Raw genomic sequence first — 448,154 nt, forward strand, 5'->3', positions numbered from 1 at the left:
GATGTTCAGCAGGGCTTCCGTACGCGGCGAACCATCGGGATGATGAGTACCTGACTCCGACCGGTGTTGTGATGGAGGCGGGAGCGTTAACCTGCTCCCATTCACTCATAGTGATGAATAATTGCCGCGCGGTACGGGACCCTCTGGGGCGGAGGTGTTGTCGTTGAGCACCGAGACGTCCGTTCCGCATCCCCGCGTCTCAGGGGTGGAGGGGCAGCCCATGGATGCGTCCGACGCCGCGCTGTACGCGACCTTGCTGAAGGAAGCGCCCGAAGGGCTGGCGTTCTTCGACCGTGACCTGCGCTGCCGCCGGGCCAACGACGCGCTCGCCGAGCTGCTGGACGTGCGCGTGCGAGATCTCCAGCAGCGCCGGCCGTCGGAGGTGCTGCCCGAGACCCTGGCGGCCGCGTTCGAGGCGGCGCTCCGGAAGGTGATCACCGAAGACCGCCCGGTGAGCGATCTGGAACTCGTCGTCCCGGCGCGCGCGCCCGAGGCGTCCGGTGCGGCGCCCGGCGTGGCCACCGCCGTCGAGGAGCGCATCCTCGCGTGCACGTGGCTGCCCGCCAAGGGCGGCGGCGGCGAGCGGGAGGGCGTCGTCCTGACCGCCCTGGACGTGACCGAGCGGCGCAGGGCCGAGGAGGTCATCCGCCGCAAGGAGCAGCGCTACCGCTCGCTCGTGGAGGCCAGCGCCCAGGTGGTGTGGGTCGCCGCGCCGGGCGGCGGCGTGATCGACGACGCGCCCGAGTGGCGCGCCATCACCGGCCAGACGCCGGACGACTACGCGGTCGGCGGCTGGCTGTCGGTCGTGCACCCCGAGGACCGGCCCCGCATCGAGGCGCACTGGCGCGACTGCGTCGAGGAGAACCGGGTCTTCGAGACCAACTACCGCATCCGCACCAAGAGCGGCACGTACCGGCACTTCGACGTCCGCGCCGTGCCGATCTGGCGGGGCGACGCGGTGATCGAGTGGGTCGGCGCCAACACCGACGTCACGGGGCAGCGCGAGGCCGAGGAGATGCGCGGCCGGCTGACCGAGCAGCTGTCGGCGGCGGCGCTGCGCACCGCGCGCCTCCAGCAGGCCACGTCCATGCTCGCCGAGGCCCTGACCGTCTCCCAGGTGGTCCAGGTCATCACCGAGGTCGGGCGGTCCGCCATCGGCGCCGACTACTCCGCGGTGGCGCTGCTGGACGACGACAAGCTGCGGCTCAGCATCGTGGCCCCGTCCCAGCCGGGGTCGGAGGGCGAGACGCCCTCGGCGTCCCGCGACGAGATCAAGGTCAGCGACCAGACCGTGATGTCGGTGGCGGTGCGCGAGAGCCGGCCGTTCCTGGCCGAGCACCCCGACAGCCTGCGCCTGCAACTGGGCCACGGCGAGCGGGACCTGTTCGCCCAGCACACGGAGGAGCGCGCCTGGGTGGGCCTGCCGCTGCTCGCGGCCGGCGCCCCGATCGGCGCGCTCCGCTTCTCGTTCACCCGGCCCCGGGAGATCACCGAAGAGGAGCGGGTCTTCCTGGAGGCGCTCGCGGGCCAGTGCGCGCTGGCCGTGGAGCGGGCCCTGCTGTTCGAGCGCGAGCACAAGACCGCCGAGGAGCTCCAGCGGAGCCTGCTGCCCAGCGACCTGCCGCAACTGCCGGGCATGGCGCTGGCCGCCCGCTACAACCCCGCGACACGCCACGTGCAGGTGGGCGGAGACTGGTACGACGTCTTCCGGCTCGCCGACAACCGTCTCGCGGTGGCCGTCGGCGACGTGATGGGCAAGGGCGTGCTTGCCGCGGCCGGAATGGGCCGCGTCCGCAACGCCCTGCGCGCCCTCGCGCTGAACGATCCGCGCCCCGCCGCCGTCCTGGCCGGGCTCGACCGGCTGTTCAGCGCCACCGAGGACGAGGAGCAGTTCACCACCGTCGTCTACGCGGTCATCGATCCCGAGACCGGGCAGGGGGAGCTCAGCAACGCGGGCCATCCTCCGGCCCTGCTGATCTCGCCCGACACGCCCGCGCGCGTGAGCACGCGGGAGCCCGGAACCCCCCTCGGCTGGCCGAGCCAGCGGCAGCAGACAAGTTTTTCCATCGATACCGGCAACACTGTGGTCTTCTATTCCGATGGACTTGTGGAGAACCGTAGGCGTGGGGTGGACGCCGGGCTGGAGGAGCTTGTCGCCGTCGCGGCGGACGCCCCACCTGAAGTGGTAGGAGATCCCGAGAGACTCGTCGACTTCCTGGTCGATCGGATGCTTGCCGGGTATGAGCAGGTAGACGATGTGACCGTGCTTGCCCTGCACGTCCCGCCCAAGTCCGAGTGAACCCCGCCGAAGACGGCGCCGAGACGGTCCGAGACGTTCGAAGGACCGCCCCGCGCCCTCTAAGGTGGAGTGTTACCGGGTAGGACTCCAAGGCGGAATGCGCAGCAGTGCCAGAATGCTTGACCCAGAGAGAGCGGGTACGCTGCGGTCCCGCACCGGGAGGTCCGCTCCGTGTGTGGTCCCACCCAGTGTGAGGCCGAGCCCGTCAGGGCACTTGGGTCAACCAAGCCACACGTTCGTTCGAGAGGTATTTGTGTCGCCTGCTAGCTCGACCTCGAAAGCGTCAGATCTGCACGATCACGTCATCGCGCAACTGATCGAGCGTGGACGGTCCCAGGGTTACCTCGAAGCCGACGACGTACGACGTACGTTCGAGGAGGCCGACATCCCCGTGTCGAAGGCCTCCAGCATTCTGCGGAGCCTCAGCAAGGAGGGTGTGACCGTCATGGTGAGCGCTGCCGACTCCGCGGCGCCCAAGCGTCCGCGCAAGCGCGCGACGCCGCCGGCACGCAGGCCCAAGACCGCCGCCGCCGCCAAGGAGCAGCCCGACACGGTGACCGCCGTCGTCGGTGACGACGCGCCGGAGGAGGCCGTCGCCGCGCCGCGCCCGGCGGCTCCCAAGCCCGCGCCGCCGAAGAAGGCCGCGCCGGCCAAGGGCGCCAAGGCGAAGAAGGGCGCGCCGGCGAAGAAGGGCGCCGCCCAGCCGGTCAAGGCCGCCCCGTCCGACAAGGCCGACAAGGGCGAGGGCCCCGAGGGCGACGACGAGGTGGACGTCGATCTCGAGGACCTGACCGACCTCGAGGTCGAACTCGAGGTCGACACGGCCGAGGCCGAGGAGCCCGAGGCCGAGGAGGAGCCCGCCGCCGCGCCCGTCGCGAAGGCCGCCCCGGCCGGCAAGGGCGACACCCCGTCCGAGGAGGAGGGGTTCACCCTCGGCGACGACGACGAGGACGCGCCCGCGCAGCAGATCGCGGCCGCCGGCGCCACCGCCGACCCGGTCAAGGACTACCTCAAGCAGATCGGCAAGGTCCCGCTGCTGAACGCCGAGCAGGAGGTCGAGCTCGCCAAGCGGATCGAGGCCGGCCTGTTCGCCGAGGAGCGCCTCGCCGTCGCCGGTCCGTCGATGTCCGAGGAGGACCTCGAGGACTTCGAGTGGATCGCCGAGGACGGCCGCCGCGCCAAGAACCACCTCCTGGAGGCCAACCTCCGTCTGGTGGTCTCGCTGGCCAAGCGCTACACCGGTCGCGGCATGCTGTTCCTGGACCTGATCCAGGAGGGCAACCTCGGCCTGATCCGCGCGGTCGAGAAGTTCGACTACACCAAGGGCTACAAGTTCTCCACGTACGCCACCTGGTGGATCCGGCAGGCCATCACCCGCGCGATGGCCGACCAGGCCCGCACCATCCGCATCCCGGTGCACATGGTGGAGGTCATCAACAAGCTGGCGCGCGTGCAGCGGCAGATGCTCCAGGACCTGGGCCGCGAGCCCACCCCGGAGGAGCTGGCCAAGGAACTCGACATGACCCCGGAGAAGGTCGTCGAGGTCCAGAAGTACGGCCGCGAGCCCATCTCGCTGCACACGCCGCTCGGTGAGGACGGCGACAGCGAGTTCGGCGACCTCATCGAGGACTCCGAGGCCATCGTCCCGGCCGACGCGGTCAGCTTCACGCTGCTGCAGGAGCAGCTCCACTCCGTTCTCGACACGCTCAGCGAGCGCGAGGCGGGCGTGGTGTCGATGCGGTTCGGCCTCACCGACGGCCAGCCGAAGACGCTGGACGAGATCGGCAAGGTGTACGGGGTGACCCGGGAGCGCATCCGGCAGATCGAGTCCAAGACCATGTCGAAGCTGCGCCACCCGTCCCGTTCCCAGGTCCTGCGCGACTACCTGGACTGACCGGCCGCGTCTCGAACCGTCCGACGGCCAGGACCCCGGCGATCTCGCCGGGGTCCTGCCGCGTCCAGGCCCGGGTCTGCCGGGTGCGTCAGTCGTGCAGGACGACGTCGAGGTTCGCGCCGTTCAGCTCGGCGGTGTGGCCGAGGCCGGCGACGGCCTTCAGCAGGTCCTCCGGCGTGCGCGGCGCTGCGCCCGCCTTGATCAGGTCGTGGGCGATGCGGCCGCGGGTCGCCTTGGCCATGTGGCTGACGACGGTCCGCTTGGCGACGCCGCCGTCGAGCCGTTCCCGGAACACCCGGACGGAGACCGCCGGGCCGGGCGCCTTCCACACCGACGCGTACGGTCCGGACCGCATGTCGACGATCAGATCGTCGTCCAGCCGGAGGGCCTTGCGCATCGCCGGACGCCACGACGCCCCCAGACTCCCTCCAGGCGGCAGTGACGTCCCCATGGACAGCCGGTACGGCGGAACGCGGTCGGTGAGCCTCAGCGCGCCCCACAGGCCCGAGAACACGATGATCTGCCGGGCGGCCGCCTCGGCGTCGAGATCCGCCAGGTCGAGGTTGTCGTAGAGGACGCCGGTGTAGAGCCGCGCCGCAGGCAGGGTCGGTGCCTTGCGCACCGACCTGTTGCGCGCGAGGGCCTCGGCGGCCTGGCCGGGCGGAAGGCCGAGCACCTCCGCGGCGCCGGCGCCCCGGCACGCCTTCGTCAGGGCGGCGAGGACGCGCCGCCGCACCGGCGTCAGGCCGGGAAAGCTGAGCGAGGCCAGGTCGAGGGGCGGACCGTCCCCCTCGGTAGCCTTCTTCTCCGACGGCGGCAGCAGGATGTGCACGATCCCCCCGAAAGCGGTGACAGATGGCGCGGCCCCTGGACAGGCGGTTGGACGAACTGGTCGCCGAAGCGTGGCCCGCGCCGTCCGCCCAGGATATTGGCGGCTGGGTGCTGCGCCACGCCGACGGCGTGACCAAGCGGGCCAACTCCGTCCTGCCCGTGGACGACCCGGGGGACGTGGACCTGGCCGTCGAGGAGGCCGAGCGCTTCTACACCGCGCTCGGCCTGCCGACCGTGTTCATGATGGACGCCCAGGCGCGGCCAGAGGGACTCGACGGAATTCTTGCGGGACGAGGTTACGAGCTGGTCGAACCCACGATCGCTATGACGGCCGACCTGAGCGGCCCCGGCGAGCGGGAGCGCGTGGACGTCATGGACGCCCCGTCCCGGGAGTGGCTCGATCTGTGGTGGTCGGTGGACGGTCGCTACGACCACCAGCTGCCGATGGCGGAGAAGATCCTCACGGGCGTGAGCGCCGGCTACGCCTGCGTGGACGGTCTGGCCGTGGGACGCGGCGTCCCCCAGGGGGAGTGGCTCGGCGTCTACGCCATGGCCGTCGCCCCTGACGCGCGGAGGCGGGGCCTGGGCCGGCGCGTCCTGCGGGGCCTCCTCGGCTGGGGAAGGGAGCGGGGATGCGAGCGGGCGTACCTGGTCGTCGTCGAGCGGAACGCCCCCGCCAGGGCGCTGTACGAATCGGAGGGGTTCGTGCAGGCGGGCGCTTATCACTACCGCGTAAGGAATGTCACCGAGAGGTGAGAAGCCGAAGCGCGAGGGCATCTCGGCACTGTCCCAATATGGCTACGATATGCAACCACTCATATACTCTCCGCAGTTGTCGCTGCATGGTGCTACGTGGAGCGCCATAGGAATGAAAGCGAACGGCGGCCACCGTCTCCGGTGACCGCCGTCCTTGGCTCGCTCTATTTGGAGGTCTACCGCTCCTCGTCCGTAGCGGCGGCCGGGGTTTCGGTGAGCCGGTCGGTCTCGTCCTGTATGTCGGCCCCATTGGAGCGGAGGGCCTCTGCGTACTTGCGCCCGTGGTGGGCGCAGAACAGAAGGTCGCCGCCGCCTACCAGGACTGCACGGACGTAGGCCTGAGCGCCGCAGCGGTCGCATCGGTCGGCGACGGTCAGCGGCTTGGTTGGGGCAAGGGCTCCAGTCACGGCACCTTCCTCATGCTCGGGGTCGGTACTTAGGACAACATCTAACCCGACGCTGGCGTTCCCAACCTGGTTCTTCGTACGCCCACAGCAGAATGGCCCAATAAGTGACCGAGGTCACATTAGGCGGCGTCCCAGCGGAACAGGCGCACGGCGATCAAGGCGCCGACGACCGCGACCCCCAGCAGAACGGCGATCTGGGGCAGTGCGGAGGTCGGCCCGAGGCCCCGGCCCATCACATTGAGCATGCCCTCGTTGAGATAGCGCAGCGGGAAGATGTAGGACAGCGTCCGCATCCAGGCAGGCGAGGCGTCCAGCGGGAAGAACGAGCCGCCCAGGAACGCCATCGGCAGCACGATCAGCTGGGTCACCGCCTGGGCGGTCTCCTGCGTCTTGGCCCACGCTCCGATCAGCATGCCGATCGACAGGAAGGCCAGCACCCCCGCGACCACCATCGGGATCGCCATCCACCAGGCGCCGCTCAGCTTCAGGCCGAACATCGGGAGCTGCGCCACGATCACGAACAGCGCGAACTGGACGAGGGCCACGGCGAGGCTGACCGCCACGCGCGCGGCGAACACGGTGGGGATGGGCGCCGGGGAGAGCTGGAGTCGGCGCAGGATGCCCTTGGTCCGCCACGTGACGAGCGTCTGGGACGCCCCGAAGACGCCCGCCGACGCCAGCGCCCAGCCCAGCAGGCTCGGCGTGAAGAACTGGATGGCCTTCAGCGAGTCGTCCTCCACCTGCTGGTCGGTCAGCCGGTAGGCGGGCGGCTTGCCGGAGACGGAGAGGTTCGCCGACTGGACGAGCGAGTTCATCAGCCCCCGCACCGTCCCGGACTTGACCTGGTCGGCAGCCGAGTAGTGGACGACCAGCTCGCCCCCGCGCTGCTCCACGACGGCGTCCGCGTCGCCCTTCTCCACCGTGCGCAGGGCGGCGGCGCGGTCGGAGGCCTTCTCGACCTTCATGACCTTGGACAGTTCGCCCGCTCCCTGCGCCACCGCCTGGTCGAGGACCGGCGCCTTGCCCACCTCCAGGACCTTCACCTTGGACGTCGACTGGTGGCCGAAGATCCCGCCGAAGACGACCAGGAACATCAGGGGGAACAGCACCGTGAAGAACAGCGCGGTGCGGTCGCGCCGGAAGCCCAGGAACATCGCCCTGGACAGGCTCTTGAAACTCTCGAACGTGCTCACGCCCTGTACTCCCGTCCGGTGAGCTCCAGAAAGACGTCCTCAAGGGTGGCGCCGCGGATCTGGACGCCGTCCAGCGCGTCCTTGGCGGCCATGGCGGCGACCACCGCGGAGGGGTCGCGGGTGGAGATGGTGAGCGAGACGCCGTCGTCCTCGGCCTCGTCCGCGCCCGGGAGGAGCCGCGCGTCGGCGACGTCCAGGACGCCGCTGGCGATGCTGATCCTGGCGGGGGCGTCGAGCCCGCGCACCAGGACCGCCGGCGGGCCGAGGCGCAGGATCCTGCCCGCGTCCATGATGGCGACGCGGTCGCAGAGGCTCTCGGCCTCGTCCATGTAGTGCGTGGTCAGGACGATGGTGCGGCCCTCGGTGTTGATCGACCGGAGCACGTCCCACAGGTTGCGGCGCGCCTGCGGGTCCAGCGCGGCGGTGGGTTCGTCCAGGAAGACGAGCTCGGGGTCGTGCACGAGCGCGCACGCGATGGACAGGCGCTGCGCCTGGCCGCCCGAGAGCTTCTCGACACGGGTGTCGGCCTTGTCGTCCAGGCCGACCAGTTCGAGCATCGCGTCGGCCTTCTTCGCCGGGACGCCGTAGAGGGAGCCGAACGTCCGCAGTTGCTCGCGCGCGGTCAGCCGCTCGAAGAACGACGACGCCTGCAACTGGACGCCGATCCTGGGGAGCAGCTTGGAGTTGCGGGGCCAGGGGGACAGGCCGAGGACGGTGAGGTCCCCCTCGTCCGGCTCCCGCAGTCCCTCGATGATCTCCAGCGTGGTGGTCTTGCCCGCGCCGTTCGGCCCGAGGATGCCGAAGAACTCGCCCTCCTCGACGGCGAACGTCACCCCGTCCACGGCCCGGACGTCCCCGTATCGCTTGCGGAGGCCCGTGACCTCGATCGTTTGCGCCATGCGAGGACAGTAGGGAGAAAACAGGCTTTCGCACACCCATCCAAAGGTGGAGGTCCGGGTCTAGAAGTCGGAGTGCGGGTAGCCTGGCGAACCGTACGGGCCCTCCCGCGCCGGCGTGCGGAACGTCGGCGGCGGCGAGCCTTTCGGTGGATTGTCGGCGGCCGGGGGTACCCTGCTGCCGACCGTCCTACCCCCGAGGAGCACACGCACGTTGACCGCCGCGACCGCCGAAGCGACAACCGAAGACCCGCACGGCTACTCCGCCCGGCACCTCTCGGTGCTGGAGGGGCTGGAGGCCGTGCGCAAGCGACCCGGCATGTACGTCGGGTCGACCGACAGCCGTGGCCTCGCGCACTGCCTGTGGGAGATCGTCGACAACTGCGTCGACGAGGCCCTCGCCGGCTACTGCACCCACATCAGCGTGACGCTGCACGCCGACGGCTCCTTCGAGGTGGGCGACAACGGCCGCGGCATCCCCGTCGACCTGGAGCCGAAGACGGGCCTGCCCGGCGTCGAGCTCGTCATGACGCGGCTGCACGCCGGCGGCAAGTTCGGCGGCGTGTCCTACACGGCCTCCGGCGGCCTGCACGGCGTCGGCGCCTCCGTGGTCAACGCCCTGTCCGCGCGGGTGGACGTGGAGGTCGACCGCGACGGCCACACCCACGCGATCAGCTTCCGGCGCGGCCTGCCCGGCGAGTTCGCCGACGAGGGCCGCCCGAACGCCCGGTTCAAGAAGAAGTCGGGCCTGCGGCAGATCCGCAAGGTCGCCAAGAAGACCACCGGGACCCGCACCCGCTTCTGGCCCGATCTGCAGATCTTCCTGAAGGACGCCACGGTCGAGCAGTCCCTCGTCCTCGACCGGATGCGGCAGACCGCGTTCCTCATCCCGGGCCTGACCATCGACGTCCGCGACGAGCGCGGCGAGGAGGTCGTCGACGAGACGTTCCGGTTCGACGGCGGCATCAGCGAGTACTGCTCCTACCTCGCCAAGGACGCCCCGATCGTCGACGTGCTGCGGCTCCAGGGGCGCGGCCACTTCACCGAGACCGTCCCCGTCCTCGACGACCAGGGCCACCTGACGCCGACCGACGTCGAGCGCGACCTCGAGGTCGACGTCGCGCTGCGCTGGGGCAACGGCTACGACACCATCACCAGGTCGTTCGTCAACGTGATCGCCACCCCGAAGGGCGGCACGCACGTGCGCGGCTTCGACCGCGCCCTGCTCAAGGTGCTCAACGAGCAGCTCCGCGCCGTGAAGCTGCTGAAGAACGGCGACGAGGACGTCCTCAAGGAGGACATCCTGGAGGGCCTCACCGCCGTGGTGACGGTCCGGCTGCCCGAGCCGCAGTTCGAGGGGCAGACCAAGGAGGTCCTCGGCACGTCCGCGGCGACGCGCATCGTCTCCCAGGTCGTGCAGCGCGAGCTCCGCGCGATCTTCGAGAACCCCTCGCGCGGGCAGAAGCAGCCGCTGCGCGCCGTCCTGGAGAAGGTGGTCGGCGCGGCCAAGACCCGCATCGCCGCCCGCACCCAGCGCGACAACCAGCGCCGCAAGAACGCCCTGGAGAACTCCGCCCTCCCGGCCAAGCTCGTCGACTGCCGCTCCGCCGACGACCGCAGCGAGCTGTTCATCGTCGAGGGCGACTCGGCGCTCGGCACGGCCAAGCTGGCCCGCAACTCCGAGTTCCAGGCGCTCCTGCCGATCCGCGGCAAGATCCTGAACGTGCAGAAGGCGTCCGTCGCCGACATGCTGAAGAACGCCGAGTGCGCCGCGATCATCCAGGTGCTCGGCGCCGGCTCGGGGCGCACGTTCGACGTCGACGCCGCCCGCTACGGGCGCGTGGTGATTCTCGCCGACGCCGACGTCGACGGCGCGCACATCCGCACGCTGCTGCTCACCCTCTTCCACCGCTACATGCGGCCGATGCTGGAGGCCGGGCGCATCTACTCCGCCGTCCCGCCGCTGCACCGCATCGAGCTGGTCAAGCCGCGCAAGGGCCAGGAGAAGTACATCTACACCTACTCCGACGCCGAGCTGCGGCAGCGGCTCGTCGAGCTGGAGCGCAAGGGCCAGCGCTGGAAGGAGCCGATCCAGCGCTACAAGGGCCTCGGTGAGATGGACGCCGACCAGCTGGCGGAGACGACGCTCGACCCGCGGCACCGGGTGCTGCGCCGCGTCCGCATCGAGGACGCGGAGGAGGCGGGCAAGGTGTTCGACCTGCTGATGGGCAGCGAGGTCGCCCCGCGCCGCGCGTTCATCACCGCCGGAGCCACCGAGCTGGACGTGGAGCGCATCGACACCTGAGCGAGGGCCTCCACCCTGGGGTGGAGGCCGGGAAGTCCAGCCGGGCGCCGATTCTCGCAGGGGCCGTCCCTGCCTACCCTCAGGGTATGACCACGCTGGACGACACACTCGCCGCTGCCATCACCGCTCCGGTCCGGCACCGGCGGACGCGAGCGCGCCCCGCCGAGGCGCACCTGGCGCACGGCGTCCCGCCCGTACTCGCGGCGGCGCTCGCCCAGGACCCGGCCGGCGAGCGGGGGGCGACGAGCCCGCAGGCGACCGTGCCTGACGGTGCGGTGCCGGGCGGTGTCGTGCCGTGAGGAATCCCGGGGAGCGGACCATCCGTCTCGTGCTCTTGGGCGTCCTGCTGACCTGGGCTCTCATCGCTTACCTTCGCGGGCTCCTCAGGGCCGATCCCGCTCCCGCGCTGCACGGTGCCGGCCTGGCCCTCGTGGTGCTCAACGCGGTCATGCTCGCCCTGCTGGGGAGCGGCATCTGGTTCGGAAGGGAGAGCGGGGCGCCGCACCGGCGCCTGGGCGTCGTCCTCCTGCTGGGGGCCCTCGGTACGGCGATGGCGCTGTACGCGCTCGCCCCTGACGTCGGCAGCGGGTTCTTCATCTCCATGGCCGGGCTCTGGATGCTGCTGATGTGGCTGCCGGTGCCGGGGGGCATCACGGTGAGCGCGCTGACGATCGCCGTGATCGGCGGGCTGGGGGAGGTGTTCGCCTCAGGCGGCGCCGACCTCGGCCAGATGGCGGCGGTCGCGGGCATCACCCTGGGCGCGCTCGCGAGCCGCCGGGGCAAGGCCGCGCAGGAGGCGACCCGGCGCGCGGAGGCGGCCAACGCGGTCCTGGCGGAGCGGTCGCACATCGCGCGGGAGATCCACGACATCCTGGCCCACTCGCTGTCGGCGCAGATCGTCCACCTCGAGGGGGCGCGGCTGCTGCTGGCGCGGGACGGCGACCGCGTCCAGGCCCTGGACCGGGTCGAGCGCGCACGGAACCTCGCCCGCTCCGGCCTGGAGGAGACCAGGCGGGCCCTGGCCACGCTCCGCGGGGAGATACCGCAGCCCAAAGAGGTCATCCAGGAGCTCGCCGAGGAGTTCTACGCCAGTACCGGGCGGCCCTGCGACGTGCGCGTGACCGGCGCACCGCGCGAGCTGCCCCCGCAGGCCGGGCTCGCGGTCGTCCGGACGGCGCAGGAGGCGCTCACCAATGTCCGCAAGCACGCCCCCGGCGCGCGCGCCCAGGTCGCTCTGCGCTACCTCACCGGCAAGGTGGAGCTCGAAGTGACCGACACGGGCGGCACGGAGCCCGTCGAGGAGCTGGGCGGCGGCGGTTACGGCCTCGTGGGGATGCGGGAGCGTGCGGAGTTGATCGATGGCACGCTGGTCACCGGACCGGACGGCAAGGGATTCCGCGTGTCCCTCAGCGTGCCGGCCTGACGGGAGGGGCGAGCGGTGAGCGACTCGGCGAGGATCCTGGTCGTCGACGACCAGACCGTGGTGCGGGAGGGGCTGGTCCTCCTGCTGGAACTGCTGCCCGGCATCGAGGTCGCGGGCGCGTGCGGCGACGGCGAGCGGGCCGTGGCGATGGTCGGTGAGCTGCGTCCCGACGTCGTCCTGATGGACCTGCGCATGCCGCGGATGGACGGCGTGGAGGCGACCCGCCGCATCAGGGAGGCGTACCCGGACGTCGGGATCGTCGTCCTCACCACCTACGCCGACGATGAGTCGATCTTCGCCGCGCTGCGTGCCGGAGCCCGCGGCTACCTCACCAAGGACGCCGACGCCGACGAGATCGCCCGCGCCGTCGCCGCCGTCCGCGGGGGCGCCTCGCAGCTCGACCCGGCCGTCCAGCGCCGCCTGGTCGAGGCCGTGGCCGCCGGCGACGCCCCTCGCCGGGCCGCGGGCGGCGGGCTGCCGGACGGCCTGACCCGGCGCGAGGCGGAGGTGCTTGCCCTCATCGCCCAGGGGCGCTCCAACGCCGAGATCGCGGGCGACCTGTTCATCTCCGAGGCGACCGTCAAGACGCACATCAACAACCTGTTCGCGAAGGCGAACCTCCGCGACCGGGCCCAGGCCGTCACCTACGCCTTCAGGCACGGCCTCGGCGGATGATCTTCGGTCAGCGTCCGGCAAGGCGCTGGTCAAAGCCCCCTCCCGGGCGTCCGCGCCGCCCCAGCATGGGACCGTGCTCAGAACCTGCATGATCGCGGACTACCTGCGCCCCTACGCGCAATGGCGGATCAACCGCCCCGACCCGTGCGACGACGGCCGCAACGCCCGCGCCGCGATCGGCCTCATCGACGCGGCCGCCTACGTGACCGGGCTGGACGACAGCGAGCGCGTCATCGTGCGCATGGCCATCGCCGGCTGCTTCACCCTGGGCCGCTTCAACCCGGGGGCGGAGGGGGAGAAGGTCATCCGGTTCTGGCACTACGACGACGCCTCCGGCGGCCCGGCCGACCTCCTGCGGACCCTGGCGGACTGCGCCGAACGCGGCCTGCGGACCCCGGTGCCGCGTCCGCGCGAAGCCCAGAGCACCCTGGCGCGACCCTCCGCCTCAGGGTAACCAAGCGATCGCTTGCTAGGCTTCGGACATGCCCTCCCAGGACCACATGAAGCAGGCGCTCCAGGCCTACGTCGACACCTTCAACGCCGGCGACGCGACCGCCGTCTGCGGCCTCTACGCCGACGACGCCGTCATCGAGGACCCGGTCGGCCACCCCCCGATCAGCGGCCGCGCCGCCATCGAGGAGTTCTACTCCAACGCCATCGCCGGCGGCGCCAAGCTCACGCTCGACGCGCCCATCCGCGGCTCCCACGGCGACCGCGCCGCGATGGCCTTCACCGTCGACGTCCCCGGCCCTGCGCGTCCACGCCATCGACGTCATGACCTTCGACGAGGAAGGCAAGATCGTCCGCATGGAGGCCCACTGGGGCCCCGACGACATCGAGACCTGACCTCCGGGGCCCCTCGCCGCGCCGCCACGGGAGGCGGTCTCAAGGTGTGGCCGGATCTGGACGGCGACTTTCTGTGGTCGAGCGGCTATCACAGGTGAGAGCTTCGCGACGCGAACAGGCCCTCGCTCTAATGCCGGTATGTGCACACTCCGTAATCAAGTGAGCCATCGAGACCTCTGGCGCCCGAGTGTGACGGGGTGAACACTCCTTGTGTTCGGTCCCTGGCTCACCTGCCGTCGCTCACGCCTCAGACTCGCCCCGCGCCTGCGGGGTGCGTGGACTCCGGCGGCGGGGAGCCACCGTCGAAGGAGAACACATGCCGTCGATCAAGACCACCGCTCTGGCCCTGGCCGCGACCGCCGCGGTGACCGGCCTGGCCACCGCCGGAGTCGCCAGCGCCCAGACCCCCACCGAGCCCGCCGCGGCTCGGGCCGCCGCCGTTCCGCCGGGCTATCAGATCGTCACCCTGCCGAACGCCAACGTCCCCAACTTCCAGCGCCGGACCGTCTACTGCCCCGGCAGCAAGCACGTCCTCGGAGGCGGCGGGGAGGCGCAGGGCAACGGCGCCATCCTCGTCGGCTCGTTCCCCACCCCCGACGGGCGCGGCTGGATCGCGCTCGGCCGCCAGATCGGCTACAACGACGTCGGCATCAGCGTCTACGCGATCTGCGCCGACTGACGTAACCCCTTCCGCCGCCCGGCAGGCCTCTCCCGCGCCGGGCGACGAAGGGCAGAGGCCCCGGGCGGGTTCCGCCCGGGGCCTCGCGCGTCATTCCTCTTCGGACGGGCCGTCGTCTTCGGGAACGGGGCCGATGGGGCCGCTGACGGCGGTCAGGGGCTTGTCCAGCGGCTCACCGGAGCCGTCCCGGCGGCCCATCGTGACGTTGAGCGTCGCCGGCCTGCCGCTCGGGCCCGCGGCCCGCAGGGGCGTCAGGGCCGCCCACGCCTGGACCAGGACGTCCTCGCCCTTGAGGAAGCGGTGGGCGCGGACGCCGCCGGTGGCGCGGCCCTTCGGCGGGAAGTCGGCGAAGTCGGCGAGTTTGATCGCGCCGGCCTGGGTGCCGGGCAGCGCCGAGGACGAGCCGGAGACCGTGATGACGCGCGCCTCGCGGGACGGGTCGAGGGCGCCGAACCACAGCACGCTCGCGCCGGAGCCGAGCTTGATGCCCGCCATGCCTCCGGCGGCCCGGCCCTGGGGACGGACGAGGGAGGCGGCGAAGTGCAGGAGCTGGGCGTCGGTGCTGATGAAGACGAGGTGCTGCTCTTCGGACATCAGCTGGACCGCGCCGATCACGCGGTCGCCGTCCTTGAGGCCGATGACCTCGAACTCGTCGCGGTTGGCGGGGAAGTCGGGGACGACCCGTTTCACCACGCCCTGGGCGGTGCCCAGCGCGAGGCCGCCGCCTTCCTCGCCGACGGAGGCGATGCCCACGACCGTCTCGTCCGGCTCCAGGTCGACGTACTCGGTGACCGGTGCCCCGCCCGCCAGGGACGGGGGCGTCGCGGACGGCGGCAGCGTCGGCAGGTCGAGGACGTCGATGCGGATCATCCGGCCCAGCGAGGTCACCGCGCCGACCTGGCCGCGGGCCGTGGCGGGCACGACCGAGGTCAGCACGTCGTGCGCGGCGCGGGGGCCGCTGTCGGGCAGCGGCGAGGCGTCGTGCGTGCGGGCCATGAGGCCGGTGGCGGACAGCAGCACCGTGCACGGGTCGTCGGCCACCTCCAGCGGAACGGCCTCCGCGGCGGTGTGGCCCGAGGACTCCAGCAGGATGGTGCGGCGCGGGGTCGCGAACTCCTTGACGACCTCGCCCATCTCCCGGGAGACGACGCCGCGCAGCTTGCGCTCCGAGTCGAGGATCGCGGTCAGCTTGGCGATCTCCTTGGCGAGCTGCTCCTTCTCCTTCTCCAGCTCCAGGCGGTCGAAGCGGGTGAGGCGGCGCAGCGGGGTGTCGAGGATGTACTGCGCCTGGATCTCCGACAGCTCGAAGATCTGCATGAGGCGCTGCTTGGCCTGGGCGGCGTCGTCGCTCTGCCGGATGACCTGGATGACCTCGTCGATGTTCAGCAGGGCGACGAGCAGGCCCTCCACCAGGTGGAGGCGGTCCTCGCGCTTGCGGCGCCGGAAGAGGGAGCGCCGGCGGACGACGTCGATGCGGTGGTCGATGTAGACCTGGAGCAGGTCGCGCAGGCCGAGGGTGCGGGGCTGGCCGTCGACCAGGGCGACGTTGTTGATGCCGAACGTCTCCTCCATCGGCGTGAGCCGGTAGAGGTCGGCGAGGACGGCCTCGGGGTTGAAGCCGTTCTTGATCTCGATGACCAGGCGGAGGCCGACCGTGCGGTCGGTGAGGTCCTTCAGGTCGGCGATGCCCTGGATCTTCTTGGCGTTGACCAGTTCCTTGATCTTGGCCTTCACCCGCTCGGGGCCGACGGCGTAGGGCAGCTCGCTCACGATGATGCCCTTGCGGCGGGGCGTGACGCTCTCGATGGAGACCGTGGCGCGGGTGCGGAACGTCCCCCGGCCGCGCTCGTAGGCGTCGCGGATGCCGTCCAGCCCGACGATCTTCCCGCCGGTGGGCAGGTCGGGGCCGGGCACGAAGCGCATCAGCTCCTCGAGCGTGGCGTCCGGGTGGTCGATCAGGTGCCGGGCCGCGGCGACGACCTCGCCGAGGTTGTGCGGCGCCATGTTCGTGGCCATCCCGACCGCGATACCGGACGCGCCGTTGACCAGCAGGTTCGGGAACGCGGCGGGCAGCACCTCCGGCTCCTGCTCCTGCCCGTCGTAGTTGGGCCGGAAGTCGACGGTGTCCTCGTCGATGGAGGTGACCATCAGCATCGCCTCGCGGGACAGCCGCGCCTCGGTGTACCGCATGGCGGCGGGCATGTCGTCGCCGCCGAGCGACCCGAAGTTGCCGTGCCCGTCCACGAGCGGCATCCGCATCGCCCAGGGCTGCGCCATCCGCACCATCGCGTCGTAGATGGCGCTGTCGCCGTGCGGGTGCAGCTTGCCCATGACCTCGCCGACGACGCGGGCGCACTTGACGTGCCCGCGGTCGGGGCGCAGCCCCATCTCGTTCATCGAGTAGAGGATCCGGCGCTGGACGGGCTTCATGCCGTCGCGCGCGTCGGGAAGCGCCCGCTGGTAGATGACCGAGTAGGCGTATTCGAGGAAGCTGCCGCGCATCTCGTCGGAGACGTCGACGTCGACGATGTTCTCCTCGAAGTCCGGCGGAGGTGGAGGGGCTTGGGATCCGCGTCGTGCCATGCCCCACATTGTGGCCGGTCCCGGGGACATCTTTGGCCCGCCTCACCGGGTGATCCGGCCAAGTCGGCGGATCGATCCCGTTTCGTCACCTCCGCGGACCTGGCAGATTGAGCGGGAACCGTTTCGGTTTTCCCAGGTGGGAGTTCGTCGAGCAGGTGGAGGTTTCGTTGAGCGGGCTGGCCGACTTCCAGAACTCGATCTATCTGCAGGGGCTCGGGGACGTCCTGCCGGCGCTGCCGACGGACCTGACGAGGCTGGAGGGCCTCGCGGAGCGGGCGCTGTCGGCGCGGGCGTTCGGATACGTGGCGGGGTCGGCGGGCAGCGAGGCGACCGCGCGGGCCAACCGCGCCGCGTTCGACCGGTGGCGGATCGTCCCGCGGATGCTGCGGGACGTCGCCGAGCGCGACCTGTCGGTGACGGTCCTCGGCACTCCGATGCCGTCGCCGGTCCTGCTCGGCCCCATCGGCGTGCAGTCGATCTTCCATCCGGACGGCGAGCTGGCCGTCGCGCGGGCGGCCGCTGCCGAGGGGCTGACGATGGTGCTGAGCACCGCGTCCTCGTTCGGCATCGAGGAGGTCGCGGAGGCGAACGGGGACGGGCCGCGCTGGTACCAGCTGTACTGGCCCAAGGACAGGGAGCTCGCCGTCAGCTTCCTGGAGCGGGCGAAGGCGGCCGGGTACACCGCCCTCGTCGTCACGCTCGACACGTTCACGCTGGCGTGGCGTCCGCGCGACCTGGACCAGGCCTACCTGCCGTTCCTGCGCGGCATCGGGGTGGCGAACTACTTCAGCGACCCGGTGTTCCAGAAGGCGGTCGGCGGGCCCGTGACGGAGGCCAACCGCGACATGGCGCTGCTGCACTGGGTCGCCAACTTCGGCAATCCCAGCCTGACCTGGGACGACCTGCTCTTTCTGCGCGAGCACTGGGACGGGCCGATCGCGCTCAAGGGCATCCAGCATCCCGACGACGCCCGGCAGGCGGTGGACGCCGGGATGGACGCCGTCATCGTCTCCAACCACGGCGGGCGGCAGGTGGACGGCGCGGTCGCCTCGCTGGACGCGCTGCCCGGCGTGGTCGACGCCGTCCGCGACCAGGCGACGGTCCTCTTCGACAGCGGTATCCGGACCGGGGCGGACATCGTCAAGGCGCTCGCCCTCGGCGCCAGGGCGGTCCTGGTCGCGCGCCCGTACGCGTACGGGCTGGCACTGGGCGGCCAGACGGGTGTCCAGCACGTCCTGCGCTGCCTCCAGGCCGAACTGGAGCTGACCATGGCGCTATCCGGCGTCAAGCGTCCGGACGAGCTGAAGCCGGAAATCCTCGTCCGCGCCTAGACGGCGCGTACGAGCACGGTGGGTAGGAGCAGGGCCCGCCCGGACTTTCGCGGGCGAATGCGGGTAGGGAGACGCGCATGCGCTGGCCCGATCACGCCATCTGGTGGCACGCCTATCCCCTCGGTTTCGTCGGCGCCGAACGCGAGGCCGCCGTCGCGCCGGAGCCGCGGCTCGGACGGATCGGCGGCTGGCTCGACCATCTCGTCGGCCTCGGCTGCAACGGCCTCGCGCTCGGCCCGGTGTTCGCGTCCGAGACGCACGGCTACGACACCGTCGACCACTACCGGGTCGATCCCCGGCTCGGCGGCGAGGACGACCTGCGGCGACTGATCGACGAGGCGTCGGACAAGGGCGTCCGCGTGCTGCTCGACGGCGTCTTCAACCACGTCGGACGCGGGTTCGCCCCGTTCGCCGATGTCGCCTCCAAGGGCGACGCCTCCGCCTACCGGAAGTGGTTCCATGCCGACCTGCGCACGTTCGAGGGCCACGACCGGCTCGTCACCCTGAACCACGCCGAACCCGAGGTCGCCGACTACGTCACCGACGTCATGACCCACTGGCTGGCGCGCGGCGTGGACGGATGGCGCCTCGACGCCGCCTACGCCGTCCCGCCGGACTTCTGGCGGACGGTCACAGACCGCGTCCGCGCGCGTTTTCCCGATGCCTGGCTCGTCGGCGAGGTCATCCACGGCGACTACGCGGGCCTTGTGAAACAGACCGGTTTCGACTCCGTCACCCAGTACGAGCTGTGGAAGGCCATCTGGAGCTCGCTGAACGACCGGAACTTCTTCGAACTCGCCCACGCGCTCGACCGCCACAACGGGATGCTGGCCACGTTCGCCCCGCAGACCTTCCTCGGCAATCACGACGTGACCCGCATCGCCACCCGGCTGACCGAACGGCGCGCTCTGGCCCACGCGCTCGTGGTCCTGATGACCGTCGGCGGCGTCCCGACCATCTACGCCGGTGACGAGTTCGCTTTCGAAGGCGTCAAGGAGGAGCGCGAAGGCGGGGACGACGCCATACGGCCGCCGTTCCCCGACCGTCCCGGCGACGTTGCCGGGCACGGCGGCGCACACCACCGCCTTCACCAGGACCTGATCGGCGTGAGGCGGCGCCACCCCTGGCTCGTCCGGGCGCGGACCACGGCGGCCACCTTGACCAATACGGCCTTCTCCTACACCGTGGAGGACGGCCCGGAGCGGCTGGCGGTCGTCCTGAACACGGGCGATGAGCCCGCCCGGGTGAGTCTGCCCGCCGCCGGCTGGACACGCGTGGCCGGTGAGGCGGCCTTCACTGGGGACGGCGCGGAAGTCCCGCCCTCCGGATGGGCGATCGCCGAACCATGACATCCGTCATGGGTCACCCCTGAGAACTTCATGATCGTTTCCTGACGTCCGTGACTGCGCGCCCGCGCGGTCGCCGGACACCATGGAAGCCATGAAGGCACCTGTGATCGAGGTACGCGACCTGGACCTGAACGAGGCCGTGCGCAACGTCTCGTTCACCGTGGCGCGGGGCGAGGTCTACGCGCTGCTGGGCCGCTACGGGTCCGGCAAGACGGCCCTCCTGGAGATCCTCGCGGGGCTGCGGCGCCCCACCGGCGGAACCGTCCGGCTTCGCGGCGCCGACCCCTACACCGACCGCGACGCCGCGCGCGCCGGCGCCGTGTGGCGCGACGGCGGCCTCTTCCCGGGGCTGACCGTCGCCGAGGTCGTCGACACCTGGCGGCGCTGGACCCTCGACCCGATCACCCGCGACCAGGCGCTGCGCATGACCGGCCTCGCCCGCCACGCCGGCGTGCCGTTCGAGCGGCTGACGGCCGGGCGGCGGCGCCTGCTCGACCTGGCCCTGGCCCTGGTCGGACGGTCGGACGTGCTCGTCCTCGACGAGCCCACCGCCGGGCTCGACGGCGCCGCCGCGCGCGAGGTGTGGTCGGTGCTGGCGAGGCTGGCCGCGGACGGCGTCGCCGTGGTCGTCACCACCCGCGACCCGGCCGAGGCGTGCCGCGCCGACCGGGTCGGGATCCTGGACGAGGGCCGCCTGGTCACCGGCCGGGACGCCGCCCGGCTCCGCGCCGCCTGAGCCCCCCGCGCCCCCCCCTGACGGCCGCATACGCTGGGCGCGTGCAGCCCAGGATCCCCCGTCCCACCGTCATCGCCGCGATCATCGTGGGGATGACGATGCTGACGCTGGCCGGATCCCTGCTGCAGGCACTCTGGTACGAGATCGTCGACAGGAGGGACGCCGGACGCCTGCTCCTGGCCCTCGCCGGGACCGGTGCGGCCTTCGGCCTCTACGCCCGCCTCCTGTGGCAGAACCTGATGCGCCGCACCGCCCCCGCGCACCGGCTCGGGCTCGCCGCGATCGCGGTGATCTGCTGGGCGCTGCCCCCGCTGCTCGGCACCGGTCAGGGCTGGGGCAACGCGCTCCTGGTCCCCGCCGGGCTGATCGCCGTCGTGCTCCCGGTGCGCGAGGCGATCGTCACGGCCGCCGCGGCGACCGTCCTGACCCCGGTCTACGGCCAGCTTCTCGGGCTCCCCGCGCTCACGGTCCTGTACGAGGTGGCGGGCGTGCCGCTCGGCGCCTTCTCCGGATACGTCACGGTCTGGCTGTTCCACGTCGTCCAGGAGCTCCGGGAGGCGCGCGCGGAGCTGGCCCGGTCCGCGGTGGGGGAGGAGCGCCTCCGGTTCGCCCGCGACCTGCACGACGTCCTCGGCCACAGCCTCCAGGCCGTCGCGCTGCGCGCCGAGGTGGCCGAACGGTACCTCGAACGCGACGACGGCCGCGTCCGCAAGGAGCTGACCGAGATCCAGACGATGTCGCGGGACGCGGTGCGGGACGTGCGCGAGGTCGTCCGCGGCTACCGCGCCACGTCCCTGCGCACCGAGCTGGACGGCATGTCCGCCGTCCTGCGCGCCGCCGGGATCCGCTGCGAGCGCCCCGAGGTCTCGCCGGAGCTGCCCGCCCACGTCCACGAACCGCTCGGCTGGGTCGCCCGCGAGGCCGCCACCAACGTCCTGCGGCACTCCAGCGCCACCTGGTGCGAGATCACCGTCCGGGCCGGCCGCGACCGCGTCCAGCTGGAGATCGTCAACGACGGCGCCGCGCGCCGCGCCGCCGGGGACGCCGGCAGCGGCCTGGCAGGCCTCGCCGAACGGATCACGGCCGCCGGCGGCCGCTTCCGGGCGGGCCCCGGGGGCGACGGGACGTTCCGGGTGACGGCCGCCGTCCCCGCGAAGGGAGACGCATGATCCGCGTGCTGCTCGCCGACGACCACCTCCTGATCAGGGAGGCGCTCGTCCTGCTGCTGGAGACCGAGGACGGCATCGAGGTCGCCGCCGACGTCGGGCGCGGCGACGAGGCGGTGGAGCGCGCCCTCGCCCTCAGGCCCGACGTCGCCGTCCTCGACATCGACATGCCCGGCCTGGACGGCCTCGCCGCGGCCGAGCGGCTGTCCCGCGAGCTGCCCGCCTGCCGCCTGGTGATCGTCACCGCGCACGGCCGCCCCGGCAACCTGCGCCGCGCCATGGCCGCCGGAGTCCGCGGCTTCCTCGGCAAGGACGCGCCCGGCCGCCGCCTCGCCCAGGTCATCCGGCAGGTCGCCGGCGGCGCCCGCTACATCGACCCCCAGCTCGCCGCCGACGCCCTCGCCGCCGAGGAGTGCCCCCTCACCCCACGCGAACTCGACACCCTCCGCGCCGCCGCCGACGGCGCCCCCGTCTCCCGCATCGCGCGCACCCTGGGCCTCTCCGAGGGCACCGTCCGCAACTACCTCTCGGCCGCCGTCACCAAACTGGGCACCGACAACCGCCACACCGCCGCCCGCACAGCAAGAGACCTGGGCTGGTTGTAGCGCTCCCGACAGCGAACACAACGCCTGCACCGACCTCGATGGCCGCGATCGCGTCCGAAGGCAGATTCGAGCGAAGCAAGAATCTGATCGCGAAGCGAGCCTTTGGGCGAGTCGGAGCGATGCCAGCGATCGCCGCAGTTCCCGACGATGGAGGGCCGCCAAGGCCCGAAGGAGGAGGGCACTGCAATAGGCACAGCAATGAATCAGCGTCTGGCTAGGACCAGGGAGCCTCGTTTGGTTATGGGAAGGGGGGTGCGTAGGCGGGTGGCGGCCTCGGTGGCCTGGGGGCGGGGGACCGCGCGGGCGATCAGGTAGTCGCGGACGGCGGCCTGGTCGGGGAGGGTGATCAGCGGGGCGTCCCAGCGCTCCACCTCGACCTCGCCGAAGAGTTCGCCGACGCGGGCCGGGGCCTCCTCGGCGTCGAACGTGGTCGGCTCGGGGCGCCACACCGGCGACAGCTCGGGGCTGTCGGTCCGGCAGATCGCGGTGACCAGCAGGAGGCCGCCAGGGGCGAGGACGCGGCGGGCCTCGCGCAGCGCCCGCTCGGGGTCGTCCAGTTGGGGGAGCAGGTTCACGGCCACGGCGGCGTCGAACGTCCCGTCCCGGAAGGGCAGGCGCAGCGCGTCGGCCCGCAGGCGCGGCGCCGGGTGGGCGGACACGAGGTCGGCGGAGACGTCCAGCCCGACGAGCCGGAACGGCGGCGGGTGGGGGAGGGCGTCGCTGAGGGCGCCCTCCCCGCAGCCGATGTCCAGGACGCGGGACGCGCCCGAGCCCAGCAGCTTGGAGGCGATGTGGTCGTGCAGGCTCCGCGCCCCGATCAGGTACTTCCTGACGACTCTGGCGGCGAGGCGGAAGCGTTCGGAGCCGGAGTCGTGGTCGGGTGTGAGGGCCATGCGGACAGTCTTCCCGGTGTACCGTCCGGAAAGCGTCGTCAGGCGGTGACGCCTCCGTCGACGACCAGGTCGTGTCCGACGACGTGGGACGAGGCGCCGGAGGCCAGCCACAGGATGGTCTCGGCCACTTCTCCGGTTTCGGACACCCGGCCGGACGGCGCGGAGGTGCGCATCCGCTCGGCGCGCTCGGCGTGCGACTCGCCCGGGAGCAGCGACATCGGCGTGTCGGTGGCGCCCGGGCTGACCGCGTTGACGCGGACGCCGTCGGCGACGTGGTCGAGGGCGGCGGTGCGGGTGAGGACGCTGACCGCCGCCTTGGAGGCCGCGTAGGCCGCGAGGCCGGGCCGGCGCCCGTGCGCGCCGATGTTGGACGAGACGTTGACGATCGCCCCGCCGCCGTGGGCGCGCATGTGGGCGATCTCGTGCTTCATCGACAGGAACACGCCGGTCAGGTTCACCGCCAGGACGGCGTTCCAGGCGGCGGGGTCGATGTCGGCGACGGGTCCGGCGGCGCTGAAGATCCCGGCGTTGTTGACGGCGACGTGGAGGCCGCCGTGGCGGCCCGCGACCGCCTCGACCATTCCGGCGGCCGACGCGGGGTCGGCCACGTCCGCGACGACGTGGTCGGCCCGGTCCGAGCCGATCTCCTTCACGGCCGCGGCCAGCGCGGCCTCGTCGCGTCCGGCCAGGACGACCAGCGCGCCCTCGCGGGCGAAGGCGTGCGCGGTGGCGCGGCCGATGCCGCCCGCGCCGCCGGTGATGAGGACGATCTTGCTGTCGAATCGCATACCGGGCTCCAAATAATAGATCGATCGGTCTTGAATAAGGGGCGAAAGAAGCCCCGCCGGGCGGCGGGGCGGGTCCGGTCAGGTGAGCAGGGCGGCGGCCTGGCGGGCCGCGTCGCGGAGGCGGTGGTCGTCGGCGGGGGCGCGGCCGAGGACGCGCATGCCCTGGAACAGGACGAGCAGGAGGCGGGCGAGCGCCCGGGGGGCCTTGTCCGCGGGCAGCTCGCCCTGGGCTCTCGCGCGGGTCAGCGCGGTGGTGAGGGAGGCCTCCAGGAAGTTCCAGCTCGACTCGACCAGGCGCGCGGCCTCGGTGTCGCGCGCGCCCAGTTCGACCGCGGTGTTCACCACGAGGCAGCCGAGCCGGGGCCGGTCGCGTGCCGACTCCTCGGCGTAACGCTCGATCAGTGCGCGGACCGCGGGCAGCACGGGCCCGGGCTGCGACAGCGCCTCGGCGATCTTCGGGTCGGTGTCGTGGAGGTAGCGTTCCAGGGCCTTCAGGTACAGCTCGCGCTTGCCGCCGAACGTGGCGTAGACGCTGGCCCGGGCGATGCCGAGGTGCGCCACGAGGTCGGCCATGGAGGTCGCCTCGTAGCCGCGCTCCCAGAACAGCTCCAGCGCCCGCCGCAGCGCGGCGTCCGGATCGAACTCCTTCGTCCGTGCCATGCCGACGACGATAGGCCGTTCAAGAACGAACGGTCAAATATCAGGCCCGTGCCGCCGCCGGAACGGACGGGTGGTCCAGGTCCATGACGTCCAGCACCGCGCCGTCGGCGGCGAGCGCCTCCACGACCGGTCCCCGGCGGGCGCCCCAGACCACGACGACGTGCCCGTGCTCGGGGACGTCCAGGATCCGCTTGCCGACCCGCACCCGCGCGACCTCGGCCGATGCCCGCAGCCGCGCCTCGTTCACCCACTTGGCGCCCCACGGCAGCAGCCGGTTGGCGTTGCGCACGGTCCGGCCCGACCCGTACTTGAGCAGGTGGCGCCCCATCTCGCCGGACGAGCGGCGCGCCAGCGGCTCCTCGGGGGCCGACCCGCCCGCGCCGCCGAGCTCCATCCACTCGCCGTCGCGGCGGTGGAACGTCCAGCCCTCGATGAACGAGGGCGCGGAGTCCCCCCACTGGTAAAGGAACGTGACAACGGCGATGTCGCCGTCCTTGTCGAGCCCGAGCGGAAGGTAGTCCCGGCCTTCGGCGAAGGCGGCGGGAGCGGGGACGGGAAGGCCGTCCCGGAGGAGCCGCAGGCACTCCTCGTGCACCTCGTGGTCGTTCATGATGGGGGACCTCTGATCGTGCAGGCAGGGCAAAGGGCCCTCCCGCGAGAGGGCCCCACGTGGAAACTCACTCTAGAGGTCCGGCTCGTCTGGTTTCACCCGTCTGGCGTACTCCCGACAAGCCTTTGCCATCTGTCCTTCATCTCATGGTCGATCACTGGCCCGCGTGGCCGGAACGCCCGCGCGGCGAGGACGGCGCACAGGGCGGCCACCGGCAGTTCCACCCCCGCCGCGAGGGCGATCGCCATCGCCCGCTCGGCGCCGGGCGCGGCGGTCGTCACGTCGAACCACGCGTCGACGGCCAGCAGCGTCGCGGCCGCGGCGGCGCCCAGGCCGTGGCGCGGATCGCGGCGGACGAGCAGCACCCCGGTGCCGAGCAGCGCGGCGGCCTCCATCGCGTCCAGTCCCAGCCAGGCGGCGGACCAGTTCGACACCGTGGTGGTGGACGGCATCGTGGAGGCGAGCATCCACATCCAGGGCACCAGCGCCGCGGCGCCTCCGATGAGCGCCCATCCGAGGCGGCGGCCCCCCACCGCCCGCCGTGCAAGGGGGGCGGGCGCCCCGTGCGGTCCCGGGCGTGGGCGGCGCCGGACGGTGGTTCCGGAAAGGCGCGAGGGATGACCGGGGCGGGCGACGACGGCGACCATGGGGACTCCTGCGGACGGTGATCGGTGCGCACCCGCTGCCGGATGCCTGATCAAAGCCTCGCCGGAATCCGGCGCGCGATCAGTAGCGCACCCTTCCGGCCCGGGGTGGCACTGGGTTCACCCCCGGGCCTGCACCCTGCTTCATGGCGGCGCCCGAAGTGGGGCAATACGGTTTCTCCCATGGCATCCCTCTCCGCGGCCCTGCGCGTCCGCGTGCACGCTCCGTGGTCGGCCACGGCGTGGCGCGACACGGTGTTCGTCGCCTCCGGGGTGCCGCTGCAACTCGCCGGGTGGCTGATCCTCGGCTCCCTCTGGTCGTTCTGGACGCCGGTGCGCGTGACCCCGATCGTCCTGCTCACCTTCGCGTCGGTGCTCCTGCTGCTGCTCGCGCTGCGCCCGCTGACGTCCTGGCAGCGGGAGCGGTGCTGGGCGATGCTCGGCTTCGACATCCCGCGGATGCCCGGCTTCGACGGCGGGCGCGCCTGGGACGTCCTGCGCGACCTGCGCTCGCCCGAGCTGTGGCGGGTGCTCCAGTACCACCTGCTGGTCGCGCCGTTCCTCGCCCTCGGCGGGCTGGCGGTGATCGGGGCGTGGACGGCCGGGCTCGCCCTCGCCACGTCCGCGACCTACGCGTGGGCGGTGCACCCCGGCGACCCGCTGGCCGGCCATCCGCAGCGCGTCGCCGTGCTCACCGCGGCCGGGGTGCTGCTCCTGGTCGCGGCGCCGTGGGCGGCCGCGGGCGTCCGGCGCCTGGACGCCCGCGCCGCCTCCGCGCTGCTCGGCCCCGACCGCGCGAAGGAACTCCAGCGGCGCGTCGAGGACCTGGCGGAGAAGCGCGCCAGCGTGGTGGACGCCGCCGACATCGAGCGCCGCCGCATCGAGCGGGACCTGCACGACGGCGCCCAGCAGCGGCTCGTCTCCCTCGCGCTCAACCTCGGGCTGGCGCGCGAGACGCTCACCGGCGTCCCGGACGAGGCCATGCGGGTGATCGTGGAGGCGCACGAGGAGGCCAAGGCGGCGCTGACCGAGCTGCGCGACCTGATCCGCGGCCTGCACCCGGCCGTGCTGGAGGACCGCGGCCTGGACGCCGCCCTGTCCGGCGTCGCCGCGCGGGTGCCGCTGCCCGTCCGGCTCCGCGTCGACATCGAGCCGCGCGCCTCCTCCACCGTCGAGGCCGTCGCCTACTTCGTGGTCTCCGAGGCCCTCACCAACGTGGTCAAGCACGCGCGGGCGAACGAGGTGGACGTCAGCGTGGCGCGCGGCGGCGACGTGCTGCGGGTGATGGTCCGCGACGACGGCGCGGGCGGCGCCGACCCGTCCGCCGGGACCGGCCTGACGGGGCTCGCGCGCCGCGTCCGGTCCGTGGACGGTACCTTCCGGATCACCAGCCCCGCGGGGGGCCCGACGACCGTCACCGTGGAGTTGCCGTGCGCATTGTGATCGCCGAGGACTCGGTCCTGCTGCGAGCCGGGCTGATCAAGCTCCTGGAGACCTCGGGGTTCGAGGTCGCCGCGGCCGTCGGCGAGGCCGAGGGGCTCCTCGCCGCCGTCCGCGAGCACCGGCCCGACGCGGCGATCGTGGACGTCCGGATGCCGCCCGGCTTCACCGACGAGGGGGTCCGCGCGGCGCTGGTGATGCGGCGCGAGACGCCCGGGACCGCGGTGCTGCTGCTGTCGCAGTACGTCGAGGAGCGGTACGCGGCGGACCTGCTGTCGACCAGCACCAGCGGGATCGGCTACCTGCTCAAGGACCGCGTCGCGGACGTGTCGGTGTTCCTGGACGCGCTGCGCCGGGTCGCCTCCGGCGGCACCGCCCTGGACCCCGAGGTCGTCTCGCAGCTGCTGCTGCGCCGGCACCGCGACCCGCTCGACCGGCTCACCCCGCGCGAGAAGGAGGTGCTCGGCCTCATGGCCGAGGGCCGTTCCAACGCGGGCATCGCCGCTGCGCTGGTGGTGAGCGAGAGCGCGGTCGCCAAGCACATCAACGGCATCTTCGCCAAGCTCGACCTCCCGCACGCCGAGGGCGACCACCGCCGCGTCCTCGCGGTGCTGCGCTTCCTGGGCGGCGACGGGTGACGGCGACGGACGCCCCGGACCGGCCGCGGCGCCGCGCCGTCTGGATCGCGCTGGCGGTCGTGACGGCGCTGGCCGTGGTCGCGCCGGTCGGGCTCACGGCGTTCGGCCGGGCCGTCCAGCGGACCTCGACGTCCATGACCCCCTACCGGCACGCGATCCGGGAGGTGCGGCTCGACGTGGGCAGCGCCGAGGTCTCGGTCGGGCCGGGCACGGACGGCGAGGCGCGCGTCTACAAGGACCTCCGGTGGGGGCCGCGGAAACCCGAGCTCACCGAGTCGCTGGTGGACGACGTCCTGTTCGTGACCTTCCGCTGCCCGGGCCCCGGCTGGCCGGGCGCGGGCTGCGGCGCGGAGATCGACATCCAGGTCCCGGCCGCGGCGCGCGTGTCGGCGGTCGCCGGCTCCGGGCGGATCGACGTGCGCGGGGTGACCGGCGACCTCGACCTGCGGACCGGGTCCGGGGAGATCGACGTCGCCGGCGCGCGGGGGCGGCTGCGGCTGCTGGCGCGATCCGGAACGATCAACGGCCGCGGCCTCGCCTCGCCGAAGACGCGGGCCGACGTGTCGTCGGGCACGCTCGACCTCCGCTACGCCGAGCCCCCGGACGCCGTGGACGCCTCCGCGGGCTCGGGCACCGTGAAGATCATCGTTCCGGCGGGCTCGCGCTACCGGGTCGCCGGATGGACGGGCGCGGGCAACGCCCACCTCAACCCGGCCGTCTACGACGACCGCTCGTCCCGCCTGCTCTCCGTCCGCAGCGGATCGGGCGAGACCTACGTCGACTACCGCGATGACTAGGGCGAACGCCGCGATCCGGAGCGATGAGCATCACACCGGTTGGAGTTGCGTCATAGGTGTGCGGCCGGTTAACTGCTGACATGCCTTCCGTACGCCCGTGCCACGAGCACCGCCCGCAGATGCCGCGGGCCATGCGGCGTACGTGTTGCAGGCGAATGTGTGACCGCTGAGGGCCCCCGCCTGAGACTCGCGCCCCGAAGCGAGCGAACTCCGAACCCCTGAGTCGCGCATGTTCTTCGAACGCCATCTGCTGAGCCACGCGCCGTACCCGCCCGGCCTTTCCTGACCGCGCGGCGCCGCCCTGGCGCGATGCACTGACGCAATGCCCTGACGCGGCACATCGTGACCGCCGACCCGTCCTGAACGCCGCCGCCCGTCCGGCGGCCCCCGTCCGCATGGGTGATTCCCTGTGATTCAGATCGAAAAACTTCGAAAGGTCTACCGCGGCCGCGGCCGCGAGGTGACCGCCGTCGACGGCGTCGACCTGACCGTCGCCGAGGGCGAGGTCTTCGGCGTGCTCGGCCGCAGCGGCGCCGGAAAGAGCACCCTGCTGCGCTGCGTCAACCTCCTGGAGCGCCCGGACGAGGGCCGCGTCGTGGTCGGCGGCCGGGACCTGCTCGCGCTGCGCGGCGGGGAGCTGCGCCGGGCGCGCCAGGGCATCGGCATGATCCACCAGCACTTCGGGCTGCTCGGCAGCCGGACCGTCGCCGGGAACGTCGCGTTCCCGCTGGAGGTCATGGGCGTCCCGCGCGCCGAGCGGGCCGGGCGCGTCGCCGAACTGCTTGACCTCGTCGGGCTCACCGAGCACGCGAAGGCCCGCCCGGCGCAGATCTCCGGCGGGCAGAAGCAGCGCGTCGGCATCGCCCGGGCGCTCGCGGGACGGCCGAAGGTGCTGCTGTCGGACGAGGCGACGTCGGCGCTCGACCCGGAGACGACCGCCTCGATCCTGGAGCTGCTGCGCGACCTCAACCGCCGGCTCGGCCTCACGATCCTGCTCATCACCCACGAGATGGAGGTGGTGAAGCGCATCTGCGACTCGGCCGCGGTCATGCGGGAGGGCCGGTTCACCGAGTCGGGGCCGGTGCCCGAGCTGCTCGCCCGCCCGGGTTCGGAGCTGGCGCGCGGCCTGTTCCCGCTGCCGCCCGCCGAGCCCCGCGACGGCACGACGCTGGTCGAGGTCACCTTCACCGGCGGCGCGACCGACGAGCCGTTCGTGTCGGCGCTGGCCCGCAGGTACGCGCTGGACGTCAACATCCTCGGCGGCGCCGTGGAGACGGTCGGCGGCGAGCGCGTCGGCCGGCTCCAGCTCGAACTGCCGGGCGACCCGGCGGACAACGCCGCGCAGCTGGCGTTCCTGCGCGAGTCCGGCCTGGCCGTGCAGGTCCGGAACGCCGGGCAGGTCGCGAACCCCCTGGAGGTGGACCCCCGATGAGCTGGGACGAGGTCATGCCGCTGCTGTGGCCCGCCACCCGCGAGACCCTCTACATGACCGGTGTCGCGACGCTGTTCACCGCCGTCCTCGGGCTGCTGCTCGGGGTGCTGCTGGTGATCACCGAGCGGGGCGGGCTGCTGCCCGCGCCGCCGGTCAACGGCGTGCTGGGGATCGTGGTCAACATCGGCCGGTCGCTGCCGTTCCTGATCCTGATGGTGGCGATCATCCCGTTCACCCGGGCGGTCGTCGGCACCAGCATCGGCAACGCCGCCGCGATCGTCCCGCTGACCGTCGGCGCCATCCCGTTCTACGCGCGGCTCGTCGAGATCGCGCTGCGCGAGGTCGACCCGGGCGTCCTCGCCGCGGCGGACGCGATGGGCGCCACCCGCCGCGAGATCGTCGGCAAGGTCCTGCTGCGCGAGGCGCGGCCGGGCCTGGTGTCCGGGCTGACCGTCACCGTCATCGCGCTCATCGGCTACACGGCCATGGCCGGGACGGTCGGCGGCGGCGGGCTCGGCAACCTCGCCGTCGTCTACGGCTACGAGCGCTTCGAGACCAAGGTCATGGTCTCCACCGTGGCCCTGCTGGTCGTCATCGTCCTGATCATCCAGGCCGCGGGGGACCTCGTCTCCCGCCGGCTGACCCACAAGTAGCACCCGTCCCCTGGACCGCAGAGAAAGGCACTCCCCGTGCTCCGCAAAATCACCGCCGCGCTGGCCTCCGCCGCCCTCCTCGCGGGCCTCACCGCCTGCGGCTCCTCCTCGGCGTCCGACGACCCGGACGCCCCGCTGAAGGTCGCGGTCAACCCCGTCCCGCACGGCGACATCCTCAAGTACGTCAAGGACGACCTGGCGGGCAAGGCCGGGCTCAAGCTGGAGATCGTCACCTTCAGCGACTACCAGCAGCCGAACACCGCGCTGAAGGAGAAGCAGGTCACCGCCAACTACTTCCAGCACGTGCCGTTCATGGAGGAGTTCGAGAAGAAGTCCGGGACGAAGCTGGCGTTCGTCGCGCCCGTGCACCTGGAGCCCCTCGGCGTGTACTCGAAGAAGGTGAAGAGCCTGCTGGCCGTCCCGCAGGGCGCGACCGTCGCGGTGCCGAACGACCCGGCCAACGAGGGGCGCTCGCTGAAGCTGCTCGCCGACAACGGCCTGATCACCCTCAAGCCGGGCGCGCCGGCGAGCGCGACCGAGCGGGACGTCGCGAGCAACCCCAAGGGCCTGAAGTTCAAGCCGCTCAAGGCCGCCCAGCTGCCCCGCTCGCTGGAGGACGTCGACCTGTCGGTGATCAACGGCAACTACGCCATCGAGGCCGGGCTCGCCCCGAACAGGGACGCGCTCGCCGCCGAGAAGGCCGAGGGCAACCCCTACGCCAACGGCGTCGTCACGCTGCCGGAGGACAAGGACGACCCTCGCGTGAAGAAGCTCGTCCAGCTGCTGCAGGGCCCCGAGGTGAAGAAGTTCGTCGAGGACAAGTACAAGGGGTCGGTGCTGATCGCCTCCTGACCCCCCGGCCCGGTCCTCGAACCGCGGAAAGCGGCGCGGTTTGTCCGTCGGTCCTGATAGGAAATGTGCCGACGATCAGGCGAAGGGGACCCATGGCCATATATGAGCACCTTGAGGAATATGTCGGCCTTCCGGTGGCCACGTTCAACGAGGACACCGGCACCGAGGAGGAGGACGACGGCCGCGGCTCGGGCGTCGATCCCGTCAGCGGGGAGGACTTCCCGCCCGCGGGCGAGGCCGCCTGGTTCGTCGGGACCTCCTTCGACGAGGAGCCGTTCGGCGACGTCTGGGCGCGGTTCCGGGAGACGGTCGACACCACCGAGGTGACGGCGCTCATCATCGGCTACTGGGGCGCGTCCTACGAGCTGGAGAACGTCCCCGACCCGGTGCAGCTTCTGATCGGGGCGGCCGCGTCGTTCCCGAAGCTGCGGTCGCTGTTCCTCGGCGACATCACCGGCGAGGAGGCGGAGATCTCCTGGATCGAGCACGGTGACATCACGCCCCTGTTCGCCGCGTTCCCCGACCTGGAGCGGGTGGAGGTGCGCGGAGCGCAGGGGCTCGTCCTCGACCCGATCAAGAGCGGGAAGCTGAAGGTGCTGCGGTTCGAGTCGGGCGGGCTGCCGGCGCGGATCGTCCGTGCCGTCGGCGCGAGCGACCTGCCCAACCTGGAGCACCTCGACCTCTGGCTCGGCGAGGCGAACTACGGCGGCGACGCCACCGTCGCCGACCTCGCGCCGTTCCTGTCCGGCGAGCGGCTGCCGGCGCTGCGCCACCTCGGCCTGGAGGACAGCGAGATCCAGGACGAGGTCGCGGCGGCGGTCGCCGGCGCGCCGGTCGTCGCCCGGCTGGAGTCGCTGAGCCTGGCGATGGGCATCCTGACCGACCAGGGCGCCGAGGCGCTGCTGGCCGGCCAGCCGCTCACCCACCTGCGCAAGCTGGACCTGCACCACCACTTCCTGTCGGACGCGATGGTCGAGCGGGTGCGGGCGGCGCTGCCCGGCGTCACGGTCGACCTGGACGAGCAGGAGAAGCCGGACGGCGACTGGCACTTCATCGCGGTGTCCGAGTGACGGCGGCCTCCGAATGATCCAGAAGCGCCTCTCGACCTTCGCGGGGCTGCCCGTCCACACCTTCGACGGCGAGCCGGACGGCCCGCTGCCGGAGCCGGGGGACGTGGCCTGGGGCGTCTACCACCACGTCCACGACAACGGCGTGTGGGGCGCGGAGGTCCCCGCGAACCTCGACCTCCTTCTGGAGACGGTCGACACCGCCCAGGTCACCCATCTCGTCATCGGCTTCTGGGGGTTCACCCGCGAGGAGTTCGACCCGGTGGGGTGGCTGGTGGACCACGCCGGGCGGTTCCCCCGCCTGCGCGCGCTGTTCTTCGGCGACATCCTCGACTGGGAATGCCACATCTCCTGGATCCAGAACGGCGACATCTCGCCGCTGTTCGACGCCTACCCGGGGCTGGAGCACTTCGAGATCCGCGGCGCGTCCGACCTGCGGTTCGAGCCGCTGCGGCACGAGCGGCTGAAGGCGCTGCGGATCGAGTCCGGCGGGCTGCCGGCCGAGGTCGTGCGGGCCGTCGCGGGCGGCGAGCTGCCCGCGCTGGAGCACCTGGACCTGTGGATCGGTTCGGACATGCACGGCGGATCGTCCTCGCCCGATGACTACGCGCCCATCCTCACCGGCGAGCGGTTCCCTTCGCTGAAGCACCTCGGCCTGGAGAACGGCCCGTTCCAGGACGAGCTGGCGGAGGCCCTGGCGAGCGCCCCGGTCGTCGCCCGGCTGGAGTCGCTCAGCCTGGCCATGGGGATGCTGTCCGATCGTGGAGCGGAGGCGCTGCTGTCCGGGCAGCCCCTCACCCACCTGCGCAGCCTCGACCTGCACCACGCGTTCCTGAGCGAGCCGATGGCCGAACGCCTTCAGGCGGCTTTGCCCGGCGTCGAGCTCGACCTTGAGGACGCGCTGGGCGAGGCGTCATGGGTGGGCCAGGAATGGGCCTTCAGCGACTCCTACGTCGCGGTGGCGGAATGACGCTCGCGGTGGTCGGCACGCCCGGCGACCGGCGACCCGCGCTGTTCGCCGCGGCGTGCCGGTCCGCCGGGCTGCCCGAGCCGCGGCTCGTCCCGTGGACGGACGTGCTGCGCGGCGCGCCGCTCACCTTCGGCGCCGGCGAGAGGGTCCGCGTCGACTCGCCCGGCGAGGATCCCGAGGCCGACGCGCTGCTGCGCGGCCCCGGCCCGCCCGAGCGGGTCGGCGGCGGGGCGCGCTGGCACCGGACGTTCACGGCGGCGCTGCGGCGGCTGTCGGCGTCGGCGTCGGCGTCCGGCGCCCGCTTCCTCGGCGACGTCGAGGAGATCGCGGTCATGTTCGACAAGCGGCTCACCCACGCCCGCCTGCTTTGCGCGGGTGTGCCCGTCCCGGCCGCTCTGCCCGAGGTCAACGGGTATGCGGCACTCCGTTCCCGGATGGACGAGGCGGGCGAGCGGAGGGTGTTCGTGAAGCCGGCGCACGGCTCCTCGGCCTCCGGGGTGGTCGCGCTCCAGACCGCCCCGGGCCGTGTGCGGGCCGTGACGTCGGCGTCCCTGACCGGTGACCGGCTGCTCAACTCGCTGCGCGTCCGCTCCTACGAGTCCGAGGAGGAGGTCGCGACGCTGGTCGGCCTGCTCGCGCCGGACGGCCTGCACGTCGAGCGTTGGCTGCCCAAGGCGACGCTCGGCGGGCGCGTGTTCGACCTGCGGGTCGTCGTCATCGGAGGCGAGCCCACGCACGTGGTCGTCCGGACCAGCCGGACCCCGATGACGAACCTGCACCTGGGCGGTGCCAGGGGTGACCTGGGAGCGGTGCGGCGCGCGCTCGGCGAGGACGGTTGGAAGCGCGCCATGGACGTGTGCGCGCGGGCCGCCGCGTGCTTTCCGGGCAGCCCGATGGTCGGCGTCGACCTGCTCGTGGGATTCGGGTTGAAGCGGTTCGCGGTGTGCGAGGTGAACGCCTTCGGCGACCTGCTTCCGGGCCTGACCGGCCTGCCCGGAAGTTCCGGCGAGGGCCTGGACACCTACGGCGCCCAGGTCAGGGCGATGGTGCAGGCATGCACGACATGAACACGGTGCAGACATGCACGACATGAACGAAGTCATCGGCAGCCACGACGTGCTGCTGGTGACCCTCGACACTCTGCGCTACGACGTGGCCGCCGAACTGGCCGCCGCGGGGGAGACCCCCACCCTCACCGGGCTGCTCCCGGAAGGCCGCTGGGAGCGCCGCCACACGCCCGGCAGCTTCACCTACGCCGCGCACGCGGCGATGCTGGCGGGCTTCCTGCCCACGCCCGCGTCGCCCGGCCCGCATCCGCGCCTGTTCGCCGGCGCCTTCCCGGGCAGCGAGACCACCGCCGCCGGCACCTGGACGTTCGACGCCGCCGACCTGCCGGGGGGCCTTGCAGCCGCGGGCTACCACACGGTCTGCGTGGGCGGCGTCGGGTTCTTCAACAAGCTGACGCCGCTCGGATCGGCGCTCCCGTCGCTCTTCGCCGAGAGCCACTGGGAGCGCGGGTTCGGCGTGACCGACCCGGAGTCGCTGCCCAACCAGATCGACCGGATCGCCGAAGTCATGGCGCGGCTGCCTGCCGAACGCCGCCTGTTCCTGCTGCTGAACGTCGCGTCCCTGCACCAGCCCAACTGGTTCTACCTGGACGGCGCCACACGCTCGCACGGTGACACCCGCGCGACCCACGCCGCCGCCCTCCGCCATGTGGACGCGCACATCGGCAGGTTGTTCGGGCTGATGCGCCGCCCGTGCTTCGTCATCGTCTGCTCCGACCACGGGACGGCGTACGGCGAGGCCGGCCACACGGGCCACCGCATCGGCCACGAAGTCGTCTGGACCGTTCCGTACGGGGAGTTCGTTCTTTCGTGAATCCATACCAGGCGTACGTGTACGCCTACCCGCACAAGACCGCCTACCGTCCGCTGCGGCCCGCACCCGGGTTGCGGGACGTGTGGGCGGGGGAGTCGCTCGACGCGCTCTTCCTGTACCTGCACGTCCCCTTCTGCGAGATGAGGTGCGGCTTCTGCAACCTCTTCACCCGCACCGGCGCGCCCGAAGAGCTGACCGGCGCCTACCTGGACGCGCTCGACCGCCAGGCGACCGCCGCCCTGGACGCCCTGGACGGCGCCGCCTTCGCCACCGCGGCCTTCGGCGGAGGAACGCCGACCTACTTCACCGCGTCCGAACTGGAACGGCTCTGCGGCATCGCCGGACGGTTCCCCGGGTTCGGGTCGATACCGCTAGGCGTGGAAACGTCCCCGGCGACCGCCACCACCGACCGGCTGGCCGTCCTCGCCGACCACGGAACCACGCGCGTCTCCATCGGCGTGCAGAGCTTCCTGGACGAGGAGGCACGCGCGGCCGTCAGACCGCAGAAACGCGCCGAAGTGGAGGCCGCGCTGGACCGCATCCGCGCCGCGGGGTTCCCGATCCTCAACATCGACCTCATCTACGGCATCGACGGTCAGACGCCCGCGACGTGGCTGCACTCCCTGAACGCCGCTCTCACGTGGCGTCCGGAGGAGATCTACCTGTACCCGCTCTACGTCCGCCCGCTGACCGGCCTCGGACGCCGCGCCCAAGACTGGGACGACCAGCGCCTCATGCTCTACCGGCTCGGTCGCGACCACCTTCTTGGCGAAGGCTACGAGCAGGTGTCGATGCGGATGTTCCGGCTGCCGTCCTCAGGTGCGGGCGGCACGGAGTACTGCTGCCAGACGGACGGCATGGTCGGCCTGGGCTGCGGAGCACGCTCCTACACCTCCCGCCTCCACTACTCCTTCGAGTACGCGGTCGGAGCCGGGCAGGTGCGGTCCATCATCGACGACTACGTGCGCGAGACCGACTTCACCACCGCCCGGGTCGGCTTCTCACTGGACGACGACGAACGCCGCAGGCGACATCTCGTCCAGTCACTTCTGCAAGCGACCGGTCTTGACCTGGGCACCTACCGCGCGCGCTTCGGAAGCGACCCGATGGACGACTATCCCGCCGACCTGAAGCCGTTCGCTGAGCGTGGATGGCTGGAGACCTCTGAGGACGTCCTCCGGTTGACCCCCGAGGGGCTCGCCTACTCGGACGCCATCGGCCCGGCACTGTTCTCGTCCCGCGTGCAGGCGCTGATGGCGTCCTACGAGGCGCGGTGATGGACCATCTGACGATCCTCTACCGGGGTCCGCTGGCCAGCTGCGACTACGACTGCCCGTACTGCCCGTTCGCCAAGCGCCGCGACACCCCGGAACAGCTCCGCGCCGACCGCGCCGCGCTCGAACGCTTCACGGAGTGGGTGTCGGGCTGCGGCCACCGCGTCTCGGTCCTGTTCACGCCATGGGGCGAAGGGCTCGTCCGCTCCTGGTACCGGCGCGCCCTCATCGACCTCAGCCACCTTCCGCATGTGGAACGGGTCGCGATCCAGACGAACCTCAGCCACCGCGTGTCGTGGACGGCGGACGCCGACCCCACACGGTTGGCGCTGTGGGCGACCTATCACCCCGGCCAGGTCCCGTACGAGCGGTTCCTGGGCAAATGCCTGGACCTCTCTGCGCGGGGGATCCGGTTCAGCGTCGGCATCGTCGGCCAGCCGGAGCACCTCGATGCCGCCCGCAGGCTCCGCGCGGACCTTCCCTCCGGAACGTACCTCTGGGTCAACGCGGCCGAGGGGCGCACCTACGACGACGCCGAGGCCGCCTCCTGGGCCGAGATCGACCCGCTGTTCCCCGTGAGCCGCCACCCGCACGCGAGCCGCGGCCTCCCCTGCCGGACGGGCGACACGGTCATCTCAGTCGACGGCGACGGGACGGTCCGCCGCTGCCACTTCGTCCCGTCCGTCCTGGGCAACCTCTACGACGGCTCGTTCCGGAACGCCCTGGCGCCCCGCCCGTGCCCTCTCGACACGTGCGACTGCCACATCGGCTACGTCCACCTCGAACCCCTCGGCCTCTACGACACCTTCGCCGACGGCATCCTCGAACGGATCCCAGCCCTGTTCGGCAAGCCCTGACCACCGTCCAGGCCGCGGATCAGAGCGCCCGGCCCTGATCCGCGGCCTGGCCCTGCCCGCTCTGCCGCTCTGGATCGCCGTTGTAGCGGCCGGCGAGTTCGGCGCCGATCCGGGCGAGTTCCCGCTGGACGGCAGGCGGCTCGACGACGTCGAGCAGCGCGCCCCACCCGGCGAGGTGGCGGGCGATGTCCAGCGGGGTCGGGGCGGCGACACGGACCCGGACGCGCCCGCGACCGGCCTCACCGTCGGTGCGGCAATGCCGTCCGAACTGGTCGCGCAGGACGGGCACGAACCGCTCCTCGACGAGCACCGTCGCCCACGTGCGCGAACGCCGCCTCTCGATCTCGTCGGCGACCTCCTGCCAGGCGGCGGCGAGGGTGAAGTCGTCGGGGCGTTCGGCGGGGAGGGCGGTCGGCTCGGCCCGGGTGATCCGGTCGACGCGGAAGGTCCGCCGCCCTCGCCCGGTGTCCGCCAGCAGGTACCAGACGTCGTCCTTGTCGATCAGGCCCCACGGGTCGACCAGCCGTTCCGCCGGGTCTCCGGTGCGGCCGGCGTAGGTCAGGCGGATCTTGAGGCGGCGGATCACGGCGGTCTGCAGCAGGTCGACCATCGCGGGCCGGGGACGGTCCCGCTCGCCCCACCGGACGGGGTCGACGATCGTCGCGTCCAGGGCCGCCTCGGCGTCGGTGCGGAACGTCCTCGGCAGGGCGCCCAGGAGCTTGCGCAACGCCGCTCTGGCCTCGGGTGACACCGCGGCGGCGGGACCGGCCTGCAGGAAGAGCGCCTGCGCCTCGGACGCCGTGAGGCCGCTGAGGTCGGTGCGGGCGCCGCCGACCAGCTGCCAGCCGCCACCGCGACCCGGCTGCGGATAGACCGGGACCCCGGCCGACGCGAGCGCCTCCAGGTCTCGGCGGGCGGTCGCCACCGACACCTGGAGCTCGGCCGCCAGCTCGGCCGCGGTCACCCGGCCGCGGACCTGCATCAGCAGCAGGACGGCGACGAGACGGTCAGCGCGCATGAATCCAGATCATCCGACAAAGTGCTCAGAAGATGAGCACTTTACCCGGAACCATGGGTGTCACCGCCCAACGAGAGGGAACCGCCGATGCCGCCAGCAGATCGTGGACCGATGATGCATTTCGCGGACGCCGCCGAGTGGGAGGCCTGGCTGGCCGAGCATCACGAGAGCGGGGAGGGCGCCTGGCTGAAGATCGCCAAGAAGGGGGCGGGCACCGCCTCCGTCACGATCACGCAGGCGCTGGAGGTCGCGCTGTGCTACGGCTGGATCGACAGCCGGCGCAGGTCCCATGACGAGAACTTCTACCTGCAGCGGTACTCGCGCCGCCGCAGGGGCGGCGCGTGGTCGCGCAAGAACGTCGAGCGCGTGGAGGCGCTGATCGCCGCCGGACGGATGCGACCGCCGGGCCTGGCCGAAGTCGCGGCCGCCCAGGCGGACGGCCGCTGGGCGGCGGCCTACACCGCCCAGCGCGACGCCGAAGTCCCGGCCGACCTGGCGGCCGCGCTGGCGGCCTCCCCACAGGCCGCCGCGCGTTTCGAAGCACTCGACAGAACCACCCGCTACGCCCTGATCCTCCCCCTCCTCAAGGCCCGCACCCCGGCCGGACGCGCCAGCCGCCTCCACAGGACGATCTCCGAACTACGGAACCCATGAACCGCGACCCCGCCCGGACCGGCTTGACCAGGGGAGCGGGCCAGTTAGAGCCCTGGGGTCAGGTCTGCTTCTCGGGGTGGTAGTCGGCCTCGTCCACGCCGAACGTCCACGCGACGCCCGCGCGCGCCGTGCGCGTGTCGGGCGGGACGCGCAGGTAGTAGGTCCGGTGCGTGCCGTCCGGTTCCGGGGTGGAGTTGACCACCTCCACCATGACCACCGGCTCGTCGCCCGGCAGCTCGATCGACCACAGGACGCCCGTCTCGTCCCGGTGCAGGGGACGCGCGCCCGTCTCGGCCAGGTAGCGGTCGTAACCGAAGATCTCCAGCATCACGCGGCGCAGCTCGGCGTTCTGCTCGGAGGAGATGCGGTCCGGCGTCAGACCGGTCAGCGACGCGACGAAGTCGGGCGGGATGGGCATGCCGCGCCAGGCGTGCAGCGCGAATCCGTCCGGATAGCCGAGGGCGGGACCGTCCCCGCGGTGCAGCCGCCCGGGCTCGTCGCGGTACAGCTCGCCCGGCCGCTCCGAGAGGATCGCCAGCCGCTCGTAGGGCCACCACCAGCCGGCCGACCGGGCCACCTCCGCCAGCCCCGCCAGCGGGCCGTCGAGGCGCCCGAGCGATTCGAACAGCGCCAGCCACGGCCCGTCGTGCTGGCCGAGGACGGCGTCGAGCGTGGCCGCGCGCAGCAGCGCCCCGGCCGCGTCCTCCTCCGGGGAGGGCCGCCTGTTCCCCGCCCTGCCGGGCCTGCCCTGCGCCTGTTCGCCGATCGCGCCGCGCACGCGCGTGACCAGCGCCTGCACCTGGCCCCACAGCAGGCCGCCGGTCTCGGCCCACGTGCGCGGCCACTGCTCCGGCCCCTGCTCGGAGCAGGCGGCCGCACGTTCGGCCTCCCAGGGGCGGGTGCGCACGTCCGTCAGGACGCTCGGCCCGGCCTCACCGTCACCGAGGTCGGCGCGGGCCTGTTCGAGCAGTACGTCCAGCCCGGCCTTCTCCAGCGCCTCGCCGTGCCCGGCGATCACGGCGGCCACCGCGGCGCCGCGCGCGGGGGAGGGCACCCACAGGTACCGCTCGGGGGGCCTCAGCCCGGCGGAGGCGTAGGCGGCGGCCACGCCCGCCTCGGCACGGGCGCGGTCGGCCGGCCCGGTGGCGAACGCCGCCGCCTGCCAGTCGCCGACCACGTAATGGGTCTCGCGTACCGTTTCGGTGAGCATCACGTCCCCCTTCTCAGTCGGCCACGACGCGGACGGACCCGGGCACGTACTCGCGCTGCCGGATCACCCGGTACCAGCCCTTGGGCAGCGTGATCGCCGCGTGCTCCTCGTGCACCAGCCGCCCGCCGGAGGGCAGGTGCAGGTGGTCCGGCACGAGCGGGTCGGGGGTGCGCAGCAGCGTGCCGGGCCCGGCCAGCGCGTGCGCGTGCCCGGTGGCCTCGCCGAGGGCGAGCACCATGCGGCCGCGGCCGTCGCGCGGGGACGGCGGCAGCCCGCGCACGGACTGCGGAACCGCCTCCTCGGGCACGGGCAGGATCAGGACGTCTCCCTGTCGGTACATGCGGCGAACGTAACCCCCGCCACCGACAGAACCACCCCCGACAGAACCGCCCCCCGACAGAATCACCCGCCGGTGGGAGCGGTCGGCGGCGGCGGGTGGTCGCCGGTCGGGACGGTGGGCGGGGGAGGGGTCAGAAGCCGCGGGTTCGGCGGGCCGCGGGGCGGGCCCAGCGGCCGGACGCGCTCAGGCCGACGTGCTGGAACGCGCGGACGAGTTCGCCGCCGAGGTTCACTCCGGCGCCGAGGGCGAGCGCCACGGACACCGCTCCGATGAGGCTCAGCACGCCCGCCTGCGGCGAACCGGTGTTGAGCTCGACCATGCCGCGGTAGAGCGCCGTCCCGGGGAGCAGCGGGCCGATGGCGGGGACCACGAACGGCATGACCGGCTCCCCGTGCCTGCGGGCGAGCCAGCTCGCCATCACGCCGACGACGGTGGCGGCCATGGCCGCGGCCAACACGGGTGGAACGTGCCATCCGCGGGCCAGGACGTAGAGCACCCAGATCAGCGCGCCGCCGAGGGCGACGGTGGTCAGCACGTCGCGCGGGGCGGCGAGGGACACCGCGAACGTCAGCGAGATGGCGGCGGCGGCGATGACGGCGACGGGTTCCAGGCTCGCCGACGGGGTGGGCAGGTGCCGGACGTCGATCGGCACGCCCATGCTGACCCCGAGGTACACCACGGCGCCCAGCCCGGCGACGATCGCCGCGATCATGAAGAAGACCTCCAGCACCCGCGCCCCGGCGCTGACGAGGTCGCCGGTGATGCCGTCCTGGATGCTCGCGACCAGCGGACGTCCCGGAAGCAGCGCCAGGATCGAACCGGTGACGATCGTGGCGGCCTGGCCGGGGTTGCCCAGTGCCACCACGATCGCGGCCGCCGCCGCGCCGATCGCGGCGGCCACCGTCAGCTGGAAGAACTCCGCGATGCCCCGGCGCGCCAGCGCGGCGGCCGTGCGGTCGCCCAGCATCGTGGCGACGAACGCGGTGGTCGCCACCAGCGGTCCGCCGCCCGACAGCACGCTGCCCGAGGCGGCGATGAGCCCGAGGGACACCACCAGCAGCCAGGTCGGGTACGGCGGGCCGTGCCTCTTGATCTCCGCGAGCCGCTTGTGGGCCTCGTCCAGTTCGAGCATGCCGATGGACGCGTCCTGGACGAGCTGGTGCAGCGCGGTGAGCCGCCAGTAGGCCGGGGTCCGCCGCCGGATGGAGCGCGCGCTCGTCATCGGCGCCGCGCCCCCTCCCGGATGCGCCGAGACGAGGATGCTCGTCAGTGTGACCTGCACCTCGCACCGGGGGAGTTCGTAGGCCACGCCCAGGCCGAGCATGGCCTCGTTCACGCGCTCGGTGGTCTCGCCGCTGGCGAGGAGGAGTTCGCCGACCCGCAGGACGAGGTCGATGACCCGCGGGTCGACGATCTCGCCGGGCTCGTCCTCGGGCGGTTCGGGGGGCGACCCTTCCATGAGGACCTGCCATGTCCGCCGCAAGCGTTCAGCCGCGCCCATACCCCCGCCGGTGTCCCTTCCCGCCCATGAACTGATCTTGACTGGCAGGCTACCCACCGGCCGGGTGTCCCCAATCCGTGGCCTTCGTCAATCCCTGGCCCGCGCCCCGCCTTATCCACAGAACGTGATTCTGGTGCGGTCCCTTCCGAGGCACTGGTACCAAGGACGCATGAGCTCTTCGGACGGTCTTCGCGACGAGGCCGAGCGGTGCCTGCGCGCCCTCGCCGGTGACCACGCGCGGCTGCGCGACGACCAGTGGACGGCGATCAGCGCGCTCGTCGTGGAGCGGCGGCGCGCCCTCGTCGTCCAGCGGACGGGCTGGGGCAAGTCCGCCGTCTACTTCGTGGCGACCCGGCTGCTGCGCGAGCGCGGCGCCGGGCCGACCGTGATCGTCTCGCCGCTGCTGGCGCTGATGCGCAACCAGATCGACGCCGCCCGCCGGGCGGGCATCGCCGCCCGCACGATCAACTCCTCCAACACCGGCGACTGGGACCAGATCTTCGCCGAGGTCGAGGAGGGCGCGGTCGACGTCCTGCTGGTGAGCCCCGAGCGGCTCAACAACCCCGACTTCCGCGATCTCGTCCTGCCCAAGCTGGCCGCGGGCGCGGGGCTGGTCGTGGTCGACGAGGCGCACTGCATCTCCGACTGGGGGCACGACTTCCGCCCCGACTACCGGCGGCTGCGCACCCTGCTGGCCGAGCTGCCGCCGGGCATCCCGGTGCTCGCCACCACCGCGACGGCCAACGCCCGCGTCACCAAGGACGTCGCCGAGCAGCTCGCCGGCGACGACGCCCTGGTCCTGCGCGGCCCTCTCGAACGCGACTCGCTGCACCTCGCGGTGGTGAACCTTCCCTCCGCCGAGCAGCGCATCGCCTGGCTGGGCGAGCATCTCGGCGACCTCCCGGGCTCCGGCATCATCTACACCCTGACCGTCGCGGCGGCGCACGAGATCACCGGCTGGCTCCGCGACCGCGGGTACGAGGTGGCCGCCTACTCCGGCCAGACCGAGCAGGCCGAGCGGCTCCAGGCCGAGCGTGACCTGCGCGACAACAAGCTCAAGGCCCTCGTCGCCACCAGCGCCCTCGGCATGGGCTTCGACAAGCCCGACCTCGGCTTCATCGTCCACGTGGGCGCCCCGCAGTCCCCGGTGGCCTACTACCAGCAGATCGGACGCGCGGGCCGCGGCGTCGACCGCGCCGAGGTGATCCTGCTCCCCGGCCGGGAGGACCGCGAGATCTGGGCCTACTTCGCGAGCCTCGCCTTCCCGCCTGAGCACATCGTCCGCAGCACGCTCGACGTCCTGGACTCCGCCGACCGTCCCCTCTCCACCACGGCCCTGGAACCGCTGGTCGACCTCAACCGGGCCCGCCTGGAGATGATGCTCAAGGTCCTCGACGTGGACGGCGCCGCGCGCCGCGTCAAGGGCGGCTGGACGTCCACCGGCCAACCCTGGTCCTACGACCGCGAGCGCTACGAGCGCGTCACTGCCGAACGCCGCCGCGAACAGCAGGCGATGCTCGACTACATCACCGCCACCGGCTGCCGTGAGGAGTTCCTGCGCCGCCAGCTCGACGACCCCGCCGCGGCCCCCTGCGGACGCTGCGACAACTGCACGGGCCGCCACTGGCCCACCGACGTCACGCAGGAGAGCGCGACCCGGGCCCGCGACCGCCTGCACCGTCCCGGCGTCGACATCGCCCCCCGCCGCATGTGGCCGACCGGCGTCAAGGACGACCTCGGCGTCTCCGGCCGCATCAAGCCCGAGCTCCAGGCCGAGACGGGCCGTGCCCTCGGCCGTCTCACCGACATCGGCTGGGGCAACCGCTTGCGCGACCTGTTCGCCGGCGGCGACACCGACGTGCCCGCCGACCTGGTCGACGCCGTCGTGCAGGTCCTCGCCGCCTGGGACTGGAAGACCCGCCCCACCGGCGTGGTCACCATCGGCTCCCACTCCCGCCCCCGCCTGGTCACGACGTTCGGGCAGCGCATCGCGCAGATCGGCCGCCTGCCCTACCTGGGCGAGCTCGTCCCGGTCGGGGAGCCCGTCCCGCGCCGCCACAACAGCGCCCAGCGCCTTGCCTCCGTCTGGCACACCCTGACCGTCCCCACCGACCTGGCGGAGGCCCTCGCCGACAACCCGGGCCACATCCTTCTGGTGGACGACCGCATGGAAACCGGCTGGACGATGACCGTGGCCACCCGCCTCCTGAAGGAATCCGGCGCCCAGTCGACCCTCCCCCTGGTCCTGGCGACCCCCAACTGATGGGAGCCGCGTCGGGGCCCGGGTGGGCCCCGACGCGCCGGCCTGGAGGGGGTGTGCCGCCCGCGCGCCCCCGTTGGGCGCGGGCGGGACGTCTTCGGGCCGGCCCGTGCGCGCGGCCCCGCGCACGGGCCGGCGTCCTGCCCCGGCGCCGCGGCGGAGAAGAGCCGCGGCGAACGGGAGACCAGGGCGCCGGGCGGCGGCCCCGGTGGCCGGCACCACCGGGGCGCGCCCGGGAGCGCCGCCGTCCTGGGAGTGGGACGGGTGACGGCGGCGAGGAGCGGCTCGAAGGAAAGTGTTCTAGAGGTTAGAAAACTCTGTCCAGTTGTTTGGGAGAACATCTTGAGATAAGTTCAGGCGGAAATGTCATCATTTCCCGCTTAGTTGGCCCCGCGGCCATTTCCGCGCGGTCCCGGAAGAGGTAGTAATGTCCCTCCCCGTGCCACCGACCCTCGACTCGCTGCTGGAGTGTCCGCCCGGTCTGCTCGACATGACGTTCGACCAGTTGCGGACCCTGCTGGTGGTGCACGAGACGGGGTCGGCGCTGCGGGCGGCGCGGGTGCTGGGCCGCGAGCAGTCGAGCGTCCAGAAGCAGCTCGACACGCTGAACCGCAACAGCCAGGTGCTGTGCGGCGAGGTCCTGACCGTCCGGCAGGGGCGCGGAAAGGACTACCTGTTCACCCCGACGGGGGAGACCACGGTCGAACTGGCGCGGACGACGTTCGGGAAATGGCTGGAGTCCATTCACTGGAGCCGGCGCCGCCTCGGCCGCATGCTGACGGTCGGCACCACCGAGTTCACCCTTCCGATCGTCTCCAGGGCCTGGGACCGGGTCTCGGAGGAGTTCCGGCAGCGCGAGGTCGAGTTCAAGGTCGCCCACGTCCGCACCAAGGACCTGTGGTCGCGGCTGGAGACCCGCCAGGTCGACCTCATCTGCGGCAGCATCGTCAGCACCCCGGAGGGCGACCTGCGCCTCCAGGAGTACGAGGTCATCGAGTACGCCCGGGGCCAGGCGCTGCTGCTCACCAACCTGCCGGAGGCCGAGCTGCCCGGCACGCCGGTGCGCACCAGCCGCCTCGGGCGGATCCCGCTGGTGGTGCCGCCCGCCGGGCTCGTCGCCGACCTGCTCGCCACCTGGTACGGGACGAACTTCCGCGAGCGGCTCAACGTCGTCGCCGACATCGACGACGTGCACTACGGGCTGTCGCTGCTGCGGTCGGGGTTCGTGCGCGGCTGCATGATCGTCACCGGTTCGATCGGGCGGGGCATGGCCGCGCAGGAGGACCCCGACGCCGTCCCGCTGCGCGCGATCGGGCTGCACGACGACCTGGAGCCCAAGGCCGAGCTCATGACGGGCGCCTTCGTGCGCCGCGCCGACCTCGAACGCTACGACGCGGGCCACCCCCTCAACCGCCTCTGGGACGCGGTCAGGGAGGACGTCCGCACCTACACCCCGCTCGCCTGAGCGTCCGCCGAGCCTCGGCCGCCGGACGGGAGGTGCGGACGGCGCCGGGCACGCCGCGGGGCCGGCACCGGCCCTCGCCGCGTCGGCGGCGCCGGGGGTCATCGGCGTACCCCGCGCTGGTAGGTGCGTCCGCGTGCGGCTCGCGCCCGCCGACGCACTGCGGCGCGTCGTCAGCCGACGGCCGCGACCGCTCCGGCGGGGGCCCGCCCTACTTGATCTGGTTGTCCACCACGTCGAGGGTCGGGCGGGCGCCCAGGTGCTGCATGGCGCGGGCGGCCAGGCGGCAGCCCGCGGTGAGGGCGTCGGCCGGCTGCTTGCCGTCGAGCCACGGCGGGAGGAACCCGGCGACGAACGCGTCGCCGGAGCCGGTGCCGTCGATGATCTTCTCGACGGGCTCCGCCGCGACGGTGACCGGCTCGGGCCGGCCGTTGGTGTACCACAGGGCCCCGTCGGCACCGGTCGTGATCACGACCTGCGGGTACCAGGCGGTCAGCACCTTGGCGGCCTGCTCGGGCGTGTCGCGGCCGGTGAGGATCTCGGCCTCCTTGGCGTTGACGACCAGGAGGCGGGCGCCCTGCGTCCACTCCAGGAAGGGCTCGGCGCCCATCCGCTTGAGCGGGGAGGACGAGCCGCCGTCCACGGAGACCGACATCTGCGTCTTGCGGGCGATCTCCAGGGTGTGGATGGCCGCCTTGCGGGACCCCTCGTTGATCAGGGCGTACCCCGACAGGTGCAGATGGGTGCCGCCGGAGAACAGGTCCTTGCAGCGCTCGATGTCCTCCGGCAGGAGGGCGGCGTTGGCGCCGGGATCCGACAGCATCGTCCGGTCGCCCTTGTGGGTGACCATGACCACACAGGTGCCGGTGGGACGTTCCTGGTCCATGACGAGGCGGGCGTCGACGCCGTAGCCCATCAGCTCCATGTCCCGGTTACGGCCGGCGATGTCGGAGCCGCGGCGGCCGACGAATGCGGCGTCGGTCCCCTCCACGGCGAGCCATGCGGCCACGTTGGCGCCGGAGCCGCCACCGTGAGTCGTCACGGCGGCGGGCGTGTCGCTCCCCTTGGCCAGGGGATACGCGGCACGCGCCACGGTGTCTGTCATAAGATCGCCGACCACGACCACGCGCGTCATGGAGTCATCACCTCGATCAACACGGCCCGCGCGAGCGGCAATTCTTGGGCGTGTGGTCGACCGTAACAGCTCCGGAGCCCGGATTAGGTCTCGAACGCGCAGCGAAACCGAGGAAGCCGGTTTTTTCGTCGCGGGGCCGTCACGCATCCGTGCCTTACCCTCGGGTACGTGACCGAGCGTTATCCGGATCAGTGGGAGGCCGACGTCGTCCTCAGCGACGGCGGGACGGCCCATCTGCGTCCCATCCGGCCCGAGGACGCCGATCTCCTGCGCACGTTCCACGCGCGGCTGTCCCCGGAGTCGATCTACTACCGGTTCTTCTCGCCGCGCCCCCAGCTGTCGGACCGCGAGGTCGAGCACTTCACGACCGTCGACTACGACCGGCGCGCCGCGCTGATCGCCACGATCGCGGGGGAGATGGTGGCGGTCGTCCGCTACGACCGGCTCGCCGACCGGCCGGAGACGGCGGAGGTGGCGTTCCTCGTGGAGGACGCGCACCAGGGCCGCGGGCTCGGCGCGGTGCTGCTGGAGCACATCGCGGCGGCGGCGCGGGAGCGGGGGGTGCGCCGGTTCGTGGCGAGCGTCCTGCCGGACAACCGCCGGATGACCCGGGTGTTCCGGGAGGCGGGGTACCGGGCGGAGCAGCGCTTCGAGGAGGGCGTGATCGAGCTCGTCCTCGACCTGGAGCCGACCGACACCTCGCTGGAGGTCATGACGGCGCGCGAGCACCGGGCCGAGTCGCGGTCGATCCAGCGGCTGCTGTTCCCGGGGTCGGTGGCGGTGATCGGGGCGAGCCGGGCCGAGCACAGCGTCGGCCAGACGGTCCTGCGGAACCTGCTCTCCGGGGACTTCAGCGGCCCCGTGTACCCGGTGCACCCGACGGCGGTCGCGGTGGCCGGGGTCCGTGCGTACGCGTCCGTCCTGGAGATCCCGGACGACGTGGACCTCGCGGTCGTGGCGGTGCGGGCAGACGCCGTCCACGAGGTCGTGGAGGAGTGCGCGGGCAAGGGCGTGCGGGGGCTGGTCGTCGTGTCGTCCGGCTTCGGCGAGGTGGGGGAGGAAGGACGGGCGGCCCAGGAGCAACTGGTGCGCCTGGCGCGCGCCTACGGGATGCGGGTCGTCGGCCCCAACTGCCTCGGCATCGCCAACACCGACCCCGACGTGCGGCTGAACGCGACCTTGGCGCCGACCATGCCGGGGCGGGGTCCGGTGGGGTTCTTCTCCCAGTCGGGTGCGCTGGGCATCGCCATCTTGCAGCGGACCGCCGCACGCGGCCTCGGCCTGTCGACGTTCGTCTCGGCGGGGAACCGGGCGGACGTCTCCGGCAACGACCTGATGCAGTACTGGGAGGAGGACCCGGCCACCAGGGCCGTCCTGCTGTACCTGGAGTCGCTGGGCAACCCCCGCAAGTTCGCGCGGCTGGCGCGCAGGCTCGGCCGCCGCAAGCCGATCGTGGCGGTGAAGAGCGGGCGCAGCACGCAGGGCGTCCCGATCGGGCACGCGGCGCGGGCGCTCACCCTGCCCGACCACGCGGTCAGCGCGCTGTTCGAGCAGGCCGGCGTGATCCGGGTGGAGGACCTGGCGGAGCTGTTCGACGTGGCGCAGGTGCTGGCCTACCAGCCGCTCCCGGCCGGCGACCGCATCGCGATCATCGACAACTCCAACTCGCTGGGCCTGCTGGCACAGGACGAGGCCGTCGCGCTCGGCCTGGAGGTCCGGCCCCGCATCGACCTCGGCCCCCGCGCCGACGCCGACGACTACGAGGCCGCCCTCGCCGGGGCGCTGGACGACGACACGGTCGACGCGGTCGTGGCGCTGTTCACGCCCCCGACGATCGGCGGCTACGACCTGCGCGTCCCCGAGCGGATCCTCCGGCTGTCCGCCGAGGGCAGGAAACCGATCGTGGCGACCTATCTCGGCACCGAGGGCATGCCCGCCGACCTGCGCGTCACCGGCCCCGACGGGATGGCGGCGGAGGGCTCAGTGCCGTCCTACACGGCGCCCGAGGACGCCGTCCGGGCGCTGGCGTACGTGATCCGGTACGCGCGGTGGCGGCAGCGTCCCCCCGGCCGCATGCCGGTGTTCGAGAACGTGGACCGCGCCAAGGCGCGCGAGCTGGTCGCCGCGTGGCTGGGCGACGGCGGCCCCGTGGAGGTCGCGCCCGAGCAGGCGGCGGAGCTTCTGGCCTGCTACGGCATCGGGCTCGCCGGCGGGACGGACGGGGTCGCGACCCGCATCGTCGTGAGGGAGGATCCCTCGTTCGGGGCGCTGATCTCCTTCGGGATCGCCGACGAGACCGCCGAGCTGCTGGAGGACCGCGCCTACCGCCTGTCGCCGCTGGCGGACGCGGAGGCGGCGGAGATGATCCGCGCGATCCGCACCGCCCCGCTGCTGCTGGGGCACCGGGGCGCCGATCCGGTGAACCTCGGGGCCCTGGAGGAACTGCTGCTGCGCGCGTCCCGCCTCGGCTACGACCTTCCGGAGGTGGCGCGGCTGGAGCTGAGCCCCGTCATGGTCGGCCCGTCCGGTGTCGCGGTGCGGGCGGTGACGCTCACCTTGCAGCGCCCCCTCGGCCCACGCCCCGAACTGGAGCCGCGCCACCTCTGACCCGGCCCTGAGGCGTCAGCCCGGGGGCGGGGGAGGGCTGGGCTCCGGGGTCGGCGGGACGGGGTCGGGCGCGGGCCCCGGCGGGAACGGCTCCGGTCCGGGAGCGGGCGGGGACGGCTCGGGCGGCGGTCCGGGAGGCATGGGCTCCGGCGGCGGGCCCGGCGGCACCGGCTCCGGCGAGGGACCGGGCGGGACGGGGCCGGGCGGCTGCGGCGCGGGACCCGGGGCGGGGCCGGGCGGCGGCTGGGGCGGCACCGGGGGCTGCGGGGGAGGCGCCGGGTCCGGCGTGGGCGGCGGCACCGGCGGCGGGGTCGGCAGTGGATGCTCGTCCATGCCCACCCTCTACCCCGCACACGGACATATGACCGTGCGCCGCGGCGGTCATGTGCGCGTCCGGCCCCGGACAGGGCAGGATGGGGCCATGAGGGAAACCCGAGCGACCGTCAGCGGTCTGCGCACGGCGATCGAGCGCAGCGGTTACTACCCGGCCCTGGTCGCGGACGCGGTCGAGTCGGCCGTCGGGGACGAGCGCGTCACCGCCTACGTCGTCCACCACGAGGCGACCTTCGACCCCGCGATGGAGGTGCGGCGGCACGTGACCGTGCTCGTGCTGTCGGCGAGCCGGCTGCTGGTGTGCCACACCGACGAGCATCCGCCCGGCGAGGGCATGACGCGGCCCCACGCGTCCACCACCACCGAGGCCGTCAAGCTGGAACGCGTCCAGTCGGTCGCGGTGACGCGGGTGGTCCCGGACCCGGCCTCCTACGTGCCGGGGGTTCCGCCCACCGAGGTGGTGCTGACCATCGGCTGGGGCGCCATCGCCCACATCGACCTCGAACCGGCGACGTGCGGCGACGAGAACTGCGAGGCCGACCACGGCTACACCGGCAGCGTCACGGCCGACGACCTGTCGCTGCGGGTCAGCGAGGCGGCGGACGGCGCGGACGCGGTGAGCCAGGTGCTGGCCTTCGCCGAGGAACTGTCCGCCGCGACCGCGCGGTGAGCGAGGCGGCCGCCGCGCGGCGCGGGGAGCCCGGCCAGGGCCCGCTGCTTCCCGAACCGCCCGTCCCGCGGTACGGCGAGGCCGCGCTGGCCGACCTGCCGACCTCGGCGCTGGCCGCGCTCGGGGTCCCCGGCGCCGCGAACGTTCTGGGCCTGCCCGCTGTGCCGCGCGTCTGCGTGCTGCTGGTCGACGGCCTCGGCTGGGAGCAGTTGAGGGCCCATCCCGCCGAGGCGCCGTTCCTGAACGCGATGGACGGCGGCCCGATCACGGCCGGGTTCCCGGCGACGACCGTCAGCAGCCTCGGCTCGCTGGCCACCGGCGCCCCGCCCGGCGAGCACGGGCTGCTCGGAGTGCAGATCGCCGTCCCCGGCACCGGGCGGATGCTGAACTGCCTGCGCTGGGAGGACGACACCGTCGAGCCCGAGACGTTCCAGCCGGTCCCGACCGCCTACGGGCGCGCGGCCGCGGACGGCGTCGAGGTCGCGTACGTGGCGGAGCCCCTCTACCGGGGGTCCAGCCTCAGCCGCGCCACCACGCGCGGCGCCGAGTACATCGCGGGCCGCGGGCCCGATCAGCTCGCCGACCGCGCCGTGCTGGCCCTGCGCCGCGGCGACCGCGCCTACGTGACGGTGTACTACGCCGAACTCGACGCGACCGGCCACCGGTTCGGGGTCGGCTCCGCCGACTGGCGGCACATGCTCCGGTACGTCGACGGCCTCGCGCAGCGCCTCACGGAGGCCCTGCCGCCGGGCTCGTCCCTCTACGTGACCGCCGACCACGGCATGGTCGACCCGGACGAGCGGATCGACGCCGACACCGTGCCCGCACTGGCGGCGGGCGTCGCCCTGCTCGGCGGGGACGCCCGCGCCCGCTACGTCTACAGCGAGCCGGGCGCCCACGCGGACGTCCTCGCCGCCTGGACGGAGACGCTGGGCGACCGCGCCTGGGTCGTCAGCCGCGAGCACGCCGTCGAGAACGGCTGGTTCGGCGCGATCGGGCCCGGGATGCTGGAGCGGATCGGCGACGTGGTCGCCGTCCCGCACGCCGACCTCGCGATCGTCGCGTCCGAACGGGAGCCGTGGCTGGACTCGATGGTCGGCATGCACGGCTCCCTCGTCCCGGCCGAGCAACTGGTGCCGCTGCTCACCGCGTCCCGGCCCTGAGATCCCGCGGAGTTGAGATGAACCCGGATTCGCCCCTCCCTAATCGGGGCAACGGCGGCCAAACTGGCGATGTGCACCCTCTCATCGAAGTGCCCGCGCTGGACCGGCTGCTCCGACGGCGGGCGAACGTGGTCCTGCTGGACGCCCGATGGCATCTGGCGGGGCCGCCGGGGATCGAGTCCTACCGCAAGGGGCACCTGCCCGGCGCCGTCTTCGTCGACCTCGACCGCGACGTGGCCGGGCCGCCCGGCCCCGGCGGCCGCCACCCCCTGCCGGACCCCGCCGCCTTCGAGGCGGCGATGCGCCGCGCCGGGGTCACGGCCGACAGCCTGGTCGTGGTCTACGACGACGCCGACTCCACGGCCGCCGCCCGAGTGTGGTGGTCGCTGCGCTACTTCGGGCACGACCGGGTCCGCGTCCTGGACGGCGGCTACCGCGCCTGGACGGAGGCGGGGCACGCGGTGAGCACCGCCGAACCCGAGGCCAAGCCGGGCGACTTCCTCGCCGCCCCCGGCCGCCTGCCCGTCCTGGACGCCGAGGGCGCCGCCGAGCTGGCCCGGGCGGGCGTGCTGCTGGACGCCCGCGCCGCCGAGCGCTACCGCGGCGAGCAGGAGCCCGTCGACCCCGTGGCGGGGCACATCCCGGGCGCCCGGAACGCTCCCACCTCCGGCAACGTCGGCGTCGACGGCCGGTTCCTGCCGCCGGAGCTGCTGCGCGAGCGGTTCGCGCAGCTCGGCGCCACCGACGCCCTCGACGTCGGCGCCTACTGCGGCTCGGGCGTCACCGCCGCCCACGAGATCCTCGCCCTGCACCTCGCCGGCATCCCGGCCGCCCTCTACGTGGGGTCATGGTCGAACTGGGTGTCCGATCCCGGCAACCCGGTCGCCGTCGGCGAGGGCTGACCCGGCCCGCGGCGTCAGCCGGCGCCCATGGCGAGGAAACCGGTCGTGGCCGGCGCCCGGGTGATGGCGGCCAGCGCCCGGGAGGGGGTCTTCCCGGCCGCCAGTGCCGTGTGGAAGGCGGTCATGAAGGCCGCGGTCGCGTCGTCCCGGACGGGCAGGACGCTGGCGATCACGGTGGCGGTGCCGAGGGCCAGCAGGGCGCCGGCCATGCCGAGGACGGCGTCGCCCTCGTCGGCGCGGCCGATGTCGCACGCGGACAGGACGATCAGGTGCGGCGGATCGGCGAGCTCGTCGAGGTCGTGGACCATGAGAGGGCCGTCGGCCAGGCGCAGCCGGGAGAACAGGGCGTTGCCCTGGTGGAACTCGCCGTGGGCGGCGACGTGGGCGAGGGCGGCTCCTTCCAGGGCGTCGCGGACGGGTTCGGCGCGGGCGTCCGGGCCGTCCAGGACGACGGCGCCGGGGTGGAGGCGGCGGAGGGCGGCGATCTCACGGTCGGCGTGCAGGAGGTCGGGGCCCGCCACGAGGACGGCGTGCCCGCCGGAGGGCGCGCGCCTGCGGGCGTGGAGCCAGGCCCCGGCGGACGGGACGACCGTGAACGGGCGCCCCGCCAGGGACGGGAGCGTCGCCCAGGGCAGCCCGTGCAGGACGCCCGTCGGCGCGATGACCAGCTCGCGGTCGCCCAGGACGGGGCGGAGCGGGGCCAGCAGGAGGCGGTCGAGGCGTTCGGCCGCGCCGGTGAGGGCGGATGGCGCCGGCGGTCCGCCGTCCTCGGCGAGGCGGCGGGCGGCGAAGCGGAGCAGGCCGGTCTCGCGGCGCGCGCCTTCGCCCGGGCCGAGGCGGTGGCGGCGGGCGCGGCCGCCCGCGACGGTGACGGCGTGCAGCTCGTCGCCGATCGCGATCAGCTCGACGAGGGCGCGGTCGCCGAGCTCGGCGGCGACCTCGCCGGCGGCGGCCGGGCGGTCCGGGGACGCGCCGGACGGGCGGCGGCGCGTCCGCTCGCGGATCCTGGCCTCCAGCGCGGTCAGGTCCGCCGGGGGCGCGGCGGGGGCCCCGCCGCGGGCGGTGTCGGCCGTGCGGTCGACGCTCAGGGCGCGCAGCGCGGTCAGCGCGGCGGCGCGCTCGGGGTCTCTCGGCGGGCGGACGCGGACCGGCCGCGCGATCGCCCGCCGCCGCTCCTCCACGGCGAGCAGTTCCCGCGCCGACCCGGACAGGCGGAGGCCGAGCTCCGCCAGCTCCGTGGCGAGACCCGCCGCGCGGGCGCGCAGGTCGAGCGCGTCCAGGGCCTCCGCGTGCTCCTCGGTCACCTCCAGCCCCGCCCGGACCGCCGCCAACGCGCCCTTGCGGGCGTCCCTGGCGGAGTGTTCGAGGGCGATGGCGTGCCAGGCGGCGATCCGGCCCGAAGCCGGGCCGCTCGTGCGCCGGACGGACGCCAGCAGGTGCCCCGCCGGGCGGCCCAGCGACAGCGCCACGCGCGCGGCGACGATGCGGGCCTCGTCGGCGGCGTCCGCCCAGCCGCCGCTCTCCAGCCGTTCCGCCGTGGCCGCGGCCGAACGGAGCAGGACGGCGGACCGTTCACCGGACGCCCACCGCGCCTTGAGCAGCACATGCTCGGCCAGAAGCGCCCATCCCATGCGCTCCTGCCCGGTGAACTCCGTGCGGGCGCGCTCCGCCGCGACCGTGGCCTCCTCCGCGTTGCCGTCGGCCAGTTCGGCGTGGGCGAGGAGCAGATAGCCGTCCGCCGTGTCGCATCGGTACCCGTTCGCCGTGGCCGCGTCCAGGGCGGCGGTGAGGACGGGACGTGCCTCACCCGGCAGGCCGGCCATGATGAGGGTCTCCGCCTGGTCGAACCGGCACTGCGCCAGGCGCTCACCGGTCAGGCCCTGTTCGGCCTCCGCGAAGAGGCGGAGCGCGCGCGGGACGTCTCCGCGCCGTGACACCGTGAAGGCCAGATTCCCCTTCGCCATGGCGGTCTGGTGGCGCAACCCGGCGGCCTCGCCGACGGCGACGGCCTCGGCCAGCGCCTCCTCCGCGCCGTCGTAGTCGCCGCGGAACACCCGCGCCAGGCCGAGGTTGGTGAGCAGACCGTTGAGCGCCGCGGGATCCTGCCCCGCGCGTAACCGGGGCAAGGCCTGCACGGCGACCTGGTGCGCCTCCTCCAGGCGCCCGGCCCGTGCCAGAGCGCCCGCCTTGTTCGCGGCCAGGCGATCGGCGTCGGGCCCGCTCAGGACGGTCTCGGCTCGCCGCGCGTGGGCGAGCGCCTCGGTGACGTCACCGCTCGCCGTGAGCAGCCCGACGAGATTCATCCGCACCTGCGCCGCCGCGTACGGGTCGGACCCGGAGGCCAGCTCAAGGGCGCGCCGGAGGAAGGCGAGCCCTTCGTCCAGCCGTCCCAGCTCCTTGGCGGCCAGCCCCGCCACGCGCAGCGGCAGGACGCCGCCGCCGTCCTCCAGCAGCGCGAGCGCCCGTGTGAAGGCGGTCGCGGGATCCCTCGCCGCCATTCGCAGCAGGGTGCGCTCGTCGCGCCCGGTCACAGCCGGATCCAGCTCGTGACGATCGACGTGCCGTCGTCCAGCCGCAGGATCAGGCTCACCAGCCCGGTCGGGACGCGCGGCAGCCAGAACATTCCCGCGGGCTCCGTGCGCGCGGTGATCCCGCCCGGCGGCAGGTCGCGGTGCCGGACCTCGACGAGCGCCGCCGCGGACGGGACGAGCCGCCCGTGGATCTCCCGGAGCCGGCCGTCCGGCGTCACCTCGATCTCGACCGTCACGCCCGGGCAGGTGAACGTCAGCGTCCGGGCCGGGCCGCCCCGCACCCCCGCCGCGCGGCCGCCCCGGTCGTGCTCCAGTTCGGCCAGCCGCGCGGCCGGCGCGCGCCACGCGATCGACGCGCGGGCCGCCGCCAGGACGGCCGCCGGCACGGGGTCGAGGACCTGGTACGTCTCGCGGACTCCCGCCATCAGCTCGTCGTCGTTCACGGGACGAGCCTCCGCAGCGACTCCAGGCAGCGCGCCCGCGTCGGGCCGACGCTGCCGACGGGGATGCCGAGGGCGGCGGCCAGCTCGGCGTGGCTCGGCGCGAGCGCGAACAGCCGCAGCAGTGTCCGGCAGCGCAGCGGCAGCCGCTCCAGCGCCGCGCCGACCATGCCGAGCCGCTCGCGCGCCGCGACCACCCGCGCGGGGTCGGGCTCCGGCTCGCGCGGGGCGGGCACCGTCGGCAGGGTGCGGCCGCGCCGGCGCGCCAGCAGCAGGCTCTCATGGCGCGCCGTCGTGGCCAGCCAGCACGCGGCCGCGGCGGGCTCGCGGAGCTCGTCGATCCGCTCCACCAGCCGCAGCCACGTGGTCTGCACCGCGTCGCCGGCATCGGCGTCGTTCAACCCGTACGAGCGGGCGATCGACCACAGCAGCCCGCTGTGCCGCTCGACCAGCCGGGCCCACGCGTCACCGTCGCCGTCGCGTGCCCGGACCACCAGCTCGTCCGTATCGTCCCTTCGGGCCACCGAAGTATCCTCCCGAGGCCCCCCGCTCCCCCTTCACCCTATGGCATCGGGCGATGACGCGGTGTGCACTTCGGTGCCGAGGCCCGGAAGTACCGGGTGCCGCGCGGGATCGAGGACGCGGTCGGCCGCCTCGGACGCGCCGATGCCCTCCCGCGCCGCGAGGGCGGCGATCCGTCCCGCCACGACCGGTGTCGCGAACGACGTCCCGCTCCATGTCGCGTAGCCGTCGAACCGGTCGGGATCGGCACCGTTCACCGCTCGGCGAGGGCCGTCGAACCGGACGAAGGCACTGGCCACGTCCACGCCCTGCGCGCACGCGTCGACCCACCACCCGTGGTTGGAGAACCAGGCCCGGTCGTCTCCGTCCAGGGCGGCGACGCCGATGACGGGCTTCATCGCGGCGGGCCAGAACGGGCGGTCCGTCGCCGCGTTCCCCGCGCACGCCACGACGACCGTCCGGCGGCCGAGCGCGGCGACCGCCTGGGAGAGCACCGGCGAGGGGCGGTCGTCGTAGGTGTGGCACCCGAGCGAGATGTTGACGATGTCGGCGCGGCCCCAGGCGGCGAGCCACTCCAGCGCCCGGATCACGTCCAGCTCGTCGCCGATCCCGTGGCCGTCGATGACGCGGCGCGCCCGCAGCGCGGCGGACGGCGCCTGGGAAAGCACGACCCCCGCGATGAACGTGCCGTGCCCCGCCTGCGCGTCCAGCGCGAAATCCAGGTCGGCGTCCAGGACCTCCGCCGCCTCGTCGCGCTGCTCGCGGTACCACCGCTCGTTCTCGTACCAGGGGTGCGGCGACAGGCCGGTGTCCAGGATCGCGACCGTCATGTGCCGCCGGACCGGGACGGCCTGCGGCGCGGGCAGGGGAGGGGCCGGGCGGGGCAGGTCCGCGGGCCCGCTCCACCACATCGGCTGGCCGAGGACGAGGTGGTTCGGCGCCGCGCTCAGCCCGCGGCGCCGCCGGTCCGTGCCGCCGAGGACGGCCGCCAGCTCGCACACGTCGACCTTCGCGGGGGCGCGCAGCCGCAGCCGCGTGACGCCGCCCTCGTCGTGGCGCGAGTCGTACCAGCGACGCACCAGCGACTCGGCCGCGCCGGCGTCCCGCCCCGCGACCAGGAGCTCGTTCCGGCGGATCAGCGCCGGCCGCCCCGGCAGCGGCTCCACCACGACCGCGTCCGCGTGCCGCGCCAGCACCCGGTCCAGCCGCGCCTGTTGATCGAACATCGAGCCCCACCTCCGCCGCACCGGCCGTTTCGCTCATCGTGGCGGAACGGTGACGCTCGGTGCCGGGAAACGAGCGGAGCGTGGCCGATGGTGGCATCCGTGACGAGTCTCACTCGGCGGCGAGCGCACACCCCGGTCCCCTTCGCAATAGTGGATCTTGACGGAGGCGGCGGGTGAACGATGTGCATCCTGTGTTCAAGCGTTCAACAAACTGCGAACTCACGGTGGTGCGACACCGGCCGATGATGCACAATGAGGGACGCGGACGCCGACTTGGGACGTACGAGGCCGTAGGGGAAGACGAGCCTCGGTACAGATCCAGGAGGTCCGGTGACCGCACGTGGCGTTTTTTACGTCCACTCCGCGCCACCTGCGCTGAGCCCGCACATCGAGTGGGCCGCCGCAGGTGTTCTCGGGGTGCCCGTTTCCCTTGAGTGGGCAGATCAGCCGGCCGCGCCCGGAACGCTGCGCGCCGAGCTCCATTGGGAGGGCAGGCCCGGTACCGCCGCGGGCATCACCTCCGCGCTGCGCAACTGGAAACTGGTGCGGTTCGAGGCCACCGAGGATCCGACGCCCGGCACCGACGGCGTCCGCTTCAGCTTCACCCCGACCCTCGGGGTGTTCACCGGGGTCATCGGCGCCAGCGGCGACATCATGATCCCCGAGGACCGGCTGCGCGCGGTGATGGCGAACGCCGCCGTCGGCAAGGCCACCCTGGAGCAGGAGCTCGACCGGCTGCTCGGCACGCCGTGGGACAACGAGCTGGAGCCCTTCCGCAGGGCCGGCGACGGCGCCCCCGTCCGCTGGCTGCACGCCGCCGTCTGACGAGCCCGCGGCGCGACCGCCGTCGCCCGCGCGGAGCGCGTACCCGTCCCGCGACTCGTACGCTCCCGCCGCCGGGAGGCGACCACGCGCGCCGCCGGGCGTCCGCGAGGTGTGGAAGCGGGAGCCCGGGGCAGGCTGGGAAGATGTCCGCCTTGACCCGCAACAACGTGCAGGACCTGGGCCGACGGTCGGGGCAGCCCATGGTCTTCGCGCACGGGTTCGGGTGCGACCAGACGATGTGGCGGCTCACCGCGCCGGCCTTCGAGGCCGACCATCGGGTCATCCTCTTCGACCACGTCGGGATGGGGGACTCGGATCTGGCGGCGTACTCGGCCGGCCGCTACGGCTCCCTGGACGCCTACGCCGAGGACGTCCTGGACATCGTCCACGAGCTGGACCTGCACGAGGTGATCTTCGTCGGGCACTCCGTCAGCGCGATGATCGGGGTGCTGGCGGCCAACCGGGAGCCGGACCGCTTCGCCCGCCTCGTCCTGGTCGGCCCCTCTCCCCGCTACGTCGACGACGGGGACTACGTCGGCGGGTTCAGCGGCGCCGACATCGGCGAGCTCCTGGAGTCGCTGGAGAGCAACTACCTCGGCTGGTCCAGCCGGATGGCGCCGATGATCATGGGGAACCCGGAACGCCCCGAGCTGGGCCGGGAGCTGACCAACGCCTTCTGCCGCACCGACCCCGACATCATGCTGCAGTTCGCGCGCGTGACCTTCCTGTCCGACAACCGGGCCGACCTGCCGGGGCTGAGCGTCCCGACGCTGCTCCTGCAGTGCTCGCAGGACATCATCGCCCCGGAGGCGGTGGGGGACTACGTGCACCGCGCCATCCCCGGGAGCGAGCTGGTGCGGCTGCGCGCGACCGGGCACTGCCCCAACCTGAGCGCGCCCGAGGAGACGATCGCGGCGATCAAGGCGTTCCTGAGGAAGGTCCCGAGTGGCCCCGATGCCCGGCGGGGCTGAGGAGCTCGCCCGCCTGCGGGACCTCTACGAGCACGCCCCCTGCGGCTACCTGTCGCTGAGTCCACCCGGGACGATCACCAGGGTGAACCGGACGTTCCTCGACTGGACGGGCTACCGCGCGGACGACCTGCTCGGCGGCGCGCGCTTCCAGGACCTGCTCCCCGTCGGTGACCGCATCTACTACGAGACGCACTTCACGCCGCTGCTGACCATGCAGGGCGAGGTCCGCGAGATCGCCGTCGAGCTGAAGTGCGCGGGCGGCGAGCGGCTGCCGGTGCTGGTCAACTCGACGCTGCGGCCGGAGGAACCGGGCGGGGCCCCCTCCGTCCGGATGTGCGTCTTCCGCGCCATCGACCGCCGGGAGTACGAGCGGGAGCTCCTGTACGCCCGCCGGCGCGCGGGGGAGTCGGAGGCGCGCGCCCGGCAGCTCGCCGAGACCCTGCAGCGCAGCTTCATCCCGCCCGTGCTGCCGCCCCTGCCCGGCCTGGAGGTGGGCGACGCCTACCGCCCGGCAGGGGCCGGTGACGAGGTGGGAGGCGACTTCTACGACGTCTTCGAGATCGCCCCCGGCCGGTGGGGGCTGGTGCTGGGGGACGTGTGCGGCAAGGGGGCCGAGGCCGCGGTGGTGACGAGCCTGGCGCGGTACACGGTGCGGGCGGTCGCCACGGAGGCCGAGTCGCCCGCCGACGTCCTCCGGAAGCTGAACGCGTCCCTGCTGGGCCACGGCGCGGAGCGGTTCTGTACCGCCGTCTACGCCGGCATCGAGAGCGGCGCGGGCGGCGGGCCGCTCCTGACCGTCTCGCTCGGCGGCCATCCCGCGCCGCTCCTGGCGGCCTCCTCCGGTGAGGTGCGGTCTCTCGGCCGCCCCGGCGACCTGCTCGGCCTGCTCGAGGACGTGGTGCTGGCCGACGAGCCCGTGGAGCTGCGGTCCGGCGACGCCGTCCTCTTCTTCACCGACGGAGTCAGCGAGGCGCGCCGCGGCCGGGAGTTCTTCGGCGAGGACCGGCTCGCCGGCCTGCTGTCCGACGTGCGGGCCCTCGACGCCGGGGGCATCACCGGCCGCATCGTCGACCGCGTCCTGGAGTTCCAGGAGGGCATGCCGCGCGACGACATCGCGCTCATCACCCTCCGGGTCCCGTGAACTGATCGCGGGCCGGGGCGTCACGGACGGTGCCCGGTGGCGGGGGAGACGTCCGCGTCCACGGGGTGCCAGGCGGGGCCGCCGCCGTCCCGCCGGACCCGTCCGAACACCACGTCGGCGAAGTGGACGCCGAAGCCGATCGTGCCGGGCTCCTCCAGTTCGGCGACGAGGCGGCGGCGGTGGCCGGCCGACCGGGCCGGGTCGTGGTCGACGGACGCGGACCATTCAGGGTGGCCGATCTGGATCGGTGAGTGCAGGGCGTCGCCGAACGCGATCAGCCGCCGCCCGCCCGAGGTGATGACGTACTCGGCGTGACCGGCCGTGTGACCGGCGGTGATCCGGACCCGCACCCCGGGGAAGATCTCCTGGCCCTCGGTCACCGTCCTGATGTGCGGAGCCAGGGCGGCGACCTCCTCGGCCATGCCGTGCTCCACCAGCAGGCCGCCGATGCTCGCCACGAGGTGGCCGGAGGCGTCCAGGTAGTCGGGGTTGGCGACCTGCTTGAGCAGGCCATCACGCACCGGTGAGCAGGCGCCGGCGGGACCCGCGCGCACGCGAACGGCCCGGCCGATGGGAACCCGGCCGGGCCGTTCGCGGAGAAGGGATCAGAGAGCGCGCTCGAAGGCGACCGACACGTTGTGGCCGCCGAAGCCGAACGAGTTGTTGAGCGCCGCGGCCGGGCCGTCCGGGAGCTTGCGCGGCTCGTCCCGCGCGATGTCGAGGTCGACCTCGTCGTCGAGGTCCTCCAGGTTGGCCACGAACGGGACGACGCCCTCCTTGAGGGCCAGCACCGTGAAGATCGACTCAAGGGCGCCAGCGCCGCCGAGCAGGTGCCCGGTCATCGACTTGGTCGCGGTGATGACCACCTGGCGCGCGGCCTCCTCGCCGAGCCCCGCCTTGATGGAGGCCAGCTCCGCGACGTCCCCGGCGGGCGTCGAGGTCGCGTGCGCGTTGATGTGGACGAGGTCGGCGGGCTCCAGCCCCGCGTCCTTCAGGGCCCGCTGCATCGCCTTGGCCTGCCCGGACCCGGACGGGTCGGGCAGCACGATGTCGTAGGCGTCGCCGGAGTAGCCGCAGCCGGACGCGAAGCCGTGGATCTGCGCTCCGCGGGCGCGGGCGTGCTCCTCCGATTCGAGGATCATCACGGCGGCGCCCTCGCCGAGCACGAAGCCGTCGCGGTTCTTGTCGTAGGGCCGGGACGCGCGCGCCGGCTCCTCGTTGCGGGTCGACATCGCGCGCATCGCCCCGAACGAGGCCATCTGCAGCGGGTGTATGCACGACTCGGTGCCGCCGCAGATCACCACGTCGGCGCGGCCCGCGCGGATCATGTCGATGGCGTACCCGACGGCCTCGCCGCTGGACGCGCAGGCGCTGACCAGGGCGTGCGAGCCGGCCATCGCGCCGAACTCGATGCCGACGTGCCCGGAGGCGCCGTTCGGCATCAGCATCGGGACGGTGAAGGGCGAGACCCGCGACCAGCCCTTCTCCCGGAAGACGTCGTAGCTGTTCAGGGCGGTGTGCAGGCCGCCGATGCCGCTGGACAGCACCACGCCGAGGCGCTCGCCGTCCACGGTGAAGCCGCCGTCGACGCCGGGGCGGTCCATGCCCTTCTGCCCCTTGCCGCCCGCCGGCACGGCGAACCCCGCGGACGCCCAGGCCTCGCGCGCGGCGATCAGGGCGATCGCCTGGTTGCGGTCGAGCCGGCGCAGGTTCTGCTTCGGCATCACCTCGGACGGGTCGACCTTCAGCGTCGCGGCGAACTGGACCGGCAGGTCGTCGACCCCCTCCCAGTCCAGCTTGCGGATACCGGACTCGCCGGCGAGCAGGGCGGACCAGGTCGACGGCATGTCGCCGCCGAGTGGGGTCGTTGCACCGAGACCGGTCACGGCGACCCTGGTCTGGCTCTTGCTCATAGTGCGTGCTCCTTGCGGACTGTGAGGGGAGGAGGAAGGACGCGCCGCCTCCCGGGTGGCGGCGCGCCCTCCGCGGCTCAGCTCTGCAGGTTCTGGACGAAGTTGATGACGTCCTTGACCGTCTTCAGGTTGCGCAGCTCGTCGTCGGGGATCTCGACGTCGAACCGGTCCTGCGCGGCCACCGCGATCTCCACCATCGACAGCGAGTCGATGTCGAGGTCGTCGATGAAGTTCTTCTCCGGGGTGACCTCGGACTTGTCGATGCCGACGATCTCGTCGATGATCTCGGCGAGGCCGTCCAGGATCTGCTGTTCGGTGGCGACTGCCATGGTTCTGCGTTCTCCTTCGGTGGGTTGGTCCAGAGCCTGCGAGCAGGCGTGACGGCCTACGGGATCTGGATGACTTGGGCAGCGTAGGACAGTCCGGCGCCGAACCCGACCAGCAGGGCCGGGGCGCCGGACGGCACGTCGCCGCGTTCGATCATTCGGGACAGCGCCAGCGGGATCGAGGCGCCCGAGGTGTTGCCGGACTGCACGATGTCGTCGGCCACGACGGCGTTGGACGCCTTCACCTTGCGGGCGATCGCCTCGATGATCCGCAGGTTGGCCTGGTGCGGGACGACGGCGGCGAGCTCCTCGGGCTTGACCCCGGCCCGCTCGCACGCCTGGATCGCGATCGGCGCGATGGCGGAGGTGGCCCAGCGGAACACCGCCTGCCCCTCCTGCCGGATGAACGAGTTGCGGTCCTCAATGATGATCTTGTCGTACTTGTCGCCGGCACTGCCCCACACGACGGGGCCGATGCCGGGGGTCTCGCTGGCCGTGACGACCGCCGCGCCCGCGCCGTCGGCGAAGATGATGCAGGTGGAGCGGTCGGTCCAGTCGATCCACTGGGACATCTTCTCCGAGCCGATGACCAGCGCGTTGCGGGCGCTGCCGGCCCGGACGGCGGCGCTGGCGGTGGCGAGCGCGTAGCAGAAGCCGGCGCAGGCGGCGTTGAGGTCGAACGCGCCGGGCGCCTCGATGCCGAGGCGGTGCGCGACCTGCGCGGCGTGGCCCGGCATCGGCGACTCCGCCGAGCAGGTCGCGAGGATCACCAGGTCGATGTCGGAGGGGGCGAGGCCGCTGCCCGCCAGCGCCTTGCCGGCGGCGTGCACGCCGAGCTCGACGATGCCCTCGTCGTCCCCGGCGATGCGCCGCTCGACGATGCCGACGCGGCTGCGGATCCACTCGTCGTTGGTGTCGACGCTCAGCGCGAGGTCGTCGTTGGTGACGATGCGGGCGGGGCGGTAGTCGCCGAACGCCAGGATGCGGGCGCCGGGCGCGGCCTCGGGGATGGTGAGCGTGGTGGTCATGACGCGTCCGCCTCGATCAGCTCGCGGGCCTTGTCCAGGTCGGCGGGGGTCTTGAGGGCGACCAGCTCGATGCCCTTCAGCTCGCGCCGGGCCAGGCCGGTGAGCGTCCCGGCGGGTGGCAGCTCGATGATCCCGGTGACGCCGAGCTCGCGCATGGTCGCCATGCACGCGTCCCAGCGGACGGGGGCGCTGACCTGCTCGACGAGCCGGGCGACGAAGTCGCGCCCGCTCCCGACGACGGCGCCGTCGCGGTTCTGGAGCAGCTTGGCCCGCGGGTCGGCGACGGGCACGCCGGGCGCGAGGCGGCGCAGGGCGCCGACGGCGGGCTCCATGTGCTCGGTGTGGAAGGCGCCCGCGACCGACAGCGACCGCAGCCGCGCCTTGGCGGGCGGCTCGTCGGCGAACTTCGCGAGCCGCTCGGTGGTCCCGGCGGCGACGATCTGGCCGGCGCCGTTGACGTTGGCGGGGGTGAGGCCGTGCTTGTCGATCGCGGCGAGGACCTCGTCCTCGTCGCCGCCGAGCACGGCCGTCATGCCGGTCTCGGTGACGGCGGCGGCCTCGGCCATCGCCCGGCCCCGCTCCCGGACGAGGACCAGCGCGGCCTCGGGGGTCAGCACCCCGGCGATCGCGGCGGCGGCCAGCTCGCCGACGCTGTGCCCGGCGACGGCGTCCGGCCCGGCCTTCCCGCCGGGGGCGCCGTCGTAGAGGGCCTCGGCCGCGGCGATCGCGGCGGCGACGAGCAGCGGCTGCGCGACCGCGGTGTCACGGATCTCCTCGGCGTCCGCGGACGTCCCGTACCGGACCAGGTCCAGACCCGTGACAGCCGACCACCAGGCGAACCGGTCGGCGACGCCGGGTTTCTCTAGCCATGGCTGCAGGAAGCCGGGGGTCTGGGCGCCCTGGCCGGGCGATGCGAGGAGAATCACAGCGTCCAGCCTGCCGTCATGTGCCCGCGCCCACGATGCCGATCACGACGAAGTTTGGTCTTGGCGCTTTGTACGACCTCTACAAGAAACCCTGGTGAGCGCCTGTAGCCCCGGCTGAGACCCTCGGTGCGACGCTCCTCACCCTCGCCGCCGGACTATCCGGTCGTCCTGGCGGCGCGGGAGTGGAATCGGCCGAGGACCAGGGCGATGCGGAGGGTGAAGGCGTTGCGGCCGTCGGTGGGGGCCAGGCCGGTCAGTTCGGCGACGCGGCGGAGCCGGTAGCGGACCGTGTTGGGGTGGACGAACAGGAGCCGCGCGGTGGCCTCCAGCGACGAGCCCTGTTCGAGGTAGGTGGTGAGCGTGTCCAGGAGCGGGGCTCCCGCGGCGAGCATCGGGTTGTAGACGCTCTCCACCAGGTAGCCGCGCGCGTCGTCGTCGCCGTCGAGGGCGCGCTCGGGGAGGAGCTCGGTGGCGAGGACGGGACGGGGCGCGTCCGGCCAGCCGGCGGCGGCGCGCAGGCCGGCGACCGCGGCGCGGGCGGAGCTCGTGGACTCGTAGAGGTCGGCGACCTGCGGGCCGACGACGACGGGGCCGGGCCCGCACTTGGCGGCGATGGGGCGGGCGGCCTCCATGGGGTCGGTGTCGCCGCCCACGATCACGACGACCCGGTGCCCCTGGACGCCGGCCAGCACGTCGGCGCGGGCGCGGCGCGCGGCCAGCTGCATCTGGTCGATGGTGACCTCGGGCTCCTCGTCCTCCGGGGTGAAGCCGGCGATGACGGTGACGGGCTTGGACGTCCAGCCGAGCGCGGCGGCCCAGGAGTGCATGCCGTCGTCGACCTCGTCGCGCAGCACCGCGTTGACGACGAGGGCCTCCAGCCGGGCGTCCCAGGCGGCGCGCGTCTCGGCGGCGCGGGCGTAGACCTGGGCGGCGCCGAACGCCACGTCCCTGGTGTAGCGCAGGATGGCCTCGCGGAGCTGGGCCTCGCCGCCGGGCGCGGCCAGCTCGTCCAGCCGGGTCTCCACCACGTCGATGATGACGCGGATCATGTCGATGGTGTGCTGGAGCTTGATGGAGCGCAGCAGCTCGCGGGGCGCGGTGCCGAACACCTCGCCGGCGATGGCGGGGCGGGACCGCTCGTTGCTCTTGAACCACTCCACGAACGCGGCGATGCCGGCCTGCGCCACGAGGCCGATCCAGGAGCGCTGGTCGGCGGGCATGCGCCGGAACCAGGGGAGCTGCTCCTCCATGCTCGCCAGCGCCGCGGTGCCGAAGGTCCCCATCGCCTTCTCCAGGCGCTGGGTGGTCTGCTCGCGGATCTCGGCCTCGTTCGCGGTGTTCACCATCCCAGGGTGCCACCACACCTGCGGTGTCCCTGCCGGAAGCGAGGAAACCGGCTCACTCGGGGGTCACCGCGGAGGCGCGTCCGAGCGCGATGTCGGTGAGGTTGCGCAGCGACGCGGAGCCGGGGGCGAGGTAGTCGCTGTGGCCTCCGTGCCCGGCGTCGAAGACCCGGGCGCCGAACCCGGCGGAGACCGGGTCGGGACCGAGCCCGAGCCCGAGGAACCGCACGTGCGGGACGTCCTCCATCCAGTCGGTCGAGCCCCGTCCCGCCCAGACGCGGGCCGATCCGCTCAGCCTGGACGCCGACCAGGCGGTCGTCCCCGGGCTGCCGTAGAGGGCGATGTCGGTGACCTGCCTCCAGGCGGCGCTCTTGGAGCCGCTCAGGGCGGCCTGGCCGCAGACGACCGAGCCGTAGCTGTGGCAGAGGAGGCCCACGCTCGCGCCCGGGTTGACCTGGTGGACGCCCTTGACGAACGTGCGGAGCCGGACGGCGCCTTCGGCGGCCCGCTCGGCGGTGAGGACGTCGCTGCTGAACGTCTTGGGCGCCGCGTAGCCGAGCCAGGCGACGACCGCCAGGCCGGGCTGGGGCGATTGGGAGCGGGCCTGCTGGTAGACGGCCCGCGCGCCCCCGCCGGGCGTCGACCAGGGTTTGCCGCCCCGCTTGTCGAACGCGGAGAGCGTGGTGTCGGCGCCGGGGACGAGCACCGCGACGCGCCGTGCCCGGGTGAGGTCGCCGATGACCTCGATGGCCCGCCCCCGGCCGCGCGGGTCGAAGTAGAGGAAGCGGCGCCCGGGCTGGAGGAAGGCGCCCAGCGCCTTGCGGCGGTCGGTGTCGCCGACCTTCTCCGCCGTCTTGAGGGCCTCCTCGATGGAGCGGCGCTCGGCGGCGTACCGGGCGTCCAGCGTCGACGGCGCCATCTTGGGGACCGCGACGGGCGCCGCGTACGGGTCGGCGTGGCCCGTCCCGGCGGTCGTGAGCATCACGACCCCGATGGACGCGGCGGCGGCGGTGGCCCGCCGGAGCCGGCGGCCGTGCCGTCGCGCGGGACGCGGCGAGGTCGTCGTGAGGTGCGGCGGCATCGTCGCCTTTCTACCATCGAAGATCGTTCAGCGTGGGCTCGGCTCACCCCCCGGTGGATCAGGAGACGCCTCTGGAGATGTACGGGCCGGGGACCGGGTTGGTTCCCGGGGCGGCGGCCCCTCCCGTGCCGTCACCGTGTCGTGAAGGCGGCGAGTGCCCCGCCGGCGGCGAGCGCGCCGCCGGAGGCGACCGGCCACGCCAGGCGCCCGGCGATCCATTCCGGCCGGTCGGGGACGGTGTGCGACCCGTTCAGGCTACCGAACGCGAGCAAGGTCCCCACGGTGACGAAGATCATCACGGTGCCCTGGGCGGATCCCCAGCGCGGAGCGGTGGGCCGCCGCGATCGCCGGCCGGACCCGGGCGTGTCGCGTCCGGCGGGTCACTGCCCGTGCAGGAGCGTCGCCGCGTAGACGCAGAGGAACCACGCCGAGTATCCGCCGATGAGGAAGAACACGGTGCGCGTCTGCAGGGCGTCCACGGCCCGGTCCCGGGTTCCGTCCTCGCCGTGGCTCCGGCGCTCAGGCATGGGTGACCTCCGTGTCGCGGCCGAGGGCGATCAGGGCGAGGTTGCGCAGCGCGAGGGAGCCGGGCCTCAGGTAGCCGCTGTGCGGGCCCGTCCCGGCGTCGAACCGCAGGGCGCCGAAGCCCGGCGAGGCGGGATCGGCGCCGAACCCCAGCCCGGCGAAGCGGACGTTGGGGACGTACCGCACCCAGTCGCCCTTCGCCCGGCCCGCCCAGACCCGCGCGGGGGTGCCGAGGTCGGAGACGTGGCGCAGGGTGGTGCCGGGGCTGCCGAACAGGGCGATCTCGTCCACCGGCAGGGGGGCCAGACGTCTCGCGGCCTTGCCGCAGACCACCGAGCCGTAGCTGTGGCAGAGCAGCGCGAACCGGGCCCGCCCGTTCACGCGGTGCACGCCGGTGAGGAGACGTTCGAGACTCCGCGCGCCGTTCTCCGCGCGTCCGCTCGTCAGGGCGTCGGTGCTCAGCGTCGAGGGGGAGTCGTAGCCGAGCCAGGCGATGACGGCGACCCGCGCGCCGGGCGCGGTGGCGTGGACGTGCCGGTAGAGCGCCCGGCCCCCGCCGCCGACGAACTTGGGCGAGTCGTAGTTGGCCAGCGAATTGTCCGCGCCGGGCACGACCACCGCGATCCGGTCGGCGTGCTTCAGGTCGCCCAGGACCTCCACAGCGCGCCCGCCGCCTCGCGGGTCGAACGACAGGAACCGTCGGCCCGGCCCCAGGAGGGCGGACAGGGCCCGTTTCCGCCCTTTGTCGCCGACGCGCTCCGCGGTGGCCAGGGCGCGCGTGATGTCCCGGGCGGTCGCCTGGTAGCGGGCGTCGAGGGCCGGCGCCGACAGTGCGGGCGCCGGGGCGGGCGGCGCGTACACCTCGGCGTGCCCCGCGGCGGCCGTCGAGCCCGCCGCGGCCAGCACGGAAACGGCGGCGACGGTCCTGCGAACGCTGGGCATCCCGGGCGTCCTTCCTGGTCAGTGGAGCACTGATCAGGAAGGTAGAAATCAGGCCTGTAAGCGCACATCGGTCGGCGGTGCCGTCCTGCGCCGTGCACCCCCGGTATGACGGGATGCGCCCCCGGTATGACGGAGGCGGCCGGCGTCAGTCGCCGGGCCGCACCAGCCCGACCTCGTAGGCGTAGACGATCGCCTGCGGGCGGTCGCGCAGCCCGAGCTTCATCAGGATCCGCCCGAAGTGGGTCTTGACGGTCTGCTCGGCGACGACGAGCCGCCCCGCGATCTCGCCGTTGGACAGGCCGCGCGCCACCAGCGCGAGAACCTCGGTCTCCCGCTCGGTCAGCTCCTCCAGCCGCTTGCGGGACGGTGCGCGCGGGCCCCCGAGCCGGGAGAACTCCGCGATGAGCCGCCGCGTGACCGACGGGGACAGCAGCGCGTCGCCCGCCGCCACCACCCGGACCGCCTCGGCCAGCTCGGTCGCGGACGCGTCCTTCAGCAGGAACCCGCTGGCCCCGGCCCGCAGCGCCTCGTAGACGTAGTCGTCGAGGTCGAACGTCGTCAGCATGAGGACCTTGGGGGCGCCGTCCCCGGCGTCCGCGAGCAGGCGGCGAGTCGCCTCCAGGCCGTCCATCACCGGCATCCGGACGTCCATCAGCACCACGTCGGGGCGCACCTCGGCGACGCGGCGCAGGCCCTCCGCGCCGTCGGCGGCCTCGCCCGCGACCTCGATGTCGGGCTGGGCGTTCAGCAGCACGCCGAAGCCGGTGCGCACCATGCCCTGGTCGTCGACGATCACGACCCGGATCGTCACGTGGCGTCCCGCGCCTTCACCGGCAGCGATGCGGTCACGGCGAATCCTCCCTCGGACGTGGGGCGGGCGGTCAGCTCGCCGCCCAGCGCGGCGGCCCGCTCCCGCATCCCGACCAGCCCGTGGCCGCCGCCCGGAAGCGGCGGGACGGACCCCCGTCCGCCCGCGGGCGGGCCGTTGACGACGCCGAGCCACACTATGCCGTCATCGCAGGACACTTCGACCTCGACGCGGGATCCGGGCGCGTGCCGCATGGCGTTGCTCAGCGCCTCCTGGAGGATCCGGTACGCGGTGAGCCCCACGCCGGGCGGCAGCCCCGCCAGGTCGCCGCCCAGCCGCGTCTCGACGCGCAGGCCGGCTCCGCGCGCGTTGCCGACGAGCTCGTCCAGCCGCTCCAGGCTCGGCTGCGGGGCGGTCTCGGCGCCGTCCTCCGCGCGCAGCACGCCGAGGATGCGGCGCAGCTCCGTCAGCGCGTCCAGCGCGGTCGCCCGGATCTCGGCGAGGTCGCGGCGCGTCTCGTCCGGGACGGTCTCGACCTTGTACGGGGCCGCCTCCGCCTGGATGGCGATCATCGACATGTGGTGCGCGACGACGTCGTGCAGCTCCCGCGCGATCCGCTGCCGCTCGGTCAGCACCGCCTCGGCGTCCTGGTGCCGCTTCTCCTGCTCGGCCAGCTCGCGCCGGGACGTCTGCCGGACGCGGACGGCGTAGCCCACCGCGAGCGGCAGCAGGAGCAGCACCGACGCCCCGGCCCCGGTCCCCGGGTCCTTGATCCACACCCCGGCGAACGAGATGATCGCGACGCCCAGCGTGACGTCGCGCGAGCAGCGCACCGCGACCGTGTACAGGGCCGCGATCGCCGCGAACGAGCCCGCCGGGACGTAGGGGACGGTCAGCCAGCCGCCGACGTCGATCAGCGCCATCGCCAGGAAGCTCAGCCGCCACGCGGCGAGCGGGTGCCGGTCCCGCAGCGCCAGCGGCGCCGTCACCGAGACCGCGACGAGGAACTTCGTCGCGTCGGACAGGTAGATCCCGCGCCGCATCGTCTCGGTGGACAGCAGCGACACCGTCCCGGCGACCAGCCCGGCGGTGAGGGCCAGCCCGACCAGGTTCGCCACCAGCCCGTACGGCAGCCGCCCCACGCCGATGTACCGCGTCCAGCGCAGCAGCAGGGGCCACGGCCGGTTCAGCGGAGCCGGGTCCGCCCTGCCGGTCACGGCGGCGGCGAGCAGCACGTCCCGCAGGACGCCGCGCAGTGTGAGGTTCTCCCCGGCCATGGGAACCAGGCTAGGGAACCCGGGTCTCACTCGGATGACACCGTGGTGGGACGTGCCGGGTCATACCTGGGTACGGTGCCAGACGTGGAGCCCGTCGAAGCGCTGCGCCGCATCGCGTTCCTGCTGGAGCGCGCCCATGAGCCGACCTACCGCGTGCGGGCGTTCCGCACGGCCGCCGACCGCGCGGAGCAGACGGCCCCGGACGAGCTCGCCGGCCGCGCCCGCGACGGGACCCTCACCGCGCTGCCCGGCATCGGCAAGGTCACCGCCCTGGTCATCGAGGAGGCGCTGCGCGGCGAGACCCCCGTCTACCTGCGCCGCCTGGAGGCCACGGAGGGCGAGCCGCTGGACGAGGCCACGGCCGCGCTCCGCTCGGCGCTGAAGGGCGACCTGCACACCCACAGCGACTGGTCGGACGGCGGGTCCCCGATCCTGGAGATGGCCGAGACCGCCCGCTCCCTGGGCCACGAGTACCTCGCCCTCACCGACCACTCGCCGCGCCTGAAGGTCGCGAACGGCCTGTCCGCCGACCGCCTGCGCCGCCAGCTCGACGTCGTCGCCGAGCTCAACGAGTCCCTCGCGCCCTTCCGCATCCTGACCGGCATCGAGGTCGACATCCTGGAGGACGGCGCCCTCGACCAGGAGCCCGACCTCCTCGACAGCCTCGACGTCGTCGTCGCCAGCGTGCACTCCAAGCTCCGCATGGACCGCGTAACCATGACCGGGCGGATGGTCGCCGCGATCGCGAACCCGCGCGTGAACGTCCTCGGCCACTGCACCGGCCGCATCGTGAAGGCCGGTGGCAAGCGCGGCGGCCTGCGGCCGGAGTCGGAGTTCGACGCGGCGCTCGTCTTCGACGCCTGCGCTGCCTACGACGTCGCCGTGGAGATCAACTCCCGCCCGGAGCGCCTCGATCCGCCGAAGCGCCTGCTGCGCCTGGCGGTCGAGGCGGGCTGCCGCTTCTCCGTCGACTCCGACGCCCACGCGCCCGGGCAGCTCGACTGGCAGCCGTTCGGCTGCGAGCGGGCCGCCCGGTGCGGGGTGCCGGCGTCGCAGATCGTCAACACCCTCGGCGCCGACGACCTGCTCACCTGGACACGCTCGAAGCTCTGACGGTCAGCCGCCGAGAGCGTGCACCATGCGCATGATCGTCTCGATCTGCCGTCCGCCCTTCATGTCGTAGGCGGTGTCGCCGCCGTAGCCCCACCAGTTCCAGCAGCCCTGCGGGTTGCCGCCCGCCCAGCCGGACGCGGTGGCCTGCGGATACAGGACGATCATGCCGTTGGTGTCGGCGTACTCGTTGAGGTAGGTCTTCGTCGCGAACGCGTTCCCGACGACGCCGCGCCCCTGCTGGCAGCCGTGCAGCGCCACCATCAGCCTGCACGTCCCCGACTGGCAACTCGCCGGGACGTAGGCGAAGCCCGTCGCGTCCATGCTGATGGACGAGGCGCTCCCGTTCGGCGCGTAGGCGTTCTGGTCGAACTCCATGACCGTGCCGCCGGGTGAGGAGGCGGGCGGAGCCACGGACCCGAACAGGTGCCCCAGCATCGAGCGCTCCGGGTCGTCGCCGCACTTGTTGATGTAGGGGGTGTAGGTGGCCGAGCAGGGGTTGGGGCCGATCGGACTCACCCACGCGTGCCCCGATGGCGAGGTCTTGTTGTAGGAGACGGCGGATCCGAAGTCCCGGTAGAAGGCGGCGAGGTCGTCGTTCACCGACTGCTTCACGGTCGAGTCGTTCGTCCCGTGGTAGATCCACACCGGATGCCCGGACAGGTTGCTCACGGGATCGACCTTTCCCTGCGCCGATCGGTCGCGGGCCGTCCGCTCCAGCTCCGCCGGGTTGTCGTCGTAGAGGTCGTTCATGCACGCGAGCTGCGCGGTCGTCACGCTGCCCCGCGCGCAGTGGTAGGGCCCGGCGGTGAAGATGCCCGCGCCCCGGAACGTCCCGGAGTAGGCGATGTGGAGCTGGTCTGCCATGTAGCCGCCGGACGAGACGCCGCTGACGTACGAGGCGCTGATCGAGTGGCGGGGGAGCGGAGCGGCGGCCGCGGAGGCGGGAGAAGCGCTGACGGTCGTTAAGGCGAGAGCGGCGGCCGCGAGGAAGGGGGTGGGTTTCATGTTGATGTTTCTCCTAGCTGAGGGAGCAGGTGTTCACGGTGTCGCCTGACGTGGGGCGGGGGAGCGTGGTGCTCTTCGGTGGCGTGGTGCCGTGCTGCGTCCAGGACTCGAGGGCCGTGAAGGCGGTGCGCATGCAGGGCAGGAGCGGGCGCAGGCGGTCGGGGAAGGAGTCGTAGAGGCCGTCGACGTGGTTGGCGGCCTCCAGGCGGTAGTAGCGGTAGGGCGCCTTTCCCTTGGCGCGGACGAGTTTCGCGTAGACGTCGGAGTCGGTGCCGATGGGCAGGAGCGAGTCGTAGGTGCCGTGAAGGGTGATCATCGGTTTGCGGATGCGGCCCGTGAGCGCGACGCGTGCGACGGCACGGTGGACGCTCTCCGGACGTGTGGCGTAGGTGTAGCCGGCCTCCTCTCCCGTGTAGGCGGGGTCGAACTCTTCGCGGTAGATGCGCTGGGTGAGCTCCCAATAGACCTGGTCGTGGAATGGCCAGAGGAACTCGGAGCCGGGGGCGAGGCCCGCGTTCAGGAGCGCCTTGTGGGCTGACGGGTCGCCGGTGGCCGCGTAGGACGGGTAGGCGCGCAGGACCTGCGGCAGGTAGGTGAACAGGTTCGGGCCGTCGGCGCGCCAGAGCGTGCCTTCGGCGTCGATGCCGCCGTCGTACAGCTCCGGGCGGTTCTCCAGCTGCCAGCGGACGAGGTAGCCGCCGTTGGAGATGCCCGCCGCGTACGTACGGCGCGGGGTGCGGCCGTACCGTTTCGCGACGACCTTCTTGGCGGCCCGGGTGAGCTGCGTGACCCGGTCGTTCCATTCGGCGACGGCGTCGCCGGGGCGGCGGCCGTCCTTGTAGAACTCGGTGCCGCTGTTGCCCTTGTCCGTCGCGGCGTAGGCGTAGCCCTTGGCGAGCGCCCAGTCGGAGATGGTGAAGTCGTTGGCGTACTGCCGCCTGTTGCCGGGCGGGCCGGCGACGACGAGTCCGCCGTTCCAGCGCTCGGGCAGGCGGATGACGAACTGGGCGTCGTGGTTCCAGCCGTGGTTCGTGTTGAACGTGGAGGTGTCGGGGAAGTAGCCGTCCAGCTGGATGCCCGGGACGCCGGACGGGTTGCGCGTCCCGGCGGCGTGGAGCCCGGCCCAGTCGGCCGGGACGGTGTGGCCCGACCCGACCGTTCCCGCGGTCGTGAGGTCGTCGAGACAGGCGGCCACCTGCTTCTCCGCCCCCGGCACCGCGAGCCCGGACGCGCAGCCGGGGCTCTGCCGCGCGTCGGCCTGCGCGGCCAGGGGCACGGCGAGGGCCGCGGTGAGGGCGCCGGCCACGGTGCCGGCGGTAAGGGCGGGGCGGAGGTTGGGCATTCCGGCTCCTCGGGACGGACGTCAGATGCCCGCCATGGTGAGCGCCGGTTGTGACCGCTGCCACGTGGCCCGCACACACATCGGATCGACCGGTCATGTGCCCGTGGTCGTGACCTGCGCGTGATGTGGCTCACACCCGTATCCGGCCGTCCGAATGTGGGTCCCGGTCACATGGTCCGGTCCGCGGGTGCCACCTAGCGTTCCCGGTCACGGCGGCCCGAGTGCGATTCGGGCCGTCCACGACGAGCGCGAGGAGGGCGCATGGGCGACCCGGACCGAAAGGCCCCGGTGCTGGCGGCGCGCGGCCTGGTCAGGGAGTTCCGCGGCTTCAGGGCCGTGGACGGGGTGGACCTCGACGTCGCCGAGGGGTCCGTCCACGCGCTGGTCGGGCCGAACGGCGCCGACAAGACCACGCTGTTCAACCTGCTCACCGGCTTCCTGAAGCCGACGGCGGGCAGCGTCCGGCTCGGCGCGCACGAGCTGGCCGGGCGGCGCCCCGAGCTGATCGCCAAACTGGGCCTCGCCAGGTCGTTCCAGATCACGAGCCTGTTCGCCGAGCTCACCCCGCGCCAGCACGTGGAGCTGGCGCTCGCCGGGCGCACGGGTCTCGGCTGGCGGTTCTGGCGCTCGGACAAAGCGCTCGGCCGCCACTCCGAGCGCGCCGCGGACCTGCTCGGGCAGGTCGGGCTGGACGGTCACGCGGAGGTCCCGGCCGGGGCGCTGGCCTACGGCCGCAAGCGCGCCCTCGAACTGGCGCTGGCGCTCGCGCTGGACCCGAAGGTGCTGCTCCTGGACGAGCCGACCGCCGGCATGGGCGTCGAGGACGTCGGCCGCACCGTCGACCTCATCAAGAAGGTGCGCGACGGGCGGACCGTGGTGATGGTCGAGCACAACATGAGCGTCGTCTCCAGCCTCGCCGACCGGGTCACCGTCCTGCAGCACGGCCGCGTCCTCGTCGAGGGCCCCTACGCCGAGATCCGCCACGACCCCCGCGTCGTCACCGCCTACCTCGGAGACTCAAGTGCTGCGCATTGACGGACTGTCCGCCTGGTACGGCGAGGCCCAGGCCCTGCGCGAGGTGTCGCTGCACGTCGACGAGGGCGAGATCGTCACCCTCGTCGGGCGCAACGGCGCCGGGAAGACCACCCTCCTGCGGTCCCTGATGGGCCTGCACCGGGGGGCGTCCGGCACGATCCGGTTCCTGGACGAGGACATCTCCTCGCTCAGCCCGCACAAGCGCGCCCGGCGCGGCCTCGGCTACGTCCCCGACGACCGCGGCGTCTTCGCGACGCTGTCGGTGGAGGAGAACCTCACCCTGCCGCCCGTGACGGGCCCCGACCCCTGGTCGCTGGAGCGGGTGTACGAGACGTTCCCGCGCCTGCGGGAGCGGCGCCGGTTCCCCGGGACGAAGCTGTCGGGCGGAGAGCAGCAGATGCTCGCGCTCGCCCGGGTGCTGCGGACCGGCGCCCGCCTGCTGCTGTGCGACGAGCCCACCGAGGGCCTGTCGCCGCTGATCGTCCAGCAGATCGGCGAGATCCTCCGCGAGGTCAAGGCGGCCGGGGTGACCGTCCTGCTCATCGAGCAGAACGTGCACTTCGCCGCGACCGTCGCCGACCGCCACCACCTGCTCGCCGAGGGCCGGATCGTCGAGTCCATGGACAACGACGAGGTCCGCGCCCGCGAGAGCGAACTCCTCCAGTACCTCGGAATATAGGGAGACCCCGATGAGAGTTCTCGGACGCTCGGCCGCGCTCGCGACCGCCGGAGCGCTGCTGGCCGGCTGCGCGGGCGGACCCGGCGGGGGCGGGGGCAAGATCAGCGACGACAGGCTCGTGCTGGCGGTGCTGACCGACCAGTCCGGCGTCTACGCCGACCTGTCGGGCAAGAACGCCGTCGAGGCCGTGAAGATGGCCGTCGCCGACTTCAAGGCCAAGTACGGCGGGAAGGCCGTGACCGACAAGATCGAGGTCATTTCCGCCGACCACCAGAACAAGCCCGAGGTCGCCAATTCCAAGGCCCAGGAGCTCTACGACCGCAAGAAGGCCGACCTGATCCTGGACGTGCCCACCTCGTCCGCCGCGCTCGCCGTCGCCACCGTCGCCAAGAACAAGAAGAAGCTGTTCATCGACGTCGGCGCCGCGACGACCGAGCTGGAAGGCAAGCAGTGCAACAAGTACACCTTCCACTACGGCTACAACAGCTACATGCTCGCCCACGGGACGGGCACCGGCGTCACCAAGGACGGCGGTAAGAACTGGTACATCGTCTACCCGGACTACGCGTTCGGGCAGGACATGCAGAAGACGTTCACGACGGCCATCAAGGGCGCCGGGGGCAGCGTCGTGAAGAGCGACCCGACGCCGTTCCCGAACGACAACTTCTCCACGTTCCTGCTGAAGGCGCCGGGCCTCAAGCCCAAGCCGCAGGTGCTCGGCGCCATGCAGGCGGGCGGCGACCTCGTCAACCTGGTCAAGCAGTACAACGAGTACAAGCTGCGCGACAAGGGCGTGAAGCTCGCCGCGGGCCTGATGTTCATCACCGACATCCACTCGCTCGGCTCCGACGCCCTCGCCGGGACGCGCTTCACCGACTTCTGGTACTGGAACGGCAACCCGGGCAACCGCGCCTGGGCCGACAAGTTCAAGGCCAAGACCGGAGCCCGCCCGACGGCCGTCCAAGCGGCCGACTACTCGGCGGCGCTCCAGTACCTGGAGGCCGTGCAGCGCGGCGGCACCGACAAGTCCGACGGCGTGGTGAAGCAGCTCGAAGGCGCCAAGGTCAACGACGCGTTCACCTCCACCGGCACGATCCGCGCCGAGGACCACCTGCTCACCCACGACGCCTACGTCGCGGAGGTCAAGCCGAAGAGCGAGGTCAAGGAGCCCTGGGACTACGAGAAGATCGTCAGCACGATCCCGGCGGCGGAGGCGTTCCAGCAGCCCGACCCGTCCTGCTCCCTCTAGGCGGGCCGCGACGTGCTGCAACAGGCGTTCAACGGGCTGGTGGGCGGGGCGTTCTACGCCCTGCTCGCCCTCGGCCTGGCCGTCATCTTCGGGATGCTGGGCGTGGTCAACTTCGCGCACGGCGCGTTCTACATGCTCGGCGCCTTCGGCTCCTTCGTGCTGCTCGACTCCTTCGGCGTGAACTTCTGGCTCGCGCTGCTGATCGTGCCCGTCGTCCTCGGGATCGCGGGCGTGCTGCTGGAGCGGCTGTTCGTCCACCGGCTCGCGCCGCTGGACCCGCTCTACAACTTCCTGTTCACCTTCGGCCTCGCGCTGATCCTCCAGGACCTGGTGAAGCGCGGGTACGGGGTGCAGTCGCAGCCCTACCCGCGCCCGTCCGCGCTGGACGGGTCGATCGACCTCGGCCTGTTCACCTACCCCACGTACCAGGTGTTCGTGCTGGCGGTGTCGGTGCTGGTGTGCGGCGCCGTGTGGGTGGTGCTCACCCGCACCCGCGTCGGCATGATCGTCCGGGCGGCGACCGAGCGGCCCGAGCTGTCGCGGGCCCTCGGCATCGACGTCGCCCGCTGGGTGACGCCGGTGTTCGGGTTCGGCATCGCGCTCGCCGGGTTCGCCGGCGTGCTCGCCGCGCCGATGCGGGCGGTCAACCCGCTGATGGGCTCCGACCTGATCATCACGGTGTTCGCGGTGGTCGTGATCGGCGGCCTCGGGTCGGTGTTCGGCTCGGTCGCCGCCGGGTTCGCGGTCGGGCTCGTGTCGGCCCTCGGCAACTATTACGTCCCGTCGCTGTCGCAGACGCTGGTGTTCATCCTGATGGCCGCCGTGCTGCTGTGGCGCCCCGCCGGCCTGTTCGGACGCGAGGAGGCCCTGTGACCGCCGGAGATCCTGTGACCGCCGAGGAGATCTCGTGATCCTCTCCAAGCTGGCCGGACGGCCGGTCCTGCTGGCCGCGGGGCTCGTGGCGGCGCTCGTCCTGCCCTGGTTCGTCTACCCGCCGGTCGCCCTGGACATCGTCTGCTGGGCGCTGTTCGCGGCCGCCGTCGACCTGCTGCTCGGCTTCACCGGGCTCCTGTCGTTCGGGCACGCGGCCTTCTGGGGCGGCTCGGCGTACGCCACCGGCCTGATCGCGCTGCACTCCGGGCTGCCGTTCCCCGTGGCCGTGCTGGGCGGCGCCGCCTTCGCCGCGGCCCTCGCCGTCCCGATCGGCTTCCTGTCGGTCCGGCTGCGCGGCATCTACTTCGCGATGGTCACGCTGGCCTTCGCGCAGATGGTGTACTTCATCGCCAACCAGTGGCGGGACGCGACCGGCGGGGAGAACGGCCTCCAGGGCATCCCCAGGGAGCTGTTCGGGCTGGACCTGTCCGACCCGTTCTTCTTCTACTACGCCGCGCTGCCGTTCATCCTGGGCGGGCTGTTCGCCGCCTGGCGCATCGTCCGGTCCCCCTTCGGCAGGGTCCTGATGTCCATCCGCGACAACCCGAACCGGGCGCGGGCGCTCGGTTACGGCATCGACCGCTACAAGCTGCTGGCCTTCGTCCTGTCGGCGGCCCTGTCAGGCCTCGCGGGCGGGCTGTTCACCGTCGGGCACGGCTTCGCGTCCCTCCAGGGCGTGTACTGGACGACCTCGGGGCAGGCCGTGATGATGGTCGTCCTCGGCGGCATCGGCACCCTGTGGGGCGGGGCCATCGGCGCCGCGCTGATCGTGGAGCTGAACGACTACCTGGCCACCGCCGGGTTCGAGGAGACCGGGATCATCACCGGCGCGATCTTCATCGTGGTCGTGCTGCTGTTCCGCCGCGGCGTCTGGGGCACCGCCCGCGACCTCGTCGCGGCCCGCGCGTCCCGCGCCCGTCCCGCCCCGGACAACGAGGGCACCAAGGTCGAAGCCTCGGTGTGACACCGGACCGAACGCGGCGCGCCGTCCCCCCGGAGGCGCGCCGCGTTCCGGCGTGCTCAGCGGGAGAGGCGGTGCAGGCGCAGGGCGAGCTGGAGTTCGAGGGCCCGCTCGGGCGCCTGCCAGTCGTCGCCGAGGAGGCGGGCGATGCGGTCCAGGCGCTGGCTCACGGTGTTGACGTGGATGTGCAGGCGCTCGGCCGTCCGCGACAGGCTGCCGCCCGTCCCGAAGTAGGCCTCCAGGGTCTGGACGAGGGCCGTGCCCCGCCGCTCGTCGTAGTCGAGGACGGGGCCGAGCGCGCTCCCGAGGAAGCCCGCGACGTCGCGGTCGTCCCCGATGAGCAGGCCGACGAAGCCGAGCTCGGACGCGCCGGCGCCGTCGCCGCGGCGCCCGAGGGCCAGCAGCGCGTCGGCGCAGCGCTGCGCCTCCCGGTGCGCGGAGGCGACCTCGCCCGGGCCGCGCACGGGGCCGGCCGCGCCGACCGTCGCGGGCCCGCCGAGGGAGGCGCCGAGCTCCTTGGCGACCCGGCGCGCCGCGTCGCCCGGCCGGTCGCCGGGCAGCAGCAGGACGATCTCCTCCGCCCGCGAGGCGGCCAGGCCGTGCTCCACCGCCGCGAACGACGAGGCCCAGAAGGCCGCGCGGGGCCGGTGCTCGCGGGAGTCGTACTTGGCGCACAGCACCACGTGCGGGGCGCCCAGATCGACCCCGACGCGCCGCGCCCGCGAGGTCAGCGCCTCGGCGCCCGCCCGGCGGCCGGTCAGCAGGTCGTCCAGCAGCTCGCCGCGCACCCGGCCCTCGGCCTCGGTGGCGCTGCGCTGGAACAGCAGCAGCAGCGCGGTGACGAGCGCCGCGCGCTCCAGGATCCGCTGGTCGGCGTCGTCCACCTCGTCGGCGGTGCGCAGCACCAGCGTGCCGAGCATCTCGTCACCGGTGGACACCGAGGCGATCCACAGGTCGCCGCGCCTGACCGTCCGGCCCTGCGCGCGGGCGGAGTGCGCCGAGGCCGAGACCCCGCCCAGCTCGTCGTCGCCGAGGGGCTCCGCCGCGGCGCCGGTCGTCGCGAGCCGGCGGCCGTCGGCGTCCAGGACGTGCAGGGTGCCGCCCAGCAGCTCGGTCACCACCGCGCCGACGTCCTCCACGCCGCCGCCCCGGACCACCACGGCGGTCATCCGGTCGTGCGCGCGCGCCGCCCGCTCCACGGCCGCGCTGCGCGCCTTGACCTCCTCGTTGGCGGCGCTCAGCTCGGTCAGGGCGGTCCGGGTCTCCTCCAGGAGGCGGGCGTTGTCGATGGCGATCGCGGCGTGCGCGGCGAGCGAGCCGAGCAGCGCCACCTCCTCCTGGTCGAACGGGCGCTCGCTGCGGTTCGCCGCCGTCAGCACCCCGATGACCCGGCTGCCCAGCCGCATCGGCACGCCGAGGATGGCGACCAGGCCCTCCTCGGCGACCGCGTCGTCGATGAACCCGCGGTGCTGGAACTGCGCGTCCCCCAGGTAGTGGTCGCTGTTGTAGGGCATCGCGGTCTGCGCCACCAGGCCGACCAGGCCGGTGCCCATCGGCAGCCTCAGCTGCCGGAACGCCGCCGACACCGACCCGTCGGTCACCCGCATGTAGGTGTCGCCGCGCGCGTCGTCGTTCAGCGTCAGGTAGGCGATGTCGGCGTTCAGCAGCCGCCGGGCGCGCCGGGTGATCGCCTCCAGCACCGCGTCGAGGCCGCGCAGCCCGGCGAGGTCGCCCGCGGTGTCGAACAGCGCCGCCAGCTCGTTCTCGCGCCGGGCGTGCCGCCGCATGATCGTCCGGACCCGCAGCGCGGCGAGCTTCACCGCCTCCAGTTCCTCCAGGACGGCCGGGGACGCGCCCTCGGCCCGCGCCTGGACGAGGGGACCCTCGAACTCGACGGGAGAGGCCTCCCGGGCCAGCAGTTCGAGGAAGACGCCGCAGGTCATACGGGTCATTCTTAGTGCGCCGTCCAGCCGCCGTCGAGTGCCAGGGAGGCGCCGGTCACCATCGAGGCGGGCGGCGAGCACAGGTAGGCGACGAGTTCGGCCACCTCGTCCGGCTCGATCAGGCGCTTCACGGCGGCGTGGTCGAGCATGATCCGCTCGACGACCTCGTCCTCGTGCAGGCCGTGCGTGCGCGCCTGGTCGGCGATCTGGTTCTCCACCAGCGGGGTCCGCACGTAGGCGGGGTTGACGCAGTTGGACGTCACGCCGTGCGGAGCGCCCTCCAGCGCGATCACCTTGGAGAGCCCTTCGAGGCCGTGCTTGGCCGTCACGTAGGCCGACTTGTACGGCGAGGCCCGCAGCCCGTGCACGGACGAGATGTTGACGATGCGGCCCCAGCCGCGCTCGTACATGCCGGGCAGCGCGTCCCGCGCCAGCCGGAACGGCGCCTCCACCATCAGCCGCAGGATCCGCGCGAACGTCTCCGGCGGGAAGTCCTGGACGGGCGCCACGTACTGGATCCCGGCGTTGTTGACGAGGATGTCGGTGCCGGAGGCCAGCCCGTCGAGCGCGTCCACGTCGGCCAGGTCGGCGAGCAGGGGGACGCCGCCGATCTCGGCCGCGGTCCGCTCCGCCGCGTCCCCGTCCATGTCGGCCACCACCACCTCGGCGCCCGCCGCCGCGAGCCGCCGGGCGCAGGCGCGGCCTATGCCGCTCGCGCCACCGGTGACCAGGGCGCGCCGGCCCGCCAGATCCAGCGTCCCCGAAGTCCCCGCGGCCGCCCGCGGTGTCACGCTCGTCATGCGCAGAACCTACGGAGCACGGCCCCGCCCTCCCATGTGGGCCGCGCACACAATCCACCACCGGACGGTATGGGCTTGCGGCGATCTCCCTCCCACGGCCCGGGCGCTCACCGGTGCGGCTACCGTTGGCCCGCACTGGCCGCCCACACCGCGAGGGGTATGGATGCACGAGATCAGGCACCGCTTCGTCCGGTCGGACAGCGGGCTGCGCATGCACGTCGCGGAGGCGGGCGAGGGGCCACTCGTGCTCCTCCTGCACGGCTTCCCCGAATGCTGGTACTCCTGGCGCCACCAGCTCGTCGCGCTCGCCGAGGCCGGATTCCACGCCGTGGCGCCCGACCAGCGCGGCTACGCCCGCACGGGCGGCCCGGCGGACCCCGGCCAGTACTCGATCCTGCACCTGGCCGGTGACGCGGTCGGTCTCATCGGCCCGCTCGGCGCGGACCGCGCCGTCGTCGTCGGCCACGACTGGGGCGCCCCCGTCGCCTGGGCCGTCGCGCAGATGCGCCCCGACAAGGTCCGCGGCGTGGTCGGCATGTCGGTGCCGCACCGCCCGCGGAGCAGCAGGCCGCCCGTCGAGTCCATGCGCCGCCTGTTCGGCGACGGCTTCTACATGGTGCACTTCCAGCAGCCCGACGTCCCGGAGGCCGAACTCGACCGCGACCGGGCGGCCACGTTCCGCCGGATGCTGTACGGGGTGTCCGGCGACGGCCCCTGCCCGCCGCTGATCGCCCCGGAGGGCGGCGGCTTCCTCGACGGCCTCCCGGACCCGGAGAAGCTGCCCGGCTGGCTGACCGGCGAGGACATCGCCGCCTACGTCGAGGAGTACGCCGGAAGCGGCTTCACCGGCCCCGTCAACTGGTACCGCAACCTCGACCGCAACTGGGAGCTCACCGCCGCCTGGCACCGCGCCCCCATCGGCCCGCCCGCCCTCTACATCGCGGGCGACCGCGACCTCGTCGCCATCGGCGCCCGCGACGCGATCGACACCATGCGCGACTTCGTGCCGAACCTGCGCGAGACCGTCTGGCTGTCCGGATGCGGCCACTGGACGCAGCAGGAACGCCCCGCCGAGGTCAACGAGGCTGTGCTCGGCTTCCTACGCGCCCTCTGACCGCCGGCCCCTCGGAATGCCGGCCCCTCGGACTGTCGGACCCGCCGCGTACGGTCGGCGCGTGAACCGCACGGACCGCTTGTACGCCCTGGTGGAGGAGCTACGCGCCCGCGCGCCGCGCCGGGTCAGAGCGCGGGAGCTCGCCGCACGCTACGAGGTGAGCGTCCGCACGATCGAGCGCGACATCGGCGCCCTCCAGCAGGCCGGTGTGCCGATCTTCGCGGACGTGGGCCGCGGCGGCGGCTACACGCTCGACAAGAGCCGCACGCTGCCGCCGCTGAACTTCACCCCCGCCGAGGCCGTCGCCCTCGCGATCACCCTGTCCCGGGCCGGCGGCTCGCCCTACTCCCGGGCCGCCCGCACCGCCCTCCACAAGATCGTCGCCGCGATGTCGGCCGCCGACAGCGCCTCGGCCCGCGAGCTGGCCCAGCGGGTCCGCTTTCTGACCCCCGCCGAGAAGGACGACCCGGCCTCCGTGCCGGCGGTGCTGGAGGAGGCGATCCGCACCCGCCGGGTGGTCCGCCTCACCTACGTCGACCGGACGGGCACCGAAACCGAACGCGACGTCGAGCCCGTCACGTTCACCGCGACCAGCAACGGCTGGTACCTGACCGCGTGGTGCCGCATGCGAGGCGGGAGCCGTATTTTCCGCACCGACCGCGTCCGCCGCGCCGCCCTCCTGGAAGAGACCGCCCCCGAGCGTCCCGTCGAGGCCATGCACGACGACATCCCGTCCGACTACACCGTCCGGCCCCTGGAATTCATCTAGCGCCCTACGGCGGCAGGCCCGCACGACGGGAGACGTGCGGGCCTGCGGTCACGGTCAGCCGGTGTAGTTCGGCAACTTGGGGATGGGCTTGCCGGGCGGCTGGGGCATCGGCGCCCCGCTGGGCTCCGTCCCGTGGCCGGGGGGACGGGTCGGGCTCGGCTCGCCGCCGTGGGTGGTCGGGGTGGGGGTGGCCGCCGGGGCGGTCGGCTTGGGCGTGGCGGTGGTGGCCTCGGCGGCGGCCACACCGGTGCCGGCCAGGCCGACGCCCAGCGCGACGGCCGCGATGAGAGACTTCAGGCGCATCCATGTTCCTTTCGGCGTTGTTTCATTTCTTGACGACGACGGGCGTGCCGATCGCCAGGTTCTTGGCCATCCAGGTGATGTCTTCATTGCCGACCCGCACGCAGCCGTGGCTGACCTTGCGGCCCAGCGCCGACGCCCTGTTCGTGCCGTGCACGGCGAGCTGCCCGGGGCCGCCGGCGAAGGTCTTCAGCGTCGGAGAGAAACCGCTCAGCCCGAAGGCGTACGCGCCGTAGTCCCCGTCGGGGTTCGGCGGCCGGACCAGTTCGGTGAAGTAGAAGCGGCCGGGCGGGGTGGGGGTGCCGCCCTCGCCGGTGGCGACCTTGCCGGTGCGCAGCACCGTGTCGCCGTCGAAGACGGTGAACGTGAACGCCCTCGGGTCGATCTCCATGCGGTGGGCCGTCGACGACAGCGTGACGTCGGACGCCTTGACCCACCCGGTGCTGCCGTTCGGCCGGATCGGCAGCAGCACCCTGAGCCAGCCGCCGTCCTCGGCGTCGACGAGGAAGACCCGGGTGGCGCCCATCTCGTTGGGGCTGGACAGCGTCTTCCAGACCGCCCCGTCGCCCTTCCGCCTGTGCACGGCGATCGCTCGGCCGCGCACGGTCGCTATCTCCGCACCGCCCTGCCGCTGCCGTTCCGGCTGCTGTGGTCCGGCGGCCGCCGGCCGGTCCGCGTCGGGCGGGCCGCCCCCTGATCTTCCGTCGCCCGGCGAGCCGCAGCCGGCCGACCCGGCGATCAGGCCGGCGGCGAGCAGGACGCCGGTGTGGATCTTGACTTGGCGCATGCCGCGAGATGCTGGTCGAGGAGTGTGAAGAACCTGTGAGCGCGGTGTGATGATCCCGTGGTGCCGTGACCGGCTTGGCTACGCTCAGGCCCCATGTGCGCGAATGTCCTGGTCGCGGAGGACGACCCCAAGCAGGCGGAGCTGCTGCGCCGGTACCTCCGGCGGGAGGGGCACTCCGTGGTGGTCGTCCACGACGGGCGGGCCGCGCTCGACGCGGCCCGCGCGCGCCGCCCCGACCTCGTCCTGCTCGACGTGATGATGCCGGGGATCGACGGCCTCGACGTGTGCCGCGGGCTGCGCGCCGAGTCCGACGTGCCGGTGCTCATGCTCACCGCCCGCTCGACGGAGGACGACCTGCTGCGCGGCCTCGACCTCGGCGCCGACGACTACGTCACCAAGCCCTACAGCCCGCGCGAGCTGATGGCCCGGGTGCGCACGCTGCTGCGGCGGACCGGGCGGGGGAGCGGCGAGCCGGTGTACCGGGTCGGCGGCATCACGGTGGACCCAGAACGGCACACGGTCCTCGCGGACGGGCGCGAGGTCGAGTGCACGCCGGCGGAGTTCCGCATCCTGGAGGCGCTGGCCGCCCGGCCGGGGCGGGTCCTCACCCGGGCGCAGCTCCTGGAGCACCTGCACGGCTTCGACCGCTTCATCACCGAGCGCACGGTGGACGTGCACGTGAAGAACCTGCGCAAGAAGATCGAGCCGCAGCCGCGCCGGCCGGTCCGGCTGTGCACCGTGTACGGCGTCGGGTACAAGCTGGTCGGCGATCGTGCGCCATAGCCTGCTCGCACGGCTGGTCGCCAGCTCGGTACTGATCGCGGTGTGCTCGATCACGGCGACGGCGTGGCTGGCGGCGCGCGGCACGTCCGGCGAGATCCGGCAGCGGCAGGGCCGGACGCTCGCCCGCGACGCCCGGATCAACGACGCGCTGCTCGGCTACGCGGCGAGCCACCCGCGCTGGGACGGCGTCGGGGAGACCGTGCGGGGGCTGGCCCGGCAGAGCGGGCAGCGGGTCGCGCTGGCGAGCGAGGGCGGCGCCCGGATCGCGGACTCGGCGGCCGGCCGGCCGCCGCTGCCGGCGCGCCCCTCCGCCGTGGTCGACCCTCTCGCCGTCGACGTCTCGCTCGGGCCCGGCGCGGCCACCGACCGGATCGACGCGCGTGCGGCGGGGCCGTTCCGGCTGCCGGAGCCCGAGCGGGTGAGGCTGCGCCAGGAGGTCGACGCGCAGGCGGCGTGCCTGCGCCGCGAGGGCCGGCGCGCCGCGGTCCTCGTCGGGCCCGGCGGCCGCCCGTACCTGCGCCGCGAGGGCGGCCCGACCGACCCGCCACGGGCCACGAACCCCCCAGGCGCGCCCTCCGGACAGGAGCCCTCCCCGCGCGCGGCGTTCGCGCGAACGTCCGGTGGCGGGGCGGTCCGGTTCGCCGCCGTGGCCGAGACGCCGTCGGTCTCACCGACGCCGAAACCGTCCTCGACCGAGCCGGGCGAGGAGCCGCGGCGGCCGGGGGCCACACCGGGCGCGCCGCCGGGCGTGCCGAACCCCGTGCCGACCGGCGGGCCCGGCGAGCGCCCGGGGAACCGGCCCGCCCCGACGCCGGAGCCCGCGTCGTGCTCGCCGAACGCGCCCGGACCGACCGCCACCGAGAAGCGCGCGCTCGGCCGGCTCGCCGCCCTGGTCCGGCAGTGCCGCGGGAGCCGGGTCGAGGTGTGGCTGGACGAGACCGGCACGCCGGCCGGTCCGGCGTCGGCCGCCGAGTGCCTGGCCACCGCGCGCCGCACCCAGCTGAAGCCGTACGTCGCGCCCGCCGCGGTGCTCTACATCGGCTCACCGGAGGACCGCACCCCGGCCATCGACCCGTACGGCATCGCGGGGGTCACCGCGGTGATCCTCGTCCTGGCGGTCGGGGTCAGCGTCCTCGTCGCCACCCGGCTGGCGCGGCCGGTGCGAGCCGTCACCGCGGCGGCCCGGCGGATGCGGGGAGGCGACGGCTCGGCGCGGGTGACGGTGCGCGCCAAGGGCGAGGTCGGCGAGCTGGGCGCCGCGTTCAACGAGATGTCCGAGCACCTGGACCGCATGGAGCGGCAGCGCAAGGCGATGGTCAGCGACGTGTCGCACGAGCTGCGCACGCCGCTCAGCAACATCCGAGGCTGGCTGGAGGCCGCCCAGGACGGCGTGGCCGACCTGGGCCCGGCCCTGACCGCCTCGCTGGTCGAGGAGGCCACGCTGCTCCAGCACATCGTCGACGACCTGCAGCAGCTCGCGCTCGCCGACGTGGGCAGGCTGCGGCTGCACCCCGAGCCGGTCGACGTGGCCGACCTGGTCGAGCAGATCGCGACCGTCTACCGGGCCGCGGCCGAGGCCGCCGAGCTGGCGCTGACCGCCGAGGTGACCGGGCGGCCGCACCTGGACGCCGACCCGGTCCGGCTGCGGCAGGCGGTCGGCAACCTGCTCGCCAACGCGGTCCGCTACACCCCTGCGGGTGGGCGGGTGAGCCTGCGCGCGTACGCCGACGGCGACGACGTGCTGATCGAGGTCGCCGACACCGGGCCGGGCATCGCGCCCGAGCACCTGCCGCACGTCTTCGACCGGTTCTGGCGGGCCGAGAAGTCGCGCAGCCGGCAGACGGGCGGCAGCGGGCTGGGCCTGGCCATCGTGCGGCAGCTCGCCGAGGCGCACGGCGGATCGGCGGCGGTGCGCAGCGAGCCGGGCCGGGGCGCGACGTTCGTCCTGCGACTCCCCGGCTCACCGGACGACGCCTGACCCGGCGCGGCGCGATCCCGAAGGATTTCCGGTCAGCCGTGTAATCCGCCGGGGGCTTCTCCGACTTCTCGGCGTAACGGTCCCGAGGAGAGAGGAGGTGGCGTGGACGAGCAAGAGGCCCGATTCACCCGCCTCTACGAGACGTACTACCGCAACGTCTTCGGCTATGTCGTGCTGCGGGCCGCCCCCCAGGCCGCCGAGGACCTGACGGGCGAGGTGTTCACCGTCGCGTGGCGGAAGATCGACGAGATCCCCGACCAGGCGCTGCCGTGGCTGCTGGGCGTGGCCAGGAACCTGGTCCGCCAGTCGCACGGCGCGGCGGGCCGGGCGCGCGGACTGGTGGACCGGCTGGCCGGTCTCACCACCGACGCCGACCTGCACGCCTGGGACGTCGCCGAGCACCTCATCGCCCGCGACCAGGCGCTGGCCGCCCTGCGGGCCCTTCCCGCCAAGGAGGCCGAGGCGGTCACCCTGACCGCCTGGCACGGGCTCGGCCCCGCGGAGGCGGCCCGCGTCGCGGGCTGCACCCGCACCGCCTTCATCGTCCGGTTGCACCGGGGACGCCGCCGGCTGGCCAAGGCGATCGAGACGTCCCAGGAAAGCCCCGCGCGAGCGCACGGCCGCGCCCCGCGCCCGCGAGTCATCCAGGAGAAGCAGTGAAGCAGGACGAACTGGACAACCTGATCGTCGCCCTGAAGCCCGCGGCGGTCGCCGAACTCGCCGAGGACGCCTACGCGCGGCGCGCCGACGTGGCGCAGGTCCGTGCGCGCGCCGGCGCCTCGGCCGTGAACCCGCGCGTGGTCCCGGCGCGGCGGCCGGTCCGCCGGCTGGCCCTCGCCGGCGGCGTGGCCGCGGTGGCGGCCGCGGCGGCGCTCGCCGTCGCCATGCCGTCGGACGGCCCAGGCGCCGACCCCGGCCCCGGCGCCGGACACGACGGGACGCTCGACACCCGCACGTTCCTGCTGGCCAGCGCGAAGACGGCCGCCGAGCAGTCCGCCACCCGCGGGGCCTGCTGGTACAAGCGGACCCGCATGTGGCAGGACATCATGCCCTTCAAGCCCGGCCCGGGCGTGCCGACGCCCGCACGCAAGTCCATGGGCAGGCCCCAGAACTTCCAGGTGCGGACCGCGAGCAGCGTTGAGGACTGGGCATGCGCCCAGAGCGGGACCCGTATGCGCTTCGGTACGAACGGACCGCTGGACATCAAGGTCACCTTCCCCACGAAGAAGGACGAGGCCGCCTGGAAGGCGGCGGGCTCGCCCCCGCTCGACGTCAACGCCGGCACGACCGTCTCGAAGCCGCGCATGGTCACCTACGCCAAGGGCTCGCACCTGGTGAACCCCGTCATCGGGTCCCACGAGATCGAGTGGAAGACGATCGCGAAGCTGCCGGCGACCGACGGCGCCCTGGAGAGCTACCTGCGCAGGCTGTGGCAGCAGGACCGCCGGGGCGGCGCGCACGGCTACACCGCCCCGGCCGATTTCGGGGAGTACGTCTTCGTCAGCGCGTGGGACCTGTTCATGGCCCCGACGACCCCCGGCACCCGGGCGGCCCTCTACCGGATCCTGGCGCGCACCCCGTCCGTCCGCGTCACCGGACAGGTCGTGGACCGGCTGGGCAGGCCCGGCGTGGCCGTCACCGCACAGGGCACCAGCGTGCGGCTGGTCGTGGACCGCAGGAGCGCCCAGCTCCTCGACTTCGAGGACCGGTCCTCCGCCCTTCCCGGCAAGCCGGCCGGCGGCGAGTACCTGGCCTTCGAGAGCCAGGGCTGGGTGAACAAGCTCGGAGCCGCCCCCGCCCGCTGACCGCCGGCGACCGAGGGGACGCCCCCCACCCGGCGGCGTCCCCGCCCCGCCGTCTCCGGCGGTGGCCGGTGCGGCTCAGCACTCGCGCAGCGAGTAGGGGTTCAGCCCGCCGCCCCACAGCCACGCGTGCCCCTCCCACCCGTACCGGATCTTCACCCAGTCCGACCTGGTCCGGCCCCAGGCGGTCACCTGCGCGCCGTCGGTGATGTGGCACAGGGCGCTCGCCTCCGCCGGCGGCATGATCGAACCGAGGATCCTCCCGGGCGGGATGCCCGGCGCCCCCGGATCGGCCCGGACGTGCAGGGGCCTGGCCCAGTCGCCGACGGTGACCCGGTCCGCGCGGGCGCGGGCCGGAGAGTCGGCGGACGCCGCCGGCGGCGCCGCCCCGGCCGCCAGCGCCAGCGCCGCGACCGTTCCGGCCCCGATCCGCCAGGGGTTCATCGTTCCTCCTCGCGAGCTCGGCAGTCCCCGCACGCCGTGGCGCCCGCACCGCGGTCGGTCCTGATCCTCGGGCATCCGCAGACGCACGGTGGCAGGGCCTCGTGGGGGTTGAGCCCGCCGTCCCACAGCCACGCGGTGGGCGGCGAGCCAGGGCTGATCTTCACCCAGGTCGAACCGGTCCTGCCGTAGGCGGTCATGTCGGCGCCCTGGGTCGAGCAGACGGCCATGGCGGGGGCGCCGGGCCGCATCGAGCCGATCACGTTCCCGGGATGGCCGCCCGGCCAGCCCGGACTGTCCCGGACGCGCAGGACGGGCTGCGCCCACTGCGCGACCTGGACGCGGTACAGCGGGGCCGGCGCGCCGGACGGGATGCTCCCGGCGGTTCTCGCCGACCTGCCGGGGGCCGCCTGCCCGCTCGCGCCGAACGGCGCCGCCACCAGCAGCCCCATCGCCGCCGTCACGGTCACGGCCCTGGTCAACAGGCGTTGTCTCATGTGCACTCCTGCCTTCGATTCGAGCTCATTGTCACGAGGAGTGCGGGAAAGGGCACAGCCGGTGGCATGCGGATGCCACTCCTTGATGCCTCAATCACCGTTCGGCCGGTGCACGGACGGTCCACCCGGCGGTATTGCGCTGGGCGTACCGTCCGGGACGGTCTCTTTCACCTGGCCGTCGGGGTTCAGGTGCCGGCGAACAGCCGGCCGGAACAAAGGAGATCCCTCATGAGCAGACTTTGGGGGGCGCTGGCGGAAGCGCTCTCCCTGATATGCGTATCAGCCGGAGCGGCGTACGCGACGCGGCTCTACCCCGAGCACTCGACGGTCGTGGTGGGTGCCCTCATCACGACCCTCGGCGCCGTCTTCTTCAGCCTGGCCACGCGTCTTCCGCGTGGCAGGGTGAGGCGACAGCGTGCCAAGGTCCGATGGAACCGGCGCCAGTGGAAGTGGGTACTCGTTCTGCTGATACCCAGCATCTTCCAGGGGCAGATCCATCAGGCCGCGCTTGAGCGGGTGGACGTCGGAACCCTGATGACGGTCATGACCCTCGGGGCGCTCAGCCTGGCGACGTGGCGGCTGGTCTCGGCCCCGCGCAGGTCAGGCCGGTGGCTGCACGCCCTGTGGTTCGTGATCGGCCTGGTCGGCGTCGCGATGCTGACCAGGCCGTTCACCGGCGGGACCGGGGCCCTGGGCCTGGTCCTGACGGGCGTGGCCGCCCTCATCGGCGTCAACGGCACGATCGCCTCGGGAAAGCTGACCGAGATGGGCACGCTTCACCGGGTCGTCGAGCTCAACTGCTGGGCGGGCGCGTGCCTGATCGGGGTGCCGGTCCTCGTCCTGACCGACGAAGACTGGGTGACCTGGTCCGTGCTGTCGACCGTGGCGGTCACGTCGCTGCTGAACATGATCGCCAACAAGCTGCACGTCCGCGCCTTCGACCTCGTCCGGTCCGACGACGGGTTGATCAGCACGGTGAAGTGCGTCAACCCGGTGTTGGCGTGCCTCGTCGGCGTGGTCGTCGGGACCGGCGGGTCGCCGGGGCTCACCGGATGGATCGGTGCCGTGCTGGTGGTGGGGGCATCCCTCGCCGCCTTCCGGGCCTTCCACCGGCTGGGCCTGCACGCCGTGGCGCAGACCGTCAAGGGCGCCGTCTGGAAGGAGCCGCCTCCGGAGGCCGCTCCCAACGGCGGTGGCTGGGGCGGCATTTCGCCTTCCGGTGTCTGGCTTCGCAGTGTCTGGAAGCCGGACGACCACGGCCCGTGGAAGTACAAGTTCGCCTGACGGCCTCATCGCCGCGTGGCCCTAACGATCCGTGACGCTCCGGGGTCGCGGACGGCGTCACGCCCAGGCGTGACGCCACACCACTGACGGTGGAAGCGGGCTTGTCCCGCTTCCACCGCCTTTCTCCGGGTGGGCCGTCACTCCGACCGGAGGGCCGCCGCCGTCTTGATCCGGGACGCCCGGCCTGCCGGGATCAGTGCGCCGAGCAGGGCGATCGCGATGCCCGCCAGAACGGACAGCAGCATCAGCGGCCAGGGGAAGATCTCCAGGAGGCCGTAGGGGAGGACGAGGCCGCCCGTGTCGGCCATGGCCGGCATCACCACATGGTGGGCGGCCAGGCCCAGCGGCAGTCCGATGAGCCCGCCGACCAGGCCGAGGACCGCCATGGAGGCGAGCACGACCGTCAGGACCTGCCGCGGTGTCGCGCCCAGCGATTTCAGGACGCCGAAGTCGCGCGCCCGGTCCTTGGTGTTGAGGATCACCGTGTTGAACACCCCGAGCCCGGCGACCGTGGTCAGTCCCAGGGTCAGCAGGGTGAGGAGCCCGAGAAGGATCACCTGGCCGGATTCGATGCCTTCGGCGGCCGGCATGGCCCGGATCCCGTCCGCCTTGAGTGCGGCGACGTAGGTCTCCGGGGAGGTGCCGGGGGTGAGGGTGACCTCCAGAAGAGAGGTCACCATGCCGGGGCGCGGGCCGGAGGATTCCGGGGGCGCCGGCTTCTCGGGGCCGGTGAGCGAGGTGAGGGACGCCCAGTCCGTGATGACGGTGTCGCCACCGTCCACGAGCGCCGTCCCGACGATCCGCAGCGCGGCCTTCCTGCCGTCCGCGGTCACGACGACGGTGTCGCCGATCTTCTTGCCGCCGGTCTTCAGGAACGGGTCGCCCACGACGGCCTCACCCGGCCCGCCGAGCCAGCGGCCGTGCACCATCCGGTAGCCGTGCCGGTCGGTGATGTCTCCCTGGTAGGCCTTGACCTGCACCGGCCGGTCGAACCCCGGCACGTGGACCTGCTCGAAGCGGGTGGCCGCGACCTTGGCGGTGCCGGTCCGCCCGGCCAGCGAGACCGGCCGGCCGCCCTCGACGGGGACCAGGACGTGGACGGTGTCGGTGAGTTCCGCGTCGGCGAGGTAGGCGCTGAGGGACCGGTTGAGGCCGGTGGCGAACGTCACCGCCGCCACGCCGAACGCGACCGCGGTGACGGTCAGCGCGGTGCGACCCGGCCGGGTGAACGGCAGGCCGAGGCCCAGGCTGACCGGGCGCGGCAGCCGCGTCCGGGCCAGCGCCCGCTGCACCTTCAGGGCCCGGCCCCGCCGCGTCGCGGCGCCCGCGCTGACCGCGACCGCCGTCGGGATCCGCCCGGCCCGGACGGCGGGCACCAGCGCGGTGATGACGGCGACCGCGAGCACGCCCGTGAAGGCCAGTACGTCCACCCAGGGCGAGACGCCGCTGGCGGTGGGCAGGTCGAACGAGTCGCCCAGCGTGGTGGTGACCGTCCCGGCCAGGACGTTGCCCGCGGCGATCCCGATCAGGCTGCCCAGCACCCCGGGAATCGCGATCATCACAACGTAGACGCCGGTGACCTGCGCGGGGGTGAAGCCGAGGGACTTCAGGACGCCGATGTGCCGGAACCCCGACACGACGGCGCCGCTCACCACGTTGGCGATGACGAGCACCGCGACGAGCAGCCCGGCGATCCCGAACGCGATGAGGAACGGGATGACGGTCGTTCCGGCCTCGGTGGCCTGCTGCCGGGAGACGAGGTAGCTCTGGCTCGCGGTCGCCGGCAGCCCGGTGGTGACGGTGCCGGCCGGGGCGGCCGGGTCGGCGAGCCGGTAGAGCATCTGCAGGCCGTCCGGGGCGGTCAGCTGCCCGGGCGCCACCCACGCCTGGGAGGACCGGGTGATCGACCGGCCGATCCCGACGATGGTGAAGGCCCGCCCGTCGCTGAAGGTCACCTTTTTCCCGATCGGGTCGAACGGGAACCGCGCGTAGTCGGTGCCCAGCACGATCTCGCCGGGGCCGGTGGCCCAGCGGCCGCTCCTGAGCGCCAGGCGGTCGACCCGGTCGCCCGCGCGGCCGACCCGCTCGGTGACCGTGAAGGGGCCGGGTGGAAGCAGCCCCGGTCGCGTCCGGTCGCTCTCCTCCGGGACGTTGACGACCTGCGAGCGGTACGGGCCGCCCGCCGCCGTCACACCCGGCCGGCCCGCCGACGCCGCGACCTGCGCGGCCGTCGCCTTCGCGGGATCGTAGGAGACCGTCAGATGTGCGCCGTGCTGCCGCGAGAACGCCTTGTCGTACGGGCCGTCCACGGTGGCGAGCAGGCCCAGCGCGAGCACGACCGTCCCGGTCGACACCAGCAGCACCAGCGTGATGATGGTCGTCTGCAGCCTGCGCCGCCGCACCGCGAACCGCGCGGCCTGCCACACCGCCTTCACCGGGTCACCTCGGCGGCCACGCGGCCGTCCTCGAACGCCACGACCCGGTCGGCGACCCGGGTCGCGAGCCGCTCGTCGTGAGTGACGATGAGCAGGGTCTGGCCGATCTGGTTGAGGTCCAGCAGCAGGTCCATGACCTGTTCGCCGGCCCGCGAGTCGAGCGCGCCGGTCGGCTCGTCGGCCAGCAGCAGCGCGGGCCGGTTCATCAGCGCGCGGGCGACGCCGACCCGCTGCCGCTCCCCGCCCGACAGCACCACCGGGTAGGCGTTGCGGCGATCGGCGATGCCGAGCTCGTCGAGCAGCTCCATCGCCCGGGCCTGCGCCTGCTTTCGCGAGGTGCCGAGCAGCTGGGCGGCCAGCATCACGTTCTCCAGCACCGGCAGGTCGTCGAGCAGGTTGAAGAACTGGAAGACCATGCCGATGCGGCGGCGCCGGTAACGGGCCAGCTCGGCCTCGCCCATGCCCGTGATGTCCTCGCCGCGCACCACGACCGTGCCCGAGGTGGGCCGGTCCAGGCCGGCGATCATGTTGAGGAGGGTCGACTTGCCCGACCCCGACGGGCCCATCACCGCGACGGCCTCACCGGCCTGGATGTCGAGGCTCACCCCGGCGAGCGCGGCGGTCTCGCCGTACTCCTTGCGTACGTCCATCAGCTGGACCATCAGCTCCATGGCGGTGACGGTACGAGCCGCGCCCCCGCCCGCGCGTCGGGTCCGGGATGTATTCACGGGGCGGGGTCAACCGAGGGATGTACGGCCGTGAACCGCCAGAATGATGCGTTCCGTCCGCGCAGGGCGGCAGGATGGGCGGATGCTGCCCGCGTGGCTCGTGCCCCTCCTCGCCGCGGTCCCGTGCACCTGGGCTCTGTGGGAGCGGCGCAGGCGCCGCTCCGAGCTCGGGGCGCGCACCTGGCTGCTGGAACGTGAACGCGAGGCCGCCGCGCGCCGGGCCGTCGAGGAGGAGCGGGCCCGGGTGGCCCGGGACCTGCACGACATCGTCAGCCACAGCGTCAGCGTCATGGTCGTCCAGGCGGGCGCGGCCCGGCACGGCGTCGACGGCGAGGCCGAGGACGCGCTGCTGGCCGTCGAGCGGACCGGCCGTGAGGCGATGACCGAGCTGCGGAACCTGCTCGGGGTGCTCGCGCCCGCCCCGGACGGCGACGGTGAGGCGTTCGCCCCGCAGCCGTCGCTGGCGCACCTCGGGACCCTGGTCGACCGGATCGCGTTCGCGGGCCTGCCCGTCGATGTGCGGGTGACCGGCGAACCGTGCCCGCTGCCCGCCGGGATCGACGCGACCGGCTACCGCATCGTCCAGGAGGCGCTCACCAACGCGCTGAAACACGGCACCGCCGGAGCGACGGCGGAGGTGACGGTGAGCTACGGGACGCGGAACCTGCGGCTGGAGGTCCTCAACACCGGCCCGAGCGTCCTCACCGGGACGGGCCCCGCCCCGCCCGGCGACAAGGGCGGCCGGGGCCTGGCCGGGCTGCGCGAACGGGTCGCGGTGTACGGCGGCGACCTCGACGCGCGGCGGCGGCTGGGCGGCGGCTACCGGGTGCGGGCGCGGATCCCCCTGGAGCGGCCGTGACGCGGGTCCTGATCGCCGACGACCAGACACTGGTGCGCGGCGGATTCCGGATGATCCTCAGCAGGTCGGGGATCGAGGTCGTCGGTGAGGCCGCCGACGGCCTGGAGGCGGTGGCCGCCGCGCGGCGCCTGCGCCCGGACGTGGTGCTGATGGACATCCGGATGCCCGGGATGGACGGCCTGGAGGCCACCCGCCGCGTCCTCGCCGACGATCCCACGTGCCGCGTACTGATCCTGACGACCTTCGACCTCGACCGGTACGTGTACTCCGCGCTCGCCGCCGGCGCCAGCGGCTTCCTGCTGAAGGACGTCACCCCCGAACACCTGGTGGCGTCGGTGAAGCTGATCGAGACGGGCGACGCCCTGCTGGCCCCCTCCATCACCCGCCGCCTGGTCGAGCGCTTCGCCCGCCCCGCCCCGGCGCCCCAGGGCCTGGACGTCCTGACCCCGCGCGAGAAAGAAGTGCTCCGCCTGGTAGGCGGCGGCCTCTCCAACACCGAACTGGCCGCCCACCTCCACCTAAGCGAGGCAACGGTCAAAACCCACGTAACCCGCATCTTCGCCAAACTAGGCCTACGCGACCGAGCCCAGGCAGTAGTAGTCGCCTACGAATCAGGCCTGGTAACCCCGGGCACCCCCGACTGACAGCCCGGCCGACCATGCGGACCTGCAACGGTCATATCTCGACGGCAATGAGGGCCAGGACCACGGGTCGCTCCCGACTCCGGGGCCCGGACCAGGAACCGGCGAATTGGGCTGTCTGGAAGGCAAGTCTCTGCGGGCCTCGGTAGGCAGCAAAGAGCGGCGGGAGGGGATTCCCCTCCCGCCGCCCTGTGTAACTCACTTATGCCCGGAGGCTTAGACCGTCATCGGCGAGGAGTTGTGCGCTCCCCGCCAGGGTTCAGTCGTCGTCGTCGTCCGAGCCGCTGCCGCAGATCGGACAGTTGTACCGTTCGCAGTCGCAGTCAGCCATGGGTCGCGCCCCTACTGCTGGTCCGACTGCTTCTGCTGGTCCTGGGGACCGGAACGGTAGGCGTCGCTCGACTCCTCTTCGATGCCAACCGTCTTGTTCGCCTCAGACTGGTGGGCAGTGCCCTCGGCCCACTTGTCTCGCTTGTCAGCCATCGGTTGCGCCTTTCCTTTGGGTTGACGGCTCCCTTGTGGATGCCGCCTCATAAAGAACAGTGCCGAGATCCTGGTCCTGGCAACTCGCGTCGCACGGACCGGCGCGCTGCCAGCCGGGCCGGGCGTGCGGCCTGGGGGCCGCTCCCCGCCCGGATGGCCGCGCGCTGCCAGCCGCTAGAACGCCGATCAGGAGCCCGTGAGCACCTGGCGAGACCGCCAGGTCTGGCGGAGACGTCCGCCAGACGTCCCCGGGGAGGTCTTGGGGGGCGCGCGCAAGACGTCCCGTCTGGACCTCCTGTGCCCGAAACGGTGAAACACATCGCCCGTGCCTCAGCACGGGGAGCCAGCCCCAAATGGGGCAGTGCCTGTCGCCCAGCGCTAGCACTCACACCAAAGGAGAAGTCATGAAGAGCGTCACCACCAACAACGCCCTGAGCAACGGCTTCCGCCGACTGTGGGACCGAACGAAGCGCGACCTCGCGGTCATCGTTTCCGGAAGCGTCGCCGGCGCCCTTGTCCTCGCCTCGGACGATCACCACTTGCTGGCGGGGCTCGCCATCGGGCTTGGCTCCATCGGCCTCGGAGCCAGTCTTGTCGGCCTTGTCGCCGACGGCACTATCTTCGGTGTCCCGGGCAGTCTCATCTGTGTCCTGGGCTTTATCTCAGTCATCTGCGCCTTCGCCATCATCGTCGGAGCCCTGGTCTACGACCTGGTCTACGGCGACTGACTGCGCCATCGGGGCGGTGTCCGTGTACGCCACCGCCGGTTGGTCAGCTCTCACCCGGCGGAACCAACCGCGAGGACCCGGTACCACCGGGTCCTTGTTCTTTGTGTGGCCGGCATGGGCGATTGCTATGGAGTGAGAGTCCCGCGCGGTCACCTGCCTGACCCGGTTCGCCCGGCAACGGCTGATCTACGGACTGCGCACCGTCGCTCCGCTTCTCACCGCGCCCGCCGGGGTGCGTGATGAGCTGGAACTGCGGCACCGCGGCGTCAAGATGGAGCACCCCTTCGTGGCCGAGGTGCTGCTGGCCGGCCGGGGGCGCCGAGACGTCCCGCGGGCCGCGTTCGACGACGGGGACCCGGATCCGTCTGGACCTGGGCGTGCGGGTCGTGGAGCTTCTGCGGGTCGCCGTCACCGACTCGGCTTCGGCGACGCCGAGTCCGTCCGTCCGCTTCGAGGGGACCGCGCTGCTGGTCGGCCCCGCGCTGATCGGCCGTCGCCAGAGCATCCTCCTGACCTGCCTGCTGGAGGACGAGCCGTCGCCGGTGAGTTGCTCGGCCCCCCTTCCCAACGCCCGTGTCACTCGGGCCCGGACCCGCGACGTGGACCCTGTGCTCCGCGAGGAAATAAAGATCATGATGTTCGCGGTGCCGGTGATGGCCTACGTGTTCGTGTTCCTCTTCCCGCTGCGCCTATCGGGCGTGATCAGCGGATGATCAGATGCTCTCGCTGATCCCGCCGAGTCGTTCGACGTCCTCGGCCGGGGTGTCGGTCAGGAGGCAGACGCTGGAGGCGGCCGACCCGTCAAGCTTGCGAAGGTTGTCGAGCATGGCTTGACGCATCTCCTCACGGCGGGACGCCAGGCAGGCCCGGACAGCCTCATCCACCAGACGGCTGTGATGCCAGATGGGTCAGGAGGCTGGTGAAGTGTTGGCGGGTGAGGGTGAGGTGTCCGGCGGTGGGGTTCTTGCTGTCGCGGATGCCGATGAGGCCGATGAGATCGGCGACCTCGACGCAGTTGTTTTCGACACCGCCGCTGTGGGTGCTCTTGCGCCAGCGAGTGTGAGGCGACACGGGGATGCTCATGCTTGCGACGCTACCTCGTCGATGAGCGCCAGCGAAGCCGTCCTGTTCAGGGTTGCTGAGAGTAGGAGTTCGAAGATTTCCTCATGGGCCGAAACCTCATCCTCGTCTTCTATGAAGATGCTCCTGTTGAGCTGGTCGCCTACGGACACGGTGAGTCGGCCCGGTGGGCGAAGAGAAATAAGGGTGTACGGGGTAATTAGCCACAGGTATTCGCTGACTTTGCTAGGTAGAACACGCAGTTCCACGTGATCTAGCTGGGCTACTTCGCTTAGGTGCCTCAGTTGCGCACGCAGGATTCTAGGATCACCGCCGACCTGGTTGCGGAGGGCCGCCTCCGCAATGATCGGCATGTAGCGGGGCGGGTCGGGGTGGCTCAGCACCCGCTGGCGCGACAGTCGGAAGTCGATCAGTACTTTGGTGTTGTGTTTGGCCGGTCCGACGGCGATGAGCTTGCGGGTGTAGTCGGGGGTCTGTAGGAGACCGGGGACGACGCTGGACTCGAAGTTACGGATCTCGGCGGCCTCTTCCTCCAGGCTGGCTAAGTCGAGAGCGGCGGCTGAGATGCGACCTTCCCAAGCTCGTTCCCACTTGCCGGGTTTGTGGGTGGCGAGGTGGAGGAGGGATTGGCGGAGGGGGCCGTGTTCGATCTCGTAGAGGTCGAGTAAGTCGTTGAGTTCTTCGGGGGCTATGGCCTGGAGGCCGTTCTCGACCATGCTCATCCAGCCCTGTGAGCGGCCGAAGCGGCGGGCCGCGGTGGCGACGGTCAGGTTGTGGTGGTCGCGGGCTTTGCGGAGCGCCGAGCCGATCCGGCGCTGGCGAACGGTGGGGGCGTTCCCGGAAGGCATCTTTCAAGAGTGTCACCGAGCGTGGCGGCGCGTACACGGAATGGCGGCCGATTGAACGTTCAGTCGGAGAACGTTCAGGCCCCAGGACACGAGCGCTTCGGGCGGTGAGTGTGGCGGGCGACTCCGAATCGAAGGGAGGCGCACGATGGGAGCGCCCGAGACGAGAAGGACCCCGCCGAAACGGGAGGCGCCGCCCGCCGCGGCCCGGCGTGGAGTGTCGTGGGTGGCGGGGTGATGAGCGGCGAACTCGTCGTGCTCGGCGCGGTGACGCTGCCGGGCGTCCACCGGTCGGTGCGGAACGCGCGGCGGTTCCTGCGGGACATGCTGCCGCCGGGCCATCCCGGGCTGGACGACCTGATGACGGTCGGAAGCGAGACCGTCTGCAACGCCATCACCCACACCGCCTCGGGCGATGGCGGCTGGGTGACGGTCAGCCTGCTGGCGGGGGAGGGCGTCCACCGCCTGGAGGTCGCCGACGACGGGGCGGACGGCAGGCGTCCCCGCGTCAAGGCGGAGGACGGTTCCGAGAGCGGACGCGGGATGCGGGTCGTCGAAGCGCTCTCGGATCGCTGGGGGTACCGGACGGACGGCGACCGCACGATTGTGTGGGCGGAGTTCCGTTCCGAGAACTCGTCCGAAAACTCCGACAGGGGGCTGTCGCGGGGCTCTTCCACGCTGTTGGCAGCAGCGTTCCAAGGAGGAGAACAATGACCGTTCCCGCGTTCAACACCGTCACGTGGTTCCAGATCGGCACCGACGCGCCGGAGGAGGCGCGCCGCTTCTACGGCGACATGTTCGGCTGGAACTTCGGGGCCGACGGCGACGGCTACGACCTGGTCAGCTACCCGGGCGCCGAAGTGCCGGCCGGCGGCATCTCCCACGAGCCGGACGCGTCCCGCAACCACGCGATGTTCCTGGTCCTCGTGGAGGACGTCGACGCCGTCTGCGACCAGACCGTGAAGACCGGCGGCAAGGTGGCCATGCCGCCGCTGACCACCGGCAAGGGCCTCAAGTTCGCCTACTTGCAGGACCCGTCCGGCAACACCTTCGGCGTCTTCACGCCCCCGTCGTCCTGACGCCGGACGCGCAAGGGCCCCGGGGAGCGAATCCCCGGGGCCCTTCGCGCGGGCTGATGATCGCGGCCTACACCTCCGCGATCACCGTCACCGCCCTGACCTCAACCATCGGCGCGGGTCGGGCGGCCGGAAGGCGCTCTGGGCGCCTGGAGGTCGCCCGACCCGCCGAGCCGGGCGACCACAGCGCCACGACACGAACCCGCACGGGCACGGAAACCCGCACCGTGGCGTGAGGATCGCCCGGCTCGCAACGGGGGTTCCAGGGGGTCGCCCCCCTGGGCGAACACAGCGCGGGTCGGGTGGCCGGAAGGCGCTCTGGGCGCCTGGAGGTCGCACGGCCCGTCGAGCCGGGTGACCGCAGCGCCACGACGCGAACCCGCACGGACACAACACACCCGCACTGTGGCGTGAGGATCGTCCGGCTCGTGACGGGGGTTCCAGGGGGTCGCCCCCCTGGGAGGACACAGATCACGCGTCGCCGCCGGTGTTGCTCTCGGCGCTGCCGACGCCGCCCGCGAAGACGTCGCTGACCTCGGCGTTCAGCTGGTAGCGCTGGATCGCCTCCGCGAGGGTCTCCGGCTTGATCTCGCCGTGGCGGGCGAGGCGGGTGAGCACCGCGAGGACGATCGACGCGGCGTCCACGTTGAAGAACCGGCGGGCGGCGGCGCGGGTGTCGGAGAACCCGAACCCGTCCGTGCCGAGCGAGGTGTAGTCGCCGTGGACCCACGGCGCGATCTGGTCGGGTACGGCGCGCATGTAGTCCGACACCGCGACGATCGGCCCGGCGACGTTGTCGAGGACCCGGCTGACGTACGGGACGCGCTGGTCGGCGTCGGGGTTCAGCAGGTTCCAGTCGTCGCACTCGCGGGCCTCGCGGGCCAGCTCGTTCCACGACGTGGCCGACCACACGTCCGCGGCGACGCCCCAGTCTTCGGCGAGCAGCCGCTGCGCTTCGAGGGCCCACCGGCCGCCGACGCCGGAGGCGAGGATCTGCGCCCGGGGCGCCTCGCCGTTCCCGGAGGCGACCTCCGGGGCCGCCTTGTGCCGGTACAGGCCCTTGAGGAGCCCGTCGACGTCGAGGTTCTCGGGCTCGGCGGGCTGCTGGTACGGCTCGTTGTAGACGGTGAGGTAGTAGAAGACGTCCTCGCCGTTGGGGTGCTCCTCCGACGACCCGTACATGCGCCGCAGCGCGTCCTTCACGATGTGGGCCAGCTCGAACGCCCACGTCGGGTCGTAGTGGACGCAGGCGGGGTTGGACGCCGCGAGCAGCGGGGAGTGGCCGTCGGCGTGCTGGAGGCCCTCACCGGTGAGCGTGGTGCGGCCGGCGGTGGCGCCGAGCAGGAACCCGCGGCCCATCTGGTCGCCGAGCGCCCACATCTGGTCGCCGGTCCGCTGGAACCCGAACATCGAGTAGAAGATGTAGACCGGGATCATGTGCTCGCCGTGCGTGGCGTAGGCGGTGGCGGCCGCGATGGTGGACGCCATCGAGCCCGCCTCGCTGATGCCCTCGTGGAGCATCTGGCCGCTTTCGGCCTCCTTGTAGGACAGCAGCAGCTTGCGGTCCACGGCGTCGTAGGTCTGCCCGTGCGGCGAGTAGATCTTGGACGTGGGGAACAGCGAGTCCATGCCGAACGTGCGGTACTCGTCCGGGGCGATCGGGACGAACCGGGCGCCGATGTTCTCGTCCTTGATCAGGTCCTTGAGCAGCCGGACGAACGCCATGGTCGTGGCGATGTTCTGCTTGCCGGACCCCTTCCTCAGCTCGCTGTAGACGGGGTCGCCGGGCAGCTTGAGCGTCTTGGCCCGCACGACCCGCTTCGGCAGGAACCCGCCGAGGGCGGCGCGGCGCTCGCGCATGTACTGGATCTCTTCGGAGTCCTCGCCCGGGTGGTAGTAGGGCGGCAGCGGCGCCTCCAGCGCCGAGTCGGGGATGTCCAGGTAGAGGCGGTCCCGGAACTCCTTCAGCTCGGCCTTGGTGAGCTTCTTCATCTGGTGGGTGGCGTTGCGGGCCTCGAAGTCCGAGCCGAGCGTCCAGCCCTTGATGGTGTGCGCGAGGATCACGGTCGGCTGCCCGACGTGCTCGCGGGCCGACTTGAACGCCGCGTAGACCTTGCGGTAGTCGTGCCCGCCGCGCGACAGTTTGCGCAGGTCGTCGTCCGACAGATGCTGGACGATCTTGCGCAGCCGCGGGTCGTCGCCGAAGAACTTCTCCCGGATGTACTCGCCGGACTCGACGGTGAACGTCTGGAACTGGCCGTCGGGCGTCGTGTTCATCTGGTTGACCAGGACGCCGTCGACGTCCTGCGCGAGCAGCGGGTCCCAGTCGCGGCCCCAGATGACCTTGATGACGTTCCAGCCGGCGCCGCGGAAGAACGACTCCAGCTCCTGGATGATCTTCCCGTTGCCGCGCACCGGGCCGTCGAGCTGCTGGAGGTTGCAGTTGACGACGAAGGTGAGGTTGTCGAGCTCCTCGCGGGCGGCGAGGCCGATCGCGCCGAGCGACTCCGGCTCGCCCATCTCGCCGTCGCCGAGGAACGCCCACACGTGCGAGCGGGACGTGTCCTTGATCTTGCGGTTGTACAGGTAGCGGTTGAACCGGGCCTGGTACACCGAGTCGATCGCGGTCAGGCCCATGGACACCGTGGGGAACTCCCAGAAGTCCGGCATGAGCCGCGGGTGCGGGTAGGACGACAGGCCGCCGCCGGGGTGCGAGTGCTCCTGCCGGAACCCGTCGAGCTTCTCCTCGGGGAGCCGTCCTTCGAGGAACGCGCGCGCGTAGATGCCGGGCGCCGCGTGCCCCTGGATGAACACCTGGTCGCCGGACTCGCCGTGGTCCTTGCCGCGGAAGAAGTGGTTGAACCCGACCTCGTAGAGCGAGGCGGCGGAGGCGTAGGTGGCGATGTGGCCGCCGACGCCGAGCTCGGGGCGGTTCGCCCGCGACACCATGATCGCGGCGTTCCACCGGATGTAGGCGCGGATGCGCCGCTCCACGTGCTCGTCGCCGGGGAACCAGGGCTCGGACTCCGGCGGGATCGTGTTGATGAAGTCGGTGCTGCGCAGGCCGGGCACCCCGACCTGGAGTTCGCGCGCCCTTTCCAGGAGCCGCAGCATCACGTAGCGCGCCCTGCCGCGTCCCTCGGTCTTGATGACCGTGTCCAGCGACTCCAGCCACTCCCGGGTCTCGTCCGGGTTGATGTCGGGCAGCTGGCTCGGCAGGCCGTCGCTGATGATCGAAAAGCGTTGACGTCCGGAAGCCACGGGGTCCCCTCTGTCCTTACCGTCTGTGCAGGTCAGACCTGGGCCGCCGCGCGGGAGGCCACCGGTCCCGGCCGACTGTTCGTCGCCATGGTTTGTGATCCATCGTCGCCGGTTATCACGGCTAACGCATCTCTACCAACCAGTAACCATCCTCCCCGGTCAGGGCGCGGACCGACCCGGCGGAACCTGCCTTTTTCACTCGGCCGGGAGATTCCCTCAGGCACGGTGCGGGGAACGTATGAGGCGGGGAGTGAACGAGTGCTCACATGCCCTGGGGGTGAACGATGAACGGAAAGATCGGAGACCGGCTGCACGTCCACGGCAACGTGGTGGGGCAGCCCGACCGGACCGGCGAGATCATCGAGGTGCGGGGCCCGGACGGCGGCCCGCCCTTCCTGGTCCGCTTCGACGACGGCCACGAGGGCCTGGTGTACCCGGGGCCGGACGCGGTCATCGAGCCGCGCGCGAAGGCGTCCCGCTAGCCGCGGGGCGCCGGGCGCGGATCCGTCCGGGCGCGGATGCGTCCGGGGCCGCGGATGGGGTAGACACGGGATCATGGAGAGCACCGTGGTCCGGGTGGCCACCGGGACCGGTGAGGCCGTGCACGACATCACGGCGGAATGCGAGCGTTTCGCCGCGTCGCAGGGCGGGGACGGGCTGCTGCACGTCTTCGTCCCGCACGCGACCGCCGGCGTGGCGATCATCGAGCTGGGCTCCGGCAGCGACGACGACCTGCTCGCGGCCCTGGGAGACCTGCTGCCGGCGGACGACCGCTGGCAGCACGCGCACGGGTCGCGCGGGCACGGGCGCTCGCACGTGATGCCCGCGCTCGTGCCGCCGTTCGCGACCCTGCCGGTCGTGGGCGGGCGGCTCGCGCTGGGGACCTGGCAGTCGGTGGCCCTGGTCGACCTTAATGTTGACAACCCTGACAGGCAGGTGCGGTTGTCGTTTCTCAAAGGATGAGTAGCGTAGGCGGGGAACGTCCCCTCCTCGGGAGGGGCTGGAATGAGCAGCGCGAACCCTCTGGGGGTCACGGTGAGTGGGCGAGCTGTGACGGGGATCTTCGTAATCGGGCCAATGGGGCCACCAAAAGCCGGGAAGACACTTGCGCAAGGGGCCCACACTTGTGTGGACTGTCCCGCAAACACCGCACGGGTGCGGACGGGCCGCCCGTCCCGGGGGGCCGAGAGCCATACGGGCACGGACCGTGCGGACTGACGACAATGGGAGGACTTTCGTGAGCGCGACCGCGGGTCAGGCGCAGTCTGAGCGCAGCCTGGCCGAACGGCTCGGCCTGAAGGCGGGCCAGGTGGTGCAGGAGATCGGCTACGACGAGGACGTGGACGAGGAGCTCCGCCGCTCCATCGAGGAGCTCACGGGGAACGAGCTCCTCGACGAGGACTACGAGGACGTGGTCGACATCGTGCTGCTGTGGTGGCGCGAGGAGGACGGTGACCTGTTCGAGGGCCTGACCGACGCCATGATCCCGCTCACCGGCGGCGGCAACATCTGGCTGCTGACGCCGAAGGCGGGCCGCGACGGGCACGTCGAGCCGAGCGACATCGGCGAGGCCGCGCAGACCGCCGGCCTGTCGCAGACCAGCAGCGTCAGCGCCGCCAAGGAGTGGTCCGGCACGCGGCTGGTCGCGCCCAAGGTCCGCAAGTAGCGCCGGGGCTGGAGACACTCTTGCCGGTCAACGTAGGCGACGCCGCGCCGGACTTCGAGCTGAAGGACCAGCACGGCGCCCCGGTGAAGCTGTCGGACTTCCGCGGCACCAGGAACGTCGTGCTGGTGTTCTACCCGCTGGCGTTCAGCGGCGTCTGCACGGGCGAGCTGTGCGCGCTGCGCGACGAGCTGTCCAGCCTCGTCGCGGGGGCGGGCGCGGACGTGCAGGTGCTCGCGGTCTCGGTCGACTCGATGTTCGCGCTGCGGGCCTGGTCCGACCAGGAGGGCTTCCGCTTCCCGCTGCTGGCCGACTTCTGGCCGCACGGCGGGACGGCGCAGCGCTACGGCGTGTTCGACGAGGCCAAGGGCGTGGCGCTGCGCGGCACCTTCATCATCGACATCGAGGGCGTGGTCCGCTGGAAGGTCGTGAACGCGATCCCGGACGCACGCGACATCGACGAGTACCGCAAGGCGCTCGCCGGGCTCTGAGCGAAACGGACCGGTTCCGGCACACCGCACGGCCATCCGGTCCGGGTGGCCGGAACCGGCCCCCGCACCTCTGGAGGTGTGATGCCCTGCTTCCGCTGCGGGGCGCGGCAGACCGACCCCGTGCGCGGCGCGAGCCCGTGGAAGCGCGGGGTCCGGGCGGACCACCAGGTCCTGATCTGCCCCCGGTGCCAGGCCGTCCACGACTGGGCGGACGCCCTGGACCGCTGCTCGGAGTGCGGCTCGGCCGCGCTGGTGTGCCGGCTCGGCGAGGTGGAGTGCCGCGACTGCGGCCATACCCGCGACGCCGTCCGGGACGAGCCGGGCACGGTCGACCTCGTCCCCTCGGGGGCCCAGCCGGCCGCCGACGGGGGCCTTTCCGAGGAGGTCGCGGCGGCGCTGTCGCGCGTCCTGAAGCGGGGCCCCGCCGCCTGAGGGCCCGGGCCGTCTCCGGACGGTGGCCCTGACGTGGCCTGACCTGGCCCTTCACGGGGCATTTCGGGCTTGACGCGGCATTTTGCCCGGTGCCACGCTTCGCGGATGCCGATCGTGCTGATGCGCCTGGTGCACCGGATCACCGGGCGGACGTGGCGCGCGCCCGCCCTCGTCCTCCTCACGGCCTTCGTGGCGGGCTGGCTGCTCATCGCGGTGTTCGAGGAACCGGGCGCCGACATCAAGAAGCCCCACGAGTACATCTGGTACTTCCTGGTCAGCGGCACGACCACCGGCTACGGCGATCTGTCCCCGACCACGGTCGGCGGCCGGATCGGCGGCGTGCTCATCATGATCGCCGGGCTCACCGCCGGGCTGGTGATGTTCGCCGAGCTGACGCTCTGGATGGGGAAGGGACGCATGATGAGGGCCAACGGCCAGGCGCGGCTGCACAGGCGGCGGCACATCGTGATCGTCGGCTACGAACGCGACGGCCTGGTCGCCATCATCCGGCAGCTGCGCGGCGACCCGCAGTTCGCGAAGACGCCGGTCGTGACCGTCTTCTGGCCGGGGGAGCTGGCGGGGGAGAACCCCGACCCGGAGCTGTACGACGTCGTCGCGTTCGACGACACCGCCTTCGAGCGGGCCTGCCTGGAGCACGCGCGGACGGTCCTCGTCGTCGGCCGCACCGACGACGAGACGGTGCGGGTGATGCTGACCGTCGAGGCCTACCTGCGGCGCAACGGCGACCCGGCCGTCCACCTGCTCGCGGGGGTGCGCGACGGCGGGCGGCGGGCCGAGATCACCGAGGCCCTCCGGCTGGTCGGCGAGAACATCGAGCCGGTCGACATCGACGATCCCGCGGTGACCGCGGTCGCGATCCGCAATCCGGGCATCGCCGCGATCTACCACAACCTGGCCAGCACGCTCGACAGCGACGGCACCCTCTACCGCGTGGACGTCCCCGAGGACGCCGGCGAGTGGACCCGCCTCGACGTGGCGATCTCCCTCCTCCGCCGGGGGAGCACGCTCCTCGCGGTGGGCGACTCGCACCGCCCGGACGCCCGCTTCCGCCTGGCGCCGGCCCCCGACGAGAGGATCCGCGGCGGCCAGTCGCTGGCGGTCGTCGCCACCCACCGTCCCGAGATCCCCTGGCACGAGCTGTAGGGGCCGGGAGGACGCCCCTCGCGCCCGCTGAGGGCGCCCTCCCGGCGGCCGCGGGCGTGCGGCCCGGGGCACAGGTCCAGACCCCGGGGCCTCCCCGCACGCACGCGGAGTCTCATCAGCTCATGCGTGTTTCTTGTGGGGGCGACCCCCCACACCCCCCGGTTCGCTTCGCTCATGCGGCTTGGCGCTGGTCGGCGTCCAGCAGGTGGTACAGCAGCAGCAACTGGGTGATGGCGAGCGGGTCGCTGGTGCCGGTGTCGCCGATGCGGCCGAGGGCGTCCCGATCGGGCAGGGCGGTCCCGGCGCGGGGGCCGAGGCGCTCCCAGATGGCCTTCTTGACCACCCGCGACTCCTCGGGCGAGACGTAGCCGTGGACGTGCAGCGCGTCCACGGGACGGCCGTCGGTGTCGCGGTGGAGGCGCAGGTGCATGGCCGTCTCGGTGTCGCCGGGCCCGCTCTCCAGGACGTCGGCGAGCTCCGGGTGGTCGATGGTGGGGCGCAGCAGCAGCTCGGCCGACAGCGGGGTGCCGGGCGGGTCGAGGCGGCCGGCGACCGGCGCGAACCGGACGACGATGTCGGCGTGCTTGCGCTGCGGGCGGATGTAGGCGGCGCTCTCGGGCTCGCGGCGGGTCAGCTCCGCCATCACCTGCTCGGGGCTGTAGCCGCGCTTGTCGCAGTCGCGCCTGACCTTCCAGGAGTGGCGCAGCGGCTCGGGCGGGTCGAGGTAGACGGTGATGTCGAAGCAGGCCCGCGCGAGCCGGGTGTGCAGCGGGAGCAGCCCCTCGACGATCACGAAGTCGCGGGGCTCGACCAGTTCCGGCCGGACGAGCTCGCCGGTCGCGTGGTCGTAGACCGGTTTCAGGATCGGCTCGCCCATCGACAGCAGCTGGAGGTGCTGCTCCATGATGTCGATGTGGTTGCAGTCGGGGTGCAGCGCCGTGAACGGCTTCCCGGCCCGCTCGGCGCGGTCGTAGCGGTGGTAGTCGTCCACGCAGACCGCCGTCATCCGGTCCGCCCCCAGGCATCGCACAAGCCCCCTGGTGAGAGTGGTCTTGCCCGCCGCGCTGTCCCCCGCGATGGCGAGCATGACGGGGCGGCGGCCCGACCCGCGCGCCCGGAGCATATGCACGATCCGATGGGGCACTGACTCCTCCGTCCTGCGGAATCCGGTTTTCGCTGTGCAGCGTAGGCGGGTCCGGGCGGCGGCTCGTCCCCCAATCAGGGGAGAGCGGGGGTGAAACCGCGGGAGGCCTTGCCCGGCGGGGGCTACTGGTGAGTAGCTTGGGTTGTTATCGTGCCGGGATGGGTGTCCCCGTACGCGTCGTCCTGGTCGACGACCACGAGATGATCCTCGCCGGGCTGACCGCGATGCTGGCCGGGTTCTCCGGCCGGGTGCGCGTCGTCGGGCAGGCGGGGACGGGGGACGAGGCGGCCCGGCTGGTCACCGCGCTGCGCCCCGACGTCGTCCTGCTGGACGTGCGGCTCGGTCCCGAGAGCGGCCTCGACCTGTGCCGCCTGATCACCGGGCGCGTCCCGGAGGCCCGGGTGGTCTTCCTGTCGGTGTACGACGACGAGCAGTACGTCTTCGAGGCGCTGCGCGCGGGGGCGGGCGGCTACCTGCTCAAGCGGGTCGACGGCCCGGAGCTGGTCCGGCGGCTGGAGGAGGTGGCGCAGGGCGAGACGGTCGTCGACCCGACGCTCGCCGGGCGGATGGCGGTGACCGCGGCGCGGCTCACCCGCGGCGAGTTCTGGCCGGGCGCCAACCGCGGCCTCACCCAGCGCGAGAGCGAGGTGCTGTCGCTGCTGGTGGGCGGCCTGTCGAACAAGGCGATCGCCGCGCGGCTCGTGCTCAGCGAGGAGACGGTCAAGAGCCACCTGCGCGCCCTGTACCGCAAGCTGGAGGTGGCCGACCGGTCGGCGGCGATCGCCGTCGCGCTGCGCGAGGGGCTGTTCCGGTGACCGGCGCGCGGCCGCTCGACCTGCTCGCCGGGCGCGGGAGCGACCTGCTCGTGCGCGTCGCGGGCGTGGCCTGCTCCGACCGGGAACTGCCGCTGATGGCCGAGAGGCTCGCCGAGCTGGTGGTGCGGTCCGCGCGGGCGCTGACGTTCTGCGACGTGTACGTCCTGGACGACGAGGAGCGCGTCCTGGAATGGCGGGGCGCGCCGGTGCCGCTGGGGGAGGGCGAGGTCGGCCGGGTCGCGGCGCACGGCCGCGCCCGCGCGCACCCGGACGGGCGGGGCGCCGCGGTCCCCGTGCACGGCGACGGCATCGTGATCGCCGTCGTGGACGTCCGGTCCGCCGGGCCGTGCCCGCCGGGCGACGTCGCGCTCGTCACGGCGCTCGCCGGGCTGTTCGCGCCGGTGCTGTCGTCGTGCCGCCGGCTGCGGACGGCGCGCGAGCGCGAGCACGCGGCCGAGCGGTTCGCCGAGCGGGCCGTCGAGGCGCAGGAGGCCGAGCGGTCGCGGCTGAGCCGGGAGATCCACGACGGCATCGCCCAGCGGCTCGCCAGCCTCGGCTTCCACCTGTCGGCCGCCGAGCGGGCGCTGCCCGAGCACCACCCCGAGGGGCTGGCGCAGATCATGATGGCGCGGCGGCTGTGCGAGCTGGCCGCCGCCGAGACCCGCGCGGCGATCGGGGGGCTGCGCCCGCCCGTCCTGGACGACCTCGGCCTGTCGGCGGCGCTCGCCACCCTCGCCCGCGAGGCCGGGGACGGTTCCGGCGGGCACGGCGCCCTCGACGTGACGGTGACCGTCGAGGGCGAGCTGGAGGACGAGCTGCCCGACCACGTGCAGACGGCGCTGTACCGGATCGCGCAGGAGGCGGTCGGCAACAGCCTGCGGCACGCGTCGGCGAGCCGCGTCGACCTGCTGCTGGAGCACTCCAGCGACCGGGTCCGGCTGAAGGTGGCCGACGACGGGTCCGGCTTCTCGATGCGGGACGTCCTCGCGCGCGGCGGCCGGGGCCGCCGCCCCGACTCCTACGGGCTGCGCGGCATGCGGGAGCGCGCCGAGCTGCTCGGCGGGCGGGTCGCGGTGACGAGCCGGCCCGGCGTCGGCACGACCGTCGAGGCGGTCGTCCCCATCCCAGGACGCCGCCGGCCCTGAACCGGCGGAGCCTTGACCTGCGCGGCCGCCCGCTGCTAGCTTTTGCCGCATCCTGGAACTGTATTCCGTATCGCGGAAATCCAGAGCAGCGGAGGGATCCCGTTGAAGAACCTCGTCCCGATCCTCGCGGCCGTGCTGCTCGGCGCCGCCGCCTGCTCCTCGTCCGGAGGCGGCGACTCCGGCGGCACCGTCGAGCTCGTCATGTGGCACGGCCAGGAGGACAGCGCGGCCAAGTCCCTGGAGAAGCTGGTCGGCGCGTTCAACCAGAGCCACCCGGGGATCAGGGTGAAGATGGACTCCGGCGGCGCCACGGCCGACACGATGCTGCCCAAGGTGACCGCCGGGTTCGCCGCAGGTACCTATCCTGACATCGCCTACATGTACGGGTCGTGGGGGGCCGCGCTCGCGCGCAGCCCGAAGGTGCCCGACCTGAAGAAGTACGTGGGCGGCCCCGAGACCGGCTGGAACGACTTCTGGCCCAACGCCCGGCAGACGGCGACCGTCAACGGCAAGGTGATCGGGTTCCCCGCCGTGGTGGACGACCTGACCGTCCTCTACAACAAGAAGCTGCTGGCCAAGGCCGGGCTGAAGCCCCCGTCGCCGGACTGGGCGTGGGAGGACTTCCGGGCGATGGCGCGCGAGCTCACCGACGCCGGATCCAAGACCTACGGGACGACCTGGGCGGTCAGCGGCGGCGAGGAGACCACCTGGAGCCTGTGGCCGCTGCTCTGGCAGAACGGCGGCTCGATCCTGTCGCAGGACGGCAAGAAGGCCGCCTTCAACTCGCCGCAGGGAGTGCGGGCCCTGACGCTGGTGCAGCAGATGGCCGTCCAGGACAAGTCCGTCTACCTGGACTCCACCCCGGCAGAGAAGGGCCAGAAGCTGTTCGAGTCCGGCCGGCTGGGGCTGTTCCTGTCCGGCCCGTGGGTGCTCAACGACGTCAAGGCCGCGGGGATCGACTACGACATCGCGCCGCTGCCCGGTACCAACGGCGACCACCAGACGGTCTCCGGCCCCGACAACTGGGCGGTGTTCGACCACGGGAACCGCCGGGTCAAGGCCGCCGTCGAGTTCCTCACCTGGCTGACCCAGCCCGAGCAGCAGCTCGTCTGGATGATGGGCACCGGCTCGCTGCCGACCCGCCAGGCGGTCACCAGGCTGCCCGGCTACCAGGACTTCGTCCGCAGGTACCCGGGGATCGGCGTCGTCACCGACAACCTCGCCAACGCCAAGCAGATCAGGCCGGTGACCGCCAAGTACCCGCGCGTCTCCGGCTTCGTCGCCGACGCCATCGCGTCCGTCCTGCTCGGCCGGTCCGACCCGCGGAGCGCGCTGGACGACGCCGCCCGCAAGTCCGACGCGCTCCTCGCGGTACCCGGCCAATGAGCGCGGCGACCGCCACCCGGGGCGCCGGCCGCCGGGCCCCCGCCGACCCCGGCGGCCCCCCGGACGGCGGCCGGAACGTGCGGCGGCGGCTCACCGACCAGGCAGCCGCGTGGTCGTTCGCGGGCCCGTCCACGCTGCTGGTCCTCGGCTTCTCGCTGCTGCCGATGGGCTGGGCGTTCCGCCTCTCGCTCACCGACTCCGACCTGGTGTCGGAAGGCCAGGGCGTGGGGCTGGCCAACTACCGGACCCTGGCGCACGACCCGGTGTTCTGGAAGTCCATCCGCAACACGGCGGAGCTCGTCGGCCTCTACATCCCGGTCTCGCTGCTGCTCGGCCTCGCGGTCGCGCTGCTGCTGAACAAGCCCATCAGGGGCATCGGGTTCTACCGCGCCTGCTTCCTCGTGCCGTTCGTCGCCTCCGCCGCGGCCGAGGGGCTGCTGATGGCCTTCGTGTTCGACAAGGACTTCGGCGTGGTGAACGGCCTGCTCACGCGGACCGGGCTGCCCGCCCAGGGCTTCCTGGACGACCCGTCCCAGGCGATGCTCGTCATCACCGGCATCTTCGTCTGGACCCAGTTCGGCTTCAACGTCGTGATCTACCTGGCCGCGCTCCAGGAGATCCCCAAGGAGGTCATGGAGGCCGCGTCCATCGACGGCGCGGGCCCGTGGCGGACGTTCCGGCACATCGTCGTCCCGTCGGTGCGGTCGATCTCGCTGTTCCTCGCCGTCTGGGGCCTCATCGACTGCCTCCAGTTCTTCGACCTGCTGCTCACCACGACCAAGGGCGGCCCCGTCAACTCGACGATCACGATCGTCTACTACGTCTGGCAGCTCGCCTTCGAGTACTTCACCGCCGGGTACGGCGCCGCGGTCGCCTACACGCTGTTCGCGGGCAGCCTGGCGACCATCGTCGCCGGCCTGGTCTTCGGCCGCCGGAAGGGGTTCCTGCTGTGACCGCCGCACCCGTCACCACCGCGCCCCCGCCCGCCGGGCCCGCGCCCGCCGCCCGGCGCGCCCGGCGGCGGCCGAGCGCCCGGCACCTGGCCCTGGCCCCGCTGTCGCTGCTGATGGTGCTGCCGTTCCTCTACATGCTGGGCGCGTCGGTGATGACCAGGGCGCAGCTCAACCGGTTCCCGCCGCCGCTCGTCCCGCCGGGCGTGGACCTCACCGGCTACCGGGAGCTCCTCGCCGGCTCGGAGTTCCCGCGCTGGTTCCTCAACAGCGTGATCGTGTCCGCGGCGATCGTGGCGTCGCAGGTCGTGCTGTGCAGCATGGCGGGGTACGCGTTCGCGCGGCTGCGGTTCGCCGGGCGGCGCGTCACGCTGGCGCTGGTGATCGCCACGACGCTGATCCCGTTCCAGCTCACCGTGATCCCCACCTTCCTGATCTTCAACAGGCTGCACCTGATCAACACGCTGGGCGCGCTGATCGCGCCGCAGCTCGCCTCCGCGCTCGGCGTCTACCTGATGACCTCGTTCTTCCAGAACTTCCCGCGCGAGCTGGAGGAGGCCGCCCGGATCGACGGCTGCTCGCGCTGGGGCGTGTTCTTCCGCGTCGTGCTGCCCGTCGCGCGCCCGGCCCTCGCCGCCCTCGCGGTCATCACCTTCATCTACGCGTGGAACGACCTGTTCTGGCCGATGGTGGCGATCTCGTCCAAGGAGAACTACACCGTGCAGGCCGGGCTCGCCACGTTCCAGGGGCAGCACCGCGCCGACTGGCCGCAGATCATGGCCGGCACGGTGCTGACCACCGTCCCGGTCCTGATCGTGTTCCTCGTCGGCCAGCGGCGGTTCGTCCAGGCGCTGGCCGGGGCCGTCAAGGGGTGACCGGTCGGCCCCCGCCACTCGGGGCGCGGGGGCCGACCGCCTCCTCAGATGCCGAGGAGGCGAGCGGCGTTGTCGGCGTAGACCGACGCGAGGACGTGCCCGGGCAGGCCGAGCCCGCTGATGCGCCAGCGGCCCATCAGCGGCGGGTCCTCCGCGGAGTGCGGGAAGTGCTCGTCCAGCGTTTCGAGGAACCGGAAGTGCGTGGCGTAGGTGTCCGCGTCCGGGGGGAACTCGTCGGTGCCGAACAGCACCCGGCCCGGGAACCGCAGGATCAGCGCGCGGGTGGCGCGCGGCTGCCGGCCGAGCTCGGCGATGCGGGCCGCGATGTCGACGTGCAGGTTCGGGTAGGCGCCGAGCATCCGCCCGACCCGGCCGAGGTCCTCGGCCTGGCACCCGGCGTGGACGGCGACGAACACCGTCCGGGGATGCGCGGCGACGACCGCCTCCAGGGCGTCCATGAGCCGCTCGAAACTCGGGAAGCGCTCCCGGTCGGCGAAGGACCAGTCGGGATGCGCGAGCAGCTGCTCGTACCGCTCGTTGCGCTCGTCGACCGGGTCGAAGAACGCGATCGGGTCGGCGGTGTGGATCGCGACGGGGACGCCGAGGTCGGCCGCGGCCTCCCACAGCTCGGCCAGGCGCGGGTCGTCGGGCAGGACGAGCCGCCCGCCGCCGTCCCGGACGTGCAGCCCGAGGTCCTTCCAGACCTTCAGCCCCCGCGCGCCCGCCGCCACCGACCGGCGCAGGCTCGGCGCGAGCCCGCGGCCGCCGGTCCGGGCGAGGTCGTCCCAGTCCACGTGGCAGAACGTCGCGAACCGGCCCGGATGGGTGCGGTCGTAGCGGTCGAGGTTGGCCTCCAGCTCCTCGCCCCAGCGGCCGTCCAGGTTGACGACCGCGCGGACGCCGCACTCCTGCATGAGCGCCAGCAGCCGCCCGACGTCGGGAACCGACCATCCGCCGGTCAGCCAGCGGCCGAGATGGTTGTGGGCGTCGACGGCGGGGACCGCGGCGCGGGGAACGCGCGACCCCGGCACGCGCAGGCGCGGCCGGGGCCGGTACTCGCTCAGCTCCATCGGGCTAGCGGATCCCTTCGGGGAGCGCGTCCCCATGCGCCTTGATCATGTCCTCGACCAGGTCGTGGATCTGGGCGAGGGTGAGGGTCGCCGCGGCGTTCGGGTCGAGCATGGCCGCGTGGTGGACGTGGTCGCGCCGGCCCTCCAGCGCGGCCCGGACGGTCAGCTCGCCGACGTTGAGGAACGTGCGGTTGAGCGCGGCGAGCTGCGGCGGCATCGCGCCGATCCGCGCCGGCCGCACGCCCGCCCGGTCGACCACGCACGGGACCTCGACGAACGCGTCCGCGGGCAGGTTGGTGATCAGGCCGTCGTTGCGGACGTTGCCGTGCACGATCCGGCGCTCGCCCGTCTCGACCGAGTGGATGATCTCCGAGGCCAGCTCCGACATCGGCTCGATCTCCACGCCCTCGCCCGCGTCCAGGCGGCGGCGGGTCTCCTCGTAGGTGCCGAGGTTCTCCCGCGACCACTCCAGGTAGGCGCCGACCTGGACGCCGAAGTGCTCGACCTGGTCGTCGTGGCGCAGGAACCACGGCAGGTACTCCGAGCCGTGCACGCTGGACTCGGTCGGGAAGTGCCCGAACCGCGTGAAGATCTCGGCCCGGACGGTGCGCCGCAGCGCCGGGTCGGCCTCGATCGCCTCGGCCAGCCTCGGGTAGAGGTCCTCGCCGTGCCGCTCGAACCTCAGCACGAACGCCTGGTGGTTGACCCCGGCCGTGACGAAGCCGATCTCCTCCTGCGGGACGCCGACCAGCCGCGCCAGCCGGGCCTCGGTGTCGCGGACGGAGTGGCAGATGCCGACGACGTTGCGGAACGGCGTCCCCTCGTACACGGCGCGGGGGACCATCGACATCGGGTTGGTGTAGTTGAGCAGCAGCGCGTGCGGGGCCAGTTCCGCGAGGTCGCGGCCGAGCGCGACCATGACCGGGATGGTGCGCAGCGCCCGGAAGATACCGCCGATGCCGAGCGTGTCGCCGATCGTCTGGCGCAGCCCGTACCGGGCGGGGACCTCGAAGTCGATCCGGGTGGCCGCGTACCCGCCGACCGCGATCTCGTTGATCACGTAGTCGGCGCCGTCGACCGCGGCGCGCCGGTCGGTGTGCGCCTCGACCCCGGCGGGCAGCCCGAGGTGCCGGACCATCCAGCGCGCCATGGCCTCCGCCGTGGCCAGGCGCCCGGCGTCGATGTCGTGCAGGACGAGGGTCGAGGCGCCGAGCCCCGGAAGGGTGAGGATGTCGGACAGGACGTTCTTGGTGAACTCGACGCTGCCGGCGCCGACGAAGACGATGCGTGCCATGGGTTCCCTTACATGATCGCGAGCTGGCCGCCGTCGATGACCAGCTCGGCTCCGTGGACGAAGGAGGCGTCGTCGGAGGCCAGGAAGGCGTAGGCGGCGGCGACCTCCTCCGCCCGCCCGGCCCGGCCGAGGGGGATGTGGTCGCGCTGGTAGGCGGCGACGAACCCCGGGTCGAGGCCCGCCTCGATGGAGGCGTTGAGCGGCGTCCTGATGTAGCCGGGGCAGAGCGCGTTGACCCGGATGCCGTGCGCGCCGAGCTCGACGGCCATCGTCCTGGTCAGCTGGAGCACCCCGCCCTTGGAGGCGTTGTAGTGGGCGTAGTCGGCCTCGCCGCCGAGCGCGTTCGTGGAGGCCATGTTGACGATGGAGCCCCGCGTGCCGCGGGCGACCATCGACCGGCCGGCGGCCTGGCCGACGAGGAACATCCCGCGCAGGTTCACCGCGATGACGGTGTCCCAGTGCGCGGCGGTGATCTCCAGGAAGGGCTCGCGCCAGCTGGTCCCGGCGTTGTTCAGCAGCACGTCGATCCCGCCGAGCGCGGACTCGGCCTCGGCGAGGAGCCGGGCGACCTCGTCCTCCCGGCTGACGTCGCAGACCGTCCCGCCGATCTCGCCGAGCGCGCCCAGCTCGCCGAGCGTCTCCGCGACGCCTTCGAGGCCGCAGACGAAGACGCGCGAGCCCTCCTCCAGGAACCGCCGCGCCGCGGCCGCCCCGATCCCGCTGGTGCCGCCGGTGATCAGGACGTTCTTGCCGGTCAGCCCGCGCATGGCGGCTCCTCCTCGCGCACGGCGGCGGGCCGGCTGGTCGTGGAAAGGGACATGCGGAACGGACCTCTCAGACTCCGAGCACGACCGGGCGTCCGACCTTGGGCACGAGGTACTCCTGGTCGGGGAACCGGCGGTCGAGCGTGTCGACGAACGTGGTGACCGATTCGGCGTTGACGGCGAACAGGTCGTGGTGGCTCGGGACCAGCCAGCGCGCGTCCGCCCGTGCGGCGAGGTGCGCCGCCTCCCGGACGGTCAGGTTGCCGACGATCCCCATCTCCTCGCGGATCCGGTCGCGGCCGTTGACCGGCAGCAGCGCGACCCGCGGCCGCAGCCCTTCGAGGGCCCGGTCGATCTCGGGATGCGGGACGGTGTCGCCCGCGTGGTAGACGGTCACGCCCGGGTCGACCTCGACGACGTACCCGAGGAACCGGTGCGCGCCGTCCTGCACCATGACGTCGTAGCAGTCCGGCCCGGTGTACTCGGGGGAGTGCGCGGCCGGGACCGGATGGACGAGGACCCCGTCCAGCTCCTGCGGACGTCCCGCGTACGCCGGAGCGAAGCGGGCGCCGAGCGCCTCCACCTCGTCCCGCAGGACGGGCGGCGCGACGACAGTGAACGGGCGGCGCGCGAGGGCGGGCCCGAGCGTCGCCGGGTCGAAGTGGTCGGCGTGCTCGTGCGTGACGAGCACGATGTCGGCGTCCAGGTCGTCCGGGGCGAACGGCGGCGGGAAGCGGCGCGCCCACCGTCCGGGCGGCCCGAACTCCGAGTCGCGGGCGAGCCGGTCCGACAGGTACGGGTCGACGGCCACGACCGTCCCGCCCGCCCCCTTGATCAGGAAGCCCGCCTGGCCGAGGGCGCACACGGCGACCATCCCCGGCGGGACGGCGAGGTCGCGGAACCCCGCGCTGACGTTCATGAGGGTCTCCCTTCGCCCGGGACGTTCCGGCAGCTCACGGCGTGAGCAGGGCCTTGACGGGCTCGGTGCCGCCGTTCATCAGGTCGGTGAACACCCGGGCGCCGTCGGCGAGGGGGAAGGTGTCGACCCAGCCGAGATCCCACTCGCCCGCTAGGGTCACGGCGGCGGCGAACTCGCCGGGGGTGTAGCCGAACGAGCCGAGCACCCGCTTCTCGGACCGGACGAGGTCCGCGCCGTCGAACCCGGACTCGGGGCTGAGCAGGCCCAGCCACACGGCGGTGCCGCCGGGCGCGAGCCGGGCCAGCGCGCCGGCGCGGGTCGCCGGCAGGCCCACCGCGTCGAACACCACGTCGAACTCGCCGGTCAGCGCGGGGCCCGCGACGTCGGCGCCGACCCGCTCCGCGATGGCCGCGCGGCGCCGCGAGACGTCGGCGGCGGCCACGACGGCGGCGCCCCGGGCGCGCGCGAGCTGCACGCACAGCAGCCCGATCGAGCCGCAGCCGATCACGCCGATCCGCGCCCCCTCGGGGACCTGTGCCACGTTCCACGTGTGGACGGCGTAGGCGATCGGCTCGATCAGGCCCGCGGCCGTCCACCCCATGCCGGGCGGCAGGACGTGCACGGCCGACGCGGGCACGGCCGCCCGCTCGGCGAACCCGCCGGGGCGGTGCACCCCGATCAGGGCCCGGCGCCGGCACAGGTGCCCGCGCCCCCTGCCGCACATGTCGCAGCGCCCGCAGGACACAATGGGGTTCACCGCGACCCGGCGCCCGTCCGGGGTCGTCCCGGCGAACTCGTGGCCCATCACCAGCGGAGGAGTGCGGAACCCCGGGGTGCGCACGCCGTGCAGCTCGCTGCCGCAGATGCCGGCGGCGGCCACCTCGACGAGGATCTCATCGGCTCGGACGGACGGTTCGTCGACGTCGTGCAGTTCCACCACACTCGGAGCGGTGAAAACGAGTGCCTTCATCACGCGGCGAATGTAGCAGGGCATCCGCATCGTGGGCTAGCATTCCGTATGACGGAAACATGGAGGGTGTACATATGGCGAAGAGCGAGTCTCCGGTCGGCAGCGTCGACCGGGCGCTGCGCATCATCCAGCTGCTGTCGGAGAGCGGGCGCGGCGTGACGCTGGAGGACCTCGCGGTCCGCTCCGGGATCCCGCGCAGCTCCCTGCACCGGCTGCTGGGCGCGCTGCGGCACCGCGGTTTCGCCGCGCAGCCCGAGCCGAACGGCCCGTACTTCCTCGGCACCGAGCTGCTCGCGGCGGCGTTCCGCTTCTACGACCGGATCGACCTGCGCTCCCTGGTGCACCCCGTGCTGCTGCGGCTGCGCGAGGAGCTGAACGAGACCACCCACATGGCCGTCCTGGAGGGCGCCGAGATCGTCTACGTCGACAAGGTCGAGGCGATCCACCCGATCACCATGACCTCGGTCATCGGCGGCCGGAACCCCGCGCACTGCACCGGGGTCGGCAAGGCCCTGCTGGCCTGGACGTACCCGACCGACGAGGCGATCCGGCTGTGGGCCTCGGCGCACGAGCTGCGCGCCGTCACCCGGCACTCGATCACCTCCCCGGCGCGCCTCGCCGAGGAGATGGCCGAGATCCGCGAGCGCGGCTACGCCCTCGACCTGGAGGAGAACGAGGAAGGGGTGCGCTGCGCGGCCGTCCCGGTCTTCCTCGGCCGGGCCACGCCCTCGGCCGGCATCAGCGTCACGGCCCCGAAGGACCGCTTCCCCAAGGCCCGCCTGACCGAGGTCGCCACCCGCCTCCGCGCAGTCCTCGCCGACGAACTGGACCGCCCCGCCACCCCGTAACGCCAACCCGGCCACGAACCCCGCCCTTTGCACGGAACGGTGACCTGGCGATTCGCGGGCTCCGTGGGGTGCGGCGGCTGGCCGGGGCATCGACCTGGCGGGTGCGGCGGCTGCCTGGTGGCAACGGCCCGGTGGCGTGTGGAGCTTGCTGGGGCCGGCGGTCCCGTGGGGTGCGGTGTCGGTAAGGAGCGGCCCTGGGGGCGGGGGTGCATGCGGCTTCTGGGGGCCGGTGGTTGACAGGGAGCTGTGTCCTTGCTTGTCTATTCTGCGGAATAGCATTCCGTATCATGGAATATCTGGGAGAACGGGCATGCGACTTGTGACCTTTCGTGGCGAGGGCGGTACCCGGGCGGGGCGGGTGGACGGGGAGTCCGTGACTCCGCTCGACGCACCGGACGTGGGGACGCTGCTCGCCGCCGGGCCCGACTGGCGGGAGCGGGCCGCGGCCGCCGCCGGGCGTCCGGTTCCGCTCGCGGAGCTGGACCTCGCCCCGGTGGTCCCGCACCCCAGCAAGATCATCTGCGTGGGGCTCAACTACACGCCGCACATCGCCGAGACCGGGCTCGACACCCCCGAGTACCCGACGCTGTTCGCCAAGTTCGCGCGCTCGCTGGTCGGCCCGTCCGACCCGATCATGCTGCCGGAGGCGTCCGCGGCGATGGACTGGGAGGCGGAACTGGCCGTCGTCGTCGGCCGGACGGTCCGGGGCGCGGACCGCGGCGAGGCCCGCGCGGCGATCGCCGGCTACACCGTGGCCAACGACGTCAGCGCCCGCGACTTCCAGCGCCGCACCACCCAGTGGCTCCAGGGCAAGACGTTCGACTCCACGACCCCGCTCGGGCCCGCCCTCGTCACCGGCGACGAGGTGGCCGACGCCGCCGACCTGGAGGTCACCTGCGCGGTGGACGGCGAGGTCATGCAGCGCGGCCGGACGTCCACCATGCTGTTCCCGCCGGAGGAGATCGTCGCCTACGTCAGCGGCATCGTGACGCTCGACCCCGGCGACGTGCTGCTCACCGGAACCCCGGCCGGGATCGGCGACAGCCGCGTCCCGCCGGTGCGGCTGCGCCCCGGGCACCTGGTCACGACCGAGATCGAGGGGCTCGGCGTCCTGCGCAACCGGTGCTCGAAGTGACCGCCGAGGCGTTGCGCGCCCTCCTCCCCGAAGGACGCGTCCTCACCGACCCGGACGCGATGGACGCCTACACGCGGGACCAGACCTACGCGGTGCCCGGCGCGCCCCTCGCGGTCGTCCGCGCCCGCGACACCGCCGACGTGGCGGCGACGATGGCGTGGGCGCAGGAGGAGCGGGTCCCGGTCGTCCCGCGCGGCGCGGGCACCGGGCTGGCCGGAGGGGCCACCGCCGTGGACGGCTGCGTCGTGCTGTCGCTGGCCGCGATGACCGCGATCCGGGAGATCTCCCCGCTCGACCACGTCGCCGTCGCCGAGCCCGGCGTGATCACCGCGGATCTGGACCGCGCGGCCCGCGCCCACGGCCTGATGTACGCGCCGGACCCCTCCAGCCACGAGATCTCCACGATCGGCGGGAACCTCGCCACCAACGCGGGCGGGCTGCGCTGCGTGAAGTACGGCGTGACCCGCCACTCCACGCTCGGGCTGGAGGTCGTCCTCGCGGGCGGGACGGTGATCCGGACCGGCGGGCGGACGGTCAAGGGCGTCACCGGCTACGACCTCACCGGGCTGTTCGTCGGGTCCGAGGGCACCCTCGGGGTGATCACCGCGGCGACCGTCCGGCTGTTCCCGGCGCCCCCGCGGCCGCCCGAGACCGTGCTCGCGACGTTCCCGTCCCTGACTGCGGCCGGTGCGGCGGCGGCCGCGATCATGGGCGCCGGGCTGCGGCCCAGCCTGCTGGAGCTGGTCGACCGGGCCACGCTGCGGGCGATCGACGAGTGGCGCCGCATCGACCTCGATCCCGGCGCCGCCGTGGTGCTCCTCGCGCAGACCGACGGGCCGGAGTGCCCGGCGGACGCGCTGGTCCGCGAGTGCGAGCGGGCCGGGGCCGCGTTCGCCGCCGCGTCCACCGACGAGGCGGAGGCCGACGCGCTGCTGGAGGTGCGCAGGCTGGCCTACCCCGCCGCCGAGAGGCTCGGCAAGTGCCTCGTGGAGGACGTGTGCGTCCCGCGCTCGCGGCTCCCGGAGATGGTGGAGCGCGTCGAGCGAGCGGCGGAGCGGCACGGCGTCCGCATCCTCACCGTCGCCCACGCCGGGGACGGCAACCTGCACCCGCTGTTCGTGTTCGACCGCGACCTGCCCGGGCCCCCGCCGCCCGTGCTGGCGGCGGCCGGCGAGGTGTTCACCGCCGCGATCGACCTCGGCGGCACCCTCACCGGCGAGCACGGCGTCGGCGTGCTGAAGCGGCCCTGGCTGGACGGCGAGATGGGCCCCGGCGTCCGGGACGTCCACCGGCGGATCAAGCGGGCCCTCGACCCGGACGGCGTGCTCAACCCCGGGAAGGCGATCTGACCGGCGCTCAGCCCGCGTCGATGACCCGGAAGGCGATCCCGGCCTTGACGAGCCGGTCGACGAGCGCGTCGCCCATCGCGGCGGCCGTCGTGACCTGCCCGGACGTCGCGGGCAGATCGTCGTGGGCGAGGCACAGCGCCGACTCGGCGAGCATCTTCGCCGTCTCGGTGTATCCGGGGTCGCCGCCCGCGACCTCGGTCACGACGCGCCGGCCGCCGCCCTCCCCGACGAACTTCACGCTGAACCAGTTGCGGGCGCGGCGCTCCTCCGACGGCCCGTCGCCGGGCGTCCGGAGCCGCAGCAGGAGGCTGCGGGTCGGGGGGAGCGCGGCGAGGGCCAGCAGGGCGCCGGAGCCCGCCGCCATCCCCGCCGCGGTGGCGAGCCGCTTGACCGCGACGTAGTGGCCGTAGGAGAAGTCGGGGCCGTACCGGTCGAGGGCCGCGGCGGACCGCACCACGATCTGGGGGTCGATGGTGGGCAGCGGCAGCGTCCAGCCGCCCCCGACGCGGGCCTTCGGCGCCGGGCGGCGCGAGATCCGCACCGTGCGCCCGGCGGGAGGCGTCTCCACCTTGCGGCGCTCGCGCTCGGCGCGCACCATCCCGGCGGCGTCGCCGAAGATGCCGACGGCCGAGTGCAGGGTGCCGCCGGACGCGTCCCCGCGCACCCGCAGGAACCCCTCGACGTGCAGGGGGACGTTCTCGGGGAGCTGCTTGACCGTGAAGTACACGCCGAGGTCGTGCGGGATCGAGTCGAACCCGCAGGCGTGCACGATCCGGGCCCCGCTGCGCACCGCGGCGTCGTGGTACTTCACGTACATCCGGTCCACGAACGTGGGCTCGCCGGTGAGGTCGACGTAGTCGGTGCCGGCGCGCGCGCACGCCGCCACCAGGGGCTCGCCGTACTTGACGTAGGGGCCGACCGTCGTGATGACGACCCGCGCCGACTCCGCGATCTCCTCGATCGACGCCGCGTCGGTGGTGTCGGCGTGCAGCAGCGGCAGTTCGGCGCACGCCGGGTCGAGCTCCGCCAGCCGGTCGCGCACGGCCGCCAGCTTCGCCTGGTTGCGCCCCGCCAGCGCCCAGCGCGTGCCGGGACCGGCGTGCCGGGCGAGGTATTCGGCGGTGAGGGCACCGGTGAAGCCGGTGGCGCCGAACAGGACGACGTCGTACGGGCGGTCGGCGGTCATGGAGGCCCCTTTCACGGTTCCGAACACGATTCTGACGCGATCGGGGCCGTTCATGCGCGCCGCAGCGCCGATGTGAGGGACCGCACTGTGAGGACCGCGTTGTGAAGAGCGCATTGTGAAGACCACACCTGCGAAGGGCCGCGCTCCTCTAGGGTTGCACCGATGATGCGGATGGTGAGGGTATGACCGGGCTCGCCGTGGCGATGGACGTCGTCGCCGCCGGCTTCCTCGTGAGCTTCGTGGTCCTGCTGGCGCGCCGGAGCTCCGCCCCGTCCGGCGAGGGCGGGCGGTCCGTCGCGATGATCCTGATCGCCGTCAGCCTTGGCCTGCTGTCGGTGTCGCTGTGGAGCCTTCCGTAGCCACCGCGGCCGGGCGCCAGCCGGGCGCGTCCAGCAGGTGCCGGACGAACAGCAGCGTCGTCGCCGTCGGCGCCGCGCCCGCGACCGCGTGCCACGGCCTGTCCAGGGGCATCCCCGGCGCGCCGACCACCACGAGCCGCCCGGCCTCCAGCTCCGCGCCGACGGCGTCCCGCGAGACCAGCGCCACGCCCAGCCCCGCCGCCGCGCCGGCGATCACCGCGCCGTTCGAGCCGAGCACCAGCCGCGGCGGCGCCGCCTCCCGCTCGGCCAGGTAGGCGTCCGCGCTCGCCCGCGTCCCCGACCCGGGCTCGCGCATCACCCACGGCGTGCGGGCCAGGGCGAACCCGGCCGCCAGGTCCGGCGCTCCCACGACGACCAGCTCGTTCGGCCGCCTGGCCAGCACGGTCGCCGCGACCCCGGCGGGCGGGCGGCCCGCCAGCACGAGGTCGGCCTCGTGCGCGGCGAGGCTGCTCCACACCTGGCGGCGCGGCCCCACCTCCAGCGCCAGCTCCACGTCCGGCCAGCGCGCCCGGAACGAGGCCAGCAGCTCGGGGAGGACCTGGTCGGCGGCCGTCGTCACCGCCGCCAGCCGCAGCGGCCCGCGCCCCGGGTCGGCCGCGCCGCGCGCCGCCGCGCGCCCCTCCTCCAGCAGCCCGAGCACCTGCCGCGCGTACCCGGCGTAGACGGCGCCCGCGCCGGTCAGCCGGACGCCGCGCCCCTCCCGCCGGACGAGGGGGACGCCCAGCTCCCGGGTCAGCGCCGCGACCGCGGCCGACACCGCCGACTCGGTCACGTACAGCCGCCGCGCCGCCGACCGCACCGACCCGGTGTCGGCGAGCGCGACGAGCGCCCGCAGCCGCGCCTCCGTCACGTCCCGCCTCCTCGTTCAAGCGAATGCTTGACGGTCACCGTAGAACACTTGATGGACATCGCAAGTGTCGGAGGGCGATTCTCGGACGCGTCACGGTTGCACGTGGCCGGGACGCGGCGCTCCACCCCGATCCCCTGGGACATGCCGTCCTCCACTGGGGCGGCGCGCCGCGTCCCGTCCATTCCAGGCTTCGGCTGAAGGAGAGCGGCGATGAGCGCGGGCAGATGGTCGGCGGGCGTGATCCCCTACGCGGAGATGGGCTACTGGCGTCCGGACTACGAGCCGAAGGACAGCGACATCCTCGCCGCCTTCCGCATCACGCCCCAGCAGGGCGTGCCGCCGGAGGAGGCGGGCGCGGCCGTCGCGGGCGAGTCGTCCACCGCGACGTGGACGGTCGTGTGGACCGACCGGCTCACCTCCTACGAGAACTACCAGGGCAAGTGCTACAAGGTGGAGCCCGTCCCCGGGCAGGGCGACCAGTTCATCGCCTACATCGCCTACGACCTCGACCTGTTCGAGGAGGGCTCGATCGCGAACCTGACGTCGTCCATCATCGGGAACGTCTTCGGGTTCAAGGCGCTCAAGGCCCTGCGGCTGGAGGACATGCGGATCCCGACCCACTACGTGAAGACGTTCCAGGGCCCGGCGCACGGCATCGTCATGGAACGCGAGTACCTCGGCAAGTTCGGCCGCCCCCTACTGGGCGCGACCGTCAAGCCGAAGCTCGGCCTGTCGGCCCGCAACTACGGCCGCGTCGTCTACGAGGCCCTGCGCGGCGGCCTCGACTTCACCAAGGACGACGAGAACATCAACTCCCAGCCGTTCATGCGCTGGCGCGACCGCTTCCTGTACTGCATGGAGGGCGTCAACCGGGCGCAGGCCGCGACGGGCGAGGTCAAGGGCCACTACCTCAACGTCACCGCCGCGACGATGGAGGACATGTACGAGCGCGCCGAGCTCGCCAAGGAGCTCGGCAGCGTCATCGTGATGATCGACCTCACGATCGGCTACACGGCGATCCAGTCCATGGCCAAGTGGGCGCGCAGGAACGGCGTCATCCTGCACCTGCACCGCGCGGGCCACTCCACCTACACGCGGCAGAAGACCCACGGCGTGAACTTCCGCGTCATCGCCAAGTGGATGCGCCTCGCGGGCGTCGACCACATCCACGCCGGGACGGTCGTAGGCAAGCTCGAAGGCGACCCCAACAGCGTCCGCGGCTACTACGACACCCTCCGCCTCGACCGCGTGGAGGCCGACCCGGTGAAGGGCCTGTACTTCGACCAGGAGTGGGCGTCGATGCCGGGCACGATGCCCGTCGCGTCCGGCGGCATCCACGCCGGGCAGATGCACCAGCTCCTGCACTACCTGGGCGAGGACTCGATCCTGCAGTTCGGCGGCGGGACGATCGGCCACCCGATGGGCATCGCCGCCGGCGCCGCCGCCAACCGCGTCGCGCTGGAGGCCATGATCAAGGCGCGGAACGAGGGCCGCGACTACCTGGCCGAGGGGCCGGACATCCTGCGCGCCGCCGCCAAGCACAGCCGCGAACTGGACGTCGCCCTGTCCACCTGGGGCGACATCACCTTCACCTACGAGTCCACCGACACCCCCGACGCCGCCCCGACCCCCGTGAGCGTGTGACATGCGGATCACCCAAGGCACCTTCTCCTACCTGCCCGACCTCACCGACGAGGACATCGCCGAGCAGATCGCCTACGCCCTGGACCAGGGCTGGCCGTGCTCGGTCGAGTTCACCGACGACCCCCACCCGCGCAACTCCTACTGGGAGATGTGGGGCCTGCCGATGTTCGACCTCACCGACCCGGCCGGCGTCCTGTACGAGGTCAACGAGTGCCGCAAGGCCTACCCGGACCGCTACGTCCGGCTGACCGCCTACGACGCCCGCTACGGGCGGCAGACGACGGCGCTGTCGTTCATCGTCCAGCGCCCGGCCGAGGAGCCCGGCTTCCGCCTCGACCGGACGGAGACCGCCGACCGGCGCGTCCGCTACACGATGCACCCCTACGCGCTCGACTGTCCCGAAGGCGACCGCTACGGGGCGGGACGTTGAGCGACCGCCCCGGCCCGGAGACGCGGCAGAGCTTCGGGATGCGGCGGAACGGCTCCCCGGTGGCGGACCTCCCGGAACCCGCCGCCGGGGAGCCGCTCCCCGCCGACGCCCGCGTCGACCTCGCCAAGGAACGCGCTGACTCCCAGGTCGACGCCGTCCTTTCCACCCTGGACGCCGAACTCGTGGGGCTCGCCCCCGTCAAGACCCGCATCCGGGAGATCGCCGCGCTGCTGCTCGTCGACCGCGTCCGGGCCCGGTTCGGCATCGACTCGGGACGTCCCAACCTGCACATGTGCTTCACCGGCAGCCCCGGGACGGGCAAGACGTCCGTCGCGGTCCGGCTCGCCGAACTCCTGCACCGCCTCGGCTACGTCCGCCGCGGCCACCTGGTCTCCGTCACCCGCGACGACCTCGTGGGCCAGTACGTCGGCCACACCGCGCCCAAGACCAAGGAGGTCCTGAAGCGCGCCATGGGCGGCGTCCTGTTCATCGACGAGGCGTACTACCTGTACCGCGCCGAGAACGAGCGCGACTACGGGCAGGAGGCCATCGAGATCCTCCTCCAGGTCATGGAGAACCAGCGGGACGACCTGGTGGTCGTCCTCGCCGGCTACAAGGACCGCATGGACTCCTTCTTCGCGTCCAACCCCGGAATGAGCTCCCGCATCGCCCACCACATCGACTTCCCCGACTACGAGCCCGGCGAGCTGGAGGCCATCGGCCGCCTGATGACGGCCCGCGAGGGCTACACCCTCGCCCCCGAGACCGAGCCGGTCTTCCGCGACTACCTCGCCCGCCGCCGCGCCCGGCCCCGCTTCGCCAACGCCCGCTCCGTCCGCAACGCGATAGAACGCGCCCGCCTGCGCCACGCGAACCGCCTCCTGGCCGACCCGGGCGAGGTGGACCGCGAGGCCCTCACCACCCTCCAGCCCGAGGACTTCCTGACCAGCCGAGTCTTCAAGGAGTAGCCCAGGCCCGACGACCCGAACCTGAACGGGACCACCCCCACCCGAGCCGCCTACTGCGAGAACTCAAGCCACCGCCCGGCGGGGCCGCAGTTCCTCGCCGCGACCACGCGAAATTCCGAACGGTTGCGATCGCGTCCGAAGGCGGTCGCGAGCCTGCGAGAGACTGATCGCGACGCGAGCCGGGGCGATGCGATGATCGCCCGCGGTGCTCTCGTCCTCCGGGCCGCCAAGGCCCGGAGGACGAGAGCACCGCCTTGGGCACGGATACGCTTGGGCTGATGGACAGTAGAGGTGGGGGAGAAGTTGCTTAACCCAGAGGATCTGTACGAGCTCGACTCCGACCTGCCGGAGATGACGGGTCCGGTGCTGCTGCACAGCCTGGACGGCTTCGTGGACGCGGGGACGACCGGGCAGCTCGTGCGGGAGCACCTCCTGGAGGCGCTGGAGCACCGGGTCATCGCCCGCTTCGACGTCGACTCCCTGATCGACTACCGGGCGCGCCGCCCGCCGATGACGTTCGACCGCGACCACTGGGCCACCTACGAGGCTCCCGAACTGGTCGTCCGGCTGCTGCACGACGAGGTCGGCAGCCCGTTCCTGCTGCTGTCGGGCCCGGAGCCCGACCGGCTGTGGGAGGGCTTCACCGCGTCCGTCCTGCATCTGGTGGAGCGGCTCGGCGTGGGGCTGGTCGTCGGTTTCCACGGCATCCCGATGGGCGTCCCGCACACCCGTCCCGTCGGCACCACCTCGCACGCGACCCGGCCCGAGCTGATCACCCGCAACTCCTGGTTCGACAAGGTGCAGGTGCCGGGCAGCGCCGCGGGGCTGCTGGAGCTTCGGCTCGGCGAGGCGGGCCACGACGCCGTCGGGTTCGCGGTGCACGTCCCGCACTACCTGGCGCAGTCCGCCTACCCGGCCGCGGCGGTCGCCGCGATGGAGGCCGTGATCTCCGCGACGGGGCTGGTGCTGCCGGTCGACCGGCTGCGGGAGGCCGCCGCCGCCACCGACGCCGACATCGCCGAGCAGGTCGAGGGCAACGACGAGGTCGAGAAGGTCGTGCGGGCGCTGGAGCAGCAGTACGACGCGTTCGCGGGCGCCGCCGAGCGCGACAACCTCCTCGCCGAGTCGCAGGACATGCCGACCGCCGACGAGCTCGGCGCGCAGTTCGAGCGGTTCCTCGCCGAGCAGGAGGGCCCCGACTCGCCCGCGTAGACATATCCCGTCCGGCGCTGGGTACGCGAGCCCCCGAGGGAGGTCTCGCATGGGCCAGAAGGTGAACGAAGTCATGACGCCCGCGCCCGTGGCGGTGTCCCCGGACACGAGCCTGGTCGAGGTCGGGGACCTCATGCGTCGGCACGGCATCGGCGACGTCCTGGTGGTCCACGAGGGGCGTCTCCGCGGCCTGGTCACCGACCGCGACATCGTCGTCCGCGCCGTGGCCGAGCACCGGGACATGTCCCGCACGGCCGTCGCCGAGATCTGCAGCACCAACATGATCACGATCGCGCCGGGGGCGGACGCCGAGGAGGCCGTGCGGCTGATGCGGGCGCACACCGTCCGACGGCTCCCGGTCGTGGACGGCGACCGCCCGATCGGCATGGTGTCCATCGGCGACCTCGCCGTCCAGCGCGACGAGCGCTCGGCCCTCGCCGACATCAGCGCGGAGCCGCCCAACACATGACCACGCTGCGGCTGCCCGACGCCGAGCTGGCGGGTGACCTGGACATACCGGACGGCGCTCGGGGCGTCGTCCTATTCGCGCACGGCAGCGGCAGCTCCCGGCACAGCCCCCGCAACCGCGCGGTCGCCGACGGCCTGAACGCCGCCGGGCTCGGGACCCTCCTCATCGACCTCCTCACCGGGCCCGAGGAGGAGGCCGACCGGCTCACCGCCGCCCTGCGGTTCGACATCGACCTGCTCACGCGCCGCCTCGTCGGCGCCGTCGACGCCCTCACCGAAGGGCTCGAAGCCGCCCCGCACACCGCGGGCCTCCCCATCGGCCTGTTCGGGGCGAGCACCGGCGCGGCCGCCGCGCTCGGCGCCGCCGCGGCCCGCCCCCGGATCGCCGCGGTCGTCTCCCGCGGCGGGCGTCCCGACCTGGCGGGCCCGTCCCTCGCGCGGGTCCGGGCACCCGTCCTGCTGATCGTCGGCGCCCTCGACACCGAGGTGCTGGAACTGAACGAGCGGGCGCACCGGAGCCTCGCCGCGTCCGAGGTCCACGTGATCTCCGGCGCGGGCCACCTGTTCGAGGAGCCCGGAGCCCTCGAAGAGGTCACCGCGCAGGCCGCCGACTGGTTCGACCGGCACCTGTGACGACCGTGCCGCCACGGACAAGCACTGTTCGGGCAGAGCAAAGAACCACGGCACTCTGGGACGCTGGACTTGCTCCTTGACACCGGGAGGGCAGCACATGAGCGAGGCGTACGACATCGTCAAGGCCCACTACGCGGCCTCGGAACGCGGCGACCTGGCCGGCATGGTCGAGAAGTTCGCCGACAACGTCGCGTGGACCGAGATGGCCGGATTCCCCTACGCGGGCACCTACGTCGGGACGGACGCCGTCAAGGCCGGGGTGTTCGGCCGGCTCGGCGCGGACTGGAAGGGCTTCCGCGCCGACCCCGACGAACTGATCGACGGCGGTGACGGGACCGTCGTCGCGATCGGCCACTACTCGGGCACCCACCGCGCGACCGGCAAGGGAATGCGCGTCCGGTTCGTCCATGTGTGGCGGGTGCGGGACGGGGAGATCGCCGGCTTCGAGCAGTTCACCGACACCCACCTCGTCCGCGAGGCCATGAGGTGAGCGGCCCCCGTCCGGGCCTGGCGCGGCCCGGCCCGGACGGGGCACCATGGGGACGGCAGAAGCCCGACCTGGGGAAGCATGTCCACGCTCATCGCAACATCGACCCTCCCGGCCGCCGACCGGTTCGAGTACTGGCGTTCCGCCGTGACGGACACGTTCGTGCCGCTGCGCACCGAGACGTCCCGTCCCGACCGCTTCGACGGCCGCATGCGCGGCACCGGACTCGGCGCGCTCACCGTCACCGAGATCGCCGCGAGCCCGCACGTCGTGCGGCGCACCGGCCCCCTGATCGCCCGCTCCGACCCGGGCCACTACAAGATCGGCGTCCAGCTCGGCGGGCACTGCCTGCTCGCCCAGGACGGCCGCGAGGCCGCGCTCGTCCCCGGCGACTTCGCGATCTACGACACCACCCGCCCCTACACGCTGGCGTTCGACGACTCCTACCGGCAGCTCGTCCTCATGCTCCCGCGCCGCCTGCTGCGCCTGCCGCAGGACGCCGTCGCCGGGATCACCGCCACCCGAGTCTCCGGCCGCCGCGGCGTCGGCGCCCTGCTGTCGGCGTTCCTCGTCCAGCTCGCCGGGCGGCTCGACGAGATCGACGACCACGGAAGCGTGCGGCTCGGCGACAACATCGTCGACCTCCTGGTCACCCTCCTCGCGGAACGCCTGGACGCCCCCGCGCCCGACGCGCGCCGCCGCGCCCTGATGCTGCGCGTCCACGCCCACATCGAACGCCACCTGGACGACCCGGACCTGTCCCCGGACACCATCGCCGCCGCGCACCACGTCTCGTCCCGCCACCTCTACAACCTGTTCCGCGAGGAGGGCACCACGGTCTCGGCGTGGATCAGGGAACGCCGCCTGGAGCACTGCCGCCGCGACCTGCGCGACCCCCTCCAGCTGCACCGTCCCGTCAGCGCCATCGCCGCGCGCTGGGGCTTCGTCGACGCCGCGCACTTCAGCCGCCTGTTCAAGGCCGCCTACGGCGCCACCCCCCGCGACTACCGGGTCACGATCACCTGATACGGCCTCGGACAAGCCCCGTACCGCCACGCACAAGACCGAACGGGCACCACCCCGCCAGGCTGAGCCGCATGCAGACCGGCCTTTACATCAACGGCGAATGGTCCGCCGCAGCGGACGGCGCCGAGTTCACCACCCACGACCCCGCCACCGGCGACCTCCTCGCCACCTGCGCGGAGGCCGGCCCCCAGGACGTCGACAGGGCGGCAGAAGCCGCCCGTTCCGCCCTCCGCGACCGCGGCTGGACGACCATGGCGCCCAGCGCCCGCGCCCGCCTCCTCTGGCGCGTCGCCGACCTGATCGAGGAGCACGCCGCCGAACTGGCCGAGCTGGAGACCCGCGACCAGGGCCAGCCCCTCGGCGTCGCCCGCACGGTCAGCGTCACGGGCGCCGCCGAGCACTTCCGGTACTTCGCCGGCTGGTGCACCAAGATCGAGGGCACCCTCTCGCCGATCTCCCACCCCGGCACCCTCCACTACGTCCGCCGCGAGCCCGTCGGCGTGTGCGCCCTGATCACGCCGTGGAACTTCCCCCTGATGATCGCCGCCTGGAAGCTGGCCCCCGCCCTCGCCTGCGGCAACACGGTGATCGTCAAACCGGCCGAGCAGACGCCCCTCACCACCGTCCGCCTCGTCGAGCTCTGCGCGCGGGCGGGCCTCCCGCCGGGCGTGGTCAACCTCCTCACCGGCGGCCCCGCCGCGGGCCGCGCCCTGGCCGCCCACCCCCGCGTCGACAAGGTCTCCTTCACCGGCTCCAGCAGCGTCGGACGCGAGATCGTCCAGGCGTCCTCCGGCAACCTCAAACGCGTCACCCTCGAACTCGGCGGCAAGGCCCCCAGCATCATCGCCCGCGACGCCGACATCGACCAGGCCGTCGAGGGCAACCTGCAGGGCGCCCTCCTCAACAGCGGCCAGGTCTGCGCCGCCTACACCCGCCTCTACGTGGACCGCCGCCGCGCCGACGAGTTCACCGAGAAACTCGCCGCCGCCGCCTCGTCCCTCCGCCTCGGCCCCGGCCTCGACCCCCGGACGCAGATCGGCCCCCTGGTCACCCTCGACCACCTCGACCGCGTCGACTCCCACATCCGCACGGGCCGCGCCGAGGGCGCCGAACTGGTCACCGGCGGCGCCCGCGCCGACCGCCCCGGCTTCTTCTACCCGCCGACCGTCTTCGCCGGCGTCACCGACACCATGACCATCGCCCGCGAGGAGATCTTCGGCCCCGTCCTGCCCGTCCTGGCCTACGACGACCCCGACGACCTCGCCGCCCGCGCCAACGACACCGACTTCGGCCTGGCCGCCTCCCTCTGGACCCGCGACCTCTCCACCGCCCACCGCCTCGCCGCCGACATCCGCGCGGGCGCCGTCTTCGTCAACATGCCCCCCATCCCCGACGCCGCCGCCCCCTGGGGCGGCTTCAAGTCCAGCGGCTGGGGCCGCGAGATGGGCCCCTACGCCCTGGACGCCTACACCGAACCCAAGGGCGTCTGGCTCCACCTCCCCTCCTGACCCCCGCCGCTTCGCGATCGCCCCCACGAACCAGGTACGCTTTCCCGGCAACGCGGGCGCGTAGCTCAGGGGTAGAGCACTCGCCTTACAAGCGAGTGGCCGCAGGTTCGAAACCTGCCGCGCCCACCCACGTCAAGGCCATGATCCGCTCCCGCGGATCATGGCCTTCAGTGCTCTGAGTGACTAATTGAGTGACTACGGCTCCTGATCCCTTGCTTCGCCAGCTTCGCCGGAGATGCCGTCCTTCGGAACTCGGCGTCGAGGTCCTCGATGTTGAGCGAGAGGACCTCTTCGGTGCGGGCGGCGGTCTCGTACAGCGTCCGCCACAGCACCCGTTCGCGCAGCGCGTGCCCGTCATCGGCGAACGGCTCGTTGAGGCGGTGTTCGGGAGAAGGGCGGATGACAAAGGTAAGGCGGGAGGGGAAGCCCCCTCCCGCCTCTGTTTGGGTGAATGGTGCGATGTCAGGCGACATCTCCACATGCCGCCTTCGACCAGACGTCGAACAGGCGGCCTGCCGAACCGCCGACCGGCCCGATGACGTCCCGCAGCGTCTCGGGCGCCGGAGGCCGAGCGTCCTCCACCGCGGATACCGCGAGCGCGGCGTCATCGATGGTGGACGAACAGACCGTGAGCAGATAGTCGGGAACCTCCAGCGCGGGATCTGTGCACCCCACGAGGGGTGTACCCACGGCGGCGATCAGGGGGAACGCCGTTCCCGGAATCCCGATCGTCGCCTCAGCCCGTGCCGAGGCGCTCAGCGACGGAACCTGGCTGATCTCATATCGGGCCCACAACGCGGGGTTCTCCCTTGGATGCAGACCGACCATGATCCGTTTACCGTCCGTCCGCAGTTGCTCCGCGGCCGCCAGCAGGAGAGCGGTGCCGTGCGCCGCCTCCCCGGTCGCGTCGGGGCGGGTGACGCTCGTCAGGACCAATACCAGCCCCGGCTCGGGCGCCCGCTCCGGCAGATCATCGGTCTGCGGGGAACCGACGACGGTCACCGTCCCCCGCCTCGTACCGAGATGGTCGGCGAACGCGTCGGCCGCCGCCGGTGACGCGGCGGTGATCGTCTGCAGCCGCGGGCGCAACGCCCGGGCGCCAACGGCTTGCCGCGGCCCCAGATAGGCGAGCCCACTGGCGGTTAGGGGCAGCCTCGGAAACCGACCGGCGACCTTCACCGGCCAGTCCCCGGCCCCGGCGACCACGAGCAGGTCAGCGGCCGGAGCCGTTCGTGGTGTCGCGGTCGGCACCGGATCCCCGGGGTTGATCCGCGACTTGTCAGGCACCACCTGAGTCAGCTTCCATCCGCGGCGTTCGGCCTCGGCGAGCAGCGGCTGCACGTGGTAGGTGGCCCAGGGCTCATTCGTCGCTATCAACACCTGAAGCGCTTTGTTCGCCCTGGTACATGGGGAGCGTGACATGGCGTTTCCTCTCATTTGGACAGAGCGACCCCACTTTGAGGCCGCGTACTCAACCGTCAGCGGAGTCGCCGGGAACGCCACAGGGAGAGGAGCAGTGTGTGCTGTGACGGCCTGAACAGCCGTCGTCTTCACCCTCCGGCTCCGGGTCGCGAGTCAGCGGCAACGTGCCGCCTGGCGATGCGAAGCGGCGCCCTCGATCGGGGACTGTCGTCCGGGCGTGGCCACAGGTTCGAAACCCGTCGATGATGCCTGCCTGCCCACCTCGGGCGTGCCGGGCCCGGTCGAGAAGTCGGGGTTCGGTGGATGCAGGTCAGAGCGAGCGCCCGGCCCGTCCGCGTGTTCGCCAACCTGGGCCCTCCCACCCGGGACACGGGCACCAAGTTCAGCGCGGACGTCCAGACGGACACGGCGCCGGAAGGCCGGTCACACCGAGCACGGGGAAGACGAGTCTGGGCAGCGCCTCAGCATCTCGGGGACATGCTGCGCCCGACCACACGGCCTTCCGGACGTCCGCACCCGTCTGCGTTGCCGCGATGACCCGGTTCGCGCATGCTCGACCTACTCGGCGTCGCCGTACGACTCGTACGCCAGGAACTCGCCGAACTCGTCCGCGAGCCATCTGGGATTCCCCCAGCAGCCGCCGTTTTCGGGCGAGCCCTCGTAGTCGATCTCGAGGCCACTGCCCTCCCGGTCCTCCATCATCCCGAGCCGCCGGTTCCTGCTGTACAGGAAGAGCGTGACGCTGACGTCAGAGTTCCCGTCCTGAACGAGTTGGCCTCCCATTATTCCTTCCCAGCACAATTGGAAGCCGTTGCCCTGTGGGGGCGCACTGCGGATATTCACGCAGAACTCCAACCCCTCGTCCTCCAGGAAACAGTTGTCCGTGGGCTCTACGAGCTCGATCGGCTCTTGCAGGAACGTGCTCAGTTCTGCGACGAGCCTGTTGATCACGCCCAGGCGGGGATCATCTCTGCCGGTCACCCGGTATGCCTCCCGAACCGACGATGAAGGTGGCGCTTCCTGCCCTGAGCGTAGGGCGGCCGCGCCTGGTGACGCGAGGCAATCGGACGTCCTGAGCGGGTTGTGGGGTGTCCCGGTCTCAGGACGGTACTTACTGACGTCCGTGATCAGCGCGGGCGCCTACGCAAAGGAGATCGATCCTCATGAAGCCTCTCTTACCCGGTGCCGCCTTCGCCGTTGTTGGCCTCGGCGGCATCCTCGGCGGTGTTCTCGGTGGCGGTCCGGTCGGCGTCATGGCCGGCTTCGTCGGCGCCTTTGTCGGCGGCCGTGTCAGCGTCGCGGTCGTCAACGACGAGTTGTCGAACGTCATCAGCGGCGCCGCGTGGTCCATCGCCTGGATCGCAGCCTGTGTCCTCGGCGGCACCGCCGCCGCCTTCATCGCCGGTGTCCTGAGCAGCGTCATGGGCATCGTCACCGTGCTCGCCGTCATCGGTGGCGGCCTCTTGGTCGGTGCCGTCAGTGGCTATGTCGTCAGCGGTGTCGTCCACGGCATCGTCCGCCTGCGGCGGCACTAGCTCGCCCCCAGGGCTGCATGGTGCCCTGCGGGTGTAGCGGGGACGGCTTACCAGGTCGGCCCCGACAGTGTCTGGTCCCGTGGCAGAAGCCACGGGACCAAACTCTTTTGGGAGCTCAAGATCTTCATCGGCCGGCCGGGCCCGGTGAGGCCCGTGGGCCTGACGTCGGGGCATGTGCTCCGGGTTGTGCGGGAGACGGAGCGCAGGACGGTACTTGCAGACGCTCGTGATCACCACGGGTGCCTACGCAAAGGAGACCGATCCCGTGAAGTTTCGCTTTCCCCTTACCGGCATCGTCCTCGGTGTCATCGGCGGCCTCGCTCTCGGCGGCGCCGTGGGTGGCGTTCTCGGGGGTGGTTCGGCCGGTGTCGTGGCAGGCATCGTCGCCGTCGTGATCGGCGTTCTCTTCGCTGACACGACCGCCAGTGACGAGTCGTGGAACGTCATCAGCGGCGTCGCCAGGGGCATCGCTTACACCGTCGCCTGGGGTATCGGCGGCGCCATGGCCGTCGGAGCAGGCGGCGTCCTGACGGGCGCTTTGGGCGGCTTCGGCGGCTTCCTCGGTGGAGTTGTCGGCGGCGTTGCCGGTGGCTTCTTCGGTGGGGGCGTCGGCGGCTTCCTCGTTCGCGGTGTCGTCCACGGCGCCGTCCGTCTGAAGGGTCGCTAGCTCGCCTGCAGGGCTTGCATGCCCTGCGGAAGTGCAATCGGGGGACGGCTCACAAGGCCGGCCCCGGGTGTTGACTGGTCCCGTGGCTGAAGCCACGGGACCAGGTCTTTCAGCTGATCTCCTTGATGACGGCGTTGCCGGCGGTGGCGGCGCGGGAGTAGAAGGCGCGGACGGTGTCGAAGGTGTTCGCGAGGACGCCGTGTTCCACCATGTCCCAGGCTTCGCCGCTCTGTAGGCGTCCCCAGCCCTCGAAGGAGTAGGGCTGGGCCTCTTTCAGGAACGCGTGGCGGTCACGGATCAGCGCGTCGCGGTCCAGGTCGCGTAGGAAAGCGTCCACCGCGCGCACCTGGCCGGGGCGCAGGAGGCGTGGGACGCGCAGGAGGGAGCCTTCGCCGGTCGTGTTCATGACCATGCCGCCCATCACCACGTCGCAGGCGGGCGGATCTCCGGAGGTGTGCTCGTAGTCCTCGTTCGGGAGGCCGGTCAGCAGGACGTGTAGGGCGTCCCAGGCCCGGTGGGTGTCTATCTCCTCTAGTTTGCCCAGGGAACCGGACGGGTCGTAGCCGAGATCGACGGGCAGGTCGTCCCAGATGTTCCGTAGCCGCCCGAAGCCCGCGTGCAGGCCATGCGGATGATCGAGCAGGGCCGCGACCTCGGCGCCGTCGTACCTGGTCAGCCACATCCAGTAACCCATGGGCCTCCAGTCTCACACGGCGGGCCGTAGGCGCGGATCATGCCAGGGTGACGTGCATGCCGCCCTCGGCCAGGACGTCGAGGGCCTCGGCTAGCAGATCGAGTGGCCGGCCCTCTGAGGTCAGGGCTCGGGACAGGTGCTCCCGGGCGGTCGAGGCGTCGCGCCAGAGCAGGGTGGCGGGGGACGTGTGGCCGAAACCGCCCCTCAGGCAGTCGACCAGGGCGTCCGGGCAGCCGCCGAAGTAGCCGCCCGGGCCGTTCACGGCCTCGCCGAGTGCCAGGTAGAAGCCTGGTTCGTCGGTGATGTGCCGGCCGTCGAGTACGTAGGCGTGGCCCGGCGGGCGGTCGGGGTGGCGGTGGCAGCGTTCTCGGACGAGGTGAAGCCAGGCCTCGCGGTGTCGGGTATCGAGGCCGGCCCAGGCGCCCTCGGCTGCCGGGGGGCCGGTGAACCAGCGCTCCCAGAGGGGGCGTGCGTGTTCGGGAACGGGCGTGAAGCTCGCCGCGACGAGTTCGAGGTCGACCAGGTCCGGTCCATGCCAGGTGCTGATCTTGGGCCACAGCACGTGTTCGGCCAGTGGGGCGCCGTGGTCGTCCCGTACCTCCAGGACGGCCTCTCCCAGATCCAGCGCACGGCGGGTGCCCTTGTTCAGCGCCACTCGCAGTCGATCGCTGGGAACGAGGTTCCGCAGGACGAGTGGGGGCGCCGCCTGCTCGTCCGGAACGATGCGGACGAACTCACGGCAGGAGCCCAGCCACTCGTGACCGTTGTGCACTCGGATCGGGCCCGTGTAGGCCTCGGGTGGGCCTTGGTAGTCGTCCAGGCCGGTGAGCACGAGGCTGTCCGGGAACTGCCGTGCGCTCTCGGCGTCCTCCAGCAGCCAGGGGTCGAGAGCGTCGTCGGCCGGTACCAGCCACACCCGGCTGCCGAGCCAGTGCGGAAGCTCGGCGCGTTCTGGGATCCAGCCGAAGAGTTCGTACGTGCCGCGCCGGGGGTTCCCGAAGAGCCCGTCCACCGTGGGGCAGGTTCCCCAGACGTGGCCGTGCTCCGAGTCGGTCAGCGTGTACCGCCCGGGACGAGCGCCGTTCTGGAGCACGGCGAAGATCATGCCCCGCCCCGGGCCTCGCGTCGACGGCTTTTCCCGGGGCGGGCGTGCGGCGGGGTCAGGCGTCCCGGCCGTAGCGGGCGGCTATCTCTTCGGAGCTGGACCAGCGGGAGTAGGCGGGGGACTGGGGCCAGCCTTCGGGGACGTCCTGCCATTCTTCCTGGCGGCCGTAGGGGAGCAGGTCGATCAGGGGGAAGGAGTGGCTGAGCTGCTCGGTGCCCCGGCCGCTGGTGTGCCAGGTGCGGTAGACGGTGTCGCCGTCGCGCAGGAAGACGTTGACGGCGAAGCCGCCGCCGGGAGGGGCGTCCACGTCGGAGCCGAAGGAGCTGTTCGCGGTGGAGTACCAGGTCATCTCGTTGCCGACGCGTTGCCGGTAGGCGAGGGCCTCCTTGATCGGGCCCTGGGTGACGATGACGAAGCGGGCGTCGTAGGCGTCCAGGAACTCCAGCCGGGTGTACTGGGACGTGAAGCCCGTGCAGCCCGGGCACTGCCACTCCTCGCCGGGGAACCACATGTGGTTGTAGACGATCAGCTGGGACTTGCCGTCGAAGATCTCGGCCAGGCTGACCGGGCCCTCCTCGCCTTCCAGGGTGTAGTCGGGCATCTCGACCATCGGCAGCCGGCGGCGCTGCGCGGCGATCGCGTCGAGTTCGCGGGTCGCGGCCTTCTCGCGGGCGCGCAGCTCGCCGAGGTGGCGTTGCCAGGTCTCGGTGTCGACGACGGGTGGTAGTGCCTTGGCGGTCATGGCTCCTCCAGGGTTCGCGGGGTCTCGATGTGTGGACTCCGCTCGGTCGCCGAACTCATCGCGACGAAGGCCATGGTTCGCCCCCGCGGACCATGGCCTTCGTGGTCGATCGGTCATGGACGCAGGTAGTGGCCCGGGCGGTAGTGGGTGAAGGACGGGGTCGTGGGGTGCAGGCCGGGTTCGGGGTCTGTGTCGAACACCGTCTGGGCGTCGGGGGCGAGCGTGGCGGCGAAGCGGTTGAGCGCCGCCGGCCGGGTGTCCGGCCAGTGGGCGGTGTCCATCCGGGTGAGGAGCGCTTGCAGCGCCGCGATTTCTTCTGAGGCGGTGAAGGAGCAGTGGTAGCCGCGGTCGACGTAGAGCTGCCTCAGGTTCGCCGGGTTGTGGACGTGGGTGGCGTACCAGCGCTGGTTCTCCGGCGGGACGTTGCCGTCGCCTGTCGAGTGCAGGGTGACGACGGGCCAGGGCGTGCGGCCGGACGGGGTGCCGTAGTGGCCGAGGTAGCGCACGGCGGCGGGGTCCGCCTTGATGCGCGGTGCCGCGTTCAAGCGCGCGAGGTCGTCGCGGAGGCTCAGACCGGCCTCGCGGTAGGCGCGCTTCACGAGGGCCTTCTGGCTGGAGCGGGCGAAGAGCGCGCGGTAGTCCACGCCGGTGTTCCAGGACGGGTTCCCGCCGGCGAGCTTCTCGATGTCGCTGCGGTTGGCGCCCCAGAAGGCGCCCCGGTCGTAGGCGGCGTAGTAGACCTGCTGTTCCACCTGGCCGGCGACCGTGTCCGGTGCGGGCGCCCGGGACGTGTAGCGGCCGGGAATGTTCGCGAGGGCGGCGGCGAGGGCGAGGCGGGCGCGCCCGCCGGGGTCGGCCAGGGCGGTTCCGAGGGCGCGGCGGGCGGCGGAGGTGTTGGCCTGCGGGTCCTTGATCCGCACCAGTTCCAGGTCGGGCGCCAGGAGGGTCTTGACCGCGTAGTTGGTGTCGAGGGCGCTGTTGAAGTGGCCCGTCGTGCCGCCGAGCACTCCGCAGAGGGAGGCCACGCCGGCGAAGCGGCCGGGGTTGCGTTCCGCCAGGAGCACCGAGGTCAGGCCGCCGGCGGAGGAGCCGGTGGAGACGGTGCGCCTGGGCTTCCCGACGTTCGCGGTGAACCAGTCGAGCAGGTCGATCTGGTCCTTCAGCCCGGACTCGACCACGCCCCAGCCGCGCGGCACGCGGAACTGGGAGGCCGCGAGCGCGTACCCGTGGTCGAGCAGCCACTGCCGGGTGGCGGGGTGGTTCGTCAGCGAGATCTCCGAGGGCGCCGGGTAGTCGAGGCTGTAGGCGCCGTGGCTCCACAGCAGCAGTGTCCCGTTCCAGCGGGCGGGGACCTCGACGCGGTAGGGGACTCCGTCGATGTCGCCCTCGCGAACGGTCGTGCCGTCGTCGGCGCGGACGGGGAGGGCGACCGCGGTCAGGGCGGCGAGCACCATCAGCGGAACGGTGCGGCAGAAGAGGCGGAGTCGATTCATGACCCGCACCTTCCACGACGTTCCGGGCCGGGTGCAATGATTTCAGAAATAGGTTAAATGTCGTATTCTCCGAGCCATGCTCCGGCTCTGGCTCGACTATGAGGACCTCACCCGGATTCGCATCACCCCCGGCCTCTCGCCGCTCGCCCAGACCGTTCTCGGCGCCCAGGCCCTGCGCGGCGTCGGGCCGGAGCCGATTCCCGGCGGGTGGCGCTCGCGGACGCGCGCCAGGCTCACCGGCCCGTCCCGCCTGCTGCTCGATCTGGTGCCGTCCGGCCGCTGGGTCCCCGACTTCCTGACGCCGTACACGCTCGTGCCGGGGTTCGAACCGGAGCTCGACGCCGTCGCCTCGACGCCCGTGCGGCGGATCCGCGACGAGCTGGAGCGGTCGTACGGCCCGCGGCCGCCGGTCCCGTGGCTGCCCCGGCTCGCGGGCGGCGACGGGGAGACCATGAGGACGCTGGTCCGCGGGCTCCGCGACTTCCACCGGGTCGCGCTGGCGGACGCGTGGACCGGCCTCAGCGACCACCTGTGCGCGGAGGCGTCCCGCCACGCCCGGACGATGGCCCGCGACGGGATCGGCGGGCTGCTCGGGAGCCTGCACCCCGCCGTGCGCTGGACGTCCCCGGTCCTGGAGATCGAGACGTTGCGGGACGGGGACGTGCATCTCGGCGGGCGCGGGCTCCTTCTGATGCCCTCGGTGTTCGTCACCGGTCCGCGCGTCATGGTCGCCGGCGACGGCCCGGCGACGGTGGTGGTCCCCTCGTCCCGGCCGCTCAGCGGCGCGGGCGACACCCTTCCGCAGGTGTTCGGCCGGACCCGCGCCGCCGTGATCCGGCTGGTCGGCGCGGACGGGGAGCTCACGACGGGGACGCTGGCGGCCCGGCTCGGTGTCAGCGCGGCGTCGGCCTCCCAGCACGCCACCGCGCTGCGCGGCGCGGGTCTGCTCACCAGCGAGCGCCGGGGCAAGACGGTCCACCACGCGCTGACGCCGCTCGGTGAGCGGTTCCTGCGCGGCGGAGAGTGAGTGGACCCCGCTCCCGTCAGGTCGGCGAACGACGCGGGAGCGGGGTCTTCGCGGTGGTGTCAGCAGAGGCCGCGCGGGTTCGACGTCCGGCACCTGTTGTCGACGAAGCGGTTGGTCCTGCTGCCGCTCTTGTCGACCAGGTCGAACGGCGCGTTGCCCTTGGCGAGGTTGCGCTTGACCAGGTTGTGGCGGGCGGGCTGGCCCTTCGGGCTCGGGAACAGCACGATGCCGCCGGAGTAGGGCAGCGTGCCCCGGTTTCCGAGCACGGCGTTCTTCTCGATCCCGTTGTGGTCGCCGCCGAAGACGAGGATGCCGGTGCCGCCGAGCGGCGGGACCTCCTCGTGCTGCGGGCAGGACCGGTTGTTCTTCCAGACCTTGTTCATCCAGAGCCTGGCTTCGCCCTGGCCGCCCTTCTGGTCGTCGTTGACGAGCGCGGCGCCGACGCAGTTGCCGACGAGGTGGTTCTTCCAGACGGCGACGCTGCGGGCGTGCCGGATCAGCAGGCCGAGCGCGTTGCCGGAGGCGTGGTTGTAGGCGACGACGGTGCCGCGGGCGTCCTCGATGTCGCCGACGTAGAGGCCCGCCTCGACGGAGTTGTCGATGGCCCGGTTCTTGACGAAGCGGCCGCGGGTCGAGTGGAACTCCGTGATGCCGTAGGCGCCGTTCCGGGTGGCGAGGACGCGTTCGACGGTCAGGCGGTCGGTGTACATGCCGTACACGCCGCTCTCCTTGAAGCCCCGGACGGTCAGGTTCAGGATGGAGACGCCCCTGACCAGGTGCTTCGGGCGGCCGACCACGCAGATGCCCATGCCGGCCGCGCCGGCCTTGGCGCAGCGGTCCTTGCGGCCCGGGTGGAGCACGGTCCTGTCGCCGTCCCCCTGGATGGTCAGGCGCTTGCGGACGAGGACGCCGCCGTCGTAGGCCCCGGCCTTGAGCCGGATGACGTCGCCGGGCCGTGCGCGGTCGACGGCTTTCTGGATCGAGTGGCCAGGCCACACGATGTGGATCCGCCTGCCCTTGCCGCCCTCGGCCGCGTGCCCGGCCGGCGCGAAGGATGCCAGCCCCGCTAGCGCGACGGCCGTACCGAGCGAGGCCGCGAGAGTCCGCCTCATCCTTTTCCCCCGTTCTCTGCTTCACGATGAGGACGCGCCGAGGCGGCGCGTCCCCGCTCATCTTGAACAGAAGAGAAGGCGCGGCCGGGTGTGGGAGAAGTAAAGAAACTTCCGAGGGTTTCAGATAGTGGGTGAGATGTGTCTGATAAAAGCCGCGACGCCATTGTATTGGACGTTAAATGTCGATTTGCGGCGGTTGGAGGTATTTCCGGGCGGCGGCCGGAACGGAGTCCGGGCGGTGTGAGCAACGTCTCAGCAGGTCATCTCGCGTGTTACACGCCGTTCACAAACGGGCAACAGATGCGAAATGCCCGGTTGGCACGTTCTGTGAGGCCGAACCCGCAAGGCCCGGCAGCGAACGAAGGGACCGACGTTGAGCTACAAGGCCGAGTACATCTGGATCGACGGAACCGAGCCGACCGCACGGCTGCGGTCGAAGACGAGGATCCTCGCCGACGGGGCCGACCTGCCGGACTGGGGGTTCGACGGGTCCAGCACGAACCAGGCGCCCGGCGACCGCTCGGACTGCGTGCTGAAGCCGGTCTTCTCCTGCCCGGACCCGATCCGCGGGGGTGACAACAAGCTGGTGCTGTGCGAGGTGTACCTCGTGGACGGCACGCCCCACGAGACCAACACCCGGGCCAAGCTGCGGCCCGTGGCGGAGCAGTTCGAGGCGCAGGACTCCTGGTACGGCATCGAGCAGGAGTACACCTTCTTCAAGGACGGCCGCCCGCTCGGCTTCCCGGAGCGCGGCTACCCGGCCCCGCAGGGCTTCTACTACTGCGGCGTGGGCTCGGACGAGGTGTTCGGCCGCGACATCGTCGAGCAGCACATGGACGCCTGCCTGGCGGCGGGGCTGAAGATCTCCGGCATCAACGCCGAGGTCATGCCCGGCCAGTGGGAGTTCCAGATCGGCCCGGCGGGGACGATCGAGGTCGGCGACCACCTGTGGATCGCCCGGTGGCTGCTCTACCGCATCGCCGAGGAGCACGACGTGTCCGCCACGCTCGACCCGAAGCCGGTCGAGGGCGACTGGAACGGTGCCGGCGCGCACACCAACTTCTCGACCAAGGCCATGCGCGAGGGCTACGACGCGATCATCGCGGCGTGCGAGGCGCTCGCCGAGAAGGCGCAGGAGCACGTCGCCGGGTACGGCGCCGACATCGAGCGGCGGCTGACCGGCATGCACGAGACGGCCCCGTGGAGCGAGTTCAGCTACGGCGTGTCGGACCGCGGCGCCTCGGTGCGGATCCCGTGGCAGGTCGAGGTGGACAAGAAGGGCTACATCGAGGACCGCCGGCCGAACGCCAACGTCGACCCGTACGTGGTGACCCGCCTGATCACGGGCACCTGCTGCGCGGCGCTGGAGAAGGCCGGCCTGGTCTGACGGGACCCGGCGGACGACGGCGGACCCTGACGGATCCCCGGGAGGCGCGGCCTCCCGGGGATCCGCCGTGTTCTGCCATACGGGGGAACGCGGCCAAACATCTGCAAAATGGTGAGGTTGGACGAATTCCTCCCTGCGGCGCCGGGTAACACTCCTACGTTCGCACCGGGGGAGGGAACAATGCCCGACTCATCCTTCGGGCGGAACTCCGGTGGCCTGCCGGGCAGGCACGCCGGCCGCCCGGCGCCGCGGCCGTGGGAACGCTCGTTCCGCTGCCCTTCCGCGGCGCGGCGGCGGCCGACGGAGGCACCGCCCAGACGGTACGAGGACTTCGTCGCGCTGCACGAGGAGATATCCAGGGAGGGCTCCGGCGCTCCGCTGCGCCCGTTGTGGTGGACGGGGGTGTCCGCCGCGCTGGTCGGCGGCGGCCTGGCGTTCGCGGTGACGATCGGGCTGCGGTCGGCGTTCGGCGTCGAGGTGCCGGTGTTCGCGGGCGGGCACACCGCCGCGGCGCCCGCCGCGACGAGCTACGCCCTGTGCGCCGCGGCGGCGACGATCCAGGCCACCGCGCTGATGCACCTGCTGCTGTCGTCGTCGGCGCGCCCGGTGCGGGCGTTCGCCTGGATCGGCGGCATCGCGGTGGCGCTGCTGGCGATCCTGCCGCTCACCCTGCACGCCCGGCTCGACGCGGCGCTCGCCACGTCCGCGATCAACCTGGCCGGCGGGTCGGCCGTGGTGGCGCTGCTGTGCGCGGTGGTCGCGGCGACGTCCCGGGAGCTCCCGTGGGACGGGCCGTTCAGACGCGGCCGACCGTGATCGTCAGCGGGCCGGGCGCCGCCGAGGAGACGACCCGGACGTGCCGCAGCCGCCGCCACACCTGCACGTCCACCGGCTCGTCCGGCGCCAGCAGCCGCAGCTCGCGGTGCATCCCGGAGAAGCCGAGGCACAGCGAGACGTCCCAGGTCCCGCGCGGCAGCGGATCGTCGATGAACGCCCGCGTCGCGGGCACCGCGGCCCGGTAGCCGAGCCGGTGCGGACGCTCCTCCAGCATCGCGATGACCTGGTAGACGTGCCGCGAGCGCCGCTCGGTCAGCAGCAGCGACCCGGAGATCGGCATGCCGGCCCGCCGCAGGTCGAGGTGCCCGCTGACGACGACCTCCTCGCGCTCCTCGTTCCAGCCCAGCGCGTCCGCGGCGACGGATCCGGCGACGTGCGGGCGGCCGCCGACGTCGATCGCGAGGACGCCGCCGGCGCCGAAGTAGGCGATCACCGTGCAGGAGCCGGGCAGGAACCGCCGCCGGGGCGAGGCGTCCAGGCCGGGCGCCCGGCCCGGGCCGAGCGGGACGACGGAGGTCTCCATCGGCGCGCCGACCGACAGGCTCACGTCCCACAGCCCGCCGGGCAGCGGGTGCCCGCCGACGAGGGTCGCGACGTCGACCTCCGCCTCGAACGCGACGCGCCCGTCCCGCCTGCGGAGCGAGGCGGGGACGCGCAGCAGGCCGTCGCCGCCGCGCTCGCGCAGCAGCACTTCGAGCTCGCGGACGGCTCCGTCGGGTTTGAGGGTGCCGGCCAGCCGCAGCGCCGACCCCGCCCAGCCGATCTCCGTCAGAACAGGATCTGGCATCGCCGCCTCCGCCCGCCCGTCGCCGTCCACCCACGCCCTTCCCCGCGAGCGGCGGCCGAACCGGGGTCAGGGCACGACGGTCACGGGCCACCGCCCCGCCTTGACCAGGCGGACGGCGACCGACCCGATGAGCCGGTGCCCCGCCTGCGCCGACGCGCCGACGACGACGGCGTCCGCGCGGGACTCGTCGGCGACGCGGGCGAGCACGGCGTAGGCGTCGCCCAGCTCGGTGACGAGGTCGTAGCGGACCTGCTCGCGCCCGGCGGCGGCCTCCAGCTCGCGGCGGATCTGCGCGGAGATCTCGTCGGCGGTCTCGCGCAGCGCGGCGGCACCGCCCGGGGTGAGGGTGCCCATCGACGCGACCGGCGAGACGTGCACGACGACGAGCCGGGCGCCGGCGCGGCGCGCGAGGCCCCACGCGTAGGCGCCGGCGCGCAGCGACGTCTCGGAGCCGTCCACCCCCGCCACGATCACCTTCGGTCCGTCGACGCCGTACTCGAACGGTCTCATGTGATCACCACGGGCCCAGCGTAATCGGCGGGTCAGGGCCGGGCGAACCGGGCCAGGAGGTCGTCGAGGCCGAGGACGCCGGTGCCGAGCGCCGCGTACATCGCGTCGACGTCGCCGTAGCCGAGGTCGCGGGCGACGGCCAGCGAGTCGCCGCGCGCCTCGGCGGCCAGCAGGTCGACGCCGCGCGCCGCCAGCGCCCGGACGAGGCGGCGCCGGCCGGCCTCGGCGTCCTCCTCGGCGCGGCGCAGCGCGAGCCGCTGCTGGATGTGCACGCGGGCGGGCACCGACACGGCGAAGCCGAGCCAGTCCTCGGTCGGGGAGCCGGCCGGGTCGGTGAGGATCCGCACGACGTTGCCGCTGCGGATCTGCACCGACATGGGCGCGAGCCGGCCGTTGACGACGGCGCCGATGCAGCGGTCGCCGGTGCCGGGGCCGAGCGCGTAGGCGAAGTCGAGCGCGGTCGCGCCCGCGGGCAGCGGGACGAGGTCGCCGCGGGTGGTGAACGCGGCGACGTTGCCGGCGGCGAGGTCGGCGCGCAGCCGGTCCAGGAACTCGGCGGACGGGGAGCCGGACTGCCAGGCCAGCAGCCGGCTCAGCCACACCAGGTCGCGGCGCTCGGCGACGGTGGGGCCGGTGTCGCGGCCCGCGTCCCTGATGTGCGCGACGATGCCGTACTCGGCGACCGGGTGCATCGCCTCGCTGCGGATGATCACCTCGAACGGGTCGCCGTCCGGGCTGATCACCCGGGTGTGCAGGGACCGGTACAGGTTGTCCTTGGGCGTCGCGATGAAGTCGCGGACCTGCCCGGCCACCGGGTGCAGCGCGGCGTGCACGGCCCCGAGCGCGATGTAGCAGTCGCTCTCCGCGCCGTCCACCACCAGCAGGAGCCGCGCCGCCTCGCAGGGCCGCAGCCCGGCCAGGCCGCCGCCGAACGACTGGTGCACCGCGTACAGGTGGGACGGCCGGACCTCCACCCGCGCCCTGACCCGGTGCTCGGCGAGCGAGGGGCGCAGCAGCGCCGTCGCGGGCCCGAACGTGCGGTCCGCCAGGCTCAGCGCCGCCCGGACGGCGCGCCGCGTCTCCTCGTGCGCGCAGGGGTCGCGGGCGGCGAAGGCGAGATCGTCCATCTCCCGCTTGAGGACGTGGATGCCGAGCCGCTCGGCGAACGGGACCAGCAGCTCGTGGGACGCCTGCGCGTAGGGGGCGCGCTTGTGCTCGGGCTGGTGGCGCAGCGTCCGCAGGTTGTGCAGCCGGTCCGCCAGCTTGATCACCAGCACCCGCAGGTCGGCCGCCGCGGCCAGCACGATCTTGCGGAACGTCTCGGCCTCGGCGCGGTCGCCCCAGCGGCTGCCGTCCAGCTTGGTGACGCCGTCGACCAGCACCGCGATCTCGTCGCCGAAGTCGGCGCGGACCTCCCCGAGCGTGTACGGGGTGTCCTCGACGGTGTCGTGCAGGAGCGCGGCGACCAGGGTCGTGGTGTCCAGCCCCATGCCGGCGAGGATCAGCGCGACGGCCAGCGGATGGGTGATGTACGGGGCGCCGGACTTGCGGAGCTGCCCGCGGTGCATCCGCTCGGCCACCGCGTACCCGCGCAGCAGTTCGGCCTCGGCGGCCCCCGGGAGGGGGCCGCCCGGGTGGGCGGCGCGATGGGCGGCGAGCAGGGGGGCGAGGGCGGCCCGCACGGGGTCCGGGCCGCCGCCCGCCTCCTCCCGCCGCCGCGCCGGGAGGCGGAACCGTCCCGTCGCCGGATTGAGCGTCGCCATCGCGCCCCCGCCTGGCCCGTCCGCGGCACACCGCCACGGACTGTGATCGCCATTATGCGCGATGTGGCCGCGCGGGGGCGAGACCCTGGCCGGGGCCACCTCCGGCCCCCTCCGCGCGTCAAGGGACGTTCCAATCTCCTTAGCCGTGCCGCCATCAACGCGCCCCCGGGTGTGTCGCCTCCGTGATCGAGGCGTCGCCGACCGTAGTGTTGCGCACCGTTGTTGCGAGCCGCGCCGGTCACGCGCCGGGCCGCGCGGGACGTCGGGGGGCTGTGCATGGCGGGCAGGGGCGGGCGGGACGGAGGCCGGGGCGAGCGGCCCCCGATCGAGATCATCGGGGTCTCCCCGTTCGGCCGGCCGGCGCCCCATCTCGCCGTCGCCGTCGCACGCGCGGGCGGCACCGGCGTGCTCGACCTCGGCGCCGACCGGGCGGCCGGGCTGGCCGCCCTCGCCGACGCCGGCCGCTGGTGGGAGGGCCCGTTCGGCGTCCGCGTGCCCGCCGGGTGCCGGATCGAGCCGGACGAGGTCCCCGAGACCGCCGCGACGGTCCTGGTCGACGCGCCCGTGCTGGTGGGCGAGCGCGCACAGGGGACGGACGTCGCCGGGTTCGTCCGCGGGCGCCGCCTCCTGGTGGAGGTCGTGGGCCCGGACGAGGCCGCCGCCGCGATCGCCGCGGCCCGGGAGATCACCGGCGACGTGGGGCTCGTCGCGCGGGGCCGCGAGGCGGGCGGGCGCGTCGGCGAGCTGACCACCTTCGTGCTGCTCCAGCACCTCCTGGCGGACATGGATCGCCTGGGCGGCACGGCCGTCCCCGTGTACGCGGCGGGCGGGATCGGGCCGCACTCCGCCGCCGCGGCGGTCGCCGGGGGCGCGGCCGGTGTCGTCCTGGACGTCCAGCTCGCGCTGGTCCGCGAGGCGGAGCCGCCCGCCGGCGTCGCGGCCAGGCTCGCGACGATGGACGGCACCGAGACGGAGGTCGTCGACGGGTACCGCCGGGAGTCCGGCGTCCCGGAGAACGGGCGGCGCCCGCTGCCCGTGGGGCAGGACGCGCCGCTCGCCGCCGCGCTCGCCGAGCGGTACAGGACGGCCGGGGGAGTGGTGCGGGCCGTCCGGGAGCAGATCGAGCTGCACCTGCGGGCCGCCGTGCGGTCCGAGCCGCTCGCGCCGCGTTCCGGGCCGGTCGTCGTGCAGGGCCCCATGACGCAGGTCAGCGACACCTCCGCGTTCGCCGGCGCGGTCGCGCAGGACGGCGGCCTGCCGTTCCTCGCGCTCGCCCTGATGGACCCCGGCCGGGTGCGTGAGCTGCTGCGCGAGACCGCCGACCGGCTCGGCGGGCGTCCGTGGGGCGTCGGCGTCCTCGGGATCGCGCCGCCGGAACTGCGGGACGCCCAGCTCGCCGCGGTCCGCGAGGCCGCCCCGCCCTACGCGATCATCGCGGGCGGCGGCCCGGCGCAGGCCGCGGCGCTGGAGGCCGCCGGGACCAGCACCTACCTGCACGCCCGGTCCCCGGAGCTGCTGGACCGGTTCCTCGCCGAGGGCGCCCGCAGGTTCGTGTTCGAGGGCGGGGAGTGCGGCGGCCATGTCGGGCCGCGCGCGAGCTTCCCGCTGTGGGACGCGCAGGCCGAGCGGCTCGCGGCGTTCGGCGGCGACCCGCGCGAGCTGTCGCTGATGTTCGCGGGCGGCGTGCACGACGCCCGTTCCGCGGCGATGGTCGCCGCGCTCGCCGGGCCGCTGGCCGAGCGCGGCGCCGACGTCCGCGTGCTGATGGGCACCGCGTACCTGTTCACCGCCGAGGCCGTCGCGGCCGGCGCGATCCTGCCGGGCTTCCAGGACGTCGCGCTCGCCTGCCGCGGGACGGCCCTGCTGGAGACCTCGCCCGGCCTCTCCACCCGCTGCGCGCCCACCCCCTACGTCCGGACGTTCGAGGAGACACGCCGCGAGCTGGAGCAGGTCGGCACGCCGCGGCGGGAGGTGTGGCGGCGCCTGGAGAAGCTGAACCTCAGCCGCCTGCGCGTCGCGAGCAAGGGCCTGCGCCGCGACACGCCGGTGGACGCCGACGTCCAGCGCGCCGACGGCCTCTACATGATCGGGCAGGTCGCCGCGCTGCGGACGGCCACGACCCGGATCGCCGACCTGCACGCGCAGGTCACCTCCGGCGCGACCGCCTTCCTGGCCGCCCGCGCGGCCGAGCTGGGCGCGGCCGGGCCCGCGGCGGCCGCGAGAGGGGCCCGCCCGGCCGACATCGCGGTCATCGGCATGGGCTGCGTCTTCCCCGGGGCCCGCGACGGCGGGCAGTACTGGGCGAACATCGTCGGCGGCGCCGACGCGGTCACCGAGGTCGCCCGCTGGGACCCGGAGATCCATTACTCGCCGTCCGGGGAGGGCGCGACGCCCTCGAAGTGGGGCGGCTTCGTCCCCGACGTCCCGTTCGACGCGCGGGCCCACGGGATCCCGCCCGGCGCGCTCGGCGGCGTCGACCCGATCCAGCTGCTCTCGCTGGAGGTCGCGTCCCGGGCGCTGGCCGACGCGGGGTACGCCGACCGCCCGTTCGACCGGTCCCGGACGTCGGTGGTCTTCGGCGCGGCGGGGGGCGGCGACCTCGGCACCGCGTACGCGATGCGCGCGACGCTCCCGTCCTACTACGGCGAGGTGCCCCCGGGCCTGGACGAGCGGCTGCCGCGCCCGACCGGGGACTCCCTGCCCGGCGTCCTCACCGGCGTCGTCGCCGGCCGGATCGCGAACCGGCTCGACCTCGGCGGCGCGCACCACACGGTGGACGCCGGGGGCGCCGCGTCGCTGGCCGCGCTCGACGCCGCCTGCAAGGAGCTCGCCGCCGGGACCAGCGACATGGTGCTGTGCGGCGGGGCCGACCTGCGCACCGGTATCCAGGACCACCTGCTGCTCGCCTCGGCGGGCGCGCTGTCCCCGTCCGGGCGCTGCGCCGCGTTCGACTCGTCCGCCGACGGCGTCGCGCTCGGCGAGGGCGTCGGGTGCGTGGTCCTCAAGCGCCTCGCGGACGCCGAACGCGACGGCGACCGGATCTACGCGGTGGTCAAGTCGGTGGCCGGGGCCGGCGGCGGCCGCGCCCCCGACCTCGCCTCGCCGCAGCCCGAAGGGCAGCGCCGCGCCCTGGAGCGCGCCTACGAGCGCGCGGGCGTGCCGCCCGCGTCCGTGGGGCTCGTCGAGGCGCACGGCTCAGGCGCCGAGGCGGACGACGGGACGGAGCTGGCGGCGCTCGCCTCGGTGTTCGCCGGGGCCGCGCCGGGAAGCGTCGCGCTCGGGTCGGTGAAGTCGCAGATCGGGCACACCGGGTGCGCCGCGGGCCTCGCCGGACTCATCAAGACCGCGTACGCGCTCCACACGGGCGTCCTGCCGGGGACGCTGCACCTCGCCCGGCCGAATCCGGAGTGGACGCCGGACGGCCCGTTCGCGTTCGGCGGCGCCGCCCGGCCGTGGGCCGCCGCACCGGGCGAACGGTATGCGGGGCTGAGCGGCTTCGGCGTCGGCGGCGCGCACTTCCACGCCGTCCTCGCCGGCTACGACGGCGCTCCCGAGCCGGTGTCCGGGCTCGACGAGTGGCCGGCCGAGCTGTTCCTGATCCGCGGAGCCGACCGCTCCGCCGCCCGCGCCGGGATCGACCGGCTCTCGGCGCTGCTGCCCGGCGGGCCCCGGCTGCGCGACCTCGCCAGGACCGCCGCCTCGTTCGAAGGCCCGGTGCAGGTGGCCCTGGTCGCTTCAAGCCTTGAGGACCTCGGGGCCAAACTCGCGCTCGCGGCCACGTTCCGCCCGGCGCCGGGCGTCTTCCCCGCCTGCGGCGAGCCGGGGCAGGTCGCGTTCCTCTTCCCAGGGCAGGGCAGCCAGCGGCCCGGAATGCTCGCGGACCTCTTCGTCGGGTTCCCCCGCCTGCAGCGCCTGCTGCGGCACGCCGGCGGACGGTACGCGGCCGCGATGTTCCCGCCCGCGGCGTTCACCCGGTCCGAGTCCCGCCGCCATCGGGCGGAGATCGCCGACGCGCGGACCGCGGAGCCCGCGCTCGGCATCGCCGGGCTGGCCGTCCACCGGCTGCTGACCGCGGTCGGCGTGCACCCCGACCTCGCCGCCGGGCACGGCTGCGGCGAGCTCGTCGCGCTCTGCGCGGCCGGGGTGTTCGACGACGCCGACATGATCGGCCTGAGCGCCGCGCGCGCCGGGGCGGTCCTGGCGGCGGCCGGCCCCGGTGCGGGCGCGGCGGTGGCCGCGGCGCCGGACCGGGTGCGCGCGGCGCTGGCGGAGATCGGCGACGTCGCCGTGACCCACCACAACGCGCCCCGCCAGGTCATGATCGCCGGAACCTCCGCGGGGCTGGACCGCGCGCTGGGCGTCCTGTCGGGGGCGGGCCTGCGCGCCGAGCGGACACCGGTCGCGTGCGCGGCCCACAGCCCGCTCGCGTCCGCCGCGTCGGCGGACCTGCGCGCGGAGCTGCTCGGCCGCGACCTGCGCTCGCCCGCGTTCCCGGTCTGGTCGAACGCGACGGCGGCGCCCTACGACTCCGACCCGTCCGAGCTGGCCGCCACCCTCGCGGGGCAGCTCGCCGCGCCCGTCCTCTTCGCCGGGCAGATCGAGGCGATGTACGCGGCGGGCGCCCGCACCTTCGTCGAGGCGGGCCCCGGACGGGTCCTCACCGGCCTCGTCGCCGCGATCCTCGGGGACCGGCCGCACACCGCCGTGAGCTGCGACGCGCCCGGCGGCAACGCCCTGGCGGGGCTGCTGGGCGCGCTAGCCGAGCTGGCCGCCGCGGGCGTCCCGGTCGACCCGCTGCCCCTGTTCGCCGGGCGCGACGCCCGCCCGCTCTCCGGCGAGCCCGCCCCGGCGCCCGGGTGGATCGTCAACGGCCATCTCGTCCGCACCGCTGACGGCGGGTACCCGGCGGGCGGGCTCCGGCCCGCCGAGCGCATCGAGGGGCCCGGGCCGGGCGGCTCGGAGGCCGCCGTCCTGGAGTACCTGCGCGCCAGCCGCGAGGTGATCGCCGCGCAGCGCGAGGTGGTCCTGCGGCACCTGGCGTCCCCGGCGGGACGGGACGCGGCGGCGCGGTCCGTCCCCGCGCCCCGTCCCGTCCTGCTCGGGGAGACGCTGCCGGACGGGAAGTCGGCGCAGGACGCGCCGGAGGAGCGGCCGGCCGCCGGCGGCGCGCGGGACGTGCACGCCGCCGCCGGCGCCGTGATCCGCGCCCGCACCGGCGAGGACCGCGAGGACGCGCCCGCCGAGCCGCCGCGCCCCACCGTCCCGGAGCCCGCCGTCCCGGAGCCCGCCGCGCCCGAACCCGGGTCCCGCCCGTCGCGGCCCGCCCATGTGGGGACCGCGGACCTGTCCGGGAGCCGTCCCGCGCCGCGGCTGGCGCGGCAGGTCCCGCGGATCGTGGAGCTGGCCGCGCTGCCCGCGCCGCCGGAGTCCGGGACGGGGTTCGCGGGCAGGCGGTTCCTGATCGTGGACGACGCGTGCGGTGTCGCGCTCGAACTGGCCGACCTGCTGGAGCGGCACGGCGCGCAGGTGCGCGTCCCGCCGGACGTCGACGGGCCCTGCGACGGGCTCGTCCATCTGGCGGCGCTGCGGCCGGGGGCCGCGCGCGTCCTGCCGGAGGCGTTCGGCGGCGTCCGGCGGGCGCTGGCCGGCGGGCTGCGCTGGCTGGTCTTCGCGAGCGGTGCCGGCGGGACGTTCGGGCACCGGTTCGACGGCGGCGCCGTCGGGGACCCGGGGCCGGGAGCGGGCCTGGGCGGGCTGGCCCGGACCATCGCGCGCGAGTACCCGGAGGTGCTCGTCCGCGCGCTGGACGTCGACACCAAGGACACCCCGCGCGCGATCGCGCAGCGGATCCTGGCCGAGCTGCTGACCGCCGAGGCGCCGGTCGTCGTCGGGCACGAGGGCGGCCGCCGCAACGCCCTGGACCTGATCCCCGCCGGACCGCCCGGCGGGAAGGCGGCCGACAAGTCGCGCCTCGAAGCGGACGGCGTCGTCCTGCTGACCGGGGGCGCGCGGGGCGCCACCGCGCGGGTCGCCCTGGAGTTCGCCCGGACGAGCGGATGCCACATCGAGCTGGTGGGCCGCACCCCCGAGCCCGTGGGGGAGCCGGAGTTCCCGGACGCCGAGGACGAGGCCGGGCTGCGGCGGGCGCTCGTGGCGCACGGCGAGGAGCAGCCCGCCGAGATCGAGGCGGCGGTCCGCCGGCTCCTCGCCGAGCGCGAGATCCGCCGGACCCTCGCGGCCCTGGGCGAGCACGCCGCCTCCGTGCGGTACCACGCGGCGGACGTGCGGAGGCCGGGCGCCGTGCGGGCCGTGGTGGACGACGTCTACCGGCGGCACCAGCGGCTGGACGGGGTCGTCCACGGCGCCGGCCTCGCCGGGGACCGCCTCGTCCGCGACACCTCGCCCGAGTCGTTCGCGCGGGTGTACCAGACGAAGGTGGACGGCGCCGCCGCGCTCGTCCAGGCGGTCCGTCCCGGCCTCGGGTTCTTCGTGGTCCTCGGCGGCATCGCCGGGGTGCGCGGCGACCCCGGGCAGGCCGGCTGCGCGGCGGCCGGCGACGCGTGCGGCGCGCTCGCGCACGTGTGGCGGAGGCGGCTGCGCGGGCGGGTCCTCGTCGCCGAATGGGGCCCCTGGGCGGGCGGCGCGGTGCCGCCCGAGTTGGCGCGCGAGCACGCGCGGTGCGGCGTCGGGCCGATCGACCCGGACGCGGGGGCGGCCGCGCTGCTCAGGGAGATCGCGCACGGGGACGAGACGTGGGTCGTGCTGACCGGGACCGTCCGGTGAGCGAGGCGGCGGAGCCGATCGCGATCGTCGGTGCCGGGGCGGTGTTCCCCGGCGCGGGCTCGGCGGCCGAACTGTGGCGCAACGTCCTCGACGGGGTCGACGCGATCGGCGACGTCCCGCCCGGTCGCTGGGACCCGGAGCTCTACTACGACCCCGGCGCGTACGGGCGGGAGCCGGAGGGCGACCGGTTCTACTGCCGGCGCGGAGGGTTCGTCGACGAGCTGGCCACCGTCGACCCGGCCAGGTTCGGCATCGTCCCGGCGGCGGTGCGGGGCATGGAGCCCGACCACCTGCTGGCGCTGCGCGCGGCCGGGGACGCGATCGCGGACGCGGGCGGCGCCGACCGGCTGCCCGACCGGGCCCGGATCGGCGTCGTGTTCGGGCGCGGCGGCTACATCACCCCGGGCGTGGCGCGGTTCGACCAGCGGGTCAGGACGTCCCACCAGGTCGCCGGGATCCTCGGCGAACTGGTGCCCGAACTGGGGCCGCGGCGGCTGGCGGAGATCCGCCGGGCGTTCTGCGACCGGCTGGGCCCCGACGAGCCGGACGCCTCGGCCGGGCTGCTGCCGAGCTTCGCCGCGGCCCGCGTCGCCGACCGGTTCGACCTGCGCGGCCCGGCCTACACGCTGGACGCGGCGTGCGCGTCGTCGCTGCTCGCCGTCGAGCACGCCGTGCGGGCGCTGCGCGGCGGGCAGGCCGACGCGATGCTGGCGGGCGGCGTCCACCACGCGCACCACGCCACCGTGTGGGGCGTCTTCAGCCGGCTCCGCGCGCTGAGCCCGAGCGAGACGATCCGGCCGTTCGACCGGGCCGCCGACGGGACGCTCCTGTCGGAGGGGACGGGCGTCGTCCTGCTCAAGCGGCTGTCGGACGCCCGGCGGGCCGGGGACCGCGTCCACGCGGTGATCCTGGGCGCCGGATCGTCCAGTGACGGCCGCGCCGCGAGCCTCCTGAGCCCGCTGGTGGACGGGCAGGTCCTCGCGGTCGAGCGGGCGTGGCGGGACGCGGGCCTGGACCCGGCCGCGCCCGGCGCGGTGGGGCTGATCGAGGCGCACGGCTCGGGCGCTCCGGCGGGCGACGAGGCTGAGCTTGCGACGCTGCGCCGGGTCTTCGGCACGGCCGGTCCGCAGATCGGCCTCGGCACGGTCAAGTCGATGATCGGGCACGCGATGCCGGCCGCCGGGATCGCCGGGCTGCTCAAGGCCGCGTTCGCGCTGCGCGACGGCGTCCTGCCGCCGACGCTGCACGTCGACGACCCGCATCCGGCGCTGGAGGGCGGCCGGCTGCGGCTCGTCCGGGAGGCCGCGGAGTGGGCCCGGGACGGAGGCGGCCCCCGGAGGGCGGCGGTCAACGCGTTCGGGTTCGGCGGCGCCAACGCGCACGTGGTCCTGGAGGAGCCGCCCGCCGCCCGCAGGCCGCGGCGGCGCAGGCTCGACGCGCCGCACTCCGACGAGGGCGTCCTGCGGCTGGCGGCCCGCACGACCGAGGAACTGTCCAAGGTCCTGGCCGCCCCCGACGAGGAGCTTCTCGCCGGGATCCGCGACGACGTCCCCGACCTTCCGTGCCGTCTCGCCATCGTCGGCCCCACAGCGCGCAGGCTCGACCTGGCGCGGGCCCTCGTCCAGCGCGGAACCGCCTGGCGGGGCCGCAGCGACGTGTGGTTCTCGCCCCGCCCCCTCCTCGCGGACGGCGGTCGGCTGGCGTTCCTGTACCCCGGTTTCGAGGCCGCCTTCGACCCGCGGGTGGACGACGTCGCCGCGCACTTCGGCATGTCGGCGCCCGCGCTGACCGGCCGCACGGACCTGGTCGGGCACGCCGCCGACGTGCTCCGCGCCGGCCGGCTGCTGACCGCGGCCCTCGGCAGGCTCGGCGTCGAGCCCGATGTGGCGGCGGGCCACAGCCTCGGCGAGTGGACGGCGATGACCGCCGCCGGGGTCTGCGACGCGGACGCGGTCGAGGCGCTCCTCGGCGCCCTCGACGGCGAGGCACTGGACGTCCCCGACGTCGCGTACGCGGCCCTCGGCTGCGGCGCGGCCCGGGCGCAGGAGGCCGTGGGCGGGCGGTCCGGCGTCGTCGTCAGCCACGACAACTGCCCGCACCAGTCGGTGGTGTGCGGCCCGGCCGGGGAGGTCCGCGAGGTCCTGGGCCGGCTCGCCTCCGAAGGTGTGCTCGGCCGGGAGCTGCCGTTCCGGTCGGGGTTCCACACCCCGCTCGCCGAGGCGTACGAGAAGCAGGTGCGGCGCGCGTTCGAGGCGCTGGAGATCCGCGAGCCCCGCGTTCCGCTGTGGTCGGCGACAACGGTCGCGCCGTTCCCGCGCCGCCCCGCCGAGGTCCGCGAGCTGGTCGCGCGCCACCTGCTGGAGCCCGTCCGGTTCAGCGAGCTGGTCGAGGAGCTGTACGGCGCGGCGCACGTGCGGGCGTTCGTGCAGGTCGGGCCGGGCGGCCTCACCGAGTTCGTCGCCGACCGCCTCGGCGGCCGCGAGCACCTCGCGATCGCCGTCAACGTGCCGAAGCGCGACGGGATGGCGCAGCTCCGCCGCGTCGTCGCCGCGCTGTGGACCGAGGGCTACGGCGCGTCCTCGCCGCCCGCGCCCTCCGCGACGGGCATGCGCCTGGACCTCGGGACGCCGCTGGTCAGGCTGGACGGCGCGGTGGAGCCCATCCGGCTCGGCCGGGGAACGCCGCCGCTGCCGGCGGACGATCCCGTGCTGGCCGAACTGGAGGCCCTGCTCGACGACGCGACGAGCGGTGCGCAGTCGGTCCTGGAGGCGCTCGGCGGCGGACCTCCGCTGCCGCCCGTCCCGGGCGAGGACGTCTCGCCGGTGGCGGCCGAGCTGAACGTCTCCCGCGTCTTCTCGGTCGAGTCGATGCCGTGGCTGCGCGACCACTGCCTCGTCCCGCAGCCCCCCGACTGGCCGGACATGTCGGACAGGTTCCCGATCGTTCCGCTGGCGGGGCTGCTGGAGGTCATGGCCGAGACCGCCCGCGAGCTGCTGCCCGACCTGGTCGTCGTCGGATTCGAGAACGTCCGCGCGGTCCGCTGGCTCGTCGCGGCCCCGGCGACCGCCGCCGACATCCGCGCCTACCTCATCGAGTCGGCCGGGCGGCCCCGCAAGGTGAAGGTCGTCGTCAACGGCCACGCCGACGGGACGGTCCTGCTCGCCGAGCGCTTCGCGGCACCGCCCCAGCCGGACCGCACGCCGCTGAGCATCGAAGGGCCGCCCATCGTCACCGCCGAGCGCCTCTACGAGGAACGCTGGATGCACCACGGCCCGCTCTTCCGCGGCGTCACCGAGATCACGGCGCTCGCGGAGGACGGTGTGCGGGCCGTCCTGACCTCGCTGCCCACACCGGGCGCGCTCCTGGACGGCGCAGGGCAGCTCTGCGCCCACTGGCTCCAGGTGTACGGCGACACCAACCAGACCGTCTTCCCCGTGGGGATCGAGCGTGTCGCCCTCTACGGGCCCACGCCGTCCCCGGGGGAAGACCTGGACACGACCATCTGGAACCAGTCCCTCACCGACACCACCATGCGCTGCTCAGCGGAGATGGTCACGGAGAACGGAACGGTGTGGGGGCGCGTCGACGGATGGACCACCCACCGCTTCTACACCGACGAGGCGCTCTGGCGGATGAAGTTCACCCCCGAGGTGTCCGGAACAGGTGAGCCGCAGCCCGGCGGCTGGTGCCTGGCCCGCAAGCGGTGGGACGGCACCGCGTCCCGCGACCTGCTGATGCGCCAGTACCTCTGCGCCGCCGAGCGCGCCGAGTACGAGGCCCTCCCGCCGTTCGCGCAGGGGCCCTGGCTGCTCGGACGGATCGCGGCCAAGGACGCCGTCCGCGACCACCTGTGGCGCGACGGCCAGGGGCCGCTGTTCCCCGCCGAGCTCGCCGTCCAGGACGGCCCGGCCGTGACGGGGCCGTTCGAGGAGCCGCTCGCCCTCGCGATCGCCTCGGACGCCGACCTGGGCGTGGCCCTGGTCAGGCCCGGCCGCGAACCGGCGGGCATCGGTCTGGCCGCCATCGGGGAGGGCGCGCGGATCCGCGCGGCCAAGCAGGCGGTTCTCCAGGCGGTGCTGCGGGAAAGGGAGCCCGGGCCGGACCGCCTCGAACTGGTCGTGACCGTCGCCGACGCCGAACGGCTCCTGATCGCGGCGAACGGCACGGTCACCACGGTGGAGACCCGCGAACTCGAAGGACACGTCGTGGCCTGGACGGCCGCGTCCGGCACGGCGGACATGGAGGAGGCACGCGCATGAGCGACGTCGACCAGGCCCGGCGGCCGGGCGGAGGCGGGCGGTGAGCGCCCGCCGTGTCCGCGTCCCGTCCCTGCTGGGCGACCCCGGGGTGGCGCGGGCGTGCAGCCCGTCGCGCCGCTTCCTGTTCGCGGTCCCGCCCCTCGACGGGCACGTCACCGCGGTCGCCGCGGTCGCCGCCGAGCTCGCCCGCCGCGGCCACAAGGTCGCCTGGACGGGGCACCGCGCGTCCCTCGAACCCCGGCTGCGCCCCCGCTCGCGCATCTTCAGCGCCCTCGGCGACGAGGACGCGGCGCGCCTGCGCGACGCCCGGCTCCGGGCCCACGGCCCCGCCGACCCCCGCTTCTGGGAGGAGTTCCTCGTCCCCCTGGGCCACGCGATGATGCCCGGCGTCGAGACGGCGCTCGACCGGTTCCGCCCGGACGTGGTGGTCGGCGACCAGCTCGCCCTCGCCGCGCCCGTCGCCGCCCGCCGCCGCGAGATCCCGTGGGCCACGGCCGCGGCGACGCCGGCCGAGTTCACCCGCCCGCTCGCCGACCGGCCGGAGGACGAGCGGCGGGTGCGCGAGCGGATCGGCGCGTTCCAGCTCGACCACGGCATCGACGACCTGCTCGACCTGCGCTTCTCCGACCACCTCGTCCTGGTGTTCTCCACCGGGGCGCTGCTCGGCGACGTCTCCTTCTTCCCCGACCACTTCGCCTTCGTCGGGCCCGTCCTCGGCCGTCCCGCGCCGAGCGCGTTCCCGTGGGACCGGCTGGACGGACGTCCCGCCCTGCTCGTCTTGCTCGACACCGCCGACGACCGGTCACGGGAGCGGTTCTTCCGGGTCGCGGCCGAGACCGTCCGCGAGATGGACGTCCAGGCGGTCTTCGCGGCGCCGCCCGCTCTGGTGGGGGACGTGCCCCCGAACGTCCTCGTCCGCGGGCAGGTCCCCCGGCTCAAGCTCCTCGAACGGATGTCGGCGGTCGTCTGCGACGGCGGCTACGGCGCCGTGTGCGAGTCGCTGGCCCACGGCGTCCCGCTGGTGGCCGCGCCGATCCGGGACGACCAGCCGATCATCGCGGGAATGGTGGAGGAGGCGGGCGCGGGGACCGCGGTCCCGTTCGACGGGGTCCGGCCGGACGAGCTGCGGGCCGCCCTCACGACCGTCCTGGCCGACGGCGCGCACCGCGCCGCCGCCGGGCGCGTCCGGGACTCCTTCGCCGCGGCGGGAGGCGCCGCCGAGGCCGCCGACCACCTAGAGAAACTGGCCTGACCCGCGCGGCGCCGCGCGCCGCCTCACCCCGCCGCCGGCCCGGGGTCCGGAACGCTCCATACTTTCGACCATGACGGAACGACGCGCGATCCTCAGCGGCTCGACGTTCGAGGAGCGGATCGGCTACGCCCGCGCCTTGGTGGACGGTGACCGGGTGCACGTCTCGGGCACCACCGGGTTCGACTACGCCACCATGACGATCTCCGAGGACGTGGTGGAGCAGGCCGAGCAGTGCCTCCGCAACATCGGGGCCGCGCTCGCGGAGGCGGACTGCACGTTCGCCGACGTGGTGCGGGTCCGGTACCTGCTGCCCGACCGCGCCGACTTCGAGCCCTGCTGGCCGGTGCTGCGGCGCCGCTTCGGCGACGTGCGGCCGGCCGCGACGATGCTCGTGTGCGGGCTCGCCGACCCCCGCATGAAGATCGAGATCGAGGTCGACGCGCGGAGGTCGAGCGCCTAGGGCGCGGCTAGCCGGCAGGGGTGTAGGAGTCGATCAGGCCGCCGAGGGCGCCGAGGGCCGACGTCGCCTCGCGGAGGCGGTCGGGCCAGTCGGGGTCGGTGCGCAGGGCGCCCACCGCGGTCTCCAGCGCCCGGGACGAACCCCACACCGCGACGTCGCGGGCGGCGACGTCGCGCTGGTCGCGTTCCCACCAGGCGCTGACGGCGCGGTACTGCTCGGCGAGCGTGTCACCGGGAATCGCGCGCCCGTAGCGGCGCTCCCACTGCCCGCTCAGAGGATGGCGCCCGCCGTCCGGGGACCTTCGCCGCGCCTCGCCGAGCTCCTCCAGGACGAGGCACCAGCGGTACGGGGCGGCGAAGAACTCCGTCTCGTCGTCGGCGCACGTGGCGCCCCGCAACATCCCGGCCAGATGGTCGGCCAGGCCGGCGGAGGCGGCGCGGGACGCGACGGCCGCGTCCACCACGTGCGAAATGGCGCAGTCGCGGATCCGGGGCGGCAGCCCGTCCAGGACGGAGAGGGCCGGGTACGGGGAGCCCCAGCCGGTCAGATGGGCGGCGGCGGCGATCTCCGCCCACATCACCAGTTCGGGACGGTCGGACAGGGCCCGCTGGGCGGTGCGCATGTCCCGCAGCGTGCAGGGGGAGTCGCGGCAGTCCGTCCCGCACGTCCCGCTGCGGGGGGTGACCAGCGCGCGGGGCGAGGCCGTCGGCGGCGCGGCCTCCTCCAGGTGCGAGCCGTCCGGCATCCGGACCAGGTGCGGGTAGTCCATGCCGTCGGTGAACACCGCGCCCTCGCCCGGCGTCAGCGTGACGAGGAACTGCGACTGTGCCTCGGTGATGTTCATCGTGGCGCCGACCGCGTCCCGGTCGTCCTTCGCGGGCAGCCGGTGGACGATCTTGACGGCGGTGTTCTTGATGATGTCCGGGACGAGCTTGGACGGGATCTGCTCCGCCACGATCAGCCCCTCCCCGTAGGCGCGGATCTCCGCCAGCAGGCTCGCGAACGTCTCCACGGCGTGCGACGCGGGCCCGGCCTGCTCGCTGCGGCGCAGCAGCCGGTGCGCCTCCTCGAACACGCTGAGGTGCCGCAGCCCGGACGGGGCGCCCTGCCGCTGCCGCAGCCGCAGGTGCTCGACCAGCCGGACCAGGACGGTGCCCATCAGGAACGCCTTGTCGCGGTCGTCCCCGACGTCCTCGATCTCCAGGACGACGTTGCGGGCGAGCAGCGCGTCGAAGTCGATGGGGTGGCCGCCCTCGAAGAACCGCCCGGTGGTGCCGAGCCGCAGGCTGGACAGCCGGACCCGGATGAAGCCGCGCACGTTGTCGGTGATCTCCTGGCCGTAGCCGATCTCGTCGACGACCTGCTCGGCGGTGGCCTGCAGGTCGGCCAGCGTCGGGTAGCGCGGCGCGGCGCCCGGCGCGGCCGGCTCGCCGAGCGCGAGGTCCCAGCCGAGCCGCTCGTAGCAGCGGGTCAGCGCCGCCGCGAGCACCTGCGGGAACGGCTCGTCGGCCTCGAACGCCGCGAGGAACAGGGCGCGGACGAGGTCGGCGTGGGTCTGCAGCGGGAACGGCCGCCCGTCCGGCCCGGTCGCCGGTTCGAGCGGGTTGATCCCGGCCGCGATCGCCTCCGCGTCCCCCGGGCGGATCGTGACGACCTCCGCGTCCGGGAGCCGCGCCGCCATCAGCCGGTACTCCGCCTTCGCGGGCTCGACCACCAGCCACGGCAGCCCCGCCCCCGACGCGGCCGCGAGCAGCGACCGGACGGTCTGCGACTTGCCGGCGCCGGTCGCGCCGCACACGAACGTGTGCCGGTTCAGGCTCGACAGCGGCAGCGAGATCGGGCCCACGTCGCGGCGGTTGCGGTCCAGGACCCGTCCCAGGCCGACCCCGGTGCCCGGCGACTCGGGCGTGACGTCGAAGTCCGGCCGCATCACGAACCGGACCCCGGCGACCTCCCGGACGGGCGGCCGCGCCAGCGCCGCGACGAGCTGCGTGCTCGCCTCGAACGGCCCGGCCGCGCCCGGGACCAGCGCGTACGGCAGGCGACCGAGGTCCGCCGACGCGCACACCAGCGCCGCGACGCGCGCCGCAGCCTGGGGCGTCGCCGCCCCCGCCGCCAGATGCACCCGCCAGAGGCCGGACGTGGCGGCCTGGCGCAGCTCCCGATGCCGCTTCTCCATCCGCAGGGCCGCGACGGAGTCCTCCGGCGACAGCTCCGCCATCGACCGGGCGCGCTGCTGCCGGTCGGCGAGGTCGTCGGCGAGGCGCCGCGCCTCGTCCGGATCGACGGGCTCGGCGACCAGCATCCAGGCGAACGGCTGCATCCACACCGAGAGCAGGCCGTCCTCCAGGGACGGGCGCGCGGGCTCCTCCGGCGGCGGATCCTCCACCAGGAGCCCGTCGGCGATGCCGCCGATGCTCACCCAGTGGGGCATCGAGTCCTCGCCGATGCCCTGGGGCAGCAGGGTCCCGCGTCCGCCCGCCGGGAGGCTGAGGGTCGCGGCGGACCCGTCGCGGTCGGCGACGAGCCCGTCCCCGCCGACGAACACCTCCGTGGGGCCGAACGCCTCGGCGCGGCGCCAGCCGACGAGCACCGGGTCCTTGCCCGCGTGGTAGGCCGACACCAGTGCCGCGAGCCGCTGGTCGCGCCACTCGTCCCGTCCGTCCGTCTCGTCCGGACGGGGGACCTCCATCAGCCGGCACACCGGAAGGCCGCGTACGACGTCCCACATGGTCAGCCGCGCCGGCGGGCCGGGCCGGACATTTTCGCGATCTCGCCTCGGTCCAAGGTCATGAGCAGTCAGGCTATTGAGCAAGGAGCCCTTTGGGAAGGCCGTTTCCTCACGGAGGGCCTGACAAGTTACATGTCAATCTGCTTGGGTTATTTGCGGCATACCGAGCGGGACGGGACGGGCGTGACGATCGCGCCGGCAACCGGACGGGAAGGGGGGTTCAGATCGTGAGGGGCAGTCCGGTCGACCATGGAGGATTGCTGTCGCGCCGCGAACGGCTCTTCAGCCCCGATCCACGCCTGGGCTGGGTGTTCCGCGACCGCTGGTGGTTCCTGAGCCCCTTCCCGGACGCGCCGCCCCAGCAGCAGGCGCTGCCCGACTACCTCGCGCGCCGGGTCGTGGAGACCGACCAGGCCGCGCAGCGGAGGCTGAACCGGACGCTTCCGGTGAGCGCGGGGATCGCGATGATCCTCGTGCTCTTCGCCGCCTGCTCGATGAGCAGCGCCGAGGGCCTCTCGATCGGCTCGCTGCTGCTGGCCGCCATCGCCCTCGGCCCCGGCGCGCTGCTGACCTGGTGGGCCGTGCGGCAGCGGCAGAGCGCCCGGCAGGTCCACGACCTCGCCCAGCAGCAGATCATCAGCGGCTACCAGGAACAGGCCCGGCAGTGGCACGCCCGCAAGCAGGCGCACGACGCCGCGGAGCGCGCACGGCTGGACGACCTGCCCGAGTGGGGCGCGGCCCCGCGCCCCGGCCGCCGCCTGGACGTGTTCGGCGGGACGCTGTGGGCGTGGGAGGCGCTGCTCACCACGTACGGGACGTCCACCCTCTCCGTCCAGCCGCTGCTCGTGCTCGACCTGTCCCGCGAGGTCGTCAGCCGCGAACTGGTCGAGCTGGCCCAGGCGGCGTGGATGGGCGTGGACGCGCAGCTGCTGCCCAGCCGCCAGGCCTCGTCCAGCCTGCTGGCCGACATGTCGCCCCGCGACCTCGTGGACGCGATCGTCGAGTCCATGCACGGCGGCACGCCCGACGCCGTGCGCGCCGACCGCAGCATGGACGACCGGATCCTCACCAAGGTCTGCGGCGCGCTCGGCGACGACGTCACGCTCGCCCGGATCGCGGCCGCGCTGCGCGCCCTGATGGGCGAGCCCGACGACGGCGGCGCGCTGACCCGCGAGGAGCGGCGCCACATCACGAACGAGCTGTTCACCGTGGAGTACCGGCGGCAGACCCACGCGAACCTGTCGCGGATCGAGTCCTACGTCCACCCCCTCGAAGACCTCGGCACGTCGCCGGACCGGAAGGAGGGCGCCGGCTACCTGACCTGCATCGCGCTCGACAGCCATGCCCGCAACGTCCGCTCCGAGCTGCTGACCGACCTCGTCGTCCAGTGGGTGACGCACCGCATCACCGCGTCGCAGGCCTCCACGCCCGCCCTCGTCGTCGCCGGCGCGGACGAGCTCGCCCGCCGCCACCTGGAACGCCTCTCGGACGCCTGCGAGCGGCGCGGCGTCCCGCTGACCCTGCTGTTCCGGCGGCTGCGGGAGACGTCCGCCGAGATGATCGGCGGCGGCGCCGTCGCGTTCATGCGGCTCGGCAACCACGAGGACGCGTCCCGCGCCGCCGACTTCATCGGGCGCGACCACCGCTTCGTCCTGTCGCAGATCACGAAGAACGTCGGCGGGAACGAGTCCCACACCACCACCGAGACCGAGGGCACGGGCGACTCCGAGACCCACAGCACCAGCCGCACGATCGGGACGTCCCGCAACTGGGGGACGAACCGCTCGTCCGGCACCACCTACTCGGGCGGCGAGATGTTCGGGCTGTTCCCCGACCGCTCGACGTCCCACCAGCGCGGCAGCAACCGGGGCGGGTCCACCAGCACCAGCGACACCGAGGGCACCTCCACCTCCACCTCGCGGAACTGGTCGGCCGCCTACTCCTTCGCGGAGGGGACGAACTGGAGCGACGCCGACACCACGCAGCGCGTGTACGAGTACGCCGTCGAACCCGTCACCCTCCAGCACCTGCCCGACCACGCCCTGCTGCTGGTCCAGTCGGTGCCCGGCCGCGGCCGCACGATCACGCCCGTCGAATGCGACCCGGCCATCATCACGCTGGACCGCGTCACCACCGGCCCCCTCCCGGACCCGCCGCCCCCGCGGCCGGCGCTCCCCGCCCCGAGCACGGAGCAGACGGCGCCCGATCCCGTCCCGCATTCCCAGCCGTGGGGCGCGCCGCCCGCCCCGCAGTGGGCCGCGCCGACGACGCCGCCCCCGCCGAGGGCGCCCCTGTCGACCCGGCCGGGCCCGCCGCCCGGCCAGCAGAGCGGCCCGCGGCCGCCCGACGATCCGCGCCAGGGGCCGCCGCCGCTGTTCGGCGGGAGGAGCTGACCGGGCTCAGCCGAGCCGGCGGCGGAGGCCCTGCGCCCGCCGGACGAGGGAGAGCGGCAGCCCGTCGCGCTGGTGCTCGATGCGGTGCTCCACGGCCGCGACCAGATCCGCGCCGAACCCCATGCGCACCGCCGCCGCGTCCGCCCGCGCCTCGCCTCCGGCGCTGAGCACGCGCGCGCCCAGCGAGGCGGCGTGGGCGAGCGCGGCCGGCACCGCCACCAGCGCCGTCACCACCGTGGCGACGGCGGCCAGCAGGAACACCCCCAGGAAGCCGATCGGCCGGTGCCACTCGACGGCCCGCTTCCACATCGGGCCGATCGGGGCCCACGCCGTGCGCAGCGCCCACCGCAGCGTCCGGTTCGGCAGCGTCACCTGCGCGTGGACGAACGCGGGCACCGCCCGCCACCCCTGGAGATGCCCCAGCTCGTGGGCGAGGACGGCGGCGAGGTGCCCGGGCGGCAGCGAGCGCGCCGAATGCGACGTGACCGCCACCGTGCGCGCCGACGGCCGGCACGCGTTCAGCCCGTCCGACTCGACGATCACGACCCGGTAGCCGCTGACACCGGCGTGCTGCTGCACGTAGCGCCACGCGTGCTCCAGCCGTGCGCGCTCGTCGCCGTCCGGCTCCCGGTAGCCGTAGGAGCGCGCGGCGCTGAGGGGCGCCAGCAGCAGGAGCGCCCACGCGGCGAACACCGACACCGCGCCCCACAAGGGCCAGAGGGTCCCCGCCCCGAAAGCGACGGCGGCGACCAGGCCACCTTCGGCCGCCACGACCAGCCCGATCGCGATACCGGCCCGTCCGGACGGCGTCCCCTGCGGCCGCCCCGGCGGAAGAAAACGCGGCACCGGCCCGTCCGCCTGCCCCAGCGCCGGAGGCTGCGGCGCAGGAGACTTCCGCGGACCTGGTGAGGGAGGCGCGGACGCCTCCATCCGAGCCTCCTGCAAGGGCGGCCGGGCAGCCTGCGGCGGGACGCGACCGCCCCCGAGCCGCGGCGGCTGCGCAGACCGCGACGAAGCGGGCATGCCCCGCCCCTGAGAAGGCCCAGGCCAAGACCCCGGCGCCTGATAAGGAGGCGTGCGCGCCTCACCAGGGCGCGGCGGTGAAGTCGAGGATGGTTCTGCCGCGCGCGGGCGAGGAGGTGGCGCCGTGGCCGCAGGTGGTGGTGTGTGGTGCCGGGCGGGGGGAGGTGGCGTGCGGGGCTCGGCGAGGCTCGGTGGGGGAGTCGCCGGTGTCTTCGGTGGTGCTTCTGCCGTGTGCGGCTGGGTGGCTGGAAGCGGAGGCGGAGACGTCGCGGGAGACGCTGATTCCGGACGCGGCCGGGGAGGCAGTGTTGTGTGCGGGTCGGCGGGGGGAGGTGGCGTGCGGGGCTCGCTGAGGCTTGCTGGGGGCTTCGCCGGGACTTTCGCCGAGGGGGGTGGGGGAGGGGCCGTGGGACGTGGTGGTTCCGGCGGCTGGGAGGGCGTGAGAGGCCGCTGCGGTGTGCGGGAGGCGCCGAGGCTCGGCGGGGGAGGCGTCGGTGGTTCGGGCGGGGCCTCTTGCGGAGGCGACTGCGAAGCAGACGGCGTCTCGGCCGGAGGCGGCGAGGGCTGAGGCGTGGACGCGAAGCGGGGCGGCTCGGGCGGTGAAAGCGGCGGCCGTGGTGTTGCCGGTGTTTCCGGCTGAGCTTGCGCTGGGGGAGGTGGTGGCGGCGCGACGGCTGCCGGCCCGGGCCTTTGCGGGCGTGGGGCGGGGGCGGGCGGAGGGTCGGCGCTCAGCGAGGCGCGGCGGCGGGCGCGGGAGTCGTAGCGGCGCGACTGGTCGGTCCAGGTCTGGCCGTCCCAGTAGCGCTCGCGGCCCATCCACTCTGGATCTGGGTACCACCCAGGTGGTGTGCTCACCGGAACCCCGCCTCCCTAAGGAACCGTTCAAGGCTTGCGCACGCGCCGACACAGCGTCAACACGACGGTCACAGCTTGGGGGTGAACGGGCGCCGATGGGTGGGATCGTCCGGCTCGGCGAGGCCGCGCAGGGCCGTCTCGACGAGCTCGATCCCCTGGAGGAGGGAGACGAGGCGGGCGCCCTCGCGGCGGTAGGCCTCCAGGACGGACTCCACGCCGTGCGGGGGGACGACGTCCCCGAGATCGACGCGGGCGGTGCGGAAGCCCTCCCGGGCCGCCTCCACGGACGCGTGGACGTGGTGGCGGGCCATGCGGGCGAGGGCGATGGGGTAGCGGCGCAGGACGCCGTAGCGCCGGTACTCGGGCGGGACGAGTTCCAGCAGCCAGGCGAGCGCCGTGTCCACGAAGCGGTCGGTGCCCGGTGGGTGCACCTGCGAGGGCCAGCCGGGCGGAACGTAGGTGCTCACGAGGGCAGGATAACCCGGATTCGAACCTATGTTCGAGAGCGTTCCGGCGCGGTCATCCGGTCGGCGGGTTGCGCCGGATCCGGATCTTGCCGGACTCCAGGTCGTCGCGGACGCCGCCGGATCCGGTCTGCTCGTGGTCGTCCTGGCGCAGCACCTTCTGCCGCTCCTGCTCCTCCTGCTTGACCTTCTTGGAGCCCTCGAAGGCGGAGGCGAGATCCTCGAACATGCCGCCACCGAAACCGGCGCCGGTCTCGCCGTCCCCCCGGATGGCCCCCATCAGGGACGACTTGCCCGTCCCCTCGCGGGGCCACTCGATGGTCTCCGGCTCGGCCGCCTCCGGGCGGTTGCCCATCGGACGGCCCTTGACGCGCTTGCGGCGGCGAAAGGGTGGCTTCACACACTCTCCAACGCGATGAGTCTCCAGAATGATCCCAGCAGACATTCAGGTTACGAACGACCACCGGGTGGGAGAACCGGTGAAATCTCCCTGGCGGAGCCCGAACACCGACTGTGGCCGCACCGCGACGGTGGCGTTCACCTCCGGATCCAGGAAATCGACACGATAGCGCGTGGCGTACTTGGAGTTGACGAGGTCGATGAACCGCTGCAACTCGCGCAGTTCGGTGACGATCTCGGCGCGCCCCTCGATGACCACGGGGTTCTCGGCCTCCTCGGTGGTGACCGTGACCTGCGGGTTCAGCCGCAGGTTCACCATCTTGCGGGACGGCACCGCGCTGCTGAACAGCAGTGCCTCTCCCGACCAGGCGCCCCAGACCGGCATGGAGTGCGGTCGTCCGTCCGGCCGCACCGTGCACACCCAGAAGTTGCGGGCGGCCCGCAGCCGCTCCACGGCCCAGGACCACGGCAGCAGGCCGCTCCCCTCATGGGGTCCCTGGATGCCGTAACCCGGCATGTACGGACGTTCCGCCTTTGGTTCGACGGGTCGGACGGGCTGGATGGGCTCCGGTTCCGCGGCGGCGCCGGCGGCCGACATGGCGTTCCTCCTTCGGTCGTGCACTGTCCCGTCCCATATCGTTACAGACCTTGGCGTCTCGGGGTGACGCTCGGTGGCTCGTTGGGAGCGGCCAGGCGCGGTAGCCTGCGGGACGTGCGCCTATCCCATGTCATCTCCGCTCTGGAGGAGCTCTATCCACCCGCGTGGGCGGAGCCCTGGGACGCCGTCGGCCTCGTCTGCGGCGACCCCGCCCAGGACGTGGGACGGGTGCTGTTCGCGGTCGACCCCGTCGCCGCCGTGATCGACGAGGCGCTGGAGTGGGAGGCCGACCTCGTGGTCACCCACCATCCGCTGCTGTTGCGCGGGGTGCACTCGGTCGCCGCCACCACGCCCAAGGGCCGGCTCGTCCACCGCATGATCACGAACGGGATCGCGCTGCACACCGCGCACACCAATGCCGACCGGGCCGTCCCGGGCGTGTCGGACGCGCTGGCGCGGGCCGTCGGCCTCACCGGCGAGCTGCGCCCGATGGTCCCCGCCGACGACGACCCGCGCCGCGGGCTCGGCCGGATCGGGGAGCTGGACGAGCCGGTCGCGCTGCGGGAGTTCACCCGGCGCGCCGCCGCCGGGCTGCCGTCCACCGCGTGGGGCGTGCGGGCGGCCGGCGACCCGGACCGTCCCGTCCGCACCGTCGCGGTCTGCGGCGGCGCCGGCGACTCCCTCCTCGGCACCGCCCAGGCGGCCGGTGTCGACGCCTACCTCACCGCCGACCTGCGGCACCATCCCGCGTCGGAGTTCGCCGAGCAAGGCGGCCCGGCCCTGGTGGACGCCGCGCACTGGGCGACCGAATGGCCCTGGCTCGCCGACGCCGAACGGCGCCTGGCCGGGTCGTCCCCGGAAGCGGGCAAGTTGGAGACACGGGTGTCCACGTTCGTCACCGACGCGTGGACCCTTCACGACGAAGGAGCAATGTGAAAGCCGCACCGCAAGCCCAGCTTCGCCTGATCGACCTGCAGGACCTCGACAGCTCCCTCGACCGGCTGGCGCACCGCCGCCGCACCCTGCCCGAGCTGGCGGAGATCGAGCGGCTGGAGGGCCGGCTGACCGAGCTGCGCGATGCGATCGTGGCGGCCGAGACGGAGGTCGGCGACCTGCGGCGGGAGCAGAAGAAGGCCGAGCAGGACGTCGACCAGGTCCGCACCCGCGCCGACCGCGACCAGAAGCGGCTCGACTCGGGGCAGGTGACCTCGGCCAAGGACCTCAGCAGCCTGCAGACCGAGATCGAGTCGCTGCACCGCCGCCAGTCCGACCTGGAGGAGGTCGTGCTGGAGATCATGGAGCGGACCGAGGAGGCCGAGGGCCGCGTCGCCGCGCTGAACGCCGAGCGGACCGGCGCGCAGGACGAGCTGGCCGCGCTGTCCGAGCGCCGCGACGCCGCCCAGCGCGACATCGACGACGAGGCCGGGACGTCGAGCGCCGCCCGCACCGCCGTGGCCAAGGACGTCCCCGACGACCTGCTCGGCCTCTACGAGAAGCTGCGTGGCCAGTTCGGCGGCGTCGGCGCGGCCAAGCTGTACCGCGGCGCCTGCCAGGGCTGCCACCTCGCGCTGAACACCGTCGACCTGAACCGCATCCGGGCCGCCGCCGAGGACGAGGTCATCCGCTGCGAGGAGTGCCGCCGCATCCTCGTCCGGACGCCCGAGTCGGGTCTGTGAGCGCCGGCCGGAAGCTGGTCGTCGAGGCGGACGGCGGTTCGCGGGGCAACCCCGGGCCCGCCGGGTACGGGGCGCTCGTCCGCGACGCGCTGACCGGCGAGGTGCTCGCGGAGGTCGCCGAGTCGATCGGGCACGCCACCAACAACGTCGCCGAGTACCGGGGGCTGATCGCCGGGCTCGCGGCGGCCGCCGGGGTCGACCCGTCCGCCCGCGTCGAGGTCCGGATGGACTCCAAGCTCGTCGTGGAGCAGATGTCGGGCCGCTGGAAGATCAAGCACCCGGACATGGTGCCGCTGGCGCTGGAGGCCCGCGAGCTGGCCGCCGCGCTGGGCTCGGTGTCCTACAGCTGGATCCCGCGCAACCGCAACGCGCACGCCGACCGGCTGGCCAACGAGGCCATGGACGCCGCCGCCCGCGGGGAGCACTGGACCCGCAAGGTCGAGGAGGCGCCGCGGGAGCCCGATCCGCCGCCCCGGCCCGCCTCGTCCACCCCGACGACCACGCTCCTCCTGCGGCACGGCGAGACGCCCCTGTCGATCGAGAAGCGCTTCGCCGGGATCGGCGACGTCCCCCTGACGCCGCAGGGCCTCGCCCAGGCCCGCGCCGCCGCCCTCGCCCTCAAGGACCGGGGGATCGACGCGATCGTCACCTCGCCCCTGTCCCGCTGCCGCGACACCGCCGCCGAGGTCGCCGCCGTCACCGGCCTGGAGGTCCGGGTCGAGGACGGCTTCCGCGAGACCGACTTCGGCGACTGGGAAGGGCTCACGTTCGCCGAGGCGGGCAAGGGCTGGCCGGCCGAGTTGAAGGCGTGGCTGGCCGACCCCGAGGCCGCCCCGCCCGGCGGGGAGAGCTTCGCCCAGGTGTCCCGCCGCGTCCGCACGGCCCTGGACAAGCTGAAGGTCCGCTACCGCGAGCAGACGGTCCTGGTCGTCTCGCACGTCACCCCGATCAAGCTCCTCGTCAAGGACGCCCTGGGCGCGCCCATGCCGTCCCTGTACCGGATGCACCTCGACGTGGCGGCGCTGTCGTCCATCGACTGGTACGCCGACGGCCCGGCGACCCTGCGTGCCTTCAACGACACCCACCACCTACCCGCCTGACCACTGTCCTCCCGGTCCCGGCCCCCTACCCTGCGACCAGGGAGGGACCGTGACCACGAACATCCCGTCGGACGGGCCGAGGCTTCCGCGCCGCTGGTACAACGTCGTCCCGGACCTGCCCGCGCCGCCGCCCCCGCCGCTACACCCGGGGACGCGCGAGCCGATCGGGCCGGACGACCTGGCGCCGCTGTTCCCCGCGGACCTCATCGCCCAGGAGGTCACCGGCGAGCGGTACGTCGACATCCCCCAGCAGGTCCGCGACGTCTACCGCCTCTGGCGCCCGACACCGCTGATCCGGGCGCGCCGCCTCGAACGCGCCCTCGGCACCCCCGCCCGCATCTACGTCAAGTACGAGGGCGTCTCACCCGTCGGCTCGCACAAACCGAACACGGCCGTCCCGCAGGCGTACTACAACGCGCGGCAGGGCGTCCGCCGCCTGACGAGCGAGACCGGCGCCGGCCAGTGGGGGAGCGCCCTCGCCTTCGCCTGCGCCCAGTTCGGCCTGGACTGCGAGATCTGGATGGTGCGCGCCTCCTACGACCAGAAGCCGTACCGCCGGTCGATGATGGAGCTGTACGGAGCCCGCGTGCACGCCAGCCCGTCACCGCTCACCTCGTCCGGCGCGGCGATCCTCGCGGACGATCCGGACTCGCCCGGCTCCCTCGGCATCGCCATCAGCGAGGCCGTCGAGTCCGCCGCCCCCGAGGACACCCGCTACGCGCTCGGCAGCGTCCTCAACCACGTCCTCATGCACCAGACCGTCATCGGCGAGGAGGCCCTCGAACAGCTGGCCCTCGCCGGCGAGACCCCCGATCTGATCGTCGGCTGCACCGGCGGCGGCTCCAACTTCGCCGGGCTGTTCTTCCCCTTCCTCCGCGAGAAGCTCCGGGGCCGCATGGACCCCGTCATCCGCGCCGTGGAACCCGCCGCGTGCCCGTCCTTCACCCGCGGCCGCTACGCCTACGACTTCGCGGACACCGCCGGGTCCGCGCCCCTGCTCAAGATGCACACGCTCGGACACGGCTTCGTCCCCGACCCCGTCCACGCGGGCGGCCTCCGCTACCACGGCATGGCGCCGCTGCTCTCCCACATGTACGAGCTGGGCGTCTTCGAGGCCATCGCCAAACCCCAGCGCGAATGCTTCGAGGCCGGCGTCCTGTTCGCGCGCACGGAGGGCATCGTCCCGGCCCCCGAACCCACCCATGCCCTGGCCGCCGCCGTCGACGAGGCCCGCCGCTGCTCCGAGACGGGCGAGCCCAAGGTCATCCTGACCGCCCTGTGCGGCCACGGCCACTTCGACATGGCCGCCTACGACCACTACCTGTCCGGCCGGATGCGGGACCACGACGTCCCCGGCACCCGGCTGCGCGAGTCCCTGAACGCCCTCCCGCAGGTTCGCGACTCCCCCCGCGCACCCGCTAATCTTGATGGACGGCGGACGAGCCGGCCGGACGGCCGCGTCGGGGAGCGATCCCCGTCGAGGAAAGTCCGGGCTCCACAGGGCAGGGTGGTCGGTAACGCCGACCCGGGGTGACTCGCGGGACAGTGCCACAGAAAGCAGACCGCCACCGGTCCGCCGGTGGTAAGGGTGAAACGGTGAGGTAAGAGCTCACCAGCGCCCACGGTGACGTGGGCGGCTAGGTAAACCCCACCCGGAGCAAGGTCAAGAAGGGGCCCCGCAAGAGGCCCCGCGCAGGTGCCTGAGGGCGGCCCGCCCGAGCCTGCGGGTAGACCGCTGGAGACCGCCGGCAACGGCGGCCCGAGATGGATGGCCGTCACCCGCCGCCCCGCAAGGGACGACGGACACAAAACCCGGCTTACAGGCCGACTCGTCCGCCCCCCGAGTTCTCCCGCCAGAGCGACCGCGGCTCTATGCCGCGGCGGACGGCCGGGCGCGGGTGCGGTAGGCGCCGGCGCCCGAGGCGCCCGCCGCCACCGTGAGGAGCGCGCACGCGGCCGACGACTTTCCCAGGTTCTGGAACGGCTGAACGTCAGCCGGGCTGCCGGGGTCGTAGGCGACCTCGACCTGGGCTCCCGGCCTGGCGGATCCAGGCCAGCCGCGCCGCCTTTCTTCGGCCTTCACCCTGCTGCCGTCGCCCGTTGTGAACTCGACGACGAGGCGGCCGGAGGAGCGGTTACCGCTGACTTCCAGTATCTGCGCCGTCGCTCGCGCCCGGCCTGCCTGCCCTGCCCACGCGGCTACCGTGCCACCGATCCAGACGACGGAAAGCAGACCCGTGACGGAAGCGATGACGATGCATGCGACGTGGACCGGGCGATAGCGGCGCGAACGCTCCCTCGACATGAGGTCATGATCGCAGGCCAGAACCTTGCACCGCTGCCGTCCGGGAACGCCGGTCCCCGGCAACCGCCGAATCGTGCGCCGGGCCGCTCGGCGGCCGACGGGTTGGGGACAGAGACTCTCCCGAAACAGGTCATGGGACACAGAGGGTTTCATACGGGGCGCTTACCGTGCTGGTAAGAGCTGATCGCCCTGATCGGTGACGGCGGCGGGACCGGGGTGCTGGAGTCCCGTGGAGAGGAGCGATGATGATCGTCATCGTGTTCGTGGCCCTTGTGCTCGCCGGGGTGCTGGGGAGCCTGGTGTACCTGTGGGACTTCTCGCGCGCCAGCCGGCGCGACGCGCTGTTCCTGCCGGCGACCGACCGGCGCGCGCGGCGGGCGCGCAAGGTCACGGGGATGTACGTGCGCAGCTCCACGCGCGGCGAGGACGAGCTCGTCGGGCGCTGGTAGAGCCGGAGCGCGGGTCGTCCTGCCGGGGGACGACCCGCGCCTTCGTCAGGTGAGCGACCGGCTCCGCGGCGCCTCGTCCGGGACGGGGACGAAGGCGCCGCCCGCCGGGTCGAAGACCTCGACGGTGGCGGAGCCGAGGTCGAGGTAGAGGCCGACCAGTTCGATGTCGCCGGACTCGACCCGCTCCCGGAGCCACGGGTAGGTCAGCAGGTTGTCGAGCTGCTGCATCACATTGATCTTGCAGAGGCGGGCGAGGGGCTGCTCGTCGCCGGGCTGGTCCTCGGCGAGGAAGCGGGCGAGGCTGTGGTTGCCGTGCTTCAGCCAGCGCGACAGGCCCTCCAGGTGCTCGACCTCGGTGCCGCCGGCGAGCAGCGCGGCCATCGCGCCGCAGTTGGAGTGGCCGCAGACCGTGATCGTCTTGATGTCCAGGACATTGACGGCGTACTCGACGGTGGCCGCCACCGAGTCGTCGGGCGTCCGGGAGCCGTGCCGGGGGACGAGCGCGCCGACGTTGCGGTTGATGAACAGGTCGCCGGGGCCGCTCGCGGTGATGATGTTGGGCACGATGCGCGAGTCGACGCAGGTGATGAACAGATGCTGGGGTTTCTGCTCCATCGCCAGCTCGGCCATGATCGGACGTACGAGCGGGGCCGTGCGCCCGTGGTACTCGCGGACGCCGTTCAGCAGGACGTTCGCGGGGGACATCTCGGGTGCGTCCAGCTCGGTCTCGGGCCGCCGCCGCCGGTTGGACCAGGGGGCCCACCAGCGGGCCGGGGGCGGAGTCTTGGCCGGTTGGGACATATCGCCTGTCACAGCTCTTTCATACCAAGCCTCGTGAACCTCGTCGATGTCGACCCTCCCCCCTTGGCGTTCGTGGGCGAGCCGCCACCGGTGGACGGCGTCGAACGCGGCGTGGTCCATGAAGTCGACGTTGAGGTCCAGATCGACGCTGCCGTCCGCCGGGATCTGCTGCAGAGCGCGCGCCACGCGGGGGACGCCTAGGAAGGTGAACGTGCCCTCGACGACCACGTGCCAGCGGGGCGGGGCGGGGGCGTCGCCGGGGGCGGGCACGAGCTGCTCCGTCCGGACCGACAGCCGGGTGAGCCGGCGCAGGGCGAGCACCGCCATGACCCCGATGCCGAGCAGGACGCCCTCACCGAGCCCGAACAGCACGACACCGCCGAGGGTGACGAAGTAGGCGGGCGCCTCGCGGTGGTGGCGCAGGGCGCGGACCCGGGACAGGTCGGCGAGCCGGACGCCGAGCACGACCAGCAGCGCGGCGAGCGCCGCCAGCGGGACCTGTTCGATGAGCGGCCCGCAGGCCAGGGCGAGGACGAGGACCCAGACGCCGTGCAGGATGGGCGACAGCCTGGTGCGGCCGCCCGCCTCGATGTTGGCGGTGCTGCGGACGATCACGCCGGTGATCGGCAGCCCGCCCAGCACGCCGGAGACGGCGTTCGCGGCGCCCTGGCCGAGCAGGTCCCGGTCGAGGTCGGCGGACGGGACGCCCGCCGGGCGGGAGCGGTCGACCGCGACGCTGCACAGCAGGGACTCCACGGCCGCCACGAGCGCCACGGAGATGACCGCGCCGGTGATACCGAACAGTGTCCCCTGGGGCATGACGGGGAGGCTCCAGCCGTCCAGCAGCGAGGACGGCAGGTCGACGCGCGGCACCCGCCAGTCGAGGGCCCAGGCGAGGGCGGTGGCCAGGGCGACGGCGGGCAAAGGGCCAGGAACAAGGCGAAGCGGCCCGCTCCTGGGCAGCCGGCCCCAGCCCAGCACGACGAGCACGGTCAGCCCGGCCACCAGCGCGGAATGCGAGTGCGACTGCGAGAGCTGGCCCGGCAGCTCGCGCAGGTTCGCGACGGCCGACTGCTGGGGACTGCCGCCGAGGACCACGTGGACCTGGGCGAGGACGATGACGACGCCGACCCCGGCGAGCATGCCGTGCACGACGGCGGGGGAGACGGCGAGGGCGGCGCGCGCGACCCGGCTCGCGCCGAGCACGATCTGCACGAGCCCGGCCAGCATGGTGATCGTGCAGGTGGCGCGCCAGCCGTAGGTCTGGACGAGGCCGGCGACGAGGACGGTGAGCCCGGCGGCGGGGCCGCTGACCTGGAGCGGCGAGCCGCCGATCAGGCCGGCGACGATGCCGCCGACGACGGCGGCGATCAGCCCGGCCGCGACGGGCGCGCCGGAGGCGACGGCGATGCCCAGCGAGAGCGGGATCGCGACGAGGAAGACGACGAACGAGGCGAGCAGATCTCGCCGGAGCGTGGATACGTTCGGTGGCTTAAAAGTCACACAACGTATTCAAGCATGTGCGCCCCGGGACGCGACGAGGGCCGCCGGACGGATCCGGCGGCCCTCGGTCGGGTGCGCTGAGGTCAGCGGCGGTAGTTCTCCCAGTCGTCGGCGGGCTGGTTCGAGCCGTACGGGGGGTTGTCGTTCTGCTGGCCGCCCTGCGGGTAGCCGCCCTGCTGCTGCGGCGTGCCCCCGTAGTAGCCGGACCCGTACGCCTGCGTGGCGTTCGGGTCGGCGTAGCCGCCGGTGCCCTGGTCGTGCGGCGCGGCCAGCGGGTCGCCGCCGTTGTAGCTGCTGCCGCTGAAGTCGCCGTACGCTCCGGAGCCTCCGGAGCCGCTCTCGGTGCCGCCGCCGAACCCGCCGAGCGGGTCGTCGTAGCGCTGCGAGTCGCCGTAGGCCGGGGCGGTCGGGTAGCCGTCGTTCTGCTGGCCCTGCCCGTATCCGGGCGGCGCGCCGATTCCGGAGTCGTAGCCCTGGCCGGGGCCCGCGCCCGTGTCGTAGCCGCCCTGCTGCCCGCCGGACGGCCACGGGCCCGTGTTGCCCGTGCTCGGTGCGCCGGACGAGGTCGTCCCGTAGGAGCCGGTGCCGAGAGGGTCGCCCAGCGGGTCGTTCAGAGAGCCGCCGTAGGAGCCGCCCGTCTCGGACGGGGAGGGCGGGCCCGACCGCTGCCGGTCGGACTGGATGCGCTGGAGAAGCTCGTCCACGGTCGGGAGCTTGTGGCCGTCGGTGTCGGAGCCGCCGCCGTGAGCCGCCGGGGCGGCGGGTGCGGCGGGCGCGGGCGGCGCGGGCGGCGCGGGCGGCGCGGGCGGCGCGGGGGGAGCGGGCGGCGCGGGCGGCTCCTCGGGACGGCCGATGGGCAGCCCGAGCGGGTCGCTGCCGAGAGCCCCGCCGGGACCGGACGAGCCGAGCGGCAGGTCGTAGTCCTGGCGGCCTCCGGGCGGCGGGCCCGCGGCCGGACGGCCGCCGAGCGGGTCGGAGTTGTAGTCGCCGTAGGACGGCTCCTGAGAGCCGTACTGGGGCTGCTCGGGGACGCCGTACTGCGGCTGGTCGCCCCCGTACTGGTCCTGGCCACCGCCGTACTGCTCCTGGCCACCGCCGTACTGCTCCTGGCCACCGCCGTACTGCTCCTGGCCACCGCCGTACTGCTCCTGGCCACTGCCGTACTGGTCTTGGCCGCCGTAGGAGGAGTCGCCGGGGCCGTAGTCGGAGGCGCCGTACGCGGGCTGCGGCTCCTGGCCGCCGTAGACCGGCTGGTCGGGCGCGCCGAGGCCGAAGGGGTTCTGCGGGCCGGAGGCGCCGGGGCCGCCGGGGCCGCCCGGTCCGGCCAGGTCGGTCGGGATGGGGTCGAGCGACGTCGCGCCCGGGTCGCCGCCCGGGAACGGTGAGCCGCCCTGGAACCCGCCGGGGCCGTGGGGCGTCTGCTGCGGCCCGGTGCCGCCGCCGAGGCCGTTGAGGACGGTGCCGTCGGGGCCCAGGGAGACGGGCTGGGTGAGCCCGGGCGGCTCGATGGCCGGCTGCTCGGGCGGGGGGGCCTGCTGCGCGTTCAGCGGGTCGGCGGCCGGGTCGCTCTCGGGCCGCGCGCCGCCCTCGTCGTGCTGCTGCCAGGGGAACTTGGGCTTGTCGAAGGTGATCGTCGCCCAGTAGTCGTCGTCCTCCATCTCGTCCGACGCCTGGCCCGGAGGCGGGGGCGGCGGAGCGGACGGGCCCGGTGCCGCGGTCGGTGCGGCGAGCGGGCCGCCGCCGGGACCGGCGACGCGGCGGTCGGGAACGGGCTCGGGGGCGCGGTCGTAGCCGCCGTCGTAGCCCTCGTCGTAGCCGGGGCCGTACTCCTCCGGGCCGTTCATCTGCTCCTGAGGTGGAGGGATCCCCCGGCGGCCGCGCGGCTGCTTCTGCGGCTCGTCGTCCATCCAGTCGTCGTCGTCATCGCCTCCCGCCCTGCTGGCCCGCAGGCCGAGGGCCACGAGGACGACCACGAGGACGACGACCACAATGAGGCCGAAGACCACGATGTAAGAAGTCATGCCACCACCCAATGCCTTGGCCCGGCGAGAGTCGCCAGCGCGGACCGCGGGTCCGTCCCGATTGTCGCCAGCGTCCGGATAGTCACGGGTTTCCGCCGCCTTGGCTTAGCCCGATTCTCTCCGACCGCTATGACCGTTGTCACACCCTTCGCGCACATTTACCCTCACACGGCGCATGCCGATCGGCCAACTCCGCCGGTCCGCACGCCCCTGACGGCTCCGGCCCCCGCGGGGTCCGCCCCGACCCTGTGCTCTCAGGCTCCACGGTCAACGCGCCTGCTCGCCGCCGAAGTTCCCGGTGATCCGCCCGCGCCCCACCGTGTGCTCGGCGATCGCGGGGAGCGAGTCCTTCAGAGCCGCGCCGTTCTGGAACGGTGCCGGATGGTCCAGCGCGTAGATGCTGAACCGGTACCGATGCTTCTCTCCCTTGGGCGGGCACGGGGGCGCGTAACCCGCCTTCTTGCCTGTGGTCAAGCCTTCGACGGTCCCGTCGAGCCGGGCGCCTTCGACCAGCTCGTTCACGGTTCCGTCGATGCCCGCGATCACCCAGTGGACCTTGGCGCCGCCGGAGGCGTCGGGGTCGTCCATCACGATCGCGAACGACCGGGTGCCGGCCGGCGTGCCCGACCACCGGAGCGGCGGGGTCTTGCCCTGCCCGCCAGGGTACGTCGTGCAGCCGTATCTCGGGGGCAACTCGCGCCCATCGCGGAAGACCGGGCTGGTCACGGTGAACCACTCCGACAGTTCCGCGCTCTTGTTCTGGGGCTGGCCGATCAGCCCGCAGCCGCTCAGCGCCCCGGCGAGCGCGAGCGCGCCCGCCGCGGCCATGACCGGACGCCGGTCTCTGCTCATCATCGATACGCTCCCGGGCGAGATCGTACGCCGCGCGCCGCCGGATCGCCGTCAACTCGGCCCCCGCTTGTCGGCCCCGTGCGTCCCGCCGCCGGCGCCCCCTTCCTCGTCCGCCCAACCTTAGGGGTTTTTCGGGGGTGGGACGGGCCGTTCGCGCCGCCTCCGGGCGGCGCCGCCCGGCGCGGTGCCCTGTGATGTTCGTCATGCGTGTATTGCTGCGATCCACCCCACTTTTGGGCAAGGAGTGGCGGGTTTCACACCCGTTTCGGGCTCATCCTTTGCCGTAACGGGAAGTTCGGCGGTTCTTTCGTGGTTTTCGATTGGTGAACGGCACGTTCCATCCGCTAGTTTGTGAATGTCTTCACAAGCCGACCGTGACATTGGAGGGCCGCAATGGCCAGGACCGCCCAGGGGACCCCCGGCGCTCCCCACATCCTCATCGTGGGTGGCGGCTATGTGGGCATGTACACCGCTCTTCGCCTGCAGAAGAAGCTGAAGCGGGAGCTGCGGAGGGGCGAGGTCAGGGTCACCGTCGTCGACCCCAACTCGTACATGACGTACCAGCCGTTCCTGCCCGAGGCCGCCGCCGGGAACATCTCCCCGCGGCACGTCGTCGTCCCGCTGCGCCGGGTGCTGCCGAAGTGCACCGTCCGCAAGGCGCGCGTGACCGAGCTGAACCACGACGAGCGATGGGCGATCGTCCAGCCCCTGGCCGGGCCGCCGGAGCGGATCACCTACGACTACCTGGTCATGGCGGCGGGCGCGGTGCCGCGGCTCCTGCCGATCCCCGGGCTGGCCGAGAACGGCATCAGCCTCAAGACCGTCGGCGAGGCCATCCACCTGCGCAACCACGTCCTGGAGCAGCTGGAGATCGCCGAGTCGACCGACGACGTGGAGCTGCGTCGCAAGGCGCTGACCTTCGTGTTCGTCGGCGGCGGGTTCGCCGGCGTCGAGGCGGTCGCCGAGCTCGAGGACATGACCCGCGACGCCACCAAGTACATGCGCAAGGTCACGCCGCAGGACCTGCGGTTCGTCCTGGTCGAGGCGACCGACCGCATCCTGCCCGAGGTCGGCCCCGACATGGGCAAGTGGACCGCCGAGCAGCTGCGCGGCCGCGGCATCGCGGTGAAGATGAGCACCTTCCTCCAGTCGGCGGTGGACGGCCAGATCGAGCTGTCGGACGGCAGCAGCTTCCCGGCCGGCACCCTCGTGTGGAACGCGGGCGTCAAGCCGTCGCCCGTCGTGCGCAACGGCGACCTGCCGGTGGACGAGCGCGGCCGCGTGAAGGGCACCGAGTACCTCACCATCGAGGGCCTCGTCCGCGCGTTCACCGCGGGCGACAACGCGGCGATCCCGGACCTCACCGAGGACGGCATGTTCTGCCCGCCGAACGCCCAGCACGCCGTCCGCCAGGCCAAGCTGCTCGGCGACAACATCGTCCGGTCGATGCGCGGCAAGACGCTCAAGCCCTACGTGCACGGCAACCTCGGCGCCGTCGCGGGCCTCGGCCTGCACAAGGGCGTGGCCAACCCCCTCGGCATCAAGCTCAAGGGCTGGCCCGCGTGGTTCTTCCACCGCAGCTACCACGGCGCGATGGTCCCGACCTTCAACCGCAAGATCCGCGTCATCGCGGACTGGACGCTCGCGCTCTTCCTCAAGCGCGAGACCGTCTCGCTCGCGACCATCGAGCAGCCGCGCGCCGACTTCGAGCTCGCGGCCCTCGACGACGGCAAGGCGAAGGCCAAGGCCAAGGCAGACCAGAACGCGGTCTGACCCGTTACGCACGACGCCCCGGCGGTCATCCGACCGCCGGGGCGTTTCCCGTTCTCGGGGCCTCTCTCGGGCGCCGCTTCTCAGGCGCGCTGCTTGAAGGCGCGGAGCGACAGGGGCGCGAAGACCAGCGAGATGCCGGCCCCCCACGCGAGCGCGATCCAGGCGTGCTCCAGGACGGGGCCGCCGACGAGCAGGCCGCGCATCGCCTCGACCAGCTGTGTGACCGGGCTGTTGTCCATGATGTAGGCCAGCCAGCCGGGGATGCCCTTCGTGGACGGGATGAACGCGGTGCTGAGGAAGCTCAGCGGGAAGATCACCACGAAGCCGAAGATCTGCACCTTCTCCGGCTCGTTGACCTTCATCGCGATGAAGACCGACGTCCAGGAGAACAGGACCGCGAAGGCCAGCAGCAGCAGGAAGGCGCCGACCACCGCCAGCACGTTCGTCTCCACCCGGAAGCCGATGGCGAACCCGACCAGCAGCAGGATCGTCATCGACCACGCCTGCTTGACGGTGTCGGCGATGATCCGCCCGGCGAGCGGGGCGCTGCGCGCGATCGGCAGGCTCCGGAACCGGTCGAACACGCCCTTGGTGATGTCGGTGTTCAGCCCGAACCCGGTGCTCATCCCGGCGAACAGGGCGTTCTGGGCGATGATGCCGGGGATCACGATCGGCAGGTACGCCTCGACGCTGCCCTTCATCGGCGGGCCGAACACGTAGGCGAACAGCAGCACGAACATGATGGGCTGGATCGACAGGTCGAGCAGTTCCATCGGGTTGTGCTTGATCTGGACGAGGTTGCGCCAGGCCAGCGTGACCGTGTTGCGCACGGCCGTGCCCGGCGCGACCCGCTTGGACAGGTCCTGCGGCGCGAGCGTCGCGGTGGTCATGCTGAGGCACCTTCCTTGTCGGCCTGCTTCTGCAGTTCGCCGGCCTCGGCGTCGATGTCGTCGGTGTGGTGGCCGGTGAGGGCGAAGAACACCTCGTCCAGGCTGGACTTGCGCAGCGACAGCTCGCCGACGGCGACGCCCGCCTCGTCGAGGCGGCGGACCACGGCCGGCATCAGCTGCGGGTCGGTGATCGGGGCGCTGACCAGGTCGTCGCGGACCTCCGGGACGGCCTCGGCCAGCTCGCCGACGATGCGCTCCACCGTCGCCACGTCGGCCGCGTCGACCGGCCTGACCTCCAGCACCTGCCCGCCGACCTGGGCCTTCAGCATGTCGGACGTGCCGTGCGCGATGGCCTGGCCGCGGTCGATGACGATGATGTCGTCGGCCAGCTGGTCGGCCTCCTCCAGGTACTGCGTGGTGAGCAGCACGGTGACGCCGTCGTCGGTCAGGCCGCGGACGATGTCCCAGAGGCCGTTGCGGCTGCGCGGGTCGAGGCCCGTGGTCGGCTCGTCCAGGAACAGGATCTGCGGGCGCCCGACGAGGCTCGCCGCCAGGTCGAGGCGGCGGCGCATCCCGCCCGAGTACGTCTTGGCGGCGCGCTCGGCGGCGTCGGTCAGCTGGAAGCGCTCCAGCAGCTCGGCGGCGCGCGCCCTGGAGTCGCGGCGCGGGATCCCGAGCAGCCGCCCGATCAGGACGAGGTTCTCGGTGCCGGTCAGCATCTCGTCGACCCCGGCGTACTGGCCGGTGAGCCCGATCAGCTGCCGCACCTTGTGCGCGTCCTTCACCACGTCGAACCCGCCGACCCGCGCGGTGCCGCCGGTCGGCTCGATCAGCGTGGCGAGGATCCGGGTCATGGTCGTCTTGCCGGCGCCGTTCGGCCCCAGCACGCCGAGCACCGTTCCGGCCTCGGCGGTGAGGGAGACGCCGTCCAGCGCCCGGGTCTCACCGAACCGCTTCTCCAGGCCGTCCGCCTGGATCGCGTAGGTCATGGGATCTCCTAGGACTCGGTTGCCGGACGCCGGGGGTCCCCGGCCAGGGGGACCAGCCAAAATAGGCGGAGTCCGGTTCGACATGCATCCAATTTTTCTGCCGCCGCCCCAGGCAGAGCGCCGCCGGCGGCGTGAACCACGCCACAAGCTCGCATGCGCCACCGACAATCTCGCACGCGCCACTGACAGAAACGACGCCGCGCCCTGGATCGTGCCGCCGGTTCCCCGGAGGTTCCCGCCGCGCGGGGCGGCGGGAGGGGGCCCACGGCGCTCTAGACTCGCGGTGTGACGTCGGTGCGGCGCGGTCGCCGGAGGGACGGCGGGGGGCCGCACCCGCCGCGTCTGCGGCCGCCCGAACACCGTGTCTCGCCCCGCGCGATCGCGCACTGGGCCATCGAGTACCTGCTGCTGTGGGGCCTGGCGTTCGGCCTCGCCCTCGGCGTCGCCGCCTGGGCCGGCGACACCGGCTGGGACGCGCCGCCCGCCTGGCTGACCGGCCGGATCGGCTGGCTCCCCTACATCGTCGGCGCCGCGGGGCTGCTCATGGTCGCGGTCGCGCCCGTGTGGCGGTACCGAGTCCACCGCTGGGAGGTCAGCTCCGACGTCGTCTACACGCGGACGGGCTGGTTCAGCCGCGAATGGCTGCTGGTGCCCGTCGGGCGCATCCAGACCGTCGACAGCAAGCAGGGCCTGATCGAACGGTTGCTCGGCCTCGCCACCATCGAGGTGAACACCGCCTCCCACACCGGTTCCTCGGAGGTCTCCGGCCTGCCCGTGGCGGTGGCGACGCGCCTCGCCGAAGACCTCGCGCACCGCGCGCACGATCTCCGCGACGACGCCACGTGACCGCACGCCTGCATCCGCTCACCTTCGTGGTCGGCGCCGTCCGCGAGCTCCTCGCCCTCCTCGCCGCCGGCGCGACGGGCCTGCTCGTGGGCGGGCTGTCCACCGCGTTCTACTTCACCCTCGTGGGGCTGGCCTTCGGGCTGATCTTCCACGCCGCGAACTGGGTGACGTTCACCTACGTCCTGCACGAGGACCGCATCGAGTTCCGGCGCGCGCTCGTCGGGCGGTCGGTCAAGAGCATCCCGCGCGACCGGATCCGGGGCGTGGACATCACCGCGTCCCTCCCGCACCGGCTGCTCCGGCTGGCGGTCGTGCACATCGACGCCGGGGCGGACGGCGGCGAGGGGGAGCTGAACGCGGTCTCCCGCACCGAGGCCGAACGGCTGCGCGGCGTCCTGCTCGCCCGGGGGGCCCCGGTCCCGCCCCGGCGCGTCCTCGGCCGGATGCGGCGGCGCTGGTACCTGTACGCCCCGCTGAGCGGCGCCTACCTGCTGACGCCGTTCGCGCTGGCGGGCAGCCTCCTCGGCACCGTCTACAACCTCGGCGACGATCTCGGCCTGATCACGCGGGAGCGCGTGGAGAGCCTCGGCCACGACGTGGTGGGGCTGCCCACCCTCGTGGTCCTGGTGCTCGCCATCCTGACGCTGATCGCCATGCCCGTCATGTCGGTGATCGCCTTCACGCTCTTCAACTGGGACTTCACCGTCCACGAGCGGGACGGGTCCGTCGTCGCCGAGCGCGGGCTCCTCACCCGCCGCAGCGTCTCCCTCGAACGCCGCCGGCTGCGGGGCGTCGAGCTCGCCGACAACCCGTTCGAGCGCGCGGCGGGAGTCACCCGCCTCGGCGCCCTCATCACCGGCCTGGGGGACGCCGCCCAGCGGGGGCGGCTCCTGCCCGCCGCGCCCCGGGCGGCCGCCGAGGCCCTCGCCGCGCGCGTCGTCGGGAACGTCCCCGGTCCCCTGGCCGCGCACCCTCGGGCCGCGCGGGGCCGCCGCGTCGTCCGCGCGGTGGCGCCCCCGGCCGGCGTCGGCGTCCTGGCCGTCCTCGCGGGGCAGCCCTGGGTCGCGGGCGCGTGCGCGGTGGTCGCCGTCCTCGCGGTGCCGCTGGGGCTGGACCGCTACCGCCAGCTGGGCCACGCCACCGACGGGGACCGGCTCACCGTCCGGTCGGGCTCCCTGCGGCGCCGCCAGGTCGTCGTCGAGCACTCGGCCGTGATCGGCTGGCGGGTCCGCCAGACGCTCTTCCAGCGCAGGCTGGGCCTCGCCACCCTCTTCGCGGCGGTGGGCGCGGGCGACGGGGGCTGCGCGGCGACGGACATGTCCGAAAAGGACGCCGTGGCCCTCGCCGCCGCCATCACCCCCGCGTGGCTGGCCCCGTTCCTGGACGGGCCGCCCGGTGCGGGCGCCGAGCCTATTCGGGCCGGCGGGCACCGAACATGATCTCGTCCCAGGAGGGGACGGAGGCGCGCTTGCCCTTGGCCTTGCGGCGCCGGGCCGGACGCGGCGAGCCCGCGGGCTCCCCGGCCGCCGCGGCGGCCGCGGGCGATCCGGTGGCCGGCTTGTCCTGAGCGGCGGCGGGCATGGTGGGGCGCGTCGCCGGCTTCTTCTTGGCGGGCGGCCGCGAGGGCTGCCGCGCCGGGGCGGCGGGCGTGCTCTCCACGGCGGGCTCGCGCGGCGGAGCGGGCGTGCGGACGGGCGCGGTCTCCCGCTCGTCCTCGGGGACGCGCGGCGCGGAGGCGGCGGGCACCTGCGGCGTCTCGGCGGGCTCGGCCGGTTCCTCCGGCTCCGGCGAGGGGGCGGCCTGGACCGGTTCGGGAGCCTCCACGGCCTCCGGTGCCTCGCCGGCCTTGTGCGCTTCCGCTGCCTCGTGGTCGTCGCCCGCCTGCTCCGGGGAAGCCGTCTCGGCCGGTTCGGCCGGTTCGGCGGCGGACGCGTGCTCCGCTTCCCGGACCTCTTCGGCGCCGTCCCCGTCGAGCGCTTCGATCTCCTCGGGAACCGAGGCCCCGTCTTCCGGCTCCTCGGCGGCCTCGGCGGCCTCGGCGGGTCGCGCCTTCTCCGCGGCGGCGGCCTCGTCGGCGTTCTCCTCGACGGGCTCGGCGGTCTCGCCTGCCAGGTCGCCGGCGTCCTCGTCGGCCATGCCGGGGGACCCGGGGGGCTCGGCCGTCCCGGACCCGGCGGCGACGCCGTGCGGCTCCTCGCTCTGGACGGGCTTGGCGGCCTCGTCGGCGAGCGCCTCGGCGGAGGGCGCCTCTGGGGCCGCCTCCTCGGCCGGCGGGGCGGGACGGGACGGCTCAGGGGCGCGCACGGCCGGTCGCGGCGGCGCGGCCGCCTCGCGCAGGGAGGGCGGCTCGGCCGCCTCACGGAAGGCGGGCCTCGGGTCGACCATGCGGCCGCGCTCGACGATGTACGCGCGGGGCTCCGCGGCGCGCAGCGGCTCGGGGGCGCTCTGCTCGGGCTCGGCGGGCAGGCCGCGCGAGGGCAGCCCGCGGCCGCCGGTAGCGGCGTCGCGGTCGCTGGAGACGACCTTCATCGCGGGCCGGCGCGGGACGAGCGGCGTGACGGTGTCGGAGAGCGCGTCATCGTCGTCCCACTCGACGGAGGTGAGCCGGGCGGCGACCTCGTCCAGCGGGGAGACGTGCCGGCGGCGCGGGTCGAACGTCCACTCGGCGGCGTGCGGGCGGCCGCCCTCGAAGAAGGACAGCCGGACGCGCCAGGTGCTGTCCTCGCACTTCCAGGAGTCCCACTCGACCTCTTCCAGGTCGACGCCGCCGCGGCCGAGGCGCTCCTCGACGGTCTCGCCGAGCGGCGGGCCCGGCGTGGACTCGCCGGGGCGGCGGACGGTGACGCGCTGCGCCTGCTGGGCCATGTATTCGCGTTCCTGCAGGACCGGACCCTCGAACCAGCGGACGCGTTCGACCGGGATGCCCGCCGACTCGGCGATCTCCTCCGCGGTCTCCCCGGACCGGATGCGGGCCTGGATCTCCTTGGGGCGCAAGGGACTCTCCACTTCGATCTCGAACTGGCCGAGGCGGGAGAAGTGCCCACGGACCGCGGCGCGGAGCCGGTCGTCGACGGGCAGGGTGAACCGGGTGCCTCGGCCCGCGGTGGCCAGGACGAGGTACGTACCGTCCTCGCTGACCGCGACGAGGCGCAGCTCCTGCATGCGTGTCCTTCCTGCCCTGTCCAGATGGCACGGAGGACGCCGGACCGCGCGACCGTGCTCTGACCGGTCGGCCGTCCGATGCCCACCGAGGGCGCATGCGTGCCCTTCCCCCGGGTTCCCGAGTCTCTCTTTCGGACACACCTGCTGCCAGCACCGTACCCGGCATGTCCGAACATCGCCGCTCTCGAAGCCCTCTTCACGAGGTCGAAGAGGGCACCTGACCAAGCTTGCCGGTGCCGCGACCGGCGGGGGGCCGCTCTGCTCGATTCTTGTCCATCCTTTTCCACACCGTTCCTGACGGGCCCGCGAACCTTCCGCCGCCTCGACGTTGCGAGCGTCACGTCGTGGGCAGGAACACCCGCGTCCTCCCGATCAGTTCACTTTCGGGGGTGTCCGTGGCGAGAGACAGGGGTGAGCAGGGCGATGCCGCGCAAGCTGCCGGACGTGAGCACGACGCAGCTGATCGCGAGTGCGGTGGCGACGGCGGTCGCCGCCCTGGGCGCGTCCTACCTGGGCGTGTACGGGACGATCATCGGCGCGGCGCTGATGAGCGTGATCTCGACGGCGGGGTCGGCGGTCGGCAAGCACTACCTCGACCAGGGCCGCGAGCAGATCAGGGAGATGACGCACCTGCAGTCGGCGGTCCGGCGGCGGGACATGGCCGAGGGGGCGGCGGAGGAGGCGAGGAGCGCCGATCCCACCCGGACCGTGGTGTGGTCCGGCGATCCCGGCGCGACCCGGCTCGACCCCGTGTTCGGCGGGGGCGACCCGAACGCCACGCGCGTCGACCCCGGCGGTGACCCCAACGCCACCCGCCTGGACCCGGCGCAGACGGTGGCCGCCGCGTTCGCCGAGGAGGCGGGCGAGGACGCGGTGCGCCAGGTCGTCCGCCGCTCGGCGTGGCAGGGCACGGTGGAGTGGGCCAGGGCGCACTGGGTGAAGCTGGTGGTCTCCTCGGCGGCGGTGTTCGCGGTCGTCATCGGCGGGATCACGCTCTACGAGGCGAGCACCGGCCAGCCGGTCGGCGGCGGGGGCGGCAAGGGCCTGACCGTCACCAAGGTCCTCGACGGCGGGGGCGGCGGACGGCCGGCCGACACGCCTTCGCAGGGCCCCTCCGAAGGCACCACCGAGCAGCCCGGCTCCTCGCCGAGCGGCACGCCGACGGGCGGGTCGCCCACCGGAGGACCGGGCTCGACGGCGCCGCAGCCGTCGTCGGAGCCGACCGAGCGCCCGACACAGGACCCCACGACCGCGCCGCCGACGACGGCCCCGACGACCCCGGAGGCCCCGGCGACCACCGGAGGCCCGCAGGACGGCGGCCAGGGCGTCCCCACCCCGCAGAGCGGCACCACCCCCGGCGACTGACCCCCGGCCGGCCGGGCACGGCTGGCTGGGGTCGGTTCGAAGTGGCCTCGGTCACGCGCGAACGCGTTTCCTGGCCGGTGGAGCGAGGCCGGAGGCGAGTGGAACCGGGCAGATCGCGAAGCGATGCCGCGTTCGCCCAGGGTCGGTCACGTAGGGAGCCGCCAGGCGAGCGAAGTGGGCCGGGACTGTGAGATACGGCTACTCGCCGAAGATCTGCCTGGTGTAGGGGTTGGCGAAGCGGCGGTCCGGGTCCAGTTCGTCGCGCAGGGCGCGGAAGTCGTCGAACCGGGGATACACCTTCTGCAGGTAGGCGGCGTCGCGGGTGTGGAGCTTGCCCCAGTGCGGGCGGCCGTCGAGCCCGGTCAGGAGGTCTTCGACGCCGCGGAAGTAGTCCTCGTGCGGGTCGCGGTGGTAGACGTGCACGGCGATGAACGCGCTCGGCCGTCCGTGCGCCATGGACAGCCAGGCGTCCTCGGACGGAAGCAGCCGGACCTCGATGGGGAAGCTGATCTGCCAGTCGCCCTTGGTGAACAGTGAGCGGAGTTCGCGCAGGGCGGGGACGAGCGCCTCGCGCGGGATCCCGTACTCCTGCTCCTTGAAGCGGACCGTGCGAGGGCTGGTGAAGACCTTGTACGAGGTGTCGCTGTAGGTGCGGGCCCCGAGCGCCTTGGCGGAGATGCCGTTCACGAAGGGGGCCGAAGCGGGTGCCCTGTGGGTGACTCTGTTGACCGCCCCGAAGACGGTGTTGGACAGGAACTGGTCGTCCAGCCAGTGCTTGAACTTCGACAGAGGTTCCGCGGGGCCCTCGACACGGTTGTTGCGTTTGGTCAGGCAGCCCTCGGTGTGCGGGAACCAGTAGAACTCGAAGTGCTCGTTGGCGGCGTCGAACTCGTCCACGCGCGCGAGCACCTCGTCCCATTTCATCGGGGCCTCCTGCGCGCGCAGGAGGAACGCCGGGACGGTCCGCCAGGTGATGGCGGTGACGACGCCGAGCGCGCCGAGCCCGGCGAGGGCCGCGGCGAACAGGTCGGGACGTTCCTCGCGCGAGCAATTCGTCATGGTGCCGTCGGCGAGGACGAGTTCCAGGGCGGCGACCTGGGAGGCGAGCCCGGCCGCGTCGCGCCCGGTTCCGTGCGTGGCGGTCTGCAAGGCGCCCGCGACGGTCTGCTCCTGGATGTCGCCCATGTTGGCGAGGGCGAGGCCGTGCTCGTCCAGAACGCGGTTGAACGTGTGCAGCGGCAGGCCCGCCTCGACGGTGACGAGCCCCGTCGCGGTGTCGACGGAGCGGACCGCGGTGAGCGCGGTGGGACGGAGCAGGACGCCCTCGGCGACGGCGGCCCCGGTGAAGGAGTGCCCGGTGCCGGTCATGCGGATCGTGAGGCCGTCGCCGGCGGCCGACCGGACCTCGGCGGCCACCTCGGCGGCACTGCGCGGCGTGGCGACGCGATGCGGCGTGGCCTGCTGGTTTCCCGCCCAGTTCTGCCACGTCTGGTTGGTCACTGGGGACATGCGGTGACTCTACTCAGGAATCGATCGTGAGGAAAGTTCACATTTTTGGACGGCCCGAGCGGGGGCACAGAGTCGGCGATACCGTACGATCCGGTAACCACGGCAGGCTAACCGTCCGTAGCGAGACTCGTGGGGAAATGTTGTGGCTCCTCCTTCAGCTCCGCGCGCCGGCGCGATCGCCGGCGGTGAGGCGCCCGCCGCCCGTCCGCAGCGGCCGCGGCCCGAGAAGAAGAAGCGGGCTCCGCGAGGAGGGGGCGCACGGGGCGGCCGGGCCCTGCCGTTCCTCATCGGCGGGATCGCCGTGCTGGCCGTCGCCAGCACCTCCGGCGGCGTCTACGCGGCGCTGACCACGGAGAAGGCGGATCCGGCGGGGGCCGGCTCGCCGCAGGAGGCGGCGCCGCCGAACGTCCGGCCGGGTGACCCCGTCAACGTGGCCACCGGCGGCCAGGTCGCGCCGCTGCGCCGCGTCGTGCCGCCCGACGTGCTCGCCGTCGGCACCGGCTCGATCCCCGCCGCCAAGATCAACCGGATCGCGAGGCTCGGCAGGGTCGGGGACGTGGCGGCCGTCGCGGGCGGCGCCGTCCAGCTCCAGGGCCGCCAGGTGAACGCGCTCGCCGTCGACCCGTCGTCGTTCCGCTCCTGGACGCCGCCCGCGACGGCGAAGAAGACCGACCTGTGGGCCGCCCTGGCCGGGAACCAGTTCGTGGTCTCGCCCGCGGCCGCGCAGCAGCTCCAGCTCAACCGCGGCTACCAGTACCCCGTGGTGGCGCGGACGATGCCGAAGCTGACCATGGGCGGCTCCGGCCCGCTCGGCCTGCCCGGCATCGACATGCTCGTCAGCAGGAAGTCCGGGGAGGACATGGGGCTCGTCCCCAACGTGGCGGTCCTCGTCAACGCGCCCGGGGTGGACCCCGCCAAGGTCGTCAAGGCCGTCGGCAGGGTCCTCGGCCCCGGCACGAGCGTGCTGAACCTGCACGAGCGCAAGTACCAGACGCCCGCGGACGGCGGCCGCCCAGGCAGCTACCTGGACCTCTACAAGCAGGCGGCCGGGAGTTGCCGCGGCCTGTCCTGGACGGTCCTCGCCGCGATCGGCCAGGTAGAGAGCGACCACGGGCGCAACGCCGGCCGCTCCAGCGCGGGCGCGCTCGGCCCGATGCAGTTCCTGCCCTCGACGTGGAAGGCGTACGGGGTGGACGGCGACCGCGACGGCAAGGCCGACATCATGAACCCCTACGACGCCATCCCGGGGGCCGCCAAGTACCTGTGCGCGAACGGCGCCGGCAGGGGCGGGCAGCAGCTCTACCGGGCGGTCTGGCAGTACAACCACGCGGACTGGTACGTCCAGAAGGTGCTCAACCTGGCGAGGGCCTACTCGGCGCGCTACGAGTGAGCACCCCTGGCGGGGGATCGGGTCCGGGGCTGATTGGATGGACGCATGACGTCGTATGACGCGTTGCTTCTGCTGTCCTTCGGAGGGCCTGAAGGGCCCGAAGAGGTGATCCCGTTCCTGGAGAACGTCACCAGGGGACGCAACATCCCCAAGGAGCGCCTGGAGGAGGTGGGAGAGCACTACTTCCTGTTCGGAGGGGTCAGTCCGATCAACCAGCAGTGCCGGGACCTCAAGGCCGCGATCGAGGCCGACTTCGCCGCCAACGGCGTGGACCTGCCCGTGTACTGGGGCAACCGGAACTGGACCCCCTATCTCGCCGACACCGTCCGGCAGATGAAGGAGGACGGGATCCGGCGCGCCGCCGCGTTCGCCACGTCCGCCTACAGCGGCTACTCGACGAACGACCAGTACCTCGAGGACATCGCCCGCGCCCGCGACGAGGTGCCCGGTGCCCCCGAGATCGACAAGCTTCCCGTCTACGCGGACCGGCCCGGCTTCATCGAGCCGTTCGCGGACGCGGCGAAGGACGCGCTGAGCCGCCTGCCCGAGGGCGCACGGCTGGTCTTCACGGCCCACAGCGTGCCGCTGTCCCAGCCGGGCCGGGAGCTGTACACCGCGGAGCTTCACGCCGCCGCGCAGGCGGTCGCGCAGCGGGCGGCGCCCGGGGCGCCGTGGGACCTGGTGTACCAGAGCCGGAGCGGGCCGCCGAGCCAGCCGTGGCTGGAGCCGCAGATCACCGACCACCTGGAGGAGCTGCACGGCCGGGGCGTGCGCGCCGTGGCGGTCGTGCCGATCGGGTTCGTCTCCGACCACATGGAGGTCAAGTACGACCTCGACGTCGAGGCCGCGGACCTGGCCGCCGAGCTCGGGCTCGCGTACGAGCGCGCCGGCACGCCCGGAAGCGACCCGCGCTTCGCCGCCCTGCCCCGCCACCTCCTGGAAGGGGCCTCATGAGCCTGGCCGAGGAGCTGCTGGAGCTGGCCGTGGCGACCGCCCGCGAGGCGGGCCGGATGCTGGTCGACAAGCGGCCCGCGGACGGCCCGGACGTCGTCCAGACCAAGTCGTCGCCGACCGACGTCGTCACCCAGATGGACCGCGCCGCCGAACGCCTCGTCATCGAGCGGATCAGGGCGGTGCGCCCCGGCGACGGCTTCCTCGGCGAGGAGGGCGGCACCCAGGCCGGCGGGAGCGGCGTGCGGTGGGTGGTCGACCCGATCGACGGCACCGTCAACTACCTCTACGACCTGCCCGACTGGGCGGTCAGCATCGCCGCCGAGGTCGACGGCGAGGCCGTCGCCGGCGTGGTGGAGATCCCGCGCCGGGAGGAGACCTACACGGCGGTGCTCGGCGGCGGCGCCCTCCAGCACACGGCGTCCGGCACGCGCGAGCTCCGCGTGAACGCGCACGTCCCGCTCGGCCGGGCGCTTGTGTCCACCGGGTTCGGCTACGAGGCGGGACGGCGGGCGCGGCAGGCGGAGGTGCTCACCGGGGTGCTGCCGAACATCCGCGACATCCGCCGGGGCGGGTCGTGCTGCGTGGACCTGTGCTCCCTCGCGGCCGGGCGGGCGGACGCCTACTACGAGCGCGGCGTGCAGGCGTGGGACATCGCCGCCGGCGGGCTGATCGTCCGGGAGGCGGGCGGGCGCGTCGAGGGGCTGCACGGAGCGGCCCCCGGCCCGGAGCTGACGATCGCCGCCGGCCCCGGCACCTTCGAGGCCCTGCACGACCTGCTGGCCCCGCTGGACCCGGCCAGGGACTGACGCGGGAGGGCGGAGACCGCGACGGGGAGCCCGGGACCGGGTCCCGGGCTCCCCGTCACGGACAGCGCCTTGCGACGGCGGGGTCAGTCGCAGCGGGGCGGTTCGACGCCGATGTCATTGTTCGCTGCGATCCGGCGCAGGTCGTCGATCTCCTCCTGGCGGATGTCCGCCAGGTAGGTGTCCCCATCCTGGTGGGCGCTCCGCAGCGACGCGTACGCGTCGTCGAGCCGCTGCTGGATCATGCGTGTCAACTCGCCCATGGGCCTCCTCCCGGATCGTGCCCATGCCTACCCAGGCCTAGGCTGAAGGTAAACCTGACTTGCGATGCAATTTTCGCGGATCCTTGCGTCCGCGAGATCACGATCTGCCGTACCGGGAGAGGAACAGCTGCTTACGGGCGTCTTACGGCCTCCATGGCATATCTGAAGCGGGCATGTGTGAAGCGTCATGTTCTGGGCGCGGGGCCGGCCGTGCCCCGATGAGGAGGGGGACCCCTTGCGTGTTCTAGTCGTCGAGGACGAGCGCGTGCTCGCCGACGCGATCGCCACCGGACTGCGCCGGGAGACGCTGGCCGTGGACGTGGCCTACGACGGCGCCGGCGCGCTGGACCGGGCGAGCGTCAACGAGTACGACGTGATCGTGCTGGACCGGGACCTGCCCAAGGTGCACGGCGACGACGTCTGCAAGCAGCTCGTGGCGCAGCGCTACCCGGCGCGGATCATCATGCTGACGGCGGCGGGGGAGCTGGACGACAAGGTCGAGGGCCTGTCCATCGGCGCCGACGACTACCTGGCCAAGCCGTTCGCGTTCGCCGAGCTGATCGCCCGGGTCCGGGCCCTCGGCCGGCGCGCCGCCGCGCCGCTGCCGCCCGTCCTGGAGCGCGCCGGGATCACCCTCGACCCGGCCCGCCGCGAGGTCGCGCGCGACGGCCGCCCCGTGGAGCTGACCCGCAAGGAGTTCGCGGTGCTGGAGGTGCTGCTCAGCGCCGACGGCGCCGTCGTCAGCTCCGAGCACCTGCTGGAGAAGGCGTGGGACGAGCACATCGACCCGTTCACCAACGTGGTCCGGGTCACGATGATGACGCTGCGCAAGAAGCTCGGCGAGCCCCCGGTGATCGAGACCGTGCCCGGAGTGGGATACCGCCTGTGACCGAGGAGACCGCACCCCAGGACCGTCCGGACGGAACGGACGGCGAGACCGCCCGCCCGAACCCGCCCCAGGAGGGCGGCGCGCAGGCCACCCAGCCGACCGCGCTCCCCGGCGACGCCGGAGACGCCGGGGCCCGGCGCGGCGGGCGGTGGCGCCGCCCCGGGCCGCAGCAGGTCCCCCAGCCGCACCCCGCGGCGAAGGGCGTGTGGCGCGGCGAGCCGGGCGGGCCGTTCGGCCAGATGACGGTGATGCCGGGCCGGATGAGCGTGCGGCTGCGCCTCACCCTGCTGTACGGGCTGCTGTTCTTCATGGCGGGCGCGCTGCTGCTGTTCGTGATGTCGGTCCTGATGGCCAACATCCTCGGCAACGTCAAGGTGATCGGCTTCGGGATCACCGACGCGGAGGCGGCCGAGCTGCAGCGCCAGTTCGTCGAGCAGACGATGCGCCAGCTCGTCGGGCGGTCGCTGCTCGCGCTCGGCGGGGTGGGCGTCATCACGCTGGTGCTCGGCTGGTTCGTCGCCGACCGGGCGCTCAGCCCCCTGCAGCGGGTCACCACGACCGCGCGCCGGCTGTCGGAGAGCACGCTGCACGAGCGGATCGCGCTGGAGGGCCCGGACGACGAGATCAAGGAGCTGGCCGACACGTTCGACGCGATGCTGGAGCGGCTCGGGCAGGCGTTCGACACCCAGCGCCGGTTCGTCGCGAACGCCTCGCACGAGCTGCGCACCCCGCTCGCGATCAACCGGACGCTGCTGGAGGTGGCGCTCGGCGACCCCGAGGTCTCCGACGACCTGCGCGCCGTCGGCCGGACGCTGCTGGCGACCAACGCCCGGCACGAGCGGCTCATCGAGGGGCTGCTGCTGCTGGCCCGCAGCGAGCGGGAGCTGACCTCCCGCACGCCGGTCGACCTGGCGGAGGTGGCGGCGACGGTGCTGGAGCATTCGGCCCGCCGCCAGCACGACAACGTCGTGGCCGTCCACCCCGAGTTGACGTCCGGGACGGCGCTCGGCGACCCGGTGCTGCTGGAGCACCTGGTGTCCAACCTCGTCGAGAACGCGATCAAGCACAACGTCGAGGACGGCGGCGAGCTGTGGATCCGCACCGGCATGCTGGAGGGCTACGCCACCGTCCAGGTCGAGAACACCGGGCCCGTCGTGCCCGCCTACGAGGTGGAGCGGCTGTTCGAGCCGTTCCGGCGGCTGAACGCCGACCGCGTCGAGTCGGCCAAGGGCGCGGGGCTCGGCCTGTCGATCGTCCGCTCGGTGGTGCTGGCCCACCGCGGCGCCGTCTACGCGGCGCCGCGTCCGGGCGGCGGACTGATCGTCACCGTCCGCCTCCCACCGGGCCAGCCGGCCGCCTGAGCGCGGCGGTCGCCGCGGCTACTTCAGCGCGGCGGTCGCCGCGGTCGGGTCGCCGTCGTAGTCCGGCTCCAGCCGGACGTACTTGCCGGGCCTGACCATGGCGACCCGGGTGTCGTTCAGCAGCGGGATGAGGGCCATGTCGTCCAGCGCCACCTTCTCGGCCTGCCTGAACAGGGCGGTCCGGTCGGCCGGCGTCGCCGTCCTGAGCGCCCTGGAGATCGTCCCGTCGAAGGTGTCGTTCCTCCACTTGCCCAGGTTGTAGAAGCCCGTCGCGTTCTCCTCGCCGCCGCCCAGCAGCGGCCACAGCATCGTGTAGGCGCCCGGGTAGTCGGGACCGTAGGGCAGGAACGCCAGCCCGGACGCGTCCTTGGACATGACGTCGTCGCGGTACTTCGTGAACTCGGAGATGGGGTAGGACTTCATCTCGACCTGCAGACCGAGCACCGACTTCAGTTGCGAGCCGACGACCGCGGCGAGGCGCTGGTCGACGGGCGACTGGCGATAGTACAACCGGACGGTGCCGCCCGTCCTCAGTCCGGCCTGCGCGGCCAGCATCTTCGCCTTCTCGGCGTCCGTCCCGTCGCAGGACGGGCAGGCGCCCCGCCGGCCGAACCCGGGAACCGGCGCGGGGACGATGCCGTACGCGGGCTTGGGGAAACCGCCGAGCGCCAGGCTGAGCTTGCTCCGGTCGAGGGCGTAGGAGACGGCCTGCCGGGCCTCCTTCGACTCCATCGGGCCCCGGGCGGTGATCGGGACGAGCATCCGGGTGAACGGCGCGGGATGGGAGACCAGGCCCGTCCTCGGGGTCGAGGCCAGGTCCTCGGTGCCCACCGCGTACCAGTCGGTCTGCCCCGCCGTGTAGGCGGTGCGGCCCTTGGCGGAGTCGTCGGTCAGCATCACCGTGACGCCGTCCAGCTTGGTCTTGCCGAACGCCCAGCCGTCGTTGCGGACGAGCGAGACCGACGCGCCCTTGCTGTACTCCCGCAGCTTGAACGGGCCGTTGCCGATGGGACGGGTGTTGAACGCCGCGTTGTCGACCTTGCCCGCCTCCTCGGGGACGGGCATGAACGCCGGTTCGGACAGCCGGTCCGCGAAATCGCAGTTGGGGGAGGTGAGCGCCACCTCGAACGAGGTGCCCGACACCACCGTGACCCCCGACAGCAGCCCGGTCCCGGCGTCCGACACCGAGGAGTACCCCTCGATGTCGGTCATCAGGTAGGACGCGGGGCCGGTCTTGTCCGCCGCGCTGCGCGCCCAGCCGCGGGCGAACGCGTGCGCGTCGACGGCCTCGCCGTTGCTGAAGCTCGTCCCGCTCCTGAGCGTGATGGTCCACTTGCGGCATTCGGCGTCCGGCCTGATCGCCGTCGCGAGCCGGTTGCGGGCGGAGCCGTCGGCGCCGACCTCGGTGAGGCCGGTGAACAGCTGCTTGCTGAGGAACCGCTCGGTGCCGCTGAGGGCGCGCGAGGGGTCGAACCCGCCGTCGGTGGCGGTCGGCGTCGACATCGCGACGGGCAGCGTCCCGCCGATCCGACCGCCCGTGGCCGTCGTGCCCTGGGCGCCGTCCCCGCGGAACTGGACCCAGGCGACGCCGGCGGCGAGGACCAGCACGGCCAGCGCGGCGCCCCCCACGCTGGCGAGCACGCCGACGCGGGGCCCCTTTCCGCTGCCGGACGGCTTGGTGAAGTCGACTCCGGGAGAGGAGACGGACGGCCACGTGGCGGGGGTGCCCCCGTTGACCGGCTGGGTCGGCGAGGGCCACCCCGCGCCGGGCATGGGCGGCGGCATGGGCGGCGGCGCGTGCGGCACGGGAGGGCCGGCCTGGAAGGGCGGCGGCGCCTGCGAGCGCAGCCGCGCGGACTCGGTGGCCGCCGTCTGGGCGCCCTGGGTGAGCATCAGCGCGTCCTGGGTGAGCGCCGGCGCGCCGGTCTGCCGGGCGCCCGGCTGCGGAAGGCTGCCCGCCAGCGCCAGCAGGTGCGCCAGGACCTGCTGGGAGGCGGGACGCAGTGCCGGGTCCTTGCTGAGGCAGTTCGCCACGATGCCGCGCAGCGGCTCGGGAAGGTCGCCGAGGTCGGGCGGCAGGTTCAGGATGCGGTGCATCACCGCCGGGATCGAGTCCTGCCCGAACGCGGGCCGGCCGTTCGCCGCGTACGCCATCGTCGCGGCCCACGCGAACACGTCGGCGGCCGGCCCCACCGGCGCCCCGGAGATCTGCTCGGGCGCCATGTAGGCGGGGGTGCCGATCGCCGTGCTGGACATGGTCCCGGTGGCGTCCAGCGCCCGCGCGATACCGAAGTCGATCACCCGCGGGCCGTCCGGCGCGAGCAGCACGTTGGCGGGCTTGAAGTCGCGGTGCACGACCCCCGCCTGGTGGATCGCGGCGAGCGCCGTCATCGTGCCGATCGCCAGCCGGTCCAGGTCGGCGCCGCGCCGCGGGCCGTCCTGCGCCAGCACCCGCGACAGCGCCGGCCCGTCGATGTACTCGCTGACGATGTAGGGGCGGTCGCCCTCGACGTCGGAGTCCAGGACGCGGGCCGTGCAGAACGCCGACACCCGCTTGGCGACCGCGACCTCCGCCGCGAACCGCGAGCGGGCCTTCGGGTCGCCGCTGAAGCGCGCGTGCAGTAGCTTCACGGCGACCCGATGGCCCGGTTCGTCCTCCCCGAGGTAAACGGCGCCCTGCCCGCCCTCGCCGAGGAGGCCGGTCAGCCGGTACGCGCCGAGCCGGGAGGGGTCGCCCTTGCGGAGGGGGGCGACCTCGGTCATGCGTTGGACGTCTCGGTCATGACTTGGACACGGTCCCGTAGGCGGTCGCGCTCGTCTCGGACTGGCTCTGGCGCCACTCCCACCGCATCGAGGTGCCGCCGGAGGACGGGACGAACGTGACGTACCCGGAGGCGCACTCCTTCGGGTCCATCCCCCCCATCGGCGTCTCCCGGTACTGGACCTTCGCGCTGTCCTCGTCGCCGGACAGCAGCGACAGCCGGGTGTAGCAGGTGTCCTGGGCGCCGGACGGGTAGGTGTACGTCGCGACGCCGCTGGAGTACAGCAGGGAGAACTTCACGTTGAAGGACGTGTGGCCGGATCCGGCGCCCGGCTGGTACCCGTTGCCGGTCCAGTTGCCGAGCAGCCCGCCGGTGGTGCTCGAGGTCGGCGTGTCGCTCGGCGTGTAGGTGTTCGGCGGCGAGTAGGTCGGCGTCGGCGGGTCGTCGTCGCTGTTGGCGCCGATGATGGCGAGCACCACGACCACCAGGACCACGATCAGCGCGAGCGCGCCGCAGCCGATCGCGATGATCGGTCCGGCGGAGCTGGACTGCTTCGGCGGCGGGCCGTACTGCGGGCCGGGCGGCATGGGCATCCGCGGCTGGCCCTGCGGCGGAGGCGGCATCGCCCCGCCCTGGTACATCGGCATGGGCGGCGGCGTGATCGGCTGCTGCGGCGCGCCCGGGCCGGGCATCCCGCCCTGGTGCAGCGGCATCGGCGGCGGGGTGATCGGCTGCTGCTGAGGCCGGGGCCGCGGCGCCGGCGGCACCGGGGGCGGCGGCGGAAGCTGCGAGGCGATCCGGGTGCCCTGGTTGAGCAGGTCCTCCTGCCCGGCGCCCTGGTTGGCGGGCGCGGCGCCGACGTGGCCGAGCAGGTTCAGCAGCAGCTGCGCCGCGGGCGGGCGCAGGCCCGCGTCCTTGGACAGGCAGCGCCCGATCAGGTCGCGCAGCGGGCCCGGGGGCAGCGCCGACAGGTCGGGCTCCTCGTTGAGGATCCGGTTGATGATGACCGGCAGCGTGTCGGCCTCGAACGGCGACTGCCCGGTGGCGGCGAACACCATGGTCGCCGCCCAGGCGAAGATGTCCACCGCCGGGGTGAGCGGCGCGCCGGTGAGCTGCTCGGGCGCCAGGTAGCCGGGCGTGCCGACCACCATGCCCGTCGCGGTGACGGCGCTCTCCTGCGAGTTGACCGTCCGCGCGATGCCGAAGTCGACGACGCGCGGGCCGTCGGAGGCCAGCATGACGTTGTTCGGCTTGAAGTCGCGGTGCACGATGCCGGCCTCGTGGATGGCCGCGAGCGCGGTCACCGTGCCGATCGCGAGCCGCTCCAGCTCCGCCGCGCTCCGCGGCCCGTCGTGCGCGACGACGTCGTGCAGGGACGGCCCGTCGATGAACTCGCTGACGACGTAGGGCTGGTCGCCCTGGACGTCGGCCTCCAGTACCCGGGCCGTGCAGAAGGGCTCGACCTTCTGCGCGGCCGCGACCTCGCGGGTGAAGCGGGCACGCGCGGCCGGATCGTTGGCCATCTGCGCGTGCAGCAGTTTGACGGCGACGTACTCGCCGTTCGGCGCCTTGCCCAAGTAGACGGCGCCCTGGCCCCCGGCGCCCAACCGTCCGATGACCTCGTACCGTCCGAGTGCCCTAGGATCGCCCGGCTCCAGCGGAGCGGCATCCGGCATCTGACCCTCCAGTGACCCGCAGTGATGTCCGCGACATTGTGCGCCGGACCCGCTCGCGGGGCCCCGTTGCCGGCGATCGCCGGGCTGACCCCGCAGGGGGTCCGCCCCCAACCTCAGGCGGGCACGATATCGCGTTAGTTCTGACGTTTCACCGATGTATCCGGTTCGGTGTTCGCCCTGACGGATCGGGCCGTCCCGCCGCGCCGCGCCGTCTGTGGGGCGGTCGGTGCGCACAACGCCTCCGGGACCGATATGATCCCCGCCGCCGCGGGAACCCCGGCAGGCGCCACGGCCCCCGCAACGGGGCGGTGTCGCCCGGCGGGCATGTGACGGATGACACAGTGCGAGGGAAGGGTCGGGTGACGGGTGTCACTCGTGGGAACGGTCGCGCCTCGTGTGTCGCAGGTCACCAACCGTGACAGAATTTCCCGCCCGGATCGGGCACAAGAACGGTCCCCCGAGCGTTAGATCCGCGCGACGGGGCGCATAAAGCACTGAGGGGGATGGAGATAGAAGATGGCGACCGACTACGACAGCCCACGCAAGACAGACGACGACCTGAGTGAGGACAGCCTCCAGGAGCTCCAGGCACGGCGCGCCGACAAGGCGGCCAGCATCATCGACGAGGACCTGGACGCCGGCGAGGTCGCCGAGCTGCCGGGCGCCGACCTGTCGAACGAGGAGCTCACCTTCCGGGTGGTGCCTCGTCAGGCCGACGAGTTCACCTGCACGCGCTGCTTCCTGGTGCACCACCGCAGCCAGCTGGCCACCGAGAAGAACGGCCAGCCGGTCTGCCGCGAGTGCGCCGCCTGACCGGCGGCCACCGGTGACGGGAAGAGGGCGCGTGACGGGAGAGGCCGGGTGACAGGAGAGATCGAACCGCGTCATGGCGAGGTGGAGCCGGCGCGCGGCGACGGCTCCACGGAGCTGGGCGAGCTGATCGGCCGGCTCGCCTCCGACGAGGACATGGACCGCGAGACCCGCGGTCGCCTGCTCGGGCGACTGGCCAGGCTGCTCGGCCAGAGCGCCCGCAGGGTGGGGGCCGCGGGCGTCGCGCGCGGCAGGTGGCTCGCCGACCTGCTGATCGCGGCCGCGCCGCACATCCCGATCCGCGATCTGGAGACCCTCCAGGCCCACCACCACGGGCTGATGGGCGAGGAGCTCGCCGACCGGATCGTCAAGGCGGCGGGCAACGCCACGACCGCCGTCGGCGCCGCGGGGGGCGCGCTGGCCGCGGTGGAGTTCGCCGCCCCGCCGCTGCTGCTGACGGCGCCCGCCCAGCTCGCCGCCGAGACGCTCGTCGTCGCGGCCATCGAGGTGAAGATGATCGCCGAGCTGCACGAGGTGTACGGCGTCAGCGTCCAGGGCAGCGGCACCGCGCGCGGTGCCGCGTTCGTGACGTCCTGGGCGCGGCAGCGCGGCATCAACCCCCTGGAGGGCGGCACCCTCACCAGCGCACTCGGCACCGCGGCCAAGAGCGCGCTGCGCAGGCGCATGCTCCGCGTCTTCGGCCGGAGCCTGTCCACCATGGGCCCCCTGCTCACCGGCGCCGCGGCCGGTGCGGCCCTCAACCGCTCCGCGACCAAGGGGCTGGCGCTCAAGGTCCGCAACGACCTGCGGGAGATCGCCGGTTCCCTGCCTCCGCTCCCCGGCGACCAGCCCCCTCGCCTGGACCCGTAGCGGGCCGTCCACCCCCTGGCGGCGCACGCGAGCGTTCGGACCGTCTCCCCCCGCCCCTACGAGAACGCGTCGTGGCCGTTCCCTTCGATCATCGAAGGGAACGGCCACGACGCGTTTCACCGGCCGGGGCTCAGGGCCCCGGCGCGGGACGTCTCAGACCTCGGCCTTGAGGTTCTGCGGGAGCTGGCCGGTGCCCTTGGCCCACTGGTGGGCCGCGACGCGGGTGGCGAGCAGCCGCGAGACCTCCATGCCGACGCCCATCACCACGGCCCAGCCGATCGCCTCGGCCAGCGCCACGTCGGGGGACTCGGGGTTGGTCGGGGGCTCCTTGCCGGTGCTCTTCTTCCAGGCCAGCGTGATGACTTTCTTCGCGACGAAGCCGCCCGCGAATGCGGCCGCGCCGGCCATCACCCGCCAGCCGATGTCGCCCTTGTCCGCCATGTTGGTCCTCTCTCGTCCTGTCGTCTCCGACGCTACCGGAACGGCCCGCCCCCGGCGGGGAAGGTGATCGCCGCGTCGGCGCCGGCAATCGGCATGCGACCCGGGCCGATGTCAATACGATTGGCCTCATGACAGAGCAGCCGCGTACTTCGCACGTCCCTCCGAAGCCCTCGCTGGACGGCCTGGAGGACAGATGGGTACGCGTCTGGGAGGACGCGGGCGTCCACCGCTTCGACCGCACCCGGCCGCGCGCCGAGGTCTACTCGATCGACACCCCGCCGCCCACCGTGAGCGGGTCCCTCCACGTCGGCCACGTCTTCTCCTACACCCACACCGACACCGTCGCCCGGTATCACCGCATGCGCGGTCGGGCGGTCTTCTACCCGATGGGCTGGGACGATAACGGGCTGCCGACCGAGCGCCGCGTGCAGAACCACTTCGGTGTCCGGTGCGATCCGTCGCTTCCCTACGATCCCGACTTCGAGCCCCCGGCCAGGCCCGACCCGAAACGCCAGCAGGCGATCTCGCGGCGCAACTTCATCGAGCTGTGCGAGCGCCTCACCGAGGTCGACGAGCAGGCCTTCGAGGAGATGTGGCGCCGCGTCGGCCTGTCGGTCGACTGGAACCACCTGTACACCACCATCGGCGCCACCGCCCGGACGGCGTCGCAGCGCGCGTTCCTGCGCAACCTGGCCCGCGGCGAGGCGTACGTCTCCGAGGCGCCGACGCTGTGGGACGTCACGTTCCGCACCGCGGTCGCGCAGGCCGAGCTGGAGGACCGCGAGCACCCCGGCGCGTTCCACCGGCTCCGGTTCCACGGCGACCGGCGTCCCGTCTACATCGAGACGACGCGGCCGGAGCTGCTGCCCGCCTGCGTCGCGCTGGTCGCGCACCCCGACGACGAGCGGTACCAGGAGCTGTTCGGCACGACCGTGCGCACGCCGCTGTTCGGCGTGGACGTCCCGGTCGTCGCGCACCGGCTGGCCGATCCCGGCAAGGGCTCGGGCATCGCGATGATCTGCACGTTCGGCGACGTCACGGACGTCGTCTGGTGGCGCGAGCTGAACCTGCCGACCCGCGCGATCATCGACTGGGACGGGCGGCTCGCCGCCGACCCGCCGCAGGGCGTCCCGGCGGAGCCGTACGGCGAGCTGGCCGGCAAGACGGTCTTCTCGGCCAAGGAGCGCGTCGTCGAGCTGCTGCGCGAGTCCGGCGACCTGGACGGCGAGCCCCGCAAGATCAGCCGGCCGGTGAAGTTCTACGAGAAGGGCAACAAGCCCCTGGAGATCGTCACGACCCGGCAGTGGTACATCCGCAACGGCGGCCGCGACGAGGGCGTCCGCGCCGAGCTGCTAGCCCGCGGCCGGGAGCTGGAGTGGCATCCCGGCTACATGCGGGCCCGTTACGAGAACTGGGTCGAGGGGCTGAACGGCGACTGGCTGATCTCGCGGCAGCGGTTCTTCGGGGTGCCGATCCCCGTGTGGTACCGGCTGGACGACTCCGGCGAGCCGGTGTATTCCGAGCCGATCGTGCCGGCCGAGGACGCGCTGCCGGTCGACCCGTCCTCGGACGTCCCGCCGGGGTACACCGAGGGCCAGCGCGGCCGGCCGGGCGGGTTCGCCGGCGACCCCGACGTGATGGACACCTGGGCCACCTCGTCGCTGACCCCGCAGATCGCGGGCGGCTGGGAGCGCGACGCCGACCTGTTCGCCCGGGTCTTCCCCTACGACCTGCGGCCGCAGGCGCACGACATCATCCGGACGTGGCTGTTCTCCACGGTGGTGCGCTCGCACCTGGAGCACGGTTCGCTGCCGTGGAAGGGCACCGCCCTGTCCGGGTGGATCCTCGACCCCGACCGCAAGAAGATGTCGAAGTCCAAGGGGAACGTCGTCACGCCGATCGACCTGCTGCGCGAGTACGGCTCCGACGCCGTCCGGTACTGGGCGGCGAGCGGGCGGCCCGGCACCGACACCGCGTTCGACACCGGTCAGATCAAGGTCGGCCGCCGCCTCGCCATCAAGATCCTCAACGCGTCGAAGTTCGTGCTGGGGCTCGGCGAGGCGGCCCCGGACGTGCCGGTGACCGAGCCGCTGGACAAGGCAATGCTGGCCGCGCTGGCCGGGGTCGTCGAGGAGGCGACGGAGGCGTTCGAGGGCTACGACTACGCGCGCGCCCTGGAGCGCACGGAGCGGTTCTTCTGGGAGTTCTGCGACGACTACCTGGAGCTGGTCAAGGCCCGCGCCTACGGCGACGGCCCGGAGGCGCTGTCCGCGCGCGCGGCGCTGCGCGCCGCGCTGTCGGTGATGCTGCGCCTGTTCGCGCCCGTCCTGCCGTTCGTGACCGAGGAGGTCTGGTCGTGGTGGCGGCACGGTTCGGTGCACACGGCCTCGTGGCCGTCCGCCGCCGAGCTGCCGTCGGGCGGCGATCCCGCCGTCCTCGCGGCCACGGGCGAGGCGCTCCGGCAGGTCCGCAAGGCCAAGTCGGAGGCCAGGGCGTCGATGCGCGCCGACGTGTCCCGCGCGGTCGTGCGCGGCTCGCAGGTGACGTGGATCGCCCGTCCCGATCTGGCCGCCGCCGGGCGGATCGCCGACCTGACGCTGGAGGACGCCCCCGCCGCGCTCACCGTCGACGTCGTCCTGGCGCCCGCGACGTAGATCACCCCGGCCGGGCCTTGACGCGGGTCCGGCACTCTCCAGATATTAGATCGGCGGTCTAATTGGTGCCGCCGTGAGACGCGCGCGGTCCGGCACGGGAGGAGACGGGATGAGCGAGATCGACGAGCGGCACCCCGTGATCGCCCCGCGCCGGGTGCGGTTCGACTGGGCGGGCACGCCGCTGCACTGGATCCCGGACGAGCCGGTCGCCACGCACTTCATCAACGTCCTGCACCTGCTGCTGCCCGCGGGCGAGCGGTGGTTCGTGCACGTCTACAAGGAGGCGCTCCCGCTCGTCCGCGACGACGAGCGCCTCTACCGCGAGGTCAGGGGCTTCATGGGCCAGGAGGCCGTGCACGCCTACTCCCACCAGGGCGTCCTGGACCGGCAGATGCGGGATCAGGGCCTCGATCCGGGCCCGCTCACCGACCGGATCGAGTGGGTGTTCCGGCGGATCCTCGGCGACCGGTGCTGGATCCCGTTCCTGCCCCGCAAGCGCTGGCTGTTCGTGCGGATCGGCGTCATCGCGGGCATCGAGCACTACACGGCGGTGCTCGGGCAGTGGATCCTGGACGCCCGCGAACTGGACGAGGCGGGCGCCGATCCGACGATGATGGACCTGCTGCGCTGGCACGGCGCCGAGGAGGTCGAGCACCGGTCCGTCGCGTTCGACGTCTACCAGCACGTGGCCGGGCGGTACTGGATGCGGTTCATCGCGTTCTTCCTGGGCGTCCTCGCGCTGCCGCTCATGGTCTACGCGGGAGCGGTGTTCCTGTGCCGGGCCGATCCGACGCTGAAGGGCGTCCGCCCGCGGATCCGCGACTACCGTCGGGCGGTGCGGCGCGGGCTGTTCCCCAGCAACCGGTTCATGATCTCCGCCGGCCGCGCCTACCTGCGGCGCGACTACCATCCGTCCCAGGTGTGCTCGACGCAGCGGGCGCTCGACTACCTCGCGGTGTCGCCTGCGGCGCGGGCCGCCGGCCGCCCGGCGTCCTGAGCCGCGCCGCTCACAGCGTGCAGGGCAGGTGCTTGATGCCGTTGATGAAGTTGGAGTAGAGCATCTGCGGCTCGCCGCTCGCCCGGATGTCCGGGACGCGGGTGAACAGCTCCCTGAACATCACCGTGATCTCCTGCCGGGCCAGGTTCGCGCCCAGGCAGAAGTGCGGACCGGGGCCGCCGAACCCGACGTGCGGGTTCGGCGAGCGGGTGATGTCGAAGACGTCCGGGTCGGTGAACACCTCCGCGTCGCGGTTCGCGGAGTTGTAGAACAGCAGGACCTTGTCGCCCGCCCTGTACCGCTGGCCGTTCATCTCGTGGTCGCGGGTCACGGTCCGCCGGAACTGGATGACCGGCGTCGCCATCCGGACGATCTCCTCGACGGCCCCCGGGGCGCGGGCGTCGAAGTCCTCCATCAACAGCGCCCGCTGCTCGGGGTTGTCGGTGAACAGCTTCAGCCCGTGCGTCATCGCGTTGCGGGTCGTCTCGTTCCCGGCCACGACGAGCAGGATGAAGAACGATCCGATCTCCTGGTCGGTCAGCGACTCGCCGTCCACGTTGGCCGAGACCAGCCGCGACACGAGGTCGTCGCCGGGGTCCCGGCGGCGCCTGCGGGCGAGCTTCATCGCCAGGTGGTTCAGCTCGTACCCCGCGGACATCGCCATGAGCAGCCCGTACAGGACGCCGATCCGGGTGATGCCCTCGCGGGTCACGTCCCTGCCGCCGGTGTACTCGGGGTCGCCGAGGCCGAGGATGGTGTTCGTCCGGTCGTACACCATCGGGCGCACCCGCTCGGGAATGCCCATCATGTCGCAGATGACCTGCACGGGGAGCCGTGCCGCGACGTCGGTGACGAAGTCGGCCGACCCCTTGCGCTCCAGGTCGTCGACGATCCGCGTCGCGGTGGCCTGCAGGTCTGTCTCCAGCTTGGCGAGGACGCGCGGGGTGAACGCCCGCGACACGATCCGGCGGATCTTGGCGTGCCGCGGGTCGTCCATGTTGATCATCGAGCCGAAGTAGCGGGCCATGTACCGGGGCAGGTCGGCGATGCTGTTCGAGCACGGCTCGCTGCTGAACACCTCCGGCGTCCGGCTGGCCTCCACCACGTCCGCGTGCCGGGTGAGCGCGTAGTAGCCGCGCCCGGACCGGATGAACGGCAGCTTGAGCTCCGGGAAGAACGCCGGATGCTCCCGCTCGCGCAGCCGCGCGAACGCCGCCAGCCGCCGGTCCGGGGGAAGCGACCAGAAGGCCAGATCGGACAGGTCGTCCTCGGTCGCCCGTGCCGTCGTCGTCACCGCACACCGTCCTCGTGAGTCAGAACGCCGTTCGGTTGCCATCGAACCGAGCCTTCCGGACATCCGTCAAGAGCGATCAGGCGGCCGCCGCGGCCCCGCGGCGCAGGACGGCCCGCTCCGCCGCCGTCCACGCCCCGGACGTCAGCAGGTAAAGCCCGGCCGCCAGGGGCACGAACGCCGCCACGGCGACCGTCCCGAACGGCATCAGCCGCGCGACGGCGCCCACCGGCCCCTCGGCGGTGACCCGCCGCGACGTCACCACGGCCACGACCGCGAGCAGCGCGAACAGCCCGAGGAAGACGAGCGAGGGCGGCGCGAGCAGGCCCCCGCCGAGGACGCCGATCCAGTTCTGCCCGAGCGGCGCCGCGAGCAGCGTGTGCGCGAGCAGCAGGTTCTGGTGCCCGGCGACCGCCGCGGACGTGAACAGGCGGTACATGACCATGAAGAACGGGATCTGCGCGGCCATCGGCAGGCATCCGGCCGCCGGCGTGGCGCCCTCCGCCTTGTACAGCGCGGCCATCTCCCGCTGGAGCCGGTGCGGATCCTTCGCGTGCTTGTTCTGCAGCGCCTGGACCTTGGGCAGGAGCCTGGCCCGCGCCCGCTCGCCCTTGGCGGCCGAGACCGCCAGGGGGACGAGCGCCAGCCGCACCCCGGCGGTGAACAGGACGATCGCCAGCGCGGTGGCCAGGCCCCCGGCCATCGGGTCCAGGGCGTCCGCGAGCCCGCCGACGAGGGCGGCGGCGATGGAGATGGGAATGTCGAACATGGATGAGCCTTCCGGAACGAGGGATCGATGGCGTTCCGGCCGCGTTCAGGCGGCCGCGATCCCCGTTCCGGGCGCTCGCGGACGGGGCCGACCCGCCGCGTCCGGATCGCGCTGCGGCAGGAAGGCGGTCCGCAGCGTCCGCTCCCGCAGGGTCGTCCGTACCCGCGCTCGTGCCGCCCCCTGCCCCCGGCACGCGGCGCGCACTCGCACCGCCGCGAGCACCAGCAGCCCCGCGACGGTCAGCGCGCCCAGCGTGACCAGCACCGGCTGCCCGGGCGCGGACCCGGCCCACTCGGCCACGGCGAACCCCCGCGACAGCGCGAAGATCAGCAGTGACCAGAGCACGAGGAGCCCTTCCGGGTGCGCGACGGCGAGATGTGATCAGTGTGCCACGGCGGCGCGACGATGATCGACCGGTCCCGCGCTCACAGCAGCAGGAGGAGGGCGAGGGCGGAGAGGGACGCGAGGGCCGTGGCGTTCTTCACGGGCGGCATGCGGACGGCCATCGCCGCGTCCCGCCGGTCGTCGCGGGCCAGGTAGGTGAGCAGGGCGCTCAGCGCGCGCCCGGCGCCGAAGGCCGTGCCGGTCAGGACGGTGGTGAGCGCGTCTTCGCGGGCCAGGAGCAGGCCCAGGGCCAGCACGTAGGGCGCCGTGGCGGAGACGTAGGTGCGGACGCCGGTTCCGAGCTCGAAGCCGAACTGGAGGGCGCCCTTCCGGAGGTGGGCCTGCAGGACGTCCTGGGGGATCTGGCGGGCGTTCTGGGGGAGCGGAACGCGGACCAGCCCGGCCTCGCGCGCGGCGCCCAGCCCGGCGACGGCCAGGATCGCGGCGGTGCGGGCGGACGGCGGGAGCGGCGCGGAGAGGCCGGACAGCGACCAGATCACCGTCGCGGTGAGGGTGCCTCCGAGCAGGAGCCCGAGGGTGAAGACGGCCAGGACCTCGCCCTGCCGTACGGGGGCCCGCCAACCTGGCGAGAACAGCACGGATTCGCTGTTGCGCGTTCAGACGCTGCCGGACAGGGAGAACCCGGCGAGCGCGCCGATCGACGCCCAGCAGAGGACGGCGGCGTCCAGGGCGGCGGCCGACACCGCCAGGAGCGCGAGGGCGGCGACGGGCAGGAGCGGGTCGGTCGTGCCCCGCCGCAGCCGCCCGGCGGTCAGTTCTTGCACGCCATCGCCTTGCGGCAGATGGTCTTGTACCAGTTGCCCTTCTTGGATTTCTTCCAGCCGTCATGGCAGCGCCAGGTGACGCCCTTCTTGCAGCTGCCGCAGCTCTTGGCGTAGGCCCAGAGCCAGCCGTCGTAGCCGCCGCCGTAGCACTGGTTGGGACGCAGCTTGTAGCGGCCCGGGTCCGACACGCCGGACTTGTGGAAGCCCTTGTACTTGCCGCTCGTCCGGCAGCACACGCTGCACACCAGGCTGGGCCCGCAGCCGGGGGAGCAGTTGTGGTTGGACGCGTACGAGGGGCAGCGCGGATAGATGTCGTAGTACCCGACCAGCTGGAATCCCGATGCGAGCGCCTCCCGCGCGGGCGGGAAGACGCCGAGGGCCTTCAGCCCGGCGGTGGCGCCCGCGGCGGCGAGCCCGGTGAGGACGCTGCGCCGCACCGGCCGGAACCTCGGCTCGTCCGGGGGCGCGGGGCGCCGCCGGACGCGCTGCGCCCCGGCAGGGCGGGGGCCGCGCAGCGGCGGGACGTCTTCCAGTTCGATCATCGTGCCGCCTCCAGGGTGAGGGCGCGGAGGGCGTCGGGGGAGCCGACGGGCTCGGCGGCCCGCACGCGCCCGTCGGCGCCGACCAGCACGGCGAACGGGGTCGCGGGGACGCGGTAGTCGGCGAACAGGCCGTCCTGCTCGCCGGCCAGCACGCTCACCTCGGGGCGCGGCGCCTCGTCGGGCGCCGGCCCCGCGAAGATCGCGTGCAGCGGCCGTCCGGCCGGAACGGCGGCGAGGACGTCGGCGCACACGCCGCACTCGCGGTCCAGGAAGAGCAGCAGGCCGGGCCCGAGCCGGTCGAAGGCGGGCGCGGCCGCCCCCACCGCGGGGCCTAGCCCGGCGGGCCGGGAGGCCCCCTGGCCGAGCGCGTGGACCTGCCGGACGAGACCGGCGACCACCAGGGCGAGCAGCAGGATCGCCGCCCATGACAGCAGGAGCGCGCTGTTCTGGAAGCTCATCCGGCCGTCCTCCTCTCTTCGGTCATTGCGTGCGGGAGCGTCCAGAGGAGCACGGCGAACACCAGCCCTGCCGCGACCTCCACGGACGACTCGTACAAGGTGGATCCGGCCGGAAGCCCGTACAGGGCGCCGGTGAGGGCGAGCGCGCTGAGCGCGGCGGCCCGTCCCGCGACCCAGCCGGTCATCGGAGTGCCGGCGCCTCCGCATCCGCAGGGGACGCCGCGCCGGACGCGGGCCACGTGCGCCGCGTAGGCCGCGTACAGGGCCAGCAGGGCGGCCGCCGCCCCGCCGGCCGCGCGGGCCGGGCCGTCCAGCCGGAGCAGCGCCGCCGCCGCCCCGGCGGCGCCGATCAGCGCCTCCGCGGCGATCACGGCCGCCGCGGCCGGGCCGGCGAGGGCGGCCGGGAGCACCCGGTGCGCCCGCACCGCCGCGGCCAGCGCCGCGGGGCGCCTGACCTGCCCGGCCAGCGACGCCAGCAGGACGAGCGGGACGGTGACGGCGGCGATCCCGGCGAGCAGCCCGGTCACCGGACCGCCTCGACCGCCAGCCCCGCGAGCCGGCGCGGGACGTCGCGGACCCGGTCCTCCTCGGGCAGCACGGTCACCAGCAGCGACGCCAGCGCCAGCAGGAAGTAGGGGCCCTGGCCCTCCACGGTGTCCCGGAACAGCTCGCCGCCCGCGACGGAGGCGCCGCGCCACGGCGGAAGCCGCCTGCGCGTCGCCGAGGTCAGCGCGGTGATCTCCAGCAGGCCGATCCCCGGCACCTCCTTGACCATCTCGGCGGGGTCGGGGCGGCGTGCCCGGCCGCGCGGCACGGCGGTGATCCCGTCCTCGTGCTCGGTGAGGCGCACGGTGCCGAAGAAGGCCACCGCGTCCGCGGGGCGCCCGTGGTAGAGGTGCGTGAAGACCGCGTGGCGGCGTCCCTCCCACACGGCCGCGAGGACGGGGTCGCTCAGGCCCGTCTCGGCGTCGCGGGTCGCCGTCCGCCCGACCCGCAGCCGCCCGCCCTGGACGCGGAACTCCTGCTCGAAGCGGTCGACCCCGATGTCGGCGGCCCAGGCCAGCGCGTCCTCGCGGGTGCCGCTGGAGATCTCGTGGAGCCGCCCGCCCTCGGCGATCCGTGCCACCGACGTGCACGGCCGCCGCAGGTCGTGGTCGCCGGTGAGGCGGACCCTCACGCCGTCCAGCGACCGGTGGGTGACGTGCTGCCCGCCTGCGGTGCCCTGTCCCCGTGTGCCCATGCCGTCCCCTTTCTGCGGGGACGCGCCCCACAGAAGCGCCGCAGGTAACAATTGCGACGCTACGCGTGATACGTCACTTCAGGGTCAAACCTTCCGGAAGTGGTCACGCCCGGGACCGGGTAGGGTCAACTGCCGGACTCGCGCGGCAGCGGCGTTTCAGCGGCGGCCGTCCCCGGCGCCCTGGGTAGGGTCGTGTGGTTCTCCGGCAGGTAGGCGCGTGAGGTGGAGCCCGTGAGCAAGGTCGATGTGCTGATCCAGCGGCTGGATCCGGAGCTGCCCCTGCCGCGCTACGCCCACGCGGGCGACGCGGGCGCCGATCTGGTCGCGGCCGCCGACGTGGAACTGCCACCGGGCGAGCGCGCCGTCGTCCCCACCGGGATGGCGATCGCCCTGCCGGACGGCTACGCGGCGTTCATTCACCCCCGGTCCGGATTGGGCGCTAGGTTGGGGGTGACCATCGTCAACGCACCCGGTACGGTCGACGCCGGCTATCGGGGTGAGATCAGGGTGACCCTGCTGAACACCGATCCCCGTGCCACGGTGAGACTGCGGCGCGGAGACCGCATCGCGCAGATGGTCGTCCAGCGGGTCGAGCACGCGGTGTTCCACGAGGTCACCGAGCTTCCCGGATCGGCGCGCGGAACCGGCGGGTTCGGCTCCACCGGCGGATTCGGCCCGGCCCCGCGATCCGGGGACAATGAGCACAGTCGAGAAGGAGCGTGAGTCGTGGCTTTTGGACGTCGCCGGCAGGCCGAGGAGCCCGCGGAGGGTCCCGAGGTGACCGAGGAGCCGGCGGAGACCGCCGAGGAGGCTCCCGCCGAGGCGGGGTCGGCCAAGGCAGAGACGCCGGAGGGCGGCCCGTGGGACTCCGAGGAGTCCTTCCCCGAGCTGCAGCGGCTGGATTTCGGGGCTCTCCAGGTGCCGGTCGCGCCGGGGCTGGGTTTCCAGGTGAACTTCGAGGCGACCCAGGTCGACGAGGAGGGCAACCCGCTCGACGGGCGCCCCGTCGCCGTGCTGGTGCAGTACGAGGAGAGCGCCATGCAGCTCCAGGTGTTCGCCGCGCCGAAGCGCAGCGGCATCTGGGACGACGTGCGCCGTGAGACCGCCAAGGACATCCAGGAGGAGGCGCAGGGCCAGACCCAGGAGGGCGAGGGCCCGTTCGGCTCCGAACTGCTGGCGATGGTCCCGGCGGCGCTGACCGAGGAGGTCCTCGCCGAGATGCCGCAGGAGGTCCGCGAGCAGATCCCGGCGGAGTTCGTCGAGCAGGGCTGGGCGCCGCAGATCATCCGCTTCCTCGGCGTGGACGGCCCTCGCTGGTTCCTCCAGGCCGTGGTGCAGGGCGCCGCGATCGAGGACGAGGAGCAGTGGCAGGTCCTGGAGGACGTGCTGCGCGGCGTGGTCGTGCACCGCGGCGACGCCCCGATGCCGCCCCGCGAGCTGCTGGAGCTGCAGATCCCGCAGGAGTTCAGCGAGGCCGGCGAGGACGGGGAAGAGGAGGCCGTGGAGACCTTCGACCCGTTCGAGCGCGGCCCGGAGATCACCGAGGTCCGCTGACCCCACGAGCACCGGACCCGCCCGCCCGCACGCTTTTCGGACGTGCGACCGGGCGGGTTCGCGGCGTCTGGGCCCGGCCGATCTCTTGCCTTGGACCGCCCCGCGGGCGGTCAATCGGGACATGTCCAAGAAGACGCGCAAACGCCGGGCCCGCAAGCGGAGCAAGCACAACAAGGGCAGGCGGCCCAACGCCCGCCACTAACTCCCGATCATCTCGAACGTCATCGCGTGCTCGACGCCCGCCTGCTTCCCGCCCGCCTCGGCCGCGCCGGTGAGGAACGCCTCGGCGTCGAACCCGGCGCCGAGCTCGGCGAAGTACACGCGGTGCGCGAGCAGCGAGTCGATGCCGGCCCTCAGGTGGCCGGTGACGTCCACGTAGTGGGTGGGCTGCGGCGACCCGCCGAACAGCGCGAACCGCACGCCCTGCCACGGTTCGAGGCCGAGGTCGCGGAACACCCACCGGTTGGCCGCGTCCCGGACCGCGTCCGCGACCGCGAGGCCGAGCGCCCGGTGGTCGGCCATGTTGAAGCCGCCGCCGGGGAAGGTCTCGCGGAAGTTGACGGACAGCACCACCTCGGGCCGGTGCCGCCGGATCGCCGCGGCGAGCATCCGCCGCAGCGGCAGGCCGTACTCCAGCGTGCCGTCCGGAAGGTCGAGGAACTCGACCTCACGGACGCCGACGATCCGCGCCGCCTCGACCTGCTCGGCGCTGCGGATCCGCCGGACCTCGCCGGGGTCCATCGAGTCGATCCCGGCCTCCCCGCGGGTGGCCAGCACCTCCGCCACGGTCTTGCCCTGGCCCGTCCACTTGGCGACCGCCGCCGACGTCCCGTACTCCAGGTCGTCGGGGTGCGCCACGATCGCGAGCGCGCGTTCCCAGTCCTCAGGCACCTCGTCCATGCCCCCATCCTCCCCCGGACGGCGGCCGATCGTCACAGGTAGCGGAGCCAGAGGTACGGGGTCGCCAGGGCGACCGTCACGAGCGTGACGACGAGGCCGTAGCGGGTGAAGCGCCAGAAGCTGATGGGCGTGCCGTTGCGCGCGGCGATGCCGAGCACGACCACGTTGGCGCTGGCCCCGATGGCGGTGGCGTTGCCGCCGAGGTCGGCGCCGAGGGCGAGGGCCCACCACAGCACGTGCCCGTCGGCGCCGGGGTGCCGCTGGACGAGGTCGGAGACGATCGGGCTCATCGTCGCCACGTAGGGGATGTTGTCCACGATCGCCGACAGCCCGGCGGACGCCCACAGCAGCAGCATCGTGGCGGCGCCGAGGCGGCCGGCGGTGGCGTCCGCCGCGGCCCTGGAGATCTCGCCGATGACGCCGGTCTCGACGAGGCCGCCGACCATGACGAACAGGCCGGCGAAGAAGACCAGCGTGGGCCACTCGACCTCGCTGAGGGCCTCCTCCGTGGTCACCCTGGTCGCGGCGACGAGCAGCCCGGCGCCGAGCAGCGCCACCACGGACGGCTCGTAGTGCAGGACGGGATGCAGCACGAACGCCACGATCACGATGGCGAGGACGGCGAGCCCCTGCGCGAGCAGGCGGCGGTCGGTGATGGCCTCCCGCTCCTCCAGCTCCATGATCTCGGCGGCGAGGTCCGGGTCGTAGCGGAACGCCGAGCGGAACAGCCACCGGCACAGCAGGCAGAACACGACCATCAGCACCACGACCAGCGGGGCCAGATGGACCAGGAAGTCGTTGAACGACAGGCCGCCCCGGCTGGCGATGATGATGTTGGGCGGGTCGCCGACCAGGGTCGCGGTGCCGCCGATGTTGGACGCCATGACCTCGGCGATGAGGTACGGCTCGGGCGCCAGCGCGAGCCGCTCGCAGACGAGGAACGTGACGGGCGCGACCAGCAGGACGGTGGTGACGTTGTCCAGCAGCGCGGACGCCCCCGCCGTGAGCACGACCAGCATCACCATGAGCCGGTAGGGGCGCCCCCGCGCGCGTTTGGCGGCCCAGATCGCCACGTACTCGAACACGCCCGTCCGGCGCAGCACCGAGACGATGACCATCATGCCGAGCAGCAGGAAGATGACGTTCCAGTCGATCCCGGACTCGGAGGAGAAGAACGCGCCCCGGGCGTCGGTGATGTGCAGCAGGAGCATCAGGCCCGCGCCGCCGAGCGCGACCGCCGTCCGGTGCACCTTCTCCGACGCGATCAGCACGTACGCGCAGACGAAGATGACGATCGCGGCGGTGGCCTGCACAGAACCTCCTGGACGGCATGCGGATGACGGGACCTGCCGACCGGACTTCCCTGCGCACCACCGGTGACTCTAACCGTCCGGGCACGCCGCGGAGGAGGCCGGGCCCGGCGATGGTGGGGTTTTGCCTACCCCGATCGGAGTGCTGGACCCATCCTCCGCGGCGCCGCGCGTCCGTAGCTTCGTGTCCCGAAGGCGCCCCGCGAGGGGGCGCCGGGCGGAGGTGAGGACGATGTTCGGACGCAGGGGACCGGAGCCCGCGCACCGGGTGCCGGGTGAGGCGCTCCGGCTGGAGAACGTGCGCCGGGTGTACGGCCCCGAGGGCAACCGGGTCGTCGCGCTGGACGGCGTGTCGCTGTCGCTGCCGACCGGGTCGTTCACCGCGGTCATGGGCCCGTCCGGGTCCGGCAAGAGCACGCTGCTGCAGTGCGCCGCGGGCCTGGACCGTCCCACCGGGGGCCGCGTCTTCGTCGACGGTGCGGAGCTGACGGGCGACGGGGAGGCGGAGCTGACGAAGTTCCGGCGGGAGCGGATCGGCTTCGTCTTCCAGCAGTTCAACCTGCTGCCGACGCTGTCGGTCATGCAGAACACGGTGCTCCCCCTGAAGCTCGCCGGCCGCAAGGTGGACAAGGACCGGGCGCGGGCCGTCCTCGGGCGGGTGGGCCTCGGCGAGCGGCTCGGGCACCTGCCCGCGGAGCTGTCCGGCGGGCAGCAGCAGCGGGTGGCGATCGCGCGGGCGCTGCTCACCCGGCCGCGGGTGCTGTTCGCGGACGAGCCGACCGGCGCGCTCGACACCCGCAGCGCCCGCGACGTGCTCGGCCTGCTGCGCGAGTCGGTGGCCGCGTTCGGGCAGACGGTGGTGATGGTGACCCACGACCCCGTCGCCGCGTCCTTCGCCGACGCCGTGCTGTACCTGGCCGACGGGCGGATCATCGGCCACCAGCCCGCGCCGACCGCCGAGTCCGTCGCGGAGCGGATGACGCACCTGGCCGACGAGGTCGAGCGCCAGCGCATGACGGCGGGGGCGTGAGATGTTCGCACTGGCGATCGGTTCCCTGCGCAGGCGCGCGGGCGCGTTCACGGCGAGCTTCCTCGCCCTGTTCCTCGGCTCGACGATCATCATGGCGTTCGCCTCGATGCTGGACACCGCCGCGTCGGGCGGCGCGACCGGGGAGGCCCAGAGCACGCTGGTCATCATGGCGAACGTCGTCGGCGGCTGGGGGCTGCTGCTCGTGGTGTTCGCGGTCACCTCCACGCTGACCCTCTCGGTGCGGCAGCGGGCCTCGGAGATCGCGCTGCTCAAGAGCGTCGGCGCGACCCCGGCGCAGCTCGCCCGGATGATCGTCGGCGAGGCGGCCGCGCTGGCGGTGGCCGCGGCGCTGCTCGCGATCGTCCCCGGGATGGTGGCCGGCCGGGGCGTGCTCGGCCTGCTGCACGACACGGGCCAGGTGCCCCCGGAGATCGGCCACAGCTTCGGCCCGGTCGCGCTGTCGATGGGGATCGGCATCACGACGGTCTCCGCGACCGCCGCCGCGCTGATCACCGCCCGGCGCGCCACCCGCGCCGGCGTCGCCGACTCGATGCGGTCCGCGGCGGTGGACACCGGGAGGCTGAGCAGGAAGCGCATCGTCTTCGCGGTCCTGTTCCTGCTGCTGGCGCTGGACGAGGCGGTCATCACGGTCACGCTGATGGACGGCAAGGGCAGCGACGTGATGGCGACGTCCGGGCAGGCCGACATCCTCGCCGCGATCGGGCTGGCGCTGCTGGCTCCGGCGATCATGCGGCGGGCGACGGCCCTGCTGGGCCGGCCGCTGCGCGCGTTCGGCGCGGCCGGCGAGCTGGCGGCCGCCACCATGCGGCGCCGGACGGGCGCGCTGGCGTCCGCGGTCACCCCGGTCATCCTGTTCGTCGGCACGGCCGTCGGGACGCTCTACCTCCAGGCCACCGAGAACGCGGCGATGGAGGCCGCCGGGCTGGCCAAGACGGCCGAGCAGAAGAGCATCGAGACGCTCAACTTCGTCGTCATCGGCATGGTGGTGCTGTTCACGGCGATCATGCTGGTCAACACGCTGGTCGCGGCGACCGCGCACCGGCGCCGCGAGTTCGGGCAGACCCGGCTCGCCGGCGCGACCCCGCGCCAGGTGCTCGCCTCGGTGGCGCTGGAGTCGGCGGTGCTGACGGTGACCGGCGTGGCCTGCGGGACGGTCGCCTCGGTGTTCACGATCGTGCCCTTCGGGCTGGCCCGCCGCGACTCCGCCGTCCCGGCCGGGGACGCGTGGACCTACCTCGCGGTCGTCGCGCTCGCCGCCGCCCTGACCGGCGCCACGACGTGGGCCGCCACCCGCCGCGCGATCCGCGTCCCCGCCGTGGAGGCCGCCCTCCGCTGACCGCCCGGCTTGTCTTCGCGTGGGTGCTCGCCCATACTGGGTGAGCACTCACTCATTTAGGAGCGGACATGGCGGGATCGGTGGAGGCCTCGCGCGGCGGGTTCCCGGTGGCGGCCGCCGTCCGGGGCCTGCGGGCGTTCTGGACGCGCGGCCGCCGGGTCGAGCGCGCCGCCTACGCCGTCGGGGCGGCGCTCATCGCCTCGGGGCTGCTGCACCTGGTCGTGTTCGCGGTCGACGGCGGCCCGTGGACGGGACCGGTGTCATGGCGCAAGCCCGTCACCTTCGGGCTCTCCTTCGGCCTGACGCTCCTCACGATCGCGTGGGTGAGCACGTTCGTCCGGCTGGGCGACCGCGCGCGGACCGCGATCCTCGGCGTGTTCGCCGCCGACTGCGTCGCGGAGGTCTCCCTCATCACCCTCCAGGCATGGCGCAAGGTCCCGTCCCATTTCAACGAGGAGACGGCGTTCGACACGGTCGTCACCCGGATGCTGGCGGCGGGCGGCGGGATCCTGGTCGTCACGCTGGTCGCGCTCGCGGCCGCCTCCTTCCGCCGGAACGGGGAGACCGCGCCGAGCATGCGGCTGGCCGTCCGGTCCGGCTTCGCCGCCCTGATGCTCGCGCTGGCCTCCGGCGCCGCCATGATCGCCCGCGGGGTCACGGCGGTGGAGTCCGGCGACCAGCAGGCCGCCTACCACGTGGTCGCCGCGCTGAAGCCGGCGCACTTCGTGACCATGCACGCGATCCTCGTCCTGCCGCTGCTGGCCTGGCTGCTCACGTTCACCGGCCTGCCCGAGACCCGCCGCGTCCGGGCCGTCGCCCTCGCCTCCGGCGCCTACTGGGCGGTGGCGGCGCTGGTCATCGCGGTCTCCGCCGTCCGCTTCGCGACCGCCTGAACCGTCCGCCGGACGGGCGATCCGCCTTCGGCGACCGGGCCGTGCGTTCCAGGCCGGGCGGCGCGCCGTCCAGGATCTCACCGCCGAGGGCCTCACGGAGCGCGGCGGCCGTCGCCTCGGCGTGCGTCCCGTGCACGGCGGTATGGACGACCGTGCCGAGCGCCGGGTGCTCGACGATGTGGAGGGCGGTCTCCTCGTCCATGGTCGTGTAGATGGCCTCCTTCCAGCCCGAGCCGTCGGTGTCCCTGCCGACGACGGCGATGTTCCAGTCCTCTGTAAAGGCCCAGACGGCCGCCCTCTCGGCGTCATCGGTGGCGAGGCGGACCCAGACGACCGGGCGCGGGACGGCCCGGTTCGGGATCCCCGGCCGGACCGTGACCCAGTCCTCCTCGCCCTCCACCGGCCGCGCGGGAGCAAGGACGCCCGTCGGCCGCTCCCGGGGCGCCTCCCGCATCACCACCGGCGCATGGACGAGTTCGGCGGCGACCGCACGCGCGTACTCGGCCGCCTCCCGGACGTCGCCATCGCCGTGGCCGAGAGCGCGCTGGAGCAGATCCGCGGTCTCCGGATCGGGCTCAGCGCCGCCCGTGGCCATCATCAGCGCGACGAGCGTCCAGGGCGCGTCGGAGAGCGTCCCCTCCAGTTGCGCGCGCAGCGTCTGCTCCGTCCAGACCTGGACGTGTTCGCCGATGACCGCCCGGATCGCCACGGCCTCGTCCGCGGACTCCGCCCGGACGAACACGGCCTTCACCCCGACCTCGTCGGCCGCCACCTCGATCAGCAGGGTCCGGCCCGACGCGTCCGCGTACACGTCGGCGAGGGTCTCACCGCCGAAACCGCCGTTTCCGTAGTACGCGAACGTCAGGCCCGTCGCGTCGGCGAGCGCGCTCAGGAGCGCGTCGTCGACCCCGTCCTCGTACCGGATCACGAGCGCGCTCCGGTACGGGCCGACGTCCACAGGAGTGATCATCCGGGTACGGTACCGGCGCCCGGGAACACGCGTCCGCCCCGAGCCGGGCTCGGGGCGGACGGGAGTTCGGTGCGCGCGGGTTCAGTGCGCGCGGGCGCGGCGGGGGAGGAGGAAGGCGACGAGGAACGCGGCGGCGGTGAGCCCGGCCGTCAGGACGGTGACCTGCTCGGCGGCCTCCAGCGCGGCGGGCGCGGCGAACCGTCCGGCCACCGGGGCGCCGACCGCCCCGAAGAAGACCGTGCCGAGGACCGCGATGCCGAGCGACGCGCCGAGCTGCTGCACCGACTCCAGCGCGGCCGAGCCGGAACCCACCTCGTGGTCGGCGATGTCCGCGACGATCACGTCGAACAGCGGGACGAAGATCATGCCCATGCCGGCGCCGAACAACAGCAGCGGCGCGGCCAGGTGCCAGCCGCCGACGCCCGTCCCGGCCGCCTCGAACACCGCGTACAGGGCGGCCAGCCCGGCGAGCATGAGCAGCAGCCCGAGGTGCAGGATCCGGCGGCCCAGCCGGGCCATCGTCATGCCGCTGAACGCCGACCCGGCGAACGCCCCGGCCGCCCAGGACGACATCGCCAGGCTCGCGGCCAGCGGCGTGTAGCCGAGGCCGAGCTGGAGGAACAGGCCGGTGGCGAGGGAGAACCCGGCGATCGCGCCGAAGAAGACGACGACGAACAGCACGCCCGAGGAGTAGGCGCGGCCGGCGAACACGCTCAGCCTGACCAGCGGCGTCCGTCCCCGGCGGGCGCGGCGCAGCTGGTGCAGGGCGAACAGGGCCAGGACGGGGAACGATCCGGCGAGCAGCGCGAGCGACCAGGCCGGCCAGCCGAGCTCGCGGCCCTGGACGAGGGGGTAGACCAGCATGCTCATGCCGAGGCCTCCGAGCAGCATCCCGGAGACGTCCAGGCCGCCCGAGCGGTCGGCGGCGGACGGGGCGGGCAGCGCCCTGGCGCCCACGATCAGCGCGTAGGCGCCGACCGGCACGTTCACCAGGAAGATCGCGCGCCAGCCGGTGCCGAACAGGTCGGCGTCGATCAGCAGGCCGGCGACCACCGGGCCGAGGATGGTGGCCAGCCCGATCACGGGTCCGAACAGGGCGAACGCCTTGCCGGTGTGCGCGCCGAACAGGTCGCGGATCAGCCCGAACCCCTGCGGGATCATCACCGCGGCGCACAGGCCCTGCGCGACCCGGGCGGCGATCAGGCTCTCCGGCGACCAGGCGAACGCGCACGCCGCCGACATCGCCGTGAACGCGGCCGCGCCCGCCAGCAGGACGGGCCGCCGCCCGAACATGTCGCCGAGCCGCCCGCCGGTCAGCAGCGCCACCGCGAGGGCGAGCGTGTAGCCGGCGGCCGTCCACTGCAGCGCGGAGAAGGAGCCGCCGAGGTCCGCGCGGATCGCGGGCGCGGCCACGTTCACCACGGTGGAGTCGAGCAGGTTCAGCAGCGTGGCGGCCAGGATCGCCGAGAGTCCGAGCCAGCGGCGCGGGGCGCCGTCGGCCGGCCGCGTCCCGGCTACGGGCGCCGGGGTTTCGAGGGTGGCGGTCATGATCCGTCCTTCCATCCTGGAGCGGAATGCTCTGTTCCGATAATAGCAGAACGGAATGCTTCATTCCACATTGCGGCCGGCCGGGTTCCGGCGGCGGGCAAGGGGTCCGCTTCGTCCGGGGATGCCATACGCTTCGAGGTATGGACGAGGTTTCGGCCAGTACCCCGCCGGGGGCGGGGCCCCGCGGACGCGAGCGCGGGAAGGGCGGACTGCGGCGCTTCCTGCGGCGCATGGCGTCCACCAAGGCCGAGCTGGAGGCCGAGGAGCTGCAGAAGACCACTGGCGACGAGGGCGCGACGCCGATCACCGACTGCGCCGCGCGCAAGCGGCACTGCGTGGCGGGTACGCTACGTACCGTGACGCTCCGTCCCCGGGGCGGCGCACCCGCCCTGGAGGCCGAGCTCTACGACGGCACCGACGTGATCAACCTGGTCTGGCTCGGCCGCCGCAAGATCGCCGGGATCGACCCGGGGCGCCGGCTGCGCGCCGAGGGACTGGTGAGCGAGCAGGACGGGCGCAAGGTCATGTTCAATCCGCGATACGAGCTGCGCGGCGGCGCGTGAGGCCGCGGCGAACCGCCGGGAGAGCGACGTGAGCGAAACGGAAACGGGCACCGCGCGGGAGACCGCCGCACACGACACCGTGGAGGCGGCCGTCCGCGCCCAGCTCACCAAGGCGCTCGGCGGCGTGCGCGGCATGGTCGAGGCGGCGGTCCCGACGATCGCCTTCACCGGCACCTACGTCGCCGCCAAGGACGTCAAGCTCGCCGTCGGCGCCGGTGTCGGCGCCGCGGTGGTGCTGCTCCTGGTCCGGCTCGCGCAGCGCTCCAGCCCGCAGTTCGTCCTCAACAGCCTGATCGGCATCGCGATCGCCGCGTTCTTCGCGCTGCGCTCGGGCAAGGCCGAGAACGCCTTCCTGCCCGGCATCATGCTGAACGCCGGCTACGCCGCCGCGATGATCTTCTCGATCGCGGTGCGCTGGCCGGTCGTCGGCTTCATCATCGGATCGGTCACCGGCGACCCGACCGCCTGGCGGGCCGACCCCGGGATCGTCCGGCTGTGCTCCCGGCTCACCTGGCTGCTCGTGCTGCCCTGCGCCGCGCGCGTCGCCGTCCAGTACCCGATCTACCTCGCCGACGGCGACCAGAGCGGCCTGCTCGGCACCGCGAAGATCGCGATGGGCTGGCCGCTCCAGGTCGCCGCACTGGGCGCCATGGTCTGGCTCCTCACCCGCGGCCGCACCCCGATCACCCCCGGGGCCCCGGCCGAGAACAAAGAACCCGCCTAGCGAACTCCGGCCTGGCCTCCACCTTCTCGCCGTACCTTCTTCGCGCCGACCTCAGCCGTCGCAGCAACCACGCGACAACCTCAATGGTCGCGATCGCGTCCGAAGGCAGGTTCGAGCTTGCGAGAACCTGATCGCGCAGCGAGCCGCCAAGGCGAGTCGGAGCGATGCCAGCGATCGCCCGCGTTTCTCGACGATGGAGGGCCGCCAAGCCCGAAGGAGGAGAGAAATGCCAGTTATCTACCGCCGAGGAGTTCGGCGAGTTCGTCTTCGACGTCCTGGCTGGCCACGAACATCAGCTCGTCGCCCGGCTCCAGGGTGTCGTCGGGGGTGGGGACCAGCACCCGGCCCTCGCGCAGGATCGCCACCAGCGCGGTGTCGCGCGGCCAGTCCACCGATCCGACGCGCTCGCCGCCGAGGGGGGCGTCGTCGGGGAGCGTCAGCTCCACCAGGTTGGCCTCGCCCTGCCGGAACGTCATCAGCCGGACGAGGTCGCCGACGCTGACGGCCTCCTCCACCAGCGCCGACAGCAGCCGCGGCGTGGAGACCGCCACGTCCACGCCCCACGACTCGTTGAACAGCCACTCGTTGTTCGGGTGGTTGATCCGCGCCACCACCCGGGGCACCCCGTACTCGGTCTTGGCCAGCAGCGACACGACCAGGTTGACCTTGTCGTCGCCGGAGGAGGCGACCACCACCTGGCAGCGCTCCAGCGCCGCGTCGTCCAGCGCGGCGATCTCGCACGCGTCGGCCAGCAGCCACTCCGCGCGCGGCACCATCTCCACCTTGATGGCCTTCGGGCTCTTGTCGATCAGGAGCACCTCGTGCCCGTTCTCCAGCAGCTCCTGGGCGATGGACCGGCCCACCGCGCCCGCCCCCGCGATCGCGACCCGCATCACGCGTCCTCCCCGTTCCGCGCCGCGACCGCGGCGTTGACACGCTCCAGGTCGTCGGCCTCCGCCATGATGTGCACGATGTCGCCGTCCTGGATCACCGTGTCCCGCTCGGGGACGAGCGCCTCGCCCATCCGGGACAGGAACGCCACGCGCGTCCTCGCGTGCTCCTCCAGCTCGCCGACCTTCTCGCCCACCCACAGGTGGCCGGAGTCCAGCTCGGCGAGCACGACCGCGCCGGTCGGGTCGCGCCACAGCGGCTCGGCGCCCTCGGGGAGCAGGCGGCGCAGGATCTGGTCGGCCGTCCACCGGACGGTCGCGACCGTGGGGATGCCGAGGCGCTGGTAGACCTCCGCCCGGCGCGGGTCGTAGATCCGGGCCACCACGTTGTCGACCCCGAACGTCTCGCGCGCCACCCGCGCGGAGATGATGTTGGAGTTGTCGCCGCTGCTGACGGCCACGAACGCCGACGCGCGCTCGATGCCCGCCTCGGCGATGACCTCGCGGTCGAACCCGAACCCGGTGATGCGGCGGCCCCGGAACCCGCTGCGGAGCCGGCGGAACGCCTCCGGGCTCTGGTCGATGATGGCCACCGAGTGACCCTTGTCCTCCAGGATGTGGGCGAGCGTCGAGCCGACCCGCCCGCATCCCATGATCACGATATGCACGGCCGTTCCCTCTTCCGTCCAGGGGGACGCTCCCCCTGTACCCCCCGCGCCGGGCACGGCATTCGCCGCCGACACCGCGCCGCACCCGAGGACCGTTTCCTCTGAATGATCCCTGCCGGGCTGCAAACCTACACATCCGCCCAGGCGAGTACTACTCAACCAGCAATCCGCCGGGGCGGCGAGGCGCCCGCGGGGGCGGGGGCGGCCGGGCGCTGCGCGGCGCCCCGCAGGGGCTAGAGTCTCGTTGCGTGTCAAAGGTTCCGGACCTCGCGAAGCGGCTCCTCCTCGGTCGCGCGCTGAGCAGCGCCCAGCAGCACGAACAGCTGCTGAAGAAGCGCATCGCGCTGCCCGTCTTCGCGAGCGACGCACTGTCGTCGGTCGCCTACGCCCCGCAGGAGATCCTCCTCGCGCTCGGTGCCGGCGGCCTCGTGATGTACCACTACACCCCGTGGATCGCCGCGGCCGTCGTGATCATCCTGCTGACCGTGGTCGCCTCCTACCGGCAGAACGTCCGGGCCTACCAGAGCGGCGGCGGCGACTTCGAGGTCGCCACCACCAACCTCGGCGGCAACTGGGGCGTCGTGGTGGCGAGCGCGCTGCTGGTCGACTACGTCCTCACCGTGGCGGTGTCGGTGTCGTCGGGGGTGGAGAACCTCGGCGCCCTGCTGAAGTTCATGCAGCCGCACGAGGTCGCCGTCGCGATCGTCATCGTCGTGCTGCTCACCCTCGGGAACCTGCGCGGCCTCAAGGAGGCCGGGGTCGCCTTCGCGATCCCCACCTACCTGTTCATGTTCGCGGTCTTCGGCATGCTGGCGTGGGGACTGGTCCGGCTGGTGTCGGGCGCCCAGCTGCAGGCCGAGACGGCGCACTACGAGGTCCGCGGCGACGAGATGGGCATCGCCGGGTTCGCCCTGGTGTTCCTGCTGCTGCGGGCCTTCTCCTCCGGCTGCGCCGCGCTGACCGGGGTCGAGGCGATCAGCAACGGCGTGCCCGCGTTCAAGAAGCCCAAGGGCGAGAACGCCGCCACCACCCTGCTGGCGCTCGGGCTCGTCGCGATGACGCTGTTCGGCGGCGTCACCGCGTTCGCCTACATCACCGACGCGAAGTTCGCCGAGCCCGACCAGGGCAGCCAGCTGATCGATCCGTCCACCGGCAAACCCGTCACCGACGCCGACCCGGTGATCGCGCAGGTGGCGCACACGGTGTTCAGCAACTTCACCCCCGGGTTCGCGCTCGTCACCGCGATGACCGCGCTGATCCTGTTCCTCGCCGCCAACACCGCGTTCAACGGGTTCCCGGTGCTCGGCTCGGTGCTCGCGCAGAACCGCTACCTGCCGCGCCAGCTCCACACCCGCGGCGACCGGCTCGCCTACAGCAACGGCATCATCATCCTCGCCACCATGGCCGGGCTGTTGATCTACGCCTACGACGCGTCCGTCAGCCGGCTGATCCCGCTCTACACCGTCGGCGTGTTCGTGTCGTTCACCGTCAGCCAGGTCGGCATGGTCCGGCACTGGAACCGGCTCCTGGCCACCGAGCCGGACGCGGCGCAGCGCCGCCGGATGCGCACCTCCCGCGGGATCAACGCCTTCGGCGCGACCCTCACCGGAATCGTCCTGGTCGTCGTGCTGATCACCAAGTTCGCGCTCGGCGCCTACATCGTCTGCATCGCGATGCCGCTGCTGTTCCTGCTGATGAAGGCGATCAGGCGGCACTACGACCGGGTCGCCGCGGAGCTGGTGCCCTCCGGCGAGGACGTCGCGCTGCCCGCCCGCAACCACGGCATCGTGCTCGTCTCCAAGATCCACAAGCCGACGCTGCGGGCCCTGGCCTACGCCCGCGCCACCCGCCCGTCCACCCTGGAGGCGGTGACCGTCGCGGTGGACCACGAGGAGTCGCAGCGGCTCCAGCAGGAGTGGGACGCCCTCGACATCCCCGTCCCGCTGAAGATCCTCGACTCCCCGTACCGGGAGATCACGCGCCCCGTCCTGTCCTACGTCAAGGGGGTCCGGCGCAAGAGCCCCCGCGACGTCGTCACCGTGTTCATCCCCGAGTACGTCGTCGGCCACTGGTGGGAGCATCTCCTGCACAACCAGAGCGCGCTGCGGCTGAAGGGCCGGCTGCTGTTCCAGCCGGGCGTGATGGTGACGAGCGTCGCCTGGCAGCTGCAGTCCTCCGACCGGCTCAAGGGGCGCAAGGAGCCGCCGGGGCCCGGCTCGTCCCGGCGCCCGCCGCGGGCCGGAACGCGCCCCGGGGCCGGTAGTGTTTCGGACCGTGACTGAACTCGAACCCGACGTCCTCGAACTGGAGGTCGGCAACGTCGCCAACGGCGGTTTCTGCGTCGCCCGGCACGAGGGGCGCGTGGTCTTCGTCCGGCACGCCCTGCCCGGCGAACGGGTGAGGGCCCGCGTCACCGACCGCACCAAGAACTTCCTCCGCGCCGATGCCGTGGAGATCATCGAGGCGTCCCCCGACCGGGTGCAGGCGCCCTGCCCGTTCGCCGGTCCCGGGCGGTGCGGCGGCTGCGACTGGCAGCACGCCTCCCTGCCCGCCCAGCGGGCGCTGAAGGCCGCGGTCGTGCAGGAGCAGCTGGAGCGGCTCGCAGGGATCACCCGCACGGTCGTCGTCGAGGAGGTCCCGTACCCGGTCGACGGCGAGGTGGTGCCGCAGCCGGGGCTCGGCTGGCGCACCCGCGTCCAGTTCTCGGTCTCCTCCGGCGTCGTCGGCCTGCGCAAGCACCGCTCGCACGACATCGAGCCGGTGGACGAGTGCCTGATCGCCCACCCCGGCGTGGAGCTGATGGGCATCGAGCGCAAGCGCTGGCCGGGCGCGTCGGGCGTCGAGGGCGTGGTGTCGGCGAGCACGGGCGACCGCCTCGTCGTGCTGCGCGGCCGCGACCGCCGCAAGATCCGCGTCCCGCGGCTGGACGTGCCGGTCCGGCTCGTGCGCGGCAAGCCCGAGCCGGGCTCGGGGCTCCCGTACGTGCGCGAAGAGGTCTCCGGGCGGCTCTACCAGGTCAGCGGCAGCGGCTTCTGGCAGGTCCACCCCGGCGCCGCGCAACTGCTCGCCGACGCCGTCGTGGACGCCCTCGAACCGAAGCCCGGCGACATCGCCCTCGACCTGTACTGCGGCGTCGGCCTGTTCGCCGGCGTCCTCGCCGACCGCGTCGGCGGCGACGGCCTCGTCGTCGGCATCGAGTCGGACGGCCAGGCCGTCCGCGACGCCCGCTTCAACCTGCGCGACCTGCCGAACGTCTCGATCGAGCGGGGCTCCGTGGAGGAGGTCGTCGCCGACCTGGAGTTCGGCCGCGCGTCCTCGGGCTCGCGCACCCAGAACAAGCGCGGCACCGGCCACCACGGAGGCTCCCGCGTCCGCAAGGCCGACCTCGTCGTCCTCGACCCGCCCCGCACCGGCGCGGGCCGCGAGGTCGTCGACCACATCACCCGCGTCGCCGGCCGCAAGATCGCCTACGTCTCCTGCGACCCGGCGACCCTGGCCCGCGACCTCGCCTACTTCAGCGAACGCGGCTGGACCCTCGAGTCCTTCCGCGCCTTCGACGCCTTCCCCATGACCCACCACGTAGAGTGCCTCGCCACCCTGGTCAAGGGATAGGATCGGCGCTGACCTGCACTGATTCTCTTGGGTGCGTTTCAGTGCGGGTCAGTGCGACCCCCTGTATTTCAAGATCATGGCGCATGGATCGCGCACGGTCATGAACGCGTGAACGTCAGGGCCGCGCCATCTCGCGGCCCGAATCGGGGCTGAACGGGCTGCGCCTGTGAGACGAGCGTGGCCGGATGGTGACAGCGAGCTATCTCGTGTGAACCGTTCACCGAAGGTGAGGCGTCCAACACGCGTTCCTCCGCCGTCGGCAGATCACGACAGGACCGTCCATGCGCAGCCTCACCATCATTGCCGCACTTCCCGCGGCCGCTCTGGCCCTCACCGCGTGCGGCGGCACCGCGGACAATGCCGCCCCGACCAAGACCGTGACCGTCGCACCGCCCAGCGCGACCGCGCCCGCGAGCACGCCGACGGTCCCTCCGAGCAGCGCGAAGCCTCCGGCCGCGAAGAAGATCCGCGTCCCGAATGTGGTCGGGAAGAACCACCAGGCCGCGCAGGACCTCATGCAGGCGGCCGGCCTCTGGATGCTGCGGGAGGAGGACGCGACCGGACAGGGACGGATGCTCATCCTGGACCGCAACTGGCAGGTGGTCCGCCAGAACCCGAAGGCCGGGACGAGCGTCGCGCCGGAGGCCACGATCACCCTGTACTCCAAGAAGATCGGGGAGTAGGCCCCCGTTCACCCGCCCGTCAGCCCCTGGCCGGCGGGCGCCATTCCACTGGCAGGACGTACTCCACCTCGTAGCGGTCCGTGGGCACCACGATGTCGGCCGTCTCCACCGCCCGCTCCGCCGTGCGATAGGTCCGCTAAATGACCATGACCACGGCCCCGAGCGCCTCACCGAGCAACTCCGTCTCGGACTGGAGTACCGGCCGCGCCGTCACGACCTCCTGCACCGACTCGACGTGCTGCTCCCCGGGTGGAGGATTGAGGGGAGTGACTTGCCGTCCCTCCCGTTTCGTGCCGTTCGGGAAGGGGGCGGCGAGAAGACGATCATTCTGGGTGCCGGTTCCGCTGACGCGCTGTGGAACCTGCTGTCCCAGCAGGACGCCGCTGAAAGCGGACGCGCGCTTCTGGCGCTGGGCAAGGCGCTGGTGGAGCGCGGTGCGACGGTCATCGAGCACGGCGGCAGCATCGTCACCAGGACGCGGACCGGGGTCGCTCGTTCGGTCGGTGCGCTGCGGGGCCGGTTCGTCTGGGACTCCGGGCTCGATCTCGGCCCGACCGGCGACGTGGGCGAGGTCGCCGGGAAGATCGTGCGGCTGCTCGGCCTGGAGCCGCACCCGCAAATGTCGGTGCTCGCCCGGCGCATGGGCGTGCGCGGCTACGCCGTGGACATCTCCGCTTCGGAGATCACCGTGACGACCCCTCTCGGCGTCTCACCACCGCGTGCCGTGCGGGTCACCTGCGAGCCGCGGCCGACGGACGAGGACCGCGACTGGTTCTGGACGCACTGGGGTGACGCGCTCGCTGAGGCCGGCGACATCACCGGCGCGGAGGTCGCCCTCGTCGGGCTGCTGGCAGCCCAGCCGTGACCCGGGCCCACCCATGCCACAGCGGCTGAGGCCTAGGCGAACACAACACAGAGTGTGTCCGCTTGACCCTGTAGCGTGACTCGCGCGTGTGAGTGGCGCGACGACAGGAGGGGATATGCGACTGCCCCGATGGGCTCCATGGGTCGGGGGCGTGTTGGGCGATTCTCCGGCCATCACCAGCGTGAAGCCCTTCGCCGACGCGGGGATCACCGATCCCCGGTTCGGGCACATCATTACTCTGACCACGGGCGCCCAGATCGAACTGCAATGGGTACGGACCAGTCCGTCGTCGGGCGATGAGCACGATGAGGTCCCGGTCACTGGGGATCCGCCCGTGCCGGTGACCCTGCCGGAACTGCCGAGTTCGGGCCGGACGTCAATCCGCCTGATCGAGCAGCACCTCGCCGCGCTCATCGTCAACGGGGGGAACCCGGAGATCCGGGCGGTCGAGCGGAAGTCGACCCGCGCGGAAGCCGGCCTGCGGCCGTGCTGCGTCATCGTGCGCATGCACAGCGGTGCCGACATCTTCGGCGTGTTCCGAAGCCTGGCGCCTGCCGGTGCCTCGCTCGGCGGGGGTGGTTTCCAGCAGGGGGAGGAGGTGTGAATGAGAGTCCGGCCCGGAACTTGAAGTAGCAGCCTGGGTGAAGTCGCGTGCGGGGGTCATCGGCGTTCTGGTAGGACGAAACGTCCTGCTTCGCGAGGTTGGGGGCGGGGGTGTTCGTGCGGGCTGGCAGGTCGGCTTCTGGAGAGGGCTTGGTGGATGGTCGGTATCCGAGAGTGCAGGGAGGAAGATCTTGAGCTGCTGGAGTCCTGCATTCCCTCGCCTGGCCGGACCAGGAGGCATGCGGCGCGGTTCGAGCAGCAGCGGCGCGGGCTCACCACGTTTCTGATCGCCTGGGCCGAGACCGCTCCCGTCGGAACGGGGCAGGTCCTGTGGCACGGCTGCGCCGCTCCCGAGGTGAGGCAGCTTTATCCGAACTGTCCCGAACTCAACGGTCTGGGGGTCTGGCCGCCCGAACTGCGGTCGCAGGGCATCGGGAGCGCCATCATCGACGCGGCCGAAGGCCTCGCGCGCCGGCGCGGTCACGACCGGATCGGGCTGGGTGTGGACGACGACAACCAGCGGGCGGCCGATCTCTACCTCCGGCTCGGTTACCAGGAGACCGGCTGCCGCTACCTCGATCGGTACCACTACATCGACGACCACGGGACCCGCCATGAAGTAGTCGACCCCGCGCGGTTCCTGGTCAAGCAGCTCGGTCGGGCGGGCGGTGTGCAGCCCTCTTAGGCTGATCGCAGGCAGAAGGGGTGTCCGGCCGGGCTGGCGTAGATCCGGCTGCCGTCCTCTTCCGGGTGGACGTCGTCTGTCGGGCGCAGCCTGGTGGCACCGGCTTCGAGCGCCGTGCGGTCCGCGGCCGCGAGGTCGTCGACGGTGAAGTCGAGGTGCATCTGCTGGGACGTGCCGTCCGGCCAGTTCGGGGCGATCTGTCCCGGGGCCGACTGGATGACGAGCACGGGCAGGCCGGGGGCCTGGACGAAGTGGTGGCTCGGCGTGCGGGTGATCGAGCCGCCGAGCAGCCGGTGCCAGAAGGCGCCTTCCGGCTCCGGTTCGGCGGCGTCGATGACCACGGAACTCAGGTTGATGATCACGGGTTTCCCGTTCTTCGAGTCGGGCGGTGCTCAGACGGTCGGGATGATGCCGCCGTCGACGCGGAACTGCGCTCCGGTGAGCCACTTCGCGCGCCGGGAGGCGAGGAACGCGATCAGGTCGGCGACGTCCTCGGGGTCTCCCGGGCGGCCCATCGGGACCTTCAGGTGGTCCACGATCCGCTGCTCGATCTCCTCTGGGCTGATGCCCTGCTGGTCGGCCATGCGCTGGAGGTGGGCGGCCGCGCCGTCGGTGACGACGAAGCCCGGAAGGACGCACACCACGCGTACCCCGTGCTCGCCGACCTCGGTCGCCAGCTCGCGGCTGTAGGCGTTGAGCGCCGCCTTGGCGGCGGCGTAGGACGCCTCGGTGCGCTGCGGGAGCCGGCTGGCGATTGAGGAGACGTGCACGACGACGCCGGAGCCGCGTTCGACCATCCCCGGTACCAGCGCCCGGTCCAGGCGCACGGCGCTGAGGAGGTTCATCTCAAGGTCCGCGCGCCAGGACTCCTCCGACCGGGTCAATGTCGGCGCCGGGGCGCTCGCGGCACCCGCGTTGTTCACCAGGACGTCCACCCCGCCCACGAGGTCGACGACGCGGCGGCCCAGTTCCGCCGCGCCCTCCTCCGTCGAGAGGTCCGCCGGAATGAACGTGGCGCCGTCCCCCTCCTTCGGCCTGCTCCGGGACGCCGTCAGCACGGTCGCGCCCGCGGCGGCGAACCGGCGGACGGTGGCCTGGCCCAGGCCGCGGCTGCCGCCGGTGACCAGCACTCGGAGGCCGCCCAGTCCTTCTTCTGTGATCGTCATGGGGATCTCCCTCGTAACATGAACCCGACTCCGGAAACAGTAGTACACAAACGGAACCGGACTCACCTTATGGAGGTCCCGTTGGCTTCATCGCGCCCGCTGCGCGCCGACGCGCGACGCAACCGCGAGGCGCTCCTCGCCGCGGCGCGGGAGGCGTTCCTCGGCGGCGACACCGACGCACATGTCGAGGAGATCGCCCGTAGTGCCGGCGTGGCGGTCGGGACGTTCTACCGCCACTTCGAGACACGCGAGGTCCTCATCGAGGAGGTCTATCGCAAGGAGGTCGACGACCTGTGCGCCGCACCCGTGGAGCTTCTGGACCGGCACGCCCCCGACGAGGCCCTGCGGCGCTTCCTGCTGCTGCTCGTGGACCACGCGGCCGTCGGCAAGGGGATGTCCGTCGCTTTGGAGAGCATCATGGCTACGGACTCACCGGTCTTCGGGACCGCCCGCACCCAGATGGCGAACGCCCTCGACCGGCTGCTCGCCGCGGGCGCCGAGGCCGGCGCCGTCCGCGGCGACGTCACGGGCTCCACCCTGCTGCGCGCGCTGGGCGGCATCTGCGGGATGCGCGCCACGGAAGGCTGGCAGGTCGAAGCCCGGCAGATCACCACCCTCCTCTTCGACGGCCTGCGCCACGGCGCCCGGCGGGCGAACTGAGCCGGATGCCCCGGCCGACTCCAGTGACCTTGGAAAACCTGTTGCGCGGCCGCATAGCGTGGAAGTGTGATCGAGATCAGGGACGTGCCGGAGGCCGATGCCGGGCTGATGGTCGACTTCGCCGGGATGGTGTTCCACGTCCCGGTCGAGGAGCTCGACCGCGAGCGGGACGGGTGGCCGGCCGTCCGGGCCGAGCGGATCGGCGCCTTCGACGGGGAGACGAAGGTCGGGCAGCTGGCGGCGCTGCCGATGCGGCTCGCGGTTCCGGGCGGGCTGCTCGACTGCTCGGCGGTCACGTTCGTCGGGGTGCTGCCCACGCATCGGCGCCGGGGGATCCTGACGTCCATGATGGACCGGATGGACGCCGATGCCATCGCGGCGGGGCGTCCGGTGGCCGCGCTGTGGGCGTCGCAGGGCGCCATCTACGGCCGGTATGGGTTCGGGCTGGCCACTTGGGCGATCGACCTGGAAGTGACCACGTCAAGTCCGCTGGAGTTCCGCACGACTCCGGACGATCGGCCGCTGCGGCTCCTCGAAGCCGCGTCCGCACCTGAGGTGCTCGATCCCATCCACCGGCGCTCGCTTCGCCCGGGCGGTCTCGTGCGCGATCCCGAATGGTGGGGCAAGGCGATCTTGCGGCCGGTCGACCGGGACTCGCCCGGCTACACCGCGCCGCGCATCGTCGTCCATCCCGCCGGCTACGTGGTCTACCGGGTCCGCGAGGGGACGGTCAGGGTGGTCGACCTCGTCGCCGACACCCCGCAGGCGGAGGCCGCGCTCTGGAAGTTCCTGGCGTCGATCGACCTGACGTCCCGCATCGAGGCGCTGGGCCGTCCGGTGGACGACCTGCTGCCGCACCTGGTCGCCGACCCCGACCGGGTCACCGTCAAGAGGGAGTTCGGCGCCCTCTGGCTGCGGTTGATCGACGTGCCTGCCTCTCTTCGCGCCCGCTCCTGGGCCACCGAGGACGCCTTCGTCCTGGAGATCGAGGACCCGCGCGTCCAGGCGAACGCCGGCCGCTGGCGCCTCACGACTGGCGCGGCGCCCGGTTGCGAACGCTCCGACGAGGCCCCGGATCTCAGTTTCAGCGCGGCCGACCTCGCGGCCGTGTACCTGGGCGGGCAGAGTCCGGTCACGCTGGTGCGGATCGGCGCCGTCGCCGAGCACACGCCCGGCGCGGCCGCGCGTCTGGAGGCCGCGTTGGCCGTCCCTCTGGCCCCCTACATCAACGACGACTTCTGAGTCAGCGCCAGAAGAAGACCTTCGCGCTGGCCTTGGCGATCGTCGCGGCGGCGGCGCCCTGGTGGAGGAGCTGGAAGCGCACGCGCTTGCCCGCCTCGACGGTGTCGGCGGCGAGGCCGTAGACGAGGTTGGTGGTGTCGCCGACGGAGATGAAGTCCTGGACGGGGCCGATCTGGTAGTCGGAGGCGTCGCCGTCCGCCACCTCGACCACCCGGGCCTGGATGAGCGTGCCCGCGGGGACGCCGCTCAGCGCCGCGCTCACCGACAGGCTGTAGCGGGCCGATCCGGTCAGCAGGCTGGGGCCGCCCGGGTCGTTGTGCTGGTGCTCCTTGTCGGAGTACTCCTTGCTCCAGGTGACCTCGGTCCACTTGCCGGGAGGAAGCTCCTGGTGGTCGCCACCGGTGCCGACGGACACGTAGTCGGGCATGTCGTCCTCTCCCTGGGGCGAGACGCCGACGCGCCACTGCCCGTAGTCGCTCTTGACGCCGCGGTCGTAGTCGACGCCGACGCCGTTGATCGTGTGGTCGTTGGAGTACTGCTGGAGCTGGGCGCGGGCGTCCCACCTGCCGCCCGACCAGGCGTACGTCTGCCAGCCGAAAGTGATCTTCTTGGCGTCGAAGGCGCGCTTGACCGGGCCGTGGCCGCCGTAGAGGCCGACCCGGTCGCGGCCGAGGACGCTCGCCGCGCCGTCCAGGTAGGCGTTGATCTCGTCCTGCTGCCCGGAGGTGGCGTCCCAGTCGGCGGCGAAGTAGATGGGCCGGTCGTCCGGCATGCCGCACGCCTTGGCCTGGGCGGCGGCGGCGCGGGCGTCGGCCGCGCCGGCGGACCGCCCGTCGAGGGGACGCCTGGCGGTCGACTCCCACACGACGACCAGCCAGATCCCCGCGCCGGACAGCTCGTCGGCCTCCTCGCGGGTCAGGTTCTTGCCGGTCGTGTCGTGCGACAGGTAGCGGCAGGCGAACTTCGCCCCGGCGCGTTCCAGCGCGGGCGCGCCGGGGCGGCCCCACGCGTAGTCGACGCCGAAGACAGCCATGTCAGCTCCATGTGTCGGGGATTGGTGGGGTCTAGGCGATTTAACAGGCTTGTGCTTTGGGGCGCAGGAGAACGCGGAGGTTGACTGTCCGTAAGGGGGTGGACGGTCAAGAGTCGCCGTGCGTGACGACACGCCGACGCGGCGTTGGCGGGCGCGCCTCCGGATCACTAGAACGGACGGTGACCGCTAGAAAACCGCAGGCCACGGGGGGTTCGTAGTGATCCGGACGTTGAGGGTGCAGGGCACGGTGCTGGCGATGGCCGCGCCGCTGCTGGGGGGCGTGCTCGTGCCGGCGGCGGCGCAGGCCGACGGACCCGGGCCGCGGACGAAACCCAAGCCGCACGGGAAGCACGCCGCGGTAGTGGCGCTACGCCTGAGTGGTCCCGTGAGCGCCGTGGTGCCGGGACGCACCTACGAGTGGACGTTCACGATGACCGCCAGGGGGCCGGGAAAGTCCGGCCAGGCGAGGTTCAGGATGAGATTGCCGAAGTCGCTGTCGTTCGTCTCGGGGAACAGGGACTGCGCGGCCGCGGGGTGGACGGTCGAGTGCGACCTCGGCGCCGTGCGCAGGGGCCGGACCGTGACCGGCGCGATCAAGGCCAAGGTGTCCGGTGACGCCCGGCCCGGCCAGAGGATCGGCCTGCGCGGGACGGTGACCTGGGGCCGGGCACACGCGGCCCGTGCGTTCCCGGCCGTCCGCGTGGGCGAGCCCGTCCACTTCGGCCACTCCAAGGCGGCACCGAAGAAGCCGCAGGGGGAAAAGACGAAGGCCAAGAAGCCAGCCGCGAAGAAGCCAGCCGCGAAGAAGCCGCATGCCAAGAAGCCGCGCGCCAAGAAGTCCGCCGCGAAGACGCCGGCGGCGGTGCGGAGGATCGCCCGTACAGGATGACGCCGGACGGGGCGCCGACCCGCCGCGCGACCGCCGCCCGGTTCGTACGAGGATGGGGACATGCGACTTCGAATCTTCACCGAGCCCCAGCAGGGGGCGACGTATGAGACACAGCTCGCCGTCGCCAAGGCGGCCGAGGACCTCGGTTTCGACGCGTTCTTCCGTTCCGACCACTTCGTCAAGATGGGGGACGTCGCGGGCGAGCCGGGCCCGACGGACTCGTGGATCACCCTGGGCGCGCTGGCCCGGGAGACCAGCCGGATCAGGCTCGGCACGCTGGTGACGGCCGGGACGTTCCGCTACCCGGGACCGCTGGCGATCTCCGTCGCGCAGGTGGACCAGATGAGCGGCGGGCGCGTCGACCTGGGACTCGGGACGGGGTGGTTCGAGGAGGAGCACACCGCGTACGGCATCCCGTTCCCGAGCCTGGGCGAGCGGTTCGAGCGGCTCGAGGAGCAGTTGCAGATCCTCACCGGGCTGTGGGGGACGCCGTCCGGCGAGACCTTCTCCTTCAGCGGGCGGCACTACAGCCTGAACGGGTCGCCCGCGCTGCCCAAGCCCGTGCGGCCGGGCGGGCCGCCGATCATCATCGGCGGGGCCGGGGCGAAGCGGACGCCGCGGCTCGCCGCCCGCTACGCCGACGAGTACAACGTCCCGTTCCACCAGGTCGAGGACACCGGCGACGCGTTCGAGCGGGTCCGCGCGGCGTGCGCCGAGGCGGGCCGGACGAGGCCGATGGTGTACTCGGCCGCGCAGGTCGTGTGCTGCGGCCGGGACGAGGCGGAGCTGGGGCGGCGCGCCGACGCGATCGGGCGGAAGGTGCCGGAGCTGCGCGAGAACGGGCTCGCCGGGACCCCGCAGGAGCTGGTCGACAAGATCGGCCGGTTCGGCGAGCTGGGCGCGGAGTGCCTCTACCTGCAGGTCCTCGACATGAGCGACCTGGAGCACGTGGAGTTGCTGGCCTCCGAGGTGATGAGCAAGCTCTGACGGCGAGGCGGGCCCGCGCCCGGGGGAGTCCCCGGGCGCGGGCCTCGCACATCCCGTCAGGCGGTCTGCTCCTCCGGGCGCGCGTGCATCGGCAGCAGGAACGTCACCAGGAAGGACAGGCCGAGGAGCCCGACCTCGACCCACAGCGTGATCTTCATGGCGTCGCCGAACCCGACCTTGGCCGCGTGCTCGCCGGCCCCGGCGACCGCCTTCTGGACGGCGGGCGCCGACTGCGGCGCGGCGGCGACGGCGGCGACGGTGGCCTTCTCGAGCCGGCGGCAGGACGCGGGCACGGCGGCGGCGTCCTTGGCGGTGGCGCGGTCGCGGCCGCAGTCGCGCAGGCCGTCCACGAGGCCGTCCCGCTGCGCGGCCGGGACGGACGCGGCGGCGAGGTCGCGGCGCAGGGCGGCGGCGCCGTCGTCGGCGGCGGACGCGACGTGCCCGCCGAGCACCCCGAAGAAGACCGTGCCGAGGACGGCCGCGCCGAGCGCGCTGCCGAGCTGCTGGACGGCGGTGAGCGTGCCGCCCGCCGAGCCGGTCTCCTCGGGCTCGACGCCCGCCAGCACGGTGTCGAAGAACGGCCCCATCAGCAGGCCCATGCCGATCCCGGTGACGGTCAGCGCGGGGACGAGCTGCCAGGGGGTGACGTCGATCCCGGCGTACCGGAGGGTGAAGTACAGCCCGGCGATCCCGGCGGCCATGATGACGGCGCCCGCGTGGATCACCCTGCGGCCGAAGCGCTGCACGGCCTGCATGACGCCGAACCCGATGACGATGCCGACCGACCACGGGATCTGCGCGAGGCCCGCCTTGAGCGGGGAGTAGCCGAGCCCGAGCTGGAAGAACAGCGCCAGCACGAGGCCGAGGCCGGCGACGCCGGAGAAGAACACCAGGCCGACGACGAGGCCGCCGGTGAAGCCGCGCTTGCGGAACAGGCTCGGCACGATCAGCGGGTCGCCGCCGGAGCGCTGCTTGCGGACCTCGTACCAGGCGAACGCGCCCCACACGACGAGGGAGGCGGCCATCATGGCGAACGTCCAGGCGGGCCAGTCGTGCTCGCGGCCCTGCACGAGGGGGTAGACCAGCAGGCCGGCGCCGAGGGAGGCGAGGGCCGCGCCGGTGAGGTCGAGGCGGGAGGCGTGCTCGGCGCGCCCTTCGGGCAGGAACTTCAGCCCGGCCAGCACGGCGGCGGCGCCCAGCGGCAGGTTGATCAGGAAGATCATGCGCCAGCCGGTGCCGAACAGGTCGGCGTCGATCAGCCAGCCTGCCAGCACCGGGCCGCCGACCGAGGACAGCCCCATGACCGGCCCGAACATGGCGAACGCCGCGCCCATCTCCTTCGCCGAGAACATCTGCTTGATCATCCCGATGCCCTGCGGCAGCATCAGCGCGCCGAACAGGCCCTGCATGGCGCGGGAGCCGACCAGCATCCCGGGGGAGCCGGCGATGCCGCACAGCAGCGAGCCGACCGTGAAGCCGGCCGCGCCGATGAGGAACATCCGCTTGCGTCCGTAGAGGTCGCCGAGGCGCCCGCCGGTGATGAGCCCGACGGCCATGGCGAGGGTGTAGGCGGCGGCGAGCCACTGGATGGTGGCCGCGGACCCGCCGAGCTCGGCGCGGATCGTGGGGGCCGCGATGGCCGTGATCAGGGCGTCCAGCATGTCCATGACCTCGCCGGCGAGGATCACGGACAGGGCGACCCAGCGCCAGCGGAAGCCGCCGTCCGCGGTGCCCCGGGCAGGGGAGGTCAGTGTGTCGGTCATGGTCACTCCGGGGGGAACGGTGTTCGTTGGTTACGAACAATGTTCTATGGGCGAACGCTGTTCGTGTCAAGTACGATGTTCGTGTTCGAGGAATCCTCTCTGTAATAGAGAAGATATATCGCGATTCGCGATAGTCAAGATGTATCGCGAGATTGGGAGGTCCTGCCGTGGCTGAAGCCGGCCGAGCCGCACGCCCGGACATGCCGACGCCGCCCGGCCGCAGGCCGCGCAAGGCCCCCTCCGCCCGGCAGCCGCTCACGCAGGAGCTCGTCGTCGACACGGCGATCCGCGTCCTGGACGCCGAGGGGCTGGAGGCCGTGACCATGCGCCGCGTCGCCCAGGAGCTCGGCACCGGGCCGGCGTCCCTCTACGCGCACGTCTCGAACAAGGAGGAGCTGCGCGAGCTGATGCTCGACCGGGTGGCCGCCGAGGTCCGGCTTCCCGTCCCCGACCCGGCGCACTGGCAGGAGCAGCTGAAGGAACTGGCCCGCGAGATCCGCCGCGTCTACACCTCGCACCGCGACATCGCGGTGGTGTCGATGTCGCTCATCCCCACCGGGCCCCATCTACTGGACGTCGCCGAGGCGCAGCTCGCCCTCATGGAGGCCGGCGGCGTGCCGAAGCGGATCGCCGGGCTCGCCGTCAGCACCCTCGGCATGTTCCTCGACGCCGACGCCATCGAGGACACGATGCACCACGCCAAGACGCCCCCGGGGGCGGGCGACCCGTGGACGTACTTCCAGACGTACCTCGACCAGATCCGTGAGTACTTCGCCGCCCTGCCGAAGGACCGCTACCCGACGATCTCCGGCATGGTGGACGAGCTCACGGGGGAGGACGGCGACGGGCGCTTCGAGTTCGGCCTCGACATGCTCATCCGGGGGATCGCCTCCTACGTCGAGGAGCCGTCCAGCCCCCGGAAGGACGGTTAGGCGAAGACGCGCTCGAACGCCGCGTGCCTGGGTGCGCCCGCGGCGGTGTCCCAGACGGCGAAGACCACGTGCTCGAACCGGTCGGCGAACTCTCCGCCCGGACGCAGCGCCTCGGCGAACACCTCGGCGACCTCGGCCGGGTCGTTGCGGAACACGCCGCAGCCCCAGGCGCCGAGAACGATCCGTCCGTGCCCGTTGGCCAGCGCCACGGCGAGGACCTTGCGGGCGCGCAGCCGCAGCGCCGCGGGGATCTGCTCGGTCTTGGCGGCGTCACGGATCGCGCCGCGGTTCGGCGCGGGCGACGTCAGGAACGCGACGCCGTAGGGCTCCTCAAGCAGACGCCCGGAGTCCTCCCGGAACACCGGGACGTCCGGCGAGTAGATCATGTGGTCGCTGTAGAGGAGATCTCCCTGCGCGCGGTGGAAGTCGTAGTACTCCCTGGCCGAGCACAGCGACTCGTACAGGCCCGACGAGCGCGCCAGCCCCTCCTCCTGGGCGTGGGCTCCGTTCAGGAAGCCGCCGCCCGGGTTCTTCGCGGACGCGAAGTTGAGCGCGAACGGCGTCGTCCCGGGGGCGCGCAGCCGGCGCGCGGCGGCGAGCGTGGTCTCTCCGGTGACCTCGATCCGCGTCCGCGTGCCGGGGTCGGCCGGAGGGAGCCTCTTCAGCAGCGCGTCCAGCTCCTCCGGCCGGTAGAGGACGGTGCGCCGGACGGCGTCGGCGAGGTCGTCGGCGATCGAGACGGCGCGGCCGGACGGCGCCGTGTAGTCGCCGCGTTCGAGGATGGCCACGGTCTCCTGCGCGGTCATCCGGCGGGGGTGTCTGCTCATGTCCCCCCGGATTCTGCTGGTCGCCCGAACCCGGGCGCAAACCGTTTAAGACCGGCGTTTCGGAAAAAGGGATGGGGGCGTCCGGCGCGTTCGGCCACACTTGGGGCGTGCTTCTGACGATCACCACGACGATGAGCCAGGCGACCGGCCTGGGGTTCCTCCTGCACAAGCATCCGGACCGGGTGCAGCGCTTCGAGCAGTCCTACGGCACGGCGCACGTCTTCTACCCGGACGCGGAGGAGCAGCGCTGCACTGCCGCCTTGCTGCTGGACGTCGACCCGGTCCAGCTCGTGCGCACGCGCGGCAGAGGCACGCCCGACTTCTCACTCGGCCAGTACGTGAACGACCGTCCGTACGCGGCGTCCTCGCTCCTGGCGTCGGCCATGGCGAACGTGTTCCGCACCGCCATGCGGGGCCGCTGCGACCTGCGTCCCGAACTGGCGGAGACGCCCATCCCGCTGGAGGTCGTCCTTCCCGCCCTCCCGTGCAGGGGCGGGCCCGGCCAGGCCGAGCGGTTCTTCGCCCCGCTCGGCTGGGAGGTGTCGGCCGCGCCCGTGCCGCTCGACCCGGAGTTCCCCGAATGGGGCGACTCCCGGTACGTGACGCTCACCCTGACCGGGACCCTGCGGCTCGCCGACGCCCTCAACCAGCTGTACGTGCTGCTGCCCGTCATGGACGACGCCAAGCACTACTGGATGGCGCCCGACGAGGTCGACAAGCTCATCCGGGCGGGGGAGGGCTGGCTGGCCGCGCATCCCGACCGCGGTGCCATCACGCGCCGGTACCTGGCCAACCGGCGCAGCCTCGTGCAGTCCGCGCTGGGCCGACTCGCCGACGCCGAGGAGGCGCCCGACGAGGAACTCGACCCCGTGGAGGTCGAGGAGGAGGGGCCCGCCGCCGAGGAGGGCCAGGAAGAGGCGGCGCCGGAGGAGGCGTCCGTCTCGCTCGCGGAACTGCGTCTGCGGTCGGTGGTGCGGGCGCTTCACGACGAGGACGCCCGCCGCGTCATCGACCTCGGCTGCGGTTCGGGGAAGCTGCTGGCGCGGCTGGCCGGGGACGAGTTCTTCACCGAGATCTCCGGGTCGGACGTCTCGTACCGGGCGCTCGGCCACGCCTCGCGGCGCCTGCGACTGGACAAGCGGCCTCGCCGTGAGAACGACCGCGTCCAGGACGTCTTCCAGGGCGCGCTCACCTACGCCGACGAACGGTTCCGCGGGTACGAGGCGGCCGTGCTGATGGAGGTCATCGAGCACATCGACCCGCCGCGCCTCAGCGCCGTCGAGCGGGTCGTGTTCGGCCACGCCTCACCCCGCGTGGTGGTCGTGACGACCCCGAACGCCGAGCACAACGTCCGCTACGAGGGGCTGGCGCCCGGGGCGATGCGCCACCCCGACCACCGTTTCGAATGGACGCGCCCGGAGTTCCGCGCATGGGCGGACCGGGTCGCCGCCGAGCACGGCTACCGCGTCCGCCACGTGCCCGTCGGCGACGACGACCCCGAGGTCGGCGCCCCGACGCAGATGGGAGTCTTCACGCGATGACCGAGATCAAGATCCCGGAGATGGGGCTCGTCGTGCTCGTCGGCGTGTCCGGGTCGGGCAAGTCGCACTTCGCGCGCAAGCACTTCAAGCCGACCCAGGTGGTGTCGTCGGACTTCTGCCGCGGGGCCGTGTCGGACGACGAGAACGACCAGTCGGCCACCGGCGACGCGTTCGACCTGCTGCACTACATCGTGGGCAAGCGGCTGCGGCGCGGCCTGCTGACCGTGGTGGACGCGACCAACGTGCAGAGCAAGGCGCGGGAGTCGCTGCGCAGGCTGGCCAAGGAGCACGACGTCCTGTCGGTGGCGATCGTGCTGGACGTCCCCGAGAGCCTCGCCGCCGAGCGCAACGCCGGGCGCCCGGACCGGCGCCTGGCACCGCACGTCATCCCGCGCCAGCGCCGCGAGCTGCGGCGCACCATGCGGTCGCTGGGCCGCGAGTTCCGCCGCGTCCATGTCCTGACCGGTCCCGACGAGATCGACGCCGCGACGATCCGGTACGAGAAGGCCTGGAACGACAGGCGCGAGCTGAAGGGCCCGTTCGACGTCGTCGGCGACGTGCACGGCTGCCGCGCGGAGCTGGAGGACCTCCTCGCCGACCTCGGCTACGAGATCCTCCGGGACGCGGAGGGACGCGCCGTCGGAGCGAACCATCCCGGCGGGCGGACCGCCGTCTTCGTCGGCGACCTGGTCGACCGCGGGCCCGACTCGCCGGGCGTGCTGCGCCTGGTGATGGGCATGGTGGCCGCCGGCGACGCGCTGTGCGTCTCGGGCAACCACGAGGCGAAGCTCGTCCGCGCCCTGCGTGGGGGCAAGGTGCGGCTCGCGCACGGGCTCGCCGAGTCGATGGAGCAGTTCGCCGCCGAGGACGAGGACTTCCGCGACGGCGCGCTGCGGTTCATGGACGGCCTCATCAGCCATTACGTCCTGGACGGCGGACGCCTGGTCGTGGCCCACGCCGGGCTCAAGGAGGACTACCACGGCCGCGCGTCCGGACGGGTCCGCTCGTTCGCGCTCTACGGCGACACGACCGGGGAGACCGACGAGTACGGACTGCCGGTGCGCTACCCGTGGGCGCGCGACTACCGGGGCAAGGCGATGGTCGTGTACGGCCACACGCCCGTCCCGGAGGCGGAGTGGGTGAACAACACCATCTGCCTGGACACCGGCGCGGTGTTCGGCGGGAAACTGACGGCGCTGCGGTATCCGGAGCGAGAGCTGGTGTCGGTTCCGGCGCGGCAGGTCTGGTTCGAGCCGACGCGTCCGCTGGAGGCGCCGGCCAAGGTGAGCGCGGGCGGCCACCGGGAGAACGACTTCCTCAACATCGGGGACGTCCTCGGGAACCAGGGCGTCGAGACCCGCCTGATGGGCCGCGTCTCGGTTCGGGAGGAGAACGCGCTGGCCGCGCTGGAGGTGATGAGCCGGTTCGCGGTGGACCCGCGCTGGCTCGTCTACCTGCCGCCCACCATGGCTCCCGCCGAGACGTCGCCCCTGCCGGGATACCTGGAGCATCCGGCCGAGGCGCTCGCCGCGTACCGGGACAAGGGCGTCCCGCGGGTGGTGTGCGAGGAGAAGCACATGGGCTCGCGCGCCGTGGCGGTCGTGTGCCGCGACGCCTCGGTGGCCGCCGAGCGGTTCGGCGTGGACGACGGGACGACCGGCGCGGTCTACACGCGCACCGGGCGCTCCTTCTTCCGCGACCCGTCCCGCACGGCCGAGGTGCTGGACCGGCTCCGCGCCGCCATCGGCGCGGCGGGACTCTGGGACGAGCTGGACACCGGATGGCTCGTCCTCGACGGCGAGCTGCTGCCGTGGTCGGCGAAGGCGATGGACCTCATCCGCACCCAGTACGCGGCGACCGGCGCGGCGGCCCGCGCCGCCCTGCCGGTGGCGGCCGACGTGCTCGCGCGGGCGGACGGGCGAGGTCTCGACGTCGGCGGCCTGCGCGAGCGCATCGACCGGCGGGCGGCGAACGCGTCCCGGTTCCGCGACGCGTACGCGCGCTACTGCTGGACGGTGGACGGGCTGACCGGCGTGCGCTTCGCGCCGTTCCAGGTCCTGGCCGGGGAAGGCCGCTCCTGGGCGGCCCTGCGCGACCACGAGTGGCACATGTCCGTGGCCGGGCGGCTCGCGGAGAGCGACGCGAGCGGTCTCGTCCAGCGGACGGGGTCGCTGACCGTCGACCTGGGCTCGCCGGAGTCGGAGGCCGCGGCCGCCGAGTGGTGGGAGAAGCTCACCGCGGCGGGCGGCGAGGGCATGGTGGTCAAGCCGCTGGGGCCGCTGCCGGAGGACGCCAAGGTGCAGCCCGGGATCAAGTGCCGCGGGCCGGAGTACCTGCGCATCATCTACGGGCCCGACTACCGCGAGCCGGAGCACCTCGACCGGCTGCGCCGCCGGTCGCTCGGGCGCAAGCGGTCGCTGGCGATGCGCGAGCACGCGCTCGGCGCCGAGGCCCTCGACCGGCTCGCGGGCGGGGAGCCGCTGTGGCGCGTCCACCAGGCGGTCTTCGCCGTCCTGGCGCTGGAGTCCGAGCCGGTGGACCCGCGCCTGTAGGCGCGTTCGCGCGCGCCACGGCCCGCTCCCTCGGGGCGGGCCGTGGCGCCCGGTCAGGTGGAGAAGAGCATGTGGAACACGCCGCCGTGGTGCGGGCGGTGGTGCCCGCCGTGGTGATGGTGGTGGACGGCCGGCGCCGGAGCGCCCCAGCCGGGCGCCGCGGCGGGCGGCGGCGCCGCGCGGTACTGCGACTCCATCTGGCCCAGGGCCTCAAGCTCGCCGTAGTCGAGGAAGATGCCCCGGCAGCTGTCACATTGCTCGATGTGGACGCCGCTGCGGGTGTAGGTCCGCATCACGCCACGACACTTAGGGCAGTGCATCGCCTTGTCGTCCTTCCGGTATGGATCCCCAGATAGAGGCTAAATGTAGGCCAGGTTCGGCGCCACGTCATGCCGCGTCCCCCGCCGCGGATATTCTCACGCAGGCGTCGACCATCGCCTGCTCCGCACCGTCGAGTGGCCGATCTTTCCTCCCGGCGGATATGACGCACGTGGCCGCGATCTGGATCGCAAGACTTCGGGCGGGAACGTCGAGGGCCGTCCAGGGATCGTCCTGCGCGGGGACGGCCGGGCCGCCCGCCTCCCTGTACGCGCCCAGGAATCGCTCCCAGTCCTCTGGTGGGAGGACCCCGGCGGAGTAGAGCGCCGCAGGACGTGCTAGGTCCCATGCGGGGTCGCCCCTGCCGAGATCCTCGATGTCGATGAGCCGCCATCGCCCACCCGGTGCGCGGACCATCTGCCCCAGATGCCAGTCGCCGTGGATGAGGCACGGGGTGCGCTCCTCGGGCTCCTTCTCCTCGCCGCGTATCCAGGCCGGGAGCGTGGTGAACGCGCGGCGCACCGCGTCCTCGGCGGGGCCGTCCTCCAGACGGGCGACCAGACGCGCCACCCGTGCCGGGCGCCCCCACGACGGCGCGTCGGCCGGGACGGGTTCCGAGTGCAGGGCGGCTAGGAGCCGGGCGCCTTCCTCCCAGGGAAGTTCCTTGGCCGGGTCCACGGGCTCACCGAACGTCGCGAGCGTGACCGTGCGGCCCTCCACGGTGAGCGGCGGCCCCAGAGCGCCGATGACCAGATCGGGCAGCGCTCCCGCCAGCCGTATCCGGGCGAGGAACGGCTCTCCGAGTTCCCGGTCGGCCTGGTGCGCCTTCACGACCACGTCGCCGACGCGGACGACGAGCACACCGTGCCGGTCGTAGAGGGTTTCCGGCCGTCCGTCCTGGGTGGCCTTCTGCCGCCCGATCTCGGCGAGCCGTGTGAAGAGCCCTGGCTGGACGGTCTCGGTGTGCACCCGACCAGTCAACCACTCCGGGCGGGGCCCATCCGCTCCGCCGACGAGGCGGCGAACTCGTCCCGCAGCCGCTGCCGGACGACTTTGCCCAGCATGTTCCGGGGGAGTTCCGTCCGTGGCAGGAACTCGGAGGGCACCTTGTAGTGCGACAGGTAGCGTTCGCAATGCCGGCGCAGCTCGTCCGCCGAGAACGGGTAGGCGGGGTGTTCCACCACGTGGGCGATGATGCGCTCGCCGCGCCGGGCGTCGGGGACGCCGACCACGGCGCAGTCGTGCACGGCCGGGTGGCGGCGCAGCACCTTCTCCACCTCGGACGGGGACACGGTGAAGCCGCTCACCTTGATCATGTCTCGCTGCCGGTCCACGATGGTGAGGAAGCCCTTCTCGTCCATCACCCCTATGTCACCCGTGCGGAGCCAGCCCTTCGACAGGGTCTGCGCGGTGGCGAGCGGCGCGTTCCAGTAGCCCGCGAACACCTGCGGCCCGCGCACGACGACCTCCCCCGTCCCGCCCGGCGGCAGGACCTTCGTCGGCTCGTCCTGGTCGACGATGACGACGTCGGTCATGGGCAGCGGCAGCCCGACCGTCAGGTTCCGCGCCCCGCCGCCCAGCGGGTTCGCGGTGACCGCCGGGGACGCCTCGGTCAGCCCGTAGCAGTTGATCAGGCCCCTGGCCCCGACCTCGGCGAGCCGGTCGATCGTGCTCCGCGACAGCCCCATCGCCCCGGAGATGAAGATGCGCGGCGAGCGCAGGTCGTCAGGCCGGAACCGCGGGCTGTCGAGCACCTGCTCGTACAGCGTCGACACCCCGGGGAAGATGGTCGGCCGGTACTTGCGGAGCGCGCGCACCACGCGGTCGCCGTCGTAGCGGGGGAGCAGCACCACCGCCCCGGCCGTCATCACGGGCGCGACGAGGCAGCTCATCAGTCCGAACGAGTGGAACAGCGGCAGCACCGCAAGGGTCACGTCCTCGCCGGGACGCCCTTCGAGGTCCCACGCGTGCTGCTGGCAGGCGTTCGCGACGAGATTGCGGTGGGTGAGCATCGCGCCCTTGGGACGCCCTTCCGTCCCACCGGTGTACTGGATGGCGGCCAGATGCCTGGACGGGTCCAAGGGCAGTTGCCGTACGCGGCGCGCGGGCGCTCTCTGCAGCTCCTTGAACGGGACGACGCCCGGGTCGTTCGGCACGTCCGCGGTGATGGCCGCGCGCCGCCGCTGCATCTGCACGAGCGGGAGGCGCAGGGCGATCCGCCTGCCGACCGGGAGGAAGTCGGCCAGGGACGTCACGATGACGTGCTCCAGACCCAGCCGGTCCCGCACGGCCTTCACCGTCTTGTAGGAACGATCCAGCACGACGGCGACGCGCGCGCCGCAGTCGGCGAGCTGCCGGAGCATCTCCTCCTCGGTGTAGAGGGGGTTGTGCTGGACCGCGATCGCGCCCCTGCGCAGCACGCCGAAGAACGCGATGACCTGCTGCGGGCAGTTCGGGAGGATCAGCGCCACCCGGTCGCCGGGCTGCACTCCCAGCCGGTGCAGCCCGTCGGCGAACCGGTCCACGGCCTCGCGCAGGTCGCGGTAGCCGATCCGCCGGCCAAAGAAGATCAGCGCGTGGTTGCGCGGGTACCGGTCCGCGGCATCGTCGAGCAGGCGCGTGACGGGGACGTCCGGGACGACGATCTCCCGGGGCACCCCCGGCTGATACCACTGCCGCCAGGGTGAGGAGCGCAGTGACGAGTGCCACATAACGCTCGATTGAATCATCTTCGGCACCTTCGCGAGAGGCGAGTTCCTCTGGTCCTGCCCCCCGGAGGACTCGATCGCGAGGGAAGCCGCTGCGAGACCGGCGGGTTGACGGTCCCCCGGCGGCGCTCTAGTTTCGGTCCAGTCCTTAATTGAGCCGTAGGGAGATCGCGGCGGAAGCGGCGGAGCCGTGCCGGCCGGCCGAGCCGTTCGGGGTGTTTGGAGAACGATGAGGATCGCGTTCGCGGGACTGGCCACCACCTACCACCCCGATGTCGACGCTCGGTTGCTGCGCGACCGGGCGATCACCGAGCTCGTCGTCTGGGGCGACGAGGACGGGTCCTTCGCGGCGCGGCACGGCGCCAGGCCGGTCCGATCGCTGGAGGAACTCGTCGCGGCGGGGCCGGACGCCGCCGTCGTCACCTGCCGGCCGCGTGCCGTGGCCGGCGTCGTGCGGCGGCTGGCGGAGGCCGGGATCCCGGTGTTCGTGACCAAACCCGCCATCGGCACCGCAGTCGATCTCGACCGGCTGGACCAGGTCGTCGAGACCGCCTCGACCCCGGTGACGACGTGCTCGGTGCTGCGGTTCGCGCCGGCGGTGAGAAGGCTCGCCGAGACGGTTCGCGCGATGGAAGGCGGCGCGGCCTCGGACGTTCTCGGGGTGCGCGTCACCGTGCGGCACTCCGTGGCGGCCTACCTGTCTCCCGAACGCCGCTGGCTCGACGACCCGGCCGAGGGCGGCGGCACCCTGGCGACGATGGGCCTGCACGGCGTCGAACTGGCGTCCGCGGTCCTCGGGCCCGGACTCGACGCGCACTGGGCGAGCCGGTCGGTCCGCGTCCACCGCGGATCGCTGTCGGAGGACACCGGAGTGATCGCCCTGGCCTGGCCGGACGGGCGGTACGGCCTCGTGGAGGTCCTCGGCGCGACCGACGAGGACCGGTACGAGGTCGCCGTGCACACCAGGCAGGGGACGCGGACGGCCACGCTCACGGGCGACGTGGACGACCCGTTCGAGACGTTCGGCTACGCCGGGACGGTGGACGCCTTCCTCGACGGAGTCCGCGAGGGCCGGGCCGCCGTCCCCTGGACGACGACCCGTGAGGTCCTCGGCGCCGTCGTCGACGCGCGGAACTCGGCGTTTCCCGCTGTCAGTCGCGCAGATCCACCCGGAACAGCTCCGCGCCGTCGCTGAACAGGAGCCGGTGGTCGCCCTGCACCGCCAGCCTGCGGAGCGGATGCTCGGCCACCAGGGTGGGCGCCCGCCCGGACTCGGGGTCGATCCGGTAGATCCGGCCGCCGTCCATGCCGACGTACAGCGCCTTCCGGGTCGCGACGATGTCGCCGCCCGCGGTGGTCGAGCCCAGGACGAAGCGCTTGAGGACCCGGCCGCGGCGCGGATCGACGGAGAACACGGTCGTTCCGGCGACCCCCCAGAGCTTCCGGTCGGGGCCGATGGTGACGGAGCCGACGGTTCCGGCACCGGGCACGGGGAGGGTCTCCCACAGCTTGCGGCTCCGGGCGACGTCCCAGGCGAATACCGCCCCCTCCTTGCGGGTCGGTGGCGTCGTGCCCAGACCACCGGTGATCGACGTCCCCCCGTAGACGACGCCGTCGCGCGCGGTCAGGGAGAAGACGCTCTCGTCCTGGACGACGTTCCGGGTGACCTGGGTCTGGCCCGTCTTCGGGTCGTGGACGGCCAGCGCCCCGCCGAGCCGGTCGCCCTCGGGCACCGTCCCGACGGCGATCTTGCCGTCGACCTCGGCGAGCGCACGAGCGCGCATCTGCAGCTCGGGCTTGAGGTTGACCGCGAGCCGGGGATTGTCGGGCGTACCGGCCGGACCGGGCGAGTACTCCGGGCTGCTCCACGGCTCGGACGGGTCGTGGGAGTAGAGCCGGGCGTCGGGGTACGCGCCGATCCATACCCTTCCGTCGGATGCCTCCAGCACCGACTCGACCTGGGAGAAGCGGTTGAAGGTGGCCGTGCCCGACTCCGGGTCGACCAGCGAGAGGCCGCCGTTGAGGAATCCGCCCGCGTAGGCCCGGGTGCGTCCGCCCGCGAGCGACAGGATCTCGATCGGCTCGCGGCGGACCTCCGTCGGCAGGATCGCGTACTTGCCGGTCTGCGGGTTGTAGCGGAACATGTCGCCGCGCCAGAGCGTACCCACCACGCTCGTGCCCGGATAGTCCGGCAGATTCAGCTCGGCCCATCCGATCGAGCGGGCGTTCTGGACCCTGCCGGTGAACGTCAGCCCGGTACCGGTGAGAGTCCTGGCCGCCGGGTCGTAGCGCTTCAGTTCGCTCTTCTGGATCAGGTAGATCTCGCCGTCGGCGCCGGCGGGCGAGACGTCGAGTCCGTGGGCGTCGGGGATCTCGTCCGTCCACTGGCCCGAGGCGACGTCGTACACGAACAACGGGCTGGGGAAGGCGTTGCCGATCCGCACGTAGAGGCGGCCGTCCCGGGCGTTGATGTCGTAGACCTGCTTGCCTTCGATCGAGCCCAGGCCGGGCGGTGCCGGCAGCTCCCGGGAGACTCCCGTCTGGGGATCGAGCTCGGCGATATGGGCCTGGGCGTAGGACCCCGTGTAGACCTTGCCGTCCATGTAGGCGATGCTTTTGACGTACGTCTGCCCGGGCACAGGCTGCCCGTAGTCGCGGACCGCTCCGGTGCGCGGGTCGTACTGGAACACCCGGCCGCCCGGGAAGGTGCCGCCGTAGATGTTCCCGTCCTGGTCGCTGGTGAGCCGCCAGATGAACGTCTGGTCGGGCAGCGGGCGGCCCAGGTCTTCCACGGTGTCCCCGGAGCCGGGGCGCCATCGGTACAGGTGGCCGTTGTTGTAGGTCCCGGCGTAGATGGAGCCGTCCGGTGTGGCGATCACCGCATAGCCGCCTTCGGCGCCCGGCAGCGGCGCCGTGACCAGGCGGCTGCCGTCGGCGGGGTCGACGGCGTTCAGGTGGGCGGGTTTGCCGGTCGAGACGTTCCACAGCGCCGGCCGCCCCTCCGGCCCCGGGGCGACGACACCACCGATCAGCAGGACGTCGGAGAGCGGGACGCCGAGCGGCACCACGGTCGCGCCCGGAACGTGGGCGAGGTCGGCCGAGGCGGGCACGGCGATCGTCATCGGGGCGAGCAGGGCGGCGGTGAGCGCCGCCGTGATGGGGCGTGGTCTGGGCACAGGGCCTCCCGGTCCGGAGGGTTTACGGTCCTGGCCGAAAGAGTTACGCTGCCGATCCGCGCTCGTCAACCCTCCAGGTGCAGGGGAGGGAGCCCGTACCTGCGAGGGATCGGCGTCTTCCAGAGGTCGACTTTCAGCCTCGACCGTTAGTTAGTGAGTTGGTATCACTGCCGATTGCGTTGAGGTGAGGAGTCGATCCATGAGACGAGTCAGAGCTCTGTCGACGGTGCTGCTGCTGCTCGGGTGACCGTGGCCGTCGCGCCCCCGCCTCGGCGGCGAGCCTGAGACAACTGCCCGCACTACCCCTGAGCAGCGTGACCACGCCGGGCGGCGCGGTCGTACACCGTCCGGACGGCGTCGCGTACCTCTACACGGTGTCGACCGTGGCGGCCGGGAGCGCGCCGTTCTCGGTCATCGACACCGGGGACGGCAGCCGCGAGTCCGGGACGTCGATCTCCCGGGGCACCCCCGGCTGATACCACTGCCGCCAGGGTGAGGACCGCAGTGACGAGTGCCACATAACGCTCGTTTGAATCATCTTCGGCACCTTCGCGCGGTGCGAAGAAAGGCGGACGCGCGGGCGGCGTCCGCGCCGACTCAGCGCGTCCAGCCCTCCGAACGCGTGACCGTGCGGCTCTCGGGCGTGGTCGGCTCCACCGCGCGGCCCTCGTAGGCGGTCGACAGGACGATGTGCGAGTTCATCTCGCCGTGCTCCCCGAGGCGTTCCAGGAGCCCTTCCAGGTGCGGCATCGAGGCGACCCGCACCTTCAGCATCGAGCACCAGTTGCCGCTCAGCTTGTGAACCTCGGTGACCTCGGGCAGGTCCTCGGCGGCGGACGTCTTGAGCAGGCAGCGGCCGAGGGCGCAGCGCATCTGGACGAAGGCCGTCAGCGGCTGGCCGACCCTGGCCGGATCGACGCTCGCCCGGTACCCGGTGATCACACCGGACTCCTCGAGGCGCCGCACCCGTTCGGCGACCGCCGGGGGTGACAGGTTCACCAGAGCCGCGAGGCGGTTGAACGACAGGCGGCCGTCCCGCTGCAGCTCGGCGAGGATCCGCCAGTCCGTCTGATCCATGTGGAAGGTCCTTTCGGGGAATCGCTTTGCAACCTATAAGTCGAAAGGACTGGACGCCAGGGATCATCTATTCCGTCCGGGAATCGGCGTTTCTAGCGTTAAGGCATGGAGAAACGATCCCGTCCGATGGCGGCCCTCTGCTCCGGCGTCGCCCTGATGAACGCGTCGATGGCGGTGGCGAGCGCGACCGCGACCCTGGTCGCCGCGGACCGGCTCGGCGCCGGATGGGGAGGCGTGCCGAACACCGCCGGCATCGTCGGGACGGGCGCCGGCGCGCTCGCGCTGACCCGGCTCGTGCGGACGAGCCGCCGCCGCGCCTTCGTCCTCGGCTACGCCGCCGCGGCGGCGGGCGCCTGCCTGGCCGCCCTGGCGGTCGCGAACGGCGACGTCATCGGGCTCTGCCTCGGGATGCTGCTGCTCGGCCTCGGCAACGCCGGGGCCCAGCTCTCGCGGTACGCGGCGGCCGACCTGCACCCGGCCGGACGGCGCGGCCTCGCCATCGGGCTCGTGGTGTGGTGCGCGGCGGCCGGCGCCGTCGGCGGGCCGCTGCTGCTCGACCCGTCCGGCGCGGCGGCCACCGGCGCCGGCCTCCCCGCGTTCACCGGCCCGTTCCTGTTGGCCGTCCTGACCTGCGCGGTCGCCGCCGGCACCGCGACCGGCGGGCCCGCCGGCCGGGCGGGGGCGCAGGGCTCGCCGCCGCCGCTGCGCCGCCTGGCCCGCACCCCGGCCGCCCGCTCCGCGCTGGCGGTGATGGTCACGGCCCAGGTCGTGATGGTCGCCGTCATGACGGCCGCGCCGCTGGACATGCACCTGCACGGCGACGGCCTCGGGGCGGTCGGCATGACGCTGTCCGCGCACACGCTCGGCATGTTCGCCCTGTCACCGCTGACCGGGCGGATGACCGACCGGTACGGCGCGCATCCGGTGATCCTCGCGGGCCTGGCCGTCCTCGCCCTGTCCACGGCGCTCGCGGCGGTCGCGACCGGGTCGCCGGGGCGCGCCGCGGCGCTCTTCCTGCTCGGGTACGGCTGGAACCTGTGCTTCGTCGGCGGCAGCGCGCGCCTCGCCCGCGACCTGCCCGAGGCGGAGCGCCAGCACACCGAGGGCGCCGTCGACGCGGCCGTCTGGACGGTCGCCGCCGCGGCGAGCCTGCTGTCCACGGCCGTCCTGTCGGCGGGCGGGTACGCCGCCCTGGCCTGGGCGTCCTGCGCCGGAGCCCTCGCCGTCGCGGCCGGCCAGGTACGGCGCCGGGCGCCGCTGGCGCGTCCGGAGCCGGACGGGCGGGGGATCGGACGGCCGTGACCGGGTCAGATGCGGCCGGTGCCGCGGCAGACGTTGCACCGCTCGTGGGTGGCGGTGCTGGTGCCGGTGCCGTTGCAACCGGGGCACGACCGCGTCGCCGGTTTGTTGTGCTTGCCCAAGTCCACCACCCCCTGGGGGTTCATCCTAGGGGCTCGGCCGATCCCATGCCGTGCCCGCTTAGGAGTTCGACGGCGGGACGCCGCGGGTTCACCGGCGCGCCAAGTGAACCCGCGCCCGGGCCCGGGTAACGGTGCGGCACGGTCGACCCGAGTCGCGTTCGCCTTCCCCTCCGACGCTTGTACGCTGTCCCTCACGCGCGCCGTCGTCCGGTCACGGTGCCCCGAGCAAGGAGATCGCGCAGGTTGGTGCCATTGCCGCTGACCACCGCGATCCGTCCCTACGACTGGGGATCGCGGACCGCCCTGCCCGAGCTGCTCGGCGTCGAGCCGACCGGGCGACCGCAGGCCGAGCTGTGGGCGGGCGCGCACCCCGCCGCCCCTTCCCGCGTGGACGGGACGCCCCTCGGCGCCCTCATCGACCGCGACCCGGCCGGCATGCTCGGCGCCGCGTGCGTGGACCGGTTCGGCCCGACGCTGCCCTACCTGCTCAAGGTGCTGGCCGTGGAGAGGCCGCTGTCGCTCCAGGTGCACCCCACCATGGCGCAGGCCGAGGCGGGGTTCGCGCGCGAGGAGGCGCAGGGCATCCCCGTCGACGACCCCGCCCGCACCTACAAGGACCCCTTCCACAAGCCCGAGATGGTCTGCGCCCTCACCGAGTTCCACGGGCTGTGCGGCTTCCGCGACCCCGCCGAGACCGCCGCCCTGCTCGAAGGCCTGAAGGTCCCCGAACTGGACCCGTGGATCGGAACGCTCCGCGCCGAGCCGCCCGCCGAGGCGCTCCGGACCGTCCTCACCCAGATGCTGGACGAGCGCTCCCGGCCGCTCCAGGCCGCGGTCGAACCGGCCCTGACCGGCGTCTACGCCGACATCGCCCGCGCCCACCCCGGCGATCCCGGGGTCCTCGCCGCGCTCCTGCTCGACCACGTGGAGCTCAAGCCCGGCCAGGCCCTCTTCCTGGACGCCGGAGTGCCCCACTCCTACCTGGGCGGCCTCGCGATCGAGGTCATGGCGAACTCCGACAACGTCGTGCGCTGCGGGCTCACCTCCAAGCACATCGACGTCCCCGAGCTGATGCGCGTCGTGCGGTTCGTCCCGTCCAGGTCCCACCGCGTCGAGCCCACGCAGGACTGCCGGTACCGCACGGCCGCCGAGGAGTTCACCCTCGTCCGCCACGACCTCTCGCAGGTCCCCGAGGACCTGCCCTCCGGCCTTCCGCAGACGCTCCTGTGCCTGGAGGGCGAGGCCCGCCTCACCGCGCGGCCGCCCCTGACCCTCGGCCGGGGCGAGGCCGCCTTCGTCCCCGCCGGCGCCCCCGCCACCCGCCTCACCGGACACGGCACGCTCTACCGGGTGCTCCCGGGGATCGGGTCATGACCGTCCTCGCCCTCGACATCGGCGGCACCAAGTTCGCCGTCGCGCGCGTCGACGCCGGCGGCGAGCTCCTCGACCGCGCCGAGCACCCCGTCGGCCAGGCGCCCACCGCCACCCTGCGCGGCCTCGTCGCCGACTTCGCCCGCCCCGGCCTGACCGGCGTCGGCATCGGCTCGGCCGGCCCGATCGACGCGGCCGCGGGCACCGTCAGCCCGATCAACATCCCCCGCTGGCGCGGCTACCGGCTCGTCGCGGCCGTCCAGCGCCTCGTCCCCGGGGTGCCCGTCACCCTGGCGGGCGACGCCCAGTGCATGGCGCTCGGCGAGTGGTGGCGCGGCGGCCACGACGGCGGATCCCTGCTCGGCATCGTCGTGTCGACCGGCGTGGGCGGCGGCCTCGTCATCGACGGCCGCCCCTGGACGGGACGCACCGGCAACGCGGGCCACATCGGCCACGTCATCGTCGACCACGACGGCGAGGCCTGCGTCTGCGGCGCCCGCGGCTGCCTGGAGACGATCGCCGGCGGCCCGAGCATGGTCCGCTGGGCGCTCGCCCAGGGCTGGACGCTCGCCCCCGCGACGGGCCGCCCCGACGCCCGCGCCCTGGCCGCCGCCGCCCGCGCCGGCGCCCCCGTCCCCCTCGCGGCCTTCCGGCGCGCCGCCGGCGCCCTCGCCACCGCGATCCTCAACACCGCCTCCGTCCTCGACATCCGCGACGTCGTCATCGGCGGCGGCGTGGCGGCCGCGGGCGACCTGCTCCTGGACCCGCTGCGCGCCGCGATCGCCGCCCGCGCCGGCATGCCGCACCTGCGCGACCTGCGCGTGTCCTGCACGGCCCTGGAGCGCGACGCCGGCCTCTACGGCGCCGCGGCCCTCGCTCTCCTCGCCTCCGGCGAACCCCTCCGCCCCGCCCCCTGAATCAGAGCCTCAACGCTTCCTTAAAGCCGCCATAAGGAGGGCGGCGGGCCGGGGCAGGGGTGCGAAGTTCGTCGTGTGGCACTGCGAATGGGCAAAGACATCGGTTCGTTCGCCCCCGGTTCGCCGGGGGAGCGGATGCGCCCCGCGGTGGTCGCCCGGGCCTTCCAGGGGCTGCCGCCCGCGCACCGCGAGATCCTCGCCGAGACGGTCTTCCGGGACCGGTCGGTCAACGAGGCCGCCGCCTCGCTGGGGGTGCCGGTCGACGTGGTCAAGGTCCGCGTCTACCACGCGCTCCGGGCGCTCAGCGCGGCCGTGGAGACGCCGCGGACGTACGCCTGAGGCCCGCCAGGTCGCGGACGATCGCGGCGAACGCCTCGACGAGCGGGCCCCCGTCCGCCCAGGCGAGCGCGACGCGCAGCGGTTCCACGTCCGTGAGCGGCACCCAGGACAGTCCGGGGCGCGCGTAGTACAGCGCCATGCTGGACGGCGCGAAGCAGATGGCCGTGCCCTCGGCGACCTGTTCGAGCATCTCCTCGACGTTGTCGTTGGTCGGGCCCCAGCGGGGGGCGGACCCGTCCGGTCTGGGGTTGACCGCCCACCAGTCCACCCACTCGCGGGGCGCGCGCTCGGTCCACATGAGGGGCTCGTCCTTGACGTCCATGATGGACACTCCCTCGGCGGAGGCGAGCGGGTGGCCCGCCGGGAGGCCCACGACGCGCGGCTCGGTGTGGACGACCTCCGAGTGCAGGCCGCCGAGGTCGGCGGGCAGCCACACGAACGCCACGTCCACCTGCCCGGCGCGGAGCGCGGCGGTCTCGCCGCCCCAGTCGAAGCGCTTGGGCTCGACGCGGACGCCGGGGTGGGCGCGGGCGAACTCGGCGCGGGGCCCGGGTCGTCAGCTCGCCTGCGCCGCTGGCCTCGAACCCGACGCGCAGGACGCCGGTCTGCCCGCGCCGGTGCCGTTCGGCCACGGCGGCGACGCGGTCGGCCTGCCGGACGGTGCGGCGCGCCTCGGCGATCACGTCGCGGCCGGCCGGGGTGGGGGTCACGCCGCCCGCGTGCCGGTCGAACAGCCGGACGCCGAACTCGGCTTCGAGCCTGCGCAGCGCGTAGGAGAGTGCGGGCTGGCTGACGTAGAGGGTCTCGGCGGCCCGGCCCAGGTTGCCCGCGTCGGCGATCGCGGCGAGATAGCGCAGCTGGCGCAGCTCCATACGGCGATCATAAACGCTCTTTATCGGCCGGAAGGATCTCTGTCTTGGACGGCGGGACCGGTGAACTGCGATAACTACCGGCATGACGAACAACTCTGAGAAGGCACGGGTCTGGCTGATCACCGGGGCGAACTCGGGTTTCGGGAGGGCGATCGCGGAGGCGGCGCTGGCCGCCGGGGACACGGTGGTCGCGGCGGCGCGGCGCCCGGAGACGCTGGACGATCTGGTGGCGCGCCACCCGGGCCGGGTCGGCGCGGTCGAGCTGGACGTCACCGATCCGGCACGGATCGCGGACGTGGTCGCGGACGCGATCCTGTGGCACGGGCGGATCGACGTGCTGGTCAACAACGCCGGGCGCGGCGTCGTCGGCGCCGTGGAGGAGACCACCGACCGCGAGCTGCGCGAGCTGATGGACCTGCACTTCTTCGGCCCGGCCGCGCTGACCCGCGCGGTGCTGCCGCACATGCGCCGCCAGGGGAGCGGCGCCGTCGTGCAGATGTCGAGCATGGGCGGCCGGTTCTCCTTCCCCGGCGTGGGCGCCTACTCGGCCACCAAGTTCGCTCTGGAGGGGCTGTCGGAGGCGCTGGCGCAGGAGGTCGCCCCGTTCGGGATCAAGGTGCTGGTGGTCGAGCCTGGCGCGTTCCGGACGTCGTTCGCCGGCGGCGGCCTGCACCGGACGGCCGCGATGCCGGAGTACGCCGGCAGCGTCGGCCCGGTCCGGGCGAACCTGCCGGGCAGCGACGGGAAGCAGCCGGGCGATCCGGCCAAGGCCGCCGCGGCGATCCTGAAGGCGCTGGAGGCCGACGACACGCCGCTCCGGCTGCCGCTGGGCAACGACGCCGCGGACGCCGTGGACGCCGCCCTCACCGGTGCGCGCGAGGAGTTCGCGGCCTGGGAGCCGGTCTCCCGTGGCACTGATTTCTAGGAATGAGGCGATAAATGGGTTGCCGGGGCGGAACCGCCCCGGCACCATGGACATCGAAGGTGAGAACGCCGGAACGACGGGATCGGAAAGGGGAGCCGCGATGCGACGTCATCGAATGCGCAGCAGCCATTCCGGTCTCGGGAGCCGCCGACGGACGTGACCCGCACGTTCTGACGCCGACCGCCCGAAGACCACGGGCGGTCTTTTTCGTTTCCGGAGGGTTGGCCGAGCGGAAAGGCAGCGGCTTGCTAAGCCGTCGTCAGGGTCACCCCTGCGCGAGTTCGAATCTCGCACCCTCCGCGCTGAGCAGGGACGCTGGTGCGTCCGGCGGCCTCATAAACCGCAGCAGGCAGGTTCGATTCCTGCGCTCAGCACGCAAGAACACGTCTCCGTGGCGCAGTGGAGAGCGCGCCGGGTTGCGGACCCGGAGGTCGCAGGTTCGATTCCTGCCGGAGATACGGCTTTCGTGGTGTAGTGGTCTGCACACCAGGTTGTGGTCCTGGTGGTGTCGGTTCGATCCCGACCGAGAGCCCTATGTGCTTTTGTCCGACAGTGAGCCTTTTTCAGCGGCAGTTCGATGTGCGCTGATCACAGCATGATCGCGGACGGTGTGGGCGGTGCCGGACGTCAAGAAACCCCTGGTAGGACGGTTGGTCTCTCACAACGTCCCGTCCCCACCAGAGGCCTCACATGCTTTTGTACCGTGCTTCGCTGCCGTTGTCGCGCCGGACCCTGGCCTACGCCACCGGTGTCGTCCGCCGCCACCGCCAGGCCCTCGGCAGCAGGGGCCGGTGCCTGCCCCCGGGCATGCAGGCTCTGATGACCTTGGTCTACCTGCGCAAGGGCGAGACCTACGCCGAGCTGGGCGCCGGATTCGGCGTCTCCACCGCCACCGCGTGGCGCTACGTCAACGAGACCGTCGACCTTCTCGCCGCCCGAGCGCCCAAACTCGGTGCGGCGCTGGCCAGAGCGGTCAAAGCCGGGCTGCCTTACCTGGTGCTGGACGGCACGTTGGTCTCGATCGACAGGGTCGCCGCCGACCGGCCCTACTACTCGGGAAAACACCGCCGCCACGGCATGAACCTCCAGGTCATCGCCGCACCGGACGGGACCTTGCTGTGGGTGTCGGGACCGCTGCGCGGCTCGGTCCACGACCTGACCGCGGCCCGGATCTGGGGCGTCGTCCGGGCACTGGCGGCCACCGGGCTGCTGGTGCTGGCCGACAAGGCCTACCAGGGCGCCGGCGCGCACATCCTCACGCCCTACAAGGGACGCGACAAGCCCGAACCGCAAAAGGACGCCAACCGTGCACACGCCAAGCTCCGCGGCCCCGGCGAACGCGCGAATGCCCAGCTCAAGTCATGGCGAATCCTGCGGAAGCTGCGCTGCTGCCCCCACCGCGCCGGACGCCTCGCCAAGGCCATCCACACCCTGCAACTCCGCGAGACCGCAGCACGCTGAAAAAGGCTCAGTGACCGGCAGATATTGCTCAGGTGCTGGTATCCGGTTGCGTTGCGTTTGATCGAACCTGGAAAAACCTTCCGCATGTACTGTTCCTCCCCGCGGGCGTCGCGGACCCGCGTCCTCGGCCTGAGCGTGCTCGCCCTGCTCGCGCTGACCGTCCACGGCGGTCCCGTCCGGGCGGCCTCGGGCCCCGCCCCCTACCTCGACCCGCAGCTGTCGGTGGGGGACCGCGTCGACGACCTGCTCGACCGGATGAGCCTCACCGACAAGCTCGGCCAGATGACACAGGCGGAGCGGCGGTACGTGACGCCGGAGGAGGTCACCCGCTACCGGATCGGGTCGGTGCTGTCGAGCGGAGGGTCGGCGCCCAGCCCGAACACGCCGCGGAGCTGGGCGGACATGTACGACGGACTCCAGCGGGCCGCGCTCGCCGCGCCGCTGCGCGTCCCGATGATGTACGGGGTGGACGCGGTGCACGGCCACAACAACGTGGCCGGTGCGACGATCTTCCCGCACGACATCGGGCTCGGCGCGGCCCGCGACCCGGCACTCGTCCGCCGGATCGGCGCGGCGACCGCGGCGGAGATGACGGGGACGGGCGTGGACTGGGACTTCGCGCCCTGCCTGTGCGTGGTCCGCGACGACCGCTGGGGCCGGACCTACGAGTCGTTCGGCGAAGTGCCCGAACTGCCCGCGGCCATGACGACGCTCATCGACGGGCTGCAGGGGCGCGAGCTGGACGGACCGACGTCCGTCCTGGCCACGGCGAAGCACTACCTCGGGGACGGCGGCACCGAGGGCGGCGACGACCGCGGCGACACCAGGATCCCGGAGAAGGAACTGCGCGCCGTCCACCTGCCGCCGTTCCGCGCGGCCGTGAAGCGCGGCGTGGGCTCGGTGATGGTCTCCTACAGCTCGTGGAACGGGCTGAAGATGCACCGGAACAAGTACCTGATCACCGATGTCCTCAAGCGCGAGCTGGGCTTCACCGGCTTCGTCGTGTCCGACTACAACGGCATCGACGAGATCGACGGGAAGCGGGGCTTCACCAAGGACGAGGTCGCGGCCGCGGTCAACGCCGGGATCGACATGGTCATGGTCCCGGCCGAGTGGCGCCGGTTCATCGACTACCTGCGGGACGCGGTGAAGGACGGGACCGTCCCGATGTCCCGCGTCGACGACGCGAACCGCCGCATCCTGACCAAGAAGTTCCAGCTGGGCCTGTTCGAGCGGCCGATGGCCGACCGCGCGTACCTGGGGGCGGTCGGGAGCGCCGAGCACCGCGCGCTCGCCCGGCGCGCGGTCGCCGGGTCGCAGGTGCTGCTGAAGAACGCCGGCGGCGTCCTGCCGCTGGACGACGACGACAAGGTCTTCGTCGCGGGCCGCAGCGCCGACGACATCGGCATGCAGTCCGGCGGCTGGACGATCAGCTGGCAGGGCGCGCCCGGCCCGACCACGAAGGGCACGACGATCCTGCGGGGCATCCGCGAGGCGGCGGACCCGTCCGCGACCGTCACCTACAGCAGGGACGGGACGGGGATCGACCGGTCCTACGACGCGGCGATCGCGGTCGTCGGGGAGAAGCCGTACGCCGAGTACCACGGTGACCTCACCGGTGACATGGGCCTCGACGCCGCCGACCTGAAGACGATCGACCGGCTGCGCGCGTCCGGCGTCCCGGTGGTCGTGGTGCTGGTGTCGGGGCGCCCGCTGGACATCGCGACGGAGCTGCCCAAGTGGAACGCGCTCGTCGAGGCGTGGCTGCCGGGCAGCGAGGGGGCGGGCGTCGCCGACGTCCTGTACGGGGCCGTCGCGCCCACCGGCAGGCTTCCGGTGACATGGATGCGCACGGCCTCCCAGCAGCCCATCAACAAGGGCGACGGCAAGAAGCCCCTGTTCCCCTTCGGCTACCGCCTCACGTACGACTAGGCTGTGTTTTCACAGTCCCGGCCCACTTCGCTCGCCTGGCGGCTCGCTACGTGTCCTGGCCTGGGCGAACGCGGCATCGCTTCGCGATCTGCCCGGTTCCGCTCGCCTCCGGCCTCGCTCCACCGGCCAGGTCACGCGTTCGCGCGCGTGGCTTAGGCCACTTCGAGACCGGCCCTAGAGCACGGGGTCCTCTAGTCGGCCAGGGCCGTCAGTGCCTTCTGGAGGTCTTCGGCCGCCCGGTCCACCGGTTCCTTCCCGGTGAGCGCCGCGGTGACGTGCTCCTGGATGGCGCTGCTGACCTCGTTGTACCGGACGACGACCGGGCGCGGCCGCGCCTTGTCCATGCCCTGCCTCAGCACCGGCAGGTACGGATACCGCTTGATCATTTCGGGGTCGGTGTAGAGGGCGGCGAGGGAGAGCGGGAACGACTGGGCGCGGCCGTACTCGTTCTGGATCGCGGGGCCGACGATGTGGGCGATGAAGTCGCGTGCGGTGGCCTGGTGCTTGGAGAACGCCGAAACGGCCAGGTTGTTGCCGCCGAGGGTGCCGGAGCCGGGCCCGCCCTCGCCCGGGATCGGCGCGACGCCGAACTTCCCGGCCACCTTCGAGCCGTCCTTCTCGGCGGCGAGCGCGTACACGTACGCCCAGTTGCGGTGGAAGACGAGGTGCCCCTCCTGGAAGGCGCGGCGGCCCTCCTCTTCCTTGAACGTGATGGCCTTCTGCGGGATCGTGCCGTTCCGGAAGCCGTCCACCAGGAACCTGAGCCCCGCCTTGGCCTGCGGGGTGTTCACCCTCGGCCTGCCCGAAGGGTCGAAGACCTCGCCGCCCGCGGACTGGACGGCCTCGGAGTAGTTGACCGTGAGCCCCTCGTACCTGCCGTACTGGCCCGCGTAGCAGTCGGCGCCCTTGCCCTCGGGCGTCCGGCGGACCTTCGCGCAGTCCTCGCGCAGCTCGGCCCACGTCTTCGGCGGGCCCTTCACCCCGGCCCCGGCGAGGAGGTCCTCGCGGTAGTAGAGGACGCCGGTCCCGGTCAGCCACGGCGCCGCGTACAGCCTGCCGCGGTACTTCCCGGTCTCCAGGGCCGCCGGGACGAACGAGGAGGCGTCCACCAGCCCGTCCGGCAGAGGCAGGATCCAGCGGCGCGCGGCGAACTCCGCCGTCCACACCGCGTCCAGCCGGACGACGTCGTAGGCGTCCGACTTGATCTGCATGTTCTGGACGAGCTGCTGCCGCGCCTGGTCGCCGTCCTCGGGCAGCTCGACGAGCCGGACCCTCTCCTTCGGATGGCCGTCGTTCCACGCCGCGACGAGCCGCTGTACGGTCCGGGTCAGGTCCTTGCCGGTGGCGACGGTGATGGGCCCCCGGCCGTCGTTGCCGGCGGGCGGCGACCCGCCGGACGAGTCGCCGCAGGCGGCCGGCGCGAGGAGCAGGGACAGCGCGGCGGCGCCCAAGAGCGGTCTGACGGTCACGGGTGCACCGTGCCTTTCGCCGGAGGTGACTGCGTGCCCAGGTCGACGACGGCGCCGTCCAGCCGGGCCCGTTCGGCGGCCCACACGACGCGGTGCGAGGCGAGGCTCTCGCGGGGGCCGGAGTGGAGCGGGGCCGGGTCGCCCGCGGCCAGCGCGGCGACGAAGGCGTCGGCCAGCGCGTCGTCGTCGTGGTCGTGGCGGCCGTCGGACGCGCCCTCGGGAGGGACGGCCCCGGGCTCGACGACCTCGGTCGCGCCGGTGACGAAGTCGCGGACCGTGATGCGGACGCCGTCGCCCTCCAGGGAACCGGCCGTCCCGAAGACGCGCGTCTGGCGCGGGGCGGCCGCCGAGAACGCGGTCATGGTGAACACGCCGGTCGCGCCGGACGGGAACTCCATGTTCACGACCTGGTGGTCGACCACGTCGTTGTCGCACGCGTAGACGCAGCGCCCGTACGGGCCCTCGCGCAGCGCCCGCAGGACGCCCGCCTCGGTGCGGTCGTCGGTGACCGCGCCGAGCGGCCACCTCTCGCGGCCGGGATCGCCGAGGCACGACAGGTACAGCCGGGTCGCGGAGTAGGAGCAGCGGGGCTCCACGGCGCAGTCGACGCAGCGGTCGGCGGCGCCTTCCGGCCGCTCCTCCGGCCGGAAGTGCGACAGCCGCCCGAACGAGGACACCCGCGCGGGAACCTCGCCCATCAGGTGGATCAGCCAGTCGACGTCGTGGCAGGACTTCGTCATCAGCATCGGGCCGGACTCGTCCGCCCGCCGCCAGTTGCCGCGCACGTAGGAGTGGGCGTGGTGCCACCAGCCGACCGGTTCGAGGTGCTGGACGCTGACCGGCGCGCCGATCCGGCCGTCCTCGATCAGCCTCCTGAACGCGCGCGTGTACTCGGTGTAGCGCATCACGTGGCAGACGGCGAGCATCACCCCTTCGCGCTCGACGGCGTCCACGATGCGCAGCGCGTCCGCCTCGGACGTCGCCATCGGCTTCTCCAGCAGGATGTGGCAGCCGAGGCCGGCGAAGCGGATCGCGGGCTCGGCGTGCTCGGCGTCCTGCGTCGCGATGATCACGCCGTCGGCGGGGCGGCCCCGCGCGGCCATCTCGCGCCAGCCGGGGAACGTCCGCTCCGGCGGGAGGCCGTGCTCGGCGGCGAACCGGGCGCGCCGCGCCGGGTCGGGCTCGGCGACCGCGACGATCCGGCCGGCCCCGGCCTCCCGGATCCGCGCCGCGTAGGCGCGGCCGCGCAGCCCCGCTCCGGCCACCGCGATCGTCGGCCCCGTCCGCTGCATCGTCGCGCACCCCTCCGACCTGGCCGTCCGCACCGGCGGGCGACTTACGCAAGGTGTTTTCATAAGTAGTCTGGCAATAATGTCGTCCGTCCGCCGAACGCTGTCAAGGGGTACCCGTGCCGCACCACTCTCTCCACGGAGGCGACCCCTCGGTGCTCCGCAGGCTCAACTCCGCCGCGACGCTGCGCGCGCTGCGCGACGGCGGCGAGGCGACGTTGTCGGAGCTGGCCCGGCGCGTCGGGCTGTCCCGGCCCACCACCGAGGGCGTGCTGGGCGAGCTGATCGACCGCGGCCTGGCCGCCGAGGACGCGCCGCGCCCGGGCGGCGGGCTCGGCCGGCCCGCCCGCCGCTACCGGTTCCGCGCGGAGGCCGGTCACGCCCTCGGCGTCGACGTCGACGCGCACCGGGTGCGGCTGCTCGTCGCCGACCTCGCCGGGGAGGTCGCCGGCGGGCACCGCGCCGACCTCCCCGGCGGCGCCGCCCCCGGGGAGCGGATCGCGGCGGTGCGCGCCGCGGTCAAGGACTGCCTGGCCGGGGCGGGCGTCGACCGCCGGTCGCTGCGGGCCGTCGCGGCCGGCACCCCCGGCGTCGTCGCCCCGGACGGGACGGTCACGTCCTGCACGGTCGTGCCCGGATGGGAGGGCGTCCACCTGGCGCGCGAGCTGGGCCGCTCGTTCTCCTGCCCCGTCCTCGTCGAGAACGACGCCAACCTCGCCGCCATGGCCGAGCGGTGGGTCGGCGCCGCCCGCGACGCCGACGACGTCGTCTGCGTCCACGCCGCCCTGCACACCGGCATGGGCGCGATCATCGGCGGCCGCCTGCACCGGGGCCGCTGGGGGGCGGCGGGCGAGATCGGCATGCTGGACGAGCTGGGCCTGCGGGACACGACCGCCTCCCTGGTGCCGGACGCCGGTTCCGGTCCCCTCTTCGAGGAGGCGGAACGCGTCCTGGACGCGGCCGGGCGCGGGTCCGCGGAGGCGCGGGATCGGGTGGAGCGGCTCGCCGCCCGGATGGCGCGCGGCGTCGCGGCGATGGCCCTCGCCCTCGACCCGGAGATGATCGTGGTCGGCGGCCCCCTGGCCGGGACCGGCGCGCCGCTGGTCGCCGCGCTGCGCGAGCGGGTCGCGCCGCTGTGCCTGAGCCCCGTCCGGATCGAGGGATCCGAGCTGGGGGACGAGTCGGTCGCCCTCGGCGCCGTGCGCCTCGCCCTCGACCGGATCGACGAGGACCTGTTCCGCCTCGACCCCCCGCATCAGCATCAACCTCCCGGAACAGACCCGCGCCAACAAAACGCCGTTGCGCCGTCCTGATCCGGAGGAGATCAATACGCTGCGTACCGCCCAATGACCCTCTGTGCTGTCGGCGGTGCCCGGTAGGGTCTCCGTTGTACGGGTGAGAGGGGACACCGAACGGACAGGAGCGACATGAGCGCACAACCTGTAGAGCCACTCCTCCCGGGCCAGGTCCACCGGGTCCCGAGGACGATCAAGGGCATCGCCGACTGGCTGACGGAAGAGAAGCGCACCAGGTTTCTCAAGGAGGTCATGGCCGCCAAGGAAGAGGAAGACTACAGGCGGGTCATGGACGACTGGTGGGCCGAGGCTCACCTGGCCCAGATCCCCGACCGCGCGGAGCGCCGCGCCAGGGCGCGTAGGGCCGACCGGAGCGAGCTGGTCTCGCTCGAAGAGCTCAAACGGCGGTTCCTGTCGGAGGAAGACGCGGAGAAGTGACCGCCGGCCGCAGCGGCTGGACGGTCTTCTGCGAGAAAGAGGCCTCCGATGTGATCGAGGCCATGCCCCCCGCGCTGAAGAACTCGGTGGTCCGGTTCTTCTGCGACTTCGCGGTCGCGGGCGGCCTGGCCATCGACACCGGAGGCAGTCCCCCCGGAAGGCCGTTGGATGACGCCGATCTCGAATTTCGACTGGTGGTCGACGGCACCTCGATGTTCTTCGACTACCTAATCCTCGCCGACATCAAGGAGTTCCGCGTCACGAACATGATCTGGCTCGGTTGAACCGGTGGCCGGGGGCTGGGGCTTCAGCGGGGCGCTGAAGTGCCAGCTTTCGGCCAGCAGGGCTTCGGTCGCCTCGACTGCGGCGGCCAGGCGGCGCTCGTGGGGGCCCGTCACGGTGATGTGCGGGAGGCCCCGCTTCTCCAGCTCCTCCCGGAAGCGCGCCGACATCCACGACCTGATCAGCTCGCCGTCGCGCCAGCCGTCCTGCTCGAAGGGGACGCCCTCGGGGTCGGTGAGGATCCACAGGTGGTGCGGGGTCCGCCCGTGGACGGCCTCGACCTCGGGGGCCGGTGCGCCGAGGTAGCGCTCGTGCCAGATCGCCGTGGCGAACGCGTCGGTGTCGCAGACCAGCAGCGGCGAGCCCGACCGGGTCGCCGCGTCCTCCAGCGCCGCGTGGCGCTCGGCGATCTCGGTGAACTCGGCCGACTCCCACGTCAGGTCGTCCAGCCACAGGGACGGGTCGCCCGCCCGCCGGCGCGCGGCCGCCAGCTTCTCCTCGGTGAACGTCCGGCCGTACTCCGGCACCCACCGGGTCGCCGCCCACACCCCGCCGCGCTCCGCGTAGTGGATCGCGAGCGCGCGGGCCAGCGTGGTCGTGCCGGTCGACTCGGCGCCCACCACCACGACCCGCCGCGCCAGATACGCCCGGACGGGCGGCGAGAGGTGGTCCCAGTTCCCCGCCGGGTCCTTCCGCACGGCGGTGCCGCTCACCGGGAAGCGCTCGCGCGGCGGGTCGACCGGGACGTGCACGGCCGAGAAGCGCTCGGCGAGCTCCGGCCCGTACGCCTCCGAGCTGAACACCGCGTCCACCGGCGGGACGGACGCGCCGAGCCCCGACCGCATCGCCAGGCCCGCCCGGAACGCCGCGACGTGCGCCGACCAGGCCTCGTCGGACCCGTAGTCGATCTCGGCGTCGTCCACCACCGGGACGATCTCCACGTGCGGCTGCCGGTGCGCCTCGCGCAGCCACGCCGTCCGCAGCGCGAGCGGGATGCTCTCCGCGGTGGACGCCGCCACGACGACGCTCACCCGGGCGCAGGACGCCGCGGCCGTGTCGATCAGGTGGTGGTGCCCGGCGTGCGGCGGATAGAACTTGCCGATGACCAGGCCGTGCTCGTGCGTCATACGGCCGCCGCGGGGGCGAGGGGCCGCGCGCGCAGGTCGCGGTGCCAGGCCAGCAGCCCTGACACGCACAGCGCCAGGAAGACGAGGTAGAGGGCGCTGGTGAGCTTGAGGTCCTTGGCGAAGTACAGCGGGATGTAGACGAGGTCGGCGGCGATCCACAGCCACCACGACTCCAGCAGCTTGCGCGACTGCCCGTAGGTCGCCATGAGGGAGAGCGCGGTGGTGAGGGCGTCCCAGAACGGCACGGTGGAGTCCGTCCAGGCCGACAGTGCCCAGGTCAGCAGGGCGGTGCCCGCGGCCCCCGCGGCGATCAGGGCCGCCCACTCGGCGCCGCGCGTGCGCCGCACCGGGAGCCGGTCGCGGCCGTCGCCGCCGTACAGCCACACCCACCAGCCGTAGAGCTGGAGCGCGACGTAGACGACCTGGAGCCCGGCGTCGGCGTAGAGGCCGCCGTCCAGGAACACCAGACCGAGCAGGATCACGTTGGCGATGCCGATCGGCCAGTTGAGGATGTTCTGCCGGACGACGAGCCACACGTTGACCGCGCCGGTCGCGAAGCCGAGCAGCTCCGCCCACGTGGTGGGGACCGACCCGAGGTGGAAGGCGGGGTCGAGCAGGGGGCCGAGCGGGACGTTCACCGACATGCCCGCCATGATCACATATCGTCAGTCAGACGACAAGTATCAGGCGAGGTCGACCAGCACGAGCGGCTCCGTCGTCGGCCGCGCGGACCCGCCGGCGGGCTCCACGGTCACGCCGACCTTGTCCCGCGGCCGCCACGTTCCGGCGACGACCGGGCGGCCCGGGTCGCTGGGCATCAGGCCCGCCGAGCGGGGGCCGTCCGCGCCGATCAGCCACAGCTGGTACGCCTTCGAGGACGGCAGAGCCCGCAGCCCGGACGAGGCCACGACCACCCCGCCGCGCGACGCGGACGCGACGACCGTGACCGTCCCGCCGCCCGCGGCGCGGCCCGTCGCCGAGCGCGCGTCCGGCGCCGACAGCACCGACGCCACGTCCCGGTAGGCGGCCTCAGTGCGCTGGATGCGCTGCCGTTCGTGGACCGCCACCCCGACGGAGGCGGCCGTCACCAGGCAGGCGGCCGCGGCCAGCCCGGCCGCGGCGGCGCGCCGCCACCGCCGCGGCCGGATCGGCCGCACGTCCGCGTCCCGGCCCGCAGGGGCGGGCGGCAGCTGCAGGACGTTCCGGACGTCCGCCAGCACCCGGGCCCGCAGCCGCGGCGGCGGGGCCTCGGTGACCGCCAGGCCCAGCCGGGCCGTCGTCGCCCGGAACTCGCGCAGCTCGGTCGCGCACGTCTCGCACCCGGCGAGGTGCTCCTCGAACGACCGCCGCTCCCCGGCGTCGTCGATCGCGTCCAGCGCGTACGCGCCGGCGAGGGCGTGCAGATCGTCCGTCACCGTTCCACCCCCAGGCAGTCGCGCAGCCGGATGATGCCGTCGCGCATGCGGGTCCGCACCGTGTTCGGCGGCGCGCCCACCAGCGCGGCCACCTCACGATAGGAGTGCCCGCCGTAGTAGGCGAGCGTCACCGACTCGCGCTGCAGGCGCGTCAGCGTCCCGAGGCAGCGCCGCACCCGCTCGTGCTCCAGCCGCGCCTCGACCCGCTCGCCCACCGGGTCGTGCGCACCGCCCGCCCCGGGGTGGACGGTCCTCGCCTCGCGTTCGCCCGCGGCCTGCTCGCGCCGGACGCGGTCCACGGCCCGGCGGTGCGCGATCGTCAGGATCCACGCCATCGCGCCGCCGCGGCCCGGGTCGTAGCGGGCGGCGGACCGCCACACCTCGATCATCACCTCCTGCGTCACCTCCTCCGCCATCGCCGGATCGCGGACGACCCGCCGCGCCAGCCCGTGCACGGGCGCCGCGGCCACGTCGTACAGCAGCTCGAACGCGCGCTCGTCGCCGCGCGCCGTCCGGCCGAGCAGCGCGTCCGCGTCATGCCCGGGCACCGTTCCGCCGTCCGGCGGCCTCGTCTCTGCCGGCATGCCGCGCTCCCCTCCGTGGACCGTCCACCCGGCACTACGCATCCGGGGCCGTCCAGGGTCGGAACTCACAGGACCAGGCTCCGCAACGTGAGTCCCAGCCCGAGGACGACGACCGTCGCGGACGTCCCTATCGGCATCATCGCGCTGGGAAGCCGGGGCCGTATGGCCGGAATGCGCCGCGCCAGGGCGCGTGCGGAACCGGCGACGAGGAGGCCGACCGCGGTGAGCGCGGCGGCGAGGCCGAGCCCGTAGGCCAGGACGAGGACGACCCCGAACCAGGCCCGTCCGATCGCCGCGCCGCCGACCAGCACCACGACCGCCGACGGGCTCGGCACCATGCCGCCCGCCAGCCCCATCAGCACGACCCCGCCGCGCCGTGACCTCGCGGGCCCGTGCCCATGCCCGTGGCCGTGGGTGTGGGTGTGGTGCCGGTTGCGCAGGGCGCGCCACAGCAGCAGCGCACCCGCCGCCGTCACGAGGACACCGCCCGCCGCGCCGAGCCAAGGGAACAGCGCCTCGGGCGCCAGCAGGGCCCCGGTCGTCACGAGCAGGCCGAGGGCCAGGACGCCGGCCGTGTGGGTGAGCGTGACGGTGAGGCCGAGCGCGAGGACGTCCCGCGTCCTGCGCCGCCCGTCCCCGATCGCGTGCGCCGCCATGATCGTCTTGCCGTGGCCGGGCGCGAGCGCGTGCAGCGCGCCGAGCAGCAGCGCGACCAGGAACGCCAGGGCCGCGAAGCCGGGCGTGAGGTCGTGCCTCGCGACCAGCGACGTGAACCGCCGGGTCAGCCCGTCGGCGCCGCGCGGCAGCAGCGTTCCGGGCCCGGCGCCTCGCGCGGGGGCCGCGAGCGGCGGCCCGCCCGCCCGCACGTCGAGGGTCGCCGACCGCTGGTCGGGCGGGGAGGCGAGCAGGTCCGCCGGGTAGGCGGTGAGGCGGCGGCTGCGCGACGACCCGGGCACGCCGGACGCGGCGAGCGTCATCCGGTCGCCGCGCGCGGTGATCTCCCGCCAGCCGATCCGGCCGTCGCCGCCGGCCCGGAAGGAGACCGTCCCCGGTCCGGCGGGCGCGGTGATCCGGCATTCGAGCCGCAGCGTCGGCAGCCCCGCCTGCCCGCGCGGTGCCGACGCGGTGGCGGACGCGACCGTCGCGGTGACGGGACGCCCGTCCACCGCGACGCGCAGGGACGAGGCGGCCCGCGCGCAGGCGCCGCCCGCCCACGCCGCCAGCTCGCCGTCCGACGGGCGCCCGTCGTGGTCGGCGTCGAGCCCCGGCATCGCCTGCGCCGCGGGGATTTCGGCGCGGTCCTCGACATGGTCGATCCGCAGTTCGTGCGGCGCCGCGACCAGCCCGTCGTAGTGGTTGACGGTGAAGTTGCCCAGGGGATGCGCGGCGAGCACCCCGGCGGCGAGCGCGAGAACGATCACGACGCGCCTCCCAGTTCGTCCAGGGCCGCCTTGGCGCGCGGTGCCCACAGCGGGGAGAAGGCGGGATTGCGGCGCAGTGACCCGGCGAGGTCGCGCCGCGCGGCGGCCCGCTCGCCGAGGGCCATCTCGATGAGGCCGAGATGGAACCGGAAGGACGCGCGGCGGTACCCGGTGGCCGTCGCCTGCCGGGCGTAGCGGAGGGCCTCGCCGTCCCGCCCGTTGACGTGCAGCGCCCAGGCCAGGGCGTCGGCCGCGTGCACGCTGCACTGCCGCACGCGCGCGCCGGGGCAGCGCCTCCGGTACTCGGCCCGCGCCGCCCGCAGCGCGTCCCCGGTGTCGCCGTGGTCGCTCTCGGACAGCGCGGTCTCCAGGTCGGCGTCGACGCCGCCGGCCCTGGCGATCCGTGCCCACGCCGTCGCGACCGCGTACTGCCGTTCCGCCTCGTCCCGGCGTCCGGCCGACTCCAGCAGCTCCCCGTACTCGGTGACGTACTGGGGGAGGGGGAGCCGCTTGACGATCCCGGCCCGCACGGCGAGCGCCCCGGCCGTGTCGCCGCGCGCGGCCCTGACGCGGGCCTCGCCGTCCAGGGCTGGCAGGTGGCCGGGGGACAGGCGCAGCGCCTCGGCGTACTCGCGCCCCGCCCGGCCGAGGTCGCCGTCGTTCCAGGCCAGCTCGCCGAGCTGCACCGCGATGTAGGCCAGGTCGCCGCGGTCGGTGGCGGAGGCCCGCGCGAGCCCCAGCACCCGGCGCGCCTCCGCGACCTCTCCGCGCAGCTCCCGCACGTACGCGAGCCGGGTGAAGACCGGAACCCCCGGACGGACGGCGTCCGCCCGCCGCGCGGCGGCCAGCGCGTCGCCGTAGCGGCCGAGCTCCACCAGCGCGTCCACCCGGACGGCGGCGGCCCGCTGCGCGTAGGGGTTCGCCTTGAGCGCCCGGTCCGCGTACCGCAGCGCCCCGTGGAAGTCGTGGCGCGCCGCAGCGAGCGCGCCGAGCCCGGCCAGCGCGCCGTCGTTCCCGGGCGCCTCACGGAGGGAGCGGTGGAGCACCTCTTCCGCCTTCGGGTAGTACGCCGGATCCGCGGTCACACGGGCCTGCTCCACGTACGCGATTCCTAGGGACGCCCAGCCGGCGGCGTCACGGGGCTGCTCGCGCAGCCTCTTCTGCAGGCCGGGGATGCCCGGGGCAGGGGCCCCGGCCGGGGCCGCCGCGGCGCGCTCCCCGGACGGGCGGCCGAACGCGACCGCCGATCCGAGGGTGAGCGCGGCGACGAGCCCCGCCACCGAGGCCCCGGTGAGGAGGGGACGCATCAGCTCTCGTGCCGTCCCGCCGAGGGACGGCGCCGCCGCAGCCACAGCAGCCCGCCGGTCAGCAGGAACGCCCCCGCGCCCGCCGCCGCGGCGACCGGCGCCAGCGAGATCGTCCCGTCCTCGCCGCCCGAGGTGCTCTCGGTGGCGCCCGCGTTGAGGAAGTTCACCTTCCCGCCGTCGCCCCTGCCCGCCGTGCCCGCGGCCTTCGTCCCCGGCTTCCTCGCGCCGCGCACGTCCGACCCCGAGTGGGGCTGCGCCACGTACGGGAAGCTCGTGCCGAACCCGGCGTCGTTGGCGTTCACGGCGTCGCCGAGGTCGTTCTTCTTGCCGAGCAGCTCGCCCTCGACGGCCTGCAACTCGATGTCGACGACGTCGTCGGTGAGCCGCCGCCCGTTCGGGAAGCCCGCCTTGTCCCCGCCGAGGACCCCCAGCCGGTCCGGCTTCGCGGCCGGCCGGACCGAGGTGTTGAGCCGCAGCAGCTCCGCGGGCCGGACGTGCGCCGGCTGGTTCAGCCCCGGCACGCCGGTGAGGAACGCCTGGACGAGGTCCTTGCGCGGCCCGGGCGGTGCCGGGATCTTGTAGATCTTCTCGATGAGCTTCGGCAGCTCGGGGTCGGTGACGAACCCGGCGAACTGCGCGTCCTGCCACGGAGTGGACGCGTTGAAGGCGTCCTTCTTCCCGCGCGGGACGACCACCTCGTTCACCAGCGGGCTCCCGAGCCGCGACACCTGCGCGTAGGCGCCGGACGCGGAGAGCCGCGACACGGTCGAGTTCACCCCGATCACCGGGTCGTGCCCCGTGACGAGGTGGCGCGTCGGGATCTGCAGCGCGACCGTGTTGACGTTGTATCCGCTCAGCGTGTCGTTCCCGACCTCCTTCAGGTTCGCGCCGTACAGCAGGTCGAACACCCGCAGGTCGAGGAAGAACGGGTCGTCGGCCTGCCCGGCGAACGAGGTCGTCCCGTCACCGAGCGGCCTGACCGCCTGGGCGCGCAGCCTCGCGTAGTCCGGCATGGACGCCTTGCCCACGTTGGACGGCGCGACGGGCGCGTTCCCGGCGAGCGTGTGCGTGCTCCGGACCTGGCCGCCGACCCTTCGGACCAGCGTCAGGTCGTAGGTCTGCGTGAAGTTGAGGTCGGGGTCGTCCAGGCTCGTCACCGGCCCGGTGTTGTAGAGGAAGGTGTTCGCGTTCTTCAGCCGGTCGTGGAAGCGGAACCGGTAGGTGAGGTCGGGCAGGGAGTCGCCGTCGTTGTCGACGTTCAGGTCGTACCTGGCGTCCCGCGCGAACTTGGAGAAGTTCGGCCCGCCGGCCGGGTCCTGGAACGGGATGAAGTTCGCGATCAGCGTGGTGGTGTCCGGCTTGTCCGGACTGACGAACGCGTAGACGTCGGTGTTGTCGTACTGCGGCTGCCCCGAGATGAGCGGTGCCTCGCGGTGGCTGGACGCGGTGCCCTGCCTCGGCGCGAGTCCGGCGAACCCGCCCGCGCACAGCAGACCCGCGGCCGCGGCCAGCGCGGCGACCCGCGCCCTGGACGTTCCCCCGGCTGGATGGAGTGTCGGCATCGTGGAACCCTCGCCGGTCTCCGGGTGCCCGCCGCGGCGGCGCCTTTCCGTGGCGCTGGGCCGTGTTGCCGCGGCGCCGGATCGACCGGTCTCTTCGCCATGCCCGCGGGTACTTCGCGGCCCCCGCCGGATCTGATTGGTCGGGCCCGGCCGCTGGCCGGATACGGCCACGCCCGGGCCGCCCTCGCTTGACAATGAGTGAGCACTCACTCAGAATCGGAGGAGACGGCATCCCGGCAAGGAGGCACCGATGTATTCCGAGCTCAACGGCATGGTCGCGGTCATCACCGGCGGCTCGCGCGGCATCGGCGCCGCCACGGCGCGCGCGTTCGCCGCCGAGGGCGCGCGGGTCGCCGTCATCGGCCGCGACCGGGAGGCGCTCGACCAGGTGGCCAAGGAGACCGGCGGGATCGGCGTCGTCGCCGACGTCACCGACCTGGCCGCCCTCGACTCCGCGCGCGGGCGGATCGAGGACGGGCTCGGCCCGGCCGGCGTCCTGTGCGCGTTCGCGGGCGGCGGCATCGCGCGTCCCGGCCCGACCGCGGCCATGACCGAGCGGGAGTGGCGGTCGGTCCTGGACGGCAACCTCACCGCGACCTTCCTCACCCTGAAGGCATTCCTGCCCGGCATGCAGGAGCGCCAGGCCGGTTCGATCATCACGATGTCGTCGTCGGCCGGGCGACTGCCGACGAACCTGCCGGGCGGCGGCGGCCGGGAGCTGGGCAACCCGTGGGGCGCCCCCGTCGCCTACGAGGCCGCCAAGGCCGGCGTCCAGGCCCTCACCCGCCACGCCGCCGCCGAGGCCGGGCGGGACGGCGTCCGCGTCAACTGCGTCGCGCCCGGCACGATCCGCACCGAGCGCACCGCGCGGTTCATGCCCGAGGAGACCCAGGCCGCCGTGGCCGCCTCCCACCCGCTCGCCCGTCTCGGCGAACCGGGCGACGTCGCGTCCGCCGCGCTCTTCCTGGCCTCGTCCCAGTCCGCGTGGCTGACGGGCCTCACCCTCGACGTCACCGGCGGCCGCGTCATGCTCTGAACACCGGCAGGACGCGGAAGGGCCCTCGCCGCCTGCGGCGAGGGCCCTTCCGTGCGTCGTGCGCGGCTACGCGACGATGAGCAGCGGGTTCTGGAGCAGCTCGGCGAGGCGGGCCAGGAACTTCGCGGCCGTCGCGCCGTCGGTGGCGCGGTGGTCGACCGACAGGGTCACCGTCATGCGCTTGCCTGGGACGACCTGGCCGTCGCGGACGACAGGTTCGTCGCGGACGGCGCCCACGGCGAGGATGGCGGCCTCCGGCGGGTTGATCACCGCGGAGAACGAGTCCACACCGAACATGCCGAGGTTGCTGACGCTGAACGTGCCGCCGCTCATCTCCCGCGCGGACAGCTTGCCGTCGCGGGCCTTGGCGGCGAGCTCGCGGGTCTCCCGCCCGATCTGCGAGACGCTCATCCGGTCGGCGTCGCGGACGACCGGCACGACGAGGCCGTCCTCGACCGCCACCGCCACGCCGACGTGCACCCGCTTGTGGAAGAGCAGGTTCTCCTCGGTGTAGGAGACGTTCACCGCCGGGTGCTCGCGCAGCGCCGTCGCCACCGCCTTCACGACCAGGTCGTTCACGCTGACCTTCGCCGGGGCGAGCGCCTCGTTCAGCGTCGCGCGGAAGGCCAGCAGGGCGTCGGCGTCCACCTCGCGGTTCAGGTAGAAGTGCGGCGCCTCGCGCTTGCTCTCGGTCAGCCGCCTGGCCGCCACCTTGCGGAAGCGGTTCAGCGGGACGGCCTCCACGTCCGGGTCGTCGGCTCGGGCCTGGACGGCGGGCGCCGCCGCCGCGGGGGCGGCGGGGGCCTGGGCGGCGGCCGGAGCGGGCGCCGCCGGGCCGGCGGCGCGCACGGCGGCCTCGATGTCGGCGCGGACGATGCGCCCGCCCGGACCGGAGCCGCTGAGCGCGGTCAGGTCGATGCCGTGGTCGCGGGCGAGCCGGCGCGCCAGCGGCGACGACGGCGGCCGGGAGGCGGCCGGACGTCCACCCGCCTGCGGCGGGGCGGCAGTGGCGACCGGCGCCGGCTCGGCCGCAGCCTCGGCGGCGGGCTCCGGCTCGGCGGCGGCCTCCGGCTCGGCCGCGGGCCGCGACTCGGCGGCGGGCGCGGGCTCGGGACGGGCGCCGCCCGCGGGGGCGATCACCGCGATCGGGGCGCCGATCGCGGCGGTCTCGCCCTCGCCGACGAGGATCTTCTCCAGCACGCCGGCCTCGTAGGCCTCGTACTCCATGACCGCCTTGTCGGTCTCGATGTCGACGATGACGTCGCCGACCGCGACCTCGTCCCCCGGCTGCTTCTGCCAGGAGCTGATGACGCCCTCCTCCATCGTGTCGGAGAGGCGGGGCATGAGGATCTCGGTCATCGCGCGGGCTCCAGAGCGGGTCGCGGGGACGTGGCGTCCGTCCCCGGCGTGGTGCGGCCGGTCGCGCGGAGCGTGGCGCGCACGGCGGTCAGCAGGGACTCGGCGGACGGCAGCGCCGCCGTCTCCAGGGACTTGGCGTAGGGGAGCGGCACCTCGGCCATCGCGACGCGCCGGACGGGGGCGTCCAGCCAGTCGAAGGCGCCCTCCTGGATCGTCGCGGCGATCTCGGCGCCGATGCCGTAGGTCAGCCAGTCGTCCTCGGCCACGACGGCGCAGCCGGTCTTGCGGACCGACTCGACGACCGTCTGCCGGTCGAGCGGGCGCAGGCTGCGCAGGTCCACGACCTCGGCGGAGACGCCCTCGGCGGCGAGGGTCTCGGCGACCTCCGAGGCGACGCGGGCCATCCGGGAGTAGCCGATGATCGTGATGTCGGTGCCGGGACGGGTCACGGCGGCGCGGCCGATCTCGGCGGGCTCGACGTCCTCGACCGGGGCCGGCAGCTCGCCCTTGGTGTTGTAGAGGGCGAGGTTCTCCAGGAACAGCACCGGGTCGTCGTCGCGGATCGCGGCCTTCAGCATCGCCGACGCCTCGGCGGGCGTGCTCGGCGCGAGCACCTTCAGGCCGGGGATGAACGAGTAGAACAGCTCGACGTTCTGCGAGTGGGTGGCGCCGAGCTGCTGCCCGCCGCCGCCCGGCGTGCGGATCACCATCGGCACGCTGGCCTGCCCGCCGAACATGCCGTAGATCTTCGCGGCGTGGTTGACGATCTGGTCCAGCGCCAGCAGCGAGAAGTTGATCGTCATGATCTCCACGACGGGGCGCAGGCCGAGCATCGCGGCGCCGATCGCGGCGCCGACGAACCCCTCCTCGGCGATCGGGGTGTCGCGCACGCGGCGCGGCCCGAACTCCTTCAGCAGCCCCTCGGTGATCTTGTAGGAGCCCTCGAAGAGCCCGATCTCCTCACCCATCAGGAAGACGTTCTCGTCGCGGAGCATCTCGGCGCGGAGCGTGTCCCGGAGGGCCTGGCGGTAGGTCACGGTTGCCATGGATGCCTCTCAGGAACCGAATACGGGGTCGGCGGGGAGCCTGCGCAGCTCGCCCGGGACCGGGGTGGCGTAGGTGTAGTCGAACAGCGTCGACACGTCCGGCGCGGGGCTCTCGTCGGCGAACGCGGCGGCGGCGTCGACCTCCGCCGTCACCTCGGCGTCGAGCCGGTCGCGCTCGTCGGCGGACAGGACGCCCGCCTCCTCCAGCTCCAGCGCGATCCGGGCCAGGGGGTCGGCGGCCTTCAGGGCCTCCTTCTCCTCCTTGGACCGGTAGCGGGCCGGGTCGACGACCGAGTGGCCCTTCAGCCGGGGGCTGACGGTCTCCAGCAGGTAGGGCCTGCTCTCGGCGCGGGCGCGCTCGACGGCGGTGCGGGCGGCGTCGCGCACCGCGACCACGTCGGCGCCGTCCACCCGCATGCTCTCCATCCGGTACGCGGCGCCGCGCCGGTACAGCTCCGGCTCGGCCGAGGAGTTCGCGACGGTGGTGCCCATGCCGAGACCGTTGTTGATCACGACGAAGACGACCGGGAGGTTCCATAGGGCGGCGATGTTCAGCGACTCGTGGAACGCTCCGATCGCGGTCGTCCCGTCGCCCATCTGGCACATGACGACCTCGTCGCCGCCCTTGTAGGAGACGGCGAGCGCCGCGCCGGCCGCGAGGGGCACCTGCCCGCCGACGATCCCGTACCCGCCGAGCAGCCGCGCCTCGGCGTCGAACAGGTGCATCGACCCGCCCCAGCCCTTGGACACGCCCGTGGACCGCCCGTACAGCTCGGCCATCACGCGGTCGGCGCCGATGCCCTTGGCAAGGGCGTAGCCGTGCTCGCGGTAGTTGGTGAACAGGTAGTCGGTGGGGCGCAGCGCGGCCATCAGCCCGACGACCGTCGCCTCCTCGCCGAGGTTCAGGTGGCAGTAACCGCCGATCTTGGCCTCGGTGTAGGCGCGGGCCGCCCGCTCCTCGAACCGCCTGATCAGCAGCATCTGCCGGTAGTAGCCGACGAGCGTGCCGGCGTCGGCCGCCGGGGACGCCGCCTCCGGCGCCGCCGCGTCGGTCTTCGGCTCGGGGGCCTGGGCGCCGCGCGCCCTCCGGCCCCGGGCCGGTGCGGCCCTCTCAACCGACTGGACGGTGTCAGCCATCGGCGACCCTTCCTCTGTACGGGGCAGCGCCGTAGGATCGCCACGACACTCCCGATCATCATTGATCTATGATCGATCATATTGTATCTCGTACGAACCGCCCACCCGTCAAGAGGCACTTACCGGCCGTGGCGCTACGATCCAGTTTCGTGAAGACCTCCGACCAGCTGCTCCGCACCGGGCTCGCCGACCAGATCCGCGAGTTCATCGTGGAGGGCATCAGCTCGGGCCGGTGGGAGCCGGGGGAGCGCCTCGTCGAGCGCCGCATCGCCACCGAGCTGGGCGTGAGCCAGGGGCCCGTCCGGGAGGCGCTGCGCCAGCTGGAGGCGCAGCGGCTGATCGAGACGCTGCCCAACCGGGGCGCCCGGGTCCGCGACTTCACCGAGCAGGACCTGGCCGAGATCTTCCCCGTCCGCGCCGGGCTGGAGCGGACGGCCGTGGAGCTGGCGCTGCCCCGGCTCGCCGGCCGCCTGGACGCGCTGGAGGAGCACAACCGCCGCCTCGGCGAGGCCGCGCGGGAGGGCGACCTGCACGAGCAGATGCGGCTCAGCATCGACTTCCACCGCGAGATCGTCGAGTCGGCCGGCAACCGGCTGCTCGTCTCGGTGTGGGAGGGGCTCGGCATCGAGCTGTGGACGACCCTGTCCCTGCGCCTGCACCACACGGAGATCTACTCCAAGTCGGCCGAGCACGCCGAGCTGATCGAGGCGTTCCGCCGCGCCGACCCGGCCGCGCCGCAGCTCCTGCACGACCACGTCATGAACTACGCCCCCTGACCCGCCCTAGCGGGCCTCGTCGCGGTAGGCCCCGGTGAGCTGGGACTCCGCGTCGTCGAGGTAGGAGCGCAGCTCCCGCTCGGCCGCCGCGAGGTCGCCGGCCGCCATCAGGTCGTGGATCCGCCGGTTGCGGGCCAGGTAGGGCTCGTGGAACTCGCGCGGCGAGCCCATCTCGTGGAAGACCAGGCGCATCTCGGCCAGCAGGTGCCGGATCATCTCGTCCACCCGCGGGCTCCCCACCAGCGCGGCGATGGCCTGGTGGAAGCGGATGTCGGCGGTGCCGACGTCCGGCCAGCGCCCGGCGGCGGCGGCGCGCTCGCCGTCCAGGACCGCGGCCTCCACCCGGCCGAGCGACCCGGCGGGGGCCTCCCGCGCGCACCGCACGCCCTCGCACTCCAGGATCCGCCGGACCCGGTAGAGGTCGGCGAGGCCGTCGGCGGTGACCCGGCGCACGAACACGCCCCGGTTGAACTCGTGGACGAGCAGCCGCTCCTGCGCGAGCAGCCGGAACGCCTCGCGCACGGTGTTGCGCGAGACCTTGAGGGCCTCGCCCAGCTCCTCCTCGCGGACGCGCTCGCCGGGGGCGAGCCGCCCGTCGGTGATCTGCTCGCGCAGCAGGCCGGCGATCCGCGCGGCGGTGCTGGTGCGGTCGAGGTCGTGCCGGGCGGCCGCGATGTCGGTCAGCCACGAGCCCTGCGCCGGCACGGGCATCAGCCACCTTCCGGGGGTAGGCGCGGGGAGCGCGCGCGGAGGTCTGGGGCGGCCAGCCTATCCCCGGTGACGGAATACTGCATCAACAGGTCTCTTGATGGATTGTTGAACAATCTCTACCCTTGCGGAAAGTCGAACCCCCCTGGAAGGGCCCCGCCATGACGGACCCAGCGACCCTCGACACCCCCACGGAACCGGCCACCCGCTCGCGTCGCGCCGCGCTCACCGGCGCCATGTTCCTGATGGCCACCAGCGCCATCGGACCCGGCTTCATCACCCAGACCACGGTGTTCACCGCCAAGCTCGGCGCCGCGTTCGCGTTCGCGATCCTGGTGTCGGTGCTGGTGGACGTCGCGATCCAGCTGAACGTGTGGCGCGTCGTCGGAGTCTCGGGGATGCGCGCCCAGGAACTCGGCAACCGCGTCCTGCCCGGCGCCGGGTACGGCCTCGCCGCGCTCGACGTGTTCGGCGGCCTGGTGTTCAACATCGGCAACGTCGCCGGCACCGCGCTCGGGCTGAACGCCCTGCTCGGCCTGGACGTCAAGATCGGCGGCGCGGTCTCCGCGCTGGCCGCCATCGCGATCTTCCTGGTCCGGCGGGCCGGCGTCGCGATGGACCGGATCGTCGTCGTGCTCGGCGCCGTGATGATCCTGCTGACCCTCTACGTCGCGTTCACGTCCGAGCCGCCCCTCGGCGACGCGCTCCGCCAGAGCGTCGCGCCGGAGACCGTCGACTTCCTGGTCATCACCACGCTCATCGGCGGGACGGTTGGCGGCTACATCACCTACGCGGGCGCGCACCGCATGATCGAGTCCGGGGTGACCGGACCGGACAACGTCAAGGAGATCAACCGCAGCGCCGTCACCGGGATCCTCGTCACCGGCCTGATGCGCGTGCTGCTGTTCCTCGCCGTGCTCGGCGTCGTCGCCGGCGGGGTGACCCTCGCCAAGGAGAACGCCCCCGCCTCGGCCTTCGAGAACGCGGCGGGCGAGGCCGGGCTGCGCGTCTTCGGCCTGATCATGTGGTCGGCGGCGATCACCTCGGTCATCGGCGCGTCCTACACCTCCGTGTCGTTCCTGGTGTCCTTCTCGTCCTTCGTGGAGCGGCACCGCAACCGGCTGGTCGTCGCGTTCATCCTCGTCTCGGCCGCCATCTACCTCGCGATCGGGACCGCCCCGGCGAAGCTGCTCGTCCTCGCGGGCGCGCTGAACGGGCTGATCCTGCCGTTCGGGCTGGCCGTGCTGCTGTGGGCGGCCGCCCGCCGCCGCGACCTGCTCGGCGGCCACCGGTACCCGGTCTGGCTCCTGGCCATCGGCGTGGCGGCCTGGCTGCTGTCGCTCTACCTGGGCTGGAACAGCCTGTCCGGGCTCGACGACCTGTGGAAGTGAGGGCGGGGTGCGGATCCTGCCGAACGGCGACGCGGCGCTGCTGGTCGAACTGCCGGACCTGCCGGAGATGCTCGGCCTGTACGCGGCGCTCGCGGCGTCCCCGCCGCCCGGCGTCGCCGACCTCGTCCCGGCGGCCCGCACCCTGACCCTGCTGCTCGCCCCGTCCGCCGACCCGTCCGCGGTCGCCGCCGCGGTGCGCGCCACCCGGCCGGGCACGGCGGACGGCGGCGCCGGCGAGGCGGAGATCCCCGTCGTCTACGACGGCGACGACCTCGCCGAGGTCGCCCGCCTCACCGGGCTCGCCCCGGACGAGGTCGTCGCCGCGCACACCGGGACCCCGTGGCGGGTCGCGTTCACCGGGTTCGCGCCCGGATTCGGCTACCTGGAGGGCGGCGACCCGCGGCTGGACGTCCCGCGCCGCGCGACGCCCCGCGTCCGCGTCCCGGCGGGCGCGGTCGGCCTCGCCGGGCGCTTCAGCGGCGTCTACCCGGTCGAGTCCCCGGGCGGCTGGCAGCTCATCGGGCGTACGGAGGCCGTCCTGTGGGACCTGCAGCGCGACCCGCCCGCCCTGCTCCGCCCGGGGACGCGGGTCCGCTTCGTCCGGAGGGAACCGTGAAGCTCCGGAGGGAACTTTGAAGCGCGCTCTGGACGTTCTCCGCACAGGACCCCTGGCGACAGTCCAGGACCTGGGCCGCTCGGGTCACGCGGCGCTCGGCGTGGGGGTGTCGGGCGCCGCGGACCCGGGCTCGTTCCGCCTCGCCAACCGGCTGCTCGGCAACCCCGAGGGGGACGCCGCGGTCGAGGTCACCTTCGGCGGCCTGCACGTGCGCTGCCGCGGCGGCGTGTTCGCCGCGGTGACCGGTGCGCCCGCCCCGCTCCTGGTGGACGGCAGTCCCGAGGCCCCCTACTCGGTCTTCCACATCCCGGACGGCGCCGAACTGCGGATGGGCGCCCCGCCCTCAGGCCTGCGCAGCTACCTGGCCGTGCGCGGCGGCGTCGCCGTCCCGCCCGTGCTCGGGTCGCGCTCCACCGACATGCTCTCCGGGCTCGGCCCCGCCCGGCTCAAGCCCGGCGACCTCCTGCCCGTCGGCCCGCCGCCCGCCGCCGCGCCGCTCCTGGACGCCGCGCCCGTCGCACCGCCGAGCGGCGGCGACATCGCGCTGCGCGCCGTGCCCGGTCCGCGCCACGACTGGTTCGCCCCCGGCGCGCTGGACGCCCTCTTCTCCGCCGCCTACACGGTGACCAGCGAGATCGACCGGGTCGGCATGCGCCTGGACGGGCCGGGACTGGAGCACGCCGGGCGCGGCGAGCTGCCCAGCGAGGGGACGGTCACCGGGGCGCTGCAGGTCCCGCCGTCCGGGCGGCCGGTGCTGTTCCTCGCCGACCACCCGCTCACCGGCGGCTACCCCGTGATCGCGGTGGTCGCCTCCGCCGACATCGGACGCGCCGCCCAGGCCCGGCCCGGGCAGCGGCTCCGGTTCCGGCCGCACCCCGTACCGAACCTCCGGGAGGAAACATGACCGCACCCCTCGACCCGGGCGCGCTCACGCCGGACCAGGCGAGGGCCCTGTTCCGGGCCGGCCTGCGCGTCCCCACGTCCGGCTGGTGCGCCGGCTGGACGCAGGCGAACCTCATCGCCGTGCCGCGCGAGTACGCCTTCGACCTGCTGCTGTTCGCGCAGCGCAACCCCAAGCCGTGCCCCGTCCTGGACGTGACCGAGCCCGGCGAGGCCTCCTCCCCGCTGTTCGCCGGGGACCTGCGCACCGACCTGCCCGGCTACGTCGTCTACGAGCACGGGGAGCCGGTCGCCGAGGTGAGCGACGTGACCGGTCACTGGCGCGAGGACCTCGTCTCGTTCCTCATCGGATGCAGCTTCACGTTCGAGGACGCCCTCCGCGAGGCCGGCGTCCCCGTCCGGCACATCGAGCAGAACCGCAACGTCCCGATGTACCGGACGAACCGGATGTGCCGCCGCGCCGGCGAGTTCGGCGGCCCGCTCGTCGTCTCGATGCGCCCCGTCCCGGCCGCGCAGGTGGCCGACGCCGTGCGCGTGACGTCCCGGTACCCCTCCGTCCACGGCGCGCCCGTGCACGTCGGCGACCCCGTCGAGCTCGGCATCGACGACCTGTCCGCGCCGGACTTCGGCGACCCGGTCGAGATCCGAGTCGACGAGATCCCGGTGTTCTGGGCCTGCGGCGTGACCCCGCAGGCGGCCGTGATGGCCTCCCGCCCCAAGCTCGCCATCGGGCACGCCCCCGGCCACATGGCGATCACCGACGCCCGCGACAGCCGCTACCTCGTTCCCTGAGCCCGGCATATTCTTCGTTCATGCCCGAGATCATCGCCCCGGGCGAACGCCTCGGGGGGCGCTACCGCATCGAGCGGCCTCTCGGCGCCGGCGGCATGGCGACCGTCTGGCGCGCGGTCGACACCGTCCTCGACCGCGCCGTCGCGGTCAAGGTCCCGAAGGACGGCGGACCCGAGGAGTTCTCGCGGCGCCTGCGCCAGGAGGCGCAGGCCGCCGCGGCCCTGACCCACCCGGGCATCACCGGCGTGTACGACTACGGCGAGCACCGGGTCGGCCGGAACGAGGCGCCGCGGCGCGAGTCGCGCCGCATCCCGTACGTGGTCATGGAGCTGCTGGACGGCGAGAGCCTGGCCGTGCGCCTGTCGCGCGGCCCGCTGCCCTGGCGGGAGGCGGCCGGGATCTGCGCACGGGTCGCCGACGCCCTGGCCGCGGCCCACGACGCCGGCATCGTGCACCGCGACATCAAGCCCGGGAACGTCTACCTCACCCCGGCCGAGGTGAAGGTCCTCGACTTCGGCATCGCGTTCACCGGGACGGCGGGCGGGCCGGTGATGGGCACGCCCGCCTACATGGCGCCCGAACTGGTGAGCGGGACGTCCCCGACCCCGGCGGCCGACGTCTACTCCCTGGGCGTCGTCCTGCACGAATGCCTGACCGGCGCGCCGCCCACGCCCTCGTCCTCCTTCCGGAAGGGCACCCCGGACGAGGTCGCCGCACTCTGCCGCGACTGCCTCTCCCCGGACCCAGGCGCGCGCCCCACCGCCGCCGAAGCGGCCCGACTCCTGGCCGGCGCCTCCGGCGTCCAGCTCCACGCGCCGGGCGCCGCCGCGCCCGCCGGCCTTCCGCCGCAGGACCGGCCGCGGAACCCGACCCGCGTCCTCGACGACCCTGGACCGGCCCGCCGAGGGCCCGGGCGGCCGCTGCTGATCGCCGGGGTCGCGGCCGGGGCCCTGACCGCGCTGGCCGCGCTGCTGGCCGCCCTCGCGCCCGGGTCCTCCGACCAGGCCGGCGCGAGACCCCCGGCGACGTCCCCGACGGCGGGCCGGACGACGGCCGCGCCGTCCGCGTGCTCGGTGTCGTACCGCGTCGACGGGACGTGGCCGCGGGGCTTCCAGGCGACCGTCCGCATCACCAACCTCGGCGACGGCGCGATCGACGGCTGGACGCTGGGCTTCGCGTTCCCGGACGGGCAGGCGATCACCCAGCTGTGGAACGGCAGCCGCGCGCAGGACGGCGCGTCCGTCACGGTGACGGCGGCGGAGTGGAACCGGTCGATCCCGGCGCACGGGACGGCCGAGTTCGGGTTCCTCGGGAGCCAGGACGGCGCCAACGGCGCGCCCTCGCGGTTCACGCTGAACGGCGCGGAGTGCTGGCCCTGAACTGCATTTCTCTCCTCCTTCGGGCCCGGAGGGCCCTCCATCGTCGACAAACGCGGCGATCGCTGGCATCGCTCCGGCTCGCCTTGGCGGCTCGCTGCGCGATCAGGTTCTCGCTTCGCTTGAACCTGCCTTCGGACGCGATCGCAGCCAGGGCCGTGGGAGCGCTCCCAGTATGTCGCCGCAGGTCAGTGGGCTTGTAGCTGAATTGATGCAGGTTGTCCTATTGTGTCGCGGCTGATCGAGGGCTTAGCATCCCGGCAATCGAAGCGCTTCGACAGGCGCTCGGTCCCACCCCGGAGGAAGACCCATGATCAAGGCAGGCAGGAGCGCGGCGGTGCTCGCCGCCCTTGCCGCGGCGGCGCTGTCGCTCACGGCGTGCGGCGGCGACGACGGCGGCGGCTCCGGTGGCAAGGAGCTCAAGCTCTGGCACTACGAGGCCCCCGACAGCGCCATGGGCAAGGCGTGGGACGAGGCGATCAAGGAGTTCGAGGCCACCCACCCCGGCGTCAAGGTGAAGTTCGAGGAGAAGGGCTTCGAGCAGATCCAGAAGACGGCGCCCATGGTCCTGAACTCCAAGGACGCGCCCGACGTCATGGAGTACAACAAGGGCAACGCGACCGCCGGCCTGCTCTCGAGGCAGGGCCTGCTCACCGATCTCACCCCCGAGGTCACCAAGCGGGGCTGGGACAAGCTGATCAGCCCGAACGTCCAGGTCACCGCCAAGTACGACGCCAAGGGCACGATGGGCGGCGACACATGGTACGGCGTCCCTGACTATGCGGAGTACCTGCAGGTCTACTACAACAAGGACCTGTTCAAGAAGAACGGCGTCGAGATCCCGACGACGTTCGCCGAGCTGACCGCCGCGATGGACGCGTTCGTCGCCAAGGGCGTCACGCCGCTGACCAACGCGGGCGCCGAGTACATGGCGCACCAGTTCGTCTACCAGCTCGCCCTCGACAAGGCCGACCGCTCCTGGGTGGACGCCTACCAGCGCTACACCGCCAAGACGAACTTCAACGACGCCGCCTGGACCTACGGCGCGACCACCTTCGCCGACTGGGTGAAGAAGGGCTACATCGCCAAGAGCTCCGTCAGCCTCAAGGCGGAGGACGCGGGCGTCGCCTTCATGAGCGGCAAGTTCCCCATGATGTTCTCCGGGAGCTGGTGGTTCGGACGGGTCGCCGCGGAGGCGAAGTTCGACTGGGAGACGGCCGTCTGGCCCGGCGCCAAGATGACGCTCGGCTCGGGCGGGAACCTCTGGGTCGTCCCCAAGGGGTCGAAGAACAAGCAGCTCGCCTACGACTTCATCGACATCACGATGAAGAAGAAGGCGCAGACCACCCTCGGCAACGCGGGCGGCGTGCCGGTCGCGGCGGACCCGTCCGCCATCACCGACGCCAAGGCCAAGAAGCTCATCGCCGACTTCGACGGGCTGTCCCGCTCCGACGGGCTCGCCTACTACCCGGACTGGCCCGTCGCAGGCTTCTACGACGCCTGGGTGGCGCAGACGCAGAAGCTCATGAACGGCACGGCGCCGGCCGAGGTCCTCGGCGGCATCCAGAAGACCTACGACGGCGGCCTGCCGAAGTGACGACGCCAGGCCGCGGCCGGTCGCGGGAGCAGTGGGGCTACCTGCCCTATCTGCTCCCCGGCCTGCTCCTGTTCACCGCCGTCATCGGGGTCCCGTTCCTGATGAACATCGGCACGAGCTTCACCGAGTGGACCGGCGTCGGCACCCCGGAGTGGATCGGGCTCGGCAACTACCGCGAGCTCGTGAAGGACGGGGAGTTCTGGGCCTCGTTCCGGCACAACGTCCTGATCATCGTCGGGATGGCGATCGTCCCGACGCTGATCGGCCTGGTGCTGGCCGCGGCGCTGACCGACCTGGTCGACCGGCATTTCGGGCCGCGCACCGCGAGCGTCCTGCGCGCCTGCGTCTACCTGCCGCAGGTGCTGCCGGTCGTCATCGCGGGCGTGGTGTGGAGCTGGCTGCTGGCCCCGGAGAACGGCGCGGTCAACGCGCTCCTGGACGCCGTGGGCCTCGGCTCCCTCGCGCACGACTGGCTCGGCGACCCGGCCACCGCCCTGTGGAGCGTCGTCGGCGTCATGGTCTGGATGCAGATCGGCTTCCCGCTGGTGATCTTCATGTCGGGCCTGCAGCGGGTCGACCCGTCGCTGTACGAGGCGGCGGAGATCGACGGCGCCTCATGGTGGCGCCGGTTCCGGCACATCACGATCCCGCAGATCCGGCCGGAGATCTTCGTCGTGCTGCTGTGGACCACGATCGCGGCGCTGAAGGCCTTCCCGCAGATCTTCGTGCTGACCAAGGGCGGCCCGGGCGGGGCGACGAACGTGCCGTCCTACTACTCCTGGGTCAGCTTCTTCGAGAAGTCCGACGTCGGCTACGGCTCGGCGATCGCGACCGTGCTGACGCTGGTCATCGTCGCGCTGACCGTCGTCTTCCTGCGCCTGCAGGGACGTGACCTGGGAGAGGGCCGATGACCGCGACGCTCACGAGGAAGGCGGGGGCGCCGCCGCGCGACCGGCGGGGCGCTTCCCGCCGGGCCCGCCGCCGCGGCCCGTCGGCCTACGCGGTGCTGGTGGCGCTGGTCGCGCTCGCCGGCGTGATGCTGATCCCGTTCGTCGTGGTGGTCTTCAACGCGCTGAAGACGCCGCAGGAGTACTCCTCGAGCGGCCCGCTGTCGCCGCCGGACGGGTTCCACCTGGACGGCGTCCGCCAGTTCTGGGAGCGCGTCGACTTCGGGCACGTCCTGCTGAACAGCGCGCTCATCAGCGGCTCCGTCGCCGTCCTCGCCGTGCTGCTGTCGGTGTTCAACGCCTACGCGCTCGGCATCGGCCGGATCAAGGGGCGGATGTGGGTGCTCGCCCTGCTCCTGCTGGCGAACACGCTGCCGCAGGAGGCGCTCGTCTACCCGCTGTACTACATGTCGAAGCAGATCGGCCTGTACGACACCAGGCTCAGCGTGATCATCGTGTTCACGGTCATCCAGAGCGCGTTCGGCACCTACCTGCTGTCGTCGGTGATGGCGGCGTTCCCGCGCCCGCTGCTGGAGGCGGCGCGGATCGACGGCGCCGGACGGTGGCAGGTGCTGTGGCGGGTCGTCGTCCCGGTCGTCCGGCCGACCCTGTCGGTCCTGCTCGTGTTCTTCTTCGTGTGGACCTGGAACGAGTTCCTGATCCCCATGGTCTTCCTCATCTCCAACGAGAACCAGACGGTCTCGGTCGCCCTCGGCGTCCTGCAGGGCCAGCGCCTCATGGACGCCACCATGTCCAGCGCGGCGTCGCTCCTCGGCCTGCTCCCGACCGTCGCGTTCTTCCTCATCTTCCAGCGCACTCTTTCGCGCGGACTGACGGCGGGGGCCATCAAATAATGAAGTTCAGTGACGGCTACTGGATGCTGCGCGAGGGTGTGCGGGCGTCGCATCCGGTGGAGGTCCTCGACGTGGACGCCGGACCCGGCGCGTTCACGGTGCACGCGCCGGTGCAGCGGATCCGGCACCGGGGCGACCTGCTCAAGGGGCCGGTGGTGACGGTGACCTGCGAGTCGCCGATGCCGGACGTCATCGGCGTCACCCTCACCCACTTCGCGGGGGAGAGGCGCCGCGGCCCCGACTTCGAGCTGGCCGCCGACCCGGCGGGGGAGGTGCGCGTGGACGAGGAGGCGGCGACGCTGACGTCCGGCGCCCTCTCGGTCAGGGTCGGGCGCACGGGGGAGTGGGGCGTCGACTTCCTCGCGGAAGGGCGCCGCCTGACGGGGAGCGCGCCCAAGGCGCAGGCTGTGATCGACACCGACGACGGCCGCCATTACGTGCGGGAGCAGCTCGACCTCGGCGTCGACCACTTCGTCTACGGGCTGGGCGAACGGTTCGGTCCGCTGGTGAAGAACGGCCAGGCCGTGGACGTGTGGAACGCCGACGGCGGAACGGCGAGCGAGCAGGCGTACAAGAACGTGCCGTTCTTCCTGACCAACGCGGGTTACGGCGTTTTCGTCGACCATCCCGGGCGGGTCTCGTTCGAGGTGGCGTCGGAGGCCGTCGCCCGGACGCAGTTCAGCGTCGAGGGCCAGTCGATGCGGTACTTCGTCATCTACGGGCCGTCGCCGAAGGAGATCCTCCGCAAGTACACGGCGCTCACGGGACGGCCCGCGCGGCTGCCCGACTGGTCGTTCGGGCTGTGGCTGTCCACCTCGTTCACGACCTCCTATGACGAGGAGACCGTCACCTCGTTCATCGAGGGGATGGCGTCGCGCGACCTGCCGCTCAGCGTCTTCCATTTCGACTGCTTCTGGATGCGCGAGTTCCAGTGGTGCGATTTCGAATGGGACCCGCGGGTGTTCCCCGACCCGGCTGGGATGCTGCGCCGGCTGCGGGACCGCGGCCTGCGGGTCTGCGTCTGGATCAACCCCTACATCGGGCAGCGCTCGCCGCTGTTCGAGGAGGGGCGCTCGCGCGGCTACCTGCTGAACCGGCCGGACGGGGACGTGTGGCAGTGGGACAAGTGGCAGCCCGGCCTGGCCGTCGTCGACTTCACCAACCCCGAAGCGCGGGAATGGTACGCGGGGAAGCTGGAGGCGCTGCTCGACATGGGCGTGGACTGCTTCAAGACCGACTTCGGCGAACGCATCCCCACCGACGTCGTCTACCACGACGGGTCCGACCCGGAACGGGCGCACAACTACTACACCTACCTCTACAACCAGACCGTTTTCGATCTGCTCCGCAAGAAGCGCGGTGAGGGCGAGGCGGTGGTCTTCGCCCGGTCCGCCACGACCGGCGGCCAGCGCTTTCCCGTGCACTGGGGCGGAGACGCCGAATCGACCTTCGAGGCGATGGGGGAGAGCCTGCGCGGCGGCCTTTCCTTGGGCATGTCCGGGTTCGGCTACTGGAGCCACGACATCGGCGGCTTTGAAGGGACGCCCGATCCGGCGCTGTTCAAGCGGTGGATCGCGTTCGGGCTGCTGTCCTCGCACAGCCGCCTGCACGGCAGCCATTCCTACCGGGTGCCGTGGCTGTTCGACGAGGAGTCGGTGGACGTCCTGCGGCACTTCACCCGCCTGAAGATGCGGCTGATGCCCTACCTGGCCGGCGCGGCCCGCCAGGCGTACGGGGAGGGACTGCCGATGATGCGCGCGATGGTCGTCGACTTCCCGGACGACCCCGCCTGCACGCACCTGGAACGCCAGTACATGCTGGGCGACGACCTGCTCGTCGCGCCGGTGTTCTCCTCCGATGGTGAGGTCGCCTACTACGTGCCGGAGGGTGTGTGGACGCACTACCTCACCGGCGAGCGGGTCGAGGGCGGCCGCTGGGTTCGTGAACGGCACGGGTTCGACGGCGTCCCGCTTCTGGTCCGTCCGGGTGCGGTCGTTCCGGAGGGCGCGGTGGACGACCGTCCCGACTACGACCATGCCGACGGCGTCACGTTGCGCGTGTACGAGCCCGCCGACGGGACCACCGTCGTCACCCAGGTCGGTGACACCACGTTCTCGACGGTGAGAAACGGTGAAACCCTGCGCGTGACAGGTGACGGAACCTGGAACGTCCTTCTCGTCAACGCGCGTGCGGCCGCGGTCGAGGGCGGAGAGCCGTCAGACCATCCGCACGGTGTCCTCGTCAAGGCGACCGGTGGCGAACTGGTCATCACCATCGAAGAGGAGAGCTGATGGGGTTCCCGGAAGGGTTCCTGTGGGGAGCGGCCACCGCCGCCTACCAGATCGAGGGCGCGGCCCAGGAGGACGGTCGCACGCCGTCCATCTGGGACACGTTCAGCCACACCCCGGGCAAGGTACTGAACGGCGACACCGGCGACGTCGCCACGGACCACTACCACCGGTGGGAGGAGGACCTCGCGACGATGGCCGAGCTCGGCATCGGCGCCTACCGGTTCTCCATCTCCTGGTCGCGGGTCCTGCCGGACGGGAAGCCCAGCCCCAAGGGCATGGACTTCTACTCCCGCCTGGTCGACGGGCTGCTCGACCACGGCATCGCCCCGGTCGCCACGCTCTACCACTGGGACCTGCCCCAGGCGCTGGAGGACGCGGGCGGCTGGCCGGACCGCGACACGCCCCGCCGGTTCGCCGACTACGCCGAGCGCGTCGGGCGCGTCCTCGGCGACCGCGTCTACACCTGGACGACGCTGAACGAGCCGTGGTGCTCGGCGTTCCTCGGCTACGCCTCCGGCGTGCACGCCCCAGGCCGCACCGACCCGGTCGCCGCGCTCACCGCCGCGCACCACCTGAACCTCGCGCACGGGCTGGCGGTCCGCGCGCTGCGCGGCGTGGCGTCGCCGTCCGCGCGGCACTCGGTCACGCTCAACCTGCACCACCTGCGCGGCGACGCGGAGGCGGTCCGGCGGGTGGACGCCGTCGCCAACCGCGTGTTCCTCGACCCGATGCTGGGCAACGGGTACCCCGCCGACCTGCTGGAGGACACGGCGTCCCTCACCGACTGGGGCTTCCTGCGCGACGGGGACGAGGACATCATCGCCGCGCCGCTCGACGTCCTGGGCGTCAACTACTACTCGCCCACGCTCGTGCGGGACTGGGACGGCGCCGGCCCCCGCGCGCACGCGGACGGCCACCGCAGGGGCGCGGCCAGTCCGTTCGTCGGCTGCGACGCCGTCGAGTTCGCCGAGCAGCCCGGCCCCCGCACCGAGATGGGCTGGCCGATCGACGCGAACGGCATGGAGGAGCTCCTCCTGCGGCTGCGCCGCGAGTACCCGGACACCCCGCTGATGGTCACCGAGAACGGCGCCGCGTTCGCCGACGCGGTGGACGGCGACGGCCGCGTCCGGGACGACCGGCGCATCGCCTACCTGCGCGACCACATCGCCGCGGTCGAGAGGGCGTGCCAGGCGGGAGCCGACGTCCGCGGCTACTTCGCCTGGTCGCTGCTGGACAACTTCGAGTGGGCCTACGGGTACTCCAAGCGCTTCGGCCTCGTCCACGTCGACTACGCCACCGGCGAGCGCACCTGGAAGGACAGCGCCCGCTGGTACCGCGACGCCATCGCCCGCGGCCCCTCGTGACGCCCGCGCGCGGGGTTACGATCATTCGCACTCTGAACGGCTTCGAGGACGACGGGACGGTCCGTGGTCAAGATCACTGATGTGGCGCGGCACGCGGGAGTGTCGCCGAGCACGGTCTCCTACGTGCTGAGCGGGAAGCGCTCGATCTCCGAGGAGACCCGGCGGCGGGTCCGCGAGAGCATCCGCGAGCTCGGCTACCGGCCGCACGCGGGCGCCCGCGCGCTCGCCAGCAGCCGCTCCAACGTGCTGGCGCTGATGATCCCGCTGCGCTCCGGCATCGCCGTGCCCGTCGTCATGCAGTTCGCCGTCTCCGTCGTCACCGCCGCGCGCCGCCATGACCACGACGTCCTGCTGCTCACCCAGGAGGAGGGCGAGGACGGGCTGCGGCGCGTCGCCGACAGCGCCCTGGTCGACGCGCTGATCGTCATGGACGTCCAGATGCGGGACCCGCGGCTGCCGCTGCTGCGCTCCCTGGACCGGCCGAGCGTGCTCATCGGCTTCCCCGCCGACGCGGGCGACCTCACCTGCATCGACCTCGACTTCCACGCCGCCGGCGCGATCTGCGTCCAGCACCTCGCCGGGCTCGGCCACCGGGAGATCGTGCTGATCGGCTCGCCGCCCGAGGTGTACGCGCGGCAGACCGGCTACGCCCAGCGGGTCGCCGACGGGTTCGCCGCCGCGGTCGGCGAGCACGGGCTGACCGGCGACGTCCACCCGTGCGAGGCGACCGCGGACGCGGCCCGCGCGCTCGTCGCCCGCCTCCTCGCCGAGCGTCCCGGCCTCACCGGCGTCCTCGTCCACAACGAGCCGGTCGTCGGCCCCGTGGTGCGGGCGCTGCGCGCGGCGGGCCGGCGCGTCCCCGAGGACGTGTCCGTCGTCGCGCTGTGCCCGGACGAGATGGCCGAGCACGCCGAGCCGCCGCTGACGTCGGTGGCGATCCCCGCCGAGGAGGTCGGCGGGCGCGCCGTGGAACTGCTGATGTCCAAGCTCGACGGCGTGCCCGTGCCCGCCGCGACCCTGCTCCCGCCCACCCTGACCGCGCGCGCCAGCAGCGCGCCCGCGCCCCGCTGAGGGGCGGTCCCCGACACGCTGCCAAAGGAGGGATGGGGCCCTTTCCGCCCCGCTATCGAAGCGCTTCGACACGCCATCGCTCGGGGGACGTTCCAGAAGGAGATCCGTTGCATCGAACCCGTCGCGACCCCCGTTCCCCCGGCCGGCGCAGCCGGTCGCTGACCCTCGTCCTCGCCGCCGCGCTGGCGGCCCCCCTCGCGTGGACGGCGCCCGCCGCGGCCCGCGAGGCCTACCCGTTCCGCGACCCGCGGCTGCCCGTCCAGGCCCGGGTGGACGACCTGGTCGGAAGGCTCACGCTCGACGAGAAGATCTCACTGCTGCACCAGTACCAGCCCGCCATCCCGCGGCTCGGCATCGGCCGGTTCAAGACGGGCACCGAGGCCCTGCACGGCGTCGCGTGGTCGACCGACGGAGGAAAGGGCCCGTTGACGAAGCGCTTCGACTCCCCGTTTTGCTGCGGCGTGTCGTAGACCGTACCTAGGATCCGGGGTGTGCACCTGAGGTACCAGTTCAGGCTCTATCCGGCTCCCTGCCAGGAGCAGGCGCTGGCCAGGGCTTTCGGGTGTGCGCGGGTGGTGTTCAACGACGCCCTGCGGGCACGTGAACAGGCGTATGCGGCGGGCCTGGCGTATCTGCCGGATGGGGAGCTGTCCAAGCGGGTCATCACCGAGGCGAAGAAGTCTCCCGAGCGGGTGTGGCTGGGCGAGGTCTCGGCCGTGGTCCTGCAGCAGGCTCTGGCGGATCTGAACGCCGCCTACCGCAACTTCTTCGCGTCGGTGTCCGGGAGGCGGAAGGGCCGCGTGATCGCGGCGCCCCGGTACCGGTCCCGCAAGGACCGGCGGCAGGCGATCAGGTTCACCCGCAATGCCCGCTGGAAGATCACTGCGGGCGGGAGGCTGCGCCTGCCCAAGATCGGGGACGTGCCCGTGCGGTGGTCCCGCACACTGCCGTCCGTGCCGTCGTCAGTGACGGTGATCCGGGACGCGGCGGGCCGGTACTTCGCCTCCTTCGTCGTCGAAACCGGCAACGAGCCACTGCCGCAGACGGAAGCCGAGATTGGCGTCGATCTAGGACTGACGCATTTCGCGGTGCTGTCGGACGGCCGCAAGATCAGCAGCCCTAGATTCCTGCGCCGCGCCGAGCGCAAGCTCCGCAAGGCCCAGCAGGCCCTGTCCCGCAAGACCAGCGGGTCGGCCAACCGGCGCAAAGCCGCCGCAAGGGCCGCCCGGCTGCACGCGCGGGTCACCGACGCGCGGCGCGACCACCACCACAAGCTCTCCACCCAACTGATCCGCGACAACCAAGCGGTCTACGTGGAGAACCTGTGCGTGAACGGTCTGGCCCGCACGGGGCTCGCCAAATCCGTGCACGACGCGGGCTGGTCCCAGTTCCTGGCGATGCTGGAGTACAAGGCCGCCCGGCACGGGCGCACCTTCGCCAAGATCGACCGCTGGTTCCCCTCCTCCAAGCTATGCGGGACGTGCGGGAAGGTCGCCGAGTCGATGCCGCTGAACATCCGCAAGTGGGGCTGCGCGTGCGGCGCGGTCCACGACCGGGACGTCAACGCCGCCAACAACATCCTGGCCGCCGGACAGGCGGACAGGCTAAACGACCGTCGAGCGCAGGCAAGACCAGGACTTGTCCCGGCACCGCGCAGTGAAGCGGTAACCCACCCGGACGCCGCGCGGTCCACGCGCAGCGTGGAGGGGATCTCCGCCCTATAGGACGGAGAGGATGTCAAAACTGGGGCGACACCTTCGCCAACGACCAGGACCAGCCGAACGGATGGTTCGTCCAGCAGATGTTCGAGTTGGAGAAGCAGGAAGGCGGCGACTACCTGCTCCGCTACGCCGGGTACGAGAAGGCCTACGACTGGGCCGACCCGGCGAAGACCTACGTGAAGGCGCAGGACGACGGAACGCTCGCCCTCACCACGAAGGCCGAGGCGTCCCGCTTCTCCAAGGACGTCGTCAGCAGCGGCGTGGACTCCGCGGTCAAGGCCGTGACGGGCGCCGGAGCCGCCGTCGTCGTGGTCGGCAGCATGCCGTTCATCAACGGCCGCGAGGACCACGACCGCACCTCGATGGCGCTCGCCGAAGGGCAGTCGGAACTCGTCAAGGCCGTCCGCAAGGCGAACCCGAACACGGTCGTGGTGGTGGAGAACAGCTACCCCACGACGCTCGACTGGGAGCAGGAGAACGTCCCCGCGATCCTGTGGACGAGCCACGCCGGAGCCGAGACGGGCAACGCCCTGGCGTCCCTGCTGTTCGGCGACGAGAGCCCCTCGGGCAAGCTGCCGCAGACCTGGTACCGCTCCGGCGCCGCCCTGCCCGACATCCTCGACTACGACATCATCAAGTCGGACCGGACGTACCAGTACTACAAGGGCAAGCCGCTCTACCCGTTCGGCCACGGCCTGTCCTACACCACGTTCCGGTACGGTCGGCCGCGCCTCAGCGCCCGCTCCGTCGACCGCGACGGGACGGTGACCGTCACGGTCCCGGTGACCAACACCGGCGGGAAGGCCGGGGACGAGGTCGTCCAGCTCTACACGCACCAGCGGGAGTCGCGGGTGAAGCAGCCGGTGAAGAGGCTGCGCGCCTTCGCCAGGGTCCACGCCGCCCCCGGTCAGACGGTGACGGCGGAGCTCCGGCTGAACGCGTCGGACCTCGCCGTCTGGGACGTCACGCGCGGCAGGTGGGCGGTCGAGAAGTCGAAGCACGACCTGCTCATCGGCTCCTCGTCCACCGACGTCCGGCGGCGCGCGGTCCTCGACGTGCGCGGCGAGACGATCCCCGCCCGCGACCTCGCCGGGCCGACCCGCGCCGCCGACTTCGACGACCAGAGCGGCGTCCGGCTGGTCGACGAGACGAAGACGTCCGGTGACGCGGTGACCGGTGCGCCCGGTTCCTGGCTGAAGTTCGCGGACGCGGCCCTCGGTTCGTCCACCGGCAGGATCACCGCTCGCGTGGCGGGCACGTCCGCGACCATCATCGAGGTCCGCCTGGACCGCCCGAACGGCCCCCTCGCCGGGACCCTCACCGTCCCGTCCACGGACGGCGCCTACAGCTACAAGGAGATCAGCGCGCCACTGACCGGAACCCGCGGAAACCGCGACGTCTACCTGGTCCTCAAGGGCGAGACCCGCCTGAGCACTTTCTCCATGACCCGCTGACCCTCTCCTGGCGCGAGGGGCGCGACCTCACAGGTTCGCGCCCCTCAGCGCCTGGAGGGCGTCGGTGGTGGCACCTACCCCTGGTGAGGTGACGAGGCGCGGGGCGGGAGGTTCTCGGGGCGGCGGAGGTGGTGGGTCAGGTCGCCCGCCAGGTCGAGGGTGATGCGGCGGGAGGTGAAGTGCCAGCGGCCGCCGGTGCGGGTGAAGGCGTCGTCGTAGGTGCCGCAGGCGATGGGCTGGAGGGGGAGGCCCGGGACGGCCTGGAGGACGGTGTAGTACGCATTGGACGTCGCCGTGCCCGCCTCCTCGTCCACCTCGACGGCGAGGTTCGTGGTGACGTGCTTGGTGCGGAGGGTGCCGTCGGGGTGGACGATCACGGTCCGCTCGAACATCGCCGCGATCGCCTCGCCGCCGCGCAGGGTGCCGCCGCTGCCGGTGAACGAGGCGTCGGCGAACAGGTCGCGGATGCCCGCGAAGTCGGCGCCGTCCACGCACGCGGCGTAGCGGTGGACGAGGTTGGCGATGGCCTGGTGGCTCGGCTGGTCGGCGGGCATGGGCCTGATCCTGGTGCACGGGCGGGGCGGCTCGGCGGGCCGGGTCCCGGTGGACGGGACGGCGCGGATAGCACACCCGGCGGGCAATTCACCACATATTGGCATTGCACATTCCGGCAGACGTGATTTAAGAATGAACGGGTGGCCGGTGTGGGACGTGGAATGGCCTTGTTTGAGGGAGTTTGTGGCACCTAATGTCTGGATGCGGCGGGACATCCACCACCATTCGATGCCCCGCCGGCCATTGCCGCAGATCGCGGTGGGCAATCCAGGGAGGAAGACATGCACATGTCGCGTGCCCGTTTCCGGTGGGCGGCCGTTCTGGCCGGAATGGCGATGATCGCCCCGGCCGTGCCGGCCCGGGCGGACGGCCCGGCCGGCGCCTACCTGCTCACGGTGGCGCCGCGGAGCGGTCCCGCCACCACGCGGACCCTGTGGTGCGACCCGGACGGAGGGACGCACGGCGCCGCTTCCCAGGCCTGCGACCAGCTCGAAGCCGCCGGCGGCGAGATCGGGCTCGTTCCCGCGCGGCCGGACCCGTGCACGCTGGAGCACGCGCCCGTCACGCTGATCGCGAACGGCGTCTGGCACGGAACCGCCCGGCATTTCACGCGGACGTATGCGAACCGGTGCCTCGCCGTGCGCGCCACCGGTGGAATCCTTTTCGGCGAGTAACCCACGATCTGCGGGCCGCCGGAATGGGGAGCGGGGTGCCGTCCGGCGGCCCGCGCAAAAGGAGAGAGAGCCATGCTCGCCCACATCGGGCCGGACGTGCTGGTCACCTACGAGCGTTCCGGGGGTTTTGCCGGAATTCACCAGAAAGTTACCGTGGACAGGTCGGGAACGGCGCTCGTCAATGACGAGAAGGTCGCGGTCGGCGCGGAGGAGATGCGCGGCCTGGAGGACGCGCTGAGCCGCGTCGTCACCACCGGGTCCTCGTCCGCGGGCTGCCAGGTGGCCGACCACTTCACCTACACGCTCACCTACCGCGGGCACCGGGCGACCCGGTGCTGGCTGCCGTCCGACTGGCGCGACGCCGTCGAGCGGCTGGAGGCACTGACCGGGCCGTGAGCCCCGGGGGCGCCGCCCTCAGGCGGAGGCGCGCGTGTGCAGCTCGCGCATCGCCGCTTCGAGGGCGGCGACCGGGCCGTCCACCGGGACGCCCGGCGCCACCTCCCGCACCGGGATGGCGTTGACCGGCCCGGCCTCGGCGCCCAGCTCGGTGCGCAGGGCCACGAGCTGCCGGGACGACATGATGTAGACGATCCGGCCGAGACCGACCCAGGCGTGCGCGGCCGAGCACATCGGGCAGTGCTCGCCCGAGGTGTAGACGGTGGCCGCCGCGCGCTCGTCCGGCGTCATGTGGTTCGCCGCCCACCGCGCGATCTCGAACTCGGGGTGGCGGGTCTGGTCGCCGTCCGCCGTGCGGTTGCGGTCTTCGAACAGGACCTCGCCGGACGCCGACACCAGCACGGACCCGAACGGCTCGTCGGCCGACTCCAGCGCCTCCCGCGCAAGCTCCACGCAGCGGTCGAGGAAGACGCGCTCGGCGGCGGTCGGTTCGTAGGCCATGTCTGAGCTCCTTGCCCGCGGGACGACTCGCACGATCATAGGCGCGGCGCGGGCCGGCCCGGGCTCACGCGGAGTCGCGCAGCACCAGGTGGGGGCGCAGGATGACGACCGGGTCCGCGACGGTCTCGCCGCGGATCCGGGACACCAGCAGCCGGGCCATCTCCCGGCCCATCTCCTCCGGCGACTGGTGGACGGTGCTGAGCGGCGGGTCGGCCAGCGGCGCGGCGGCCGAGTCGTCGAAGCCGATCACCGCGACGTCGCCGGGGATGCTGCGCCCGCTGCGGTGCAGGACCCGCAGCGCGCCGAGCGCCATCGGGTCGTCGGCGGCGAACACCGCGTCCAGCTCCGGCTCGGCGGCCAGCAGCCGCTCCGCCGCGGTGATGCCGCTGGCCTCGCCGAAGTCGCCGTACTCGACGTACTCGGGCAGCCCCGCCGCGGCGAGGGCCTCCCGGTAGCCGGCCAGCCGGTCGATGCCGACCCCCATGTCCTGGGGGCCGGCGATGGTCGCGATGCGCCGCCGGCCGCCCGCGATGAGGTGGCCGACGGCCTCGCGGGCGCCGCTGCGGTTGTCGACGTCGACGTAGCTGACCGGGTGCAGGCCGGGCGGGCGGCCGCCGAGGACGGTCGGCACGCCGTTGGCCTCCAGCTTCGCGGGCAGCGGGTCCTCGGCGTGCAGGGAGGTGAGGAGCACCCCGTCCACGTGCTGGGTGGTGAGGTAGTCCTCCAGCCGGCCGTACTCGTCGGGGGAGCGGGCGAGGGCGAGCAGGAGCTGCAGGCCGGTGTCGCCGAGGCCGTTGCTGATCCCGCGGATGATCCCGGCGAAGTACGGCTCGCCGAACAGCCGCTGGTCGGACTCGGCGACGACCAGGGCGACGGTGTCGGTGCGGCGGGTGACGAGGGTGCGGGCCGCGCGGTTCGGCACGTACCCGAGCTCCTCGATCGCCTTCAGCACCGCCTCGCGGGCCTGCGGGCTGACCCGCGGCGAGCCGTTGACCACCCGGGACACCGTGCCGCGGCCCACGCCGGCCCGCGCCGCGACCTCCTCCAGGGTCGGGCGCGTGCTCCTGCCCGTCATCTGGCCCCCTTCGTCCGTGCCGTCGCCCCCGCCGGGTCAGCCCCGCTCGGGCAGCCCGCCCCGCCGGATCACTCCGGCGTACCACCGTGCGCTGTCCTTGGGCACCCGGCGCTGCGTGGCGTAATCGACGTGGACCAGCCCGAAACGCTTGGAGTAGCCCCAAGCCCATTCGAAATTATCCAGCAGCGACCACGTGAAATAGCCGTGCAGTGGGACGCCCTCGGAGATGGCGTCGTGGCAGGCCCGCAGGTGCGCGTCGAGGTAGGCGATGCGGCCCGCGTCTTGGACCGTGCCATCCTCGTCAGGGACCTCGTCGTAGCCGGCGCCGTTCTCGGTGATGTACAGCGGGACGGACGGGTACTCGCGGTGCAGCCGGGTCAGCACCTCGTGCAGGCCGCCCTCGTCGATCTCCCAGCCCATCCCGGTGACCGGGCGTCCCGCCGGGACGAACCGGACGTGGGCGCTTCCGGGCCAGGGGGAGTTCGTCGCGAACGGCGACGACGCGGTCTGCGCCGCCTCGCCGGGCGTCCCCGCGACGGTGTGCCGCGAGTAGTAGTTGATGCCCAGCTGGTCGAGCGGCTGGTTGATGACCGCGAGGTCCGCGTCGGGCGGGGTGAACCCGTAGCGGGAGGTGTCGGCGAGGACGTCCTCGGGATAGTGGCCGAGCAGCAGCGGGTCGAGGAACAGCCGGTTCTGCAGCCCGTCGATCCGGCGCGCCGCGTCGGCGTCGGCGGGGTCACCGGTCGCGGGGGAGACCGCGTAGAGGTTGACGGCGGCGCCGAAGCGGTTGTCCGGGTGGCGCGCCCGCATCGCCTCGACGGCCAGGCCGTGCCCGAGCATGAGGTGGTGCGCGGCCAGCAGGGACGCCGGCGGGTCGACGCGCCCGGGCGCGTGGTCGCCGGAGGCGTAGCCGAGGAACGCCGCGCACCACGGCTCGTTCACCGTCATCCAGTGCGTGACGCGGTCGCCGAGCGCCGCGTGCACGTGGTCGGCGTACTCGGCGAACCGGTGGGCGGTCTCCCGCTCGGGCCAGCCGCCCTTGTCCTCCAGCGGCTGCGGGAGGTCCCAGTGGTAGAGCGTCGGCCACGGCTCGATGCCCGCCTCCAGCAGCGCGTCCACCAGCCGCCGGTAGAAGTCGAGGCCCTCGGAGTTGAAGGCCCCGGCCCCGGACGGCTGCACCCGCGGCCAGGAGATCGAGAACCGGTACGCGGTGAGCCCGAGGTCGGCCATGAGCGCCACGTCCTCGGGGAAGCGGTGGTAGTGGTCCACCGCGACGTCGCCGGTCTCGCCGCGCAGGACCTTGCCCGGCGTGCGGCAGAAGGTGTCCCAGATGGACGGGCCGCGCCCGCCCTCGCCCGCGGCGCCCTCGATCTGGTAGGCGGCGGTGGCGGCCCCCCAGCGGAACCCGGTCGGGAAGGGGGCGGCGGGAGCCGCGCTGGTGTCGTCCTTGAGGGAGGTCACGCCTTCACTGCACCTTCCATGATCCCGCCGATGATCTGGCGGCCGAAAACGATGAACACCACGAGCAGCGGCAGGATCGCCACGCTGGTCCCGGCGAACATGAGCGTGTAGTCCTTGAAGTAGGCGTTGGCCAGGTTGTTGATGGACAGCTGGACCGTCGGGTTGTCCGGGCTCAGCACGGCCAGCGGCCACATGAACTCGTTCCAGGTCTGCATGAACGTGAACAGCCCGAGGACGCCCGCGGCGGGGCGCAGCGCGGGGAGCACGACCCGCCAGTAGATGCCGAACGTGGTGCACCCGTCGACGCGGGCCGCCTCGATCAGCTCGTCCGGGACGGCCTGGTCGGCGTACTGCCGCATCATGAACACCCCGAACCCGGTGACCAGGAACGGGACGATGACCGCCTGCAGGTGGTTCTGCCAGCCCAGCTTCACCATGATCATGTAGAGCGGGATGATGCCCATCTGCACCGGGATCATCATCGTCGCGATGATGGTGAGCAGCAGCCCGTTCTTGCCGCGGAAGCGCAGCTTGGCGAACGCGAACCCGGCCAGCGAGGCGAAGAACACCGTGGAGACCGTCACCGCGGCGGAGGCGATCGCGGAGTTCAGCAGGCCCTTGGCGAAGTAGGCCTCCGGGTTGTCGAACAGCCGGCCGACGTTGTCGCCGCCGTGGCCGCCCGGCAGCAGCGGCGGCGGGACGTCGGCGACCACGCTGTTCGTGCGGGTCGCCACGATGATCATCCAGTAGATCGGGAAGATCGACAGCGCGAGCGCCACGACCAGCGTGAGGTAGGTGAGCGGGCTGGCGTTCCACAGGCCGCGGTAGCGGCCGGGGTGCGCGGCGGCGCGCCTGCCGCCGCGGTCGCGGCCGCCGGGGCCGGCGAGGAGCGTGGTCACTTGGTGCCTCCCGTGCGGCGCACGGCCAGGAAGTTGATCAGGGAGAACACGATGATCATCACGAACAGCGCCCAGGCGACCGTCGCGCCGTAGCCGTAGCGGTCATGGCCGAACGCGTTGTCGTACATGTACATCGTGATCGTCTGGAACTGGTGCATCGGGCCGCCGTCCATCTTGTTCGGCGTGCCGACGCTGAACAGCACGGGCTCGGTGAACAGCTGGAGCCCGCCGATCGTCGAGATGATCACCGTGAAGATGATGGTGGGGCGCAGCATCGGCACCGTGATCTGCCAGAACTGCCGGAGCCGGGACGCGCCGTCGATCGCGGCGGCCTCGTAGAGGTCCTTGGGGATCGCCTGCATGGCGGCCAGGTAGATGAGCGCGTTGTAGCCGGTCCAGCGCCAGTCCACCATCATCGCGATGGCGGCCCAGGACCAGCCGCGGCTGCTCGACCAGTGGATCGGGTCGATGCCGACCAGCCCGATCGCCCAGTTGATCATGCCCCAGTCCTTGTCGAACATCTGGGTGAACACGATCGCGACGGCGGCGGTCGAGGTGACCAGCGGGGCGACCATCCCGATCCGGAACATGGTCGGCAGCCGCATCCGCCGGTTCAGGGTGTTGGCGATGAGCAGCGCGAGCACGAGCTGCGGGCCGGTCGACAGGACGAAGATCCCGAGGGTGTTGACCGTGGCGTGCCAGAAGTCGGCGTCGCTCAGCAGGTAGTCGTAGTTGTCGAGCCCGACGAACTCGCGGGTCCCGGAGGCCAGCTCCCAGTCGTGCAGGGAGACCCACAGCGTGTAGACGAGCGGGAAGGCGCCGAAGACCAGGAAGACGAGGTAGAACGGCGAGATGAAGGCGTAGGGGGCGCCCTTCACGTCGAGCCGGGCCAGCCGGGCGCGCCAGGTGGGGCGCGGCCCCGGCGGCGCCGGCGCCGGGGAGGCCGTCGGCGGGCCGTTCCGGCCGGGGCGCAGATCGGTGGTCACGTCGTGCGCCTCCTTTCCGAGGACGGGACGAAGCGGGGGAGTGGGAACGGCGGCGGCGCCGGCGGGGAGGTGCGGTCCGGCGCCGCCGCCGTGGTCGGGGGACCGCCGGTTACCTGGCGGCCTTCTTCGCCTCGTCGACGGACTTCGTCCAGGCCTGGTCGGGCTTCTGCTTGCCCTGGCCCACGGAGATCAGGACGTTCTCCACCGCGGCGCGCACGTCCTCGTTCTTCGGCCCGAGGTGCACCGGCTTCACCGCGGCCACCAGCTGGCCGAAGATCTGCCCGATCGGGGCGTCGTTGAAGTACGCGCTCTTGGCGCCCGCGACCGCCGGGTCCTGCGCGGCCTGCGGCGAGGACGGGAAGACGTTCGCGGCCTTGAACGCGCCGACCTGGCCCTCGGGGGAGGTCAGGTACTCGGCCAGCTCGGCGGCGGCCTTGGCGTGCTTGGTCTGCTTGGGCACCGCGAGCCACGAGCCGCCCCAGTAGCCGGAGCCGCCGGGCGTGGTCGCCACGTCCCACTTGCCCTTGCCGGCCGAGCCGGAGAACTCCTCGATGCCGCCGAGCATCCAGGACGGGCACGGCAGGGTCGCGAAGGTGTCGCGCTTGAGGGCGGTCTGCCACGGCGGCGTGAAGATCGACATGTCGGAGGTGAGCTTGCTCGTCTCGAACTTCAGCGACGTGTCGAACGCCTGCTTGACCGCCGGGTTGCTGTCGAAGACGAGGTTGTCGCTCTTGTCGAAGAAGCTGTAGCCCGCGCCGCTGCCGGCGTTCTGCAGGACGGTGGCGCGGAAGACGGCGGTGGGGCCGTCCAGCCACTTGCTGCCGGGCACCTTCTCCTGGAACTTCTGGCCCGTGGACAGGAACGCGTCCCACGTCGGCCAGAGCTTGCCGACCTCGGTGCGGTCGGTGGGCAGGCCCGCCTTCTTGAACAGGTCCGTGCGGTAGCACATGGCGAGGGGGCCGACGTCGGTGCCGAGGCCGATGAGCTGCTTGCCGTCGGGGGTGAGGCCCGCCTGCCACTTCCACGGCAGGAAGTTCTTCTCCAGGTTCTTGCCGCCGTAGTCGAACAGGTTGAGGAACTTGGCCTTCTGCTGCATGTAGAGCGGCAGGATGCCCTCCTCCAGCATGACGACGTCGCCCGCGCCGCTGCCGGTCGCCATCCACTGCTGGATGCGCGGCTTGTACTCGTCCAGGGTGGAGACCTTGCGCTGCTTGATCTTCACGTTGGGGTGGGACTGCTCGTACTGCTTGTAGAGCGCGTCGTAACCCGGCTCGCCGAAGACGTCGACGGTCAGCTCGACCGGCCCGCTGTCGGAGCCCCCCTTGTCGTCGTCGCCGTCGCCGCACGCGACGGCGAGGCCGCCGACGAGTACCGCCGCCATCGCCGTACTCAGTCCGCGCCGCATGATGGCCCTCATGGCGGACCCCTCTCAGGTTGTGGTGGTGCATCGGTGTGGGAGCGCTCCCACGGATGAAAGACCGTGACCCGGCTCACTGTCAATGTGCCGAAACATAACCGTTACAAGAACCTGGCTCGCGCGACAGCCGGGTCAGGCCTGGTCCGACACCCCGTCAGGCCCGGGTCAGCCCTCCTTGGCGGAGGTCAGCCGGGCCGCCGACGGGGCCGGCGCCGTCGACCGCCGGACGACGAGTTCCGGCCGGTAGAGCAGCTCGGTGCGGGGCGCGCGGGCGCCGCGGATCTCGTCCAGGACGGTGCTCACCGCGGCCATCGACATCTCCCGCACCGACTGCCGGACGGTGGTCAGCGGCGGGTCGAGGTAGGCGGTCAGCAGCGAGTCGTCCATGCCGGTGACCGACACGTCCTCGGGCACCTGGAGGCCGCGCGCCCGGGCGGCCCGGATCGCGCCGAGGGCCATGATGTCGTTGCCGCCGCAGATCGCCGTGCAGCCCGCGTCGAGCAGCTTCGCGGCCGCCGCCTGCCCGCCCTCGACGGTGTACATGGTGTTGACGACCAGCTCGTCCACCTCGTCCGGGGCGAGCCCGGTGTGCGCGGCCATCCCGCGCCGGAACCCCTCGCTCTTGCGCCGCGTCGGCACGTACACGTCCTGGCCGATCGCGAGGCCGATCCGGCGGTGGCCCATTGCGGCCAGGTGCGCGACCACCGCCTCCATCGACGCCACGTCGTCGTTGGAGATGTACGGCGCGTCGATGTCGGGTCGGTAGCCGTTGATCAGGACGATCGGCAGGGCCTGCTCGAGCAGCCGGGCGTAGCGGGCGCGGTCGGAGTTGGCGTTGGCGTGCAGGCCGTTGACGAAGATGATCCCCGCGACGCCGCGCTCCAGCAGCATCTCGATGTAGTCGTCCTCGGCGACGCCGCCCGGCGCCTGCGAGCACAGCACCGCCATGTACCCGTGCCGGGCCAGCGCGCTCTCGATGACCTCCGCGAACGCCGGGAAGATCGGGTTGGTCAGCTCGGGGATGATCAGCCCGATCAGCCCGGCCCGCTGCTGGCGCAGCCGGGCCGGGCGCTCGTACCCGAGCACGTCCAGGGCGGTCAGCACCGCCTGGCGCGTGGTCGGGGACACGCCCGGCTTGCCGTTGAGCACGCGGCTCACGGTCGCCTCGCTCACCCCGGCGTGCGCCGCGATGTCCGCCAGGCGTGTCGTCATGGCTTTCAAGTTATCCCTCCTCGACGTCCCACCACAGTGCGGTGTCCGGGGGCAGGTCGACGTCTCCGCCGTTCACGGAGCCGTCGGCGCGGACCGGCCCGCTCGCCAGGAGCGGGGTCCCCCGCACACGGACGCGCGCGGTGGCGTCGCCCATGTTGACCGCGCACGCGAGCCGCCCGTTCCCGCCCCCGGCCGCACGCACGAAGACCAGTGTGCCGGGTGAGCTCGCTATCCAGGACAAATCCCCGTCCCCGAGTGCCGGATGCTCGCGGCGCAGGCGCAGCGCCGCGCGGTAGAGCGCCAGCATGGAACCGGGCTCGCCGTCCTGCGCGGCGACGGTCAGGTCGCGCCACGCGGTGGGGATCGGGAGCCACGGCGCGGCGCCCGCGCCGAACCCGAACGGGGGCTCCTCGCCCTCCCACGGCAGCGGGACGCGGCAGCCGTCGCGGCCCGCGCCCTCGCCGCGCAGCCGCTGCGGGTCCTGCTGGAACTCCTCCGGCAGGTCCAGCACCTCCGGCAGGCCGAGCTCCTCGCCCTGGTAGACGTAGGACGAGCCGGGCAGCGCGAGCGTCAGCAGCGCGGCCGCGCGGGCGCGCCGCAGGCCGGTCTCGCCGTCGCCGTACCGGGTGACGTGCCGTTTCACGTCGTGGTTGGACAGCACCCAGGTCGCGGGCGCGCCGACGGCCCCGGCGGTGTGCAGCGACTCCTCGATCACCGCCCGCATCCCGGCCGCCTCCCAGGGCGCGGTCAGGTAGTGGAAGTTGAACGCCTGGTGCAGCTCGTCGGGACGCGTGTAGTCGGCGAGCCGCTGAGGCGTGGGCGCCCACGCCTCAGCGACGGCGATCCGCTCGCCGCCGTAGGAGTCGAGCAGGCGGCGCCACGCGCGGTGGATGTCGTGGACGGCGTCCTGGTCGAAGTAGGGCAGGACGGCCGTGCCGAGCATTTCCGTCTGGTTGGGGTGGCCCACGTCGGGCAGGCCCGGCGCCTTGGCCATGCCGTGCGCGACGTCCACGCGGAAGCCGTCCACGCCGAGGTCGAGCCAGAACCTCAGGACGTCGGCGAACTCGGCGTGGACCTCGGGGTTCTCCCAGTTCAGGTCGGGCTGCTCGGGTGCGAACAGGTGCAGGTACCACTGGCCGTCCGGGACCCGCGTCCAGGCGGGGCCGCCGAACACCGACTCCCAGTCGTTCGGGGGTTCGGCGCCGTCCGGCCCCCGCCCGTCCCGGAAGACGTAGCGGTCGCGCTCGGCGGATCCGGGGGGCGCGGCGAGCGCGGCCCCGAACCAGGCGTGCCGGTCGGAGGTGTGGTTCGGCACGACGTCCACGATGATCCGCAGCCCGTGCGCGTGCGCGTCCGCGATGAGGTCGCGGGCGTCGGCGAGGGTGCCGAACAGCGGGTCGACGTCGCGGTAGTCCGCCACGTCGTAGCCGAAGTCGGCCATCGGCGAGACGTAGAACGGCGTGAGCCACAGCGCGTCGACGCCGAGGCCGGCCAGGTAGGGCAGCCGGGACCGGATGCCCGGCAGGTCGCCGACGCCGTCGCCGTCGGAGTCGGCGAAGCTGCGCACGTACACCTGGTAGATGACGGCGTCGCGCCACCAGCCGCCGCCCTCGGCGCGGTCGCCCGCGGTGTGGACGAGCAGGGTGTCCTGGGTCATGAACATCCTTCGTGTCGGGAGCTGTCGGGTGCTACTTGACGCCGCCGGCGGTGAGCCCGGCGACGATCCGGCGCTGGAAGACCAGCACCACGGCGATGAGCGGGACGGTCACGATCACCCCGGCCGCCATCTGGGTGCCGAACGGCTGGTCGAACCCGGAGACGCCGGTGAACTTGGAGATCGCGACGGTCGCGGTCTGCATCTCCTTCTTGTTGACCATGGACAGCGCGATGAGGAACTCGTTCCACGCGGCGATGAAGGTCAGGATCGCCGTGGTGAACACCCCGGGCGCCGCCAGCGGGACGATGATCTTGCGGAAGGCCTGGCCGCGGGTGCAGCCGTCCACCATCGCCGCCTGCTCCAGCTCGAACGGCAGCTGCCGGAAGAACGCGGTGAGCAGCCACACCGACAGCGGCAGCGCGAACCCGAGGCTGGGCAGCACCATCGCCTGGTAGGTGTTGATCCACTTGATGTCGGTGAAGAGCTTCAGCAGCGGGACCAGCTGCGAGATTCCCGGGAACATCGTCGTCGCGACGATCAGCCCGAGCACCGCGTTCTTGAACCGGAAGTCCAGGCGGGCGAGCGCGTACGCGGTGAACGTGCCGATCAGCAGGGTGAGCACGGTGGTGGTGCCCGCCACGATGACGCTGTTCAGCAGCGCGCGGCCGAAGCCGTTGTCGCCGGAGAACACCGCGGAGAAGTTCTCCCACGACCACCGCGCCGGGACGAGCGAGTTGTCGAACTGGTCCTGCGGCCGGCGGAACGCCGAGATCGCCATCCAGTAGAACGGCGCGAGGCAGTACACGGCCACGGCGGCGAACCCGAGGTAGGACAGCGTCCGCTTCAGCGGTGAGCCGGTCATGACGCCCTCCTTCCGGCGCGCGCGGGCCGGACGGCGCGCGGACGCCTGGTGCGCTGGCGGGCCTCGCCGATGATGTCGGCGCCGAGCAGCTTCACGAACAGGTAGGCGATCAGCGCGATGTACAGGAACAGGATGGTCGCGTACGCCGCCGCCGACCCGTACCGCAGGTTGGACGCCTCGAACCAGGCGATCATCGTCAGCGTCTCCACGGACTTCTGGTTGACGCCGATGAGCACGGCGGGCAGGTCGAACATCCGCAGCACGTCCAGCATCCGGAACAGCACGGCGACCAGCAGCGCGGGCTTGACCAGCGGCAGCGTGATGCGGAAGAACTGCTGGACCGGGCCGGCGCCGTCCACCCGGGCGGCCTCGTAGACGTCCCGGGGGATCATCTGGAGCCCGGCGAGGACGAGCAGCCCGATGAACGGGGAGGTCTTCCACACCTCGGCGATGACGACGGCCGCCTTGGCGGGGAAGCCGTCGGCGGTCCACAGGATCTCCTGGCGCAGCACCGCGTTCGCGGCGCCGTCGGCCTGGAAGATCCACCGCCACAGCAGCCCGGAGATCGCGGTCGGGATCGCCCACGGGACGAGGATGCTCGCCCGCACCAGCGCCCGCCCGCGGAACGCCTGCTGCATGATCAGCGCCATCGCGACGCCGATCACCGTCTCCAGGACGACCGTGGTGAGGGTGAAGAACGTGGTGTTGGAGAAGGCGTTCCAGAACGCGTCGGCGCGGTCGCCCTGGAAGATGGCGGTGTAGTTGCCGAGGCCGACGAAGCGGTCGCCCTCCACGACGAACCCGTCGGCGTCCAGTCCCTCGCCCCGCGCGTACAGCGACTCGCGGAACCCGGCGAGGACCGGGTAGCCGATGACGAGCGCGAGCACGAGCAGGGTGGGCGACAGCAGCAGCGCCGCGAGCCGCCGCGTCCCCTGCACGTCGCTCTTCCCGCGTCCGCGGGGCGCGCCCGCCGCGGCGGTTCCGGCGGCGGGCGCGCTCTCGGTGGTGGTCATCCCGCTCACTGCGCGGTCAGCGGCTGGAGCTTGGACTGCAGGTCGCTCAGGGCCTGGTCGGCGGGCTTCTTGCCGGTCACCGCGTCGTACATCTCGCCCTGGACGGCGGCGGTGACGTCGCCGTACTTGACCGCGACCGGACGCGGCTTGGCGTTCGCGATGGCCTGCTTCAGGACGGGCAGGTACGGGAACTTCTTCACCATCTCGGGGTCGTCGTACAGCGCCGCGACGGTGGGCGCCTGCGAGGTCGCGAGGAGGTTGGCGCGCTGGGCCTGCTCACCGGTCAGGTAGCGGATGAAGTCGAGCGAGGTCGCCTTGTTCTTGGCGAACGCGGAGATCGCGAGGTTGTGGCCGCCGAGGTTGGCGACGCCCGGGCCGTTCGGGCCGGGCAGCGGCGCGACCGCGAACTTGCCCGCCACCTTCGACGAGCCGTCGCCGGAGTCGGCCAGCCCGTACTGGTACGGCCACTGCCGCTGGAAGATCAGCTTGCCGGACTGGAAGTAGCGGCGGCCGCCCTCGGTGTCGAGGGTGACGGCCTCCTTCGGCATGTGGTCCTTCTTGGCGCCGATGAGGAACTCGACGCCCTGCTTGGCCTGCGGGGTGTTCAGCGCGGGCTTGCCGTCGGGGCCGATGATGGAGCCGCCGGCGCTCTCGATCGCCTCGACCGCGCTGATCGTCATGCTCTCGGTCTTGTTGACCTCGGTGAAGAAGCAGTCGGCGTCCTTGGCCTCGGGCAGCTTCCTGACCTTGGCGCAGTCGTCCCACATCTCGGTGTAGGTCTTCGGCGGGCCGGAGATGCCGGCCTTCTCCAGCAGGTCCTTGCGGAAGTAGAGCATCCCGGCGTCGGAGGTGGACGGCACGGCGTACAGCTTGTCGCGGTACTGCCCGGTGGCGATGGTCGCGGGAAGCATCCTGGACAGGTCGATCTCGCCCTTGGGCAGCTGCGCCAGCCACCGGTTGGCGGCGAACTCGGCCGTCCACACCACGTCGAGGTTCAGCACCGAGTAGGCGTCGGACTTGGTCGTGGCGTTCTGGATCATCTGCTGCCGCTGGTCGTTCGGCTCGTCCGGCAGCTCGATGATGCGGACCTGCTCCTTCGGGTGCTCGGTGTTCCAGCCGTCGAGCTGCTTCTGCAGGTAGCCCGAGCGGTCCTTGCCGGTGACGAAGGTGATCGGGCCGCGGCCCTGCAGGCTCGCCGCTCCCGCGCCGCCCTTCGAGCCGCCGTCGTCATCGCCGCCGCAGGCGGAGAGCGAGAGCGCGAGGGCGGCGCAGACGACGGTGCCGCCGATCATGGGGGTGCGCCGCATGGTGTCCTCCTTCGCGGGGACGCCCCTGGCCGGGCCGCCGTCCCGCAGGTCAAGAGTTGGGGTGGCTGGTCCGGGACGTTAGCAACGCGTTTCAACCTCGTAAACCACTTGCAGAAACTTTCTGCAAGTCCGTGGCCGATCTGTAACCGGTTTGCACAAGCCAGACAATCCGGTCGACACGCCAGCGGCCCTGCGCCAGGCTGCCCGGGTGACGAACCCCGACTCCTCCGGCGCGCTCGGCCTCGTCCGCGACCACACGATCCTGTCGGTCGTGGTCGGGTCGCGCGCCTACGGGCTGGCCACGGACGACAGCGACGTCGACCGGCGCGGCGTCTACGCGGCCCCGGCCCCCCTGTTCTGGGGTTTCGCCAAGCCCCCCACCCATCTGGACGGCCCGCTGCCCGAGCAGTTCTCCTGGGAACTGGAGCGCTTCTGCGAGCTCGCGTTGGGCGCGAACCCGACGGTCCTCGAATGCCTGTGGTCGCCGCTGGTCGAGCGGGTCACGCCCGTCGGAGAGGAGCTGCTGGCCCTGCGGACGGCGTTCCTGTCCCGGCACGCGCACCGCACGTTCCTCCGCTACGCCGAGGCCCAGTTCCGCAAGCTGGACGGTGACTTGCGCAACGGAGGCGCCCCGCGCTGGAAGCACGTCATGCACATGCTGCGGCTGCTGGAGAGCGGCCTGCACCTCGTCCGGCACGGCGAGCCGCGGATGGAGGTCGGCGACCTGCGCGACCGGCTTCTCGCCGTCCGCCGCGGCGAGGTCGGCTGGGACGAGGTCGGCGCGTGGCGCGCCTCCCTCGACGCGGCGATCGAGGAGGCCCTGGACCGCAGCCCGCTGCCGCCCGAACCCGACCGCGCCGCGGTCGAGGAACTGCTGATCTCCGTCCGACGCAGGAGCGTGACCTGGTGAGACTCCCCGAGGGCATGGCCGGCCGCCTCGCCGCCGACCACCCCTATCCCCGCGCGTTCCTCACCGTCAGCGGCGCGCACCTGTACGGGTTCCCGTCGCGGGACTCCGACGTCGACCTGCGCGGCGTCCACCTGCTGCCGCTGGAGGAGATCGTCGGCCTGGAGACGGGGGAGGAGACCGTCACGCTGATGTGGGACCACGCCGGAGTGGAGGCCGACGCGGTCACCCACGACCTGGCCAAGTTCTGCACGCTGCTCCTGCGGCGCAACGGCTACGTCCTGGAGCAGCTCATGTCGCCGCTGGTCGTGGCCACCTCGCCCGTGCACGCCGAGCTGAAGTCACTCGTCCCCGGGCTGGTCACCTTCCACCACGCGCACCACTACCTCGGGTTCGCGCGGTCCCAGTGGAAGCTCTTCGAGCGGTCAAGGGAGATCAAACCGCTCCTCTACACGTTCCGGGTGCTGCTGACGGGCGTCCACCTGATGCGGACCGGCGAGGTCGAGGCCGACCTGACGCGGCTCGCCGGCGACGGGCCGTCCTACCTGCCGGACCTCATCGAGGCGAAGCGGGCGGCCGAGCACGGCGCGCTGCCCGGTGACGCGCCGGACGCGTCCCGCCTCCAGGAGGACATCGCCGCGCTCACGGTCCTTCTGGAGGCCGAACGCGACCGCAGCGCCCTCCCCGAAGCGCCCGCGAACCGCCGCGCCCTCCACGACTTGGTGGTCCGCGTCCGCCTGGGCTGAACCCTGGAGCGCCTCCCCTGCGTGCCATCGGTTGTACGGACCGTTTTGGGACACAACCACCTAAGGCGTTCGCGACGTATCAGGGGTGGTTGTGTAGCCAGGGAAGGGGAGCGATGGACGAGGGCATCGACCAGAAGGACATCGCGGAGGCGGACCTCAGAACCCGGCGGGGCGTGTTCCGCGCCGTCGCGTTCCGGGACCCGGTCGACGGGCACGAGCACATGGCGCTGGTGCGGGGCGAGGTGCGGGGACGCGGCGACGTGCTCGTCCGGATGCACTCCGAGTGCATGACGGGCGACATCTTCGGCGCGACGCGCTGCGAGTGCGGGGACCAGCTCGGCGCCGCCCTGGACGCCATCGCCCGCGAGGGCGCCGGCGTGCTGGTCTACCTGCGCGGCCACGAGGGCCGCGGGATCGGGCTGGTGGCCAAGGTCCGGACCCACATCCTGCAGGACGACCAGGGCCTGGACACCGTCGACTCCGCCACGGCCATCGGGCTGCCGGTGGACGTCCGCGACTACGGCCCGGCCGCCCGGATCCTGCGGCATCTCGGCGTCCGGTCGGTGCGGCTCATGTCCAACAACCCGGTCAAGGTCAGCGCGCTGGAGTCCTACGGCGTCTCCGTCGCGGCGCGCGTCCCGCTGCTCGTCCCGGTCAGCGCCGACAACGTCCGCTACCTCACCGCCAAGCGCGACCGGCTCGGCCACGACCTCCCGCAGCTCGACGCCCCCGCGGGGCCGCTCGGCGACGCGCCGGTCAGGCAGGCCCGCCGATGACGCGCCCGCTGACGCTCACGCGCCCGGCGCCGGTACGGCTCCAGGCGCCGCGCCGCCCCCGCCTGACGAGGGGCCCGGAGCTGGCCGCGGCCGTCGCGGCGCAGCTCGCACTGCTGGCGCTGCTCCGTCCCGGCCACGCGGGCCTGGCCGTGGGCGTCGGGTACGCGCTGGCCTCGTGGGCACTGCTGAGCGCCGCGTTCCGCCGGCGGCGGGCGCTGGGCCCGGCCGACCACGTGACGCTGGCGCGGGTGGTGCTCACCGGGGGTGTCGCGGCGCTGGTCGCGGGGCATCTCACCGGTGACGCCCGCGTCTGGCCGCTCGTCGCGGCCGCGTCGGCGGCCCTCGTCCTGGACGGCGTGGACGGGCGGGTCGCCCGGCGCACCGGGACGGTGTCCAGGCTCGGGGCGCGGTTCGACATGGAGACCGACGCGGTCCTGGTGCTGGTGCTGAGCGTCGAGGTCGCGCGGTCGGCGGGCCCGTGGGTGCTGGCGATCGGGGCGATGCGGTACGCGTTCGGCGCGGCGGCCTGGGCGGTCCCGTGGCTGCGCGCGGACCTGCGGCCGAGCATCGCCCGCAAGGCCGTCGCCGTGGTGCAGGGAGTGGCGCTGATCGTCGCGGCGTCGGGCCTCGTCCCGCATTCGGGCGGGCTCGTGGCGGCGGCGCTGGCGCTGCTGGTGTGGTCGTTCGGACGTGACGTGGCGTGGCTGGCGAAGCGGCGGTACGCGCGGCGCCGTGGTGCTCTTGTGACGCCTGAGGCCCACGACGCTCAGGTGGCTCGGGCCCAGGAGGCCCAGGGGACTCGGGGGAGGGGCACGGATGGAGCGCGACGCGCGCGCCTTCTGGATCCGGTCGCCAGGTGAGGGCGAGATCCGCGATGTCGTCCTGCCCGAGCCGGGGCCGGGGGAGGTGCTCGTCCGGACGCTGTTCTCGGGCGTGAGCCGCGGCACCGAGGCGATCGTGTTCCGCGGCGGCGTCCCGCCGAACCAGCACGCCATCATGCGGGCGCCGTTCCAGGACGGGGCGTTCCCCGGCCCGGTCAAGTACGGGTACCTGAACGTCGGCGTGGTCGAGCACGGCCCCGCCGAGCTGGCCGGGCGCACGGTGTTCTGCCTCTACCCGCACCAGACCCGGTACGTCGTCCCGGCGAGCGCGGTCAGCGCCGTCCCGGACGGTGTCCCGCCGGAGCGGGCCGTCCTCGCCGGGACGGTGGAGACGGCCGTCAACGCGCTGTGGGACGCGGCGCCGCTCGTCGGCGACCGCATCGCCGTGGTCGGCGCCGGGATGGTCGGCTGCTCGGTCGCGGGCGTCCTAGCGGGGTTCCCCGGGTGCCGCGTCCAGCTGGTCGACACCGACCCGTCCCGCGCGGACGTCGCGCGGGCGCTCGGCGTCGGGTTCGCCCATCCCGACCAGGCCGAGGGCGGCTGCGACCTCGTCGTCCACGCGAGCGCGACCGAGGCCGGGCTCGCCCGGTCGCTGGAGCTGCTCGCGCCGGAGGGCGAGGTGATCGAGCTGAGCTGGTACGGCGACCGGCGGGTCAGCGTCCCACTGGGGGAGTTCTTCCACTCGCGGCGGCTGACGATCCGGGGCAGCCAGGTCGGCGCCGTCCCGCCGTCCCGCCGGTCGCGCCGCGGCTTCGCCGACCGGATCGCGCTCGCGCTGCGGCTGCTCGCCGACCCCGCGTTCGGCGAGCTGATCACCGGGGAGAGCCCGTTCGCCGAGCTGCCGCGGCTGATGCCGCGCCTCGCGGGCGGGGAGCTGCCCGCCCTGTGCCACCGGATCGCGTACTGAGGCGGACCGCCCGCCGAGACCGCTCACTGAGGAGGACGTTCGTTGTTCGCCATCACCGTCCGCGACCACGTCATGATCGCGCACAGCTTCCGCGGCGAGGTCTTCGGGCCCGCGCAGCACCTGCACGGCGCGACGTTCGTCGTGGACGCGACGTTTCGCCGGGCGGACCTGGACCCGGACGGCATCGTCGTCGACATCGGGCTCGCCACCCGCGAGCTGGGCGAGGTCCTGGGCGCGCTGAACTACCGCAACCTGGACGACGAGCCCGACTTCGCCGGGGTCAACACCTCGACGGAGTTCCTCGCCAAGGTCGTCGCCGACCGGCTCGCTGACCGGGTGCGCGCCGGGGCGCTCGGCGCGAACGCCGCCGGGCTGGCCGGCATCACGGTGACGCTGCACGAGTCGCACGTCGCCTGGGCCAGTTACGAGCGCGAGCTGTGACGGCCCGCGAGGTGTGGATGCTCGTCCCGGGCGGCGTCGACGACCCCGCCGCCCCGAGCGGAGGCAACCGCTACGACCGGCGGCTGTGCGAGGAGTTCGCGGCGTCCGGGCGTCCCGTCCGGGAACTGGCGGTGCCCGGCGCGTGGCCGCGGCCGGACGAGGCCGCCCGCGCCGGGCTGGGGCGCGCGCTCGCCGCGCTGCCCGACGGGTCCGTCGTCCTGATGGACGGGCTGGTGGCCTGCGGCGTCCCGGACGTCGTCGTCCCGGAGGCGGGGCGGCTGCGGCTCGCCGTCCTCGTCCACCTCCCGCTGGCGGACGAACCCGGACAGGCTGACCTGAACGCGGGCGAACGCGAGGTACTGGAGGCGGCCGGGGCCGTCGTCGCGACCAGCCCGTGGGCCCGGGACCACCTGATCGCCCACCACGGCCTGGAGCCGTCCCGCGTCCACGCCGTCGCCCCGGGCACCGATCCCGCGCCGCTCGCGTCCGGCACCGACGGGGCGGCGGGCCTGCTGTGCGTGGCGTCGGTGACCCCGCGCAAGGGGCACGACGTCCTCATCGAGGCGCTCGCCAACGTCGCGCACCTGGCGTGGGACTGCGAATGCGTCGGGCCGCTGGGCGGCGACGCCGAACACGTCGCGCGGGTGCGCCGGCTGATCGGCGGGCACCGCCTCGACGGGCGCGTCGCGCTGACGGGGCCGCTGGCCGGCAAGCGGCTGGACGACGCCTACGCCGGCGCCGACCTGCTCGTCCTGGCGTCCCGCGCGGAGACGTTCGGGATGGTCGTGACCGAGGCGCTGGCACGCGGCATCCCGGTGCTCGCGACCTCGGTGGACGGGGTCCCGGACACGCTGGGCTGGGATCCGTCGGGGAGCGTCCCGGGCATGCTCGTCCCGCCGGACGACCCCGTCGCGCTGGGCGCGGCGCTGCGCCGCTGGCTCGTCGAACCGGAGTTGCGCGAACGGCTGCGCGCCTCCGCCCGGCTGCGGCGCGGCGCGCTGCCCGGCTGGGACGACACAGCCCGCCGCATGGGAACCGTCTTGTCGAAGCTGCGAAGGGAGGCGCCGTGACCGGGGTCGAGGCGCGGGGAGGCGCTGTGACGGGGTTCGATCCGACCTGGCTGGAACTGCGCGAAGGCGCGGACGCGACGGCGCGCGCCGCGGAACTGCTCGACCCGCTCCGCGCCGCGCTCCCGCCCGGCGGGCCGCTGGTCATCTGGGACCTCGGGTGCGGCACCGGCTCCCAGGGGCGCTGGCTGGCGGGACGGCTTCGCGGCCCGCAGCACTGGATCCTGCATGACAGCGATCCGCGCCTGCTCGACCGCGCCCGCGCGAGCACCTACACCACCGCCGACGGGACGCCCGCGACGGTCGAGACGCGCGCCGGCGGCATCGGCGCGCTCCGTGCGTCCGACCTGGTGGGCGCGTCGCTCGTCACCGCGTCCGCGCTGCTGGACGTGCTCACCGCCGCCGAGGTCGAGGCGATCGCCGCCGCGGCGGACTGCCCGGCGCTGCTCACCCTCTCGGTCGTCGGGCGCGTCCGGCTCTCCCCGTCCGAGCCGCTCGACGCCGAGTTCGCCGCCGCCTTCGACGCCCACCAGCGGCGCGGCGGGCTTCTCGGGCCGGGCGCCGTCGCCGCCGCGACCCGGGCGTTCGGCCGCCGCGGCGCGTCCGTCCAGGCGCGCCCGAGCCCGTGGCGGCTCGGCCCCGGCCAGGCCGCGCTGACCGCCGAGTGGCTGCGCGGCTGGGTCGCCGCCGCCGTCGAGCAGCGACCGGACCTGGCGCCCTTCGCCGAGGACTACCTCGGCCGCCGCCTCACCGAATGCGCCGCCGGGCGCCTCACCGCCGAGGTCCACCACGTCGACCTGCTCGTCCTCCCCGGGAGCGCCTCGTGACGAAGTACCTGCCCTGGCTGCGCCTCCTCGTCGGGCTGGGCATCCTCACCGCGCTGCTGTGGTGGCACAGCACGGACGCGTTCGTGGACGCGCTCCACGCCGTGGACGCCGGGGCCGTGGCCGTCGCGCTCCTCCTGGGCCTGCTGACCACCGTGCTCAGCGCGGCCCGCTGGTGGCTGGTCGCGAGGCGGCTCGGCCTGAGCCTTCCGCTCGGCGGGGCCGTCGCGGACTACTACCGGTCCCAGTTCCTCAACGCCGTGCTGCCCGCGGGGGTGCTCGGGGACGTCCACCGCGCGGTGAGCCACGGGCACCGGTCGGGCGACGTCGCCCGCGGCGTGCGGGCCGTGTTCCTCGAACGCGTCGCGGGCCAGGGAGTCGCGATCGTCGCGGGCGCCGCCGCGCTGCTCGCCCACCCCGCGCTGGTGTCGGCGATGGCGCCCGCGCTGGTCCCGGCGGCGGGCGTCCTGGTGCTGGTGCTGGTCCTCGCCCGGTGGCGGCGCCGGTCGCTGGCGCCGGCGTTCGCGGACGTGCGCGCCGCCCTGCGCGCCTGGCCGGCGATCGTGGGGCTGTCGGCCGCGGCGCTGGCGGGGCACCTGGCCCTGTTCGTGGTCGCCGCCCGCCTCGTCGGCGCGACGGCCCCGCTGCTCACCCTCCTGCCGCTGCTCCTGCTGGCGCTCCTGGTGATGGTGCTGCCGGTGAACGTCGGCGGCTGGGGCCCGCGCGAGGCCGTCCTCGCCCTGGCGTTCGGCGCGGCCGGGCTCGGCTCAGCGCAGGGCCTGACCGTCTCCGTCGTGTACGGGGTGCTCACCTTCATCGCGGCCCTGCCGGGCGCGGCGGCCCTGCTGCTGAAGCACCGCGAGGACGTCCCCGAACGACTCGACGAAGCTCCGCAGCGTCTCCCGGCCCTTGCCGGCGCTGGCCAGTGACGGCCGCCCGACGACACCGGAGGTCGTGTAGGCCGCCATTCCCGTCGTCAGGAGGTGCCGCCTTTCGTCGGCCAGGTGGTCGGCGGTCTGGTACCCGTCCCGCACCAGCTCCGGGTGGGCGTACAGCAGGATGGAGGTCTCCAGCTCCCCGGCGTGCATGTCGCTGACGGCGGGAGTCTCGGCGCCGGCCGCCCTCTCCGCCGCCTCCCAGTGCTCCAGCGCGGGGAACAGGGCCATGTCGCCGCGCGCCTCCTGGACGACGTTGCCGAGCACGTAGTTGCCCCCGTGCCCGTTGACCAGCACGAGCTTGGGGACGCCCGCCCGGCGCAGCGACTCGGCGACGTCCCTGACCACCGCGTACAGGGTCGCCGCCGAGATGCTCACCGTCCCGGGCCAGTCGGCGTGCTCATGCGAGCACGAGATCGTCACTGGCGGGAGCGTCCGCACCGGGTACGCCTTCGCGATCTCCGCCGCGATCGTGCACGCGATCACCGTGTCCGTCGCGAGCGGGAGGAACGGGCCGTGCTGCTCGTGGCTCCCGATCGGCAGGACCGCCACGGGGACGTCCGGGACCTCGGGACTCGTGTGCGTCGGCAGCATGATTCACAGCTTGCCGCATCCGCCCGGCCAGGGAAACCAGCGCCATGGCGCCGGCCAGCAGGAGCGCGGCGACGATCCCGTCCGTCCAGTAGTGGTTGGCCGTCACGACCACCACGAGGACCGTGAGCGGCGCGTGCAGCGCGACGACCCACCGCCACCGGCTCCGCGACACCCGCACCACCGCCACGGCCACCAGGATCGCCCACCCGATGTGCAGCGACGGCATGGCCGCGTACTGGTTGGCGATCCCGTCCGCCGCCGCCGGATAGGCCGACGGGCCCACCGTCAGCATCGTGTCCACGGCCCCGATCCCCGCCAGGCGGGGCGGCGCCAGCGGGAACATCGTGTGCACCACGAGCCCGGCCGCCGTCAGCGCCACCAATTCGTTCCGCACCCGCGCATAGGACGACCTGTGCCGCACGTAGAGCCAGATCAGCAGCAATGCCGTTCCGGGGAAATGGACGCTCACGTAATAGATATTGGCGAGGAGCGCCGCGTGGTCCCAACCGAGCGCCCAATGCTGGAATCCGACCTCGCTCGGCAGCCATTCCCGCTCGAACCCCCACAGGAGGTGCGCGTTCGCCATCGCCTGCCCGGGGCCCTGCTCGATCAGCGTCCGGCCCCACTTGTAGAAGGCGAACAGGACCGCCAGCAGCCCCATTTCGGTGAGCAGCGGCCTCAACCGGCCGCGCACCGCCCCGCCCACTGCCGCTCCGCCCACCATCGTGCCTCCCAGCCCGGTCGTCCCCGTCCAATGACAACCCTCGCGTCTGACATTTCCGGAGACACTGGGTTCAGCTACCCGATCATGGGAGGTAAAACCCACCCCAGGTGGTGGGGTTGACTCCACCCCCTGACGTGGATTCCGGCCCGGCGGCGCCGGTCATTTGCAGTCGAACTCCTTGGTGGCCCCGGTGCTCAGCGTGCAGTCCAGCGGCCACGCCTGCCCGGAGACCCCGTGGAAGGTGAGATGCCACTGGCCGCCCGTGTCGCGCAGCATCGCGTAGCCGTGAACGCCCCGCGAGACCGAGTGCTGCACGGTCTGGCCGTCGACGTTCTTGCCCGTCACCTTGGTGTCGTCCGGCGGCGTGTCGAGCGTCGTCCCGGACGAGCCGACGGTCAGCTGCGGAGGACGCGAGCTGTTGAGGAAGTCGAGCATCTGGTACAGGTGCACGTGCCCGGACATCACGAGGTCGATGTTGCCGGCCAGCGCCCCCTTCGCCGTCTGCCCGACCGCGCTGGCCAGCGTCGGGTTGATCCACGTCACGGCGCCGGACGAGGCCCGCTTGACCATCCACAGCGGCTTGTGGGTGATGAGGAAGTAGTCGTGCGTCGGATGGTTGGCGGCCAGGGCGTTCACCTCGTCGAACCATTTCGCGTACTGGGCGGCCTGCGCCTGGTCCGGCTTGTTCCTCTCACTCGCCGAACTGGAGTCGAACAGCACGAAGTGCAACGTGCCCGCATTGATCTGGACGGGCTCCGTCTGGGTCTGCGGCACCGAGAAGCACTCGTTGTTCTTCTGGGGGACCGTGGCGAAATAGCGGAACCATTCGGCGCCCCGTCCCACTTTTCCGGGCGTGCAGACCTCGTGGTTGCCGCGCGCGAAGACGAAGGGCGCCTCGGCGAGCAGGGCCTGGGCAGGGCGCAGGAAGTCCTTGATGAGGCACCTCCAGTCGGCGGCCTGCCCCTGGCTGTCACACCCCGGGGTGGCGTCGTTCGCGCCTTCCGGCGTCTCCCGGTACACGTAGTCGCCGACGTGGACGACGAGGTCCGGGCGGGACTGCGCCGCCGCGTGCACGGAGAGCGGCTCCAGCGGCCAGTTCTTCTGGCAGTCCTGGTTCTGCGCGGCGCCGACCGTGGGCGAGGTGACCTCGCATCCCGCGTCCCCGATCACCGCGACGCTGCGCGGGCGCCCGTTCACCGGCCACTCGGGCAGCGGAAGCTGGAGATTCCCCGGATACACGGTGGCCGCCACGGTCGTGGACGGCTCGATCAACGCGTTGCTCGCCCCGTCCGGGACGGGCGCCACGCAGAAGGTCGTCGGAAACTGCTGGAGCCCGCCACCGGTGACGTAAGGGTCGCTGACCTTTCTCAGAACCGCGGTCTGCACCTTGCCGCCCACGGTGTACTGCAAGGTGGGGCAGTGCCCGGCGGGCTTCTCGGTGGTGGCGAACCGGACCTCGGTCGTGTGGCTCGTCCCGTTCACCAACTGTGTCCAGGCCCACGCCTCGCCGTTCTTCCCCACGCCGGGCGGCGTGGGCTTGGCGGCCGGGCTCGGGGCGGACTGCGCGAGCCCGGACATCACGGCGATCAGCAGTCCCACGACGCCCACCACCGCCGCAGCTATTCGCGACATAAAACCAGGTATCCCATCAGATCAAGAAAAATGGACTAATCGGACGCCTTTCCATTCGACGCCCGACGCCGCTCGATCTGCCCTGGTTGTCCGCCACCATGTCAATTGCCGCGTGCGGTGTTGTTCAAGATATCTTCGCCCGATCCCAAGCCCGGCCGCGCCCTCGGGTAAGGCGCGAATCGTCCTACGGGCGGGGGATGGCGACCGCTTCGTACGCGACACCGGGAGTCGGCCCCGTGGCGAAGAACCGGATGTTGGGGAGGTACAGCCGCGAGCCGAAGGCGGCCACGGTCGTCGGCAGGGCGAACCGGGCATCCGTCACCCGCCGCACGACACGGCCCTCGGTTCCCGCCGCGTTCAGACGCAGGACGGCCACGGTGTTGAGCCGGTTCTGCACCGCGTACAACGTCCGTCCTTGCAGCAGCAGGCCGTCGCCCTCCGGCAGCGACTCTCCGTGCAGGTCCACCCTGCGCGTCCTGCCGGCCGGGTCGACGCGGAAGAGCCCACCGGTGTTCGACTGCACGACGATCAGTCCCCGCCCGTCCGGCGTCGCCGTGATGCCGTTGGCGTTGAACCCGGCGCTGCCGGGGCTGTCGGGACCGCCCTGGTAGACGAGGTCGCCGGTGAGCGGCACGCGCACCACGTCCGAGGGCAGCCGACCGCCGTCGAGCGGCAGCTTGTAGAGCACCGGATTGGTGGAGTCGGTGAACCACGCGGCGCCCTGCGCGAGGATGACGTCGTTGACGAACGACGGGCCGCCGGCCAGCCGGTAGGACGCCAGCACCCGGCCGGTACGGGCATCGAGGACGCGAGCGTCACCTCCCGCCCCGCCGGCCACGAACACCCGTCCGCGCGCATCGCTCTTCAATCCAAGAGCCTGCGTACCGGGCCCGCGGCTGAGGATCGCGCCGCGCCCCGTCCGCAGGTCGGCGCGGTAGACCGAGCCATCGGCCATGGACCCGACGTAGGCGACCGGCCCGGGACCGGTCGCGATGCCCTCGGGCTGGAACCCGTCCGGCAGCCGGATCGTGGTCGGGTACGCGGCCGCCTCGCCCTCGGCGGCCCGCGCCGGCGCGCCCATCGCGGCGGCCAGCCCGAACACCAGAACGGCAGAGATCATCTCACGTCGCACGACGAATCCTTTCAACGTTGAAATGTTCAACACTGAAGACGCTAGGCCGGGTGCTACCTTGATGTCAAACAGTTCAACGTTGAGAGGTGCTCGTGGAGCGTGACGCCGTCGATCGCATCGTGGAGCAGTGGGCCCGCGCCCGCCCCGACCTCGACGCGTCCCCCATGAGGGTGCTCGGCCGCCTCTCCCGGCTGACCCGGATCGCCGAGCGCGAACTCAAGGCGCTCTTCGCCGAGTTCGGGCTGGAACGGGGCGAGTTCGACGTCCTGGCCACCCTCCGCCGCGCCGACTCGCCGGGCGGCATCACCGCGGGCACGCTGGCCCGCTCCTCCATGGTGACCTCGGGCGCCGTCACCAACCGCCTGGACCGCCTCGTCGCCAAGGGCTACGTCACGCGCGACCTGGACCCCGCCAACCGCCGCACCGTCCTCGTCGCCCTCACCCCCGCCGGCCGCGACCTCATCGACCGCGCCGTCACCGCCCACCTCGAAAACGAGCGCCGCCTCCTCGCCGCACTGGACGAGCACCAGCAGGACGACCTGGCCGCCACCCTGCGCACCCTCCTCCTCAGCCTCGGCGACCGGCCGTAGCTAGCGCGCCACGCGGTCTAGGCCTTGCGGAAGTGCTCGACGAGCCTGGAGTAGCTGTCGTCTCCGTGGCCCCGCCCGATCGCCGCCGCCACGAGCGCGCGGGAGTACTCGGGAAGCTCGTCGTCGATGCCCCGCGCCCGGCTCTCCCGCGCGAGATCCTCGATCGAGGGCAGATGGTGACGAAGCGCCCCGTACGGCGTCGCGAACCGGCCCCTGTCGACCTCCTCCGCGATCGACGGCAGGAACGCCGACAGCGCCGCAAGCGGGCCTTTGGCCTCCTCCAGGAACCGTCCGACCTCGACACCTTCGTCCGACAAGGCCGCGGCCGCGTGCAGGAACCCGTTGAGCAGCCCCCACATCGTCCCGTGGACGGCCATGCCGTAGAGGACCGCGACCCCGGGATCCTCCGACACCAGCGGTGCCTGCCCGCTGAACAGCCCCAGCACCTCCCGGTGACGCTCGTACACGGCCGCGGAACCGCCGTAGAAGACCGTCGCGTCCGGATGACCGATCCCCGGCGCGATGGTCATGATCTGCCCGTGCAGGTACTCCCCGCCACGCTCGGCGACCGCCGCGGCCACCTCCCGGACCTCGCTCGACGTCCCGTCCGTCAGGTTGACGACGACCCGCCCGCGCAGGACGTCCCCCGCCGCCTCCAGCAGCTCGCGAGCGACGGAGTTCCCCTTCACGTTGACCACCACGACCCGCCCGGCGGCAACGGCCTCACGAACGCCGGCGACCTCCCGCGCCCCCTCGGCGACCAGCGCATCCGCCTTCCCCGCGGTGCGATTCCACACGACGGTCGGATGCCCACCGCCCAGAACCGCCCCGGCCAGCGCACCCCCCATCTCCCCAAGCCCGAGCACCGCCACGTCCACCCGCGAAGAAACCATCACAACTCCCCCCAGAAGCCACCAGTGGCCGCCACGCTAGAACCCCAACCGAACTTGAGGTCAAACCCGAGCCGTACTGCCGCAGGTCCCAGCGGCACGAGCACTGCGCCGACCGTCAGCGTCGGCGGACGAAGACGCGACGGACGAGAGGCCCCAACAGCAGAACGGCTACCGCCGAGCCGGCGGGAAACCTCCAGGGACGCCGCGCCCGCGCCCGCTCCGGCGGGGGAGCGGGCGCTCGCCGGTACTCCTCGTCCAGGACCTCGTGAAACCGTCGCGCCCGCTTACCTCCGGCGGTGCTCATACGGACCCGACGCGCCTCCTCCGAGAAGGTTCGGCCAGGACGTCCAGAGAACATCTCACACGGGATGGTGCGCAGCCTCTTCTCAGGAAGAGCCTTCGTCGGCTGAGATCCTCCGGATCGCGGAAGACTGGGAGCGTTCGAGCTTCCAGTTGGTCCCCGCGCGGGTCTTCGCGCTGGCGGGCGAACTGCCGGTGGCAGGGCGCGTGGTCCAGCAAGTCCCCGGACCCGGGCGATCCGATCAGGCGTCGCGGATGTCGGGTTTGGCGGCTGAGAGCAGCCGCCCGGAGATGATCACGAGACGTTCGTCGGAACCGATGCTCACACCGGGGGGCAGGCGGTCCCGGTAGGCGCCGGTGGCGTCGCGGCCGATGACGGCGATGTCGCCGTTGTCCAACTCCCAGATCTCCGGGCAGTCCTGCGTCGTGCGGCTGTCGCCCACTTCGGCCGCCGTCTTTCCCAGCCTTCGCTGGAACCCCGCACCGTGATCGGCTTCCCACGGTCTGGCCATGATGTCGCCCACTTTCGGTAGCCAACGATAGGGCGGATCATCCCGTTATGTTGCTATCTGCAACAAGTGTCATTAAAGCGACTGTTTGATGACAAGGGACGCGCAGGGGACGTTGAGGGCCTGGGGCGCCCAGTGGTGACCAGGTCATCGGGGCTGGCGGCGGGTGAATCCTTTGCGGGGGGTCGTTCCTCTCATAGGGGTGTCGGGCAGCGCGCCCGGCAGGGACTCGACTGGGAGGTTGTCGTGATCGTTGGTGCCGTTGTGATCGGTGTGGCCGTGCTCGTGTGCGCGTGCAGCGTGACCGTGCTGCGCAGGCGGGGGCGCTCGCGTGGCTGAGGGGGCCTGGCCCGGGGAGCGGCTGATCGCCTCCGCGCAGGGCGGTGACCTGGAGTCGATCGCCGCGCTGGTGTCCGGCTCGCATCCGCACGTGCGCCGGTTCGCCCGGACGCTGTGCGCGTCCCCGGAAGACGCCGAGGACGCCGCGCAGGAGGCGTTGATCATTCTGTATCGCAAGATCGGGACGTTGCGGGCGTCGGGGGCGCTGGCGTCGTGGATGTTCCGTATCGTCCGCAACGAGTGCCTGCGGCGGGCGCGGCTGAGGCCGCTGCACCACGAGGTCCCGGACGCCGGCACCGTCTCGGCCGAGGACGAGGTTCTGCGACGCCTGGAGGCGGGCCGGGTCGCGGCGGCCATCGCCGCTCTGCCCGCCGATCAGCGCAACGTCCTCATCATGCGCGACATCCAGGGTTACAGCGGGCGCATGGTCGCCGATGCGCTCGGCCTCAGTGTCCCCGCGATGAAGTCACGGCTGCACCGCGCCCGTGCATCGGTCCAACAGGCGCTGCAAGGTGCACTCGACTCGGTCTCAGGAGAAGGCGATGACTGACAGGCAGGGCTTCGCGAGCACGTCACTTTCCCGGCACCTGCTACGCGGGGCGACGGGCTTCGGGGCGTTGGTCGGCTCGGTCGCGCTGCTGCCGGTGCTGGGGATCGGCAGCCTCCTGCTCGCGCCGATCGGTCTGCTCGCGCTGCGCGGGTGTCCGGCCTGCTGGGCGATCGGGCTGGTGCAGACCATCTCCATGGGCCGGTTGCAGCGCTCCTGCAAGGACGGCGTGTGCGAACTGACCGTCGCTCGCCCCGCCCGCTCACACGAGCACCGCGAAAGCCAACCCGTTGATTCGCTCACTGCGCGGTCGCGGGCATGAGGGCCCAGACGATCTTGCCCTGGCCGGTGGCGGACGGGCGGACGCCGGTGTCCTTGGCATAGGCGGCGATGATCGCGAGGCCTCGGCCGCCCAGCGCGTCGAGGCCCGCATCGCAGAATCGGGGGAGTTCGGGCGACGGGTCCCAGCACTCCAGTAGCGGCAGCCCCTCGCGAACGGCGATCCGGATCCTGAGGGCGTGCCCCCTGGCCGCCTCGACCGCATTCGTGACGATCTCACTCATGACGACCGCCGAGTCGTGAACGAGGGAGAGTTCGTAGCCCCAATTGACCAGCGCGTAGCGGACGAGTTCTCGGGCGAGGCTGACCGAAGCCTCCTCTCCATGGATGGTCATCCGTATTTCGCCGGATTTGAGCATCTCCACCGCGGGTGATTGATTCTTCATGGTCGCCACCTTGTCTTCCCTGGATTTGAGTCCATGGTCGGTGGCGAAGGTTTACCGTGTGATGGATTGGAATTCAGGAAATACACCGGAGGTCGACGTGAGCGTCCGAGAGTCCATCGATCCGGCTTCGTCGCTGTGGGCTTGGTTGGCCTTTGACCTGTGGTTCCATCGAACCCGGCGGAATCTTTCGCTGGCGCAGACCGCCCAGATCGTACGGGTGGCGCGTGGCACTGTCTCCAACTGGGAGGCGGGTCGGCTTCGTCCCAGTGACGCGTATATGGCCACTTTGGATCAAGCGTGGGACACTGGCGGGCATTTTCAGCGTCTGCTGTACTATGCGCGCAGCGGGCACGATCCAAACTGGTTTGCGCAATATATCCAGTATGAATCTGCTGCGAAGGTTCTCAAGATTTATCATGGGAAAACGATCCCGGTGCCCGTGCAGACGCCCGAGTATGCGAAAGCGCTGCTGCTGTCGGGAGGTCAAGCCCGGCACAGCGACAGAGAAGTGGAGGCGCGTCGAAAGCGCCAGGAGATCCTGACGAGACGCGATCCGCCGTACATATGGATCCTCCTTGATCAGGACGTGTTGGAGCGTCCTGTGGGAACGCTAGAGATCATGGAGGCGCAGCTCGCCTATCTGTTGCAGGTGGCTGAGCTTCCGCATGTGTCAGTGCGCTGCATTCTGAGGGCGGCGGGTGCTCACCCTGGATTGGACGGTGCCTTTCAGATCCTCGACCTGGGAGGACGGCAGATTTCCTACGCCGGTGCGCAACTCGCGGGTCGTCTGATTGAGGCCGGTGACGAAGTTGCTACTCTCGCGATACACTTCGACCAACTTGGGGCATTGGCTCTATCTCGTGATGATTCGCGAGAGTTGATCGAGAAGGTGCGGGAGAGTTACTTATGACCGAATGGCGCAAAAGCTCGTGGAGCGGTGGAGTGAACGACAACGCGTGTGTTGAGCTGGCCAAGCTCGGCGATCGGGTAGGCGTGCGGGATTCCAGGAATCGACTCGGTGCCCGCCTTGAACTCACTGTCCCCGAGTTCGGCGTGCTGCTCACTCGGATCCGGCGGGGGGAACTGGATCTTTAGGGGTGCCTCAGGTGTGCCAGTGGCCTACTAGGTCCGCGTAGGTTTCGCTGCGGGTCTGGAGGGTCTCGTGGGTGCCCAGGAGGGGGACGGGGCCGTCCAGTAGGAGGACCTGGTGGGCCCGTTCGGCCGAGGTTATGCGGTGCGCTATGACGATGAGGGTGCCGCTGCGGGTCGCCAGGGCGTTTTCGGCGCGGGCCTCGGTGGCGGGGTCCAGGTGGCTGGTGGCCTCGTCCAGGACGATGACCGGGGCCGGGGACAGGTAGGCGCGGGCCAGGGTGATGAGCTGGCGCTCGCCCTGGGAGAGGTCGCCGCCACCGGGTGGGATGCCGGTCTCGTAGCCGCCTAGGCGTTCGACGAGTTCCTGGAGCCCGACGGCGGCCGCGGCCTCGTCCAGGTCGGGGGTGGTGGCCTCGGGGTTGAGGTAGGCCAAATTGTCGCGGAGGGTGCCGGCGAAGACGTAGCTCTCCTGCGGGATCAGCGTGATCGAGGAGCGCAGGTCCGCCGGGTCCAGGTCGGGGAGGGGGACCTTGCCCAGTGTGATCTTGCCTTGGCGGGGTCGCAGGAGGCCGGTGAGCAGGTTCGCGAGGGTGGACTTGCCGGTGCCGCTCGGGCCGACGACGGCCAGGTGCGTGCCCTCGGGGACGTGGAGTGACAGGTCCTCGATGACGGGGGCGGCGTGCGGGGAGTAGGCGAAGGTGACGTGGTCGGCCTCGATGCCGGACGATTCGGCCGTCGCGGTGCCGGGCGGAGGCGAATCGGGGACGGCGCAGACCTCGGCGAGGCGGCCCAGGACCACCGCGAGGCTGAGCAGGAGCGTGCCGCCCGCGTCGACCAGGACGGTGATGCCCGGCTGGAGTCCGGCCACCAGGTAGCCCGCGCCGCCCGCGATCTGCCCGGCGGTGAGTCCGTGGTGTGCGGTCAGGTAGGGCGCCAGGACGAGCAGGGCGACCAGGGGGACGTGCACACCGAGCGCCAGGACGGGGAGGCGGACCCAGCGGGTGCGCGCGTAGGCGCGCAGGGCCTCCGCCTGCGTGTCCACGACCTCGCCGACGGTGGCGGCGGCGCGGTCCTCGGCGGCGCAGGCGGCGACGTCCCGGACGCCGTGCACGATGGTGGCGGCGGCCTCCCCGATGCGCTCGGCCTGCCGGATGACCGCCCGGTAGCGGCGGATCTGCAGGCCCACGAACGCCGCGTACACCCCCAGGGCGAGCGCCACCGACAGGCAGATCACGAGGGCCAGCACGGGGGACAGCAGGGCGAGGCCCACGAGCGCGGCGGCGCCCGCGGAGACCAGCTGGCGGACGTTGCGCAGCGCGGTCCCCACCAGCGCCCGGACGGCCTCCGCCTGCTCGGTGACCTGGGAGACGCCCGCCCCGGCGGCGTCCGGGGTCCGGTCGGTCATCCGCCGGAGGGCGGCGGCGACGACCTCGGTGACCAGGGAGTCGCGCAGCGGTTCGACGGTCGCGGCGAGCCACGGGTAGACCCGTCCGGTCGCGACCGCGCCGACGGCGTACAGCGCGGCGAGGACGGCCAGCCAGCCGAGGCCGGTCAGGGTGCGGCCCGCGAGGAACCCGTGGTCGACGGCGCGGGCCAGGAGCAGCCCGGACGCGAACACGGGAAGGGACTCCACGACCGACCAGGCGGAGAGGCGGCGCATCGCGGGCCACTGCCCGCGCAGGTGGCGGTGCAGCAGGCGCGCGGCGGGCGGGACCGTCATGAGGCCGCCTCGGTGGAGAACACGGCGCGGTAGGCGGGGTCGGCCCACAGTTCCGCGTGGGGGGCGAGCGCCCTCACGCGTCCGGCGTCCAGCCAGGCGACGAGGTCGGCGCGGGCGGCGGTCGCCGGGCGGCGCGCGACCACCAGGCTGGTCCGTCCGGCCAGGATCTGCCGGAGGGCCTGGGTCACCTTCATCTCCGTCGCGGTGTCGAGGCTGCTGGTGGCGTCGTCGAGGAGGACGATCCGGGCGTCGGCGAGCGCCGCGCGGGCCAGGCCCAGCCGCTGCAACTCGCCGCCCGACAGCGGGGCGCGGTCGAGGGGGGTGTCGTAGCCGTTCGGCAGGGCGCGGATGAAGGCGTCGGCGACGGCGTCGCGTGCGGCGCGGTGCACCTCCGCGCGCGTCGCGCCGGGACGGGCGTAGGCGATCGTCTCGCGCACGGTCGCGCCGAGCAGCGCGGGACGTTCGAAGGCGTAGGCGACGGCGCGGCGCAGTTCCGCGAGCGGGACGGCGGTGACGGGGACGCCGTCGAGTTCGACCACCCCTTCGTCGGGGTCGAGGAGCCGCCCGATGGTCGACATCAGGACGCTCTTGCCCGTCCCGGACGTGCCGACGACCGCGACGGTCGCCCCGGGCGGCACGTCGAGGTCGAGCCGGTCGAGGACGGCGCGGCCGCCGAGCCGGACGGTGACGCCGCGCAGCCGCAGTTCGCCGGGCCCGTCCGGCAGCCGCACCGGACGCGCCGGGGGCCGCACCGCCGGGACGGCCGTCAGGATCTCGCTGATCCGCCCCGCGCCGACCTGGCAGTTGAGCAGCGCGACGACGGTGTCGAACACCGACGCTGACGCCGCGGCCATGGCGGCGTAGGACAGGGCGCCCACGAGCTGGCCGGTGGTGATCTCGCCGGCGCCCAGGCGGACGCCCGCGACGCCGACGACCAGGACCTGGGTGAGGGGTGCCAGCAACGCGAGCCGCCGGCTGACCCTGCCCTGCACGGCCCACGTCTCCCGGCCCGCCCGGCCGAGGCCGGGCAGCGGCGCGAGGATGCGCCGCACCTCGGCGGCGGCGGTGCCGCTCGCCCGGATCGTCCGGATGCCCTGCCGGGCGTCGAGCAGCCGCGTCGCGATCGCCGCCTGGCACGCCTGGTAGCGGGCGAACGGTTCGGTGGCCCGGACGACGAACACGCGCAGCGCGACCAGCAGCGGCGGCACCCCGGCCGCGAACGCGGCGGCGAGCCACCAGTCGATCAGGGCCAGCCCGATCAGCGCGCCCACGGTGGTGGCCAGCGTGGCGGCGGCCGACAGCAGCAGGACGGGGAACGCCGCCGGGCCCGACGCGGACTCGGTGAGCCGCGACAGGACGTCCCCCGCGGGGAAGCGGCGGCGCCCCGCCGGGCCGAGGGCCAGCACGTGCCCGAGCAGCCGGTGCCGGAGCCAGGCGGTGATGTCGCTGCCGCAGTAGGAGCCGAGCACGTCCTCGGCCGTGGTGGCGACGGCCGCCGCGGCCAGGACGAGCGCGAGCCACGCGGCGGAGGCGCCGGCGTCGTGCTGGGCGCGGGCCGCGTCGACCGCCCGGGCCAGCATGACCGGCGTCGCCAGCGTCGCGGCGACGCGGACGGCCGTGAGCAGGACGAGCACGCCCAGGGCCGGCCGGAAGCGGGCCATGGCGCCGCGCAGCAGCCGCCGGCCGCCGGCGCGCAGCACCGCGGAGTCGCCCGATGCGCCGGTGAGGGCCACGCGCCACGACTCCGTTCACGGTCGGGGGAAGTCTTCTACACTCGCAAGTGGGTCCGGTCACGGACCGGCTCGTGGCCGGTCCGTGACCGGGGTTCTGCGGGCCGGGGTTCTTCTCAGGGGTCCCGGGTACCGCATGGGATGCGCGGCATCAGGCGCAGGAGATGCCGATGCACACGGTGTTCAGCAGCGTGAGCAGACCGACGCAGTTGCAGGTACCGCCGAGCTGGATGCCGTCGATCTCCACGGGGTCGGTCTCGGGCAGCTCCTGCAGAGCGGCCACGAGGTCACCGTCGAACGTGTTCATTGCGATTCACCTCCTTTCCTTGTCGAGGGCCAAGGCCCGCCCCGCCGTGAGGCAGAAGCGGACCACCGCTTCGCGGAGGACCGGGGACCATGCCTGGACGACCCCGTTGTGGTCGTCGGCGGTCTCCAGGTAGTCGAAGTCGACTCCTTCGGTCCTGCCGAGTTCGAGGAGGCGCCGGCGCAGCGCCCTGGACTGCTCGACCGGGACGACCTCGTCCCGGACGCCGTGCGCCACCAGCAGCGGCGCCGCCAGCGCCGCGCACGCCCGCAGCACGTCGCGCCGCCCGTCCTGCTCGTCGGGCACGCGGGAGAGGTTGAGCTGTGACACGCGGTCCCTGACGATCCCGGTGGCGGTGCTGTGGAGGCCGGACGCCGAGGTGAAGGGCGCGAGCGCGGCGCAGCCCGACCACAGGTCCGGAGTGCGGCAGGCCGCGAGCAGTGCCAGGTACCCGCCGTAGCTGGCGCCCAGCACGATCGGGCGCGGCAGCGCGATGTCCCGGCCGTGCGCGATCGCGTTTCCGAGATGGACGACGTCGTCCAGGTCGGGGCCGCCCCAGTCGCCGAGGACGGGCCGCAGGTGATCGTCGCCGTAGCCGGTGCTGCCCCGGTAGTTGGGGGCCACGACGGAGACGCCCGAGGCGGCCAGGTACTGGAAGAGCGGCTCGAACTCGTACCGCCACGCCGACAGCGGGCCGCCGTGCAGGGCCAGGACCAGCCGGGGCCGGTCGCGCCAGCCGGGGCCGCCGTAGACGATCGCCTCGATGGGCCCCGCCGGGCCGGAGAGCTCGACGAGTTCGGCGTGCCGCCAGGCCGCCGCGCCGTCGGAGGGATGCGCGGCCATGTCCCAGCCGGAGCGCGCCCGGCGCCGCACCGTGGCGAGCGTCGGCGGCTGGTGCGGGGCCGAGAAGCGGACGTGCATCCGGCCGTCGCCGCCCCAGCGGGCGGGCCCCCAGAGCATGCCCGCCGGACCGGGGACCGGCGTGATCCGGTCGCTCCCGGTGGCGTACACGGCGAGGCGTGCGGTGGCGCCGGCGATCTCCCGGACGAGCAGCCGCTCGCCGGAGACGTCGAAGGCCAGCGGGGCCCGGTACGCGGCCGACCGGTTGAGGATCTCGGGGAACCGGACGGGCCCGCCGCCGGGCAGGCGCAGCCCGATCTGGGGCGCGCCGCGCTGCTGCGCGCCCGGCGTGGTGGTGGTCACCGCGAGGGCGCCCGAGCGCGGGCTGTAGGCCGCGATCCGGTCGCTGGAGGTGTCGGAGACCGACCAGAAGGGCCGCCAGGCGCGCTCGCGCAGATCGACCAGGATGCCCTCGGTCCGGTGCCCGGCGCCGTCGTGGTCGAGGGCGAGGGTGCGGCCCTCGTCGGCCCAGACGCCTCCCGACAGCACGCCGGGGATCCGCAGCACCGGCTCCAGGACGGGGGAGGAGAGCGAGACCCGCCAGATCCGCGAGTGGCGTTCGTTCTCGACGACCACGAGCACCGCGGTCTGCGCCTGCCCCGGGGCGGCCAGCAGGAACCCGGCGAGCATCCTCGGCACCGGCCACGACCGGACGATCCTCAGCCCGGTGGCGGTCGGCTCGGCGGCGACGAGGGTGCCGTGGCCGGCGGGCTCCCCGTGCTCGCCGACGGCGGGCCGCACGACCAGGACGCGGCCGTCGTTCAGCGGCAGCGCCCCGCTGCGGCGGTCGATGGTCAGGTCCGCGGCCCCGTCCGGGAGGCCGGCGCCGTCGAGCGTGCGCAGGGACGGCCGCGGCCAGGTCAGGTCCCACCGCTCCAGGACGACGCTGTCCTGCGCGGACCGCAGGCAGGTGGCCCAGCGGCCGTCGGCCGAGAAGGCGAAGCCGAACCGGCTCGGCATCGGCGGAAGGTCCGGAAGGGTCTCGGTCATGACGCCCGCCCCGCGATCGTCGCGTCCTCGGCGGCGTGCGCGGCGGCCTCGTCGGCCATCCACTGCCGTGACGTGCCGTGCTGGAGGCGCACCAGGAAGCCGAGGACGCCGGCGAGGCCGTCTCCCCAGGAGGTCGAGACGCCGCCCTGCTCGTCGGGGAACACCACGCGTTCGCCGCGGTGCGCCCGGTTGGCCAGGACGATCTGGGCCAGCCGCCACGCGTCGGCGCGGTGCCGCTCGGCGCCGGTGAGCGCGGCCAGGTCGAGCAGGAAGTCGCCGTTGCCCGCCAGGCCGTGGCACTGCCCGAGGATCGCGCGCCAGCGGTTGTCCATGACCGCGCGGGCGGACATCTCGGCGGCCCACCGGAAGCGCCCGTCGCCGGTGGCCCGGCCGAGGCGGCCGAGGAAGCCGCCGATGCCGGCCGAGCCGTGGCACCAGTACGGCGCGGTGGCGACGTCCCCCGAGCTCGCCGCCCACATCGCCGACCGGCCGGTGTCGATCATGGTGTCGAGCAGCGTCTCCCCGACGCGCGCGGCGAGCGCCCGGTGGGCGTCGCCGCCGACCGACTCGGCGCAGGCGAGCAGGAAGCAGCCGACACCCGAGACGCCGTGCGCGAACCCGTAGTAGCGGGCCCCGGCGAGCTTGGACTCGATCTCGGCGGGCGTGCTCCAGTCGAGCCCGCCCTCCCGTTCCTCGGCGGTCTCTGCGAGGGCGTGGGCGGCGGCGAGGGCGCGGTCGGCGAACCGCGCCTGCCCGGTGCGCGACCACAGGTGCAGGGCCGTCAACCCGAGGCCCGCGGTCCCGTGGGTCACGTCCGGGCTGGGGACCGCCTCCGGAAGCCGGTCGGCGACGGCGAGCGCGCCCTCGACCAGGTCGGCGTCGTCCAGGGCGAGACCGGCGTCGAGCACCGCCCACGCGGCGCCCGCCGTGCCGAAGTACAGCCCGGGAGGACGGTCGCCGTCCTCGCCCAGCCGCCGCAGGATCCAGCGGCCCGCGTCGGCGACGGCCCCGGCCAGGCGCGGTTCGGGCTCGACCTCGAAACACCGGGTCAGGGCGCCGAGGGTCCCGGCGGCGCCGTGCTGGAGGCTGCAGGGGTCGGGAGCGCCGTAGACGCACGAGGCGGGCCAGAGCGTCTCGGTCGACGCCGGGTCCATGGTGGCGATCAGCTGGTCGACGATCCCGGCGGTCGACAGCCGGCACTGCTCCCGCAACGAGGGAGTGCGGACGGCCCCGCTCAGCTCGGCCGGAGCGTCGTGCGTCCCGCGGCTCCCCGCCGAGTCCGGGCCCATCTGCGCCAGCGCCTCGCGGGCCCGGTGCGGGGTCCAGCGGTGGCCGGGCTCGTCGGCCATCAGCGCGAGCAGCAGCGGGGCCAGCGGGCCGGGCAGGTCGAGGTCCAGGGTGCGGGCGGCCAGCCATTCCTCCAGGCGCTCGCTCAGCGGCCGGGTCGCGGGGTCCTCGTCCAGGAAGTAGGGCGGCCCGCCGGTGAGGACGTGGCAGAGGGTCGCGCCGAGGGCGAAGTGGTCCGCCGCCTGGTCCGGGGCGGCGCCGGCCATCTGCTCCGGCGCGCTGTAGCCGGGGGTGCCCACCCGCATCCCTTCCGCCTCGGTGTCGTCGGCGGTGAGGGCCAGCTCCAGGTCGATCATCACCGGGGTGCCGTCCGGGCGGACCATGACGTTGCTCGGGTTGAAGTCGCGCACGATCAGCCCGGCGTCGTGCGCCTTCGCCAGCAGCGCCGCCAGGCGCCCGCCCATCTCCAGGACGGCGGGCACGTGCGGGCCCCACCCGGCGTCGCCGATCACGTCGGCGATCCACTGCCGGAGCGAGGTGCCCGGGATCATCTCCTGCGCCAGGAACAGGTGGCCCGCCTGGGCGAAGAGCGCCACGGGGCGCGGGGCGATCCCCAGGGCCTCGACCGCCTCCAGCACGCGGGCCTCCGTCCGCAGCCGGTCGCGGGTGTCGCGCCCCTTCGCGTCGACGTCGACGTGCGGGCGGCCCTCCTTGATGACGATCGCGTCGCCGGTCTCGGTGTCGGTCGCCCGGTACACACCGCCCTTGTTGGTGTGGCGGATCGCCTCGTGGACGGTGAACCGCGATCCGATCAGGACGCTCTTCCGGTTCCCGGCGCCATTCTGGGCTACGCTCTTTCGGGCGCTCTCAGGCCCGCCGGCCGCGCCGGCGTCGTCGTGGCCCTCCACCGGCGGGACGTCCTGAGGGAAAGGACAGACGGCCCAGGAGGGCGGCGTGTACGTCGCGCCGCGGCGGTCTTCCACGGGTTTGCCGTCGGGGTCGAGAATTACCCACGCATAGAATCCGTCGTTGGTGATCCTGCGCACCTCGACGAATGCTCCATAGCGGTAATGGACGAGGCTGCCCGGTCCGTAGGGCCGGTCGGACAGAATACGCGGCCCGGGAAGGCCGGCGGTCGCCGCGTGGAGTTCCGCCGCGAGGCTGACGGCCGCGTCGTCGTCGACCGGGTAGACGGTGATGAACTTCCCGGAATGGCCGCGCGAGGTGTTGCGCGCGTTCATGGCCGCGACGTGGTCGCGGGTGGCGGCGAACTTGAACGTGGAACGGCCCGCCAGCAGCACGGGCAGCGAGCGGGCCAGGACGTCCTGGGCGGAGGCCGGCGTCGCGGAGACGTGCAGCTTCCAGCCCTGCTGGGGACACTCGCCGTTCTCCGGGCGGACGTGCGCCCACATCCCGCTGCGGACCGTCTTCCAGCGGAGCGGGCCGTCCGCCGCGGCGAGCGCCCTGTCGAGAACGTCGAGCAGGCGGGTGTCGTCGCTCTCCGCGGCGACCGCCCCGGACAGGACACTGAAATGGAAGTCCGCCATCCCCGCTCGCCCTCTCCCTTTCCATTCGTCCGCCCGGTCACCCGGTCCGCCTTATTGATCATTTTTGTCTTTTGGGGTCAAAAGTCAAAGAACGATCGGATGTTGCTTTCGTTGAGCAAGGACACGGTAACCACGAATCCTCCGGAAACGCCAGTCAGTCTCATTCGTCCGAGCTCTGCTTGAGGGAGATAAAAGTCTTACCCGCCAGGGGATGGGGGCCATGGCAGATATGCGGAGAGTGACAATGATCGCCGATTGGCGCTCCGCAATGGGGGGAAATGTCGAGTTTGTCGTCACCGGAACCGATGATCGCTTTGCCCATTGAGTTGCGGGGCGGTTTCCGCCGAGTCATGTCCGATGGCTGCCACCCCGCCCGGTGGCGACCCGCCGGGCGGGTGTGCTAGCGCCGCGTCGCGCACGAAGGCGCGGACGCCGGCGGTGTCCGGCGCGCTCTTCTCAGGCGCCGGCCGCGGCGTCGACCGCGTCGGGGGACAGGATGCGGTCCAGGACCATGGCCGCGCAGCCGGTCAGGCCGGCGCTCTCGCCGAGGCGGCTCGGCTCGATGCGCAGATCGCGGGTCGCCAGCGCCGTGGCCCGCTGGTAGACGATCTCGCGCACGCCCGCGATCAGGGGCTCGTTCGCGCCCGCGAGATCGCCGCCCAGGACGACGACCGCGGGGTTGAGCAGGTTGACGGCGGTGGCGACGACCTCGCCGATGCGGCGGCCGGCGTCGCGGAGCAGGGCGACGGTCGCGGGGTCGCCGGAGCGGGCGAGCGCCGCCAGGGCGGGCAGGTCGTCGGCGGGGGAGCGGGCCAGCAGGGCGGTGCCGCCGGCGACGGCCTCGACGCAGTTCACGTTGCCGCAGCGGCAGGGGGCCTCGCCGGGGACGGGCACCGGGATGTGGCCGATCTCCCCGGCCGCGCCGAGGGCGCCGCGCTGGATGCGGCCGCCCACGATGATGCCCGCGCCGATCCCGGTCGAGACCTTGACGAACAGCAGGTCGCCGACGCCGGGGTGGGCCTGGTGCTCGCCGAGGGCGGCGGCGTTGACCTCGTTGTCGAGGTAGGCGGGGACGCCGAAGCGCTCGGAGATGGGGGCGCCGATCTCCACGGCGTCCCAGCTCCCGGCCACGTGCTCGACGGCGTCGGGGACGCCCAGGCCGACGCCGCGGATCCTCGACGCGTCGGTGCCGGACTCGGCGAGGAGGGACTCCCACTGCTCGAACAGGCGCGGGAGCGTCTTGCCCGGGCTCACCTCCGCCGGGGGGCCGTCGGCGCGGGCCAGGGTCGTGCCGGCGAGGTCGCAGACGGCGAGCTGGCCGCGGGACTGGCCGAGGTTGGCGAGCAGCACGGCGCCGCCCGCGGCGTTGAACTCCAGCCGGGCCGGGGGGCGCCCGCCCGTGGAGGGCCCGTCGGCGCGCTCGACCACCAGGCCGCGCCGGATCAGGGCCGCGACGCGGGACGCCACGGCGGGCCGGGACAGCCCGGTGATGCGGCCGAGCTCGGCGCGGGTGGCCACGCCCTCCTCGCGGATCAGGCGCAGCATGTCGCCGCCGGAGGCCGGGCGGGTGACGGGGCGGGGCATCCGGCCAGTCAAGCACCCGGGGCTTTCGTGCGTCCAGTTAGGAGAACATCCTTACTTTTGTCATCCAAAGTTCATAAGTCCGCTTGAACGAGTGACCGATGTCTCGCTAGTTTGGTGATCCTGCGATCCCCCTGGTCTTGGAGCATCTGATGGCTGTGCATCCCGTGCTGGCGGCAGTGACCCGGCGCGTCGTCGAGCGGAGCGCCGGTCCGCGCGGCGCCTACCTGAACCGGATCCGCGAGGCCCGGTCACAGGGCCCGGTGCGCGGCGGGATGGGGTGCGCGAACCTCGCGCACGGCTTCGCCGCCTGCGGCGTCCAGGACAAGCTGTGGCTGCGCGGCGACGTCACCCCGAACATCGCGATCGTGTCGGCGTACAACGACATGCTGTCCGCCCACCAGCCGCTCCAGGACTACCCCGAGATCCTGAAGACCGCGATCCGCGCGGGCGGCGGCACCGCCCAGTTCGCCGGGGGCGTCCCCGCCATGTGCGACGGCATCACCCAGGGCCGGGCCGGCATGGAGCTGTCGCTGTTCAGCCGGGACGTGGTGGCGATGGCGACGGCCGTGGCGCTGTCGCACGACATGTTCGACGGCGCGGTGCTGCTCGGCGTGTGCGACAAGATCGTGCCGGGGCTGGTGATCGGGGCGCTGTCGTTCGGGCACCTGCCGGCGATCCTGGTGCCCGCCGGGCCGATGGCGTCGGGGCTGCCGAACGGCGAGAAGGCCAAGGTCCGCAAGCGGTTCGCGGCGGGGGAGATCGGGCGCGAGCAGCTGCTCGCCGCCGAGGCCGCCTCCTACCACTCGCCCGGCACCTGCACCTTCTACGGGACGGCGAACTCCAACCAGCTGCTCATGGAGGTCATGGGGCTGCACCTGCCGGGCGCCAGCTTCGTCCCGCCGGGCACGAAGCTGCGCGACGGCCTCACCGAGGCGGCGGGCCGGCGCATCCTCAAGCTCACCGACCTGGGCGAGGGCTACACCCCGATCGGCGAGATGCTCGACGAGCGCGCCTTCGTCAACGGCGTCGTCGCGCTGCTCGCGACGGGCGGCTCGACCAACCACACGCTGCACCTGGTGGCCATGGCCGCGGCGGCGGGCATCGAGCTGACCTGGGACGACTTCGACGAGCTGTCCAAGGCCACGCCGCTGCTCACCCGCCTCTACCCGAACGGGACCGCCGATGTGAACCACTTCCACGCGGCGGGCGGCACCGCGTTCCTCATCGGCGAGCTGATCGACGCCGGGCTCCTGCACGAGGACGCGCGGACGGTCGGCGGCGACACCCTCGCGGCCTACCGGAACGTCCCGGAGGTCGCCGGCGGCAAGGTCGCGTGGCGGGAGGCGCCCGGGGAGTCCGGCGACACCGAGGTCCTGCGCCCGGCCGCCGATCCGTTCGACACGCACGGCGGGCTGCACACCGTGCGCGGCAACCTCGGGCGGGCGGTCGTCAAGGTGTCGGCGGTGAGGCCGGAGCACCGGACCATCGAGGCCCCCGCCCGCGTGTTCGACTCGCAGGAGGCGCTCCAGGACGCGTTCGCCGCCGGGGAGCTGGACCGGGACGTGGTGGCGGTCGTCCGCAACCAGGGGCCCCGCGCGAACGGCATGCCGGAGCTGCACCGGCTCACCCCGCCGCTGTCGGTGCTCCAGGACCGGGGGCACCGCGTCGCGCTGGTGACCGACGGCCGCATGTCGGGCGCCTCGGGTGCGGTGCCCGCCGCGATCCACGTGTCGCCGGAGGCCGCGGCGGGCGGGCCGCTCGCCCGCGTCCGCGACGGCGACGTCGTCCGGCTCGACGCGGACGCCGGGGTGCTGGAGGTCCTCGTCTCCGCCGAGGAGTTCGCCGCCCGCGAGCCCGCCGAGGGGCCGTCCGGCCAGACCTACGGCACGGGACGCGAGCTGTTCCAGGCCTTCCGTCAGGTCGTCGGCCCGGCGGAACGTGGTGCGGGGGTCTTCTCCTCATGAGCGGAGCGGACCGGGGGGTGTGGGGGGTCGCCCCCCCACAGGAAACACCGAGCGAGGCGAAGTGGCTGGTCGCGGATGTGGGCGGGACCAATGCCCGGTTCGCGCTGGTGGAGGGGCCTGACGGCGCCCTGTCGGAGGTCAGGGCGCTGCCGACCCGCGACCATCGGGGCCTCGCGGAGGCCGCGGCCGCCTATCTCGACGCGGTCGGCGTGCGCCCGGTGGCGGCGTGCCTGGCCGTGGCGGGCCCCGTGACTAATGGCACGTTCCATCTGACCAACGCGGGCTGGCCCAGGAGCGCCCCGGAGGCGGTGCGCGCCCATCTCGGCCTCGCGCACCTGGACGTCATCAACGACTTCGAGGCGCTCGCCCTGGCCCTGCCGCGCCTCGGTGCGGACGACCTCGTCTCCATCGGGCGGGGACGCCCGGACCCCGGCGCGCCCCTCGCGGTGGTCGGGCCCGGTACCGGCCTCGGGGTCGCCGGGCTCGTCCGGACCCCCGCGGGCTACGTGCCGCTGCCCGGCGAGGGCGGCCACGTCGACGTCCCGGCGGCGACCGACCGCGAGCTCGTGGTGGCGCGGCTGCTGCGCGCCGAGAAGGGCGCGGCCTCCGCCGAGTACCTCCTGTCGGGGGCGGGCCTGGCCCGCATCCGCCGGTACCTCGCCGCGATCGACGGCCGCCCCGCGCTGGACCTGACCCCGCGGCAGATCAGCGAGGACCGCGACGACCCCCTGAGCCGCGAGGCCGTGGAGATGTTCTGCGCGCTGCTCGGGTCGCACGCGGGCAACGTCGCCCTCACACTCGGCGCGCGGGGCGGCGTCTACCTCGGCGGCGGCATCCTGCCGCGGATCGCGGACGTGCTGCGGGGCAGCGCGTTCCGGGCCCGTTTCGAGGGGAAGCCTCCCGTCGAGGACTACATGCGCGCCATCCCGACCGCCCTCATCGTCCATCCCGCCCCCGCCCTGCTCGGTGCCGCCGCCCGGCTCGCGCAGAGCCTGCCCGACCTGGAGCCCGCATGATCGCCGAAGACCTGTTCGACCTCGCGCCCGTCATCCCCGTGGTGGTGCTGGACGACGCCGAGGCCGCCGTCCCGCTGGCCCGCGCCCTGGTGGAGGGCGGCCTCCCGGTGATCGAGGTGACGCTGCGCACCCCGTCCGCCCTGGCGGCGATCGCGCGGATCGCCGCCGAGGTCCCGGACGCCGTGGTGGGCGCGGGGACCGTCGTGCGCCCCGAGGACGCCGAGCGCTCGGCGGCGGCCGGGGCGAAGTTCCTGGTCAGCCCCGGCTGCACGGCCCGCCTCCAGGCGGCGATGGTCGCGACCGGCCTGCCGTTCCTGCCGGGCGTCGCGACCGCCTCCGAGGCGATCGCGCTGCTGGAGGGCGGGATCACGGCGATGAAGTTCTTCCCGGCCGAGGCCGCGGGCGGCGCCTCCTACCTGAAGGCGCTCGGCGGGCCGCTGCCGCAGATCCGGTTCTGCCCGACGGGCGGGATCAGCCTGCGGAACGCCGCCGACTACCTCGCGCTCGGCAACGTCGGATGCGTCGGCGGCTCCTGGCTCACCCCCGCGGACGCCGTCCGCGACGGCGACTGGGACCGTGTCCGCAAGCTCGCCTCCGAGGCGGCGGCCCTCCGCACGGGGTGACGCCCGGGCCGCGGTGATGTCACATCCGGGCGCGGCCTCCACGTCTCCCGGGTATGGACACCACAACGACGCTGGAGAAGTTGAGGAAGCAGCGCACCGTCCTGCTGACGAGCTACCGCAAGGACGGGACGCCGGTAGGGACGCCGGTGAACGTCGTCGTTCGGGGCGACCGCGCCTACTTCCGTACCTATGACAAGGCGTTCAAGGCGAAGCGGCTTGCGCGCAACCCGGAGGTGGAGCTCGCCCCGAGCACCTTCCGGGGCAAGGTCAAGGGACCCGAGGCGCGCGGCCGCGTCCGCCTGCTCACCGAGGAGGAGGCGCGGCCGATCCGCCGGCTGCTCGCCCGCAAGCACCCGCTCCTGCAGGGGTTCGCGGTGCCGCTGGCCCACAAGCTGAAGGGCTACCGGACGCTGCACTACGAGCTCACGCTCCACGGGGGCTGACCGCGCGGTGCGGGCACGGGCCCGCGGCGAGGCCGCGCCCGCCGCCCGCGGGGACGAGGTCCATCCGCAGCCGCCCGCAAGCGCAGCGCGTCCAGGTGACGACGCCGTCGCTGGTGAGGTGCCGGGACACGAGAGTGGTCGGTTCGCTCATGACGGCAGTCTGCGGCCGGTGGAACGTTCTCGTCCATTTCAGATTCGCGCAGGGGATCGTGCAAGATGTTCGCATGATCGAGTTGCGCCGGCTGCACATGCTGAGGCTCGTCCACCAGTACGGGACCGTCACGTCGGCGGCGGAGGCCATGCACCTGACGCCGTCGGCGGTCTCCCACCACCTGCGCGAGCTGGCGCGGGAGCTGAAGGTGCCGCTGCTGGAACCGCAGGGCCGCAAGGTGCGGCTGACCCCGGCGGCGCACCTGCTGGTCGGGCACGCCGACGGGCTCCTCGCCCGGTGGGAGGAGGCCCTGGCCGACCTGGAGTCGCACCGCGCCGGGGCGGCGGGCCCGCTGCGCATGTGCGGGTTCCCCACGGCGATCTCGGGGCTCGTCGCGCCCGCCGCCGGCGCCCTGCTGCGCGCCGACCCGGCTCTGGCGGTCGAGGTCCGCGAGTGCGACACCGAGGAGGCCGTCGGGCTGCTCGCGGCGGGCGAGACCGACATCGCGGTGATCGAGCCGACCCCCGCAGCGCCGCCGCCGGGCGACCCGCGCTTCGACCGCGAGCCCCTGCTGGAGGAGGCGCTCGACCTCATCGTCCCGGTCGGGCACCCGCTGGCGCTGCGCGAAGGCGTCCGGCTGGAGGACGCCTCGGGCGAGCCGTGGATCAGCGTCCGGCCCGAGAGCTGCGGCCACCACCAGCAGGTCATGGCCTACTGCGCCGCCGCCGGGTTCACGCCGCGGATCGCGCACCACACCACCACCTGGCCGGTGATCTGGGCGCTGGTCGCCAACGGCCTCGGGGTGTCGCTCGTGCCGCGGCTGGCCGGCGGCCCGGCCGACCAGCCGGTCGTGCGGGTGCCGCTCGGCGGGGACGGCGTCCCGAAGCGGCGCGTGCTGACCTGCGTGCGGCGCGGCGGCCGCGGCCACCCGCTGGTCGCGCGCGGCCTGCGGGCCCTCCGCGAAGCCGTCCCCGACCGCTGTGTCCTGGCGGCCGCCTGAGGGTTCCGGGGTCAGGGGCCGGGGGCGTGGTGGCGGGCCCGGCGGATCCCGAAGGCCAGCAGGACCGCGCGCAGGACCCAGACGGCCAGCGCGATCTGCAGGACGACGAGGAACCCCGTGCCGGGCCCGGCCGTGAAGGCGAGCACCAGGAACGCCGCGAACAGCAGCGGGAAGACCGGGAAGATCGGCCTGTGCCGGTGGCGGTGAGCCAGGTGCCGGTGGTGGTGGGCCGGGTACCGGTGGTGGGCCGTCCGAGGGTGACGGTCCACGGCGGGTTCGGGCAGCCCGGTCGGGGACGGCAGGTCTCGGACGTGGGCGCGCAGGTCGCCGCGCGTCTTGGCGGTCAGCACGGACTCCAGCCGCTCGTCGAGCTCGGTGCGGTCCAGCCGTCCCGCGGCGAAGTGGTCGTGCAGGGCGACCATGACGGCGTCGCGCTCGGCGTCGCCGATGCGGATCTCGTCGGGCGGGGCCATGATCACTCCTCGGTGTCGTCGGCCGTCGGCCCGGGGCCGTCCAGGTCGTCGGCCAGGATGCGGTACAGGCTGCGGCGGGTCTCCGACAGGACGTCCCGCGCTTGGGCGACCTGCTCGGGCGAGCCGGAATGGACGATCTGCATCACCGCGGCCCCCGTCTGCGCGGCCTGCTTGAACAGCTCCGGGACGCCCTCGCCGAACTCGGGCGTCATCTCCGCCCACGGCTCGGCCAGCCGCTCGGCGTTCTCCTCGACGTAGGCGCGGCCCTCGCCGGTGAGCTGGAAGGTGCGGCGGCCGCCGGACTCGTCGCCCGCGATCAGGCCCTCGTCGGCGAGCTGCTGCAGCGCCGGGTAGACGGCGCCGGGGCTCGGCTTCCAGGCCCCGTCGCTGCGCTCGTTGATCTCCTGGATGATCTGGTAGCCGTTGCGCGGCTCCTCGGCCAGCAGGACGAGGATCGCCGCCCGGACGTTGCCCTTGCGGGCCTTGGCGCCCCGGCCCCACGGGCCGCCGCGCCCGCGCGCCCACGGCGGCCGCCCGCCGGGTCCGTGACCGAACCCGCCGGGAGGGCCGAAGGGGCCCGGCCCGCCGCCGAACAGGGCGCCGAAGTTCGGGAGGTCGCCGCGGCCCCAGGGCCCGCGGCCGTGCATGTGCCCCATGTTCTCCACCACCTTCTGAGAGCTCTCTCTGACCTCTCGCGATACGACAACGATATATCGAAGACGTACGGTTCGGCCAGATGGTTCCCCGATTCTGGAATCCCGCGGGGCCGGGGCGTGCGGACAAACCGGGCATAGGCTCCGAATGCGGCCATCGCCGTCTGATCGCGGGCGTCCCTGGGTACCACCGTGGACGAGGGGGACGATGGGCACACAGGAAGCGGTGGCCGCGCAGGACGCGGTCTTCACCCCTGGCGCCACGGGAACCAGGCTCCGCGCCAGGAACGAGCTGCTGCTCGGCCTGGCGCTGTTCGCGCTCTACTCGCTGGTCGCGATGCTGCCCGAGCAGGCCAGGATGGCGGCGGCGCGCGAGCACGGGGAGTCGCTCTACGCGCTGGAACGGGCTCTGCACATCGACGTGGAGCGCGCCCTCAACGGCTGGCTGGCCCAGCAGCCCGTCCTGCGGGTCCTGGCCAACTACGAGTACGCCATCACCTACGTCGGCAGCGCGCTCGCCCTGCTCGTCTGGCTGTTCCTGCGCCACCCCGAGCGGTACCGCACGGCTCGCAACGCGTTCGTCATGCTCAACCTCGCCGGCCTGGCGTGCTTCGCGCTGTATCCCGTCATGCCGCCCAGGCTCATGCCCCCCGGCCTCGGCTTCGTCGACACCGTCGCCACCGGCCGCACCTGGGGGTCGTGGGGCTCACCGCTGGTGAAGCACGCCGACGAGTTCGCCGCCGTCCCGTCCCTGCACATGGCCTGGACGCTGTGGGTCGGCGTCGAGCTCGCGCGCGTGAAGGCCAAGCGCTGGGTGCAGGGGCTCAACACCGTGCACATCCTGGTCACCCTCTACGTCATCCTGGCCACCGCGAACCACTACCTGCTGGACGCCCTCGCCGCCTTGCCGTTCGTCGCAGTGCCGGTCTGGCTCGCCGAGCGCCTCGCGGGGCCGCCCGTGCCGCGCGTCCAGGGGCCGGACGCGTTCTTCCTCGCGGTGGAGACGCCCGAAGCCCCGCAGCATCCCGGCGGCGTCATCATGCTCGACACCTCGCGAGGGGACGTCGGCCGCGCCGATCTCGTCCGGGTGGTCGAGGAGCGCCTCGACGGGCTGCCCCGCTTTCGGCAGCGGCTCGTCCGCCGGGGCCGCTGGCGCCGCCCCGTCTGGCGCGACGTGGACCGGATCGACTGGGAGTGGCACGTCGTCGAGAAGCACGTCGACGGCATGGCCGGCCTGCGCGCCGAGGTGGCCCGGCTCCAGTCCGCGGCGCTGCCGCTGGACCGGCCGCCCTGGCGGATGGTCGTGCTGAAGGGCGCCGAGCCCGGCCGTACCGCGGTCGTCTACATGATGCACCACGTGGTCGCCGACGGCGTCGGCATCGTGGCGCAGGCCGTCTACCTGATGGAGCCGCCGCCCGAGCCGGTCGCCGCGCCGCCCCGGGCACCGCTGCGCAAGGCCGTCGCCACCGTGGTCGGGCTCGGCCAGCTGGCCACCGCCGTCGGCAGGCCCGAGAAGCTGCCCGCCGCCGCGACGTGCGAGCGCCGCTTCGGCACCATGGTCCTCCCGCTCGGCACGGTGCGGGACGTGGCCCGCCGCCACGGCGCCCGCGTCACCGACGTCGTGCTGTGCGCGGTCGCGGGCGCCCTGAACCGGAGCGTCAGCGAGGAGGACGGCCGGCCCGGCACGTGCCGCGTCGCGGTCCCGCTGATGATGCGGCCGCCGGGCAGCGCGATGGTGGGCAACCACACCACCGCCGTGATGGTGGACCTGCCGATCGGGAAGATGGCCGAGACCGACCGGCTCGCCCTGATCGCCAAGCGCGGCCGGGTGCTGCGGTCCGGGACGCGGGCGCAGGCGGCGTGGTTCGTGATGAGGCAGGCCGGACGGCTGATGCCGCCTCCGCTGCACGCCCGCTTCGCGCGCATGTCCTACAGCGGGCGGTTCCTCCAGGGCACCGTGTCGAGCCTTCCGGGGCCCGACCGGCTGCTGCGGCTGTGCGGCGCCCCGCTCACCGCCGTGTACCCGATCGTTCCGCTCGCCCCCGGCACGCCCCTGGCGATCGCCGGGCTCGGCGTCCACCGCGACCTGTGCTTCGGCCTCTCCGTCGACCCCGGCCTGGCGGACGACGCCGACGCGCTGATGAACGCCGTCCGCGACGTCTTCGAGGAACTGCGGAAAGAACCGGAGTGACCAGGGGCCCCGTGCTCAGATGCGCAGTGCTCAGATGGCCCGTGCTCAGATGCTCCGCATGGCGCGCAGCGACTCCTTGAGCGAGCCCATGGTCGCGAACACGGCGGTGGGCTCGTAGCCGCAGTGCGCCATGCAGTTCGCGCAGCGCTCGTCACGTCCCCGCCCGTAGGCGTCCCAGTCGGTGGTGTCGAGGAGCTCCTGGTAGGTCGCGGTGTAGCCGTCGTCCATCAGGTAGCAGGGCCGCTGCCAGCCCTTCAGCGAGTACGACGGGATGGCCCACGCCGTGCACGGGAAGTCGACCTTCCCCTCCAGGAAGTCCAGGAACAGCGGCGAGTGGTTGAACCGCCACCGCTCGCGGCGCCCGTCCGCGAACGTCTTGCGGAACAGGGCGCGGGTCTCCTGCACGCCGAGGAAGTGGTCCTGGTCGGGCGCCTTCTCGTAGGCGTACGCGGGCGAGATCATCATCTGGTCGACGCGGAGCTCGTCGTTCAGGTAGTCGAGCACCTCGATGACGGTCTGCGGGGTGTCGGTGTTGAACACGGTCGTGTTCGTCGTGACCCGGAACCCCCGCTCCCGGCACATCCTGATCGCCTCCACGGCCTGGTCGAACACGCCCTCCTTGCAGACGGACGCGTCGTGCCGCTCGCGGAGGCCGTCGACGTGCACCGCCCAGGCGAAGTAGCGCGACGGCCTGAACTGGTCGATCTTCTTCGGGATCAGCGCCGCGTTCGTGCACAGGAACACGTACCGCTTCATCCGCACCAGCTCGGCGACCAGCTCCCCGATCCGCGGATGCATCAGCGGTTCGCCGCCCGCGATCGACACCATCGGCGCGCCGCACTCGCGGACCGCCGCGACCGCCTGCTCGACCGGCATCCGCTGCTTGAGCACGTCCGCCGGATGCTGGATCTTCCCGCAGCCCGCGCACGCCAGGTTGCACGCGAACAGCGGCTCCAGCTCCATGATCAAGGGGTATCTCGTCCGCCCCGCCAGCTTGTTGCGCAGGACGTAGCCCCCGACGCGCAGGCTCTGGCGCAGTGGCATCGCCATTTAGGACGTCTCCTTCAGGTACCGGCCGAGCGCCGAGAGCGGGAACACGAGCCGGTACAGGTGGTAGTTGATGTAGAAGTCGCCGGGGAACCCGGTGCCGGTGAAGTGGTCCTCGTCCCAGGTGCCGTCCGGGCGCTGGTGCTCGACGAGCCAGCGGACCCCGCGCTCGACGGCCGGTCCACGCTCGCCGGCGGCCAGCAGCGCGAGCAGCGCCCACGCGGTCTGCGACGGCGTGGACGCGCCGTGCCCGATCCAGGTCCGGTCCCGGTAGGAGCGCAGGTCCTCGCCCCAGCCGCCGTCGTCGCGCTGGTGGCGCTCCAGCCAGGCGACCGCGTCGCGGATCGCGGGCCTGCCCGGCCGGACGCCCGCCGCGATGAGGGCGGGCACGACGCTGCCCGTCCCGTACACGTGGTTGGCGCCCCAGCGGCCGAACCAGGACCCGTCCGGCTCCTGCGCCTTCAGCAGCCACACGACGGCCCGCTTGACCACCTGCGAGTCGGCCATGCCGCGGTGCGCCATCGCCTCCACCACGTGCGCGGTGACGTCGGCGGACGGCGGGTCGATGACCTCGCCGAAGTCGCAGAACGGCAGCCTGCGGCACAGGGCGCGGGTGTTGTCGGCGTCGAACGCGGCGAACCCGCCGTCCCTGGAGGCCATCCCCGCCATCCAGCGCACGCCGCGCTCGATCGCCGGCTCGGCCAGCGGGTGCCGGGCGCGACCGAGCGCGAGGACCACCTCGGCGGTGTCGTCGGTGTCGGGGTAGCAGTCGTTGTCGAACTCGAACGACCAGCCGCCCGGGGGCAGGTCGGGGCGCCGCACCGACCAGTCGCCGGGGCCCCTCACCTCCTCGCCGATCAGCCATTCGGCGGCCCGCTCCAGGGCGGGGTGCCCGGCGGGCAGGCCCGCGTCGGCCAGGGCGTTCATCGCGAGGGCGGTGTCCCAGACGGGGGACTGGCACGCCTCCAGGCGCCGCCCCCGGTCGTCGCGGATCGTGAACCGCTCCAGCCCGTCCAGGCCGCGCCGGACGATCGGGTGGTCAAGGCCGTAGCCGAGCAGGTGCAGCGCGAGCAGCGAGTACACCCAGGGCGGCTGGATCCCGCCCCAGGACCCGTCCCGCTCCTGCCGCGCGATGATCCAGTCGGCGGCGCGGCGCAGCGCGGCCCGGCGCACGCCCTTCGCCGGGTGCCGCTCGTACACGTGCAGGGCCGCGTCGAGCGCCCCGAACGCCGCGTCCCACCCGGAGAAGCCCCGCCTGCGGGCCGGGGGGACGTCGTAGCCCGGGTACAGCTCGTCCAGCGTGAACGGCAGCGGCCGGACGGGGCGCAGCGAGGCCACCACCGTCAGCGGGACGACCGTCTGCCGCGCCCAGCACGCGAAGTCGTAGACGTTCAGCGGGAACCAGCGCGGCAGGAACATCATCTCCGGCGGCAGCACCGGCAGCCTCTCCCACGGCCAGCGGCCGAACATCGCCAGCCAGAACCGCGTGAAGACGCGCGTCGCCGGGATGCCGCCGCCGCCGCGGACGAAGGCCGCGGCGCGGACCATGTGGTCCGCGTCCGGCGGGTCGCCCGCGAGCCGCAGCGCGACGTAGGCCTCGACGGTGGTGGACAGGTCCGGCGGGCCGTCGTGGAAGTTCGCCCAGGTCCCGTCGGCGGCCTGCTGGGACCGGATCCAGCGGGCGGCCTCGGCGGTGTCGGCGTCGTCGCGGATGCCGAGGAACTCGCGCAGCAGCAGGTCCTCGGCGTCCATCGTCACGTTGGTCTGCAGCTCGCCCTTCCACCAGCCTTCGGGCGACTGGAGCAGGAGCAGATGGTCGCGGGCGGCCGCCAGCGCCTCGGCGGCCGTCCTGATCCGGGCCGTCCCGCCGGCGGCGGGCGGTTCCGGGGCGGGCGTCGTCCCGGTGGTGGTGGGCTCTGTCGTCGTCATCAGTGGTCCCGGCAGGTGACGAAGTCGGCGATGTGCAGGAACTCGGCGCGGACGGGCTCGGGCAGCCGCGCGGTGAGCAGGTGCTCGGCGGCGCGCTGGATGCGGCTCTCGGCCTCCATCTCGGCCCAGGCGCGGCCGCCCGCCGCCTCCACCAGCCCGGCGGCCTCGGCCAGCTCCTCCGCGGCCGCCTCCTCCTCGGCCGGCAGGGGCCGCGCGTACAGCTCGGCCAGCCGCGAGGCCTCCGGCGTCCCCGCGTTCAGCGCGGCGACGACCGGCAGCGACATCTTGCGGGACCGCAGGTCCGACAGCGCGGGCTTGCCGGTGGTCGCCGGGTCGCCCCAGATGCCGAGCAGGTCGTCCACGAGCTGGAACGCGATGCCGAGGTCCTCGCCGAACGCCTCCAGGGCGGCGCACAGCCGCTCCGGCGCGCCGTCCAGGACGGCCCCGATCGCGCACGAGCACGCGAGCAGCGCGGCGGTCTTGCCGGACGCCATCGTGAGGCACTCGTCCACGCCGATCTGCCTGCGCGTCTCGAAGTCCATGTCGAGGGACTGGCCGGCGACGAGGCGGCGGACGGCCGCCGCCAGGGCGCGGGCCGCCCGCGCCGAGCCCTGGCCCGGCGCCTCCAGCAGGACCTCGCCGGCGAGGGCGAGGAGGGCGTCGCCCGCCAGGATCGCGGACGCGTCGCCGAACACGGTCCACGCCGCGGGGCGGTGCCTGCGCGTCCGGTCGCGGTCCATGATGTCGTCGTGCAGGAGCGAGAACGCGTGGGCCAGCTCGACGGCGACGGCGCCCGGCAGCCCGCTCTCCGGGGGAGCCAGGGCGGCCCGCGCGGACAGCAGCGCCAGCGCCGGGCGCAGCGCCTTGCCCGCGGGGGCCTTGCGCGGGTGGCCCTCCTCGTCGGTCCAGCCGAGGTGGTAGGCCGCGACCCGGTAGGTGCGCGGGTCGAGCCGCCCGACCGCGGCGCGCAGCGCGCCGTCGACCAGCTCACGGACATCGGTCAGCGAAACGGGCACGGCCGTCATCGGTCCTTCACCTTCTCCAGGTGGCGGCGGACCAGGCGGGCGGCGGTGAGACCACTGCGCACTGCTCCCTCCATGGTGTCGGGCCAGCCCGTGTCGGTCCACGCGCCGGCCAGGTACAGGCCCGGCGCGCGCGTCGCCGCGCCGGGGCGGGCCGCCCCGCTGCCGGGGCGCTGCCGGAACGTCGCGCGCCGCTCCCGCGTCACGAACACCTCCCGGACCTGCGCGTCCCACGCCGCGGGCAGCAGCCGCCGCAGCTCGGGGACGAACCGCGAGCGCAGCTCGGCGGTCGGCATGTCGATCCACGGGTCGGCGGCCGACAGCGACACCGCGAGGTACTGGCCCTCGCGCAGCCCGCTCACCGCCGTCCGGTCGAACACCCACTGGACGGGCGAGCCGACCGCCGCGGCGAACGGCGCGTCCATGACCCTGCGGTCGTAGACGACGTGGACGTTCACGATCGGGCTGGCGTCCAGCTCGGGCCAGCGCAGCGGGTCCGGCAGCGCCTCGGCGGGCAGCAGCCGCGCCGCCGCCTCGTGCGGCACCGCGATGACGACAGCGTCGGCGGCGATCGGCATCCCGTCCACGACCACCTTCGGGTCGGCGGTGACGGCCTCCACCCTCGCCTTCAGCCGGACGGTCCCGCCCATCTCCGCGATGCGCCGCAGCGCCGGGCCGCCGTGCAGCTCCTCCAGCGGGACGAGCGGCAGCCCGATGTCGGCCGCGTCGGCGCGCCCGAACAGGGCCCGCCGGCACACCATCGCCGACAGGCCGAGCGCGGCGTCGTCCACCTCGGCGTTCAGCGCGGACGTGAGGAACAGGCCCCACAGCGCCTCCCGCGCCCACGGCCGCTGGCCGCGCTGGGCCAGCCATGCCCCGGCGGAGACCTGGTCGAGCACGGGGTCGCCGGGGTCGAGGCGCGCCAGCCCCAGCGCGGCACGCGCGGCCCTCACCCGGTCGGCGGCCGACAGCGGCGCGTACCGCGCCAGCGCGGGCAGCAGGTGCAGCGGGCTCGGCAGGCCCGACCTGCGCAGCCGCGCCGGCCGCGCGCCCGCCCGCAGGACGGGGACGTCGAACCGGTCCTGCACGTCGACGAGGTGGTCGGCGCGCAGCCGGTGCAGCAGCCCCTGGTACGCCGTGCAGCACCGCAGGAAGACGTGCTGGCCGTTGTCGACGCTCAGCTCGCCCCGCCCGAACGAGTGCGTGGCGCCGCCCAGCCACGGCCGCGACTCCAGCAGCGTGACCGGAACGCCCGACTCCTGGAGCGCGATCGCGGCGCTGATGCCCGCGAGCCCCCCGCCCACGACGACGACGCTCACCGCTCCACCCCCGACAGCGCGCGCGCCGCCACCACGGCCTTCTGCCAGGTCGGCAGCGACACCCGCGCGTCCAGCGCGATCTGCGGGCGCGCGGCGATGTTCTCCAGCAGCCGCCGGTAGATGCCGGCCATGGCCGCGGTGCACGCCGCGCTGCGCCGGTCCAGCAGCGGCAGCAGCCGCAGCCCCTCGGCGTACCAGGCCCGCGCCCGCTCCGCCTGGAAGCCGACCAGCTCGTTCAGCCGCCACGGCGGGTCGATGAACGCGCCCGACTCGTCCAGCTTCAGCGTGCAGCCGAACCGCGCCAGGTCCTCGGCCGGGATGTAGGTCCGCCCGGCCAGCCGGTCCTCGCGCAGGTCGCGCAGGATGTTGGTGAGCTGCAGCGCGACGCCGAGCGAGTCGGCGAGGCCCTCGGCGCGCTGCCGGCCGTCCGACCCGAACACCCCGAGCGACAGCCGCCCGACCGAGCCCGCGACCCGCTGGCAGTAGCGCAGCAGGTCGTCGAAGGTCTCGTAGTCGGCGCCGCGCACGTCGTCCTCGCAGCCGTCGATCAGCTCCTCGAACGCCTCCAGGGGGATCGGGAACCGGCCCGCCGCGTCCGCCAGCGCGGTCAGCACCGGATGCCCCTCCAGCGCCCGGACGTCCACCTTCCGCCGCAGCACCTCCTGCACGGTCGTCAGCCGCTGCCGCGACCGGTCCAGCAGGTCGAGCCGCACGCACGCCGGCTCCGGGCCGTCGCCGATGTCGTCGATGCCGCGCGCGAACGCGTAGACCGCGCTCATCGCCCGCCGCTTCGGGGCCGGCATCAGCCGGATCCCGTAGGAGAAGTTGCGGGCCTCCTCGCGCACCACCCGTTCGCAGTGCCGGTACGCCTCGACCACCCGCTCGGACCCCTCGCACGTCTCCGAGACCGTCATCGCCCCCTCCTTCCAAGGGCGCGCGCCCACCCGGCCGGCAGCGTGGCCCGCCGTGGACGCAGCGCATGAGCGAGCACGTCGTACCGCCCGCGTTCCAGAGCCGACAGCGCGGCGCGCCCGCCCGCCACGTAGCCCGCCACCGCGACGCGCCCCCATCCCGTCAGGTCCGCCAGCAGCGGCGCGGCGCCCCCGTCGAGCAGTTCGCGGGCGCGGCCGGCCTGCAGCGCCAGGACGCCGCGCAGCCGGGTCGGCGTCACCGGCCGCGCGAGGTCGTCCTCGGCGCAGCCGAACCGCCGCAGGTCCTCGCCGGGCAGATAGATCCGGCCCGCGCGGTAGTCCTGCCCGGCGTCCTGGCAGTGCTCGACGATCTGCAGCGCCGTGCAGACGTCGTCGGACGCGGCCGCGAGGCGCGGCGTGTGCGCGCGGAACAGGCGCAGCACGATCCGCCCGACCGGCGCGGCGGACAGCGCGCAGTACCCCTGCAGGTCGGCGAACGTCTCGTACCGGTGGACGGTCTGGTCCTGCCGGTTCGCCTGCACGAGGTCGCGGAACGGCTCCTCGGGGATCCGGTGCGCGTGCACCGTCTCCGCCAGCCTCCGCAGCTGCGGCAGGGCGGGCGTCCGCCCGGCGAACACGCGGTCCAGGTCGTCGTCCACGAGGCCGAGCAGCTTGGGCCGCTGCTCCGGCGGGGCCTCGTCGCCGATGTCGTCGACGAGCCGCGCGAAGCCGTAGACGGCCCGCAGGGCGGCGCGGTGCCGGGCGGGCAGGACCCGCGCCGCCACCGGGAAGTTCTCCCGGGCGGCGAGCCGGTCCAGCGCGCGCTCGTGCTCCGCGGCGCTCCAGGGCGGTTCAATGATCACCTAGAGGAGATCGACCGGTCCGGCACGAGAGAAACTCTGGCCAAGGTATGGACTTATTTAAACGGGCCGTGTCCGGGGCTGAACCGTTCCAGGGGCCACGGCGTCGCGCGGGCCGCTCGGTAGCCTCGGGGCATGCCGACCCATGAGCGCGAGATCACCGAGCCCGTCGACCTGTGCACGCCGGACGGGCGGCTCGATCCGCGGGCGGTCGGCTGGACGCGGCGCCCGCTGCACCGCGCGAACCTGCGCGGCTGGGGACGGGCCAAGCGCTGGGAGTACTGGGGCGTCGTCACGCCCCGGCACATCGTCGGGCTGGTCGCCTCGTCGCTCGACTACGCGGCGGTCCACGGCGTGTACGTGCTGGACCGCGAGACGGGGGAGGAGATCTCCCGGGACGGCGTGGTCCCGTTCGCGCGCGGGGCGGTGTTCCCCGACCGCAGCGGATCGGGGGAGGCGTCGGTGCGCGGGGCGGGGTTCGCGGTCGGCGTCCGGCAGGGGCCGTCCGGCTCGCGGTTGCGGGCGCTGGTCCCCGGGCTGGTCGACCTGGACGTCCAGGTTCCGCTGCCGGAGGGCCACGAGTCCCTCGGCGTGGTCGTCCCCTGGAGCGCCAGGCGCTTCCAGTACACGGTCAAGGACGTCGGGCGCCCCGTGCACGGGCGGCTGCGGCTTCCGTCCGGCGACCACGAGATCGGGGAGGGCTCCTTCGCCGTCCTCGACCACGGGCGCGGCAAGTGGCCGTACCGGATGACGTGGAACTGGGCGGCGGCGAGCGGCCCCGGCCTGGCCCTGCAACTCGGCGGCAGGTGGACCGGCGGCACCGGCATGACCGAGAACGCGCTGTTCGTCGGCGGCCGTCTGCACAAGATCGGCGATGAGCTCGACTGGACCTACGACCGGTCCGACTGGCTGCGCCCCTGGACGATCCGCGGTCCGCGCGTCGAGGTCCGGTTCCGGCCGTTCCATGAGAAGGTCGCCCGGACGGAGCTCGGTGTCGTCGGCACCGAGACCCACCAGTGCTTCGGCCATTTCAGCGGCCGCGCCCAAGCCGACGACGGCACCTGGCACGACGTCGACGGCCTGACCGGCTGGGCCGAGGAGGCCCGCCAGCGCTGGTGAGCCGCGACGCGACCGCTGACGCGAGCGCGCCCGGATTCCTCCGGATCGTGTCGTAGACGAACACGTTGGCCGCTCGCGTCCTTTTCGAGATCAAGTCCTGATGTGATGCGAAGAGATCGGGGGGTGCCAGAGCGTCGCGCCGAAAGGGGACCCTGTGAGGCTCACCGCCATCTCGCTGCTCGCGTCCGTTCTCGTCTTAGGAGGGGCGGCTCCGGCCGCGGCCCAGCACCGGGCACCGGATTCGTCCGCCGTCGTCCGCACCGACCTGGGGGCGGTGCGAGGCCAGGTGCGGCAAGGCCACCGGCTGTTCCAGGGCATCCCGTTCGCCGCACCGCCGACCGGGGGCCTGCGCTTCAGGCCGCCGCAGCCGGCACGGCCCTGGCAGGGCGTCCGCGACGCCACCTTCCCGCGCGGCCAGTGCGCGCAGCTCCCCGCCCCCTACGGCGGCGAGACGAGCTACGAGGAAGACTGCCTCTACCTGAACGTCACCACGCCTGCCCACGCGCAACGCCGGCACGGCCTGCCCGTCATGGTGTGGGTGCACGGCGGCGGCAACACGACCGGCACCGCGAGCATCTACAACGCCGCCAAGCTGGCCGAGGACGGCGGCGTCGTGGTCGTCACTGTCAACTACCGCCTCGGCGCGCTCGGCTGGCTCGCGCATCCGGGCCTGGAGACCGGCGCAGACCGGCGCTACCAGGCGGGCAACTACGGGCTGCTCGACCAGCAGGCGGCCCTGCGATGGGTCCGGCGCAACGCTGAGGCCTTCGGCGGCAACCCCGGAAACGTCACGCTGTTCGGCGAGTCCGCGGGATCCTGGGACTCCTGCGCGAACCTCGTCTCGCCCACCGCCGCGGGGCTGTTCCACAAGGTCGTCGCCCAGAGCTACTCCTGTACCGCGCCCGCCCGCACGGAGGCCTCGGCAGAGGCCGAGGGGGCGACGATCGCCCAGGCCCTGGGGTGCGACAATGGATCGGCCTCGGCGAACGGCGCGTGCCTGCGCGCGGTGCCCGTCAAGACGCTGCTGGAGACCTTCGAGGCCAAGGCCACGGACGCGGGCCCTGTGGCGGGCGGCGACCACGTCCTGCCGCTCCAGCCCAAGCGGGCGATCGAACAGGGCCGCTTCAACCGTGTGCCGGTGATGCACGGCAACACGCTGGACGAGATGCGTCTGTTCGTCTCCCTCTCCTATCCGACCCCCATCACCGCCGCTGAGTACGAGGACATCGTCCGCTCCGGCTACGGCGCCGACGCCGACAAGGTGCTGGCCCGCTACCCGGCGGCGGCCTACCCGGATCCCAGGATCGCGTTGGCGACGCTCCAGACGGATTCCAACGAGGTGCTGTCGGCCTGCGTCCACCAGGACGCGTTCCGCCTGTTCAAGCGCGCGGGCGTCCCGGTGTACGCGTACCAGTTCGCCGACCGCGCCGCTCCGCCGCTGCTCGACGTCCCCGGATTCGAGGAGGGCGCCGAGCACGCCAGCGAGCTGACGTTCCTGTTCCCGGGCCTGATCGGCACCCTGACCCCGGCGCAGCAGCGGCTCTCCGACGCCATGGTGGGCTACTGGACGTCCTTCGCGCGCAGCGGCAGGCCCCAGGCCGCGCGGGCACCGCAGTGGCCGCGTTTCCGCTCGCCGGACGACGTCCTGTCCCTGGCCCCCGGCGCCGTCCACCGCACCGACACCGCCACGGCCGCCAACTGCTCGTTCTGGAAGTCCCTCTGACTCCGGCACGCCGGAGGCCCCGCCGTCAGCCCGGTGCGCGACGGCGGGGCGGCACCAGCTACCCGCCGTGGGTCCTCTGGCTCAAGTAGGGAACGCACCGCGAAAACGGTTGCGGCCGCAGAACGTTTCTGCGGCCGCACCCGTTCTGCCGTCCGGCGCCGGGTGCAAGTAGCTTGATGTCGAGATAAATTAGAGATAGCTTGACGTCAAGAGAAAAGCGGTGGAAGTTAGGCGGCCCTGATTCCCGGTCAGGAGTCCGACTAAGGCAGGATCAAGGGAGACGAAGCTCCCGTCCCGCCGCGCGCCGTCCCGCGTCGGCCTCGGGGACGGGCCTTACTGAAGATCAACCCAGCGCCGCGCGCTCATGTCCCGGACCGGACGCGCGGTGGCGACGGAGGAGGAGTCCGTGTCCGCGAACAGCTTCGGCAGTCTCGACAAGCTGCAGGTCGGCGACAGGTCGTACGACATCTACCGGCTGGACGCCGTCGAGGGCTCGGCCCGTCTCCCGTACAGCCTCAAGGTGCTGCTGGAGAACCTGCTGCGCACCGAGGACGGTGCGAACGTCACCGCCGACCACATCCGCGCGCTCGCGCAGTGGGACGCGAAGGCCAAGCCGAGCAAGGAGATCCAGTTCACCCCCGCGCGGGTGATCATGCAGGACTTCACCGGCGTGCCCTGCGTGGTGGACCTGGCCACGATGCGCGAGGCGGTGCGCGACCTCGGCGGCGACCCGACCAGGATCAACCCGCTGGCGCCGGCCGAGATGGTGATCGACCACTCGGTGATCGTCGACTACTTCGGCTCGCCGGACGCCTTCGAGCGCAACGTGCAGCGCGAGTACGAGCGCAACAAGGAGCGCTACCAGTTCCTGCGCTGGGGGCAGACGGCCTTCGACGAGTTCAAGGTCGTCCCGCCCGGCACCGGCATCGTCCACCAGGTGAACATCGAGCACCTGGCCCGCGTGGTGTTCGACCGCGGCGGCGTCGCCTACCCCGACACCTGCGTCGGCACCGACTCGCACACGACGATGGAGAACGGCATCGGCGTGCTCGGCTGGGGCGTCGGCGGCATCGAGGCGGAGGCCGCGATGCTCGGCCAGCCGATCTCGATGCTCATCCCGCGCGTCGTCGGCTTCAAGCTGACCGGCGAGCTGCCCGCCGGGACGACCGCGACCGACCTCGTGCTCACCATCACCGAGATGCTGCGCGAGCACGGCGTCGTCGGCAAGTTCGTGGAGTTCTACGGCGAGGGCGTGCACGCGCTGCCGCTGGCCAACCGCGCCACGATCGGCAACATGAGCCCCGAGTTCGGCTCCACCTGCGCGATCTTCCCGATCGACGACGAGACGCTGAAGTACCTGCGGCTCACCGGCCGCGGCGAGGAGCAGATCGCGCTCGTCGAGGCCTACGCCAAGGCGCAGGGCCTCTGGCTCGACCCGTCGGTGGAGCCGGAGTTCTCCGAGTACATGGAGCTCGACCTCGCGACGGTCGTCCCGTCGCTGGCCGGCCCGAAGCGCCCGCAGGACCGCATCTCCCTGGCCGAGGCCAAGCAGACCTGGCGGCGGGACGTGCAGAACTACGTCGAGAGCATCCAGGGCGCGGCCGACGAGGCCTCCAGCGAGTCGTTCCCGGCCTCCGACTCCCCGGCGATCAGCGGCGACTCGGCCGGCGACAAGCCGCGCCCGCACGGCTCCAACGGGTCCGGGCGCCCGCACGACGTGGTCCCCGTCACCCTGGAGGACGGGACGTCCTTCGAGCTCGACCACGGGCACGTCGCCGTCGCGGCCATCACCTCCTGCACCAACACCTCCAACCCGTACGTGATGATCGCCGCGGCGCTGCTGGCGAAGAACGCGGTGGACAGGGGCCTGACCCGCAAGCCGTGGGTGAAGACCTCCCTCGCGCCCGGGTCCCAGGTCGTCACCGACTACCTGGAGCGCGCCGGCCTCACCCCGTACCTCGACAAGATCGGCTTCAACCTCGTCGGGTACGGCTGCACCACCTGCATCGGCAACACCGGCCCGCTCCAGCCGGAGATCTCCAAGGCGGTCAACGACAACGACCTCGCGGTCACCGCGGTGCTGTCGGGCAACCGCAACTTCGAGGGCCGCATCAGCCCCGACGTGAAGATGAACTACCTGGCCTCGCCGCCGCTGGTCATCGCCTACGCGCTTGCCGGCACGATGGACATCGACATCCTCAACGACCCGATCGCCGAGGGCGACGACGGCCCGGTCCGGCTGGCCGACATCTGGCCCGCGCCGGAGGAGGTCGCCGCGATCGTCGAGTCGTCCATCGGGCAGGAGATGTTCACCGAGAGCTACGCCGACGTCTTCAAGGGCGACGACCGCTGGCGGGGACTCGACATCCCGACCGGCGACCTGTTCGAGTGGGACACCGCGTCCACCTACGTCCGCAAGGCACCGTACTTCGACGGCATGGGCGCCGAGCCGGAGCCGGTCGCCGACATCCACGGCGCCCGCGTCCTGGCCAAGCTCGGCGACTCGGTCACCACCGACCACATCTCCCCGGCCGGGTCCATCAAGGCCGGCACGCCCGCCGCGCAGTACCTGGAGGACAACGGCGTCGCGGTCAAGGACTTCAACTCCTACGGCTCGCGCCGCGGCAACCACGAGGTCATGATCCGCGGGACGTTCGCCAACATCCGGCTGCGCAACCAGCTCCTGGACGGCGTCGAGGGCGGCTACACCCGCGACTTCACCCAGGGGGACGCGCCGCAGGCGTTCATCTACGACGCCGCGCAGAACTACGCGGCGCAGGGCACCCCGCTCGTGGTCATCGCGGGCAAGGAGTACGGCTCCGGCTCGTCGCGCGACTGGGCGGCCAAGGGCACCGCGCTGCTCGGCGTCCGCGCCGTCATCGCCCAGTCCTACGAGCGCATCCACCGCTCGAACCTGATCGGCCTCGGCGTCCTGCCGCTGCAGTTCAAGGACGGGGAGTCGGCCGAGTCCCTCGGCCTCACCGGCACCGAGACGTTCGACATCACCGGCGTCACCGCGCTCAACGAGGGCGGGGTCCCCGAGGAGGTCACCGTAAAGGCCGACGGCAAGGAGTTCAAGGCCGTCGTCCGCATCGACACCCCCGGAGAGGCCGACTACTACCGCAACGGCGGCATCCTCCAGTACGTCCTGCGGAACCTGCTCCGCAAGTAACCCGCACGCCGAGACGGGCCGCCTCCCAACGCGGGGGGCGGCCCGTTCCCGTGCGGTCAGCGATCGACGGCCAGCCGGACGCCGAAGCCGATGAACGCCAGCCCCGTGACCTGCTGGAGGCGGCGCTTCACGGCGGGACGGGTGAGGGCGCGGCGGGCGGCGCCGGCGGCGGCGACGATGACGGCCAGCCACAGCAGGCTCTCGGCGGCGTGGACGGCGGCGAAGAGCATGCTGGTCCAGAACACCGAGGCGCCGTCCGGGACGAACTGGGGCAGCAGGCTCATGTAGAAGACGCCGACCTTGGGGTTGAGCAGGTTCGTCGTCAGCCCGGCGCGGAAGGCGGCGCGCCCGATCGCCGGGGCCGGCGGACGCTCCTCGGAGGCGCCGGGTGCGCGGCGCCGCGCCGTCCAGAGGGCCCGGAGGCCGAGCCACAGCAGGTAGCAGGCGCCCGCGAGGCGCACCGCGTCGAACGCGAGACGGGACGCCGCCAGCATCGCGGTCAACCCGATCGCGCTCATCAGGGCCCAGCACAGCAGGCCGGTCACCACCCCCGCCGACGCCAGCAGGCCCGTGCGGCGCCCCCCGGCCACGGTGGTGCGCACGACGAGCATCGTGTCCACGCCGGGCGTGATGGTGAGAAGGGCGGCCATGGCGGCGAATGCGAGACATGCGGCTAGCACAGGGTAATGATCCCTGAGATGCGCGACACGGACAACGAGAGAGCTGGACACCACCATGCACAAGATCGGTGAACTGGACGTCTTCCCGTTCTGCCTGGGCGGCAACGTCTTCGGCTGGACCGCGGACCGGGAGCGCTCGTTCCGGATACTGGACGCCTACGCGGCGGCCGGCGGCAACTTCCTCGACACCGCCGACTCCTACTCGGCGTGGGTGGAGGGCAACCGCGGCGGCGAGTCCGAGTCGATCATCGGGGAGTGGGCGGAGTCGCGCGGCAACCGCGACGACCTCGTGATCGCCACCAAGGGCGGCCGCCACCCCGAGCACCAGGGCCTCTCCGCGGCGACGATGAGGGCGGCCGTGGACGACTCGCTGCGGCGGCTGCGCACCGACCGCATCGACCTGTACTTCACCCACTTCGACGACCCCTCGGTGCCCGTCGAGGAGATCATGACGACGCTGGACGGGCTCGTCGCCGCCGGCAAGATCCGCCAGATCGGGGTGTCGAACATCGAGCTGGACCGACTCCAGGCGTCCCTGGAGTTCGGCGAGCGCGAGGGAACGGCCCGCTACGCGGCCATCCAGCCCGAGTACAACCTCGTCTCCCGCGGCTCCTACGAGGGGCCGCGCCGCGACCTGGCCGAGAAGTACGGGCTGGCCGCCGTCCCCTACTACGGCCTCGCCTCCGGCTTCCTCACCGGGAAGTACCGTCCCGGCTCCACGGTGGACAGCGCGCGTGCCGGAGGCGCGGCGCGGCACCTGGAGACCGAGCGCGGGCGCGCCGTCCTGGCGGCGCTGGACATCGTCGCCGAGGAGCAGGACGTCCCGGTCGCGACCGTCGCGCTGGCCTGGCTCGCCGCCCAGCCGACCGTCGTCGCGCCCATCGCGAGCGCCCGCACCCTGGAGCAGCTCCCGCCGCTCGTGGAGTCCGCCCGCACGACCCTGACCGCCGCCCAGCTCGACCGCCTGTCCGAAGCGTCCGCCTGACCGGACGGTAGGCTCACTCGGCGTGCCGCCTGTCGAGTTCGTCCTGATCGGAGGCCTTGCCGCGCTGGTGGGCGCGATCGTGCAGGGCAGCGTCGGCCTCGGCGTCGGGCTGGTCGCGACGCCGATCGTGACGATGCTGTTCCCGTCCCTGATGCCGGGCGCGATCCTCGTCATCGCGCTCGCCCTGCCGTTCGCGACGCTCGCCCAGGAGGTGCGGCACGCCGACCTGCGCGGCCTCGGCTGGGCGTTCGCCGGCCGCCTCGCCGGCACGCCGGCCGGCGTGTGGCTGGTGGCCGCCGCCCCGGACCGCGTCCTCGGCGTCGTGATCGGCGTGGTGGTCCTCGCCGCGCTCGCCCTGACGACCTGGACCGCGGACCTGCCGCGCAACCGCCGCACGCTCGCCACCGCCGGCGTCATCTCCGGCACGACCGGCACCGCGTCCGGCATCGGCGGCCCGCCGATAGCGCTGCTCTACCAGCGTGAGAGCGGCCCCCGCGTCCGCGCGACCCTGGCGGTGTTCTTCATCGCCGGGGCCCTGCTGTCGCTCCTCACCCTCGCCGCCGCCGGACGCCTCCCGGCCCGGCAGGTCGTCGCGGGCGTGGAGCTGGTCCCGTTCGTTTTCGCCGGGTTCCTCGCCGCGGGCCCGCTCCGCCGCTACCTGGACGCGGGACGCCTGCGCGTCGCGCTCCTCGCCGTCGTCGGGACGTCCGCGGCGGTGCTCATCGTCCGTAACCTGTTCTGATGCGCCCCACCAAGGCCGACCTGGAGGCCGCCCGCGACCGCGTCATCCCCGACGTCCTGCCCAAGGGGTCCGGGACGCTCCGCGTCCTGTTCTGCGGGATCAACCCGGGCCTGTACTCGGGGGCGACCGGCCGCCACTTCGCCCGTCCCGGCAACCGCTTCTGGCCCGCGCTGCACCTGTCCGGCTTCACCGACCGGCGGCTGGACCCGTCCGAGCAGGGCCTCCTGCCCGGGTACGGCCTCGGGATCACCAACCTGGCGCCGCGCACCACCGCCCGCGCCGACGAGCTGACCGGCGCCGAACTCCGCGAGGGCGGGCGCCGCCTGGCCGCCCTGGTCGAACGCCACCGCCCCGCCTACCTGGCCGTCGCCGGCGTGACCGCCTACCGCACCGCCTTCGGCCGCCCCAAGACGCGGATCGGCCCGCAGGACGAGGACTTCGGCCCCGCGCGCCTCTGGGTCCTGCCCAACCCGAGCGGCCTCAACGCGAGCTGGCCCCTGGACCGCATCGCCACCGAGTTCGCCCGCCTACGCAAAGCCGCCGAAGCCCTCAGAGTTCCGTGAGGTGTCTGGGGCGTTCGGTGAGGATCTTCGGGTCGAACGTGACGGTGAACACCTTGTCCGCCGTCACCTCGACTTCCAGGATGTCTCCGGACTTCGCCGACTGGTCGAGCCGGTATGCAGGGAACTTCTTGCCGGTGGGTCCTTCCTGGTCCTCCAGGACGAAGACCTGGACAAAGGGTTCGGGCGTGTAGTCGACCAGCCAGTACTGGGCGATTCCCATCGCCGCGTACTCCTGGGGCTTGCGGAAACGATCCCGGCCTTCGCTACCGCTGCGCGGTGAGACGACCTCCACGACGAGGAGGAGCTCATGGCCTGGAATGGTGGCCGGGCAGTCGCCGTCGAACCACGAGTCGGCGACGTCTCCAGGGACCGCGATCACATCGGGCTTCCGGATACCGGCCGCCGTCTCGATCTCCCAGTCACTTCCGGAGGCCACGAAGAGAGATGCTCCCGCGTCTGCCGCTGCCGTCCTGATGAGCTGGCGAAGCCTCTCATAGGTGATGTTGTGCAGTGGATTCGGAGACAGCTTGACCAGCCACCCATCCTCGAGTTCCAGGCCGCGGCCTTCGTCCTCTCGGGCGTGCAGGTCCTCCACCGTGTACGGGCCATGCCCGCCATGATCGTGCGCGATGCTCACGTCCCGCTCCAGTTGGTGGCATGACAGATCCATGCAGGGACTACGTTACCCCGCCCGACTTTTGCGACCTAGCGTAGCGAGCTCTTTACGTTCAGTTGGCGTTGTTGAGGGCGGCGGCGGCGAACATCGTCTCGACCTCTTTGAGGAGGGTCGGGGTGGGCTGCCACAGGTCGGTGCGGCCCAGGGCGACGATGGGGCGGGGGAGGGCGCGGATGCCGGACAGGAGCCAGTGGTGGGAGGCGGAGTCGGCCCAGGGGCCGCACTCGCAGGCGGCGCCGCGGACGGCGGCGGAGCAGACGTCGTCGAGTTCGGCGACCGCGATGACGGCGCCGATCGTGGCGAGCGGGTCGCGGGGGTCCCAGCCGGCCGCCTGGATCAGCGGGGAGTCGCACGCCTTCAGGTCGACGCGCATCGAGGCGTGGATGAGGAGCGGACCGCGGTAGGCGGTCGGGAAGCTCTGGTTCGACACGCTCTTGCCACCACGCGCGATCGCGAACGCCCAGGGCTGCTGAACACTCATCGCCTGCACGCGGTCACCTCCGTTGTCCGCCGGTCCGTCCGCCCCCGGGATCGCCGGGACGCCCGGCGGACGCCGGGTGTCGCGCGACGATGCCCGAGAGGCTAGGCGCATCCCGCAGGAATTGCCAACGCACGAGGCGAAAGGGTCGTTGTCCGTCATGGGTTTTTTAAGCCCATGGGGTGCTTGATCACCCATGTGACGCCCGAGGCGGTGATGCGGTTGACGTACGCGTGGAAATCTCAGCCCTTCAACGCGCCCGCCATGAGGCCGCGCATGAAGAACCGTCCGAGGAGCAGGTAGACCAGGAGGGTCGGCAGGGACGCGAGGAGCGCCTCGGCCATCTGCTGGTTGTACTGGACGGCCACGGCCCCCGAACCGGCCGTGTTGTTCAGCATCACCGTGACCGGCCAGCTGTCGGGGGCGCCGAGGAACACCGCGAACAGGAAGTCGTTCCACATCGAGGTGAACTGCCAGATCAGCGTCACCGCGAACGCCGGCGCCGACACCGGCAGGACGACCGACCAGTAGGTGCGGAGCATCCCGGCGCCGTCGACGCGGGCCGCCTCGACCAGCTCGTCCGGGATCGTCACGTAGTAGTTACGGAAGATCAGCGTGCAGATCGGGATGCCGTAAACGACGTGCGCGAGGACGAGGCCGCGGATCGTCCCCACCAGCTCCATGTCGGTGAGCAGGCCGGCCAGCGGGATCATCACCGCCTGGTACGGGATGAACATGCCGAACAGGAACAGCGTGAAGACCACGTCCGCGCCGGGGAACCGCCACTTGGACAGCACGTAGCCGTTCAGCGAGCCGAGCACCGCCGAGATCAGCGACCCCGAGACGGCGATCTTGACGCTGTTCTCCAGGCCGGGCCGCAGCGCGTCCCAGGCGGAGCTCCAGCCGGACATGCTCCACTGGCCCGGCAGGTTCCACGCGGTGCTCGGGTCCGCCTCGTCCAGCGGCTTGAAGCTCGTGACCACCAGCACGTACACGGGGATCAGGAAGAGCAGGACGAACGCCAGCAGGACGGCGAGCTTCACGGCCCGCCAGACCCTGGACGAACTCCCCGGCTCCGCCATGGCGCCGCCGCGCCGCCCGCCCTTCAGCCGGCGCCGCGCCGGCGCCGGGGATGCCTCCACGCGCGTCATCGCGTCCGCTCCGAACGTACCGACCAGACCAGGTAGGGGATCACCAGCACGGCCACCGCGACCAGCAGATAGGTCGCGATCGTGGCGCCGTTCGCCGGGTCGTGCCGGTCGAAGATCTCGACGTAGGCCGCCACGGCCGGCACGTAGGTGATGATCTGCTTGCCCGCGATCGCCATGATCAGGTCGAACACCTTCAGCGAGATGTGCCCGAGGATGATCAGCGCGGACAGCGTCACCGGGCGGAGCTGCGGGAACACCACGTACCGGTACAACTTCCACTCGGACGCGCCGTCCACCCGCGCCGCCTCCCGCAGCTCCCCGGGGACGCCGCGGAACCCGGCGAGGTACAGCGCCATGACGTACCCGGACATCTGCCAGATCGCGGGCAGCGCCATGGCCGCCATGCCCCAGTCCGGGTCCTGCCACCAGCTGTTCGCCAGCGCGCCGAGGTGCAGCTTGCCGAACAGCTGGTTGAGGCCGACCGCGCGCTCCGGCGGCGCCGGGTTCATCAGCCAGCGCCACACGACGCCGCTGGCGATGAACGACACCGCCATGGGGAACAGGTAGACGACGCGGAAGGACGCCTCGCCTCTGATGCCCTTGTCCATCAGGAACGCCAGGAACGCGCCGAGCACCAGGGCGCCGACGACGAACACCGCGGTGAACAGGAGCGCGTGCTTCACCGCGCCGGGCCAGCTGGGCTGGTCCCACAGGTCGACGAAGTTCCTGCCCTTGTCGAACCCGTACTCGGTGACCTCGTCGTGCTTGCCGCTCACCGCGACCCGCGTGTTCCAGAAGATGAGCCCGTAGACGAACAGGCCGATCGCGACGACGGACGGCGAGACCAGCAGCAGCCCGGGCAGCCACCTGCGGCTACGGGCCCATCTGGAACCTGGGGACGACCTCACTGGCCGCTGTTCTTGGCCGCGCTCACCAGCCCCTGCTGGAGCTTGGCGACGTCCTTGTTCTGCAGGAAGAGGCCCACCGCCGTGTCGATGTCGGTGTGCTGCTTCTTACTGGCGTTGACGCCGTGCCAGAACGAGCCCGCCAGCTTGACGCCGGGCTTGTTCCACTGCTCGAACGCGTACTGGAGGTAGTCCTTGTAGAGGCTCTTGTCGGCGTCCTTGCGGGCGGGGATGGAACCCTTCTTCGGGTTGAACAGGTCCTGCCCCTCCTTGCTGGACACCTCCTTGAGCCACGCGAGGGCGCCGCCGCGGTGGGGTGCTCCCTTGGGCAGCGTGAAGCTGTCCGACAGCCACATGTAGGTGCCGTCGGTGCCGGGGGAGGGCGCGTACTTGAAGTCGGTGTCGAGCTTCTTGCCGAGGCCGTTCGGCGCGCTGCCGACGAAGTACCCGTACGCCCAGTCGCCCATGATGTTGAACGCGGCCTTGCCGTCCACGACGGCCTTCGCGGCGCCCTGCCAGTCGGTGGACGCGGCCTCCAGCGTCGTGTACTTCATGATCTCGGCGTAGTCGGTCAGCGCCTTGGTGACGGCCGGGCTGCCCCAGTCGGCGCCCGGCTTCCACAGCGCGTTGTAGGCGTCGGTGCCGAGGTCGCCCAGCAGGACGTTCTCCAGCAGGTGGTCGGCCGTCCACTGCGCGCCCAGCGACAGCGGGACCTTCTTCGTCCTGTCCTTGACGGCCTTCAGCGCGGTGATGAAGTCGGCGATCGTCGCGGGCGGACCGGAGATCCCGGCGTCCTTGAGGATGCCCGGGTTGTACCAGAGCATGTTGGACCGGTGGATGTTCACCGGCACCGAGTAGATCTTCCCCTTGTAGCTGATCTGGTCGAGGAGCTGCTGGGGGTAGGCCGACTTCAGGTTGTTCTCGTCGTAGAACGAGTCCAGCGGTTCGATCTGCCCGGCCTTGATGTAGTCGAGCAGTTCGGCGCCCGCGTGGCCCTGGAAGGAGTCCGGCGGCTTGCGGTTCTGCAGCCGGCTCGCCAGGACGGCCTGGGCCTGGGTGCCGGACCCGCCCGCGATGGCCGCGTTGACGAACTTGGTGCCGGAGTTCTTCTTCTCGAAGTCGGCCTGCATCGCGGCGAGCCCGTCCGCCTCGCCCGGACCGGTCCACCAGGAGAAGACCTCGACCTGGGATGTGTCGTTGGAACCCTTGTCGTCGCTGCCGCCGCAGGCCGACACGGCGAGCGCGGCCGTCATCGTCACGGCCGCGACCGCCGTCCAGCGGCGCCGGGGAGCACGTACTCGCATCGTCCGTCCCTTCGGTTACACCGAGAAACAAGCGTCTGCTTGGACGGACGGACGGTCAACACCGGGCGCCGAATAGTGATCTTTCGGTGATGCGCGCCACACGCCCACCGCCCGCGCCGCGGCGGGCGCGGACGGGGGCGCGGCGGCCGGCGGCTACCAGCCGAGGGCGGGCGGCAGGCCGGAGCGGCCCGCGTCGGGCCAGTCGAGCGGCGGGCCGAGCGGCTCCAGTTCGGCCAGCTGGAGCCGGTACCACGGCGAGGACTCGGGCTTTCCGGTCAGCTCCAGGCAGCGGTCCCACGTCCACCACTCGGCCCGCTCGACCTCCTCGGGGTTCGGGTGGACGGCCGCGCCCGCGGGCACGACGGCGCGCACGACCGGGCAGCGCTCGTGCTCGACCGTCCCGTCCTCGGCCACGGCCCGGTAGTGGAACCGGGGCAGGACCGGGGTGAGTGTTGCGTCCTGGATGTCCAGTTCGTCCCGCAACCGCCGGAGCACGGCGTCGCGGAGCTTCTCGCCGGGGCCTGGATGGCCGCAGCAGCTGCCCGTCCAGACGCCGGGGAAGGTCCGCTTGCCGAGGGCGCGCTGAGTGATCAGAACACGACCCTCCGTGTCCGTGACAAAGCAGGAGAAGGCCAGGTGGTACGGCGTGTCTCTATGGTGGCTGGCGCTCTTCGGCGCGGTTCCGACGGCCTCGTCGTCCGCGTTGAGCAGCACAATCTCTTCGACGCCCATGCTCTTTTCCTACCCCATCCCTCCCACCGGGGTCAGTCTTTTCACACCCCCCGGGCGGGTGGTCTGCGGCGCGTCGCGGGCGAACCGGGATTAAACTCGGAACGGCCCGAGCCAGGGGAGACCGAATCCCCGACGGAGGAGTTGAAACGAGTGAGCTTGCTGGAGTCGATCACAGGTCCCGGCGACCTCAAACGACTGGACGCCGCTCAGCTGTCTCGGCTCGCGGAGGAGATCCGCGAGTTCCTCGTCCAGGCGGTCTCCAGGACCGGCGGGCACCTGGGGCCCAACCTGGGAGCCGTCGAGCTGACGATCGCGCTGCACCGCGTCTTCGACTCGCCGCACGACAAGATCCTCTTCGACACCGGCCACCAGGCCTACGTGCACAAGATGCTCACCGGCCGGCACGACTTCGAGCTGCTGCGCCAGCGCGGCGGCCTTTCGGGCTACCCGAGCCGCGCCGAGTCCGAGCACGACATCATCGAGAACTCGCACGCCTCGACCGCTCTGTCCTACGCCGACGGGTTCGCCAAGGCCTTCCAGCTGCGCGGCGAGGACGACCGCGCCGTCGTCGCGGTCGTCGGTGACGGCGCGCTGACCGGCGGCATGTGCTGGGAGGCGCTGAACAACATCGCCGCGGGCGTCGACCGGCCCGTCATCGTCGTCGTCAACGACAACGGCCGCTCCTACTCGCCGACCATCGGCGGCCTCGCCTCGCACCTGGCCGACCTGCGCGTCACCCAGGGCTACGAGAACGCGCTCGACCTGATCAAGAAGACGGTGCCGCGGGCGCCCGTGGTCGGCAACGTCGCCTACGAGGCGCTGCACGGCATCAAGAAGGGCCTCAAGGACGTCCTGCAGCCGCAGGCCATGTTCGAGGACCTCGGCATGAAGTACGTCGGCCCGATCGACGGCCACGACGAGGACGCCGTCGAGCGGGCGCTGCGCCGCGCCCGCGGGTTCGGCCGCCCGGTGATCGTGCACTGCATCACCACCAAGGGCCGTGGCTACGCCCCCGCCGAGAACGACACCGAGGACTGCATGCACGGCGGCGGCGCGTTCGACCCCGCCACCGGCAAGTTCGTCACCGGCAAGGGCGGCCCCGACTGGACGAAGGTCTTCGGCGAGGAGATGGTGGCGATCGGGCGGGAGCGCCGCGACGTCGTCGGCATCACCGCCGCGATGCTCTACCCCGTGGGGCTCGCGCCGTTCGCCGAGGCCTTCCCCGACCGCATCTTCGACGTGGGCATCGCCGAGCAGCACGCGGTCACCTCCGCCACCGGCCTCGCGATGGGCGGCCTGCACCCGGTCGTGGCGCTGTACGCCACGTTCCTCAACCGCGCCTTCGACCAGGTCCTGATGGACGCGGCGTTGCACCGCCAGCCCGTCACCTTCGCCCTGGACCGCTCCGGCGTGACCGGCAGCGACGGCGCCAGCCACAACGGCATGTGGGACCTGTCGATCCTGCAGCTCGTGCCGGGCATGCGCATCGCCGTCCCGCGCGACGGCGCCCGGCTCCGCGAGCTGCTGCGCGAGTGCGTGGCGGTCTCCGACGGCCCGACCGCGATCCGCTACCCCAAGGGCCCGGCCGCCGCCGACGTCGAGGCGGTCGGCAAGGCCGGCGGCATGGACGTGCTGGCCCGCCACGACGGCTCCAACGGCGCCCGCGTCCTCCTGGTCGCTGCCGGCTCCATGGCGACGCCCGCGGTCGAGGCGGCGGAGCTGATCGCCGCGCAGGGCATCGGCGTCACCGTCGTCGACCCCCGGTGGGTGAAGCCGCTCGACCCGGCGCTGCTCGACCTCGCCCGCGAGCACACCCTCGTCGCCGTCGCCGAGGACAACGGCCGCACCGGCGCCGTCGGCGACGCCGTGGCCCGGCTGCTGCGCGACGCGGGCGTCGACGCGCCCCTGCGCACCTTCGGCATCCCGCAGGAGTTCCTCGACCACGCGTCCCGGGGGCAGATCCTCACCGACATCGGGCTCACGCCGCAGGCGCTGGCGCGCGACGTGACCGAATCGGTGGCCCGCATCACCGCCGACGCCGACGAGCCCGCCGCCTCGAAGGAGCGCTCCTGAAGACCGCCCCGAGGTGGCCTCGGTCACGCTCGCGAACGCGTGACCTGCCCGGTGCCGCGAAGCCGGAGGCGAGCGGCATCGGGCAGATCGCGAAGCGATGCCGCGTTCGCCCAGGCTCGGTCACGTAGCGAGCCGCCAGGCGAGCGAAGTGGGCCGGGACTGTGAGAACACAGCCTAGGCGCCTTCCGCGGACAGCAGGCGCCAGGCGTGGGTGATGGACGCGGTGGACGTGCCGAGTTCACGTCCGAAGTACGTCCATCGCCCGCGCAGGCACCAGGGGCGCCCCGCGCCGTCCTGGACGTAGACCTGGAGCGGGAAGCAGGCGTCGTGCGCGCGGATGACGCCCGCCGGGTCGACCGAGGGCGCGAGACTGGGCACGCCCTCGCATCGCACGCCCAGGACGGACGTCCGCGGATCCTGGTGTAGGAGACCCCGCGTCAGGTCGTACACCAGTACGGAGATGTAGTCGGGTCCTAGCCACCTGAGGTCGGGGACCGACTCGGGTGGGGGGAACCCGTGCAGTTCAGGACCGCCGGTCACACGCGCACCGTAGCGTCCGGGTCACCTTTGCGTCACTAGTTTCCCGGCGGGGAGTTCGAAGGGATCATGCGGGGCCCCGGCAGGCGGACCGCATCGCCTCCCAGCGGGCGAGCTTGACGCGCTCCCCGCGGTCGAGGCTGCGGGCGAGGGCGATCTCGGCGGCGTCCAGGTTCAGCCAGTCGTCGTAGGTGACGACGGGCAGCCCGCGCGACTCCAGCAGCTCCTCGATGGTCCGCTCGGGCGCCGTCCCGGCGTCCGCGAGGTCCTCCAGCAGGTTGCGGACGGTCTCGGCGGCGTCGGACTTGTTGGTCCCGACGACGCCGGACGGCCCGCGCTTGATCCAGCCGGCGACGTACTCGCGGGGCACGAAGGCGCCGTCCGGGCCGAGGATCCGGCCGCCCTCGTTCGGGACGACGAAGGACCGCTCGTCGAACGGGACGCCCTCCAGCGGGACGCTCTGGTAGCCGACCGAGCGCAGCACCATGCCGACCGGCAGCGTCTCGAACTCGCCGGTCCCGGTGACGCGGCCCGACTCGTCCAGCCGGGTCCGCTCCAGCCTGAGGCCCTCGACGCGGTCGGTGCCGAGGATCTCGGCGGGGGCGCGCCAGAACCGCACGTCGATCCGGCGGGCGCGGCCGGCGGCGGGCTCGTCCGTCCAGGCGCTCAGCACCTTGATGTTGCCGCGGACGTGCCGGTCGTTCTCGGCGAGCTCCGCGCTCGCCGGGTCGAGCTCCATGTCCCGCGGGCTGACGTGGATGCTCGCGTTCGGCAGCTCGCCCAGCTCGCGCGCCTCCTTGGTGGTGAACTTCGCCTGCGCCGGCCCGCGCCGCCCGATCATGTGGATGCGCCGGACGCGGCTGCGCGACAGCGCCTCGATCACCTGCTCGGGGACGTCGGTGTCGCGCAGCTCGGCGACCGTCTTGGCGAGGATCCGCACGACGTCGACGGCGACGTTGCCGACGCCGACCACCGCGACCTCCTCGACCGACAGGTCGAACGCGTGGTCGGCGGCGTCGGGGTGCCCGCAGTACCAGTTGACGAAGTCGGTGGCGGCGATGCTGCCGGGCAGGTCCTCGCCGGGGATCCGCATGTGCCGGTCGACCATCGCGCCGGTGGAGTAGACGACGGCGTCGTAGCATCCGAGCAGGTCGTCGCGGGTGACGTCGCGGCCCAGCTCGACGCACCCGAAGAACCGGACCGCCGGGTTCTCCAGCACCCGCTGCAGGTACCGGGCGATCGACTTGATCGAGGTGTGGTCGGGCGCGACGCCGTAGCGCACCAGCCCGTACGGCGTCGGAAGCCGGTCGAAGACGTCCACCCGCACGTCGTCGCCGGCCTGTTTCACCAGGGCCTCGGCGGCGTAGATCCCCGCCGGGCCCGACCCGATCACCGCGACGCGCGCTGGAGATGCCATGCGCGCCATTGTGCACACCCGTCGGTCGAAAGGACACCGTGAGTCCCGTCACGGCGGGGACGGTGTCAGGACTTGTAGGAGATTCCCTCCGCCCGACGGCCGACCCTGCTGTTGCGGTACCCGTAGGCGGCGTAGACGACACCGCCGACGACCATCCAGGCGAGGAACCGCAGCCAGGTCTCCACCGGCAGGTTGATCATCACGAACAGGCAGGCCAGCACGGACAGGACCGGGATGACCGGCACCCAGGGCGTGCGGAACGCGCGGGGCAGGTCGGGGCGGGTGCGGCGCAGGATCACCACGGCGACCGAGACGACGAGGAACGCGAACAGCGTGCCGATGTTGACCAGTTCGGCCAGTTCGGCGAGCGGGATGAACCCGGCGAGCACCGCGACGACCACGCCCATGATGATGGTCGCGCGGTAGGGGGTGCCGAAGCGCGGGTGGACGGCCGAGAGCCAGGGCGGCATCAGGCCGTCGCGGCCCATCGCGAAGAAGATGCGGCTCTGCCCGAGGAGCAGGATGAGGACGACGGTGGTGAGGCCGACGACCGCGCCGATGCTGATGATCGTGGCGAAGACGGGATGGCCGACGGCCTTGAACGCGTCCGCGAGCGGCGCGGCGACGCTCAGTTCCGTGTACTTCTGCATGCCGACGACGACGGTCGCCACGGCCGCGTACAGGACGGCGGTGATGACGAGGGAGCCGATGAGCCCGATCGGCAGGTCCCGCTGCGGGCGCCGCGCCTCCTCGGCCGCGGTCGCGACGATGTCGAAGCCGATGTAGGCGAAGAACACGATGGCGACGGCCGAGAAGATGCCCAGCCAGCCGTAGCTGACCGGCGCGCTGCCGAACAGTTCCTGGATCAGTGGCGCCTTGAGGCCCTGCACGCTCGGCGTCGGCTTGGACGGCGGGATGAAGGGGTGGTAGTTGGCGCCCTTGACGAAGAACAGCCCGGCGAAGATCACCAGCAGCACGATGGCCACCTTGATCGAGACGACCACCGCGTTGACCCGGGAGGAGATCTTGACGCCGAGGACGAGCAGCGCGGTCACCGCCAGCACCAGGCAGATGGCGGGGATGTTCACCGTCCCGCCCTCGCCCGGCGGGGCCGCGAGCGCCGTCGGGATCGTGATCCCCGCGTCGTCCAGCAGCGAGGCGAAGTATCCGGACCAGCCGACCGACACCACGGCCGCGCCGAGGGCCATCTCCAGGATGAGGTCCCAGCCGATGATCCAGGCGGGGAACTCGCCGATCGTGGCGTAGGAGAAGGTGTAGGCGGAGCCGGCGACCGGGACGGTGGAGGCGAACTCGGCGTAGCAGAGCGCCGCGAGGCCGCACACGACGGCGGCGAGGATGAACGACAGCGCGACCGCCGGACCGGCCTTGTCCTTGGCGACCTCGCCGGTGAGCACGAAGATGCCGGTTCCGATGATCACGCCGATCCCGAAGACCGTCAGGTCGAACGCCGACAGGTCACGGCGGAGCCGGTGCTCGGGCTCCTCGGTGTCCTGGATCGACTGCTCGATCGACTTCGTGCGCAGCACCTTCAATTTCGAGGCCCCTTCACGTCCCGGTGTCCGGCATACGACCGTCAGGCGTATGCCCGAATGTGCGCGGGTTATGATCCGCCGGAACGCGCGCATGTCCGCGACATGGGTGAACGCCGGAAAAGAGGCGCTCCGAACGTGGTTCGGAACGCCCCTTCTTCCGGCCGGGCCGGGGCCGGGTGGCCCGGGGTCGGGAGGGCAGGCGTCAGGAGGGCAGGCGTCAGGAGGGCAGGGAGGCGACCCCCGGCTCCAGGAAGCGCCCGCCCGCGGCGCGCTCGGCGACGCCTGACCTGTCCAGGTACGGGGTGATGCCGCCGAGGTGGAACGGCCAGCCGGCGCCGAGGATCATGCACAGGTCGATGTCCTGCGGGGCCGCGACGACGCCCTCGTCCAGCATGATCCGGATCTCGTCGGCGAGCGCGGCGAGCGCCCGGCCGAGGACCTGCTCCTCGGTGGAGGGGCTCGTTCCGCCGGAGAAGATCTCCACGACCTCGGGGTCGAGGGTGAAGTCGGGCAGGTACACGCCGCTCTTCCCGGCCGCGACCATCTTCGCCAGGTTGTCCGACAGCGGGAACCGGTCCGGGAACGCCGCGTGCAGCGTCTCGTTGACGTGCAGCGCGATCGCCGGGCCGACCAGCCCCATCAGCACGAACGGCGGCATCGGCAGGCCGAGCGGGGCGGCGGCGCGCTCGGCGACCTCGATCGGCGTGCCCTCGTCCACCGTCTTGACGATCTCGGCGAGCAGCCGCAGCAGCACGCGGTTGACGACGAACGCCGGGGCGTCCTTGACCAGGACGCACGACTTCTTCAGCGTCCGGCCCGCGGCGAACGCGGTGGCCAGGGTCGCCTCGTCGGTCCGCTCGCCCCGGACGATCTCCAGCAGCGGCAGCACCGCGACCGGGTTGAAGAAGTGGAACCCGACCACCCGCTCGGGGTGCGCGAGCCCGGAGGCCATCTCGGTGACCGACAGCGAGGAGGTGTTGGTCGCGAGGACGCACTCGGCGGAGACGTACTCCTCGACCTCGGCGAACACCTTCTGCTTGACCGACATCTCCTCGAAGACGGCCTCGATGACGAAGTCGGCGTCGGCGAACGCGTCCTTGGTGAGCGAGCCGGTGATGAGCCCCTTGAGGCGGTTGGCCTTGTCGGGGGACAGCCGCCCCTTGCCGAGCAGCCTGTCGATCTCGCCGTGCGCGTAGCCGACGCCCTTGTCCAGGCGCTCCTGGTCGAGGTCGGTCAGCACGACCGGCACCTCCAGGCGCCGCGCGAACAGCAGGGCGAGCTGCGAGGCCATCAGGCCGGCGCCGACGACGCCGACCTTGGTGATCTTGCGGGCGAGGCCCTTGTCCGGCGCCCCGGCGGGCCGCCTGGCGCGCTTCTGGGTGAGGTCGAACGCGTACAGCCCGGCGCGCAGCTCGTCGCTCATGATGAGGTCGGCCAGGGCCTCGTCCTCGGCGGCGAAGCCCTCGTCGCGGGTGCGGTCCTTGGCCGCGGCGACCAGGTCCAGCGCCCGCGTGTAGGACGGGGCCGCGCCGTGCAGCTTGCCCTCGACGTTCCAGCGGGCCATCGCGACGGCGTCGTCCCACGCCTTGCCCCTGTCGACCTCGGGGCGCCGCACGGTGATCTCGCCCTTGAGCACCCGGGCCGTCCAGGCGAGGGACTCCTCCAGGAAGTCGGCCGAATCGAAGATCGCGTCGGCGATGCCCAGCTCGTGGACCTGCCCGCCCTTGAGCATCCGGTTCTGGGCCATCGGGTTGTCGATGACGACCTTGAGCGCACTCTCCGCGCCGATCAGGTTCGGCAGCAGGTAGGTGCCGCCCCAGCCGGGCACGAGGCCGAGGAACGCCTCGGGCAGCGCGAACGCCGGGACGCCGCGCGAGACCGTCCGGTAGGTGCAGTGCAGGCCGATCTCGACGCCGCCGCCCATCGCCGCGCCGTTGTAGTAGGCGAAGGACGGGACGCCCAGCTCGCCGAGGCGGCGGAACACGTCGTGGCCGAGCCGTCCGATGGCCGCGGCGTCCTCGCGCCGCCGGATCATCGGGACGCCCTTGAGGTCGGCGCCGACGGCGAAGATGAACGGCTTGCCGGTGACGCCGACGGCCGCGATGTCGTCGCGCCCCGCGACCTCGTCGAGCGCGGCGTTCAGCTCGGCGAGGCCGCCAGGGCCGAACGTGTTGGGCTTGGTGTGGTCGAAGCCGTTGTCGAGCGTGATGAGCGCGAGCGTGCCCGCGCCGTAGGGCAGCGTCACCTCGCGTACGCGCGCGTGCGTGACGACCTCGTCCTTGAAGATGTCAGGGTTCACTTGGCGCCCTCCCAGTTCGCGTTCTCCCAGAGGACGGTTCCGCCCATGCCCATGCCGACGCACATCGTGGTCAGCCCGAACCGGACGTCCGTGCGCTCCTCGAATAGGCGGGACAGCTGGTTCATCAGCCGGACGCCGGACGAGGCGAGCGGGTGGCCGAGGGCGATCGCGCCGCCCCACGGGTTCACCCGCGCGTCGTCGTCGGCGATCTTGAAGTGCTCCAGGAACGCGAGCACCTGCACCGCGAAGGCCTCATTGATCTCGATGAGGCCGATGTCGTCCATGGTCAGCGCGTTGCGGGCGAGGAGCTTCTCGGTCGCCGGGACCGGCCCGACGCCCATCACCTCCGGCTCGACGCCGGCGAACGCGAAGTCGACGAGCCGCATCCGCGGCGCGAGGCCGAGCTCGCGCGCGACGTCCTCGGCCGCGAGCAGGCAGGCGGTGGCGCCGTCGTTGAGGCCCGCGGCGTTGCCCGCCGTGACGTTGCCGTGCACGCGGAACGGCGTCTTCAGCGCGGCCAGGCTCTCCATCGTCGTGCCGGGCCGCGGCGGCTCGTCCTCGGTGGCCAGGCCCCAGCCCTGCTCGGCGGAGCGGACCGCGGTCGGCACCAGGTCGGGCTGGATCCTGCCGGCCGCGTACGCCTCGGCGACCTTCCGCTGGCTGCGCACGGCGTAGGCGTCCGCGCGCTCCTTGGTGATGCCGGGGAACCGGTCGTGCAGGTTCTCCGCCGTCGAGCCCATGACCAGGGCGGACGGGTCGACCAGCTTGTCGGCGAGGAACCGCGGGTTCGGGTCGACGCCCTCGCCCATCGGGTGCCGGCCCATGTGCTCGACGCCGCCCGCGATGGCGACGTCGTAGGAGCCGAACGAGATGCCGGCGCCGGTGGTGGTCACGGCGGTCATCGCGCCAGCGCACATCCGGTCGACGGCGAAGCCGGGAACGCTCTTCGGCAGCCCGGCCAGCACGGCGGCGGACCGCCCGATGGTCAGGCCCTGGTCCCCGGTCTGGGTGGTGGCGGCGACGGCGACCTCGTCCACCCGCTCGGGCGGGAGGGACGGGTTGCGGCGCATCAGCTCGCGGATCGCGCGGACGACCATGTCGTCTGCGCGGGTCTGCGCGTACAGCCCCTTGGGGCCGGCCTTGCCGAACGGCGTGCGGACGCCGTCGACGAACACGACGTCGCGTGCGGTGCGAGGCACGGGTCGTCCTCCCTGGGATGGGCTCGGATGAAGGTGTCGAGCCTCGTGCCGCCCCTGCCGGCGGCACGAGTACCCGCGACAGTGAGGCTACTCGCTGGTAACCCTTAATGCTACTCGTCAGTAACCACTGACCCGCCGCTCATCGCCCCGATGCCCGCCGCCAGGCCCTTGACACCCTTGTCCGGTTAATGACTGATGGGTAACGTGACCGGAAATCACCGGAGGAGGGCACGGTGACGCACGCGAGGCCCGCATACCGGCCGGGAATGCGCCGGCGGATCGGGCACATCCGCGACCTCGCCGCCCTCCTGCTCCGCACCGGCCTGCTGTTCTCCGGCGGCCCCCGCCGGCTGGCCCGCCAGTTCGGCACGCTGCGGCGCTGGGGCACGACGCTCGCCGGGCTGGTCGCCTCCGCCGCCGCCCGCTCCCCGTCCCGCACCGCCCTGATCGACGACGAGGGCGAGCTGACGTTCGCCGAACTGGACGAGCGCGCCGCCCGCCTCGCCGCCGGGCTGCCCCTGCACGGTCCCCGCCCCCGCGTCGGCGTCCTGTGCCGCAACCACCGCGGCATGGCCCTGACCCTCGTCGCCTGCTCCCGGCGCGGCGCCGAGGTCGTCCTGCTCAACACCGGGTTCGGGACGGGCCAGATCCGCGCCGTGCTCGGCGAGCTGCGCCCCACCCTGCTCGTCGCGGACGCCGAGTTCGCGCCGCTGCTGGCGAACGTCCCGATCGCGCTGCGCCGGACCGTGGTGTGGGCCGATCACCGGCCGCTCGCCGCCGCCCCGCTGTCTGCCCCCGTCCCCGCCGCGACGCTGCCCCCGCCCCGCACCGCCCCGGACGCCGCCCCCGCCGACCCGGGGCCGAGCATCGAGGAGATCATCCGCTCGGCGCCGGCGTCCGCCGCCGCGCCCCCGCAGATCCAGAGCCGGACGATCATGCTGAGCTCGGGCACCACCGGCCGCCCCAAGGGCGCCCGCCGCCCGCCCCGCCCCGGCCTGTGGCCGCTGGCCTCGATGACGTCCCTGATCCCGCTGCGCGCCCGGCAGACCATGATCATCGAAGCGCCGCTGTTCCACACCTGGGGCTACGCCGCGCTGCAGATGGCGTGGGCGCTGCGGGCGCCGGTCGTCCTGCACCGCCGCTTCGACCCCGAGGCGACCCTGCGGACCGTCGCCTCCCACCGCGACGTCACCCTGTTCGCCGTCCCGATCATGCTGCAGCGGATCCTGGAACTGGCCCCCGGGGTCCGCGAGCTGTACGACGCGTCCTCGCTGCGGATCGCGGCGCTGAGCGGCGCCGCGCTGCCCGGCGACCTCGCCACCCGGTTCATGGACGCGTTCGGCGACCGGCTCTACAACGTCTACGGCTCCACCGAGGCGTCCTGGGTGTCCATCGCGACCCCGCGCGACCTGCGGACCGACCCCCGCACCGCCGGGCGCCCGCCCCGCAACACCGCCCTGGCCATCCTCGGCGAGGACGGCCGCCGCCTCGGCCGCTCCACCCGCGGGCACATCTTCGCCGCGAACGAGCTGCTGTTCGAGGGCTACACGGGCGGCGAGCCGATGGAGGTCCGCGACGGCATGCTGGCCACCGGCGACCTCGGCCACATCGACCACCGCGGCCTGCTTTTCGTGGACGGCCGCAGCGACGGCCTGGTCGTGTCCGGCGGCGAGAACATCGTCCCCCGCGACGTGGAGGACGCCCTGCTGCGGATGCCGGAGATCCGCGAGGTCGCCGTCACCGGCGTCCCCGACCCCGAATGGGGGCAGCGCCTCGCCGCGTTCGTCGTCCTGCGGCCCGGCGCCCGGCTCGACGCCGACGCCGTCCGCGCCTACGTGCACGCCCAGGTCGCCCGCTACGCCGTTCCGCGCGACGTCTACTTCATCCCCGAACTGCCGCGCAACGCGACCGGCAAGGTCGTGCACCGCTGGCTGACCGCCCGCCCCGGCCGGCCCGAGCCCGAGGGCCGCGTCCCATGGCCGCTGTGTTGAATTCAGTCCCGGCCCACTGCGCTCGCCTGGCGGCTGTGTTTTCACAGTCCCGGCCCACTGCGCTCGCCTGGCGGCTCGCTACGTGACCGGTACTGGGCGAACGCGGCATCGCTTCGCGATCCGCCCGGCTCCGCTCGCCTCCGGCCTCGCTCCACCGGCCAGGTCACGCGTTCGCCCGCGTGGCTGAGGCCACTTGCTCGCCTTCGGCTTTGCTCCGCCGGGCGGGTCGCGCGTTCGTGTGCGTGGCCCGGCCACTTGCTCGCCTTTGGCTTTGCTTCACCGGGCGGGTCGCGCGTTCGTGTGCGTGGCCCGGCCACTTGCTCGCCTTTGGCTTTGCTTCACCGGGCGGGTCGCGCGTTCGTGTGCGTGGACGAGGCCAATTGAAGTGGGCCCTAGGCGGCTAGGGCGGGTTCGGGGGACGCGGGCAGCCGGATCGTGATCGACAGGCCGCCGTCCGGTCGCGGGACGGTGTCGATCGCGCCGCCGTGGGCCGTGACGACCGCCCGCACGATCGACAGGCCGAGCCCCGCGCCGTCCCTGGACCCCGTCCGGTCCGCGCCCAGCCGCCGGAACGGCTCGAAGATCGTCGCGACCTCGTAGGACGGGACGGGCCGCCCGGTGTTGACCACCCGCAGGAACGCCTCGCCGTCCCGGACGCCCGTGCGCACCCAGATCCGCCCGTCCCGCACGTTGTACTTCACGGCGTTCTCCAGCAGGTTCACGGCGCACCGCTCCAGCAGCACCGGGTCACCGGACACGGCGGCCGGGCCGAGCCGCGCCTCGACGTCCACGCCCGCCTCCTCCGCCTTCCCGTCGAGCTGGTCGAGGGCGCTGCGCACCACGTCCCGCAGCGGCGTCCCGACCCGCGCGGCCGGTTCCCTCTCCGACTTCGCGAGCAGCAGCAGCCCCTCGATGAGCCGCTCGTGGCGCGCGGTGTTGCCGAGCAGGACGTCCGCGAGCGCCCTGGTCTCCGGCGGGCTCCTGCGGCTCGCCAGCGCGACCTCCAGGACCGTCCGGTTGATGGTCAGCGGCGTGCGCAGCTCGTGCGAGGCGTTCGCGACGAACCGGCGCTGGGCGTCGAACGCGCGGTCCAGCCGGTCCAGCATCCGGTCGAAGGTGTCGGCCAGGTCCTTGATCTCGTCCTGCGGGCCGTCCAGCGCGATCCGCTCGTGCAGGGTGCTCTCCGACAGCCGCCGGGCCGTCGCGGTCACCGTGTGCAGCGGCCGCAGCATCCGCCCCGCCACCACGTACCCGATCACCACCGCCAGGACGCCGAGCACCAGCATCGTCACCAGGGAGCCCTGCAGAAGCTGCTCCAGGACGTCGTGCTTCTGCCGCGCCAGCTCCCGGTCGGCGTCGGCCTTCAACCGCACCAGCTCGGTGAGGTCCCCGTCGACGGCCAGCGCGCGCAACCGGGTGATCGTCGCCCCGTCCACGTTCTGGCGCGAGGTGAACCGGCCGTCCATCGTCCTGACGGTCAGCAGGTACGTCACCGCGACCAGCGCCGCCGACGTGACGAGGAACAGCGACCCGTACACCAGCGTGAGCCGCGTCCTGACGCTCGGCCTCCTCACCGCGCCTCCAGCCGGTACCCGGACCCGGTCACCGTCTCGATCACCGGCGGCTGCCCGAGCTTGCGCCGCAGCGTCGCCATCGTGACCCGGACGATGTTGCTGAACGGGTCGATGTTCTCGTCCCACGCCCGCTCCAGCAGCCGCTCGGCGCTCACCACACCGCCCTCCGCCCGCAGCAGCTCCTCCAGCACGGCGAACTCCTTGTTGGTCAGCCGCAGCTCCCGCCCGTCCCGCGCCGCCCTGCGCCGGTGCGGATCGAGCCGGACGCCCCGCCCTTCGAGGACCGGAGGCACCGGCGGCCCCGACCGGCGCGCCAGCGCCCGCACCCGCGCCACCAGCTCGCCGAACACGAACGGCTTCGGCAGGTAGTCGTCGGCGCCGAGCATGAGCCCGTCCACCCGGTCGTCGACGTCCCCGGCCGCGGTCAGCATCAGGATCCGGGTGGGGCTCCGCCGGCCCACCAGCTCCCGGCACACGTCGTCGCCGTGGACCGTCGGCAGATCACGGTCGAGCACCACGACGTCGTACTCGTTGTAGGAGGCCCGCTCCAGCGCGTCGTCGCCGTCGTACACCACGTCCACGGCCATGGCCTCGTCCCGCAGCCCCTCGGCGACGGTGTCCGCGAGCACCCGCTCATCCTCAACGATCAGCACACGCATGCCCCGAGCATGGCGCCCAGGAGGTTAAACCTTGATAAGCCCGGCCGCCGCGGGGTGCGGCTCAGATGCCGACGCGGCTCCAGATCCTGCTCACCGGCTTCGAGAGGAAGAGCAGCAGGAGGGCGTAGTACGAGACACCGGGGAGCACCGCGACCACGGCGAGGCTCAGTGCGAGCAGCGCCACGGCCGACAGGGCGGAGCGGACCGACTCGATCCCGGCCGGGTCCGTCTTCGACGCGACGTCCGGGTCCCGGTGGGAGAGCACGGTCAGCGCGGCCTGGCAGGCGGTCGCGACGAGGACGTTGCCGATGTAGAGCATCACGGTGAAGCGATCGTCGCCCGGATAGGAGGCCACCATCTCCGTGGGGAACGGCAGGATCACGATGGCGAGCAGCCAGCCCGTGTTCAGCGCCATCAGAGCGCGCGTGTAGCCGCCGACGTGCTCGAACACCCGGTGGTGCACGAACCACAGCCGGGTGATCACCACGAAGCTGAGCGTGAAGGCCCATATCTGCGGGAGATGCTCGGTGACGACCTCGACCGACCGCTGGTGCGCGTTCACCGCCTCCGGCACCACGTCCACCAGCGGCAGCACCAGCAGCGTCACGGCGATCGCCACGACAGCGTCGGTGAACAGAACGAGCCGATCGGGATCCCGAGACACCGCCCGTGACATACCCGGACCCTATCCCGGCGCCGCGCCTCCGGCCCCGTATCGCCGTGGCTCGGCGGGCCGGATCAGCCGACCAGCAAGATGATCTTGCCGCGCGCGCGGCCGTCCTCGCCGGCACGGTGCGCCTCCGCGACCTCGGCGAGCGGGAAGGTCCGCGTGACGGGAGGCGAGAAGCGCCCCGCCTCGACCAGCGCGCCGATCTCATCGAGCACGTGGACCGCTCGGCCGTCGTCCCCGCGGCTGAACCGCACCCCGTGCTCCCGGGCGCCGGCGAAGTCGGCGACCGTGACGACGTGCTCCGCGCCGCCGGCGAGCTCGATCAGATCGGGCAGCACCCCGCTTCCGGCGACGTCGAGCGCCACGTCCACACCGCTGGGCGCCAGCGCGCGGACCCGCTCGACCAGACCCGCGCCGTAGACGACCGGCTCGGCCCCCAGCGAGCGCAGATACTCCTGGTTCGCCGGCCCGGCGGTGCCGATCACGCGCGCGCCCCGGACCACGGCGAGCTGGACCGCGGCGCTGCCGACGCTCCCGGACGCGCCGTCGACGAGCAGCGCGGAGCCGTCCCGGACACCGAGCTGGTCGAGGGCGCGCGCGGCCGTCTCGATGGCCGCCGGCAGCGCGGCGGCACCGGCGAAGTCGAGCGAGGGCGGAATGGGCGCGTAGTGGGACAGCACGGCCAGCTCGGCCTGGGCCGCCCCCTCGACGCAGAACCCGAACACGCGATCGCCGACGGCCGCGTCCGCCACGCCGTCGCCGACCTCGTCGACGACGCCCGCCGCCTCGTACCCGAGGGTCTGGGGGAGATCCCGGTCCATCAGCCCCCCGCGCTTCTTCCAGTCGCCGGCACTGACCCCTGCCGCGCGCACGGCGACCCGCACCTCACCGGCGCGCGGATGCGGGTCGGGCAGCTCCACGACCTCGAGGACCTCGGGCCCTCCGAACCGGCTGAAACGCACAGCCTTCATCCCCTGCTCCGTTCGGCCGCGCGGACGTCGTACGACCCGCGCATCCACTCCGTCGACGAACTAGCCTCACATCATGATCGAGGCCGTGCTGTGGGACGTCGACGACACGATCTTCGATTTCACCGGCTCGGAACGGACCGGGCTGCTGCGCCACTTCGAGGCGGAGGGACTGCCCGCCGGCGAGGCCGCACTGGCCCGCTGGCACCGGATCACCGAGACCGCACGCCGGGACCTCGCGGCGGGGCGGCTGACCTACGACGAGTACCGCCGCGCGAGAGTCCGCACGTTCGTGGAACGTCCGCTAAGCGACATCGACGCGGACACCTGGCACGACCGGTACGAGGCGTTGTTCGAAGCGGCATGGTCGGCGTTCCCCGACGCGGCGCCGGCGCTGGACGCGCTTCCCTACCGCCAAGGAATCCTGTCCAACTCCACCACCGTCCATCAGGAGCGCCGGCTGACGGCCCTGGGCCTGCGCCACCACTTCGAAGTGCTCCTCTGCTCTGACCGACTCGGCTGCGCGAAACCGAGCCCCTCAGCGTTCCTGGCCGCCTGCGCCGCCCTCGATCTCCCTCCCGCCAAGGTCGCCTACGTCGGCGACAAACTGGACGTGGACGCCGAAGGCGCGCGCAGTGCGGGCCTCCACGCCGTCTGGCTCGACCGAGCGGGCACGGCGGCTCCGCCCCCGGCCGGGATCCATCGAATCTCGGCCCTGACCGGACTCTCCGCACTCCTGGCAACCTGCTGAGCCCCACGCGGGAGCCGTTGCCGCTCCGCGATTCTGCTCGCGCCTACTTCAGCGCGAGCGGGTTCACGGGCGATCCGACGGCGCCGGTGACCTTCAGCGGCGGTGCGACGAAGAAGAACTCGTGCACGCCGTCGCCCGCGCAGTCCTCCGCGAGGGCCTCCAGGTCGAAGATCTCACCGAGCGGGATCCCGACGTCGCGGAGCAGCACGCAGTGCACGGGGCTGGTGACGGCGGGGTCCTCGCCGGGTGCCACCTCTATGCCCCAGTTGTCCATGCCCAGCGCCGCGAGGTCGTGGTCGCGGATCCACCGCACGCAGTCGAGGCCGAGCCCGGGTTCGGTGCTCATCCACCCGGCGGCGTCCCGCTCGACCGCGAACTTCCTCCACCACCCGGTCCGGACCAGCAGGACGTCGCCCGCGCGGATCTCGGTGCCCTGGCGCTCCGCGACGGCGTCGAGCGTCTCCGGGCCGATCACGTGGCCGCCCTCCAGCCAGTCGACACCGGCGTGCCGGGCGACGTCGAGCAGGACGCCCCGCCCGGCGATCCCGCCGCCGAGGGCGTCGATCGAGCACCGCGACGCGCCGTGCGGGCCGACCGCGTCCTCGCCGAACCCGTTGTAGAGCCGGCCGTCGTACCAGACGTGCGCGAACGCGTCCCACTGCGTCCCGGACTGCAGCGGCATGACGACGTAGTCGTCCGACCACTTCGCGCCGCCGGGGTACTCCTGGCCCGCACCGGTCTCGGTCATCATGTGCAGCGGATTGGTACGGCCGGGGAACGCCTGCGGGCCGTCGGCCCCGAGCGGGATCCCGAGGTCGAACACGGCGCCCTTGCGCACGAGACGCGCCGCCCCCACGATCTCCCGCGGCGTGATGAGGTTGGTGGTGCCGCGCTCGTCCTCGGCGCCCCACCGGCCCCAGTTGCTGACCTCGGCGCCGACCCGGCGGAAGTCCCCGGAGGTCATCGCGACGCCCGCTCGCGCTCGTGCACCGCGACCGCCACGACGAGGTCCTCCCAGGCCATGCCGACGCTCTTGAAGACCCTCGGTCTCGCGTCGTCCACGAGGGCCTCACCGCGGACGAGGCCGGCCAGTTCGACCAGGCCGGTCTCCTCGATCGCTCCGTGGCCGAGCGCCTGGACCACGTCGCCGGCCTCGGTCGTCGCGACCGTCCGCGACTCGACCACGACCTGTGCGCCCGCCATGACGTCGTCGCCCAGCTCGCGGGCCTCGGAGTGGTGGGAGCCGACGGCGACGACCACGGTCCGCGGGGCCAGCAGCTCCGCCCCGAACAGCGGTTCGCGGGCGCTGGTACAGCAGAGCACGACGTCGGCCTCGGGCACGTCGCGGGCCGAGCCCGCGCGGGCGCGCAGGCCCTCGTCGGCGCAGCGGCGGACGAGCCGCCCGGTCCGCTCGGGATCACGTCCGGCGACGACCACGTCGCGCAGCCCGTGCAGCGCGTGGAACGTCTCGATGTGCGCGAGCGCCTGCGGCCCGCTGCCGAACACGACAGCCGTGCGGATCGGCCGGGCCGCCATGTGCCGCGCGGCGAGAGCGGACACGGCCGGAGTCCGCAGGAGGGTGAGCTCCCCGCCGTCCAGCACGGACACCAGCCGGAGCGTGCGGGCGTCCAGCAGCAGGTACAGGCCGGAGATGGTCGGGAGTCCCCGGGCCGGGTTGCCCGGTGCCAGGCCGAGCACCTTGACGCCGACGTGGCCGCCGACCTCCGACGGCATCAGCAGCAGTTCGCCGTGGCGCGTCGGCCGGGAGACGCGTCCCTGCTCGTCCGCGGGCCGGAGGCCGCCGAGCAGGGCCCGCTCCAGCGCGTCGACCAGGTGCCGCGCGTCGGCGAGCCGCCGCATCCTCTCGCCGTCGATCCCCTCGAAGCTCATCGCCGTCCCGCCTCCTCGATGCGTACCTCGGCGCCCTCGTCCGTCGCCGCCACCGTCACCGTGCCCGTGCGCGGGAGCGCGTCGAAGTCGCCGGCGGACAGCACGACGACGGGCATCTCGATCGCGTAGAGCTCGCGGGCCACGATCGCCGCGAGCGTCACGATCGCGTCCGGGCGGCGGAGCAGGACGGCCGCCGGCGCCGTGCCGCGCCGGATCTGCTCGGCGAGCACCGTGGAGCTCGAGCTCGACCCGCGGCTCGCGGCGAAGGCCAGCACCCGGCCGGCGGCGCGGGCCCCGCGCTGCGGATGGTGGACGTCGGTGATCTCGCCGGTCGCCACGTCGCTGCCGCCCCAGAACGACAGCGGCTCGTCCAGCAGCAGCAGGGGAGCGGTCGCCCGCCCCGGGCTGAGCGGTGTCCCGATCATGACGCCTCCCAGAGGGCGGGGTCGCGGACCACGCGGCCCGCGCGGGCCGACAGCACGCACTCGGCGAGCGACGCGAAGACCACGTCGATGCCGAGGTTCGTCGGCGCGTACCACGCCCACTTCGCGGAGTTCGTCATCACCACGCGCGCCGACGTCCGCAGGACCGGGGCGATGTAGGTGCAGGTGTCGACCAGGATCCGTGCTCCGGCGCGGCGGCAGACCTCCGCGTCGCCGGTGCGTTCGGCCTCGGCGAGGACGGCCCGGCTCGTCGAGATCCAGAACTCGACGCCCGCGTCGAACGGCGGCCCGCCGGCCAGCAGCGCGGCGAGCGCGCGGAACTCGGCCGCCGAGAAGTGCGGGGTGCCGACGCTGATCGCGTCGAGCCGTCCGCCCCGCGCCGTGGTGAGCTCGTCGCACGCCGCGCGCAGGTCCGCCGCGGTCACCTCGAAGCGTCGCTCGGCGGCGCGGCCGCGGAAGGCGGTCGCGGCGTCGGGCGCCTCCGGCGTCAGGCCGACCGCGTGGAACAGGGCCACGCCCCCGGCCGAGGCCGCCGCGGCGCCGAACGCCTTCAGCCGGTCCTCGTCCGCGTCGCCGGGCAACCCGGTCAGCACGGGGACGCGGGTCCCCGACCGGCGGCCGGCGAGGTGGCCGAGCGCCGCCCAGGCGACGTCCGTGTCGAACGTCCCGGCGGGCACCCCCGAGCAGTCGAACAGGTCCTGACCGGCGCGGTTCTCGTCCAGGTGCAGGCCCACGAGCGGGGCGAAGCCGGTGACGGCGGCGCAGATGTCGGCGAAGTCGCCGTAGCGGTCGGTACGGGCTCCGAGGACCGAGTTGGCGAACACGATGGCGTTCGACTCCGCCCACGCCACGTGCCGGCCGTACGCCGGTCTCTCCGGGAGCTGGTACGGAGCGCAGGTCCACGTGGGCTTCGCGCCGAGGGCGACGTAACCGTCCATCAGCCGCCGGGCGTCCGCCCGCTCGCCGGGTTCGCCGCGCACCACGCCCGGGTGCAGCAGGTCCAGCGAGCCGACGTTCAGCGTCGTCGGGACGGCGGTCCGCGCGCCACCGGCGATGAGCCGCTCGACCAGGTCGATCCCCACCTGACCGTGGAAGAGGCAGCCGTCGACGTGTGCCGAGTCGACCGGGATCAGCCGTTCGGCACCGAGCGCGCGGGCGAGCCGGACGATCACCCGCATGGCCAGCGCGGCGCCGTCGCCGTGGCCGCCCGCGAGCATCGCCCGCTGCGCGCCCGTCAGCGCCGGATCGAGGATCGCGCGCGTCATGACGCCTCACCCACCAGTCCGCCCCCACCCACCAGTCCGCCCCCGCCCGCGTGTTCGCCCGTTCGCACGCCCTCGTGCACGATCCGGCCGTCCTTGACGACCAGCCGGATCCGCGCCAGCGCGCCGATGTCGGCGGCGGGGTCGCCCTCGACCATCACCAGGTCGGCGAGCTTGCCCACGTCCACCGTGCCGGTGTCGTGCAGGACGTCCATGTTCTCCGCGGCGTTGCGGGTGGCCGCGCGGATCACCTCGGGCGGTGTCAGCCCGTACCGGACCATGAGCTCCAGCTCGCGGACCAGGTCCGTGTGCGGGTTGTACGGGGTGCCCGCATCGGTGCCGGCCGCGATCTTGAGACCGGAGCGGACCGCGGCGACGAAGCTCTCGCGGTGCCGTTCCGCCTCCCGCGCGGCCTTCTCGTGCACCCAGGACGGCATGCCCGCGCCGGTCCCGGCCGTCACGATCGAGGCCACCGCGAGCAGCGTCGGCACGAGGTAGGCGCCCCGCGCGACGGCGAGTTCGAGCGCCTCGTCGTCGAGCCGGATGCCGTGCTCGATCGAGTCGACGCCCGCGCGCAGGGCGTTCTTGATCCCCTGGTTGCCGATGGCGTGGACGGTGATGCGCCGCCCCGCGTTGTGCGCCTCCTGCGCCGCGACCGCCAGCTCCTCCTGGACCAGCGCGGTGTTCCCCGGATCCACCCCCGAGGTCAGCACTCCGCCGGTCGCCATGGCCTTGATGAAGTGGGCGCCCGCCTTGAGCTCGGCGCGGGTCGCCGCCCGTACCCCGTCCACCCCGTCGGCCTCGCGCCCGATGAAGTGGCCGTGCCCGCCGGTCATCGTGATCACCCGCCCGGCGGCCCGGACGCGCGGCCCCGGGATGAGGCCGTCGTCGATCCCCTTGGCGACCTCGATCACGACCCCGTCGGCGGCGCCGCAGTCGCGGACGCTCGTCACTCCCGTCCGCAGGGTCAGCGCGGCCGTCGTCGCGCTCTTCAGCGCGGCGAGCGGCAGGGAGTCGGACACGATCTGCCGGGTGAAGTCCGGCCCGGCGTCGGCGGACAGGTGGACGTGCGAGTTGATCAGTCCGGGCAGCAGGCTGCGGCCGGCGCCGTGGACGATCGCGTGCGCCGGGAACGACGGCGCGGACTCCGCCGGGCCGACCCACGCGATCCGCCGGCGGTCGACGACCACGGCGAGGCCGGGGCGGCCGGGCCCGCCGTGCCCGTCGATCAGGTTCACGTCCCGGATCAGGAAGGCCGCCGGGGCGGCGGGCACGCGCTCACTCACCGCGGCCGTCCTCGGCGGGGTTCTGCGAGGCGAGGTCCTCCGAGGCCGGCCCGATCGGGTAGTGGCACGCCGTCCTGCGCGCGTGCGGTGCGACGTCCCGGAGGGCCGGCGGCTCCGCCGCGCAGCGGCCGCGGTCCCCGTGGGTCCGCGGCCCGTACCGGCAGCGGGGGTGGAACACGCACCCGGACGGCGGATTCGCCGGGTCGGCGACGTCCTCGCTCGTGAGCCCGCCGGCCGGCTCCGTCAGCGACCGGCCGCTCGGATCGGGCCGGCTGTCGCGCAGCAGTTCGGTGTAGGGGTGCCCCGGGCGGGAGAGGACGTCGCTCGCCCCCTGCTCGACCAGCGTGCCGAGGTACAGCACGCTCAGGTCGGTGCACATGTACTGCGCGACCGCCAGGTCGTGGGTGATGAAGACGTAGGTCAGCCCAAGCCGTCTCTGCAGGTCGAGCAGCAGCTCCAGGATCTCGGCCTGCACGGAGGTGTCGAGCGAGGAGGTCACCTCGTCGGCGATGACGACCCGGGGCTCGGCGGCCAGGGCGCGCGCGATGACGATGCGCTGGCGCTGGCCGCCGGAGAACTCGTGCGGCAGCCGCCGCGCGGCGGAGGCGTCGAGCGCGACCGACTCCAGCAGCTCGGCGATGCGGTCCCGGTGCGCGCCGGTGCGCAGCCGCCCGCGCGGGTCGATCGCCTCGGCCAGCGCCCGCCCGACCGGCATCCGGGGGTCCAGCGAGGAGTACGGGTCCTGCGGGACCAGCTGGACCCGGCGGCGGGCCGCGAAGCGCTCCTTGCGCGGCAGCCGGTGGACGTCCGCCCCGTCGAGCCGGACCACGCCGCGGGCCGGGGCGAGCTGTCCCACCAGCACCCGGGCCAGCGTCGACTTGCCGGAGCCGGACTCGCCCACCACCCCCATCGTGCGGCCGCGGTCGATCGCGACGCTCACGTCGTGCAGGACGTTGCGGGAGCGCGCGCCGTAACCCGCCGAAACCCCCTCGGCGCTCAGCACGATGTCGCCCGGTTCGTCGGTATGCGTCATGTCCGGACCTCCGGGGTCGATGTCTCGGCGTGGCAGGCGACCGCGTTGCCCGAGGGCTCGGCGACCAGCGCGGGAACGACCTCGGCGCAGACGGGCGCCGCGAGCGGGCACCGGGGCGCGAAGGCGCAGCCCGCCTCCCGGGCCTCGGCGGACGGTGCGCGTCCGGGAAGCGGCACGAGCCGGGCGCCGTCCAGGTCCGTCGCCGTTTCGGGAGAGGCGGCCAGGAGCGCGCGCGTGTAGGGGTGCCGTACGTCGCGCCGGCGAAGGTCCTCCACCGACACCTCCTCCACGACGCGCCCCGCGTACATCACGCAGACCCGGTCGCAGAGCGCGGACACCACGCCGATGTCGTGCGAGATGAGCAGGATCGCCGTGCCGTGCTCGCGGTTGATCTGCTTCAGCAGGCGCAGCACGTCGGCCTGCACGGTGACGTCCAGCGCGGTGGTGGGCTCGTCGGCGATGATCAGTTTCGGCTCGTGCAGCATCGCCGCGGCGATCATCGCGCGCTGCCGCATGCCGCCGGAGAGCTCGTGCGGATACTGGCGCATCCGCAGTTCGGGCGAGGACACCCGCGTCTCGGTCAGCCGGGCGACCGCCATCGCCTCGGCCTGCCGCCGGGACGTCCCGGTGTGCACCCGGAGGATCTCGGTGAGCTGGGTGCCGATCCGCAGCGCCGGGTTGAAGCTGCTCGACGGGTCCTGGAAGACGATCCCGAGCTCGGTGGCCAGCCGCGCGGGCGGGGCCTTCGCCGGGTCGGCCAGATCGATGCCGTTCACGTCGAGGTGCTCCGCGGACCAGTCCAGCTCGCGGGGCAGGAGCCGCGCGAGCGCGAGCGCGGTCAGGCTCTTGCCGGAGCCGGACTCGCCGACGATGCCGACGACCTCTCCGGCGCCGACGGTCAGCGACACCTCGTGGATCAGCTCCCGGCCGTCGGGCCGCCGGACCGACAGGCCCCGCACGGACGCCGCCGCGCCGCCTTCGGGCCCCGTGCCGCCGGACGGTGCGGGCCGTGGCGGCGCGGGGACGGGGGCGGGCCGCCGCGGCGGCGGCGCACCGCGCGGATCCAGGTGCCGGACCAGGCCGTCGCCCACGAGGCCGGCGGCGAGCCCGGTGACCAGGATCGCCAGGGCGGGGCCGAGCGCCTCGCCCGGATTGTCGTAGATGTTGCGCAGCCCGCTCGCCAGCAGGCTGCCCCAGTCGTACGCCGGCGGCTGGACGCTCAGCCCGAGGAAGCTGAGCCCGGAGACCGTCAGCACGCTGGTCGCGAACCCCACCGAGACGAGCACGAGCAGGGGAGCGGCGATGTTCGGCACCACGTGCCGGATCAGGACGCGGAACCGGCCGACGCCCAGCAGCCGCGCGACCGCGACGTAGTCCCGCTCGTTCACCGACAGCGCGAGCCGGTTCGTCAGCCGCGCGAACTGGGGGCAGAACGCCAGGCCGAGCGCGCCGACCACGGACGCGCGCCCCGGCGAGAGGATCGCGGTGAACGTCAGCGCGATGATGATCGGCGGGAACGACAGCAGCAGGTCGATGACCCGGTCGCCCACCGCGCGGACGGCCCTGCCGGCGGCGGCGATCCCCGCCCCGAGCAGCGTGCCGAGCACCGCGGCGATCGCGGTGGCGGCGATCGCCATCTCGACCGTCAGCCGCGTCGCGACGACGGTCCGCCAGAACACGTCGCGTCCCAGCGCGTCGGTGCCCAGCCAGTGCGCGCCGGAGGGGCCCTGGCGGATGTCCGCGCTCAGCGCGTCGGCGCGTCCCTGCCACAGCATCGGCGCGACGACGGCGACCACCACGATCAGGGCGGCCAGGACGAGGCCGGCGACGAGGGGCGCCGGAAGCCGGTTGCGTCTCATGAGCGTCTCCTCGTCAGCACTCGCGGATCGAGCAGGCCCAGCGCGACGTCGACGATCAGGTTGATCAGGACGGCGACCAGCCCGAGGACGAGGATGATCCCCTGGACCTCCGGGTAGTCGCGCTTGACGATCGCCCGGACGATCTCCGAGCCGATGCCGGGCATGTTGAAGACGTTCTCGGCGACGACCGTCCCACCGAGCAGCGCGACGAGGATGAGGCCGCCGAGCGTCAGCGTGCTGGTCACGACGTTGGGGACCACGTGCCGCAGGAGCAGGCGCGTGTTCGACAGCCGCTTGCTCATCGCCATCGTGATGTAGTCCTGGGACAGCACCGTCGCGGTCTCGTTGCGCACCAGGCGGGTGAGCACCGCCGCCGGCGCGATGGCGATGGACAGCGCGGGCAGGATCATCGAGGTGAACCCCGCGCCGCCCTGCACGGGCAGCCAGCGCAGGGTCAGCGCGAACACGAAGACGAGCAGGGTCCCGGCGACGTACTCCGGCATGGCGCCGAGGACCGAGGCGCCGACGCCGAACGACGACGTCGCGGCGCGGGCGCGTCCGCGCTGCTGCGCGACCCCGACCGCGGTGCCGAGCGGTATCGCCACGGCCAGCACGACGACCAGCGCGCTCGTCGCCAGCGCGATCGTGAGCGGCAGCCGCTGGGCGAGCATCGACGACACCGGCTGGCCGGTGGTGAAGGAGGCGCCGAGGTCGCCGTGCGCCAGTCCGCCGAGGTAGGAGCCGAACTGCCGCCACAGGGGCTCGGTCAGCCCGAGCCGCTCGCGGACCTGCCGCACCTCCTCCTCGCCGGCGGTCAGCCCGACGATCTGCCGGGCCGGATCGCCCGGCACCCAGCGCACGATCATGAAGGTCACGACGACGAGGAAGGCGAGCACGGCGGCGACGCCGCCGAGGCGCCGGGCGAGGTAGCCGGTCCACGGGGAACCGGCCACCCGCCGGGCGAGCCCGCGGCTCGCCGCCGACGCGCCTGCGGCGGTCGTCACCATCAACCGGCCGCCTTGGCGACGCGGATCGAGGCCGGCACCGCGAACCCGTTGACGACGCTGCCGCTCGTCCCGCCCGCGAACAGGACGTGCACCGGCGCGGTGGCCAGCGGCAGGACGTCGACGTTGCGCAGCAGCGACTGCTGGAAGGTCGTCAGCGCGGCGCACTTCTCTTCGGCCGAGCCGGTCGCGGCCTGGTCGTAGGCCCGCGCCGCCTCCGGGTTGTTCGTCGCGCCGATGTTGAGGCCCTTCGGCGGCGCGTCGTGCACGAAGAACTGCCCGACCGGCAGGAAGCTCGACAGCCGGTTGCCGTACACGAAGATCGTGACGTCCCAGTCGTTCTTGCCGCCGAACAGGTCCGACACCCACGCCTGGTTGTCCATCGTGCGGACCGTCGCGGTGGCGCCGGCCGCCTGCAGCGCGGACATGACCTGGTCGTTGGCCGCGCCGCCGGCCAGGATGTTGGTGCCGATGACCTGGAGCTTCACGCCCTTGAGGGCCTTGGCGGCCGCGGCCGCGTCGTACTTGGGGACCAGGGCGTTCGAGCCGCTGTCGAAGCACTCGTAGGAGGGACGGCCGAGGCTGGAGATCAGCTCGCCGGAGCCGAAGCTCTGCACCTTGTTCAGAACGGAACGATCCAAGGCCTGGGCGATCGCGAGCCGGACGCCGCGGTCGGCGGTCGGATGTCCGACGGTCTCGTTGAAGACGAGCATCGTGTCGGACTGCGGCGAGGTGCGGACGGTGATCCCGCCGGTCGACTTGAACCGGTCCCACGCGTTGGAGGTGAACGAGGGGATCTGGAGCTCACCGGTGGAGGTCAGGTTGGCCCGGGTGTTCTCGTCGTCCACGACCTTGAGCACCAGTTTCTTCGGCGGCTCGCCCGCCGTCTGGGCGGCGTACGCCGGACCCCACGCGTACTGCGGCCGCCGGGTCAGCGTGTAGCTGGAGCCGGTGACCTGCGACTCGGAGACGAAGGCGCCCGTGCCGGCGGACTTCGTCCGCAGGCTCGACGGGTCCTTCATGCCGGACGGGCAGACGATGCCGGCGAACGGTCCGGTCATTCCGGGCACCAGGTCCGACCAGGCCTTCGCCATCGTGATCGTCACCGAGTCCGCGGTCGACGTCGCCTTCGCCGAGTTGCCCGGGCCGATCGCCTGGCGCACGAGCGGCGCCTTGGTCGCCGGATCGAAGAGCCGGTTCAGCGACGCCGCCACCATCGCGCCGGTCAGCGCCGTGCCGTCCGAGCAGGTGACGCCGCCGCGGAGGTGGAAGGTGGCGGTCTTCGGGGTGGACTTCCATGTGTCCGACAGCCCGGGGACCAGCTTCCCGGACGGGTCGAAGGCGACCAGCGTGTCGTACAGCGCGGCGAGGGCGACGGAGTCCTGGAACGTGCTCGCCTGGGTCGGGTCGTAGCTGCTGACCGGGCCGTCGAGGGTCATGGAGACGACGCCGTTCGTGACGTTCGGCGGCGCCTTGGCCGCGGAGCCCGATGTTCCGCCGCAACCGGCGGCGAGGGCCGCGCTGACGGAGACACTCGCGACGACTGCCCGATGCCCCATACGAATTCTCATGGTGGTCCTTCGGTGATGTGCCGGATGGGAGGTGCGGTGCCCCGGGAGCCGGGCGCCTGGCCGTGTTCATCAAAGTGAACTTGTGTCGGCCATGGTGACGACCCGGCTATCCCGATGTCAATATGTTGAACGCACGAATCAGGCGCAGCCGGATCGGCTGCGCCTGGGGGTTCCGTATGTCAGAACGACGGTGGGGTCATGGCGCCGACGAGCACGGCATTGCGGTCGGTGGCGTTGCGGTACCAGTGCGACAGGCCGGAGTCGTAGGTGATCGAGTCGCCCTCGTGGAGCGTGTGCACGGTGCCCGCGATGCACACCATGAGCTCGCCCTCGGTGATCAGGATGCACTCCTCGCCGGGGTGCTCGAACGGCGCGCTCTCGTTGCTCCACCCGGCGGCGACCTGTGCCTTGATCATGCCGAGTCGGCCGTTCATGTGCGGCGTGATCAGCGTGTACTCGAGGTTCTCGTCGGCCAGCAGCAGGCGCCGGTGGGTGCCGGCGCGGACCAGGGCGCCGGCCTCGGTGTCGGCGAGGAAGAACCGCCCGACCGGCACGTCGAGCGCCTGCGACAGCTTCACGAGCGTCGTGAAGGAGGGGTTTCCCTGGCCGCGCTCGATCTGGCTCAGCAGGCCCGGGCTCAGGTCGGAGGCCAGGGCGAGGGCGGCGATGCTGAGGCCGGCGGCGTGGCGCAGCTCGCGCACGAGGTTGCCCACGACCGCCATGGACGGCGTCGGGTTGCCCGGTCTACCGGCCTCGGTCGGCCCTGCGCTGCGCGGCATGGTGACAGCCTGCCCGACCCGGGCAGGTGGCGTCAATATAGTGAACAGCGCGGAGCGCCGGCGTCCGGATCGACATCGTCCTTGACGCCCTTCTCGGCGTAAGTATAGCTTACGGCCCCTAAGTGACAGTAACGATGTGGTGAATCCGCCACGAGAAGCGAGGGGGCGTTGACCAGCGTGTTCGAAACCTCCCTGAGCGGTCTGCTCACCGGCCGGGTCGCCCTGGTCACCGGTGCGGCCGGCGCGCTCGGCGAATCGATCTGCCGGGCCCTCGCCCGGGCGGGCGCCGAGGTCGTCGGCGTCGACCTGGTCGAGGGCGGCGCCTGCGACTTCGTCGCGGACGTGGCGACGGCCGAGGGCAACCGGCTCATGGTCGCCGAGGCCCTGCGCCGCCACGGGCGCCTCGACGTGCTGGTCCTCAACGCCGGCGTGCAGTTCGTCGCGCCGATCCCCGAGTTCCCCGAGGAGCAGTGGGACCGGCTCATGGGCGTGATGGTCAAGGGCCCGTTCCTGGCCATGAAGGCCGCCTGGGCGGAGCTGACCGGCCGCCCGGCGTCGCGCGTCCTGATCACCTCCTCCGTCTCCGGCATGGTGGCCGAGCCGTTCAAGGCCGCGTACGTCTCGGCCAAGCACGCGGTCAACGGCCTCACCAAGGTCGCCGCGCTGGAGGGGGCGCCGCACGGACTGACCGTCAACGCGGTCGCCCCCGGCTGGATGTCGACGCCGATGGTCGAGCGCCAGCTGCCGGAGCAGATGGCCCTGCGCGGCCTCACCCGGGAGCAGGTGCTGGAGCTCCTGCTCGACCGCCAGCCCGTCAAACGCCTGATCGGCACGGACGAGGTCGCCGCCCTGTTCGCGTTCCTCGCCAGTGATCTTTCCTCCGCGGTGACCGGCGTCTGCCTACCGGCGGACCTCGGCACGCTCGCGTCCTGAAGTACCCACCGTTACCGAAGGGATCAGCCATGTTGCGCGACAAGTACGAGCCGTGCGTCCTCACCGCCGCCGTGACCGGCGGCGACGTCCTCCCGAGCCAGAGCCCGCACATCCCGTGCGGCGCGGAGGCCATCATCGAGGAGGCCGTCGCCGCCGCCGAGGCGGGCGCCACGTGCGTCCACCTCCACGCCCGCGAGGCCGACGGCCGCCCCTCCGGCGACCCCGGCCTGTTCCGCGAGATCGTGGCCGGCGTCCGCGAGCGGACCGACGCCGTCATCAACATCAGCACCGGCGGCACTCCGGGGATGCCCGAGGAGCAGCGCCTCGCCGGCATCCGCGCCTGCCGGCCGGAGATCGGCACCCTGAACCTCGGGACGATGAACTACGAGGGCTTTCCGAACAAGGCGCGCTGGCCGAAGGTACGGCACGCCTGGGAGCAGGAGGTCCTGGACAAGTCCGGCGAGGGCGTGTTCACCAACACGCTCGGCACCATCCGCCGCTTCGCCGCCGAGTTCCGCGACCTGGGCGTGACGCCGGAGCTGGAGGCCTACGACCTCGGGCACCTGTCCATGATCCGCTTCCTGCTCGACGAGGGCACCCTCGAAGGGCCCGTGCGGATCCAGCTCGTGCTGGGCGTGCTCGGCGGGGCCGGCAACGCCCTGGACGACTTCTTCGTGCTGTCCCAGGCGGCCGCCCGTATCCTCGGACCGGACGCTGCGAGCCTCAGCGTGGCCGCGACCGGTTTTCCGGGCGAGTTCCGCCATGTCGCGACCGCGCTGTCGTGGGGCGCCGACTGCCGGGTGGGCCTGGAGGACAACATCCGGGTCCGCCGCGACCGGCAGGCGGAGAGCAACGCGGAACTCGTCCACGTCGCCACCGGCCTCGCCGATCTGCTGGCCAGGCCGATCGCGACGCCCGACGCGCTGCGCAGCGAGCTCGGTCCCTGGTACAAGGCCTCATAGAGGAGTGAAAGCGAATTGGCTGCTCGTCCGCCGGCACATCACCAGAGCGGCAGCAAGCGCCCCGGCCACTTCGGCGGTCCGCCCGCCGAAGGCGCCCGCGGCGACGAGGTGCCGGACGGTGACGCCGACGCCGTCAAGACGCTGCTGGGCCGCAACATCAACAGCCTGCGGACCCAGCGGGGAATGGCGGTCCGCGACCTGGCCGAGCAGGCCGGTGTGTCAGCGGCGTTCATCTCGCAGGTCGAGCACGGAACGGCGTCGCCCTCGGTGCCGACCCTGGTCCGCATCGCGCAGGCGCTGCGGGCCCACATCGGCGACCTGTTCCAGGCGACCCTGTCGCGCAGCCAGATCGTCCGGCAGGACGAACGCGCGGCGTACGAGTACCCGGACCGCGGCATCACCGAGGCCCAGGTCAGCTCGGACGCCAGCGGGTGCCTGGAAGTGCTGTGGGTGAAGCTCGAACCCGGTGGCGGAACCGGCCCGGAGCTGTTCGCCCACGGCGCGGACACCGAGTTCGTGTTCGTCCTCAAGGGGCAGGTCGCCATCACCGTCGGGTCGGAGACCCACCGCCTCTCCGCGGGGGACAGCCTCACCTTCCCCGGCAAGGACGTCCACGGCAGCCAGAACCTGTCCCGCGGTTCCTCGGAACTGCTCTGGGTGCAGACCCCGGCCTCGTACTAGAAGAGGTCTCGGCGCGCACCCTTCGCCCTGTCCCTACGGTCGTCGGGAAACGCCAGTGAACCTCTCCGAGAAGCCGACCGGCTTCGTCGCCATGCCCCAGGGCTCCGTCGCGTACTGGCGCGCCGGCACTCCCGGCCGGACCCCGCTCGTGTGCCTGCACGGCGGGCCCGGCCTGCCGCACTCCTACCTGGCGCCGCTCGCCCGGTTGGGCGCCGACCGGGAAGTCATCTTCTACGACCAGGCGGGATGCGGCGAGTCCGGCCGGCGGCCGCCCGAGCCGTCGTGGTCGATCCCGTACTTCGTCGAGGAGTTGCGGGCGGTCGTGGCGGCCCTGGGCCTGGAGGAGTTCCATCTCTTCGGCAACTCCTGGGGCGGGTGGCTCGCCCTGGAATACGCGCTAGGAGACCCGCCCGCGCCGCCGGTGTCGCTTTCGCTCAACAGCTCTCCGCCGAGCGTGGCGAGCTGGATCAGCGGGGTGCGCGCGCTGCGCGCCCGGCTTCCGGAGGACGTGGTCCGGACGCTCGACGAGCACGAGCGGGCCGGCACGGTCCGTTCGCGCGAGTACCGGGACGCCCTCGCCGTCTTCAACCGCCGGCACATGTGCCGGGCGCGGCCGTGGCCCGCACCGCTCAAGTCCGCGCTCGGCGGCTTCGGCGACGAGGTGTACGCGGCGCTGTGGGGGACGAGCGAGTTCGGCCCGGTCACCGGCGCGCTCGCGGACTGGGACGTCACACCGCGCCTGCCGCGGATACGCGTGCCCACCCTGGTCACCTGTGGACGGCACGACGAGGCCGTCCCGGAGCACATGTCGGTGCTGGCGGACGGCATCGCCGGCGCCCGGTTCCGGGTCTTCGACGACAGCTCGCACATGGCTTTCCTCGAAGAACCGGACGCCTTCATCGCCGAGCTGTCGGCGTTCCTGACCGACGTCGAGGCGCGGCGCCGGTGAACCCTCTTTCGACAAGGACGGGACGATGAGCGAAACCAAGGTCGGCCGGATCGGCCCCAAAGCGACGGCGCAAAGCCCGGAGGCGGTGTGCTCCAGCGCGCACCCGCTGGTCACCGACGCGATGCTCGACATCCTGCGCGAGGGCGGCAACGCCATCGACGCGGCGATCGTCGGAAGCCTGCTCAACGCGACGATCCAGCAGGACATGACCGGCCACGCGGGCACGGTCACGATGCTGTTCTGGGACGCCGAGCAGGGCCGGTGCCACGAGCTCAACAGCATGGGCACGATCGTGCCGGGGCTCGCGCCGTTCCGCCCGGTCGCCATCTCGTCGGGGCCGTACACCGCGATCCCGGAGGGGCCCTGCGCGGTCATCCCCGGCTTCATGCCGGGGCTCAAGACGATGCACGAGCGGTTCGGGTCGCGGCCGTGGGACCGGCTGTGCGCGCCGTCGATCCACTGGGCCGAGGAGGGCCACGAGGTCGACTCCTTCGAGCACCTGGTCCTCGGCCACAGCGCCGAGCTGTACATGAACACCGCCTCCGGGCGGCGCCACTTCACCCCGGACGGGCACCTGCCGCAGGCCGGGCAGCGGTGGCCGAAGCCGGAGCTGGCCCGGACGCTGACGAAGCTGGCCGCCGAGGGACCGGACCTGTTCATCGACGGTGAGTGGGCGCGGCTGTTCGTCGAGCGGGCGAACGAGGTCGGCTGGCCGATCGAGATGCGGCACATGCGCCAGGACGAGCCCCGGTGGGGGAACGGCCTGCGCTACCGGCACGGCGGCGTCGAGGTCGTCCAGCAGGCGCCGCCGGAGCGCCAGGCCGTCATGTCGGCGATGGTCCTCGGCATCCTGCACGAGCTGGGCGTCGCCGAGCTCGGGCACTACGCCGAGTCGCCCGAGTCGCTGTACTACATGGCGCACGCGCTGCGCCGGGCCGCGTACGAGACCGGGTTCATCAACGACCCGGAGGTGTTCGAGGACCCGAGCAGCGTGCTGATGTCGCGGGAGTACCACCGCGCGCTCGCCGCCGTGCTCCGGATGAGCCGCACCAAGGTGGACCTCACCGAGCACGTCCGGCTCAGCTCGGCGCCGGGCGCGCTGGGCGAGGCGACCGGCCGGACGGGCGAGTCCGTCGGCAGCTGCGAGCTGAGCGTCGTCGACGCCCAGGGCAACTGGGTCCAGCTCGTCAACACGGTGCAGGGCGGAGGCGTCCCGGGCCAGGTCATCGGCGGCGTGCCGATGATCGGCAGCACCATGACGAGCAGCCTCACCGCCATGCTCGGCGGCTGGCTGACCGGCGGTGGGCGGATCCGCTCGGTCATCGGCAACACGCTGCTCCTGCGGGACGGCCGCCCGTGGCTCGCCCTCGGCACGCCCGGCATCCCGCACATCACGGTGCCGCAGGTCATGACGAGCATCCTCGAACACGGCCTGGACCCGTACGCGGCCGACGACGCGCCCCGCATGCTCCCGCTCGCCGACGACTACTCGGTGACGGTCGAGAGCCGCCTGCCCCCCGAGGTCGTCGCCGAGGTCGCCCGCATGGGGGTCCTGGTCCGTCCGATGGCGCCGTACCAGTACCAGATGGGCAGCTTCCACATGACCTGGCGCGACGACACGGGAACGCTGCACGCGTCCGCCGGCCCCCGCCGCGCCGGCCAGGCCGCAGGCCTCTGACCGACACGAAGTGAGGCGGCGGACCCCGACTCCCGTAGGGGAGCCGGGGAGCCGCACGTCAGACCGCTGGAACGCCCCCCACTGGTCCGCCAACGCCCGAACCCAAGCCCACGGCCTCCACACCCCACCCCAAACAGCCACTAATGCGGGTTTAACCCTTTGGGGGGTCTGATGGGCGGGCCGGGGCAGGGTGCTTCGGGGAGAGGGCGCCATGAGGGTTGTGGTTGCGGGGGTTGTCGCGGGGCTTGTGCTGGGTGTCGCCGGCTGTGGGGGTGACGGTGGGGGTGGGGTGGCCGCGTCGGGATCTGCTTCGCCTCGGCGGTCGGTTTCTCCGGAGGATGCGCAGCTGAAGTTCGCGCAGTGCATGCGGGAGAACGGGGTGGACGTTCCCGATCCGGGGAGTGGGGACGGGCACGCGCTGCGGCTGGGGAAGGGGGGCGACCGCACGAAGCTGGAGGCGGCGCTGAAGAAATGCCAGTCGTGGCTTCAGGCGGGCGGGAAGATGCCCGATCTCCAGGATCCGAAGGTGCGCGACCAGTACGTCAAGTTCACGCAGTGCATGCGCGAGCACGGGGTCGACATTCCGGATCCGGGGCCGGACGGGCAGTTCAAGCTGCCCACCGGGCAGGTCGACCGGGGGCAGGCGGAGAAGGCGCGGGAGGAGTGCAAGGGCAGCCTGCCGGGGGCCGGGAAGTGAGGCGGGTCGCGGTCGCGGGCGGGGTCGCGGTGGTCGTGGTCGTCGGCGGTGGCCTCGCGTTGACCAGGGACGGGGACCGGGCGCAGGGGGCGCAGGCTCCGCTCGCGACGGCGGTCGTCAGCCGGGGCGACGTCGTGGACACCGAGAAGGTGGACGGGAAGCTCACCTACGGCGACGTCCGGGACGTGTGGACGGGCATGTCCGGTGTCGTGACGTGGACGCCGGAGCCGGGCGCGACCGTTCGGCGCGGGGAGACGCTGTTCTCTGCGGCGGCCAAGCCGGTGACGTTGATGTACGGCGGCCGGCCCATGTACCGGACGCTGCGTCAGGGCGTCTCTGGGAAGGACGTCCGGCAGCTCGAAGAGAACCTGCGGGCTCTCGGCTATGGCGGAATGACCGTGGACGGGGAGTTCACCGGGGCCACGCAGACCGCCGTTGAAAAGTGGCAGGACGACCGGGGGTTGGAGGAGACCGGGCAAGTCGACCCTGGTCAGGTCGTCTTCCTGGGCGGGGCCGTGCGGGTGCGGGAGGTCAAGGCGCCCGAAGGGAAGCGGATCGTGCAGGGGCAGCCCGTGCTGGCGGTGGCCGGGACCAGGCGGGTCGTGCACGTCGATCTGGACGCCGACAAGCAGGATCTCGCCAGGGAGGGCGCCCGGGTCTCGGTGGAGCTGCCCGGTGGGGCGACGGTCAAGGGGACGATCAGCGAGGTCGGCGGCGTCGCCGAGACGACCGGGTCGGGGCAGGACCAGAAGACCACGATCGGGGTCGACATCTCGGTGGGGAGCGCGAAGACGGGGCGGCTGGACGAGGCGCCGGTCGGCGTCGAGTTGGAGAGCGAGCGGCGGAAGGGCGTGCTGTCGGTGCCGGTTGAGGCGCTGCTGGCGCTGCGGGAGGGCGGCTTCGGGGTCGAGGTCGTGGACGGTTCCCGGCGCCTGGTGCCCGTGGAGGCCGGAGTGTTCGGCGGCGGGCGGGTCGAGGTCTCCGGGAGCGGGCTCCGCGAAGGCATGAAGGTCGGGGTGCCCGCCGAATGAACGACAGGGGTTCGGACATCGTGGAGCTGGCCGGGGTGGTCAAGGAGTACGCGGGCGGTGTCGCGGCGCTGCGGGGGGTCGATCTGGTGATCGCGCCGGGGGAGCTGGTGGCGATCGCCGGGCCGTCCGGGTCGGGGAAGTCGACGCTGCTGCACATGATCGGGACGCTGGACCGGCCGACGCGGGGGAGCGTGCGGGTCGCCGGGCACGAGGTCGCGGGACTCGGGGACCGGGAGCTGTCGGCGCTGCGGGCGCGGTACATCGGGTTCGTGTTCCAGCAGTTCCACCTGGCCGCGGGGGTGAGCGCCCTCGACAACGTCGCCGACGGCCTCCTGTACGGCGGGGTCGGGCTCCGGGAGCGGCGGGAGCGGGCGCGGGCGGCGCTCGGGCGGGTCGGGCTGGCGGAGCGGACGGCGCACCGGCCGCACGAGCTGTCGGGCGGCGAGCAGCAGCGGGTCGCGGTCGCGCGGGCGGTCGTGGGCGAGCCCGCACTGCTCCTGGCGGACGAGCCGACCGGCAACCTCGACTCCGCGGCGGGCGCGGAGGTGCTCGCGTTGCTGGACGGGCTGAACCGCGCCGGCACCACCGTCGTGGTCATCACGCATGACGCGGAGGTGGCGGCCCGGGCACCGCGGCGGGTCCGGGTCCGGGACGGGATGATCGTCGCGGACGAGCGGGCGGGGGCGGGGAGCCGATGAGGCCCGCGCGGCTCGGTGCGGGCGACGTGCTGCGCGTCGGGCTCGGCGGGCTCCGGGCCCGCCCGGCGCGGGTGGTGCTGTCGGCCCTCGGCATCGCGATCGGGATCGCGACCGTGGTCGCGGTCATCGGGATCTCCTCCTCCGGCCGGGAGGACCTGCTGCGGCGGCTCGACCGGCTCGGCACGAACCTGCTGACGGCCGAGCCGGGCGACACGCTGTTCGGCGACGGCGCGGAGCTGCCCGAGACGGCGCCGGAGATGGTGCGGCGGATCGGGCCCGTCACGGCGGTCGGCGCGACCGGGTCGGTTGAGGCCACCGTCCGCCGCACCGACAGGATTCCGGAGGAGGTCACGCAGGGGATCGCCGTGCAGGCCGCCACGGACGGGCTGCTCGGGACCCTCGACGTTGGGACGGCGAGCGGGCGCCGGCTGGACGCGGCCACCGAGGGCCGCCCCGTCGTGGTGCTCGGAGCGGAGGCGGCGCGGCGGCTCGGCCTGGACCGGGCGGGCGGCCAGGTCTGGATCGGCGGGCGGTGGTTCGTCGTCCTCGGAGTGCTCCGGCCGGCGGAGCTGGCCCCGGAGATCGACCGCTCCGCCCTCGTCGGCTGGGACGCCGCGCGCCGGTACCTCGGCTTCGACGGGCACCCCACGAGGATCTACGAGCGCTCCGCCGACGCCTCGGTCGGCGACGTCCGGGACGTCCTCGCCCGGACGGTGAACCCCGAGCGGCCCGAGGAGGTCCGGGTCAGCCGGCCCTCCGACGCCCTGGAGGCGCGGGCCGCGGCGTCCGGGGCGTTCACCGGGCTGCTGCTCGGGCTCGGGGCCGTCGCGCTGCTGGTCGGCGGGGTCGGGGTCGCCAACACGATGGTGATCTCGGTGCTGGAGCGGCGCCGCGAGATCGGGCTGCGCCGGTCGCTCGGCGCCACCCGCGGCCAGGTCCGCGTGCAGTTCCTCGCCGAGTCGCTGCTGCTGTCGGCGTTCGGCGGCGCGGCGGGGGTCGTGCTCGGCGCGGCGGTGACCGCGGGGTTCGCGCTGTGGAAGGGGTGGCCGCCGGTCGTGCCGGCGTGGGCGCTCGGCGGCGCGCTCGCCGCGACCCTGGCGATCGGGACGGTCGCGGGCCTGTATCCGGCGGCGCGGGCGGCGCGGCTGCCGCCGACCGCGGCGCTGGCGGCCGCGTGACTGGTCACGATCTGCCCGATCAGTGCATGATTGTGACGTCGACCCGCCCTGGGGGAGGTGCCTCAACCGCCATGCCGGTGCCACGCCCGCTCCGCGAGCGCTGCAGGGAGTTCCTCGGGATCGACGGGGAGATCCGCTACATCTTCCCCGCGATGACCTACGGCGGCGGCGCGGGCTTCATCTTCGTCGTCACCGGCGACCAGGTCTCGGTGATCTCCACCGGTTCGCTGAGCCGCAGCACCCCGAAGAGCATCTGGGGCAGTTACCCGCGCGGCACCCGGATCGGGCCGGTGGAGACGGGCGTCGGCGCGTCGTTCGAGTTCGCGGGCGCCGTGTTCGAGCTCGACGACGAGTACGTCCCGGTCGTCAACGCGGCCGACGCCGAGGTCTTCGCCCGCGACAGCCTTCCCCGCGACCCGCTGCCCGACCTGTGACGCGGCGTCAGGACGTCGGCGCCGGCTCGGTGGCCTTGGCCGGGGCGGGCTTGGACGGCGACGGGTTGCGCAGGAACAGCACCATCACCGGCACCAGGTAGGCCGCCCACATGATCAGCTGAAGCCAGGTGATCTGCGGGGTGACGTTCAGGACGCCCTGGAAGACGGTCTGCATCCAGTCGCCGGCGCCGCCGAACTTGGCGAAGAAGGCGTGCGGCTCCAGCGCGACCGCGTGCAGGCCGGGGAACACCTCGGCCTCCTGGAGGTCGTGGAAGCCGTAGCCGAACACGCCGGCGGCGACGACGATGAGCGCGGCGCCCGTCCAGGTGAAGAACCGCCTGAGGTTGATCTTGAGGCCGCCGCGGTAGAGCAGGTAGCCGAGGGCGACGGCGACGGCGAGGCCGAGGAACGCCCCGGTGATCGGCTGGGTGGACCCGCCGGAGGAGTTGGAGATGTTCGTCCACAGGAACAGCGCGGTCTCCAGGCCCTCGCGCCCGACGGCCAGGAACGCGACGGCGGCGAGGGCGAGCGGGCCGACGTCGAGCGCGCCCTCCAGCCTGCCCTCCAGTTCGGCCTTCATGAACCGGGCGGTCTTGCGCATCCAGAAGACCATCCAGGTGACCAGCCCCACCGCGACGATCGACAGGACGCCGCCGAACAGCTCCTGCGTCTTGAACTGCATCTCCGACGACGCGGCGCTCAGCGCGATCCCGAACCCGCACGCCAGGACGACGGCGGCGCCGATGCCCGTCCAGACGGGCAGCAGGGCCCGGCGGTTGCCGGTCTTCACCAGGTACGCGATCAGGATGCTCACGACCAGGGCGGCCTCGAGCCCCTCACGCAGGCCGATGAGGAAGTTGCCCAGCAGCATCGACGCACTCCTCGGGGGGTCACACGGACGTTTTAGGCAAAGCTAACCTAAGCCAGTGTGTGCCTCGCGACCGCCCCGTGCAAGTCCGGTCTAGAGCTCGCCCTTGCCGTCGAGGCGCAGGAACGCCTTGGCGATCGGCTGGGCGGTGAGCTCGACCTGCCAGCCGCGGGCGCCGAGGTCGCGCAGGGCGTCGCCGATCGCGGACGCCGACGACTCCGGCGGGGGCGTCCACGCCAGCCGGCGGACGAAGTCGGGCTGCACGAGGTTCTCCGACGGCATCGAGTGCTCGTCGGCGAGCGCGGCGACGACGGCGCGGGCGGCGGTGAGCCGCTTGGCGGCCTCCGGGTCGCGGTCGGCCCAGCGGTGCGCGGGCGGCGGCCCGTCGCCGGGCAGGTTGGACTCGGGCAGCGCGCGCTCGCCGAGCTCGCGGGCGCGGGCGACGGCGCGCAGCCACGCCGACTGGTGCCGGCGGGCGCCGCGGCCCCGCATCGTCGGCAGGGCCTGCAGCTCGGCCGGGGTCTTCGGGGACTTCTGCGCCAGCTCGATGATCGCCGCGTCCTGGAGCACCCGGCCGGGGGACAGGTCCCGCTCCCGGGCGATCTTGTCGCGGGCCTCCCAGACCTCGCGGACGGCGGCGAGCGCGCGCCGGTTGCGCACCCGGTGGATGCCGGACGTGCGGCGCCACGGGTCGGGACGCGGCGGCTTCGGCGGCGTGGTCAGGATCGCCGCGAACTCCTCCCGCGCCCACTCCAGCTTGCCCGCCGCCTCCAGCTCCTCCCCGAGCGCGTCGCGCAGCTCGACCAGCAGCTCGACGTCCAGGGCGGCGTAGCGCAACCAGTCCTCCGGGAGGGGGCGCGTCGACCAGTCGGCCGCCGAGTAGCCCTTCTCCAGCACGAAGCCGAGCACGTTCTCGACCATGGAGCCGAGACCGACACGGGGGTAGCCGAGCAGCCGCCCGGCCAGCTCGGTGTCGAACAGCCGGCGCGGGACGAGACCGACCTCGGCCAGGCACGGCAGGTCCTGGTTGGCGGCGTGCAGCACCATCTCGGCGTCGGCGAGCGCGGCGTCCAGCCCGGACAGGTCAGGCAAGGCGACCGGGTCGATCAGTGCGGTGCCGGCGCCCGCGCGGCGCAGCTGGATCAGGTAGGCGCGCTGCCCGTACCGGTAGCCGGAGGCCCGCTCGGCGTCGACCGCGACGGGCCCGGTGCCCGCGGCGAACGCCGCGATGACGCGTTCCAGGTCGGCCGGGGCGGTGAGCACCGGCGGGACGCCCTCGCGCGGCTCCAGCAGCGGGACGGCGGGGGGACCGGTGTCGGCCTCCAGGGTCGCCGGGCCGGGGTCCGCCCCGGCCGGCCCGGGAACGGTCCCGGGAGGGGTCGCCGCCGTCTTCTCCGCACCGGCGTCCCGTTCGGGGCCGGTGGCGCGCGTTTCGGACACTCCCACTTCTTCCGTGTTCTCCCCCGCCGCCTCGGTTTCGGACGCTGTGCTCACGCCCCCTACCGTACGTGGCTCAGCCGCCCCCGCCGCCCGGACGGTCCGGCAGCGAAGCGACACCGGCCGGCGGAAGCCCCGCCGTGGTGCACATCACCTCGCACCAGGCCAGCACGTGAGCGGTGAGATCGACGCCGGTCGGGGACCACGAGGCGCGCAGCTCCAGCTCCGTGGTGGACGGCTCGTCGCGCTTGTCGCCGAAGCTCTCCGACACCGCGCGGGTGATCGTCCCCGACACCCCGGCGTAGCCGGCGGGCTCCAGGGCCTCCAGCAGCCAGTCCCACGCGACGGAGCCGATCAGCTCGTCGGCGGCGATGTCGGGCTCCAGGTCGGCGCGGATGTAGGCGACGACGCGGAAGCCGTTCGTCCATCCGGAGCGGCCGTCGGGGTCGTACAGGACGATGAGGCGGCCCATGGCGACCTCGGTGTCGTCGTCGCGGTAGACGCTCCCGGACATGGCCGCCGCGTACGGCGCCAGGCTCTGCGGGGCGGGCATGTCCTCCAGGTCGAGCTCCGGCCGGAGGGCGGGCCCGTCGAGGATCTCGCGCAGCGTGTCGACGGCCCGCTGGAAGGCAGGTGGGTTCATGGGTGGACCGGCCTGATCGCGGGGGAGTGACGGGTCGCCGGGCACCGGCTCGGGCCGGTGGCGGTGGGACGTGGCGGTGCCGCAGGTAGCGGCGGGTGGACGTGGAGGGGAGGCAGGCACGGCACAGGTTTCGTCTCGGGGGCCGGGCCGGTCAGGCCACGGCCCGCGCGGTGGCGGCGCGGGCGCGTGAGCGACCGCGCGCCGGGGCGGTCTCGCGGGCCCGGCGGAGGGCCGGGGCGGTGACGGCGGGTGGCAGGCCGACCAGGACGGCCGAACCGCAGTCGACGCAGGCCCGCTCGGGGCACTCCTCGCCGTGGCCGTCCTCGCACGGCGGCTGCTCGAACACCCGTTCATCACCGCAGGTGAAGCAGTACAAGGGGGAACCTCCCTCGGCTATGACACGCATCACGTTCGCACGCGCCGGTGACAGAATGCGGGACTTCGCTCGGCGTGTCCGGAAGTTCGTTGCGCCTCACGCGCCACTCCGGTGCTCTCCCGTCGGCTTTTCGTGGGACCATCACAACGTGACCGCTGACGCAGCCCGTTCGAACGACCACTCTGCGCGGACGCCTGACGACGGCGGCCTCGCCGAGAGCCCCTTCCTGCTCGCCTGCCGGCGGCGGCCGGTGCCGCACACGCCGGTGTGGTTCATGCGCCAGGCGGGGCGCTCGCTGCCGGAGTACCTGCGGATCCGCGAGGGCGTGCCGATGCTGGACTCGTGCGCCCGCCCCGACATGATCGTCGAGATCACGATGCAGCCGGTGCGCCGGTACGCCGTGGACGCCGCGATCTTCTACAGCGACATCATGGTGCCGCTCCGGGCGGTCGGCGTCGACCTCGACATCAAGCCCGGCGTCGGCCCGGTCATCGCCGATCCCATCCGCGACGCCGCGGGCATGGACGTCCTGCGCCCCCTCACGCCCGACGACGTCCCGTACGTGACCGAGGCCGTGGAGGGCCTGGTCGGCGAGCTGGGCTCCACGCCGCTCATCGGGTTCGCGGGGGGCCCGTTCACGCTCGCCTCGTACCTGATCGAGGGCGGCCCGTCCAAGAACCAAGAGCGCACGAAGGCCATGATGTACGGCGAGCCGGAGCTGTGGGCCCGGCTCATGGAGCGCCTGGCCGACCTCACGATCGCGTTCCTGAAGGTGCAGATCGCGGCCGGGGCGAGCGCCGTGCAGGTCTTCGACTCGTGGGTGGGCGCGGTCGCCGCGCAGGACTACCGCGAGTCCGTCCTGCCGCACGCCCGCCGCATCTTCGAGGAGATCGAGCCGCTCGGCGTCCCGCGCATCCACTTCGGCGTCGGGACGGGCGAGCTGCTCGGCCTGATGGGCGAGGCGGGAGCGGACGTCGTCGGCGTCGACTGGCGGGTGCCGCTGGACGAGGCCGTCAGCCGCGTCGAGCCGGGCAAGGCCCTGCAGGGCAACCTCGACCCGGCGGTCCTCTTCGCCCCGTGGGAGGTCGTGGAGCGCCGCGCCCGCGACGTGCTGGCCCGCGGCCGCACCGCCGAGGGGCACATCTTCAACCTCGGCCACGGCGTCCTGCCCTCCATGGACCCGGACGTCCTGGCCCGCCTCGCCGACCTCGTCCACGAGGCGAGCGCCGAAGACGCGCACTAGCGCGGTGACCACGAACATCCACCGGGCCAGGTGACACGCCGGAAGATCTCGACCGACCCCGGCCCGGACGCCTGGCCGGGATCGTGCGGGAAACGATCGTGCCGGTAGGATCTCCCTGATCATGGGGAGCGGGATTGTTCGGGATCTTCAAGCGGCGACGCGGGGACGAGCTGGCGGAGATCGAAGCCGAGATCACCGCGTTCGGTGAGGAGCTCGCGCGGTTGCCGCTCGACCTGGGCGAACATGGCGCCGACCTCGACCTGATGGCCGACTACGGTCGCGCCCTGGACGCGTACGAGCAGGCCAAGCTGGACATCCTGGGCGACCGTGACCGCGGGGACGCCGCCGATGTCCTGCGGAGCCTCGACCGGGGACGCCGCGCGCTCGCCCGCGCCGAAGCCGCCCTGTCGGGACGGCCCCTCTGCTTCTTCGACCCCCGCCACGGTCCGTCCGTGGACTGCGTCGCATGGGCCCCGCCGGGCGGCGCCGCGCGCGACGTCCACGTGTGCGCCGCGGACGCGATCCGCCTTACCGAGGGACTGCCGCCGATCGCGACGGGCGTCCGGCCGGAGACCCGCCCCGAGCGTCCGAGGGACACCGGTGACACGCGTCGGCCACGCGAGCCGAAGCAGGCGCCCCGGCCTCCCCGTCCGGCGGGGCGACCTGGGCCGTTCAAAGTGGCGCCCCCGAATCTGGGCAAGAAACACCACGTCAAAGGGCGAGGCGACGGCGAAGCGCTGCTGCACCGCCCCGCCTGGGACATTCCGTCGTTGGTCATCGTCCGTCTCCACGGAAGTGGGCGGATCGAACACGTCCAGCAGGGGAGGGCCGTGCGGCTGGCTAAAGAGCCGGGGCCGTTCCGGATTGTGCAGCCGCTCTCCCTGCGCACCGACTGGCCCGTCCAACTGCGCATCACGTGCACCGGCACATGGTCGGCATGGTTGCAGGCCGGTGACACCGTTCCGGTCATCGACCGCACCCTCGCCTCGCGAGGTCCGTTCATCTGCCGCTACGTCGGCGGAGCGGCGCGAATCCAGATGCAGCACAGGGAAGGGGGCAGGTACTCCGTCACCGAACTGACCCCGGAGTTCCACCAGGGCTCTCACGTCCTGTCCGGCAAGGGGATCTCGTCCGCCGAAGGTGAGGTGGCGGGCTCGGTCTTCCTCCACGTGGAGGCGAAGGGCGAATGGGTCATGAGAGTGACCTGAGCTAGGCGGGCGGAGGCGGTCCCTGCGGCGGCGCCTGCGAGGGTCCCTCGCCCGCGCCGACGGCAGCCTTCGCGCTCTGCGGCTCCCTCTCCGGCTCCCTCTCCGGCTCCGGCGCCGGGTCGGCCGCGGAGCGGGCGCGCCGCCGACGGCGCAGCGCGAGCGCCGGCAGCCCGACCACGGCGGCCGCGACGAGGAACGGCAGCAGCCAGCCCAGCACGGCGGCGACGCCGCCGACGAAAGCGGTGAAGGCGTGCCAGCCGTTCTCCAGCCCGCCGACGAATCCACCGCGGGGCTCGTCCTTCTCCGCCGGCGCGGCCCTGCTCACGAGCGTCACGGTCACGGTCGCGAACTGCGTGCGGTGCGCGAGCGACTTCTGGCGCGCCTGGAGCGCCTCCAGGTCGGCCTCCCGCTCGGAGATCTCCTGCTCGATGCTCATGATCTCGCCGACGGAGTTCGCCCGGCCGAGCAGCTTGCGGAACGACTCCAGCGTGGCCTTCGCGGACCGCACCCGCGCGTCGACGTCGGCCACCTCGCCCGTGACGTCCTCGGCCTGCTGGCTGAGCGACAGCTTGGTGCCGAGTTCGGTGCCGAGCCGGCCCAGCACCTCGGCGTACCGGTCGCCGGGGATCTTGAGCGCGATCTCGGAGCGGGCCGGGTCGCTCGACGTCGACTCCCGCTCGACGTAGCCGCCCGCCGCGGCGACCAGCTGCTTGGCCTTGGCGGCGGCGGCCTCCACGTCCCCGGCCCGCACCCGCAGGTCGGCGGTGTGGACGACCTCCCGCCCGGTGGGCAGGGGCGCCGCCGTCCGCTTCGCGCCCGCGCTCTGCGGGATGCCCTCGGCGCGGCGGGCGCCGCCGGGGAGGGCGGGGGCCGTGGCCACGCCCCGGGGGCCGGAGTCCGACGCCCCGGAGGAGTGGTCGCCGCTCCCGCACGCGGCCATGCCCGCGGCCAGCGGCAGGACGACCAAGGCACAGGTGATGCTCCTGACGATCCGCATGGGGCTTGGACGGGGTGCGGCGGATCACCGTTCCCCGGGACCGGTCGCGATCCGGGCACGAAGCGGGTACGCGGCGGTCACAGGCCGTCGTTGGTCACGGGCCGTCGGTCAGGACGACCGGACCGCCGATGTTCACGGACCCGAGCGTCCACAGGGCGCCGGTGCCGGGGACGACGGCGAGCGCGGTCGCGTAGATGTTGCTCCGGTTGGGCACGGCGGTGGTCGGGACGCGCTCCCAGGTCCCGCCGGAGTAGCGGAGCAGGCCGGGCTTGGCCGGCTCGTCGAGCGAATGCCCGAGCGCCCACAGCGTCCCGTCCCCGCCCTCGACGATCCTGGTGAGCGCGTTGAGGCCGGGCGGCGGGGCGACGCCCGTCCAGGCCGTGCCGTCCCAGTGCATCAGGACGGGTGAGGCCGGGGACGTGCGGTAGCTGATGCCGGTGGCCCACGCGTCCGTGGGGGAGAGGGCGATCACGTCGGTGAAGCCGGTCCCGGGTACGGGCTCGTGCACGGGGACGCTCTGCCAGGAGTGCCCGTCCCAGTGGTGCGCGACGAGCGTCTGGTCGGTGCGGGAGACCGTGCCGAGGAACCAGATGTCGTCGTCCGCCCGGATGTAGGACGCGTACTGCTGCATGTCCGGGATCGCGGTGATGTGCGTCCAGGTGTCGCCGGTCCGGCGGTAGACATCCCTTTCGGTGCCGACCCAGACGCCGTCGGCCCTCGCCTGGAGGTTCGCGGCGCGGGCGCCGGACGGCAGCGCCACCTGCTCGAACCGCGAGCCCGTGAAACGCGCCGCGTAGGGGGCCGTCGTCGCCGGGTCGCCCGGGCCGTACTTCGGGCCGGTGATCCACACGTCCTCCGGCCCGGCCGCGTCGACGTCGGTGATGGTGCCGCGGCTGGACAGGTTCTGCAGGTCGTACTCGACCCAGCGCGCGTCCTTCCAGCGCCGGACGACGGGGTTTCCGGGGATGCTCTGCCCGGTCCCCGGGATCGGGCCGGGCACCACCAGTTCGCCCTGGTTCCCGGCGATCCAGACGCTGTCGGGTGAGGCGGCGGCGACGTCGTAGAGGCTGTTGTTCGGCCAGAAGAACGGCAGCGGGACCGGCGCGAACCCGCCGCGGGACCCGGCCGAAGCGGGGGACGCGAGCCCGCCGGCCGCGAGCGCTCCGGCCGTGAGGGCGGCCGTGACGAGGAGGGAGGTCTTCCGAGGCATCATGTTTGCCAGTATTCACTGGCGAGGTATTGGGGATCTTGTCATCTCCGCGACAAAAACCGGGCGCCGGGCGCGGCGCCGACCCGCCCCGGTGCGCGGTCCGCCGGGGCGTCTGGAAGGCTGGAGGCATGACCACGTCCCATGCCGTTGTCGTCGGGGGCGGCATCGCGGGCCTCGCCGCCGCGCGCCTGCTCGCCCGCGAGGGCGTCCGGGTGACGGTCCTGGAGGGCTCCCCCCGGATCGGCGGAAAGCTGCGGGTCAGCGAGATCGCCGGTGTGCCGGTGGACGAGGGCGCCGAGTCGATGCTCGCCCGCCGCCCCGAGGGCCTGGACCTGGTGCGCGACCTCGGCCGCTCCGGCGACCTGGTGAACCCCGGCACCACGTCCTCGGGCATCCTCAGCCGCGGCGAGCTGCGGCCCATCCCGTCCGGCCAGGTCATGGGCGTCCCGTCCGACCTGAAGGCGCTCGCCGCCTCGCACGTGCTGTCGCCGGCCGGGCTCGCACGCGTCCCGCTCGACCTCGTGCTGCCGGAGACGCCGCGCGGCGGGGACGTCTCCGTCGCCGACTACGTCGGCGCCCGCCTCGGCGGCGAGGTCGTCGACCGGCTCGTGGAGCCGCTGCTCGGCGGCGTGTACGCGGGACGGGCCGAGCGGCTGTCCTTCGAGTCCACGCTGCCCGCCGTCGCCGCCGCCGCGCGCTCCCACCGGTCGCTGATCCACGCCGTCCAGGGCATCAGGAACGCCGCGCCGAAGGACCCCGGCCCGGTGTTCGCCACGCTGCCGGACGGGCTCGGCACGCTCCCGCACCTGCTCGCCGCCGACATCGCCGAGGCCGGCGGGACGGTCAGGACGGGCGCGACGGTCCGCGAGCTGCGCCGCCGCGAGAACGGCTGGCGGCTCACCGTCGGCCCGGCCCGCGGCCCCGAGCACCTCGACGCCGACGCGGTGGTGGTCGCGGTCCCGGCGGCCCCGGCGTCCCGGCTGCTGGAGCCGGACGTCCCCGCCGCCGCCCGGGAGCTGGGCGGCATCGAGTACGCCAGCATGGCGATCATCACGCTCGCCTACCGGGCCACCGCGTTCCCGCGGCTCCCTGAGGGCAGCGGCTACCTCGTCCCGAACGTCGAGTGCGACACCGCGCGCGGCGGCCGGGGGGTCAAGGCCGTCACGTTCAGCTCCCTGAAGTGGCCGCACCTGCGCGACCGCGAGCCGGGCGTCATCGCGGTGCGCTGCTCCATCGGGCGGTACGGCGAGGAGCATCTGCTCCAGCGGACCGACGAGGAGCTCACCGCGACCGCCATGGCCGAGCTCGCCGCGACGTGCGGCGTCACCGAGCTGCCCGCCGAGAGCCGGGTGACCCGGTGGGGCGGCGGCCTCCCGCAGTACAACGTGGGCCACGCCGACCGCGTGGCCAAGGTCCGGGCCGCGGTCGCCGGAGCGCCGGGGCTGGCCGTCGCGGGCGCCGCCTACGACGGCCTCGGCATCCCCGCGTGCATCGCCTCCGCGCGTGCCGCGGCGCTCCGCGTCCTGGACCATTTGCGCAGTCGAGAAGGAGTTGGACCATGACGGAGCAGCCGGGCAAGCCCAAGGCGCGCGAACTCAACAACGTCATCCGCTACACCATGTGGTCGGTGTTCCGGGTCGCGAACCCGGGGACCGTGGGCGAGCGGGACGCGGCGGAGGTGCAGGACCTCCTCGACCAGGCCGCCCAGAAGGACGTCACCACGCGCGGCGCCTACGACGTCGCGGGCCTGCGGGCGGACGCCGACTACATGTTCTGGTGGCACGCCCCCACGTCCGACGACCTGCAGGAGGTCTACACCCGGTTCCGGCGGACGGCGCTGGGCCGCGCGAGCGAGCCGGTGTGGTCGCAGATGGCGCTGCACCGCCCGGCGGAGTTCAACAAGAGCCACATCCCCGCGTTCCTCGCCGACGAGGAGCCCCGCGCCTACGTGTGCGTGTACCCGTTCGTCCGCTCCTACGAGTGGTACCTGCTGCCGGACGAGGAGCGCCGCGCGATGCTCTCCGAGCACGGCATGATGGCGCGCGACTACCCCGACGTCCGGGCCAACACGGTGTCGGCGTTCGCGCTCGGCGACTACGAGTGGATGCTGGCGTTCGAGGCCGACGAGCTGCACCGCATCGTCGACCTGATGCGGCACCTGCGGGGCGCGAAGGCCCGCCTGCACACCCGCGAGGAAGTGCCGTTCTACACAGGTCGCCGCAAGCCGGTCGCCGAACTGGTCGCCGGCCTGGCCTAGTCCGCGCATCACTCCGATTCGCGCGTGGGGCGGGGGCGGCCGGCAGTAAAGTGCCGTCCGTGACCAAGTCTCCCGCCCGGCACGCCCGCGGACGGCACGCCCGGCCGCCGTCCGAGTTCTCGGCCCGCCTGCACGCCCTGATCGCGTCCCTGCGGGGCTCCCGGCGACGCCGGCTGGGCCTCGCCGGAGCGGTGACGGCGACGGCCGCGGCGCTCGCGGCCGTCGCCGTCCTGGCGCTGCCCGGCGGCTCGGGCCCCGCCCCCCGCGCCGCCGTCGCCGCCCGAACGGCCGCCGCCCCGTCCCCGAACGAGCGCGTCGGCGCCGCCGGCGACCCCGACGAGATCACCGACGCGGTGCCGTACTTCGAGACGAAGGACCCGGGCAAGAAGGTCGTCAAGCACGTCACCGACGTCCGCCGCAGCGGCAGTTTCGTCCGCGTCTACACCGACCTCGGGGAGTCCGACGAGAACTCCGAGCCGGCCATCGACCTGTGCAAGTGGACGACCCAGTTCCTCGAGGACGGCGGCGACGACGAGCCCCGCGTCTTCGTGCACGGCAAGAGCGACGACAACGGCAGCGTCGTCCTCGCCAACAAGCAGAGCGACAAGGACGACTGCGAGGTCCCCGAGACCCGCTAGTAGTTGCCCGAGCCGTCGTTGTTGTCCCAGATGTTGTAGGCGTAGCCCGAGTACTGCGTGTCGGACAGGCGACTCTGCGAGGTGTTCCGGTTGACCCCGTTCAGAGCCCAGTCGTAGGGCAGGTCGAGCGGCTTGGGGTTGTCCATCTCCATGACGTGGCGGAGCTTGGCGTCCTCGACGGCGGCCGTGCCCAGCGCGGCGAGCCTGGTGACCGCGTCCGGTGCCGCGCCCTTCAACACGCCGAGCCCGGACGGTGTGCCGGACCCGGCGTCCGCGCGGAGCCTGCGCCGGGCCGCCTTCCCCTTGCGCGTAGGCCGGAGCCGGCCGCGGAACCCCCGGCGCAGGAGGCCCCTCTCGACCAGACCGCCCGCGACGGCGGCCACCTCGTCGGATTCGGCGACCGCGTCGAGGACGTAGCCGAGCTGGAAGCCGGTGTCGGGGACCTCGTCGAGAAGCGCGGCCTGGACCGCGTCCTCCGCCTCACGCTCGACGACGGTCACGCGCCGCGTGCCTCGCGACACCCGCACGCGGCGCTTCTCGTAGAGGGCGAGCAGCGCGACCCGCGCGGCCCGTGTGGGTCCGCCGCAGAGTAACGCGGTCTCGTAGGGGGTGAACTCGTCCACGGCGACTCCCCGGGGGCTGACGGCCACTGCTGCGATCGTCGATGTGACTGCGATCGTCGATGTGACGCGTCAGGGCCCGGGGAGGTTGCGTCATTCGGCCGGTTCGAGGGTGAGGGAGATCGAGTTGATGCAGTAGCGGTCGTCGGTCGGGGTGTCGTAGCCCTCGCCGTGGAAGACGTGCCCCAGGTGCGAGTCGCACACCGCGCAGCGGACCTCGGTGCGGACCATGCCGAGGGAGGGGTCCTCGATCAGCGTGACCGCGTCGGAGTCGGACGGCGCGAAGAACGACGGCCATCCGCAGTGGCTCTCGAACTTTGTCTCCGACCGGAACAGCTCCGTCCCGCACGCGCGGCACCGGTAGACCCCGACGGTCTTGGTGTCGGTGTACTCGCCGGTGAAGGGCTTCTCGGTGCCCGCCTCCCGCAGCACGTGGTACTCCTCAGGGCTGAGCCGGGACCGCCACTCGTCCTCGCTTTTGCGGATCTTCTCCATGGTTCGACCGTACCCGGCGGCGCCGCGCGGGAAGACTGTCGTGCCCGTGGGTTAACGTGCGGTTATGGCCTCGCCCTTCATCGAGATCCCGGTCGGGGATCGGCTCGTCAAGGTGACCAATCCCGACAAGGTCTACTTCCCCGAGCACGGCTACACCAAGCGGCAGCTCGTGGAGTACTACCTGGCCGTGGGGGAGGGGATCCTGCGCGCCACCCGCGACCGCCCGACGACGCTGGAACGCTGGCCCGCCGGGGTCTTCGAGGGCGCCAGGATGGCCACCCGCGAGGACTACGCGCGCGGCCAGGCGGGCATGGGCGCCGGCAAGTCCGACGCGTTCTACCAGAAGCGCATCCCGAAGGGCGCGCCCGACTGGGTGCGGACGGCCCGGATCGCCTTCCCCAGCGGGCGTTCCGCCGACGAGGTCTGCCCGACCGAGGTCGCCGTGATCGCCTGGGCGGCCAACCTCGGGACGCTGACCTTCCATCCGTGGCCCGTCCGCAAGGGCGACGTCGACCATCCCGACGAGCTGCGCATCGATCTCGACCCGCAGCCCGGCACCGACTTCTCCGACGCCGTCCGGGTGGCGCTCGGCCCGGCCCGCGACCTGCTGGCGGAGCTGGGGTACACCGGGTACGTCAAGACGTCCGGCAAGGGCGGCGTGCACATCTACGTCCGCATCGAGCCGCGCTGGACGTTCACCGAGGTCCGCCGCGCCGCCCTCGCCTTCGGCCGCGAGGTGGAGCGCCGCGCCCCCGCCGAGGTCACCACGAAGTGGTGGAAGGAGGAGCGGGGCGAGCAGGTGTTCATCGACTTCAACCAGAACGCCAGGGACCGCACGATCGCTTCGGCCTACAGCGTCCGGCCGGCCCCGCACGCCCCGGTGTCGGCGCCCGTGACCTGGGACGAGCTGCCCGACGTCGACCCGCACGACTTCACGATCGCCACGATGCCGGCCCGCTTCGCCGAGGTGGGCGACCTGCACGCCGCGATCGACGACGCGTCCTTCTCCCTCGAGGCCCTCCTCGACATGGCCGACCGCGACGAGAAGGACCACGGCCTCGGCGACATGCCGTACCCGCCGAACTACCCGAAGATGCCGGGGGAGCCCAAGCGCGTCCAGCCCAGCAAGGACACCGGCAACCCCTAGGTGTACTGCGCTCGCCTGGCGGCTCGCTGCGTGACCGGGCCTGGGCGAACGCGGCATCGCTTCGCGATCTGCCCGGTGCCGCTCGCCTCCGGCTTCGCGGCACCGGCCAGGTCACGCGTTCGCGCGCGTGGCCGAGGCCGCTTCGGGACGGGGCCCTCGGGAATTTCCGCCGCACGGCCTCTCTTGCAACCGGTGGCATGAGGTCGAGACGAAGAGGCGAGCGATGTCCACATTGACCATCCGGTATCTCGGAGGACCGAGCGCGATCCTGGAGATCGGAGGCGTGCGGCTCGTCGTCGACCCCACGTTCGACCCGCCCGGCGACTACCCGATGGGGTCGCGGAAGCTGACCAAGACCGCCGAGCCGGTGCTCGGCCCTGACGACGTCGGCCCGGTCGACGCGGTTCTGCTGTCCCACGACCAACACCCCGACAACCTGGACGCGGGCGGCCGCGCCTACCTGGCCGGGGTGCCGCTGACGCTGACGACGGAGGCCGCCGCCGGACGCCTCGGCGGCACCGCCCGTGCGCTGCCCAACTGGGAGCACGCCGAGCTGCCCCGCCCGGACGGCGGGACGCTGCGCGTCACCGGTGTCCCCGCCCAGCACGGTCCGGACGGCACCGAGCACCTGACGGGCCCGGTCACCGGCTTCGTCCTCTCCGGCGAGGGCCTGTCCACGGTCTATGTGAGCGGCGACAACGCGTCCCTCGACGTGGTCCGGGCCGTCGCCGGGCGGTTCGCCCCGTTCGACGTCGCCGTGCTCTTCGCCGGCGGTGCCCAGACCCCGCTCGCCGGCGACGCCTACCTCACCCTGACCAGCGAGGGCGCGGCCGAGGCCGCCGGCATCCTGGGCGCCGCCCAGATCGTCCCGCTGCACTTCGAGGGCTGGGCGCATTTCTCCCAGGGCCGCGGCACCCTGGCCCCGGCCTTCGAGAAGGCCGGGCTGACCGATCGCCTCCGCCTTCTCGGGGTCGGCGAGAGCATCGCGTTGTGACATGAGTGAGGCCCGCCGCCTGGGGGCGGCGGGCCTCACGGCCGGGTCGGCGTGTCAGGGGATCAGTAGAGCCTGCGCTCCTGGACGGGCAGGCTGACCTCGGACGGGCCCCGCCAGGTGGTCGCGCTGGGCGGCGGGGCGACCAGCGTGTTCACGTCCTCCCCGGCCGCCACGACCGGGACGGAGACGGAGCTGCCGCGCAGGTCGACCGTGACCTGGGCGCCGGTGGGCGTGTCGAAGTTGTAGTCGGCGTCCGTTCCGGCGAGGACGAGCGCCAGCCGGTGCCCCTTCTTCAGCAGGTACTCCTGGCTGAGCGTCTGCCAGGAGACGGTGTAGTAGCGGCCGGACTTCAGCGGCTCGGGCCTGCTCAGCGACCGGTGGTTCTGGGCGTCGAGCCACCCCCGGGCGACGACGTTGACCGGCGAGGTGACCGTCGTGACCTCGGTCCGCTTGTAGCAGGCGTCGTCGGCGGGCGTGCTCTCACCGTGGCAGTCCTCGGTGTTCAGGGTCCGGATGCCGGAGCCCGCGCCGAGGTAGTTCACGCGGGTGTCCTCGCCGTAGTCGACGAGCAGCGCGGTGAGGTTCGCCGTGGGTCCGTCCAGCTTGATCCTCAGCCGGGCGTCCGGGGTGCCGGACAGGCGGCCGGTCTTCGGCAGCGGCGCCGACACGAACGCCGTCCGGTAGGGCCGCGCCGCCGTGGGATCGGCGACCATCTCCTCCTCCGGGTAGCCCGCGCCCTGGGGGCCGGCGGCGTCGGTGAAGGACGCGGTCGCGCCCGCCGCGGCCGGCTTCAGGCCGAGGGAGCCGTCCGCGCCGGGGCGCAGGACGACGCCGCGCGCGTCCCGGGACGGCCAGTCCCGCTGGGTGATCCACTGGTCCGGCCCGACCTCGATGTCGGCGCGCGGCTCGCTCATGATGCCGTTGGGCACCTTCTGCAGTTCGTGGTCGAACCACCGGTGCAGGGTCGCCACCCACGCGTCCCGCCGGGTGTCGAAGGGGTCGACGTGGCCGCGCTGGCTCAGCCAGACCTTGCGCTGGACGCCGCGCCGCGCGAGGGCGCTCCACCACTTGGCGAAGTGGTCGTCCTTCACGTTCAGGTCGTTGACGCCGTGGGCGGCGAAGATGCTCGCGCGGACCCGGGAGGCGCGCGCGATCGTCCCGTCCCGGTAGTCGGCGGTCTTCCAGTAGGCGTTGTAGTTGCCGGTCGCGTCGTCCTCGCCCTCGTCCAGATCCGCGTTGACGGCCGCGCACTTGGCGGGCGGGTCGGTGTCGACGTAGTCGGCGAGCCACGGCTGCTCGTCGTCGGTGTACTTCACGCCGTTCATCCGGCTGTAGTCGTACCAGCTGCTGATCGCCGAGATGGGGACGATCGTCTCCAGCCCCTCGACGCCGGTGGCCGCCACCCCGTTGGCGAGCGTCCCGTCGTAGGACTTGCCGATCATGCCGGTGCGGCCGGTCGTCCAGGTCGCCTTCGCCGGGCTGCCGTCCGGCCGGTAGGCCCGGGCGCGCCCGTTGAGCCAGTCGATCACGGCCTTGCCGCCGAGGACGTCGGTCGGGCCGCCGCTGACCGGGCAGCCGTCGGAGCGGGTCGTCCCGACCATGTCCACGGCGAGGAACGCGTACCCGCGCGGCACGAAGTAGTTGTCGTAGTAGAGCGGGAACTTCACCGGGTTCCCGTTCGCGTCGTAGGTCTTGCGCTCGCTCTCGTTGCCGCGCCCCGCGTTGTCGTAGTAGGGGCTCTCATCCATGATCACCGGCACCCGCAGACCGTGCTCGGTCTCCTTCGGCCGGATGATGTCCACGTTGACGCGGTCCTTCTTGCCGTCCCGGTCGCTGTCCACGCCGGACTCGACGTAGACGTGCTCGCGGATCGCGTCCTTGTAGGAGAAGACGGGCTGGGTGACCCCGCCTTTCACCACGATCTTCGGGGACGTCCCGGCCAGCGCCGTCGCGCCGCCGCCCGCGCCGGCGAGCGCCGCGCCGGTCAGCACGGCCACCGCCATGGTCCGCCGGGTTCGTCTCAGGGATCGCCTGGCCAACCCGCACCTCCGAGTATGCAAATGATCTCCGACTGGGCACAGGCTCCTCGCCCGGGGGCCACGGGTAAAGGGCGGTGCGCGACGAAGACGGTCCGGATTTGGTCATGTCCTGCTCTTGCCTCGGCGGAGATGTCCTTATTGCGGATTTCGGGCGTCCGGGAAGGGGGTGCGGGGATGCCCGGTGCGCCGGCCGGGCACCCCCGTCCCATGGGTTGGAGCTATCGAAAATCGCTGAAGATGGGCCCGTTTCGCCTCAACTTCTCCAAGAAGGGCGTCGGGCACAGCGTCGGAGCGCGCGGGGCCCGCTACACCCGCTCGGCGGACGGGCGCCGCCAGATGACCTTGCGCATCCCCGGAACCGGCCTGACGTGGAGGCGGTCCCTGAAGTCGTCTAGCCGCTCTTCGCGCGGTTGACCGCCGACAGGACGGCCTCCACCGACGCGGTGAGCACGGACGTGTCGCGTCCCGCGCCCCAGCGGGTCGCGCCGTCCACCCGGCACTCGGCGTAGGCGACCGCCACGGCGTCCTGCCCGGCCCCGGCCGAGTGCTCGGCGTACCGCAGGACCTCCACCTCGATCCCGGCGGACGCCAGCGCGCCGGTCAGCGCGTCCAGCGGGCCGTTGCCCGTGCCGGTGCGCTCCCGCTCGTCGCCGCCGACCCGGACGACGCCGGTGAAGACGTGCCGCTCCGGGCCAGTGCGGGAGGTCCGCCATCCGGTCACCCGGACCGGCTCCGTCCGGTCCAGGTACTCGGCGCGGAACAGCTCCCACAGCTCGTCCGCCGTGACCTCCTCGCCGCTGCCGTCCGTCGCCCGCTGCACGACCTGGGAGAACTCGATCTGCAGGCGGCGCGGCAGGTCGAGCCCGTGCTCCGTGCGCAGCAGGTAGGAGACGCCCCCCTTCCCGGACTGGCTGTTGACGCGGATGACGGCCTCGTACCCGCGCCCGACGTCGGCCGGGTCGATCGGCAGGTACGGCACGTCCCACGGCAGCCGCTCCGGCGGCACGCCGTGCTCCCCGGCGAGGCGCGCGTGGCGGGCCATGCCCTTGCCGATCGCGTCCTGGTGGGTTCCGGAGAACGCCGTGTACACCAGGTCGCCCCCGTACGGATGCCGCTCGTGGACGGGCAGCCGGTTGCAGTGCTCGACCGTCCGCCGGATCTCGTCGATGTCGGAGAGGTCGATCCGCGGGTCGACGCCCTGCGCGTGCAGGTTCAGCGCCAGCGTGACCAGGTCGACGTTGCCCGTCCGCTCGCCGTTGCCGAACAGGCAGCCCTCGACCCGCTGGGCGCCGGCCAGCATCGCCAGTTCCGCGCACGCGACGCCCGTCCCGCGGTCGTTGTGCGGGTGGACCGACAGGATGACCGCCTCGCGCCGGGCCAGGTTGCGGTGCATGTACTCGATCTGGTCGGCGTACACGTTCGGGGTGGCGGCCTCGACCGTGGCCGGCAGGTTCAGGATCACCGGGCGGTCGGGGGAGGCGTCCCACAGCGCGGTCACCGCGTCGCACACCTCCAGCGCGTAGTCGGGCTCGGTGACGTTGAACGTCTCGGGGGAGAACTCGAACCGCACGCCCGGCCCGGCGAGCCGCGCCACGCCGGCCGCACCGTCCAGGATCAGCCGCCGCACCCCGTCCCGGCCGGACCCGAGCACGACGTCCCGCCACACCGGCCCCGTCGCCGTGTACAGGTGGACGACGGCCCTCGGCAGCCCCTCGACGGAGGCGAACGTCCGCTCGATCAGCTCTGAGCGGGCAGGCGTGAACACCACGGGCGTCACGTCGTCCGGCACCCCCGTCTCGGCCAGGTGCCGGACGAACGCGAAGTCGGTCCGGCTGGCCGAGGGGTAGCCGACCTCGATCTCCTTGAAGCCCATCGTGACGAGCAGGTCGAACATGCGGCGCTTGCGGGCGGTGTCCATCGGCTCGGCCAGCGCCTGGTTGCCGTCCCGCAGGTCGACGGGCACCCACAGGGGCGCGCTCTGGACGCGCCCGGACGGCCAGGTGCGCTCGACGTCCGGCACGGGCGACGGCACGCGCTCGTGGACGGACCGGTACCGGTGGAACGGCATGGAGCTGCCGCGCTGGGGGTTCCAGAAGGGCGCGCCGTCCGCCACCGGGCCGGACGGGGTGCGCAGGGTGGGGAAGGGCGTGCGGGGAGTCGGGACGTTCGCGGGCCTGTTCCTCGTTCGATCGCCGGACGACCGGCAGCACCGGACCCCGCGGCGGGGTGCCGGTCCGGATCAGGCCCCGCCGCGGCGACCGAGAAGAAGGCCCTGCCACGACATGCCGCCCACCCAACCACACCTCAGCTCCTCAGACAAGCTGAGGTGACCTAGGGCGTATTTCGAGGTGGTCTCGGGCATGCGCGCGAACGCGTGAGCTGCCCGGTGGAGCGAGGCCGGAGGCGAGCGGAGCCGGGCAGATCGCGAAGCGATGCCGCGTTCGCCCGGGCCCGGTCGCGTAGCGAGCCGCCAGGCGAGCGAAGCGGGCCGGGACTCTGAAACACTGCCTAGCCTGGAGTCCCCGCCGCCGTCCCCGGAGGACTCCCGATGCCGCTCGGCCCGCTCCGTCCCAGCCCGCTCGTCGAGCAGGCCGCGCAGCGCCTGCGCGAACAGATCGCCGCCGGCGCCTGGCCGGTCGGCACGCGGCTGCCCGGCGAGACGACGCTCGCCAAGGAGCTGGGCGTGGGCCGCTCGACCGTCCGCGAGGCTCTGCGCGCCCTGGCCGGGGCGGGTCTCGTGCAGGCCCGGCAGGGCGCGGGCGTGTTCGTCATGGCGACGGAGCCGGCCGAGGACTGGCCCGCCCGGCTCCGCCGCGCCTCCGTCGCCGACGTCTACGAGATCCGCGCCATGCTGGAGGTCCGCGCCGCCGAACTGGCCGCCGAGCGCCGCACGCCGGACGACCTGGCCGCCCTCGACCGGGCGCTCGCCGACCGCGACGCGGCCCTGGCCGGCGAAGGCGCCGGCCCCGGCGTCGACGCGTTCATCGACGCCGACATCGCCCTGCACGCCGCCGTCGTCGCCGCCGCGCACAACCCGGTCCTCGCCGACCTGTTCGCCGGGTTCGTCCCCGTCCTGCGCGACGGCCTCCTCGACCTCGCCTCCCTGGTGGACGTCCGCGCCTCCGACGACGCCCACGGCCGGGCGGCCCACGCCGCCCTGGTCGAGGCCGTCCGGGCCCGGGACCCGGCGGCCGCGGGCGAGGCCGTCAGGGCCGAGCTCGACCGGACCCTGGCCGGCCTACTCCAGAGCCGATAGGAGCGGCGGCAGGTCGCCGTCGTGGACGACGGTCAGGCGGCGGGTGGCCCTGGTGAGGGCGACGTAGAGGTCCTGGCCGCCCTTGGCCGACTCGGCGAGGATCCCGGACGGGTCGACGACGACGACCGAGTCGAACTCCAGGCCCTTGGCCTCCTCGGCGGTGAGGACGACCACGGGCGAGTCGAGGGCCTCGGGGGTCGCGCCGACGGCGGCGTCCGGGAGGGCCCGCAGAACCTCGGCGTGGCGCCCCGCCGAGGCGATGACGGCGAGGCGGCCCTCCTTGAAGGCGCCGCCGATGTCCTCGCCGCCGGTCACCAGGACCAGCTCCGAGCGGACGAGGGACGGCAGCTCGGCGACCGGCAGCGCGACCGCGACCGGCGGCGGCCCGTCGTCGCGGACGGGTTCGGGCGGCGTCTGGTCCGGGGCGACGGCGGCCAGGACGTCCGCGGCGACCTTCATGATGGCGGCCGGGGTGCGGTAGTTGACCATGAGCCGCTGCTCGCGCCACCGGCCCGGGACGTAGCGGTCGAGCATCTGGCCCCACGACGCCGCCCCGGCGGCGCTGCCGGTCTGGGCGATGTCGCCGACGACCGTGAGGGAGCGGGTCGGGACCCGGCGCATCACGGTCCGCCACGCCATCTCCGAGAGCTCCTGCGCCTCGTCCACGATGACGTGGCCGTAGGCCCATTCGCGGTCGGCCATGGCGCGCTGGGCGGTGGTGAGGCGCGGACCGCCGCCGGCGTGGCGCTCGGCCAGCTCGCTCGCCGAGATCAGGTCGCTCGCCAGGATCATCTCGGAGCCGTCGGTGGTCTGCATGACCTCGCGGGCGTAGCGCTCCTCCTCGGCGAGCGCGGCCTGCGCCGCACGCGCGCGGGCCTTGTCGGCGGAGTCGTCCTTGCCGAGGAGTTCGGCGGCCTCGTCCAGCAGCGGGACGTCGGAGACCGTCCACGGCGAGCCCGGCGGCCGGAGCAGGAGCTCCCGCTCGCCGGGGGACAGGCCGGCCTCGGCTCCCACGCGGTCCAGCGCCTCGGCGGAGCCGTAGAGGTCGGTGAGCAGCCACTCGGGGGTCAGTTCGGGCCAGAGACCGTCGAGGGCGGACCTGACGGCCGGGTGCTGCCAGAGGGCCTCCTTGGCCAGGCGGAGGTCCGTCTCGTCCAGCAGGGGCTCGTCCTCGGCCTCGTCGATCAGCTCCTGGAGCCAGCCCGGCAGCCCGCCGGACCTGGCCATCTCTTCGAGGGGCTCGTCCATGATGCGGTCGAACTGCTCGGCCCGGTCGAACGCGAGGGCCTCCAGCATGTCGTGGACGAAGCGGCGCCGCTGGACGTTGTGCGGGGCGCGCAGGGCGCGGGCGCGTTCACGGATCTGCTCGCACTTGGCCACGTCCACGCTCAGCGTGAGGTCGTCGGCCTCGACGCGCAGCCCCCCTGCGGGGACGCGCTGCCGGTCGCGGACGGCGGCCTCCACGACGCCGGCCATGCGCAGGCCGCCCTTGACGACGGCGGCCTCGGGCCTGTCGGCCGACGTCGCCTTGAGCCCCGGGTACAGCTCGCCGACCGTGGCCAGCGCGACGTCGGTCTCGCCCAGGCCGGGCAGCACCTGCTCGATGTAGCGCAGGAACGTGGCGTTCGGCCCCACGATCAGGACGCCGCGCCGCTCCAGGACGTCGCGGTGCGTGTAGAGGAGGTAGGCGGCCCGGTGCAGGGCGGCGACCGTCTTGCCGGTGCCGGGACCGCCCTGGACGACCAGCACCCCCGGGAGGCCGGAGCGGATGACCTGGTCCTGCTCCTCCTGGATGGTCGCGACGACGTCGCTCATCCGGCCCGTCCGGCCGCGGCGGAGGGTGGCGAGCAGGGCCGCCTCGCCGACGACGCCGCCGCGCTCGGACTCCTCCAGGCCCTCCAGGTCGAACACCTCGTCGTCCAGGCGGGCGACCTCGCGGTGGCGCAGGTGCAGGTGGCGGCGGCGCGCGAGCGTGCCGGGCGCTCCTGGCGTCGCGGTGTAGAAGGGCCGGGCCGCGGCGGCGCGCCAGTCGATGAGGAGGGGCTCGTGGTCCTCGTCGCGCAGGCCGATGCGGCCGATGTAGAAGGTGTCGCCGGAGCCGCCGGCGTCGGCGCGGTGGTCGATGCGCCCGAAGCACAGGCCGTGCTCGACGGCGTTCAGCCGGACCAGCCGCCGGGCCGCCTCGTCGGTGGCGATGGCGCTCTCGACCCGCGCCTGGAACGCGGCGCCGCCGCCCGCCGCCGGGCCCTCGCGCAGCGCGGTCGCGGCACTGTCGCGCTCGGTGTCGAGCCGTGCGTACACGCGGGACACGTACTCCTGCTCGACGTCGACGGCGGCTCGCGCCGCCCCCTCTTCCCGCCCGGGGTTGACAGCGCCCGCTTGACGATGTCCCATGCCTCGGCTACACTCCTATTCATAGGGTGGAGTATCTGTATGCGCATTTGCAGCTCAGAAGTCTAGCACTCCTTCCGCGCATCGTGTGATCTTCTAGAGCCCCCCAAAAGATCGTCTCTGTTGTGGCGGGCGTCATCCGAGCGGAACCCCCTGGTCATCGATCTTCGTGAGGCTGTCCGGCGAGCAGCACTGCCGGACCCCTCCGAAAGGTCACCTCTCCATGGCCGACTCCGCCCGCCCGCTGAACCGGCGCGCCTTCCTCGCCACCAGCGGGCTCGCCACCAGCGGGCTCCTCACCGCCGTCGCCGTGACCGGCGCACCCGGCACCGCCCACGCGGCCCCCCGCGGCCGCGCCCTGCCCTCCGACCCGTTCACCCTCGGCGTCGCCTCCGGCGACCCCGAACCCGACGGGTTCGTCCTCTGGACCCGCCTGGCCCTCGACCCGCACGCCGAGAACGGCCTCGGCGGAATGCCCGCCCGGACCGTCCCCGTCCGCTGGGAGGTCTCCTCCGACTCCCGGTTCCGCCGCATCGACCGGCGCGGCACCGCCGCGGCCCGTCCCGACGCCGCCCACTCCGTCCACGTCGAGCTGAACGGCCTGCGCCCCGGCCGCGACTACTGGTACCGCTTCCGCGTGGACGGCCACGTCTCCCCGGTCGGGCGGACGCGCACCGCCCCCCACCCCGCCACCTTCGGCCCCGCGCTCGCCATGGCCTTCGTGTCGTGCTCGCAGTTCGAGCACGGCTACTTCACCGCGTACCGGCGGCTGGCCGAGGAGCACCCCGACCTGGTCCTGCACCTGGGCGACTACCAGTACGAGTACAAGAAGGGCGTCTACACGATCCCGGGCGGCAACGTCCGCGACCACGAGGGCCCCGAGACGGTCAGGCTGGCCGACTACCGGCTGCGGCACGCCCAGTACAAGGCCGACCGCGACCTCCAGGCCGCGCACGAGGCCGCCCCCTGGCTCGTCGTGTTCGACGACCACGAGGTCGAGAACAACTGGGCCGGCTACATCCCCGAGGAGGGCTCCGACACGCCCTCCTACGACGACTTCCGCGCCCGGCGCGCCGCCGCGTTCCAGGCCTACTACGAGAACATGCCGCTGCGCCGCCGGTCCATCCCCGCGGGCCCCGACATGCAGGTCTACCGGCGGGTGCGGTGGGGCCGGCTGGCCAGCTTCCACATGCTCGACACCCGCCAGTTCCGCGACGACCAGGGCTGCGGCGACGGCTACAAGGACTGCCCCGCCGCCACCGACCCGAAGCGCTCCATCACCGGCAACGAGCAGGAGAAGTGGCTGCTCGACGGCTTCCGCCGCTCCACCGCCCGGTGGGACGTCCTCGGCCAGCAGGTGTTCTTCGCCCAGCGCGACAACACCGCCGGGCCCGTCAAGAAGACCTCGATGGACGCCTGGGACGGCTATGCCGCCTCCCGCGACCGGATCACCAAGGGCTGGCTGGACGCGAAGGTCCGCAACCCGGTCGTCCTCACCGGCGACGTCCACGCCCACTGGGCGAGCGACCTGAAGGCCGACTACGACGACCCGGACTCCAGGACGGTCGGCTCGGAACTGGTGTGCTCCTCGATCACCAGCACCGGCGACGGCAAGGACTCCGACCCCGCCGACCAGCCCTTCCTCAAGATCAACCCGCATCTGCGCTTCTACAACAACCAGCGCGGCTACGTGCTGACGACGATCGGCAAGGAGGAGATGAGGGCCGACTTCAGGACCCTGCCGACCGTCCGGACCCCGGGCGCCGACATCTCCACCAAGGCGACGTTCGTCATCGAGGACCGCGTCCCCGGCGTCCAGCAGGCCTACCTGCGTCCCTATGTCTCGGCGAAGGCGGCGGCGCAGCCCGACCAGGAACTGATCAGGCAGACCGTCCGCAACGAGACCCAGCCCTGAGCACGGGCGGCCGGGACGCGCGGGGCGTCCCGGCCGGGGCCCGGCGCCGGACGATGACCGGCGCCGGGCCGCCCGCCCTCAGCGGTCCACGCGCGGGTTCGTCGCCGGGCCCCCGAAGATGTCGTCGAGGTCGTAGGCCACCGGCACCTCCAGCTGGGCGTAGGTGCAGGAGCCGGGCGTCCGGTCGGGGCGCCAGTTCCGGAACCGGGCCGTGTGCCGGAACCGGTCGCCCTCCATCGCCTCGTAGGCCACCTCCACCACCAGATCGGGGCGCAGCGGCACCCAGCTGAGGTCCTTCTTGCCGGTCCAGCGGGAGATCGCACCGGGCATGCGGTCGACGGTGGCCTCCGACTGGTTCGCCCACTCGGCCCACGGGTGCTGGGACAGATCCTCCAGCCGGTAGGGCTGCAACTCCTCGACCAGCTCGGCGCGGCGCTTCATCGTGAACGAGGCCGCGACGCCGACGTGCTGGAGGTTGCCCTCGGTGTTGTAGAGCCCGAGCAGCAGCGACCCCACGATGGGCCCCGACTTGTGCCAGCGGAAGCCCGCCACCACGCAGTCGGCCGTTCGCTCGTGCTTGACCTTGAACAGGACGCGCTTGTCGGGCTCGTACGGGGTGTCGCGCGGTTTGGCGATGACGCCGTCGAGCCCGGCGCCCTCGAACTCGTCGAACCAGCGCAGCGCCAGCTCGTAGGAGTCGGACGCGGGCGTGACGTGGATCGGCGCCTTGACACCGGCCAGGGTGTCGACGAGCCGCCGCCGCCGGTCTCCGAGCGGCACCTCCATCAGCGACTCGTCACCGAGGGCGAGCAGGTCGAACGCCACGAACGACGCCGGAGTCTGCTCCGACAGCAGCTTGACCCGCGACGCGGCCGGGTGGATGCGCTGCTGGAGGGCGTCGAAGTCGAGGCGCGTCCCCCGGGGCAGCACGATCTCGCCGTCCACCACGCACCGCTCGGGCAGCTCGCGCCGCGCGGCCTCGACCAGCTCGGGGAAGTAGCGGGTGAGCGGCTTCTCGCCGCGGCTGGACAGCTCCACCTCGTCGCCGTCGCGGAAGACGATGCAGCGGAACCCGTCCCACTTCGGCTCGTACAGCAGGTCGCCCTTGGGCATGGTCTTGACCGCCTTGGCCAGCATCGGCGGCAGCGGCGGGCTGATCGGCAGGTCCATGCCCCCCATCTTGCGCCCCGGCACCGACAAAAGAGCCCCCGGGGGGTCCGATAATGTGCAGGTCATGCGCCGTCTGCTGCCCGAGCCCGCCGCCGGCGGCGTCGATCCCTACGACGCCTACGGTGACCTGCCGCGCCTGCGGCTCGGCATGGTCATGAGCGCGGACGGCTCCGTCACCGACGCCGAGGGCTGGACCGACGGCCTCGGCGGCGCCGCCGACTTCCGCGTCTTCCGGACCCTGCGCGCCCTGGCCGGCGCGATCCTCGTCGGCGCCGGGACCGTCCGCACGGGCCGCCTCGGCCCGGCGCGCCTGAGCGGCGATCTCCGCGCGCGTCGCGGCGGGCCGCCCGCGCCGATCGTGGTGGTGAGCCGCTCCCTCGACCTCGACTGGACGCTCCCGCTCTTCACCGAGGCCGAGACGCCCACCATCGTCGTGACGACCCGCGACGCCGGGGCCAAGGTCCCGGGCCACCTCCAGGTGGTCGCCGAGGGCGAAGACGACGTCGACCTCCCCGCGGCCGTGAGGGTCCTGCGCGAGGACCTCGGCTACGGGCATCTCCTCTGCGAGGGCGGCCCGTCCCTGGCCACCGCGCTCATCAAGGCGTCCCTCGTGGACGAGCTGTGCCTCAACATCGCGCCCGCCCTCCTCGGAAGCGCGCGCCACACCCGCCTGCTGGAGGACCTGGACGCCGAGGTGCCGCTCGACCCGGCCGCCCTCTATCTGGACGAGGGCGTGCTGTTCGTCCGCTACCGGTTGCCGGCGTAGCGCAGGGCCGGGCGTCCGGCGGCCATGACGCCGGTGCGCTCCCGGAATCCTCGGCCGCACCCCGCCGGCGGTGACGTTCCGTCCCCCAATCTGCACGAATCCGTCATGCCGGAAGCGTTGGGAGGCGACACTAGGCGGCAGGGGGACGGGTGAGAATCTCACGAAAGGAGCGGGGGTGGAGTACGCCGCATTGGGCGCGTGGATCATCGCCGCCGTCGCGGGCGGGTACCTGCTGGTCGTGTGGGTGGTCAACGGGGGGCGTTCGACCAAGGTGACGCGGTTCCCGCGCCTGGTCGTGGCGGGGCATCCGCTCTCGGCCGTCGCGGGACTGGCCGTGTGGATCGTCTACGTCGTCACGGGGAACGCCGCCTACGCCTGGGTCGCCTTCGCGGCCCTGCTCGTCATCATCTTCCAGGGGCTGCTGCTGTTCACCCGCTGGCTCGTCGGCCGCGGCGGCCGCCACGCCAGGGGAGCGGAGCAGGCGTTCCCGGCCGCGGCGGTCGCCGTCCACGGCGCGGTGGCGGTCGCGACGTTCGTCCTGGTCTTCCTGACCGCGCTGGAGGTCGGCCGGGCGTGAGCCCCGCGGCTCACGCCCCGCGCCGCAGGACGAGCAGCGCGCGGTCCCCGACCGGCACGACGTCGCGGGCCTTGAGCCGGGGACGGTCGCCGACCGTGCCCGGCTCGGCGGTGTCGAGGGCGAACTCCCAGCGCTCGCCGTACTCGGCGCCGGGCAGCGTGAACTCGACCGGCTCCGACCCGGCGTTGACCAGCAGGAGGAACGAGTCGTCCCGGACGCGGCGGCCGCGCGGGTCGGGCTCGGTGATGGCGTCGCCGTTGAGGAACACGCCGAGGGACTTGGCGAAGCCGACGTTCCAGTCCTGGTCGGTCATGCTCTCGCCGGCCGGGGTCAGCCAGGCGATGTCGGCGGCGGCGCCACGGCCCGTCCCGGTGAAGAAGCGCCGGCGCCGGAACACCGGGTGGTCGTGGCGCAGCCGCGACAGGAGCCGGATGAACTCCATGTCGCCCGAGTCCTCCCAGTGGACCCAGGCGATCCCGTTGTCCTGGCAGTAGGCGTTGTTGTTGCCCTCCTGCGTGCGGCCGATCTCGTCGCCGTGGGACAGCATCGGCACCCCCTGCGACAGGAACAGCGTCGCGAGGAAGTTGCGGCGCTGCCGGGCCCGCAGTTCGAGCACCCCGGGGTCGCGGGAGGGGCCCTCCTCGCCGCAGTTCCACGACCGGTTGTCGTCGGTGCCGTCCCGGTTGTCCTCGCCGTTGGCCTCGTTGTGCTTGTGGTCGTAGGACACCAGGTCGGTGAGCGTGAACCCGTCGTGGCACGTCACGAAGTTGATGGACGCGAACGGGCGGCGCGCGCTGTGCTCGTACAGGTCGGAGGAGCCGGTCAGCCGCGACGCGAACTCCGGCATGGTCGCGTACGAGCCGCGCCAGAAGTCGCGGACGGTGTCGCGATACTTGCCGTTCCACTCCGTCCACAGCGGCGGGAAGTTGCCGACCTGGTAGCCGCCCTCGCCCACGTCCCACGGCTCGGCGATCAGCTTCACCTGGGACACGACGGGGTCCTGCTGGACGAGGTCGAAGAACGCGGCCAGCCGGTCGACGTCGTGCAGCTCGCGGGCCAGCGCCGAGGCGAGGTCGAAGCGGAACCCGTCGACGTGCATGTCCAGGATCCAGTAGCGCAGCGAGTCCATGATGAGCTGCAGCGCGTGCGGGTTCCGGACGTTCAGCGAGTTGCCGCAGCCGGTGTAGTCGAGGTGGTAGCGCTTGTCGTCGTCGCGCAGCCGGTAGTACGAGGCGTTGTCGATGCCCCGGAACGACAGCGTCGGGCCGAGGTGGTCGCCCTCCGCCGTGTGGTTGTAGACGACGTCCAGGATGACCTCGATGCCCGCCTCGTGCAGGGCGCGGACCATCGCCTTGAACTCCAGCACCTGCTCGCCGGACTGCCCGGAGGAGCTGTAGGAGTTGTGCGGCGCGAAGAACCCGATCGTGTTGTAGCCCCAGTAGTTGTCCAGCCCCCGCGCCACCAGGGCGTGCTCGGGGACCGACTGGTGCACCGGCATCAGCTCGACCGCCGTCACCCCGAGGTCGAGGAGGTGGTCGATCATCACCGGGTGCGCGAGGCCCGCGTAGGTCCCGCGCTGCTCCTCCGGGACGGCCGGGTGCAGCTTCGTCAGGCCCTTCACGTGCGCCTCGTAGATGACGCTCTCGTGGTAGGGGACGCGCGGCGACCGGTCGTCGCCCCAGTCGAAGAACGGGTTGACCACCACGTTCTTCGGCATGTACGGGGCGCTGTCGTCCTCGTTGAGCGCGTCGGGGTCGGCGAACCGGTAGGAGAACAGCGCCTCGTGCCAGCGGATCAGCTCGCGCCGCGTGGCGCCCGCGACGGCCTTGCCGTACGGGTCGAGCAGCAGCTTGGCCGGGTTGCAGCGGTGCCCCTCGCGGGGGTCGAACGGCCCGTGCACCCGGTACCCGTAGCGCTGGCCGGGCCCGATGCCGGGCAGGTAGCCGTGCCAGACGAACCCGTCCACCTCGGGCAGGTCCCGCCGCGTCTCGCGCCCCTCGGCGTCGAACAGGCACAGCTCGACCCGCCGGGCCACCTCCGAGAACAGCGCGAAGTTCGTGCCCGTGCCGTCCCACGTGGCGCCCAGCGGATAGGGGTCCCCGGGCCACACCTCCCGCATGCTCCCCCACCCCTCGGCCGGTTCGTCCTGGCCCGTCGATTGTGGCCTACCCGCACCCTTCCCCGCGCGCCGCGGCCTTTCACCACACGCGTGTCATTCCGCCGCGGCGGCGCCGCGGGGGAGGCGCCAGACCACTTCCTCGTCGCGGGTCTCGCCGGTGCGGCGCAGCCCGATCCTGGACGCGACGGCCGCGGACGCGAGGTTGCCCGGGTGGACGGTCGCGACGACGTCGCGCACGCCGTGCGCCCCGAGCCAGTCCAGCAGCGCGCGGGCGGCCTCGGTCGCGAAGCCGAAGCCCTGGTAGGGCATGCCGACCACCCACGCGACCGACGCGACGAGCCGCGGCGGGCCCGGCGTGACCGTCGACCCGGCCGCGGCGGGCGTCACGGCGAAGCCCGGCGGCGCCGGGGCGACCGTCGCCTGCACGTAGCCGACGGCCTGGCCGTCCCGGGCGCGGCGGACGATCCAGTTCAGCCAGTACTCCTGGTGGTAGGGCGCCGGGCCCGCGACCAGGTGCGCGTAGCGGGCGCGCAGTTCCTCGCGCGTGAGGGGCTCGCCGCCGATGTAGCGGTGCAGGCGCGGATCGTCCAGGACGGGGGCCATCTCGTCCGCGTGGTGGACCGCCAGCGGCTCAAGGACGAGGCGCTGGGTGCGGATGGTGTCGGCGATCGGCCCGTACACCCGCCGATCGTACGCTCTCGCGGGCCGGCGGCCCGTGCGGCGGCCGTCAGAGCCGCCACTCGGACCGCTGGTCGGACAGCCGCCGCGTCCAGGCGCCGGCCGGGTGCTGCCGCGGGTGGAGCCACAGCCACGGCTGGGAGTGCCGGAACGGCAGGTCGGTGCCGGGCTGCCACGGGAACAGGCCGTCCCCGTTGGGCCAGACGACCTGCAGGATCGGCAGCGGCGGGCGCCGGTAGAACGCCACGGCGCCGCCGAACAGCCCGTCGAACCAGTGCGGGTCGACGTCCCGGAAGGCGGCCTGCTGCCCCCGCACGACGCCGTCGCGGCGTTCGCCGTCCGCGGGGCCGCGGCCCTCGGCGGTCTCGCGGCCGAGCATGTTGAGGACCTCTTCCGTCTCGTACACGTCCCCTCCGAACAGCGCGAGTTCGGGGGCGCCGTGGCTGTGCCACAGGCCGACCGTGTACGCCCAGCCGGGCCCGTCCTCGTCCGGCTGGACGAGGACGACGCTCCACCCGTACTGGGTGATGTGCACGATCGTGCGGAGCTGGAAGTTGTCCAGGCGGTCGCGGTCGCCGTAGTCACGGCACATCACGCAGGTGCATGAGGGGCGATCGCCGGACATGACCCTCAGTTTACGATCAATGGACCCTGGGCGAGCATGCGGTGACGCGCAAGCTCACCAGAACACGCCGGTGTCGCGCGGTGGCGCCTCGTTCCCGTTCCGGACGGCGGGGCCGCGCAGGCTCCGGACGGTCATGGCGCCGAGCAGCATGGCGGCGGGCATGCCGAGGGGCAGTGCCGTGAGCGGCGCGGCGGACGCCACGTCCAGGGCCGTCCCGCCGAGCAGGCCTGCGACGCCGAGGTCGGCGCCGTGGCGTCCCGCGCCCAGCGGAAGCGCCAGGAGGGCGGCGGCGACGGCGAGCCCGGCCGCCGGCGCCGCCAGCGCGCGGCGCCGGACGAAGAAGGCCAGCGCCACGCCCAGCGCCCCCAGCAGGGGCAGCGCCATCACGCCGGCCCAGCGGGCCGGTTCCGGCCTCATGCCGATCCCGATGACGGGCGCCGGATCGCCCTCGCGCAGGTGCCAGAGTTGATTTCCGGATATGTCAGGACGCACCGTTGCGGGTACCGGCGGAAGCCGCAATTTCATGGCCGTGTCGTCGAAACCCCGCGCGGCGAGTTCGCGCGCCGCGCCCGAAGTGTCGATTCGCAGGAACGGCCTGCGTCCCGTCCGGTACGCGCGGTCGATCTCGGCGCGGGCGAACGGCGCCCCGCGGTCCTTTCCCGTGCGGACGCGGATGCCCTCGGCGCCCGGGAACAGCGCCCCGGCGATCCGCCGTGCGAGAGCCCGCACGTCGGCGTCCGACCGGAGCCGTCCCGCCGCGTACAGGTCGACGCGGGCGCCGCCGCCGGCCAGGAGGACGACCTCGACCCGCGCCCGCTGCTGCCGCGGCGGTGCCCCGCCGCAGCCGGCGAGCAGGGCGAGCGATATCAGGCTTATCGCGACCGCGGCAAGCCGCCGAAAACACACCCAGGGCCTCGCTTCGTCGGTCGGTGTCGCGGCGCCAGAAGAATGATCTATTTTATGCGCGACCACCCGTGGAGCACAGTAGGGAGAAGACCATGGCCGACGACCCGGTCAACGCGATCGACACCTCCGTTCCGCACTCCGCGCGGATATGGAACTACTGGCTCGGCGGCAAGGACAACTACCCGGTCGACCGCGAGGCCGGTGACCAGTACGTCAGCATCTATCCCGGGATCGTGGACATCGCGCGGACCGGCCGGCACTTCCTGGCCCGCGCCGTCCGGTACCTGGCGGGGGAGGCGGGGGTCCGCCAGTTCCTGGACGTCGGCACCGGGCTGCCCACCGTCGACAACACCCACGAGGTGGCGCAGCGCGTCGCGCCCGAGGCGCGCATCGTGTACGTCGACAACGACCCGCTCGTGCTGTCCCACGCGCACGCCCTGCTGACGAGCCGTCCCGAGGGCGAGACCAGCTACATCGAGTCCGACATGCGGGACCCCGAGCAGATCCTCCGGATCGCCCGGGGCAGGCTCGACTTCGACCGCCCGATCGCCCTGATGCTGATGGGCGTCCTCGGGCACGTCGACTCCTATGACGAGATCCTGCACATCATCCGGACGCTGATGGGCGGCCTGCCGTCCGGCAGCCACCTCGCCCTGTACGACGACACCGACACCGACGAGGCCCACAACAAGGCGCAGCAGGAGTACGACGACACCGGCGCCGTCCCGTACCGGCTGCGCCGCCCCGAGCAGATCGCCGGGTACTTCGACGGCTTCGAGCTGGTCGAGCCCGGCGTGGTGGCGTGCGAGAAGTGGCGCCCCGAGCCGAGCCCGTTCGGCGAGACACCGAGCACCTCGACCCTCTGCGGAGTCGCCCGCAAGCCCTGAGGAGGACACGCGGCCGGACGAGGCCGTCGGCCAGAACCGGCCGACGGCCTCGTCCGGCCGGACGATCCGTCAGACAGCGGTCAGCTCCACCGGGATGTTGCCGCGGGTGGCGTTGGAGTAGGGGCACACCTGGTGGGTGGTCTCGATGAGCCGCTGCTTGGTCTCCGCGCTGAGGGCGTCGGGAAGCTCCGCCCGCAGCTTGACGTCGAGCTGGAAGCCACCCGAGCCGTTCGGGCTGAGGCCGACCTCCGCGGTCACCGACATGCCGGACACGTCGATCTTCTGCTTCCGCGCCACGAGCTGCATGGCGCTGGCGAAGCACGAGGCGTAGCCGGCCGCGAACAGCTGCTCGGGATTCGTCCCGTCGCCGTCGCCCCCGAGCTCCTTCTGCAGGGCCATCTTGAGGTCCAGCCGCCCGTCGGTGGTGAACGCGCGCCCGTCGCGCCCGGTGGAGGTGGCGGTGGTCGTGTAGTGCGGCATGGGCCGTCCCTTCGCAAGTAGACAGACAGATCTGTCTGATTCAGGAGACTAGACCGGTCTGTCTGGTAGCGTCAAGGCGTGACCACGAGATCCCCGGCGCCCCGCCGGAGCGCGGCCTGGTCCCGCGTCTTCGACACCGCGACGCGCCTGTTCTACGCCGAGGGCGTGCACGCCGTGGGCATCGACCGGATCATCGCCGAGGCCGGGGTGGCGAAGGCGACCTTCTACCACCACTTCCCGAGCAAGGACGACCTCGTCCGCGCCTACGTCACCGAGCAGAGCCTGCGGCAGCGCGGCATCGCCGACGTGCCCGAGTCCGCGACGCCCCGCGAGGCGCTCCTCACGGCGTTCGAGCGGATGTGCACCTTCGGCTCCGACCCCGGCTACCGCGGCTGCCCGTTCATCAACGCCGCCGCCGAATACCCCGACCCCGCCCACCCGGTGCGCCGGGCGGTCGACGAGCACCGGCAGTGGTGCCGTGGCCTGTTCCGCGACCTGCTGGCCGCCGACGGCCACCCCGACCCCGACCGCACCGCCCACATCCTCATGCTCCTCAGAGACGGCCTCGCCGTCGGCTTCGACCTCGACGACCCGGCCGCGGTCCGCGCCGCGGTCGACGAGGCCATCACCAGGGTCCTGGACGAGCCCGCCCGCCGGTGACCGCTGCCCCGCGGCGGCCGCTGCTCTTCCTCGACGTCGACGGGCCGCTCATCCCCTTCGGGCCGCGCGAGCATCCGACGTACCGGCCGGTCTCGTCACCGCACGTCGAGGCGAACCCGCTGCTGGCCCGGGTCGATCCCGGGCACGGACCCAGGCTCACGGCGCTGCCCTGCGAACTGGTGTGGGCCACCACCTGGATGGACGACGCGAACGAGTGCGTCGCCCCGCTCCTGGGGCTGCCGCGGCTGGCGACGGTGACCTGGCCGGACGACCCTGACGCAGAAGAGCGGGACCAGCGGCGCGGCCTGCACTGGAAGACGCGAACCCTGGTCGCATGGGCGGCGGGGCGTCCCTTCGCCTGGCTCGACGACGAGATCACCGACCGGGACCGCGCCTTCGTCGCCGCGCGGCATCCGGCACCGGCGCTCGCGCATCGGGTCGACCCGGGTGAAGGGATCACCGACGCCGACTACCGGGTGCTGGGGGAGTGGTTGCGCGCCGTCGCCTGAACGCGGGCCCGGAGGCGCCGGTCAGCGGTGGAGGACGATCTCCTCCGTCATGCGGGAGAGCTTCTCGGGGTTGCGGACGGCGTAGAGGCCGGTGACGCGGCCGTCGTCGATGCGGGTCGCGAGGACGGTGTCGATCTCGCCGGCGCGGCCGAGGACCAGCGCGGGATGGCCGTTGACGTGCGTCGGCAGCAGCGAGACCGCGCCGGAGATCCTGGCGAGCACGCCGGCCACCTTGCCGGCCCCCACGACGGGCGCCAGCGCGGCCCGGACGACGCCGCCGCCGTCGGTCAGCAGGACGACGTCAGGCGCGAGGACGTCGAGCAGGTTCTGCAGGTCGCCGGTCTCGACCGCCCGCTGGAAGGCGTGCAGAGCGGCCCGGGTGTCGGACGGGGAGGCGGTGTCGCGGGGCCGGCGCGCGGCGACGTGCTTGCGGGCCCGGTGGGCGATCTGGCGGACCGCGTCGGGGTTCTTGCCGACGGCCTGGGCGATCTCTTCGTAGTCGAGGTCGAACACCTCGCGCAGCACGAACACCGCCCGCTCGGTCGGGGCGAGCGTCTCCAGCACCAGCAGCATCGCCATCGAGAGGCTTTCGGCCAGCTCGACGTCCTCCGCCACGTCGGGCGCGGTCAGCAGCGGCTCCGGCAGCCAGGGCCCGACATAGGACTCCTTGCGCCGGCGCAGCGTGCGCAGCCGGGTGAGCGCCTGCCGGGTGGTGGTCCGCACCAGGTAGGCGCGGGGATCCCGCACCGAGGCGAGGTCGACGCCCGTCCACCGCAGCCAGGTCTCCTGCAGGACGTCCTCGGCGTCGGCGGCCGAGCCGAGCATCTCGTAGGCGACGGTGAACAGCAGGTTGCGGTGGGCGACGAACGCCTCGGTGGCGGCGTCCACGCGGCCGTCGGCCGTGCCCTTCGATCGTCCGTCCATGGCCCTCTCCCGTTGCGTGTTTCGTGCCGTGCACAGGACGCCGGACTCCGCCCGGCTGTGACATCCAGGACCAGTGGCGCACGTCACACACGCACGCTGTCACGGGTGAGGGGGCGCCGTCATCTCGTGTCCAGAGCCGCGTGGAGAGCCGCGCGGGCCACGAGACGAGGAGCTGGATATGAACGAGGACGCCGGACGCCGGACGGTCGCGATGGTCACCGGGGCGAACAAGGGGATCGGACGGGCGGTCGCCGAGGAACTCGCCGGGCGGGGCATGACGGTCCTGATCGGTGCGCGGGACGGGCGGCGCGGTGAGGAGACCGCCGCGGCGCTGCGCGAGGCGGGCGGCGACGTGCACGCGCTCGTCCTGGACGTCACCGACCCGGCCACCGTCCAGGAGGCCGCGAAGCGGGTCGAGGAGAGCCACGGACGCCTCGACGTCCTGGTCAACAACGCGGGCATCACCGGTTCGGGACAGGTGGCGCCCATGGACGCCGTCGACCAGATCCCCAGTTCCGTCGACCTGGAGATGGTCCGGGCGGTGTTCGCGACCAACGTCTTCGGCGTGATCGCGGTGACCAACGCCATGCTGCCGCTGCTGCGGCGGTCGCCGGCGGCGCGCATCGTCAACGTCAGCAGCCACGCCGGGTCCCTGACCCTCACCAGCGACCCGGACGGCCCCTTCGCGGCGCTGCTGCCGTCGGCGGCGTACACGCCGTCCAAGGCGGCGCTCAACGCGTTGACCGTCCAGTACGCCAACGAGCTGCGGAAGGACGGCGTCCTCGTCAACGCCGTCGCCCCCGGCTTCGTCGACACCGACAGCAACGCCCACACCGGGCACCTCACCCCCGCGCAGGCCGCCGCCGTGGTGGTGCGCCTGGCCACGCTCGGCGAGGACGGGCCGACCGCCGGCTTCTTCAGCGAGGAGGGCCCGCTGCCCTGGTAGGCCGCTCAGGCGGGCAGCATGCCGTGGCGTAGCTGGAGCAGGGACTTGCTGAGCAGGCGCGAGACGTGCATCTGCGAGATGCCGAACTGCTCGGCGATCTGCGTCTGCGTCTGGTTGCCGAAGAAGCGCAGCAGGACGATGGTGCGCTGTCGCTCGGGCAGTTCGCTGAGCAGGGACCAGAGGGTCTTGCGCTCCACCACGTGGTGCAGGTCCGGGTCTTCGGCGCCGAGGTGGTCGACGATGAGGTCGGTGTCGGTCTCGGCGGTCCCTTCGGCGGGCGCGTCCAGGGACAGGGTGTTGTAGGAGTCCCACGCGATGATGGCCTCGGTGACCTCCTCCAGGCCCAGGCCGAGGATGTCGGCGAGCTCGCGGGGCGTGGGGGAGCGGCCGTTCTCCTGCGAGAACTCCTGGGTGGCGTGCACGAGGCGGGGGCGCAGCTCCTGGATGCGGCGCGAGACGCGGATGCCCCAGGTCCTGTCCCGGAAGTGCCGCCGCACCTCGCCGAGGATGACGGGGTAGGCGTAGGCGTGGAAGCTGTCGCCGCGATCGGGGTCGAAGCGGTTGATCGCCGTCACCAGGCCGAGGTAGGCGACCTGCCGGATGTCCTCCAGGGGTTCGCCGCGGTGCGCGTAGCGCCGCGCGATCGACTCGACCATGGAGGCGTGCGTCTCGACGAGCGCGGCTCGCAGCCGGTTGCGGCGCCCGGGCGCGGTCCCGGGGCGGTTCATCTCGTCCAGCAGCGCCTCGGCGGGGGGCGGGTCGTCCTCGCGGGGGGCGGCTCGGCCGCCGTCCCTCACCGGTGCCTCGGCATGTGTCACAGGGGCTCCCTTCTGGGCGTGGAGGTGCGGAGGTCGTGCGGCGGCCCGGGGCTCAGCGCCGGAACCGCCCGTGGAGATGCGTTGGAGGGCCGTCGGCCCCGGTTTCCTCCACGGGGACGACGCGGCTCACACCCGTGGTGGCGCACACGCGCGGCACCGTCCCGGACGCCGGGAGCCGCAGGGACAGGGGCGTGTCCACTTCGGAAACGTGGATGTGGAGGCGCAGGATCGCCTCCATGGTGCTGGGGTCGCAGTACTCGCAGCCGGTCAGGTCGAGGACCATGGCGGGGGTGCCGTCGTCCAGCAGCCGCCGCGAGCAGTCGCGCAGGTCGTCGTAGTTCGCGAGGCCGAAGACGGCCGGCAGGCGCAGGACCGTCTGACGCGGGCTGAACTTCACCGAGATACCGCTGGGGGTCGTGAAGGGTGTGCGCATGGCCACCTCACCGAGAGAGTCGTAGTGAAGCGGGCCGCGCTGTTGGACCCCGAAGAACCTGGAACGAGTCTTCGGGTCAGGCTTCCCTCGCGAGCCGACCTCAAACCGGTCGGCGGCGGGCGGCGCCCGCCGACGCGGGATCAGCCGAGGGCGGACCGGACGGCATAGCATGCGAGTGCGGCGGCTCCCGGCCGGGGGCGGTCGCGGCCACCTCCGCCTCGAGACGTTGGAGAACCCGGGTGAACGAGCGGCTCGTCTCCGGTTCGGACCGTTCCCCGGACTCCGCGGGCCACATGGTGGAGCTGACCCGTTCGCTGCTGGACGCGGAGACGGTCGACGGCGTCCTGCGCCGCATCCTCCTGGCCGCCCGCGTGCTGATCCCCGACGCCGACATGGCCAGCATCACGCTGCGGGAGCGGACCGGCGAGCTGGGGACGCCGTTCTACAGCGACCCGGAGGCGGTCGATCTGGACCGGCTCCAGTACCGGCTGGGGGAGGGTCCGTGCGTGACCGCCGCGGACCCCGCCGGCGCCGCGTTCGCGTGCAGCGGCGACCTGTCGGCCGAGCCCGCCTGGCCGCGGTTCGGCCCGGCCGCCGCCTCGTACGGCTACGCGTCCGTCCTGGCCACCGCCCTGCTGCTGCCGACCGAGTCGGACGAGGCCGTGGGCGCGCTCAACGTGTACTCCCGGGCGCCCGGGAGCCTGGACGACGTCGCCCGCGACACCGCTCTGCTGCTCGCCACGCACGCCTCCCTCGCCATGGCCGCCGTCAGGACGGCCGCCGACGGCGCGCGCGAGATGGCCGACGCCGAGAACCAGATGGTGAACCTGCGCAAGGCGCTCGACACCCGGACGGTGATCGGCCAGGCCACCGGCATCCTGATGGCCCGCCGCGGTCTCGACGCCGGCAAGGCGTTCGAGCTGCTGTCCCGCACGTCGCAGAACCTCAACGTCAGGCTCGGCAGCCTGGCGGAGGGCATCGTGTCCGCCCCCGAGGCCGCCGACGACCTCTGACGGTGAGGGCGTGGCTGTTAGGATCAGGGCGTGGAATTGATCGAGGTGGACAGAGCCTAGCCACCGAACTGCCGGTGGCTTTCCCGCGCAGCGACTCCTGCGCGAGTGAACGGTATTTCTCAACGCACGCGTGCACGTCCGCCTGTCCTGGGTGTTGACACCGCCGTGTGAATCTCGCCGGCACGTTCACACTGCACCGGCCCCGTCGAAGCATTCGCGCGCCAGCGGCGCCGCACGCGCCCGCGGGGCGTCTTCCGGGGCCGCCCTTCCGGCACAGAACTGATTCCTGTCACGTCTGCCGACGGTTGACGGGAGAAAGAGAAATATCGCCATGTCTACCAATTCCGCCATCACGCTCCGCGACCTGACCTTCGAGTGGCCCGACGGCTCCGTCGCGCTCGACGGTGTCAGCGACACGTTCGGCACCGGCCGGACGGGCCTGATCGGCCGCAACGGCGTCGGCAAGTCGACCCTGCTCAAGCTCATCGCGGGTGAACTGCGCCCGACGTCGGGGCAGATCGACACCACGGGCGAGGTCGGGTACCTGCCGCAGTCCCTCACTCTGAGGCGGGACACCACGGTCTCCGAACTGCTCGGCATCCACGGCGTCCTCGCGGCGATGAAGGCCGTCGAGTCCGGCGACGTCGACCAGCGCCACTTCGACGCGATCGGCGACGACTGGGACATCGAGTCCCGCGCCGACGAGGCGCTGCACCAGATCGGCTTCTCCGCGGGCGACCTCGGCCGCCGCGTGGCCGAGGTGTCCGGCGGTGAGGCGATGCTGATCGCGATCACCGGGCTGCGCGTCCGGCGCACCCCGATCACGCTGCTCGACGAACCCACCAACAACCTCGACCGCCCGGCCCGCGCCCGGCTGGCCGAGCTCACCGACCAGTGGCCCGGGACGCTCGTCGTCGTGAGCCACGACCTCGAACTGCTGGAGCGCATGGACCACACCGCCGAACTCTTCGCAGGGGGGCTCGACACCTTCGGCGGCCCGTACAGCGCGTGGAAGGAGCACCGGGAGAACGAGCAGGCGGCCGCGGTACAGGCGGCCCGCTCGGCCCAGCAGGCGCTCAAGGTCGAGAAACGCCAGCGCGCCGAGGCCGAGACGAAGCTCGCGCGCCGCGAGCGCACCGCGAGGAAGACGCAGAAGGACGGCGGGATCCCGAAGATCCTCGCCGGCAACCGGGCCAGCAAGGCGCAGGCGTCCGCGGGATCGATGCGGTCCACGCTCGACCACAAGGTGCAGGCCGCCCAGGCCGCCGTCGACGCGGCGGACGAGCGCGTCCGCGACGAGGAGCACATCCACCTCGTCCTCCCCGATCCGGGCGTTCCCCGCGGGCGGCGCATCGCCGAACTGGTGGACCAGAACCGGACCGTGGTGATCCAGGGCCCGGAACGGGTGGCGCTCATCGGCGCGAACGGCACCGGGAAGTCGACTCTGATCGCGCAGCTCGTCCACGCCGCCGAACCGGTCCCGGGACGTCCGCGCGGCAGCCTGAGCACCGAGCTCGTCGGCTACCTTCCGCAGAGCCTCGACGGGATGGACGACGACGCCAGCGCGATGACCAACGTCCAGGCCGTCGCCCCGGGAACACCGCCCGGCACGATCCGCAACCAGCTCGCCCGGCTGCTACTGCGCGGTGACAGCGTGGACCGCCCGGTCAGCACGCTCTCAGGCGGAGAACGATTCCGCGTCTCTCTGGCCCGCCTCCTCCTCGCGGAGCCGCCCGCTCAGCTGCTGATCCTGGACGAGCCCACGAACAACCTCGACATCGCAAGCGTCGAGCAGCTCGCCGAAGCGCTCGACGCGTACCGGGGAGCACTCCTCATCGTCAGCCACGATCACGCCTTCCTCGAAAGGATCGGCGTCGACACCATCGTCGAACTCGACGGCGACGGACGGATGCACCAGCGGCGGGACCTCGGCCTCTGAGAGATCAGGGCTTGCGGCCGACGCCGCCCGTCATGAAGCGGACGTCGATGGTGCTGGCGTCCAGGACGGGCTCGTCGGGACGCCACAGCGGGAGCGGGACGAGGCCGGGCGACAGGATCTCGAGGCCGTCGAAGAAGGCGGCCAGCTCGGCGGGGGTGCGGACGCGGCCGCTGCCGAGCTGCTCCAGGAGCTGCTTCTCCAGCGCGACGGACTCGGGGGCGTCGCCCAGCCGGGTGAAGTTGGTGATGAAGAAGAAGGAGCCGCTGGGCATCGCGTCCCGCAGCACCTGGACGATCCGGCCGGGCTTCTCGTCGTCGGCGAGGTGGTGCAGGATCCCGACGAGCATCACGCAGACGGGCCGGTCGAAGTCGATCAGCGCGCGGACGTCCGGCCGGCCGAGAAGGTCTTCGGGCCGCCGGATGTCCGCGGTCACCACGGTGGTGTTGGCGTTGTCCGCCAGGATCGCCCGCCCGTGCGCCAGCACGATCGGATCGATGTCGACGTACACCACGTGGGCCTGCGGGTTGACCTCCTGGGCGACCTCGTGGGTGTTGCGGACGGTCGGCAGCCCCGATCCCAGGTCGAGGAACTGGGTGATCCCCTCCTCGGCGGCGAGATGGCGGACGACGCGGTGCAGCATCGCGCGGTTGTGCAGGGCGATGGCCCGCAGCTCCGGCATGATCGAGAGGCTGGCCTCGGCCACGGCCCGGTCCACCTCGTAGTTGTCCTTGCCGCCGAGCATCACGTCGTAGACGCGTGCCGCGGTCGGAACGCCGGTGGGGATCTGCGGGGACGACTCGGCCATGTGCATCCTCAAGGCTCAGGAGAACTTGCCCCGCATCGTAGCTTCACGGAGCCGAGCAAAATGCGAAAAACCCCGTACCAACGGGCTTTCCGCGAAGCGCAGGGGCCGGCCCCGAGCCGCGGAGGCGGCAACGCTGGCCGGTGCGCAGCACCCCGGCGCCCCGTCCCTGGACGATCAGGTCCGCCGGCGCCGGCGCCTGCCGGTGGACGGCGGGGCCGGTCTGGAACCGCTACCGGGCATCGCGATCGCGGCCGCGGGCGTCGGCGGGGCTCGCCGCCCCGGATTCGCCCCGGCACTTCGTCGATGATCTGGCGTAGTTCTCCTCCGCATTGTCTGAACAGAGCCACAAGGCGTTGCCGTATTCTCCTGTGGCTTTCCGTGCTGCGGTTTGGATGCCTGCTTGATGTGGGCAATCGCCAGGGCGATGAAAAGGATTCGCCCGACGTCACCGAGTTGACGTACAGCCGGGACGGCTCGATGCTGGCCGCCGCCAGCGACGACATCGTGATGCTGCTGAAGAAGCGACGGTAAAGGCTTCAGATCTCGTGTTCCATGCTCACGATCGCGGCGGGTAGGTAGCCGGAGACCACGGGGATCTCCCAGCCGAGTTCACGGTGCGCGTGGCAGGTCAGCGCGAGGATGTCGATGGGGACCTGCTTGCTGACGCTGTCCTGCTCGTCGCCGGCGGTGTAGTGCTCGCGGAACTCCTCCAGGGCGTCGACCAGTGCCGCCACGAACCCGTCCCGGTCTCCGGCCACGAGTTGTGACAGCAGGACGGTGAACGGCCACAGGGTGCTCGGCTGGGCGGCCGCGGCGTTCCGGACGGCGGCCAGCGCCCGGTCCATGGCAGGACGGGCGGGCTCGTCCCTCAGGTAGGCGCGGAGCGCGACATGGAAGGCGTGGTGGGCGGGCGCGCACCATTCCGATGCCAGGGCGTCGGGGTCGATGCCCAGCAGGAGGCCGCGCCGTTCCTCCGAGCCGGTGATCAACGCGAGCGCGATCGCGTGGTGCCATTCGTAGTTGGACAGGTCTTCGGGCTCGATGGAGGAGGTGGTCATGGGCGCGGTACGGCCGCCGATGGTGATCTCCACCGTTTCGCCGGGCGCCGTCGCCGTCCGGAACGCCGCGGCGTAGAACTCCGACGCCAACTCCAGCGCCTCCCGAGAACGCGGGTCGCGCCCTTGCGGATCGGATTCGGCGCGGAACTGGAACCGGAGGACCTGTTTCCAGCCGTCCCAGGCCAGGGAGTGGGGGATCCTCTTCCTCGACGCCGGCGGGGTCCAAGCGTTCTCGACCATCTCCGGCGTCTCGGCGTCGTGGTAGGCGAGCGCCTCGGAATGGTCATCGAACGATGGCGGTGAGCGCGAGCGGTGCCGGCGGCAGCAGGGTGCGGGGACGCGGGTCCTCGCCCCGCGGTTGGGCGAGCACGGCCGCGATCGCCGTCCAGAAGGCGTCCTGGTCGCCCGTGGCCAGGGCGTGCAGGGCCCGCTCCGCGTCGGTGCCGGGCGTCCCGATGAGGTCGCCGGCGCGCCCGCCGTCGCCGAAGACCAGGTCGCTCAGGGCCCGGCTGAAGGGAGAAAAGGCGTCCCCGGCCGTGCGTTCGAACGTCACCCAGCACTTTCGCGGGTCGCCCACCAGGACGCACAGGTACAGCGCCTCCTGCCAGTCCCTCTCGAACACGCCGCGCGGAGACCCGTCGTCCTCCGGCGCCGGTTCGTAGGAGACGCCGGTGCGGGTGTAGGGGATCATGACGCTCACCGGCGGGCCCGCCGGATCGGCCAGTTCCAGGGCGCCCAGATGCGCTTCGGCGGCCGAGCGGAGCGCCATCCAGGCGTCCCGGTCGATCCGCGGGTCCTCCACCGACCGGGCTCCGGCGTAGTCCTCGGTCGCCTCGCGCAGCCGTTTCGCGCCGATTTGATGCCGCTCGATCCTCATGCCCGACACCCCGTCTCCGTCCGGAGCGAGCCTAAAGCGCCGATAGTGAGCGATCAGTCCTGTTCGCCATATGTCGCCAACAGTCGGTGGTGGACCAGTGCGTCGTAGACGGCCCCCGGGTGGCCGGTTCGTGGCAGAGTGGCGGGATGCCTGGTGCTCGGTACGGGATGGACGCGCCCTACGGGTTCGGCTTCGTGGGCTTGGTCGTGCTGGGTTTCTGGGGGACCGGGCTGGTGATGGCGGTCACCGCCGATCTGGCCGCCGCGCTGCCCGCGCTGGTCTCCGGCACCCTGCTGGCGGGATGCCTGGCCCTGAGCCTGCACGTCACGCTGCGCGGCAAGTTCCTGGTCTGGCGGGACGTGCTGGACGAGTTGGACCTGCGTGGCGACGAACGGCTGCTCGACCTCGGCTGCGGACGCGGCGCCGTCCTGTTGGCCGCCGCCCGGCACCTCCCGCAGGGCCGGGCGGTCGGCGTGGACCTGTGGCGCGGACGGGACCAGTCCGGCAACACCCCGGCGGCGACCCTGCGCAACGCCCGCGCCGAAGGCGTCGCCGACCGCGTCCACGTGCAGGGGGGCGACCTGCGCAGGCTCCCGTACGCGGAGGCGAGCTTCGACCTGGTCGTGTCCAGCCTGACGGTGCACACCATCTTCGGCGCGGACGCCCGCGCCCAGGCGATCGCCGAGGCGTACCGGGTGCTGCGGCCGGGCGGCCGCCTGCTGATCGCCGACCTGGCGCGGACCCCCCGCGAGTACGCAGCGGTGCTGACCCGGCTGGACGCCCAGGACATCCACGTGCGCGGCCTCGGCTGGCGCGCGTGGTGGGGCAGCCCATGGGTCCCGACCCGCCTGCTCACCGCCCGCAAACCAGCCACCCCCTGAACAATCGGCGGGCCCACCTCCACCGTCATCGCGGTGTCGTGAGGCCGATTAATGTCTCACCTCAGGACATTGACCTCAGGCGAGAATTCAGCCGACCTTCGGGGTGGCGCGGTCGATGATCGGGGCGACGTCCAGGCCTGGTGGGAGGGTGCCGAAGGCGCCGCCCCAGTCGCCGGCCAGGCGGGTCGCGCAGAAGGCGTCGGCTACGGCCAGGTGACCGTGTCTGAACAGCAGTGATGCCTGTAGGACTAGTGCCAGGCGCTCGGCTACTCGGCGGGCGCGGTACTCGATTGTGGACGTGTCGGTGAAGCTTTCCTTGGTCTCCTTGATAGCCGCGTCTAGGCGCTTGTCGGCCCCTTGGGAGAGGGCTACTTCTTCGAAGAATGCCTCTAGGGTTTGCGGTTCGCGTAGCGTGGCGCGGAGGAGATCGAGGGCGGCTACGTTGCCGGAGCCCTCCCAGATGGAGTTCAGGGGGGACTCGCGGAAGAGGCGGGGCATGCCGGACTCTTCTACGTAGCCGTTGCCGCCCAGGCATTCGAGGGCCTCGGCGGCGTGCGCGGGCCAGCGCTTGCAGATCCAGTACTTGCTGACGGCCAGGCCGAGGCGCTTGAAGGCGGTCTCGGACTCGTTGCCGCGCACCGAGCGGTCGGTGGCGCCCGCGAGGCGCAGCATCGTGGTCGTGGCGGCCTCGGACTCGATCGCGAGGTCCGCCAGGACGTTGCGCATCAGCGGCTGGTCGATCAGCGGGCGGCCGAACGCCGAGCGGTGCGCCGCATGGTGCGCGGCGGTGGTCACGCCGAGCCGCATTCCGGACGCGGCGCCGATCACGCAGTCCAGGCGGGTCATGTTGACCATCTCGATGATGGTGCGGACGCCGCGGCCCTCGTCCCCGACCCGCCACGCGACCGCCTCGTCGTACTCCACCTCGGAGGACGCGTTGGACCTGTTGCCGAGCTTGTCCTTCAGCCGCATCAGGCGCAGCGGGTTGAGGCCGCCGTCCGGCAGGACGCGGGGGACGAGGAAGCAGGTCAGGCCGCCGGGCGCCTGGGCGAGGGTGAGGAACACGTCGCACATCGGGGCGCTGGTGAACCACTTGTGGCCGACGAGCCGGTACGTCCCGTCCGGCTGGGGGGCGGCCGTGGTGGTGTTGGCGCGGACGTCCGAGCCGCCCTGCTTCTCGGTCATGGACATGCCGGCGAGGAGCGCGGTCTTGGTGAGCGGGGGCCGCAGCCCGAAGTCGTACTCCGGCCTGGCCAGGAGCGGCTCGTACTGGGCGGCCAGCTCCGGTGACTGCCGCAGGGCCGGGACGGCGGCGTAGGTCATCGAGACGGGGCAGCCGTGGCCCGCGTCGACGCGCCAGGTGTAGAACTTCGCGGCGCGGGCGACGTGGGCGCCCTCGCGTGTGTCGGTCCACGCCGAGCCGTGCAGGCCGTGCGTCACGGCGACGGTCATCAGCTCGTGCCACGCCGGGTGGAACTCGACCTCGTCGATTCGGTGCCCGCAGCGGTCATGGGTGCGCAGGACGGGCGGGTGCTCGTTGGCGAGGCGTCCCCACTCCTGGGCCCGCACGGTGCCGGCCAGGCGGCCGAGCTCGCGCACCTCGGCCTCGGCCCATCCGGCGCCCTCGCGGTGCAGCCCGTCCAGCAGGGCCGCGTCGTCGGACACGTCGTGCCCGGCGAGCGGGGGGACCTGGTTGAACACCTCGTGCGTCACGCGCTCTCCCAACGTTCAGGCCGTCGACCCGCAGAATACAGAACGCGGTTCGGGCATCAGGTTGATCATGCTCGTGGGGTGGGAGGACGTCCATCCTCCTCAGGTGGTGTGGCGATCTCGTCCGCGCGGCGGATTGTCCGGCGCCGCCAGGGGCATACCGTCGGAATCATGAGTCAGTCCGGTCCGCATCCCGAGCGGCCCGCCCCGTGCCGCCCGCCAGAGCGGCGGCGGGACGCCGGCCCCGCCCCCGAGCCGGTCGACGTGACGACCGCGCCCGGCACCGGGCGGACGTCCGACACGGTGCGGGCGTCCGACGCCGAGCGCGAGGCCGTCGTCGAGCGGCTGCGGATCGCCTCGGTGGAGGGGCGGCTCACCTTCGAGGAGCTGACCGAGCGCACCGAGGCCGCCTACGCGGCCGTCGCGCGCGGCGACCTCGAACTCATCACCGCCGACCTGCCCGGCATGGGCGCGCCCGGCGCCAACCCCGCGCCCGCGCAGGTCAAGCGCAGGTTCAGTGCGGTCATGGGGGACTGCAAGGAGCGCATCGTCGGCCGCATCGACGGCCCGCTGGAGGCCGTGTCGGTGATGGGCGACGTCGAACTCGACCTGCGCGGCGCCCAGGTCCCCACCGGCGAGGTGCACATCGCCGTGACCGCCGTGATGGGCGACGTCAAGATCATCGTCCCGGACGGCGTCAGCATCGTGCTGACCGGGCACAACTTCCTCGGCGACCGGCGGGTCGCGGTCCGCGACCCGCATCCCGGCGCCCGCGTCCCCGTCGTGCGCGTCACCGCGCACGCCGTGATGGGCGACATCAAGATCGTCGACGACGCGCACCACGGCCCGCTCCGCAACGCCCTCACCACCTGGTGGAAGGACCGCCGTTAGGGGTGGGGTCAGCGGGTGTCGTCGTGCGCTTCGGCCTCTTCGACGCCCTCCTCGTCGGGCTGCAGCGTGTCGGGGTGCTCGTATCTCACGCCGGGGGTGCCGGTGCCGCTGGTCCGCTCCCCGCCCGGGACGGTGCGGCCGCGGGCGTCGGAGCGCTCGTTCACCGGGGCGAAGCGGCGGTCGTCGGTCTCTTCGGGCTCATGGCCGGTCTCCTCGCGCGTCATGGCCGTCCGCATACCCGGCGACCGGCGCCTCGAACGCCCGGTCAGACCGCGGTCGCCGCGCGGGCGGGCTCCAGGGCCTCGGCGTAGCGGCGGACGATCAGGTCGGCGACCTCCGGCGCCGCGCCGAGGGCGGGGGAGACCGCGGCGGCGCCCGCGGCCAGGGACTCCCGGCGGACCTTGTCGGCGAAGTGGCCCGGAGCGAGGATGTAGGAGGCCACCGCCACGCGCGGCGCCCCCGCCTCCAGCAGGGACCGCACCGCTTCGGCCGGCGCCGGGCGGGCCGCCGTCGCGTACGCCGGGACGACGTCCCGCCAGCCCCGCGCGCGCCACCGCCGCGCCAGCCGCGCGATGGTGGCGTTGGCGGACGCGTCGCTGGAGCCCGCCGAGGCGAGGACGACGGCCGTGTCCGGGTCGCCGGGCGCCACGCCCGCGTCGGCCAGGCGCCGCTCCAGGGCGTCCAGCAGCAGCGGGTGCGGGCCCAGCGTGCCCGCCGTGCGCAGGACGAGCCGCGGGTGCCGGCCGCGCACCCGGTTCAGCACGCCCGGGATGTCGGTCTTGCTGTGGTAGGCCGCGGTGAGGAGCAGGGGCAGCACGACCGCCTCGTCCGCGCCGTCCCCGGCCAGGCCGTCCAGCACCCGGTCGGGGGCGGGCGGCGCGTGGTCCAGGAACGAGGCGTGCACGGGCACGTCCGGGCGGCGCGCCCGGACGGCGTCGAGCAGCGCGGCGACGGTCGCGGCGGCGCGGGGGTCCCTGCTGCCGTGCGCCACCGCGACCATGGGGGCGCTCACAGGTGGATGCCGCACTCGGTCTTGCCCATCCCGGCCCACCGGCCGCTGCGCGGGTCCTCGCCGGGCGCGACCG

Annotated in this window: 422 protein-coding genes, 5 tRNA genes, 1 other RNA gene and 7 pseudogenes (1 of these 435 cut by a window edge); 224 read left to right on the forward strand and 211 right to left on the reverse strand. The window is 73.0% G+C overall.

The features are described 5' to 3' along the window. Positions 1–220: 220 nt before the first annotated feature. Positions 221–2,299: a SpoIIE family protein phosphatase gene (locus BJY14_RS32845; RefSeq protein WP_179847155.1), complete on the forward strand. Its 2,079-nt coding sequence runs from the start codon at positions 221–223 to the stop codon at positions 2,297–2,299. Positions 2,300–2,552: 253 nt separating this feature from the next. After that, positions 2,553–4,193, forward strand: a complete 1,641-nt coding sequence (locus BJY14_RS32850) for an RNA polymerase sigma factor (protein WP_179847156.1) — start codon at positions 2,553–2,555, stop codon at positions 4,191–4,193. An 88-nt stretch (positions 4,194–4,281) separates the two neighbouring features. On the opposite strand, the gene BJY14_RS32855 is transcribed toward BJY14_RS32850, so the two are convergent. Beyond that, positions 4,282–5,025, reverse strand: coding sequence for a YaaA family protein (locus BJY14_RS32855; protein WP_179847157.1), 744 nt, complete (start codon positions 5,023–5,025; stop codon positions 4,282–4,284). A gap of 23 nt (positions 5,026–5,048) precedes the next feature. Here BJY14_RS32855 and BJY14_RS32860 point away from each other — a divergent pair, with 23 nt between their 5' ends. Next, a complete protein-coding gene (locus tag BJY14_RS32860) occupies positions 5,049–5,780 on the forward strand; it encodes a GNAT family N-acetyltransferase (protein ID WP_179847158.1) in 732 nt (243 codons plus the stop codon). Positions 5,781–5,956: 176 nt separating this feature from the next. On the opposite strand, the gene BJY14_RS32865 is transcribed toward BJY14_RS32860, so the two are convergent. The 3 genes from BJY14_RS32865 to BJY14_RS32875 form a co-directional block, all read right to left on the reverse strand. Then, a complete protein-coding gene (locus tag BJY14_RS32865; RefSeq protein WP_179847159.1) occupies positions 5,957–6,187 on the reverse strand; it encodes a DUF7455 domain-containing protein in 231 nt (76 codons plus the stop codon). Between the two features lie 119 nt (positions 6,188–6,306). Beyond that, complete coding sequence (locus BJY14_RS32870) at positions 6,307–7,380, reverse strand: ABC transporter permease (protein ID WP_312879505.1); 1,074 nt, start codon at positions 7,378–7,380, stop codon at positions 6,307–6,309. Continuing rightward, positions 7,377–8,279 carry an ABC transporter ATP-binding protein gene (locus BJY14_RS32875; protein WP_179847160.1) on the reverse strand — a complete coding sequence of 301 codons (903 nt, stop codon included), beginning with the start codon at positions 8,277–8,279 and terminating at the stop codon, positions 7,377–7,379. Before BJY14_RS32875 ends, BJY14_RS32870 begins: the two co-directional genes overlap by 4 nt. 211 nt (positions 8,280–8,490) lie before the next feature. Between BJY14_RS32875 and BJY14_RS32880 the strand changes: the two genes are divergently transcribed. The 7 genes from BJY14_RS32880 (at position 8,491) to BJY14_RS32910 (ending at position 14,204) form a co-directional block, all read left to right on the forward strand. Next, on the forward strand, positions 8,491–10,581 hold the full coding sequence (locus BJY14_RS32880; RefSeq protein ID WP_179847161.1) for a DNA gyrase/topoisomerase IV subunit B: 2,091 nt from the start codon (positions 8,491–8,493) through the stop codon (positions 10,579–10,581). A gap of 86 nt (positions 10,582–10,667) precedes the next feature. After that, positions 10,668–10,880, forward strand: coding sequence for a hypothetical protein (locus tag BJY14_RS32885; protein ID WP_179847162.1), 213 nt, complete (start codon positions 10,668–10,670; stop codon positions 10,878–10,880). Between the two features lie 29 nt (positions 10,881–10,909). Further along, complete coding sequence (locus tag BJY14_RS32890; protein ID WP_179847163.1) at positions 10,910–12,004, forward strand: sensor histidine kinase; 1,095 nt, start codon at positions 10,910–10,912, stop codon at positions 12,002–12,004. A 15-nt stretch (positions 12,005–12,019) separates the two neighbouring features. Then, on the forward strand, positions 12,020–12,679 hold the full coding sequence (locus tag BJY14_RS32895; protein ID WP_179847164.1) for a response regulator: 660 nt from the start codon (positions 12,020–12,022) through the stop codon (positions 12,677–12,679). A 73-nt stretch (positions 12,680–12,752) separates the two neighbouring features. After that, a complete protein-coding gene (locus BJY14_RS32900) occupies positions 12,753–13,133 on the forward strand; it encodes a hypothetical protein (protein ID WP_179847165.1) in 381 nt (126 codons plus the stop codon). Positions 13,134–13,161: 28 nt separating this feature from the next. Beyond that, a complete protein-coding gene (locus tag BJY14_RS32905; protein WP_218905693.1) occupies positions 13,162–13,623 on the forward strand; it encodes a nuclear transport factor 2 family protein in 462 nt (153 codons plus the stop codon). Between the two features lie 218 nt (positions 13,624–13,841). Further along, complete coding sequence (locus tag BJY14_RS32910) at positions 13,842–14,204, forward strand: hypothetical protein (protein WP_179847166.1); 363 nt, start codon at positions 13,842–13,844, stop codon at positions 14,202–14,204. A 90-nt stretch (positions 14,205–14,294) separates the two neighbouring features. Here BJY14_RS32910 and BJY14_RS32915 read toward each other — a convergent pair whose 3' ends face one another. Next, positions 14,295–16,787 carry a DNA gyrase/topoisomerase IV subunit A gene (locus tag BJY14_RS32915; protein ID WP_179847167.1) on the reverse strand — a complete coding sequence of 831 codons (2,493 nt, stop codon included), beginning with the start codon at positions 16,785–16,787 and terminating at the stop codon, positions 14,295–14,297. Between the two features lie 167 nt (positions 16,788–16,954). Between BJY14_RS32915 and BJY14_RS32920 the strand changes: the two genes are divergently transcribed. From BJY14_RS32920 to BJY14_RS32940, 5 genes are all read left to right on the forward strand, one after another. After that, the gene (locus BJY14_RS32920; protein WP_179847168.1) at positions 16,955–18,118 is read left to right on the forward strand and encodes a lactate 2-monooxygenase; all 1,164 of its coding nucleotides are present in this window, start codon (positions 16,955–16,957) and stop codon (positions 18,116–18,118) included. A gap of 77 nt (positions 18,119–18,195) precedes the next feature. Beyond that, entirely contained in the window at positions 18,196–19,467 is a 1,272-nt protein-coding gene (locus BJY14_RS32925) for an alpha-amylase family protein (protein ID WP_179847169.1), read from the forward strand. Between the two features lie 91 nt (positions 19,468–19,558). Beyond that, positions 19,559–20,203: an ATP-binding cassette domain-containing protein gene (locus BJY14_RS32930; protein WP_179847170.1), complete on the forward strand. Its 645-nt coding sequence runs from the start codon at positions 19,559–19,561 to the stop codon at positions 20,201–20,203. Positions 20,204–20,244: 41 nt separating this feature from the next. Then, a complete protein-coding gene (locus BJY14_RS32935) occupies positions 20,245–21,372 on the forward strand; it encodes a sensor histidine kinase (protein ID WP_179847171.1) in 1,128 nt (375 codons plus the stop codon). Further along, positions 21,369–21,974 (forward strand): response regulator transcription factor, encoded by a 606-nt coding sequence (locus BJY14_RS32940; protein WP_179847172.1) that lies wholly within the window; start codon positions 21,369–21,371, stop codon positions 21,972–21,974. The genes BJY14_RS32935 and BJY14_RS32940 overlap by 4 nt, the downstream gene beginning before the upstream one ends. Before the next feature lie 203 nt (positions 21,975–22,177). Here the strand turns inward: BJY14_RS32940 and BJY14_RS32945 are convergent, their stop codons facing one another. From BJY14_RS32945 to BJY14_RS32965, 5 genes are all read right to left on the reverse strand, one after another. Beyond that, complete coding sequence (locus tag BJY14_RS32945) at positions 22,178–22,867, reverse strand: class I SAM-dependent methyltransferase (protein ID WP_179847173.1); 690 nt, start codon at positions 22,865–22,867, stop codon at positions 22,178–22,180. Between the two features lie 38 nt (positions 22,868–22,905). Then, complete coding sequence (locus tag BJY14_RS32950) at positions 22,906–23,655, reverse strand: SDR family NAD(P)-dependent oxidoreductase (protein WP_179847174.1); 750 nt, start codon at positions 23,653–23,655, stop codon at positions 22,906–22,908. A 78-nt stretch (positions 23,656–23,733) separates the two neighbouring features. Next, positions 23,734–24,315 carry a TetR/AcrR family transcriptional regulator gene (locus BJY14_RS32955; protein WP_179847175.1) on the reverse strand — a complete coding sequence of 194 codons (582 nt, stop codon included), beginning with the start codon at positions 24,313–24,315 and terminating at the stop codon, positions 23,734–23,736. Positions 24,316–24,355: 40 nt separating this feature from the next. Continuing rightward, positions 24,356–24,925, reverse strand: a complete 570-nt coding sequence (locus BJY14_RS32960; protein ID WP_179847176.1) for a hypothetical protein — start codon at positions 24,923–24,925, stop codon at positions 24,356–24,358. 95 nt (positions 24,926–25,020) lie between these two features. Next, complete coding sequence (locus BJY14_RS32965) at positions 25,021–25,458, reverse strand: hypothetical protein (RefSeq protein WP_179847177.1); 438 nt, start codon at positions 25,456–25,458, stop codon at positions 25,021–25,023. Between the two features lie 294 nt (positions 25,459–25,752). On the opposite strand from BJY14_RS32965, the gene BJY14_RS32970 reads away from it, so the two are divergent. The 12 genes from BJY14_RS32970 (at position 25,753) to BJY14_RS33025 (ending at position 37,430) form a co-directional block, all read left to right on the forward strand. After that, the gene (locus tag BJY14_RS32970) at positions 25,753–27,012 is read left to right on the forward strand and encodes a sensor histidine kinase (protein ID WP_218905694.1); all 1,260 of its coding nucleotides are present in this window, start codon (positions 25,753–25,755) and stop codon (positions 27,010–27,012) included. Continuing rightward, the gene (locus BJY14_RS32975) at positions 27,000–27,647 is read left to right on the forward strand and encodes a response regulator transcription factor (protein ID WP_179847179.1); all 648 of its coding nucleotides are present in this window, start codon (positions 27,000–27,002) and stop codon (positions 27,645–27,647) included. The genes BJY14_RS32970 and BJY14_RS32975 overlap by 13 nt, the downstream gene beginning before the upstream one ends. Further along, complete coding sequence (locus BJY14_RS32980) at positions 27,644–28,444, forward strand: DUF4097 family beta strand repeat-containing protein (protein WP_179847180.1); 801 nt, start codon at positions 27,644–27,646, stop codon at positions 28,442–28,444. The genes BJY14_RS32975 and BJY14_RS32980 overlap by 4 nt, the downstream gene beginning before the upstream one ends. A 409-nt stretch (positions 28,445–28,853) precedes the next feature. After that, on the forward strand, positions 28,854–29,876 hold the full coding sequence (locus BJY14_RS32985; RefSeq protein WP_179847181.1) for a methionine ABC transporter ATP-binding protein: 1,023 nt from the start codon (positions 28,854–28,856) through the stop codon (positions 29,874–29,876). Then, on the forward strand, positions 29,873–30,529 hold the full coding sequence (locus BJY14_RS32990; protein ID WP_179847182.1) for a methionine ABC transporter permease: 657 nt from the start codon (positions 29,873–29,875) through the stop codon (positions 30,527–30,529). The genes BJY14_RS32985 and BJY14_RS32990 overlap by 4 nt, the downstream gene beginning before the upstream one ends. A 36-nt stretch (positions 30,530–30,565) precedes the next feature. Further along, positions 30,566–31,381: a MetQ/NlpA family ABC transporter substrate-binding protein gene (locus BJY14_RS32995; RefSeq protein ID WP_179847183.1), complete on the forward strand. Its 816-nt coding sequence runs from the start codon at positions 30,566–30,568 to the stop codon at positions 31,379–31,381. Positions 31,382–31,473: 92 nt separating this feature from the next. Further along, a complete protein-coding gene (locus tag BJY14_RS33000; RefSeq protein WP_179847184.1) occupies positions 31,474–32,451 on the forward strand; it encodes an STM4015 family protein in 978 nt (325 codons plus the stop codon). Between the two features lie 13 nt (positions 32,452–32,464). Beyond that, entirely contained in the window at positions 32,465–33,418 is a 954-nt protein-coding gene (locus tag BJY14_RS33005; protein WP_179847185.1) for an STM4015 family protein, read from the forward strand. Continuing rightward, positions 33,415–34,485, forward strand: a complete 1,071-nt coding sequence (locus tag BJY14_RS33010) for an STM4014 family protein (RefSeq protein WP_179847186.1) — start codon at positions 33,415–33,417, stop codon at positions 34,483–34,485. The genes BJY14_RS33005 and BJY14_RS33010 overlap by 4 nt, the downstream gene beginning before the upstream one ends. 13 nt (positions 34,486–34,498) lie before the next feature. Then, positions 34,499–35,299 (forward strand): STM4013/SEN3800 family hydrolase, encoded by an 801-nt coding sequence (locus tag BJY14_RS33015; protein WP_179847187.1) that lies wholly within the window; start codon positions 34,499–34,501, stop codon positions 35,297–35,299. Continuing rightward, positions 35,296–36,576 (forward strand): STM4012 family radical SAM protein, encoded by a 1,281-nt coding sequence (locus BJY14_RS33020; protein WP_179847188.1) that lies wholly within the window; start codon positions 35,296–35,298, stop codon positions 36,574–36,576. The genes BJY14_RS33015 and BJY14_RS33020 overlap by 4 nt, the downstream gene beginning before the upstream one ends. Next, complete coding sequence (locus BJY14_RS33025; RefSeq protein WP_179847189.1) at positions 36,576–37,430, forward strand: STM4011 family radical SAM protein; 855 nt, start codon at positions 36,576–36,578, stop codon at positions 37,428–37,430. The genes BJY14_RS33020 and BJY14_RS33025 overlap by 1 nt, the downstream gene beginning before the upstream one ends. A 19-nt stretch (positions 37,431–37,449) precedes the next feature. Here the strand turns inward: BJY14_RS33025 and BJY14_RS33030 are convergent, their stop codons facing one another. Continuing rightward, positions 37,450–38,448, reverse strand: coding sequence for a helix-turn-helix transcriptional regulator (locus tag BJY14_RS33030; RefSeq protein WP_179847190.1), 999 nt, complete (start codon positions 38,446–38,448; stop codon positions 37,450–37,452). Positions 38,449–38,559: 111 nt separating this feature from the next. On the opposite strand from BJY14_RS33030, the gene BJY14_RS46815 reads away from it, so the two are divergent. Continuing rightward, positions 38,560–39,102, forward strand: a complete 543-nt coding sequence (locus BJY14_RS46815) for a YdeI/OmpD-associated family protein (protein WP_218905695.1) — start codon at positions 38,560–38,562, stop codon at positions 39,100–39,102. A 58-nt stretch (positions 39,103–39,160) separates the two neighbouring features. Here BJY14_RS46815 and BJY14_RS33040 read toward each other — a convergent pair whose 3' ends face one another. The 3 genes from BJY14_RS33040 to BJY14_RS33050 all read right to left on the reverse strand — a co-directional run bounded on the left by BJY14_RS33040 (position 39,161) and on the right by BJY14_RS33050 (position 42,111). Next, positions 39,161–40,312, reverse strand: a complete 1,152-nt coding sequence (locus BJY14_RS33040) for a DUF6745 domain-containing protein (protein ID WP_179847192.1) — start codon at positions 40,310–40,312, stop codon at positions 39,161–39,163. Positions 40,313–40,325: 13 nt separating this feature from the next. Next, positions 40,326–40,652 (reverse strand): DUF8820 family protein, encoded by a 327-nt coding sequence (locus BJY14_RS33045; RefSeq protein WP_179847193.1) that lies wholly within the window; start codon positions 40,650–40,652, stop codon positions 40,326–40,328. 130 nt (positions 40,653–40,782) lie between these two features. Then, positions 40,783–42,111 (reverse strand): threonine/serine exporter family protein, encoded by a 1,329-nt coding sequence (locus BJY14_RS33050; protein WP_179847194.1) that lies wholly within the window; start codon positions 42,109–42,111, stop codon positions 40,783–40,785. Between the two features lie 211 nt (positions 42,112–42,322). On the opposite strand from BJY14_RS33050, the gene BJY14_RS33055 reads away from it, so the two are divergent. Together BJY14_RS33055 and BJY14_RS33060 are read left to right on the forward strand one after the other, a co-directional pair. Then, on the forward strand, positions 42,323–44,416 hold the full coding sequence (locus tag BJY14_RS33055; RefSeq protein WP_179847195.1) for a RecQ family ATP-dependent DNA helicase: 2,094 nt from the start codon (positions 42,323–42,325) through the stop codon (positions 44,414–44,416). Positions 44,417–44,852: 436 nt separating this feature from the next. Continuing rightward, positions 44,853–45,878: a LysR family transcriptional regulator gene (locus BJY14_RS33060; protein ID WP_218905696.1), complete on the forward strand. Its 1,026-nt coding sequence runs from the start codon at positions 44,853–44,855 to the stop codon at positions 45,876–45,878. 208 nt (positions 45,879–46,086) lie between these two features. Here BJY14_RS33060 and BJY14_RS33065 read toward each other — a convergent pair whose 3' ends face one another. After that, entirely contained in the window at positions 46,087–47,010 is a 924-nt protein-coding gene (locus tag BJY14_RS33065) for a carbohydrate kinase family protein (RefSeq protein WP_179847196.1), read from the reverse strand. Positions 47,011–47,178: 168 nt separating this feature from the next. Here BJY14_RS33065 and BJY14_RS33070 point away from each other — a divergent pair, with 168 nt between their 5' ends. Further along, positions 47,179–49,617, forward strand: a complete 2,439-nt coding sequence (locus BJY14_RS33070; protein ID WP_179847197.1) for a bifunctional acetate--CoA ligase family protein/GNAT family N-acetyltransferase — start codon at positions 47,179–47,181, stop codon at positions 49,615–49,617. Positions 49,618–49,632: 15 nt separating this feature from the next. Here the strand turns inward: BJY14_RS33070 and BJY14_RS46820 are convergent, their stop codons facing one another. After that, complete coding sequence (locus BJY14_RS46820; RefSeq protein ID WP_179847198.1) at positions 49,633–49,950, reverse strand: hypothetical protein; 318 nt, start codon at positions 49,948–49,950, stop codon at positions 49,633–49,635. 88 nt (positions 49,951–50,038) lie between these two features. On the opposite strand from BJY14_RS46820, the gene BJY14_RS33080 reads away from it, so the two are divergent. From BJY14_RS33080 to BJY14_RS33090, 3 genes are all read left to right on the forward strand, one after another. Beyond that, positions 50,039–50,620, forward strand: coding sequence for a DUF5998 family protein (locus BJY14_RS33080; protein WP_141583229.1), 582 nt, complete (start codon positions 50,039–50,041; stop codon positions 50,618–50,620). Next, positions 50,617–51,783 (forward strand): alkaline phosphatase family protein, encoded by a 1,167-nt coding sequence (locus BJY14_RS33085; RefSeq protein ID WP_312879506.1) that lies wholly within the window; start codon positions 50,617–50,619, stop codon positions 51,781–51,783. The genes BJY14_RS33080 and BJY14_RS33085 overlap by 4 nt, the downstream gene beginning before the upstream one ends. Positions 51,784–51,854: 71 nt before the next feature. Then, positions 51,855–52,685: a sulfurtransferase gene (locus BJY14_RS33090; protein ID WP_312879507.1), complete on the forward strand. Its 831-nt coding sequence runs from the start codon at positions 51,855–51,857 to the stop codon at positions 52,683–52,685. A 14-nt stretch (positions 52,686–52,699) separates the two neighbouring features. Here BJY14_RS33090 and BJY14_RS33095 read toward each other — a convergent pair whose 3' ends face one another. From BJY14_RS33095 to BJY14_RS33110, 4 genes are read right to left on the reverse strand one after another with little or no spacing between them, the layout of a single operon-like run. After that, positions 52,700–55,216, reverse strand: coding sequence for a CHAT domain-containing protein (locus BJY14_RS33095; RefSeq protein ID WP_312879508.1), 2,517 nt, complete (start codon positions 55,214–55,216; stop codon positions 52,700–52,702). After that, positions 55,213–55,659: a hypothetical protein gene (locus BJY14_RS33100; protein WP_179847200.1), complete on the reverse strand. Its 447-nt coding sequence runs from the start codon at positions 55,657–55,659 to the stop codon at positions 55,213–55,215. The genes BJY14_RS33095 and BJY14_RS33100 overlap by 4 nt, the downstream gene beginning before the upstream one ends. Continuing rightward, entirely contained in the window at positions 55,656–56,180 is a 525-nt protein-coding gene (locus BJY14_RS33105) for a sigma-70 family RNA polymerase sigma factor (RefSeq protein WP_312879509.1), read from the reverse strand. Before BJY14_RS33105 ends, BJY14_RS33100 begins: the two co-directional genes overlap by 4 nt. A 33-nt stretch (positions 56,181–56,213) precedes the next feature. Beyond that, a complete protein-coding gene (locus BJY14_RS33110) occupies positions 56,214–57,404 on the reverse strand; it encodes a S8 family peptidase (RefSeq protein ID WP_179847201.1) in 1,191 nt (396 codons plus the stop codon). Positions 57,405–57,734: 330 nt separating this feature from the next. On the opposite strand from BJY14_RS33110, the gene BJY14_RS33115 reads away from it, so the two are divergent. From BJY14_RS33115 to BJY14_RS33125, 3 genes are all read left to right on the forward strand, one after another. Then, positions 57,735–58,229 (forward strand): DUF3145 domain-containing protein, encoded by a 495-nt coding sequence (locus BJY14_RS33115; protein WP_179836505.1) that lies wholly within the window; start codon positions 57,735–57,737, stop codon positions 58,227–58,229. Between the two features lie 143 nt (positions 58,230–58,372). Then, the gene (locus tag BJY14_RS33120) at positions 58,373–59,200 is read left to right on the forward strand and encodes an alpha/beta fold hydrolase (protein ID WP_179847202.1); all 828 of its coding nucleotides are present in this window, start codon (positions 58,373–58,375) and stop codon (positions 59,198–59,200) included. Further along, positions 59,184–60,341, forward strand: coding sequence for a PP2C family protein-serine/threonine phosphatase (locus tag BJY14_RS33125; RefSeq protein WP_179847203.1), 1,158 nt, complete (start codon positions 59,184–59,186; stop codon positions 60,339–60,341). Before BJY14_RS33120 ends, BJY14_RS33125 begins: the two co-directional genes overlap by 17 nt. 20 nt (positions 60,342–60,361) lie before the next feature. On the opposite strand, the gene BJY14_RS33130 is transcribed toward BJY14_RS33125, so the two are convergent. From BJY14_RS33130 to BJY14_RS33185, 12 genes are all read right to left on the reverse strand, one after another. Then, a complete protein-coding gene (locus tag BJY14_RS33130) occupies positions 60,362–60,862 on the reverse strand; it encodes an MBL fold metallo-hydrolase (protein ID WP_246396197.1) in 501 nt (166 codons plus the stop codon). An 84-nt stretch (positions 60,863–60,946) separates the two neighbouring features. Continuing rightward, positions 60,947–62,254, reverse strand: coding sequence for a beta-ketoacyl-[acyl-carrier-protein] synthase family protein (locus BJY14_RS33135; RefSeq protein WP_179847204.1), 1,308 nt, complete (start codon positions 62,252–62,254; stop codon positions 60,947–60,949). Positions 62,255–62,331: 77 nt separating this feature from the next. Further along, positions 62,332–62,583, reverse strand: a complete 252-nt coding sequence (locus tag BJY14_RS33140; RefSeq protein ID WP_179847205.1) for an acyl carrier protein — start codon at positions 62,581–62,583, stop codon at positions 62,332–62,334. Positions 62,584–62,639: 56 nt separating this feature from the next. Next, positions 62,640–63,608, reverse strand: coding sequence for a beta-ketoacyl-ACP synthase III (locus BJY14_RS33145; protein WP_179847206.1), 969 nt, complete (start codon positions 63,606–63,608; stop codon positions 62,640–62,642). Next, on the reverse strand, positions 63,605–64,534 hold the full coding sequence (locus tag BJY14_RS33150; protein ID WP_179847207.1) for an ACP S-malonyltransferase: 930 nt from the start codon (positions 64,532–64,534) through the stop codon (positions 63,605–63,607). The genes BJY14_RS33145 and BJY14_RS33150 overlap by 4 nt, the downstream gene beginning before the upstream one ends. 155 nt (positions 64,535–64,689) lie before the next feature. Further along, positions 64,690–65,880 carry a PucR family transcriptional regulator gene (locus BJY14_RS33155; RefSeq protein ID WP_179847208.1) on the reverse strand — a complete coding sequence of 397 codons (1,191 nt, stop codon included), beginning with the start codon at positions 65,878–65,880 and terminating at the stop codon, positions 64,690–64,692. A gap of 52 nt (positions 65,881–65,932) precedes the next feature. Next, positions 65,933–66,958 carry an alpha/beta hydrolase gene (locus BJY14_RS33160; protein ID WP_179847209.1) on the reverse strand — a complete coding sequence of 342 codons (1,026 nt, stop codon included), beginning with the start codon at positions 66,956–66,958 and terminating at the stop codon, positions 65,933–65,935. Positions 66,959–67,089: 131 nt separating this feature from the next. Beyond that, the gene (locus BJY14_RS33165) at positions 67,090–67,254 is read right to left on the reverse strand and encodes a hypothetical protein (protein WP_218905697.1); all 165 of its coding nucleotides are present in this window, start codon (positions 67,252–67,254) and stop codon (positions 67,090–67,092) included. Between the two features lie 84 nt (positions 67,255–67,338). After that, positions 67,339–67,485, reverse strand: a complete 147-nt coding sequence (locus BJY14_RS33170) for a hypothetical protein (RefSeq protein ID WP_179847211.1) — start codon at positions 67,483–67,485, stop codon at positions 67,339–67,341. Further along, positions 67,478–68,425: an alpha/beta hydrolase gene (locus BJY14_RS33175; protein WP_179847212.1), complete on the reverse strand. Its 948-nt coding sequence runs from the start codon at positions 68,423–68,425 to the stop codon at positions 67,478–67,480. The genes BJY14_RS33170 and BJY14_RS33175 overlap by 8 nt, the downstream gene beginning before the upstream one ends. A gap of 145 nt (positions 68,426–68,570) precedes the next feature. Further along, positions 68,571–69,236 (reverse strand): response regulator transcription factor, encoded by a 666-nt coding sequence (locus BJY14_RS33180; RefSeq protein WP_179847213.1) that lies wholly within the window; start codon positions 69,234–69,236, stop codon positions 68,571–68,573. Next, on the reverse strand, positions 69,233–70,510 hold the full coding sequence (locus BJY14_RS33185) for a sensor histidine kinase (protein WP_179847214.1): 1,278 nt from the start codon (positions 70,508–70,510) through the stop codon (positions 69,233–69,235). The genes BJY14_RS33180 and BJY14_RS33185 overlap by 4 nt, the downstream gene beginning before the upstream one ends. An 84-nt stretch (positions 70,511–70,594) precedes the next feature. Between BJY14_RS33185 and BJY14_RS33190 the strand changes: the two genes are divergently transcribed. Beyond that, complete coding sequence (locus BJY14_RS33190; protein ID WP_179847215.1) at positions 70,595–71,623, forward strand: PHP domain-containing protein; 1,029 nt, start codon at positions 70,595–70,597, stop codon at positions 71,621–71,623. Between the two features lie 3 nt (positions 71,624–71,626). Here the strand turns inward: BJY14_RS33190 and BJY14_RS33195 are convergent, their stop codons facing one another. After that, positions 71,627–72,628: an extracellular catalytic domain type 2 short-chain-length polyhydroxyalkanoate depolymerase gene (locus tag BJY14_RS33195; RefSeq protein WP_179847216.1), complete on the reverse strand. Its 1,002-nt coding sequence runs from the start codon at positions 72,626–72,628 to the stop codon at positions 71,627–71,629. Between the two features lie 13 nt (positions 72,629–72,641). Beyond that, positions 72,642–73,970, reverse strand: a complete 1,329-nt coding sequence (locus tag BJY14_RS33200; protein ID WP_179847217.1) for an alpha/beta hydrolase family protein — start codon at positions 73,968–73,970, stop codon at positions 72,642–72,644. 261 nt (positions 73,971–74,231) lie between these two features. On the opposite strand from BJY14_RS33200, the gene BJY14_RS33205 reads away from it, so the two are divergent. The 5 genes from BJY14_RS33205 to BJY14_RS33225 are packed head-to-tail and all read left to right on the forward strand — an operon-like array spanning position 74,232 to position 78,830. Further along, the gene (locus BJY14_RS33205; protein ID WP_179847218.1) at positions 74,232–75,005 is read left to right on the forward strand and encodes an ABC transporter ATP-binding protein; all 774 of its coding nucleotides are present in this window, start codon (positions 74,232–74,234) and stop codon (positions 75,003–75,005) included. After that, a complete protein-coding gene (locus tag BJY14_RS33210) occupies positions 74,992–75,684 on the forward strand; it encodes an ABC transporter ATP-binding protein (RefSeq protein ID WP_179847219.1) in 693 nt (230 codons plus the stop codon). The genes BJY14_RS33205 and BJY14_RS33210 overlap by 14 nt, the downstream gene beginning before the upstream one ends. 10 nt (positions 75,685–75,694) lie before the next feature. Then, complete coding sequence (locus BJY14_RS33215) at positions 75,695–76,933, forward strand: ABC transporter substrate-binding protein (protein ID WP_179847220.1); 1,239 nt, start codon at positions 75,695–75,697, stop codon at positions 76,931–76,933. Between the two features lie 12 nt (positions 76,934–76,945). Continuing rightward, positions 76,946–77,806 (forward strand): branched-chain amino acid ABC transporter permease, encoded by an 861-nt coding sequence (locus BJY14_RS33220; protein WP_179847221.1) that lies wholly within the window; start codon positions 76,946–76,948, stop codon positions 77,804–77,806. Positions 77,807–77,840: 34 nt separating this feature from the next. Next, positions 77,841–78,830: a branched-chain amino acid ABC transporter permease gene (locus tag BJY14_RS33225; protein ID WP_179847222.1), complete on the forward strand. Its 990-nt coding sequence runs from the start codon at positions 77,841–77,843 to the stop codon at positions 78,828–78,830. Between the two features lie 56 nt (positions 78,831–78,886). Here BJY14_RS33225 and BJY14_RS33230 read toward each other — a convergent pair whose 3' ends face one another. Both BJY14_RS33230 and BJY14_RS33235 read right to left on the reverse strand, forming a co-directional pair. Further along, complete coding sequence (locus BJY14_RS33230) at positions 78,887–80,770, reverse strand: helix-turn-helix domain-containing protein (RefSeq protein WP_246396198.1); 1,884 nt, start codon at positions 80,768–80,770, stop codon at positions 78,887–78,889. A gap of 11 nt (positions 80,771–80,781) precedes the next feature. Then, complete coding sequence (locus BJY14_RS33235; RefSeq protein WP_179847224.1) at positions 80,782–81,570, reverse strand: 3-hydroxybutyrate dehydrogenase; 789 nt, start codon at positions 81,568–81,570, stop codon at positions 80,782–80,784. A 163-nt stretch (positions 81,571–81,733) separates the two neighbouring features. Here BJY14_RS33235 and BJY14_RS33240 point away from each other — a divergent pair, with 163 nt between their 5' ends. Together BJY14_RS33240 and BJY14_RS33245 are read left to right on the forward strand one after the other, a co-directional pair. Then, positions 81,734–82,684, forward strand: coding sequence for an alpha/beta fold hydrolase (locus BJY14_RS33240; protein ID WP_179847225.1), 951 nt, complete (start codon positions 81,734–81,736; stop codon positions 82,682–82,684). A 61-nt stretch (positions 82,685–82,745) separates the two neighbouring features. Continuing rightward, positions 82,746–83,453, forward strand: coding sequence for a helix-turn-helix transcriptional regulator (locus tag BJY14_RS33245; protein ID WP_179847226.1), 708 nt, complete (start codon positions 82,746–82,748; stop codon positions 83,451–83,453). 54 nt (positions 83,454–83,507) lie between these two features. Here the strand turns inward: BJY14_RS33245 and BJY14_RS33250 are convergent, their stop codons facing one another. Then, positions 83,508–83,756, reverse strand: a complete 249-nt coding sequence (locus tag BJY14_RS33250) for a hypothetical protein (RefSeq protein ID WP_179847227.1) — start codon at positions 83,754–83,756, stop codon at positions 83,508–83,510. Between the two features lie 22 nt (positions 83,757–83,778). Continuing rightward, complete coding sequence (locus BJY14_RS33255) at positions 83,779–84,540, reverse strand: L,D-transpeptidase (protein ID WP_179847228.1); 762 nt, start codon at positions 84,538–84,540, stop codon at positions 83,779–83,781. 93 nt (positions 84,541–84,633) lie between these two features. Here BJY14_RS33255 and BJY14_RS33260 point away from each other — a divergent pair, with 93 nt between their 5' ends. The 4 genes from BJY14_RS33260 (at position 84,634) to BJY14_RS33275 (ending at position 89,106) form a co-directional block, all read left to right on the forward strand. After that, entirely contained in the window at positions 84,634–85,323 is a 690-nt protein-coding gene (locus BJY14_RS33260; RefSeq protein WP_179847229.1) for a response regulator transcription factor, read from the forward strand. Continuing rightward, the gene (locus BJY14_RS33265) at positions 85,313–87,301 is read left to right on the forward strand and encodes a sensor histidine kinase (RefSeq protein ID WP_312879510.1); all 1,989 of its coding nucleotides are present in this window, start codon (positions 85,313–85,315) and stop codon (positions 87,299–87,301) included. Before BJY14_RS33260 ends, BJY14_RS33265 begins: the two co-directional genes overlap by 11 nt. A 102-nt stretch (positions 87,302–87,403) precedes the next feature. Then, entirely contained in the window at positions 87,404–87,961 is a 558-nt protein-coding gene (locus tag BJY14_RS47445; RefSeq protein WP_179847230.1) for an RNA polymerase sigma factor, read from the forward strand. Beyond that, entirely contained in the window at positions 87,958–89,106 is a 1,149-nt protein-coding gene (locus BJY14_RS33275; protein WP_179847231.1) for a hypothetical protein, read from the forward strand. Before BJY14_RS47445 ends, BJY14_RS33275 begins: the two co-directional genes overlap by 4 nt. 75 nt (positions 89,107–89,181) lie before the next feature. Here BJY14_RS33275 and BJY14_RS33280 read toward each other — a convergent pair whose 3' ends face one another. Next, entirely contained in the window at positions 89,182–89,547 is a 366-nt protein-coding gene (locus BJY14_RS33280) for a hypothetical protein (protein WP_179847232.1), read from the reverse strand. Then, the gene (locus BJY14_RS33285; RefSeq protein ID WP_179847233.1) at positions 89,544–90,041 is read right to left on the reverse strand and encodes a hypothetical protein; all 498 of its coding nucleotides are present in this window, start codon (positions 90,039–90,041) and stop codon (positions 89,544–89,546) included. Before BJY14_RS33285 ends, BJY14_RS33280 begins: the two co-directional genes overlap by 4 nt. A 228-nt stretch (positions 90,042–90,269) precedes the next feature. Here BJY14_RS33285 and BJY14_RS33290 point away from each other — a divergent pair, with 228 nt between their 5' ends. Then, positions 90,270–91,325 (forward strand): DMT family transporter, encoded by a 1,056-nt coding sequence (locus BJY14_RS33290; RefSeq protein WP_179847234.1) that lies wholly within the window; start codon positions 90,270–90,272, stop codon positions 91,323–91,325. Between the two features lie 137 nt (positions 91,326–91,462). Here BJY14_RS33290 and BJY14_RS33295 read toward each other — a convergent pair whose 3' ends face one another. After that, positions 91,463–93,760: an ABC transporter permease gene (locus BJY14_RS33295; RefSeq protein WP_179847235.1), complete on the reverse strand. Its 2,298-nt coding sequence runs from the start codon at positions 93,758–93,760 to the stop codon at positions 91,463–91,465. Beyond that, on the reverse strand, positions 93,757–94,431 hold the full coding sequence (locus BJY14_RS33300; protein ID WP_246396200.1) for an ABC transporter ATP-binding protein: 675 nt from the start codon (positions 94,429–94,431) through the stop codon (positions 93,757–93,759). The genes BJY14_RS33295 and BJY14_RS33300 overlap by 4 nt, the downstream gene beginning before the upstream one ends. 139 nt (positions 94,432–94,570) lie before the next feature. Here BJY14_RS33300 and BJY14_RS33305 point away from each other — a divergent pair, with 139 nt between their 5' ends. After that, on the forward strand, positions 94,571–95,347 hold the full coding sequence (locus BJY14_RS33305; RefSeq protein ID WP_179847236.1) for a sensor histidine kinase: 777 nt from the start codon (positions 94,571–94,573) through the stop codon (positions 95,345–95,347). Then, positions 95,344–95,991 (forward strand): response regulator transcription factor, encoded by a 648-nt coding sequence (locus BJY14_RS33310; RefSeq protein ID WP_179847237.1) that lies wholly within the window; start codon positions 95,344–95,346, stop codon positions 95,989–95,991. Before BJY14_RS33305 ends, BJY14_RS33310 begins: the two co-directional genes overlap by 4 nt. 339 nt (positions 95,992–96,330) lie before the next feature. Here the strand turns inward: BJY14_RS33310 and BJY14_RS33315 are convergent, their stop codons facing one another. Beyond that, the gene (locus tag BJY14_RS33315) at positions 96,331–96,471 is read right to left on the reverse strand and encodes a hypothetical protein (protein WP_179847238.1); all 141 of its coding nucleotides are present in this window, start codon (positions 96,469–96,471) and stop codon (positions 96,331–96,333) included. Between the two features lie 404 nt (positions 96,472–96,875). Between BJY14_RS33315 and BJY14_RS33320 the strand changes: the two genes are divergently transcribed. Continuing rightward, positions 96,876–97,199 (forward strand): hypothetical protein, encoded by a 324-nt coding sequence (locus BJY14_RS33320; protein WP_179847239.1) that lies wholly within the window; start codon positions 96,876–96,878, stop codon positions 97,197–97,199. 377 nt (positions 97,200–97,576) lie between these two features. Further along, positions 97,577–97,912, forward strand: a complete 336-nt coding sequence (locus BJY14_RS33325; protein WP_179847240.1) for a hypothetical protein — start codon at positions 97,577–97,579, stop codon at positions 97,910–97,912. A gap of 163 nt (positions 97,913–98,075) precedes the next feature. Here the strand turns inward: BJY14_RS33325 and BJY14_RS33330 are convergent, their stop codons facing one another. Both BJY14_RS33330 and BJY14_RS33335 read right to left on the reverse strand, forming a co-directional pair. Then, positions 98,076–98,282: a DUF397 domain-containing protein gene (locus BJY14_RS33330; RefSeq protein ID WP_179847241.1), complete on the reverse strand. Its 207-nt coding sequence runs from the start codon at positions 98,280–98,282 to the stop codon at positions 98,076–98,078. Further along, complete coding sequence (locus tag BJY14_RS33335; RefSeq protein ID WP_179847242.1) at positions 98,279–99,127, reverse strand: helix-turn-helix domain-containing protein; 849 nt, start codon at positions 99,125–99,127, stop codon at positions 98,279–98,281. Before BJY14_RS33335 ends, BJY14_RS33330 begins: the two co-directional genes overlap by 4 nt. 234 nt (positions 99,128–99,361) lie before the next feature. On the opposite strand from BJY14_RS33335, the gene BJY14_RS33340 reads away from it, so the two are divergent. Further along, positions 99,362–99,838, forward strand: a complete 477-nt coding sequence (locus BJY14_RS33340; protein WP_179847243.1) for an ATP-binding protein — start codon at positions 99,362–99,364, stop codon at positions 99,836–99,838. Continuing rightward, positions 99,835–100,203 (forward strand): VOC family protein, encoded by a 369-nt coding sequence (locus tag BJY14_RS33345; protein ID WP_179847244.1) that lies wholly within the window; start codon positions 99,835–99,837, stop codon positions 100,201–100,203. Before BJY14_RS33340 ends, BJY14_RS33345 begins: the two co-directional genes overlap by 4 nt. Positions 100,204–100,671: 468 nt before the next feature. Here BJY14_RS33345 and aceE read toward each other — a convergent pair whose 3' ends face one another. Then, positions 100,672–103,461, reverse strand: a complete 2,790-nt coding sequence (gene aceE / locus BJY14_RS33350; protein ID WP_179847245.1) for a pyruvate dehydrogenase (acetyl-transferring), homodimeric type — start codon at positions 103,459–103,461, stop codon at positions 100,672–100,674. Between the two features lie 284 nt (positions 103,462–103,745). Between aceE and BJY14_RS33355 the strand changes: the two genes are divergently transcribed. From BJY14_RS33355 to BJY14_RS33380, 6 genes are all read left to right on the forward strand, one after another. Beyond that, positions 103,746–103,943, forward strand: coding sequence for a DUF1918 domain-containing protein (locus BJY14_RS33355; RefSeq protein ID WP_179847246.1), 198 nt, complete (start codon positions 103,746–103,748; stop codon positions 103,941–103,943). Positions 103,944–104,016: 73 nt separating this feature from the next. Continuing rightward, positions 104,017–104,424, forward strand: coding sequence for a secondary thiamine-phosphate synthase enzyme YjbQ (locus BJY14_RS33360; protein WP_179847247.1), 408 nt, complete (start codon positions 104,017–104,019; stop codon positions 104,422–104,424). 274 nt (positions 104,425–104,698) lie between these two features. Beyond that, on the forward strand, positions 104,699–105,127 hold the full coding sequence (locus BJY14_RS33365; protein WP_179847248.1) for a DUF3052 domain-containing protein: 429 nt from the start codon (positions 104,699–104,701) through the stop codon (positions 105,125–105,127). Between the two features lie 20 nt (positions 105,128–105,147). Then, a complete protein-coding gene (locus tag BJY14_RS33370; RefSeq protein ID WP_179847249.1) occupies positions 105,148–105,615 on the forward strand; it encodes a peroxiredoxin in 468 nt (155 codons plus the stop codon). A gap of 81 nt (positions 105,616–105,696) precedes the next feature. Beyond that, the gene (locus tag BJY14_RS33375; RefSeq protein ID WP_179847250.1) at positions 105,697–106,047 is read left to right on the forward strand and encodes a hypothetical protein; all 351 of its coding nucleotides are present in this window, start codon (positions 105,697–105,699) and stop codon (positions 106,045–106,047) included. Positions 106,048–106,152: 105 nt separating this feature from the next. Beyond that, positions 106,153–107,211, forward strand: coding sequence for a potassium channel family protein (locus BJY14_RS33380; RefSeq protein WP_179847251.1), 1,059 nt, complete (start codon positions 106,153–106,155; stop codon positions 107,209–107,211). 172 nt (positions 107,212–107,383) lie between these two features. On the opposite strand, the gene BJY14_RS33385 is transcribed toward BJY14_RS33380, so the two are convergent. Continuing rightward, the gene (locus BJY14_RS33385; protein WP_179849794.1) at positions 107,384–108,334 is read right to left on the reverse strand and encodes a phosphoribulokinase; all 951 of its coding nucleotides are present in this window, start codon (positions 108,332–108,334) and stop codon (positions 107,384–107,386) included. A gap of 179 nt (positions 108,335–108,513) precedes the next feature. On the opposite strand from BJY14_RS33385, the gene BJY14_RS33390 reads away from it, so the two are divergent. The 5 genes from BJY14_RS33390 (at position 108,514) to BJY14_RS47450 (ending at position 113,526) form a co-directional block, all read left to right on the forward strand. Continuing rightward, the gene (locus BJY14_RS33390) at positions 108,514–109,170 is read left to right on the forward strand and encodes a response regulator (RefSeq protein WP_179847252.1); all 657 of its coding nucleotides are present in this window, start codon (positions 108,514–108,516) and stop codon (positions 109,168–109,170) included. Then, entirely contained in the window at positions 109,167–110,315 is a 1,149-nt protein-coding gene (locus BJY14_RS33395) for a GAF domain-containing sensor histidine kinase (protein ID WP_179847253.1), read from the forward strand. The genes BJY14_RS33390 and BJY14_RS33395 overlap by 4 nt, the downstream gene beginning before the upstream one ends. 102 nt (positions 110,316–110,417) lie before the next feature. After that, a complete protein-coding gene (locus tag BJY14_RS33400; protein ID WP_179847254.1) occupies positions 110,418–111,701 on the forward strand; it encodes an ABC transporter substrate-binding protein in 1,284 nt (427 codons plus the stop codon). Further along, positions 111,698–112,654, forward strand: a complete 957-nt coding sequence (locus BJY14_RS33405) for a carbohydrate ABC transporter permease (RefSeq protein ID WP_179847255.1) — start codon at positions 111,698–111,700, stop codon at positions 112,652–112,654. The genes BJY14_RS33400 and BJY14_RS33405 overlap by 4 nt, the downstream gene beginning before the upstream one ends. Beyond that, positions 112,651–113,526, forward strand: coding sequence for a carbohydrate ABC transporter permease (locus BJY14_RS47450; RefSeq protein ID WP_218905699.1), 876 nt, complete (start codon positions 112,651–112,653; stop codon positions 113,524–113,526). The genes BJY14_RS33405 and BJY14_RS47450 overlap by 4 nt, the downstream gene beginning before the upstream one ends. 44 nt (positions 113,527–113,570) lie before the next feature. Here BJY14_RS47450 and BJY14_RS33415 read toward each other — a convergent pair whose 3' ends face one another. The 5 genes from BJY14_RS33415 to BJY14_RS33435 all read right to left on the reverse strand — a co-directional run bounded on the left by BJY14_RS33415 (position 113,571) and on the right by BJY14_RS33435 (position 118,543). Then, positions 113,571–114,596, reverse strand: a complete 1,026-nt coding sequence (locus BJY14_RS33415; RefSeq protein ID WP_218905700.1) for an amidohydrolase family protein — start codon at positions 114,594–114,596, stop codon at positions 113,571–113,573. A 4-nt stretch (positions 114,597–114,600) separates the two neighbouring features. Beyond that, positions 114,601–115,890: an alpha-glucosidase/alpha-galactosidase gene (locus tag BJY14_RS33420; protein WP_179847257.1), complete on the reverse strand. Its 1,290-nt coding sequence runs from the start codon at positions 115,888–115,890 to the stop codon at positions 114,601–114,603. Between the two features lie 8 nt (positions 115,891–115,898). Continuing rightward, the gene (locus tag BJY14_RS33425) at positions 115,899–116,657 is read right to left on the reverse strand and encodes an SDR family NAD(P)-dependent oxidoreductase (RefSeq protein WP_179847258.1); all 759 of its coding nucleotides are present in this window, start codon (positions 116,655–116,657) and stop codon (positions 115,899–115,901) included. 67 nt (positions 116,658–116,724) lie between these two features. Next, positions 116,725–117,573, reverse strand: coding sequence for an MBL fold metallo-hydrolase (locus BJY14_RS33430; protein WP_179847259.1), 849 nt, complete (start codon positions 117,571–117,573; stop codon positions 116,725–116,727). 34 nt (positions 117,574–117,607) lie between these two features. After that, positions 117,608–118,543 carry a zinc-binding dehydrogenase gene (locus tag BJY14_RS33435; RefSeq protein WP_179847260.1) on the reverse strand — a complete coding sequence of 312 codons (936 nt, stop codon included), beginning with the start codon at positions 118,541–118,543 and terminating at the stop codon, positions 117,608–117,610. A 74-nt stretch (positions 118,544–118,617) separates the two neighbouring features. Here BJY14_RS33435 and BJY14_RS33440 point away from each other — a divergent pair, with 74 nt between their 5' ends. The 3 genes from BJY14_RS33440 to BJY14_RS33450 all read left to right on the forward strand — a co-directional run bounded on the left by BJY14_RS33440 (position 118,618) and on the right by BJY14_RS33450 (position 121,875). Next, positions 118,618–119,391 (forward strand): IclR family transcriptional regulator, encoded by a 774-nt coding sequence (locus BJY14_RS33440; RefSeq protein ID WP_179847261.1) that lies wholly within the window; start codon positions 118,618–118,620, stop codon positions 119,389–119,391. Between the two features lie 310 nt (positions 119,392–119,701). Further along, positions 119,702–120,526: a fumarylacetoacetate hydrolase family protein gene (locus BJY14_RS33445; RefSeq protein WP_179847262.1), complete on the forward strand. Its 825-nt coding sequence runs from the start codon at positions 119,702–119,704 to the stop codon at positions 120,524–120,526. Next, on the forward strand, positions 120,514–121,875 hold the full coding sequence (locus tag BJY14_RS33450) for an FAD-binding oxidoreductase (RefSeq protein ID WP_312879511.1): 1,362 nt from the start codon (positions 120,514–120,516) through the stop codon (positions 121,873–121,875). Before BJY14_RS33445 ends, BJY14_RS33450 begins: the two co-directional genes overlap by 13 nt. Positions 121,876–121,882: 7 nt before the next feature. Here BJY14_RS33450 and BJY14_RS33455 read toward each other — a convergent pair whose 3' ends face one another. Further along, positions 121,883–123,061, reverse strand: coding sequence for a saccharopine dehydrogenase family protein (locus BJY14_RS33455; protein WP_179847263.1), 1,179 nt, complete (start codon positions 123,059–123,061; stop codon positions 121,883–121,885). Between the two features lie 182 nt (positions 123,062–123,243). Here BJY14_RS33455 and BJY14_RS33460 point away from each other — a divergent pair, with 182 nt between their 5' ends. Then, positions 123,244–123,420, forward strand: a complete 177-nt coding sequence (locus BJY14_RS33460) for a hypothetical protein (protein WP_179847264.1) — start codon at positions 123,244–123,246, stop codon at positions 123,418–123,420. Here the strand turns inward: BJY14_RS33460 and BJY14_RS33465 are convergent. Further along, positions 123,377–124,291, reverse strand: a complete 915-nt coding sequence (locus BJY14_RS33465; RefSeq protein ID WP_179847265.1) for a LysR substrate-binding domain-containing protein — start codon at positions 124,289–124,291, stop codon at positions 123,377–123,379. The genes BJY14_RS33460 and BJY14_RS33465 overlap by 44 nt on opposite strands. Positions 124,292–124,501: 210 nt before the next feature. On the opposite strand from BJY14_RS33465, the gene BJY14_RS33470 reads away from it, so the two are divergent. The 10 genes from BJY14_RS33470 (at position 124,502) to BJY14_RS33515 (ending at position 132,793) form a co-directional block, all read left to right on the forward strand. Then, positions 124,502–125,935 carry a form I ribulose bisphosphate carboxylase large subunit gene (locus BJY14_RS33470; RefSeq protein WP_179847266.1) on the forward strand — a complete coding sequence of 478 codons (1,434 nt, stop codon included), beginning with the start codon at positions 124,502–124,504 and terminating at the stop codon, positions 125,933–125,935. A gap of 1 nt (position 125,936) precedes the next feature. After that, complete coding sequence (locus tag BJY14_RS33475; RefSeq protein ID WP_179847267.1) at positions 125,937–126,365, forward strand: ribulose bisphosphate carboxylase small subunit; 429 nt, start codon at positions 125,937–125,939, stop codon at positions 126,363–126,365. Then, the gene (gene cbbX, locus BJY14_RS33480; RefSeq protein WP_246396202.1) at positions 126,362–127,333 is read left to right on the forward strand and encodes a CbbX protein; all 972 of its coding nucleotides are present in this window, start codon (positions 126,362–126,364) and stop codon (positions 127,331–127,333) included. Before BJY14_RS33475 ends, cbbX begins: the two co-directional genes overlap by 4 nt. A gap of 303 nt (positions 127,334–127,636) precedes the next feature. After that, positions 127,637–128,545 (forward strand): proteasome assembly chaperone family protein, encoded by a 909-nt coding sequence (locus BJY14_RS33485; RefSeq protein WP_218905701.1) that lies wholly within the window; start codon positions 127,637–127,639, stop codon positions 128,543–128,545. A 49-nt stretch (positions 128,546–128,594) separates the two neighbouring features. Then, on the forward strand, positions 128,595–129,014 hold the full coding sequence (locus BJY14_RS33490) for a CBS domain-containing protein (RefSeq protein ID WP_179847268.1): 420 nt from the start codon (positions 128,595–128,597) through the stop codon (positions 129,012–129,014). Then, positions 129,011–129,646 carry a dienelactone hydrolase family protein gene (locus BJY14_RS33495; RefSeq protein ID WP_179847269.1) on the forward strand — a complete coding sequence of 212 codons (636 nt, stop codon included), beginning with the start codon at positions 129,011–129,013 and terminating at the stop codon, positions 129,644–129,646. The genes BJY14_RS33490 and BJY14_RS33495 overlap by 4 nt, the downstream gene beginning before the upstream one ends. A gap of 97 nt (positions 129,647–129,743) precedes the next feature. After that, positions 129,744–130,136, forward strand: a complete 393-nt coding sequence (locus BJY14_RS33500; RefSeq protein ID WP_179847270.1) for a nuclear transport factor 2 family protein — start codon at positions 129,744–129,746, stop codon at positions 130,134–130,136. Positions 130,137–130,214: 78 nt separating this feature from the next. Then, positions 130,215–131,159, forward strand: a complete 945-nt coding sequence (locus BJY14_RS33505) for an AraC-like ligand-binding domain-containing protein (protein WP_179847271.1) — start codon at positions 130,215–130,217, stop codon at positions 131,157–131,159. A gap of 71 nt (positions 131,160–131,230) precedes the next feature. Next, positions 131,231–132,667 (forward strand): aldehyde dehydrogenase family protein, encoded by a 1,437-nt coding sequence (locus tag BJY14_RS33510; RefSeq protein WP_179847272.1) that lies wholly within the window; start codon positions 131,231–131,233, stop codon positions 132,665–132,667. A 54-nt stretch (positions 132,668–132,721) separates the two neighbouring features. Continuing rightward, positions 132,722–132,793: transfer RNA gene (locus BJY14_RS33515), tRNA-Val, on the forward strand. A 41-nt stretch (positions 132,794–132,834) separates the two neighbouring features. On the opposite strand, the gene BJY14_RS45880 is transcribed toward BJY14_RS33515, so the two are convergent. The 3 genes from BJY14_RS45880 to BJY14_RS33530 all read right to left on the reverse strand — a co-directional run bounded on the left by BJY14_RS45880 (position 132,835) and on the right by BJY14_RS33530 (position 135,070). Further along, positions 132,835–133,140, reverse strand: a complete 306-nt coding sequence (locus tag BJY14_RS45880) for a site-specific integrase (RefSeq protein WP_246396204.1) — start codon at positions 133,138–133,140, stop codon at positions 132,835–132,837. After that, positions 133,130–134,089, reverse strand: coding sequence for a hypothetical protein (locus BJY14_RS33525; RefSeq protein WP_218905702.1), 960 nt, complete (start codon positions 134,087–134,089; stop codon positions 133,130–133,132). The genes BJY14_RS45880 and BJY14_RS33525 overlap by 11 nt, the downstream gene beginning before the upstream one ends. A gap of 558 nt (positions 134,090–134,647) precedes the next feature. Further along, entirely contained in the window at positions 134,648–135,070 is a 423-nt protein-coding gene (locus BJY14_RS33530) for a hypothetical protein (protein WP_179847273.1), read from the reverse strand. A 182-nt stretch (positions 135,071–135,252) separates the two neighbouring features. Between BJY14_RS33530 and BJY14_RS33535 the strand changes: the two genes are divergently transcribed. Beyond that, on the forward strand, positions 135,253–135,624 hold the full coding sequence (locus tag BJY14_RS33535) for a hypothetical protein (protein WP_179847274.1): 372 nt from the start codon (positions 135,253–135,255) through the stop codon (positions 135,622–135,624). A 214-nt stretch (positions 135,625–135,838) separates the two neighbouring features. Next, positions 135,839–136,291, forward strand: a complete 453-nt coding sequence (locus tag BJY14_RS33540; protein ID WP_179847275.1) for a hypothetical protein — start codon at positions 135,839–135,841, stop codon at positions 136,289–136,291. Positions 136,292–136,400: 109 nt separating this feature from the next. Here BJY14_RS33540 and BJY14_RS33545 read toward each other — a convergent pair whose 3' ends face one another. From BJY14_RS33545 to BJY14_RS33560, 4 genes are all read right to left on the reverse strand, one after another. Next, positions 136,401–136,985, reverse strand: a complete 585-nt coding sequence (locus BJY14_RS33545; protein WP_179847276.1) for a DUF1877 family protein — start codon at positions 136,983–136,985, stop codon at positions 136,401–136,403. A gap of 37 nt (positions 136,986–137,022) precedes the next feature. Then, a complete protein-coding gene (locus BJY14_RS33550) occupies positions 137,023–138,090 on the reverse strand; it encodes a barstar family protein (protein WP_179847277.1) in 1,068 nt (355 codons plus the stop codon). Positions 138,091–138,145: 55 nt separating this feature from the next. After that, the gene (locus tag BJY14_RS33555) at positions 138,146–138,832 is read right to left on the reverse strand and encodes a DUF899 domain-containing protein (protein WP_179847278.1); all 687 of its coding nucleotides are present in this window, start codon (positions 138,830–138,832) and stop codon (positions 138,146–138,148) included. A gap of 113 nt (positions 138,833–138,945) precedes the next feature. Continuing rightward, the gene (locus tag BJY14_RS33560) at positions 138,946–140,325 is read right to left on the reverse strand and encodes an alpha/beta hydrolase family protein (RefSeq protein ID WP_179847279.1); all 1,380 of its coding nucleotides are present in this window, start codon (positions 140,323–140,325) and stop codon (positions 138,946–138,948) included. A gap of 76 nt (positions 140,326–140,401) precedes the next feature. Here BJY14_RS33560 and BJY14_RS33565 point away from each other — a divergent pair, with 76 nt between their 5' ends. Next, the gene (locus BJY14_RS33565) at positions 140,402–141,352 is read left to right on the forward strand and encodes an ArsR/SmtB family transcription factor (protein ID WP_179847280.1); all 951 of its coding nucleotides are present in this window, start codon (positions 140,402–140,404) and stop codon (positions 141,350–141,352) included. Positions 141,353–141,411: 59 nt separating this feature from the next. Here BJY14_RS33565 and BJY14_RS33570 read toward each other — a convergent pair whose 3' ends face one another. Further along, a complete protein-coding gene (locus BJY14_RS33570; RefSeq protein ID WP_179847281.1) occupies positions 141,412–142,464 on the reverse strand; it encodes a right-handed parallel beta-helix repeat-containing protein in 1,053 nt (350 codons plus the stop codon). Positions 142,465–142,837: 373 nt separating this feature from the next. On the opposite strand from BJY14_RS33570, the gene glnII reads away from it, so the two are divergent. Together glnII and BJY14_RS33580 are read left to right on the forward strand one after the other, a co-directional pair. Next, on the forward strand, positions 142,838–143,851 hold the full coding sequence (glnII, locus tag BJY14_RS33575) for a glutamine synthetase (protein ID WP_179847282.1): 1,014 nt from the start codon (positions 142,838–142,840) through the stop codon (positions 143,849–143,851). 180 nt (positions 143,852–144,031) lie between these two features. Continuing rightward, positions 144,032–144,667: a hypothetical protein gene (locus BJY14_RS33580; RefSeq protein ID WP_179847283.1), complete on the forward strand. Its 636-nt coding sequence runs from the start codon at positions 144,032–144,034 to the stop codon at positions 144,665–144,667. Here BJY14_RS33580 and BJY14_RS33585 read toward each other — a convergent pair. The 3 genes from BJY14_RS33585 to BJY14_RS33595 form a co-directional block, all read right to left on the reverse strand. Next, a complete protein-coding gene (locus BJY14_RS33585) occupies positions 144,648–145,475 on the reverse strand; it encodes a hypothetical protein (RefSeq protein WP_179847284.1) in 828 nt (275 codons plus the stop codon). The genes BJY14_RS33580 and BJY14_RS33585 overlap by 20 nt on opposite strands. Positions 145,476–145,541: 66 nt before the next feature. Then, entirely contained in the window at positions 145,542–145,985 is a 444-nt protein-coding gene (locus tag BJY14_RS33590) for a universal stress protein (protein ID WP_179847285.1), read from the reverse strand. Between the two features lie 32 nt (positions 145,986–146,017). After that, positions 146,018–147,748: a RelA/SpoT family protein gene (locus tag BJY14_RS33595; RefSeq protein WP_179847286.1), complete on the reverse strand. Its 1,731-nt coding sequence runs from the start codon at positions 147,746–147,748 to the stop codon at positions 146,018–146,020. 276 nt (positions 147,749–148,024) lie between these two features. Here BJY14_RS33595 and BJY14_RS33600 point away from each other — a divergent pair, with 276 nt between their 5' ends. The 4 genes from BJY14_RS33600 to BJY14_RS33615 all read left to right on the forward strand — a co-directional run bounded on the left by BJY14_RS33600 (position 148,025) and on the right by BJY14_RS33615 (position 160,502). Next, positions 148,025–154,531 carry a type I polyketide synthase gene (locus tag BJY14_RS33600; protein ID WP_179847287.1) on the forward strand — a complete coding sequence of 2,169 codons (6,507 nt, stop codon included), beginning with the start codon at positions 148,025–148,027 and terminating at the stop codon, positions 154,529–154,531. Further along, the gene (locus BJY14_RS47455) at positions 154,528–158,790 is read left to right on the forward strand and encodes a beta-ketoacyl synthase N-terminal-like domain-containing protein (protein WP_179847288.1); all 4,263 of its coding nucleotides are present in this window, start codon (positions 154,528–154,530) and stop codon (positions 158,788–158,790) included. The genes BJY14_RS33600 and BJY14_RS47455 overlap by 4 nt, the downstream gene beginning before the upstream one ends. Positions 158,791–158,830: 40 nt before the next feature. Then, a complete protein-coding gene (locus BJY14_RS33610; protein WP_312879512.1) occupies positions 158,831–160,042 on the forward strand; it encodes a glycosyltransferase in 1,212 nt (403 codons plus the stop codon). Between the two features lie 70 nt (positions 160,043–160,112). Beyond that, the gene (locus BJY14_RS33615) at positions 160,113–160,502 is read left to right on the forward strand and encodes a RidA family protein (protein WP_179847289.1); all 390 of its coding nucleotides are present in this window, start codon (positions 160,113–160,115) and stop codon (positions 160,500–160,502) included. 7 nt (positions 160,503–160,509) lie between these two features. On the opposite strand, the gene BJY14_RS33620 is transcribed toward BJY14_RS33615, so the two are convergent. After that, on the reverse strand, positions 160,510–163,194 hold the full coding sequence (locus tag BJY14_RS33620; protein WP_218905703.1) for an ATP-binding protein: 2,685 nt from the start codon (positions 163,192–163,194) through the stop codon (positions 160,510–160,512). A gap of 266 nt (positions 163,195–163,460) precedes the next feature. On the opposite strand from BJY14_RS33620, the gene BJY14_RS33625 reads away from it, so the two are divergent. Then, entirely contained in the window at positions 163,461–165,626 is a 2,166-nt protein-coding gene (locus BJY14_RS33625) for a hypothetical protein (protein WP_179847290.1), read from the forward strand. A gap of 6 nt (positions 165,627–165,632) precedes the next feature. Here the strand turns inward: BJY14_RS33625 and BJY14_RS45885 are convergent, their stop codons facing one another. The 5 genes and pseudogenes from BJY14_RS45885 to BJY14_RS33645 all read right to left on the reverse strand — a co-directional run bounded on the left by BJY14_RS45885 (position 165,633) and on the right by BJY14_RS33645 (position 168,965). Further along, complete coding sequence (locus BJY14_RS45885) at positions 165,633–166,472, reverse strand: M48 family metalloprotease (protein ID WP_312879513.1); 840 nt, start codon at positions 166,470–166,472, stop codon at positions 165,633–165,635. A 942-nt stretch (positions 166,473–167,414) separates the two neighbouring features. Beyond that, positions 167,415–167,504: pseudogene (locus BJY14_RS47830) on the reverse strand (DUF2510 domain-containing protein); the annotation flags it as partial. A gap of 68 nt (positions 167,505–167,572) precedes the next feature. Beyond that, complete coding sequence (locus BJY14_RS33635) at positions 167,573–167,971, reverse strand: hypothetical protein (RefSeq protein ID WP_179847292.1); 399 nt, start codon at positions 167,969–167,971, stop codon at positions 167,573–167,575. Positions 167,972–168,023: 52 nt separating this feature from the next. Then, positions 168,024–168,368, reverse strand: a complete 345-nt coding sequence (locus BJY14_RS33640; protein ID WP_179847293.1) for a DUF6191 domain-containing protein — start codon at positions 168,366–168,368, stop codon at positions 168,024–168,026. A 45-nt stretch (positions 168,369–168,413) separates the two neighbouring features. Beyond that, the gene (locus BJY14_RS33645; protein WP_179847294.1) at positions 168,414–168,965 is read right to left on the reverse strand and encodes a pyridoxamine 5'-phosphate oxidase family protein; all 552 of its coding nucleotides are present in this window, start codon (positions 168,963–168,965) and stop codon (positions 168,414–168,416) included. Positions 168,966–169,079: 114 nt separating this feature from the next. Here BJY14_RS33645 and BJY14_RS33650 point away from each other — a divergent pair, with 114 nt between their 5' ends. The 5 genes and pseudogenes from BJY14_RS33650 to rnpB all read left to right on the forward strand — a co-directional run bounded on the left by BJY14_RS33650 (position 169,080) and on the right by rnpB (position 173,577). After that, positions 169,080–169,901 (forward strand): Nif3-like dinuclear metal center hexameric protein, encoded by an 822-nt coding sequence (locus BJY14_RS33650; protein ID WP_179847295.1) that lies wholly within the window; start codon positions 169,080–169,082, stop codon positions 169,899–169,901. After that, positions 169,898–170,641: a zinc ribbon domain-containing protein gene (locus tag BJY14_RS33655; RefSeq protein ID WP_179847296.1), complete on the forward strand. Its 744-nt coding sequence runs from the start codon at positions 169,898–169,900 to the stop codon at positions 170,639–170,641. The genes BJY14_RS33650 and BJY14_RS33655 overlap by 4 nt, the downstream gene beginning before the upstream one ends. Then, complete coding sequence (locus tag BJY14_RS33660) at positions 170,638–171,741, forward strand: bifunctional RNase H/acid phosphatase (RefSeq protein WP_179847297.1); 1,104 nt, start codon at positions 170,638–170,640, stop codon at positions 171,739–171,741. The genes BJY14_RS33655 and BJY14_RS33660 overlap by 4 nt, the downstream gene beginning before the upstream one ends. Positions 171,742–171,790: 49 nt before the next feature. Continuing rightward, a pseudogene (locus BJY14_RS33665) lies at positions 171,791–173,038 on the forward strand (TrpB-like pyridoxal phosphate-dependent enzyme); the annotation flags it as partial. Between the two features lie 142 nt (positions 173,039–173,180). After that, positions 173,181–173,577: RNase P RNA component class A (rnpB, locus tag BJY14_RS33670), an RNA gene on the forward strand. A 34-nt stretch (positions 173,578–173,611) separates the two neighbouring features. Here rnpB and BJY14_RS33675 read toward each other — a convergent pair. Beyond that, complete coding sequence (locus BJY14_RS33675) at positions 173,612–174,046, reverse strand: DUF3592 domain-containing protein (RefSeq protein ID WP_179847298.1); 435 nt, start codon at positions 174,044–174,046, stop codon at positions 173,612–173,614. A gap of 242 nt (positions 174,047–174,288) precedes the next feature. Between BJY14_RS33675 and BJY14_RS33680 the strand changes: the two genes are divergently transcribed. Next, positions 174,289–174,495: a hypothetical protein gene (locus BJY14_RS33680; protein ID WP_245919592.1), complete on the forward strand. Its 207-nt coding sequence runs from the start codon at positions 174,289–174,291 to the stop codon at positions 174,493–174,495. Between the two features lie 45 nt (positions 174,496–174,540). Here BJY14_RS33680 and BJY14_RS33685 read toward each other — a convergent pair whose 3' ends face one another. From BJY14_RS33685 to BJY14_RS33695, 3 genes are all read right to left on the reverse strand, one after another. Then, positions 174,541–176,799 carry a SulP family inorganic anion transporter gene (locus BJY14_RS33685; protein ID WP_179847299.1) on the reverse strand — a complete coding sequence of 753 codons (2,259 nt, stop codon included), beginning with the start codon at positions 176,797–176,799 and terminating at the stop codon, positions 174,541–174,543. Positions 176,800–176,882: 83 nt separating this feature from the next. Then, the gene (locus BJY14_RS33690; RefSeq protein WP_179847300.1) at positions 176,883–178,820 is read right to left on the reverse strand and encodes a hypothetical protein; all 1,938 of its coding nucleotides are present in this window, start codon (positions 178,818–178,820) and stop codon (positions 176,883–176,885) included. A 267-nt stretch (positions 178,821–179,087) separates the two neighbouring features. Continuing rightward, positions 179,088–179,675, reverse strand: a complete 588-nt coding sequence (locus BJY14_RS33695; protein WP_246396205.1) for a YbhB/YbcL family Raf kinase inhibitor-like protein — start codon at positions 179,673–179,675, stop codon at positions 179,088–179,090. Between the two features lie 390 nt (positions 179,676–180,065). Here BJY14_RS33695 and BJY14_RS33700 point away from each other — a divergent pair, with 390 nt between their 5' ends. Then, positions 180,066–181,445 (forward strand): NAD(P)/FAD-dependent oxidoreductase, encoded by a 1,380-nt coding sequence (locus tag BJY14_RS33700; RefSeq protein WP_179847301.1) that lies wholly within the window; start codon positions 180,066–180,068, stop codon positions 181,443–181,445. An 80-nt stretch (positions 181,446–181,525) separates the two neighbouring features. Here BJY14_RS33700 and BJY14_RS33705 read toward each other — a convergent pair whose 3' ends face one another. Both BJY14_RS33705 and BJY14_RS33710 read right to left on the reverse strand, forming a co-directional pair. Then, a complete protein-coding gene (locus BJY14_RS33705; protein ID WP_179847302.1) occupies positions 181,526–182,335 on the reverse strand; it encodes an ABC transporter permease in 810 nt (269 codons plus the stop codon). Next, entirely contained in the window at positions 182,332–183,324 is a 993-nt protein-coding gene (locus BJY14_RS33710) for an efflux ABC transporter ATPase subunit, DrrA-related (protein WP_179847303.1), read from the reverse strand. The genes BJY14_RS33705 and BJY14_RS33710 overlap by 4 nt, the downstream gene beginning before the upstream one ends. Positions 183,325–183,609: 285 nt before the next feature. Here BJY14_RS33710 and BJY14_RS33715 point away from each other — a divergent pair, with 285 nt between their 5' ends. Then, positions 183,610–184,170, forward strand: a complete 561-nt coding sequence (locus tag BJY14_RS33715) for a PH domain-containing protein (RefSeq protein ID WP_312879514.1) — start codon at positions 183,610–183,612, stop codon at positions 184,168–184,170. Beyond that, positions 184,167–185,609 (forward strand): PH domain-containing protein, encoded by a 1,443-nt coding sequence (locus BJY14_RS33720; RefSeq protein WP_179847304.1) that lies wholly within the window; start codon positions 184,167–184,169, stop codon positions 185,607–185,609. The genes BJY14_RS33715 and BJY14_RS33720 overlap by 4 nt, the downstream gene beginning before the upstream one ends. Here BJY14_RS33720 and sepH read toward each other — a convergent pair. Further along, the gene (gene sepH, locus BJY14_RS46845; RefSeq protein ID WP_179847305.1) at positions 185,581–187,332 is read right to left on the reverse strand and encodes a septation protein SepH; all 1,752 of its coding nucleotides are present in this window, start codon (positions 187,330–187,332) and stop codon (positions 185,581–185,583) included. The genes BJY14_RS33720 and sepH overlap by 29 nt on opposite strands. A 411-nt stretch (positions 187,333–187,743) precedes the next feature. Between sepH and BJY14_RS33730 the strand changes: the two genes are divergently transcribed. Next, positions 187,744–188,697 carry a hypothetical protein gene (locus tag BJY14_RS33730; RefSeq protein WP_218905706.1) on the forward strand — a complete coding sequence of 318 codons (954 nt, stop codon included), beginning with the start codon at positions 187,744–187,746 and terminating at the stop codon, positions 188,695–188,697. A gap of 198 nt (positions 188,698–188,895) precedes the next feature. Here BJY14_RS33730 and BJY14_RS33735 read toward each other — a convergent pair whose 3' ends face one another. Then, positions 188,896–190,206 (reverse strand): D-arabinono-1,4-lactone oxidase, encoded by a 1,311-nt coding sequence (locus BJY14_RS33735; protein ID WP_179847307.1) that lies wholly within the window; start codon positions 190,204–190,206, stop codon positions 188,896–188,898. Positions 190,207–190,348: 142 nt separating this feature from the next. Here BJY14_RS33735 and BJY14_RS47460 point away from each other — a divergent pair, with 142 nt between their 5' ends. Genes BJY14_RS47460 through BJY14_RS33750 form a run of 3 tightly spaced genes read left to right on the forward strand, consistent with a single transcriptional unit; the run spans position 190,349 to position 193,356 of the window. Then, on the forward strand, positions 190,349–191,596 hold the full coding sequence (locus tag BJY14_RS47460; RefSeq protein WP_312879515.1) for a lytic transglycosylase domain-containing protein: 1,248 nt from the start codon (positions 190,349–190,351) through the stop codon (positions 191,594–191,596). 45 nt (positions 191,597–191,641) lie between these two features. Next, a complete protein-coding gene (locus BJY14_RS33745) occupies positions 191,642–192,550 on the forward strand; it encodes a ferrochelatase (protein ID WP_179847308.1) in 909 nt (302 codons plus the stop codon). Next, complete coding sequence (locus BJY14_RS33750) at positions 192,547–193,356, forward strand: inositol monophosphatase family protein (protein WP_179847309.1); 810 nt, start codon at positions 192,547–192,549, stop codon at positions 193,354–193,356. The genes BJY14_RS33745 and BJY14_RS33750 overlap by 4 nt, the downstream gene beginning before the upstream one ends. A gap of 83 nt (positions 193,357–193,439) precedes the next feature. On the opposite strand, the gene BJY14_RS33755 is transcribed toward BJY14_RS33750, so the two are convergent. Continuing rightward, positions 193,440–193,616, reverse strand: a complete 177-nt coding sequence (locus BJY14_RS33755; protein WP_179836393.1) for a hypothetical protein — start codon at positions 193,614–193,616, stop codon at positions 193,440–193,442. Positions 193,617–193,851: 235 nt separating this feature from the next. Here BJY14_RS33755 and BJY14_RS33760 point away from each other — a divergent pair, with 235 nt between their 5' ends. Continuing rightward, the gene (locus BJY14_RS33760; RefSeq protein ID WP_179847310.1) at positions 193,852–194,505 is read left to right on the forward strand and encodes a response regulator transcription factor; all 654 of its coding nucleotides are present in this window, start codon (positions 193,852–193,854) and stop codon (positions 194,503–194,505) included. Beyond that, on the forward strand, positions 194,502–195,866 hold the full coding sequence (locus tag BJY14_RS33765; RefSeq protein WP_312879516.1) for a sensor histidine kinase: 1,365 nt from the start codon (positions 194,502–194,504) through the stop codon (positions 195,864–195,866). Before BJY14_RS33760 ends, BJY14_RS33765 begins: the two co-directional genes overlap by 4 nt. A gap of 18 nt (positions 195,867–195,884) precedes the next feature. Here the strand turns inward: BJY14_RS33765 and BJY14_RS33770 are convergent, their stop codons facing one another. Both BJY14_RS33770 and BJY14_RS33775 read right to left on the reverse strand, forming a co-directional pair. Beyond that, positions 195,885–198,629 carry an ABC transporter substrate-binding protein gene (locus BJY14_RS33770; RefSeq protein ID WP_179847311.1) on the reverse strand — a complete coding sequence of 915 codons (2,745 nt, stop codon included), beginning with the start codon at positions 198,627–198,629 and terminating at the stop codon, positions 195,885–195,887. 16 nt (positions 198,630–198,645) lie between these two features. Continuing rightward, positions 198,646–200,304, reverse strand: coding sequence for a serine/threonine protein kinase (locus BJY14_RS33775; RefSeq protein ID WP_179847312.1), 1,659 nt, complete (start codon positions 200,302–200,304; stop codon positions 198,646–198,648). Between the two features lie 516 nt (positions 200,305–200,820). On the opposite strand from BJY14_RS33775, the gene BJY14_RS33780 reads away from it, so the two are divergent. Next, positions 200,821–201,117 (forward strand): DUF4193 domain-containing protein, encoded by a 297-nt coding sequence (locus BJY14_RS33780; protein ID WP_117404125.1) that lies wholly within the window; start codon positions 200,821–200,823, stop codon positions 201,115–201,117. A 48-nt stretch (positions 201,118–201,165) separates the two neighbouring features. Further along, positions 201,166–201,984: a hypothetical protein gene (locus BJY14_RS33785; protein WP_312879517.1), complete on the forward strand. Its 819-nt coding sequence runs from the start codon at positions 201,166–201,168 to the stop codon at positions 201,982–201,984. A 153-nt stretch (positions 201,985–202,137) separates the two neighbouring features. Here the strand turns inward: BJY14_RS33785 and BJY14_RS33790 are convergent, their stop codons facing one another. Beyond that, on the reverse strand, positions 202,138–202,425 hold the full coding sequence (locus BJY14_RS33790) for a DUF4235 domain-containing protein (RefSeq protein ID WP_179847313.1): 288 nt from the start codon (positions 202,423–202,425) through the stop codon (positions 202,138–202,140). A 128-nt stretch (positions 202,426–202,553) separates the two neighbouring features. Here BJY14_RS33790 and valS point away from each other — a divergent pair, with 128 nt between their 5' ends. Both valS and BJY14_RS33800 read left to right on the forward strand, forming a co-directional pair. After that, positions 202,554–205,079, forward strand: a complete 2,526-nt coding sequence (gene valS / locus BJY14_RS33795) for a valine--tRNA ligase (RefSeq protein WP_179847314.1) — start codon at positions 202,554–202,556, stop codon at positions 205,077–205,079. Between the two features lie 109 nt (positions 205,080–205,188). Further along, on the forward strand, positions 205,189–206,076 hold the full coding sequence (locus BJY14_RS33800) for a metal-dependent hydrolase (RefSeq protein ID WP_179847315.1): 888 nt from the start codon (positions 205,189–205,191) through the stop codon (positions 206,074–206,076). A 10-nt stretch (positions 206,077–206,086) separates the two neighbouring features. Here the strand turns inward: BJY14_RS33800 and BJY14_RS33805 are convergent, their stop codons facing one another. The 9 genes from BJY14_RS33805 to BJY14_RS33845 form a co-directional block, all read right to left on the reverse strand. Continuing rightward, positions 206,087–207,412, reverse strand: a complete 1,326-nt coding sequence (locus BJY14_RS33805; RefSeq protein ID WP_179847316.1) for a cytochrome P450 — start codon at positions 207,410–207,412, stop codon at positions 206,087–206,089. 34 nt (positions 207,413–207,446) lie between these two features. Beyond that, complete coding sequence (locus BJY14_RS33810) at positions 207,447–208,136, reverse strand: YidC/Oxa1 family membrane protein insertase (RefSeq protein WP_179847317.1); 690 nt, start codon at positions 208,134–208,136, stop codon at positions 207,447–207,449. Positions 208,137–208,181: 45 nt separating this feature from the next. Then, positions 208,182–208,481 (reverse strand): DUF6412 domain-containing protein, encoded by a 300-nt coding sequence (locus BJY14_RS47465; protein WP_179841662.1) that lies wholly within the window; start codon positions 208,479–208,481, stop codon positions 208,182–208,184. Positions 208,482–208,561: 80 nt separating this feature from the next. Next, positions 208,562–209,119: a hypothetical protein gene (locus BJY14_RS33820; protein ID WP_179847318.1), complete on the reverse strand. Its 558-nt coding sequence runs from the start codon at positions 209,117–209,119 to the stop codon at positions 208,562–208,564. A gap of 18 nt (positions 209,120–209,137) precedes the next feature. Beyond that, positions 209,138–209,305, reverse strand: a complete 168-nt coding sequence (locus BJY14_RS33825; RefSeq protein WP_179836384.1) for a hypothetical protein — start codon at positions 209,303–209,305, stop codon at positions 209,138–209,140. Then, positions 209,293–209,847, reverse strand: coding sequence for a hypothetical protein (locus BJY14_RS33830; RefSeq protein ID WP_179847319.1), 555 nt, complete (start codon positions 209,845–209,847; stop codon positions 209,293–209,295). Before BJY14_RS33830 ends, BJY14_RS33825 begins: the two co-directional genes overlap by 13 nt. After that, positions 209,844–210,305: a hypothetical protein gene (locus BJY14_RS33835; RefSeq protein WP_179847320.1), complete on the reverse strand. Its 462-nt coding sequence runs from the start codon at positions 210,303–210,305 to the stop codon at positions 209,844–209,846. The genes BJY14_RS33830 and BJY14_RS33835 overlap by 4 nt, the downstream gene beginning before the upstream one ends. Beyond that, positions 210,302–210,832: a MauE/DoxX family redox-associated membrane protein gene (locus BJY14_RS33840; RefSeq protein WP_179847321.1), complete on the reverse strand. Its 531-nt coding sequence runs from the start codon at positions 210,830–210,832 to the stop codon at positions 210,302–210,304. Before BJY14_RS33840 ends, BJY14_RS33835 begins: the two co-directional genes overlap by 4 nt. After that, a complete protein-coding gene (locus BJY14_RS33845; RefSeq protein ID WP_179847322.1) occupies positions 210,829–211,545 on the reverse strand; it encodes a hypothetical protein in 717 nt (238 codons plus the stop codon). The genes BJY14_RS33840 and BJY14_RS33845 overlap by 4 nt, the downstream gene beginning before the upstream one ends. Positions 211,546–211,776: 231 nt before the next feature. Between BJY14_RS33845 and dut the strand changes: the two genes are divergently transcribed. Together dut and BJY14_RS33855 are read left to right on the forward strand one after the other, a co-directional pair. Then, positions 211,777–212,268, forward strand: coding sequence for a dUTP diphosphatase (dut, locus tag BJY14_RS33850; RefSeq protein ID WP_376770022.1), 492 nt, complete (start codon positions 211,777–211,779; stop codon positions 212,266–212,268). Positions 212,269–212,271: 3 nt separating this feature from the next. Next, a complete protein-coding gene (locus BJY14_RS33855; RefSeq protein WP_179847324.1) occupies positions 212,272–213,099 on the forward strand; it encodes a DUF3710 domain-containing protein in 828 nt (275 codons plus the stop codon). A gap of 198 nt (positions 213,100–213,297) precedes the next feature. Here the strand turns inward: BJY14_RS33855 and BJY14_RS33860 are convergent, their stop codons facing one another. Both BJY14_RS33860 and BJY14_RS33865 read right to left on the reverse strand, forming a co-directional pair. Then, the gene (locus BJY14_RS33860) at positions 213,298–213,957 is read right to left on the reverse strand and encodes a PIG-L deacetylase family protein (protein WP_376770057.1); all 660 of its coding nucleotides are present in this window, start codon (positions 213,955–213,957) and stop codon (positions 213,298–213,300) included. A gap of 74 nt (positions 213,958–214,031) precedes the next feature. After that, complete coding sequence (locus BJY14_RS33865) at positions 214,032–215,312, reverse strand: ArsB/NhaD family transporter (protein WP_179847326.1); 1,281 nt, start codon at positions 215,310–215,312, stop codon at positions 214,032–214,034. A gap of 229 nt (positions 215,313–215,541) precedes the next feature. On the opposite strand from BJY14_RS33865, the gene BJY14_RS33870 reads away from it, so the two are divergent. From BJY14_RS33870 to BJY14_RS33880, 3 genes are all read left to right on the forward strand, one after another. Then, positions 215,542–216,339: an ABC transporter ATP-binding protein gene (locus BJY14_RS33870; RefSeq protein WP_179847327.1), complete on the forward strand. Its 798-nt coding sequence runs from the start codon at positions 215,542–215,544 to the stop codon at positions 216,337–216,339. 1 nt (position 216,340) lies between these two features. After that, positions 216,341–217,696: an FtsX-like permease family protein gene (locus BJY14_RS33875; protein WP_179847328.1), complete on the forward strand. Its 1,356-nt coding sequence runs from the start codon at positions 216,341–216,343 to the stop codon at positions 217,694–217,696. A gap of 68 nt (positions 217,697–217,764) precedes the next feature. Continuing rightward, entirely contained in the window at positions 217,765–218,589 is an 825-nt protein-coding gene (locus tag BJY14_RS33880) for a hypothetical protein (protein ID WP_218905707.1), read from the forward strand. On the opposite strand, the gene BJY14_RS33885 is transcribed toward BJY14_RS33880, so the two are convergent. Together BJY14_RS33885 and BJY14_RS33890 are read right to left on the reverse strand one after the other, a co-directional pair. After that, on the reverse strand, positions 218,552–219,559 hold the full coding sequence (locus BJY14_RS33885; protein WP_179847329.1) for a hypothetical protein: 1,008 nt from the start codon (positions 219,557–219,559) through the stop codon (positions 218,552–218,554). The genes BJY14_RS33880 and BJY14_RS33885 overlap by 38 nt on opposite strands. An 81-nt stretch (positions 219,560–219,640) precedes the next feature. Then, the gene (locus BJY14_RS33890) at positions 219,641–221,107 is read right to left on the reverse strand and encodes an MFS transporter (RefSeq protein ID WP_179847330.1); all 1,467 of its coding nucleotides are present in this window, start codon (positions 221,105–221,107) and stop codon (positions 219,641–219,643) included. A 140-nt stretch (positions 221,108–221,247) separates the two neighbouring features. On the opposite strand from BJY14_RS33890, the gene BJY14_RS33895 reads away from it, so the two are divergent. Beyond that, positions 221,248–221,670, forward strand: coding sequence for an OB-fold nucleic acid binding domain-containing protein (locus tag BJY14_RS33895; RefSeq protein ID WP_372505204.1), 423 nt, complete (start codon positions 221,248–221,250; stop codon positions 221,668–221,670). Positions 221,671–221,698: 28 nt separating this feature from the next. Further along, positions 221,699–222,394, forward strand: a complete 696-nt coding sequence (locus tag BJY14_RS33900) for a DUF3159 domain-containing protein (protein ID WP_312879519.1) — start codon at positions 221,699–221,701, stop codon at positions 222,392–222,394. A gap of 233 nt (positions 222,395–222,627) precedes the next feature. Here BJY14_RS33900 and BJY14_RS33905 read toward each other — a convergent pair whose 3' ends face one another. Together BJY14_RS33905 and BJY14_RS33910 are read right to left on the reverse strand one after the other, a co-directional pair. Continuing rightward, complete coding sequence (locus BJY14_RS33905; RefSeq protein WP_179847331.1) at positions 222,628–223,287, reverse strand: potassium channel family protein; 660 nt, start codon at positions 223,285–223,287, stop codon at positions 222,628–222,630. Continuing rightward, positions 223,287–223,952, reverse strand: a complete 666-nt coding sequence (locus BJY14_RS33910; protein WP_179847332.1) for a potassium channel family protein — start codon at positions 223,950–223,952, stop codon at positions 223,287–223,289. Before BJY14_RS33910 ends, BJY14_RS33905 begins: the two co-directional genes overlap by 1 nt. A 248-nt stretch (positions 223,953–224,200) precedes the next feature. Between BJY14_RS33910 and BJY14_RS33915 the strand changes: the two genes are divergently transcribed. The 6 genes from BJY14_RS33915 to BJY14_RS33940 all read left to right on the forward strand — a co-directional run bounded on the left by BJY14_RS33915 (position 224,201) and on the right by BJY14_RS33940 (position 230,400). Further along, positions 224,201–226,234 (forward strand): APC family permease, encoded by a 2,034-nt coding sequence (locus tag BJY14_RS33915; protein ID WP_179847333.1) that lies wholly within the window; start codon positions 224,201–224,203, stop codon positions 226,232–226,234. Beyond that, positions 226,227–227,564, forward strand: a complete 1,338-nt coding sequence (locus BJY14_RS33920) for a class I SAM-dependent RNA methyltransferase (protein WP_179847334.1) — start codon at positions 226,227–226,229, stop codon at positions 227,562–227,564. The genes BJY14_RS33915 and BJY14_RS33920 overlap by 8 nt, the downstream gene beginning before the upstream one ends. A 281-nt stretch (positions 227,565–227,845) precedes the next feature. Then, positions 227,846–228,247, forward strand: coding sequence for a PASTA domain-containing protein (locus BJY14_RS33925; protein WP_179847335.1), 402 nt, complete (start codon positions 227,846–227,848; stop codon positions 228,245–228,247). Positions 228,248–228,518: 271 nt separating this feature from the next. Then, positions 228,519–229,112 carry a hypothetical protein gene (locus tag BJY14_RS33930; protein ID WP_179847336.1) on the forward strand — a complete coding sequence of 198 codons (594 nt, stop codon included), beginning with the start codon at positions 228,519–228,521 and terminating at the stop codon, positions 229,110–229,112. 154 nt (positions 229,113–229,266) lie between these two features. Next, on the forward strand, positions 229,267–229,716 hold the full coding sequence (locus tag BJY14_RS33935; protein WP_218905708.1) for a hypothetical protein: 450 nt from the start codon (positions 229,267–229,269) through the stop codon (positions 229,714–229,716). A 156-nt stretch (positions 229,717–229,872) separates the two neighbouring features. Beyond that, positions 229,873–230,400 carry a GNAT family N-acetyltransferase gene (locus tag BJY14_RS33940; protein WP_179847338.1) on the forward strand — a complete coding sequence of 176 codons (528 nt, stop codon included), beginning with the start codon at positions 229,873–229,875 and terminating at the stop codon, positions 230,398–230,400. Here BJY14_RS33940 and BJY14_RS33945 read toward each other — a convergent pair. Continuing rightward, a complete protein-coding gene (locus BJY14_RS33945; RefSeq protein WP_179847339.1) occupies positions 230,397–230,762 on the reverse strand; it encodes a VOC family protein in 366 nt (121 codons plus the stop codon). The genes BJY14_RS33940 and BJY14_RS33945 overlap by 4 nt on opposite strands. 30 nt (positions 230,763–230,792) lie before the next feature. After that, positions 230,793–231,566 carry an oxidoreductase gene (locus tag BJY14_RS33950; RefSeq protein ID WP_179847340.1) on the reverse strand — a complete coding sequence of 258 codons (774 nt, stop codon included), beginning with the start codon at positions 231,564–231,566 and terminating at the stop codon, positions 230,793–230,795. An 81-nt stretch (positions 231,567–231,647) separates the two neighbouring features. Between BJY14_RS33950 and BJY14_RS33955 the strand changes: the two genes are divergently transcribed. Together BJY14_RS33955 and BJY14_RS33960 are read left to right on the forward strand one after the other, a co-directional pair. Then, positions 231,648–232,226 carry a TetR/AcrR family transcriptional regulator gene (locus BJY14_RS33955; protein WP_218905709.1) on the forward strand — a complete coding sequence of 193 codons (579 nt, stop codon included), beginning with the start codon at positions 231,648–231,650 and terminating at the stop codon, positions 232,224–232,226. 66 nt (positions 232,227–232,292) lie between these two features. Beyond that, positions 232,293–233,468 (forward strand): GNAT family N-acetyltransferase, encoded by a 1,176-nt coding sequence (locus BJY14_RS33960; RefSeq protein ID WP_218905710.1) that lies wholly within the window; start codon positions 232,293–232,295, stop codon positions 233,466–233,468. A gap of 1 nt (position 233,469) precedes the next feature. Here the strand turns inward: BJY14_RS33960 and BJY14_RS33965 are convergent, their stop codons facing one another. Then, positions 233,470–234,501: a glycoside hydrolase domain-containing protein gene (locus tag BJY14_RS33965; protein WP_179847342.1), complete on the reverse strand. Its 1,032-nt coding sequence runs from the start codon at positions 234,499–234,501 to the stop codon at positions 233,470–233,472. Between the two features lie 217 nt (positions 234,502–234,718). On the opposite strand from BJY14_RS33965, the gene BJY14_RS33970 reads away from it, so the two are divergent. Together BJY14_RS33970 and BJY14_RS33975 are read left to right on the forward strand one after the other, a co-directional pair. Then, positions 234,719–235,390, forward strand: a complete 672-nt coding sequence (locus tag BJY14_RS33970; RefSeq protein WP_179847343.1) for a hypothetical protein — start codon at positions 234,719–234,721, stop codon at positions 235,388–235,390. Positions 235,391–235,450: 60 nt separating this feature from the next. After that, the gene (locus BJY14_RS33975) at positions 235,451–236,377 is read left to right on the forward strand and encodes an LLM class F420-dependent oxidoreductase (protein WP_179847344.1); all 927 of its coding nucleotides are present in this window, start codon (positions 235,451–235,453) and stop codon (positions 236,375–236,377) included. 56 nt (positions 236,378–236,433) lie between these two features. Here BJY14_RS33975 and BJY14_RS33980 read toward each other — a convergent pair whose 3' ends face one another. Then, complete coding sequence (locus tag BJY14_RS33980; RefSeq protein ID WP_179847345.1) at positions 236,434–238,140, reverse strand: MFS transporter; 1,707 nt, start codon at positions 238,138–238,140, stop codon at positions 236,434–236,436. Between the two features lie 167 nt (positions 238,141–238,307). Between BJY14_RS33980 and BJY14_RS33985 the strand changes: the two genes are divergently transcribed. Next, positions 238,308–239,072 carry a TetR/AcrR family transcriptional regulator C-terminal domain-containing protein gene (locus BJY14_RS33985; protein WP_312879521.1) on the forward strand — a complete coding sequence of 255 codons (765 nt, stop codon included), beginning with the start codon at positions 238,308–238,310 and terminating at the stop codon, positions 239,070–239,072. Here BJY14_RS33985 and BJY14_RS33990 read toward each other — a convergent pair. Beyond that, the gene (locus BJY14_RS33990; RefSeq protein WP_179847346.1) at positions 239,069–239,899 is read right to left on the reverse strand and encodes a TIGR02452 family protein; all 831 of its coding nucleotides are present in this window, start codon (positions 239,897–239,899) and stop codon (positions 239,069–239,071) included. The genes BJY14_RS33985 and BJY14_RS33990 overlap by 4 nt on opposite strands. A gap of 107 nt (positions 239,900–240,006) precedes the next feature. Between BJY14_RS33990 and BJY14_RS33995 the strand changes: the two genes are divergently transcribed. Beyond that, positions 240,007–241,440: a 3' terminal RNA ribose 2'-O-methyltransferase Hen1 gene (locus tag BJY14_RS33995; RefSeq protein ID WP_312879522.1), complete on the forward strand. Its 1,434-nt coding sequence runs from the start codon at positions 240,007–240,009 to the stop codon at positions 241,438–241,440. Next, positions 241,437–243,992, forward strand: coding sequence for a polynucleotide kinase-phosphatase (locus BJY14_RS34000; protein ID WP_179847348.1), 2,556 nt, complete (start codon positions 241,437–241,439; stop codon positions 243,990–243,992). Before BJY14_RS33995 ends, BJY14_RS34000 begins: the two co-directional genes overlap by 4 nt. 53 nt (positions 243,993–244,045) lie before the next feature. Here BJY14_RS34000 and BJY14_RS34005 read toward each other — a convergent pair whose 3' ends face one another. The 3 genes from BJY14_RS34005 to BJY14_RS34015 all read right to left on the reverse strand — a co-directional run bounded on the left by BJY14_RS34005 (position 244,046) and on the right by BJY14_RS34015 (position 246,967). Next, on the reverse strand, positions 244,046–244,312 hold the full coding sequence (locus BJY14_RS34005; protein ID WP_179847349.1) for a TFIIB-type zinc ribbon-containing protein: 267 nt from the start codon (positions 244,310–244,312) through the stop codon (positions 244,046–244,048). A gap of 67 nt (positions 244,313–244,379) precedes the next feature. Beyond that, positions 244,380–245,279, reverse strand: coding sequence for a phosphotransferase family protein (locus BJY14_RS34010; RefSeq protein ID WP_179847350.1), 900 nt, complete (start codon positions 245,277–245,279; stop codon positions 244,380–244,382). Between the two features lie 8 nt (positions 245,280–245,287). Continuing rightward, positions 245,288–246,967 carry an AMP-binding protein gene (locus tag BJY14_RS34015; RefSeq protein WP_312879523.1) on the reverse strand — a complete coding sequence of 560 codons (1,680 nt, stop codon included), beginning with the start codon at positions 246,965–246,967 and terminating at the stop codon, positions 245,288–245,290. 280 nt (positions 246,968–247,247) lie between these two features. On the opposite strand from BJY14_RS34015, the gene BJY14_RS34020 reads away from it, so the two are divergent. Beyond that, entirely contained in the window at positions 247,248–248,213 is a 966-nt protein-coding gene (locus BJY14_RS34020) for a Gfo/Idh/MocA family protein (RefSeq protein ID WP_179847352.1), read from the forward strand. Here BJY14_RS34020 and BJY14_RS34025 read toward each other — a convergent pair. Further along, entirely contained in the window at positions 248,170–250,194 is a 2,025-nt protein-coding gene (locus BJY14_RS34025; RefSeq protein ID WP_179847353.1) for a hypothetical protein, read from the reverse strand. The genes BJY14_RS34020 and BJY14_RS34025 overlap by 44 nt on opposite strands. A 314-nt stretch (positions 250,195–250,508) precedes the next feature. Between BJY14_RS34025 and BJY14_RS34030 the strand changes: the two genes are divergently transcribed. Further along, positions 250,509–250,670 (forward strand): hypothetical protein, encoded by a 162-nt coding sequence (locus BJY14_RS34030; RefSeq protein ID WP_179847354.1) that lies wholly within the window; start codon positions 250,509–250,511, stop codon positions 250,668–250,670. Between the two features lie 121 nt (positions 250,671–250,791). Here BJY14_RS34030 and BJY14_RS34035 read toward each other — a convergent pair whose 3' ends face one another. Beyond that, complete coding sequence (locus BJY14_RS34035) at positions 250,792–251,271, reverse strand: Lrp/AsnC family transcriptional regulator (protein WP_179847355.1); 480 nt, start codon at positions 251,269–251,271, stop codon at positions 250,792–250,794. A gap of 105 nt (positions 251,272–251,376) precedes the next feature. Here BJY14_RS34035 and BJY14_RS34040 point away from each other — a divergent pair, with 105 nt between their 5' ends. From BJY14_RS34040 to BJY14_RS34055, 4 genes are all read left to right on the forward strand, one after another. Next, on the forward strand, positions 251,377–252,573 hold the full coding sequence (locus tag BJY14_RS34040; RefSeq protein ID WP_179847356.1) for an MFS transporter: 1,197 nt from the start codon (positions 251,377–251,379) through the stop codon (positions 252,571–252,573). Positions 252,574–252,938: 365 nt separating this feature from the next. Then, positions 252,939–254,066: a mannose-6-phosphate isomerase, class I gene (gene manA, locus BJY14_RS34045; RefSeq protein ID WP_312879526.1), complete on the forward strand. Its 1,128-nt coding sequence runs from the start codon at positions 252,939–252,941 to the stop codon at positions 254,064–254,066. Continuing rightward, a complete protein-coding gene (locus BJY14_RS34050) occupies positions 254,063–254,980 on the forward strand; it encodes an ROK family protein (protein ID WP_179847357.1) in 918 nt (305 codons plus the stop codon). Before manA ends, BJY14_RS34050 begins: the two co-directional genes overlap by 4 nt. A gap of 87 nt (positions 254,981–255,067) precedes the next feature. Beyond that, entirely contained in the window at positions 255,068–255,319 is a 252-nt protein-coding gene (locus BJY14_RS34055) for a sigma factor-like helix-turn-helix DNA-binding protein (RefSeq protein ID WP_179847358.1), read from the forward strand. On the opposite strand, the pseudogene BJY14_RS44630 reads toward BJY14_RS34055, so the two are convergent. Both BJY14_RS44630 and BJY14_RS47835 read right to left on the reverse strand, forming a co-directional pair. Continuing rightward, positions 255,282–255,800, reverse strand: a pseudogene (locus BJY14_RS44630) (LysR family substrate-binding domain-containing protein); the annotation flags it as partial. The gene BJY14_RS34055 and the pseudogene BJY14_RS44630 sit on opposite strands and share 38 nt — an antisense overlap. A gap of 265 nt (positions 255,801–256,065) precedes the next feature. Beyond that, positions 256,066–256,275 (reverse strand): annotated as a pseudogene (locus BJY14_RS47835) (LysR family transcriptional regulator); the annotation flags it as partial. On the opposite strand from BJY14_RS47835, the gene BJY14_RS34065 reads away from it, so the two are divergent. From BJY14_RS34065 to BJY14_RS34095, 7 genes are all read left to right on the forward strand, one after another. Continuing rightward, the gene (locus BJY14_RS34065; protein ID WP_179847359.1) at positions 256,274–257,116 is read left to right on the forward strand and encodes an oxidoreductase; all 843 of its coding nucleotides are present in this window, start codon (positions 256,274–256,276) and stop codon (positions 257,114–257,116) included. The pseudogene BJY14_RS47835 and the gene BJY14_RS34065 sit on opposite strands and share 2 nt — an antisense overlap. A gap of 215 nt (positions 257,117–257,331) precedes the next feature. Beyond that, positions 257,332–257,416 (forward strand) — tRNA-Ser (locus tag BJY14_RS34070). Between the two features lies 1 nt (position 257,417). Further along, a tRNA-Met gene (locus tag BJY14_RS34075) sits at positions 257,418–257,490 on the forward strand. An 11-nt stretch (positions 257,491–257,501) separates the two neighbouring features. Then, a tRNA-Arg gene (locus BJY14_RS34080) sits at positions 257,502–257,574 on the forward strand. A 2-nt stretch (positions 257,575–257,576) separates the two neighbouring features. After that, positions 257,577–257,648: transfer RNA gene (locus tag BJY14_RS34085), tRNA-His, on the forward strand. A gap of 158 nt (positions 257,649–257,806) precedes the next feature. Then, the gene (locus BJY14_RS34090) at positions 257,807–258,577 is read left to right on the forward strand and encodes a transposase family protein (protein ID WP_179842248.1); all 771 of its coding nucleotides are present in this window, start codon (positions 257,807–257,809) and stop codon (positions 258,575–258,577) included. Positions 258,578–258,661: 84 nt separating this feature from the next. Next, a complete protein-coding gene (locus BJY14_RS34095) occupies positions 258,662–260,509 on the forward strand; it encodes a glycoside hydrolase family 3 protein (RefSeq protein WP_179847360.1) in 1,848 nt (615 codons plus the stop codon). 191 nt (positions 260,510–260,700) lie between these two features. Here BJY14_RS34095 and BJY14_RS34100 read toward each other — a convergent pair whose 3' ends face one another. Both BJY14_RS34100 and BJY14_RS34105 read right to left on the reverse strand, forming a co-directional pair. Continuing rightward, positions 260,701–261,978 carry an ABC transporter substrate-binding protein gene (locus BJY14_RS34100; RefSeq protein ID WP_179847361.1) on the reverse strand — a complete coding sequence of 426 codons (1,278 nt, stop codon included), beginning with the start codon at positions 261,976–261,978 and terminating at the stop codon, positions 260,701–260,703. Beyond that, positions 261,975–263,270 (reverse strand): Gfo/Idh/MocA family protein, encoded by a 1,296-nt coding sequence (locus BJY14_RS34105; protein WP_179847362.1) that lies wholly within the window; start codon positions 263,268–263,270, stop codon positions 261,975–261,977. Before BJY14_RS34105 ends, BJY14_RS34100 begins: the two co-directional genes overlap by 4 nt. A gap of 116 nt (positions 263,271–263,386) precedes the next feature. On the opposite strand from BJY14_RS34105, the gene BJY14_RS34110 reads away from it, so the two are divergent. The 3 genes from BJY14_RS34110 (at position 263,387) to BJY14_RS34120 (ending at position 265,284) form a co-directional block, all read left to right on the forward strand. Then, positions 263,387–264,580, forward strand: coding sequence for an ROK family transcriptional regulator (locus tag BJY14_RS34110; RefSeq protein WP_179847363.1), 1,194 nt, complete (start codon positions 263,387–263,389; stop codon positions 264,578–264,580). 114 nt (positions 264,581–264,694) lie between these two features. Next, on the forward strand, positions 264,695–265,000 hold the full coding sequence (locus tag BJY14_RS34115; RefSeq protein WP_179847364.1) for a hypothetical protein: 306 nt from the start codon (positions 264,695–264,697) through the stop codon (positions 264,998–265,000). After that, positions 264,997–265,284: a hypothetical protein gene (locus BJY14_RS34120; RefSeq protein WP_179847365.1), complete on the forward strand. Its 288-nt coding sequence runs from the start codon at positions 264,997–264,999 to the stop codon at positions 265,282–265,284. The genes BJY14_RS34115 and BJY14_RS34120 overlap by 4 nt, the downstream gene beginning before the upstream one ends. On the opposite strand, the gene BJY14_RS34125 is transcribed toward BJY14_RS34120, so the two are convergent. The 7 genes from BJY14_RS34125 to BJY14_RS34155 form a co-directional block, all read right to left on the reverse strand. After that, a complete protein-coding gene (locus tag BJY14_RS34125; RefSeq protein WP_179847366.1) occupies positions 265,228–266,409 on the reverse strand; it encodes an AAA family ATPase in 1,182 nt (393 codons plus the stop codon). The genes BJY14_RS34120 and BJY14_RS34125 overlap by 57 nt on opposite strands. Then, positions 266,406–267,053 carry a nicotinamide riboside transporter PnuC gene (gene pnuC, locus BJY14_RS34130; protein WP_179847367.1) on the reverse strand — a complete coding sequence of 216 codons (648 nt, stop codon included), beginning with the start codon at positions 267,051–267,053 and terminating at the stop codon, positions 266,406–266,408. Before pnuC ends, BJY14_RS34125 begins: the two co-directional genes overlap by 4 nt. 39 nt (positions 267,054–267,092) lie before the next feature. After that, positions 267,093–267,824 carry an anti-sigma factor gene (locus BJY14_RS34135; RefSeq protein ID WP_179847368.1) on the reverse strand — a complete coding sequence of 244 codons (732 nt, stop codon included), beginning with the start codon at positions 267,822–267,824 and terminating at the stop codon, positions 267,093–267,095. Further along, complete coding sequence (gene sigK / locus BJY14_RS34140; protein WP_179847369.1) at positions 267,821–268,408, reverse strand: ECF RNA polymerase sigma factor SigK; 588 nt, start codon at positions 268,406–268,408, stop codon at positions 267,821–267,823. Before sigK ends, BJY14_RS34135 begins: the two co-directional genes overlap by 4 nt. Before the next feature lie 65 nt (positions 268,409–268,473). Further along, on the reverse strand, positions 268,474–269,829 hold the full coding sequence (locus BJY14_RS34145; RefSeq protein ID WP_218905712.1) for a sulfite exporter TauE/SafE family protein: 1,356 nt from the start codon (positions 269,827–269,829) through the stop codon (positions 268,474–268,476). Next, entirely contained in the window at positions 269,826–271,136 is a 1,311-nt protein-coding gene (locus BJY14_RS34150; protein WP_179847370.1) for a tetratricopeptide repeat protein, read from the reverse strand. Before BJY14_RS34150 ends, BJY14_RS34145 begins: the two co-directional genes overlap by 4 nt. Beyond that, positions 271,136–272,698 (reverse strand): DUF4331 domain-containing protein, encoded by a 1,563-nt coding sequence (locus tag BJY14_RS34155; protein ID WP_179847371.1) that lies wholly within the window; start codon positions 272,696–272,698, stop codon positions 271,136–271,138. The genes BJY14_RS34150 and BJY14_RS34155 overlap by 1 nt, the downstream gene beginning before the upstream one ends. Positions 272,699–272,948: 250 nt before the next feature. Here BJY14_RS34155 and BJY14_RS34160 point away from each other — a divergent pair, with 250 nt between their 5' ends. Next, positions 272,949–273,734 (forward strand): SDR family NAD(P)-dependent oxidoreductase, encoded by a 786-nt coding sequence (locus BJY14_RS34160; protein ID WP_179847372.1) that lies wholly within the window; start codon positions 272,949–272,951, stop codon positions 273,732–273,734. A 66-nt stretch (positions 273,735–273,800) separates the two neighbouring features. On the opposite strand, the gene BJY14_RS34165 is transcribed toward BJY14_RS34160, so the two are convergent. From BJY14_RS34165 to pdhA, 3 genes are read right to left on the reverse strand one after another with little or no spacing between them, the layout of a single operon-like run. Continuing rightward, a complete protein-coding gene (locus BJY14_RS34165; protein ID WP_179847373.1) occupies positions 273,801–275,093 on the reverse strand; it encodes a dihydrolipoamide acetyltransferase family protein in 1,293 nt (430 codons plus the stop codon). Continuing rightward, positions 275,090–276,139, reverse strand: coding sequence for an alpha-ketoacid dehydrogenase subunit beta (locus tag BJY14_RS34170; RefSeq protein WP_179847374.1), 1,050 nt, complete (start codon positions 276,137–276,139; stop codon positions 275,090–275,092). The genes BJY14_RS34165 and BJY14_RS34170 overlap by 4 nt, the downstream gene beginning before the upstream one ends. Positions 276,140–276,148: 9 nt before the next feature. Beyond that, complete coding sequence (gene pdhA / locus BJY14_RS34175; protein WP_179847375.1) at positions 276,149–277,276, reverse strand: pyruvate dehydrogenase (acetyl-transferring) E1 component subunit alpha; 1,128 nt, start codon at positions 277,274–277,276, stop codon at positions 276,149–276,151. Between the two features lie 149 nt (positions 277,277–277,425). Between pdhA and BJY14_RS34180 the strand changes: the two genes are divergently transcribed. Next, the gene (locus tag BJY14_RS34180) at positions 277,426–278,052 is read left to right on the forward strand and encodes a GntR family transcriptional regulator (protein ID WP_258939497.1); all 627 of its coding nucleotides are present in this window, start codon (positions 277,426–277,428) and stop codon (positions 278,050–278,052) included. A 6-nt stretch (positions 278,053–278,058) separates the two neighbouring features. Here BJY14_RS34180 and BJY14_RS34185 read toward each other — a convergent pair whose 3' ends face one another. Continuing rightward, the gene (locus BJY14_RS34185) at positions 278,059–278,763 is read right to left on the reverse strand and encodes a GntR family transcriptional regulator (protein WP_179847377.1); all 705 of its coding nucleotides are present in this window, start codon (positions 278,761–278,763) and stop codon (positions 278,059–278,061) included. 158 nt (positions 278,764–278,921) lie between these two features. On the opposite strand from BJY14_RS34185, the gene BJY14_RS34190 reads away from it, so the two are divergent. The 14 genes and pseudogenes from BJY14_RS34190 to BJY14_RS34255 all read left to right on the forward strand — a co-directional run bounded on the left by BJY14_RS34190 (position 278,922) and on the right by BJY14_RS34255 (position 295,134). Then, entirely contained in the window at positions 278,922–280,151 is a 1,230-nt protein-coding gene (locus BJY14_RS34190; protein WP_179847378.1) for an NRAMP family divalent metal transporter, read from the forward strand. Between the two features lie 7 nt (positions 280,152–280,158). After that, on the forward strand, positions 280,159–280,767 hold the full coding sequence (locus tag BJY14_RS34195; RefSeq protein WP_179847379.1) for a 5-oxoprolinase subunit B family protein: 609 nt from the start codon (positions 280,159–280,161) through the stop codon (positions 280,765–280,767). Positions 280,768–280,783: 16 nt separating this feature from the next. Then, positions 280,784–281,671: a 5-oxoprolinase subunit C family protein gene (locus BJY14_RS34200; protein ID WP_179847380.1), complete on the forward strand. Its 888-nt coding sequence runs from the start codon at positions 280,784–280,786 to the stop codon at positions 281,669–281,671. After that, a complete protein-coding gene (locus tag BJY14_RS34205; RefSeq protein ID WP_179847381.1) occupies positions 281,668–282,459 on the forward strand; it encodes a putative hydro-lyase in 792 nt (263 codons plus the stop codon). Before BJY14_RS34200 ends, BJY14_RS34205 begins: the two co-directional genes overlap by 4 nt. Before the next feature lie 20 nt (positions 282,460–282,479). Then, entirely contained in the window at positions 282,480–283,838 is a 1,359-nt protein-coding gene (locus tag BJY14_RS34210; protein ID WP_179847382.1) for a protein kinase domain-containing protein, read from the forward strand. Positions 283,839–284,145: 307 nt separating this feature from the next. Further along, complete coding sequence (locus tag BJY14_RS34215; protein WP_179847383.1) at positions 284,146–285,432, forward strand: ABC transporter substrate-binding protein; 1,287 nt, start codon at positions 284,146–284,148, stop codon at positions 285,430–285,432. After that, positions 285,429–286,343: a carbohydrate ABC transporter permease gene (locus BJY14_RS34220; protein ID WP_179847384.1), complete on the forward strand. Its 915-nt coding sequence runs from the start codon at positions 285,429–285,431 to the stop codon at positions 286,341–286,343. Before BJY14_RS34215 ends, BJY14_RS34220 begins: the two co-directional genes overlap by 4 nt. Further along, a complete protein-coding gene (locus BJY14_RS34225) occupies positions 286,340–287,233 on the forward strand; it encodes a carbohydrate ABC transporter permease (protein WP_179847385.1) in 894 nt (297 codons plus the stop codon). The genes BJY14_RS34220 and BJY14_RS34225 overlap by 4 nt, the downstream gene beginning before the upstream one ends. Next, on the forward strand, positions 287,233–289,524 hold the full coding sequence (yicI, locus tag BJY14_RS34230; RefSeq protein ID WP_179847386.1) for an alpha-xylosidase: 2,292 nt from the start codon (positions 287,233–287,235) through the stop codon (positions 289,522–289,524). Before BJY14_RS34225 ends, yicI begins: the two co-directional genes overlap by 1 nt. Then, entirely contained in the window at positions 289,524–290,888 is a 1,365-nt protein-coding gene (locus BJY14_RS34235; RefSeq protein ID WP_179847387.1) for a GH1 family beta-glucosidase, read from the forward strand. Before yicI ends, BJY14_RS34235 begins: the two co-directional genes overlap by 1 nt. A gap of 63 nt (positions 290,889–290,951) precedes the next feature. After that, the gene (locus BJY14_RS34240; RefSeq protein ID WP_179847388.1) at positions 290,952–291,959 is read left to right on the forward strand and encodes a LacI family DNA-binding transcriptional regulator; all 1,008 of its coding nucleotides are present in this window, start codon (positions 290,952–290,954) and stop codon (positions 291,957–291,959) included. A 182-nt stretch (positions 291,960–292,141) separates the two neighbouring features. Beyond that, positions 292,142–292,360: pseudogene (locus BJY14_RS34245) on the forward strand (hypothetical protein); the annotation flags it as partial. A 90-nt stretch (positions 292,361–292,450) separates the two neighbouring features. Next, positions 292,451–293,683, forward strand: coding sequence for an RNA-guided endonuclease InsQ/TnpB family protein (locus tag BJY14_RS34250; protein WP_179847389.1), 1,233 nt, complete (start codon positions 292,451–292,453; stop codon positions 293,681–293,683). Between the two features lie 77 nt (positions 293,684–293,760). Continuing rightward, positions 293,761–295,134: a glycoside hydrolase family 3 protein gene (locus BJY14_RS34255; RefSeq protein WP_179847390.1), complete on the forward strand. Its 1,374-nt coding sequence runs from the start codon at positions 293,761–293,763 to the stop codon at positions 295,132–295,134. A 74-nt stretch (positions 295,135–295,208) separates the two neighbouring features. Here BJY14_RS34255 and BJY14_RS34260 read toward each other — a convergent pair whose 3' ends face one another. Continuing rightward, positions 295,209–295,688 carry a nuclear transport factor 2 family protein gene (locus BJY14_RS34260; RefSeq protein ID WP_179847391.1) on the reverse strand — a complete coding sequence of 160 codons (480 nt, stop codon included), beginning with the start codon at positions 295,686–295,688 and terminating at the stop codon, positions 295,209–295,211. A 282-nt stretch (positions 295,689–295,970) separates the two neighbouring features. Between BJY14_RS34260 and BJY14_RS34265 the strand changes: the two genes are divergently transcribed. Together BJY14_RS34265 and BJY14_RS34270 are read left to right on the forward strand one after the other, a co-directional pair. Further along, the gene (locus BJY14_RS34265) at positions 295,971–296,363 is read left to right on the forward strand and encodes an SSI family serine proteinase inhibitor (RefSeq protein ID WP_179847392.1); all 393 of its coding nucleotides are present in this window, start codon (positions 295,971–295,973) and stop codon (positions 296,361–296,363) included. Between the two features lie 72 nt (positions 296,364–296,435). Continuing rightward, the gene (locus BJY14_RS34270) at positions 296,436–296,759 is read left to right on the forward strand and encodes a hypothetical protein (protein ID WP_179847393.1); all 324 of its coding nucleotides are present in this window, start codon (positions 296,436–296,438) and stop codon (positions 296,757–296,759) included. Between the two features lie 18 nt (positions 296,760–296,777). On the opposite strand, the gene BJY14_RS34275 is transcribed toward BJY14_RS34270, so the two are convergent. From BJY14_RS34275 to BJY14_RS34325, 11 genes are all read right to left on the reverse strand, one after another. Continuing rightward, positions 296,778–297,260 carry a nucleoside deaminase gene (locus BJY14_RS34275; protein WP_179847394.1) on the reverse strand — a complete coding sequence of 161 codons (483 nt, stop codon included), beginning with the start codon at positions 297,258–297,260 and terminating at the stop codon, positions 296,778–296,780. A gap of 64 nt (positions 297,261–297,324) precedes the next feature. Further along, positions 297,325–298,335: a LacI family DNA-binding transcriptional regulator gene (locus BJY14_RS34280; RefSeq protein WP_179847395.1), complete on the reverse strand. Its 1,011-nt coding sequence runs from the start codon at positions 298,333–298,335 to the stop codon at positions 297,325–297,327. 36 nt (positions 298,336–298,371) lie between these two features. After that, on the reverse strand, positions 298,372–299,796 hold the full coding sequence (locus BJY14_RS34285) for a GH1 family beta-glucosidase (RefSeq protein WP_179847396.1): 1,425 nt from the start codon (positions 299,794–299,796) through the stop codon (positions 298,372–298,374). Beyond that, positions 299,793–300,695: a carbohydrate ABC transporter permease gene (locus BJY14_RS34290; RefSeq protein WP_258939513.1), complete on the reverse strand. Its 903-nt coding sequence runs from the start codon at positions 300,693–300,695 to the stop codon at positions 299,793–299,795. The genes BJY14_RS34285 and BJY14_RS34290 overlap by 4 nt, the downstream gene beginning before the upstream one ends. Further along, positions 300,692–301,681: a carbohydrate ABC transporter permease gene (locus tag BJY14_RS34295; RefSeq protein ID WP_376770023.1), complete on the reverse strand. Its 990-nt coding sequence runs from the start codon at positions 301,679–301,681 to the stop codon at positions 300,692–300,694. Before BJY14_RS34295 ends, BJY14_RS34290 begins: the two co-directional genes overlap by 4 nt. Positions 301,682–301,790: 109 nt before the next feature. Then, positions 301,791–303,086, reverse strand: coding sequence for an ABC transporter substrate-binding protein (locus BJY14_RS34300; protein WP_246396211.1), 1,296 nt, complete (start codon positions 303,084–303,086; stop codon positions 301,791–301,793). A gap of 177 nt (positions 303,087–303,263) precedes the next feature. Then, positions 303,264–304,310, reverse strand: a complete 1,047-nt coding sequence (locus BJY14_RS34305) for a LacI family DNA-binding transcriptional regulator (protein WP_179847398.1) — start codon at positions 304,308–304,310, stop codon at positions 303,264–303,266. Between the two features lie 10 nt (positions 304,311–304,320). Next, positions 304,321–305,967: a glycoside hydrolase family 13 protein gene (locus BJY14_RS34310; protein ID WP_179847399.1), complete on the reverse strand. Its 1,647-nt coding sequence runs from the start codon at positions 305,965–305,967 to the stop codon at positions 304,321–304,323. Positions 305,968–305,998: 31 nt separating this feature from the next. After that, complete coding sequence (locus BJY14_RS34315; protein ID WP_179847400.1) at positions 305,999–306,829, reverse strand: carbohydrate ABC transporter permease; 831 nt, start codon at positions 306,827–306,829, stop codon at positions 305,999–306,001. Further along, positions 306,826–307,842, reverse strand: a complete 1,017-nt coding sequence (locus tag BJY14_RS34320; RefSeq protein WP_179847401.1) for a carbohydrate ABC transporter permease — start codon at positions 307,840–307,842, stop codon at positions 306,826–306,828. The genes BJY14_RS34315 and BJY14_RS34320 overlap by 4 nt, the downstream gene beginning before the upstream one ends. Before the next feature lie 5 nt (positions 307,843–307,847). Further along, complete coding sequence (locus BJY14_RS34325; RefSeq protein ID WP_179847402.1) at positions 307,848–309,149, reverse strand: ABC transporter substrate-binding protein; 1,302 nt, start codon at positions 309,147–309,149, stop codon at positions 307,848–307,850. A gap of 208 nt (positions 309,150–309,357) precedes the next feature. On the opposite strand from BJY14_RS34325, the gene BJY14_RS34330 reads away from it, so the two are divergent. The 9 genes and pseudogenes from BJY14_RS34330 to BJY14_RS34370 form a co-directional block, all read left to right on the forward strand. Continuing rightward, positions 309,358–310,059: a nucleotidyltransferase domain-containing protein gene (locus BJY14_RS34330; RefSeq protein WP_179847403.1), complete on the forward strand. Its 702-nt coding sequence runs from the start codon at positions 309,358–309,360 to the stop codon at positions 310,057–310,059. Continuing rightward, positions 310,056–310,802 (forward strand): nucleotidyltransferase domain-containing protein, encoded by a 747-nt coding sequence (locus tag BJY14_RS34335; RefSeq protein WP_312879529.1) that lies wholly within the window; start codon positions 310,056–310,058, stop codon positions 310,800–310,802. Before BJY14_RS34330 ends, BJY14_RS34335 begins: the two co-directional genes overlap by 4 nt. Positions 310,803–310,915: 113 nt before the next feature. Further along, positions 310,916–311,578, forward strand: coding sequence for a GTP cyclohydrolase II (gene ribA / locus BJY14_RS34340; protein WP_179847404.1), 663 nt, complete (start codon positions 310,916–310,918; stop codon positions 311,576–311,578). After that, positions 311,575–312,438 (forward strand): CDP-alcohol phosphatidyltransferase family protein, encoded by an 864-nt coding sequence (locus BJY14_RS34345; protein ID WP_179847405.1) that lies wholly within the window; start codon positions 311,575–311,577, stop codon positions 312,436–312,438. The genes ribA and BJY14_RS34345 overlap by 4 nt, the downstream gene beginning before the upstream one ends. Beyond that, a complete protein-coding gene (locus BJY14_RS34350) occupies positions 312,395–313,366 on the forward strand; it encodes a zinc-dependent alcohol dehydrogenase (protein WP_179847406.1) in 972 nt (323 codons plus the stop codon). Before BJY14_RS34345 ends, BJY14_RS34350 begins: the two co-directional genes overlap by 44 nt. A 42-nt stretch (positions 313,367–313,408) precedes the next feature. Further along, a complete protein-coding gene (locus BJY14_RS34355; RefSeq protein WP_179847407.1) occupies positions 313,409–313,807 on the forward strand; it encodes a 6-pyruvoyl trahydropterin synthase family protein in 399 nt (132 codons plus the stop codon). After that, positions 313,804–314,877 (forward strand): glycosyltransferase family 4 protein, encoded by a 1,074-nt coding sequence (locus BJY14_RS34360; protein WP_312879530.1) that lies wholly within the window; start codon positions 313,804–313,806, stop codon positions 314,875–314,877. Before BJY14_RS34355 ends, BJY14_RS34360 begins: the two co-directional genes overlap by 4 nt. Continuing rightward, positions 314,874–315,701 carry an SAM-dependent methyltransferase gene (locus BJY14_RS34365; RefSeq protein WP_312879531.1) on the forward strand — a complete coding sequence of 276 codons (828 nt, stop codon included), beginning with the start codon at positions 314,874–314,876 and terminating at the stop codon, positions 315,699–315,701. The genes BJY14_RS34360 and BJY14_RS34365 overlap by 4 nt, the downstream gene beginning before the upstream one ends. Then, positions 315,629–316,462: pseudogene (locus BJY14_RS34370) on the forward strand (lysylphosphatidylglycerol synthase domain-containing protein); the annotation flags it as partial. The gene BJY14_RS34365 and the pseudogene BJY14_RS34370, both read left to right, overlap by 73 nt. Positions 316,463–316,465: 3 nt before the next feature. Here BJY14_RS34370 and BJY14_RS34375 read toward each other — a convergent pair. From BJY14_RS34375 to BJY14_RS34385, 4 genes and pseudogenes are all read right to left on the reverse strand, one after another. Further along, positions 316,466–317,227: a creatininase family protein gene (locus BJY14_RS34375; RefSeq protein WP_179847408.1), complete on the reverse strand. Its 762-nt coding sequence runs from the start codon at positions 317,225–317,227 to the stop codon at positions 316,466–316,468. 52 nt (positions 317,228–317,279) lie between these two features. Next, a pseudogene (locus BJY14_RS45915) lies at positions 317,280–317,951 on the reverse strand (phosphatase PAP2 family protein); the annotation flags it as partial. Positions 317,952–318,110: 159 nt separating this feature from the next. After that, positions 318,111–319,583 carry a metallophosphoesterase family protein gene (locus tag BJY14_RS34380; RefSeq protein WP_218905713.1) on the reverse strand — a complete coding sequence of 491 codons (1,473 nt, stop codon included), beginning with the start codon at positions 319,581–319,583 and terminating at the stop codon, positions 318,111–318,113. Positions 319,584–319,767: 184 nt separating this feature from the next. After that, entirely contained in the window at positions 319,768–320,715 is a 948-nt protein-coding gene (locus BJY14_RS34385) for an NHL repeat-containing protein (RefSeq protein WP_218905714.1), read from the reverse strand. A gap of 86 nt (positions 320,716–320,801) precedes the next feature. On the opposite strand from BJY14_RS34385, the gene BJY14_RS34390 reads away from it, so the two are divergent. Beyond that, the gene (locus BJY14_RS34390) at positions 320,802–321,305 is read left to right on the forward strand and encodes a MarR family winged helix-turn-helix transcriptional regulator (RefSeq protein WP_312879532.1); all 504 of its coding nucleotides are present in this window, start codon (positions 320,802–320,804) and stop codon (positions 321,303–321,305) included. Between the two features lie 17 nt (positions 321,306–321,322). Here BJY14_RS34390 and BJY14_RS34395 read toward each other — a convergent pair whose 3' ends face one another. From BJY14_RS34395 to BJY14_RS34400, 3 genes are all read right to left on the reverse strand, one after another. Then, entirely contained in the window at positions 321,323–322,198 is an 876-nt protein-coding gene (locus tag BJY14_RS34395) for an NAD(P)-dependent oxidoreductase (protein ID WP_179847410.1), read from the reverse strand. A 115-nt stretch (positions 322,199–322,313) separates the two neighbouring features. Beyond that, positions 322,314–322,736, reverse strand: coding sequence for a DUF6082 family protein (locus tag BJY14_RS47840; protein WP_376770058.1), 423 nt, complete (start codon positions 322,734–322,736; stop codon positions 322,314–322,316). Between the two features lie 4 nt (positions 322,737–322,740). After that, the gene (locus tag BJY14_RS34400) at positions 322,741–323,010 is read right to left on the reverse strand and encodes a hypothetical protein (protein ID WP_179849820.1); all 270 of its coding nucleotides are present in this window, start codon (positions 323,008–323,010) and stop codon (positions 322,741–322,743) included. Between the two features lie 328 nt (positions 323,011–323,338). Between BJY14_RS34400 and BJY14_RS34405 the strand changes: the two genes are divergently transcribed. Both BJY14_RS34405 and BJY14_RS34410 read left to right on the forward strand, forming a co-directional pair. Then, positions 323,339–323,896: an RNA polymerase sigma factor gene (locus tag BJY14_RS34405; protein WP_179847411.1), complete on the forward strand. Its 558-nt coding sequence runs from the start codon at positions 323,339–323,341 to the stop codon at positions 323,894–323,896. Beyond that, complete coding sequence (locus BJY14_RS34410; RefSeq protein WP_218905715.1) at positions 323,889–324,215, forward strand: hypothetical protein; 327 nt, start codon at positions 323,889–323,891, stop codon at positions 324,213–324,215. The genes BJY14_RS34405 and BJY14_RS34410 overlap by 8 nt, the downstream gene beginning before the upstream one ends. Here BJY14_RS34410 and BJY14_RS34415 read toward each other — a convergent pair. Then, positions 324,193–324,618, reverse strand: a complete 426-nt coding sequence (locus BJY14_RS34415) for an ATP-binding protein (protein ID WP_246397585.1) — start codon at positions 324,616–324,618, stop codon at positions 324,193–324,195. The two genes, BJY14_RS34410 and BJY14_RS34415, sit on opposite strands and share 23 nt — an antisense overlap. On the opposite strand from BJY14_RS34415, the gene BJY14_RS34420 reads away from it, so the two are divergent. Both BJY14_RS34420 and BJY14_RS34425 read left to right on the forward strand, forming a co-directional pair. Then, positions 324,617–325,528 (forward strand): helix-turn-helix domain-containing protein, encoded by a 912-nt coding sequence (locus BJY14_RS34420; RefSeq protein ID WP_179847413.1) that lies wholly within the window; start codon positions 324,617–324,619, stop codon positions 325,526–325,528. The genes BJY14_RS34415 and BJY14_RS34420 overlap by 2 nt on opposite strands. After that, positions 325,525–325,713 carry a DUF397 domain-containing protein gene (locus BJY14_RS34425; protein WP_179847414.1) on the forward strand — a complete coding sequence of 63 codons (189 nt, stop codon included), beginning with the start codon at positions 325,525–325,527 and terminating at the stop codon, positions 325,711–325,713. Before BJY14_RS34420 ends, BJY14_RS34425 begins: the two co-directional genes overlap by 4 nt. Positions 325,714–325,720: 7 nt before the next feature. On the opposite strand, the gene BJY14_RS34430 is transcribed toward BJY14_RS34425, so the two are convergent. The 6 genes from BJY14_RS34430 to BJY14_RS34455 form a co-directional block, all read right to left on the reverse strand. Continuing rightward, complete coding sequence (locus BJY14_RS34430; RefSeq protein ID WP_179847415.1) at positions 325,721–327,430, reverse strand: ABC transporter ATP-binding protein; 1,710 nt, start codon at positions 327,428–327,430, stop codon at positions 325,721–325,723. Then, positions 327,427–329,163, reverse strand: coding sequence for an ABC transporter ATP-binding protein (locus BJY14_RS34435; RefSeq protein ID WP_179847416.1), 1,737 nt, complete (start codon positions 329,161–329,163; stop codon positions 327,427–327,429). The genes BJY14_RS34430 and BJY14_RS34435 overlap by 4 nt, the downstream gene beginning before the upstream one ends. Positions 329,164–329,311: 148 nt before the next feature. Beyond that, entirely contained in the window at positions 329,312–329,467 is a 156-nt protein-coding gene (locus tag BJY14_RS34440) for a VenA family class IV lanthipeptide (RefSeq protein WP_179278939.1), read from the reverse strand. Positions 329,468–329,473: 6 nt separating this feature from the next. Continuing rightward, complete coding sequence (locus tag BJY14_RS34445) at positions 329,474–331,354, reverse strand: alpha/beta hydrolase family protein (protein ID WP_179847417.1); 1,881 nt, start codon at positions 331,352–331,354, stop codon at positions 329,474–329,476. Continuing rightward, positions 331,351–334,188: a class IV lanthionine synthetase LanL gene (gene lanL, locus BJY14_RS34450; RefSeq protein WP_218905716.1), complete on the reverse strand. Its 2,838-nt coding sequence runs from the start codon at positions 334,186–334,188 to the stop codon at positions 331,351–331,353. The genes BJY14_RS34445 and lanL overlap by 4 nt, the downstream gene beginning before the upstream one ends. Before the next feature lie 456 nt (positions 334,189–334,644). Next, positions 334,645–335,772: an ROK family transcriptional regulator gene (locus BJY14_RS34455; protein ID WP_179847418.1), complete on the reverse strand. Its 1,128-nt coding sequence runs from the start codon at positions 335,770–335,772 to the stop codon at positions 334,645–334,647. 149 nt (positions 335,773–335,921) lie between these two features. On the opposite strand from BJY14_RS34455, the gene edd reads away from it, so the two are divergent. Genes edd through BJY14_RS34475 form a run of 4 tightly spaced genes read left to right on the forward strand, consistent with a single transcriptional unit; the run spans position 335,922 to position 339,818 of the window. Next, complete coding sequence (gene edd, locus BJY14_RS34460; RefSeq protein ID WP_179847419.1) at positions 335,922–337,736, forward strand: phosphogluconate dehydratase; 1,815 nt, start codon at positions 335,922–335,924, stop codon at positions 337,734–337,736. Further along, entirely contained in the window at positions 337,733–338,752 is a 1,020-nt protein-coding gene (glk, locus tag BJY14_RS34465; protein WP_179847420.1) for a glucokinase, read from the forward strand. The genes edd and glk overlap by 4 nt, the downstream gene beginning before the upstream one ends. Further along, positions 338,749–339,375 (forward strand): bifunctional 4-hydroxy-2-oxoglutarate aldolase/2-dehydro-3-deoxy-phosphogluconate aldolase, encoded by a 627-nt coding sequence (gene eda, locus BJY14_RS34470; protein WP_179847421.1) that lies wholly within the window; start codon positions 338,749–338,751, stop codon positions 339,373–339,375. Before glk ends, eda begins: the two co-directional genes overlap by 4 nt. 53 nt (positions 339,376–339,428) lie before the next feature. Continuing rightward, the gene (locus BJY14_RS34475; RefSeq protein WP_179847422.1) at positions 339,429–339,818 is read left to right on the forward strand and encodes a PPOX class F420-dependent oxidoreductase; all 390 of its coding nucleotides are present in this window, start codon (positions 339,429–339,431) and stop codon (positions 339,816–339,818) included. Here BJY14_RS34475 and BJY14_RS34480 read toward each other — a convergent pair. Further along, positions 339,799–339,969, reverse strand: coding sequence for a hypothetical protein (locus BJY14_RS34480; protein ID WP_179836280.1), 171 nt, complete (start codon positions 339,967–339,969; stop codon positions 339,799–339,801). The genes BJY14_RS34475 and BJY14_RS34480 overlap by 20 nt on opposite strands. A 73-nt stretch (positions 339,970–340,042) precedes the next feature. On the opposite strand from BJY14_RS34480, the gene BJY14_RS34485 reads away from it, so the two are divergent. Next, positions 340,043–340,969, forward strand: a complete 927-nt coding sequence (locus BJY14_RS34485; RefSeq protein ID WP_218905717.1) for a LysR family transcriptional regulator — start codon at positions 340,043–340,045, stop codon at positions 340,967–340,969. A gap of 11 nt (positions 340,970–340,980) precedes the next feature. Here the strand turns inward: BJY14_RS34485 and BJY14_RS34490 are convergent, their stop codons facing one another. Both BJY14_RS34490 and BJY14_RS34495 read right to left on the reverse strand, forming a co-directional pair. Further along, positions 340,981–341,442 (reverse strand): DUF1707 SHOCT-like domain-containing protein, encoded by a 462-nt coding sequence (locus tag BJY14_RS34490; RefSeq protein ID WP_179847423.1) that lies wholly within the window; start codon positions 341,440–341,442, stop codon positions 340,981–340,983. Between the two features lie 2 nt (positions 341,443–341,444). Beyond that, positions 341,445–342,098: a PadR family transcriptional regulator gene (locus tag BJY14_RS34495; RefSeq protein WP_179847424.1), complete on the reverse strand. Its 654-nt coding sequence runs from the start codon at positions 342,096–342,098 to the stop codon at positions 341,445–341,447. Positions 342,099–342,303: 205 nt separating this feature from the next. Here BJY14_RS34495 and BJY14_RS34500 point away from each other — a divergent pair, with 205 nt between their 5' ends. Continuing rightward, positions 342,304–344,286, forward strand: a complete 1,983-nt coding sequence (locus BJY14_RS34500; RefSeq protein ID WP_179847425.1) for a bifunctional phosphatase PAP2/O-acyltransferase family protein — start codon at positions 342,304–342,306, stop codon at positions 344,284–344,286. A 45-nt stretch (positions 344,287–344,331) separates the two neighbouring features. Here BJY14_RS34500 and hpnH read toward each other — a convergent pair whose 3' ends face one another. From hpnH to hpnC, 6 genes are read right to left on the reverse strand one after another with little or no spacing between them, the layout of a single operon-like run. Beyond that, positions 344,332–345,336, reverse strand: coding sequence for an adenosyl-hopene transferase HpnH (gene hpnH, locus BJY14_RS34505; protein WP_179847426.1), 1,005 nt, complete (start codon positions 345,334–345,336; stop codon positions 344,332–344,334). Continuing rightward, complete coding sequence (gene shc / locus BJY14_RS34510) at positions 345,337–347,262, reverse strand: squalene--hopene cyclase (protein WP_179847427.1); 1,926 nt, start codon at positions 347,260–347,262, stop codon at positions 345,337–345,339. Further along, positions 347,262–348,287, reverse strand: coding sequence for a polyprenyl synthetase family protein (locus BJY14_RS34515; RefSeq protein WP_179847428.1), 1,026 nt, complete (start codon positions 348,285–348,287; stop codon positions 347,262–347,264). Before BJY14_RS34515 ends, shc begins: the two co-directional genes overlap by 1 nt. Next, a complete protein-coding gene (hpnE, locus tag BJY14_RS34520; protein WP_179847429.1) occupies positions 348,284–349,603 on the reverse strand; it encodes a hydroxysqualene dehydroxylase HpnE in 1,320 nt (439 codons plus the stop codon). The genes BJY14_RS34515 and hpnE overlap by 4 nt, the downstream gene beginning before the upstream one ends. Continuing rightward, the gene (locus BJY14_RS34525) at positions 349,600–350,517 is read right to left on the reverse strand and encodes a phytoene/squalene synthase family protein (RefSeq protein ID WP_179847430.1); all 918 of its coding nucleotides are present in this window, start codon (positions 350,515–350,517) and stop codon (positions 349,600–349,602) included. Before BJY14_RS34525 ends, hpnE begins: the two co-directional genes overlap by 4 nt. Then, complete coding sequence (hpnC, locus tag BJY14_RS34530) at positions 350,514–351,377, reverse strand: squalene synthase HpnC (protein ID WP_179847431.1); 864 nt, start codon at positions 351,375–351,377, stop codon at positions 350,514–350,516. The genes BJY14_RS34525 and hpnC overlap by 4 nt, the downstream gene beginning before the upstream one ends. 132 nt (positions 351,378–351,509) lie before the next feature. Here hpnC and BJY14_RS34535 point away from each other — a divergent pair, with 132 nt between their 5' ends. The 3 genes from BJY14_RS34535 to BJY14_RS34545 all read left to right on the forward strand — a co-directional run bounded on the left by BJY14_RS34535 (position 351,510) and on the right by BJY14_RS34545 (position 357,388). After that, entirely contained in the window at positions 351,510–352,493 is a 984-nt protein-coding gene (locus BJY14_RS34535; protein WP_179847432.1) for a DUF2804 domain-containing protein, read from the forward strand. A gap of 154 nt (positions 352,494–352,647) precedes the next feature. After that, positions 352,648–354,216: a carboxylesterase/lipase family protein gene (locus BJY14_RS34540; protein WP_179847433.1), complete on the forward strand. Its 1,569-nt coding sequence runs from the start codon at positions 352,648–352,650 to the stop codon at positions 354,214–354,216. A gap of 406 nt (positions 354,217–354,622) precedes the next feature. Beyond that, complete coding sequence (locus BJY14_RS34545; RefSeq protein ID WP_312879533.1) at positions 354,623–357,388, forward strand: aconitate hydratase; 2,766 nt, start codon at positions 354,623–354,625, stop codon at positions 357,386–357,388. Between the two features lie 56 nt (positions 357,389–357,444). Here the strand turns inward: BJY14_RS34545 and BJY14_RS34550 are convergent, their stop codons facing one another. Further along, positions 357,445–358,038, reverse strand: coding sequence for a LysE family translocator (locus BJY14_RS34550; RefSeq protein ID WP_246396213.1), 594 nt, complete (start codon positions 358,036–358,038; stop codon positions 357,445–357,447). An 85-nt stretch (positions 358,039–358,123) separates the two neighbouring features. Between BJY14_RS34550 and BJY14_RS34555 the strand changes: the two genes are divergently transcribed. The 3 genes from BJY14_RS34555 to mug are packed head-to-tail and all read left to right on the forward strand — an operon-like array spanning position 358,124 to position 360,358. Then, the gene (locus BJY14_RS34555) at positions 358,124–359,053 is read left to right on the forward strand and encodes an aldo/keto reductase (protein WP_179847436.1); all 930 of its coding nucleotides are present in this window, start codon (positions 358,124–358,126) and stop codon (positions 359,051–359,053) included. Between the two features lie 22 nt (positions 359,054–359,075). After that, entirely contained in the window at positions 359,076–359,795 is a 720-nt protein-coding gene (locus BJY14_RS34560; protein ID WP_179847437.1) for a sulfite exporter TauE/SafE family protein, read from the forward strand. Next, on the forward strand, positions 359,795–360,358 hold the full coding sequence (mug, locus tag BJY14_RS34565; RefSeq protein ID WP_179847438.1) for a G/U mismatch-specific DNA glycosylase: 564 nt from the start codon (positions 359,795–359,797) through the stop codon (positions 360,356–360,358). Before BJY14_RS34560 ends, mug begins: the two co-directional genes overlap by 1 nt. Here the strand turns inward: mug and BJY14_RS34570 are convergent. The 6 genes from BJY14_RS34570 to idi all read right to left on the reverse strand — a co-directional run bounded on the left by BJY14_RS34570 (position 360,345) and on the right by idi (position 365,604). Then, a complete protein-coding gene (locus BJY14_RS34570) occupies positions 360,345–360,995 on the reverse strand; it encodes a Uma2 family endonuclease (protein WP_179847439.1) in 651 nt (216 codons plus the stop codon). The genes mug and BJY14_RS34570 overlap by 14 nt on opposite strands. 91 nt (positions 360,996–361,086) lie before the next feature. Next, positions 361,087–361,515, reverse strand: a complete 429-nt coding sequence (locus tag BJY14_RS34575; protein ID WP_218905718.1) for an ASCH domain-containing protein — start codon at positions 361,513–361,515, stop codon at positions 361,087–361,089. Positions 361,516–361,754: 239 nt separating this feature from the next. Further along, complete coding sequence (locus BJY14_RS34580; RefSeq protein WP_376770024.1) at positions 361,755–362,663, reverse strand: carbohydrate ABC transporter permease; 909 nt, start codon at positions 362,661–362,663, stop codon at positions 361,755–361,757. Next, positions 362,660–363,571, reverse strand: coding sequence for a carbohydrate ABC transporter permease (locus tag BJY14_RS34585; RefSeq protein WP_312879534.1), 912 nt, complete (start codon positions 363,569–363,571; stop codon positions 362,660–362,662). The genes BJY14_RS34580 and BJY14_RS34585 overlap by 4 nt, the downstream gene beginning before the upstream one ends. Next, positions 363,568–364,872 (reverse strand): ABC transporter substrate-binding protein, encoded by a 1,305-nt coding sequence (locus tag BJY14_RS34590; protein ID WP_179847441.1) that lies wholly within the window; start codon positions 364,870–364,872, stop codon positions 363,568–363,570. Before BJY14_RS34590 ends, BJY14_RS34585 begins: the two co-directional genes overlap by 4 nt. 153 nt (positions 364,873–365,025) lie before the next feature. Continuing rightward, positions 365,026–365,604 carry an isopentenyl-diphosphate Delta-isomerase gene (gene idi, locus BJY14_RS34595; RefSeq protein WP_179847442.1) on the reverse strand — a complete coding sequence of 193 codons (579 nt, stop codon included), beginning with the start codon at positions 365,602–365,604 and terminating at the stop codon, positions 365,026–365,028. 150 nt (positions 365,605–365,754) lie between these two features. On the opposite strand from idi, the gene dxs reads away from it, so the two are divergent. Next, the gene (gene dxs / locus BJY14_RS34600) at positions 365,755–367,677 is read left to right on the forward strand and encodes a 1-deoxy-D-xylulose-5-phosphate synthase (RefSeq protein WP_179847443.1); all 1,923 of its coding nucleotides are present in this window, start codon (positions 365,755–365,757) and stop codon (positions 367,675–367,677) included. A 174-nt stretch (positions 367,678–367,851) separates the two neighbouring features. On the opposite strand, the gene BJY14_RS34605 is transcribed toward dxs, so the two are convergent. From BJY14_RS34605 to BJY14_RS34625, 5 genes are all read right to left on the reverse strand, one after another. Further along, positions 367,852–368,217 carry a hypothetical protein gene (locus BJY14_RS34605; protein WP_179847444.1) on the reverse strand — a complete coding sequence of 122 codons (366 nt, stop codon included), beginning with the start codon at positions 368,215–368,217 and terminating at the stop codon, positions 367,852–367,854. A gap of 64 nt (positions 368,218–368,281) precedes the next feature. Continuing rightward, positions 368,282–369,631: an FAD-dependent oxidoreductase gene (locus tag BJY14_RS34610; RefSeq protein WP_179847445.1), complete on the reverse strand. Its 1,350-nt coding sequence runs from the start codon at positions 369,629–369,631 to the stop codon at positions 368,282–368,284. 65 nt (positions 369,632–369,696) lie between these two features. After that, on the reverse strand, positions 369,697–371,184 hold the full coding sequence (locus tag BJY14_RS34615) for an amino acid permease (RefSeq protein ID WP_218905720.1): 1,488 nt from the start codon (positions 371,182–371,184) through the stop codon (positions 369,697–369,699). Positions 371,185–371,401: 217 nt separating this feature from the next. Further along, the gene (locus BJY14_RS34620; protein ID WP_312879536.1) at positions 371,402–373,483 is read right to left on the reverse strand and encodes a 3-hydroxyacyl-CoA dehydrogenase NAD-binding domain-containing protein; all 2,082 of its coding nucleotides are present in this window, start codon (positions 373,481–373,483) and stop codon (positions 371,402–371,404) included. Next, positions 373,480–374,682 (reverse strand): thiolase family protein, encoded by a 1,203-nt coding sequence (locus BJY14_RS34625; RefSeq protein ID WP_179847447.1) that lies wholly within the window; start codon positions 374,680–374,682, stop codon positions 373,480–373,482. The genes BJY14_RS34620 and BJY14_RS34625 overlap by 4 nt, the downstream gene beginning before the upstream one ends. A 233-nt stretch (positions 374,683–374,915) precedes the next feature. Between BJY14_RS34625 and BJY14_RS34630 the strand changes: the two genes are divergently transcribed. Further along, positions 374,916–376,673, forward strand: coding sequence for an AMP-binding protein (locus BJY14_RS34630; RefSeq protein ID WP_312879537.1), 1,758 nt, complete (start codon positions 374,916–374,918; stop codon positions 376,671–376,673). 392 nt (positions 376,674–377,065) lie between these two features. On the opposite strand, the gene BJY14_RS34635 is transcribed toward BJY14_RS34630, so the two are convergent. The 4 genes from BJY14_RS34635 to BJY14_RS34650 form a co-directional block, all read right to left on the reverse strand. Beyond that, positions 377,066–378,247, reverse strand: coding sequence for a sensor histidine kinase (locus BJY14_RS34635; protein ID WP_179847448.1), 1,182 nt, complete (start codon positions 378,245–378,247; stop codon positions 377,066–377,068). Then, positions 378,244–378,906 (reverse strand): response regulator transcription factor, encoded by a 663-nt coding sequence (locus tag BJY14_RS34640; RefSeq protein ID WP_179847449.1) that lies wholly within the window; start codon positions 378,904–378,906, stop codon positions 378,244–378,246. Before BJY14_RS34640 ends, BJY14_RS34635 begins: the two co-directional genes overlap by 4 nt. A 61-nt stretch (positions 378,907–378,967) precedes the next feature. Further along, complete coding sequence (locus BJY14_RS34645; RefSeq protein ID WP_179847450.1) at positions 378,968–379,582, reverse strand: TMEM175 family protein; 615 nt, start codon at positions 379,580–379,582, stop codon at positions 378,968–378,970. Between the two features lie 62 nt (positions 379,583–379,644). Then, positions 379,645–380,547: an NADP-dependent oxidoreductase gene (locus tag BJY14_RS34650; RefSeq protein ID WP_179847451.1), complete on the reverse strand. Its 903-nt coding sequence runs from the start codon at positions 380,545–380,547 to the stop codon at positions 379,645–379,647. A 73-nt stretch (positions 380,548–380,620) separates the two neighbouring features. Here BJY14_RS34650 and BJY14_RS34655 point away from each other — a divergent pair, with 73 nt between their 5' ends. Beyond that, positions 380,621–381,295 (forward strand): HAD family hydrolase, encoded by a 675-nt coding sequence (locus BJY14_RS34655; protein ID WP_179847452.1) that lies wholly within the window; start codon positions 380,621–380,623, stop codon positions 381,293–381,295. Between the two features lie 43 nt (positions 381,296–381,338). On the opposite strand, the gene BJY14_RS34660 is transcribed toward BJY14_RS34655, so the two are convergent. From BJY14_RS34660 to BJY14_RS34705, 10 genes are all read right to left on the reverse strand, one after another. Further along, on the reverse strand, positions 381,339–382,259 hold the full coding sequence (locus BJY14_RS34660; protein WP_179847453.1) for a cyclase family protein: 921 nt from the start codon (positions 382,257–382,259) through the stop codon (positions 381,339–381,341). After that, the gene (locus BJY14_RS34665) at positions 382,256–383,185 is read right to left on the reverse strand and encodes an ornithine cyclodeaminase family protein (RefSeq protein WP_218905722.1); all 930 of its coding nucleotides are present in this window, start codon (positions 383,183–383,185) and stop codon (positions 382,256–382,258) included. Before BJY14_RS34665 ends, BJY14_RS34660 begins: the two co-directional genes overlap by 4 nt. Continuing rightward, positions 383,182–383,610, reverse strand: a complete 429-nt coding sequence (locus BJY14_RS34670; RefSeq protein ID WP_179847454.1) for an aconitase X swivel domain-containing protein — start codon at positions 383,608–383,610, stop codon at positions 383,182–383,184. Before BJY14_RS34670 ends, BJY14_RS34665 begins: the two co-directional genes overlap by 4 nt. Next, positions 383,607–384,893, reverse strand: a complete 1,287-nt coding sequence (locus tag BJY14_RS34675; protein WP_179847455.1) for an aconitase X — start codon at positions 384,891–384,893, stop codon at positions 383,607–383,609. The genes BJY14_RS34670 and BJY14_RS34675 overlap by 4 nt, the downstream gene beginning before the upstream one ends. After that, the gene (locus BJY14_RS34680) at positions 384,890–386,176 is read right to left on the reverse strand and encodes a metal-dependent hydrolase family protein (protein ID WP_179847456.1); all 1,287 of its coding nucleotides are present in this window, start codon (positions 386,174–386,176) and stop codon (positions 384,890–384,892) included. The genes BJY14_RS34675 and BJY14_RS34680 overlap by 4 nt, the downstream gene beginning before the upstream one ends. Then, a complete protein-coding gene (locus BJY14_RS34685; protein ID WP_179847457.1) occupies positions 386,169–387,209 on the reverse strand; it encodes an oligopeptide/dipeptide ABC transporter ATP-binding protein in 1,041 nt (346 codons plus the stop codon). The genes BJY14_RS34680 and BJY14_RS34685 overlap by 8 nt, the downstream gene beginning before the upstream one ends. Beyond that, on the reverse strand, positions 387,206–389,068 hold the full coding sequence (locus tag BJY14_RS34690; protein WP_179847458.1) for a dipeptide/oligopeptide/nickel ABC transporter permease/ATP-binding protein: 1,863 nt from the start codon (positions 389,066–389,068) through the stop codon (positions 387,206–387,208). Before BJY14_RS34690 ends, BJY14_RS34685 begins: the two co-directional genes overlap by 4 nt. Then, on the reverse strand, positions 389,065–390,075 hold the full coding sequence (locus BJY14_RS34695; RefSeq protein WP_179847459.1) for an ABC transporter permease: 1,011 nt from the start codon (positions 390,073–390,075) through the stop codon (positions 389,065–389,067). Before BJY14_RS34695 ends, BJY14_RS34690 begins: the two co-directional genes overlap by 4 nt. After that, on the reverse strand, positions 390,075–391,631 hold the full coding sequence (locus BJY14_RS34700; protein WP_179847460.1) for an ABC transporter substrate-binding protein: 1,557 nt from the start codon (positions 391,629–391,631) through the stop codon (positions 390,075–390,077). Before BJY14_RS34700 ends, BJY14_RS34695 begins: the two co-directional genes overlap by 1 nt. Before the next feature lie 191 nt (positions 391,632–391,822). Next, on the reverse strand, positions 391,823–392,422 hold the full coding sequence (locus BJY14_RS34705) for a helix-turn-helix domain-containing protein (RefSeq protein ID WP_179847461.1): 600 nt from the start codon (positions 392,420–392,422) through the stop codon (positions 391,823–391,825). Between the two features lie 177 nt (positions 392,423–392,599). Here BJY14_RS34705 and BJY14_RS34710 point away from each other — a divergent pair, with 177 nt between their 5' ends. From BJY14_RS34710 to BJY14_RS34750, 10 genes are all read left to right on the forward strand, one after another. Continuing rightward, entirely contained in the window at positions 392,600–393,355 is a 756-nt protein-coding gene (locus BJY14_RS34710) for an SDR family oxidoreductase (RefSeq protein WP_218905723.1), read from the forward strand. 29 nt (positions 393,356–393,384) lie between these two features. After that, complete coding sequence (locus BJY14_RS34715) at positions 393,385–394,317, forward strand: beta-keto acid cleavage family enzyme (RefSeq protein ID WP_246396216.1); 933 nt, start codon at positions 393,385–393,387, stop codon at positions 394,315–394,317. A 15-nt stretch (positions 394,318–394,332) separates the two neighbouring features. Continuing rightward, positions 394,333–394,998, forward strand: coding sequence for a helix-turn-helix domain-containing protein (locus BJY14_RS34720; protein ID WP_179847463.1), 666 nt, complete (start codon positions 394,333–394,335; stop codon positions 394,996–394,998). 55 nt (positions 394,999–395,053) lie between these two features. Next, positions 395,054–395,947 carry a proline iminopeptidase-family hydrolase gene (locus BJY14_RS34725; protein ID WP_179847464.1) on the forward strand — a complete coding sequence of 298 codons (894 nt, stop codon included), beginning with the start codon at positions 395,054–395,056 and terminating at the stop codon, positions 395,945–395,947. Between the two features lie 25 nt (positions 395,948–395,972). After that, on the forward strand, positions 395,973–397,625 hold the full coding sequence (locus BJY14_RS34730) for a gamma-glutamyltransferase (RefSeq protein WP_179847465.1): 1,653 nt from the start codon (positions 395,973–395,975) through the stop codon (positions 397,623–397,625). A 379-nt stretch (positions 397,626–398,004) separates the two neighbouring features. Beyond that, entirely contained in the window at positions 398,005–398,322 is a 318-nt protein-coding gene (locus BJY14_RS44640) for a hypothetical protein (RefSeq protein ID WP_218905724.1), read from the forward strand. Then, positions 398,319–399,353, forward strand: coding sequence for a peptidoglycan-binding protein (locus BJY14_RS34735; RefSeq protein ID WP_312879541.1), 1,035 nt, complete (start codon positions 398,319–398,321; stop codon positions 399,351–399,353). Before BJY14_RS44640 ends, BJY14_RS34735 begins: the two co-directional genes overlap by 4 nt. Then, on the forward strand, positions 399,350–400,051 hold the full coding sequence (locus BJY14_RS34740; RefSeq protein WP_179847467.1) for an ABC transporter ATP-binding protein: 702 nt from the start codon (positions 399,350–399,352) through the stop codon (positions 400,049–400,051). The genes BJY14_RS34735 and BJY14_RS34740 overlap by 4 nt, the downstream gene beginning before the upstream one ends. Beyond that, complete coding sequence (locus tag BJY14_RS34745; RefSeq protein WP_179847468.1) at positions 400,048–401,229, forward strand: ABC transporter permease; 1,182 nt, start codon at positions 400,048–400,050, stop codon at positions 401,227–401,229. Before BJY14_RS34740 ends, BJY14_RS34745 begins: the two co-directional genes overlap by 4 nt. A 71-nt stretch (positions 401,230–401,300) precedes the next feature. Beyond that, positions 401,301–401,663, forward strand: a complete 363-nt coding sequence (locus BJY14_RS34750; protein ID WP_179847469.1) for a hypothetical protein — start codon at positions 401,301–401,303, stop codon at positions 401,661–401,663. A gap of 7 nt (positions 401,664–401,670) precedes the next feature. On the opposite strand, the gene efeU is transcribed toward BJY14_RS34750, so the two are convergent. The 4 genes from efeU to BJY14_RS34770 all read right to left on the reverse strand — a co-directional run bounded on the left by efeU (position 401,671) and on the right by BJY14_RS34770 (position 404,987). Further along, positions 401,671–402,534, reverse strand: coding sequence for an iron uptake transporter permease EfeU (gene efeU, locus BJY14_RS34755; protein WP_246396217.1), 864 nt, complete (start codon positions 402,532–402,534; stop codon positions 401,671–401,673). Between the two features lie 90 nt (positions 402,535–402,624). Then, on the reverse strand, positions 402,625–403,857 hold the full coding sequence (locus BJY14_RS34760) for an HRDC domain-containing protein (RefSeq protein ID WP_179849830.1): 1,233 nt from the start codon (positions 403,855–403,857) through the stop codon (positions 402,625–402,627). 187 nt (positions 403,858–404,044) lie between these two features. Further along, the gene (locus tag BJY14_RS34765) at positions 404,045–404,611 is read right to left on the reverse strand and encodes a DUF3000 domain-containing protein (protein ID WP_179847470.1); all 567 of its coding nucleotides are present in this window, start codon (positions 404,609–404,611) and stop codon (positions 404,045–404,047) included. Positions 404,612–404,762: 151 nt separating this feature from the next. Next, positions 404,763–404,987 carry a hypothetical protein gene (locus tag BJY14_RS34770; RefSeq protein WP_179847471.1) on the reverse strand — a complete coding sequence of 75 codons (225 nt, stop codon included), beginning with the start codon at positions 404,985–404,987 and terminating at the stop codon, positions 404,763–404,765. Positions 404,988–405,213: 226 nt separating this feature from the next. Between BJY14_RS34770 and hemE the strand changes: the two genes are divergently transcribed. Next, positions 405,214–406,230 carry a uroporphyrinogen decarboxylase gene (gene hemE, locus BJY14_RS34775; RefSeq protein WP_281382423.1) on the forward strand — a complete coding sequence of 339 codons (1,017 nt, stop codon included), beginning with the start codon at positions 405,214–405,216 and terminating at the stop codon, positions 406,228–406,230. 134 nt (positions 406,231–406,364) lie between these two features. After that, positions 406,365–407,438, forward strand: coding sequence for a hypothetical protein (locus BJY14_RS34780; RefSeq protein WP_179847473.1), 1,074 nt, complete (start codon positions 406,365–406,367; stop codon positions 407,436–407,438). Position 407,439: 1 nt separating this feature from the next. Here the strand turns inward: BJY14_RS34780 and BJY14_RS34785 are convergent, their stop codons facing one another. Then, positions 407,440–408,435 carry a DUF4349 domain-containing protein gene (locus tag BJY14_RS34785; RefSeq protein ID WP_179847474.1) on the reverse strand — a complete coding sequence of 332 codons (996 nt, stop codon included), beginning with the start codon at positions 408,433–408,435 and terminating at the stop codon, positions 407,440–407,442. Between the two features lie 94 nt (positions 408,436–408,529). Further along, a complete protein-coding gene (locus BJY14_RS34790) occupies positions 408,530–409,648 on the reverse strand; it encodes a hypothetical protein (RefSeq protein ID WP_179847475.1) in 1,119 nt (372 codons plus the stop codon). 125 nt (positions 409,649–409,773) lie between these two features. Between BJY14_RS34790 and hemG the strand changes: the two genes are divergently transcribed. From hemG to BJY14_RS34805, 3 genes are read left to right on the forward strand one after another with little or no spacing between them, the layout of a single operon-like run. Beyond that, the gene (gene hemG, locus BJY14_RS34795) at positions 409,774–411,207 is read left to right on the forward strand and encodes a protoporphyrinogen oxidase (protein ID WP_179847476.1); all 1,434 of its coding nucleotides are present in this window, start codon (positions 409,774–409,776) and stop codon (positions 411,205–411,207) included. After that, positions 411,204–411,902, forward strand: a complete 699-nt coding sequence (gene hemQ, locus BJY14_RS34800; RefSeq protein WP_179847477.1) for a hydrogen peroxide-dependent heme synthase — start codon at positions 411,204–411,206, stop codon at positions 411,900–411,902. Before hemG ends, hemQ begins: the two co-directional genes overlap by 4 nt. Positions 411,903–411,961: 59 nt before the next feature. Then, on the forward strand, positions 411,962–412,540 hold the full coding sequence (locus BJY14_RS34805) for a hypothetical protein (protein ID WP_179847478.1): 579 nt from the start codon (positions 411,962–411,964) through the stop codon (positions 412,538–412,540). Here BJY14_RS34805 and BJY14_RS34810 read toward each other — a convergent pair. Together BJY14_RS34810 and msrB are read right to left on the reverse strand one after the other, a co-directional pair. Next, entirely contained in the window at positions 412,537–413,217 is a 681-nt protein-coding gene (locus BJY14_RS34810) for a TIGR04222 domain-containing membrane protein (protein WP_312879807.1), read from the reverse strand. The genes BJY14_RS34805 and BJY14_RS34810 overlap by 4 nt on opposite strands. Before the next feature lie 36 nt (positions 413,218–413,253). Next, a complete protein-coding gene (msrB, locus tag BJY14_RS34815) occupies positions 413,254–413,655 on the reverse strand; it encodes a peptide-methionine (R)-S-oxide reductase MsrB (RefSeq protein WP_179847480.1) in 402 nt (133 codons plus the stop codon). A 64-nt stretch (positions 413,656–413,719) separates the two neighbouring features. Between msrB and BJY14_RS34820 the strand changes: the two genes are divergently transcribed. Together BJY14_RS34820 and BJY14_RS34825 are read left to right on the forward strand one after the other, a co-directional pair. Further along, complete coding sequence (locus BJY14_RS34820; RefSeq protein ID WP_179847481.1) at positions 413,720–414,802, forward strand: DNA polymerase domain-containing protein; 1,083 nt, start codon at positions 413,720–413,722, stop codon at positions 414,800–414,802. Positions 414,803–415,025: 223 nt separating this feature from the next. Beyond that, entirely contained in the window at positions 415,026–415,796 is a 771-nt protein-coding gene (locus BJY14_RS34825; RefSeq protein ID WP_179847482.1) for an MBL fold metallo-hydrolase, read from the forward strand. Positions 415,797–415,858: 62 nt separating this feature from the next. Here BJY14_RS34825 and BJY14_RS34830 read toward each other — a convergent pair whose 3' ends face one another. Then, entirely contained in the window at positions 415,859–417,799 is a 1,941-nt protein-coding gene (locus BJY14_RS34830; RefSeq protein WP_179847483.1) for a Xaa-Pro dipeptidyl-peptidase, read from the reverse strand. Between the two features lie 243 nt (positions 417,800–418,042). Between BJY14_RS34830 and BJY14_RS34835 the strand changes: the two genes are divergently transcribed. Beyond that, positions 418,043–418,249 carry a DUF4236 domain-containing protein gene (locus tag BJY14_RS34835; RefSeq protein WP_179849832.1) on the forward strand — a complete coding sequence of 69 codons (207 nt, stop codon included), beginning with the start codon at positions 418,043–418,045 and terminating at the stop codon, positions 418,247–418,249. On the opposite strand, the gene leuA is transcribed toward BJY14_RS34835, so the two are convergent. After that, on the reverse strand, positions 418,227–419,903 hold the full coding sequence (gene leuA / locus BJY14_RS34840) for a 2-isopropylmalate synthase (RefSeq protein ID WP_179849831.1): 1,677 nt from the start codon (positions 419,901–419,903) through the stop codon (positions 418,227–418,229). The two genes, BJY14_RS34835 and leuA, sit on opposite strands and share 23 nt — an antisense overlap. Positions 419,904–420,383: 480 nt before the next feature. Between leuA and BJY14_RS34845 the strand changes: the two genes are divergently transcribed. After that, positions 420,384–421,091, forward strand: a complete 708-nt coding sequence (locus BJY14_RS34845) for a FadR/GntR family transcriptional regulator (protein WP_179847484.1) — start codon at positions 420,384–420,386, stop codon at positions 421,089–421,091. Here BJY14_RS34845 and BJY14_RS34850 read toward each other — a convergent pair. Continuing rightward, positions 421,074–423,485: a HelD family protein gene (locus BJY14_RS34850; protein WP_179847485.1), complete on the reverse strand. Its 2,412-nt coding sequence runs from the start codon at positions 423,483–423,485 to the stop codon at positions 421,074–421,076. The two genes, BJY14_RS34845 and BJY14_RS34850, sit on opposite strands and share 18 nt — an antisense overlap. A 220-nt stretch (positions 423,486–423,705) precedes the next feature. Here BJY14_RS34850 and BJY14_RS34855 point away from each other — a divergent pair, with 220 nt between their 5' ends. Beyond that, a complete protein-coding gene (locus BJY14_RS34855; RefSeq protein ID WP_179847486.1) occupies positions 423,706–425,397 on the forward strand; it encodes an alkaline phosphatase D family protein in 1,692 nt (563 codons plus the stop codon). A gap of 78 nt (positions 425,398–425,475) precedes the next feature. Here the strand turns inward: BJY14_RS34855 and BJY14_RS34860 are convergent, their stop codons facing one another. Further along, positions 425,476–426,567, reverse strand: a complete 1,092-nt coding sequence (locus BJY14_RS34860) for an ATP-dependent DNA ligase (protein WP_179847487.1) — start codon at positions 426,565–426,567, stop codon at positions 425,476–425,478. 64 nt (positions 426,568–426,631) lie between these two features. On the opposite strand from BJY14_RS34860, the gene BJY14_RS34865 reads away from it, so the two are divergent. Together BJY14_RS34865 and BJY14_RS34870 are read left to right on the forward strand one after the other, a co-directional pair. Further along, positions 426,632–427,333, forward strand: a complete 702-nt coding sequence (locus BJY14_RS34865) for a dihydrofolate reductase family protein (RefSeq protein ID WP_179847488.1) — start codon at positions 426,632–426,634, stop codon at positions 427,331–427,333. 175 nt (positions 427,334–427,508) lie between these two features. Then, the gene (locus BJY14_RS34870) at positions 427,509–427,910 is read left to right on the forward strand and encodes a hypothetical protein (RefSeq protein ID WP_179847489.1); all 402 of its coding nucleotides are present in this window, start codon (positions 427,509–427,511) and stop codon (positions 427,908–427,910) included. A 10-nt stretch (positions 427,911–427,920) separates the two neighbouring features. Here BJY14_RS34870 and glgX read toward each other — a convergent pair whose 3' ends face one another. The 4 genes from glgX to BJY14_RS34890 all read right to left on the reverse strand — a co-directional run bounded on the left by glgX (position 427,921) and on the right by BJY14_RS34890 (position 432,238). Next, positions 427,921–430,029, reverse strand: a complete 2,109-nt coding sequence (glgX, locus tag BJY14_RS34875; protein WP_179847490.1) for a glycogen debranching protein GlgX — start codon at positions 430,027–430,029, stop codon at positions 427,921–427,923. Positions 430,030–430,122: 93 nt separating this feature from the next. Then, positions 430,123–430,710 (reverse strand): GNAT family N-acetyltransferase, encoded by a 588-nt coding sequence (locus BJY14_RS34880; RefSeq protein WP_179847491.1) that lies wholly within the window; start codon positions 430,708–430,710, stop codon positions 430,123–430,125. A gap of 46 nt (positions 430,711–430,756) precedes the next feature. Then, entirely contained in the window at positions 430,757–431,332 is a 576-nt protein-coding gene (locus BJY14_RS34885) for a DUF4262 domain-containing protein (protein ID WP_179847492.1), read from the reverse strand. 54 nt (positions 431,333–431,386) lie between these two features. Beyond that, entirely contained in the window at positions 431,387–432,238 is an 852-nt protein-coding gene (locus BJY14_RS34890) for a hypothetical protein (RefSeq protein WP_179847493.1), read from the reverse strand. A gap of 92 nt (positions 432,239–432,330) precedes the next feature. Here BJY14_RS34890 and BJY14_RS34895 point away from each other — a divergent pair, with 92 nt between their 5' ends. Next, complete coding sequence (locus BJY14_RS34895) at positions 432,331–433,125, forward strand: SAM-dependent methyltransferase (protein WP_179847494.1); 795 nt, start codon at positions 432,331–432,333, stop codon at positions 433,123–433,125. Positions 433,126–433,194: 69 nt separating this feature from the next. On the opposite strand, the gene BJY14_RS34900 is transcribed toward BJY14_RS34895, so the two are convergent. Further along, positions 433,195–433,605, reverse strand: coding sequence for an organic hydroperoxide resistance protein (locus tag BJY14_RS34900; RefSeq protein WP_179847495.1), 411 nt, complete (start codon positions 433,603–433,605; stop codon positions 433,195–433,197). A 78-nt stretch (positions 433,606–433,683) separates the two neighbouring features. On the opposite strand from BJY14_RS34900, the gene BJY14_RS34905 reads away from it, so the two are divergent. Together BJY14_RS34905 and BJY14_RS34910 are read left to right on the forward strand one after the other, a co-directional pair. Then, positions 433,684–434,265, forward strand: a complete 582-nt coding sequence (locus tag BJY14_RS34905) for a TetR/AcrR family transcriptional regulator (RefSeq protein WP_179847496.1) — start codon at positions 433,684–433,686, stop codon at positions 434,263–434,265. Then, the gene (locus BJY14_RS34910) at positions 434,262–434,774 is read left to right on the forward strand and encodes an HAD domain-containing protein (protein WP_179847497.1); all 513 of its coding nucleotides are present in this window, start codon (positions 434,262–434,264) and stop codon (positions 434,772–434,774) included. The genes BJY14_RS34905 and BJY14_RS34910 overlap by 4 nt, the downstream gene beginning before the upstream one ends. A 21-nt stretch (positions 434,775–434,795) precedes the next feature. Here the strand turns inward: BJY14_RS34910 and BJY14_RS34915 are convergent, their stop codons facing one another. Further along, entirely contained in the window at positions 434,796–435,698 is a 903-nt protein-coding gene (locus tag BJY14_RS34915) for an RNA polymerase sigma-70 factor (protein WP_179847498.1), read from the reverse strand. 178 nt (positions 435,699–435,876) lie between these two features. Between BJY14_RS34915 and BJY14_RS34920 the strand changes: the two genes are divergently transcribed. After that, positions 435,877–436,644 (forward strand): SDR family oxidoreductase, encoded by a 768-nt coding sequence (locus tag BJY14_RS34920; protein WP_179847499.1) that lies wholly within the window; start codon positions 435,877–435,879, stop codon positions 436,642–436,644. Positions 436,645–436,649: 5 nt separating this feature from the next. On the opposite strand, the gene BJY14_RS34925 is transcribed toward BJY14_RS34920, so the two are convergent. Then, entirely contained in the window at positions 436,650–437,462 is an 813-nt protein-coding gene (locus BJY14_RS34925; protein WP_179847500.1) for a SigB/SigF/SigG family RNA polymerase sigma factor, read from the reverse strand. A gap of 52 nt (positions 437,463–437,514) precedes the next feature. Then, positions 437,515–437,895 (reverse strand): STAS domain-containing protein, encoded by a 381-nt coding sequence (locus tag BJY14_RS34930; RefSeq protein WP_179847501.1) that lies wholly within the window; start codon positions 437,893–437,895, stop codon positions 437,515–437,517. 239 nt (positions 437,896–438,134) lie between these two features. On the opposite strand from BJY14_RS34930, the gene BJY14_RS34935 reads away from it, so the two are divergent. Together BJY14_RS34935 and BJY14_RS34940 are read left to right on the forward strand one after the other, a co-directional pair. Next, complete coding sequence (locus BJY14_RS34935) at positions 438,135–438,908, forward strand: GAF and ANTAR domain-containing protein (RefSeq protein WP_179847502.1); 774 nt, start codon at positions 438,135–438,137, stop codon at positions 438,906–438,908. A 331-nt stretch (positions 438,909–439,239) separates the two neighbouring features. Further along, a complete protein-coding gene (locus tag BJY14_RS34940; protein WP_179847503.1) occupies positions 439,240–440,847 on the forward strand; it encodes an ABC-F family ATP-binding cassette domain-containing protein in 1,608 nt (535 codons plus the stop codon). A 4-nt stretch (positions 440,848–440,851) separates the two neighbouring features. Here the strand turns inward: BJY14_RS34940 and BJY14_RS34945 are convergent, their stop codons facing one another. Then, positions 440,852–441,652, reverse strand: a complete 801-nt coding sequence (locus BJY14_RS34945) for an SAM-dependent methyltransferase (RefSeq protein WP_246396220.1) — start codon at positions 441,650–441,652, stop codon at positions 440,852–440,854. A 405-nt stretch (positions 441,653–442,057) separates the two neighbouring features. On the opposite strand from BJY14_RS34945, the gene BJY14_RS46850 reads away from it, so the two are divergent. After that, the gene (locus BJY14_RS46850; protein WP_281382160.1) at positions 442,058–442,183 is read left to right on the forward strand and encodes a hypothetical protein; all 126 of its coding nucleotides are present in this window, start codon (positions 442,058–442,060) and stop codon (positions 442,181–442,183) included. A 5-nt stretch (positions 442,184–442,188) separates the two neighbouring features. Here BJY14_RS46850 and BJY14_RS34955 read toward each other — a convergent pair whose 3' ends face one another. Both BJY14_RS34955 and BJY14_RS34960 read right to left on the reverse strand, forming a co-directional pair. Next, entirely contained in the window at positions 442,189–442,950 is a 762-nt protein-coding gene (locus tag BJY14_RS34955; RefSeq protein ID WP_179847505.1) for an immunity 49 family protein, read from the reverse strand. A gap of 43 nt (positions 442,951–442,993) precedes the next feature. Continuing rightward, entirely contained in the window at positions 442,994–443,587 is a 594-nt protein-coding gene (locus BJY14_RS34960; protein WP_179847506.1) for a hypothetical protein, read from the reverse strand. Positions 443,588–443,733: 146 nt separating this feature from the next. Between BJY14_RS34960 and BJY14_RS34965 the strand changes: the two genes are divergently transcribed. Further along, positions 443,734–444,468 carry a class I SAM-dependent methyltransferase gene (locus BJY14_RS34965; protein ID WP_179847507.1) on the forward strand — a complete coding sequence of 245 codons (735 nt, stop codon included), beginning with the start codon at positions 443,734–443,736 and terminating at the stop codon, positions 444,466–444,468. 87 nt (positions 444,469–444,555) lie between these two features. Here BJY14_RS34965 and BJY14_RS34970 read toward each other — a convergent pair whose 3' ends face one another. Continuing rightward, on the reverse strand, positions 444,556–446,181 hold the full coding sequence (locus BJY14_RS34970; RefSeq protein ID WP_179847508.1) for an acyl-CoA dehydrogenase family protein: 1,626 nt from the start codon (positions 446,179–446,181) through the stop codon (positions 444,556–444,558). A 168-nt stretch (positions 446,182–446,349) separates the two neighbouring features. On the opposite strand from BJY14_RS34970, the gene BJY14_RS34975 reads away from it, so the two are divergent. Continuing rightward, on the forward strand, positions 446,350–447,069 hold the full coding sequence (locus BJY14_RS34975) for a DUF1707 SHOCT-like domain-containing protein (RefSeq protein WP_218905726.1): 720 nt from the start codon (positions 446,350–446,352) through the stop codon (positions 447,067–447,069). 8 nt (positions 447,070–447,077) lie between these two features. Here the strand turns inward: BJY14_RS34975 and BJY14_RS34980 are convergent, their stop codons facing one another. The 3 genes in view from BJY14_RS34980 to BJY14_RS34990 are tightly spaced (at most 41 nt apart) and all read right to left on the reverse strand, a layout consistent with a single transcriptional unit that may run on beyond the window. Then, positions 447,078–447,293 (reverse strand): hypothetical protein, encoded by a 216-nt coding sequence (locus tag BJY14_RS34980; RefSeq protein ID WP_179847509.1) that lies wholly within the window; start codon positions 447,291–447,293, stop codon positions 447,078–447,080. 41 nt (positions 447,294–447,334) lie between these two features. Continuing rightward, positions 447,335–448,069, reverse strand: coding sequence for a sirohydrochlorin chelatase (locus BJY14_RS34985; protein WP_179849835.1), 735 nt, complete (start codon positions 448,067–448,069; stop codon positions 447,335–447,337). Between the two features lie 8 nt (positions 448,070–448,077). Next, positions 448,078–448,154: the 3' end of a phosphoadenylyl-sulfate reductase gene (locus BJY14_RS34990; RefSeq protein ID WP_179836186.1), read on the reverse strand. It continues 634 nt past the right edge of the window; 77 of the gene's 711 nt are visible here — the last part of the coding sequence; its start codon lies beyond the right edge, outside the window; its stop codon occupies positions 448,078–448,080.

Origin of the sequence: Actinomadura luteofluorescens (genome assembly GCF_013409365.1) — a bacterium.
GTDB lineage: Bacteria > Actinomycetota > Actinomycetes > Streptosporangiales > Streptosporangiaceae > Spirillospora > Spirillospora luteofluorescens.

Coding starts and splice junctions, on each gene's coding strand:
- BJY14_RS32845 (WP_179847155.1), top strand. CDS start 221: ATGGATGCGTCCGACGCCGCGCTGTACGCGACCTTGCTGAAGGAAGCG.
- BJY14_RS32860 (WP_179847158.1), top strand. CDS start 5,049: ATGGCGCGGCCCCTGGACAGGCGGTTGGACGAACTGGTCGCCGAAGCG.
- BJY14_RS32875 (WP_179847160.1), bottom strand. CDS start 8,279: ATGGCGCAAACGATCGAGGTCACGGGCCTCCGCAAGCGATACGGGGAC.
- BJY14_RS32885 (WP_179847162.1), top strand. CDS start 10,668: ATGACCACGCTGGACGACACACTCGCCGCTGCCATCACCGCTCCGGTC.
- BJY14_RS32905 (WP_218905693.1), top strand. CDS start 13,162: ATGCCCTCCCAGGACCACATGAAGCAGGCGCTCCAGGCCTACGTCGAC.
- BJY14_RS32910 (WP_179847166.1), top strand. CDS start 13,842: ATGCCGTCGATCAAGACCACCGCTCTGGCCCTGGCCGCGACCGCCGCG.
- BJY14_RS32915 (WP_179847167.1), bottom strand. CDS start 16,787: ATGGCACGACGCGGATCCCAAGCCCCTCCACCTCCGCCGGACTTCGAG.
- BJY14_RS32925 (WP_179847169.1), top strand. CDS start 18,196: ATGCGCTGGCCCGATCACGCCATCTGGTGGCACGCCTATCCCCTCGGT.
- BJY14_RS32930 (WP_179847170.1), top strand. CDS start 19,559: ATGAAGGCACCTGTGATCGAGGTACGCGACCTGGACCTGAACGAGGCC.
- BJY14_RS32940 (WP_179847172.1), top strand. CDS start 21,369: ATGATCCGCGTGCTGCTCGCCGACGACCACCTCCTGATCAGGGAGGCG.
- BJY14_RS32945 (WP_179847173.1), bottom strand. CDS start 22,867: ATGGCCCTCACACCCGACCACGACTCCGGCTCCGAACGCTTCCGCCTC.
- BJY14_RS32950 (WP_179847174.1), bottom strand. CDS start 23,655: ATGCGATTCGACAGCAAGATCGTCCTCATCACCGGCGGCGCGGGCGGC.
- BJY14_RS32955 (WP_179847175.1), bottom strand. CDS start 24,315: ATGGCACGGACGAAGGAGTTCGATCCGGACGCCGCGCTGCGGCGGGCG.
- BJY14_RS32960 (WP_179847176.1), bottom strand. CDS start 24,925: ATGAACGACCACGAGGTGCACGAGGAGTGCCTGCGGCTCCTCCGGGAC.
- BJY14_RS32970 (WP_218905694.1), top strand. CDS start 25,753: ATGGCATCCCTCTCCGCGGCCCTGCGCGTCCGCGTGCACGCTCCGTGG.
- BJY14_RS32990 (WP_179847182.1), top strand. CDS start 29,873: ATGAGCTGGGACGAGGTCATGCCGCTGCTGTGGCCCGCCACCCGCGAG.
- BJY14_RS33000 (WP_179847184.1), top strand. CDS start 31,474: ATGGCCATATATGAGCACCTTGAGGAATATGTCGGCCTTCCGGTGGCC.
- BJY14_RS33005 (WP_179847185.1), top strand. CDS start 32,465: ATGATCCAGAAGCGCCTCTCGACCTTCGCGGGGCTGCCCGTCCACACC.
- BJY14_RS33010 (WP_179847186.1), top strand. CDS start 33,415: ATGACGCTCGCGGTGGTCGGCACGCCCGGCGACCGGCGACCCGCGCTG.
- BJY14_RS33015 (WP_179847187.1), top strand. CDS start 34,499: ATGCACGACATGAACGAAGTCATCGGCAGCCACGACGTGCTGCTGGTG.
- BJY14_RS33025 (WP_179847189.1), top strand. CDS start 36,576: ATGGACCATCTGACGATCCTCTACCGGGGTCCGCTGGCCAGCTGCGAC.
- BJY14_RS33030 (WP_179847190.1), bottom strand. CDS start 38,448: ATGCGCGCTGACCGTCTCGTCGCCGTCCTGCTGCTGATGCAGGTCCGC.
- BJY14_RS46815 (WP_218905695.1), top strand. CDS start 38,560: ATGATGCATTTCGCGGACGCCGCCGAGTGGGAGGCCTGGCTGGCCGAG.
- BJY14_RS33040 (WP_179847192.1), bottom strand. CDS start 40,312: ATGCTCACCGAAACGGTACGCGAGACCCATTACGTGGTCGGCGACTGG.
- BJY14_RS33045 (WP_179847193.1), bottom strand. CDS start 40,652: ATGTACCGACAGGGAGACGTCCTGATCCTGCCCGTGCCCGAGGAGGCG.
- BJY14_RS33050 (WP_179847194.1), bottom strand. CDS start 42,111: ATGGAAGGGTCGCCCCCCGAACCGCCCGAGGACGAGCCCGGCGAGATC.
- BJY14_RS33055 (WP_179847195.1), top strand. CDS start 42,323: ATGAGCTCTTCGGACGGTCTTCGCGACGAGGCCGAGCGGTGCCTGCGC.
- BJY14_RS33065 (WP_179847196.1), bottom strand. CDS start 47,010: ATGACGCGCGTGGTCGTGGTCGGCGATCTTATGACAGACACCGTGGCG.
- BJY14_RS46820 (WP_179847198.1), bottom strand. CDS start 49,950: ATGGACGAGCATCCACTGCCGACCCCGCCGCCGGTGCCGCCGCCCACG.
- BJY14_RS33080 (WP_141583229.1), top strand. CDS start 50,039: ATGAGGGAAACCCGAGCGACCGTCAGCGGTCTGCGCACGGCGATCGAG.
- BJY14_RS33110 (WP_179847201.1), bottom strand. CDS start 57,404: ATGTTCGATCAACAGGCGCGGCTGGACCGGGTGCTGGCGCGGCACGCG.
- BJY14_RS33120 (WP_179847202.1), top strand. CDS start 58,373: ATGTCCGCCTTGACCCGCAACAACGTGCAGGACCTGGGCCGACGGTCG.
- BJY14_RS33125 (WP_179847203.1), top strand. CDS start 59,184: ATGCCCGGCGGGGCTGAGGAGCTCGCCCGCCTGCGGGACCTCTACGAG.
- BJY14_RS33135 (WP_179847204.1), bottom strand. CDS start 62,254: ATGAGCAAGAGCCAGACCAGGGTCGCCGTGACCGGTCTCGGTGCAACG.
- BJY14_RS33140 (WP_179847205.1), bottom strand. CDS start 62,583: ATGGCAGTCGCCACCGAACAGCAGATCCTGGACGGCCTCGCCGAGATC.
- BJY14_RS33145 (WP_179847206.1), bottom strand. CDS start 63,608: ATGACCACCACGCTCACCATCCCCGAGGCCGCGCCCGGCGCCCGCATC.
- BJY14_RS33155 (WP_179847208.1), bottom strand. CDS start 65,880: ATGGTGAACACCGCGAACGAGGCCGAGATCCGCGAGCAGACCACCCAG.
- BJY14_RS33160 (WP_179847209.1), bottom strand. CDS start 66,958: ATGCCGCCGCACCTCACGACGACCTCGCCGCGTCCCGCGCGACGGCAC.
- BJY14_RS33165 (WP_218905697.1), bottom strand. CDS start 67,254: ATGATCTTCGTCACCGTGGGGACCTTGCTCGCGTTCGGTAGCCTGAAC.
- BJY14_RS33170 (WP_179847211.1), bottom strand. CDS start 67,485: ATGCCTGAGCGCCGGAGCCACGGCGAGGACGGAACCCGGGACCGGGCC.
- BJY14_RS33175 (WP_179847212.1), bottom strand. CDS start 68,425: ATGCCCAGCGTTCGCAGGACCGTCGCCGCCGTTTCCGTGCTGGCCGCG.
- BJY14_RS33185 (WP_179847214.1), bottom strand. CDS start 70,510: ATGGCCGGGGAGAACCTCACACTGCGCGGCGTCCTGCGGGACGTGCTG.
- BJY14_RS33195 (WP_179847216.1), bottom strand. CDS start 72,628: ATGAAACCCACCCCCTTCCTCGCGGCCGCCGCTCTCGCCTTAACGACC.
- BJY14_RS33200 (WP_179847217.1), bottom strand. CDS start 73,970: ATGCCCAACCTCCGCCCCGCCCTTACCGCCGGCACCGTGGCCGGCGCC.
- BJY14_RS33205 (WP_179847218.1), top strand. CDS start 74,232: ATGGGCGACCCGGACCGAAAGGCCCCGGTGCTGGCGGCGCGCGGCCTG.
- BJY14_RS33215 (WP_179847220.1), top strand. CDS start 75,695: ATGAGAGTTCTCGGACGCTCGGCCGCGCTCGCGACCGCCGGAGCGCTG.
- BJY14_RS33230 (WP_246396198.1), bottom strand. CDS start 80,770: ATGACCTGCGGCGTCTTCCTCGAACTGCTGGCCCGGGAGGCCTCTCCC.
- BJY14_RS33235 (WP_179847224.1), bottom strand. CDS start 81,570: ATGACGAGCGTGACACCGCGGGCGGCCGCGGGGACTTCGGGGACGCTG.
- BJY14_RS33240 (WP_179847225.1), top strand. CDS start 81,734: ATGCACGAGATCAGGCACCGCTTCGTCCGGTCGGACAGCGGGCTGCGC.
- BJY14_RS33250 (WP_179847227.1), bottom strand. CDS start 83,756: ATGCGCCTGAAGTCTCTCATCGCGGCCGTCGCGCTGGGCGTCGGCCTG.
- BJY14_RS33255 (WP_179847228.1), bottom strand. CDS start 84,540: ATGCGCCAAGTCAAGATCCACACCGGCGTCCTGCTCGCCGCCGGCCTG.
- BJY14_RS33260 (WP_179847229.1), top strand. CDS start 84,634: ATGTGCGCGAATGTCCTGGTCGCGGAGGACGACCCCAAGCAGGCGGAG.
- BJY14_RS33280 (WP_179847232.1), bottom strand. CDS start 89,547: ATGAACCCCTGGCGGATCGGGGCCGGAACGGTCGCGGCGCTGGCGCTG.
- BJY14_RS33285 (WP_179847233.1), bottom strand. CDS start 90,041: ATGAGACAACGCCTGTTGACCAGGGCCGTGACCGTGACGGCGGCGATG.
- BJY14_RS33290 (WP_179847234.1), top strand. CDS start 90,270: ATGAGCAGACTTTGGGGGGCGCTGGCGGAAGCGCTCTCCCTGATATGC.
- BJY14_RS33300 (WP_246396200.1), bottom strand. CDS start 94,431: ATGGAGCTGATGGTCCAGCTGATGGACGTACGCAAGGAGTACGGCGAG.
- BJY14_RS33305 (WP_179847236.1), top strand. CDS start 94,571: ATGCTGCCCGCGTGGCTCGTGCCCCTCCTCGCCGCGGTCCCGTGCACC.
- BJY14_RS33315 (WP_179847238.1), bottom strand. CDS start 96,471: ATGGCTGACAAGCGAGACAAGTGGGCCGAGGGCACTGCCCACCAGTCT.
- BJY14_RS33320 (WP_179847239.1), top strand. CDS start 96,876: ATGAAGAGCGTCACCACCAACAACGCCCTGAGCAACGGCTTCCGCCGA.
- BJY14_RS33330 (WP_179847241.1), bottom strand. CDS start 98,282: ATGAGCATCCCCGTGTCGCCTCACACTCGCTGGCGCAAGAGCACCCAC.
- BJY14_RS33335 (WP_179847242.1), bottom strand. CDS start 99,127: ATGCCTTCCGGGAACGCCCCCACCGTTCGCCAGCGCCGGATCGGCTCG.
- BJY14_RS33340 (WP_179847243.1), top strand. CDS start 99,362: ATGAGCGGCGAACTCGTCGTGCTCGGCGCGGTGACGCTGCCGGGCGTC.
- BJY14_RS33345 (WP_179847244.1), top strand. CDS start 99,835: ATGACCGTTCCCGCGTTCAACACCGTCACGTGGTTCCAGATCGGCACC.
- BJY14_RS33355 (WP_179847246.1), top strand. CDS start 103,746: ATGAACGGAAAGATCGGAGACCGGCTGCACGTCCACGGCAACGTGGTG.
- BJY14_RS33360 (WP_179847247.1), top strand. CDS start 104,017: ATGGAGAGCACCGTGGTCCGGGTGGCCACCGGGACCGGTGAGGCCGTG.
- BJY14_RS33375 (WP_179847250.1), top strand. CDS start 105,697: ATGCCCTGCTTCCGCTGCGGGGCGCGGCAGACCGACCCCGTGCGCGGC.
- BJY14_RS33380 (WP_179847251.1), top strand. CDS start 106,153: ATGCCGATCGTGCTGATGCGCCTGGTGCACCGGATCACCGGGCGGACG.
- BJY14_RS33385 (WP_179849794.1), bottom strand. CDS start 108,334: ATGCTCCGGGCGCGCGGGTCGGGCCGCCGCCCCGTCATGCTCGCCATC.
- BJY14_RS33390 (WP_179847252.1), top strand. CDS start 108,514: ATGGGTGTCCCCGTACGCGTCGTCCTGGTCGACGACCACGAGATGATC.
- BJY14_RS33405 (WP_179847255.1), top strand. CDS start 111,698: ATGAGCGCGGCGACCGCCACCCGGGGCGCCGGCCGCCGGGCCCCCGCC.
- BJY14_RS33415 (WP_218905700.1), bottom strand. CDS start 114,596: ATGGAGCTGAGCGAGTACCGGCCCCGGCCGCGCCTGCGCGTGCCGGGG.
- BJY14_RS33420 (WP_179847257.1), bottom strand. CDS start 115,890: ATGGCACGCATCGTCTTCGTCGGCGCCGGCAGCGTCGAGTTCACCAAG.
- BJY14_RS33425 (WP_179847258.1), bottom strand. CDS start 116,657: ATGCGCGGGCTGACCGGCAAGAACGTCCTGATCACCGGCGGCACCAGC.
- BJY14_RS33430 (WP_179847259.1), bottom strand. CDS start 117,573: ATGAACGTCAGCGCGGGGTTCCGCGACCTCGCCGTCCCGCCGGGGATG.
- BJY14_RS33435 (WP_179847260.1), bottom strand. CDS start 118,543: ATGAAGGCACTCGTTTTCACCGCTCCGAGTGTGGTGGAACTGCACGAC.
- BJY14_RS33440 (WP_179847261.1), top strand. CDS start 118,618: ATGGCGAAGAGCGAGTCTCCGGTCGGCAGCGTCGACCGGGCGCTGCGC.
- BJY14_RS33445 (WP_179847262.1), top strand. CDS start 119,702: ATGCGACTTGTGACCTTTCGTGGCGAGGGCGGTACCCGGGCGGGGCGG.
- BJY14_RS33455 (WP_179847263.1), bottom strand. CDS start 123,061: ATGACCGCCGACCGCCCGTACGACGTCGTCCTGTTCGGCGCCACCGGC.
- BJY14_RS33460 (WP_179847264.1), top strand. CDS start 123,244: ATGACCGGGCTCGCCGTGGCGATGGACGTCGTCGCCGCCGGCTTCCTC.
- BJY14_RS33470 (WP_179847266.1), top strand. CDS start 124,502: ATGAGCGCGGGCAGATGGTCGGCGGGCGTGATCCCCTACGCGGAGATG.
- BJY14_RS33475 (WP_179847267.1), top strand. CDS start 125,937: ATGCGGATCACCCAAGGCACCTTCTCCTACCTGCCCGACCTCACCGAC.
- BJY14_RS33490 (WP_179847268.1), top strand. CDS start 128,595: ATGGGCCAGAAGGTGAACGAAGTCATGACGCCCGCGCCCGTGGCGGTG.
- BJY14_RS33495 (WP_179847269.1), top strand. CDS start 129,011: ATGACCACGCTGCGGCTGCCCGACGCCGAGCTGGCGGGTGACCTGGAC.
- BJY14_RS33500 (WP_179847270.1), top strand. CDS start 129,744: ATGAGCGAGGCGTACGACATCGTCAAGGCCCACTACGCGGCCTCGGAA.
- BJY14_RS33505 (WP_179847271.1), top strand. CDS start 130,215: ATGTCCACGCTCATCGCAACATCGACCCTCCCGGCCGCCGACCGGTTC.
- BJY14_RS33510 (WP_179847272.1), top strand. CDS start 131,231: ATGCAGACCGGCCTTTACATCAACGGCGAATGGTCCGCCGCAGCGGAC.
- BJY14_RS45880 (WP_246396204.1), bottom strand. CDS start 133,140: ATGTCGCCTGACATCGCACCATTCACCCAAACAGAGGCGGGAGGGGGC.
- BJY14_RS33525 (WP_218905702.1), bottom strand. CDS start 134,089: ATGTCACGCTCCCCATGTACCAGGGCGAACAAAGCGCTTCAGGTGTTG.
- BJY14_RS33535 (WP_179847274.1), top strand. CDS start 135,253: ATGAAGCCTCTCTTACCCGGTGCCGCCTTCGCCGTTGTTGGCCTCGGC.
- BJY14_RS33545 (WP_179847276.1), bottom strand. CDS start 136,985: ATGGGTTACTGGATGTGGCTGACCAGGTACGACGGCGCCGAGGTCGCG.
- BJY14_RS33550 (WP_179847277.1), bottom strand. CDS start 138,090: ATGATCTTCGCCGTGCTCCAGAACGGCGCTCGTCCCGGGCGGTACACG.
- BJY14_RS33555 (WP_179847278.1), bottom strand. CDS start 138,832: ATGACCGCCAAGGCACTACCACCCGTCGTCGACACCGAGACCTGGCAA.
- BJY14_RS33560 (WP_179847279.1), bottom strand. CDS start 140,325: ATGAATCGACTCCGCCTCTTCTGCCGCACCGTTCCGCTGATGGTGCTC.
- BJY14_RS33565 (WP_179847280.1), top strand. CDS start 140,402: ATGCTCCGGCTCTGGCTCGACTATGAGGACCTCACCCGGATTCGCATC.
- BJY14_RS33570 (WP_179847281.1), bottom strand. CDS start 142,464: ATGAGGCGGACTCTCGCGGCCTCGCTCGGTACGGCCGTCGCGCTAGCG.
- BJY14_RS33580 (WP_179847283.1), top strand. CDS start 144,032: ATGCCCGACTCATCCTTCGGGCGGAACTCCGGTGGCCTGCCGGGCAGG.
- BJY14_RS33585 (WP_179847284.1), bottom strand. CDS start 145,475: ATGCCAGATCCTGTTCTGACGGAGATCGGCTGGGCGGGGTCGGCGCTG.
- BJY14_RS33590 (WP_179847285.1), bottom strand. CDS start 145,985: ATGAGACCGTTCGAGTACGGCGTCGACGGACCGAAGGTGATCGTGGCG.
- BJY14_RS33595 (WP_179847286.1), bottom strand. CDS start 147,748: ATGGCGACGCTCAATCCGGCGACGGGACGGTTCCGCCTCCCGGCGCGG.
- BJY14_RS33600 (WP_179847287.1), top strand. CDS start 148,025: ATGGCGGGCAGGGGCGGGCGGGACGGAGGCCGGGGCGAGCGGCCCCCG.
- BJY14_RS33615 (WP_179847289.1), top strand. CDS start 160,113: ATGACGGAACGACGCGCGATCCTCAGCGGCTCGACGTTCGAGGAGCGG.
- BJY14_RS33620 (WP_218905703.1), bottom strand. CDS start 163,194: ATGGAGGTCCCCCGTCCGGACGAGACGGACGGACGGGACGAGTGGCGC.
- BJY14_RS33645 (WP_179847294.1), bottom strand. CDS start 168,965: ATGTCGGCCGCCGGCGCCGCCGCGGAACCGGAGCCCATCCAGCCCGTC.
- BJY14_RS33675 (WP_179847298.1), bottom strand. CDS start 174,046: ATGTCGAGGGAGCGTTCGCGCCGCTATCGCCCGGTCCACGTCGCATGC.
- BJY14_RS33680 (WP_245919592.1), top strand. CDS start 174,289: ATGATGATCGTCATCGTGTTCGTGGCCCTTGTGCTCGCCGGGGTGCTG.
- BJY14_RS33690 (WP_179847300.1), bottom strand. CDS start 178,820: ATGACTTCTTACATCGTGGTCTTCGGCCTCATTGTGGTCGTCGTCCTC.
- BJY14_RS33695 (WP_246396205.1), bottom strand. CDS start 179,675: ATGATGAGCAGAGACCGGCGTCCGGTCATGGCCGCGGCGGGCGCGCTC.
- BJY14_RS33700 (WP_179847301.1), top strand. CDS start 180,066: ATGGCCAGGACCGCCCAGGGGACCCCCGGCGCTCCCCACATCCTCATC.
- BJY14_RS33705 (WP_179847302.1), bottom strand. CDS start 182,335: ATGACCACCGCGACGCTCGCGCCGCAGGACCTGTCCAAGCGGGTCGCG.
- BJY14_RS33710 (WP_179847303.1), bottom strand. CDS start 183,324: ATGACCTACGCGATCCAGGCGGACGGCCTGGAGAAGCGGTTCGGTGAG.
- sepH (WP_179847305.1), bottom strand. CDS start 187,332: ATGCAGGAGCTGCGCCTCGTCGCGGTCAGCGAGGACGGTACGTACCTC.
- BJY14_RS33735 (WP_179847307.1), bottom strand. CDS start 190,206: ATGTCCCCAGTGACCAACCAGACGTGGCAGAACTGGGCGGGAAACCAG.
- BJY14_RS33745 (WP_179847308.1), top strand. CDS start 191,642: ATGACGTCGTATGACGCGTTGCTTCTGCTGTCCTTCGGAGGGCCTGAA.
- BJY14_RS33750 (WP_179847309.1), top strand. CDS start 192,547: ATGAGCCTGGCCGAGGAGCTGCTGGAGCTGGCCGTGGCGACCGCCCGC.
- BJY14_RS33755 (WP_179836393.1), bottom strand. CDS start 193,616: ATGGGCGAGTTGACACGCATGATCCAGCAGCGGCTCGACGACGCGTAC.
- BJY14_RS33770 (WP_179847311.1), bottom strand. CDS start 198,629: ATGACCGAGGTCGCCCCCCTCCGCAAGGGCGACCCCTCCCGGCTCGGC.
- BJY14_RS33775 (WP_179847312.1), bottom strand. CDS start 200,304: ATGCCGGATGCCGCTCCGCTGGAGCCGGGCGATCCTAGGGCACTCGGA.
- BJY14_RS33780 (WP_117404125.1), top strand. CDS start 200,821: ATGGCGACCGACTACGACAGCCCACGCAAGACAGACGACGACCTGAGT.
- BJY14_RS33790 (WP_179847313.1), bottom strand. CDS start 202,425: ATGGCGGACAAGGGCGACATCGGCTGGCGGGTGATGGCCGGCGCGGCC.
- valS (WP_179847314.1), top strand. CDS start 202,554: ATGACAGAGCAGCCGCGTACTTCGCACGTCCCTCCGAAGCCCTCGCTG.
- BJY14_RS33800 (WP_179847315.1), top strand. CDS start 205,189: ATGAGCGAGATCGACGAGCGGCACCCCGTGATCGCCCCGCGCCGGGTG.
- BJY14_RS33805 (WP_179847316.1), bottom strand. CDS start 207,412: ATGGCAACCGAACGGCGTTCTGACTCACGAGGACGGTGTGCGGTGACG.
- BJY14_RS33810 (WP_179847317.1), bottom strand. CDS start 208,136: ATGTTCGACATTCCCATCTCCATCGCCGCCGCCCTCGTCGGCGGGCTC.
- BJY14_RS33830 (WP_179847319.1), bottom strand. CDS start 209,847: ATGATCGAACTGGAAGACGTCCCGCCGCTGCGCGGCCCCCGCCCTGCC.
- BJY14_RS33835 (WP_179847320.1), bottom strand. CDS start 210,305: ATGAGCTTCCAGAACAGCGCGCTCCTGCTGTCATGGGCGGCGATCCTG.
- BJY14_RS33845 (WP_179847322.1), bottom strand. CDS start 211,545: ATGGGCACACGGGGACAGGGCACCGCAGGCGGGCAGCACGTCACCCAC.
- BJY14_RS33870 (WP_179847327.1), top strand. CDS start 215,542: ATGTTCGGACGCAGGGGACCGGAGCCCGCGCACCGGGTGCCGGGTGAG.
- BJY14_RS33875 (WP_179847328.1), top strand. CDS start 216,341: ATGTTCGCACTGGCGATCGGTTCCCTGCGCAGGCGCGCGGGCGCGTTC.
- BJY14_RS33880 (WP_218905707.1), top strand. CDS start 217,765: ATGGCGGGATCGGTGGAGGCCTCGCGCGGCGGGTTCCCGGTGGCGGCC.
- BJY14_RS33885 (WP_179847329.1), bottom strand. CDS start 219,559: ATGATCACTCCTGTGGACGTCGGCCCGTACCGGAGCGCGCTCGTGATC.
- BJY14_RS33890 (WP_179847330.1), bottom strand. CDS start 221,107: ATGACCGCCACCCTCGAAACCCCGGCGCCCGTAGCCGGGACGCGGCCG.
- BJY14_RS33895 (WP_372505204.1), top strand. CDS start 221,248: ATGGACGAGGTTTCGGCCAGTACCCCGCCGGGGGCGGGGCCCCGCGGA.
- BJY14_RS33905 (WP_179847331.1), bottom strand. CDS start 223,287: ATGCGGGTCGCGATCGCGGGGGCGGGCGCGGTGGGCCGGTCCATCGCC.
- BJY14_RS33925 (WP_179847335.1), top strand. CDS start 227,846: ATGCGCAGCCTCACCATCATTGCCGCACTTCCCGCGGCCGCTCTGGCC.
- BJY14_RS33940 (WP_179847338.1), top strand. CDS start 229,873: ATGGTCGGTATCCGAGAGTGCAGGGAGGAAGATCTTGAGCTGCTGGAG.
- BJY14_RS33950 (WP_179847340.1), bottom strand. CDS start 231,566: ATGACGATCACAGAAGAAGGACTGGGCGGCCTCCGAGTGCTGGTCACC.
- BJY14_RS33965 (WP_179847342.1), bottom strand. CDS start 234,501: ATGGCTGTCTTCGGCGTCGACTACGCGTGGGGCCGCCCCGGCGCGCCC.
- BJY14_RS33975 (WP_179847344.1), top strand. CDS start 235,451: ATGCGACTTCGAATCTTCACCGAGCCCCAGCAGGGGGCGACGTATGAG.
- BJY14_RS33980 (WP_179847345.1), bottom strand. CDS start 238,140: ATGACCGACACACTGACCTCCCCTGCCCGGGGCACCGCGGACGGCGGC.
- BJY14_RS33990 (WP_179847346.1), bottom strand. CDS start 239,899: ATGAGCAGACACCCCCGCCGGATGACCGCGCAGGAGACCGTGGCCATC.
- BJY14_RS34000 (WP_179847348.1), top strand. CDS start 241,437: ATGACCGAGATCAAGATCCCGGAGATGGGGCTCGTCGTGCTCGTCGGC.
- BJY14_RS34005 (WP_179847349.1), bottom strand. CDS start 244,312: ATGCACTGCCCTAAGTGTCGTGGCGTGATGCGGACCTACACCCGCAGC.
- BJY14_RS34020 (WP_179847352.1), top strand. CDS start 247,248: ATGAGGATCGCGTTCGCGGGACTGGCCACCACCTACCACCCCGATGTC.
- BJY14_RS34035 (WP_179847355.1), bottom strand. CDS start 251,271: ATGGATCAGACGGACTGGCGGATCCTCGCCGAGCTGCAGCGGGACGGC.
- BJY14_RS34040 (WP_179847356.1), top strand. CDS start 251,377: ATGGAGAAACGATCCCGTCCGATGGCGGCCCTCTGCTCCGGCGTCGCC.
- BJY14_RS34050 (WP_179847357.1), top strand. CDS start 254,063: ATGACCGTCCTCGCCCTCGACATCGGCGGCACCAAGTTCGCCGTCGCG.
- BJY14_RS34055 (WP_179847358.1), top strand. CDS start 255,068: ATGGGCAAAGACATCGGTTCGTTCGCCCCCGGTTCGCCGGGGGAGCGG.
- BJY14_RS34065 (WP_179847359.1), top strand. CDS start 256,274: ATGACGAACAACTCTGAGAAGGCACGGGTCTGGCTGATCACCGGGGCG.
- BJY14_RS34090 (WP_179842248.1), top strand. CDS start 257,807: ATGCTTTTGTACCGTGCTTCGCTGCCGTTGTCGCGCCGGACCCTGGCC.
- BJY14_RS34095 (WP_179847360.1), top strand. CDS start 258,662: ATGTACTGTTCCTCCCCGCGGGCGTCGCGGACCCGCGTCCTCGGCCTG.
- BJY14_RS34105 (WP_179847362.1), bottom strand. CDS start 263,270: ATGCAGCGGACGGGGCCGACGATCGCGGTGGCCGGAGCGGGGCTGCGC.
- BJY14_RS34115 (WP_179847364.1), top strand. CDS start 264,695: ATGAGCGCACAACCTGTAGAGCCACTCCTCCCGGGCCAGGTCCACCGG.
- BJY14_RS34125 (WP_179847366.1), bottom strand. CDS start 266,409: ATGACGCACGAGCACGGCCTGGTCATCGGCAAGTTCTATCCGCCGCAC.
- pnuC (WP_179847367.1), bottom strand. CDS start 267,053: ATGTCGGTGAACGTCCCGCTCGGCCCCCTGCTCGACCCCGCCTTCCAC.
- sigK (WP_179847369.1), bottom strand. CDS start 268,408: ATGCCGGCAGAGACGAGGCCGCCGGACGGCGGAACGGTGCCCGGGCAT.
- BJY14_RS34150 (WP_179847370.1), bottom strand. CDS start 271,136: ATGCGTCCCCTCCTCACCGGGGCCTCGGTGGCGGGGCTCGTCGCCGCG.
- BJY14_RS34155 (WP_179847371.1), bottom strand. CDS start 272,698: ATGCCGACACTCCATCCAGCCGGGGGAACGTCCAGGGCGCGGGTCGCC.
- BJY14_RS34160 (WP_179847372.1), top strand. CDS start 272,949: ATGTATTCCGAGCTCAACGGCATGGTCGCGGTCATCACCGGCGGCTCG.
- BJY14_RS34165 (WP_179847373.1), bottom strand. CDS start 275,093: ATGACCGAGATCCTCATGCCCCGCCTCTCCGACACGATGGAGGAGGGC.
- BJY14_RS34170 (WP_179847374.1), bottom strand. CDS start 276,139: ATGGCAACCGTGACCTACCGCCAGGCCCTCCGGGACACGCTCCGCGCC.
- pdhA (WP_179847375.1), bottom strand. CDS start 277,276: ATGGCTGACACCGTCCAGTCGGTTGAGAGGGCCGCACCGGCCCGGGGC.
- BJY14_RS34185 (WP_179847377.1), bottom strand. CDS start 278,763: ATGCCCGTGCCGGCGCAGGGCTCGTGGCTGACCGACATCGCGGCCGCC.
- BJY14_RS34190 (WP_179847378.1), top strand. CDS start 278,922: ATGACGGACCCAGCGACCCTCGACACCCCCACGGAACCGGCCACCCGC.
- BJY14_RS34205 (WP_179847381.1), top strand. CDS start 281,668: ATGACCGCACCCCTCGACCCGGGCGCGCTCACGCCGGACCAGGCGAGG.
- BJY14_RS34210 (WP_179847382.1), top strand. CDS start 282,480: ATGCCCGAGATCATCGCCCCGGGCGAACGCCTCGGGGGGCGCTACCGC.
- BJY14_RS34215 (WP_179847383.1), top strand. CDS start 284,146: ATGATCAAGGCAGGCAGGAGCGCGGCGGTGCTCGCCGCCCTTGCCGCG.
- BJY14_RS34225 (WP_179847385.1), top strand. CDS start 286,340: ATGACCGCGACGCTCACGAGGAAGGCGGGGGCGCCGCCGCGCGACCGG.
- yicI (WP_179847386.1), top strand. CDS start 287,233: ATGAAGTTCAGTGACGGCTACTGGATGCTGCGCGAGGGTGTGCGGGCG.
- BJY14_RS34235 (WP_179847387.1), top strand. CDS start 289,524: ATGGGGTTCCCGGAAGGGTTCCTGTGGGGAGCGGCCACCGCCGCCTAC.
- BJY14_RS34255 (WP_179847390.1), top strand. CDS start 293,761: ATGTTCGAGTTGGAGAAGCAGGAAGGCGGCGACTACCTGCTCCGCTAC.
- BJY14_RS34260 (WP_179847391.1), bottom strand. CDS start 295,688: ATGCCCGCCGACCAGCCGAGCCACCAGGCCATCGCCAACCTCGTCCAC.
- BJY14_RS34265 (WP_179847392.1), top strand. CDS start 295,971: ATGCACATGTCGCGTGCCCGTTTCCGGTGGGCGGCCGTTCTGGCCGGA.
- BJY14_RS34270 (WP_179847393.1), top strand. CDS start 296,436: ATGCTCGCCCACATCGGGCCGGACGTGCTGGTCACCTACGAGCGTTCC.
- BJY14_RS34275 (WP_179847394.1), bottom strand. CDS start 297,260: ATGGCCTACGAACCGACCGCCGCCGAGCGCGTCTTCCTCGACCGCTGC.
- BJY14_RS34280 (WP_179847395.1), bottom strand. CDS start 298,335: ATGACGGGCAGGAGCACGCGCCCGACCCTGGAGGAGGTCGCGGCGCGG.
- BJY14_RS34300 (WP_246396211.1), bottom strand. CDS start 303,086: ATGCGGCGCGGACTGAGTACGGCGATGGCGGCGGTACTCGTCGGCGGC.
- BJY14_RS34305 (WP_179847398.1), bottom strand. CDS start 304,310: ATGACGACACGCCTGGCGGACATCGCGGCGCACGCCGGGGTGAGCGAG.
- BJY14_RS34310 (WP_179847399.1), bottom strand. CDS start 305,967: ATGACCCAGGACACCCTGCTCGTCCACACCGCGGGCGACCGCGCCGAG.
- BJY14_RS34315 (WP_179847400.1), bottom strand. CDS start 306,829: ATGACCGGCTCACCGCTGAAGCGGACGCTGTCCTACCTCGGGTTCGCC.
- BJY14_RS34320 (WP_179847401.1), bottom strand. CDS start 307,842: ATGACCACCACCGAGAGCGCGCCCGCCGCCGGAACCGCCGCGGCGGGC.
- BJY14_RS34325 (WP_179847402.1), bottom strand. CDS start 309,149: ATGCGGCGCACCCCCATGATCGGCGGCACCGTCGTCTGCGCCGCCCTC.
- ribA (WP_179847404.1), top strand. CDS start 310,916: ATGGACGAGGGCATCGACCAGAAGGACATCGCGGAGGCGGACCTCAGA.
- BJY14_RS34345 (WP_179847405.1), top strand. CDS start 311,575: ATGACGCGCCCGCTGACGCTCACGCGCCCGGCGCCGGTACGGCTCCAG.
- BJY14_RS34350 (WP_179847406.1), top strand. CDS start 312,395: ATGGAGCGCGACGCGCGCGCCTTCTGGATCCGGTCGCCAGGTGAGGGC.
- BJY14_RS34375 (WP_179847408.1), bottom strand. CDS start 317,227: ATGCTGCCGACGCACACGAGTCCCGAGGTCCCGGACGTCCCCGTGGCG.
- BJY14_RS34380 (WP_218905713.1), bottom strand. CDS start 319,583: ATGTCGCGAATAGCTGCGGCGGTGGTGGGCGTCGTGGGACTGCTGATC.
- BJY14_RS34395 (WP_179847410.1), bottom strand. CDS start 322,198: ATGGTTTCTTCGCGGGTGGACGTGGCGGTGCTCGGGCTTGGGGAGATG.
- BJY14_RS34400 (WP_179849820.1), bottom strand. CDS start 323,010: ATGGCCAGACCGTGGGAAGCCGATCACGGTGCGGGGTTCCAGCGAAGG.
- BJY14_RS34410 (WP_218905715.1), top strand. CDS start 323,889: ATGACTGACAGGCAGGGCTTCGCGAGCACGTCACTTTCCCGGCACCTG.
- BJY14_RS34420 (WP_179847413.1), top strand. CDS start 324,617: ATGGTCGCCACCTTGTCTTCCCTGGATTTGAGTCCATGGTCGGTGGCG.
- BJY14_RS34415 (WP_246397585.1), bottom strand. CDS start 324,618: ATGAAGAATCAATCACCCGCGGTGGAGATGCTCAAATCCGGCGAAATA.
- BJY14_RS34425 (WP_179847414.1), top strand. CDS start 325,525: ATGACCGAATGGCGCAAAAGCTCGTGGAGCGGTGGAGTGAACGACAAC.
- BJY14_RS34430 (WP_179847415.1), bottom strand. CDS start 327,430: ATGACGGTCCCGCCCGCCGCGCGCCTGCTGCACCGCCACCTGCGCGGG.
- BJY14_RS34440 (WP_179278939.1), bottom strand. CDS start 329,467: ATGAACACGTTCGACGGTGACCTCGTGGCCGCTCTGCAGGAGCTGCCC.
- BJY14_RS34445 (WP_179847417.1), bottom strand. CDS start 331,354: ATGACCGAGACCCTTCCGGACCTTCCGCCGATGCCGAGCCGGTTCGGC.
- lanL (WP_218905716.1), bottom strand. CDS start 334,188: ATGGCGGACTTCCATTTCAGTGTCCTGTCCGGGGCGGTCGCCGCGGAG.
- BJY14_RS34455 (WP_179847418.1), bottom strand. CDS start 335,772: ATGCCCCGCCCCGTCACCCGCCCGGCCTCCGGCGGCGACATGCTGCGC.
- edd (WP_179847419.1), top strand. CDS start 335,922: ATGGCTGTGCATCCCGTGCTGGCGGCAGTGACCCGGCGCGTCGTCGAG.
- glk (WP_179847420.1), top strand. CDS start 337,733: ATGAGCGGAGCGGACCGGGGGGTGTGGGGGGTCGCCCCCCCACAGGAA.
- eda (WP_179847421.1), top strand. CDS start 338,749: ATGATCGCCGAAGACCTGTTCGACCTCGCGCCCGTCATCCCCGTGGTG.
- BJY14_RS34475 (WP_179847422.1), top strand. CDS start 339,429: ATGGACACCACAACGACGCTGGAGAAGTTGAGGAAGCAGCGCACCGTC.
- BJY14_RS34480 (WP_179836280.1), bottom strand. CDS start 339,969: ATGAGCGAACCGACCACTCTCGTGTCCCGGCACCTCACCAGCGACGGC.
- BJY14_RS34485 (WP_218905717.1), top strand. CDS start 340,043: ATGATCGAGTTGCGCCGGCTGCACATGCTGAGGCTCGTCCACCAGTAC.
- BJY14_RS34490 (WP_179847423.1), bottom strand. CDS start 341,442: ATGGCCCCGCCCGACGAGATCCGCATCGGCGACGCCGAGCGCGACGCC.
- BJY14_RS34495 (WP_179847424.1), bottom strand. CDS start 342,098: ATGGGGCACATGCACGGCCGCGGGCCCTGGGGCCGCGGCGACCTCCCG.
- BJY14_RS34500 (WP_179847425.1), top strand. CDS start 342,304: ATGGGCACACAGGAAGCGGTGGCCGCGCAGGACGCGGTCTTCACCCCT.
- hpnH (WP_179847426.1), bottom strand. CDS start 345,336: ATGGCGATGCCACTGCGCCAGAGCCTGCGCGTCGGGGGCTACGTCCTG.
- shc (WP_179847427.1), bottom strand. CDS start 347,262: ATGACGACGACAGAGCCCACCACCACCGGGACGACGCCCGCCCCGGAA.
- BJY14_RS34515 (WP_179847428.1), bottom strand. CDS start 348,287: ATGACGGCCGTGCCCGTTTCGCTGACCGATGTCCGTGAGCTGGTCGAC.
- BJY14_RS34525 (WP_179847430.1), bottom strand. CDS start 350,517: ATGACGGTCTCGGAGACGTGCGAGGGGTCCGAGCGGGTGGTCGAGGCG.
- BJY14_RS34535 (WP_179847432.1), top strand. CDS start 351,510: ATGCCGACCCATGAGCGCGAGATCACCGAGCCCGTCGACCTGTGCACG.
- BJY14_RS34550 (WP_246396213.1), bottom strand. CDS start 358,038: ATGGCCGCCCTTCTCACCATCACGCCCGGCGTGGACACGATGCTCGTC.
- BJY14_RS34555 (WP_179847436.1), top strand. CDS start 358,124: ATGCACAAGATCGGTGAACTGGACGTCTTCCCGTTCTGCCTGGGCGGC.
- mug (WP_179847438.1), top strand. CDS start 359,795: ATGCGCCCCACCAAGGCCGACCTGGAGGCCGCCCGCGACCGCGTCATC.
- BJY14_RS34575 (WP_218905718.1), bottom strand. CDS start 361,515: ATGAGTGTTCAGCAGCCCTGGGCGTTCGCGATCGCGCGTGGTGGCAAG.
- BJY14_RS34580 (WP_376770024.1), bottom strand. CDS start 362,663: ATGACGCGCGTGGAGGCATCCCCGGCGCCGGCGCGGCGCCGGCTGAAG.
- BJY14_RS34590 (WP_179847441.1), bottom strand. CDS start 364,872: ATGCGAGTACGTGCTCCCCGGCGCCGCTGGACGGCGGTCGCGGCCGTG.
- idi (WP_179847442.1), bottom strand. CDS start 365,604: ATGGGCGTCGAAGAGATTGTGCTGCTCAACGCGGACGACGAGGCCGTC.
- BJY14_RS34610 (WP_179847445.1), bottom strand. CDS start 369,631: ATGGCATCTCCAGCGCGCGTCGCGGTGATCGGGTCGGGCCCGGCGGGG.
- BJY14_RS34640 (WP_179847449.1), bottom strand. CDS start 378,906: ATGCGTGTGCTGATCGTTGAGGATGAGCGGGTGCTCGCGGACACCGTC.
- BJY14_RS34645 (WP_179847450.1), bottom strand. CDS start 379,582: ATGTCACGGGCGGTGTCTCGGGATCCCGATCGGCTCGTTCTGTTCACC.
- BJY14_RS34650 (WP_179847451.1), bottom strand. CDS start 380,547: ATGAAGGCTGTGCGTTTCAGCCGGTTCGGAGGGCCCGAGGTCCTCGAG.
- BJY14_RS34655 (WP_179847452.1), top strand. CDS start 380,621: ATGATCGAGGCCGTGCTGTGGGACGTCGACGACACGATCTTCGATTTC.
- BJY14_RS34660 (WP_179847453.1), bottom strand. CDS start 382,259: ATGACCTCCGGGGACTTCCGCCGGGTCGGCGCCGAGGTCAGCAACTGG.
- BJY14_RS34665 (WP_218905722.1), bottom strand. CDS start 383,185: ATGAGCTTCGAGGGGATCGACGGCGAGAGGATGCGGCGGCTCGCCGAC.
- BJY14_RS34670 (WP_179847454.1), bottom strand. CDS start 383,610: ATGATCGGGACACCGCTCAGCCCGGGGCGGGCGACCGCTCCCCTGCTG.
- BJY14_RS34675 (WP_179847455.1), bottom strand. CDS start 384,893: ATGACGCGCGCGATCCTCGATCCGGCGCTGACGGGCGCGCAGCGGGCG.
- BJY14_RS34685 (WP_179847457.1), bottom strand. CDS start 387,209: ATGACGCATACCGACGAACCGGGCGACATCGTGCTGAGCGCCGAGGGG.
- BJY14_RS34690 (WP_179847458.1), bottom strand. CDS start 389,068: ATGAGACGCAACCGGCTTCCGGCGCCCCTCGTCGCCGGCCTCGTCCTG.
- BJY14_RS34695 (WP_179847459.1), bottom strand. CDS start 390,075: ATGGTGACGACCGCCGCAGGCGCGTCGGCGGCGAGCCGCGGGCTCGCC.
- BJY14_RS34700 (WP_179847460.1), bottom strand. CDS start 391,631: ATGGGGCATCGGGCAGTCGTCGCGAGTGTCTCCGTCAGCGCGGCCCTC.
- BJY14_RS34705 (WP_179847461.1), bottom strand. CDS start 392,422: ATGCCGCGCAGCGCAGGGCCGACCGAGGCCGGTAGACCGGGCAACCCG.
- BJY14_RS34715 (WP_246396216.1), top strand. CDS start 393,385: ATGTTGCGCGACAAGTACGAGCCGTGCGTCCTCACCGCCGCCGTGACC.
- BJY14_RS34730 (WP_179847465.1), top strand. CDS start 395,973: ATGAGCGAAACCAAGGTCGGCCGGATCGGCCCCAAAGCGACGGCGCAA.
- BJY14_RS34740 (WP_179847467.1), top strand. CDS start 399,350: ATGAACGACAGGGGTTCGGACATCGTGGAGCTGGCCGGGGTGGTCAAG.
- BJY14_RS34745 (WP_179847468.1), top strand. CDS start 400,048: ATGAGGCCCGCGCGGCTCGGTGCGGGCGACGTGCTGCGCGTCGGGCTC.
- BJY14_RS34750 (WP_179847469.1), top strand. CDS start 401,301: ATGCCGGTGCCACGCCCGCTCCGCGAGCGCTGCAGGGAGTTCCTCGGG.
- efeU (WP_246396217.1), bottom strand. CDS start 402,534: ATGCTGCTGGGCAACTTCCTCATCGGCCTGCGTGAGGGGCTCGAGGCC.
- BJY14_RS34765 (WP_179847470.1), bottom strand. CDS start 404,611: ATGAACCCACCTGCCTTCCAGCGGGCCGTCGACACGCTGCGCGAGATC.
- BJY14_RS34785 (WP_179847474.1), bottom strand. CDS start 408,435: ATGCGGATCGTCAGGAGCATCACCTGTGCCTTGGTCGTCCTGCCGCTG.
- BJY14_RS34790 (WP_179847475.1), bottom strand. CDS start 409,648: ATGATGCCTCGGAAGACCTCCCTCCTCGTCACGGCCGCCCTCACGGCC.
- hemG (WP_179847476.1), top strand. CDS start 409,774: ATGACCACGTCCCATGCCGTTGTCGTCGGGGGCGGCATCGCGGGCCTC.
- hemQ (WP_179847477.1), top strand. CDS start 411,204: ATGACGGAGCAGCCGGGCAAGCCCAAGGCGCGCGAACTCAACAACGTC.
- msrB (WP_179847480.1), bottom strand. CDS start 413,655: ATGGAGAAGATCCGCAAAAGCGAGGACGAGTGGCGGTCCCGGCTCAGC.
- BJY14_RS34820 (WP_179847481.1), top strand. CDS start 413,720: ATGGCCTCGCCCTTCATCGAGATCCCGGTCGGGGATCGGCTCGTCAAG.
- BJY14_RS34825 (WP_179847482.1), top strand. CDS start 415,026: ATGTCCACATTGACCATCCGGTATCTCGGAGGACCGAGCGCGATCCTG.
- BJY14_RS34830 (WP_179847483.1), bottom strand. CDS start 417,799: ATGGCGGTGGCCGTGCTGACCGGCGCGGCGCTCGCCGGCGCGGGCGGC.
- BJY14_RS34835 (WP_179849832.1), top strand. CDS start 418,043: ATGGGTTGGAGCTATCGAAAATCGCTGAAGATGGGCCCGTTTCGCCTC.
- leuA (WP_179849831.1), bottom strand. CDS start 419,903: ATGCCGTTCCACCGGTACCGGTCCGTCCACGAGCGCGTGCCGTCGCCC.
- BJY14_RS34845 (WP_179847484.1), top strand. CDS start 420,384: ATGCCGCTCGGCCCGCTCCGTCCCAGCCCGCTCGTCGAGCAGGCCGCG.
- BJY14_RS34850 (WP_179847485.1), bottom strand. CDS start 423,485: ATGGGACATCGTCAAGCGGGCGCTGTCAACCCCGGGCGGGAAGAGGGG.
- BJY14_RS34855 (WP_179847486.1), top strand. CDS start 423,706: ATGGCCGACTCCGCCCGCCCGCTGAACCGGCGCGCCTTCCTCGCCACC.
- BJY14_RS34860 (WP_179847487.1), bottom strand. CDS start 426,567: ATGGACCTGCCGATCAGCCCGCCGCTGCCGCCGATGCTGGCCAAGGCG.
- BJY14_RS34865 (WP_179847488.1), top strand. CDS start 426,632: ATGCGCCGTCTGCTGCCCGAGCCCGCCGCCGGCGGCGTCGATCCCTAC.
- glgX (WP_179847490.1), bottom strand. CDS start 430,029: ATGCGGGAGGTGTGGCCCGGGGACCCCTATCCGCTGGGCGCCACGTGG.
- BJY14_RS34885 (WP_179847492.1), bottom strand. CDS start 431,332: ATGTCCGGCGATCGCCCCTCATGCACCTGCGTGATGTGCCGTGACTAC.
- BJY14_RS34895 (WP_179847494.1), top strand. CDS start 432,331: ATGGCCGACGACCCGGTCAACGCGATCGACACCTCCGTTCCGCACTCC.
- BJY14_RS34900 (WP_179847495.1), bottom strand. CDS start 433,605: ATGCCGCACTACACGACCACCGCCACCTCCACCGGGCGCGACGGGCGC.
- BJY14_RS34915 (WP_179847498.1), bottom strand. CDS start 435,698: ATGGACGGACGATCGAAGGGCACGGCCGACGGCCGCGTGGACGCCGCC.
- BJY14_RS34920 (WP_179847499.1), top strand. CDS start 435,877: ATGAACGAGGACGCCGGACGCCGGACGGTCGCGATGGTCACCGGGGCG.
- BJY14_RS34930 (WP_179847501.1), bottom strand. CDS start 437,895: ATGCGCACACCCTTCACGACCCCCAGCGGTATCTCGGTGAAGTTCAGC.
- BJY14_RS34940 (WP_179847503.1), top strand. CDS start 439,240: ATGTCTACCAATTCCGCCATCACGCTCCGCGACCTGACCTTCGAGTGG.
- BJY14_RS34945 (WP_246396220.1), bottom strand. CDS start 441,652: ATGGCCGAGTCGTCCCCGCAGATCCCCACCGGCGTTCCGACCGCGGCA.
- BJY14_RS34955 (WP_179847505.1), bottom strand. CDS start 442,950: ATGGTCGAGAACGCTTGGACCCCGCCGGCGTCGAGGAAGAGGATCCCC.
- BJY14_RS34960 (WP_179847506.1), bottom strand. CDS start 443,587: ATGAGGATCGAGCGGCATCAAATCGGCGCGAAACGGCTGCGCGAGGCG.
- BJY14_RS34965 (WP_179847507.1), top strand. CDS start 443,734: ATGCCTGGTGCTCGGTACGGGATGGACGCGCCCTACGGGTTCGGCTTC.
- BJY14_RS34975 (WP_218905726.1), top strand. CDS start 446,350: ATGAGTCAGTCCGGTCCGCATCCCGAGCGGCCCGCCCCGTGCCGCCCG.
- BJY14_RS34980 (WP_179847509.1), bottom strand. CDS start 447,293: ATGACGCGCGAGGAGACCGGCCATGAGCCCGAAGAGACCGACGACCGC.
- BJY14_RS34985 (WP_179849835.1), bottom strand. CDS start 448,069: ATGGTCGCGGTGGCGCACGGCAGCAGGGACCCCCGCGCCGCCGCGACC.